The organism is Brevibacterium sp. JSBI002 (genome assembly GCF_026013965.1).
GTDB lineage: Bacteria > Actinomycetota > Actinomycetes > Actinomycetales > Brevibacteriaceae > Brevibacterium.
In genome coordinates, this window is sequence record NZ_CP110341.1 from 1265954 (window position 1) to 1727326 (window position 461373).

Sequence of the window (461373 nt, forward strand, 5' to 3'; positions counted from 1 at the left end):
CTCGGCGGTGTCGAAGGGCACCGAATCACTCGTCCACACCGGCCGCATCCCCGCTCGCGTCGAAGACTTGATGCGGGCTCCTCACCAGCTCGGGGACTTCCCGTTCCCAGTGTCGTACGGCTACCTCGGCGTCGGCGTCGTCGACGAAGGACCGCGTGACTGGATCGGCGCTCGGGTCTTCGGCCTACTGCCCCATCACTCCCACCACATTGTGACCACCGAGGATGTCCACCTCATTCCCGATGACATCGACGACCACAGGGCGCTGTTGGCCGGCGCCGTCGAAACCGGTCTCAACATCCTCTGGCAGCAGCCGCCGCGCTTCGCCGACCGCGTCGCCGTCATCGGTGCGGGCATGATCGGCACATCCACCGCGCTGCTGGCCTCCCGGATGCCGCTCGACCGACTCGAAATCGTCGAGACCGACCCGCACAGGCGCGCACTGCTGGCCGACCTCGGCCTCACCACGGTCGCACCGGACGATGCCTCCTCCGACTGCGACCTCGTCATCAACACCTCCGGGAACCAGGCCGGACTGGCCCGCGGACTCGAGATCACCGGCGACGACGGCACCGTGATCGAAGCATCCTGGTACGGCAGCGACAGCCCCAGCGTGCCGCTCGGCGCAGACTTCCACGCCCGCCGGCTGAGCATCATCGCCTCACAGGTCGGCGAGGTCGCCGCCGGACATCGAGCGCGCCGCACCCGCACCCAACGGATGCGCGCGGCCCTGACAGCCTTGAACGATGACCGCTTCGATTCCCTGATCACCGGAGTCTCCGACTGGACGGAGCTGCCGACGGTCATGGACGAACTCAGCGGCGGTGACGGCCCTGCCCGCTCCGCACTCTGTCATGTCATCGACTACACGGGCGCCCACGCCGACTGACTGATTCCCGGGCACTGCAGTCGCGTCGAACCGCACGCATCCGCAACCCGGAGACGAAGAACCAACCGGTACCCCGAGAGGAAAGAGAAGACGATGTTCGGACTCACCGTCAACGACCACGTGATGATCGCCCACAGCCTGCCCGACGAATTCTTCGGACCAGCCCAAGGCGTCCACGGTGCCACTCTCGAAGTCTCGGCGACCTTCACCCGTCCGAGCCTGGACGAGCATTCAGTCGTCCTCGACATCGGCGAAGCCATGAGCCTGCTCGACGCGGCCCTGTCCCCACTGCGCTATGCGAACCTCGACGAACACCCGGACTTCACCGGGAAGCTGAGCACGACCGAAGCCGTCGCCGAATACATCGGACAGCGCCTGGCCGAATCCCTGGCGGACCGCCCCGAGATCGGCATCAGCATCGAGCTGCGGGAGAATCCGCGCGCAGCGATCACGTACACCGTCCCGGAGCGGGCGTGAGCCTTCACCTCATCGAACCCGATCTCGGCCGCATCAGCGGGGGAGCGGCATTCAACCGGGCAGTCGCCGAGGCGGCCGGTCCCCGGATCGTGCTCCATTCGGTGCCCGGTTCCTGGGATGAACCGGGACCAGCCGAGTCAGCGGCTGTGAATAATCTCCTGGCCGCAGTGACCGGACCCGTCCTCCTCGATGGGCTCATCGCCACTGCGCTGCCCGAGGTGATGACCGATCCTGGAGACACGAACCGCACCGAGCAGGGTTCGCCCATCCTGCTTATCCATTGCCTGGCAGACAGTGACGACAGAGCCGCCTGCGACCGCGAACGACAGGTCGTCAGTGCCGCACCCGCCGTCATCACCACGAGTCGGTTCACCGCCGCAGGATTGGAATCTCGGTACGGGATCCGCGCCGAGGCGGCCGTGCCCGGAAACCCTGCACGCCCACAGAGCTCTGGCGGCGGCGGAGGCCATTTCGTGTGTATCGGCGCCATCGAGGAGAACAAAGGACAGCTGCTCATCGCCGAAGCCCTGACAGAGCTGATTGGCGGAGAAACAACACAATCCGATGTCCGCAAACAGGATGATGCGGCTGCAGAACGGCTGTGGCGGGTCACCTTCGCCGGCCCGCTTGTGGACGCAGATTACGGCCGCCGGCTGCAGGCGGCGTGCCAAGAGTTGCCTGCGGGCAGAGCCGACGTCGTCGGAGAACTCAGCCCCGCCGAGATCGACGCCTTGTACAGCAACGCCGACTTGCTGCTTCTGCCCTCACGCTCGGAGGCCTATGGGATGGTCGTCGCGGAGGCGGCCGCCGGCGGGATCTCCGCCTTCGTCACTGTCGGAACCGGAGCCGAAGAGCCTCTGGGTGCCGGACTCGGCTTGCCCCGCACCGTCGGCGCGTGGGCACAGGCACTGCACCGCTGGCTGACCGACGTTGAGTTCCGCACCGAACTGGACGAATCGGCCCGCCGGAATCGTCCCAACGCCGTACGCTCGTGGACTGACACCGCCGACACGGTTCTGCGCATCGCCGCCGACCATTCCCGCCCGGCCGCACCGGCTTCCTCGGTCGAACAGCAGGAATCGTCAGTTGTGGCGGACAACAAGCAGAGGAGCAACTCGTGACTGCGGCCGAACCCGACTGGCTGGATCTGCGCCGTTCCGTCGATGACGCAGCGCGCCAGGAGTCGCTGCATCTGCTCGATGACGCAGTCGCACGACTGAGGTACGGAGCAGAGTCGAACACGAAGTCACTGCTGGCCATCGATATCGGGGCCGGCACCGGCAACTCTGCGCTGTGGTTCGACGCTGCCCTGCGCTCTCGCCTGCCCGACTGGCAGATCAACTGGATCCTCCTCGACTCCGACCAAGCTTCCCTCGATCTGGCGGCAACGGCACTACCTGACGCACGCACGATCTGTGCCCCGATCTCCGCGCTCCCGACTCTCAGCGCCGAGCTGCTCTCTGCTTCGGATTTCCAGGGATCCCAGCTGCTGCTCACCTGCAGCGCCCTCTTCGACGTCCTCACCGAAGCCGACCTCACCGCCGTCATTCGCACCCTCACCGACCACGACGGCCTCGGTCTGTTCCTGCTCAGCATCGTCGGAGGGTGGGAACTCGACCCTTCCCATCCGCACGACGCTGCCATCGACGCAGCCTTTACCGCCCACCAGCACCGCGACGGCAGGCTCGGCCACCACGCACCCGAACACCTCATGAGCGTCGCCCGCAGACACGGACTCACCGCATTCGAGGGTCCCAGCCCGTGGCGCCTCTCGGTCCCGGAAGACCGGACCTTCCTCAACAGATTCCTCTCCGAACGACTCGAGGCAGCCGTTGAGGAGGACCCGGCGCTCGCCGCAGCCGCACAGGACTGGTGGAGTCAACGGCTGGCGCAGCTGGACTCGGGACTGCGCGTCAGGGTCGACCACCTCGATGTGCTCATCGACGCTGTCGACCGCGGACGACAGACCCCAGCCGTTCGTGCGGCCACCCCTCCGACTGGGACAGAAGTGACATGACCTGGGCGAAGAGGGCCCTCATGCTCGCAATCACCGTCGCGCTGCTGGCGCTGACGGTGAGAGTCGTCGGCGCTCAAGCACTCGTCGACGGATGGCAGGTCCTCAACGTCTGGACGGTCCTGGCCGCACTCGGCTGCGGATTCATCATGACCGGCGCCCAAGCTCTGCGCTGGACGCTGCTGCTCGCACACAGAGGCACGACCATCACGTGGTCACGGGCCCTCGCCGACTGCTATTCCTCGTCGCTGCTCAACATGGTCCTGCCCGGCGGACTCGGCGGAGATGCCGCCCGAGTCGCCGTCTACCGGCACACCGGAGCGAAGAAGTGGCTGTCACCTCTGGTTGCCGTCGGCGCCGAACGACTGAGTACGACGACGTTGCTCTTCGCCACCGCCTCCTTCACCCTCATCGGAGTCTCCGGCCGGCTGGCACTCATGGCCGCCGCCGTTTCTATTGCGACCCTGGTCGTCTCCGAGTGGGGCATGCGGGGAATGGACTGGCGGCACACTCTCACCATCTGGTTGTCCTCGGCCCTGGGAATGGCAGCTCTCTTCGTACTCTTCCTCATCGCCATGGCGGCACTCGGGGGACCCGTCGTGCCGGTGCTCGCGGTCGTCGGACTCGCCGCGATGAGCATCCCGATCGGCGTCGGCGGATGGGGTGTGCGCGAACTCAGCGTCAGCCTCATCGCAGCCGGAATCTCCGTGTCGATGGACACCGCAGTGACAGCCTCGACCGGCTACGGCCTGCTCGCGGTGATCTCTACGCTGCCCGGAATCGTCACTGTGTGGGCTGCGGGGACTCGACGGAAGCGGACTCCTGCACACTCGGGCTCAGCTGCGAATGAGCAACCGCAGCCGGACTGAGCAGGTATTCGGTACACATATCCTCGCCGAGTTCGAACCGACGGAACGGCGTCCGCAGAGCCTGCGCCATCACCTCGGACCCTTCGAAACGGATGCCCGGCACACCATCGCCGATGAACACCGGAGCGGTGGTGAGGAACAGACGGTCGAGAGCACCCGCGGCAAGAAATGATGAGACGGTACGTCCGCCGCCCTCGACGAGGATGGACCCAGCCACCTCGCCACGGACGACGTCGATGATGTCCTGTGGGGACGCCGACGGGGGAAAACGGACCACGCGGACGTGGTCACCGACATCCGCATTGGGAGCCGCCTCGGCGCCGATCAGCCATATGGTCGGTGTCGGACCGATGCTCAGCACCGTCGACGTGACCGGCACACGGGCGTGCGGATCGAGGACGACGCGGACCGGGTCGGTGCCGGGCACCGCACGGACGGTCAGCTGCGGATCATCGGCGATGACGGTCTGAGCACCGACGAGGACGGCGCCCACATGAGCTCGGATCCGGTGCAGATGGGTGCGATCCGTGGTTCCGGAGACGAAGCAGGCGTCGCCGGTGCGGGTGGCGATGAATCCGTCCTGGCTCTGTGCGAGTTGGGCGACGACCTCCTCGTTCGCGGCCAGAGCTGCGTAGATGTCCGTATCGACACCCATGTCGACACCGGGCAGCTGCGTCCGCGATGACTCCGTATCCCTCGCGGGCGGGACATCGTGGTCCATCCGCTGCCGTTTGGTGGTGAGATAGGCACTGTTCTCCGGCCGGTCGGCCACGGGCAGCCGAACCCGGGAAACGACCTCGATGCCCAATTCCTCGAGCGCGTGCTGTTTGCTCGGATTCGAGGTCAGCAGCCGGATGCGCGGGCAGCCGAGCTCACGCAGAATCATAGCCGCCGCAGTGTAGTCACGGGCGTCGTCGGGCAGTCCAAGGGCACGATTGGCGGCGACGGTGTCCATGCCCTCGTCCTGGAGAGCATACGCCTGCAGCTTCGCGGCCAGGCCGATTCCGCGACCTTCATGCTCGGCCATATAGACGAGCATTCCGTGTCCCTCGGCCGCGATCGCAGCCAACGCCGCATCGAGCTGGTCCCCGCAGTCGCACCGATGCGAACCCAGAGCATCACCGGTGAGGCATTCGCTGTGTACCCGGACCAACGGTCGGACACAACCGGCCGGGTCGCCCATTGTCAGCACCGCATGGGTGACTGCGTCGGCAGTGAACGACCTGATGGCGAATGTCCCGTGCTCCGTGGGCAGCGAACTCACCGGGCCCGTGACGAGGCGCTCGGGGCCGGTGCTGGTGTGCGTCGACGTCATGCCAACAGTATAGGAAGAAAGATCGTGGTCACCGTGCATGTCGCTCGAGCCAGATGATATCGCGGCCGAACGACCAGGTGAGCGCGGCCAGAGCCAGTCCGGCCGCACCGAAGCCGATCCATTCGTGAGCTTGGGCCAGGGGAGAGGCGGCAGTGATGAGGAGGATGCCCTGCGATGCGGCTACCACCTTGCGCATCTGCGAGAACGGCAACTTCTGCTGCCACTGGGGACGGAACGCCGTGATGAAGCGGAAGACGTAGTAGTACAGGCCCGGCAATGCCGTCCACCACCCCCACAACGGGACGAGCGCGAGCGCGAGGATGAGGATGAACACGGCATCGACCGTCTCGTCGAACCCGGCTCCTGCCTCGGTGACCTGGGTGCGGCGGGCCACGAATCCGTCGAGTCCGTCGAGGGCGAGAGCGAGTGAACCGACGATCACGGCGGCCCACGTCAGGCCCGGCTGCGAGTGGATGATCAGGCAGGTGCAGACGATGACCAGGCCCAGTCGGCAGGCCGTCACCGTATCGGCCGGCGTCCACGGCCGACCCCGGCGCAGGCGCGGTCCGACGCCGATCGCCGCGACCACGACGACAGCGAGCACCGTCACCAGTGCAGGGTTGAGGATCACGGAGACGATCGCCGAGGCGGCCAGAAGAGACGCTGCCACGGTTCCGCTGCGTACGGCGCCGTTGAGCAGCCCGGTCCAGGTACCGATTCCGGTATCGACTCCGGCATCGCCGGAGCCGGTGCCTGTGCCGCCGACTGTGCCGGCGGCGTCGGTCCGTGGCTGGGTCACAAAAAGCTTCCTTTCTCAGGTGCCGACAAGCGTGCCTGTCGGTGTGATGGACGTGACAGACTCTGATCCTCACCATAGACGATGTCGGAACGGATCAGCCGCGAAGGGTGGCTATCGGTGGGAAAGGGGCGAGAATCACCCGTAATGTCGTGGTGACGGTTTCGGTGCGGACTGTCCCCGGTACCGGCCGACGTCATAGGGTGAACCCAGAGTCCGCACCGCATAGAGACGGACCCGGGACGAAAGGGGCACCCACAGGTGACGAAGAACGGAGACCACAGCGCCGCAGGAGCGCAGAACGGCCATTCGTGCTGCGCCCCGGCGACCACCCGCGCCGAGGCGACCGACAGCCATCCGATGACCGTTGCAGCTGGTCCTGCCGTGAATTCCGAGTCGAGCCCCGAGTTCAGCTTCGACTTCGTCACAGCCGGCGGACCCTTCGATATGGGCGATCCCTTCGGCGACGGGCATCCTGCCGATGGTGAGGGACCACGTCACCGGGTCGACCTCACCGAATTCGAGATCGCGACGACGAGCGTGACGAACGACGATTTCGCCCGGTTCGTCGCTGATACCGGCTTCGTCACAACGGCAGAACGTTTGGGAACCTCGGCGGTGTTCGCCATGCTCCTGGAGACCAATCCGGGGGCGCGGGCTCATGTTCTCGGCCAGGCTCCGGGCGTGCCCTGGTGGGTCGAAGTCTCCGGGGCGAACTGGGCCGCACCAGAAGGGCCCGGATCCACCATCGATGACCGGAGAGACCATCCCGTCGTCCACATCAGCTGGGACGATGCCCAGGCCTATTGCGCTTGGTCCGGTACACGGCTGCCGAGCGAGGCCGAATGGGAGCTCGCCGCTCGCGGTGGTCTCAAAGGCCGCCGTTATCCGTGGGACAACCGGCTGCTGATCGACGGGGAATGGAACTGCAATATCTGGCAGGGCGAATTCCCGACTGCGAACACCCTCGACGACGGGTTCATCGGGACCGCACCGGCCCGACACTTCGCTCCTAACGGTCTGGGCCTGTTCAACACCGTCGGCAATGTGTGGGAATGGTGCGCCGACTGGTTCGCTCGCGACTACTACCAGCGTTCCCCGCAGTCCGATCCGCGCGGCCCCGATACCGGAGATAAGCGGATCATGCGCGGAGGATCGTTCCTGTGCCACGACTCCTACTGCAACCGCTATCGGGTGGCCGCCCGATCCTCGAACACACCTGATTCCTCGGCCTCGAACATCGGCTTCAGAGTCGTCGGCGGAGCACTCTAACCTTCGACGTCAGCTCGTGAGTTCTGCTCCGAGGCGGCACCTCGGGCAATGACAGTGGGACCGCCTCGGCCGAGCATTTGGACGCTCGATAGACTTCGGATCATGTCGAGAATCACCTGCCCCGAACTGAGCACGAAGACCGTCACTGCTGAGGCAGCAGCCCGCCATATCGACAATGGCCAACGCGTGGCGATGAGCGGTTTCACCGGTTCCGGGTACCCGAAGGCAGTGCCGGGGGCGGTAGCCGCACGCGCTCGGGCCGCCCACGATCGGGGTGAGGACTTCCGCATCGAACTGTGGACGGGAGCATCGACGGCGCCGGAACTCGACGGGGTCCTCGCCGAAGCGAACGCGGTGAGCAAACGGCTGCCGTTCCAATCCGATCCGGCGATGCGGGCCTCGATCAATTCGGGTGACACCGCGTATGTCGACACTCACCTCAGCCATTCGGCTCAGCAGGCGTGGTTCGGCTTCTACGGCAACCTCGACGTCGCCGTCGTCGAAGTCGCGGCGATCCTGCCCAACGGTCTGCTGGTTCCCGGCAGCTCGGTCGGGAACTCGAAGACATGGCTCGACCTGGCCGATAAGGTCATCCTCGAAGTGAATGACTGGCACCCGCGCGGGTACGAAGGCTTCCACGATGTCTACTACGGAACCCGGCGTCCGCCCGAGCGGCTGCCGATCCAACTGCTCGAGCCGATGCAGCGCATCGGTGACCCCTATCTGCGAGTTGACCCGGCGAAGGTCGTCGCCGTGGTGGAGACGAATGCTCCGGACCGGAACCTGCCATTCAAACCTGCCGACGAGGACTCGAAGGAGATCGCTGGTCACCTCGTTGACTTCCTCCGCCATGAGATCGCAGCGGATCGGCTGCCGCCGGAACTGCTGCCGCTGCAGTCAGGCGTCGGCAATGTCGCCAATGCGGTGATGGGCAATCTCGCCGACAGCGAGTTCGCGGGACTGACCGCCTATACGGAAGTCATCCAGGACGGAATGCTCGACCTCATCGACAGCGGAAAGCTCACCTCGGTGTCGGCGACGGCGTTCTCGCTCTCGGCCGAGCGGGCAGAGGACTTCAACGACCGGATCGAGTCGTACAAGGGCAGGATCCTGCTGCGCACACAGGAGATGTCGAACCACCCGGAAGCCATCCGCCGACTCGGCATCATCGCCATCAACGGAATGGTCGAGGCCGATATCTACGGCAACGTCAACTCCACCCATGTGACCGGGTCGTCGATCATCAACGGCATCGGCGGCTCCGGTGACTTCGCCCGCAATGCCTACCTCAACTTCTTCGTGTCGAACTCGCAGGCCAAAGCGGGAGCGATCTCTGCGATCGTGCCGTTCGCCAGCCATATCGACCACACCGAACACGACACTCAGATCTTGGTCACCGAACGGGGCCTGGCCGATCTGCGCGGACTGCCGCCGGTAGCCAGGGCACGGAGGATCATCGACAACTGCGCCCACCCGGACTACCGCGATCCCCTCAACGACTACCTCGAGCGTGCGATCGCGGCGAACCCGACCGGTCGGCATACGCCGCACATCCTCGCCGAGGCTCTGTCCTGGCACGAGACGTTCCTGTCGACTGGGCATATGTGAGAGAGTGCGGACTCCCACGACCCCGACTGCTCAGCCGCTTATCACGGTCGGCACCGCGGCGACCACCCAGGCGAGTCCTGGCCCGATGAGGCACATGAGGCCGGCGTAGCCGATCATCTGTCTGTAGTAGCAGTCGCGGATGCTCGGATGGACATTGGCCAGGAGCATCGCGCCGTTGGTCGAGAACGGACTGATATCGACGATGGTCGCGGCGATCGCCAAAGCCGCGACGAACCCTCCGACATGCACGTCGCCCGACTCGAGGAACGGAACTGCCAGGGCGATGACGACGCCGATGATCGCCAAGGACGACGCCAGCGCAGAGATCAGACCGGACATGTAGAACAGCAGCAGCGCCGCCAGCAGGGGGACGCCGATCGCTGAGATGCCGGCCGAGACCCATTCGACGGTTCCGGCCTCCTGCAGCACGGCGATGTAGGTGAGCACTCCGCAGATGAGGATGACGATCGACCATGAGACCTTCGACATGGCGGCCTTGCCAGCCGCAGGGTCGAGGGCGGCGAGCACTACCGAAATCGTGATGGTCACCAGGCCCACATCCAGCTGAAGATGATCACAGACAGTGCCATCGCGATGAGCCCGATCAGGGTCGGGATCTGAGAGCGTGTGAGACGGATGGTCGTTCCGCGCTCGGACTCGGACTCGGGGTGGGGGTGAGCCCCATCTGCCTCCGCGCGCAGTCCCGGCCGGCGACGGAGGACGAACCAGACGACGACCGCGAAGACGGTATTGAAGACGAACGGGGCGAGAAACAAGGTCAGCGGCGCAGGGGTGAGACCGTTCTTCGTCAGATAGTCGTTGATGAAGATGCCGTAGACGCTGATGGGCGAGAACGCGCCGGCCAGGGCACCGTGGACGACGAGCAGACCGACCATGAACTGATTGATCCTATGTCGGCGCGCGAACGACAGCGCCAGCGGCGCGATGATGGCCACAGCGAAGAGCGCCCCGAGCGAGATGAGGACAGCTGTCAGTGCGAAGAAGATCCAGGGCATGAGTCCGATGCGCCCGCCGACGAGCTTCACGCACCAGCGGACGATCACTTCGATCGCGCCGTTGTTCTGAGCGAAGCCGAAGAGATAGGTCAGGCCGACGAGCGTAAGGAAGAGGTCGACGGGAAAACCTGCGAGGAAGTCCTCGGGCGCCTGGTGCAGGACGAGGCCGCCGACGCCGGCGGCTGCGATGAAGCCGAGCAGGCCCATATTGATGTCGCGCCAGGTTCCGATGACGAACATCAGTCCGAGGACGATACTGCAGATCAGTTCTGCACTCATGGGTTCAGCTTCTCCTTCGAACGTCAGCCGGCGAATGTCCGGCGGCACAAGGGCACGCGACACAAATTAATGCATGTCACCTGGTGCGATCAGGACCATTCGGCATATGAACTCACAGCGACACTCAGCGGAAGGACTCCGCCGCCGATTCGCCGTCTCGTATAAAGGAGAGCAGAATTCGTCCATCACGGATAGTGCGGACGATCACAGACTCGTTAGTGTGTCATTCAGCTTCATCGGGCCGCACGCGAATCACTTGGACTCAACGCGGCATCCTCCGTTTCTCAGTCTGCGAAAGGTCGCCGTCGATCATGAACGAATCCACACCGGAGCCCAGCGAATCAGATGTGCTCACGGCCGCCTCGGCGATCGTCGATGCCTTCGCCGCCACGGACACTCAGTCGTACTTCTCCCGATTCGCCGAGGACGCCTCATTCGTCTTCCACCCCGAAGCGCGACGCCTGAACACTCGTGCGGAATATGAAAGGGAGTGGGCTACGTGGTTGGCCGACGGCTGGTCAGTGGCCGCCTGCGCCTCATCGGACCAGCTCGTGCAGACCTTCCCCGGCGGAGCCGTGTTCTCCCACACCGTCGATACGACCGTGAACACCGCAGACGGGCGGGAATCATACCGGGAACGCGAATCGATCGTCTTCCGCCGCCTCGGTGACGGTGAACTCATCGCCATCCACGAACACCTCTCCACGGTCCCGGACCCTGCCGACGGCTCGTCGCCGGCTGGGTCCGGTGCCGCCGAGAGCAAGCCCGACACCGAGGAGGTCGCGCAGTGAACTGGTACCGCCGTTTGGAACAGCGATTGGAATCCGGCCACGATTCCGGAGTCATCCGCGGGTCCCTGAGCGGGGGACGGATGTTCATGATCTGGCTGGCTGCGAACCTCGTCGTCACGACCCTGTTGACCGGAACCCTGTTCGTCCCCGGCGTCGACTTCACCACAGCGGTCATCGTCATCATCGTCGGCACGATCATCGGCACCATCGTGCTCACGCTCATCGGCAACATCGGCACCCGCACGGGCCTGGCGACCATGGCCATCACCCGCGGTGCCTTCGGCGCCAAGGGCAGCTTCCTGCCGGTCGCCGCCAACGTCATCATCCTCATGGGGTGGAGCTGGGTGCAGGCCATGTTGGCGGGAATCAGCGTCAACTACGTCGTCGCCCAGACGACGGGATTCTCCAACCCGATCCTCTTCTCCGTGCTCTGCCAGGCGCTCGTCGTCGGACTGGCGATCCTCGGCCACGAAGGGATCGAGAAGGCCGAACCCTGGTTCGCACTTCTCATCCTGCTGGTCATGGCCTATGTCTTCGTCATCGCCTTCACGGGACACTCACCGAGCGAATACGCAGGAATCGAGAGCCTGCCGGAGCTCGAGTTCACTCCGGTCCTCGCACTCGATATCGTCATCTCCACAGCCATCTCCTGGACCGTACTCTCCGGCGACCTCAACCGTTTGGCCGTGACTCAGAAGGCCGGAATCGTCGGATCGGGTCTGGGCTACCTGACCTCGACCGTGCTGGCCATGCTGCTGGGTCTCACCGCGTTCAGCTTCATCCTGCTCGACGGGGGAGACCCGGCCGAATTCGATCCGACGGCCTTGGCCGCGGAATTCGGGTGGGCGCTGGCCATCGTCATCTTCCTCTCGGTCATGGCCACGAACACGATGGTCGTCTACGGAATGGTCAACTCCGTCGTCGGCGCACAGAGCAGGACGAAGCTGAAGTTCCTGCCGACGGCCCTCATCCTCGGCGCGATCTCGATCATCGGTTCGACCTGGCTGGCCCTGCTCGACCAGTACACCGACTTCCTCACGATGATCGGGGCGTTCTTCGTCCCCGTCTTCGCCATCCTCATCGTCGACTACTACATGATCAAACGCGGTGCCTACTCACCCGACATCCTCAAGGACTCCGGCGGCCTCTACTCCTACACCCGCGGAGTCAACTGGGTGGCCGTCGGAGTGTGGGTCCTCGGGGCGTTGGCGTCCTATGTGCTCACCTACGCCTATCCGAGCCCGATCGGAGCGACGATCCCGTCCTTCGCCATCTCATTCGTGGCCTACCTCGCGCTGTCCTGGGGCAGCCGAGCGAAGTTCGCAGGAACTCGACATGCGCACCTGTCCGACAGGCTCCGCGGAAGCTGACTGCGGCGTTCTCGGATCTGGACCGGGAACTGACCACTATGTGCCGTTCCCAGGTGATGAAGCAGCACAGGCGTTATGATCGCAACAGTCGGCCGGGATCACAGAAGGGAACCGGGTGTCTGTGATGGTAGTCTTCGACAGGTTCATGCCCCCGAACCGTCGGCTCAACCCCGAGGCGCTGGCCTGGGTCGCGGTGATCGTTCTTGCCATCGTCATGCTCGCGGTGGAGTCGTCGATCGCCGTCTCAGTCAACGAGGCCCCCGTCGCATTGGCCTTCGTCGTCACCATCGTCCATGTCGGGTCCATGCCGCTGTCCATGCTGCGCCCGCTCTTCGGCACGATCATGTCGATCGCAGCCTGCACTGTGCTGCCGCTGCTGGGGCCGCTGGTCTCCGGTGTGCCGTGGCCGTGGATGGTTCCGATGATGATCACTCAGATCGTCATCATCCTCATCATCGGCGTCCGCGCCCACTGGGGAGTGGCCCTGGCCGCACTGCTCGGCAGCATCGCAGGTTCGGCGGCCGCGGTGCTCATCACTCATCTGATCGTCGCAGACACCCGCACCGACGCCGCGATCGTCAACATACTCATCTACTCCTGCATCGCCGGCGGCGTCTACCTCGCCGCGGTCATCATCCAGCAATGGCAGCTCATCCGCTCCCAACTCATCCAGGAGAAGGAGAACACCGCGGAGGAGCACTCCAAACGCGTGACCATCGAGGAGAAGGCGCGCATCGCCAGGGAACTCCACGACATCGTCGCCCACAGCATGTCGATCATCAACATCCAGGCCTCCAGCGCGCCGTTCCGCCATGCCGGGATCGACTCAGAGGTGGCCAAAGAGTTCGAAGACATCTCCACCTCCGCCCGCACAGCGCTGACCGAGATGCGCGGACTGCTCAGCGTCCTGCGCAACGATGAAGGCGGAGGTGAACTGGCTCCGCAGCCGAGGTTCTCCGAGATCGATCCGCTCATCGAGAAGGCCCGACAGGCCGGAGTGCAGGTCACCGTCGAACGCAGCGGCGAACCGATCGACCACCTCATGCGCGACAGCACCGGGCTCGCCGGCTACCGCATCATCCAAGAGGCCCTGAGCAACGCGATCCGCCACGCCCGCAACTCCGCCATCGCCATCCGCATCCGCGGCGGCAGCTCAGCCGTCTGGATCAGCGTCACCAACGACCACGGCGACGGTCCCGGCGAAGCCGCGAAACACGAGAAGCACAGCAGGCAGGGACTGATCGGCATGCGTGAACGGGCCGCCTCTGTCGGTGGCGAGATCCGCAGCGGAGCCACTGCCGACGGAGGCTTCGAAGTCGAAGCAGTGCTGCCGCTTTCGCCCCGCGAACGCCCGACCGACGACAGCGAACCGAGCGCCGACACACCGGTCACGGACGCTTCGGTCACGGATAAGGAGACCCCATGATCAGGATCGTCATCGCCGATGACCAAGCGATGGTGCGAGCCGGCTTCGCCGCGCTGCTGAGCGCTCATGCAGATATCGAGGTCATCGGACAGGCCGAGGACGGTGCGCATTGCGTCGATCTCGTCGCCGACCTTGCCCCCGATATCGTCCTCATGGACGTCCGAATGCCGCTGATGGACGGAATCGAAGCGACCCGCACGATCGTCGCCGCGAATGCCGAGACCCGGATCATCATGCTCACCACTTTCGACATCGACGACTACGTCTTCGACGCCATCCGCGCCGGGGCCAGCGGTTTTCTCCTCAAGGACGCTCCGCCCAGTGAACTCGCCGAGGCGGTCCGCATCGTCGCCGGAGGCGAAGCGCTCCTGGCGCCGAGTGTGACGAAACGGGTCATCGAACACTTCGCCACCGGAGGACAGAAGCCCAACCGCACGGCTCTGCCCGAACTCACCGACAGAGAACGCGAGATCCTCATCCAAGTCGCCCGCGGAGCGTCGAACACAGAGATCGCGGCGAGCCTGCACATCGCAGTGCAGACCGTGAAGACCCACGTCTCCCGGATCTTGTACAAACTCGATGCCCGAGATCGCGCTCAAGCAGTCATCGCCGCCTACGAATCCGGTCTCATCGTCCCCAACAGCTGAGTTCTGCCCCCGTCCTCACCTCGGACCCCCCCTACCCGAGTAGGGGGTGAAGAACGGTTCCCAGGGGTGACGAAAAACGGCTCGGACATCCATACGGTGGGAACTATGAACCCGTCTGACCTCATGACCTCCGAACCGACTTCCCCAACTGCGACCGCACTGTCGACCCCGGCACCGGATCGGGCCACCCGCGCGGAGGTGCTCGAACGCAGGCGAGCGAAGAGGGGAACCGCCGAACAGGAATTCACCAGCGATTTCAGCGCGCTGATGGCCCAGGTCAAAGAAGCGGGCCTGCTGGCCAGACGGCCGGGTTGGAACACCCTGCGCTTCGTCCTCCTCGGGCTCGGCTACGTCGCATCTTTCGCCATGCTCTTCCTCATCGGTGAGAGCTGGTGGCAGATGGCGACCGCAGTCGTCTTCGGCGCGCTGTTCACCCAGACTGCCTACGTCGCCCATGACGCAGCACATCGACAGATCTTCACCGGCGGAAAAGTGGGGGAGTGGGTGTCGACGATCATCGGCAACCTCTTCATCGGACTGAGCTACGGGTGGTGGCTGAAGAAGCACAATGCGCTTCACCACGCCAATCCGAACAAGGCCGGAGTCGACGGAGACATTGCTCCCGGCGCACTGGTCTTCACTCCTGAGGATGCACGTGAACGCACAGGCCTGGCCAAATGGTTCGCGGCACGTCAAGGCTGGTTCTTCCTGCCGCTGCTGACCTTGGCCGGCCTCCAGCTGCACGTCGAATCCGTCAAGGCCATCGTCCGGGGACAGTCGTCGATCAAACGCCGTTGGTTCGAAGGCGTCTTCATCGGCATCCGCCTCATCGGGTTCCCAGCGCTCGCCATCTGGGCGGCAGGTCCCCTCATCGGAAGCGTCTTCTTCCTCGTCCAGCTCGCCGTCTTCGGCGTGCACATGGGCGGATCCTTCGCTCCCAACCACAAGGGCCAGCCGATCGTTCCCAAAGATGTGAAGATCGACTTCCTGCGCCGTCAGACGCTGATGTCACGCAATATCTCCGGCGGTCGCTTCATGGGATTCCTCATGGGCGGTCTGAACTATCAGATCGAACACCACCTGTTCCCCAGCATGCCGAGCGTCAACCTGCACCGGGTGCAGCCGATGGTCCGCGAATACTGCCGCCAGAAGGACATCACCTACACCGAGACGACTCTGCTCGAGTCCTACAAGATCATCATCGCCTACCTCAACCGGGTGGGCCTCGGCGAAGCAGACCCCTTCGACTGCCCCGTCACCGCGCAGTTCCGGTCCCGCTGACCGGCGGGCCGGATTCGGTTCGCACTGACGGACCGTCGGGGAGACTCAGGTGAGGTGATCGTGGTCGCCGGAGACCCATTCGGCGTAGCGTTCTGCTGAGGTCTGCACTGCAGAGTGTGCCCCGGAACCGATCGACTGACCGAAGTTGCCGTACATGCGGTCGAAGTCGAGATCGATCACCGAGGCGGCGATGCGCCTGACGACCGTGGCCGACAACGGCAGATAGTTCGGGAAGCTGCGCATGAACGTCACCCACCCCGATCGCGCCACCGGACCGATCGAATCGCCGCTGAGCATGACCCCGGCGCCGTCGGCGCCCGTCCAGACTGCCACCGCACTGCCGGGGAAATGACCTCCCGTCCTCCGGAGCCTCACCCCCGGCACCGGCTCCGCCTCGTGGAAATAGGGGCAGACGGCCCGGCCGGTCCGCTGCACCCATTCGAGGTCGGCCCGGCACACGAAGACGGGAGCTCCATCGAATGCGGCACTCCATTCCAACTGGGTGCCGAACATGTGCGGGTGGCTGGCGGCGATCGCCGCAACTCCGCCGAGGTCCCGGACCGCCGCGACCGCCTCGGCGTCGATATAGGCGGGGACGTCGAAGAGTAAGTTGCCGGAATCGGTGCACGCGAGATAGCAGGTCTGCCCGATCCCGAGCTTCGGTTCGACGCGGATGGGGAAGAGACCGGGTTCACGTTCCGTGGTGGTGATGCGGTGGCCCTCGGATTCGAGGTCTGCCCGAGTCGTCCACTGTTGGCCGGAGGCAGGAACCCATTGCCGATCGTCCTCGCAGATCGGACACAGCTGTGGCGGAGGCGTCGTCGTCTCCACCCCGCAGGTGCGGCAGATCGTCACATCGGAAAATGCCACCATGTCATCCTCTCGGTTCCGCAGATGAAACCACAGACTCCCACCGAGCCTAGTCTTCACACGAGGTGAAGACCAGGATCGATGGGAGTCCAACGACGCGCCAGTTTGTCAGTGGGCGGCCGCGTGCGCCTTCCTGTGGGCGATGACGTGGCCGACGAGGATGAGCGCGACGCCGACGACGAGCCAAGCGCTGAGCACCCACCACTGGAGAGCCAACGGCGCGTCAGGGAAGTAGGAGAGATCACGTAGCAGCGTGCCCGCCGCGCCGGGGACGAAGAACTGACCGATATCGCCCCAGGAGCCGGCGAGGAACTCCTTCGGCTGATTGAGCGAGGCGATCGGATTGCCGATGAGCATGGTGAGCACCGCGCCGATCGCGATGCCGCCAGGGCCGATGAGGGAGACGAAGCCGTTGATCAGGCCGACCGTGGCCGCGATCGACAAGCCGATCGCCAGAGCATTGATCGCGAAGTTCCCCTGCAGGATCCCGAACCAGGTCTGCATGATCAGGGCCAGTGCCAGTCCTCCGACGACTCCATAGACGATGGTGCCGACCAGGCGCATCCGCCGTGAGCGGATGTCCATGGCAGTGAGCACACCACCGACGATGCCGCCGAGGGTCAGCGGCAGACCCGCGATGGCCAGCCCCGCACCGGAGGGGTCGTCGTCGGAGAGCGGCACGACGTCGGTGATCTTCACCTGCGGAACCTCCATCGCCGAGGCGGCCGGACCGGCGTCGTCTCCAGCTGGGTTGCCCTGCGGCGGGTCCTGACCGGAGGCAGCGGCCTCGTGAGCCTTCTGCATCTGGTCATTCGTTTTATGGGGGAGATGTGCCGAAGGTCACCGAGGAGCACAAGAGTGCGATGCGCACGAGGATTCAGGATGCGGCTCTGGCGTGCTTCGCGCGCAGGGGGTTCGCCGGTTCATCGATGGCTGACATCGTCAAGGAAGCAGGACTGTCGGCCGGAGCCGTCTACGTCTACTACGCGTCGAAGGCTGACCTGATGATCGACGTCGCCCGCCGGGTGATGGAGCCGCGCATGGCAGTGCTCGATGCGGCCAAGTCCGGAAGTGAGGTGGCAGCTCCTGCCGAGGTGTTCGTCAAGCTCATCGATTCCCTGCTCATCGACAATCCGTTCGCCTCGGTCATGGTTCAGGTCTGGGGAGAGTCTTCCTACGACAAGGAGTTCGCGAGTTTCGCCGGTGGGGTATTAGAGTCGCTCATCAAAGAATTCACCGTCTATCTTGCTGCCTATCTGCAGGATCAGCGGGGAGCGGACGCTGAAGCCGCGCGGGCTCGGGCTTCGGCAATGGTGCCCGGGCTGCTGGCAACGATCCAGGGGGCCGTCGTTCAGGCGACCGTTTTCGGCGAATCCTCCCGGCTGCGGGTCCGGGCCGGAATCGAAGCAGTGCTCGCCAGCGTCGATTTCTGAGTTCGTCGGCTGCTCAGACGGAATCGCCGTCGTCATCGACCGAGTGGACGCGATCTTCGCGCATGCTCACCGTATCGACGCCGCTCAGTTCCGTGAGCGGGGCGACGAGCAGGTGCAGAGGCCGCTTTCCGTCGAACCTCACATCGACCTGCACCATCCGCGTCTCGTCGGGGGACTCGAAGCGGCGCGAATCGACGATGGTATTCGCAAAACCCATTCGGCCCGCCAGAGCGAGGATCTCGCGGAGGACACCGGCCCCGTCGCGGTAGGTGATGCGCAGGAGTTTGCGGTGGTCGCTGTTGGGGACTTTGCGGATGAGAGGCGCGATGACGAACAGTGTGAACAGGTGCAGGGCAGTGAGCATCGCGGCCAAGGGCAGCATTCCCGCACCGCAGGCCATTCCGACGGCCGCGGTGACCCAGATCGTTGCGGCGGTGGTGAGTCCGCGGACCATGTTGCGTCCTTTGAAGATGACTCCGGCGCCGAGGAAGCCGATTCCGGAGACGATCTGCGCGGAGATCCGTGAAGGGTCGAGGCGGACGTCGTTCTCGAGCACTCCGGCGAATCCATACGCGGAGATCAGGGTGAAAGCGCAGGTGCCGATGCCCACGAGCACGTGGGTGCGGTACCCGGCTGCCTTCTGCCTGAACTGCCGCTCGAAGCCGATGAGGGAGCACAGGACGAAGCTGGCCAGCAGCAGGCCGGCTTCCAACAGGCCGGAGCTGCTCATGATGTTCTCAAGCGACGCGGAGTTGACCATAGTGCCTTCACCATAGCCCCACCCTCAACGAACAACCCCCTATTGCTACCTGACGGCGGCCCAGCAACCTCGCGCGAGGTTGCTGGGCCGCCGTCAGGTAGCAATAGGGGGAGGTGTGGTGGTCAGCTGCAGCCGTCGGGGCCGCAGGCGGCGCCGTCGGCGAAGTCCTTGTCCGCTGACTGCGGAGTGCCGGCGAGCACCGTGAGCTTCTGTCCTTCGTCCCAAGCCGTCTCGAGTGCCTGAGAGAAGACCTCCGCCGGTTGGGCTCCGGAGATGCCGTACTTGCGGTCGATGACGAAGAACGGGACTCCATTGGCGCCGAGCGAACGGGCCTCACTGATATCGGCCCGTACCTCGTCCGAGAACTCATCGGTTGCGAGGATCCGGCGGGCCTCGTCGGGATCGATGCCGATCTCACCTCCCACTTCGGCGAGGTAGTCGACGTCACCGATGTCGCGACCCTTCTCGAAGTGGCCCGAAAGCAGCATCTCCTTAGCCTCGGACATGAGTCCGTGGGTCTTGGCGAGGTGGAGGAAGCGATGGGCGGTGAAGCTGTTGGCCACGACGATCGAGTCGAAGTCATAGTTCAGGCCGACTCCGGCGGCCTGCTGTGTGACATGGTCGAACATCTGCCGCACTTGATCGGCGGGCATGCCCTTCATCTGACTGAGGTATTCGGTCTCGGTGCCGTCGAAGTGATCGGGCAGGCTCGGATCAAGCTGGAAACTGCGCCATTGGACGTCGACGTCGTCCCTGTGAGCGAAGCCGTCGAGGGCATCCTCGAACCGACGTTTTCCGATATAGCACCAGGGGCAGGCGATGTCCGACCAGATCTCGATCTTCATATCAATGCCAACCGTTCCCATCTCATGGTTATTCCGCAGGTCCGACTCAGAACAGAGCCTGCTGCGATGGGGCTGCGAGCTGCTGCGTCGGAGCTGGCTCGCCCGCCTTCTGCGGCGGGGTTCGGTTCGAGTCCGGGCGGCCGCGCATCCTCGAAGTCGCAGGGTAGTCGTCATCGCTGCGTCCGCGCAGGTCATAACGATCGATGAGCGGGTTGATGCGCTCACTGAGCCACCGACGATACTCCGTCGAGGCGTAGGATGAGCCGGCGTACATCCTGCGATAGCGGGCGAGCAGCTCGGGGCGGTTGCGTTCGAGCCATTCGAAGAACCATTCGCGGGCGCCGGGGCGCAGGTGCAGCGCCCCGTAGACGACTCGTGCGGCTCCGGCGTCTTTGATCGCTCGAAGAGCGGATTCGAGGTGGTCACGGGAGTCGGTGAGCTTCGGCATGATCGGCATCATGAACACGGTGACATCGAACCCGAGTTCTGCAGCCGCGCGCACGGTGGCCAGCCTGGCCTTCGTCGTCGGCGTGCCGGGTTCGAGGCTCTGCTGCAGAGCGTCGTCGTGAACGGCGATCGACATGCTGATCTCAACAGGAGCGTCTTCGGCAACGCGGGCCAGCAGAGGCAGATCCCGTCGCAGCAGCGTGCCCTTGGTCAGAATCGACATCGGAGTCGACTGCTCGGCCAGTGCGCTGATGATGCCCGGCATGAGGGAGTAGCGGCCTTCGGCGCGCTGATAGGGGTCGGTGTTCGTGCCGAGCGCGACATGGTCTCGGGCCCAACTCGGACGCGCCACCTCGGCGGCGAGGACGTCGGCGATATTGATCTTGACGACGACCTGGCGATCGAAGTCGGTCCCGGAATCGAGATCGAGGTAGCGGTGAGTGTTCCTGGCGAAGCAGTATACGCAGGCGTGTGAACAGCCGCGGTAGGGGTTGACGGTCCAGGAGAAGGGCATCGAGCTGGACTGGGGAACCTTGTTCAGCGCCGACTTCGCCAGCACCTCGTGGAAGGTGATTCCTGAGAATTCCGGCGTCTGCACCGACCGGACCAGTCCCTTCGTCCCGAAGAGGACAGGTGTGCCGGGGCCGGTGCTGGCGCTCGCTTCGTTCCACCGCATGACATCATTCGAACACGAGTTCGAATATGAGTCAAGGGCGGGGCGTGACGCTCAGGCGGTGTCAGGAGACGCGCAATCCCTTGAACTCACTGCGGTGGAAGACCAGGGCCTCGGGTCCGTCGTCATTGCGAGTGCCGAGGATCTCGAGCAGGGCCACGGTGTGGTCGCCGGCCGCAACCTCATCGTAGAGCCGGGTCCAGAGGAACGCCGAGCTGCCGGGGATCGTCAGTGCGCCTCCGGCCGTGACCTCAGGGCTGACGCCGGTGAATCGGCGACTGCGGTCCTTGGCCGCCAACTGCCTGGCCAGGTGCTCCTGGTCGGTGCCCAGCAGGGAGATCCCCAGCTCGGGAGCTCGCCGCAGGGCGGGCCAGGTGGTCGATGTGTTCTGGACGGCGACGCTGACCAGGGGCGGGTCGAGGGAGACGCCGACGGTGAGAGTGGAGGCGACGAGGCCCAGTGGTGCCGCATCGATTTCGGCGCCGATGAAGGCGACCCCTGGGGAAATGGGAGAAGGTCTCGCGGAGAGCCTCAGGTGTTGCGGCGGTCACCGGGGCCGGTGACTGTGCGGTGCGGTCTGCCAAGAGTGTCATTCCTTCACCTCTGTGTTCGTGTGGTCGTCGGTGTCACAAATGCCAGCTGATCCGGTGACGCCCGCTGATCCGTTGAGCAATCCAAGAGTATGGGTTCGTCTGTCGGTGTCGTTGAGGTCGATCATTGCAAAGCGGAAGCGCCGGTGTCGTGGCCGAGGTCATATGAAGACGACTTATGACCGCATATGACGCTGAGAGTCGGGGCGTGACGGCCGCGTGCGGCCGGTGACAGGGTTCGGGCATAGATTGCTCAGCGAATCATGCGCTCGTCTGGCAGCGAGCCGCCCGAACCCCGCCGCAGAGGAGAACCCTATGACGCAGACGCCGGTCACCGCACCGAGCACCCAGGACCCGCCGCAGCGGTTCCTGTCCGGGAAGAAGCGGGTCCTGGCCTCGGCCTTCGCCGGGACGACGATCGAGTGGTACGACTTCTACCTCTACGGCACCGCAGCAGCCCTGATCTTCAACGTCCAGTTCTTCCCCTCCGACAGTGAGCTCGGCAGCCGACTCGCGTCCTTCGCCACCCTCGCCGTCGGATTCTTCGCTCGGCCGTTGGGCGGAATCGTCGCCGGCCACCTCGGCGACCGTGTCGGTCGCAAGGCTCTGCTCGTCGTCTCCCTCCTGTCCATGGGGACGGCGTCGACGCTCATCGGCCTGGTCCCGAACTTCGACGCCATCGGCTGGTGGGCTGCTGTCTCCCTCGTCGTCCTGCGCATCATCCAGGGCCTCTCGGCAGGCGCCGAATGGGGCGGATCGGCTCTGCTGTCCGTCGAACATGCACCCGCCCGCAGACGCGGCCTCTTCGGATCCTTCACTCAGATCGGATCGGCGGCGGGAATGCTGCTGGCCACCAGCTCCTTCTTCCTCGTCCAGAACCTGATGAGCGACGAGGCGTTCGAAGCCTTCGGCTGGCGCATCCCCTTCCTCGCCTCCGCACTGCTCGTGGCACTGGGACTGTGGATCCGACTCGGCGTCTCCGATGCACCTGAGTTCCAGGAGCTCAAGGATTCCGGAAAGGTCGCCAAAGCACCGCTGCGGGAGGTGCTGACCGCTCATCCTCGGGTCCTGCTCGTCACCATCGGACTGCGGCTGGCACAGAACAGCGTCTTCTACCTCATCACCGTCTACATGCTCAGCTACCTGGCGGAGAATCGCGGCGATTCGACCTCGGGAGTCACAGCCGTCATGATCGCCTCGGCGGTCGGACTGGTGACCGGGCCGGCATGGGGGTGGGCCTCGGACCGGATCGGTCGCAAGCCCGTGACGATCTTCGGACTCATCGGCATCGCAGTATTCGGCTGGTTCTTCTTCGCCTTCCTCGACGCAGGCCCACTGGGACTGCTGCCGCTGGTCGTCATCCTCGGCATGAATCTCGCCCACGATGCCGTCTACGGTCCCCAGGCGGCCTGGTTCGCCGAACAGTTCCCCATCGAGGTCCGCTACTCAGGTGTGAACATGGGCTACCAGCTGGGCACCGTCATCGGCGGCGGAATCATGCCGATGGTCGCGGCCCTGCTCTACGTCGCCGGCGGCCACTCGCCGTGGCTCATCTGCGGCTACCTCACCCTGCTGTGCGTCCTCTCGCTCATTGCCGCCATCGGCGCCAAAGATCCTGCCCGAGCGCTCGCCCGCACCGCGGCCTGAACACCCCCGCCGAGACGTCGGCCAGTACCCATCGCACCCCCATGATTAGGAGACTCCCATGACGAAACCGATCCGGCTCAATGCCTTCGACATGATGACCCCGGTCCACCAGTCACCCGGACTGTGGCGCCACCCGGAATCGAGAGTCGAGGAATTCACCCAGCTGTCCTTCTGGACGGACCTGGCCAAGACCCTCGAGGACGGCGGATTCTCCTCTCTCTTCCTCGCCGACATCCTCGGCGTCTATGACGTGTACGGCGGCAACGCGGATGTCACGAACCGTGGGGGAGTGCAGTTCCCACTGCTCGACCCCCTCGTCGCCGTCCCCGCCATGGCAGCAGCCACGACGACGCTGGGATTCGGCGTGACCGCCTCGGTGACCTATGAGAAGCCCTACCTGCTCGCCCGCACCCTGACCACCCTCGATCACTTCACGAACGGGCGTGTGGCATGGAACATCGTCACCAGCTATGTCGACTCCGCCGCCCGCAACCTCGGGCTCAAGGGCCAGATCCCGCACGATGAGCGCTACGACCGGGCCGATGAGTTCATGGAGGTCATGTACAAGCTGTTCGAGGGCTCGATCACCCCCGACGCGCTCAAAGCCGATGCCGACGCCAACGTCTTCGTCGACCCGAACGAGGTCCACGACATCGGCCACGACGGCAAGTTCTTCACCGTTCCCGGTCAGGCGCTCGCCGTCCCCGGACCGCAGGGCACCCCGCTGCTCTTCCAGGCCGGTGCATCCAAACGCGGCCAGGAATTCGCACTCGACCACGCCGAGGCGATCTTCTTCTCCGGGCCGACCCCGGAGATCCTGCGCAGCTGGGTCGACAAGGTCCGCGACGGACTCGAAGAGCGCGGACGCGCCCGTGACGCGGTGAAGATCTTCGCTCTGGCCACAGTCATCGTCGACGACACGGACGAAGCCGCCGAGGCTCGCCTGGCCGACTATCGCCGCTACGTCGACACCGAATCCGCGCTGTCCCTGTTCGGCGGATGGACCGGGGTCGACCTCTCGGGAGCTGACCCCGAGGACACCCTCGAATACGTCTCGACCGAAGCCAACCAGTCGGCGCTCGCCTCCTTCACCACCATGGCCGGAGACAAACCCTGGACGATTCGGGACCTCGCGGAGTTCATCGCCCTCGGCGGACGCGGACCGGTCATCACCGGATCACCGGAGACCATCGTCGACGAATTCGAACGCTGGATGACCGAAGCCGATATCGACGGATTCAACATCGCCGCGGCCGTGCGTCCGGCCGATGCCGAACGCTTCGCGAAGTATGTCTCACCCGAACTGCGCCGCCGCGGACTCCTGCCCGAACCGACCGCAGGTGCCACGGTCCGCGAGCAGCTCACCGGGGCCGGCCCCGCCTGGCCGAGGACCACACGGGTGCCCGGTACCGCCTCGGCGAGGGTGCCCGCGTCTGATCGGACGGGCCCGACGAATCGGAGAACGGCCGTGAGGCATAATGGTCTGCGGCCATTTTCCGATCCGCGAACTGAACTGAGACCGCGAATGAGTGCATCGACTCCGCTGACCGCCACTGATGATTCGGACGATCGCGGATACCGGCGCAGAGCGCTCGTCGCCGCGGCTGTCGGCTATGGACTCGACGGCTTCGACCTCCTCATCCTCAGCTTCGCCCTGTCGGGCATCATCGCCTCATTCGGGCTCAGCGACGTCGAGGCCGGGTCTCTGTCGACGATCACTCTGCTCGGCGCTGTGGTCGGCGGAATCGTCTTCGGTGCCCTCGCCGACCGTCACGGCCGGGTACGGGTGCTCACCTGGACGGTCCTCATCTTCGCGGTGTTCACCGGACTGTCGGCGTTGGCGCAGGGGTACTGGGATCTCGCGGCCTACCGGTTCATCGCCGGAATCGGAATCGGCGGTGAGTTCGGCATCGGCATGGCCCTGGCCGCCGAGGCGGTGCGTGCCGACCAGCGAGCGCGGGCCACATCATGGGTGGGAGTGGGGTTCCAGCTCGGCGTATTCGCCGCAGCCGTGGTCTCGGCTCCCGTCATCGCCCTGTGGGGCTGGCGGGCACTGTTCGTCATCGGACTCGTCCCCGCAGTCTTCGCCTTCGTCATCCGTCGCGGAGTCGAGGAGCCGGAGACCTTCGTCCGGGCCCGGGAACACGAGCAGACGGAGGCCGAAGCCTCCCGTGGGAACCTCGATACGAACGGAGCGCCGACCTCCTTCGGTGCGAAGATCGCCGCTCTGTTCAAGGATCGGGACACGGTGAAGATCACCCTGGCCCTGACGATTCTCACCAGCGTGCAGAACTTCGGCTACTTCGGCATCATCACCTGGCTGCCGAACTACCTGTCCGAGCAGATGGATCTGGGAGTCACCAAGGGTTCGCTGTGGACGGCGGTGACGGTCATGGGAATGCTCACCGGGATCCTCATCTTCGGCCAGGTCGCCGACCGCCTCGGTCGACGACCCGCCTTCTGGATCTTCCAGGCCGGAGCCATCGTCACCATCCTCGCCTACAGCCAGTTCACCGATCCGAGCGCTCTGCTGGCCGGCGGATTCTTCATGGGCGCCTTCGCCAACGGAATGCTGGGAGGCCATGGGGCGCTGCTTGCCGAGCTCTATCCCACGGCGATCAGGGCGACGGCGCAGAACGTCATCTTCAACATCGGCCGTGCCATCGGGGGACTGGCACCGGTCGTCATCGCCCTTCTTGCGGGGCATCTCGGCTTCGGCTTCGCTCTGGCGCTGCTGCCGATCATCTACCTCATCCAATTCCTCGCTATGTTCCTCATTCCGGAGCGCCGCGGCCACCGCCTCGACTGAGCTGTGAGTCCGGGTGCAGCGTGCCCGGGTGCGCTGTGCTGGCCCCGGTGTTCGTGACGAACTGTGACGGCAGGTGACAGCGCGCGGCCGCCGCGACACCATACTTGTCGACTGTGACTTCGACAGATCCCGCCGCGAACGCGGCACAGACACCCTCCGCGGCCGCTCAGAACAGGCAGGCCGGAACGCAGACTCCGCGCATCGTCTCCTCGGCAGCCGATATCCATTCGATCCTCGCCGAATTCGGCTCTCAGGGGACGAAGACGACGGCGGTGATCATCCTCGCGCTCGGCGGGATCTTCATGGACGCCTATGACTTCTCCTCCCTGGCCTTCGGCATCACCGCCATTCAGGAGCAGTTCGGCCTCAACGGTTTCATGACCGGACTCGTCAACGCCTCGATCATGGTCGGTGCCGTTATCGGCGCCCTCTTCGGCGGATACCTCGTCGACCGGTTCGGGCGGTACCGCCTCTTCATGGCCGATATGGTCTTCTTCGTCGTCGCAGCCATCGGCTGCGCGGTGGCACCGAACGAATGGGTCCTCATGGCCTTCCGCTTCGTCATGGGCATCGGCGTCGGTCTCGACCTGCCGGTGGCGATGGCTTTCCTCGCCGAATTCTCCAAGCTCAAAGGCAAGGGGAACCGCTCGCAGCGGGTCAACGCCTGGTCGCCGGCCTGGTACTTCGCCACTGGTATGGGCTACGTCATCGTGCTCATCATCTTCATCACCCTGCCCTACGACCAGCACGACATTCTGTGGCGCATCGTCGTCGGCTTCGGTGCCGTGCCCGCGCTCATCGTCCTCCTCGTCCGTCGCCGCTACCTTGCCGAATCACCCGAATGGCTGGCTAACCAGGGCGATCTGCGCGGCGCCGTCGAAGTCATGCGCAGCCATCACAACCTCAATGTCGAACTCGCTCCCGAAGGGGAGCGCGAGACCGCGAATGCCTCGGACAGTTCGGTAAAGGGCGGACGGTGGGCCGGGTTCGCCGAACTCTTCTCCCCGCGCTACCGGGTCCGGACGATCGTCGCTCTCTGCGTCTCCGTGTTCTCGACGTTCGGCTACAACGCCGTCGCCTACGGCACCCCGCTCATCATCACCACGCTCTTCCAGCAGACTCCGCTGATCACGATCATCGCCTCTCTGGTCATCAACCTGGGCTTCGGCACACTCGGGGGACTCCTGGGCATGAGCATCGTCAACCGCTTCGGGACCCGGAAGATCACCCTGTTCGGATTCGTCATCCAAGCCCTGGCGCTGGGAACGCTGGCCCTTGTGGGCATCCCGAACGGGGCTCTCGTCCTCGTCGCGGTGGCCATGCTCGCGGCCTTCGTGTTCGCTCAGGCCGGGGGACCGGGAGCGAACCTCATGAACTATGCGACCCTGTCGTATCCGACGCGGCTGCGCGGAATCGGCATCGGGTTCAACCAGTCGGTCCTGCGTGCCTTCTCGATCGTCTCACTCATCATGTTCCCGATCCTTGCGGCTTCGCTGGGCACAGGAGTGTTCTGGATCGTCGCCTGCGCACCGCTGGCGGGCACGATCGCCGTCGGCATCGTCGCTTGGGACCCGACGGCCAAGGACGTCGAGCACGAAGCCTGAGGGCCGCGGCCGGGGGCGACTGCCCATAGCAGTGCACTTCGCGTATGACGAGCCGGAGCGGTCATGACCAGCAGGAACGGTTACATGGAGCGTGAATGGTATGCCATCGATGGAAAAGCTCGTTCGGTCGATCCGCAACCGCGCTCCTGCACGGACCGGACGCGGTTGCGAGCCGCTTTTGCAAGGGCTCAGCGAAATCGCCCGCCTCGACTCATTGCCAGTAGCGTGTGAGCTGGGTTACTCTGAATCGGTCAGTTGAACGGTGCCACAGGGCTGTGTTTACTTTTTTGGTATCCCAGTTTGGGCGTTGACCGGATCCAAGGAGTGGACTGCATGAGGAAGACCGAATCTGCGGAGGCGCCAGTGCCGACCCGCCTGGGGCCCAGCCCCGAACAGTTGGCGGCCCATCGCATCAGTCCGCGCTTCTACAACGCCGATCTCGCCCCGTCCCGCAAGGAGGGGCGCAGCTGGACGGCCTACAGTGTCTTCACCCTGTGGGCCAACGACGTGCACTCTCTGGGCAACTACGGCTTCGCTCTCGGACTCTTCGCACTCGGCCTCGGAGCCTGGCAGATCCTCGTGGCCCTCCTCGTCGGTGCGGCTCTGCTGTTCTTTCTGCTCACCCTCTCCGGTTTCATGGGCTACAAGACGGGCGTGCCCTATCCGGTGATGAGCCGGATCTCCTTCGGCATCCACGGGGCCCAGCTGGCCGCCTCGGTGCGGGGCATCGTCGCCATCGCCTGGTTCGGCATCCAGACCTACCTGGCCTCGAGCGTCCTCAACGTCGTGCTGCTGACGATGTTCCCGGGACTGCAGTCATGGGCCGATGCCGAATTCCTCGGACTCTCCGGGCTCGGCTGGTTCTCCTTCACTCTGCTGTGGGCCATCCAAGTCATCATCGTCAGCTACGGGATGGAGATGATCCGCCGCTACGAAGCCATCGCCGGACCGATCATCCTCGTGACCTTCCTCGCCCTGGCCGTCTGGATGCTCATCCGCGTCGACTTCTCCATTGCGTGGTCGACCGACGACGCGCTCAGCGGCTGGGAGATGTGGGCTCACATCTTCGGCGGCGGCGCGCTGTGGGTGTCCATCTACGGCACCTTCGTCCTCAACTTCTCCGACTTCTCGAGGGCCGCGAAGAAGCGCGGTTCGATCGTCGTCGGCAACTTCTGGGGCATCCCAGTGAACATGCTCGTCTTCGGACTCGTCGTCATCTCGCTGGCCGGCGCACAGTACAAGATCGACGGCACCGTCATCACCTCACCGGCCGATATCGTCCAGTCGATCGGCAGTCCGGTCCTGCTCGTGCTGGCTTCCCTGTCTCTTCTCCTGCTCACCGTCGCAGTCAACCTCATGGCGAACTTCGTCGCCCCGACCTATGCGTTGACGAATCTGTTCCCGCGCCACCTGAACTTCCGCAGCGCCGCCATCATCTCCGCCGTCATCGGCTTCGTCATCCTGCCCTGGAACCTATATGACTCACCGGTGGTCATCGTCTACTTCCTCGGCGGACTCGGCGCCCTGCTCGGACCCCTGTTCGGCGTGATCATGGTCGACTACTGGGTGGTGCGCAGAACGAAGGTCAATGTGCCCCAGCTCTACACCGAAGCCGGCGACGGTGAGTACTTCTACCACCGCGGAGTCAACTGGCGAGCCATCGGAGCCTTCATCCCCGCCTCGGCGATCTCACTGGTCTTCGCACTCGTCCCCGCGTTCTCCGGCATCTCCGAGTTCTCCTGGTTCTCCGGGGCCGCAATCGCCGCGCTCATCTACTTCGTCATCGCCCGCCGCGACTTCACCTTCCGTGAGGTCGACGGTGAGGAGATCGCCGTCCCGACCCACCACTGATCGGAGCCGAATCGTGAGAATCCTCGTCGTCAACGTCAATACGACCGAGTCCATGACCGAGGGCATCGCCCGCGTGGCACGGCAGGCCGCCTCGGCGGGAACCGAGATCATCGGGCTGACCCCAGAGTTCGGAGCCGAATCCTGCGAAGGCAACGTCGAAAGCCATCTCGCGGCGCTCGGCGTCATGGACGCCGTCCTGAAATATCCCGGCGAATTCGACGCCGTGATCCAGGCCGGGTACGGAGAGCACGGCCGCGAGGGCCTGCAGGAGCTGTTGGACGTGCCTGTCATCGACATCACCGAGGCGGGGGCGGCCCTGGCGATGTTCCTCGGCCGCCGCTATTCCGTCGTCACCACGCTCGACCGGACCGTCCCGCTCATCGAGGACCGGCTGCTGTTGGCCGGGCTCGACTCGCACTGCGTGTCCGTGCGGGCTTCGGGAATGGCCGTGCTCGAGCTCGAGGAGAATCCGCAGGCAGCGATCGAGGCGATCGCCGATCAGGCCGCCGAGGCGGTCGACCGTGACCGTGCCGAGGTCATCGTGCTCGGCTGCGGTGGGATGGCCGAGCTCGGGGCGACGATCACGGAGCGCTGTGCCGTCCCCGTCGTCGACGGGGTCGCTGCCGCCGTGCGCGTGGCCGAATCTCTCGTCGGTCTGGGGCTGAGCACCTCGAAGGTGCGCACCTATGCGCCTGCCCGTGAGAAGAAGCTCAGCGGCTGGCCGCTCGGTCAGTCGACGTCGGCCGGATCCGCTGCGATGGGTTCTGCATCCTCTGCGGCCGGGACCGCAGCGGACTCGGCATCCTCTGCGGCGGGATCGGCGGCGGCCGGATCGCACTGAGCTTCTTCGGGCACGGTCTCGGCCAACCGCTTCGAATGCTTGTCGTGCTGCTCCTGGCTCGTTCCCAGATGGCGACCGGCCAGGGACCCGGCCAGCGTCTGATCCCGGCGGGCGATGGCGTCGAAGAGCTCGGCATGCTCGGTGGCGACGACGGCAAGGTCATCATGCTGACTCAGCTGCCACCGCATCCGTGAATCCAGCAGGGCACCGATCTCTCCGAGGAGCTCATTGCCCGAGAGTTCGGTGACGATGGCATGGAATTCCGCGGCACAGCGATGGGCACCGGCGACGTCCCCGGCATCGGCGAGCTCTCGGCCCTTGAGCATCGTGGCTTCCAGTCGGGCCAGGCCCTCACGGGTATGACGCTGAGCGGCGAGCTCGAACGAGAGGACGTCGAAGACCGTGCGCACCTCGTTGAGGTCGGCGATGTCGCTGGGGGAGAACTCCCTGACCGTCGACCAGGTGTTCGGACGGTTCGTCACCAGCCCTTCCGAGGCGAGTTTCTTCAGCGCCTCGCGGATGGGCACTCTTGAGACTCCGAGCTCAGTGGCGAGGTTGCGTTCGACGAGCCGCGAACCCGGTCGACGGTGGCCTTCGATGATCTCATTGCGCAGCGCCTCGGTGACCCGCATGGTCTCCGACTGGGGGCTTTCAGATGACTTCATCCCATCCTTCATCTCACTGTGAGCGCTTCATGGCGCGGCCCAGTGTATCGAGCCCGACCGAGCCGAGACCCAGCGCTCGGGTGTGGAAGTCCTTGAGATCGAAATCGGCACCCGCCGCAACCTTCGCCTCATCACGGTACTGCTCCCACAGTCGCTGACCGATCTTGTAGCTCGGTGCCTGCCCGGGCCAGCCGAGGTAGCGGTCGAGCTCGAATGCCAGAAACGACCGGTCCATGGCCACATTGTCGGTGAGGAACTGCCATGCCTTCTCTCGATTCCAGATCCCGCCGCCGAGTCTCTCAGGTGCCTCGAGGCCGAGGTGGAAGCCGATGTCGAGGACGACACGGGCGGCACGCAGCCGCTGCGAATCGAGCATGCCGAGGTAGTCGCCGGGATCGTCGAGGAATCCAAGGTCGGCCATGAGCTTCTCCGCGTACAGCGCCCACCCCTCACCGTGGCCGGATACCCAGCACATGAGGCGGCGCCAGCGGTTGAGGGTGTCGGAGACGTAGGTGGCCTGACCGACTTGGAGATGGTGGCCGGGCACACCCTCGTGGTAGACGGTGGTCTTCTCCTGCCAGGTGGCGAAGTCAGTGACGCCTTCGGGCACCGACCACCACATGCGGCCGGGGCGGGAGAAGTCGTCGGTCGGGCCGGTGTAGTAGATTCCGCCGGTGGCCGAAGGCGCGATCATGCATTCGATCGTGCGCACGGGTTCGGGAATGTCGAAATGGGACTTGCCGAGTTCGCGGATCGCCTCATCGGCCACACCCTGCATCCAGTCCCGCAGCGCCTCGGTGCCGTGCAGGGTCCGCTGCGGGTCGTTGTTGAGAGCGTCCATGACCTCGAACAGGTCGGCGCCGGGCATGATCTTCTCTGCCACTTCGCGTTGCTCGGCATCGATGCGCTCGAGTTCTTCGAGGCCCCAGGCGTAGGTCTCGTCGAAGTCCACTTCGGCACCGAGGAAGTCCCGGGAATACAGCGCGTATGCTTCGCGACCGCACGCCTCGTCGTCACCGGCGGCGGGCAGCACCTGTTCGCCGAGGAATTCGGCCAGGTCCGAGGCGGACTTGCGGGCCGCCTCGGCGTGGGTGTCGAGATCCGAACGCAGAGCGTCGGGAACATCGGCGCCGGCGACGAGACGATCGAAGTTGCTGCCGGGCTCGGCCAGGGCACGGGCCTGGTCGATGACCTTCTCGACCTGGATACGGGCGGCGACGCGACCGTTGTCACGCGCCATCGCCAGGGACTCCTGGTATCCGGCCAGCGAGCCGGGCACGGCAGCCAGGGTGGTCGAGATCGTCTCCCAATCGGACACGGTCTCCGTGGGCATGAGGTCGAAGGCGTCGCGGACCTGCTGCAACGGGGATTCGATGACGTTGAGGCTGGCGTGCTTGATCCCGGCGGCGAAGTAGTCGCGGTCGACGCCGAGGCGATCACGCATCGCATCGATGGTCACGAGGTCGACGTCGTCGAGGTCGGAGCCGTCCGCGGCCTCATCGAGGCGGGCCAGGGTCCGTACGGTGACATCGTTGACCGCGGAGAGCCCGGCCGGTGAGAAGTCGTCGAAGCCCTGTGCACCTTCGAGTCCGAGGTAGAGGGCGAGCGAGGGGGAGAGGGCGAGCATGTCATCGACGTAGTCTTCAGCGACCGCATCGACGGCGGAGGGGGTTCTCTTCACAGTCATGATGACCACCCTATCGCGAGCTGAGTCACAACCGCGGTGGACCGGACCACGCAATCGCTGAGAACCCGCTAATGTGTCACTGTTCCCCGCAGGCAGCAGAAAGTGAGACCGATCTCCAGTGGCACGAGCGAAGCTGTGGACGAAGGACTTCATCGTCGGAATCGGTCTCAACCTGACGATGTCGATGGTCTTCTATCTGCTCATGACGTCGATGGCCGGGTACGCAGTAGCACGGTTCTCCGCCGGTGAGGCCGCAGCCGGCTTCGCCTCCTCGTCGTTCGTCGTCGGTGCCGTGGTCGCTCGCGTGCTCACCGGGAAATATCTCGACTTCATCGGGCGGCGCAAACTGCTCATCATCACCATGGCGGTCTCCGTGCTCGCCTCCCTGGCCTATATCTTCGCCGGCGATCTCACTCTGCTCCTGACGCTGCGCATCGTCCACGGTATCGCCTTCGGCGCCGGGAACACGGCGATCATGACGGCTATCCAGAGCATCATTCCGGCCTCCCGCAGGGGAGAGGGCACCGGATACTTCGGCACGGCGACGACCCTGTCGACGGCGCTCGGACCGTATCTGGGGGTCCTCCTGCCCCGTGAGTTCGACTTCGCCATCCTCTTCGTCGCCTCGGCGTTCATGTCCGTCCTCGCCCTCATCTGCTGTTTCCTGATCCGGCTGCCCGTGCAGGAGATCAGCGACTATCAGAGGCGCACGAAATGGCATCTCAAACTCGGCACGCTCGTCGACCGGGACGGACTGCGGATCGGTTCGGTCATGCTCCTGGCCGGCACCGCGTATGCGGCAGCGCTGGTGTTCCTCGCCGGATATGCGGCCGAACACGGCGTCGCCTCCGCGGCGTCCCTGTTCTTCGTAGCCTTCGCCGTGGCCTCCCTGTTCGCCCGTCTGTTCGTCGGACGGCTGCAGGATACTCTCGGTGACAATGCGGTGATCTTGCCCGTCTTCATCGCCGATATCGCCGGCAATGTTCTGCTGGCGCTGTGGCCGACTATGGCGGGGATCGTCCTGGCCGGAGTGCTCATCGGTCTCGGCTTCGGCTCTCTCATGCCGTGTATGCAGGCCATCACCGTCAAGTCCGTGCCGATGAACCGTGTTCCCGTGGCCACCGCGTCATTCTTCCTCCTCCTCGACGCGGGGTCCGGCATCGGACCGGTCGTCCTCGGATTCCTCTACCCGTTCACCGGCGGAAACGGCATGTTCTTGGTCTGTGCCGGGCTCGTCGTGGTCGCCATCGGCGTGTACGTGTGGGTGCACGGGCGTCGCCGAGGCGGTCGCCCCGGCCGCGAATACCTCACCTGATCCCTCCCCAATTACTACCTGACGGGGGCCCAGCAACCTGGCGCCAGGTTGCTGGGCCCCCGTCAGGTAGTAATTGGGGAGATAGGGTGGAGGGAACGACTGGAGGATGAGAATGAAGTTCGCGCTCGCTCAGATCAATACCACCACGGAGGTGGCCGACAACCTTGAGAAGGTCCGTTCCTATTCCCGCCGGGCCGCCGCGGCCGGCGCACGGTTCGTCGTCTTCCCCGAAGCGACGATGTCGGCGTTCGGATCCGGCCTGCGCGCCATCGCCGAGGAGCACTCCGAGTCGTGGCGGGCCGCGCTGAGCGAGCTCGCCGCCGAGACCGGAATCACCGTCGTCGTCGGCGAATTCGCGGCCACTGACGACAAGGTCGTCAACCTGCTCGCTGTCTATTCCCCTGACGGCCAGCGCAGCGACTATGCGAAGATCCACCTCTACGACGCCTTCGGATTCAAGGAGTCCGACACCGTCGAAGCGGGGGAGGAGCCGGTTTCCTTTACCATCGACGGCGAGGACATCGGCCTGGCCCTGTGCTACGACATCCGGTTCCCGAAGCTCTTCGCAGAACTCAGCCGGCGAGGCGCACGTCTCACCCTTGTCCCCGCCTCCTGGGGTGCGGGACCGCGCAAGGCAGAACAGTGGGAGATCCTCGCCCGCGCCCGAGCCCTGGACTCTAACATGTTCATCGCTGCCCTCGGTCAAGCTGATCCCGAAGTGACGGGCGTCGCGGTTCCGAAGAAAGGGCCGACCGGGGTCGGCCACAGTCTGGTCTCCGACCCGCTCGGGAAGGTGCTGAACTCACTCGACGGTGCCGAACGACTCGAGATCGTCGAGATCGACCTCGACGCTGCCGACACTGCGGCGGAGACCGTCCCGGTGCTCACGAACGCGAAACTCGGGTATTGAGTTTCGAGACGGTCGCTCAGCGCATTTCCGGTGAAAATGCGGCGACTGCAATACTGTTCTCATGAGTTCCGATTCAGAGGTCCAAGCGTCGCCGCCAGTTGAGGGGCTGCGCGAACGCAAGAAGCGTGAGCGCGGGCAGGCTCTGCGTCGCGCCGCCGTCGACCTCGCCCTGGAGAAGGGCTATCACAATGTCACTGTCGAAGACATCTGTGAGCGCTGCGGAGTCTCCCGGCGAACGTTCTTCAACTACTACTCATCGAAGGAAGAGGCGCTGCTCGGCCGCGTGGACACCGTCTTCGACGAAGAGGACCAACCGGCTATCGAGGAATTCGAAGCCGGAGGACCCCATGGGCGCCTCGTCTCCGACCTCAAGCATCTGCTCGCATTCATCGTCGATACACGGATGAAGAAGCTCGACGATATGCACCAGTACCACCTCATGCTCAAACAGGATCCGTCGCTGATTCCGCTGCAGATGGCGCGAATGGGCAACAGCGAACGGCTCTTCCGGCAGATCATCCAACGACGGCTCGACGGGGCCGTCTTGCCGCCGGTGGATGTCATGGGGACTCATTCCGGTGACAATCCAGACCATGACATCGTCGTCTCTCCGCGCGCCGAGGCTGTCGCCGCCTTGTCGATGATGGTGCTCAAGACGACGTTCACCCGGATGCGGAGCGTCGACGGCGATCCGGGACCCGTGGTCGACACGCTGTTCGACGAACTGCGCGCACTCTTCCGCGAAGAGGCCGACTAGAACTCAGGTCACCGACCCAGGTGCTGGTCCCAGGTCTGGGGGAGGCGCTTGCGCACATTGCGGCGCGGAGCCCGGAAGCCCGCCCGATCGCCCTTGCGGGTTTCGGACTCGGCTTCCGCGCTGGCCTGCTGGGCCGCATAGGCGATCGCCACCTGACGGATCGCTACGACCGCGGCCACAGCAGCCGCACTGGCCATCTCGTCGCTGATCGGTTCGCCGTCATCGGCGCGCACTTGTGAACGTCCCTCCACGGAGGGCCCCCGCAGGGCCCCGTCTGAGGCGGAGGCTCCGCCCTCCTCGGCGGCGGAATCCTCACCGAGGACGGCCACCTCGGCGTCGACTTCGCCGGGCAGGTTCGCCTCGGCGTCGGTCTGCAGATCATCGCTCATAGGGGGATGTTACCGTGCTTGCGCGCGGGAGCGTCGACGTGCTTGTTCTTCAGCGCGCGCAGGGAACGCACGATCCGGCTGCGGGTCTCGCTCGGCTTGATGACGGCGTCGATGTAGCCTTCCTCGGCGGCCAGGTACGGGTTGAGCAGCGCATCCTCGTAGTCCTGGATGAGTTCGGCACGTGCCGCTTCGACATCCTCACCGGCCTCTTCGACGGCCTTGAGCTTGCGGCGATAGACGATGTTCGCCGCACCCTGGGCACCCATGACCGCGATCTGCGCGCTCGGCCAGGCGAGATTGATATCGGCACCGAGCTGTTTCGACCCCATCACGCAGTACGCGCCGCCATAGGCCTTGCGGGTGATGAGGGTGACGAGCGGAACGGTGGCTTCACCGTAGGCGTAGATGAGCTTGGCGCCGCGGCGGATGATGCCGCCGTACTCCTGATCGGTGCCCGGCAGGAACCCGGGAACATCGACGAAGGTGAGGATCGGCAGGTTGAAGGCATCGCAGAGGCGCACGAAGCGTGCGGCCTTCTCCGAGGCGTCGATGTCGAGGGTGCCGGCCAACTGCATGGGCTGGTTGGCGATGACGCCGACACTGACACCTTCGACGCGGCCGAAGCCGGTGACGACGTTCGGAGCGAAGAGCTCCGAGACCTGCAGGAAATCGCCGTCGTCGAGGACCGTGGTGACCACGTCGAGGATGTCGTAGGGCTGCGAGGGCGAATCCGGCATAAGCGTATCCAGCGCTTCGTCCTCGGGAGTCACCGACAGATCGGACTCGAACTCGTCGGCATCGGCCGGGTCGAGGTTGTTCTGTGGCAGGAACGAGAGCAGATCGCGCACATAGTTGAGCGCATCGTCCTCGTCGGAAGCCAGATAGTGGGCGTTTCCCGACACGGTGTTGTTCGTCCGTCCGCCGCCGAGTTCCTCATGGCCGACGGACTCTCCCGTGACGGTCTTGATGACGTCGGGGCCGGTGATGTACATGTGGCTGATCTGATCGACCATGATCGTGACGTCGGTCAGGGCGGGGGAGTACACGGCGCCGCCGGCCGAGGGGCCCATGATGAGCGAGATCTGCGGGATCACTCCGGACGAGGCGACATTGAGGCGGAAGATCTCCGCGAACAGCGCAATCGATCCGACGCCTTCCTGGATCCGGGCGCCTCCCGAGTCGTTGATGCCGATGATCGGGCAGCCGAGCTTGAGAGCGAGCTTCTGCACCTTGACGATCTTGCGGCCGTTGGCTTCGGCCAGGGAGCCGCCGAGGACGGTGAAGTCGTGAGCGAAGACCGCGACGGTCTTGCCTTCGATCGTGCCCAGTCCGCAGACGACTCCGTCACCGTCGGGGCGGTTGTCCTGCATCCCGAACTGGTGATTGTGATGGCGGGCGAATTCGTCGATCTCCTGGAAGGAATCGGCGTCGAGGAGAGCTGCAATGCGTTCACGGGCGGTCTGCTTGCCGCGCTTGTGCTGGTTGTCCACCGAGCGCTGATTGCCCGCGTGGGCTGCTTCTCGGCGCTGGGTGAAAGCGTCGATGCGCTCGGCTGTGGTCCGTGGAGTATCCGTCATGTATCCACAATAACGATGACGTGAGACTTCGTTGTGCACTCTCACCAAAAGAATCTAGAGTGGACTGGTGAACAGCCAACACAATTCCCTCCTCGTCGACGTCGACTCAGTGCGCCGCACCGCCGCGGACCGTGGTCTCTCGCTCCCGCCGCTGATCTGGGACGATATCTGTACGTCGACGAATGACGAACTTGCGCGAATGGTTCGAGAAGGAGCCGGCGCCGGTTCGCCCGTGGCCGAATTCACCATCCGCGGCACCGACTTCCAGAACGCCGGACACGGCCGACTGGGCCGGACCTGGACGGTGCCTGCCCGCCGGTCGCTGACGTGGTCGATTCTGCTCACACCCCCGCCCGGGTTCTCCCAGTGGGGATGGATCCCGCTCATCGCCGGTGAGGCCGTGCATTCCGCCGTCACCGAGGCGGGGGTGCCCGCCGCGATCAAATGGCCCAACGATGTGCTCACCGCCGAGGGCAGGAAGCTGTGCGGGATCCTCGCCCGCGTCGAACCCCTGGCCGCCGGACCGCAGATCGTGTTGGGGATGGGGCTCAACACCCGGTTGGAGCCTGCCGATCTGCCGCGCGAGGACGCGAGCTCTCTGGCGATCGAAACCGGAGCCGACGGTTCAGAAATTGATCATGAAGCGTTGCTAGTCTCGATTCTCGGCACACTGATCCCCTGCTACAGAGAGCTGATCGACTATGGAGATGAGGATTTCCGCGACAGCCGCACAGCGCGGAGAGTGCGTGATCATATGGTGACGCTCGGATCGAGGGTTCGGGTGGAGAAGCCCGACGGTTCCGACATCGTCGGCACCGCGACGGGGCTGGACGCCGGCGCCGACATCATCATCGACGATCAGGTGTGCTTAAGCGCCGGAGACGTCCACCACCTGCGTCCGGCCGCGTCCCCGACGTCTGCGGAGAGGAGCGAAGACTGATGGCGGTTTCGGACTTCACCGCCGGATTCGACATCGTCGAACCGGAGCGGCTGGGCACACCCGAGGTCGGAGACGCCGCTGGCACCTCCACGGAGGCTCGGCCGGCCGACGCCGGCACTCAGGCGCACAGCGACACGCCCCGGTCCGCCGACGCGTCTCAGCCGAATGCTCAGTCCCAGGCCGATGTCGCACCCCGTTCGGAGACCGATGCCGAATCCTGGTCGGAGTCGGAGAGTCGGTCCGACCCTGATTCTGCACCGAGCCCGGATTCGAACGACGACGGTGAGACCTCGTCGAGCGCCGAGGCGGACGACCGTTTCCCGGACGCCTTCCCCGAGGAGGCGGCCGAGTCGAATGCGGGAGATCCGTACGATGACGTCGACGGTGACGACGAGCCTGTCGGCGGCCTGACGGGATCCGCTCCTCAGGCAGGAGAGGTCGGCGCGCAGCTCGCCGACGAAGTGACGGCCGATCACGGCGCAGCCTCCGCGGTCCCCGCGGAGCCTGCCGATGCCGATGCGGCCGATGCCGACCCGGACATCGATGTCGATGAGGACTTCTTCAGCGGACTGCGCGAGGATCCGCGGACCACAGCGCTGCCGATCATCGACGAGGACGACGCCGATGGAGTTCTCGATGCCGATGGTCCCGACTTCGACGACACGATCTATGAGACTCGCTCCGCGGCCGAACGACTCGAAGAGATCCTGCTTGATGGCAAACGCGTCCTCGACCGGCGGGAGGCCGCGAAACTCGGCGGGATCTCCACGGTCTCGGCCCGGAAGATGTGGCGGGCCCTCGGCATGTCCCAGGCGAAGCCGACGGACAAGGCCTACACCGTCAGCGATGCGCACGCCCTGCGGATCTGGGCCAAGCCCGTCGCCGACGGACTCATCGACCAGACCACCGCGCTGTCCCTGGCTCGGGCGATCGGGCAGACGACGGACCGCCTCGTCGTCTGGCAGATGGAGACCCTCGTCGAATTCCTCACCGAGGAGAAGGGACTGACCGACCCCGAAGCACGCCGGGATGCCCTGGCCGTCGTCGAAGAGATGATCGACCCGCTGCAGAAGATGCTCACGTACTCCTGGCGGCGCAACCTCGCCGACGTCATGGGCCGTCTCAACGTCAACGTCTCCGACGGGCTGGCCATGGACAACCGGCAGGGCTGGTACGACTCCTCGATGCCGTTGGCCCGCGCCGTCGGATTCATCGACCTCGTCTCCTTCACCCGCCTGTCACAGAAGATGGAGCCACGGCAGCTGGCGGACATGGTCCAGGAGTTCCAGGGCATGGCCTACAACATCGTCGCCACCGGCGGCGGACGGGTCATCAAGACCGTCGGCGATGAAGTGTTCTTCGCCGCCTCGACACCGCTGGCCGGCGCCGAGATCGCCATGACGCTGATGGAGCGCGTCACCGCCGCCGAGGATCTGCCCCAGGCGCGCGTCGGCTTCGTCTGGGGCCGGGTGCTCTCCCGCCTCGGCGATATCTTCGGCTCCAGCGTCAACCTCGCCGCCCGCCTGACAGCAGTGGCCGATCCCGGAACGATCTTCACCGACGAGGAGACCGCGCGAGTGCTCTCGGCCTCGGACGACTACGTCTTCGAACCGCGCGATTCGATTTCGCTGCACGGACTCGGCGAGACCGCCATCGGTGAGATGAAGCGCGGCACCGCAGCCAAGATGCGCCTCGACCTCGACGACGATCCCGAGAACTCAGACCAGTGACCGAGGGCTGAGCCCGACACCGAGGTGGTGGCCGCAGCAGTTGTGCCGACCGGTGGGGCCCGGCCCCGCCGTGGAGTCGGCTCCGAGCTCAGAACAGGGCGGAGTCGTCGTCCTCGTCGTCTTCGTCGTGGGAGACGATCACGGCGCCTTCGGTGTCGAACTTCGACCGTGCGATCTCGTCCTTGGCCTCATCGAGGTCGAGATCGAGCTCATCAAAACTCGTCGCCAGTCCCTGCTGTCCCCGCTGCTCCTTGCCTGCGGATCGTTTTCCGCCGGACTTCGGCTTCTTGTCGCCGGTGCCGGACGCAGAATCCGCGTTCGCCTCGGCGTCGGCTGATGCCTCAGTCGATTCGTCGCCGTCGGTCGCCGGGGAATGGTCGTGGGATTCGGCGCCGCCGAGGCGGGGCAGGGTGCCGATGACATCGATCTTCGACTCCAAGGGCGATCCCGTCCCGTCGCGACGGGACAGTTCGGCCGGAAGCGTGCGTGCACCGCCGGCGGTGGCTGCCGCCTGCGGAGAGTCGCCGACCCAGGCCAGCGACAGTTCGGTCTCGCCCTTGAGGAACTTGTGGGCGCGCACCCCGGAGGTGGCGCGACCCTTGGTCGGGAACTCGGAGAATTCGCTGACCTTGATCGACGACGATGGGGCACCGTAGAAGTTCTCACCGCTGGCGATCGTGACGACCGCGAAGCTGCCGAGCTCGGCATCCGCGGCACCGTCCTCGTCGGTCTTCGCCGCCTTCGGGGTCATACCGAAGAAGATCACCTTCGCCTCGGCGGTCACCTTGATTCCGGCCACGCCCGAGGCGTTCCAGCCCTGTGCACGCAGTCCGGAGGCGTCGAAGGCGAGCAGCTGAGCATTCGAGGTCACGAACACGGAGAGGGAATCGTCGATGTCCTCGGGTTGGGCGACTCCGACAACGGAGTCCTTGTCCTTGAGGGTGATGGCTTCCCATTCGTTCTTGTTCGGCCGACCGGCCACCGACACGCGTTTGACGACGCCGTCGGCGGTGCCGAGGACGAATTCCCGGTCGAGGTCGATCAGACCGATGATCTTCTCGTTCTTCTCCAGCGCCGCATATTCGGCGATCTTCACACCGCCGGCGACATTGGGCCGTGCCGCGGCCGGCGGCAGGGCGGGCAGATCGACGACGTCGACCATGTGCAGGCGACCGGTGGTGGTGATGGCGCCGACCTTGCCCTGAGTGGTGGTGACGATCTCCGAGACCAGCGCATCATGGCTGGAGCGGCGACCCTCACGTGCCAGCGGAGCGGCATCCGAGGTGCGCGCAATGCGTCCGGAGGTCGACAGCAGCACCCGGCAGGGAGAATCGGCGATCTTGAGGTTCGCCGGCGCCTTCTTGCCTTTGGCCGTCAGCTCCTTCATCGAGCCTTCGATGAGGACGGTGCGTCGCGGAGAGCCGATGACCTCGGCCGTGGACTCCAGTTCCGAGGCGACGAGCTCCCGCAGCTTCGCCTCATCGGCGAGCAGTGATTCGAGGTAGTCGATCGTCTTCCTCAGCTCGTCGCGTTCGGCCTCGAGTTCGAGACGCGAGAACTTCGTGAGCCGACGCAGCTGCAGATCGAGGATGTAGGTCGCCTGCAGCTCGGAGAGCTCGAAGACGTCCATGAGGCGGGTGCGGGCCGTGGCCGCATCGTCCGAGGAGCGGATGAGCTGGATGACCTCATCGATGTCGAGGATCGCAATGAGCAGACCTTCGACGAGGTGGAGCCGGTCCTTGGCCTTGCGCAGCTGGAATACCGTGCGCCTGCGCACCACGTCGATGCGATGGGAGAGGTAGACCATGAGCAGCTCGCGCAGTCCCAAGGTCCGCGGCTGCCCCTCGACGAGGCAGACGTTGTTGATGCTGAACGATTCCTCGAGGGGGGTCTGGCGGTAGAGCTCGGCCAGCACGGCCTCGGGGTTGAAGCCGTTCTTCACACCGATGACCAGACGCATGCCGTTCTTGCGATCCGAATAGTCATCGATCGAGGCGATTCCGGACAGCTTCTTCGCCCCGACCGCGTCCTTGACCTTCGACACGACCTTCTCCGGTCCCACGAGGTAGGGCAGCTCGGTGACGACGATTCCCTTGCGGCGGGCACTGATGTTCTCGATGGACACAGTGGCTCGGGTGCGGAACGTGCCGCGACCGATCTCGTAGGCCTCGCGTACTCCGTCGAGGCCGATGATCCGCCCGCCGGTGGGCAGATCCGGGCCGGGGATGAAGCGCATGAGCTCCGAGAGTCCGGCTTCCGGATTGCGGATGAGGTGGGCGCAGGCGGCGATGACTTCGCCCGGATTGTGCGGGGCCATGTTCGTGGCCATGCCGACGGCGATGCCCGACGCGCCGTTGATGAGCAGATTCGGGAAGGCACTGGGCAGGACCTCGGGCTGAGTGAGCGTGTTGTCGTAGTTCGGCACGAAGTCGACGACGTCTTCGTCGAGCCCGGCGATCATGTGCATCGACGCGGTCGTCAGTCGAGCCTCGGTGTAGCGCGGGGCAGCGGGACCATCGTCGAGGGAGCCGAAGTTGCCGTGGCCGTCGACCAGGGGCACACGCATGATGAAGCCCTGACTGAGGCGCACGAGGGCGTCATAGATCGCGGTGTCGCCGTGCGGGTGGAGCTTGCCCATGACATCGCCGACGATGCGCGAGGACTTCACATGTCCGCGGTCAGGGCGCAGCCCCATATCGCCCATCTGGTAGACGATGCGACGCTGGACGGGTTTGAGGCCGTCCCTGGCATCGGGCAGTGCGCGGGAGTGGATGACCGAGACCGCATATTCGAGGAACGAACTCTCCATCTCTGAGGAGACGTCGACTTCGATGACTCTGCCTTCGGGCATGGAACTCCTTTGACGCACGAACTGTTCGATTCGAACACCCGCCCGCGCCGAGGCCTGACCTCAGCGGGGGAGGGCACCCGTCGATTCTAGCGTTCGATTTGCGCTCTCCGGCTCAATCGAGCATTCCCGGAGGGTCTGTGTCGAAGTTCAGGCGCTGTCGCGGCTGCCGCGCAGCCACTGGAAGAACTCCCTCATGTAGGCCTCGACATGTGCACGATCAGCCGTGCCGGCGACGAGTTCGCTGACCATCATGCCCGCGACCGAGCTGTTGACCCGCTCCGCGTGGTCGGCGTCGATGCCGGCGAAGCGCATGATGAATTCCCTGATCGCACGGAGGTTCTTCTCCTTGGCGATCACTGCCTCCGGCGGCAGTGCCGGATCCAAGCTGAGCATCATCATGGTGTAGAACCGATTGCGATCCGTGGTCAGCCAGTTCATGCAGAAGTCGATGGCGACCTCGATAGCGTCCGCGCCCGGAGTACGCACCAGCTCCGGCAGGCGCTCGAGCTGCTGGGAGTTGAGCTCACCGATGCGCTCCATGATTCCGGTGATCAGGGCATCGCGGGTGCGGTAGACATTCGAAGTCGACCCCACCGGCAGTTCGGCCAGTGCATCGACTGCCCGATGGGTGAGCCCGCGGACTCCTTGTTCGGCGACTACGGCGATCGCGGAGTCGGTGACGACGTCTCTGCGCGAAATCATGACTGTGAGGCCTCGCTCTCATGGGACACCCGCTGAATGCGGACGCCTGGGACGGTGGATGACCAGTGACTGGCCACAGACGGTGGCCGCCGGAGCGGCCATCCATTAAAACACGAATTCATAACATTTCGTGGTGAACGGATACAGACACTACCCGTCAAGTCTGCGAATTGGTATAGGACGCGCCAATATGGCGCTTGGACACCGAAAGTCGAAGGCTTCCTGCGGAGGGCGTGGATTCTCCTTTCAGCTGGGCGGGTGTCTGCTCCGAACCGTCTCAGCTCAGCAGTCGGCGGGTGCCGTCGATGCGGGTGGGGTCGGGCAGCAGATCGACACGGGCGCTGAGCACATGCCCCTCGGTCTCCGTAGCGATCATCGGATGGATGACGAGTTCGAGGATCTGCGGATGACGTTCGACGAGCACCGAGAGCCTTTCGAGGACGTCGATGAGTGGGTCGATGTTCATCGGCGGAAGACCGCGGTAGCCGAACAGGCGCGGGGAGGCCTTGACCGTGCGGATCATGTCCTCGGCCTCCCGATCCGTCAGCGGCGCGACCCGGTGCGAGACGTCGCCGAGCAGCTCGGTCGTGTCCCCGGCCAGAGAGAAGGACAGCAGCGGTCCGAGGAGGGGGTCCTCGCCGGCGCGGATGACACACGGGACACCGTGGGGGGCCATGGCCTGAACGTCGACGAGGGGCTCGTCGTCGCCGATCACCTGGGTGATGATCCGCTGCACGGCAGCGAAGTCCTCGGCCAGTTCTTCGGGCGAATCGATGTTCAGGCGCACCCCGCCGAGCTCCATGCGGTGCCGGAGCACGTTCGTCACCGCCTTCAGCGCCACGGGATAGCCGATCTTCTCGGCGGCGGCGAGCCCCTCGTCGACCGAGGAAGCAGCGATATAAGGCAGGACCTCGATCCCGTAGGCGCGGAGCAGCTCTCTCGTCGCATCGCGTTCGATGCGAACCGGTGTGCCCAGCGGCGCCCCGTCGAGAGCCGAATCGATGATCGAACGCACCGCTTTGTCGTCGATGTCGTCGAGTTCGACGTACCGACCGTGGTCGGCGGCGCGCCAACGCGAGTAGTCTGTCGCCCTGGCCAGCGCCCACACGGCATCCTCCGGTCCGATGTAGCTGGGCACCGTGCGGGAGACGCGGTTGCCGTCCTGGTCCTTGAGGTAGCTGGTCAGTTCGTCGCGGACACCTTGAATGCCGAGGAAGCAGGCCACAGTGGTCTTCTCCGACTGTGCGGCGGCCTCGGACAGCAGCGCGGCGATCTCCGACTCCTCGGCTCCCGCCGACGGGGTGAAGGTGACGATGACCGAGTCGACGTCGTCGCCGGCATACATCGCATCGAGTTCGGTCCGGAAGGTCTCCGCATCGACCTCGGGGTGCAGGGACACGGGCTCGGTGTCGACGCGCAGACCTTCGGAACGGGCGCGCTGCATGATCAGGGTGCTCATCGCCGCGGAGTTGCCGATGACACCGACCCGGCGGCCCGCCGGCAGCTTCTGGGTCGAGAACACCTGGGTGAGGTCGAAGAGCTGGTGGATCGTATCCGCGCGGATCACTCCCGCCTGCTCGAGCACCTGGTCGAGGGTGTTCGGCGCCAGGGACGAGGTGCGCACGATATGCCCGGGCGGCAGCTCCCGCCCCGTGAGGTCGGACTTGATGACGACGACGGGTTTGACGCGGGAGACTCGACGGGCGATGCGCGAGAACTTGCGCGGGTTGCCGATGGATTCGAGGTAGAGGCCGACGGTCTGCGTGGCCGGATCCTCCTCCCAGTACTGCAGGAGGTCGTTGCCTGAGAGGTCGGCGCGGTTGCCTGCGGAGACGAAGGTGGAGATGCCCAGTCCGCGGGTCTTCGCTGCCGCGAGCAGGGCGGTGCCGAGGGCTCCGGACTGGCTGAAGAGCCCGAGCGTTCCGGAGACCGGGAGGAACGGGGCCAGAGAGGCGTTGAGCGAGATGTCGGCGGCCTCGTTGACCAGTCCGAAGGAGTTCGGCCCGACCACGCGCATTCCGTAGGCGCGGGAGGTTGCGACCATGCGGCGCTGGAGTTCGGCCCCTTCGGGACCGGTCTCGGCGAATCCGGAGGAGATGACGAGCACGGCTTTGACCCCGTGCACGGCACAGTCCTTGACCACCTCGGTGACGGATTCGGCGGGCACGGCGATGACCGCGAGGTCGGCCTTGCCCGGCAGATCGGCGAGGCTCGGATAGGCTTGGACGCCGGCGACCTGATCGGCTTCGGGGTGGACGACCCACAGGTCGCCGGTGAACTTCGCGGCCGTGATGTTGCGGATGAGCAGATGGCCGGTGGAGTTGCGTTTGCGGCTGGCGCCGATCACCGCCACCGAGGCGGGGTGGAGGACCGTGCGCACACTCAGGGCCTCGGCCCTGTGTTCCCTGGAGGCCTGGACTTCGATGGACCGCGCCGTGGGATCTATGTCGAACTTCACGGCCACGACACCGTCATCGAACCCGCGGGAGACCTCGTAGCCGGCGGCCTGGAAGACCTGCAGCATCGACCGGTTCTGGGGAAGCACTTCGGCGGTGAATCGCTGGATCCCCGATTCGCGCGCGGCCGCGGCCAGATGCTCCAGCAGGATCGAACCGACCCCGCGGCCCTGGTGGGCATCGGCGATGTTGAACGCCACCTCGGCCTCGGTGTCGCTGATCCGATCGAAGCGGCCGACGCCGATGATGTCGTCGCCGATGAGCATGATCAGCGCCACTCGGTCGTGGTGGTCGACGTTGACGAAGCGGTCGAGGTCGCGTTTGGGAAGCCGGGGCAGCGGAGCGAAGAAGCGCAGATAGACGGACTCCGGCGATTGGGCCTCGTGCATGCGGGCCAGAGCAGCGGAATCGTCAGGGGTGATCGGGCGAAGGTGGGCGGTGCCGCCGTCGCGGAGGACGACATCGGCTTCCCACCCGGCAGGATAGTCTTCCATAGTCCCAGCATATGCGTCGGGCGTCCGGATATGGCCGACCTCGCTGGGACAAGTCAGAGGAGTGGGGCACAATGGTGGGCATGGCATTACCCGAAGTTCTCGTTCACGATCTGCAGTCGGCCGGCTACTATCCCCAGCTCACTCAGGGCATCCTCGCCGACTCGCTCTACGACGAACCGGTCTTGGCCCACTTCGTCCACATCGACACACATGTCGACATCGAATCCATCCACCGGCATGTCACCGCCTTCGTCCTCACCGAGACCCGCCTCCTGCTGGCTCACGTCGATGACGATCCGAACGCGGAACCCGGCGCCAAACCCCGTGCCGTCACGAGCAGTGAGGACATCGAACTCGATCGCCTGGGCACCGTGATGGTCGGCCGCACCTTCGCCGATCCGGCCGCCTACAAGCCCGGTGACAAGCCCGTCGAAGTTTCGCTGACCATGTCGTGGGGTGCGTCGAAGCGCATCGAGGCCTTCCCCGAGACCTGCGGAGATCCCAACTGCATGGGTGATCACGGATACGGCGGATCGATCTTCGCCGAGGATGTCATGCTCCGGGTCTCGGCCGAAGCCGAAGGGCAGACCGCTGTCGACCGCATGGCCGACTTCGCCGGGAAGCTGCGCGCCGCAGTCTTCCACGCCCGGCTGCGGTCGCGCCGCTGATGAGCGAGGACTCGACGAGTCAAAGGCAGCAGGGCCCATCCGGTGCTGAGCACCTCGGGCCCCCGGACTATGCGGGGCCCATGCTCTCCGATGTCGTTCCCGCCGCGGCGCTGAGCCTCGGTGCGGCCGACGCCCTCGATGCGCCGATGTCCGATCGTGCACGAACGCTCGGACTCGACCGGGAGTCCCGGGCGACGATCGTCGTGCTCATCGACGGTCTCGGGGAGCAGCAGCTGCGACGCTACAGCGGATACACTCCCTTCTTCCGGTCGCAGGCCGGAACACGCCGTACCCTGTCCGCTGGATTCCCGTCGACGACGGCGAACTCTCTGTCGTCGTTGGCCACGGGCCGCCTGCCCGGCGCCCACGGCGTGGTCGGCTACCGCGTTCTCGACCCGGAGAAGGACGCGGTGTTCAACCAGCTGACGTGGAACCTCGACGTCGACCCCGTCGCCTGGGTCCCCGATGCGACGCTCTTCGAACGCCTCACCGATGCCGGAATCGATGTGGTCAGCCTCGGAGAGAAGAAGTTCGCCGGACGCGGCCTCAACCGGGCCTCGCTGCGCGGCGGCAGATTCCGGGACTCGAAGAGCCTGGAGGAGCGCTGTGCCCAGGCTCTCGCCGAGGCGAGGGCTCCCGGCCGCCGCCTCGTCTACCTCTATTGGGGCAATCTCGACAAGACCGGTCATGTGCACGGTGCGGACTCCGCCGCTTGGACAGAAGAACTCGAACGCGTCGATCTTGCCATGTCCCGACTCGCCTCCGACCTGCCGCACGACGCGACCATGCTCATCACCGCCGACCACGGCATGGTCGACGTCGACCATGAACGTCGTTTCGACCTCGCTGAACTCCCTGAGCTCAAGGCCGGCCTGCGCCACGTCGGCGGAGAGCCGCGCGCACTGCATCTCTACGCCGCTGAGGGCGCCGAGGCGGACGTGCTCTCGGTCTGGCAGGAGACGCTCGGCGACCGCGGGCTCATCCTGCCGAAAGCCTCGGCGATCGACCGCGGCTATTTCGGTCCAGTGGCCCCGCACGTCTATCCGCGGATCGGGGATTTCCTCGTTATCTGCACCGATGGCTTCGCCGTGGTCGATTCGGAAGTGGAATCCGCCTCGGCGCTGGCCCTCATCGGTCATCATGGTTCCACCACGGAGCAGGAGCTGCAGATCCCGCTGCTCGTCGTGTGAGCGGTGTCGACCGCAGCCGAGATGACCCACCACCGACCTTCTGGGAGCACCCGTTGACGACGATCCGCTGGACCGAGGACGGCATCGGCCGCGCAGCCGACTGGCATTCGGAGAACGGGGCGCCGCCTCCCGCGACTGTGCAGATCATCGGAGACGAGACGACCGCCGACGAAGCCTGCCGATCGGCACGCGCCGGAGTGGGACTGCTGTGGCGCGGAGACTTCCACAACGGCCGTCAACTCGTCCAGGCGATGAGCCGTCGGCTCAGAGGCGACCGAGGCGGAAACCGTGAAGCCACCGGGGGTCGACGTTCCGGCGGCCGTCGCGGCGGCCGGGGCCGATCCCGCGACAGACGGGGCAGAGACCGATTCGTGGGATCCGGGGACAGTGATGGCCCTGCTCTCGATCCCGCTCAGGCATTCTTCGCCGAACGTGACGCCATCGAGCAGCGGGCCCGGCTGCTCGGCAGAGTCGTCGTCGAGCTCGGCCCGGACTTCGACCTCGCGCTGCGCCGTGCCCCCGACGTCGCCGCGGCCTGCCGCGCCGCCTACGGCCCGGCCGACGGACCGGTCTGCGTGTCGCTCACCGAACTCGGCGGAGTGCTCAGCGCCTATGAATGGCAGCTGCGAGGAGTCGAGATCCCGGCTCTGGGCGATTCCGTCCATCCGCGCTACGGCGTCTTCTCGCCTGTGCGGGGAGAGTACCTCGATCTCGTCGCGCAGACGCCCCTGCCGTGGGGAAGGCAGGCCGGTTCGGTTTCGACCGACACGGATTCCGCGCAGCCGACCGGCACCGCATTCGACCTCGGAACGGGGACCGGAGTCCTCGCCGCGATCCTGCTGCGGCGCGGCGCTGCGACAGTGGTGGCCACCGACATCAACCCGCGCGCCGTCGCCTGCGCCAGTGATAACCTCGACCGTCTCTGTCCAGGTGCCGATGTGAGTGTGATCGAGGCCGACCTGTTTCCGCCTGGTCGCGCCGACCTCATCGTGTGCAATCCGCCGTGGCTGCCCGCCCAGCCGACCTCGGCACTCGAGATCGGCATCTACGATCCGAACTCCGCTGTCCTCCATCGCTTCATCGAGAGACTGACCGACCACCTCACCCCGGCGGGGGAGGGATGGCTGATCATCTCCGACCTCGCCGAACGATTGAGCCTCAGGCCCTCGGGCGAGCTCCGCGAACGCATCGAGGCGGCAGGACTGCGCGTGCTCGAACGCATCGACACGGTGCCCCGCCATCCCCGCGCCGCAGATACCGCCGACGCGCTCCACGCTGCCCGCGGCGCCGAAGTGACCTCACTGTGGCGGCTGGGACTGAGATGAGCTGCCGACCGCTCGGCCGATCCACGATATGACCGCAGTCGATCCGGGACGGGCGCGGAAGATAGGATGGAAAACGTGACTTTTCCTCGAATCGGTGTCATTGGCGGCGGTCAACTGGCACGCATGCTCGCCCCCGCCGCAGAAGCCCTCGGCGTCCGCTTCTCCGTTCTCGCGGAGACCGCCGACGCCCCCGCCACACAGGTCATCAGCGAGGTGACCGTCGGTGACTATACGGACTATCCGACGCTCAAGGCCTTCGCCGAGACCGTCGACGTCATCACCTTCGACCACGAACACGTCCCACCGGAGCATCTGCAGGCTCTCGTCGAGGCCGGACACGCCGTGCGCCCCGGGCCCGATGCCCTCATCTTCGCCCAGGACAAGATCCGGATGCGCACGAAGATGGACGAACTCGGTCTGCCCAACCCCGCCTGGGCGGAGATCACCTCGGCCGCCGATGTCGAGGCGTTCGCCGCTCGCGTCGGATACCCCTTCATCCTCAAGACGCCCCGCGGCGGCTATGACGGCAAGGGCGTGCGCGTCATCGACAGCCTCGACGAGGCCGTCGAGTGGCTGAACGAGGTTCCTCAGCTGCTCGCCGAGGAGAAGGTCGACTTCAACCGCGAGCTCGCGGTCATGGTCGGGCGCTCCCCGATGGGGCAGACCGCCGTGTGGCCGGTCGTCGAGACCTGGCAGCAGAACGGCGTGTGCAAGGAGGCCATCGCCCCGGCGCCGCATCTGTCCGAGGAGAAGGCGCGGGCCATCACCGAAGCGATCCTCACGGTCGCCGGCACCCTCGAGGTCACCGGCGTCATGGCGATGGAGATGTTCGAGACCGACGAGGGCTTCCTCATCAACGAATTCGCGATGCGCCCGCACAATACGGGGCACTGGACCCAGGACGGAGCGGTGACGAGCCAATTCGAGCAGCACCTCCGCGCGGTCCTCGACCTTCCCCTCGGCAGCCCCGCGGCACGGGAGGACGTGTCCGTGATGGTCAACATCCTCGGCGCCGATCACGACGACCTGTATCAGCCGTACCTCCACGTCATGGCCCATGACCCGGCAGTGAAGGTCCACCTGTACGGCAAGGGCGTGCGGCCGGGGCGGAAGGTCGGCCACGTCAATGCCTACGGCGAGGATCGGCAGCTCGTGCTCGCCCGTGCGCGGCATGCTGCGGACTTCATCGCCGGCGTCGATGTCGATCCGCACCCGCAGATGCCCGCGCCGGAGGACCTGCGGGCCGAGGGCGAATCCGGCACACGTTGAGCCCCGGACTCATCCGCCACTCATCCGCACGCCTACACCACCCGCCACCCATCCGCACCGACGGATTTCAACCGCCTGCAGCGAAGGACGCACTGATGACCACAGCGAACGAAGGCTCCACTGACACGGCGGCTCCGGTCGGCATCGTCATGGGCTCGGATTCGGACTGGCCGACGATGAAGGCCGCCGCCGATGCCCTCGATGAGCTCGGGATCGAATCGAGCGCCGAAGTGGTCTCCGCTCACCGGATGCCCGAGGACATGGTCGACTGGGCGAAGTCCGCGGCCGACCGCGGCATCCGTGTGATCATCGCCGGTGCCGGGGGAGCGGCTCATCTGCCCGGGATGATCGCGTCGATGACCTCACTTCCGGTCATCGGTGTTCCCGTTCCCCTGAAGCATCTCGACGGAATGGACTCGCTGCTGTCCATCGTGCAGATGCCCGGCGGAGTTCCCGTGGCCACCGTTTCGATCGGCGGTGCCAAGAACGCCGGCCTGCTGGCGGCGCGCATCCTCGGGGCAGGTCACGGTGCCGAAGCCGAGGCTCTGCGCACTCGTCTCGATGACTATCGGTCCCAGCTGCGGCAGGTCGCTCTCGACAAAGGGCGGGCGCTGCAGGAATAATAGAGCTTGCTGAACGTTTGATAAGTTTGAGGAGAATGATGTTCGACCTGTACCAGCCCAGCGAAGAGCACGAAGAGATCCGCGCCGCAGTCCGCAACGTCGTCGAGAAGAAGGTCGCGCCGTTCGCCGCCGAAGTCGACGCAGACTCCCGCTATCCGCAGGAGGCGCATGACGCCCTCGTCGAGACGGACTTCTTCGCCGCGCACATCCCCGAAGAGTACGGGGGCATGGGCGCCGATGCGCTGGCCGTGTCGATCATCATCGAAGAGGTCGCACGCGGCTGCGTCTCATCCTCGCTGATTCCGGCTGTGAACAAGCTCGGCAGCATGCCTGTCCAGCTCGGAGGCAGCGAAGAGATCAAGAAGAAGTACTTCCCCTCCGTGGCCGCCGGTGAAGCAGGATTCTCCTACGGCCTTTCCGAGCGCGAAGCCGGATCGGACACCGCATCGATGAAGACCCGTGCCGAACGTGACGGCGACGACTGGATCCTCAACGGGGTCAAGACCTGGATCACCAACGCCGGAGAATCCGAGTACTACACGGTCATGGCCGTGACCGACCCCGACGGAGCCCGTGGACGCAACATCTCCGCCTTCGTCGTCGAGAAGTCCGATGAGGGCTTCACCTTCGGGGAGAAGGAGCGCAAGCTCGGCATCAAGGGCTCGCCCACCCGCGAGCTCCTCTTCGACAATGTCCGCCTGCCCGGCGACCGCATCGTCGGTGAGCCCGGGGAAGGGCTGAAGATCGCCCTGCGCACCCTCGACCACACCCGTGTCACGATCGCAGCGCAGGCCGTCGGCGTCGCCCAGGGCGCGCTCGACTATGCCCTGGCCTACGTCAAGGATCGGCAGCAGTTCGGCAAGTCGATCGCCGATAATCAGGCGATCCAGTTCATGCTCGCCGATATGGGCATGAAGCTCGAGGCCGCACGCCAGCTGACCTACACGGCTGCCGCCAAGAGCGAACGTGGTGATGAGGACCTTACGTACTTCGGCGCCGCGGCGAAGGCCTTCGCCTCCGATGCCGCAATGGAGATCACCACGGACGCCGTGCAGCTGCTCGGCGGAGCGGGCTACGTCGTCGACCACCCGGTCGAGCGGATGATGCGCGATGCGAAGATCACGCAGATCTACGAGGGTACCAATCAGATCCAGCGCATGGTGATGGGACGCAAGCTCCTCGCCTGAGCCGGGTTCGGACGCTCTGCGGCAGGCCGCACCTGGTCAAGGCTGCACGGTGCCGTCCGGTCTGTATCGAACGGGCGCCGCGGATTCCCCAGACGGGAGTCTGCGGCGCCCGTTCTTCTGTCTGTGAAGAATCGCACACGCGACGAATCCGACATGCGCGGCGCGGATGTGCCGGAATCGATGGTTCTCACGCGACACAATAGGTGAACACAGTGGACTCTGAAGTGTCTTTGGCACAGTTGTCTGCTGTGGACACCCGATGGGGCGATGCGACCTGTGCGTGGCCACCCGCGGATGTCGATGCCGGAAGCAGTCCGTGAGCAGAGCCCGAAGCGAAGGGAAGTCAGTGGCCGAGACGAGATATGTGGACCCGATCCGCCACCCGTCGTATGCTTCGCAGCCGACGCGTGATGTGCGGGCGTGGCTTCTGCTGCTCGTCACGGCTCTCGTGCCCGGGGGAGTGCAGCTGCTCTTCGGCCACCGCCGCTGGGCGAAGATCTCTCTGTCGATCACCGCCATCAGCTGGATCCTGGCTCTGATCGCCGGTGTGATCGTCCTCATCAGCCGGACGTTCCTCTTCACCATCGGCACGAATCCCTTCATCCTCACCTTTCTGACCATCTGGGTGCCCGTCATCGCGATCAACTGGGCGGTGTGCCTGTTCGACACCCTGCGCCGCATCCGGATCGTCACGATCTCCCGAAGGGCCCGCAAACGCTTCGTGGCGGCCTTCTGTGCCCTCCTGCTCATCGTCGTGGGCCCCTTGGCCTGGGGGACGACGATTCTCAACTCGCAGCGCGGACTGATGAGCGACCTGTTCGCCTCAGGCAAGGCACTCAAACCCGTCGACGGCCGATACAACATCCTGCTGCTGGGTTCGGACGCCGGAAAAGGGCGGACGGGAATCCGACCGGACTCGCTGTCGCTGGTCTCGATCGATGCGAAGACCGGCAAATCCGTCATCATCGGCCTGCCTCGAAATATGGAGAACGTGCCGTTCCCGGACGACTCTCCGCTGCACAAGCACTACCCGCAGGGATACAACTGCGGTGACGAATGTCTGCTCAACGCTGTATTCCAGCAGGGCGAGCAGCACAAGGACGAGTTCGAGGACCCGAAGACGGCCGGCGAGCAGGCGACGATGGATGCGGTCTCGGGTGCCACCGGACTCGAGGTCCAGTACTACGCGATGATCAACCTCAAGGGATTCGAGAACCTCATCGACTCCCTCGGCGGAATCACGCTCGTCTCCGGCAAGCGAGTGCCGATCTCGTCGAAGGTCGATCCGAACACGGGCAAGCACGGGCCGGTCAAGGGATGGATCGAACCGGGCAAACAGAAGCTCGACGGCTTCCATGCGCTGTGGTTCGCCCGCTCCCGAGAGTTCTCCAGCGACTACGAGCGGATGGTCCGCCAGCGCTGCGTGCAGACGGCGATGGTCAAACAGCTCGACCCGGCCACCGTGCTCACCCGCTACCAGTCGATTGCTAAAGCCACTCCGGGGGCCGTGTCGACTGATATCCCCTCGTCTCAGGTGGACTCGTTCGTCGACCTCGCGCTCAAGGTGAAGTCGCAGAAGATCGAGTCCGTCGACCTCACCCCGCCGCGTATCACTCCGTCACAGCCCGACTTCGATGTGGCACATCAGCTGGTAGCCGATAAGATCGATGAGTCGTCGAAGTCCTCCGAAGAGGACAAAGGCGCGTTCTCGGTTCCCGGAAGCGACCTGTCAGCCGCTGCCGGAGTCGATGCGGGACTCGATCCGAACCCCGGTTCAGGGCCGCAGCTGCTGGCACAGGGTGCCGGCGACACCGCTGCTGACAACGGCGAAGAAGCCGACGCAAAGGCGATCTGCTACGTGCCGTGAGGCGCTGCAGTGGGGTCGGTCGTGATGAGGCCAATGACCGAATCGGTCGATCCCATGACGATTCCGGGAAAATCTTTTGCTCGGTGTGTCCCTTGCCAATACTGGGAACCACACTCGTGTAATTAGAATATTCTGCTCTGTGGCTAGTCTGACACGCCGAAAATGTGTAACAATTTTGAGATGTTGGGGTTGCCCACCGTTCTGCCAACGGTGAAGGGGACCTCGAGGCCTGAACTTCCCTGTCTTCCTCGAAAAGGCTGTAACGATGAAATATCTATTGCCCACTGTTGCGGGCTGCGCTTCTATTGCGCTGGTCGGCACCTTAGCGGTCACGGCACCGTCGGCTTCCGCAGCCACGACGTCTCCTGATGTGTCCAAAGAGGCGCTGAACGTCAGCAAAGAGGGACTCAACGTCCCCGGTGCCCGCGATTCCAGTGATTCCACCGCCACTGCCGCCAACCAGAGCGCCACGAGCAATCTGCCGAATATCTTCAAGTCGCAGACTGCCCTGGCCTCGGCCAAGGTGCCCGATATCGTCAACGCTTCGGCATCGGCATCTGCGGCTTCGGTCAACAACGTCTCCGCCGGACTGACCTCCGGAGCCGACGAGGCCGCGCCGTCCGAGGGTTCGGCTCCGTCTGAGACCGAGCAGACTCCTGCCGAGGGCGCAGAGACCGAGACCCCGAAGTCCGAGGACGAGGACGCGAAGGATTCGTCCGACGAATCGAAGGCCGAGGGCGAAGACGACATTTCCGGTTCGGTCCGTCAGAAGACCGAAGACGGAGTGAACATCGCGCTCATCTCCGATGTCCTCGACGTTCCCGCGAACAACCCGAGCCTGGTCGGCTTCACCTTCTCCGAGTCGAAGTCCAATATCCGCATCCAGGTCCGCACCAAGCAGGGTTCGGAATGGGGCAATTGGGACACCCTGGACGAAGAGCAGCAGGAAGAAGCCCAGAACAAGGGTTCGGAACCGATGACGGTGTCGAACGCTTCCGCTGTGCAGATGCGCATCCTCGGTGACTCCGCACCGAGCGAGGCCGAACTCGTCCTCGTCGATCCGAAGCGGGACGCCGGCGACGCTCAGGCCGTCGCCGAGAACGATCCCGTCGAGCTCGACGATCAGGTCAGCGGCGACTCCGCCGGTGCTGAAACCGCGCCGGATCAGTCGACCGAGGACTCGACCGACGCCGAGGCGGCATCCGCAGAGAACGTCGACGCGGCCGCCGGTGCGACGGTGACCAACCAGAACTACGTACCCGGATCGTCGTCGGTGGACACCGTGGCGAAGAAGGTGTCGAAGCCGAAGATCGGCTCGCGCAGCTCGTGGGGTGCCAAGGCCTACCGCGGCAGCCCCGACTACGCCAGCGGCATCAAACAGGCCGTGGTCCACCACACCTCCGGCTCGAACAGCTACTCGGCCGCCGACGTTCCCGGAATCATCCGCGGTATCCAGGCCTACCACCAGCAGGGCCGCGGCTGGAACGACATCGGATACACGTCGTGGCAGACAAGTACGGCCGCCTCTGGCACGCCCGCGGCGGTGACGTCGAGAAGGCCGTCATCGGCGCTCACGTCGCCGGACACAACACCGGAACCTTCGGCATCTCCGTGCTGGGTACCTACAACAGCGCGGCCCCGCCGAAGAAGACACGCGATGCCGTCGCCTCGGCGATCGCCTGGAAGTTCTCGATCAACGGAATCTCCAAAGCGACGAAGTCGAACCTGGTCGGCCACCGCGATCTGGGACAGACCGACTGCCCGGGTGACGCCTTCTACGCCAAGCTGGGTGAGATGCGTTCGACGGTCAATTCGATCCTGAAGACCGGCGAACAGCCCAGCGACAGCAAGGACGACGACAAGTCCAAGGACGACGACAAGTCCAAGGACGACAACAAGAAGACCGAGAAGCCGAAGGCGAAGACCTCGATCGAGAAGTACGCCGAGAAGAACAAGCTCGGCAAGGCTCTCGGCAAGGAATACGACGTCAAGGGCGTTTCTGGCGCCAAGGCACAGAAGTTCGAGAAGGGCACTGTCTACTGGTCCAAGAAGACCGGTGCCTACCACCTGTCCGGAGCGATCGCTTCGGCGTACAAGGGCAATGCAGTCACCGACTTGGGGCTGCCCACCTCTGCGGAGAAGGGCGGCCTCAAGGGCGGGGGCGTCGCACAGCGCTTCGAAAAGGGCTCGTTCTACTGGTCGAAGAGCACCGGCGCCCACTACACCTCCGGCACCATCATGAAGTACTGGGGTGACAAGGGGACCGTCAAGGGTCACCTCGGTTACCCCAAGTCGGACGTGGTCTACAAGAAGGGCCGCGGTGAGCAGCTCTTCGAAGGCGCACGTCTGGTCTGGGCCGAAGGCTACGGAACCACCGAGTTCTCTCCCAAGGGTTCGATCGCCGGCGGAGTCAGCGACGACAATGCTCCGGGCGGCACGACGCCGCCGGGAGACGATTCCACCGATGACAAGTCGCCTGCAGACTCCGGGGAAGGTTCTGCAGACGACAAGGACTCGAAGGACGATAAGTCCAAGGATGATTCCAAGAAGGACGATAAGTCCAAGGATGATTCCAAGAAGGACGATAAGTCCAAGGACGATTCCAAGAAGGACGACAAGTCCAAGGACGATTCCAAGAAGGACGACAAGTCCAAGGACGACAAGAAGAAGGACGACGATAAGAAGAAGGACAAGCCGTCCAAGGCCGAGAAGATCGCGGCCCAGCGTGCGTCCATCATCAAGGATGCGAAGGCCAACCTCGGCGTCAAGTACGTCTGGGGCGGCACCTCGCCGAAGTCCGGCTGGGACTGCTCGGGTTACACCCAGTACGTCTATGGCAAGAACGGCATCAAGCTGCCGCGCACGACCAGTCAGCAGCGTTACGCCGGCAAGGAGATCTCGCTCAAGGACGCCAAGGCCGGCGACCTGATCTGGATCCCCGGTCATATCGGAATCATCTCCGAGACCAAGGGCCAGATGTACGATGCCGGCTCGACGCGGACGAACACCACGAAGCGCAGTTACAGCTGGATGCTGAACCGTGGAGCCAAGGTCATCCGCGTAGTCGGCTGACACCAGGCCAGGCATCGAAGACAGGGCGTACAGCGCCTGCCGGCCAGTGCCCCGAGGGCGATCCCAGTGTGGATCTCCCTCGGGGCACTGTCTGGTTTCCCGGACGATTCCGGAGGTGGCAGAGACCGGGCCATATGTATCTGCGCAGGTGACACGCGGTGAATAGATTGTGACTTCGGCTGAACAGTCAGTGAAGTGCCGATCCCGGCCACGACAGCCGGGCTAGGCTGGACTGAGCACAACCGAAGAACACCGGATGTGAATCCGACTCGATCCTGTCAAAAGGGGGCCCGCAGTGCATCGTCTGCACAATACGGTCAAGAAGTTCGAATGGGGCAGCACCGACGCGATTCCCGCGATCCTCGGCACAGTCCCGGACGGCACCCCCTGCGCGGAACTCTGGCTCGGAGCCCACCCGGTCAGCCCCTCTCGACTCGACGTCGGGCACACGCCGTCCCAGGCTCCGCTGGAACGGCAGAACCGCCTCGGCGGGCAGCAGACGACGGGCGGCGTGGCGACCGAGACCGAGCCTCGGCTCGGACCCAACCTCATCGAGTACTTGGCGGGGGACCCTGAAGGTCTGCTCGGCCATGACTCCCTCGACTCCTTCGGCGCGCGACTGCCGTTCCTGCTCAAGGTGCTCTCGGCGAGCAAGGCTCTGTCGATCCAGGTGCACCCGAATCGCGAACAGGCCCGGGCCGGATTCGCCGCCGAGGAAGCGGCCGGACCGGCACTGGACGCTCCCGACCGGAACTTCAAGGACGCCTCGGCGAAACCGGAGCTCATCTACGCACTCACCGACTTTCACGCGCTCACGGGATTCCGCCCGCGCAAGGCCGTGCGGGCCACGTTCGAGCGGATGCTCTCCCAGCCGCTGACTCCGCCGTCCTTGGACGTGCTCGGAGCGATCATCGCAGCGCTGAAGTCCTTCAGCGAATCCAAGGCGCTGTCTCGCGCCGTCGAAATCATCCTCAGTGATCCGCGGACGCCCGGGCTCGTCGACGAGGTCGCCGCCCACGGTATCGACGAATTGCCGGTCGGACACATCAGCCGGTCAGGCAGCGCGGTCGACCCGGCGCAGACATTCTGCGAACTCGTCACCGACTATCCCCATGACCCTGGCGCGCTGGTCGGTCTCATGCTCAACCGAGTTCACCTGCAGCCGGGAGAAGCGCTGACCATGGACGCCGGAGTGCTTCATGCCTACCTCTTCGGCACCGGCATCGAGATCATGGCCTCGAGCGACAACGTCGTGCGCGGCGGGCTGACCTCGAAGCACGTCGACATCGAACAGCTGTCGAAGATCACGGACTTCCACGCCGGTGCACCCCGGATGGTCGAACCCGATCACTCGGGAATGCTGCTGGGACCCACCGATGACTTCGCTCTGCAGGCACTGCGGTGCCCGCGCACGACGACGGTGGAACGGCGCGGTGCGGCGATCGTGCTGTGCACCGCGGGAACTGTCACACTCAGCTCGCTCGGCTCGACGCTCACCCTCGAACGTGGGCAGAGCGCCTTCATCGCGGCCAACGAACCGACGGTGACGGCCGATGGCCACGGCGATGTGTTCGTAGCGACCACCGGACTGAATTCCGGAGCTGCCGGCCGCTGAGCGCGCGCTGTCCGCCACCACCGTCGGCTGAGCTCGTCTGCTCAACTCGCCCCAGCGAATGCTTACTCACCCCTGCTGATCGGTGTGCAGGGCCCCTGCAGAATTGTTGGGTCGATCCGCGGTGATTTCTTCAACGTAACCACCGTGGATCGACCCAACAATCTGCGTTTCCTACGGTGTCGAGCAACGTCCGACGGTCCTGACGGACAAATCCGGTGTTCGGCGGCGGTCGATGCCAGCGCGTGGGTGGTCAAGACTGCGATGCGCCGGCGGCAGAACACAGAACAGTGGTCACGTTCGGATATCTCTGTGCGATCAGAGCATCCGAACGTGACCACTGTTCGACCACCAAGTGCCCTCGTTCGGCCACTACACGCGTGAGGCCTGGGCCGGTCACTCGGAACTCAGGCGGCGACCTCGATGGTGGGGACGTCGGCGGGGACGATCACCTCGGCGCCGGTCTTCTCCTTGACTTCGTCGACGGTCACGCCCGGAGCGAGTTCGACGAGGGTGAACGAATCACCGCTGACGTCGAGCACGGCGATATCGGTGATGATGCGCTCGACGACGCCCTTTCCGGTCAGCGGCAGCTCGCACGACTTCAGCAGCTTGTGCGAGCCGTCCTTGGCGACATGGTCCATGATGACGATGACGCGCTGGGCACCGTGCACGAGGTCCATCGCGCCGCCCATGCCCTTGACCATCTTGCCCGGGATCATCCAGTTCGCGATGTCGCCGTTCGTGGCCACCTGCATGGCGCCGAGGATGGCGGCGTTGATCTTGCCGCCGCGGATCATCCCGAAGCTCGCCGCCGAATCGAAGTACGCAGCGCCCGGGTTCATCGTGACGATCTCCTTGCCCGCGTTGATGAGGTCGGGGTCGATCTCATCCTCCGTCGGGTACGGGCCGACGCCGAGCAGGCCGTTCTCTGACTGGAGCACGAGGTGGACACCCTCGGGCAGGAAGTTCGGCACCAGCGTCGGCATGCCGATGCCGAGGTTGACGTAGCTGCCGTCTTCGAGTTCCTGGGCGGCACGGGCCGCCATCTGATTGCGTGTCAATGACATTTCTGTGTCTCCTCAGGCTTCTCGTACGGTGCGCTTCTCGATGGGCTTGTCCGCCACCTGTTCGGGCGTCAGCGGCACCACGCGGTGGACGAAGACGCCAGGCACGTGGACCATGTCCGGATCGATCTCGCCGGGTTCGACGAGCTTTTCGACCTCGGCGATAGTGATGCGAGCCGACTGTGCGGCCGGGGGATTGAAGTTCCGTGCCGAGGAGTGGAAGACGAGGTTGCCGTGCCGGTCACCGATGGCGGCGCGCACAAGTGCGTAGTCGGGAGCCAGGGACTTCTCGAGGACGTATTCCTTCTCTTCTCCGAAGGTGTCGAAGACCTTCGTCTCCTTGGCCGGAGATTCCTTGACGACGTTGCCGTCAGAGTCGTACTTCCAGGGCATGCCGCCCTCGGCGACCTGCGTCCCAGCGCCCGTGATGGTGTAGAAGCCGGGGATGCCGGCGCCTCCTGCGCGCAGCTTCTCCGCCAGGGTGCCCTGCGGAGTGAGTTCGACCTCGAGCTCACCGGAGAGGTACTGACGGGCGAATTCCTTGTTCTCGCCGACATACGAGGCGATGATGCGGCGGAGTCGTCCGTCGGCGAGCAGAATACCCAGTCCGCGGCCGTCGACGCCGGCGTTGTTGGAGATCACCTCGAGGTCTTTGGCTCCCTGGTCCTGGAGGGCCCGAATGAGGAATTCGGGCACGCCCACGACACCGAAGCCGCCCACGGCGATCGATGATCCATCTGCAATGTCGGCCACCGCTGCTGCGGGGGTATCAACTACTTTGTCCATGTGCCCAGTGTGCCATGGACCACTCCCAGCCCGGCGGCCAGGTCCGTGATGCGAGCATCGTCGACTCTGCTGGTGAGCAGGACCTCACCACCGCCGAGGAGGTGCTGCAGAAAGCGCGGCCACTCGCCCGGCAACGGGGTCGAGTTCGAGGCGAGCAGCCCCTGCGGACGGGCTGCGTCGGTCGACTCGGAATTCGTCCAGTCGATGACCTGACCGCCCACTTCGAGGACTCCCGAAGCGTCGAGGCGGCGCGCAGCGACATCGGGGTAGGCGCGGATGGCGGAATTGACGTCGATGAAGTCGGCATCGACCGGGGTGCTCAGCGCCAGGGCCGGGGGATTGAAGACGAAGACCTCGTCGGCATCGGCCACCTGGTCATCATCCTCGTGGCCGAAGGGAACGAGGGCCATGAAGTCCCCGTCCGGTGCCTCGTTCGCGATGACGACGCGGCCCCCGGCCAGCAGGACACTGAGGACAGCGACGAGTTCGCGCCAGTGCAGCCCCTCCGGCAGAGGAGCGAAGAGAGTGAAGTCCGGTCCGAGGTCGTAGTCGCCGAAGAGGCCGACTCCCTTATTCACCCAGTTCGAGACGACCGGGCCGGTGAGGTCGAGGCGATCGAAATCGGGTCCGCGCCAGATGAGGACGGGCCCGCCGGTGCGCGCGATGACTGAGAGATCCATATCCGCTTCCATTATTGAGTTCCGAATGCAGCCTGTCGGGAGGGTCGGGAGGGTCAGTGAACGATGAGGCCGATGTCGATCGTCACCCGCGGGGGAAGGCCCCGAGCTCACCATCGACCCAGTGATAGCGCGTGGAGGCGCTGAGGTCCTCGGCGAAGAGGGCTGTATGGAGGCGTTCGACGAGAGATCCGAGTCCGACCATCGCCTCGAGCAGGGGCGGGCCGCCCGATTGGGCGGTCGCCGGCGAGTCAGAGGGGCTGAGCGTGATCCGCGATCCCGACCCCTCGATCCGCATCCGCCACGCGCCATGGCCGGGAGTCCGCGACTGCCCGGCGCGGACGACGCGGATCGCTCGAGACACCCTTTCGAGGATGTCGTCGCTGTCGTCGCCGGCAGGGGCGCTGCCGGGCAGGTCGGTGACTCCCAGACCGCGCTGAATGGCTTCGACATGGCCGTGTCGGAACCAGTCCTCGCCGAGGTCGCGGGAGAGTGCACGGGCGCCTTCGTCGCCATTGTCGAGGTATCCGCCGGCTCCGCGGACCAACGCCATGGGCAGTCCGCGGGAGGAGCCCTTGACCAAGTCGGCGGCCGCTGCGATCTCATCGGCGATCGCGCGTACGGTCACCGTCTGGACGCGCCCGTCGTCGTCGGGGCGACCGCGCTGGTCGTCGAGGCCGGAGAACCCGGACAGGCCGATGGCGATATCGCCGACCCCGACCCGCCAAGGCCGGGAACTCGTATCCGAGATGACCAGACCGATGCGCACCTCGAAGGCCTGCTCGACTCGTCGACGCAGGCCGTCGGCGGACCGGTCGCTGTCGAGTGGGTGGAGGATGACGGCACCGCCGGAGTTCGACTGGTCGAGGCCCGCTGCGGCCTGGACGGTGCCTGCAGGGGTGCGCACGATCTGGACGGTGGTGCCGGAGCGATAGGAGCGTTCAGCGACCAAGTGGGTGCCGGTCTCCACGACGAGTTCCTCGAACTCGGCGCGATCTGAGACCGTGCGCAGGCGTCCCTCGGCCTTGGAGACGACTTTCGAGGCGACGACGAGGATATCGCCGTCCTTGAGGTCGATGCGGTTGCGCCGGAGGGCGTTGATGAGGATCGCGGAGAGGTCGGAGCCCGACGCGATCTCTTCCTCGACGGGAGGCGCGTAGACGGTGAGCAGACGGTCATTCATGCCGGGCCACCGGTGATTCCACTCTCATCTCTCCATAATCCCATTGTGGGTGCCCACTTTCTAAATTCTCCAGGTTTGCTCAGGCGAATCCCACAGGTTGTGCCTTATGACCGGGCCGTGACCTACATATGGGGTACCGGGCGCGTGTGCATGTGAACGCATGTTCGAATAGCGTCTCACGGGGTGTCTCGATACTCCATAAGGGCTTGACGGGGCGGTAATGACACGCGTGTAATTTATACCTAAGGGGAACGCGCCGAGCAGGGATCCTTCAGGATTCGACCGGACATCGGACTGATCGCCTCAGTCACGGTACTGGACCTGCTCGAGCGTGAGAAAGGGGAAAACCGTGCAAAGTGCACAGAGAGAATGGCGGGAGAGAGAAGACTTCACCGCCGCACCGGGAGTCACCTCCCGCCGTGCCGAAGACTGGTTCATCGAGCCGGGAGCACGTACACCCGAGACGTTGCCGGATCCGCTCGCCGTCGATCCGAGTGATCTGACGCCGTTGCCGCCGGACAACTCCGCCGTCTCTCCGCTGTCCCTGCTGTTGGGAGCCGCAGACGACGGCGAACTGTCCTGGCAGGACCAGGCCCTCTGCGCTCAGACCGACCCCGAGGCGTTCTTCCCGGAGAAGGGCGGATCGACTCGTGAAGCCAAGCGGGTCTGCGCCTCCTGCGACGTCCGTTCCGATTGCCTCGAATATGCTCTCGCCAACGATGAGCGCTTCGGCATCTGGGGCGGAATGTCCGAACGCGAACGCCGCCGGCTCAAGAAAAAGGTCGTGTGAGTCAAGCCGTCACTATCGTCGTCGTCTCCGGCGACGATGCCAGCAAGGTCGAGCTCGAAACAGCTCTGCGTCCGCACTACCCCGAGATCCCCGTGGTGGATCTCGGGGGGCGGACGGTCCGCGAAGCCGGTGAGATGCCGGAGATCGCGGAATCGGATTTCCTGTGGTTCCTCACCCCTGACTCCCGTCCCGAACCAGACTGCCTCGATGAGCTGCTCGACGCCATCGGGGAGACGGAATCCATCGCCGCCGTCGGACCGAAGCTCATGTGCTCCGGCCGCATCGTCTCCGCCGGAGTGAGCACCACCTCGGCAGGGGAGCGTTTCAACCCCGTCGGCCCCGGGGAGATCGACCAGGGCCAGCGCGACAGTCAGATCGAAACACTGGGTCTCGACCTGCCGGGCCTGCTCATAGCCACCACCGAACTCGAGCGCATCGGGGCACCGTCCCGAGTTCTCGGCCCCGCCTATTCCGGTCTCGAATACTCCCGTCGTCTGCGCGACCTCGGCGCCCGCGTGCTGCTGGCCCCGCGTGCGCGGATGGAGATCTCGGCTGCGTCCGCTGCCCGACTCGGCTCGTCGCCCCACCCACCGAGGTCGAACACTCAGATCCGGACTGAGCAGCGCTACCGCCTCAGCCTCGCCGGTCAGGGGCTGGTCTCACTGTTCTGCCTTCTGGCGCTCGGCCACCTCGGCCGCATCTTCGGCGGGCTGCTGTCGAATAACTACCGACCTGTCGGGTGGCACTTCGGTGCGCTCATCGGTCTTCCCGCAGATGTGTCGACCACCGCCCCGCTGAGACGCGCCAACGCCCGTCGCAACCGTGTGGCCAGACGCTCGAACACCGGACATGTCGCCGCGCTCTACGCCGATGACGAAGAACTCGCCGTTCAACGCCGGACGATGAGCGGTGAGAGCGATGACTCTCGCCCGGCCGAGGTTCCCACCGGCGGTCTCGATGCCGATGCCGAACTCAACCCGGTCGGCGACACTGAAGAGGCCATCGACTCCTTCTCCCGTCTGGAGATCTCCGGCGGGTCCAGTCTGCTGCGCGCACCCCTGACCTATGTGATCCTCGCCGCCGTGTTGATGAGCGGGGTCATCAGCTTCCGACTCTTCGGCCCCGGCCACCTCGACGGCGGCGCCCTGGGTTCGACCGATATCGGCTTCGGTGAGATCGTCGACCGTCTCCTCGGGCGTCACCTCGACGTTTCGACCGGTGCGGCGGTGCCGGCCGACCCCTACCACCTCGTCCTCGGCGTGCTCTCCCTCCTCTTCTTCGGCCATGTCGATGTCATGGTCCGCTCCCTGCTGTTGGTCGCGCCGATCCTGGCTGCCATGACCGCGTACGCGGGCGCGGGTAGTGTGCTGGCGCGGCGGTGGGTGCGCGGCTTCGCCGCACTGCTGTGGATCGCGTCTCCGCTGTTCACGGCCGCGCTGTCGGACGGCCGCCTCGGTGTGATCCTCGTCTGGATCTGTGCGCCGCTGGCGGTGCTGACTCTGCGCCGCAGCCTGACGACCGGATCGATCGCCGCGGCAGCCGGCACCGGTCTGCTGCTGTTCGTCATCACCGCAGGCATTCCACTGCTCCTGCTCGTCATGGTCCTCGGCACCGCGGTGCTTCTGGCGGCGGGTCGCGGTCTGCGCCATCTGTGGCTGCTCGCCCCGACCGTGTTCCTGGGCTGGGCGTGGCTGTGGGCAGTCGTCCGCGAGCCGGGAACTCTTCTCACGATGCCCGGGCAGACCACGGCCACCGAATCCGCCCCGACCTATCTGCTCGCCGTCGGGTTTCCCGCTCCGCTCGACATGTCCTGGCTGACGAAGCTGATCTCAGATCTCGGCTTCGGCGGGGTCTCTGCCGGCACCCTCGAGCTCTGGGCTCCGGTCCTGATGCTGCCGATGCTCATCCTGGCCTTCTTCACCCTCATCGAGGCCCGGCTCGAACTCTCCCGCCTGACCTGGGCGGTCGGACTCTACGTCGGCGGTCTCATCCTCGCCGCGATCCAGGTGCATCTGCCCGCGGAGACGGGACCGTTCCACCTCATCGCCTCATACCCCGCAGCGGGACTGACTCTGGTCAGCCTGGGGTCGATCCTGCTGCTGTCCCTCGGCGCCGACCGCACCGTCGGTCGCCGCCCCGGGCGCAGCCGAGACACCGGTTCGTCCTCTGCGAAGAGTGCGGCCAAGGGAGCCTCCGCGGCATCCGGCCGGCTGCCGATGCGCGGCCTTGTCGGACTCGTGACCGCAGCGGCCATCGGGCTCATCGCCATCGGCGCCGGACGGGCCGTATCCTCGCCCGAAGCGGTCACCGCGACCTCCGACAGCAACGTCCCCGCACTGGCCGCTGACCGCGCCGCGGGGGAGACCCGAGCGCGCACCCTCCGCCTGGACAATGTCGACGGAGAAGTTCTGGCCACCCTCATCGCCTCCGCCGACGGCACGGTGCTGGGCACATCGACGGTGACCTCGGCAGAAACCGTGGGAGGGCGGCCGTGGCAGCGCCGCCCGCTGCCGATCACCCCCGACCAGGTGCTCGTGGCTCAGGCTGCGTCCGCGCTCTCAGCCGATGACGCCGGTGACCTCGGCAGCATCCTCGGCGAACTCGGAGTCGATTTCGTCCTCGTCGGCCCCGATGCCGGCAGCCTGACCAACTCGGTAGCCGTCTCCGAAGGCCTCCTGCCGGTCGGACCCACCTCGTCCGGACAGCTGTGGCGCGTCGACAAACCCTACAGCGGCCGATTCCTCATCCGCGACGCCGAAGGGAAGGTGTCAACGGCGGTGATGAAAGGCACCACCGCAACGGTGCCGGCCGGTCAGGAAGGGCGCATCTTGACCATCGCCGATGCAGCGCACGGCATCACCGCGAGCATCGACGGTGAGCCGCTGCCGCAGCCGAAACCCGGCGAAAAGGCATGGGCAAGCGAATTCGACCTCCCCGCAGCCGGAGGAACGGTCGAGATCTCGCTGAACTCACCCCTCTACCCGATCGGCGTCATCGCCGGATGGGTGCTCGGACTGCTCAGCCTCATCGTCGCCATCCCCTTCGGCCGGGCGGGGAATGTGACGCGGAAGACCGGCCGTGAGGAGCAGCAGGCATGAAGCACCAGCGCAGCATCGTCACCTTCACGGCCATCGCCGTGCCCGGGGTGCTCGTGGCCATGACCTCGTTCCTCACCCCGCTGACCCCCGGCACGCTGGACCGCAGTCCGGAACAGGTGCGCATGCCCACCGCGGACACCCGCGTCGTCTGTCCCGGCCCCCTGCTCACAGCAGGAGAAGCCGAGGGTACCGACGCCGAATTCGTCGACGATTCGAAGGTCTCGACCCGGGTCGTCTCCGCTTCTGCACCGATCGGAGCGGCAGACGGATCGACCTCCTCGGCTCGTCTCCAGGTTGCCGATCTCGGCGGTTCGATCGACTTCGACAATCCCTCCGGCCAGGGTTTCGTCTCCGGAGACGACAGCATCGACTCGACGAAGCTCGTCACCGGTTTCGCCCGCCCCGGGGCTCCGGCCCTGACGACCGGCCTCGAAACCGTCGAAGGCAGCTCCGGTGACCTCACGGGCCTCGCCACCCTCACCTGCTCCCAGGCATCGAGCAGCTTCCGGATCGTCGCCGGATCCGGAGCCACCGGCTCGAACTCGCAGCTGCTGCTGAGCAACCCGGGAGACGTTCCCGTCCAGGCGAAGGTTGCGCTCATGACCCCGGGCGGCGAATCCGCCGAACCGACCGAGCTGAGCATCAAGGCCGGTCAGCAGCGTGCCGTCCCGCTGGGCGGTCTGGCTGGAGGGGCAGAGGCCGTTGCCGTCGACGTCACCGTCGACGGCGGGGTCCTGGCCGGTTCCGTCCAGGAGACCGTCCTCGACGGACTCAAGCCGCAGGGCATCGACCTCGCGGCCGGTGGGGCAGGGGCCGATCGCCAGCAGGTGCTCACCGGGCTCAGCGGCAAGGATGTGCGAGTCCGGGTCGCGAACCCGAGCAGCGACCTCGCCGAGGTGTCACTGAAGGCGTACGGGCCGGACGGAGAGATCGACATTCCCCGTTCCTCGATGACCGTTGTCGGCCGCGGTGTCGCCGAGGCCGATCTCGGGGATCTCGACGCCACGAGCCTCGTCGTCGAATCCTCTCAGCGCGTCCAGGCCGGAGCCTTCATTCGCAAAGACGGTGGGAAGGGAGCCTCCGACTTCGGCAGCATCCCGTCGACCGACTCCCTCGCAGAGACCCAGATTCTGGCGCTTCCTCGCACCGGCGAGTCCTCCCTGAACCTCTCTCCCGGTCAGGGACATGTGCAGGTGCAGGGAATGCTCGACGACGGAACGCTGACCGATCCTCAATCGATCGACCTCAACCCGACGGGAACCACCGTGCTCAATCCGAGCGACGTCTCCGAGGAGTCGGTGCGCGCACTCGTCCTCAAGGGATCCCAAGCCTCGGGCTCACAGGCCGATGGGGTGCATGCGACACTCGTCGTGACCACCGAGGACGGAATCTCCACGGTCGTCCCCGCGCCTGCCCCGGCAGGCGTGGCCTACCGGGATATCCGGCTCGGCTGAGGTCCCGTGCTCGGAGTACACGTGAACGGGAGTCCCTCGAACCGAGCACCTGTGAGCTGAGCTTCTGCGGTGTTGGCGGAACTCAGCTGGAACAGTCGATCTCAGGTGCGACGGAGGATATCGACCTGGTCCGCGACCACCTCGGCGATGAGTGCATCCCGGGCCTCAGCCCCGGCATGATCTTCGATCACCCGTCGATAGAGGACGATATGGGTGGGACGGTCCCCGGCCGCCGGGAACACGCGGCCGAAGCTCGGTTCGGTCGAACTCGCCGGCGGCACGGAATCGACGGCCAGCACCACCTCGGCGAGGAGAACGGGTTCGTGCCTGCGCACGCGGGCGAATTCGGCGGCCGCGACCTTCGCAAAACTCTCCGCCCGACTCAGCCGTGCGGGCACCTCGGCCCGGTGCAGCGGAGACCGCAGACCCCGCCCATGTCGGTCGCGATGTCGCCTTGGTCTCATAGCACTTCATTCTACGGGCGCGCCGCCGTGCCTGAGCGAATCGGCGGGGCGCGGCGTGTAGAGTGTAGGACTGTGTCAGCCGTGAGAATGTGTTCAAAAGTCAGCTGTTCGCGCCCCGCAGCCGCCACCATGACGTACGTGCACGCCGATGCGACCGTCGTCATCGGACCTCTGGGCAGGCTCGCCGAACCGGGCGCTCATGACCTGTGCGCCGAACATGCAGCGAAGCTGACCCCGCCCGTGGATTGGCAGCTCATCCGGATCGACTCCGGGCAGGCCCCGCCCGAACGCAGCCATGACGACCTGCTGGCGATCGCCGACGCCGTCCGCGAAGCCGCCGATCGCGCCGATCAGACCCCGGCCCGAACCGCACCGGGACCGGCCGACGATCCGGCCGCCTCGGGACGTCGACACGGTCACCTGCGCATCATCGGCGACTCATGAGCCACCGCGAGCCGAGCTCGACCCGAATCGAACTCGCACAGCAGATCCTTATCGACTCCGAACTCGGACAGGCCCGGACGGCCGCCCTCGACGCCGCCGTCGGAGCCTATGACATCCGCGGTCGCATTCCCGACCAGCTCGACGATGACATCCTGTTCGCCCTCGGTTGGGCCACAGCCCGAGCCATGGCAGAGATCCACACCGCCACCGAGGTGGTCATCGGCCACGATATGCGCCCGAGCTCTCCCGGTTTCGCCCACTCCTTTGCCGCGGGAGTCGACGCCGCCGGTTCGACAGCTGTCCTGCTCGGCCTGTGCTCGACCGATCAGCTCTACTTCGCCTCGGGCATCATCGATCTGCCCGGCGCCATGATCACGGCCAGCCACAATCCCGCCGACTACAACGGAATCAAGATCTGCGGACCCCGCGCCGCCGGAGTCAGCCTGGCCTCCGGACTCTCGCGAGTCAGAGAACTCGCGATCACCGCACCGCAGGCCGACGGCCGGACCATCGCCGAAGACGAGACTGCCGCATCCCGGATGCGGGAGCAGTACGCGGCACGGATCCGCGAACTCACCCGCGTCGATGAGGTCACGGGACTGTCGATCGTGCTCGACGCCGGAAACGGAATGGCCGGGCGCCTCCTCGGGGAGGTCTTCGGCACGGACGCGGGAGCCGCCTCGGTGCCGTTCGACGTCATCGGCCTCTTCACAGAGCTCGACGGGACCTTCCCCAACCACGAGGCGAACCCGCTCAAACCCGAGAACCTCGTCGACGCGGCACGCGCTGTCGTCGACAACGGCGCCGATCTCGGTCTCGTCTTCGATGGGGACGCCGACCGCTGCTTCTTCATCGACGAGACCGGCGCGACGATGTCGGCCTCGGCCGTCGGCGCACTCGTCGCCGAACGCGAGATCGCACGGGCCCGGGCACTCGGCGACGACCGACCCACTGTCATCCATAACCTCATCACCTCCCGCAGCGTGGCCGAGACGATCACCGCCGCGGGCGGACACGCACTGCGGTCGAAGGTCGGCCATTCGGGAATCAAGACGCTCATGCGCGAAACTGGAGCCGTCTTCGCCTGCGAACACTCGGCTCACTTCTACTTCGATGAGTTCTTCGGGGCGGACTCGGGGATGCTCGCCGCCTGTCACCTCATCGCCGCCCTCGCCGAGTCACGCGCGCCCGCCTCCCGGCTGGTTGCCGACTATGACCGGTTCGTGCAGTCGGGGGAGATCAACTTCACCGTCACCGATCCCGACGCTGTGCTCGCCGACTTCGTCGCGCATTCCGGCGAGTTCCCCGAAAACACGGTCGATGACCTCGACGGAATCGGCCTGCAGGGTGCGGACTGGTGGGTGAACCTGCGCAAGTCCAACACCGAACCCCTTGTCCGGCTCAACGTCGAAGCGGCCGATTCGGCGCAGGTGGACGCGCTCACCCGCCAGGTCACGGACTTCGTCAACGCTCGGGCCTGAAACCGGATCGACGGCAGCCGGTTCTCTGCTTGCGTTTCTCGGCAATAGGGCGCTAGGGATATGACCTGCCGCCGACAATCTTCGCTGTCCGCAGAACGAGCATGACGCGACAAGCCGCCAGCCCGGCAATAGACTCGAAGCCGATCAGACAGCCCGCCGTATGGAGGTACCGTGCTCGATTCCACTGACTTCAAGGTCGCCGATCTCAGCTTGGCCGAGGCCGGCCGACACCAGATCCGCCTCGCCGAAAGGGAGATGCCGGGCCTCATGGCGCTGCGTGAGGAATACGCCTCGACGGCTCCGCTGGCCGGTGCCCGCATCGCCGGCAGCCTGCACATGACTGTGCAGACCGCGGTCCTCATCGAAACCCTCGTCGCCCTCGGTGCAGACGTCCGTTGGGCCAGCTGCAATATCTTCTCCACGCAGGACGAGGCCGCCGCGGCCGTCGTCGTCGGCTCCGGCACCCCTGAGGCCCCGGCCGGCGTCCCGGTCTTCGCATGGAAGGGCGAGACCCTCGAAGAGTACTGGTGGGCCGCGGACGAGATCTTCGACTTCGCGGACGGACCGAACCTCATCCTCGACGACGGCGGCGACGCCACCATGTACGTGCTCAAGGGCACCGAATTCGAAGCCGCCGGGGGAGTGCCGACCGCCGGCGCCGAGGACTCGGAGGAGTTCAAGGTCCTGCTCAAGCAGATCGCCGCGTCCATCGAGGCGGCCCCCGGACGCTTCGCCCGTCTGGCCGCCGGAATCAAGGGCGTGAGCGAGGAGACGACGACCGGAGTCAACCGCCTCTACCGCCTCGCCGAACAGGGGACTCTGCCGTTCCCCGCCATCAACGTCAACGACTCGGTGACGAAGTCGAAGTTCGACAACCGCTACGGCATCCGCCATTCGCTGCCCGACGGACTCAACCGCGCCACCGATGTCCTCATCGGCGGAAAGATCGCCGTAGTCATCGGCTACGGCGACGTCGGCAAGGGTGCCGCGGAGGCGCTGCGCGGGCAGGGTGCGCGCGTCATCGTCACCGAGATCGATCCGATCTGTGCGCTGCAGGCCACGATGGACGGCTACCAGGTCGACCTCCTCGCCGAGGTGGCTCCCCAAGCCGACATCATCATCACCACGACCGGAAACACCCGGGTCCTCGACGTCGATGTGCTGCAGACTCTCAAACCTGGCGCCATCGTCGGCAACGTCGGCCACTTCGACGAGGAGATCGACCTGGCAGGGCTGTCCCGCCTGCCCGGCGTGGAGAAGATCGAGATCAAACCGCAGGTTCACGAGTGGAGTGTGCCTGTGCCCGCGGAGGCGGGACTCGGCCGCGACCGCACGGACTTCCTCGTCCTCTCCGAAGGGCGCCTGCTCAACCTCGGCAACGCCACCGGCCATCCGTCGTTCGTGATGAGTGCGTCATTCAGCAATCAGGTGCTCGCCCAGATCGAGCTGTGGCACGCCCACGATGACTATGGCAACTCGGTGCACCGGCTGGCGAAGGAGCTCGACGAGAAGGTGGCGCGCCTGCACCTGCCCGCTCTCGGGGCGAAGCTGTCGGAACTGAGCAAGGAACAGGCCGAATACATCGGCGTCGACGTGGCAGGACCGTTCAAACCCGAGCACTACCGGTACTGATCGAGCACTGCCGGTTCGGTCCGGCGGCGGAGCGGGCGAACTCGGTCGAAGTCCGGGACCGCTCCGCCGACCGAGGACAGTCGAGCCGCATCGTCAGCGGCGGACAGTCAGACTGCGTCGTCAGCGGCGGGTGAGGCTGAGACCGTGGGGGAGCGTGTCGACTCCGGACCGGAAAGCGTTCGCACGGTCGGTCCGACGGCGCTGCTTCTCGACTTCGGCGATGCGCTGCCGATGGATGACCGCGGACAGGAACTGTTCGGGAAACGTTCCCTCCGGCGGGGCAGGAGCCACATAGGGATTGAGCTCGGTGGCGAGCTCGATCGCTCGCTGCCACCTCGACTCCGCACCGAGTTGGGGCGCCATGGCGAGGAACGCGACGATGCGCCGATGCAGACCGTCGGGGATCGCTGTCACGTCGGTGCGGTTCAGCCACTCGTGCAGATGAGGGGCCACATGGGTGTGCATGGGCGGCAGAGGTCGGCTGCGTTCGCTGACAGCGATGGTTCCGGCCAGATAGTCGCCGAGGCGCTTGGCCTGCGGTGAGAGGAGACCGGACAGCGCCGCGATGCCGCCGCCGCTGGAGACGATCTCGAACGGCCACAGCAGAGCGCGGATGAAGGAATGGCGCAGCCGGACCGCACCGCCGTCGTCGCGGACCACACGCAGCCCGAGGATGAGCTTGCCCAGCGAGCGACCGTGGCTGAGCACCTCGACGAGCATCGGCAGCAGCACGAACACGAAGATCGTCATGACGGTCATGAGCGAACCGAGGAGCAGCCCGTTGAGATCGAGCACCTCGAGCATGAGCCAGAACATGGCGATGAGCAGACCGATATTCACCAGCGAATAGACGATGTAGTCGACGAGACAGCTCAATGCCCGCGCCGCGAGAGCGGCCGGTTGGACATTGAGTTCGACGGCTTCACCGGTGATCAGAGTACTCACCCGACCATCGTGTCATATCGCCGCGGTCCGAGGCAGTCGTTTCGCCGAGAGCATGCCGTGAGCCTCTCGTCGCGTCGGAGGTGCTCATGCGTGGTCTCCGATAGGGTGGAGGGATGGATCCGAACCTGCTGGCCCAGCTGCATGGTGATGACTGGCTGGAGCTCTCGGCACTGGCGAAGAAGAACACCCTGACACCCGAGCAGACGACCCGTTTCCTCGAGCTCTACCGGACCGCTTCGAAGGATCTGTCGCGGATCACGACGGTGGCCCCGGACTCTCTCGAAGCCGCTCGGCTCTCGGCGATCGTCCACCGCTCCCGCAATCATCTTTCGTCCGTGCCCAGCGGAGGACTGTCCGGGTTCGCACGGTTCTTCGTCATCAGTCTGCCGCTGTCGCTGTACCGGCTGCGGTGGGACTTCGTCATCGTGGCCGCTGGATTCCTCGCCGTCGCCGTTCTGTCGGGCATCTGGGCGGGAACGCACCCGGAAGTGCTCGAGACTTTCGGGGATCGAGAGTTCCGACGGCAGTTCGCCGAACACGATTTCGTCGACTATTACAAAGAGAACCCGAACGGCTTCTTCGCCGTCGGCGTGTGGACGAACAACGCGTGGATCGCCGTCCAGTTCGTCCTCCTCGGCATCACCGGCGGCTATGTCATCGTCGGACTGTTCTCGAATGCCGTCAACGTCGGCTTCTCCGGGGCGATGATGTTCGAGTTCGACCGGGCCTCCGACTTCTTCCTCTACATCCTTCCGCACGGGATCCCGGAGATCAGCTGCATCATCCTCGCCGCTGCCGCAGGTCTGCGTCTCTTCTTCGCCTGGGTGGTGCCGGGCCCCAGGCTGCGTCGCGACAAGCTCGCCTCCGAAGCGCGGTCGCTGCTCGTCGTTGCCGGCGGTCTCGTGCTGCTGCTGTTCGGTTCGGGACTCATCGAGGGATTCGTGACCCCGAACCCGATTCCGCCGGCGGTCAAGATCGCCATCGGCGTGGCCTATACCGCGGCCGTCGTCGTCTACGCGTGGCACTTCGGCAAGCGCGCCGCCGCAGCCGGACTCAGCGCCGATCTCGACGAGCATCATGCCGGATACTCGGTCATCTCCACCGATCGCTGATCAAGTTGTCGCTGACAGTTCGCCGCTGAGCGGGTTCGTGGTCACAGTCCGCCGGTGACCTTGAGTCGGATGTAGAGATCGGCCAGCGCTCCGGGAAGCTTCTCCGGCAGAGCCTGGACGGAGGAGACGCCGAGTCCGCGCAGCCGAGACTGCAGCGACGCCGCTGCCAGCATCTCGGCCTCGGCGGCCGCCGCCGTATAGACGTCGTCGACGTCGCCGCGCCGGGCAGCCAGATCCGCAAGCGCGGGATCTTCGACTCCGGCGACGACGACCCGGTGGTGAGTCGTGAGTGTCGGCAGCACGGGCAGAATGTCCTCGGCTATTGTCGCCTCGTCGAGCTGAGTGACCAAGACGACGAGCGCCTGCTGCCGGGAGGTCTGCAGAACTGCCGCGGCGATCGACTCCCAGTTCGCCTCGTAGAGCTCCGGGTACACGGGCGTCAGCGCCACCGACAGGTCATGGACCGGATCATGAGCCCGATGGCTCGACGCGACGGCCCGCACCCGGGCATCGGCGACGATGACATCGACCCGATCGCCGGCACCTGTGGCCAGAGCCGTCAGCAGCAGTGATGCCTCGAGCGCGGCGTCGAAGACCGTTCCCGCGCCACAGCGACGGGCGGCGAACCGGGAGGAATCGACGACGATGACGACGCGACGATCCTTCTCCGGCCGCCAGGTCTTGACCACGAGGTTCTGCGCGCGGGCGCTGGCCCGCCAGTCGATCGACCGGACATCGTCACCGTCGACATAGTCGCGCAGCGAATCGAATTCCGTGCCCATTCCGCGGATCATCACCGCCGACTGTCCCTCGAGCTCCCGCAGCTTCTGCGTCTTCGACGGCAGTTCCCGCCGGGACACGAAAGGAGGCAGAACACGCACAGAGGTGGGAACATCGATGCTCTTCTGCCGCTGGAGAAGCCCGAGCACGCTGCGACTGCGCACGGTCACCAGATCGGCGGGCAGCGCGCCTCGTCGAGTCGGCTCCAGCTCGGTGATCACCTCTGTCTGCTCACCCGGTTCCAGCACGTGACGAGAACGAGTCTCGATCGCCCCGGCACTCGGTACCCAGGCGTCGCGGACGTGGAGGCGCAGCCGGCGGCCGGTCCCGTTGATGAGAGTCAGCGTGCTGTGGGTGCTGTCGCCGAGGCGGACCATCGGTCCCGGTGTGCGCTGGACTTCCAACCCGTGGATCCGGGGGACGAAGAAGAAATCGAGAACCGCTGCCAGGACGATCACCCCGGCCACGATCATGGCCGTCGGCCATGAGGGCACCAGCATGATCGGCACGAGACCGAGAAGGGAGAGCAGGAACAGTCGGGTGGTCATTCAGCGGGGCACTTCGGTGGTGGCGATGATCGAATCGAGGACCTGACCGACGTCCCGACCGTCCATCTGCGCCTCGGGGCGCAGGATGACCCGGTGCGACAGCGACATATGGGCCAGAGCCTTGACGTCATCGGGGGTGACATAGTGCCGACCGCTCAGCCACGCATGAGCGCGGGCGGCTCCGAGCATCCTCGTCGCTCCGCGAGGTGAGACGCCCAAGGCCAGGGACGGGGTCTGGCGGGTGGCTCGGGCGACGTCGACGATATAGGTGATGATCTGCGGGGCGATGTAGATCTTGGCGATGGCTTCGCGGGCCCGGCCGATGAGTTCGGCATCGGCGACCGGACGCAGACCTGCCGCGGCCAGGGACCCGGCGTCGAAGCCCCGGGCATGGCGGTCGAGGATCTCGAATTCGTGATCCCGTCCGGGCAGGTCGAGGACGAGCTTGAAGAGGAACCGGTCGAGCTGAGCCTCCGGGAGCGGATAGGTGCCTTCGTATTCGACGGGGTTCTGGGTGGCTGCGACGAGGAACGGTTCGGGCAGCTTGCGTGAGCGTCCCCCGACGGACACCTGATGCTCCTCCATCGCTTCGAGGAGGGCCGACTGGGTCTTCGGCGGGGTGCGGTTGATCTCATCGGCGATGAGGATGTTCGTGAAAACCGGGCCGGGACGGAATGAGAAGTCCGAGGCGGAAGCATCGTAGACCAGCGAACCGGTGACATCGCTGGGCATGAGGTCGGGAGTGAACTGCACGCGGGAGCTGTCCAGGCTGACCGCGGCGGCGAAGCTGCGCACCAGCAGAGTCTTCGCCACTCCGGGAACCCCTTCGAGAAGCACGTGACCTTGGCACAGCAGTGCGATGAGCATTCCCGTCACTGCCTGGTCCTGGCCGACGACGGCCTTGGCGATCTCGGTGCGCACACCGGTGAACGCCTCCCGGACCGGGTCCGGCTCAGCCTGCGGCGTCTGCATGCTGCCCGCGGCGGATGCCTGCGGCGCCACCGGCTCCTGGGAGCGTGGTGCGGCCGGCAGGTGAGGGGCAACCGGTTCCTGAGGGTGCGTGGGGCCCTGGGGCGGCTGGGTCATGGGATCTCACTTTCGATCTGGGTGAGCTGATGGACGAGTTCGGTGAGTTCGGCGTCGGTGTGAGCCGACGCGGAGACTAAGACATGGTGGAGACGGCCCGGTTCGGCTCCTGTGACGGTCGCGATGCGAGCGATGATGTCGGGGGTGCGGGCATCGGGGCTGAGGCCCAGTCGTTTGGCGATGCGCAGCAGTGCTCCGGCCCGCAGAGTGTGCAGCGCGCCGTCGCGATCGTAGCTGCGCGAGCTCAGGGCGGCCCGGCCGTGCACGGTCTCCACTGCCGGCACGATGACCGGCAGACGTTCGAGAGCCAGCGGCCCGAACCGGCGACCGATGACGAGCAGCAGGACGAGCAGGCAGGGGACCAGCCACAGGACTCCGGCGAGGAACCAGCCGGGCACGAAATCGATCGTCGACGGAGGCGACTGCTCCTGCCCAGAACCGTCGAAGGTCGGATAGTAGACGACGAGGTTCTGCGTCTGGGACAGCTGCGAGAGCACGAGGGAGGCATTGCCCTCTTCATCGATGTTCTCGTTGGTCACCCAGTCGAGGTTGCCGAGCACGGTCAGCGGAACGGAACCGCCCGAATCGGTGACGAACTGTCCGCGCGCAGACCTGGGAGCCACCTCGGTGCCGTCGATCTCAGCGACCCCGGGGCCAGCGAACGGGTAGCAGGCGGTGATCCCCTCGGTGCCCTTCGTCGTCTCCGCGTATTCGACCTCTCCGGTGGACACGGCACCGGCGCTGCGGGCGATCGGGGAGTCGCAGGACGGCGCGGACGTGGCCTCCGGAGCGGCCAACGGGCTGAGATTGTCGTTGACGGTGATCCGGTCGGTGAACTCCGACACCGTCGGACCGGGATCGACGAGGACGAGCCGGTTGCCGTGGGTGCGCAGAGCATACTCGAGGCCGGCGATGTCTCCGCGTGACAGCGCCGCGGCGTTCGCGGGAATGAGCAGGGTGGTGTCGGGCCGGGCGGCGGCCGAGCGGGCCTGCTCCTGATCCTCGGTGGTGGTGACATCGACGTCATGGTCGCGCAGGGTTTCGACGAGCGCCTTCGTGCCGGTGCGCTCAGTCGAGTCATAGTGCAGGGGCTCTGCGGACTCCTCGTCACCGGTCAGCAGCACGAGCACGATCACCGTGACGAGGATGACGAAGGCCGCGACGATCCACACCGCAGCCGACCGCAGACGAGCGCGCAGCGGAATCCGCGAGGTCGACCGGGTGCCGCGGGCGGCGACATCCAACTGTGCGCTCATACGGCTGCCTCCCGGCGGACCGGCAGCGCGCTCAGCGACCGGTCGAGCGCGCACAGATCCGCATAGACCTCGCCGAGGCTGCGGTCGGCACGTGTCTTCGCCGCGGTCTCCTCCCCGTAGCGGAGTCGTTGAAGACCTCGGCCACATCGTGGACGGCGGGTCCGTGCTCGGGCAGGGCCGCCTCGGCGGAACGGGCGATCTCACTCGCTGTGGCCGAGGACTCGAGCGAGACGATCTGCTTGACGGACAGGACCGCGAAGATCGCTCGGGACTCGTCGATGACCGCGGTCTCGAAGTCCCCGGCCTGAGCGGCACGGGCCGCGCTCTCGCGCCACGGGCCCGGTTCCGGCTGGGAGACGACGGGATCGAATGCGGACAGCGGGACGCCGACGCGGCGGAAGCCGGACCGACGCACGCGCCAGACGATGAGGGCGACGATCGCGGCGAGGCCGAGGACGACGACGATGAGCAGCCAAGGGGAGTTCGCGCCCAGGGCGGCGCTGACGAGCGAATCCCACAGGGAGGACAGCCACCGACCGATCCGTTCCAAGGGGGTGAGGTCGTTGGCGGCGTATTCCGGTTTCGAGAGTTCGTGCTCGACCCATTCGCGGCCGGTGTCGCGGTCGATGTTCGCCGCGGCGGCGCAAAGCTGTAGCGCGCCCGGCTGGGAGGACGCGGCGGTGTGGAGGTGGCCGGCCGCCTCGGTGATGGGGGAGAGGATCATCGGTCCTCCTCGGCGCGGATGAGGACGAGGTCGAGCCCCTCCGAGCGCATCTGCTGATCGAAGAAGCAGACTGTGACCAGGCAGGCGAAATAGGCGAAGAGGACGGCGGCGGAGATGAGCGTGAGTGCGAGCAGCAGACCCACGGAGACGATGGCGATGCCCGCCTGCGCCGTCGTCGAGTCGGTGGTCGTCGTCATGCCGACGCCCAGGAGAACCGAGATGATGAAGATGATCGGGGTGATGACGAGTTGGACGAGCTGATTGGACAGGAAGTAACCGAGCGCCAGCTGGCCGAGCATCCGCCAGAAGCCGCGCCCGGTCAGTTTCCAAGAACGGCGGAGTCCGGCACGGATGCTCAGGTCCTCGACCGCGATCGCCGAACCGAGGAATGCTAAGCGCAGGTTGACCCAGATGAGCGCGACGAACCACAGCAGGGCGGCCAATGCGGCCCAGACGAAGGCGAGGATCGCCGAATCGGCACCGAGGAACAGCAGCGTCGGGGCGGTGAGGGCCAACAGCAGTCCGAGGTTGATTCCACTCATCAGCAGGGTGGCCAGGATGAGGCGCAATCGGCGACCGGACAGGGACTTCCACGCCATCGACAGTGTGGTCCTGCGGGCGCCGAAGGAGGCGCGGGTTCCGGTGGCGATGATGCCGGAGAGCAGATGGGCCAAACCGAGGCTGAGCAGGCTCAGTGCCACCGAACCCAGCTGGGCCAGGGCGATGAAACCGGAGGCGGCATCTTCATTGCCGCTGAGGTCGTTGAAGAACGGCAGGAACTGCACTGCGATGAGGGCGCCGATCGCGGTGAGCAGCAGGCTCCAGAGGGAGAAGACGATGAGAGAGGAGCCGATGGACAGACTCGGGACGAAACGCAGCAGGCGGAATCCCGAATCCAGCGCCTCGATGAAAGTCAGCGGACGTTTGGGCAGGAGACCGCGTGGGGGAGGCGGCTGCCACCCGCGGGAGGGCGGGGACGGCGAACGCCGCTGCCACCGGCCGGTGCGCCAGTCGACCGCCGAGGTCCATGCATTCGTCTGTCCCATCACGCCAATCCTGCCATGATTCGCCGGCGAGTGCCGAGAGGCCTCCCTGTCGGATTCGGTGCGCGTCGGCCCTGTCGATCCTTGGCGTTCGGGGGCGGTCCGGGGACGGACCGCAGGACGGTCTGAGGAGCGGCCTGCAGGGAGGTTGGGAGGCTGGTTTCGGCGGTCGGTCGCGGTTCGTTATCGAATCTCTGCAGGGGGCGGTGCGGGGCAGCGGCTGAAGCGTCGGCCACTGCTGTCGGCGGATCCGGTGCGTGAGGCAGTCGACCACGCCCGATAGGCTAGGAGTGTCGAGAACCGAAGAACACGCGAACATAAGGGACAATGGGAGCATGAACGCTCGAATCCTCGTAGTTGATGATGACACGGCTTTGGCCGAAATGATCGGAATTGTGCTCAAAAGCGAAGGCTTCGAGCCCTTCTTCTGCGCCACCGGAGACCAGGCCTTCGAAGAGTTCCAGAAGGTCAATCCGGATCTCGTGCTCCTCGACCTCATGCTGCCTGGCAAGGACGGACTCGAAGTGTGCCGGGAGATCCGTGAGATCTCCACGGTGCCGATCATCATGCTCACGGCGAAGTCCGACACCGTCGATGTGGTCCTCGGCCTCGAATCCGGTGCGGATGACTATGTGCCGAAGCCGTTCAAGCCCAAGGAGCTCATCGCCCGTGTCCGCGCTCGGCTGCGGATCTCCGAACCGCAGGCTCCCGAGCTGCTGACAGTCGGCGATGTCGTCGTCGACGTCGCCGGCCACACGGTGACCAAGGGCGGATCCCCGGTGTCGCTGACCCCTCTCGAATTCGACCTCCTCGTGGCGCTGGCCCGCAAGCCGTGGCAGGTGTTCTCCCGCGAGACCCTGCTCGAAGAGGTGTGGGGCTACCGTCATGCCGCCGACACCCGACTGGTCAATGTCCATGTGCAGCGTCTGCGGTCGAAGATCGAACGCGATCCGGAGAAGCCGGACATCATCGTCACCGTCCGCGGCGTCGGCTATAAGGCCGGCCGAGCCGCGTGACTTCCGAGTCAGCCGCGGGCGGACCCGTCCGCACCGCGGCCTCGGCACTGAAGACGTTCTGGAACTTCATACTCCGATCGTTCAGCCACTCCCTGCAAGTTCGCATCGTCGTGCTCACGATCGTGCTCACCTCGGTGGCGATCTTCGGCGTCGGAACCTATATGTCCCAGCAGATCGCCCGAGGTCTCTTCGACACCCGCCTGGATTCCCTGTCCTCTCAGACCCGGTCTATCCTGGCCGAACTGCGCTCTCTGGCCCCCGTCGACGGACAGGCGGTCACCCAGGACACGCTGAGTTCGCAGCTGTCATCGATCTACAACCGTTCGGCCGGGTCGGTGTATTCGCTGACCCTGCAGCCGAAGGACCCGAACTCCTCTTTCGCGACGATCACCGCCGGCGGTCGAACGAGGACGGTGAGGCCCCTCAGGTGCCCGTCTCCGATGAGCTCCGCGACGCCATCCGCAAGGCCCCGACCGACGACAAGCTCTACCAGTCGGTAAGCCTGCCCGACGGGACCGGGCCGGGTCTGCTCATCACTCAGGAGCTGCAGATCCCGGGCGCCGGCCAGTTCCAGCTCTACTACCTCGGTGACCTCAGCGAACAGCAGGACACGCTCAACTTCGTGCAGCGGTCGATGTTCGTCGCGGCCCTCGTTCTCGTCGTCCTCGTCGGTGCCGTCGCCTGGATCGTCACCCGACTCGTCGTCACCCCGGTGCGCACCGGGGCTGAGGTGGCCCGGCTCATCGCCGATGGTGACCTCGACGAACGCATGCCAGTCCACGGCAACGATGAGATCGCCGTCCTCGGTGAGAGCTTCAACGATATGGCCGACACCCTCCAGCACCAGATCGAGCAGATGGAACGGCTGTCGGTGCTGCAGCGGCAGTTCGTCTCCGACGTCTCCCACGAACTGCGGACGCCCCTGACGACGATCCGTGCCGCCGCGGACCTCATCTACGATTCCCGCGACGATCTCGATCCGGTCACCGCGCGCAGCGCTGAGCTGCTGAACTCGCAGGCTGAGCGGTTCGACAATCTGCTTTCCGACCTGCTGGAGATCTCTCGCTACGATGCCGGTGCGGCGGCGCTGGTGCCCAAACCCGTCGATATCGGAGCGATCGTGACTTCGGTGATCGAAACAGTGTCGATGGTGGCCGAACAGATGGACACAGCCATCGTCGTCCACGCCCCGTCCTCCCCGGTCATGGCCGAGGTCGACCGGGTGCGGATCACCCGGATCGTGCGCAATCTCGTCGTCAACGCCATCGAACACGGTGAGAACAACCCCGTCGACGTCTATGTCGCCTCCAACGCCGAGGCAGTGGCCGTGAGCGTGCGCGACCACGGAGTCGGCATGAACGAAGAGCAGGTCGAGCACGTCTTCGACCGGTTCTGGCGTGCCGATCCGGCACGCAAGCGCACCCTCGGCGGGTCGGGTCTGGGCCTGGCGATCTCGCTCGAGGACGCGCACCTGCACAACGGCTGGCTGCAGGTCTGGGGCAAACTCGGCGAGGGGTCGTGCTTCCGGCTGACGATTCCCCGGCGTCCCGATCAGGAGATCACCTCCTCGCCTCTGCCCCTGCCGCCTCGCGATGCGCAGATCCGCGGTTCCGCGCTCGTGGCGGGACCGCTGTCCTCAGACGGCTCCGTCCGCATCCAGACCGGGTCGATCCCGATCGTCGTCGAAACCGAGCCGGAGATGCTCGGAGACAGCCGCGAAACCGTCGCCGAGGCGGCCACACGGTCGTCATCGTCCGAGACGAGCACGACGGTCGCCTCGTCAGCGTCGGCCGATGAGCCGGACGCCGAGGAAGCGGACATCGCCGCGGTCAACGGCTCCGAGACAGACGCGCGCGAAACGGGGGAGCGATCCACCGAATTGCGCGATCCGGACCTGGACGGTGACGGCATAGACGACGGTGAAGGAGGACGGTCATGATGCGCACGAAGCACAGAGGGCTGCAGGTGAAGACCATGCTGATCTCCGTGTTCACGGCCTTGACCCTCGTCGGCTGCTCGTCGATCCCGACGTCATCACCTGTAGGCCATATCGAAGACGACTCAGGGGATGCGAGTGCGAACAACGCGCGGATCCCCGACGGTCCCGAACCCGGCGACAGCCCATCGGACATCGTGCGCGGATTCCTCCGGGCAGGAGCGGGCGCCGGCAACAACTTCTCCGTGGCTCGGTCATTCCTCACCGAAGGCGAGGCACAGGAATGGAGCCCGCAGGAATCGGTGTCGGTTCTGTCCAATGACACAGACCTCGACTCCTTGAACGTCGGGACGACCTCCGATCAGAAGACGATGAGCATCTCGCCTCCGGTCGTCGGTCTCGTCGATTCCTCCGGCGTGTACACCTCAACCGAACCGGGCACTCGGTCCTCCCTTGAATTCTCGCTGCGGCAGGAGAACGGGGAGTGGAGGATCTCCTCGGCGCCGGATGGCCTGCTCATCAGCCAGACCGATTTCCGCACGATCTTCCTCAACTATTCGCTGCAGTTCTTCACCTCCGACTATTCATATCTCGTCCCTGACTCCCGCTGGTTCCTCAGGTCCTCCTCGACTCCGACGGTGCTGATGAACGAGCTGCTCAGCGGACCCGCCCCTTACCTCTCGGGAGCGGTGATCACCTCGATCCCCGATGGTGCAAAGCTCAGCGATTCGGATTCGAACGTGGTGACGATCGAGAACGGCGTCGCCCATGTGGCCTTGGGGCCGCAGAACCCGGCCCCGTCCGACCGCGAAAAGGGACTGATCCGTCAGCAGATCGCGACCACCCTGCAGGTCATTCCCTCGATCTCGGCAATCGATCTGAGCATCGGCGGACAGACGGTTCCGGCCAGCCTGCAGCCGAAGACCGACACGTCTGTCCAGGTGGACGGGCCTCCCGTGGTCCTCGCAGATGACCACCTCTCCCGGGTCTCGGGCACGACCGTGGCGAAGGTCGAGAACAGTCCGAATCTGAAGAAGGCGAAAGCGAGCGATCCCGCGGTGTCTTTGGACGACTCGCTCTACGTCTATCTGGCCGACGACGGCAAGCAGCTCATGCGGTTGAAGTCCGACGCCGTCGACGCCACTCCGATCATCAAGGGCAAGAAGCTCGTGCGACCCAGCATCGACCGCGTCAACACGACGTGGACGGGTGAGGCCGAGAACAAGGGCGAGCTCAAGGCTGTCGGGCGTGACGGCAAATCCTCCACCGTCGCCGCCGATTTCCTCAATGGTCGGCAGCTCATCGATATCGAGGTCTCCCGAGACGGCACTCGTGTCGCTCTGCTCAGTCGGAACAAAGGCGAGCCGGATCGCATCGATGTGGTCGGCATCCCCAGGGACAAGGCGGGCAATCCGTCCGGACATGTCTCCGAAACGCCGATCGAAGTGGGTGCGAACTTCGACGAGATCAAGGACGTCTCATGGGCTGGTTCGACGTCTCTCGTGGCTCTGGCCGCTGAAGAAGGCGAAACTGCGCAGCCGTTCCGCATCGGAGTCACCGGACCTGCCGAACAGCTCGGCGAGGTCTCGGACGGAAGCCGCATCGCCGGCGGAGTCGACGGACGCTCGATCCTGGTGACCGGTTCCGATAGCGCGCTGTACAGCTACAACTCGAACGCCTGGCAGAAACTCGTCGACGTCGAAGCGAAGGATCCCTCCTATCCCGGCTGACCCACGCTGCAGTGCCTGTCTCTGCTGAGCCGCGGAGACAATCCGTTCCCTGCTGAGCCGTCGGGCGGCGGTGCGCAGCTGGGAACGCAGTTCCGTGCCGTCGCACTGGTGTGGGCATGGGGTAGATTGCTCCCATGGGGCTGCTCGGGGAGTTCGGCGAACTGCTCCTGCCTCGTCGGTGTGCCGGCTGCGGGCGGGAGAACGTGTCCCTGTGCACCCGCTGCCTGCAGCTGCTCGGTGGGATCCCGCGGGCGATGGAACCACGCTACGGCACGATTCCGATCGTCGGGGTCTGCGAATACAACTCGCAGATCTCGAAGATGGTCGTCGGCTTCAAAGACGACGGGCGCCGGGACATCCTCGACCCCTTGGCCCTGGCTCTGACCCGTTCGATCGTCGCCGCCCTCGACCTCACCGGCTACTCGGGTGGGGCGATCCGTCTGTTTCCGGCGCCAAGTTCGGATCGGGCCAGACGTCGTCGAGGCGGATCGCATACGGCGGCCCTGGCGAATCGGGCGAAGGAACTGTCGCCGGAGCTGCCTCTGGAAGTCCACGATGTGCTCGCGGCGAAACGATCGCGTGACCAGGTCGGACTCGGGGCGATCGAGCGGGCTGAGAATGCGCAGCGGACCCAATATCTGGACCGGAGGAGACTCGCTGAGATCTCGGAAGCGGGTTCCGTGTCGGGCACCGAATCCGCGCCGACGGACCTGCTCATCGATGACTTCTCCACCACCGGCGCAACCTTGGCAGAAAGCGCACGTCTGCTAGCATCGGTGCAGATCAGACCCGCTGTAGGAGCTGTTCTCGGTCTCGGTCGCGGGGGCACTCGATTTGTCTCTCCCTTTACTGTATAACGGTGTTTACCCATCCAAGGGCATGGGATCGGATGAATCCGACGAGCGAGTCGCTAAGGACACATCATGGACATTGTTGTCAACGGCCGTCAACTGACCATCTCCGACAGCTTTCGAGCCCACATCGAGGACAAGATCGCCAAGGTCGAGCAGCTTGCCCCTCGCGCTCAGCGTGTCGAAGTGCATGTCACACACGAGAAGAACTCCCGCCAGCCTGAGACGAGCGAGCGAGTCGAGCTCACGGTAGTGGCGAAAGGGCCGGCAATTCGGGCAGAGGCCATGGCAAGCGACAAATATGCGGCACTCGATCTGGCATGGGCGAAGCTCGTCGAACGACTGAGGCGAGCGAGGGACCGGCACAAGGTGCCGCGGTCGGGACATCACCGCAAGGAATCCACTGCCGAGGTGCTGGCGAAGATGCCGGTGGCCGAACCGATGGTTCCCGATGCGGACGCCGGCGACGCGAAGTCTGCAGGGGACCAGAGCGTCGATCAGACGAACGGTCGCATCAAGGCCGAAGGCGATTCGCCGGTGGTGCTGCGAGAGAAGACCTTCACCGCGTCGCCCATCGGCATCGAAGAGGCACTGAACAGAATGGAGCTCGTCGGACACGACTTCTACCTGTTCATCGACGAAGAGTCGAGCAAGCCGTCCGTCGTCTATCGCCGTAAGGGCTGGAGCTACGGAGTCATCGCCCTCGACCACGACCTCGAAGAAGCCATCGACTGACCAATTACTACCTGACGGCGGCCCAGCAACCTCGCGCGAGGTTGCTGGGCCGCCGTCAGGTAGTAATTGGGGTATAGCGTTGGGGTATGCAGAGGATGACACGGGCCGCGGCCCGCAGGACGGCGATCGCAGCGACAGGACTGGACAGACCGCGACCGGCAAAGGTCACCGCTCGACACCTCAAGACTGTCTTCGCCACCATGGGACTGACCCAGATCGACTCGGTCGCCAGAGTCGTCCGTTCCCACTATCTGCCCTTCTACTCCCGCCTGGGGCCCTATCCGCGGGAGACCCTGGACCGTCTCTTCTACTCTTCTCCGCGCATGGGCGTCGAGTACTGGGCACACGCCGCGGCCTTCGTGCCGCCGCAGACATGGAAGCACTTCGCCCGCGCCCACAGCGAATGGTGGCGCAACGACTTCGGACAGCGCCACCCGGCGACCGGCGAGGAGTTCCGAAACCTCCAGACTCGCGTCCTCACCGCCCTGTCCACCCGGCCGATGACGGCACGGGAAGTCGCCGAGGTGGTCGACCACGACCTGCCGGAGATCCACCGCGGGCACTGGGGCTGGAATCCCAGCCAGGTGAAAGTCGCCCTCGAAGCGCTGTTCGCCGGTGGAGTCATCAGCGCCTCCGGACGCAACGACCACTTCGAACGCATCTATGCTCTGGCCCGAGACGTCTCACCCGAGCTGCCGCAGCTGCCGCTGGACTACGGGCCGCCGGATGATCCTCGGCTGGGGCTGGACCCGAATGCGGAGCTGCCACGCGGAATATCCGGGGTCGAGAACAATGTCTTCGAACTCACCCGTATCGCGGCACGTGCCCTGGGCATCTCCCGGCCCGAGGACATCGCCGACTACTTTCGGCAGCGGCGGGCACCGACCGACGCCGCCATCACCGAACTCGTCGCCTCAGGAGAGCTGCGTGAAGTCGACGTCGAAGGTGTCCCCGCCTTGAAATGGCATGAGGCTCGGACCCCGCGCACCGTGAATGCCCGAGCGTTGCTGGCGCCGTTCGACCCCTTGATCTTCTACCGACCGCGCATCGAATGGCTCTTCGACTTCCACTACCGCATCGAGATCTACACCCCGGCGGCCAAGCGTGTGCACGGCTACTACGTCACTCCGTTCCTCCTCGGTGATCGCCTCGTCGGGCGAGTCGACTTGCACAGGGATCGGGCGGCGGGCATCCTGCGTGCTCACCAGGTGACATGGGAGCCGGGGGAGGAGCACATCACCGAGCTGACGGACGAGCTCATGACGATGGCTGCGTGGCTGGGCCTGACCGCCGTGGACCTCGAAGGTACTCACCTGCCATTAAGCTAGGGGCTATACAGTCGTTCGAGTCGTTGTCCGGCAGACATGCCGATTAGGAGAAAAGTGGCTAATTTCCTCGAGAAGCTTCTGCGCACAGGTGAAGGCAGAACTCTGAAGAAGCTCCGCCGATACACGGATGCCATCAATCAGCTGTCCGATGAGTTCAGCGAGATGACGGACACCGAACTGCGGGAGGAAACCGGCCGGTTCAAGGAGCGCTACAAGGACGGCGAGAGCCTCGACTCCCTGCTTCCCGAAGCCTTCGCCACCGTTCGCGAGGCATCGAGCCGGACCCTGGGTCTGCGGCACTTCGACGTCCAGCTCATGGGCGGCGCCGCTCTGCACCTGGGCAACATCGCCGAGATGAAGACCGGTGAGGGCAAGACCCTCGTCGCCACGGCCCCGGCCTACCTCAACGCGCTCACCGGCGATCCGGTCCACATCATCACGGTCAACGACTACCTGGCCACCTACCAGTCCGAACTGATGGGCCGCGTATTCCGCTTCCTCGGTATGGAGACCGGCTGTATCCAGGCGAATATGCCCTCGGACCTGCGCCGCAAACAGTACGCCGCAGACATCACCTACGGCACGAACAACGAGTTCGGCTTCGACTACCTGCGCGACAACATGGCCTGGTCGGCGGACGAGCTCGTCCAGCGCGGCCATGCCTTCGCCATCGTCGACGAGGTCGACTCGATCCTCATCGACGAGGCCCGCACCCCGCTCATCATCTCCGGTCCTGCCGAAGGCGATGCGAACCGCTGGTACGGCGAATTCGCCAAGGTCGTCAAGCGCCTGAAGACCGATCGCGACTACGAAGTAGATGAGAAGAAGCGCACCGTCGGCGTCCTCGAACCCGGAATCGAACGCGTCGAGGACTACCTGGGCATCGGCAACCTCTACGATGCGGAGAACACCCCGCTCATCAGCTTCCTCAACAACGCCATCCGCGCCAAGGAGCTGTTCAAGAAGGACAAGGACTACGTCGTCCTCGACGGCGAAGTCCTCATCGTCGACGAGCACACGGGCCGTGTGCTCAAGGGCCGCCGCTACAACGAGGGGCTGCACCAGGCCATCGAGGCCAAGGAAGGGGTGAAGGTCCAGGCAGAGAACCAGACCCTGGCGACGATCACCTTGCAGAACTTCTTCCGCCTCTATGAAAAGCTCTCGGGAATGACCGGTACGGCTGAGACCGAAGCCGCGGAATTCATGTCGACCTACAAGCTCGGTGTCGTTCCGATTCCGACGAACAAGCCGATGCAGCGCGTCGACCAGTCCGACTTCGTCTACAAGAACGAGGTCGCGAAGTTCGACGCCGTCGTCGACGACATCGTCGAACGCCACGAGACCGGACAGCCCGTCCTCGTCGGCACGACGAGCGTCGAGAAGAGCGAATACCTCTCGAAGCATCTGGCCAAACGCGGCGTCAAGCATGAGGTCCTCAACGCGAAGAACCACGCTCGTGAGGCCTCGATCGTGGCGATGGCCGGACGCAAGAACGCCGTCACGGTGGCCACGAACATGGCCGGACGCGGTACCGACATCATGCTCGGCGGAAACGCCGAGTTCCTCGCCGTCGCGGAAATGGAACGTCGAGGTCTCGATCCCGCCGAGAACGAGGACCAGTACGAGTCCGAATGGCCGGAGGTGCTCAAGGCCGCCGAGGACAAGGTCAAGGAAGAGGCAGAAGAGGTCGTCGAGCTCGGAGGACTCTATGTGCTCGGCACCGAACGCCACGAATCCCGCCGCATCGACAATCAGCTGCGCGGACGTTCCGGCCGCCAGGGTGACCCCGGCGAATCCCGGTTCTACCTGTCCCTGACAGATGACCTAATGCGGCTCTTCGGCTCGGGGGCCGCCGAACGGATCATGGCCACAGCGAACGTGCCCGATGATGTGCCGCTGGAATCGAAGATGGTCTCTCGTGCCATCCTCTCGGCCCAGTCGCAGATCGAGCAGCGCAATGCCGAGCAGCGCAAGAACGTGCTCAAATACGACGATGTGCTCAACCGTCAGCGCACCGTGATCTACGATGAGCGCCGCCGAGTGCTCGACGGCGCCGACCTCGAAGATCAGGTCGCGAACTTCCGCGAAGAGGTCATCGATGCCTATGTCGCCCAGGCGACGACGGGACCGGTCGAGGAGTGGCAGGTCGACGAGCTCTTCGAGGCTCTCGGCAAGATCTACTCACCGTCGATCACTCCCGAGGACCTCGCCGAGGAACTCGGTGGCCTCGGCAACCTGACGAAGAACCGCCTCAACCAGGAGATCCAGTCCGACATCGCACTGTTCTACTCACAGCGCGAAGAGGAACTCGGAGAGGACGCCACCCGCGAACTCGAACGCCGTGTGGTGCTCTCTGTCATCGACAAGCGCTGGCGTGAGCACCTCTACGAGATGGACTACCTCAAGAACGGCATCGGACTGCGGGCGATGGCCCAGCGCGATCCGCTGGTGGAATACCAACGCGAGGGCTTCGAGATGTTCACCACCATGCAGGACGGGATCAAGGAGGACGTCGTCCGCCTGACCAACACTCTGCAGGTACAGGTGACCTCATCGGCCGGCTCCGATGGGGACGAACCCGAGGTCGAGGTCGACGCTGAGGAGCTGCGTCACAAGACTCCCAAGATGCAGCTGTCGGCGCCGTCCGAGGGCGGTTCCGCTTCGGTTTCCGAATCCGAGGACGAAGACGATCCGGCTCCGGCCAATCGCGCCGAGCGTCGCGCGAAGAAGAAGGCCAAGAGCTGACATCGAGCCCACAGAGGCTCACATCGTCTGCAGCGCAGTCAGCGTCCATCGGGTGGTGAGCAGTTCCAAGCGGACTGCCACCGCCCGGACGCGATTGGCGGCGGCGACGATGACCGTGACCTCGGCGATCTCGGGACTGATCTGACAGACGTGTGCCGTTCCCGGCCGTACCGTGCGGGTACCGGGAGCGGTCGCCCTGTGGGGTGCCACCTCGGCGCGCAGCTGACAGCGGTGGTCGATCTTCGCCAGCAGCTCCGGTTGGACCCATCGGGCGATCGTCTCGCTGCGTCTGACGCCGGAGAGGACTTCGAGGCAGGCTACCGCCAACGAGGTGGCCGTGGCCGCGATCCGCGCCCGGTCGTCCGCGATGCCCTGGCCCCGAACCTGCCCGCTGACCCGGCGAGTGGGCGATGCCGTGGACGACGGTGCGACCTCTCGCCGAGGCGGTGCCGACGCCTGCGGCCGAGTAAGGGTGAGTGGGGCGTTCATTTTTGGATCTCCAATCTCTGACCAGCGATGATGAGGCTCGGATCGGGTCCGATGGTGTCCTCGTTGGTAGAATAGACGTGCGCGACGAGCTGGGGGATCTCTTCTGGGTTCTCGGCCAGATCGGCAGCGATCGACCACAGGCTCTCGCCTTGAGTCACAACATGTATGGCGGTTCCAGGATCCGCAGGCTCGGCGGCATCGTCACTGTCGCCTGGCTCACTCGGCTCCCTGCTGTGGTCGGATTCGCCTGACCCCTCCGTCGGCCCGTCCGACGGCGGGTCGGTCGGTGGTGCTGAAGGCGCTCCGTCTGCGGGCGGTTCTGTGGGCCAACCGGGATCGGGCGGGCGGACTCGGTCGGGTGGTTCGGATTCCTCACGCGGCTTGGAACCGCCTGGCGGCTGCTTATCCTGAGACCGTCCCGCATCGTCGGAGGAGTCCGCAGAGCGCTGATCATCGTCGATCGTCGGCCAGCCGGGATCGGCAGGGGCGGACGGAGTATGCGCAGATGGTGCAGCGACGGAAGGAGCCTGTGCGGACGATGTGGGGTCAGGGCCGGGACCAGCGAGCGGTGCCGCTTGAGCGGAGTGGACCACGAGGCCGGCAGAGACGATGGCAAGAACACTCGACGCGAGTATCCGGGGCATTGCCTTGGCGACCAATCCGGCAAGCGCCGAACGGAAACGGCCGGTGGGTAGGACCTGCAGCAGCAGGGCCAGAAGAGAGATGAGTCCGATCCGTGCGAACAGGAGCGATCCGGTGCCGATGATGACGATGACGACGACGTCGCTGGTCGTCCACGGCTGAGGAAGCCGCTCCCACGCAGCGGCGAACGAACCGAGCAGAACCAGCCACGAACTCGCACATGCGATCAAGAGATACATCTAGACATCCTCCATTGGATATTGAACATAATGATGCCGTTAGATGTTATTTGATGTCAATCGATCAGCTCTAACTACATGACTGTAGTTCGGTGAGTCTTCATTTCAAGTCTTGAAAGTGGACTACAGCTGGGGCAGGCTTGGCGATTATGGACGATCGCATCGATGCACTCCTGGCGGATATCGAAGCCGCCGACACGGCGGCGCAGGCGCATGTCAGGAGAGGCGAATTCGGTGACGAGGTGGCCGGTCAGGCAGCCGAAAGGACTCTGCTCGAACGGATGCGCGGGACGCTGGGATCGACGGTGCAGGTGACGATGCCGGATCGGGATATCACGGGGACGGCGTGCTTCCTCGGGCGGGACATCATCGTCCTCGCAGGAGTCGAAGTCTCCGTCATTGCGATCAGGGCTGTCCGCGGATTCAGACCGACCACGAGAGTGCATCGGTTCGACGCCGGAGGGCTCGAGGGGTTGGGTCTGGGATCGGCGCTGCGCCGCTGGTCAGCCGCCTATGAAGAGGTGTCGATCGATGTCGCCGACCGTGCGGGCAACATTCGGGGGCGATGCGCACTCGTTGCTTCCGACTATGTCGAGATCGCCGGCAGGATCATTCCCTTCGCGGTGATCAACGCCGTCCACGCCCGGACGAATCCCTTCGGATGACTCGTCCATGATGGAGATCAGAGCCGAAGCGCGTGGGTCAGTCCTCGATGGAACCGGTCTTGATCTGGTACTCGGTGCGCTCGTACATGCGCTGGATATACGCTTCGATCTCGGACTTCTCGACCCGCCACTGGCCGCGCCCTCCGACTTTGATGGCGCGGAGATCGCCGGAGCGGACCAGGGCCCGAGCCTGTGCGATCGAGACATTGAGCAACTCGGCCACATCGGTCAGCGGCAGGAAGCGACTTTCGACGGCCATGAGGTGTCTTCTCCCATTCCAAATGTCCATCTGCCACCAGATGTCCATCTGCTTGTTGGTGCATTTGGCCAAAAACCTTGCTTTGGCATCATTTGATGCCCAATATTATCACTGAGAAGCAGTTTCTGTCAGTGAAACTTCCGCGAATCTGGAGATGCAATGGAGCTCTCGAAAAGAATCCGACGCCCCCGCTGGACCGATGCGCGCCTCCTCGTCGGGGCGATGCTCGTCGTCCTCGCGGTCGTCGGAACCTACCTGCTCGTCACCTCGGCGAACTCGACCACCCGGGTCTGGGCGAGCGCACGCGCACTCGTCCCCGGTGAGATCCTCGAACCGGCCGACCTCACCGTCGCCGAGGTCAATCTCGCCGATCTCGGCAAGAAGTATCTCTCTGCCGATTCTGCGCTGCCGACGAATACGAGCGTGCGCAGCGTCGTGGCGGCGGGGGAGCTGCTGGCCGCCTCAGCGGTGGCGCCTGTGTCCGAACTCGAGGGGCGGGTCGTGGCCATCGATATCGCCGGCTCGGTCCCGAGCGTCGTCGACTCGGGCAGTCTCGTCGACGTCTGGGCGCAGCCGGAGCAGAACGGACTCGACGATGACGGTACACCGCCGGAGCAGATCGTCGATTCGGCCCCGGTCGCTCACATCAATCGAGACGTCGGCAGCTTCGGGGCAGGTGACGGCGCCCGTATCGAAGTGTTCGTTGGCTCGGTGGACCTGCCCGGCGTGCTTGCCGCCCTCGACGGACGCAGCGTGCTCTCCGTGGTCGGTGCCCCGTCCGTTCCCGCCGATGAGGGCGAGCAGTGATGACACAGGTCCTGCTGGCGGTCGACTTCGAATACGACCTCATCCTCTTCGAGCTGCTCAGCGAGATCGACGACGTCACGATCGTCGCCCGCCCCGCAGACGAAGTGGAGCTGCTGGCGCACTGCCGCACCGGCGGAGCCGATGTCGTCATCATCGGGCGCTACTTTCCCGGCCTCGACGCGGAGGCGGTTGCCGCGATCACGGCTTCGGGGGCAAAGGTGCTCGGCTTCGGGGACGACGCTCACGCCCTTGGAGCAGTCGGCATCAGCGCTGTCGTCGCAACGGACTCCGACGCGACGACGATGGCCGCGGCGATCGACGACCTCCGCGCCTCCACCGTGGTCCCGCCGCGCCCGATGACGCCGCCCGGGCAGGTTGGAGGAGCGGGAGTGATCATCACGGTCTGGGGGACCGGTTCGTCGCCCGGACGCACTCTCACTGCCGTCAACCTCGCTGATCAGGCCTCCCGTCAGGGCAAGCGCAGCGTCGTCGTCGACGCTGACACGGTCTCCGGCATGGTCGCGTCGACCCTCGGGCTGACAGAGGAATCCTCGCATCTGGCCAGTCTCTGCCGGTCGCAGTCGGACCCGGTGGGGCGCCTCGGCGCGCATGCGGTGCCGCATGCATCGATCCGTGAGAGCTTCCATGCGGTGACCGGGCTGACTCGGCCCGAGCGGTGGCCGGAGATCCGCGCTTCCGTCCTCGAAGCTGTGCTCAAACGTCTGGCCAAGGTCTACGACGTCGTCATCGTCGACGTCAGCGACCGCATCGATCCCGATGACGACCTCGCCGACCCCTTCTACGACCGCCACTGCGCCACTCGTGCCGCGCTCGAGGCTGCCGATATCGTGCTCGTCCTCGCGGCGGGGGAGCCGATCGGCCTGCAGCGCCTGGTCAAACTCCTCGGCACGCCACGGGCCGAGGCGGTGCGCGAGAAGATGCGGCTGGTGATCACGAAGGTGCGCTCGAGCGCGGTCGGCCATCCCGCTGAGGAGCGGATCAGGGAAGTCCTCGACCGATTCGTGCGGGTCACTCCGGACTTCATTCTCAGAGATGACCGGCCCACGGCCGATGCCGCGATGCTCGCCGGCCGCACCCTGCACGAGCAGAATCCCCGGTCCGTCCTCGTCGGAGACCTTGCAGCGATGATCGACGAGCTCCTGCCGGGCCGCCGCCGGTCCCGCAGATCCGTCGGAGGCCGTGACCGTCGCGGCTACGGTCGCCGCGGACGCCCACAGAAAGTCAGGGTGGGCCAGGGGAGCGGACCACAGGACTAGGATGAGGGGCATGGCCATTCGCTGCTACATTCCCACCACCCTGACCGCGCTGCGTTCGACGCTGACCGACGTCCGCGCCGTCGCCCCCGACGCTCAGGGGCGCAGCCTGCGCGGTGAGGAGTTCGAATCCGCTGAATTCGACGCCATGTGCATCGCCGCGGCCCTGGCCGCGAACGCGGTGTTCGCTCCCGCTGAAACCGAGACCGGCGCCGAGGCGGCTCCCGAGCGGCGTGCCATCGTGGCCTATGACGCCCCAGAGTCCAGCCCGGCCGCGCCGCTGACCGAGGGCTTCGAGCTCATCACCCTTGCCGTTGTCGAAATGGCCCGGGTTGCGAGCTTTCATCTTGACGAAGACGTCGTGTGGGATGAGGCGGTGCAGCTGGCCGAGGACGCGGGCTCCAGCGCAGCAGAGGACCACCTCGGCGCTTCCGATCTGCTGTGGTACGACTCTTCCGAACTGGAGCAGCTGCTCGGCGACCAGGCCTGAATCGTCGCCGGCCGTCGGTTTCAGGCGGATTCGAAGCGGCGCAGCCGGTCGCTCAGGCGCTTCTCCAGGATCGGGACCACAGCCTGTTCGATCATCGCGCCGAACATCGGGATCGACGAGCTGATCTCGGCATGAGCGGCCAACTTCGTCACTGACTCGACCTCGCGCAGCTCGAGGACCGCATCGATCTCGACCGGGACGCCTGCGGCGCGTGCAGACATGCGGATCTCTGCCTCGTCACCGAGGACATCCCCGGGAATCATGTACACCTCGACCAGCACGGTGTTGTCGGGAAGCCGAGAGGCCAGAGCCGCCGGAAGCTCGGCCTTGGGCATCGGGGTCCGCACGGTCATCTCCGTGTCGGGGTCGATGTATTCGGCACTGGCGTCGGAGCCGAGCTTCTCCCACACGTCGGGGTCGGCGAGTTTGGCCAGGAATGTCGACAGATCAACCGAATAGTCATGATTGAGAGTCAGAGATCGCATAGCTCCAGTCTGCCAGCGAATGAACGCTACTTCACCGTAGGCCGCTCGGCGTGCCTTTCTCGATATTTGGGCATAGTGTGGGGAATGACGATTCGACGTCGAATCGCGTGACGAATGCTCGTTGATCATAGAGGTGAAGCAGTGACTCAGGTCTCAATTTCGAACGTTGCAGAAGAGTGGAGAAAGCAGCGGGGGCAATCGGCTCCCGACAACTTCCTCGATGCGTATTATCCGCGGTTCGAAACAGGGGCGACCGATCCTGAGGCCTACGCGGCTGCGGCGGCCCGTCACTTCGCGCTCGGCACCGAATACGACGGTGAGCGTCCGGCGATCGCGATCTACAACCCGAGCGTCGACTCGCCGGAATTCAGCGACAACCACACGGTCATCGCCATCGTGCTCGCCGATATGCCCCATCTCGTATCCTCGATCGTCAGCGACCTCGCTGCCAACGGCAGGGCGATCCGACGCGTTCACCATCCGATCATCACGGTCACCGGCAACGGCCCGGACGAGAAGATCCTCTCTCCGGCAGAAGCCCCCGCACTCAGTGCGGACACGGCGAGCATTCCGACGGTCTCCGAAGCTCCCGCTGACAGCGAAGACGGCGCCCCACAGCAGCAGTCCTGGATCCGTCTCGAGATCGACCGCATCTCCGAAAGCGACTTCGATGCACTCGAAGAGCGCCTGCGCGGAGTCCTCGACTATGTGGCCGCGGCAGCGCGCGACGCCCAGGCGATGGCCGCGAAGGCCAAAGACATCGCCGCCGAGCTGAGCGCACACGCGCCGCGCCCGGAACTGGCCTCCGAAGCCGAATCCGCCGCCGCCCTGCTGACCTGGCTCGACGGACACTTCACCTTCCTCGGCTACCGCGAATACGACTACACCCACGACGCCGAACACAGCAGCCTCGAACCGATCGAGGACACCTCGATGGGCATCTCGGCCCTGCGCCCTCTCGTGAAGTCACCGCTCAGCCGGGCGGTCGCCGACAAAGCGCTCGAACCGCATGTGCTGGTGCTGACGAAGGCGAACTCCCGCTCCCGCGTCATCCGATCCTCGTTCATGGACTACATCGGCGTGAAGACCTTCGACGCCGACGGTGAGATCGTCGGCGAGCGGCGCTTCGTCGGAGTGTTCAAACCAGAGTTCTACAACGACAGTGTCCTCAACATCCCGGTCATCGACAGGAAGGTCGCGAAGATCCTCTCGGCCAGCGGATTCCCCACCGGATCCCACTCGGCCAACGAACTCCTCGGCGTCCTCGAGAACTATCCCCGCGAGGACCTGCTCCACGAAGACACCGAGGAGATCTATGACGTCGTCATGGAGATCGTCGACATGCAGGAGCGCCGTGAGTCCCGCGTGTTCGTCCGCACCGACCCGTATCAGCGCTTCGTCTCCGTCATCCTCTACCTCCCGCGCGACCTCTACAACACCGACGCTCGAGTGCGCGTTCAGGAAGTGCTGCGCAATTTCTACAACGCCGACAGCGTCGACTTCGATGTGCTGCTGAGCGAATCTGCGCTGGCCCGCATCCACTTCGTGGCCCGCGTCGCCCGTGACTGCGAACTGCCGCGGATCAGCGCCGACGAGGTCGAGGCCCGCATCGTCGGCGCCGTTCGCTCCTGGTCCGAAGACGTCCACGCGTTCCTCGTCCCTGCCGAGACCGGCGACTCCGGCGCCTCGCATGCCCGGGCCGACCTGTGGTCGAAGGCGTTCCCTCCCAGCTACGGCGAGCATCACACCCCCGCCGAGGCGGTCGCCGACGTCGGTCGGTTCGAAGCCCTCGACGCCGGTCAGGGTCGGGCGGTGCGCCTCTACCGTCCCGAACAGAGCGCCGACGCCTCCGTCCGCCTCGTCCTCTACCGTCATGACCGGGTCAGCCTGTCCGAGGTCCTGCCCTTCCTCACGGCCTTCGGTGCCGATGTGGTCGACGAACGTCCCCACGAACTCGACCTCGCCGACGGAACGCATCGGTACATCTACGACTTCGGACTCAGCTTCTCCGAAGAGCTGGCCGATGACGACTACGACCGCATCGCCGAGGCCTTCATGGCCGGCTGGGACGGCAAGAAGGAAGCGGGGGTCTTCGACCGCCTCGTCGTCGCCGGACTCTCCTGGCAGCATGTGACGATCATCCGCGCACTGGGCAAATACCTGCGCCAGGCGGGCTTCACCTATTCCGACGCCTATGTCGGTGAGGTCTACAGCGACAACCCGCAGATCTCGAAGCTGCTCGTCGACTACTTCTCCGCCAAGTTCGATCCAGACGTCGACGACGCCGGACGCGAAGCGACGATGACCGAGATCGACGACGCGATCGAAACCGCCCTCAGCGAAGTGGCCAGCCTCGACGCCGACCGTGTGCTGCGCTCCTCGCTGGAACTGCTGCGGGCGACCCTGCGCACGAACTACTACATCGACGAATCCGGTGCCCTGCCCACGGCCCTGGTGCTCAAGATACGACCCGACGAGCTCAGCTTCGTGCCGAAGCCGAAGCCGGCTCTCGAGATGTGGGTGTATTCCCCGCAGGTCGAAGGCGTGCACCTGCGCTTCGGCACCGTCGCTCGCGGAGGGCTGCGCTGGTCGGATCGTCGCGATGACTTCCGCACCGAGGTCCTCGGCCTCGTCAAGGCGCAGATGGTCAAGAACGCGCTCATCGTGCCCACCGGGGCAAAGGGCGGCTTCTTCCCGAAGCAGCTGCCGCCGATGAGCGATCGGGACGCCTGGATGGCCGCCGGTCAGGCCGCCTACGAGGTATTCATCGAAAGCATGCTCGAAGTTGCGGACAACCTCACCTATGGCAGCGACGACTCCAGCGTCGTCGTCCACCCCGACCGTGTGGTCCGCCACGATGGAGATGACTACTATCTCGTCGTCGCAGCCGACAAGGGCACGGCACGGTTCTCTGATGTGGCCAACGCGATCGCCGAACGCAGAGGATTCTGGCTCGGCGACGCGTTCGCATCCGGCGGATCGGTCGGCTACGACCACAAGGCGATGGCCATCACCTCTCGGGGCGCGTGGAAATCCGTCGAACGCCACTTCCGCGAACTCGGACTCAACACCGCAGCCGAGGACTTCACTGTCGTGGGCATCGGCGATATGAGCGGCGACGTCTTCGGCAACGGCATGCTGCGCAGCGAGCATATCCGCCTCGTCGCGGCCTTCGACCACCGGGACATCTTCCTCGATCCGAACCCCGATGCCGCTCGCAGCTTCGTCGAACGCCAACGGCTTTTCGACCTGCCGCGCTCGAGCTGGCAGGACTACGACCGGGACCTCATCTCCTCGGGCGGCGGAGTCTTCTCCCGGTCGGCGAAGTCGATCGACCTCAGCCCCGAAGCCGCCTCGGTGCTCGGAGTCGAACCCGGAAAGCGCAGCCCCGCCGACCTCATGTCGGAGATCCTCAAGGCACCGGTCGACCTTGTCTACAACGGCGGTATCGGCACTTACATCAAGGCCTCGAGCGAGAGCCACGCCGATGTCGGCGATAAGTCCAACGATGCCATCCGCATCGACGGCGCCGATGTGCGGGCTCGAGTGATCGGTGAGGGCGGCAACCTCGGTGTGACACAGCTGGGACGTGTCGAGGCCGCTCTGGGCGGAGTCGAGGTCAACACTGACGCCGTCGACAACTCGGCCGGCGTCGACAGCTCCGACCACGAGGTCAACATCAAGCTGCTCCTGCGCACGCTCTTGCACAAGGGAGCATTCGCCGCGGAAGAGCGGGAGGCGGTTCTGCACTCGTTCACTGACCAGGTCGCCGACCGGGTGCTGGCGAACAACTACTCGCAGAACGTCGTTCTCGGCGAGGCTCGGGCCCAGACCGAATCGATGTCGGGCACCTATGGTCGGCTGCTGGGCTATCTGGAGAAGAACGCCGATCTCGACCGGGCGGTCGAATTCCTGCCCAACGCCGACGAACTGGCCAAACGCGAGTTCAGCTACTACGTGTCGCCCGAACTCGCCGTGCTGCTGGCCTATGTGAAGATGCACGCCGCCGATGAGGTCCTCGCCAGCACCGTGCCGGACGAGACGTGGATGCGTCGCGAACTCGTGTCCTACTTCCCGGACGCTCTGCAGGAGAAGTACGGCGAGCTCATCCCCGAACACCCGCTGCACCGGGAGATCGCGACGGCGAAGCTCGTCAACAGGCTCGTCGACCGCGGCGGACTGACCTACATCTACCGGATGCTCGAAGAGACACCGGCGTCGGTGCCGCAGATCGCACGCGTGTTCGTCGTGGTCTCGGAGATCTTCGGACTCGATGACTTCTTCGAGGCCGTGTGCGCACTCGACAACCGGGTGACGACCGAGGTGCAGGTGAAACTCCAGCACGACTATGTGCGCCTGCTCGATCGCTCCTCGCGCTGGCTCGTGCAGCAGGCGCCGGACAGCCTCGACGTCGATTCCGGCATCGAGATGTACGGCAAGGTCGTCGAAGCTCTGCGCTCCAGGGTCCCGGACCTCGTCGACGGCTACGATGCCGAGACTATGCAGGCGAAGGCGCAGAGCTACATCGACGAAGGTGTGCCGAGCGAACTCGCTTGGCGCTCCGCCGCCCTGCTCGACGAGTTCGTGCTGCTCGACATCACCCAGGTGGCCGCTCGGGCGAACGAATCCGCCGAGGACGTCGCAGAGGTCTACTACGCCGTGAACGAACGCTTCTCCGGCTCGCAGATCCTCACCCTCATCGGTGAGCTCGATCGCAGCGACCGCTGGTCGGCGCTGGCCCGCGGATCCATGCGTGACGACTACTACGCCGCGATCCTGTCGGTGACCGGAACGGTTCTGGCTGCCACGGATTCGCCGATCTCCGGAACCCCGGACGAACGGGCGAAGCAGCGCCTGTCCGAATGGCTCGAACGCAATGAGACCGTCGTGGGGCGGGTGCTGGAGACGACGGAGACGATCCTCGGACTCGACTCAGTCACCCAGGCGCCGCTGTCGGTGCTGCTGCGTTCGCTGCGGTCGATGGTCCGCTCTTCGGCCTGGGAGAGCGAACACAACGGCTGAGGCTGATTCCGGTCGCGGTCGACACCATGGTCGGCCGCGATCGGCAGGTCGACTACGATCGGCCGGTCAGTTGGGATCGTGCGGACACAGCCGCCTCGGCGGGTCCGAACCCTGGCCTTTTAAGTGATAGCGTCTGAACATCGACTTTTCAGCAGATCCGCGGACAACGCGGGTCTGCTGATCTCACCTTGGAGGAACGTATGGTGCTCAACGAACTGCTGGCGGCCGAGGGCATCACGGATGAGTCAGACGTCGAACACATCCATCTGCTCGTCGGGGACTGGCAGCTGTTGGCGGACCTCTCCTTCGCCGATCTCGTGCTGTGGGTGCCGTCGCCCAACGGCGCCTACACGGTCCTGGCACATGCCCGATCGACAACCGGAGCGACACTGTTCAACCGGGACCTGATCGGAGCGCGTGCGACCGGTCTGGAGAAGGAGCTGCTCGACCAGGCCAGCAGCACCCGCAGCTATGTCACTCACGTCGCCGCGGCCCGAGAGATGGGAATCAGTGCCGGGTCCTCCGATGTCGACATCCTCGCCGAGGCGGTGCCGATCATCCGCAACGGCGAGGCCATCGCGCTCGTCGTCCGGTATTCGGAGGAGGTCCGACGCAGAGGTTCGTCTCGTTTGGAGAAGTACTACCGGGAAACGGCGATGGCTCTGATGCGGATGATCGTGCAGGGAACGTTCCCCGATCGCGATGCCCCGTCCGGGGCGCGGCACGGCGAACCGCGAGTCGGCGACGGCATCTTCATCCTCGACCGCGATTCGCATGTGCAGTATGCTTCCCCGAACGCCGTATCGCTCATGCACCGGCTCGGCTACGGAGGAGAGATCGAAGGCAGCTATCTCTCCGAGGTGGTCTCGAACCTCAGTGCAGAGCTGCGTCAGGTCGATGAGACCCTCCCGCTGGTGCTCACCGGGCGTGCCCCGTGGCGGACCGAACTCGAAGTCGGGCGCACGAGTGTGTCCCTGCGCGCGATTCCGCTGACGGACGAGGGCGAGCGGGTCGGTGCGATCGTCCTCGCCCGTGACGTCTCCGAAATCCGTCGCCGCAAACGTGAGCTGCTCTCCCGCGACGCGATGATCAAGGAGATGCACCACAGGGTGAAGAACAATCTGCAGACCGTGTCCGCACTGCTGCGGCTGCAGACCCGCCGCATCGACAGCCCCGAGGCCAAGGGTGCGCTGACCGAGGCGATGCGCCGGGTCTCGATCATCGCCGTGGTCCACGATGTGCTCAGTCAGGGCATCGAATCCGAAGTGGACTTCGACGAAGTCGTTGACAAGGGACTGCGTCTGACGCCCGAGCTGACCAGCCCCCTGGTGCATATCGAACTCAAACGGTGCGGAAGCTTCGGCACCATCTCCTCCGCTGATGCCACCTCCCTGGCGTTGGCCATCACGGAGCTGATCACGAACGCGATCGAACACGGTTTCCCCACTGAGAACTTGGAGAGCCTGGAACCGGGGGAGACGCTCAACGGCCATGTGTGGGTCACCCCGGAGCGCAACGGCGATCATCTGAGCGTGACGATCGCCGATGACGGCATCGGTTTGGGGGAGACGCAGAATCCGGGCAATGGCCTGGGCACGCAGATCGTGCGCACCCTGGTCTCTGCCGACCTGGCCGGTTCGATCCAATGGCAGGCGCGCGAAGGCGGCGGAACGGTCGCCGTCCTCGACGTTCCGCTGCGCCCGGACTCCTACGACTGAGCGAAGCCCGTCGGACCGAGCCGGAGCTGCCAGGTTCCGGCGCCGGTCGATACTCGGACGGGCGCCCGGCCGGACGCCCGTCCGCACACACGACTGAGTCCCTTGTTCCGACGACGATCATTCGCCGTCGGGACAAGGGACTCAGTCTTCGGAGCAGGAGCTCTTGGTGATTCAATTGAGGCTTCGGCAGTCCGGGGGACCGCCTCCGCGGTGGCCGACGCTTCAGCCGGCGCGGCGGGCACGAGCGGCGCGACGCTTGAGCGCGCGACGCTCGTCCTCGCTCAGACCGCCCCAGACTCCGGCATCCTGACCGGATTCGAGGGCCCACTGAAGGCAGGTCTCTGCAACTTCACAACGGCGACAGACAGTCTTTGCTTCCTCAATCTGGAGCAGCGCGGGTCCGGTGTTGCCGATCGGGAAGAAGAGCTCCGGATCCTCATTGAGGCATGCTGCACGGTGTCGCCAATCCATGGTGACCTTTCGACGAATTCAGTGAACGCGGTTGACTACGCCCGAATTCCGGGCGTGCAACTCTCACAGTCAAGGTTCACATAACGCAATTGGGCGCACAAGGGTCCGGCAGTGTGAAATTTCTGACAAGAATTTTCCCTATTGTCCTGCTATGAGGGCGATCGCGCAAATTGGTCCGCGATTCGTCTTTTCGGGCCTGTCGGAGCGTCTCCGCCTAGACTGTCAGGCACATGCAGACAGCAGGTGAATGCACACAGACATCTTGTGAACCAATGGAGGATTCATGACCAACGATCTCGCCAGCCCCCGCATCGTCTCCGTCGGCGGCCACACACCGCAGATCGATCCGGAGGCGTTCGTCGCAGCCGGTGCCACTCTCGTCGGCGATGTGCACGTGAAGAAGGGCGCCAGCGTCTTCTACGGCTGTGTTCTGCGCGCCGAAGCCGCCCCGATCACGATTGGTGAGGACTCGAACGTGCAGGACAACACCGTCATGCACACCGACGCCGGCAAACCCGTCGTCATCGGCGCCCGCGTCTCCATCGGCCACCAAGCGCTCGTCCACGGTGCGATCGTCGATGATGATGTGCTCATCGGAATGCACTCCACAGTGCTCAACGACGCCCATATCGGCAGCGAGTCCCTCGTCGCCGCGGGCGCCGTCGTCCTCGAAGGCACGCAGATCCCCGCACGGTCGCTCGTCGCCGGTGTGCCCGCGAAGGTGCGCAGGGAGATGACCGATGAAGGAGTGGAGAAGGTCCGGCAGAACGCCCAGTCCTATGTGCGTCTGTCGACCCTGCACAGGGACACCGCCGAGGTGGTCGACCCGAGCTGATCGGACCGCAGCCGGACCGATTGCGGACCGGCCCGAACCGGTCCCAAAGGAACCATTCGGTCGATTCCCAGGGGGCCGTTCGCAAGCATCGTGGCGATTTGAGACAATCTGTATGTGAACACTGAATTTGATTCCACTGCAGATCGCGTCGTCATCATCGGCGGCGGCCCCGGCGGCTACGAGGCCGCGCTCGTCGCGGCTCAGCTCGGTGCCGATGTCATGCTCATCGAGCAGAATCGGTGCGGTGGTTCCGCCGTGCTCACCGACGTCGTGCCGTCGAAGTCGCTCATCGCCACCGCGGAGATGATGGACGAGATCGAGCGCTCCGACGGGCTTGGAATCCGGATCGAGAACTCCGAGGACACCGAGGCAGGTGCGCGCCGAGTCACCGCCGACCTCGAAGCTGTCAACAAGCGCATCCTCTCCCTCGCCGACGCTCAGGCCAACGACATCTACGAAGGTCTCATCCGGGCCGGTGTCAAGGTCATCCAGGGCACAGCGACACTGGCCGGTCGCGACCAGGTCCATGTAGTCGAATCCGGCGGCACCGAGTACACCCTCGAGGCCTCGACGATCCTGCTCTCGGTCGGCGCCCACCCGCGTGAGCTGCCCACTGCGCAGCCTGACGGTGAGCGCATCCTCACCTGGACTCAGCTGTACGACCTCGACGAACTGCCCGAGCACCTCATCGTCGTCGGCTCCGGTGTCACCGGTGCCGAGTTCGCTTCGGCCTACCGGGCATTGGGCACCGAGGTGACCCTCGTGTCCTCGCGTGAGAAGGTCCTGCCCGGCCAGGACGAGGACGCAGCCGATGTGCTCGAGTTCGTCTTCCGCAACAAGGGCATGAATGTCCTCTCCCGCTCCCGCGCCGCCTCGGTGACCCGCACCGACGACGGAGTCGAAGTGGTGCTCGCCGATGGTCGTCGTGTCGAAGGATCCCACTGCCTCATGGCCGTCGGTTCGATTCCGAACACCGAAGGTCTCGGGCTGGAGGAGGCCGGTGTCCGCGTCAGCGAGTCCGGACACATCGTCGTCGACGGCGTTTCGCGGACCTCGCGGGCAGGAATCTACGCGGCCGGTGACTGCACCGGTGTGCTGCCGCTGGCCTCGGTGGCAGCGATGCAGGGGCGGATCGCCATGAACCACGCGCTCGGCGACGCCGTGCAGCCGCTCAAACTGCGCAATGTCGCATCGAACGTGTTCACCGCACCCGAGATCGCCACCGTCGGCTTCACTCAGCAGAACTACCGGGAGAACCCGACGGACATCGACACCGTGATGCTGCCGTTGGACACGAACCCTCGCGCCAAGATGCTCGGCATCGAGGACGGCTTCGTCAAGATCTTCGCTCGGCGCGGATCCGGCTCCATCCTCGGCGGAGTCGTCGTCGGTCCCCGAGCCAGTGAGCTCATCCTGCCGATCACCATGGCAGTGGAGAACCGGCTGACCGTCGATCAGCTCTCCGCCTCCTTCGTCGTCTACCCCTCGGTGAGCGGTTCGCTGACCGAAGCGGCACGGAAACTCCACCGTCACCTCTGAACCGTCGATCCGACGAGCGCAGGAAAGTTTTATTCCGCAGCTGTCGATCCGGTCGCTCCTCGACCGTCATCATGGTGGGCAGGCCGATCAGCGAGGCGGGGATCGTCGTCGGCGGCTTCGCCCTCGAAGGACCTGAACTCGGGGTCCGGGTGAGCGGATCCGGCGGCGAATCGCTTGTCGCCTCGGGCCCGTTCGCCGAATCGAACGAGTTCGTCGGCGGCAGCTACGTCATCGACGTCGCCGATATCGACGAGGCGATCGCCAGGGCGAAGAAGAGCCCCGCAGCCAAGGCCGGACACATCGAGATCCGTCCCGTGGCCGACTACTGATGGACCCCGCCCCCGATGCGGCCGCCCGCGTCCTCAGCGCCATCGGCGAGGAGGACTACGGGCGGCTGCTCGCTGGTGGCCACGGCGAAGAACCGCGCCATCGATCTCATCCGCTCCGATGAGGTGCGCACCCGGCACTTCGCCCGCCTGCGCATCGAGGACGAACGCATCGTGCTCACCCTGCGCTTCCTCTCGGGGCTGACCACCGCCGAGGTGGCCGCCGGGTTCCTCATCGAGACCGCGACGATGCAGCAGCGGATCGTCCGTGCCAAGGAGCGGATCCTCAAGACCGGGATTCCTTTCGGCCGCCCCGCGCCCGCTGAACTCGGTGACCGGTTGCCCGGAGTGCTGCGCGTCCTGTATCTCATCTTCACTCAGGGCATCAACGCCACGGCAGGACCCGCACATACTCGAGTCGATCTGCAGCACGAAGCCATCCGGCTGGCCCGACTGCGTGCTCTATCGGATGCTGTCCGACCTCGAGTCGTCGCCGGTCGTCGCTCTCAACACCGCGATCGTCCTCGGGCAGATCTCGAGTCCCGAGGCGGCCATGAGCGCCCTCGACGAACTGGCCGACGATCCGCAGCTGCTGCGTTACAGGCTCTTCCACATCGCACGGGCGATCACCCTCGACGAACTCGGTCGTACGGCGGAGGCCGAGGACGCCTATGCCGCGGGTCTGGAATGTCCCGGCAACGATGCCGAATCCTAATACATCACTGCCCGGATCACCGATCTTCGACGGTGATCCGGGCAGGGACTTCTGTGCTCGTGACTCCTGACCTCAGGCCGGAGCGAACGGAGGCAGGCACGGGACCGGCTCAGGCGGCGAAGCGGATGATCGCCTCACCGGACTTCACCGAGGCGCCTGCGTCGACGAGCACCTCGGAGACGGTGCCGGAGTGGCCGGCCTTGAGCGGCTGTTCCATCTTCATGGCCTCGATGACGGCGAGGGTGTCACCGGCTTCGACGGTGTCACCGGGGTTGACGGAGACGGAGACGATGGTGCCCTGCATGGGAGCGTTGAGCGCATTCGAGTCGTCGGCGATCTTCGCACCCTTGCGGCTGCTCAGCCCGCGCTTGCGCCGCGGCACGTTGGGGCTGGGAACATGACCGAGGTCCGAGATGACGTCCTTGGGGACCGAAACGGTCATGCGGCGGCCATCGACCTCGACCACAACGCTGAAGCTGTCGGTTGCAGTACTCATCTGTTCTCCTAGCTGTGGATCGACAAGCGGATTGACGAAAGCGGTTTCGAGCCAGTTGGTCCAGACCTTGAAATCGGTCGCGAAGGCCTGTTCGTTCACGAGCACCCGATGCAGCGGCAGCAGCGTCGAGACACCCTCGATGCGGTATTCGGACAGGGCCCGGCGTGCTCGCGCCAGGGCCTCGCCACGGGTGGCGCCGGTGACGACGAGCTTGGCCAGCATCGGGTCGAAGTCCGTGCCGACGACGCTGCCTTCGCCGATGCCGGAATCCAGACGCACTCCGGGACCTGACGGCGCACGGTAGTTCTTCACCGCGCCGGTGGCGGGGAAGAACGTCGTGGGGTCTTCGGCGTTGATGCGGAACTGGAAGGAATGTCCGCGCACGGCAGGGAATTCGTCGGGCAGCGCCTCGCCCGAAGCGATGCGCACCTGCCAGCCGACGAGGTCGACCCCGGTGACCTCCTCGGTGACGGTGTGCTCGACCTGGATGCGCGCGTTGGCTTCCATGAAGATGATCGTGCCGTCCTCGCCGAGGAGGAACTCACACGTCGCGGCGCCGACGTAGCCGACGTGGGCGAGCAGGCGTGCCGAGGCTTCGGAGACGATGCGCTCCTGTTCAGCGGTGAGGAACGGAGCAGGTGCTTCCTCGATGATCTTCTGGTTGCGGCGCTGCAGAGTGCAGTCACGCGTGGACACAACCCGCACGTTGCCGTGGGCATCGGCCAGGCACTGGGTCTCGAGGTGACGGGGGCGCACGATCTGCTTCTCGATGAGGCACTCACCGCGCCCGAAAGCACTCTGCGCCTCGCGGGTCGCTGCAGCATAGGCGGCCTCGAGATCCTCGGCAGCGGCGCAGGCGCGGAAACCACGCCCGCCTCCGCCGTGGACGGCCTTGACGACGACGGGGAACCCGATCCGGTCGGCCACCTCGGCGGCCTCTGCCAGATCGGCTACGGCGCCGTCGGAACCCGGCGCAACCGGAGCTTCGACGGCTTCGGCGACGGCGCGGGCTCCGGACTTGTCACCGAGGAGTTCGATCGCCGCCGGGGGAGGACCGACCCAGATCAGCCCGGCATCGATGACGGCCTGTGCGAACTGCGCGTTCTCGGCCATGTAGCCGTAACCGGGGTGGACGGCATCGGCGCCGGAGCGCTTGGCCAAGGCGAGGATCTTCTCGATGTCGAGATACGTCTCCCCGGCTCCGGAACCGTCCAGCAGCCACGCGTCGTCGGCGAGATCGACGAAGTCGGCATCGGAATCGGCGCGGGTGTACACGGCGACGGCCTTGATGCCGAGGTCGTGGGCGGCTCGGATGATGCGCAGAGCGATCTCACCGCGGTTGGCGATGAGGACTCGGCGGACGGCCCCGGTCGGAACAGTGGTGCTCAGTGCCGAGGTCGTGGAGTCGGGGAGGACTGTGGTCATGGTGCTCCTTTGTATGATCACAGAACAATTTAGAGAACAGCACCAAGGGTTTGTAGGACAGCGATAAAAAATTGGGACGAGAACTTCAATGTCCTCGGGCGTGTCACCGGACCAGGGTCGAGTCTACCGCTTGAGAGCCCACAGATCGGGCCAGAACAGGCCCATGCCGGTGACCAATTCGCGTACGACGGGCAGGCTGAGTCCGAGCACGGTGAGATGGTCGCCGTCGAGCTGGTCGACGAAGGCCCCACCATAGCCGTCGATTGTCAGCGCCCCAGCCACGTGGAAGGGCTCTTCGGTGGCGATGTACGCTTCGAGCTCCTCCGTGCTGGGTGAGCCGATGAGCACCGAGGTGGTCGACCGCTGCGAGCGCAGAGCGCTGAGTTCGAAGGGTGCCGAGTCCGTTCGATCGGCACGGGCGGGGCTGTCACTGCTGCCGTCAGCCCCCGTTCGTCCGGCTGCAACGTTCGCTGGCTGTGTCCGCGTGAGCACGGCGACCGTATGGCCCGAATGAAGCTGTGTCCATTGACCGGCGATCGCCGACCACACGTCGCGAGTGCGTTCGGCCGTTCCCGGTTTGCCGATGGCCTGTCCGTCGAATTCGAGCAGGGAGTCCCCGGCGATGACGACCACGGTGTCCGCGCCGTGAAGTGTCGGGGGAGCAGACGCGATGATCCGGTCGATGACCGCACGAGCCTTCGCCTCCGACAATGCTGTGGTGAGTTCGCCGACGGAGCCGGTGAAATCGTCCTCGAGGGCACGTTCGTCGACCTCGGAGACGATGATGACCGGGTCGATTCCGCCGTCCCGGAGGATCTGGCGACGTGAAGGAGACTGGGAGGCGAGGACTACGGGGATCACGAGGCGGCTTCCGAACGATTCGGGACCGTTTCGGTGCCGGCGTCTTCTGTCACTGCCGCTTCTTCGGCATCTGGCTGCGCCTCGGAGTCGGTCTGGGTCTCGTCATCCGAATCGTTCTGGGCAGCAGATTGCGCCTCGGCGCCGGGGACCAGTTCGTGTCTGCGGGCGGTTTCGCCCTTCTCGGGGATGTCGAGGCTGCGGTCGACGATGATCGGTGCATCGATGCGTTCGGCAATTGCGGCCAGCAGGGTCGAGGACAGCTGCGCATAGCCGAGTTCGCTGGGGAATCTGCCCGAGTCGTTGAGCAGAGACCGGCGTGTCGTTCCGCTCAGCGATCCGGTCGATCGCAGCGGGACCGCACGCGCGGCCAGGGCGGCCAGCCATTGAGAGCCGGCGAGGACCCGCGAGGTCCGGCGCAGCGACGTTTTGAGCGGATCGCGCAGCCCCGGCAGACCGCCGAGATTGGGGCAGACGAGAACGAACACGGTGTAGCGGCCCTCGCGTTGGAGCCGATTGATGGCCTGATTGAGCACGGGAACGCCGATGGTCGCCTGGATCGGGTGGATGATGTCGCCGGTGCCGATCGAGATGATCGCGAACCGACGGTCCTCGGTCCAGTGGTCCGAGAGCTGGCGGGAAAGCCACGGCGAACGCAGGACTTCGTCCACCTGCCGATGCAGATCATCCGACAGCGCCGAGGGGCGGGCGGTCGTCTGGACCCGGACGGTGGTGCCGAGTATCCGGGCCAGGCCCCGCCCGATGAGAGTCGGGGGTGCCTGCTCCGGGTCGACATCGACCCCGCACAGCCAGGAGTCGCCGATGATGGCCAGCGCCGCGGAGTCGTCATCGTCATTGTCACGTGGGGCGGCGATCGCCTCGGTGAAGGTGGAGTAGCGACGGTTCTTGTCGTCGTCGAAGGAACGGCGCAGCGACCCGGCCTGATGGCGGAGCAGTCCCGCCGCCGAGGCACCCGCGCCGACGACGGTCGCACCCATGGTCGCCAGCGTATAGATCAAGCGTCTTCCCACTGATTTCCCTCCTCCGGCGTCATCATTGCACCTTTGTCAGTGCATCAACAACTATTGTTGAGTCATGAGCGAAAACGATCAGCAGCATCCCCCGAACCGATTCCGAGGGGCATGGGAGGCGTTCCGGCGCGGACGCGGATCCTCTCACTCCGAGTCCGAACCCGAGGTGACCCCGTCACAGGCGGTCAGTCCCGAGGAGATCGCACTCAGCCGAATCGAAGCCGAGGCCAAACCGTATGTGGCTCCCGGTCTCAAGCTCGCTGCCGCGTGGTCGTGGCGGTCGATCGTCGTGCTCGTGGCGATCGGTGTGGCCCTGTGGCTGCTGTCGAAGATCTCCAGCGTCGTCCTGCCGGTGCTCATCGCTCTGCTGCTGGCAGCGCTGCTCGCGCCCCTGACAGGGTGGCTGAAGAAGAAGGGTGTGCCTCGAGGCGGGGCCGCGGCGATCTCCTTCATCGGGTTCATCGTCGTCGTGCTCGGACTCTTCGGCCTCGTCGGCCAGCAGATCTATTCCGGCATGCCCGACCTCGTCAAACAGGTCATCGCCGGTGTGTCCGGAATCAGCGGCTGGCTGGCTTCGAGTCCCTTCGGCATCGACGCCACGACGATCTCGAGCTATATCGACGAAGCTATCAAGACCGCGACGAACTTCTTCCAGAACAACAGCAGCCAGCTCCTCGGCGGTGCCCTGGAAGCCACCTCCTCGGTGGGCACCTTCCTCACCGGTATGGCCGTGTGCCTGTTCGCGACGTTCTTCTTCCTCTACGACGGACAGAACATCTTCAGGTGGGTGATGAACCTGCTGCCGGTCCCTGCCCGTCCCGTCGCCACGGGAGCCGCTCTGAAGGGGTGGACGACCCTCGTGCAGTACGTGCGGGTCCAGATCCTCGTCGCCGCCGTCGACGCGATCGGCATCGGCATCGGCGCAGCGTTCCTGGGGATCCCGCTGGTCATCCCCATGACCGTGCTGGTCTTCCTCACCTCGTTCGTCCCCGTCGTCGGAGCCATCGCCTCCGGTGCGGTCGCCGTGCTGGTGGCATTGGTCTCGAACGGTCTGGTCAGCGCGGTCATCATGCTCGCGGTTGTCATTGCCGTCCAGCAGATCGAAAGCCAGGTCCTCCAGCCGTTCCTCATGGGCAAAGCCGTGTCCGTCCATCCGCTGGCTGTGATCCTCGCAGTCACCGGCGGCGGCTTCCTCTTCGGCATCGTCGGCGCTCTCTTCGCCGTTCCCCTGGTGGCCGTTCTCAACAGCGTCGTCAGCTATATCGTGCGCACGAACGCCGGTGATTCCGAGGACACGGAGGACGCCGCGGAGCGTGACCCGGACGAACGCGAGGCCACAACGGTCCTGGAGACGGCGAAGGAACGGCTCACCGATGCCGTCCACGAGTCCGCGGAAGACGAAGGCGCATCAGGTTCCGGTTCGAGCGACTCCGGCGAGTCAGGAACGAAAGGCTCGCCTGATCCGAAGTGAATAGAGAAGTGGGCGGGTGCGATCGCACCCGCCCACTTCTCTATTCGGTCTCGATCAGCCGGTGAAGGCTTCGACGGAATCGACCTTGACCTCGATGGTCTTGCCGTTCGGTGCCTCGTATGAGGTCTTGTCGCCGGCCTTGACGCCGAGGACAGCCGCTCCGAGCGGGGACTTCTCCGAGAAGACGTCGATATCGGAGTCTCCGGCGATCTCGCGGTTGCCCAGCAGGAATCGCATGGAGTTGCCGGCAACGCTGGCGGTCACGACGGTTCCGGGTGCCACGGTCTTGCCGTCGCTGTCGCTGGAGCCGACCTTCGCGTTCCGCAGCAGCACCTCGAGCTGGCGGATTCGTGCTTCCTGTTTGCCCTGCTCATCACGCGCTGCGTGATAACCGCTGTTCTCCTTCAAGTCACCCTCGTCGCGGGCGGCTTCGATCTTCTCAGCAATCTCTGCACGACCCGGTCCGGAGAGATGCTCGAGTTCCTTCGACAGGCGGTCAAAGGCTTCCTGGGTCAACCATGTCTCTTCCTGGGTGACTTCCTCGGTCATGACTTCTCCTTCTTCGGTCGGTGCACTGACGGGCGTGTCAGGCAACGAAAAAACCGGGCGTATGGGCACGCCCGGAAGTTGAATGAAACTACATTGTAACGCATCTGCGGAGAAAAACGATGAGTTCGATCACGTCCCCGGCGGTGAGTCGGAGGTTTGCGGCCGCAAGATGCGTCCCCGTGCGAGAACTATTCGAAGGTTCTCGAGACCCGGCTCCTGTGCTTCCACCAGGCGACCGTTGCGGTCGAACGTTCGGCCTATTCGAACCAGCAGGAGTCGACGTGGCCGGAGGCGGCCAGCTGAGTGGTGGCCAGGTCCACATCGAGGCGCTTCGGCGAATTCGGATCGGCGTTCGGATCGGCGGGAACAGTCACCTCGGTGAAGCCGACGATCGCTTCGTGCTCATTCGTGGCCTGGACGATGCAGTGCACGTCGCGTTTCTGATCAGGAAATATTCCGACGGTGACGCGCGTTGAAGAATCGTCGATAACCGAATAGTCAAGAGTGCGCGGTGTTGTGGGATTCGTCTGCGGGCGGAATGCCCAGATGGCGATGACGGCGACCACCACGGCGAGGACGACGACGGCGATGATCTTCGCCCGACGGCTCAGATTCCGCTTGGGTCTGCTGGTCCGGCCGTAGCGATCGTCATGCAGTGGTGGTGCCACTGTTACCTCAGTCATTGAATTCCTCTTTAAGTACTTCGCGCACTAATCTAGAGTAGTCGATCCTCTGCCGGCGATCATGTCAGCCGCAGCGCCGGCAGCAGGTGGCCACCAGGCTGAATCGAAAGGGACATTTAGGATATGACTTCGCTTCCGTACCATGGGCTGCGCCTGTTGGCCGTCCATGCCCACCCCGACGACGAATCCTCCAAGGGTGCGGCAACGAGCGCGAAGTACGCTTCACTGGGTGCCCGGGTGCTCATCGCCACCATGACCGGTGGCGAGGCCGGCGATATCCTCAATCCCGCTCTCCTGCAGAGTCCGAAGGCCAGCCGCGACATCGCCGGTCTCCGTCGTGAGGAGATGGCGACCGCTGCCGCAGCCCTCGGCGCCGAACATGTCTGGGTCGGTCACGTCGACTCGGGACTGCCCGACGGCGATTTCGACAACCAGACTCCTCCCGGATGCTTCTATCGGGTTCCCGACGAGGTGGCGATGCTTCCCCTCGTGCACATCATCCGCACCTTCCGTCCGCAGGTGGTGACCACCTACGACGAACTCGGCGGATATCCTCACCCCGACCACATCAAGAACCACGCTGTGACCATGGCCGCTGTCGAAGCCGCCGCAGATGCGACCTCGCATCCCGAGCTCGGCGAACCGTGGCAGGTGCAGAAGATCTACTTCAACCAGGACCTGTCGGCGAAGAAGTGGATCACGATCCACGAGAAGATGCTCGAGGCGGAACTCGAGTCCCCGTTCGCCGACCACCTCGAGGATTTCAAGAAGCGTGACAACCAGCGCCACAACTGGCTGAGCACCCGCATCTCGTGCTCCGAGTTCTTCTCCGCCCGTGATCGTGCGCTGCTCTCCCACGCCACTCAGATCGATCCCGAAGGCGGTTTCTTCTCCGCGTCGCGCAAGGCCGCTCGCACGTATTGGCCGACAGAGGAGTTCGAACTGGCTCTCGACCTCACCGGTCGTGAGCCGCTGAACCGGGAGCTGGACTTCCAGGAGACCGATCTGTTCGCCGCCGTGACCTTCGATGACGGACGTCGCGTTCCCGACGAGGGGATGCTCCCGGACTCGCCGGCTGCCGAAGACCTCGGCGTTGATTCCGCCGTCCCGACCGAAAGCGACACCCGCGCATGATCTTCGCGTCCTCTCAAGCCCCGACTCCGGACGGAGGAACACCGGACCCGGATCTGGTGACGCCCGGAACCATCGGCTTCCTGGCCACCCTCGCCATTGTCGTCCTGACGATCTTCCTCATCCGGGACCTCATGCGTCGTGCCCGTCGGGTGCGGGCGCACTCGAGCGCCAGCGACGCCTATCCGATCCCGCTGCGCAGGCATGTGGTGCCCAACCAGTCGAAGCTCTCAGGGCCGGAGGCACCCGAAACGGAGAGCGCTGACAGCGAATCCGACACAGCCGTCGACACCGGACCGTCCGATTCAGATCGCCGAGGTGGCTCGACGGAGGAGCCGATCGATGTCTCCGAGTCCTCCGACGAACGGAATGAACGAGCCTGAGGCTCTGAATCCTGAACCCTGAACTCTGGGGCCCGAGGTCCTGACCTGACAGACAACGGCGCGATCACCGATCGGTGATCGCGCCGTTGTCTGTGGGCTCAGTCGAATGGAGCTCAGTAGGCTGCGACGGCGGCGATGATGAGCGCGGCGAGGTGGCAGCCGTAGCCGAGTATCGTGAAGATGTGGAAGATCTCATGGAAGCCGAGCCACTTCGGTGAGGGGTTCGGCCGCTTGATCCCGTAGATCACCGCGCCGGCGATGTAGCACACGCCGCCGAGGACGACGAGGAGTCCGACGGGAAAGTTCGTGTCCAGATCTGGGGAATGTATCCGACTCCGGCGACGCCGAACCCGACGTAGATGGGGACGAAGAGCCACCTCGGCGCGGTGGTGAAGATCGTTCGGAAGGCCGCGCCGAGTGCAGCGGCACCCCACAGCACGGACAGCAGGAGGACTGCCTGGTCGGTGCGGAGCATCAGCACTGCCAGCGGTGTGTACGTGCCGGCGGTGATGAGGAAGATATTCGCGTGGTCGAGCCGCCGCAGGACGAGGCGGACGCGGGTGCGCCATCGGCCGCGGTGATAGACGGCGGAGGTGCCGAAGAGCAGCATGCCGGTGACAGCGAAGATCGCGGCGGCGATGCGCGACTCGATGGTCGGGGAGATGATCACCAGTGCCAGGCCGCCGAGCATGGCCAGAGGGAACGCCCCGGCGTGGAACCAACCGCGCAGCTTCGGCTTGACCTGACCCGCCAGCTTCGTCAGTTCGGCGCGCAGCGCTGAGCGGCGACGGGCGATGCGGTGGTCGTCGGCGGGCGGATCATCATCCGCGCCTGCTGAACCGACTTGACCGGAGCCGTCGGGAACGACCCGAGAGGAATCGGTGGGCGAAGCATTCATAGCTCCATAGTAGCCAGCGGACCTGAGGCCTCTTTCAGCATCGTCGGCTAGTAGTCTGTACAGTATTCGAACCGACTGACGACCCATGTGGAAGAGGACAGCTGTGGCGCGACCCGTGAACCTGCTCTATCGGCTGTACGAGCGACGGCTCAAACGTGAGCTCGACAAGTCGGTTCCGGTTCCTCGTCACGTCGGAGTCATCACCGACGGCAACCGCAGGTGGGCCAAGGAGTTCGGTGCGACGACCGCTGACGGTCACCGTGCCGGAGCGGCGAAGATCGTCGAGTTCCTCGGCTGGTGCCACGAGATCGATGTCGAGATCGTCACTCTCTACGTTCTGTCCAAAGAGAACCTCGCCCGTTCGGCAGAAGAGGTGTCGATCCTCATCGAGATCATCTCGGATCTGGTGGAGAAGATCGCGGCTCTCGACGGAGTCGGCGTCCAGCTCGTCGGTGATCTCGACATCGTTCCCCCGGATCTGCGTGCCCGCCTCGAAGCGGTGACGACGACCGAGGACTGTGGAATGCGCGTCAACGTCGCCGTCGGCTACGGCGGTCGACAGGAGATCGTCAATGCGGTGAAGTCCCTGCTGCGCACACGGGCCGACGACGGCACGGACCTGGAGTCGATCATCTCCGAACTGTCGCCGGAGCAGATCGGCGAACACCTCTACACCAAGGGCCAACCCGATCCCGACCTCATCATCCGCTCATCGGGAGAGCAGCGACTCTCCGGCTTCCTCATGTGGCAGAGTGCCTATTCGGAGTTCTACTTCTGCGAAGCCTACTGGCCGGACTTCCGCCGCACGGACTTCCTCCGAGCCGTGCGCGACTACGGTCTGCGGCAGCGCCGCTTCGGCAAATAGACCGTGCCCGCCGCCAGTGAGACCTACCGGCCGTCTGACGGCGGAATCCCGCATTCACTCGAAGTTCATGACCCTGACTTGCCCGAGCACGCGTGCCGCTGCCGGCTGCGGGGGCGAACCGGGTTAGGTTGGCTGTAGTTGGTCGACACCAACCCGAGATCGGGGGATGTCAGAACCGGATCTCGGCGGAACTCACGCCTCAGAGGTCCTCATGGCTGAAAAAGTCCACACCTACGTTCTCGACACCTCGGTGCTGCTGTCGGATCCCGGAGCGCTTCTGCGCTTCGCCGAACACCACGTCGTCATCCCGCTCATCGTCGTCTCCGAACTCGAGGGCAAACGCAATCATCCCGAACTCGGATTCACCGCACGCAAAGCCCTCCACATCCTCGACGACTTCCGTTCCGACTACGACCGATTGGATCAGCCCATTCCGGTCGGTGACGCGGGCGGAACGCTGCGGGTCGAGCTCAACCACATCGACGCCTCCACGATGCCGGTCGGCTTCGACCGGACGGAGAACGACACCCGCATCCTGGCCGTGGCCCGCAACCTCTCTGCCGAAGGCTGTGACGTGGTCGTCGTGACCAAGGACGTGCCGATGCGAGTGAAAGCTTCGGCCCTGGGTCTGCACGCGGAGGAGTATCTGGCGGAGCTGGCCGTCGACTCCGGGTTCACCGGGATGAGCGAGCTCGGCCTCGACGACGAGCAGATGAGCGAGTTCTACGATTCGGGGTCCGTCGTCACCGAGGATGTCTCCGACCAGGTGGTCAACACCGGGGTCGTCATCACCTCACCACGCGGATCCGGACTGGGACGGGTGCGCAGCGGCAACCGAGTGTCGATGGTGCGCGGAGATCGTGACATCTTCGGCGTCCACGGACGGTCGGCGGAACAGCGGATCGCCATCGACATGCTGCTCGACGACGCCCTGGGGATCGTGTCGATGGGAGGGCGAGCCGGAACGGGGAAGTCCGCGCTGGCCCTGATGGCAGGACTGCAGAAGGTGCTCGAAGAGAACAAGCACTCGAAGATCATGGTCTTCCGTCCCCTCTACGCCGTGGGCGGGCAGAACCTCGGCTACCTGCCCGGCAGCGAAGGGGAGAAGATGAACCCCTGGGCGGAGGCCGTGTTCGACACCCTCAGCGCGCTGGTGAGCAAGAACGTCATCGACGAGGTGGTCAACAGGGAGATCCTCGAGGTGCTTCCGCTCACCCACATCCGCGGACGGTCCCTCCACGATGCGTTCGTCATCGTCGATGAGGCGCAGTCGTTGGAGCGCAACGTTCTGCTGACCGTGCTCTCACGCATCGGAATGAACTCGAAGGTGGTGCTCACCCACGATGTCGCCCAGCGCGACAACCTGCGAGTGGGCAGGCACGACGGAGTCGCCGCGGTGATCGAGAAGCTCAAGGGCCACGAACTGTTCGCGCACGTCACGCTGACACGGTCGGAACGGTCGGAGATCGCCGCCCTGGTCACCGATGTGCTCGAGGAATTCGACCCGTTCCGCTCCTGAGCCTCTGAACTGATCGACAGCATGAAACGGCGCCCGGACGAAATCGTCCGGGCGCCGTTGCGATCTGTCAGATCGGAGGCTTATTTGTAGCTGCCGATCATCGTGGTGACGTCGAGGGCCTTGTCGAGGTCAGCCTCGGTGATGGAGCCGTTCTCGACGAAGCCGAGAGCGATCGTCGCTTCCTTGACGGTCATCTTGTTGGCCACGGCGTGCTTGGCGATCTTCGCCGCCGCTTCGTAGCCGATGACCTTGTTCAGCGGGGTGACGATGGAGGGGCTCGCCTCGGCGAGGAAGCGGGCTCGCTCCTCGTTGGCGGTGAGTCCGTCGATCATCTTCTCGGCCATGACGGTCGAGGCGTTCGCGAGCAGGCGGATCGACTCGAGCAGGTTCGAGGCCATGACGGGGATGCCGACGTTGAGCTCGAACGCGCCGTTGGTCGACGACAGCGACACGGAGGTGTCATTGCCGATGACCTGGGCGGCGACCTGAATGGTGGCCTCGCAGATGACCGGGTTGACCTTGCCGGGCATGATCGACGAACCGGGCTGGAGGTCGGGGATGGCGATCTCGCCGAGACCGGTGTTCGGTCCCGAACCCATCCAGCGCAGGTCATTGCAGATCTTCATGTAGCCGTAGGCGATGGTCCGCAGCTGACCGGAGGCCTCGACGAGTCCGTCGCGATTGGCCTGGGCCTCGAAGTGGTTGCGAGCTTCGGTGATCGGCAGACCGGTCTCCTCGGCGAGGATCTCGACCACGCGGGACGAGAAGCCGTCCGGGGTGTTGATGCCGGTGCCCACAGCGGTTCCGCCCTGCGGGACCTCCGCCACGCGCGGCAGGGAAGCCTCGATGCGCTCGATTCCGTAACGGACCTGAGCTGCGTAGCCGCCGAACTCCTGACCGAGAGTCACCGGAGTGGCATCCATGAGGTGGGTGCGTCCGGACTTGACGATGGAGGAGAACTCCTTCGCCTTCTTCTCCAGCGAAGTCGCCAGGGTGTCCATGGCCGGGATGAGCGTGTTGACCAGGGCCTTGGTCACGGCCAGGTGCACCGAGGTGGGGAAGACGTCGTTCGACGACTGCGAGGCGTTGACATGGTCGTTCGGGTGGACGTTGATTCCGTCGGCTTCGAGTGCCTTGGTCGCCAGCGAGGCAAGGACCTCGTTGGTGTTCATGTTCGACGAGGTTCCCGAACCGGTCTGGAACACGTCGATGGGGAAGTGGGCGTCGAATTCGCCTGCGATGACCCGATCGGCGGCGTTCTGGATGGCTGTGGCGCGGGCTTCGTCAAGCACGCCGAGTTCGGCGTTGGCCTTCGCTGCGGCCTTCTTCACCTGTGCCAGTGCGGCGATGTGGGCTGATTCGAGGGTCTTGCCCGAGATCGGGAAGTTCTCGACGGCACGCTGGGTCTGTGCGCTGTAGAGGGCGTCCTTGGGGACTTTGACCTCACCCATGGTGTCGTGTTCGATGCGAAATTCTTCGGTCATTGTTGTCCTTTCCGTTGGGTGCCGGGGAAATGATTGCGGAGCTCAGGCTCGTAGGGCTGAACGGCTGACCACCGAGGTGGCCGGTCGCTCAGGAAGCATAGGTGGAGACCGCGGCCTCGTCGCCTCCGTATTGGGCGACGACCGTGGTGTGGCCATCGTGGAGTTGGTAGGTGAGTCCGACGATGATGAGTCGGCCCTCGTCGACGGCGGTCTTGATGATCGTGGACAGCTGCATGATCTTGTCGACCGTGTCCATGGTGTTCTGACCGACGGTCTCGTTGATCGTGGTGCGCCCGTTCTTTCGGGCCCGGGCCACCGTCGGCAGGATGCGGGCGACGACGTCGGAGATGAATCCCGGGGGAGTCTCACCCGAGTCGTAGGCGTTGTAGGCGGCGGTCACGGCCCCGCAGCTGTCGTGGCCGAGCACGACGAGCAGGGGAGTGCCGAGCATCTCGACTCCGTATTCGAGCGAGCCCAAGGTGACCGGGTCGACGACCTGTCCGGCATTGCGCACGACGAACATGTCACCGAGGCCGACATCGAAGATCATCTCAGCGGCGACTCGGGAATCCGAGCAGCCGAAGAGAGTGACGAACGGGGTCTGGCTGTCCGACAGGGATTCGCGTCGCGCCGTGTCCTGGTTGGGGTGCTGAGGGACATCGTCGACGAAACGCTGATTTCCCTCGAGGAGTCGCTTCCACGCCTGATTGGGCATTGCTTTCGCACCTGCTTCCGAATTGTGTGCATCGTACCCGGGCCCGGGTGCGATTGGAGGTCAGACCAGTCCGCGGCGTGCGGCTTCTTCGGCGGCCTCCACGTATGAGTGGGTCTTCGCTGCCTGGTGCTCGGCGAAGACCTGACGGACGGTTCCCGACTTCGACCGCATCACCAGGGAATGCGTGGTGACGTGGCTGCCCTGGAACTTCACGCCATCGAGCAGATCGCCGTTGGTGATGCCCGTGGCGACGAAGTAGCTGTTGTCACCGGTGACGAGGTCGTCGGTGTTGAGCACCTTGTTGACGTCGAGGCCGGCCTTGGCGGCGGCTTCGCGTTCGGTGTCGTCCTGCGGCCACAGTCGGCCCTGGATGACTCCGCCGAGTGCTTTGATGGCGCAGGCGGTGATGATGCCTTCGGGGGTACCGCCGATGCCCATGAGCATGTCGACGCCGGTTCCGGGGCGGCAGGCGGCGATGGCTCCGGCGACGTCGCCATCGGTGATGAGCTGGATGCGAGCCCCGGCGGCGCGGATCTCATCGATCATCTGCTGGTGGCGGGGACGGTCGAGGATCATCACCGTGACCGAGGCGGGATCCTTCGTTCCCTTCGCCTTGGCGACGCGGCGGATGTTCTCAGCGATCGGCAGACGCATGTCGACGGCATCAGCGGCATCGGGGCCGGTGACGAGCTTCTCCATGTAGAACACGGCAGAGGGGTCATACATCGCGCCGTCTTCGGTCACAGCCATGACAGAGATCGCATTGGGCATGCCCAGAGCGGTCAGGCGAGTGCCGTCGATCGGGTCGACAGCAACATCGCAGTGCGGTCCGCCGCCGTCGCCGACCTGCTCGCCGTTGAAGAGCATCGGAGCTTCGTCCTTCTCACCCTCGCCGATGACGACGGTGCCGGCCATGCGGACGGTGGAGATGACATTGCGCATCGCGGCCACGGCCGCTCCGTCGGCTGCGTTCTTGTCGCCGCGGCCGACCCAGGGGGCTGCGGCGATGGCTGCGGCCTCGGTGACTCGGACGAGCTCCAGAGCCAAGTTGCGGTCGGGAGCATCCGACTCGACCTGAGCCTTCTGTGACCATGAGTCGGTCACTGCGACAGGCGGAGCCTCCTCATCAACTCGTCCTCGGTCATGGTGAGATTTCACGTCAACAGGCTCTTTGGAGTCACTCATGCTTCCAATTGTGCCACCCCTGTGATCGGGGTCGCGACAGCGGTGTCTGCTTGTGGCCGCAGTCACGTCCTCGGACCGGAATTGGCCCTTCGCGCGCGAGCCGAGGACAATGGCGGTGTGAATGTCCGAAATGCTGCCGACGAGACGGGTGCTCGAACGGTCGTCGACGAGACGATGCCGAGTCCCAGGGGAGAGTCCATGGCTGATGAGTCCGGAGTGATGCTGCCGGGGTCCCGGGAAGAGATGCGTTTCCTGCGCAAGAACTCGAACTGGGTCAATATGGTCATCGCGATCCTCGCCTGTCTCGCAGTCGCCGTCGGGATCCTGTTCCTCGCCCCGCAGCCCGAAGTCGACTCAGAACGTGTCGTCGACTATCAGGGGATCGCCGAGCAGTCACAGGGCAACGCCGAGTTCGACCTCATCGTTCCGCAGATCCCGCGCGGATGGACGTCGAACGAGGCCAGCCTCGATCGTATGGGCGACTCCGAATACACCTCGTGGTACATGTCGTTCATCGGCCCCGACGACCAGTGGGTGAGCATCGAGCAGGCCGAAGCCAGCGCGAACTGGGCGAAGCGGAAGACCGACGAGGCTGTCGCTGCCGAGAAGGTGACCGTCGGCGGTGCCGACTTCCAGGTCTACCGCACTGAAGAGGCGAAGGAATACTGGGTCACGCACAAGGGCGATATGTATGTCGTTCTGACTGCCACCGCTGCGCCGGACACCGTCAATAGCTTCGCCGATCAGGTGGCCGCCGAACTCAAGTGATCTCGGCGGCCCTGGCTGAACTTCGGCTGACCTGGAGACCTATTCGGTGTCGTCCGAGGTCTCCTCACGGGCCTTGTCAAGGCGTTCCCGTGCTCCGTCGAGCCACGCCTGACACCGGTCGGCCAGAGCCTCGCCACGCTCCCACAGCCGCAGTGACTCTTCGAGCGGCAGGTTGCCGGTCTCCAAACGCTTGACGGTCATGACGAGTTCTTCGCGCGCCTGCTCGTAACTGAGCGTGCTGATATCGGGCTGGTCCTGTTGGGTCGTCGGTTCGGTCATCGGTGTCTCCTTCGCAGAGTGTGTGAAACGTGGACAGAGTGTGGGGTTGTAGTCAATCGTCGGTCGTCGAATCGTCGGTCTCCGGAGTGACCTCGGTGATATCTGCGTCGAAACGACCACGAGCGACCCGGACATGGACGGTGTCGCCGGCGGCGACCTCGGCGGCATTGCGGACGGCCTGACCTTCGTCGGTCTGCACCACGGCGTAGCCGCGCTCCAGCGTCCGCAGGGGAGAGAGGGACCTGGCTTGGGAACGGAGATGCTGGATCTCGTTCTGAGCTTGGATGAGCCGTCCGTTCGTCGCCTGCAGACTGCGGCGGCGGATCGTTGTCAGCTCGTTCTCATGCGCGGTGATCATCGTCTGCGGTTCGGCGAGCACCGGCCGTGATCGCACGGCGGTGAGCATCTCCTGCTCTCGGTCGAGGAGGCGATTGACGGCAGCTTCGAGCTCGGCGCGGGCACGCAGCAGATTCATGCCTTCCTCGGCGACATCCGGAACGATCCTCTTTGCGGCATCCGTGGGTGTTGATGCCCGCATGTCAGCGACCTCATCGAGGATGGGCCGGTCCGCCTCGTGTCCGATCGCAGAGACGACCGGTGTCTGCGCGGCGGAGACGGCACGGACGAGTGCTTCGTTGGAAAACGGCAGGAGGTCTTCCATGCTGCCGCCGCCGCGGGCGATGACGATGACATCGATCTGCGGGTCCGCGTCGAGTTCGGCGAGGTTCTTCATCACTCCCGGCACGGCATCCGGGCCTTGCACTGCACAGTTGCGGACTTCGAATTCGGCGGCAGGCCAGCGAAGGTGCACATTGCGGATGACGTCCTTCTGCGCATCCGAATCCCGTCCGGTGATCAGTCCGATCCGGTTCGGCAGGAACGGCAGGCGCAGCTTCCGGTTGGGATCGAAGAGCCCTTCGGCCCCTAGCTGCTTCTTCAATCGTTCGAGGCGGGCGAGGAGTTCGCCGAGGCCGACGGCGCGGATATCGTTGGCGCGCATCGTCAGCCGACCGGTCTTCGTCCAGAAATCGGCTTTGAGATTGGCGACGACGTGGCTGCCCTCGGTCAGAGGAGCCCCGGTGCGGTCGAGGACGTTCTTCCAGATCTGGACCGGCAAGGACATCTCGACATCGGTGTCGCGCAGGGTCAGGTAGCTGGCCTTGCCGCGATGATTGAGCTCGACGACCTGCCCTTCGATCCACACGCTCGACATGCGGTCGATATAGGACTTCATCTTCGAAGACAGCAGACTCAGCGGCCACGGATTCTCCGCCGTGGTCTCGGCTGCGGTGGCGGCGAGCTCCTTCGGCTCGGCTGTTTCACCGAGCGTGCCGGGAGTGCCGGAAATTCTTTGCGCCATTTAAGTCCCCTTCCGAATCCCAAGCCTAACGAACGGCACTGACGCAGCCCATTCCTGGCCGCAGTCGATGGGTCCGGCTTAGACTGAACGGGTGAGCGTCGTTTCAGTACCTGCCCCGACCATTCCGCGCCGGCGTTTGGCACCGGGCGAGATCCGCACTCCGGTCAATGCAGACAAGAGGGTGCTGCTGGCCGCACCGCGCGGCTATTGTGCCGGCGTCGATCGTGCTGTCATCGCCGTTGAGCGCGCCCTCGTGCACTTCGGCGCACCGATCTATGTCCGCAAGGAGATCGTGCACAACCGACATGTCGTCGAGACCCTGTCCGAACGCGGGGCCGTCTTCGTCGATGACACCGATGAAGTCCCGGAAGGTGCTCGGGTCGTGTTCTCCGCTCACGGAGTCTCACCGGCCGTGCACACCGAGGCTGCCCGGCGTTCGCTGTCGACGATCGATGCGACATGCCCGTTGGTGACGAAAGTCCACAAGGAGGCCATCCGGTTCGCCCGGGACGGCTTCCGCATCCTCCTCGTCGGCCATGCCGGGCATGAAGAGGTCGAAGGCACCATGGGCGAGGCGCCGGAGCACATCACACTGGTGCAGAGCCCGGAAGAGGCGCGCACCATCGAGGTTCCCGATGCCGAGAAGCTGGTGTGGATCTCACAGACGACCTTGAGCGTGGACGAGACCATGGAAACGGTTGAGATCCTGCGTGAGCGCTTCCCGCACCTGCAGAATCCACCCAGCGATGACATCTGCTACGCGACACAGAACCGGCAGGTCGCGGTGAAGAAGGTCGGGCCCGACGCGGATCTCGTCATCGTCGTCGGGTCGGCGAACTCCTCGAACTCCGTTCGCCTCGTCGAAGTCGCTCTCGAACACGGGGCGAAGGCTGCCTACCGTGTCGACTTCGCCCGCGAGATCGACGAGACATGGTTCCATGACGTGGCCACGGTCGGTGTCACCTCAGGTGCGAGCGTTCCGGAGAACCTCGTCCAGGACGTGCTGCAGCTGCTGGCTGAGTACGGATTCGACACCGTCGAAGAGGTCGTCACCGCCGAAGAGGACCTCATCTTCTCGCTGCCGAAGGAACTGCGCAAACTCGGCTGAGCTGAGCAATTCCGCTACGTGACGCGACGGGGACTTCCACGACTCAACGGAGTCGACAAACGCTGTCGATTCTCAACTTGTCCCCGTCTGCCGACCGCGCAGATAAGTCGGACCACGATCATCGAAGTCCATGGCCCGCGGCCGACTGAGTTCCTCGGCGCTGATGCCGCGAGAACGAGTATCGAGTTCGGCCACGGCGTCGAGCTCGTCGGCGACGATTCCCGTCGAGGGGAACTTTCGCGCGGTGACGAGGAAGCGCGACTCCAGCGAGGAGACGAACCGGTTGTAGTCCTCGACCGAGCGGTCCAGGCTGGCACCCATCCGTGACACGTGGGTGACAAGGGTGCCGATACGTTCGTAGAGTTCCGTGCCGAGTCGGAGCACCTCGGCCGCCGAGGTGGACATGTCCGCCTGCCGCCAGTTGAGCGCCACGGTCTTCAAGAGCACCAGCAGAGTCGCTGGTGAGGCGAGGACGACGTTCTTGCCCAGTGCATGATCGATCATCTTCGGGTAGCTTGCCGCGGCTGCGGAGAGCAGACCGTCGGTGGGCACGAAGCAGACGACGAAGTCGGGGGAGGCATCGAACGCCTTCCAGTACTCCTTCGACGCCAGGGCATCAACATGGCGCAACAGGGCGCGGGCATGGTCCTGACCGCCCGTGCCGGAGCTGGCCGCCTCGACGGAGTCCTTGTTCATCCGTGCCGACAACGGTGTCTTCGCATCAATGACGATCGTGCCGCCACCGGGCAGATGGACGACCATATCGGGGCGGTGGCGCTTGCCGTCCCGGTCGGCGCTGACCTGCGTGTCGAAGTCGACGTGGGGGAGGAGGCCGGCATATTCGACGATGCGTTTGAGCTGGACTTCGCCCCAGTCTCCACGGTGGGTCGTCGAATTCAAAGCGTTGGCCAGTGACCCGGTCGATTCCTGGAGGCGGAGGTTCTGTTGGCTGAGGTGCCCGATCTGGGAGTTCAGTCGGGTGATCTGTTCGATCTGCGTGCGGTCCTGGGAGTGCAGGTTCTCCTGCAGATTCTTCACGCTTGCCGCCAACGGCCCGATGGCGGCAGTGATCTCACCGGCCATCTGCGCATCGGCCTCGAGATCTTCGGTGCGCTCGGACAGGATGCGTGACGTGGTCTCGGCGCGAGTGAGTCTCTCGAGATAGCGGGAACGGGTGAGACTGCGGCCGAGGAGGAATCCGAGCGCGGCGGCGAGGACGATCGCCACGATGAAGGCGATGATGACTGCGGATGCGGGGAAAGCATTCATGATCCCAGGGTGACAGAGGGCACTGACACGAGAATTCGAGGACCACCTCGGCGACGGCTAGACTTGGATACCGTGGCTTTGACTATTGGAATCGTGGGACTGCCCAATGTCGGCAAGTCGACCATGTTTAACGCACTGACCAAGAACCAAGTTCTCGCAGCGAACTACCCGTTCGCGACGATCGAACCGAACGTGGGCGTGGTCCCGCTGCCGGACGAGCGACTCACGCGACTGGCTGAGATCTTCGGCTCCGAACGCATCCTCAATGCCACCGTCGACTTCGTCGATATCGCTGGAATCGTGCGCGGTGCCTCTGAAGGGGAAGGCCTGGGCAACCAGTTCCTCGCCAACATCCGTGAAGCCGATGCGATCTGTCAGGTCATCCGCGGATTCGTCGACGACGATGTTGTCCACGTCGACGGCAAGATCAGCCCCGCCGATGACATCGATACGATCAACACCGAGCTCATCCTCGCCGACCTCCAGACATTGGAGAAGGCTCGGCCCAGGATCGAGAAGGAAGTCAAGGGCAAGCGCGCTCCTGCTGAGCAGCTGACTGCGATCGATGCCGCCACCGAGATCCTCGAAGGCGGGCGGACGCTCTACCAGGCGATGCAGGCCGACAAGTTCGATGTCAGCGCCCTGCGTGAGCTGCAGCTGATGACGGTCAAGCCCTTCCTCTACGTGTTCAATGTCGACGACGAAGTGCTCGCCGATGTGGACAAGAAGAATGAGATGCGGGCACTGGTGGCTCCCGTCGAGGCGATCTTCCTCGACGCGAAGTTCGAGTCCGAACTCGCCGAACTCGACGAGGAGGAAGCCCGGGAGATGCTCGAGTCGACCGGCCAGGAAGAGAGTGGACTCGATCAGCTCGCCCGAGTCGGCTTCGACACCCTGGGTCTGCAGACCTATCTGACGGCCGGGCCCAAGGAATCCCGTGCGTGGACGATTCCGAAGGGCGCCACCGCCCCCGAAGCGGCCGGAGTCATCCATACAGACTTCCAGAAGGGCTTCATCAAGGCCGAAATCGTGTCCTTCGATGATCTCGATGCGAACGGTTCGATGGCTGCCGCGAAGTCCGCCGGCAAGGTCCGGATGGAAGGCAAGGACTACATCATGGTCGATGGGGACGTGGTCGAGTTCCGATTTAACGTCTAAACCCCAGGTCAGAAGATTAGTTTCTGTTATGAACTAGTGTAGCGATACGACGCTTGGTAAACACTCAAGGGGGAGTGAACATGGCCCGAGAAACAGTCGTGGCGACCTGGGGTACCTGCTCATGCCGCTCTCTTCCCAACGACGCCGCTCTCTGCAAGCGAGTGGGCCGCTGGTCGGTGGGAGCGGTGGTTTCATGCTACGCGAGGTGAAGATTGTCGGCGGCACCTGTTTCGGGGACAGTCCGCTTTCGATCACCGGCTTGAAAACCGCAAGTTTCTTCTACGGCCCCAACGGATCTGGGAAGACGACGATCAGCCGAGCCTTCGCTGGTTACGGCTCTCTGCAGCTCGAACCGGAGTGGTTCGCCGGTGCCGAAATGACGATCCGGGTCTACAACAGAGACCTCGTGGACCAGATATTACGAGAATCCAACAGGATTCCGGGTGTCTTCGTCCTTGGTGAAAGCAGCGTCGATGCCCAGAATCGCCTAGACGAGATCGAAATGCCTGGAGGCGATCGTGCGCTGGCTATCGACAGGTACGAGCGCGCTCAGACCAGCCACAAGGACGTGGAAGAACGCCAAGCAGATGCCCAGGGGACGTTCAAAACTGCCGCGTGGAAGAAGTATCGTGCTCTTGTCGACGAACACACGACCTTGTTGCCTGCCTTTACCGGCCAAAGAGGCGTAGACAAGAATAAGGACATGCTTGTGACGCGCCTTCTCGAGCGAGGTTCGCCGGCCGAGTCCCTGCCCGAGCTAGAGGATCTTCTCGCTGAAGCCGAGGCAGTATTTGACACGGGAGCGACATTCCGTACCCGGCTCACTGAGGTCGGCGAGTTCCGGTGGAGTGAACACGACGGTTCAGCTCTTCTGGAGCAAAAGATCGTTGGCAGTTCTGAGGCCTCGCTTAGCGAGCTTGTAGAGAAGCTGGGAAGCGAGGACTGGGTTCAGGCCGGACGCCAGCACCTCCGCAACTCAGAGGGGCTCTGCCCATTCTGCCAACAGAAGGCACCCGAAGGCCTCGCAAAGCAACTTGAGACCATGTTTGACCATCGGTACACAGAGCAGCTCGAAGAGCTGAAGCGCTTGGCTGCAGCCTATTCATCCTGGGTCCGGTCCGTTGGAGAGGTCATCGAGGACTGGAGCGCGGAGTCGATCAGCTACCTCGACGAGGCTGCCTACCAAAAGGCACTCGGTTCGTTGAACGCTATCAATGGTGTCAATGAAAGGCTGCTCGAACAGAAGCTGGGAGCGCCGTCTGAGTCAGTAGCGATGTCCGCGTCGAAAGCTCCGATTGACGCTCTGAACGCCGTAATCAGCGAGGCCAATACCAAGATCGACGCGCACAATCGTTTGGTCGAGTCGCAAAAAGAGGAGAAGCCTAAGCTGGCCGCAAAGTGCTGGACCTACTTAGCCGACGTGCTCCTCCGCGAAGAGCTCCAGGTGTACAAGCAGAAGTCCGCCGGTCTGCAGAGAGGTTTCGATAGCACGCAAAAGAAGAAGGAAGAGGCGTCGGCGGCAATTGGCAAACTCGATGATGAAGTACGCCATCTACAACGTTCCGTCGAATCATCGCAACCAGTGATTGATGAGATCAACCGACTTCTCAAGCGATCTGGATTCACATCGTTCCACATCGTCAACTCCGCTGAGCTCAATGATGGCTACATGCTGGCGCGCAACGGTGTGCCACTCGACGAACATTCCCTTAGTGAGGGAGAGCGAACGTTCATCGCCTTCCTGTATTACTATTTCCTACTCAACGGGCGAGAGAAAACTGCTGCATCAGGGAAGATCCTGGCGGTGATCGACGACCCGATTTCCAGCCTGGATAGTGACGTCCTCTTCATTGTAAGTACGCTCGTTCGCGATCTAATCAACCGAGCGCTATCCAAGACCGACCACGTGGCACAGGTAATCGTTCTTACGCACAACGTGTACTTCCACAAGGAAGTAACTCAGGTCCGGCATAAGGAAGAGGGGTCAGGTCGCAGCTACCAAGTGATCAGGAAGCACCTGACCGAGGCTAATGTTATCGAGTCGCATGCCGAGAACCCTGTTAGTACCGAGTACGAACGCCTCTGGTCCGAAGTTCGACGGGCTTCGCAGGGCGCACCGATGAGCATTATCGGCCTGGAGAATGTCCTTCGCAGAATCCTGGAGAACTACTTCCGAATCGCGGGTGGCATTTGGGAGGACGAGATCGTCCAGGTCTTGGATCCGGCAGAGAGGCCGGTTCTGCGATCACTGTTCAATTGGGTCAATGAGGGGTCGCACGGGGTGTTCGAGAACCTGCATTATTCCCCGAGCCAAATTACCCAAGACGTGTACTTGGAGGTATTCAGCCACGTGTTTGAGAAGGCCAATCATTATGGTCACTACGAGATGATGATGGGGGTCAAGGAGCCTCAAGGAGCGGACTGACACCCTGAAAAGTAGTTTCCGGTGGGGCACGCGGGGCGAGGGCGTAACGCTTCCGGTCATTGGGAATTTTTCTGAGGTCATTCTGCTATGGAAAGTGGTGAAGTTTAGATTCAATGTGTAGTGCAGGGCGAAGCGGGAAGAAGTAGGTATGGCGGTGCCGAGTTCTTCGGCTGTTCATGACGGGTTCGCCGCTTTTGGGGCCTTGAGCGGTGGGACACGCCGCAGTGCAGAAGCAACGAGCAAGCGTCGGAGGGTGGTGAGACGAACATTAACGACCGGCCTGGCGTTTAAGATCGGATGGAGGCCGAGCTATGTCGGCGGATGCCGTTAGAGTTCGTGACTGCGGAGCGTAGAGAGGGGTGCGCCATGGCGATGATCAAGCGGTTGGTCGGTCGGTTCCGGACGTGGCGCGGCCTGATCTCACTATTGGGTTCGCTCATCGTGAGTGTGGTTCTACTAGCTATTGCCCGCAACGTTGGAGATTCCGTCTGGCTCACCTCGCACCTTCCGCCCGCACACGGAAGTGACGGAATCTTGTGGCAGGTGCAGACGACGTTCCTGTCGGTCGGATTCGCCGGACTTGCAATAGCCGCACAACTGTTTGCCGAGGCACCACTCGCGATCGGAGCCTCTCGAGGGCGGGTGCTCAAGTACATCGGAGCCGACAAATTCGTCGGCATCGGTCTAGTTGGAAACGTAGTCATTGGCATCGAGACGATTTGGCTGTCGAGCGGGCTTGGCGTCCTTGGCATTGTGATCGTGTGGTTCGCGCCAACCGTTGTGCTATTGGTGGGGTCGACGGTCAAGCTAGTCAAGCTTTTCGGACACCCGGCGTTGCTTGATGAAGTTGTCCGAACCTCGCTGGTTGAGTCTCTGTCCAGTCGCCTGGAAGAGGTCTCGCGCAGGTACTCCGTAGCGACGAAGCACCTGGATGGCCTCGTCACATCGGGCTGGTCTCACTTGAACCTAAGATCCTCGACCATCACACTCCGAGTTCCAGTGCCGCGGGGCGACGTTATCATTAAGGCAATTAGGTCGAATGCCGTGAGACAAGCACTCGACACACTCGCCCCGAAAGTGACTGAAAACCGCTCTACCGAGGCTGAGAACAGCGGCACATACGTCCCGCCACAAATCACCCTGGACGTTGAGCCTGGTGATCGTACGCGCCTTGACGAAACGGCCTTCCGCGTTATCACGCCCGAACCACTGGATGGACCGGAGCAGCGCCGGATCATCCGACTGTTGCAGTCGAGCATCGAGTTCGAATCGTCGGGGGTAATCACGCCCGATGAAGAGACAGACCGTGAGATTGCGAACCTGAAAGACGCTGTCGGAGCGAACATACGTTCCGGCGCCTTCGCCACGGCGGAGCGGGCCGTCGAATTGCTTGGACACGTAGTACGGGGTGTCTGGATCATCCAACGACACGGATTTGATTCTTCTCGTCGCGCTTCGTTCACTCGTAGAGACTGGCTATTACGCATTATCGGGGAAGTTGAACAGGACGCTGTCCTGTCGCCGCGAGCCGCAGGCATGTTCGTTGATCAAGCTATGACGAGGGCACTCGAAGCGCCTCGCGTGGGGACCTCCGAATACATTGACGAATGCCTACGCAGCTTCACCCGAATCTGGCTCGACGTCCTTCAGCAAGGCGGGACGGAGTTCGATCAGCTCATTGGCCGGATCGTCGTCTGTGTGCAGAACCTTGCCGTACTCACCGCCCCGGACCAACGTGAACACCTCTCAAGCCGCGCGACATGGGCGATGGTCGAGCTGGTCAAACTCGCACTCGACGCGCACAAGCCTAAAGCCGCTATTCTCGCTGCCGAGGCACTTGGTGGGCTGTTTCATTATTCCGATCGAGATGGGACTCAGAGAGCACACGTCAGAGCAGGTCAACTCGTTCTCGCGGGCTGGCTGGACTACCTTTCAGACAAGGGTGACGCTCGAGCCCCAGCCGATGCTGAGCTCCGAGCGCTGGTGACGCCCCACGGCACTTGGGCTGAGATTCTCACCGCTGGAAACCTAGCCGAACGTGGCGAGACTCCGTTCAGCCGTTGGGACTGGTGGGAGATGAAGTTCAGCGGCTCCGCCCATGCTCAGTCGCTAGAACTTTCACAATACATCGACAGGGCCCAAGTGGCCGCGCTCGCTTTGTCGCATGGATCCCTTCCCCCAGCCAACGACCAGCAGACCGCGTCGGAGTACCAGCGGCTCCTCCGACTTCTCGACGAGCGAACCACGAATTTGAACACAATGGAGTTGAGACTCAAGGAGAGGTTTCTCGACGAGATCGAAAAGTGGCAGACCGCCGAAAATGCACGATTGACGACCGAGCCCCTGTCTGGCAGGCGAGTCGATGCCCTGCGGACCTCGCTAGGCGAGGCGTTTGACGCCGACCAGCGACTCGCCGATAGGGTCCCCCATGCGAGCACCGTCCCAAAAGAAACCGACACATTGCGTCCTATCCTCGGAATGAACCTCCGCATTCCCCGGCACTATTTGGTCGACAAGATCTTCAACCAGACCTACGCCGATCCCGCGGAGCTTGGCTCTGTGATCGCACGCGGGTTCATCGATGGCGAAGAACACAGGATCGTCGACCTGCTGCGCTCCCTTCAAGACGAACTGTTTGAACCGTCGGCGCAGTCGATCTGTAAGCAGATCGATGCGCTCGGGGCCAAGGCCGAGCACTATGTCCTCTTGACGCCGTATGGAGGGCTAATGGACCTCGATGGGTGGTACTCAACGGAGTTCTCCCAGGCGCGCAACCGAGTGGCGCACATTGAGACCTCCGTGCTGGCTGAGGAGGCGATCCTCTTCGACCCTCGTACAACTTTGGTTTCCTGTCGGCGGCCCGAGGAGAAAGAAGGTCTCACGCCAGTCGGCAACACTTCAATTGCGCTCGGTGTGTTCGAGGATGTGCAAGACGGAGACGAGCCGCAGGTCCGAGTGGAAACTGGCGAGTACTTCGTCGTGTGGCCTGGAGATGTCCCTCGTGTGTACCGTTTTGGTGTTGAATCCGATGAATCAAGGCGACATTGACGCCGGATACGGACTTGGTGACGTCCGTCGCGGGTCTCCATAAGCAGCTTCTAGGTTCTGCACCGGCCGTGGTAGACATCGTCGATGCGATCGGTCAGATGGAAGGTTCTCCGCGACCACATGTTCGCACCATAGTAGCCGGACCACCCGACCGACGAGGAGGCACTCGAGCGAATGTTGGGCTGATAGGTGACCCGCGGCTACGACGCCGACGTTATGCTGAGCAATCTCGAAATTCTGTAGGCCATTCGGTGGGGCGGCGGCCGGCGTAGTGGGACCCTGACCCACGGCTAGCGAAAGGTTATTCGGCTACGGAACGTGGTCGAGTTCCGGTTTAACGTCTAGCGTTATTGACGGTTTCCGTTATAGAATGCTCTCGTGATCAGATCGTTCGGCAGCAAGGACACCGAGCGCATCTGGCATGAGCAGTACGTCAAGCGGGTCGACCGGACGGTGCAGCGGGCGGCCATGCGGAAGCTCGAGCTGATCCATGCGGCGAAGGATGTCGAGGATCTCCGGGTCCCGCCGGGCAACCGCCTGGAGCGTCTGGTCGGCGACCGACGCGGGCAGCACAGCATCCCCGTCAACGCGCAATGGCGTATCTGCTTTGTCTGGAGAGAGGGAGGTGCGGACGATGTCGAACTCGTCGACTCCCACTGAGGCCGACCTGATCGAGCCGATCCACCCGGGAGAGATCCTGATGGAGGACTTCATCGAGGGCTTCGGGATCACTCAGAACAAGCTCGCGGTGTCCATCGGCGTGCCGCCGCGCCGGATCAACGAGATCGTGCACGGCAAGCGGGGGATCACCGCTGATACGGCGATCCGTCTGGCGCGCTACTTCGGAACGTCCGAGGAGCTCTGGATGAATCTGCAGTCGAACTACGAGCTTCGGCTTGAGCGCCGTGTCCTGCACGACAAGGTTGCCGCGATCACGCCGTTGGAGGTTGCGTGACTGTCCTCGTGGAAGAGTTCCGCGATTCTGCACAACGTGACGGCGTGGAGAAGTTCGTGGTCGGCGCGGTGATACATTCAGATGGGTCTGTGCTGGTCGTCACTCGCAGCGAACTGGTCGACTTCCTGCCTGGGATCGATGAACTGCCCTCTGGTGGCGTTGAGGTCGGGGAGTCACTCACAGCGGCGCTTGATCGTGAACTGCTCGAAGAAGTCGGATTCGAGTCTGAGGTGATCGATGGCGACTTCCTTGAACACTTCGACTATAGATCCGCTTCGGGGAGACTGACGCGACAGCTCACAGTGTCAGTGCCGTTGGCCGATCGTATTGTGAAGCTCTCGGACGAGCACGTCGCGGCTCGATGGATCACTGCAAGGGATGTCATTGGTGCGTCATGTACGCCAGAGACTCAGGGCGTGATCGAGACATGGTTCCTCCGCTGAGGTCTCCCGTGCTTGCCGAGCGTGTGGTTTGAGACGTTGTTCCGTGCCGGAACTCGGTGGAGTTCCGGTATAACGTCTAGCGTTAATGACGGACTCCGTTATGCACTGATCTCGTGATCAGATCTTTCGGCAACAAGGAGACCTAGCGGCTGTGGCATCGTGAGCGCGTACGGTCGATAGATCCGAGGACCCATCGAGTCGCACTACGCAAGCTTCGTCAGGTGGGATCGGCGGAAGTCCTCGAGGATCTACGCGTCCCGCCCGAAGCTCTGAAAAGCGATCGAGCTGGGGGCACAGCATCAGGATCAACGACCAATGGCGCATCTGCTTCGTGCGGACATACGCCGGACCGGAGGAGGTGGAGATCGTTGACTGCCACTGACAAGATCGAGCCGATCCACCCTGGGGAGGTCCTCGTGGGGGACTTCATAGAAGGGTTCGGGATCACTCAGATCAAGCTCGCCGTGTCCATCGGTGTCCCGCCTCGGCGGATCAACGAGATCGTGCACGGCAAGCGTGGGATCACTGCGGACACCGCGCTGCGGCTGGCGAAGTACTTCGGCACGTCGGCGGAGTTCTGGATCAACCTGCAGAGTCATTACGAGCTCGAGCGCGCGGAGGACCAAGCAGGTGAGCAGATCGCTTCGATCGTTCCGCTGCAGGTGGCGTGAACGGCGAGCACTCCGATCTGCTGGGCAGGGCGACGGAAGAACCGCTGGCGGATGGTCATGGAGATTTCACGCCCTGGAACCTTCTGCTGGGTGAGCGCTGGGTATTTATCGACTGGGATGGTGTGGCTGCGGGTACCCGGTTGTGGGACCTGGCGTACTCCGCGCAGGCCTTCACGCTCAACGACACGTCTGTTGATCCCAACGTGGCAGGGCAGTCACTCCGCGCCTTTGTTGACGGGTACCGCGCGGAGGCGGAGCTGCACAGCGTTATTCCTGAAGTGTTGGCGCAACGAACCTGGGCGATGTACGAGATGCTCATCGCGACGGAGCGGAACCTTGGGGGACCACGTTTCTGAACGGCCACGGCGATCACTGGCGAGCGGTGGCTGAATATGTGGAGCGCGGAGTAGAGGTGTGGGGCGATGCCATCCGAGTCGGTCCGTGATGGTCGTCCGTGCCGGAACTCGGTGGAGTTCCGGTTCATCGAGTGATGCCCACACTCTTGACTCTTCCTATAAGTGGAAGATATCTTCGTGTTCTATGAAGAATATCGCACCGCAGCTGACGCCTTTCGTGCGCTCGGATGCCGTTGGGGCGATTCTGGCCGAGACTCTCGGGCACCCTGAGCGGGAGTTTACGCTGGCAGAGCTTGGGCGGCGCACGGACACGAGCGGCCCGGTCGTGCACCGCGAAGTGGGGCGACTGGTCGACTCCGCCGTGCTTCGTGACCGGTATGAGGGGCGAAACCGTCTCGTGAGTGCGAATGCCGACCACCCATTGTTCGCTCTGATGCGAGAACTGATCGCGGCGACCTACGGGCCGGTGCCGGTCTTGCGTGAGCTCTTCGACGGGATCGACGGGGTGGAGGAGCTGCTGATCTACGGATCTTGGGCCGCGCGCCGGTCCGGGGAAAGCGGTGAGTTTCCCAACGACTTAGACGTCCTCGTCGTGGGGGAGACGCCGCGGAGGACGCTCTCGGGGATTGCGGCCGAAGCAGGTGACAAGCTCGACTTGCCCGTGAACATCACGCGTATCGTACCGGTTGACTGGAACTCTGAGGACCCGTCGCCGTTCGTCTCGACGATTCGGTCACGCCCCTTAGTCGATGTGAGGTCCGGTGAGATCCTTGCCTGAGATCGTCAATCAGATGCTCGTGAACCGAAGACTGGAGCGTGTGGAGCGGAATCGCGAGCATGCGCTGACTGTGGTCGTGACCGCAGAACGCCATATCCGTACGGCAGAGCTGCTTGCTGATACCGACGATCACGCGATGGCGTTCACACCGGCGTACGATGGTGCGCGCAAAGCGCTCGTCGCGGTTCTTGCCGCCGAAGGGTTCCGTGTCCGACCCGTGGGCGGAGCTCATCGCAACACCGGGATCGCGGCAGCGGGCTTCGTCAACGACAGTGCCTTGGGCGAGTTTGAGTGGATGCGTCAAGTGCGCAACGCGACTGGGTATCCCGACGACGATCGACCGGCAGCGACGAACCAAGACGTGGCTGAAGCGATCACCGCGGCCGTTCGGATCGTCGATGTCTGTGCCGAGTACGTGCGTCGCGACGGGTAGTCGACAAATTTGGGTGCAGTTTTTCGCCCGCATCGGCTTCGACACGGCGGAAGAGTTCTGGATGAACCTGAAGTCGAGCTGCGGGCTGCGTCGTGAGCGTCGGGTGCTGCGCGACAGGATCTCTGCGATCACACTTCTCGTAGTCGCGCAGCCGTTCGACTCTTCGCGGAATCCGGTCTGCCGAAGGTTCCGCTTCAACGTCTGCGGCAGAGGCTGGGGCACTGTGGCAACGACAGCTTGAGCTGTCACTGCACTTCCCCGGCTCAGAACGCCCGAATAGATGCGGAGAGGCCCGACGGCTCTGGACGTGTGCGGATGGAGTGCGGCGGCGATCAGCCCCTTGACAGCTCCTCGCGGACGATCGCTGTTCCCGCACTCAAGGCGCTCATCTTCGCGAGGGCGACGTCGCGCGCGAAGGGGGCCATGCCGCAGTTCGTGCTTGGAATGAGCTTGTCGGCGTCGACGAACTTCAGAGCCTTGCGCAGAGTCGCGGCGACCTCCTCCGGTGCCTCAATGGTCTCGTTTGCCACGTCGATGGCACCGAGCATGACCTTCTTGCCGCGGATCAGTTCGATGAGGTCCATCGGGACATGGGAGTTGTGGCATTCGAGCGAGACGATGTCGAGGCTCGAGCGCTGCAGGAGGGGGAAGGATTCCTCGTATTGGCGCCACTCGGACCCGAGGGTCGTTTTCCAGTCGTTGTTCGCCTTGATCCCATAGCCGTAGCAGATATGCACTGCGGTTTCGGCCCGCAGACCTTCCGCTGCTCGTTCGAGCGCGGCGACTCCCCAGTCCTTCATCTCCTCGAAGAAGACATTGAATGCCGGCTCGTCGAACTGGATGATGTCCACTCCCGCCGCCTCCAGATCCTTTGCCTCCTGATTGAGGACCGTGGCGAATTCCCAGGCCAGCTTCTCGCGGCTCTTGTAGTGGTCGTCATAGAGTGTGTCAGTCATCGTCATCGGCCCCGGCAGCGCCCACTTGATCGGCTGATCGGTCTGCTGGCGGAGGAACTTCGCATCGTCGGCGAAGACCGGTTTCTCACGGCTCACGGCGCTGACGACTGTGGGCACGCTTGCGTCGTAGCGATCGCGGATCCGAACCGTCTTGCGCTTCTCGAAATCGACTCCGCTGAGATGCTCGATGAACGTCGTCACGAAATGTTGGCGGGTCTGCTCTCCGTCGCTTACGATGTCGATGCCGCGGTTGGTCTGCTCATGAATCGAGATGCGCAGGGCATCGTGCATGCCCTCGACCAAGGCATCGCCTTGGAGGTTCCAGGGGGACCAGAGGGTTTCGGGCTGCGCGAGCCAGGACGGCTTCGGCAGACTGCCGACGATTGAGGTGGGCAACAGCGGCTGGGTCATCGTTTCTTCTCCTGTGGTCATGCGACTGGGACGGGTCGGTCGGACGCCCACTGCTCGAGCATCTCTCGGTGCGGGTTGACGAAGAACTCCTCCGTGAATTTTCCCTGTCTGGTGCCGAGCTGGTTGCGTTCGACGCGATCATAGGTGACCGGCATCTCCGAGAAGTCGTGCCGGTCCAGCGTCGGCCGGTAGACCTCTCCGGCGGCGGTATTCGCGTTGTAGATCTCGGGCCGATAGATCTTCTGGAAAGTCTCCATCGTGCTGATCGTGCCGATGAGCGCCAGATCGGAATAATCGCCGAGGAGGTCGCCGCGATGGTAGAAGGCCAGCGGTGCGACGCTGCCCGGTGGCATGAAATACCTCACCTGGAGTCCCATCTTTGCGAAGTAGTCATCGGTCAGCGAGTAGTCGTCCTGCTGGTATTCGAACCCGAGAATCGGGTGGTGATTCTCGGTCCGACGGTACGACTTGCTTGTGGACACGCTGATGCAGATCACGGGTGCCGTCTGGAACCGTTCCCGATAGGCGGCGGAGTCGAGGAAGTGTTGGAATAGTTTGCCGTGCAGATCACCGAAGTCTTCGGGGACCGTGAACTCGGTTGCGGCCTCATTGGCAGCAGGCAGGCGCACGCTGAAATCGAAATCGCGGACGAAGGACGAGAAATTGTTCCCCACGATCCCGGGGTGACGCTTTCCAGTCAGTCCGTCGATGATCTGGATATCCAGGACTTCGAGCAGGGGGAACTCCTGTTCCCGGCCGCCCGAGCTGAAGTGAAGTCCTCCGGAGACGATGTCGAGTTCGAGGACATAGCGATCCCGATCGGGATTGTCCCAGGACGCGAGTTCGTTGAAGCGGCGATTGATGATGTTCAGAGCAGTGCGGAGGTTCTGCTGACGGTCCTCGCCCCTGGCGAGGTTGGCGAAGTTCGTCGTCGCTCGGGTGCTCTCTGACGGCGAGTAGTCCTCGTCGAATCGAGTCGTGGTGATGCTGAATGAGAACTCAGGTGTCATGGACGTCCAATTCGGTGGGTGTTCGGCCGGTTGCGGTCGCTTGCATGTCTGTGAGCCATCCTGCCCGTCCCCGGTGGTCATCGGGTAACTCGGGGGAACTATGGATTCCTATAGCCTTGATCTATGTCTCGAAGCCTGAAGAACATCACGCTGCTGCAACTCCAGTACTTCATCGAGGTCGCGTCGGAGGGGTCGATCACCGCCGCCGCCGATCTCCTCTATGTCTCTCAGCCGACCATGTCTGCTGCGATGAAGGACCTGGAGACCCGTGTGGATCGCGCTCTGCTCGTCCGATCCGCCCGCGGGGTGACTTTGACTGACGACGGTGTGGAATTCCTCGGCTATGCCCGGCAGGTCGTCGAACAGGTGGAACTCCTCGAGCAGCACTACCTAGGGCGCCCACCGTCACGGCGTCTGCTCGGAGTCTCGGCGCAGCACTACTCGTTCGTCGTCGATGCTTTCGTTCGGATGGTCAAGGCCAGCGATGCTGCCGAGTACGAGTTCTCACTGCGAGAGACGCGTACCTGGGACATCATCGAAGACGTTCGCACGCTCCGCAGTGAGCTCGGCATCCTCTACCGCAACGACTTCAACAGGAAGGTCATCGACAAACTGCTGCGAGATTCCGGGCTTGCGTTCCACCCGCTCTTCCTCGCCTCCCCTCACATCTTCATCTCTCGTACGAACCCGCTTGCCTCCCGCCACCGCGTCACCCTTGACGATCTCACTGCCCTGCCGCGCCTCACTTTCGACCAGGGGGCGAACAACTCGTTCTCCTTCGCCGAGGAGATTCTCTCCACCCTGTCGAGCAAGCAGGAGATCCGGGTTTCTGACCGTGCGACCATCTTCAATCTGATGATCGGTCTCGACGGCTACACCATCTCGACGGGCATCATCAGCGACGATCTCGATCCGGCCATCGTAGCGATTCCACTCGAGGTCGATGAACGCATCGAGATCGGCTGGATCGATCATTCCGGGATCCAGCTGACCGAACAGGCGCAACGCTACCTCGACGAAGTTCGGGCCGTCATCGGCGGTTTCGGCATTGCGCTGCTCGATCAGCCGTGACCGAGGATAGCGCCGAGGCGGTTCCCTCGACCCGCGAAGGCCGTCACTTCGTCCGTTCGCAATCCGGATGCGACCGTCGGGACTGTCCGTGGCCTCAGGCCGACTCATCAAGGTCGTGAGAATCTGCCTGCGATAGAGTGACCCCTGATGTCTGCAGGCGACCGCCACGATGAGATCTGCTGCAGAGGGAATCTCAACCCGAAAGCTCGGAAGGCGAGGACCGAAGATGACAGCCAGCAAGAATTCGTCACAGCCCGCGGCGCCTCAGCGCGTGACCAAAACAGTTCGGGCAACGGGCCTCATCCTCGCGCTCGTGCTCGGTGCGATCGCTGCGGTCATCGGCCTGGCATCGCTTATTCCCGGGCTTGGCCCGTTCAGTTCCGCCGCTGCTCGGTTTGCGCCGACGATTGCGCCGATAGCGACTGTGACCGGAGCGATTGTGCTTGGGTTTGGAATCTTCTGCCTGCGCCGAGGCCGGCGAAGGACCGGAGCTGTGGTGACAGGATTCGGAGTGGTGAGCACGATCGCGAATCTGGCTGTCGTCCTTGTGCTCCTCGTTGCCATCAGCTCGGCTGGTGGTTCGGTGAATCTGTTCACTGCGACGTTCGAGCTCTCGGCGATCGACTCGGCGTCGCCTGATCGCAAGGAAGTGTACGACAAGTCCAGCTCGGGCGATGACCTCTCGGTATCGATCTACGAACCGGAGAGAGCGAAGGGGTCGGCCCCGACGATCATGTACGTCCACGGAGGCGGTTGGATCGCAGGCGAACCGGACGCAGCGAGCTCAGAGCTCCGTGAACTCGCCGATCACGGCTACCTGGTCGTATCGGTCGAATATGAACTCGCCACCCTGGATAACGCAACCTGGCAGAGCGCACCATCGCAGGTCGCATGTGCGGCAAGCTGGATCCAGACCCACGCAGACGCGATCGGTGCGGATACCGATCGCCTTGCGTTCTGGGGCGAGAGTTCGGGCAGCAACATGGTCGCCAATACCGCTGGTGCCGCTGCGCAAGGCGACGCCGAATCGTCCTGCGGTGGGAAGGTTCCGGTTCCGGCGGCGGTGATTGCCGACTACCCGGCGTTCGACGTGACGGGCCTCTACGAGAACGCACCCACCGGGCCAGGTGCGGGATCCGGCACGCGCCTGTTCGCGACCAGTTACACGGGTGGCACACCGGAGGAATATCCGGAACGCTATGCATTGGCCGATTCCGTTACGCATCTGAAAGCACCCGCGCCGCCGATGCTCATGATGACAGCGATGCGAGATGACGTGATCACCCCAACCGACCAGCTTTCATGGGCCGAGTCGGCCCGAAGTCGTGGCGTCGACGTCAAAACCGTGAAAGTTCCCCTCGCCAATCATGCATACACGCAGAAGGCGAAGAACTCAATCGGCAGCCAGGGGCACCTGAGCATCGCGGAGGCCTACTTATCCGAGCAACTTCGCTAGCCACACGACTGTTGTTGATCTCGGCGGCTCTGGCGGGGGAGGCGTCGACGCAGGTATCGTGGAAATCGGCAGCGCGTACGGTTGCCAGCACTTCCAGGTACCTAAGCCTGAAACATTGCTGAGAGCTCCGGTCGGCCCGGAACATGTCCAGATGGGGTGCGGCGCATTCTTGCGCCGTCTTCAACCGCCGGTGCGACACACCGGCTGACGTAAGGACATGACATGACGACCAAAGACGAGAAGAACCTGTCCCAGGTGACCGACAAGATCGCGAAGATGGACGAACCGGAACGATCGCTCATGCAGCGAGCGCACGACATCATCGTGACCGTCGCCCCAGTCTCAAACCGCGGATCTGGTATGGCATGCCAGCCTATGCTCTGTCCGCGAGCACTCCTGCACTGGTGACACTGCGTAATGACGAGCGGGTCAACCTGGCCCTCACGGAAAAGGTCGAACTCACCCCAGCCGGTGGTTCCGACGGATCGCTGATGCCCGCCGCATGGTACTTCGAGACCATCGACGAGGCCGCCGAGAAGCGCATCGCCGATATCGTCAGGACGGCAACCTCCTGACGGTGACGATCGCCGGGCTGAGCCCGCAGACGTCACTTCGTGCGATGTCTGGGGCTCGGCCGCGCGGTCGGCGCTGAGCGTCTCACTTCCGATTGGCTATGGTGGTGCTTGAAGGGAGAGCAGTCCCATCTGCCATAAGTTTGAGGAGTGATCGACTTGAGTTTCTCTGTCTATCTGTCCGGTGAGATCCACACCGAGTGGCGCGATGAGATCAAGAGCGGCGCCGAGGCGGCCGGTCTGGATATCGATTTCACCGCACCCGTGACCGACCATCCTGCCAGCGATGCTGCCGGTGACCACCTCGGCGAGAACGACAGCGCCTTCTGGCGCGATCATCAGTCGGCGAAGGTCAACGCCATCCGCACTAGGACGCTGATCGAAAAGGCCGATATGGTCGTCGTGCGCTTCGGAGACAAGTACAAGCAATGGAACGCCGCCTTCGACGCCGGCTACTGCGCGGCACTCGGCACACCCTATGTGACCCTCCACGATGCCGACATCGTGCATCCGCTCAAAGAGGTCGATGCCGAAGCCAAGGCCTGGTGCCAGACGACCGATCAGGTTGTCGAAACCCTGAGGTACGTTCTCAGAGGCTGAACTAGACGCGTCGAGGCCGCGAACGACCGAGGAGCAAATACGGTCGTTTGCGGCCTCGGTCGCTGCGCATCGTGACGCTACGGCAGGGGATGATCACCCTTGATCTTGAAGAAGGATCCGCGGATCTCTCCGGCGAGCTTCGACTTCTGACGGGCGAACTTGAACGCCGACAGCTCGGGAGGAACGTCCATTCCTTCCGAAAGTTTGAAACCGACAGCCCGCTTGCCACTGTCTGCTCGTGTCCATAGGACATTGACTGCGAGCCCGGACTCATAGAAGACGTGCACCCAATAGATGCCGTCGACATCATTGACGCTGACTTCGAGGGCAGGCGAGGTCGGTACGATCTCACGCGCGGAGTCAAGGATCTCCTCCACCCAGTTCAGGGCCTCCTGTACCTTGGCGGCCGGGGCCACGGCGAATGTGTGTTTGTATTTGTTGGAGAAGTACCGTGCCTCGTTGGCGCGCAGACCAGCCAGCGCCTCGGCGACGGGGGAGGATTCGAGTCCCGCGGTGGAGACATCGGTGAATGAAACGGCTTCGAACGGCATGGGTCAAGGATATGCCCGAGGTGTTCGATCGTACACGTCTGAATGCGAGAGTTGCTTGCCCATCCGTACAGAGCTGAGGTCCGAGACCTGCGATAGAGTATCGGCATCTCGGCGATTGTTCTGATTGCTATGGAATCTCGGTGTAGACGACGCAACTGACAAAGGAGTCCGGCTTTGGCCCTGCACGAAATCACATATTGCTCGAGCAACGACCGCGACACGATCAACGCCTGGCTCTACACTCCGACAACAGCTCCGAACGCCATCGTGCAGATCATCCACGGACTCGGCGAGCATTCCCGTCGCTACCTCCACCTCATTGCGACCTTGCTCGACGCAGGATTCGCCGTCGTCGCCGATGACCATTCCGGTCACGGTCGGACGGCCATGCAGTCGGGAATCTGGGTCGATACAGGTGACGACGCAGCTCGAGTGGTCGTCGCCGACGAACTGACGCTGCAGCGCAAGGCTCGCGAGATCCTCCCCGGCCTGCCCTATATCGTCTTCGGCCACAGTTGGGGGTCGATGATCGCACGGGGAATGGCCTCACGCCCTGAGGCCGAACTCACGGGTCTGGCTCTGTGCGGAATCGCCGCCCAGTGGCAGGGGATCGAACACGTCATCGACCGCAAGGACCTCGCCGAGGCGGCCACCGGCGACGACCGCGCGGACCCCGTGCCGGGCCACCTCGTCGATCAGTTCTTCGATGGGTTCCTCGACCGCTGTGGTCCCGATGCCGGCCCCACCGCCTGGGTCGCCCTCGACGAGGCTGTCGTCGCCGATCATGGGCGGGACCCCTTCAACAACTTCGGCGCCCTGATGAGCTCCCGATTCCTGCAGGGCTTCGTCGACCTCTATGACGGTGCCAATGCCGATTCCTGGTACGCGACGATCCCCAGCGGTCTGCCGGTGCTCATCCTCGCAGGTGATCAGGATCCTGTCGCGAACTACGGCGAAGGCGCCTATCACGTCGCGAACCGCCTCCGCGCGACCGGACACGACGATGTGCGCACCCGCGTCTTCGCCGGAGTCCGCCACGAAGTCCACAACGAACCGACCACCCGCCCCGAGGTCGAGGCGGAGATCGTCGACTTCGCTTCCCGCGTCAGCAACCGGACGAGGCCCGTTCAAACGAACGAGAGCTGAATCCGTGAACACGGCAGAAAGCTCGAACCGCAGTGTCAATTGGCCACGGGCGACACCCATCGTCACCGACAGGCTGCCGCTTGAGCCGCTCACAGTCCACCATGCGTCGGAGATGGTGGAGACACTGTCCTCACTCGACCTATACACCCATATCGGTGGAACGAGCCCGAGCCTGTCCGAACTCGAACGACTCTATGCACTCCAATCCGCAGGTGCCTCACCGACCGGTGACGCCGGCTGGCTGAACTGGATCGTTCGCGAAACGGCTGAGTCCGCTGCAGTCGGATATGTTCAGGCCACAGTGACAAGAGCCGAAACCGGTTATCAAGCCGACATCGCTTGGGTCATCGGCGTCGACAGCCAAGGGCAGGGATTCGCCACCGAGGCGGCCCGAGCCATGGTCGATTGGCTGGCGGATCATCTCGTGACTGTGTTGCAAGCGGCCATCCACCCTGACAACGCCGCTTCCGCACGAATCGCTGTCTGTCTCGGACTGCAACCGACCGACGAGATCGACGATGGTGAAGTCATCTGGCGCGCAGAGACGAGGACAGAGGAATCACCATGTTGAAACCGACTGCGACGGACCTGCCGGGCATCATCGACACCGTCGGGTCCTGGCAGCGCGAAGGACTGCCTCTGCAGGTTCATCCCGGCGACCTGGGCTGGTATCAGCGTTTCGGAGTCGAAGCGCTCGCCTCGGCCCTGCGGGTGTGGACGGTGGGTGACGAACCCGCGGCCGTCGGATTCCTCGACGAATCCGAACTCATCCGAATGGCCATCTCACCCGATCACTCCGATGACCAAGCGCTCGCTGAGGCGATCTTGGCCGACCTCAACGGAGACCTCTCCGAACTGCTGCCGGCAGGGAAGGGCATCGTCGAAGCTCGATTCGGATCCGCCCTGCAACATACCCTCACCGAGGCGGGATGGGGATCTGATGAAGCGTGGACCACGCTTCACCGAGATCTGAGCGAACCGATCCCATCCGTTACCCAGCGGATCGAAACGGTCGACCCCGACAGAGCAGATAACCGTATCGCCGACCGTATCGCGGTCGAATCCTCGGCTTTTCCCGGGTCCTCATTGACTTCGGACCGTTGGCGGTCCATGGCCGACGGTCACGCTTACAAGCAGGCCAAATGTCTCGTCGGATTTACCGCCGACGGCGCTCCAGCCGGTGCCACAACCGTTTGGTCGGCCGGTCCTAGGCGCCCCGGTGTCATCGAACCACTCGGCGTCCACGGCGACCACCGGGGTCACGGATTCGGAGTCGAGATGACACTGGCCGCGGCCGCGGCGCTGAGGGAGATGGGGGCGTCGAGCGTCACCGTTGCCACGCCGACATCGAACACAGTCGCCGTCGCCACTTACCGTGCGGCTGGGATGAGCATCCTCGGCGAAGTCAGGGATTTCTGTCGACCTTGAACCGAATCAAACAGACGCACCTGCGATGAACGCCGCCTGCGCGACATGCTGGATCGCATCGTCGATGATCGAGACCATCCGAACGCCACGAGTGACTGCGGGAGTCCAGTTCCTGTCGATGACTTCGTCGAAGTCATCCTCGGAAAGCGTCTTTGCATAGTCGGTGAACGCGTTCAGAGCAGCGGCGAGGTAGTCGACGAGCAGCTGTTGATCGTCGACCTTGATCTCTGCCGCCTGTTCGGGACTGTGTCCGTAGCCGAAGGTCTCGCCGATCTCGCCGAGATCGAACCGGTTCCGGAAGTCCTCCCACTGCTCGGGCTTGCCCGTGAGGGCTGAGAGCTGCACGTCGATCTCACGGCCGCTGTGCCACAGCAGCCAGGCGACGGAATTCGGATGACCGCCCAGACGGCTGTTGAGCTGTTCGGGGGAGAGGTCGGGCAGAGCTTGTGCTGCCTGGAGAGGGCGCTGGGACAGGTCGGTGAGAATGTCGATGCTGATCATGTCGCCCATTCTGCTCTTCACGTCAACCGCTGTCACCACCGGGGCTCAATCGAGACGGGGCCTGCGACGGTTGCGTTTGATCTCCGACCGCCGCTGTTCGGTCCGGACTCGGCGACGACGGGAATTGCGTGACGGCTTCGTCGCTCGCCTCTGCACCGGCGGAGCCAACGCCTCGCGCAGCAGCTGCGCCAGACGCATGCGTGCGTCCTGACGGTTCTTCAGCTGTGACCGCTGCTTCTCCGAAGTCACGGTCACCACGGTGCCCGACAGTCGTGGTGCCAACCGACTGAGCACTCGCTCGCGTTGAACCTCGGTGAGGAATCTCGCTGAGGCCAGGTCGAGGCTCAGTTGCACCCGTGAATCGGAGCTATTGACGTGCTGGCCGCCCGGGCCGGATGACCGGGAGAACTGTTCGGACAGGTCGGACGCGGGGATGACCAGCCCGGCGGGGATACCCGGCCCGGCGGGGACGCGCAGATCACCGTCCATCTCAGTTCGGCTCCGCTTCGCCTTCGCGATCTTCACCGGCGGAGTCTTCTTCGCGCAGCCTCGGCGTGATCTGCAGGTGCGGGCGGATTCCACGCTTGTCGGCGTAGAATTCGCGGATCCGATCCATGTCCGCGGCGATGTCGCCGGTCATCTCCAGGGTCGGGCCCAGCCCCGTCGTCCGGGTCGCGGTATCCAGGTAGCCCAACGTTACGGGCATGCCCGTTGCCATCGCGATGCGATGGAACCCGGATTTCCAATGAGTGTGTCCGCCGCGGGTGCCGTCCGGGGTGATGACGAGCGCGAAGACCTCGCCGTCTCGCATGCGGTCGACCACCTCGGTGACGATCTTGCTCGGATCCGACCGATCGACGGGAATCCCACCGAGTCCCCGCATGATCGGCCCCCGCCAGCCGGTGAACAGGGAATGCTTACCCAGCCAATGGACGTCGACGCGCATGCGCCACGCGATCGCGAGCATGACGACGAAGTCCCAGTTCGAAGTGTGCGGAGCGCCGACGAGGATGGTCGGACGGTTCGGAGCGGGCTCGGTCACGAGGTTCCACTTACTGAAGGACCAGAAAGCGCGAGCGAGGAGGCGTCGGATCATGAACTCAACGGTAAGGCACGAGGATGTGTGGGCCTATCGGTGTCCATGGACGTGTGGTGCGAAACGGGCTTGAGCGGCTCTCAGCACGGGGAAGAGCCGGCGGTGGGAGAGGACGAATCCGCTTCTGACGAGCACGCGCGGATTGCGCCCGCGTCCGATGAGTCGGCGGGTTGCCTCTTCGGTTGGCATATAAGCGAGCACCTTCGGGCCTGGAGACACCGCCGATTCGAAGACCACTGACTCGATATCGTGCCGTGGCAGCAGAGTCCCGGGCAGAACCTCACCGCGCCTGGCCGACGCGACGCCGGTGGGGGAGACGACGAGGGATTCGTGCCTGCGCAGCCGCACGAATACGCCGATCGGCGCGACGACGAGGCATCCGATGATGCCAGCGACAATAGCCCACATGCGCAGGTTCGCAACGATGACCCATGGGCTGCCTCCGTCACCGAGAGCTGCAGTGACAATGTAGACGAAGAAGGCGAGCAGGCCGATGCCGAGCGGGACCGCGATGGCCAAAGCAGTGAGGACGTTGCGTTTCGAGGAAGGGATGACGACCTGCTGTCCACGCTCGAGCCGGCGCACGACGGCGGCGGGGGAGAAGTCGTCGGTCATGGTCCTCAGAATACCGGCGGACTGGGAATAATCGCGCAAGTGGCAACGCTGTACCGAATGCCAAGCTTCACCGACAACGGAGGTAGATATGTCTGATTCAGCTCGTGTCGTCATTCTCGGCGGCCATGGAAAGATCGCACTTCTGGCCGCGCCCAAGCTCAAGGCCGCAGGCTTCGCCGTCGACTCGGTGATCCGCAACCCCGACCAGTCATCCGATGTCGAAGCCGCAGGGGCCAACCCAGTCGTCCTCGACATCGAAACCGCCGACACCCAGGCGCTCGCCGACCTGTTCGCAGGAGCCCAGGCGGTCGTGTTCTCCGCCGGAGCCGGCGGCGGCAGCCCGGAGCGGACGAAGGCCGTCGACCTCGAAGCAGCCAAGCGATCCATCGACGCCGCCGAACAGGCCGGGGTCAAGCGCTTCGTCATGGTCTCTTACGCCAGCGTCTCCGTCGACTCGGACCGCGTCGACCCGGACAGCTCCTTCTACCCCTACGTGCAGGCCAAGAGCGGTGCCGATGAGCACCTGCGAGCCAGCTCGTTGGACTTCACGATCCTCGGACCCGGCGGTCTGACCCTCGAGCCCTCCAGCGGCAAGGTCCTCGTCGCCGATTCGGCCGGTGACCTCGATGGGCAGACGCCGGCTGACGATGTGCGGGTGACCTCACGCGACCTCGTCGCCGACGTCATCACCCACGTCCTCGCTGAGTCCGCTGCGGTACGCGAGACCGTGAACTTCTACGACGGGCAGACCCCCATCGCCGAGGCGATCAACTGACCTGACAATCCATGCGGGCGCTGTCCCGTCCCTACCCGATGGCCTGTGGTCTCCGAACGGAGACCACAGGCCATCGGGGGTTCCGACGAGTCCGGTTCGAGTCGCCGCTGCGGTTCAGCCTCGTCTGTTCCACAGCTGATGGGTCAGACCGCTGGCCGTGGTGAGGCTCTCGATCGTGAAGTCCCGCTCCATTCCCTCGAGCCTTTCCCAGAGCCAGACCCCGCGGCCGAGGGTGACGGGGACGATGACGAGGTGCATGAAGTCGACGAGGCCGTCCGCTAGGAACTGTCTGACCATCGAAGGACCGCCGCCGATGCGGACATTGCCGCCGTCAGCGGCAGCGCTCGCCTCGGCGAGTGCCTCCGCGGGTGACGCGTCGATGAAGTGGAAACTCGTGCCGTTGTCGAACTCCATCGGCTCCCGTGGATGATGAGTGAGAACGAAGCACGGGGTCTTGAATGGCGGCTCCTCACCCCACCAGCCACGCCAGCCGTCGTCGGGCCACGGCCCCGTCTGGGGACCGAACTACTTCCGGCCCATGATCTCGGCTCCGATGCCCTGGCCCCACATGGCGAACAGAGCGCGGTCTGCGGTCACCGGGGCGTTGACCTTGTCCACGCCCTCGATGCCGCGGCCGTCGAAGTAGGAGAACAGTGCTTGGGCTTCGCCGATCGGTTGATCGAAGGTGACGAACTCACCGGCAGCGAATCCGTCGAGGGAAACGAAGAGGTTGTTGACACACGCTTTGGCCATGTGCACTCCAATGTGATGGTTCGGCTGATGTCTTCAGTCCGACGGATGGCGTGGGTTCCGGGAAAGGGGACCCAGTGTAAGATTAAGTAGTTTCAGAATGCAATCACTGGAGGTGGGGCGATGCCTGCACAGCCGCGTTCAGGATGTGCGATCAATGCCGCCGTCGAGGTCCTCGGCGACAACTGGTCGCTCATCGTCCTGCGGGACATCATCTTCGGCAATCGTCGGCACTTCCGCGAGCTGCTCACCCACAATGATGAGGGCATAGCCTCGAACATGCTCGCCAGTCGTCTGAGGAAGCTCATCGACGAAGGGCTGCTGACAAAGGCGGAAGCCGCACGCGGGCAGCGAGCCCAGTACACCCTCACCGAGGCTGGAATCCAGACTCTGCCGGTCATGGTCGCCCTCGGAACGTGGGGAATGACCCACCGAGAGACCTCGCCGGAGCTGACGATCCGATCCAGAATCATGGCCGATGACCCCCGACTCGTCGCAGGTCTCGTGGATGAGCTTCGGGAGACCCACCTCGGGGTGCCGCGCCCGAATCCTGACGAACCGCGTTCCTCGGAGCGACTGCAGGCCGCCTACGAGGCCGAGATCTCGGGAAGCTGATTCGGGTGGGCCTACTGCCCGGGCAGTCTCAGTCGCTCCAGCAGCTTCCTTGAGGTGATCGAGGCGATGCCGACCAATCTGCAGTCTGCCTCGGTGCATGCCATGAGTCCCAAACGGTGACCGCTTGCGGTCAGAACGAGCAGACCCGGCTCGCCGTTGACGTTGACCTTTCGAACTTCGATCCTGTCCGGATCGCCGCGCCGAATCGCTGCGAGCACCTCGTTCGCACCCATCCGGACCATGTGGCCGCGGGCGTTGCTGCGGTGCCACGTCAGTCCCGGGTCGAGAAAGTGCAGCAGAGCGTCGAAGTCTCCAAGCCGTGCGGCAGTGAGGAATGCGTCGACGACAGCACGGCGCTGTGAAAGTCCTCCGGACGGTGGTGGTGTGTCCTTGACCTTGCGCCGGGCCCAACCGGCGGCCATCTTCGCGGCAGCTTCCGAGGTTCCGATGACGGCCGCGATTTCGGCAAAGGGCACTGAGAACATGTCGTGGAGGACGAACGCGACTCGCTCCTCCGGGCGCAGGGTGCGTCATCAGAGTGACAGACCGAGCGGGCTCTTTGGGCAAAGGAGTGATCGGACTGATCGTGCCGCCGTGTTTGCGTTCCTCGCATGGGGCCGGTTTACGTTGGCCCCGTTCGGGGGCTGAGCTGAACATCGCTCTTGTTCCCGGGGCCGATGTGTGCTTCCATGGAATAAGTGATTGCATAATGCAATCACTCGATCTCAAGACTGATCCCGAAGGAGCGATCATGATCACCGGACTCATGGCCAATATCGTTGTCGCCAGCGAGAAGGAAGCGACCGAATGGTATTCCCGACTCTTCGAAAGTCAGCCGGACAGCAAGCCGATGGCGGGGCTGGCCCAATGGCTCTTCGACGAGAGGTTCGGAATCCAGATCTGGGAGGACCCGCAGCGAGCCGGACGCTCCAACGTGGTTCTCGACGTGGACGACCTCGACACGATGGCCGAGCATCTGCGAGCGGCCGGAATCGACCATGACGAACCGTCCCCAGGCGGCGGACAGCGCATCCTGCCGGTCACCGACCCGGACGGAAACCAGGTCGTGTTCTTCGGTGAGTGAGGGAGCATCCGACCAGGGCGCGCCGGTGACCGCTACGATCAGCCTCGGCGCTGATTTCGAGCATCCGGTCTCAAAGGTCTGGAACGCCTTCGCCGATTCGGATCAGCGCGTGCAGTGGGGAGTTCCCGAGGGGGAAAAGATGGTCTGCGACATCGACGAATTCCGTCCGGGCGGAGCGATCCGGGCCCGCTGTGGGTCACCGGGAGAACTCGAGTTCGTCTCCACCGGGCAGTACTGCTCACTTGCGCCGGGACGTCACATCGTCACAACGGAGACTCTTACCAAAGACGATGAGATACTATCGACGGCCATCATCACCTGGACCCTGACCGCTATCCCGACAGGCACCCGGGTCGAGCTCGTCGACCAGGTCGTGTCCTTCGTCGGTCGGGGAATGATCGACGGACACCGCAACGGCCATGACATCTGCCTGCGACAGCTCGGCGACTTCCTCAGTTCCTGAGATCCACGGCCCACGGCAGATCCGCACCCTCACGGCTGACCGTGATCGCCGCAAGCGCCGATGCACGATCTCCCAGGGCTGCGAGTTCTGCCGCGCTGAGATCGGACACAGCGTTCTCCTGAGCATGCAGGTCGTGGATGAGTGAGACCATGAACGTATCCCCGGCCCCGATCGTGTCTTTGACTTCCACCTTCCTTGAGGTCACCGATGCCCGCGCCGAGGCGGTCGCCACGATCGCGCCCTCACCACCGCGAGTCATGGCGACCAGATTCGCCCCGAGGCTGAGAAGGCGGTCGACCTGTGCGGTCTCGTCGAGATCGGGATAGAGCCAGTTCGCATCGACGTTGCTGAGTTTGAGAACGTCGACTCGACGAGCCAACTTCTCGAATCGCGGCAGCGCATCTTCGCGGGAGCCGATGATTGACGGTCGGATATTCGGATCGAAGGAGATGAGCGGACGAGGATGCGTACCGAAAGCCCCTGTCGCAGAGGCGAGGACATCATCGATGACTGCGGAGCCGGGCGAAAGGAATGCCGCAATCGAGCCGAAATGCACAACGGAGCGAGGTGCGTCCGTGCGCAGGGAAGAGTCAGGGTCCCACCGCAGGTGGAACTCGTACTCGGCCGAGCCATCATCGGCGAGGCGAGCCAGCGCCGTCGACGTGGCGCCACGTGGTGAAGCGAGCACGGCGACCTGAGACTCCTGAAGATGAGCGAGAAGGAACCCACCGTGGAAATCATCGCCGACATCAGTGAGGAACTCGACATCGTCGTCGAGGCGGCCCAGCCCGAGAGCCACATTGGCTGGAGCTCCACCCGGTGCATATCGGTCTGGACTCCCGGGGGTGCTGACGATGTCGATGAGGGCCTCACCGATGACGAGAATGCTCATGGGCACGATTCTAAGGTGAAAAGTCTTCTCCAGCTGTGACCTGCATTAATAGGTCGAAAATCGATGAACGGTGTTAATTCGCGTCGTGTCATGTCAGTGCCGTCTGGAACTGTGTGGCCATGGACAAGAACACCATTGACAACGACGTCAGAACGATCATCGACGAGGAGACCGCCCGTGTCTTCGCTCCGCGCCCCGGCGAATGCCTAGCCTGCTACGTGTTCCGACAACTCGGCGAATTCGGCTGCAACGGCACCCACCGGTTCGCGGAAGGCTTCCGTGACCGTACGGCTCCACGCGCCACGGCTCTGCTCGCGCGGCTGAGCAGCATGGGTGCCTGCTGCTGTGACTGTGAAATGTTCCTCAACGCCTTCACTTTCGCCGCCAAACCGTGGATCACCAGCATGCCGTTCGGGGAGGTCATCGGCACTCCCTTCGGCAGTGAGGAAGCCATCGACATGAGAGAAAGGTTCGGAATCGACGAACCTCCCTCGACGAAGCTCTACCTCTGCTGTCGACTGGTGAGACGGGGATCGACCCAAGCCTGCGGAAACTGGGCCCGCATCCGACGGCGGTGACACAGCCGGGTCCGGCAGAATGGGACCATGTCATCCACTCTGCCGCTCTTCCTCGACTGCGACCCCGGAATCGACGATGCTATTGCACTGGCCTACCTGTGCTGCCAAGACGATGTCGACGTTGTCGGCATCGCCGCGTCTGGCGGCAACGTCGCCACTGCACAAGTCGTCGAGAACACCCGAGGGTGGTTGTCGCTGGCCGGACGCAGCGACATTCCCGTCCACGCCGGCCACAGTCTTCCGCTGGCACGGCAGGTCCTGCAGATGGATCCGCAGGCATCGGAGACGGCAACGTGCGAAGCCGTGGAGTATGCCGACCTCACCCATGGCGAGACCGGGCGGGGATATGCGCGGCTGCCGGCCTCGAGCACGCCGGTGAGTTCGGCAACGGCGGCTCAGGCTTGGGTTGATGCTGCCCACGCCCATCCCGGACAGCTCCTCGGTGTCGTCATCGGTCCAGCCACGAATCTTGCCCTGGCTCTCGAAATCGACCCGGATCTGCCGAGTCTGTTCAAACGTCTCTTCATCATGGGCGGAGCGTTCAACTACCGGGGCAACACCCACCCGACGACGGAATGGAATGTCACCTTCGACCCTGAGTCCACCGCCCAGGTGCTCGCCGCTTTCGACCGCACCAATCAGGAGGAGAGACTGGCCCACCTTCCGGCCATCGCCCCGATCGAGGCGACTGAAGCCGTTGAGATGACACCCGAGCGTCTTACCACCATCCTTGACGGAGCCTCTGTCGATGGTGCCGATGATCGCTGGCAATCAGCACTCGCAGAACTGGCCGAGGCGCTCCGGTTCTACTTCGAATTCCACGAATCCGATGGACTCGGCTACCTCGCCCACATCCACGATCCCTTCGTCCTTGCCTGCGCTCTGTTCTGGGCTCGACAGGACGCCACAACGTCGACCGGAACAGAGCCCGAAGGATCGGACTCCGACGCCCGGGTAGCGGCCGCCCCGGTGCCCGTGAGAGGAGCTGCGGGGGCCCTGCCATGGGCGTCGACGCTGTGGGCACCTGTCGATGTCGAACTCACGGGTACACTCACACGAGGCGAAACCGTCGCCGACTGGCTGGGGCGGTGGGGCCGTCCAGTGAACGCAGAGATCATCCGCGCCATCGACGCCCCCGCATTCCTCGACCACCTCAGCACCACCCTGATGAAAGGACCACCCGCATGACCGCACATTCCAGTCCGTCTGGGCAGGGGCCGACCACCACGGTCGGTCCCGGACAAAATCGCAACCGCACTCTTCCCCTCATCCTCACTCTGCTCGGCACGCTCGTCGTCATAGGCACCTACGTCGCCGTACTCCTCACCCAACCTGCCAACCTCGGCGTCGACCTCGGATACACCACTCTGTGGGTCATGCTCGGCTATCTCGGTGGAGGCATTCTGCTCGCCGCCGGCACCCTCCCGCTCATTCCCCGCAGCGTTCTCGCGCTCATCCCGGTCGCCATCGCCCTCAACGTCGTCATCGGGCAGGTCATCGGCAACTACACACCCGTGCCCCTCTATCTCGACTCCATCGGAACCGTGCTCATCGGCGTTCTCGCCGGTCCCGCAGCAGGTGCCTTCACGGGAATCGTCTCGAACCTCATCTGGGGCGTGACCCTGAGCCCCAGCGTCATCGCCTTCAGCTCCGGGGCCGCCTTCATCGGCGCCGCCGCCGGCTGGGCAGCAAGGCTCGGAGTCTTCCGCACACCCTGGACCGCGGTCATCGTCGGCGCCGTCGCCGGTGTTCCCGCCGGTGCCATCGGAGCACCCGTCGCCGCCTATGTCTTCGGCGGCGGGCTGGGGGCCGGCACCGGGGGAGTCGTTGCGATCCTCCAAGCGGCGGGCCTCGAGATGTTCAACGCCACCTTCGCTCAGAGCATGGTCTCCGACATCGTCGACAAGGCGCTCATCTTCGCCCTCGCCTTCGTCGTCATCCGGTCGCTGCCCAAACGCATCATCGGTCGCTACGAGTTCGCCACTCATAGTCGCCCCCGGACGACGAAGACCGTCGACCCTGATCCAGCCAAACAGGCCGAAGCGGCACAGCCGGCGGAATGAGTCCCGCCTCTTCCGACACGCACACCGACGTTGACGCGGCCGAGGCTCACCGCCCGAAACGTCGTCTGCACCCGGCCACGGAATTGATCATCCTGGCCTGCAGCCTGCTGCTCGTCTTCGGAATTCCCACTCCGATCGTGCCGGTCATCATCCTGACCGGCACGGTAGTGACCGCAGTGAACTCTCCGTTCGTACGACTGCGGTCGTGGGCGATGACGGTGGGTCTCCTGTGCCTGCCGACTCTGGTTGTGCTCATCGTCGTGCAGGGGCTGTTCTACCCCGGCACCGATGTGCATATGCTCTGGCAGGCCGGACCCGCTCGCCTCAGCGTCGAAGGACTGAGCATCGCCGTCCAGATCTGGCTGCGGGTGAGCGCCTTGATCGGGCTGTGCGCGCTGTTCGGCCTGGGCGCCGACTCCGCTCGCCTCTTCGACGGTCTGCGTCGACTTCGTCTGCCCTCGGCAGTCGCCTATATGTGTGCCTCTGCCATCGGTCTCATCCCAATGATCGGCGCCCGCACCCGACACATCATCGAAGCCAGACAGGCGCGAGGCTGGGCCACCGACTCCTGGCGGGTGCGCATCCGACTGCTGCCGGGAATCGTCGCAGGACTCGTCACCGCGATCCTGCTGACCGTCGACCAGCGTCACGACGTGCTCGAATCCAGCGGACTCGATTCGGATGCGACCGCGACTGCGCTTCAGGACCATACGGACGGGACAGGGCAGAGTCTCCTGCGGATCCTGACTCCGCTCGTGACCATCGGACTCATCGTCGCCTCGGTGACGGGAGTCCTCCCGCTGCCGGGCGCCGCGCAGCTCATCGGCGGTGCCTGAGATGACCGTTGCGATCACGGACGCGTGGTTCACCTATCGTGGAGAGGATGCTGCCGCGCTGAGCGGAATCACTTTCGGCATCACCGGTGGAACCAAGACCGCAGTGCTCGGACCGCTCGGATCGGGAACGTCGACTCTCTGCCGCCTGTTGGCCGGACAGCTCGTCTCCCGGGGAGCCCTGACCGGCACCATCGACCGGAACGGAACCGTGGCGCTGCTCGGCGATGACCCGGAAGCGCAGCTGAGCGGAATGACCAGCCACGTCGGTGACGAGTCGCAGCTGGCGTGTCGACTGCACGGGTATGACCCGGCCGATGCCCACCGCCGCGCCCGGAACCTGCTCGAGCTCCTCGGCGTCGAAGACCTGTGGAACCGACGGCTGGACACGCTCTCCGGCGGGCAGAGGCAGCTGGTCGCGGTGGCACGGATCCTCGCACCCGGTCCCGACCTGCTCGTTCTCGACCAACCAGCACAGTCCTTGGATCCGCAGATGCGTGTGCGTCTGGCGACAGTGCTGCAGGAGTTCTGTGATCGGGGAGGGGCCGTGCTCATCACCGGTCATCAGACTGACGAACTGACCCGGATCTGCGAAGAGATCTGCTTCCTCGACGCAGGTCGGCTGCAGACGGCGACTCCCACGGCTCGATCCGGCGGGATCTGGGACAGCCGCCCGAACGATGAAGCGACCCTCTCGACGATGCCGGGGTCACTGGCAGATCCGCTGCTCACCGTTCGCGACCTCACCGTGGATCGGGGGAGCAGCCGCATCCTCGACGGCCTCGATCTCGATCTGCGGCCCGGCGAACTCACCTCAGTCACCGGAGCCAACGGGGTCGGCAAGTCCACGCTTCTGCGGGCCCTCCTCGGCCTGCTCGACCGGTCGGCGTCCGTGACGGGCACGATCACGGTCAGCCGCCTCGGCGAGATGATCCGATTGGACACCCTGCCCGCCCACGCACGCAGTGCTCACCTCGGATGGGTGGGACAGGATCCGGGCCTGCAGCTCTCCGCCGCCACAGTGGCACGCGAACTGCTCCACGCCGTGCCGCTGCCGCCGCATCGACGGCGAGACCGAAAACGAGTGCGCAGCCATCGCCTGGCAGACGCAGACTCCGTCCTCGCCGAGGCGGACCTGACCGAGGTCGCCGACGACCATCCCTTCGACCTCGATGTGGCCAGGCGCAAAGACATCGTCATCGCCTCGGCGCTGATGACCGAGGCGACGGTGCTGCTGCTCGACGAACCGACGATCGGGCGCGACCACGCGGCAATGACCCGGCTGAACGCGATCCTCGAGTCGTTCCTCGACCATGGAGGCGCTGTCCTGGCAACAACACACGACCAGCGCTGGGCGAACGAGTTCGCGCACCGCAGACTGCGGCTGATCGACGGGCGAGCCCGGTCATGATGGATTGGCGGACGGATATTTGAGGGCGGATGACAGCGGTCAGTAGGCGAAGGAATCGTCTCCGGCAGCCGCGGGGCTGCGCAGTCTCTGCAGGTGCAGATGCCTGATGAGGCGGATGACCGGGCGAATGAGCATCTCGACACTGCCGCCGCCGCCCGGGCACGGACTCCGACCGGCGCCGAATCTCGTGTCAGGGGCTGCGCCTACCGTGAGAACATGGATCAGAAGTCGAAACCATTCGATTCCCACACTGTCGAGTTGCTCGACCGTCACTTGCCGATGTCATGGGATGAGCTGCTCGCCGCTGTTCGTCGATCCCCGCAGCTCTCCGCCGTCGAAGCGGCCCGCGCTGCGAAGCAGAGGCCCGATCGCACGACCGACGGTCTCAGTCCTCTGCCCGCGGCGAGCCCACCCACCTGGGATGGACTGCACGCAGTCATCAATACGCTGCACCGGAAGAACCTGCTGCCGGACGACCTTCCGCACACACGCAGCCCCTCCGTCATGCTCACCCATCTCCTCAGCGAACTCGCGCTCAGCCTCGCCGACCACCGCAGGCCAGGGCGCGACCTCGGTGCGGCGTCGGTCGAGCCGAAGGCTGAGGGAGTCCAGGCGCGGTTCGAAACCGAATGCATCACTTGGCTCATCACCGGACGACTCGGTGTGAGGGCCGCCGCGACAGGATCACTCAAGGGCTACCTCAAACACGGAGAGCTCATTCCCGAGTTCTCCCGGGACCGAGTGCTGCAGACTGTCGACACGATCGAGGGACTCTTCGGAGGTGCGCTCGCCTTCGGGACCACGATCCGAGAGGAGATGCCGAGCCTTTTCGAACTCGATGACAGCTTGACTGTCTGAACCCTGGCAAAGCGCCTTCGCCCCTGGTGCTCAGCCGTCCACCGGAGCAGAATGACCATCATGTCCACCTCACCACAGCGCTGGAGCATTGCCACCGTCTACCCGGATATGTGGGTCGATCCCGACGACGATCCCCGCAGCTCCGACAGGCACAGTCCCGACGGAGAACTCGCCACACTGCTGAGCTACCTGCGCGACTACCGGCTGACCCTCGATCTGAAATGCCAGGGACTCACGCTCGAGCAGATGATGAAGCTCACCGTCCCACCGTCGACGATGTCGCTGTTCGGGTTGGTCCGCCAAATGACCGAAGTGGAGCGAGACTGGAGGAATTGGATCACCGACGGCGAACCCGAACCCCCGATCTATGGGAGCTTGGACGACGCATTCGACCTCAGTGATGTTCCGTCTCACCCCGAGGAAACCGTCCTCACCGATGCCTTCGCCCGACTGGAACAGGAGCAGGCCGCCACCGACGCCGAAGTCAGCAGACACGACGACCTCGGCACACACGTGGGCCGAGAAGACATCGCGGTGCGGGAATTCCTAGTCCACCGCATCGAGGAATATGCCCGCCACTGTGGTCACGCTGATCTGCTGCGTGAATGCATCGACGGCAGAACCGGACAATAGGGAGCCACCGACCATGATCCGAACAATCCAGGTCACCGTCGACTGCCACGACCCCGAAAGGCTCGCCCGCTTCTGGGCCGAAGCACTCGGCTACATCATTCCAGGACCTCCGGGGGTGCGACTCGGTGCTGACGACGACCCCCTCGTCGCTTGGAAGGAATTCATCGCCGACCTCGGCATCGAACTCGGTCCCGAGAACATGCGTGCCGCCATCGAAGACCCTGAACAGGTCGGTCCTCGGGTCTTCTTCCAAACGGTGCCCGAGCCCAAAACGGTGAAGAACCGCGTGCACCTCGACGTCCGTGCCGCTCCGGGACTCGACGGCGATGAGCGGATGGATGCACTCGAAGCAGAATGCACCCGACTCACGGGGCTCGGAGGCACTCGGTTGCGCCGAGTCGATCCGGACCCGCCGTTGGAACACGGCTTCATAGTCATGGCCGATCCCGAAGGCAACGAATTCTGCCTTGACTGACCAGCAGTCTCGAACCCCTTCAGATGAGATTGTTCTCAGAAACAACTGGTGAAAGGTGTTCGCTTGCTAGCGTGGCAGCCATGAAGACGAATCGCATGGCAATGAGTACAGTGGCCGGACTTGCAGCACTCACTCTCGGCCTGGCCGGGTGTGGCGGAAGTGATTCCGGAAACGGAGGCGATGAGGCGCAGGACTCGTCCGCGGCAAGCGAATCGGCCGAGGCCAGCCCTGCCGGAGGCGAGGATCAGAGCGACGACGGCCAAAACGATGACGGCGATGAAACCAGGTCGGCGGAGGAATCGTCCGGGAAAGGCCTGAGCGCCGGTGCCGACCTGAGCAAAGAATCGCCGGCCATCAGTGCCGAAGACGCGATCAAGACTGCCGAGGAGGAAGTCGGGAACGGAATCGTTCATGGCATCGAGCTCGACTGGGACGACAAAGACGAGGCCTGGCAGTACGAGGTGTCCATCCTCGACGGAAACACCGACCATGACGTCGAGATCGACGCGGAGACCGGGAAGATCGCCGAACACGAGCAGGACTCGACCGATGACAAAGAGAAGGCCATCGACCTCAACGATCCGATGGCCTTCGACGACGCTCTCAAACTTGCCCAGAAGAAAGCCGATGGAAAGCTCGTGAGCTGGAAACTCGAATTCGACGACGGCAAGCAGGAGTACCAGTTCGATTTCGAGAAGGGCAGCGGAGACGTGGAAGTCACCGTCGACACCGACTCCAAGAGAGTCAGCGTCGATGACTGACACCGGTCGTCTCACGGTCATCGCCGGACCTATGTTCTCCGGAAAATCCGAAGAGCTCATGCGCAGGGTCCGGCGGGCTACGATTGCCGGAATCGATGTCCTCGTCGTGTCCCACTCGCTCGACACCCGATCGGACATCTCCACGATCACCTCGCACACCGGGGTGAATATCCCCGCAGTGCCGCTCGGAGACGCCGCGTCCCTCGCCGAGGCGGCCCGACAGAAGGACTATGAACTCATCGCCATCGATGAGGCGCAGTTCTTCGGCCCAGAGCTCGTCCCCGTCGTCGAGGACCTCCTCATCCGGGGCCTCGACGTCATCGTCGAAGGACTGTGCGTGACCTTCGACGGGCAGCCGTTCGAGCCGCTGCCCAGCTTCATGGCCGTGGCCGAAGACGTCCTCCGACTCACCGCAGTGTGCACCGTCTGCGGGAAGGACGCTGTGTTCCACCAACGCTTGGAGCAGGCAGAGAACCCGAACCGACCAGACGCAGCCCAGACAGCTCAGCCACCCGAGGCGACTCTCGCCGCGACAGAGATCGACGCCAGCCATATCGGTGGGCTGGATACCTATGTCGCTCGATGCCGGCAGCACTTCACCGGGGCCGAGTAGCTTGACCGGATCTGTCCAACGGTCCTAGCCGTCGATGCTGTCCCAGACCTCACTCCAGATCCGCGCGAGGTCTGGGATCTGATAGTGGGCGTTGAGGCCGCTCGGCTGCGGAACCACATGCAGCGCCACATCAGCCGGCCATCCCTCGATCAGCGTCGTATCCTGCCGGCCGAGCTGAGCTTTCGGCACCTGAAAGCCGGTGCGGAACGCTGTGATCCCGGCGATCGCGACCGCCCGGGGCCGGATATCGGCAAGACGCTCGATGAGGTGAGCCGCACCTTCACGCAGCTCCTGCCGGGAGAGTTCGTCGGCACGGACAGTGGCTCGCCCCACGAGGTTGGTCAGACCGATTCCACGACTGAGCAGCTGCAGTTCATCCGCAGACTCCAGCCCACACGAGGCATCGACCTGGTGATCGGTGAGACCCGCCTGATGCAGAGACGGCCAGAAACGGTTGCCGGGACGTGCGAACGGCGCATTCACCGCGGCCGTCCACAGCCCCGGATTGATGCCGACGATGAGCATCTTCAGCCCGGAGGAACCGGTCGGCAGAATATCGTCGATCGCATTCGGGTCGTCCGTGGCGAAAGCCGCGAGATCGTCCTTGGTCGGTTTGCGACCGCCCAGAGGGGATGGCCGACGATTGCTGACGAAGTTGTCCTCACTCACATCTTTCACACTACCGTCGTACCATGAGCCACGATCATGTGACCCCACAGCCCGGAGAGTCCGCACCCTTCCATTTCAACGACCGCTGGATCACCGACGCCGGAATCGAATCGGTGTGGGCGGTTCTGGAACAGGTCGACGAGTGGCCCGGGTGGTGGCCGGGACTGACAGCAGTCGAAAGGGTCGGGGCCGCACAGGCTGACGTTGATGCCGCCGATCTGCCGGTGACCCCAGGCAGCCGAGCCCGCCTTCTGGTCTACGCACCGATCGGGTGGTCTCTGCGGTTCTCCATCGAAGTCGAGGAGGTCGATGCACCCCATCAAATCCGGTTTCGGGCGAATGGCGATCTGCGCGGCGAGGGCCGATGGACTCTGACCGCCACCGAGGGGATGACGACAATCGATTCTCTGTGGTGTGTGACGACGAGCAGAACGATCATCAGGGCGATGCGACCGCTGTCCGGACTCATGCACGGTGCAGTGATGAGAGCCGGAGAACGGGGACTGCGTCGGCGACTGTCGGGACTCAACCGCCACTGATTCGAACCCCTCAGGTCACGCGAAACTTGAAAACGACGCCGCCGGTGACGTTAGTTTCGAGTTTCGCGTGACCTGAGCTCGTTTCGCGCTGCCGGAGGCTTCAATCCTGCCTGGCCCACGCATCGATGCCCCCGGCAAGAGAGCGCAGACGTACTCCGGTCGGGACCGATCCCGACAGAATCCGGACGGCCTCGGCCGATCGGGCCCCGGACTTGCAGTGGAAGACGATATCGACAGGTGCCTCCGGCCGGACTGAGGCTCCGACCAGCGACTCAAGCGCCTGCCACCCGCTGTCTTGGAGGCCGCCGAGGGGCAGATGCACTGAGCCGGGGATGGCCGCCAGCTCACGTTCCCAGTCCTCCCGTACATCGACGACGAGCACATCGTCTTCGACAGACAGGAAATCGGCGACGTCGATCTCATCCGCCGCAGGCTCTGCCACGCCGCCGGCGTCGAGGACCGCAGCACAGGCGGCAGCCACCTCGGTGAGGTCGGTGACCGGGGAGCGGTCAGGATCGGGGGAGAACCGCAGGGTCGAGTACTCCCCGGTCAGCGCTTCATAGCGCAGCAGCCGACCGATGTATGGGGCACCGATGCCGCAGATGAGTTTGATCGCCTCGGTCGCCATCGCCGAGCCCACGGTTCCGCACAGCACTCCGAGGACTCCGCCTTCGGCGCAGTTGGGCACCGAATCGGGTTCCGGGATATCCGGGAACAGGTCGCGCAGCATCGGTCCGTGACCGGGGTAGAACGTGCTTACCTGACCGGCGAAGCGGAAGATCGTGCCCCACACCAACGGGGTGCCGGTGAGTTCGGCGGCATCATTGGATAAGTACCGAGTGGCGAAGTTGTCCGCCCCGTCAACGACGACATCGTGTTCAGCGAAGAGATCGAGCGCATTCTCCGGGCTCAGCCGGTCCTCGATCGTGCGCACCTCGAGGTTCGGATCGAGCCGGTGCACGGCATCGGCGGCAGAGGCGACCTTCGGTCGGCCCACATCGGCATCCCGGTGGATGATCTGGCGCTGCAGGTTCGAGGCCTCCACCACGTCATCGTCGATGATCGTGATCGACCCGACCCCGGCGGCCGCGAGGTAGCCCAGTACTGGGGCCCCGAGACCGCCGGCGCCGATGACCAGCACCGAGGCGGCCCGCAGACGCCGTTGTCCCTCAAGTCCGAATCCCGGCAGGCTCAGGTGCCGGGAGTAGCGTTCCAGCTCCGTCCGGGACAGGGATTCCACGGGGTCGACGAGCGGAGGCAGCGATGTCGGAGTGGTGGCAGCGGCGGTCATTGTGCTGCGACCATTCCGTCGAACGGCGATGATGCCAATGCCAACGGACGTTTGGGAATCCTCCCTGCACCGCCAGCGAGATGCCCGGCCTCGACGGCCAAAGCCATCGCCCGGGCCATGGCGTGAGCATCGTGGGCGCGGGTGACGGCCGAGGCCAGCAGCACCGCGGTGCACCCGAGCTCCATCGCCAGGGCGGCATCGGAGGCGGTACCGACACCGGCGTCGAGGATGACGGGCACCTGTGCACGGGAGACGATGGTCTCGATGTTGTGAGGGTTGAGGATGCCCAGCCCGCTGCCGATCGGAGCTCCCGCCGGCATCACCACAGCCACACCGGCGTCCTCCAGACGTTTCGCCAGGGCCGGATCGTCGTTCGTGTAGGCGAAGACCGTGAACCCGTCGAGGACGAGCTCCTCGGCCGCGGCGAAGAGTTCGATGGGATCCGGCAACAGGGTGTCCTCATCGGCGATGACCTCGAGCTTCACCCAGTTCGTCTCCAGGGCCTCCCTCGCCAGTCGAGCGGTGAGCACGGCATCCCTGGCCGTATAGCAGCCGGCGGTGTTCGGCAGCACCCGAATACCCAGACGCTGGAGCATGGTGAATACCGAGTCCCGGGACTCGGCGTCGAAACGGCGCATCGCCACAGTCGTCAGCTCGGTTCCCGAAGCCACGAGTGCGTCTTCGAGGATGCTCAGGGAACTCGCCCCTCCCGTGCCCATCACGAGGCGAGACGACATCTCCACATCATCGATCGTCCAGGTCATCTCAACCTCCCTGCACAGCGGTGACGATGTCGACGGTGTGCCCGTCGGCCAGGGTGCAATCGGACCAGGCACCGCGACGGATGACTTCACCGTCGACGGCCAGGGCGATGCCCAGCCGGCCGCCGTCGGCTGGTGTCCCATCGGGGTTCAGCTCCCGTCCGGTGACGTCGGCGATGAGGTCGAGCGCCGAGGTGGCACCCGGCAGCTCATGGCGAGCGCCGTTGAGGACGATGGTCGGTGAGTGGTCGTGGTCGGTCATGAGATGCTCCTCATCGGGTAGGCACTGGTGTGGTCTGTGGTGAAGCGGTGTGGGGACACGGACTCGAGCGTCCCGTCAGGAGGCCAGTCGGAGGCGACGCCCAGGGCGAGCTCGGCACCGAGCCTGCCGCCGAACGGGGCCAAGAGGATGCCGTGGCGGAAATAACCGGTGCTCACGATGCAGCCGGGATCGATGCGGCCGATCATCGGCAGGTCGTCCGGAGAACCCGGCCGGGCACGGGTGGTGATATCGGTGATCTCCGCGTCGAGGATGCCCGGGACCAGTCGCTGCCCGTCGGCGAGCAGCCGGTGAATCGCCCCGGCCGGAGTGCCGGAGAGTCCGTCCTCACGCGAACTGGCACCGAGCACGATCTCGCCGTCCGGGCGAGGAACCAGGTAGACGGGGCGACCATTGACCAGCCCGCGGATGGTGCGGCTCAGCAGCGGAGTCGCCTCGGTGGGGGCACGCAGTCGCAGAACATCACCCCAGACCTCACGCAGAGGCAGCTGCGGGGCACCGACGATCGCGGACACAGCGCCGCCGGCGCAGATGATCACCTGATCGGCCTCCAACCGGCGGCCATCGCCCAGTGCGACTCCCACAGTCGTATCGCCGTCATTGATCAGGCTGGCCGCCCGCTGGCGAATGAAGCCTCCTGAGTCAGAGGACAGGACAGTCAGCAATGCGGCAGTGAGCCGACGGGGGTCGATCGAGTGATCGCCTGGAATGTGCACGGCCCCGGCGACGGCAGGCGACAACGACGGCTCAACCCGGCGGGCAGCACTGCCGGTGATGAGCTCGGTGGCGAAACCGGACCGCGATTGTGCATCGCGCAGCTCCCGCAGAGCCTGCAGATCAGCTCGGTCACCGGCGCACACCAATGTTCCGGCATCCGAAAAACCGAGATCGCTGCCAGCGGCGCTCGCCACCTCGGCGGAGAACTGAGGATACATCTGCGCGGAGGCTCGCATCAGCGGGTACAGGGGAGTCTGCCCCCAGACCACCTCGGCGGCGGGAGCGAGCATCCCTGCGGCAGCATGGCTCGCACCCTGAGCGGGCGCAGGATCGATGATGGTGACTTCGGTACCGAGGCGGCGCAGATACCAGGCCGTGGACAGGCCGATGATCCCGGCGCCGACGACAATGACTCTCACAGCTTCTCCCTCCGGCGGCATGATCCGCATCAGGTCTGGCGGTCGGCTCTTACGCCCTCTCAGCCTCGTTGGGAGGCTCCCGCGAACTCCTCTACTCTATGACCATGACCACACAGATGCCACCGCGCACTACGGCGCGCCAGACGAAGAGAGCCTGGAGAGAGGCGCGACTGGCAGAGGCGAAGCTCTACCTGTGCACCGATGCCCGGACCGGTCAGGGCGACCTCGCCGAGTTCCTCGACGCCGCCTACCGTGGAGGTGTCGACATCATCCAACTGAGGGACAAGAGCCTCGAGGCCCGCGCCGAGATCGCGGCATTGGAGGTCCTCAAAGATATCGCCGCCCGTCACGACAAGCTCTTCTCAGTCAATGACCGTGCCGACGTTGCGCTGCTGACCGACGCCGACGTCTTCCACGTCGGTCAAGGCGACCTCGCCAGTGCTCAGGCCAGGGCTGTGCTCGGACCCGATGTCATCCTCGGCCGCTCGACCCATTCCCTCGAGCAGGCGCTCGCCGCCGAGGCGGACCCGGAGACCGACTATTTCTGTGTCGGGCCGGTCTGGGAGACCCCGACGAAGCCAGGCCGCGCCTCTGTGGGGACGGCGCTGCTGACCGCAACCGCCGCCGAGGCGGCCAAACCGTGGTTCGCGATCGGCGGTATCGCGACGGGGGAGAGGCTGGATGCGATCCGTCAGGCGGGCGCGAGGCGTGCCGTCGTCGTCCGTGCGATAGCCTCGGCTGAGGATCCCGCTGCGGCCGCGCGGGAGCTCAAGGAGGAGTTGGAATGACCCAAGCAGCTGACAGCGCATCCGACGGAATCGGCACTGGTGCCGACCTGTCGATTCTCATCGCCGGGGCGGGGGCGACCGGCGGAGCGTTCGGCACCTATCTGCAGGAGGCCGGACGCGATGTCACTTTCCTGCTCCGGCAGGCACGGGCGGAGACGGTCCGCGCTGAGGGGCTGCGCTTCACTGCACTCGGTGATGATCGGACGAATCAGGTCGATGTCATCACCGCTGAGGAACTCACAGCCGCACCACGAACCTTCGACCTCGTTATCGTCGCGGTCAAAGCGGGTGGACTCGACTCGGTCATCGCCGATATCGGACCGGCTGTGGGCGAGCAGACAACGATCATTCCGTTCCTCAACGGCATGGCTCAGATCGAGAAGCTGCAGAGCAGATACCCCGGACAGGTGCTCGGAGGGTTCGTCAAGATCGTCGGCACCATCAGGGACGGAGCCGTCGTCCAGCTCACCGACCTGGCCGTGATGACCATCGGAGATCTCCACGGCGCCGAAGTGCCCACACGCATCTCCGAGGCGCTCGATGTGCCCGGATTCAAACTCCAGACCGTCGATGGAATCATCGACGGGCTGTGGGAGAAATGGATCTTCATCGCCGCGGCAGGAGTCGTCACCTGCCTGTTCCGCGCCCCGGTCGGAGCGATCATGGAAGCCGGCGGCAGATCGCACGTGTATGCCATCATCGATGAACTCGAAGCCGTGGCGGCTGCGGCAGGACACCCGGTGTCGGAAGCCTCCCACGCCATGACTATCAAGATGCTCACCGAGGACGGTTCCGCCTTCACCTCATCCCTCTACCGGGATGTGATGGCGGGGCTGCCGAGCGAAACGGAGCACATCCTCGGCGACCTGTCGATCAAGGCGGAGGATCTGGAAGTGGCGACTCCGCTGCTCGACCTCACACTTGTGCAGCTGCGGGCAGGGGAAGCCCAGAAGCGGCTCTGACTTCGGCAATGCCGGTGCGCAGCATCGCCAGATACGGCTCCTGCGGCTGAGCGTGTTCGACGTCTGACGAACGATGCGCGGCGGTGAACGTGACCATCGGGACACCGTCGACATCATCGAGGACGAGCAGCGTCTCGTACCCGCCCGGCCCCAGAGAGTGGGAGCTGCCGGCTGCCAGATCGAAGACGAGGCGTTCCAGCGGACTGTCTGGTTCGGGCGGTCGGTGCATCTCCTGTGCCGCCACATCGGCGAACTGTTCGGCAGTGATGAGGTAGGCCTTGGCGGGGGTCGGTCCGGGGAGGAAATGATCGTAGAAGGCCATGCCGCCGCCCCACACCTTGGACTCGCCGGCGAAATAGATCGTTCCGGGCAGTTCGATCCCGGCTTCTGCGCGGGGCAGTGTTGTGTCCCTGGCACCTGGATAGGTGACCATCGCCCCGGGCGGTCGCCCGCCCTGCAGATAGCAGGCGAGCCGATCGCGAGCCATATTCGATCCGTAGCTGACGTACCACACATATGTTTGAGACATCCCTGCCATCGTGACATCTCGGTCTTGGAATTCGGTGAATCGGTGCCGAGTGCGTCCTCTGCGGCGCCGGCATAACCGGCGGACGAGTTCGGCGCTGCCGGTGATGGCCAGGGCGATGCCGATGCCCACGGCGACTCCGAGCAGCGGGCGGTCTTCGAAGATCATTCCCCCGATGAGTCCGATCACCGTCGAATAGAGCGCCCAAGCGAGACTGCCGATCCCGTCCCAGAGGAGGAAAGTGCGGATCGGGAACCCGAGCAGACCGGAGCCGATGGTGGCCAGGCTGCGGCCCCCGGGAACGAATCGGCCGGCGATGAGCACGGTCCCGCCTCGGCGAGAGAAGACCGTGTGGGCGGAGTCGAGCAGGTTCGCGATGCTCGCCCACCGTCGCCATCGGCCGACCCCGGTCGCAGCGAATCGGCCGACGAGGTGAGCCGCCAGATCCCCGAGGAGAGCCCCTCCGGCAGCGGCGAGGATGAGCCCTGCCGGGTGAGGGTGCCCCGTCGCGGCGAAGGTCGCAGCGGTGATGAGCAGAGTCTCCGACGGCACAATCGGCATGAGCGAGTCCAGTGCCGCGGCCACGGCGATGAGCAGGTACACCCATGGAGATGTGAGGGTGGCAGTGAGCAGCTCGAGTGCGAGATCCATACTCATCCACGCTAGGCACAAGACGGCAGGGCCGGTACGCGGTCGGGCACACGGTCAGTGCGGTCGAACAGCAACCGCCATTGCGGAAAACCGGAATCCGAGACTGCGGCCGAACCCCTGGGAGGCGGCGACGGGCGTTGCTACGATCGACTCATGCCCTGGCCGAGCGCGCTGTCCACCCGCCTTCCTCCCGAAGTACGGATGTTCGCCGCGCGGTGGACGCGGTCCGTACTCGCCGTCGCGTGGGGCGGTCTGCTGTGTCTGCCGCTGCTCATGGCCTCCGTGCGTCCGCCCACCTCACGTATGGCCGCGAAGGTGCGGAGCTGGGAACTCGCTCGGCATTCTCGCGGGTTCGGACTCGTCCTTGTCGACGAGCCGACCAAACGTCGGTTCCTGCTCGGCAACGGCCTGGTCGCAGCACTCGCCATCATTCCCACCGCGAACCTCCTCGGCGGATTCTTCGTCGTGACTTTCGGATCGCTCTTCCAAGGATTCTTCATCGGGGGAGCGGTCAACATCGGGTTCGACATGTGGTCGATCTCGCAACCCACGCTCTTCGTCGGTGTCCTCTACGGGGCGGCGAACCTCATCGGCGCCGTCGCTCTGGCCGAGGCGGCAAGCTGGGCGCATGGTCGCATCGACGCTCATTTCGTCGAGGTGGAGCGTCCCTTCGCCGTGTACACCCGCATCAGCGAGCTGCTGACGACCCGGCGTGGAGTCGTGCTCGCCATCGACGAGGAACGACGCCGGATCGAGCGGGACCTGCACGACGGCGTGCAGCAGAATGTCGTCTCCCTGTCCGTGGTCATCGCCCGAGCCAGGCGTGCCTCTGACCCGGCGAAGTCCCAAGCGCTGCTCGACGATGCGCTGGTGCAGTCCCAGGACCTCATCGACGAGATGCGCGAAGTCGCCTGGCGGGTCTATCCCACTGCGCTGGACGACCATGGTCTTCGAACCGTGCTCGAGAGGATCGCCGGTCGCAGTCCTATTCCGCTGACCCTCGTGACCGTGCCGGAAGGCAGATTTCCGCCCGCAGTGGAATCTGCCGCCTACTTCGTCGTCCGTGAAGCCGTCACGAATGTCGTCAAACACGCCGAGGCGACCGCGATCACGGTGAGCATCGTCGCAGAGGCCCGGACCGCGTTGACCGTGACCGTCTCCGACGACGGTGTGGGCGGAGCCGATCCGCGCGGGGGAGGGCTCCAAGGGCTCACACGGCGGGTCGGAGCGCTCGACGGGAGTCTCGAAGTCGACTCCCTTGAGGGCGCAGGCACCACAGTGACCGCCCGGATCCCGCTCGGGACCGACGCACAGGACGGCAGCACGACGAAGGAGAAGAGACAGAAGTGATCACGACAGACGTCCAGCCAGAGAACCGGATGCGCGTCGTCCTCGCCGATGACGCGGTGCTGCTGCGAGAGGGTGTTCGCAGTCTGCTCGAAGACGAAGGGATCAGCGTCGTCGCGTCCGTCGGAGACGGAGGGGAGCTGCTGCGGGCGGTCGCCGAGCTGCGGCCGACCCTGGCGATCGTCGACGTGCGGATGCCTCCGACTCACACCACCGAAGGACTGGAGGCGGCGTTGGCGATCAAACGTCGCTTCCCGGATATCGGAGTCCTCGTCCTCAGCCAGTACGTGCTGCGCGAATATGCGACCGAGCTGCTGAGCACCGAGTCGGTGGGCGTCGGCTACCTCCTGAAGAACCGGGTGACCGACATCGACCGGTTCCTCGAGTCGGTACAGCGGATCGCCGAGGGAGGAACGGTCATCGACCCCGACGTCGTCCGGCAGCTGCTCACCACCTCGGAGAGGCAGAACACGCTGTCGACACTGACCCCGCGCGAGAGTGAAGTGCTCGAGGCCATGGCCGAAGGACTGTCGAACCGGGGAATCGGCGAACGGCTCTTCGTCTCGGTCAGCTCCGTCGAAAAGGCGATCAGCTCCATCTTCGATAAACTCGGCCTCCAGGCAGGAGAGACCACGAGCCGCCGTGTCGCGGCAGTGCTCGCCTACCTCAACCGAGAACGAGGAGAGAGATGAAACGTCGACTGCCCGATCTGAGAGAACTCGCCCCCTTGCTGCAGTTCGACCTGCCCCGACTCGACCGGGTCGCAGCCAGATTGGAGTCGGCCGCAGACATCTGGGACCTTCGCCGCATCGCCAAGCGCGTGACACCGACCGCGCCGTTCGACTATGTCGACGGTGCCGCTCTGGACGAGCGGACCTTGGCGAAGAACCGTGAAGCGCTCGGCAACGTTGAGCTCCTTCCGCGCATCCTCCACGGCGTCGACGCGCCGGATACGTCGACGACGATCGCCGGTGCCCGGGCCAGGCTGCCCTTCGGCATCGCTCCGACCGGCTACACCCGCATGATGCACTCCGAAGGCGAGGTCGCCGGAGTGCGTGCCGCAGCCAAGGCCGGAATCCCGTTCTCACTGTCGACGATGGGCACGACCTCGGTCGAAGACGTCGCACAGGCGGCACCGGACTCCACCCGGTGGTTCCAGCTCTACCTGTGGAAGGACCGGCAACGCAGCCTCGACCTGATCCAACGAGCCGCCGCCAGCGGATACGAGACCCTGCTGGTCACCGTCGACACCCCGATCACCGGTCAGCGTCTGCGTGATCACCGCAACGGTCTGACGATCCCACCCCGTCTGACGCTGGGGACCATCCTCGACGCCTCCTATCGACCCGGCTGGTGGTTCAACTTCCTCACCACCGAACCGCCGAAATACGCGTCGCTTTCGAACACCTCCCAGTCCCTCGCGGAGATGACGAAGACGATGTTCGACCCGACCCTCGACCTCGACGACCTGCGGTGGATCCGCGAACAGTGGGACGGACGCCTGTTCGTCAAGGGAATTCTCACCGCCGAGGATGCCCGGCGAGCTCAATCCATCGGAGCCGATGGACTCGTGGTGTCCAACCACGGCGGTCGCCAGCTCGATCGGGCTCCGGACTCGCTGACCTCACTGGCCGAAGTCCGTGCGGAGGTCGGATCGGAGATGGAGTTGATCTTCGACTCCGGGATCATGTCCGGTACCGATGTGGTTGCCGCGCTGTGCGCCGGAGCGGACTTCGTGCTCATCGGCCGGGCATACCTGTACGGGCTCATGGCCGGCGGCCAGAGGGGCGTGGAGAGAGCGATCGCCCTCATCCGACAGGAGATCCTCACCGCCATGGGCCTCATGGGTGCCCGGAGCATCTCCGACCTAGGCCCCGACCTCGTCCGCGGGCTGCCGCAGGCATCGGCTTCCGACCGGGGGCTGTCGGCCGACTCTGTGTGAGCCCGTCTCAGGCACTCAGCAGACGCGCGAGCAGCCTGAACTGATGGGCCGAGATGTCCTCCGAATCGACGTCTGCGCTGTCGCTGCCCGTCAGTGTCAGCGCCCTTTCGTCGAAGGTGCGCAGCAGTGAGAACACCGCCAGGGTCTGGAGCTCGAGCGGACATTCGACGTCGATTGCCTCGGAATCACGTCCGGCGATGAGCACGGCACGCACCCATTCCTCGACTCGCTCGGCGAGCTCCCGAACTGCGGGGCTGTCAGAGTTCGCATAGACGATGTGCCACAGGAGTGTGAGCTCTGGACTGTCCGGCCATGTTCGCGCGATATCGTCCCAGACCGAGCGCGCACGGTCCCAGAACCCGTCTGTGAACGTGTCCGGAGCGGGCGGGGTCCAGGAGCGGCGAGCGGCCGCGGCGAGATCGGCGACGACGAGGGCGAAGAGGTCGTCCTTCGAATCGACGACGTGGTAGAAGGAGCTCTTGCTCATCCCGCAGGTGGCGATGATGCGATTGAGCGACGCCTCCTCGAACGTCCGCGAAGCGAATTCCCGCGCGGCGGCATCGATGAGCGCGGCGCGCTTCTCGGGGCGCATACGCGCCAACGCAGTCTCGGACACGCCGTCAGTGTAGCAATGCTCGACACGATTGTGGACCATGCGGTCCACTCGGTGATACCGTGTGTGGACCAGCCGGTCCACTTGGGTCGGCACACTGGAGAGGCCCGATGAAGGAGACCACGTATGATCATCGCGGCAATGGTCGACGACCAGCTGAAGCGAGTGAGCCCGGAAGAGCCGCGTATTCTCATCGTCGGAGCCGGAATCGCCGGCATCACGCTGGCTCAGCTCCTGCGGGCCCGCGGGATGCACCCGGTCCTCATCGACCGGTCGCCGGACTCCCGTCGGATGATCGGTGACAACCGGGCCGGATACATGCTCGCCCTCATGCCCATGGTCGATCCCATCATCGACGAACTCGAGTGCCGGGAGGCTTACCTCGAGGCCAGCGTCGGCATCGATCGCTATATCGCCCATGCGCACACCGGAAAAGTCCTCCGGCAGGACCACCTCGGTGATCTGCTGGCCGACTTCGGCGACTATCGCGGAATCTCCCGCTCCGCATTGCTCGACGTGCTCACCGACGACGACTGCCCGATCGCCTTCGGCACCACAGTGACCGGACTGTCCGACGACGGTGCCACCGTGAATCTGGTCCAGGACAGCCGATCCGAACAGCACCGTGGGCGACGGCAGCAGAACCTGGGTCAGGAGGCAGCACTCGCATTCGATGCCGTCGTCATCGCCGACGGCATGAACTCCCGCACCCGCAGACTCGTGACCGGTGGGCCCGCCGCAACCGCCACGAGCGAATCAGGCAGCGCTGCCGCTGCCGTCACCGGCGAGACCTCCCCGGAGTCGTCAGTGGACACGACCTGGGGCGGATGGGTCTGCTGGGCCGAGGCCGATGGTGATCAGAGCGCCGTCGGCGAGATCTGGGGCGATGGATTCTTCCTCGGCGTGTACCCGGTCAAGGGAGCCGTCGGAGTCTTCCTCGGTTGTCCCGACACCCGGCAGCCGCTCGGCCCCCGGCGACTCGCAGCCGAGGTTCGCAGGCGGCTGACGGTACTGACTCCGCGCATCGACGCCTGCCTCACCGCGGTCGAGGAGGCCGAAGCGCCGTTCTTCTGGCCGCTGCGGGATTCCCGGGCATTGAAGTGGAGCCATGGTCGCACGGTTCTGCTCGGCGATGCGGCCGCAGGGTTCCTTCCGACTGCCGGGATCGGTGCCGGAATGGCGATGGAATCGGCCGGGGTGCTCGCCGACGAACTCTCCGCCTCAGCGGTTGGGACGAGCGCAGCCGTCGCACTCGAACGCTTCGAAGCCCGCCAGCGGCCACGTGTCGAGGCTGCTCACGACAACTCGCGGTCCCTGGCCCGGCTGATGTTCGGCCGGTCCCGGCTCTTCGCGTTCGTCCGTGACCAGGCGTTCCGCGTCATCAGCATCCGGTCGGCGCTCAAGCCGATACTGCAGCTGCTCGAATCCCCGCCTCGGCGGATGTGACCCTCCTCCCACCCGGCGCCTGCAGCGGCCGGGGCCGACCCCGATTGTGGTAGGAATGGCCAGGGTCCTCGTGCGCGGGCCTGCCGAACCACGAACGAGGATGACCATGAGAATGCCAGCCGCCTCGGCGAACGACGAACGCCGACTCCGGCGGGGACTGAAGTCTCGCCACCTGCAGATGATCGCCATCGGCGGCGCCATCGGCACCGGACTCTTCCTCGGCTCCGGCGGCACGATCTCACAGGCCGGCCCCGGCGGTGCCCTGGTGGCCTACGCCGCGATCGGGATCATGGTCCTCTTCGTCATGCAGTCCCTCGGTGAGATGTCGACACACCTGCCCGTGGCCGGGTCGTTCCACACCTACGGCACCAAATACGTCAGTCCCTCATTCGGCTTCGCCATGGGCTGGAACTACTGGTTCAACTGGGCGATCACCCTGGCCGCCGAACTCGTCGCCGCCGGCGTCATCATGTCCTTCTGGTTCCCCGACGTGCCGTCGTGGATCTGGGCGGCGGTCTTCCTCGTCCTGCTGGCCGGGCTGAACTTCCTGTCCGCGAAGGCCTTCGGCGAGGGCGAATTCTGGTTCGCGGCCATCAAGGTCACCGCCGTGCTCGCATTCCTTGTCCTCGGTGTACTCATGATCGCCGGCATCCTCGGCGGAACCGCACCCGGTCTGAGCAACTGGACGACGGGAGAGGCTCCGTTCGTCGGCGGGTGGATGTCGGTCATCAGTGTCTTCATGATCGCCGGGTTCTCCTTCCAGGGCACGGAACTCGTCGGCGTCACCGCGGGGGAGTCGGAGAACCCGCGCAGGGACATGCCGCGCGCCATCCGCACCGTGTTCTGGCGCATCATGCTCTTCTACATCGGCGCCATCGCCGTCATCGGCTTTCTCCTGCCCTATACCGACCCCTCCCTGCTGGCCTCGGCGAACAATGAGGACATCACGGCCTCACCGTTCACTCTCGTCTTCGAACGCGCCGGCATCGCCGTGGCCGCCGGAATGATGAACGCCGTCATCCTCACCGCCATCCTCTCCGCCGGCAACTCCGGCCTCTACGCCTCCACCCGCATGCTCTACGCCATGGCGAAAGAGGGAACCGCGCCGAGGCTGTTCGCCCGCCTCAACGAACGCGGAGTCCCCGTCATGGCCCTGCTGGCCACCGCCATGATCGGACTGTTCGGATTCCTCACCGAGATCATGGGCGACGGTGGGGCCTACACCTGGCTGATCAACGTCTCCGGGCTCTCCGGCTTCATCGTCTGGGTCGGCATCGCCTGGTGCCACTTTCGGTTCCGTAGGGCCTATGTGCGTCAGGGCCATGCCGTTGCGAACCTGCCCTACCGGGCGCCGCTGTTCCCGATCGGCCCGATCATCGCGCTCATCATGCTCATCGTCGTCATCATCGGCCAGAATGTGCAGGCTGTCGTGGCCGGGCAGCTGCTCCAGGTCGCCAGCGCCTATGCCGGGCTTCCGGCGTTCCTGCTTCTGTGGCTCATCCACCGCATCGTCACCGGTCGGCGCTCACGCATGGTCGCTCTCGATGAGATGGATGTCGAGGGGCTCGAGATCAAGGCAGCTTGATTCGGTGGGCGGTCCCTCGCCGAGGCGGTCGCACAGTGACCATCACGATATCCGGAAAATGAGTTAAGCTAGGCTCGCCTAACTACTCAAGAAGGATTTCATGCGCCGTATTCTCGCCCCCGTGATCGCCTCCGTCCTCGTCCTCGCCGGCTGCGGCGTAGGAGGTGCCGCCGAGGAGGCCTCCGGGCCCACCGTTGACACGAAGTTCGGTGCCGTCGAGGTGCCCGCCGACCCGCAGAAGGTCGTGGCTCTCGGGTGGGGCGATGCCGAGACCGCACTGGCGCTCGGAGTCCAGCCCATCGGTGCCTCCGACTGGGTCGAATTCGGTGGCAAGGGAGTCGGCCCGTGGGCCGAAGATCTCTACGACGAAGCACCGGAGATCATCGCGACGATGGAACCCGACTACGAGGCCATTGCCGCACTCGAGCCCGACGTCATCCTCGATACGAACAGTTCGGGTGAGAAGGAGCGCTACGACCGTCTCTCCGAGATCGCCCCGACGGTCGGAGTTCCCGAAGGCGGCGACAACTACCTGACGACCATGGACCAGCAGGTCGAACTCGTCTCTCAGGCGCTCGGCAAGGACGACGAGGGGAAGAGGCTGCTCGACGACCTCGACAAGACCTACGCCGATGCGCGCGAAGCTCATCCCGAGTTCCAGGACAAGTCCGTGACCGTGGCAGCGAAGACCTCCGAGGGCTGGGGCGCCTATGTCGAGGAGTCAGGTCGTGTGCAGGTCATGGAGCAGCTCGGCTTCAAGCAGTCCGAGACGATTGCGGGAATGAAGGCAGAAGGCTTCTCCGTGCCGATCTCCGAGGAGAACCTCGATCAACTCGACGCAGACCTGCTTCTGACGTTCCCGATCTACATCGAGGACAAGGAAGTCACCGAGGATGCTGCCTACAAGCGCATCCCGGCCGTCGAAGATGGACACGACTTCGTTCTGACCAAGGACAACGATGACATCCGCAAGGCGTTCTCACTCAACTCGATCCTCTCGGCCGAGTACACCGCGGAGCAGCTCCCGGGACTCATCGCCGACAAGGTGAAGTAACCGACTGACGAGCGCTGCTGCGCGCCCCTGCGCAGAACTTAAGCAGAACTCACACGGCGGCACGCCACGCATCGAGGCCGAGGTCGATGATGCGGGCGTGCCGCACACTTTGCAGCGAATCGATCGGCAGCCATTCCGCCCGATCCGTCGTCCCATCGACTTCGAGAGTGCCCAGGGTGCCCCCGATGATCCGAGCCTCATAGACGACGCGGGCTCCTTTGAAGGGGCGAGCCGTCGAGTCGCCGAAAGCCGGATTGCGGCGAGGCTCTGTGAAGGAATGAGTGGTCAAGGGGCGGACCAGTTCAGCATCGAACCCGGTCTCCTCTTTGATCTCCCGGAGTGTGCCCGCTTCGATGCTTTCGTCGAACTCGATTCCGCCTCCGGGCAGCGTCCAGATCGCGTGCAGGCGGTCCTTGCCGCCGTTGAACCAGCTGAGGAGGATTTCGTCGTCGTCATTGACGATGACCGCGTAACCGGCAAGTCGAGTGTCGTATTCGGAGAAGTGCATGACCTCACCCTACCCGCGTGTGCCGGTCGCCGAAGTCGGCTGAACTCACTGAAGTCTTGTTCGGCCGACGTCGGATACTTAGTGTGAAGATATGAGCGAACAGCCGCAGACGCCGAATGACAGGCTCGTCCGTACCCGCACGATCCCCGCCTCCGTCGACCAGATCTTCACACTGCTGTCCGATCCGCGACGCCACCATGAGACCGAACCCGGCGACTGGGTCCGCGGCGCCATCGACGGCGCCCCCATCACGGAAATCGGTCAGGTCTTCTCCATGGACATGTATCTCGACGTCGTGGGCGGGGCCTACCGCGCCGACAACACCGTCACCGCCTTCGATCCTCCGCACGCCATCGCCTGGGACCCAGGCCAAGCCGACGAATCCGGACGGGTCGTCCCCGGCGGGTGGCGGTGGCGCTACGACCTCACCGAGACCGATTCCGGCACCGAGGTGGCTCTGACCTATGAGTGGTCCGCAACGACGGAAGCCACCCGGGAGGAGTTCGGCGGCTTCCCTCCGTTCCCTGTCGAATTCCTCGACGCCTCACTGGAGAGCCTCGAACGTGCCGTCACGGGCTAGGCTGGGATCGTGACCACCATCAACAGCACTCGCATCGGCGAATCCGGGCGCCTGGTCGTCTTCCTCCACGGCCTGTTCGGCCGAGGTAAGAACTTCACCCGCATCGCCAAGGACATCGAGCCCGATTTCTCCAGCCTGCTGGTCGACCTGCCCAACCACGGCGAGTCCGAATGGACCGAGACCTTCGATTACGTCGAGCTCGCCGATGCCGTGGCGGCCCATATCGCCGAGGCGGTCGCCCCCGATGATCAGCCCGTGCACCTGGTCGGACATTCCCTGGGGGGAAAGGTCGCGATGGTGCTCGCCCTGCGTCACCCGGATCTCATCGACCGGCTCGTCGTCGTCGACATCGGCCCCAACGCCGGCGGGTCCACCGGAGTCTTCGACCACCTGCTCTCCAGCCTCGCCGCCCTCGATCTCGATCGGATCGAATCGCGCACCGAGGCTGATGAGGAACTTCGGGACCCGATCCCCGAGGCCGCGATCAGGGGATTCCTGCTGCAGAACCTGCGCCCCACCTCGGCGGGGTATTCCTGGCAGCCCAACCTGGCGCTGCTGCACTCGAGCCTCGATGTCATCGGGGACTTCCCGGACATGGGCGAGACCGTGTTCGACCATCGCGTCCTCTGGGTCGCCGGTGAGAGATCGGACTACGTCGACCGTGACGACCTGCCGCAGATGCGCAGTCTGTTCCCACGCACCACACTCCTCACAGTCAAAGGCTCGGGACACTGGGTGCATTCTGAGAAACCGCGGGAGTTCGTCTCAGCGCTGACGGCATTCCTCAGCCGCCCCTGAAAAGGAATATGCTGAACGCGCTCGACGTTGCCACATCGAGCACAATTGGACTCAAACTCTCAGGAGGAATGCGTGAGCACTGCGATCCCGGCCGATCCCGCACAGAAGTTCGCCGAATACGCGGACGGAACCCGACTGGTCAGCACCGATTGGGTGGCTGAGCATGCAGGCGATCCCGGACTCGTCATCGTCGAAAGCGATGAAGACGTGCTGCTCTACGAAACCGGACACATTCCGGGAGCGGTCAAGGTCGATTGGCACACGGAACTCAACGATCCCGTCACCCGTGACTACGTCGACGGTGAGGGATTCGCCGCGCTCATGTCCGCCAAGGGCATCTCCCGCGATGACACCATCGTCGTCTACGGCGACAAGTCCAACTGGTGGGCGGCCTACGCGCTGTGGGTCTTCACTCTCTTCGGCCACGAAGACGTCCGGCTCATGGACGGCGGTCGTGCGAAATGGCAGGCCGAAGGCCGTGAGATGACCACGGAGAAGCCGCAGCCCGCACCCACCGAATACCCTGTCGTCGACCGCGACGATTCCGTCATCCGCGCCTTCCTGCCCGAGGTTCGCAGCAGCCTCGGCGATGTCCCGCTCATCGATGTGCGCAGCCCGGAGGAATACACCGGCGAACGCACCCATATGCCCGCCTACCCGGAGGAAGGCGCACTGCGCGGCGGCCATATCCCCGGCGCGAAGTCGATGCCGTGGGGCAAGGCAGCCAACGAAGACGGCACCTTCAAGTCCGCCGCCGAACTCAAGGAGCTCTACACCGAGCAGGCAGGGCTGGGCACCAGCGATGAGGTCATCGCCTACTGCCGGATCGGCGAACGCTCCAGCCACACCTGGTTCGTCCTCAAGCACCTCCTCGGATACAGCAACGTGCGCAACTACGACGGCTCCTGGACCGAATGGGGCAATGTCGTCGGCGTGCCGATCGTCACCGGAGCCGAACCCGGAGAGGTGCCCGGACGCTGATGAACGAGACGACGACGCCTAAGACCGACGATCTGCCGGAGGCGCTGGCGGAGATCGTCACGGACTTCGCCGAAACCCCGTCCGACGACCGTCTCCAGGTGCTGCTGGAGTTCGCGACGGACCTTCCCGACCTGCCGGAGAAGTACACGGACCACCCGGAGCTGCTCGAGCCGGTACCCGAATGCCAGTCGCCGATCTTCCTTGTCACCGAGGTGGCCGACCCCGAGGCGGGGGAGCGGGCGGAAGTGCGCTTGCACTTCTCCGCGCCCCCGGAGGCGCCGACCACGCGGGGCTTCGCCGGGATCCTGCACGAAGGGCTCGACGGAGCCACCGCCGAGGCGATCCTGTCGGTTCCAGCCGACCTGCCCCTGCGGCTGTCGATGTCGGAGATCGTCAGCCCGCTGAGGCTGCGCGGAATGAGCGGAATGCTCTCGCGGATCCAGCGGCAGGTGTCCGAGAGGATCGGCAAGATCACAGCCGAGTGAGATCTCTTTCGCTTGGCTGAGGTGGTCCAGTGAGTTACAGTGTGGTTAGCCTGCCCTTAGTCACCTGACCGCCACCTCACTCAAAGGACCACCTCGATGACCGGTTCCGCCACCTCTGCCGAGGCGAAACCGCATACCGACACCGGTCATCCGACAGGTGGGAGCCTGCGGACCAGAAGAGTGCTGGGGCTGGTCGCAGCGATCATTGCGCTCGTCGTCGTGATCGCAGCCTCCCTGGCGATCGGCGCCAGGGATATGCCGCTCTCGGAAGTCCTCGCAGCCCTGTTCGCACCCACCGGCAGCGACGATCAGCTCGTCGTCCTCGAACTGCGCCTGCCGCGGACCGTGCTCGGCATCCTCGTCGGCATGGGCTTGGGTCTGGCCGGCGGTCTCATCCAAGCCCTGACGCGCAATCCCCTGGCCGATCCGGGAATCCTCGGTGTCAACGCCGGAGCGTCCCTGGCGATCACGATCGGGGTCGCGTTCTTCGGGATCTCCTCAATCACCGGGTACATCTGGTTCGCGTTCGCAGGAGCCCTCGTCGCCACCGTCGGCGTCTATGTCATCGGGTCCGCGGGTCGCAGCCGCACGGTCGATCCGATCCGCCTGACTCTGGCCGGAGTCGCCGTCGCCGCTGTGCTCACCGGACTGACCAAAGCGATCCTGCTGACCAACGAACGCGCCTTCGACGCCTTCCGGTCCTGGGACGTCGGCGCAATCGCCGGCCGCGATTTCGATACGATCACCGCGATCCTGCCATTCATGGTCATCGGCACCGTGCTCGCACTGGCACTGTCCCACTCACTCAACGCCGTGGCCCTCGGCGACGATCTGGCCGCCAGCCTCGGCACCTCGGTCCACCGCACCCGAGTGCTCTCCATCCTCGCCGTGACTCTTCTTGCCGGAGCGGCCACGGCCGCAGCCGGGCCGATCGGATTCATCGGCCTGATGATTCCGCACATCGCCCGGTGGATCGTCGGTCCCGACCAGCGCTGGATCCTCGGCTACTCACTCGTCCTGTCACCCATTCTGCTCCTGGCCTCGGATGTCATCGGCAGAGTCGTGATGAAACCCGGCGAACTCCAAGTCGGAGTCGTCACCGCGTTCGTCGGTGCTCCGGTGCTCATCGCCCTTGTCCGTCGAAAGAAGGCGAGCGGCCTGTGAAGACCACCCACCTCGCGGTTCCCGACCGCAGCCTCACCGCGCACCCGCATGCACTGCCGGGGGAGAAAGTCGACTTCGGCCGCCCGATGCTGCGCGTTTTCGGATTCCGCATCGACCTGCGGGTCGTCATCACCGCCGGAATCATCACGCTTATTGCGCTGGCCTGCGGCTTCGCCGGTCTCATGCTCGGCAAGTTCTCGCTGACTCCGACCGAAGTGTTCCAGGGCCTGTTCGGAGCCGCGGAGAAGCGTATCGTCAATACCGTCGTCGGGGAGTGGCGGGCACCGCGCATCATCGCCGGCATCGTCCTCGGTGCCGGACTCGGAGTCTCCGGAGCCGTCTTCCAATCGCTGACACGCAATCCTCTCGGCTCCCCGGACATCATCGGCTTCTCCACCGGTGCCTACACCGGCGGCATCGTCACGATCATCGTCTTCGGCACGAGCTTCGTCTCCACCGCGGCAGGTGCGATCATCGGCGGACTCCTGACCGCCGTGGTCGTCTACCTGCTCACCTGGAAAGGCGGGGTCCAGGGCTTCCGGCTCATCATCGTGGGTATCGCACTGACGGCGATGCTCAACGCCTTCAACACCTGGCTGATCATGCGCGCCGATCTCGAGCTCGCCATGGCCGCTGCCACCTGGGGTGCCGGAACCCTGAATGGAATGGGCTGGTCGACGATCGCACCGGCGGCTGTGGCCACCATCGTCCTCGGTCTGGCCTGCGGACTCTTCTCCCGAGATCTCGGCACTCTGGAACTCGGCGACGATACGGCGAAAGCGCTGGGCGTACGCAACGAGCCCATCCGTGCCGTTCTCATCGTCATCGCCGTGGCCCTCGTCGCCGTGGTCACGGCCGCGGCCGGTCCGATTGCCTTCGTCGCCTTGGCCGCACCGCAGATCGGGCGGCGGATCGCGCGGGCGCAGGGCACCAGCCTGCTGACCTCCGCGGCTGTCGGAGCACTGCTCCTCGTCGCCGCCGACCTCATCGCCCAACATGCGTTCGGCGATATCCAACTGCCCGTCGGCGTCATCACCGTGAGCATCGGCGGCATCTACCTCATCTGGCTCCTCATCCAAGAAGCTCGGAAGGCATCATGAGCATTCCCAACCCCGCAAGCGCAGCCTCCCCGCTGATCGCCGAGAACCTCGACCTGGCCTATGACCAGCGCCAGATCGTCAGCGATCTCGACGTGAGCATTCCCGACGGAAAGTTCTCGATCATCGTCGGCCCCAATGCCTGCGGCAAATCGACCCTGCTGCGGGCCCTCGCGCGACTGCTGCCGCCGGCGAAGGGCACTGTACTTCTCGACGGGAACAACATCGAGAAGATGAAGACGAAGAAGATCGCCCAGCGGTTGGGTCTTCTCCCGCAGTCGTCCATCGCCCCGGACGGGATCACGGTCGCCGAGCTCGTCTCCCGCGGGCGGCACCCGCATCAGTCGTTCCTGCGCCAGTGGACCGACGCCGATGAAGCAGCTGTGCTGTCGGCACTGCGGGCGACGAACACCGAAGAGCTGTCCTCACGGCTCGTCGACGAGCTCTCCGGCGGTCAGCGCCAGCGCGTCTGGGTGGCCATGGTGCTCGCCCAGGAGACATCCCTCCTGCTGCTCGACGAACCGACGACCTTTCTCGACGTCGCCTATCAGATCGAGCTGCTCGACCTGTTCTCCCAGCTCAACCACGAATACGGGCACACGCTGGTCGCCGTCCTCCACGACCTCAACCAAGCCTGCCGCTACGCCGACGAGATCATCGCCATGAAGAACGGTTCGATCGTCGCTCAGGGGGCTCCGGAGACGATCATCACCTCGGAACTCGTCAATGAGGTCTTCGGCATCGACTGCACAGTCATCGACGATCCGGTCACGGGTGCGCCGATGATCGTGGCGGGAGCACCGAAGAAGACATTCGCTCAGCGCTGATTCTGCGTGTTCTTCTTCCCCGTGAACACGGCCTTGGCGCCGAAGATCACTGCGACGACGATGCCTCCCCAGATCGCACCGAGGATGAGGGAGAAGAACGTGTTGACGAGCCATCCCAAGAAGCTGCCGATGACCGCGTTCGCGGCGACGGGTTCTTCGAGGTGGTGGACGAATCCGTAGAGGGCGTGGAAGCCGAGCTCATCGGTGCCGACGAGGATGATGTGGCCTCCGACCCACAGCATGGCGAAGGTGCCCACGACGGAGAGCAGTGCGAGCAGCTTCGGCATCGCCTCGACGAGGAACCGTCCGAACTTCTGCTGCCGGGGCGCGTCCTTCTTCGCCATGTGCAGCCCGATGTCATCCATCTTCACGATGAGCGCGACGACGCCGTAGACACCGACGGTGATTCCGAGACCGACGATAGCGAGGATGATGGCACGGCTGGTCAGGGACTCGCCAGCCACCTCGTTGAGGGCGATGACCATGATCTCGCAGCTGAGGACGAAATCGGTGGTGATGGCCGATCGCACAACCTTCTTCTCTGCCGCCCTGCCATCGGTTGTCTGCTCTGAGGCCGGGGTGTCCTTCTCGTGGTGGGCGATCCAACCGAGTTTTTCGAAGACCTTCTCGGCACCCTCAAAGCACAGGTAGGTGCCGCCGATCATAAGCAGCGGAGTGAGGAGCCAGGGCAGAAATTGGCTGAGCAGCAGAATGACCGGGAGGATGATGATGAGCTTGTTGAACAGCGATCCGAAAGCGATGCGCCGGATGATCGGAAGCTCGCGTTTGGGGTCCACTCCTTCGACGAACTTCGGCGTCACTGCCGCGTCGTCGATGACGACGCCCGCTGCCTTCGCGCTGGCTCGCGAAGCACCCGCGGCGACGTCGTCGAGGCTGGCAGCCGAGAGTTTGACGAGTGCGGCGACGTCGTCAAGAAGTGCGATCAGACCTCCAGCCATCTAACGACCGCCGAGTTTGTGAGCGGGGCCAGGCGGCTGACGATGGAGATCACCGAGGTGGTTGTCCGCAGCATCGAAGAGCTGCAGACGGTCGCCGTCGGGTTCGACCCTCCTGGCCTTGGGAACCCAGGTGACCATTCCGGGAGCGGCCTTGAGCGTCATCATCGAGGACTTGATCATCAGACCCTCGGGCTCAGCCGACCATGAGGTCACAAGGCTGTTGGCGCCGTCGCTGCCGCGCAGTGAGCCGTCCTCGGCGAACTCGAGAAAGGCCCGCTCGTTCGTCTCGGCGACCCAGCGGCCGATGAGTTCCTGTGTCATTTGTCTTCCTTCTCCAGTCCGCCGATGACTTTCCCGTTGCTGTCTTTGACCTTCATGACATCGCCTTCGATAGTCGCCGTTGAGGCTTTGCTCAGCCAGGTGTCGACGCCGGCGCATGCTTTCTGGGTCGACATGAAGGAGTCGATGGCGATCTCGTCGCCTTTGACCTTCCAGCTCGTGACGATCGCGTTGCAGCCGTCAGAGCCTTCGAGCGAGCCGTCTTCAGAGAATTCGAGGAACGGGTCGCCCTTCTCCGGTGAGGTCCATTTACCGGTGGGATCGAGCTTGGAGGCGTCGTCGCTGGGAGACGTGGTTTCACTGGACTCGGTGGGGGAGGGGGAGCTGGGGTTTCGTGGGTCGTTACCGGTATCGCAGGCTGCCAGCGGCAGAGTGAGAGCAAGTGCAGCGAGACCGAGCGCGAGCCTCGAGGCGGGTCTTGCAGCGGCCGGGGTGCGAAGTTTTGTGTGGTTCGGCATGTCCCTGATCATAACGGCACCGATTTCGAGCGACCTGGACGAACACAGGACAGCTTGTGTAGTCGGACTTCTGTAAGTTGTGTTCACCTGCGACATTGATGGTTTTTGCATTGCGTCGTGATCAAACCGTAACCTTTCACACGGTTGGAAATCTGACACCGGAGACGCGAACCGCCGAATCGGCGCGAAGCCCGTTGACGGGGTCGGCAATCGAAGCATCGACAACGATCAAGGGAATCAACCTTATGCAGAAGAAACTCGTGCAGAGTTCGCTGGCAATCAGCGCCGCCGCAGCGCTGGGCCTGAGCGGCGCGCTTGTCGCCTCGCCGGCGATGGCTGACAACGCTCCGCAGAAGCTGGACCTCCAGAGTGAAGCTCACGTCCAGAAGGCCCTGTCCGGAATCGAAGGCGTCAATGCCTACGGCACCGACGGCGGCGAGCTCAGCATCGGCGTTGCCAAGAAGACCGACGAGATCAAGAAGCTCGAAAAGAAGTACCAGAACATCAAGGTCACCGAGGGCGTCAAGGAACTGAAGCCCTACGCTAAGAACGACCTCGTCGGCGGTGCCGGCTACCTGGTCAAGGCCGGCGAGAGCGGCGGAGCCTGCTCGACCGGCTTCTCCGGCTGGGATGGAGACGGCAAGCCCGTCGTCCTCACCGCCGGACACTGCTCGAAGATCATCAACGAGCAGACCAACGAGTTCGACGGCGACACCACTGTCGACCAGACCGAGAAGCCCTCGATCTCCGAGGCCAACGGCGGAGAAGGCTTCCAGGCTTCCGGCAATGGCGTCATCGGCAAGTGGGGCTTCGCGAACTTCGGCGGCGACCTGCTCGAAGGCGCCGACCAGAACAAGTGGCCCGAGCCCAGCGAGTCCGACATCGACTTCGCTGTCATCAACGTCGACGAGTCGAAGTACAACGTCAAGAACGGAATCACCGACTGGTCGACTGCCGATTCGGACGATCTGGCCAAGTCGACCACCGAGATCACCGAGGTCGGTGCGCACAAGGACGGTGCCATCAGCAAGTCCGGTCGCACCACCGGTAAGACCGACGGCGAAGTTCTGCCCCGTTCGGAGTACGACTTCGACTACCAGAACGTCGGCGGTCGCTGGGTTCACGGATTCGGCGTGACCGCTCCGATCGACAAGCCCTTCTCGCAGCCGGGCGACTCCGGCGGCGGCGTCTACCAGGGCAACACCGCTGTGGGTGTCATCTCCGGCGGCGGCGACCTCGATGCGAACACCTCGTTCACCTGGGTTGCCGACCTGGATCACTCGCTCGAGGAATCCGGCACGGACTTCAACCTCGAGAAGCCGGGCGAGGAGACCCCTGAGGCTCCTGCCGCTCCGAAGGCTGAAGACCAGACCATCGAGCCCGAGGGCAAGATCAAGGGCAAGGCTGAGGCCGGCGCCGAGGTTGAGGTCAAGTGGGAAGCCGCTGAAGGCGCCCAGGCTGACGAAAACGGTGCTGAGACCGTTAAGGCCGACAAAGATGGAAACTTCTCCGTCGAAGGCCCCAAGGCAGAAGGCGACTACAACTTCACTGCGACGGCGATCGTCGATGGCCAGAAGTCTAAGACGACCGAATTCGACGTGACCGTTGAGAAAGATGAGTCCGAGACTCCTGCTCCCGTCGAGCGTGAGATCAGCATCGATCCCAAGCAGATCGCCGCTTCCGACTTCGTGAAGGAAGACAATGGCGTGACGATCACGGTCAAGGGCTTCGACGAGGGCGAGAAGGTCAACCTCGAAGTTGCCAGCGGACCTGAAGGCGTCGAAGGCATCGAACTGGAAGAGACCGCCAACGAGAACGGTGCGGCAGCGTTCTCGATCTACGGAACCAGTGCCGAGAACCCTGAGGCCTACCTCGGCAAGTACGACGTCGAGGTCACCGGCGCCAACGACACCGAGGATGAGGCGGCACTGACCGGTTCGTTCGAGGTTGTCGCTGACGAAGACGGATCCGGTGGCGGATCCGGCGGCGACGATGACGGAAACAACGACGACGGCAACGCCGACGGCGGATCCGGCAACGGAAACGACGATGACGGTAACGGTGACGGAGGCTCTGATCTGCCTCGCACCGGCGCCGAGCTGACCGGCCTGGCTGCCGGAGCCGGACTGCTCCTCGTGGGCGGAACCGCAGTCGTTCTGACGATGCGTCGCAAGAACAACAACTGAGTGAAGGGCTGCTGACCGTCTGACGGTCTGCCGAACTCTCACTGACGATGCCCCCGGTCTTCTGACCGGGGGCATCGTCTATTCACGACGACAGTCTGATGGAAGATGACGGCAAGTCACTTTGTACATCTGCTGAAGTTTCGGTCATTAAGTTCACAGTTTCGAACCGACTTTTTTGGTAGTTCCTGAGTGCGGCCCGTAACCTTATCGTGACTTAGGTCATCAACTTGTGACATTGATCCCTCAGAACAGAGAGACAACAACTTATGCAGAAGAAACTCGTGCAGAGTTCGCTGGCGCTGGCGGCAGCGACAGCACTCGGCCTCGGCGGAGCGTTGGTCTCCGGCCCGGCAATGGCGGACACGGCAGACCTCACCCAGGTGACTGCTCAGAAGGCTGCTAAGTCCATTTCCGTAGTCAATGCCTTTGGTTTCGACAACGGCACGCTTCACCTCGGCGTCGAAGACGAAGCGGATGTAGATGCCGCGGAAATCGAGAAGCTCCAGAAGAAGTACGGCGCCGACAATGTTGTCGTCTCGGCTGGATTCCCTGAGGTCAAGGCCCACGCTAAGAATGATCTGGTCGGCGGCGCAGGCTACCTGTTGAAGTCCCCCAGCACCGGCGGAACCGGTGCCTGCTCGACCGGCTTCTCCGGTTGGGACGATAGCGGCAAGCCCGTCGTACTGACTGCAGGCCACTGTGCTGAAGATACCTCCGAAGCCGGAGAGGATCTCGGTTCGAACTCGGTCGTCGACACCGAGCGTCCCAGCACTGCGCCCGCAGCTGAAGGTGAGGGCGGAGAACCCGCGGGAATCGGGTCCATCGGCTCGTGGGGCTACAACAAGTACGGCAGCCCAGTGGACCCCGGTGAGACCGAGGGCGCTGAAGGCGATATCGACTTCGCCGTCATCAACGTCGACGAATCGAAGTACAACGTCAAGACCGGAGTGACCGACTGGTCTTCCGCCGCTGACGACGACCTTGCTGCAAAGCTCGCCACCGACATCACTAAGGTCGGAGCCCACACAGAAGGATCCGTGCAGAAGGCCGGTCGCACGACCGGACTGACTGAGGGTCAGGTCATCCCGCGTGAACAAGCACCCTTCGATTACATGTCCGTCAGCGGCCGTTGGGTGCATGGCTTCGCAGTTGAGTCGTCTATGAGCGACCCGTTCTCCGCGCCGGGTGACTCCGGAGGTGGAGTCTTCCAGGGAGACACCGCAGTTGGTGTGATCTCCGGCGGTGGACCTGCTGAGTGGGACGACGGCACCCCGTTCCAGCTGGGTTGGGTTGCTGACCTCGATCACTCCCTCGAACAGTCCGGTGTGAAGTTCAACCTCGAAAAGCCGGGCGAAGAACCTCCGGGCGATGACGAAGCAGAAGCTGATGCCTCGGCTGCTGCCGACGGTGAGGACGCGGATGCTTCGTCCGCCGCAGAAGGCGACGACGCAAACGCTTCGTCCGCCGCAGAAGGCGACGACGCTGAAGCCTCGGCCGATGCCGACGGAGCGGAAGCAGACGCTTCCACTGCCGCAGACGGCAAGGATGACGAAGCCGATTCCGACGCTGACGGTGATGAAAAGCCTGAAGCTCCCCAGGTAGACGACCAGACCGTCTCTGAAGGCGGAAACATCACCGGCAAAGCTGCTCCGAACGCTGAAGTGAACCTGACCTGGAAGGCCGCTGGCGATGCCCAGGCGGGTTCCGCTCAGGCTGCACCTGCTGAGGGCAGCGTCACGCTCAAGACCGATGCTGACGGAAACTTCTCCACCGAGGCTCCTGGTGAGGCTGGCGAATACGCCTACTCCGCCACGGTTACCGCTAACGGCCAGACCTCGGAGGCCACCAACTTCACGGTGACTGTCCAGGCTGCCGAGGCCGAGCGCAACCTGACCGTCGAGCCGAAGGAGATCTCCGCTTCGGACTTCGTGAAGGAAGACAAGGGCGTTCAGATCACCGCTGAAGGCTTCGAAGAGGGCGAGAACGTCACCCTCGAAGTCGTTGCCGGTCCTGACAACGTCGAGGGCATCACCCTCGAAGAGACCGCTAACGCTGACGGAGTCGTCGGATTCTCGATCTACGGCACCAGCGCCTCGAACCCCGAGGCCTACCTCGGCAAGTACGACCTCGAGGTCACCGGCGCCAATGACACCGCAGACGAAGATGCCCTCACCGGCTCCTTCCAGGTTGTTGCCGATGAAGATGGCAACGGCGGCGGCGACGATGGTGACGACAACGGCAACGATGATGGAAACGGTGACGGCGGCGGATCTGATCTGCCTCGCACCGGTGCCGAGCTGACCGGCCTGGCTGCCGGAGCCGGACTGCTCCTCGTCGGTGGAGCCGCTGTTGTTCTGACCATGCGTCGCAAGAAGAACAACTGAAACATACTCAGACAGTCTCTCGCTGACTGAATAAGTGAAGGTGCCCTTGACCGTGAGGTCTGGGGCACCTTCCTTATCCTCGGACGATGGAGCGACAAAGGAGTACAGACATGAGCCTTGAAGACGATCCATTCGACTACCAAGTCACCAAATCCGGGGTCCTCCTCATTCGCCGAGGCGGCCGAACCGTCATGCAGCTCGGCGGGAGAAGGGCCGGCGCACTCATCCCCAAACTCGGCCGAGATGACGACACCGATCAGCAGCTGTTGGCCCGGGCGACAGGAAACTACCGACACGGCAACAAACGGCCGCCTGGACGACACTGAATCTGGCTGGACGTTCGATCAGCTGTTGGTACTGTATGTGATATGAGTCAAACGACCGTCAGTGAGTTTTCACAGGCCACCGCAGTCACCCGTCAAGGCGACCACAGCTTCACCGCCGAGCTCGACGCCGGCTGGAAAGTCGCCGGAGCCGTGAATGGAGGCTACCTCCTCGGAGTCGCCGGACAAGCCCTGCGGGCCGTCAACCCGAGCACCCCGGACCCCCTCGTCATCTCCACCTTCTATCTCGGACCGAGCAGAGAAGGTCCGGTCGACATCACCACGCGCACACTGCGCGAAGGCCGATCGACGGCGAGCTACGGCATCGAGCTCTCCCAGAACGGGGCACCCACGATCTCGGCGATGGCCACGATGGGCAACCTCGGCGAGCTTCCCGACGATGTCGGCACGACAGCCACGCCGCCCCAGCTGCCCCCACCGGAAGAATGCGTCGGTGTCGCCGAAGCCAGCGAGGACTTCAAGAAGGCGGCACCGCTCATCGAACGGTTCGATATGCGCCTCGACCCGGCCACCGCACGATTCGCGGTCGGCAAACCCAGTGGTCGTGGAGTGTTGCAAGGCTGGATTCGGTTCATCGACGGTACCGACCCGGATCCGCTGTCATTGCTGACTTTCCTCGACTCGTTCCCGCCGGTGATGTTCGACCTCGGTCGCTTCAACTGGGCACCGACGATGGAACTGACCGCACACGTCCGCGCCCTGCCCGCTCCCGGCTGGATCAGCGCACGACTGTCCACTCGGAACATTGCCGGCGGCATGTTCGAAGAGGACTGCGAACTGTGGGACTCGGCCGGCCGCCTCGTCGCTCAGTCGCGGCAGTTGGCGCGCCAACCCCGCGGTTGACGTGACGATGACGGCGGATAACCGACGATGACGCCTTCGATGTGCCATGTCGGTGGGGTGCTCTAGAGTCGGGTCAACACCTATCCGACTGGGAAAGGAGCGCGCTCATGGCGTCGCTGGCATCTTTGAGCATCACCTTCGACTGCCTCGATGTGGAAGCACAATCGATCTTCTGGGCAGACCTCCTCGGTGCCGACATCGATCCCGGCGCCAACGAGTTCGTTGCGAGCATCGGGGGAGTTCACAACAGCGAGTCACCGACCCCGGGAATGCTTTTCCTCAAGGTCGACGAACGGGCAGAGGGGAAGAACCCGCTGCACATCGACCTCGACGATCCGGACTATCCGGCGGACGTCGACCGCGCGGTCTCCTTGGGCGCACAGAAGCTCGCGTCTTTCGACGAGTATGGGATCGAATGGACGACTCTGAAGGATCCCGAAGGAAATCTCTTCGACATCGGTCGGCGAAAACTAGACTGAACCTCATACACCTGGTTCGAACATCAGGCCGTCTGCATGATCAGAGAGGCTCAGCATGACCCTGCCATTGACCGATCCGAGCAATTCCCCGAACGAACGACGAGGGCTCGAAGAGTACACGCGGCACACCGGGCATGCGGACATCTTGCGCGAGGACATCGATGGTGAGATCGGCGACTGAGTCGTGGGCACTGTGCAGAGGGCGGATCAAATAGGCTGGGAGGTATGACGAACATCCCATCGACCGGAACCGACACTGCGCCGAAACGATCCAAAGCACTCCTGCCGCTCGACCTGATCCGCGGATTCCTCATCGGCAGCGCCGAACTCGTCCCCGGGGTCTCCGGCGGAACCATTGCCTTGGTCACCGGAGTCTACGACCAGCTGATCGATTCCGCAGCGCACGTCGTTGCCGCGGCGAAGACCTTGGTGACCGGCCCCAAGCGTGTCAGCGGAGCACTGGCAGAACTGCGGCGCACCGACTGGTTCCTCGTCATCCCGGTTCTGTTGGGGATGGCCATGGCCGTATTCACCATCGCCGGTGTCCTGGAATCCTTCGTCACCGGCAATCCCGAACTCTCCCGCGGACTGTTCTTCGGCCTCGTCGCCGCCAGCATTGCGGTGCCGTTGCGCATGTTGCCGGCCCGCTCCTCGCGGCAACCGGCTCTCCTCGGCGTTCTGGCCTTCATTGTCGCTGCCGCTCTCGCATTCTTGATGACGAGTCTGGCCGGCGGGGCAGATGTGGAGAACCCACCGCTCATCGCCGTCTTCTTCGTCGCCTCGATCGCCGTCTGCGCACTTGTGGTTCCAGGAGTGTCCGGATCATTCTTCCTGTTGGCAGTCGGCATGTACTCGACCACACTGAGCGCCGTCGATTCACGTGATTTCGGGTATCTCGGAATCTTCCTGCTCGGCGCAGTCCTCGGCCTAGCGGTCTTCGTCAACATTCTCAAATACTTCCTGCACAATCACCGGTGGTGGACACTGATCGTCATGGCAGGGCTGATGTTCGGTTCCCTCCGCGCGCTCTGGCCGTGGCAGTCTTCTGCCGAGGTGGGCGCCGACGGCGAAGAGCACGGAGCGGGCGGCCTGCTGGCCCCTGTCGATCCGGTACTCGGTCCGATCCTGCTTGCGGTCCTCGGCGCGGCGGTTGTCGTCATCCTCATCGTCGTCGAGGCGAAATCTGCGTCTGCGAAGGGTGAGGCAGGTGGAGCCGATTCCACCACAGCGTGAACGCAAGAGAGTTTGTGCAAATTTCTCTCAAGATCCATTCAGAAAACGATCAGCGCCCACTAGGGTAAGAGAGTTGGTTCACTTTCATCCTCTTTGACCAGTTCTCTGGAGACTCATGCGTCTGCGCACCCTGTCCTCGTCCACACTCGCCCTCGCTCTCATCGTCACCGGCCCCGCGGCCGCCTCCGCGACTGGCCTCGGCAGTGCCGACGCCCCCGCCGACTCTCAGGCGGCGACAACCGGAGAACTGACTCTGTTGGCGACGACTGACGTTCACGGCAACGTACTCAACTGGGACTACTTCGCGAACAAGCCCTACCCGGCAGGGGAGGAGCTGGGCATGTCCCGAGCCTCGACTCTCATCAACGGAGTGCGTGAGGACAGGAGTGCGTGAGGACAAAGGTGCCGATTCCGTGCTCCTCGTCGACAACGGTGACACGATCCAAGGCAATCCATTGGCCTACTACTTCGCCAAACAGGAGCCGATCACGACGAGCGGCCAAACCCACCCACTGGCCAAGACCTACAACCACCTGGGATACGACGCACAGGTCGTCGGCAACCACGAATTCAACTACGGCCTCGATCTGCTGGCCACCTACCGTGACCAGGTCGACTTTCCACTGCTCGGGGCCAACGTCATCGACGACGCCGACGGACAGTCCCATTTGGACCCTTATGCGATGGTGGAGAAGCAGGTCGATGGTGAGACGATCACCGTCGGTGTTCTCGGAGTGACCACTCCCGGCAGCCGCATCTGGGACAAGAACAACCTGTCCGGGAAGGTGCACTTCGACGATCCGGTCGAAACAGCTCAGAAGTATGTGCCCGAGATGAAACAGAAGGGCGCAGACGTCATCGTCGTACTGTCCCACTCTGGCAAAGATCCGAAGGGACAGAGCTGGGATCCGGACCAGCTGCAGGAGAACGTCAGCACCTCGGTAGCGAAAGTGCCCGGAGTTGATGTCCTCGTCGCCGGCCATACTCATCAGAACGAACCCAGTCAGGTCGTGACCCGTGACGACGGCACCGAGGTGCTCATCACCCAACCGAACTATTGGGCACGGTCGGTATCCGAGGTGGGACTGCCGATCAATCTTGACACCCACCACGTGGACTGGGGCGAGGCCGCGCCGCACGCTGACGCTCTTGCCACCCAGGGGGAGGTCGCTGAGGACCAGGAGATCAAAGACCTTGTCGATGAGCAGCACCAGACCACGATCGACTACGTGAACACGAAGATCGGATCGGTCACCGAAACACTGTCGGCGAAGACCTCCTACTATGAAGACACGGCCATCCTCGACTTCATCTCCCACGTCCAAATCGAGACGATTGAAGAAGGACTGAAGGGAACGGACTATGCCGATCTTCCCGTGATCTCGCAGGCATCACCCTTCAGCCGCACCGCAGAGTTCCCCGCCGGCGACATCACGATCCGAGATGTGGCCGGACTCTACGTCTACGACAACACTCTTGCCGGAGTCGAGATCAACGGCGCTCAGCTGCGCGACTACCTCGAATTCTCGGCACGCTATTTCAAACAGACCGAGGAAGGCGCTGAATTCGACCCGGTCGACGGCACGAACGCGATCGACGAAGTTTCGGAATCTCCGATCCCGGACTACAACTACGACGCTCTGGCCGGAATCGACTACGACATCAATGTCTCCAAACCGACCGGGAAGAGGATCGAAAACCTCACGCAGGCTGACGGCAGCGAAATCGGAGACGATGACCGGTTCATCCTCGCCATCAACAACTATCGTCAGTCCGGTGGCGGCGGCTACCCGGTCGACGGACTCAAAGAGGTCTACAACGAACAGGTCGAGGTTCGTCAGGCACTTATCGACTGGGCGGAAGAGAAGCAGATCGTCGACCCCGCCGATTTCTTCGACGAGAACTGGCAGGTCGTCACCAGCAGCCGTGCACCGGGCGGAGACGATGACGATTCCGGCGACAGCGAGGATTCTGACAGCTCCGGCGAAGCCACTGCCGAGGCAGGCTCGAATGCGTCCACTGGAGCCGAGTCCGATGCCGGTGGGTCCTCCGACGGCGCGGGTTCCGGGAGCTCCGGAAGCGCTGACGGGGAGGACAATGCCGGAGAATCAACATCCGCGAACGACGGCTCGACGAACAGTGCATCGGACGGCCATGCTGAAGGCGGCGGCGCTGACGGTCGTGAAGCTGACGGTTCGGCAACCGGCGCAGGCGGCGGGGCCGACCTGCCGCGGACCGGCCTCGAACTTGCCACAAGCATCGGTATCGCTGCTGCGGTCATCGCACTCGGTTCGGCACTCGTGGTCGTCTCACGCCGCCGTCGTCGTTGAGCAGCAGTCGGCCATCTGTGGGATTCATATATCCGAGGGCCGCCGAAAGTCCGGTCCATGTTCGTCGCGTTCCCCTCAGCACCGTCTCACGTAGAGTGAGGGTGACAGCAGTCAGCTCTGAAGAAGGAGAGAGTCAAGCATGGCCAACACAGCATTCCAGGGATCTCCGGTGAAGACCGTCGGCGAACTGCCAGCCAAGGGAGAGCAGTCCCCAGCTTTCAGCCTCGTCGGCAGCGACCTCGGTGATGTGAACTCACAGGACTACTCGGGCAAGCGCGTCGTGCTCAACATCTTCCCCAGCCTCGATACGGGCGTGTGCGCCGCCTCGGTGCGCAAGTTCAACGAACTCGCCGCCGGCCTGGAGAACACCACCGTTCTCTGCGTGTCCAACGACCTTCCGTTCGCTCAGGCCCGCTTCTGCGGCGCCGAGGGCATTGAGAACGTTGTGACGGCATCGGGATTCCGTAGCTCGTTCGGCAAAGACTTCGGCATGACTATGGTCGACGGCCCGCTCGCTGGTCTGCTCGCCCGGTCCGTTGTCGTCCTCGACGAGAAGGGCACCGTGACCTACACGCAGCTCGTTGACGAGATCACCACCGAACCCGACTACGATTCGGCAATCGCAGCTCTGGGAGCCGGATCTTCTCCCGCGAGTCGAAGGTTCGACTCGTGAAGTACGAACCGGGTGGGACGCACACGCGTCCCACCCGGTTGTTCTGTATCAGCAGCGTGCCGGTCGAAGTGGTTCGGAGCACCGGCTGCTGACGAGGAGCAATTGCCGAAATGCTCACATACCGACGACGGTGATCGGCAGGGCGTAGTCGACGCCGGCGAGTTCTCCACCGCTCGTGGTAATGCCGGGGATCATATCCTTCGGTGCCGGATGATCGCTGAGGGCGTCCAAATAGACCTTGTGTGCCTCAAGCGATCGCACACCACGGTCGACGTGCGCAGCAGTGAGCACCACGGCGTGAGTGGGCTGGGCACCATTGATGAGCAGCCGATCTGCCTTCCACGCTTCAAGTCCCTCATCCTTGAGATCGGTGAAGACCCAGGGATTGTCCGCATCGCGAATAGCGTCGACGGTGGCAACTCCGGCGTGACGATGGTCGACATGATTGAGTCCCCACTGCACTTGGAGGTCGAAGGTCGTCACGACAACCGCATTCGGGCGGAACTCGCGGATCTTCCGCGCGATTGCCCGACGCAACTCGTGCGTGGGTTCCAGCAGACCATCCGGGAAGTCGAGGATCTCCAGATCGTCGACGCCGACGATATTGCACGCCCGACGCTGTTCCTCTGCGCGCAGCGGTGCCACTTCCTCCGGGCTCATGTTCCGGATTCCTGCTTCCCCTCGGGTGAGCAGAAGATAGGCGACTTCTTTGCCCTCATCGGTCCACTTCGACACGGCTGCCGAACCCCCGTATTCCATATCGTCAGGGTGGGCGACCACGCAGAGCACACGGTTGATATCGGAGTCATCGAAAAGCGGGATCTCAGTCATGAGTCCAGGCTAGGCGGCAGTTGACGCTTGCGCCAGAGACCGGGGACGACCAGATGATTGGGTACGATGTAGAGGACCCCACCGATCGAGTGAAGGCAGACGATGATGAACAGACCACTCGTAGCGGTGACGCTGGCCCTGGGCCTGACTCTCAGCGGATGTTCGGCGTTCAAGGTCAGCAGCTCCGAAGGTGCGGGATCCAAACCGGCGAATGTGGGAATCGGCGACGGACAGTCGCCTTCGCCGACCGCAACCGGCCCGACGATTCCCGACGGGATGAGCGAGACCACTGTCGACCTGGGTGGGCAATGCCCCGTCGAAGTCAGTTTGGCCTTGGGCGCCGACTGGTCAGATAGGTCCGGTTACGACGGCTATCGGCTCTACGAAGCTGATTCTGGTGCGATCATCACTGTCAACTGCATTGATGACGACGAGTCGTCACCTCAAGAATTGGTGGACAAGGCGCGGGAGAGGATGTTCAGCACGTCGGGATCGTCCATGACCAGTGAGTCCACCGGATCACTCAGCGGTGGAGAGTACTGGGTCTTCCACGGCACCTTGGCACCCGATGACATGCGAGCTGTCGACAAAGAGGACACCGTGATGTTCGGTGCAGTTGCCGGAATATCTGTCGACGGTCGACTCTTCAAGGTCAGCGTCGACATGCTTGCGCAAGCCGATGACACAGAGGCTCAAAACCAGTTCCGACAGATGCTGCCGACGGTTCGCTTTGGCGATCAGGTGCTCAAAGCCCCAGACCTGCGCTGAGGCTGCCGACTGCCAGACATGCGTTTGAGCAGTTCTCGAGCCGCTATCCTCCCGGCCCTGGTCGCGCCCACCGTGGAACTGGCTGATCCGTAGCCGACGAGGAACAGCCTCGGATCGTCTTTGACCGCGACCTCGGTTTCCATGGAGATTCCGCCATCAGGTGTGCGCAGGCGCAGCGGTGCAAGGTGTTTGAGTGCCGCTCGGAACCCGGTGTTCCAGAAGATCACGTCGACCTCTTCGACACGGGGTTCGTCGAACGGCGCCCATGTTTCGGGCACTGCCAGGTGGTCGCTGGCCGAAGGGCCCAAGCCTTCCGACGTGGTCGGAGGCTCGGTGTCGCCGAGTCCGGGGAAGCGGACGCCGTGGGGAAGGATGCGGTCGAACATGCCGCGAGACACCAGAACTCCCGAGTCGATTCCTTCCCGGAACTCTCTGCGGATCGGCAGGCCAGTCGTGCGAACGACGCTGGCTGGGGCCAGACCGGACAGAGTTCGTTCGCGAACGGCTCGTTCGACCTCAAGTCCCCATTGGCCGTCGAATTCCCTGGACGTGAAGTTCGGGGGACGGCGTGTGGCCCAAAGAGTGTCGGTCACTTCGGCGAGTTCGAGGAGAAACTGCGTGGCGGAGATTCCGCCGCCGACCACGAGCGTGCGCAGTCCCCGGAAGTCTTCGACGTCACGGAAGTTCACGGTATGTAGCTGGTGGCCCTCGAACTCCGCGATGCCGGGGACGAAGGGGACGTAAGGCTGGGTCCACGTGCCGGTTGCGTTGATGAGGTAGTCGCTGGAGAGCGTCACGTGTTCACGTCGACGGTGGCTGTGATGGTGAATCGTCCCTGTCCGGGTTCTTCGGACCGGACGGTGTCCACTTCAGCGGCCGGATGACGCAGAGTTCGAGCTCGCGTTCGAAGCGGGAGTAGTAGTCGGAGACGATCTCCGAGGCGGGGACGTTCGGATCGGGACGTCCGAGAGGGAATCCAGGCAGGTCGGAGATGTGGTTGGTGGTGCCCAGGGTCAATGAGGCCCACCGTTCTCGCCAGGCACCACCGGGGCCGTCTCCGGCATCGAGAATGATGAAATCTTTGCCTGGTGCGAGGCCGTCGCGCCACAGGTAATGGGCTGCGGACAGCCCGGCCTGGCCCGCCCCGATGATGACGACAGTCCAATGAGAATCGATCAGGAGCTCGTTGATTCGGCACACCATGTGACCATTGTTTCAGGTTTCTCTCGTCACGGTCCCATCGATCGGATTGGAGCGATGTGCTGATCCGTTTCGGCAGTGAGCTAAGGCGTCATCGGGCAGATCGGGCGCAGTCGGGTCCACGAGGATTGGAATAGCAGTCTTCGTCGACGAGGTAGCGGTGATAGCGGTAGACCTCAATGGCGATATCGTTGCTGGCGACGTGAGCGAAACCATCGATAGGGAGCCAGGGGCCGCCGTCGACTGAGAACTCACCGCTGAATGTCGCGGTCATCGAGGCCGACACTTTGCCTGACTTTTGGTATTCGTGTCCGATCTGCGGGGTGCCGCCGGGCAGTGGTTTCGCGCCTTTTGCGGTGGTTGTCGTGCCCGAACCATCGCCGAAGTCCCAGTTGAATCGCTCGGGGGTGATTTTGACTTGGACCGCGTAGGTCAACAGGGTCATGTCGATATAGCTGACATCGATGTCCGTCCAGAAAGCGGCCGGTTTGCCGACGACGGCCCAATCCTTTGGCCAGGCGTAGATTGTGGGCGCCGGAATGTCGAAGTTCTGGAACTGCGATTCCGGGATACGCGTCGGGGGATCGGGGCGAGCCGGAGCGCCGCCTCCACCGCCCCCTCCGCCACCTGGGCCGGGCTCGCTCACACACAGATAGCCGACGTCTTCAGTGGGGCAGTCAGGCTGTCCGCCGCCTCCTCCGCCGGCGCCACCTCCGCCCCCGGATCCACCGCCGCCGTTGCCGCCACCACCAGAGCCGCCACCTCCGGAGCCTCCGCCGTCAGTTCCCCCTCCGCCCGGAGGCGGTTTGGGAGCAGGCGGAGGTTTTACTACTCCACAGTCGCGAGCGTCCATAGAACCACAGCTTGGGCCGGAAGAATACGCTGGCCCCAAGCCGCCCAGAATCAGGGCTAACGTGACAATAGCCAATAAAATGACAACAGATCTCAATCGGACCCGCACGTCTTACTCCGTAAGAATTGATTAGCCACTTTCCACTCGTTGTCGGCATGGGTGATGTCGTGCTGCATAGTTAGTCCTTTGGGCGCCGTAGAGGGAAGTGGCTCGCCTTCCGGCACTACACTCCACTCTGAATCTTTGGTGCAAAACAGCACAGAGACCGTGCCTTGTTTTGGATTCGACTGATCCAAATCGAGGCTTTCAACTACTAAGTCGTAAGCCTTGTACTCTCCCGCCATGTACTCATTCGACGCCCGCATGGTCTTTGCTTCCGAGTTCAATGACTTTAGCGATTCACCTCTCGCATAGGCATCAGCCTTCTCTGTGTCTTTCCCGCCTGAAGAAAATACCCGGTTGATTGTGTCGATGTATCCGACGAACGCAACCAGCGCGCCCTCGACGGCCTGTTGCTCCTCATGGTCGAGGTCAAGGTCGGTTTCGTAGTCGGGGATGGCCACCTCGGCGGGGTTATCGGTCGACCCTTCGTCGGGCTGCTGGGCGGGCAGGGTCGACGTCGGTGCGGCTACCGGCGAGTTGTCGGCACAGCCGACGACCGAGACCAAACTCAGAGCGGATAAAACGGCAACGAACATTTGGGCAGGTCGACGATACGGTCGGGACGATCCAGTTCTCATTCCACGCCTCTGTGGTCTGCAACTGCGGCGCGACCCCGTCGGCCGACACCCGGATTCCCTACATTATTCGACAGGCACGCTTTTTAGAACAGGCGAAGTCCAATCTGTGGATAACTCACGTCCGAGTGCGTGGAAGCATGAAACTCTCGGCGACTATCGCTATTTGTTCGCGGCCTTTGCCGCCTTGGCCGCAGCCTTCTGCTGCTTTTTGAAGGCACGCACCTCTTGTAGGGTGACGTCATCGACGACGTCGGCGATCGAACGGCGGGCGTCCGCGTCACCGTAGTCACCGGCAGCTTCCTGCCAGCCCTCAGCTTTGAGCTCGAATTGTTTGCCGAGCAGCGCCAGGAAGATCTTGGCCTTCTGATCACCGAATCCGGGCAGTTTCTTCAGTCGTTTGAGGACCTCGGCACCGCTGGGGTCACCTTCAGTCCAGATCGCCTCGGGGTTTCCGTCGTACTCATCGACAATGGCCGCGGCCAGCTTCTGCACCCGGCCAGCCATCGACTTCGGGAACCGGTGGACAGCAGGAGTCTGGGCGAAGATGTCGAGGAAATCGTCCGGGTTCATCTCGGCAATCTCGTCGATATCGAGCTTGCCGAGCCGTTCGGCCAGCTTGGCCGGCCCAGCGAAGGCGCTCTCCATGGTCACCTGCTGGTCGAGCAGCATCCCGACGAGCAGAGCGAAGCGGTCTTCGGCCAAGAGTTCATCGGCCTTCGGATCTCCAGACAGGAACAGTGAAGTCATGACTCCATCTTCGCACGCCGCCTGCGGCTGTCCCCTGCCGATATCATCGACTGATGATCTGCCCTTGCTCCGGAATGCCTCCCGGCACCGCCTACGACGACTGCTGCCGCCCAGCCCTCGACGGTGAAACCTGGCCCACCACCGCCGAGGCGCTCATGCGCTCCCGCTACACCGCCTTCGTCCGCGGCAACGAAGACCACCTCTTCCGCACCTGGCATGCCAAGACCCGACCCGACGATGTCGGCGTCGATGACGCCACCACGTGGCTCGGCCTCGAAATCGTGTCCACCACGGGCGGGGGAATCGACGATGCCACCGGCACCGTGCACTTCCGTGCGCGATTCCGAGATCACCTCGGCGATCATGTCCTAGAAGAGAACTCCTCCTTCGTCCGCCGAGCCGGGCGGTGGATGTACCTCGAAGCGCTCGAGAGCTGACAACCGGCAACGGCTTCGAACGCCGTCCACTGTGTCTAAACTGGTGTTCGGCGCATCCAACGCCCAGCCGAGGTCGTGTTCCCAGCACACCGACCGCATGGCGAAGGGGAGAGAATCCTCGGACGAAACCGGCACGGTGATTTCCTGACCAGGTTTCGTGCTGGGGGAGACTTGGTCGTTTGAGGAAGTGACACCATGACCAAGGACAAGGATTTCAAGAAGCTCGTTCGCACGCGGATGACCGAAACCGGTGAGAACTACACCACGGCCCGCACCGCGCTGGTCGCCGCGAACCAGGGTTCAAGATCCAACAGTGATTCCCGCAGCGAATCTGTCATCGCCCCGGAGATCGCGCGGTTCCGGGCGAAGACGCTGAAATCGTTTATGCCAGATGGCCGGATCGTCTCCGTCCCGACGAAACGCCGCGCCCTCGTGCTCGTCCTCATCGAGGTCCTCGCTGCCCTTGACCCAGACCTGGTCTACGACGAGAAACGGCTCAACGGCCTCCTCGGGGAATTCCATCCGGACTTCGCCCTGCTGCGTCGCGAACTCATCGACTACCGCCTGCTCGAACGCAATGCCCACACGGGGGAGTACTGGGTCAACCCGAACCCGCCCACTCATACCGGATCGCAGGCGCAGGAGATGGCCGGGCTCGAAGTATTTCTGCGCTGAACCGGCGACAGCGTATCCTTGAAGCTCGAACCACAAACGGGCAGACACAAGGAGCATCCATGGCCTATCACGCCGATTCGACCGATCTCGACGAAAAAGAGATTCTCAGCTGGGACATGTTCGGCCGATCGGCGCGTGAGATGGCGCAGACCATCGCGGATTCCGACTACGATCCCGAGATCGTCATCGCCGTGGCCCGCGGTGGACTGCTGCCCGCCGGAGCACTCGCCTACGCGCTCGGACTCAAGCTCTCCGACGCCATCAACGTCGAGTTCTACACCGACGTCCACGAAACCCTGCCCGACCCCATTCTGCTCGCCCCGATGCTCGACATCGAGGCGATCAAGGGCAAAAAGCTGCTCGTCGTCGATGACGTCGCCGACTCCGGCCGCACCCTGGCCCTCGTCCTCGAACTGCTGCGCAAACACGGCGCGGAAGCCCAGTCGGCCGTCATCTACGCGAAGTCCGCATCGATCATCGATCCGGACTTCGTGTGGAAGCGCACCGATCAGTGGATCGTCTTCCCTTGGTCCGCCGAACCCCCGGTCGAACCCAGCAAGTAAGCTGACCAAACGGAGGAGACCCGGGACATCGCCGCCCCGTGCGGACGCGTGCGCGCTTACGTCAGCGACGACGTGATCCGCGCACGAGGCATTCGCTATGCCCGTGCAGGGCGTTTCCTCCCTCCCGTCGATGAACCTCCGGTGGACTTCATCGACGGCGGTCAACCGGGCCCGGCAAGCCCGCAGCTGCGCCGCGACCCGAACGCCGGAATGACCTTCGACCAGCTCGGCGGGCTGCCCATCAGCGAAGACTGTCTGCGCGTGAGCGTGACCATGCCGAAGGACACCACCACCGAGGCGGGGCTTCCCGTCCTCGTCTGGATCCACGGCGGAGCCTACGTCGCCGGGGCCGGGGACGCGGAGATCTACGATCCGCATGCCCTGGCCGCCGAGCAGAACATCATCGTCGTCTCCGTGACCTACCGCCTCGGCGTCCTCGGATACCTCGGAACCGGGCGCGACGAACACCTTAACCTCGGTGTGCTCGATCAGATCTCCGCCTTGCGCTGGGTGCAGACGAACATCTCCGCCTTCGGCGGCAACCCGGACAATGTCACGATCGCCGGACAAAGCGCCGGGGCAGACGCCTGCGCCCACCTCATGATCGCCGAAGGCACCGCAGGACTCTTCCATCGTGTGCTCATGGCCTCAGCACCCTTGGGACTGGCCGGCGGCACCGACGCAATGAACTGGGCGATGGGGAAAGTCGCTGCGAAGATCGACCCTGAAGCCGGCGTCGACGACATCCTCCGAGCGCAGGAGGAAGTACACAAGGCCGCCCTCGTCGGAGGACTGCATGCCGGAATGTGCTTCGGAGTCCGCTACGGCCAGTACCCGCTGCCATCACGAGCGAAGGCAGCCGAAGCCTGGGCCGCGGTCGCCCCGAAATTCGACGTGCTCATGACCCGCACGGAACGCGAGATGGCGTTCTTCGCCGGTTTCGTTCCCGCACTGCGTCGCCTCCACGACCGCACGCTGACCTCTCCGATGCTCGAATCCCTCATCTCCGGCATCACCTCGGCGGTCTACACCCGGGCCGGTCGCGAATTCTACGACCGCCACCGGATGTCCGGCGGTCAAGGCGCACGCCTGCTCATCGTCTCCCGCGGCGACGGCAGCTTCTTCGACGCCGCGCACTCGGGAGACCTGCCGCTGATCTTCCCCGGCGAGATCTGGCACGATTCCTTCCTCGACTACGGTGCGACCACCGATATCGCCGGTCCCGAGCTGCGCCGGGTCTGGGGAGAGTTCGCCTCTTCGGGCACACTGCCGCGGGTGCGAGTGCCCGGACTCATCGACATCATGGGCTGAACGGCTCGACTGCGCGATCCCCGTCTGCGAACCCAGTGCTGTCGTCTTTTCACAACCGCCGTGTCACCGGTGTGCACTACCGTTGGATCATGGACGCACATCAGATCTCGGCAGCCCGTCTGATCTCGCAGGGACTCATCGGACCTCCACCCCAGTCACCGACAGGAACCGACCTCTCACCGGCCGGAGCCGTGGTCGAGCATCTCGGCTGTGTCCAAGCCCAAGCTCTCGGCGGAGCACTGGTCTCTGTCGCCCTGCGCTCAGGACCGGATGTCACTGACGGAGTGGCTGCCGTCCGTGCCGCCATCGATGCCGGAGAGATCGTGCGTTCCTGGACCCAGCGCGGCACCATCCATCTGACCACGGCCAAGGACATCGGGTGGATCCTCGGCCTCACAGGGGCACGAACCATGAAATCCACTGCCAAGCGGCGCGAGTTCTTCGGCATCACCGACGCCATGGTCGACACTGCAGCGGAACTCGCCACAGCAGCCATCCGGGACCGGGGACCGCTGACACGGGAAGAGCTGCTCGAAGCGTTCGCTCCCATCGGCGCCGGAGACGAATACGGCCACACCCGTTACCTCATCACGTCCCTGGCGCTGCAGAACATCATCGTCCAAGCCCCCTTGATCGAGGGCAAAGATGACATGAAATACGTGCTCACCGACGATTGGGTGCCCACCCCCACGGACCTGGACACCGAGGCGGCCGACCGCGAATGGATGAGACGCTTCGTCACCAGCCACGGACCGGTCACGATCGATGACGCGACGCGGTGGACGGGACTGCCGAAGACGAGAATGAGAAAGGCCATCCAGGCCGGAATCGATGCCGGAGAGATCGTGAGCACCGAGATCGACGGCACCGAATACGTCCATGCCCCGGATTTGGAGGACCGACTGGCCGAATGGGAGACGGCGGCGCAGGAGACCATGCTGCTGCCGGGATTCGACGAGATCATCCTCGGGTACAAGGACCGCAGCGCCACACTCGACCCCGCGAATGAGAAACTCGTTGTACCCGGAGGCAACGGAATGTTCAAGAACACAGTGGTGACCGGCACCCGCGCACGCGCCACCTGGAAACGATCACCCCGCAAAACCGGTCCGCGAGTCCTCGTCGACACCTTCCCCGGGGAGAAAGTTGACCTGGCCGCCATCGAATCGGCGAGTGCAACCCACCCGGCCTTCGTCTGAGCAGGCAGAGACCACCGACGATGGACGATCGCCACATGCCACGCACACAGTGGTCCGGCCAAGTGGATGAAGGCGACCGCCCGGCATCGCCCGTAGGCCGAATTGCCGTTGGGATCATCCTCAATCCCACACATCCAGCGACCCAGCGGGCGTATGCCGAGCTCGTGCCGCAGCTGCGCACAGCCGGCGCCCACTACCGAAGCATGACCACGAGCGTCGAACGTTCCGGTCGGTGGCAAGCCGAACAGCTCATCGACTGGGGCGCCGACACCGTCATCGTCCTCGGCGGGGACGGCACCATTCGAGCGACAGCCCCGGTGCTCGCCGAGGCGGACATCCTGACCTTCCTCGTCCCGACCGGGACCGCGAACGTGCTCAGCCGCCATATCGGTCTCCGAACGACCCGACACGCCATCGACCATTGCAAGCGCACGATCGCCTCGGCCATCCGTGACGGCGATCCGCCGAACCTCCGGAACGTTCCGATCAATACTGCGGAGTACCAGACGGCCGACGGCGCTCGACATCGCACCGAGTTCATCAGTCTCGCAGGCATCGGGGGAGGCGCCCGGGCCGTCGCCCACCACCCTGCCTCGCTCGGGCTGCTCGGCTACGCCTGGGGAGCCGCGCAGGCCCTCTTCGCCGCGGACTTCACCGCGAGTACGGACTTCACCGCGAGTACGGACTTCGCCGCGAGTACGGACTTCGCCGCGAGAACAGGGGAGACCTTGAGCACCGAGGGAACCGCTTCGGCGCCGGTGTGGTCGGTGATGGCGTCGAAGGTCGCTCGTCCTGCAGGGCCCATCGCTGTGTTCCCCGAGGCGCACATCGATGCCCAGACCTTCTCCATGCTCACCGTCGGTCCATTCCCGCACTCGCCCATGGCGCGGTGCCGAGCCTGGGCAGGAATCGCTGCGGCATGCCTGCAGAGCAGACCGGATGTCCACCCGCTCATGAACTATCGGCGCACGACCGAGACGACGGTCACCGTCGAGTCACCGGTACCGGCACAACTCGACGGAGACCTCATCGGCGACTGCCTGGAGCTGCGGGTGAGCGCCGGTGAGAAGACACTGCGGGTATCAGCGCCGGCGTCGTGAGGTGCCGAAGATTCCGCGTGCGATCTCGCGTGCCGCGGTCCTTGTGAACTGTTTGAACGCCGAGGACTTCACGACCTGGGAAAACAGGTTCTCGTCGTCCTTCTTCGCCGGCTTCTTCACGGAGCCGCCGGACTCCTCCGGGAAATCGATCTTGTCCGCTGAGGCGTCGCGACCCTGACTCTCGGCGGGCGCATCGGCAGGAGCTGACTTCTGTTCCTCGGCGTGAGCTTCTGACCCGCCTTCGAGGCGCTTGGCGAGGATCTCGCGGGCAGATTCGTCGTCGATCGCGGTGCCGTACTTCTCATGCTGGGGCGAAGCCGCCACAGCCGCTTTGATCTCGTCCTCGCTCATCGGCCCCATCTTCGACTCAGGAGCCCGCATCCGCGTCGGTGCCACCGGGGTCGGAGCACCATCGGGGTCCATGACGGTGACCACGGCTTCGCCGATGCCGAGTGACGTGAGCATCTCTTCGAGGTCGTAGTCGGACTTCGGGAAGGTCTGCACGGTTGCCTTGAGCGCCTTCGCGTCGTTGGGTGTATGTGCCCGCAGCTGGTGCTGAATGCGCGAACCCAACTGTGCGAGCACATCCTCGGGAACATCCTTCGGCGTCTGCGTGACGAAGAAGATGCCGACACCCTTCGAGCGGATGAGCCGAACCGTCTGCGTCACCGACTGGAGGAAGGCCTTCGACGCGCCGGCGAAGAGCAGGTGGGCTTCGTCGAAGAAGAACACAAGCGAGGGCTTGTCCGGGTCGCCGACCTCAGGCAGGTCCTGAAACAGGTCGGCCAGCAGCCACATGAGGAACGTGGAGAACAGGGCCGGCGACTGGCTGAGTTTCTGCAGTTCGAGGACAGAGACGATTCCGGCACCGTTGTCGTCGGTGCGCAGCAGATCAGCGGTGTCGAACTCCGGCTCGCCGAAGAACACGTCGCCGCCCTGGGCGGCGAGTTCGGAGATCTTGCGCAGGATGACGCCGACTGTGGCCTTCGATGCTCCGCCGATGCCTTCGAGATCGGCTTTTCCCTCGTCGGAGGTGAGGAAGGTGAGCACGGCCTTGAGATCGGAGAGGTCGAGCAATGCCAGCCCTGCTTGATCGGCATAGTGGAAGACGAGAGAGAGGACGGAATCCTGAGTGTCGTTGAGTTCGAGCACCTTTGCCAGCAGGATCGGCCCGAACGAGGTCACGGTCGCTCGCAGGGGAGTGCCGAGCCCCGAATCACCGAGAGTGTAGAACTCGGTCGGATTGGACCGCGACTGCCAGTCTTGACCGGCGGCATCGAGGCGCTTGCGCAGTTTGTCGGATTCGACTCCGGCAGCGCCGATGCCCGAGAGATCGCCCTTGATGTCGGAAGCGAACACCGGCACTCCGGCCCGTGACAGCTGCTCAGCGAGCACCTGCAGGGTCACGGTCTTACCGGTTCCCGTGGCCCCGGCGACGAGGCCGTGCCGATTGAGCATGGACAACGGGATGGAGATCGGAGTCTCCTTCGAGGGTTCTTCACCGTCCAGGGCGACCCCAAGATCGAGTGTCTCGCCGTCGAAGGTGTATCCGTCCTTGAGTGTCTGCAGCGCCTGCTCAGTCATGAGTCAATCTTTACACAGCGGCACCGAGGTGGTGGAGGAATTCTGCATGGATTCGTCCGTCGGTGCCCAATTCCGGGTGGAAGCTGGCACCCCAGACCGAACCCTGCCGGACGAGGACGGGCGTGTCGTCGTGACGGGCGAGCACTTCGGTGTCGGGTCCGAGATCGAGTATCTGCGGAGCCCGAATGAATGTGCCCTCGACCGGTTCGCCCAGCCCGCGTACGGTCAGCGGGGTGGTGAAGGACTCGCGCTGTCGACCGTAGGCATTGCGGGCCACGGTGACATCGAGTCCGCCGAGGCGGTCATACCCACCCAGCGAATCGTCGCTGAGCCGGTCGGCCAGGAGGATGAGTCCGGCACAGGTGCCGAAGACGGGCAGACCGCCGGCCATGCGTCCGCGCAGAGTCGCGAAGAGATCCGTGCCGGCGGCGAGGCGCACCATGGCCGTGGACTCACCGCCGGGCAGAATGAGCGCATCGAGGTCCGTGAGGTGTTCGGACCTGGTGACCTTGAGGGTGTCGACCCCCAGGGAGCCGAGCATGAGCAGGTGCTCACGGAAGGCTCCCTGGAGGGAGAGGACGCCGACTCTCACCAGCCGCGCTCGGCCAGGCGGTGCGGTGCGGGGACATCGGCGACGTTGATGCCGACCATCGCATCGCCGAGTCCGCGGGATGCCTCGGCCACGGCCTGCGGGTCATCGAAGTGCGTAGTCGCCTCGACGATGGCTTTCGCGCGTGCCTCCGGATTGCCGGACTTGAAGATGCCGGAGCCGACGAAGACGCCGTCGGCACCGAGCTGCATCATCATCGCTGCATCTGCAGGGGTGGCGATGCCGCCGGCGACGAAGGTCGCGACGGGCAGACGACCGAGGCTGGCGACCTGCTTGACCAGGTGGTACGGGGCGGCGATCTCCTTGGCCGCGACGTAGAGCTCATCTTCGCTCTTCGCTCCCAGCGCACGGATCTCGGAGTTGATGGTGCGCAGGTGGCGCATCGCCTCGGAGACGTCGCCGGTTCCTGCTTCGCCTTTCGAACGGATCATCGACGCGCCCTCCTGGATACGGCGCAGAGCCTCACCGAGGTTGGTTGCACCACAGACGAACGGCACCTTGAAGACGGACTTGTCGATGTGATTGACGTAGTCAGCGGGGGAGAGGACCTCCGATTCGTCGATGTAGTCGACGCCGAGGGTTTCGAGGATCTGAGCCTCGACGAAGTGTCCGATGCGGGCCTTGGCCATGACCGGGATGGACACGGCGCTGATGATCGAGTCGATGAGGTCGGGATCGCTCATCCGGGCGACTCCACCTTGTGCGCGGATGTCGGCGGGGACGCGTTCGAGGGCCATGACTGCGGAAGCACCGGCTGCCTCGGCGATGCGTGCCTGTTCTTCGTTGACGACGTCCATGATGACGCCGCCCTTGAGCATCTGAGCCAGTCCGGTGTTGAGCAGGGTCTGTGTTTCGGTCATTGTGGTGTAGATCCATTCACTGTCGCGGAGTCGATCCGGGTCGACACAGGGAGCAGGACAAAGCGTTCTCTGTCTGCTGCCAGTGGGTCGGAGGGATCGTGGTTCTTCGGGTGTGAACGGCCGTTCCCGACCAGCCTAAACCGATGAGTGGCTCAACGAGAGAGCCAGAAACGTGGAAGAATTTTAGGCCAGACGAACGTGATCGCTCTATGATCGAGTCATGGTCACGAAGTCACAGGACGGCACTCAGGCCGAGGGCATCGCTCTGCCGGTGAACGTCGACAAGGGGCTGTCGACTCCGTTGCCGGATCAGCTCACTCAGGAGCTGCGTCGTCTGATCTCGGACGGGACTCTGCGGCCGGGGGATGCTGTGCCTTCGAGCCGTCGGTTGGCCAAGCATCTCGGAATCTCTCGCGGCAGTGTGGAGACAGCGTATGCGCAGCTTGCCGTGGAGGGATTCCTCATCGCCGCCGAGCGTTCGGCCACGCGGATCAATCCCGACCTGCCCGCCGCCTCGACGACGGTGGGCTCCAAACACCGAGTTCCGGACTCGCCGAGGCGGCGCCTGCGCAACTATGTCGACCTGCGCCCGGGGTTCGGCGGTGACGATCCTCTGCGCGAACCGGCCTTTCGGCGGGCCTGGAGGGAATCACTCGACGTCGACCCGGGTCCGATCGATCCCTTGGGCCAGCCCCGAGCCCGGTGGGCGATTGCCGACTATCTGCGGCTGACTCGTGGGATGGCCGTCGACCCCGACGAGATCATCCTCACCAGCGGGTCTCGCGATGGTCTGCGACTGCTGCTGAGCCTCGGCGTCCCCGGATCCATCGCCGTGGAGAATCCCGGTTTCCCGGGTCTGCGCCAGGCGATGACCGACCAGCAGCTTGTGCCTCTGGACTTGGTCGGCTCCTCGCCGGCACGGGCCGATGTGGCTGCGGCCGTCGTGACACCGAATCACCAGTTCCCGCACGGAACACCGATGCCGGTCGATCAGCGTGCCCGCCTGTTGGACTGGGCGGCTCGAGGAAACGTTCTCATCGTCGAGGACGACTACGACAGTGAGGCCCGCTTCACTCGCACAGTGCTGCCGACCCTCTTCGACCTCGCGACATCGAGCGGCAGCAGCGCGCAAGTCGTCCACATCGGCACCTTCTCTGCCCTGCTGACCTCGGCCGTATCGACCGGATACGTCATCGCTCGTGGACCGATCTCGGAGGAGCTCATGAGCCTGCGCGCGGCACTCGGGCCGGCGTATTCGCCGATTCTGCAGATGGCCATCGCCTCCTACCTCGGCTCCGGTGGGCTGCGTCGTCGCATCTCCCGGGGACGGCGGCGACTCCGGGCCGCCGAGGAGGTCGTGTCCGAAGTCGGCCCGATCCCCGGGCTGGTCCACGAGGGACGCACACTCGTCATCGAAACGTCTCAGGCGCAGGCCGCAAGCCTGTTGAGGGATCTGGCCGAGCGCGGCATCCTCGTCGCCTCTTTGGCTCGCGGTTGGGCCGGTGGCGACGAGGTTCGACACGGTCTGGTCATCGCCCATTCGAACGTCGAGGCCCCTGTGCTGCGAGAGGCCCTGGGAGAGGTGAAGACCCTGTTGAGTAGGATTCAGTCATGAGGAATTCCGGATTTGCAGTCGACGGCATCATCAAGCTGCTGCTGGCCGTGGTCGGCTTCATCTTCATCGGCGGGCTCGAGGACTTCTTCCTCGCCCCACGCTGGTTGGTCGTCACCGCACTGGTGCTGCTCTTCCTCAGCGCCGCTACCCAGATCTCCTATGTCGTGACCAAGGGGGAGAAGCGCTACCTGAAGTTCCCGATGGTCTTCGACGCACTCCTCATCGTCGCGGTCGTCGTCGGCCTCATCCTCGCGGCTGCGAGCAACCCTGCTGGCGCCTGGATCCTCTTCGGGCTGGTCGGTGTGGGCTCGTTGGGCATCGCCGTGGTCTTCACGACGGGTGAGAACGGTCCGTCCTTCAGCGAAGACGAGCCGCAGAACCCCTGACCCCTGTCGTACGCGCCCTGACTCTTCGCAGAGCCGCCCGAAGGCCCTAACCCTTCGAGGCCTCCTCACGGAAGCTGCTGTGACTGCTGACCTTTCGTCGTTCAAGGCGAACAGCGGATATGTGGTCGTGTGCGGTCACATATCCGCTGCAGCGGTTGAACGACACAAAGCTGGCTGCGCGAAGGGTCGACAAACGCGGCAGCGCTTGATCGAGGCGGGGTCAGCAGACTGGTACGCTCAGCGGTTGAAGGCGATGGCCGCGATATGACCGTCGGGAATGCCGACCTCGAGATCGTGGATGTCGACATCCGGATGCGGTGAGTTCGGTTCCGGCCCGGCGCCGATGTAGTCGAGTCCGGGATCGCGAGCCAGGCCCGTGCTCAACGCCTTGAGAAAAGCTTCTGTGCGCGCCCACACGCGGACGAAGCCGGCAGCGAAGTCGTCATCGGGAAGCTCCTCGATCTCTGCTCGTTCCCTTTCATGGAGCAACCGCATCGCCTCGAGGGCGACATCGCGTTCGGGGATCGCTTCGATGTCGAGTCCGAGCGGGTCGTCGGAGACGGCGACGAGGACAAGGCGACGAGACCTCGACACGGAGAATTCGCACTCGTCGTGACGTGGTTTGCCCGCCGAATCGAGGCGGATCTCGATCGCAGCGGGATCCTGACCCAGGTGCGCCCCGAGCACATGGCGGAGGACGACACGGCCTGCCGACCAGGTGGAGGCCGCCTCGGCGTCGAACTCCTTCGCATAGTTGCGTTCCTGCTCGGTGAGCACGGAATCGTCCTCCCGCGCCCACGCCGCTTCGGCCGAGGTATCGGCGAGGACGAGGGTGACGGGAAGTTCGGTGGGCAGTTCGGTGAAGCTGGGGTGGTGCGCCATCGATCAGCGGCCCAGGGCCTTGTTGATCTTCTTCAGTTTGCGGCCCAGCACGAAGATCCGCACCGAACCGATGATTCCAGCAATGAGGATGCCGCCGATTGCGGCGAAGAGCATCGCCACACCCAGGGGCAGTTCGAACTGCCAGCCGAAGTACTTGAACTCGGCCGGAACATTGTTCTGCAGAATGAAGATGAGCAGCAGGACGACGATGAGGGCGCCGAGGATGAGGGAGCCCCACATTCCCGCCGACATTCCGGATCCGGCCTTCGTCGACGGCAGCTCACCAGTGTGTCCCGTCGGAGGCTGAGTCTGCTCACGCTGCTCGTGCGGGGGAATCTCCCGGGTCTTGTCCACCGCAGCTGTCTCGCCCGTCGCGGGAGTATCGCTGCCGAGGACTGAATCGGTTTCGGCCAGGAGCTCTTCGGGCGTCTGCGAATCGCCACGCGGGTCTTGAGTGCTCATGCGCCCATCATATCTGCTGATGGGCGCATGAGGCGGGTTTGCAGAAAGAGTCCCGGCAGCGGCTGCCGGGACTCTTTCATCAGGGGTGTCGATCAGTTGATCAGACGGTCTTGCTCAGCGAGGAGATGATCTCATTGAGCGTGGCCGAGGGCCGCATGGCGGCTTCGGTCTTCGCGTCGTTCGGGTAGTAGTAGCCGCCCAGGTCGACCGGGCTGCCCTGAACCTCGAGGAGTTCGGCCACGATGGCGTCCTCCTTCTCGGACAGTGCCTTCGCCACCGGTGCGATGGCCTCGGCCAGAGCTTCGTCCGAGGTCTGCTCGGCCAGCTGCTGTGCCCAGTAGAGGGTGAGGTAGAAATGGCTGCCGCGGTTGTCGATCTCGCCGACCTTACGCGACGGCGACTTGTTCTCTTCGAGGAACTTGCCGGTCGCGGCGTCGAGGGTGTCGGCCAGCACGCCGGCACGCTCGTTTCCGTGGACGTTGAACTCGTGGCGGAACGATTCGGCCAGTGCGAGGAACTCACCGAGGGAGTCCCAACGCAGGTGGTTCTCTTCGACGAGCTGCTCGACGTGCTTCGGAGCCGAACCGCCGGCACCGGTCTCGAACAGTCCGCCGCCGGCGATGAGCGGAACGACGGAGAGCATCTTCGCCGAGGTGCCGAGCTCGAGGATCGGGAACAGGTCAGTGTTGTAGTCGCGGAGGACGTTGCCGGTCACCGAGATGGTGTCCTTGCCCTCACGGATGCGGTCGATGGAGAACTGAGTGGCCTCCACCGGGTTCATGATGTGGATGTCCAGGCCCTCGGTGTCGTGGTCACGCAGGTACTCCTCGACCTTCGCCTTGATGTTGCGGTCGTGGGCGCGGGTCTCGTCGAGCCAGAACACGGCCGGAGTCTCGGACAAGCGGGCACGGGTGACGGCAAGCTTGACCCAGTCGCGGACGGGGATGTCCTTCGTCTGGCAGGCGCGCCAGATGTCACCGGCAGCGACCTCGTGGCTCATGAGCACATCGCCGGCGGAGTTGACGACCTCGACGGTTCCGGCCTCCGGGATCTCGAAGGTCTTGTCGTGGCTGCCGTACTCTTCGGCCTTCTGCGCCATGAGACCGACATTGGGCACGGTGCCCATGGTCCGCGGGTCGAAGGCGCCCTTGGCCTGGCAGTCCTCGATGACGGTCTGGTAGACGCCGGCGTAGGAGGAGTCGGGGATGACGGCCAGGGTGTCCTGGGTCTGGTCATCCTTGTTCCACATCTTGCCGCCGACGCGGATCATCGCCGGCATCGAGGCATCGACGATGACGTCGGAGGGCACGTGAAGGTTCGTGATGCCCTTGTGCGAGTTGACCATGGCCAGGTCGGGCCCGTCGGCCAGACCCTTCTCGATTCCGGCTTTGACTCCGGCAGCTGCCTCGGCAGGCAGGGTGTCGAGCCCGGCGAGGATGGCGGCCAGTCCGTTGTCGGAGGTCAGTCCCGCCTCGGCGAGGACGTCACCGTACTCGGCGAAGACGTAGGGGAAGAAAGCTTCGATGACCTTGCCGAAGAGGATGGGGTCGGAGACCTTCATCATCGTGGCCTTGAGGTGGACGGAGAAGAGGACGTCGTCGGCCTTGGCCGCGGCGATCTGGTCCTTGACGAATTCGTCGAGGGCGGCGGCGTTCATCTTCGTCGAATCGACGATCTCGCCGGCCAGGACGGGCAGGGACTCCTTGAGGACCTTCGTCTCTCCCACAGCGGTGCGCAGGCGGATCAACAGGGTGTCATCGGCCTCGATGATCACGGACTTCTCGTTGTCGCGGAAGTCGTCCGAGCCCATGGTGGCGACGCGGGTCTTCGAGTCCTTGGACCATTCGCCCATCGAATGCGGGTGGGCCTTGGCGAAGTTCTTCACTGCCTGCGGAGCGCGACGGTCGGAGTTGCCCTCACGCAGCACCGGGTTGACGGCCGAACCCTTGACCTTGTCATAGCGTGCCCGAACGTCCTTCTCCTCATCGGTCGAAGGCTCCTCCGGGTAGGCGGGCAGGTCGTAGCCCTGGGACTGCAGTTCGGTGATCGTCGCCTTCAGCTGCGGGACGGAAGCCGAGATGTTGGGCAACTTGATGATGTTGGCATCGGGGGTCTTCGCGAGATCGCCGAGCTCCGCGAGTGCGTCGCCGACCTGCTGTTCCTCAGGCAGACGGTCGTTGAACTGGGCCAGCACGCGTGCGGCGAGAGAGATGTCCCTGGTCTCAACCTCGACACCGGCCGACGTGGCGAAGGCTTCGATGATCGGCTTGAGCGAATACGTCGCCAGAAGCGGCGCTTCATCCGTGCGCGTGTAAATGATTTTAGCCATAGTTAAGGACCACTCCGCATCTTTTTGGGGTTTATCGCCCTCCATCCTACCTTCTGGGCCATTTCGGTAGGCGGTCCCGGCCGATGATGGTGCTCACATCCCCAGGTGGCACCCGGTAGTCTTCTGTGTCGGCACGGACAACAGAAAGAGGACGACAGTGGCCAAACTCTACTTCCGGTACGGGGCGATGAATTCCGGCAAGTCGACCGCTCTTCTGCAGGCGGCCTTCAACTACGAGGAACGCGGCCAGCGCGTTCTGCTGGCCAAGCCGCTGATCGACACCAAAGGCGCATCGCAGATCGTGTCCCGATTGGGCGTCACCCGTGAGGTCGACTTCGTCATCCCCGCCGACGGTGACGTGGAGCGGATCTATGCCGAACATGCCGACTACGTCGACCACGATGCCCTCATCGAATCCATCGACGCCCCGAAGATCCCGGTCGCGTGCCTGCTCATCGACGAAGCGCAGTTCCTCAACCCCGTCCAAGTGGATTCGCTCATGCGGATCGCCACCACCGCCTCGGTGCCGGTGATGTGCTACGGAATCCGCACAGACTTCCAGACGAAGGCATTCCCCGGTTCAGCGCGACTGCTCGAGATCGCCCACACCCTCGAGGAACTCAAGACGATCTGCCGCTGCGGCCGCAAGGCGATGTTCAACGGCCGCCTCGTCGACGGAGCGTTCATCTTCGACGGCGATCAGGTCGCCATCGACGGCAATTCCGTGACCTATGAGTCACTGTGCCCGAGCTGTTATCTCGAGTACTCCGGCGGTAGGCTGTCAACGACAGACTCCTGACCGATCCCGACACAGCTTCCCCGTCGAATCCAGCTCATCGACGACCGTCGTATCCAGCCGAAATCCGTTCGCACTTTCAGTTCTCAAGGAGCCTCCATGCGCATCGCCGTCCGTGCCTTCAACGACAATCCCGGTTCTCCCGTCCTCGTCTTCGGCAACGCTTTGGGCACCCGGATGCCTTTGTGGACCTCCGTGGCCGCGCGTCTGGCCGACGATTTCCAGATCTACCTCACCGACCTTCCCGGACATACCCTCCCTTCCGGTGATTCGCTCGCAGAGGCGGCCGCCCCGCTGACGATCGAAGCGCTGGCTTCCGGTGTCGTCGAGTCCCTCGCCGAGCTCGGGGTGGAGTCCTTCATCTACTGCGGAGTCTCGATCTCCGGCGGCGTCGGTCTGACCCTGGCGCTCAACCACCCCGATTCGCTGACCGGACTCGTCGCCTGTGCGACGGCCGAGAAGTTCGGCACTCCGGAATCCTGGGACGAACGCATCGGCGAAGTCCGCGCCGACGGTACCAAGGGACTTGTCGATGACACCGCCGATCGGTGGTTCGCCGCCGGGTTCCTCGGCGAGGACATCGCCACCGGCCACCTCGTCCTGTCCGACCTCGCCCTGGTCGATGACGAGGCGTACATCGCGGCCGCCTCGGCGCTGAAGACCTACGATCTGAGTGGGAAGCTCGGCTCGATCGCCACCCCGACGCTCGTCATGGCAGGGGCTCAAGATCCCGGTTGCACACCTGAGGCGATGTCGGAGTTGGCCGAACAGATCGAGGGCGCACACTTCGTCACGATCCCGGACTCGGCTCACCTGCCGATGGTCGAACACCCCGAGATCGTCGTCGACTACATCCAGGAGTTCTGCGGCCGGCTCTAGAAGGGCGCGCTCCGTCGCATCTTCGGCGTTCCGGTATTCGGGATCGCTGTCTGAGCTCGAGCGGAACTGGCAGACTGATGTCATGACTGCGCTGTTCGAACCGCTGACTCTGCGCGGAACCGAGATTCCCAACCGCATCTGGCTCGCCCCGATGTGCCAGTACTCCTGCGAAGCCGAAGACGGAATGCCCGGCCCCTGGCATCTTGTCCACCTCGGTGCCCGGGCGCAGGGTGGATTCGGGCTCATCCTCACCGAAGCCTCCGCCGTCGTCCCGGAGGGGCGCATCTCACCGCAGGACGCCGGGATCTGGAACGACGATCAGGCCGAATCATGGTCGGCGGTCGTCGACTTCGTCCACTCCCAGGGCAGCATCATCGGCATCCAGCTCGCCCACGCCGGCCGCAAGGCCAGCACCTACCGCCCCTTCACCGGGGAACCGAAAGGCAGCGTCCCCGAATCCGAGGGCGGATGGCCGACTCTCGGCGCCAGCCCCATCGCCTATCCTCAGCTGGCCGAGCCCACGGAGATGACGAAGGACGACATCGCCGAGGTGGTCGCCGCCTTCGCAGCTGCTGCCCGCCGTGCGATCGACGCCGGGTTCGACCTCGTCGAACTCCACGCGGCCCACGGCTATCTGCTCCATTCTTTCCTGTCACCGCTGTCGAACCAGCGCAGCGACGAATACGGCGGCGATCTCGCCGGCCGGTCCCGACTGCTCCATGAGGTCTATGCGGCCGTGCGCGCCGAGGTCGGCGAGGATGTGCCCGTGTTCGTGCGCATCTCGGCAAGCGAATGGACAGACGGCGGTTTCGACATCGCCGAAGCCGCAGAGGTCAGCCGTGCGCTGTCGGAGGCCGGAGTCGACCTCATCGACGTCTCCTCCGGAGGCAACTATCCGGTGCGGATCCCCATCGGCCCCGGCTACCAGGTGTCCCTGGCCGCAGCGATCCGCGCCGAAGGAGCCTTGACCGGAGCCGTCGGACTCATCACGGAGCCGAAGCAAGCCGAGACCATCCTCAGCACCGGCCAGGCCGATGCGATCTTCATGGCCCGCGCCGCTCTGCGGGAACCTTCCTGGCCGCAGCGAGCCGCCCATGTCCTCGGAGTCGAACCCGGACCCTACCCTCCGCAGTACACTCGCGGAGCCTGGTGACCTGTCCCTGAACAGTTCGCAGCATCAGCACAGATTGAGGAGTTTGGAAATGCACACGATCGAAACCGAGCACGTCATCATCCGCTCTATCGCGGTCTCCGAGATGGCGAACAACGTCTATCTGCTCACCGCCAAAGAGACCGGTTCCCAGGTCCTCATCGACGCCGCCGATGACGCCGAGGCGATCACCGAACTCATCGGCTCAGGAGCGCAGGACACCGAGGCCGACCCGAAGCTCAGGGCGATCATCACCACGCACCAGCATTGGGATCATATTCGGGCGCTGCCGGCCACCTCGGCGAACTATCCGGAGGCGATGACCATTGCTGGGGCTGCGGACGCGGCCGCCATCACCGAGGCGGAAGGAGTGGAGATCGCGCATTCCGTCGATCACCTCGATGTCGGGGACTTCGGCGGATTCGTCCTCCAGGCAATCGCTCTGCGCGGGCACACCCCCGGTTCGATCGCACTGCTTCTGCGCGACGGGGGCCAGACGATCCTGTTCTCCGGTGACTCGCTGTTTCCGGGCGGGCCGGGCAAGACCTGGTCGGCCGAGGACTTTACCTCGCTCATGGACGACCTCGAGGAGCGGGTCTTCGGCGAACTTCCGGACGAGACTCTCGTCCTGCCCGGACATGGGGACTCGACGACCCTGGGCGAGGAACGTCCGAAACTGGGGGAGTGGCGCGAACGCGGTTGGTGACCGCAGTTCGGCTCTCAGCTCGGCAGCGCCGCGAAGCCGATGAGCGCCCAGACGATGGAGAGCAGACCCACGGCGATGATGCCGATGTTCCACCTCGTCTCGATGACACGCTGTCCGCTGGCGTTGGCCAGCTCTGCGTCGCTGAGCGCCGCATAGCGATCGAGCACGGCATCGACGGCCGGGCTCGGATCTTCGACGAGCTGACGCCTGCCCCGTTCATCCTTCTCCCATTTCTTGCCCTTGCCGGCCAGCGGCCATGAGGCGAACTTCTTCTCATGAGTGCGCACACTCAGACCGAAGTGCGTCTCGAAGCCGTCGACGAGGTTCCACGGAATCGTCACGGTCTGCAGCGGATTGACCAAGATGAGCTGCTGTCTGTGCAATTCGACACGGGGATAGCGATAGAAGACGAAGACCAAGGTGCCGACGGCCAGCGGGATACCCGCAGCGGCCAGACCACGCAGGGTGAAATCGCCGAACACGATCGAGAGCACACCGAAGGCACAGAGGCCGCCGACGATGAAGAAGAGGGCCGTCGAACTCGTCGTCCGCACGACGGTCGGCTCGGTTTCATTGCGATCTATCTCACTGTCAGCCACCTGATCATCCTATCCATTGAGACTGAACAAAAGTTGTCTGTTCTCTTGGTCTCGAAACGGTAACGATTCGGAAATTTGCTCATTATGTGGACTCCGTCACAGTCGCCCGTGAATTAACTTTGATGCAATCCATGTGAAAAGCATGAACGCGGTCACATGCGCTTCGGTCTCTGCCGACGCGCTGCATGTGACCGGAATGCACTCCGGTCTGGGAGTGTAAGAACGAGGGTGACTCGCCCTAGAACAACAAGGAGAGAACGTGAACAAGCGCTTCCTCGCGGCCGGTGCCTCTGTGGCTGCCGCTGCAATGGTGCTCACCGCCTGCACACCCCCTGGCGGAGGCAGTGACGATGAAGCATCAAATGACACCGCCGTCAACATCGGTTGGAACGAATCCTTCCGGTCGATGAACACACTGACGGCCAACGGCAATGCGACCTCGAACGCCATTCTCACCTACATGATGAATGACAACTTCGGGTACTACGACGGTGACCTCGAAGTTCAGGACGGAGCCCTCGGCAAGGTAGAACAGGTCTCGGAAGATCCGCTCAAGGTCAAGTACACATTCAACGATGATGCCAAGTGGTCCGACGGCACCCCCGTCGACGCCGCTGACCTGGCGCTGACCTGGGCCGGCACCTCGGCGAACTTCAACACCGTCGAAGCCAACAACAACGACGACGGAACGGTGAAGAAGAACGACGCGAAGACCGTCTACTTCGATTCCTCGACCGCCGGCTCGGCTCTGATCAAGAAGTTCCCGGAGATCTCCGATGACGGCAAGGAGATCACCCTCGAATACTCCAAGCCCTACGCTGACTGGCAGACCGAGTTCGGCACCGGTGCCGACGGCGTCGGTGTGCCCGCCCATATCGTGGCGAAGAAGGCACTCGGGGTCGACGACGCCGAGAAGGGCAAGGAGGCCATCCTCAAGGCCATCAAGGACAAGGACACCGAAGCCCTGTCGAAGATCTCGAACACCTGGAACACCGGGTTCGACTTCACCTCGATGCCGAAGGACGAGGACCTGCTGGTCCACAACGGTCCCTACAAGATGACGAAGTTCGAAGAGGGGCAGTACGTCACCCTCGAACTTGACGACAACTACACGGGTCCGGTAAAGCCGAAGGTCAAGACCGTCACGGTCCGCTACAACGGCGATCCGATGGCGATGATCCAGGCGATCGAGAACGGCGAGGTCGACATGACTCAGCCGCAGGCGACCGCTGACGTCCTCTCCGCAGCCGAGAAGATCGACGGCGTCACGGTCGACGCCGCCGATGGTGCGACCTACGAGCACGTCGACTTCACCTTCGACAACAAGGGTCCCTTCGACCCGGCTGCCCACGGTGGCGACGAGGAGACGGCGAAGAAGGTCCGTCAGGCGTTCCTCAAGGCGCTGCCGCGTGAGGACATCGTCGAGAAGATCATCAAGCCTCTCAACGACAAGGCCGTCACCCGCGATTCGTACTCGCAGGTTCCCGGCTCGCCGATGTACGACGCGATCACCAAGGTCAACGGCGTCGCAGACGCCGCCGATGGTGACGTCGCGGCCGCGAAGAAGCTGCTCGAGGAAGCGGGCGTCGACGCTCCGACCGTGCGTGTTATGTACGACAACACGAACTCGCGTCGTCAGCAGGAGTTCCAGCTGATCAAGGAATCGGCCGAGAAAGCCGGCTTCAAGATCAAGGACGTCGGAGACGTCAATTGGGGCACCCGCCTCGGCGACGGAACCTACGATGTCTCGCTGTTCGGCTGGCAGTCCGAAGGCACCGGAGTCACGGAGAACGATGCGAACTTCCGCACCGGCGCTCAGAACAACTACGGCGGCTACTCGAGCAAGGAGATGAACAAGATCCTCGACAAGCTGCTCGTGTCCAAGGAAGATGAGCAGCAGGAGCTTCTCATCGACATGGAGAAGCAGCTGACCGAGGACGCCTTCGGCGCGCCGATCTTCCAGTTCCCCGAACTGACGATCTACCGTGACAGCGTGAAGAACGTGAAGTCGACGTCCGTGTCGCCGACGATGTTCTGGAACTACTGGGAGTGGGAAGTCAACTGATTCGCGACTGACGCGATCGGTTCTTCTCCACCCAAGCCTTCTGTGGGGATCACTGTGTGATCCCCACAGCGGCGTTTTCGGAAGATTGAAACGGAACCCTCATCATGATCAGATTCATCCTCCGACGATTGCTGTCGACGGCGCTCGTACTCCTCGTCGTCACCTTCGTCCTCTACCTGCTCCTCAACGTCGCGCTCGACTTCTTCTGGGACCTGCGCGCGAGCACCTCACCGAATATCGAGGCCCTCTACGAGTCGCGTCGACGACTCCTCGACCTCGACACTCCCGCAGTCGTCCGCTACTTCAAGTGGTTGGCAGGCGTCGGCGGCTGCGCCATCGGCCAATGTGACTTCGGAATCGCCTGGAAGTCGGGCCAGGAGGTCACCGAACAGCTGCAGGGCGCGATCATCAACACGATCAAGCTCATCACCGCCTCGACGATCGTGGCCATCATCCTCGGCATCGCCGTGGGCATGATCTCGGCCATCCGCCAATACTCGGGCTTCGACTACTTCATCACCTTCGTCTCCTTCCTCCTCTACTCGCTGCCCGTCTTCTGGGTGGCGGTGCTGCTCAAGCAGTACGGTGCGATCGACATCAACAACTTCATCAACGATCCGACCCTGGAATCCTGGTGGCCGATCATCATCGGCTGTGTGGCCATGGGCCTGTTCTGGATGGGCGCGCTCGGAGGCAGCGCGAAGCGTCGAGCCATCACCTTCGCCGCTGCCGCGCTCATCACCTTCGGCACGATCTACTACATCCTCGCCAGCGGCTGGATGCAGCAGCCGACCATCGGCCTCCTCGGCGTGGTCGTCATCGGCGCCGGTGCGGCCATCGTCATGACGTACCTGTCGACGGGACTGAAGAACCGCCGCGTGCTCTATGCCTCGCTGACCACTGTGGTCATCGGCGCGCTGCTCTACTGGCCCCTGATGAACCTCTTCTACTACGTCGACATGAATTGGCTGTGGATGTTCGGGCTCTTCATCGTGGCGATCGCGGTCGCCATCGGCGTCGGACTGGCATTCCGGGGACCGGATCCCTGGGACACCGCACGCACGACGAGCTTCACCGCCATCATCGTGGCAGTGCTCATCTTCGCCGACCGCGTACTGCAGGGGTGGCAGGAGTATTCGGACGACCCGGCCATCAACAATCGCCCGATCGCGACGATCGGCGCTTCGGCGCCGAACATCGACGGTGACTTCTGGATCACGAACCTCGACTCGTTCACCCACCTCCTGCTGCCGTCGATCGCCCTGGTTCTCATCTCCTTCGCCTCGTACACCCGCTACACCCGCGGTTCGATGCTCGAGGTCATGGGACAGGACTACATCCGCACGGCACGCGCCAAAGGTCTCAACGAACGTACGGTGATCATGCGCCACGCTCTGCGCAATGCGCTGCTGCCGCTGGCCTCGGTCATCCCTGTCGACATCATCACGATGATCGGCGGTGCCGTCATCACGGAGACGATCTTCGGCTGGAACGGCATGGGCAAGCTCTTCATCGACTCGCTGCACAACGCGGAGCTTGATCCGGTCATGGCCTACATCCTCATCACCGGTCTGCTCGCCATCATCGCCAACCTGGTCGCGGACTTCCTCTACGCCGTCCTCGACCCGAGAATCCGAGTGAACGCATGAGTACCAACAACGACAAACAGAACGCTCTCGCCCTCGACGAAGTCGGGGACAATGCGATCGAGTCGAAGGAGACCGAAGGTCTCTCCCAGGGCAAGATCGTCCTGCGCAAGTTCCTTCGCCACAAAGGCGCGATGATCTCGATCGTCGTCCTCGTGCTGGTGGCCATCTTCGCCTTCAGCGCACAGGGCTTCGGTGCTGTGCCGGGCTGGTGGAAGTTCAGCCATACGGCCTCCGGGCCCGTGGTCAACCCCGGGGGTGCCCCCACGTGGTCATTGGCGAACTTCTTCTCGCTCGGCGACCATCCGTTCGGACAGGATGAGATCGGTCGTGACAACTTCGCCAGGGTGATGAAGGGAACGCAGATCTCCCTGGTCGTCATGTTCATCATCGGCATAGTGTGCCTGATCATCGGCACAGTAGTCGGCGCCCTCGCGGGCTACTACCGCGGTTGGGTCGATTCGGTGCTCATGCGCATCACCGACGGCTTCGTCATCCTGCCGGTCATCGTGGTCGGCTCGATCCTCGGTGTGCTCGTCGGCGGAGCGAACGGTCCTCTGCTCGGTGTGGCGCTGGGCTGCATCCTCTGGGTGGGCCTCGCGCGACTCGTCCGCGGTGATTTCATGTCCCTGCGCGAACGCGAATTCGTCGACTCGGCCCGCGTGGCCGGGGCCAGTGACTTCCGAATCATGTTCAAGCACATGCTGCCCAATGCCATGGGCGTCATCATCGTCAACACGACACTGATCATGAGCCAGGCGATCGTCCTCGAAGCCTCCCTGAGCTACCTCGGCTTCGGCATCAAACCGCCCGGCATCTCGCTCGGTCAGCTCATCAGCGAATACCAGACCTCCTTCGCCACACGCCCGTGGCTGTTCTGGTGGCCCGGCCTGTTCATCATCGTCATCGCTCTGTGCGTGAACTTCATCGGCGACGGTCTGCGCGACGCGTTCGACCCGCGGATGAAGACCATCCCGAGCTGGAGGAAGATGAAGAAAGCCGAGCGCATGGCACAGAAGGAGGCGAAGTGATGGCTGAGAACAAAGCAGACACCCAGCCGAAGAAGGGCTCCCCGATCCTCGAGGTCAACGACCTCGGAGTCCAGTTCTGGGTCAGCGACGAATGGTGGATGGCCGCCGAACACCTCGACTACACGGTCAATGCCGGCGAGGTTCTGGCGATCGTCGGCGAGTCCGGTTCGGGCAAGTCGCAGTCGAGCATGTCTCTGCTCGGGCTCCTACCGAGCAACGGCCGTGCGACCGGATCAGCGAAGCTCAACGGACGTGAACTCATCGGCATGCCGCCGGAGAAGATGCAGGCCGTGCGCGGCAACGACATCTCTGTGATCTTCCAGGAGCCGATGACGGCGCTCAACCCGGTCTATACCGCTGGGTACCAGATCGTGGAGACGCTGCGCGTCCACCTCGACATCGGTCCCAGGGAAGCCAAGGAACGAGCCCTCGAGCTCATGCGGCTCGTCGAGATCCCGGATCCCGAAGACCGGTTCCATTCGTTCCCGCACCAGCTCTCCGGTGGTCAGCGTCAGCGCATCATGATCGCGCAGGCTCTGGCTTGTCAGCCGAAGCTGCTCATCGCCGATGAGCCGACCACCGCGCTCGACGTCACGGTGCAGGCCGAGATCCTCAAGCTCATGCGCGAATTGAAGTCGAAGCTCGACGCGGGCATCATCCTCATCACACACGATATGGGCGTGGTTGCTGATATGGCCGACCGCATCATCGTCATGCGCGCCGGCAAGGTGGTCGAGTCGGGCACCGCGGAGGAGATCTTCTATCATCCGCAGCATCCGTATACGAAGCAGCTCCTCGAAGCTGTGCCCCACCTCGGCGCGGGTACCGACAGCGAAGTATTCGGCGGCAGCGTCGGCGATGTCCGAGCCTCGCTGTCCGATATCAACTCCGACCAGGTCTCGCACGCGGATGACCCGGTGGGGCGGCCGGAGGCCGGCGCGGGCGGCGATGGTCTCTCCGAGGCCGGGGCTGCCGATATGGCCGTGGCCGAGGCGCGTGCCCAGGCGACCGAACCGGATCGCCCGGACATCGAGATGGACTCCACGGAGACGTACTACCATCCCGGTTCGCAGGCGGACTTCTCGAAGCCCTCTGCCCTGCAGCTGCGTGACGCCGCGATCGAGTACCCCGCAATCGGCCGGAAGAAGGCCTTCCGCGCCGCTCACCACATCAATCTCATGATCGCTCCCGGCGAAGTCGTGGGCCTGGTGGGGGAGTCGGGGTCGGGTAAGACCACGATCGGACGAGCCGCTCTCGGGCTGCTGCCCACGGTCGAAGGCGACATGGTCGTCAACGGCACGAGCATCAAAGGCCTGAGCAACAAGCAGATGCGGCCCCTGCGCAAGGAAGTCGGAATCGTATTCCAGGATCCTGGTTCCTCGCTCAACCCGCGACTGCCGGTCGGGGAGTCGATCGGAGAGCCTCTCTACCTCCATGAGGGGATGAAGGGGCCGCAGCTGAGCAAGCGAGTCGAGGAGCTGCTCACCGCGGTCGAACTGCCGACCTCCATGCGCAACCGCTATCCGCATGAGCTCTCCGGCGGTCAGCGCCAGCGCATCGGCATCGCCCGTGCTCTGACTCTGCGACCGAAGCTGCTCATCGCCGATGAGCCGACCTCGGCGCTTGACGTGTCCGTGCAGGCGAAGGTCCTCGACCTGTTCGAAGGTCTGCAGAAGGAATACGGTTTCGCGTGTCTGTTCATCAGCCACGACCTGGCCGTGGTCGAACGCATCGCCGAGCGCATCGCGGTGATGCGCCACGGCTACCTCGTCGAGATCGGCAAGTCCTCACAGGTCGTGTCGAACCCCGTCCACCCGTACACACAGCGTCTGCTGTCGGCGGTTCCGGTTCCGGATCCGAAGGAGCAGCGTAAGCGTCGGGAGGCCAGGGACGCGGTCCTCGAGGCCACGATGAACGCCTGACTTCGCCCAAGCTGACGGCCACCTGCACGCGATCGCGTGCGGGTGGCCGTATAATTGTCTGTTGGGTCCGGGCTGGACCGATCTCTCTATCTCAAAAAGGTTCTTGATGACTGAAGCCATCACACGACGGGAAAACCGCCGAAACGTAGCAATCGTCGCACACGTCGACCACGGCAAGACCACGCTGGTCGATGCCATGCTCCGGCAGACCGGTGTGTTCAGCGAACACGGCGACTTCGCCGAACGCGTCATGGATTCAGGCGACCTCGAACGCGAGAAGGGCATCACCATTCTCGCGAAGAACACCTCCGTCCTCTACAACGGTCCCTCGGCCGGCGAGGACCCCATCGTCATCAACGTCATCGACACCCCGGGCCACGCCGACTTCGGCGGTGAGGTCGAGCGCGGACTGTCCATGGTCGACGGCGTCGTCCTCCTCGTCGACGCATCGGAAGGTCCGCTGCCGCAGACCCGCTTCGTCCTGCGCAAGACGCTGGCCGCGAAGCTGCCCGTCATCCTCGTGATCAACAAGACCGACCGTGCCGATGCCCGCATCGACGGAGTCGTCGAGGAAGCTCAGGACCTGCTCCTGGGTCTGGCCTCCGACCTCGCCGACGAAGTCCCCGATCTCGACGTCGACTCGGTCCTCGACGTGCCCGTCGTCTTCGCCGCCGCGAAGGCAGGTGCCGCCTCCCTCGAACAGCCCGCCGATGGAGCGGTCCCGGACAACCCCGACCTCGAACCGCTGTTCAAGACCATTCTCGAGACGATCCCGGCACCGGAGATCAACTCCGACGGCATCCTCCAGGCACATGTCACGAACCTCGACGCATCGCCGTTCCTCGGTCGTCTGGCTCTGCTGCGCATCTTCGGCGGCACGCTGAAGAAGGGACAGCAGGTCGCCTGGGCCCGCGGTGACGAGATCAGCTCGGTGAAGATCACCGAACTGCTCGAGACCCAGGGTCTCGACCGGGTGCCCGCCACGGAGGCCTCGGCCGGTGACATCGTCGCCGTCGCCGGCATCCCCGACATCATGATCGGTGACACGCTCACAGACATCAACAATCCGAAGCCGATGCCGGCTATCGTCATCGACGATCCGGCGATCTCGATGACCGTGGGCATCAACACCTCCCCATTGGCCGGCCGTGAGAAGAACACGAAGGTCACCGCCCGTATGGTCAAGGACCGCCTCGACCAGGAGCTCGTCGGCAACGTCTCGCTCAAGGTCGTCCCGACCGAGCGCCCCGACGCCTGGGAGGTCCAGGGTCGCGGTGAGCTGGCTCTGGCCATCCTCGTCGAGCAGATGCGCCGTGAAGGATTCGAACTCACGGTCGGCAAGCCTCAGGTCGTGACCAAGCAGGTCGACGGCAAGGTCCATGAGCCATTCGAGGAGCTCACGGTCGACGTGCCGGAGGACTACCTCGGGGCCGTGACCCAGCTGCTGGCTGCCCGCAAGGGTGTCATGTCGACCATGACGAACCACGGCACCGGCTGGGTGCGGATGGAGTTCAAAGTTCCCGCTCGCGGCCTCATCGGATTCCGCACTCGGTTCCTCACCGAGACCCGCGGCACCGGTATCGCGAACACGATCTCGGCCGGTTACGGACCGTGGGCCGGCAACATCGAGTTCCGCATCAACGGATCTCTCGTGGCCGACCGCGCGGGAACAGTGACCCCGTACGCGATGATCAACCTGCAGGACCGCGGAACCTTCTTCGTCGAGCCGACCTCCGAGGTCTACGAAGGCCAGATCGTGGGCGAGAACTCGCGTGCCGACGATATGGACGTCAACATCACGAAGGAGAAGAAGCTGACGAACATGCGTTCGGCTTCTGCTGACAGCTTCGAGAACCTCACTCCGCCGCGCAAGCTGACCCTCGAGGAGAGCCTCGAGTTCGCTCGTGAGGACGAGTGCGTCGAGGTCACCCCGGGTGCCATCCGCATCCGCAAGGTCGAACTCGATCAGAAGGAACGCGCAAAGCTCTACGCGAAGATGCGCCGCCAGAACGCCTGAGCCGGATTCCTTGATCCGGCAGCACCGAATGACCTCGAGCACCCAGGAACCAATGACTGTTACGCCACGCGTCCTCCTCGTGCACGCTCATCCCGACGATGAGACGATCACGACGGGCGGCACGATTGCCGAATTGGTCTCCGAGGGTGCCGAGGTCATGGTGCTCACAGCCACCCGCGGTGAGGGCGGCGAGGTCATCCCCGCGGAGCTGAAGCAGCTCGAGGGCGACCGGGCCGGTCTCGCCCGGGTCCGGGAGCAGGAGATCGCCGAGGCGATGCATGCTCTCGGTGTGCGCATGCAGACTTTCCTCGGCGGGACCACGCGAACCTTCGAGGATTCGGGAATGGAGTGGGGACCGGACGGTCACGCTCGACCCGCGTCATCGATGAGCGACAACGCCCTGTGTGCGACTGACATCACGACCGTGGCCAGACACATTGCCGCCGTCATCGATGCGTTCGAACCACACGCGATCATCACCTACGCTGCCAACGGGGGCTACGGTCACCCCGACCACGTGAGGGTGCACGAGGCCACGACCGCGGCCTTCGACTTCGCCGAATGGCGGACCGGTCGGCTGCTCTACGTCGACACCCCCACCGAGGTGGCCCGCCGTTCGTTCGACCCCAACCAGGACGGGTTCGCCGACACCGGATTCGCCTCCGTCGACACGATCCCGGCCAAACCACCGGTCGGTCAGATCGTCATCGACCAGGACGTCAGCGCGGTGCTGCCGGCGAAACGGGCAGCACTCGAGGCTCATCGCACCCAGGTGAGCGTGTCCGGCGGCTTCTTCGCGCTGTCGAACGGTGTCGGTCAGAGGATCGGCGATCGCGAATACTTTTCGATCGGGGCAGGCACTCCGGTCCCATCCGAGATCCTCAACACCGGACCGGCCCCGCACGTGCTCACCGGCCTCGACGTCGCAGCGGTCGAAGCTCAGGAGAACGCGGCAGCGCAGCCCCTGCGACGGCGACGCGAACCGCGGAAGCCCGGGATCTTCGCCTATCTCCACTCAGCTGTGCTCGGACTGCTCATCGCCTTCCTCGGCACCATGCAGCACCTCAACGTCACGGTGATCAACCTCGGGCAGACCCCAATCATCCTGCCGTGGGGGCTCGTCCTGGCCCTGGCCCTGGCGGCTGCGGGACTGTGGCATCTGAAGACGATGTACCGCAGCAGCGCTCCGATGCTGGTCGCGGCTGTCATCATCGCCGCGTTGTCCTTCGTCTTCGGTCAGCCGACGTGGCTGCCCGGGGCCGATATGATCGTCACCGGACTGCTGCGTTCGGTTGTGTGGCTGCTCGGACCGATGGTCCTGGCCGCCGTCTTCTCCTTCATCAACGTGCGCGGGCACGATCGCACTCGCTAGACTCGTGCGAACCGCACCGAATCAGTCGTTATCGACACCCTCGGGAGAATGATGCCGACCAATACCTTGTCCGATGGAACCTCGAACGCAGGCGGGCCCGACCCGTCCGGCAGCGCTGCCCGGAAGAAGTCGGTCTGGCCCTTCATCCTCGTGGCCGTCATTGTGCTGGCCGCCGTCTATGTGGTGATCGGCTTCTTCAGCGGTCGTATGCTCGCACCGGGGACGACCGTGGCCGGAATCGACATCGGCGGCAAGTCCGCGACAGACGCCGAGAACACCCTGCGCAACGACCTGCGCGATGACGCGGAGAAGGACATCGTCTTGAAGGCCGGAGAGCCGACGGCGAAGCTCGACCCGGAGAAGGCCGGAATCACCTTCGACGCGGAAGCGACAGTTGAGCGCATCACCGGCTTCAGCCTCGACCCCACCGTCATCTGGGACCGCCTGTTCGGTGAGGACGAAGTCGATCCCGTCATCGAGGTCGACGAGGAGAAGTTCGACAAGGAAACCGCGAAGGTCACGGAATCCCTGGCCGTCGATCCCAAGGACGCCGAACTCGAGTTCGACAAGACCACACCGAAGGTCAAGGACGGCAAGAAGGGCCAGACCGTCGACACCGCCGCCGTGCGCACCGCCGTCGACGATCATTGGCTGCGCACCGAGGATGCTCTCCCAGTCAGTCCGACGAACGTCGATCCCGATATCACCACGTCCGAAGCCGAGGACATGGCCGAGGGATTCGCGAAAGACGCCGTGAGCAAGGACCTCACGATCACGGCGAAGCCTCGGAAGGATGCGGACTCGAAGGTCAAGGGCGGTGACCTCACCGTGCCTCCGAAGACAGTCGCGAAGACTCTGACGTTCAAAGCCGAGGACTCGAAGCTCACGCCCGTCTTCGACCAGGAGGCTCTGCAGAAATCCGTGCTGGCTGCGAACAAGGACATCGGGCGACCGGCCGAGGACGCGAGTTTCGAGATCAAGGACGGCAAGCCCGAGGTCGTGCCCTCCCGCGATGGAATCGGGATCAAGGCCAAGGAGCTGACCGGAGCGGTCACCGATGCCATCAACGGCAAGGAGGACAAGCCGACGGTCACACTGGCCTCGGTCAAACCCGAGTTCACGACGAAGGACGCGAAGAAGGCCGATGTCTCCGACACCGTGTCACACTTCTCCACCGGCTACAGCTCCGAACCCAACCGCGATACCAACCTGCGGGTGGCTTCGAAGAAGGTCTCCGGCACGGTTCTCAAGCCCGGTGAGCAGTTCTCCCTCAATGAGGCTCTGGGCCAGCGCACCGCCGCAAACGGCTACAAGCCTGCCGGCGTGATCTCCGAAGGGCAGATGAAGGAAGACTACGGCGGCGGCGTCTCACAGGTGTCGACGACACTGTTCAATGCGGCGTTCTTCGCCGGCTTCGAACTCGACGAACACCAGGCGCATTCGCGCTATATCTCCCGCTATCCGGAGGGCCGCGAGTCGACCCTCGACTGGTCGACGATCGATATGAAGTTCACGAACAACTCGAAGACTCCGGTCGTCCTCGACATGTACCTCAAAGACGGAGAGGTCCACGCGAAGGTCTTCGGCGTCAAGAAATACGATGTGTCGGCCGACGCCTCGGACCGGTTCAACCACACCTCACCGGGGTCGGTCACCGAAAGCGGACCTTCTTGTTCCCCGCAGTCGCCGAAGGGCGGCTGGTCGATCCGGATCACCCGGACAATGAAGGACATCGCTTCGGGCAAGACCACGAAGGACGGCTTCACCACGGTCTACCGGCCGGTGAACAAGGTCGAGTGCAAGGGCTGAACCTTCGTCGCAGGATTCCGGCCGGCTGACCGGTCAGCGTGCTTCGGCGTACCAGGACCGGTGACGCACTGTCGCACCGAGGGAACCGAAGAGGCCCAGCGACGCCTCATTGCTCGACTCCACGTCGACGAGGTAGGACCTGACCCCGCGCTGAGCGAGGAGTGCCGCCGCGGCAGCGGCCACCGAACGCCCGGCACCGCGTCTGCGCAGATCGGGACGAGTGATGAGGTTGGTGATGACACCCCATTTGCTGCGCTCGACCACCCTGCAGGCCGACACCATAGTCCGGGATCCATCGGGATGCTCGGCATAGGCGGTGACGAATTCACACGGCTGATCGGCTTCGATGAGCGTCTTGAACGCCTCGGCCGAACCCGGTTCCTCACCGGGGTTTCGCTGTGACGTCCATGCGGCGAAATGCTCGGAGGTCGGCGCATCGGAGACGTCGATGATCAGACCGGCCGCGGCCGCCTCGGCGGGGGAGGACGCACCGCCGGCTGCCTCCGCGGTGGCGCCGGTGAGCAGAAGTGTGGCCTCGGAAGGGGTGTAGCCGCGAGCCGAGAGCAGGGGAGCGAGCCCCTCGCATTCGGGTGCCAGCGTCGAGGAATCGTCAGCGGAATAGATCTGGACGCGGCTCGGCTTGCCGCGGGTCCGATACCATTCCTCGACGGCGTCGAGGCCCTGTTCCCACCCGAGTCCGGTGTCGGTCACGGGCAGGCAGGAATTGGCGCGCCGGGTCGCGGATTCCGAATGCCGCAGCAGCCAGCCCTTCTGCAGCAGGCTGACCTCGGTGGCCGCCTCGGTGCCTTCGTTGCGCAGATTCTCCACGTGCAGCCAGGACACGTCGTGGGGGAGCCAGGCGGCGGCCGAGATGCGTCGGAGATCCACGGCGGAGACGATCTCATGCGTGCGCCCGGCCTTCGTCGGAGCCGGGGGCACCTCGTGGACGAGGAGGATCTGGTCGCGTGCGATGCGCAGGGGACCGCGCTTGGTATCGATCTCGAGCCCGGCCTCGTCGACGGCTGTGACGACGCCGAGGGCATCCGACGTCGAATGGGTGTCACCGGGGTCGAGCGAATACCGCACGACCACTCGTCTGCCGGGCTGCAGATCGTCCACGTCTGGCCTTCCTCCGCGAAATTGATGCCCTCCCACCCTATGACACGCACGTCGCGGTCGGGCGCAGGCGGGAGCGGGGATGTCAGATGCAATGCGAATCACTTGAGACCGGTGGTCACGGGAATCGGGCGAAGGCGTATTGTGGGAGGTACATGCGCACCATCTGTGAGTCTTTCGAGGAGTCAGCCCAGTGACGTACATCATTGCCCAGCCCTGTGTCGACCTCAAGGACAAGGCCTGCATCGACGAATGCCCCGTCGACTGCATCTACGAGGGCGAACGCAGCCTGTACATCCACCCCGACGAATGCGTCGACTGCGGTGCGTGCGAACCCGTGTGCCCCGTCGAAGCCATCTTCTACGAAGACGATGTGCCCGATGAGTGGGAAGAGTATTACAAGGCCAACGTCGAATTCTTCGACGACCTCGGTTCGCCCGGCGGTGCCGCGAAGCTCGGCAACACCGGCAAGGACCATCCGATCATCTCCGCCCTGCCTCCGCAGAACCACGACGACTGACCGATGACGGACGCCTTCGGACTCAACCTCCCGGACTACCCCTGGGACCGACTCACGGAATACCGTCACCGGGCTGCCGAGCATCCCGACGGAGTCTGTGACCTCTCCATCGGTACGCCCGTCGACCCCACCCCTGAGGTGATCCGGCGTGCGCTGTCGGACGCAGGGGATGCGCACGGCTACCCGACGACTGCCGGAACCGCACAGCTTCGTGAAGCCATCGCATGGTGGTACGAGAACTGGCATTCGGTCAGCCTCGACCCCGCTGCCGAAATCCTGCCGACCGTCGGCTCGAAGGAACTCGTCGCCTGGCTGCCTACTCTGTTGGGACTGCGCGAACGCGGGCTGGCCGTCGCCTGTCCCTCCGCCGCGTACCCGACCTATGAGATGGGGGCGACCATTGCCGGGGTGGAATGCCGCCGCATCGACGCCGCCCAGGTCGTCGACGGAGCCTCGTTGGACGGGATTGGTCTGCTGTGGATCAACACCCCGAGCAATCCGACGGGTGAGGTCCTCGACGTCGGCATCCTCGCCGAGGTGGTTCGCCGTGCTCGTGCCGCCGGAGTGGTCGTCGCATCGGACGAATGCTACGGACTGCTCAATTGGGAATCCGATCAGCCGACGCCGAGCGTACTTGCAGCCGCGGGGGAGTCGAATGCCGGCGTGCTGAGCGTGTACTCGATGTCGAAGCAGTCGAACCTCGCCGGCTACCGCGCGGCGTTCGTCGCCGGTGATGCCGAGCTCATCTCCGATCTCACCCGCTCACGCAAGCACGCAGGCATGATCGTGCCCTTCCCGATCCAGGAGGCCATGGTCGCCGGACTGCGCGACACGGAACACGTGCTGGCGCAGAAGGAGATCTACCGGTCACGACGCGAGCAGCTGCGAACCGGGCTCGAGGAGTTCGGATTCCGCATCGACCATTCGACCGCGGGTCTCTACCTGTGGTCGGCCGCGGACAAGAACTGCTGGGAGTCCCTGGCTGACCTTGCCGAACTCGGCATCGTGGCGGGTCCCGGAGAGTTCTACGGAGCGGCGGCTGCCGACCATGTGCGGATTGCGCTGACCGCCACCGACGAACGCATTCGAGCCGCGGCCGAGCGTCTTCGGGCCGCCGCGAGATGATTACGTGGGTGGGGCACGGTGCTCGGCAACTACCGGTTTCCGAGCGTCCGCTAAGTTCCTGCTCAGACTTCATGCAGGGCGAAAAACTGTTATCTGCCCTGGTCAGACGTATTACCAACCAGTAAATGAAGCGTGCAGTGATTTTCTGATTCCCGCAATTGTCGGTAGTCTTTGAAAGAACTGTGCAAAACACCTCAGGAAGTTCTTGGGGTCGGTCAACGGTGAGGAGATCGAATGACTTCGGAGGCGAACCTCAGGATCGCTGATACGGAGCTGACACTGCCCGAGGTGTCAGCAACAGCGGGCAACAACGGATACCGTATCGGTTCTCTGCTCAAAGAGACCGGCGCGGTCACATACGATCCAGGGTTTGCCAACACTGCAACCACCTCGTCGTCCATCACCTACATCGATGGTGACAACGGTGAGCTGCAGTACCGCGGGTACCCGATCGAACAGCTCGCGGAACAGTCGAACTTCGTCGAAGTCTGCTACCTCCTCATCTACGGTGAGCTGCCGACTCAGGAACAGTACGACGCCTTCGACGCTCGCCTGCGCGGACATACCATCGTCCACGAGGACCTGCGACGCTTCTTCCGTGCGTTCCCGTACGACGCTCATCCGATGCCTATGGTTGCAGCTGCCGTCGCGGCTTTGTCGACGTTCTACCAAGATGACCTCGATGTCTTTGACGAAGACCAGATCGACACCTCGTCGTTCCGACTGCTCGCGAAGATGCCGACCATCGCAGCTCTTGCGCATCGGAAGAACATGGGGCTGCCGGTCATCCACCCGGATAACTCGCTGAGCCTCGTGGAGAACTTCCTGCGAGTGAACTTCGGCGTTCCCGCTGAGGAATACGAGCCGGATCCGCTGGCGGTCAAGGCCATGGATCAGCTGTTCATCCTCCACGCCGATCACGAGCAGAACTGCTCGACCTCGACGGTTCGCCTCGTCGGCTCGTCGCAGGCCAACGTGTTCCAGTCGATCTCGGCCGGCGTCAACGCTCTGGCCGGACCGCTGCACGGCGGCGCGAACTCCGCAGTGCTCGAGATGCTCGAGCAGATCGCGGCCTCCGATGACGGACCGAAGAAGTTCATGGAGCGCGTGAAGAACAAGGAAGACGGCGTCCGTCTCATGGGCTTCGGTCACCGCGTGTACAAGAACTACGATCCGCGCGCGAAGATCATCAAGAAGACGGCCGACGAGGTTCTCGCCCGTTCCGGCGGCGACCCGCTGCTCGAGCTGGCTCAGCAGCTCGAAGAGATCGCGCTGGCCGACGACTACTTCGTCGAGCGCAAGCTCTACCCGAACGTCGACTTCTACACGGGTCTCATCTACAAGGCCCTCGGATTCCCGACGAATATGTTCACTGTGCTGTTCTCGGTCGGTCGTCTGCCCGGCTGGATCGCCCAGTGGCGCGAGATGATCAAGGACCCCGAGACGAAGATCGGCCGTCCCCGACAGATCTATACGGGCGAATACAACCGGAACTACAAGGACATCAGCGAACGCTGAGTCCCGGAGCTCAGTCGGCCACCCGTCAGCGACGTGACAACGGAAGGCTGAGCCCCACCTCGGCGCATGTGTCGTCGAGCCAACGCAACGGCGTCGGAGCAGAATCCTCTGTCCGACGCCGTTGCGCATTCTCTGCTCGGGCTCGTTCAGCCGCTCTTTCCCCATCCCGCACCGGTAGTGCCACTTCGCGTCGCAGGAGACTTGTCCTACAGGTACTGACGCGTCTATCACCCTCCGTGCCACAACCCCCTGCAGGAACGGGGCGTTGTGGCACTCGCACGGTGTTTTGCCGGCAGGAGGGTGACTCGCTGCGAAGCATGTGGGATGCCTGGCGTCGGCGAGGAGTGAATGCGCTGAGGGCGCGTCCACATGATGTGAACGCGCCCTCGGCGGCAGTGCGGCGGCTGACTCAGTGCAGGTCGGGGTTGAGCTCGATGCCCTTGGAGTCGCGGGCAATCGCCTCGACGGTGCCGGTGACCGAATTGCGGCGGAAGAGGATGTTGTTCTTCCCGCTGAGCTCGGCGGCCTTGACCACGGCATCGTCTTCGCCGGGAACCGTCACGCGAGTGCCTGCAGTGATGTAGAGACCGGCTTCGACGATGCAGTCATCGCCGATGGAGATGCCGACACCGGCGTTCGCGCCGAGGAGGCTGCCCGAGCCGATGGAGATGCGGTGCGTGCCGCCGCCGGAGAGCGTACCCATGATCGAGGCTCCGCCGCCGATATCCGATCCGTCTCCGACGACGACGCCCTGGGAGATGCGGCCTTCGACCATGGCCGAACCGAGCGTCCCGGCGTTGAAATTCACGAAGCCTTCGTGCATGACGGTGGTGCCGGGCGCCAGGTGAGCGCCGAGGCGGACGCGGTCGGCGTCGGCGATGCGCACACCGGAGGGGATGACGAAGTCCGTCATCCGCGGGAACTTGTCGAGCCCGTACACGGCAACAGGACCGCGAGCGAGGAGCTTGGCGCGAGTGGCCTCGAAGTCCTCGGGGGAGCAGGCGCCGAAGGAGGTCCATACGACATTGGCGATATGGCCGAAGATTCCGTCGAGGTTGACGTCGTTGGGGGTCACGACCCGGTGGGACAGTGCGTGCAGACGCAGGTAGGCGTCGGCCGCCGAGGCGGGACCGGCGTCGAGATCGATCGTGGTGGTGACGACCTCCGAGCGGGTGCCGCGGCCCTCATCGGTGCCCACCAGGGCGTCGAGACCGTCGTCGGCGGCGCGAGCGGTGGCGGCCGCCTCGGCGGTGTCGTGGGTATCACCGGTGCTCAAGGCGGGGTACCAGACGGAGAGGACGATGTCGGAATGGATCGTGGCGAGTCCACGTGCGGAAACGATGCGTTCTGTCATGCCTCAAGCCTAGACGGTGGCGCCGTACTAGGCTAAGAGACATGACTGTCGATCCATCTGCTGAGACTGATGCCATATTCGCGCCCGCCGGCGACCTCGGCGAGTACCTGTTCGCCGCACTGGGCGACCCGGCCGAACTCACCGGCCGACTGTGCGCCATCGAATCCGTGTCCGGGAACGAAACGGTCCTGGCCGATGCCGTCGTCGCTGTCCTGGAGAGAATCAGCGCGGGTCCGGGGCCGGACCTGGAGATCCTCCGCGACGGAGACACCGTCATCGCTCGCACCGACCTGGGGCTGGCCGAGCGCATCGTCGTCGCCGGCCACCACGACACCGTTCCCGTCGAAGACAACCTTCCGCCCGTGCGCACCCACATGTCCGGAGACGAGTACCCCGATGATGAGGTCATCTGGGGGCGGGGCGCCTGCGATATGAAGGCCGGAGTGGCGATGCAGCTGTCCACGGCGGCCGCGCTGACCACACCGAACCGCGATGTCACCTGGGTCTTCTACGACCATGAGGAAGTCGATGCCTCGCTCAACGGACTCGGCCGCGTCTCCCGCAGCCACCCCGAGTGGTTGGCCGGCGACTTCGCGATCCTCGGCGAACCCTCGAACGCCTCCGTGGAAGGCGGCTGCAACGGAACCATCCGCGTCGACGTCACCACCACCGGAGTCCGCGCCCACTCGGCCCGTGCTTTCATGGGCGTCAACGCCATCCACGCCGCCGCCGAGATCCTCACCCGGCTCGCCGAATTCGAAACCGGCACCGTCACCGTCGACGGACTCGACTACCGCGAATCCCTCTCCGCCGTGAACATCCGCGGTGGAGTCGCCGGCAACGTCGTGCCCGACGAGTGCGTGGTGTCCGTGAACTATCGCTTCGCTCCGAGCAAGTCAGCTGCCGAGGCGGAATCCTTCCTGCGCGAGCTGTTCACCGGTTTCGACGTGGTCGTCACCGATGCCGCCGAGGGGGCCCGCCCCGGGCTCGACAGGGCGATCGCCCAGGACTTCATCGACACCCTCGGTCTGTCCCCGGCCCCGAAGCTCGGCTGGACGGATGTGTCCCGATTCAGCGCACTCGGCGTTCCGGCAGTGAATTTCGGTCCCGGCAACCCGCTGTACGCCCATAAGTCGGATGAGCATGTGAGAGTCACCGAGGTGGAGCAGGCCACCGCAACTCTGCGCAGCTACCTTCAGGGCCGGTGAATGAGATGACCAGAGCGACAGACGACGTCGATGGTGAGCTTTCGAGTGCTCCCGGGCACCTTCCTGCCGACGACCCGGCAGGCGCCCGGGGAGACGACACAACAGGTGACCCGGGCTTCTACAGCAAGGGCCCGCTCCGCCTGAGCGGTGACCAGGTGCCGGAGACGACGACAGACCAGCGCCTCCTCGAATCGAAGTCGGGCAGCGACTGGGTGCATGAGGACCCGTGGCGTGTCATGCGCATCCAAGCCGAGTTCGTCGAAGGATTCGGCTCGCTGGCCGAGATCGGACCGGCAGTGTCGATCTTCGGCTCAGCCCGGCTGAAAGCCGGCACCCAGGCCTATGCGGACACCCGCGAGATCGCTCGCCGCATCGCCGAGAACGGCAATGCGATCATCACCGGCGGGGGACCCGGAATCATGGAGGCCGGCAACCTCGGTGCCTGCGAGGGCGGGGGAGTGTCCATCGGGCTGGGCATCGAGCTGCCCTTCGAGACTGGACTCAACAAGCACGTCGAACTCGGCGTGAATTTCCGCTACTTCTTCGTCCGCAAGACCATGTTCCTCAAATACTCGCGCGGATTCGTCGTCATGCCCGGCGGCTTGGGTACTCTGGACGAGCTGTTCGAGGCCTTCACCATGGTCCAGACCGGCAAGATCACCTCGTTCCCCATCGTGCTGTTCGGGACCGACTACTGGCGCGGGCTCGTCGACTGGATGCAGAACACTCTGCTGGCCGCGGGGACGATCAGCGAAGCAGATATGAACATGTTCACCCTCACTGATGACATCGACGAAGTCGTCGCCGCGATCGGACCGGGACACGGCAGGGACTCGGTCGTGGCGAACCCTGCGAACGGTCGGCCATGAGAAGCGACACCTCATCAGCGCCGGAGGGCGAACGGTTCGATCTCGCCCGGGCCAGGTCCGGAACACCGGCGATCATGGCCGTGATCAACCGCACCACGGATTCGTTCTACGAATCCGCCGGGACCCTCGCGGAGGCGATCACTGCGGTGGAGGCGGCCGCCTCAGCGGGTGCTCGGATCGTCGATATCGGGGGAGTGCGCGCCGGCCGCGGACGGGCGATCTCCGTGGCCGAGGAGATCGACCGCGTGTGCCCGACCATCGAAGCCGTCGCACGGTCCCACCCACACGTGCTCATCAGCGTCGACACCTGGCGCCATGAAGTGGCCGAGGCCGCCTGCAGGGCCGGTGCGGGACTGCTCAACGACACCTGGGCCGGGATCGACCCGAAGCTCGCCGAGGTGGCCGCCCGACATGATGTCGGCATCGTCTGCTCCCACACAGGGGGATTGGATCCGCGCACCGACGCCCACCGCAACCGCTATGGCCTAAAGGCCGGTGACGTCGTCGATTCCACCTTGGCAGGCGTCATCGACCTCGCCGAGGCGGCGCGGAAGGCAGGGGTGCGCGAAGACCGGATCATCATCGATCCCACTCCCGACTTCGGGAAGAACACGTACCACTCGCTTCGTCTGCTGCGTGAACTCGACCGATTCGCCGCCACCGGCTATCCGGTGCTGCTGGCGATCTCACGGAAGGATTTCGTCGGTGAGGCCATCGGTGAGGTCGCCCCGTCGGACCGGCTGTACGGAACGATCGCCGCGACCGCGCTGGCCGTCGAGAAGGGAGCGGCGATGATCCGCACCCACGATGTCAGGGCCACTGCCGATGCCATCGACGTGACCGTGGCGATCACCGGCGAAGCAGCGCCGAGACACACCGTGCGCGGACTGCGCTGAGCCTTCCGTGCAGGCGCCTATGTGAAAATGGGGGCATGCCTCTGTGGATTGTCATCGGTGTCGCAGCTGCGGTCTTCGTCCTCGTCTTCGTTGTCGCAGCGACCTACAACGTCTTCTCTTCCGAAACCGTCGACGAGGCTGAAGAGACCTGGACCGGGCTGCCGGCGGAGTTCACCGGCAAGGACCTGGAATCGGTGCAATTCCGGCCCGCGCTGCGCGGCTACCGGATGGAAGACGTCGACGCGGCCATGGCGATGCTGCGCACACGCCTGAGCGAGCTGGAAACGGCAGCCGCCCCCGCCGAGGAGGCACCCCCGACCAGCCCGACAACCGCACCTGACGGACCGGAAACGGCTGCCCGACCGCGATGAGCCGCCCCGCAGACGTCCCCGGAATCACCCTCGCTCCCGAAGTCTTCGACTCCTCCCGTTTCCGCCGCGTCGGCGCACTGTTCTTGGCTCTGCCCGTGTGGCTGCAGGCCGTGGCAGTGTACTTCGCCTCCCGCGTCGTGAGCATGTCGATCTTCGCCGCAGTCCTCAAACGGCAGGACCCGGCGAACTGGTCGTCCTCGCCTGTGACGACGACGCTCAATGACTTCCTCAATTTCTGGGACGGCGGCTGGTACGGGCGCGTCGCCGATGAGGGCTATCCCCGCATCCTGCCCGTCGACGATTCCGGAGCGGTCGCGGAGAACCAGTGGGCGTTCTATCCGCTGCACCCCTCGATCGTGTCCACTCTGGCCGACCTCACGGGGCTGAGCTACGAAGTCATCTCGCCGCTTGTGTCGACGATCGCGGCCGGCCTGGCCTCGATCGTCATCCTCCACCTCTTCCGGAAGTACGTCGATGCCGGTCAGGCGCTGATGGGCCTGGCGCTCGTGATGTTCTTCCCACCGGCCGCGATCTTCTCCACCGGCTATGCCGAATCACTTACCCTCCTGCTGCAGGCGTCGACGCTCTTCCTCGTCGTCGAACGCCGCTATCTCACGGCGATCCCGGTCGTCGTCTTCATGGACCTGTCGCGGCCGATCGGCGTGGCGTTCTCGTTCTTCATGCTCTTCCACCTCATCGACCGCTTCCTCCGCCGCCGCAGCGATCCGTATCCGACCGGCGAGGTGATCCGATCCTGGACTCTCGGGGTGCTCTCCTGTGCAGCGGCCCTCATCCACCCGATCCATGCCTGGTGGGCGACGGGATCGCTGACGGCCTATACCGACACCGAGGCAGCCTGGCACACCGGCGAGACCACGTTCGTCGTCCAATGGGTGGCTCGGTCGATCAGCCTCATCGGTCCGCTCGGTCCGGTGCTGCTCGTCATCGTCGTCGCCGGAATGCTTGCGTTGATCTTCTCCCCGGCGGGAGCGCATATGGGTCGGACGCTGCAGCTGTTCTGCCTCGGCTACGGCCTGTATCTGCTCATCTTCTTCAATCCGCAGACCTCCACCCTGCGTCTGCTGCTGCCGTTGTTCCCGCTGGCCCTGACGTTGTCGCTGGTGCGCTCTCGAGGCTATCGGGCCGCGATGCTGGTGGCCTATATCCTGCTTCAGATCATATGGGTCGCCTACCTGTGGCACTTCACTCCGCCGGCCGATCTGCCGCCGTGATCGCCTGCTGATCTGCCGCCGTGACCGTCCGTTGGGCGGGAGAGTTACCGGGAACGCGCGGATCATGGAATAATCGTAGGTACATCATTCGGTCCACCTGGTGTGAACCGTCTTTGAATGACAACGGAAGGAAGAGCCCATATGGCAGCCCAGAAACCCCGCACCGGTGACGGACCTCTGGAAGTGACCGAAGAAGGCCGAAGCATGGTGATGCGGCTTCCAGTCGAAGGCGGAGGCCGTCTGGTGATCGAACTCAGCAGAGATGAAGCCACCGGACTCCACGACACTCTCGCCCAGACGCTGGGGCTCTGAGCCGACGGCCGCAGAACACGGCCGGACGGAGACGCACGAACAGCAGAGACTTACCTCTAAGTCTCTGCTGTTGTTGCATTCACCGGGTCTTCTGCAGCAGCAGCAGACCTTCTCCGATGGGCAGCAGCACCCGTTCGAGGTGCTCCTGTTCGGCGATGCGGTTGAGCATGCTCCGTGCCGCCTGTGTCCGGGGACTGCGATCGACGGGATCGGCGACGGCGCCCTTGAGCAGAGTCTTGTGGATGACCAGCAGGCCCTGGGTGTCGAGCAGTCGGAGAGAGGGTTGGATCATCCTCTCCAGGTTGCCCGGCTCCACGTCGATGAAGACCATGTCGTAGGCCGAAGGCGCGAGACGTTTGAGCACCTCTTCGGCTCGACCGCTCATCAGCCGCAATCGTCCCGGCCGGATGCCGGCCATGTCGACGAGGTCACGCGCTGCGCTCTGGGTCGTCGAATTCGTGTCGATCGACGTCAGTATCCCGGCGGTCGGCATCCCGCGCAGAAGCGAGAGCGTCGACGTTCCCACACCGGTGCCGACCTCGACGGCCGCGACCGGGGTGAGCAGTCGGGCCAGCAGCGTCAGCGTCCTCGCCGTGGTCTGGGACACCGGTGCGATCCCGAACTCATGAGAGTGGGTGCGAGCGGCGTCGAGCAGCGGATCGGGACCGTTGTACTGTTCCGAGAAGGTGAGATCACCTGCATTTTCGCGTGCCAACCGGCCCCTCCCTTCTGGTGCTGAGTTCTCCCAAGTCTAACCGCATTCGGGGTCGATTCCGTGGCGGCGCCACAGCCCATCGAGTTCATCGACATCGAGGAATGCCGTGCGTTCGACCCGCTCATGAGAATGCGGTGTGCCCTCCTCTTCCCAGTGGATGCGGGCGCGGGCGAAGATCTCGGGCGGCAGGATCCCCGCCGCGTTGACGACTCGCCACCAAGTGACGTTCGATCCGAATTCCCGCATCACCCGTCCGACATAGCGGGGTGAGCACTCGGCAACGGCGCCGACTGTCCCGTAGGAGACGACGCGTGCGGCGGGTACGAATTCGATGATGCGCAGCACCCGTTCGACGGCTATCTCGTTCACTGCACCTCCCGACAGGATCGGGAGGTCGAACCTGAGCTGACCATGAGTCGATGCTACCGCCGTCCACGGTAGACTTGAGACCATGTTCGGTATCAACGGCACCGAAATGGTGATTCTGGTCGTTGTGGCGTTGGTCGTCATCGGACCCAAACGCCTGCCCGAATACGCTCAGAAGCTGCGGGACTTCGTGCGGCAGATGCGTCGCATGGCCGAAGGAGCGAAAGACAGCGTCCGACGCGATTTCGGCGACGACTTCAAGGATGTGGACTGGCAGAAGCTCGATCCGCGCCAGTACGATCCCCGCCGCATCGTACGCGAGGCACTCGTCGAAGAGGATGCGGCCATCCGCGAGTCCAAACGTCAGGAACGGGCCACTCAGGAATCGTCATCCGCTGAGTCCTCCGGTGCTGCCCTGTCCACTCAGACCGACACCGAGGCGGCCCCCACCCGGGCGAAGTCACCCATCGAACGATTCCAAGCTCAGGTCGGCCTGCGCGACCGTTCCGCCGCTGCGCCGTTCGACTCCGAAGCCACCTGAGCCACCCCGAAGCCACCTGAGTCACCCTCGAAGTCACTTGAGGTTGAGGCCGACGGTATCTGTTAGGCCATGTTGCATTCCCTCTTCCGTGCGGGCGTCAGAGGCTCAGTTCTTCATCACCGCGGGATGTTCGGGATTCGAGCACAGCTCATCGCGGTAGCCGCGGCAGAAATACGACCCGCCGTTCTTCCACTGGATCCCGGAGAAGAGCTCGCGCACTGTCACTGCGTAGAGGCCTTTGTCCGCCACGGCCGAGAACACCTCCGGAGCCGCCTTCGCGGTCGACGGATGGATGGAGTGCATGAGCACGATCGATCCGGGGCGAGTCAGTTTCTGCACGCGTCCGACCGTCTTCTTCGCATCTCTGTGCTGCCAATCTCCGGTATCGACGTCCCAGATGATCGCAGGACCGTCTAGAGCGTGTGCTGCGCGTTTGTCGAGGGCACCATAGGGCGGACGGACGAGGGGCTCGTCCTTCACTCCGACCGATCGCAGCGATCTGACCGTCCGGTCGAGCTCTCTGCGGAGCGTCGCCGATGCGGTCTTGTCCATCTGCACATGCGAGAACGTGTGATCGTCGACTTCATGGCCGGCGTTGATGATCCGCTCGGCCGTTTCGGGAAAGGCGTCTGTGTTCTTCCCGAGGAAGAAGTATGTCAGACGGATGTTCGCCTCATCGGCTGCGTCGAGGATCGTCTGTTCGGTTTTCGTCTCTCCGGGACCGTCGTCATAGGTCAGCGCGACACAGGGCAGCAGCGCGCAGGAGAAGTCGGGGGAGCGCAGATCGATCGGCTGCGGCAGTTCGAGACTGCTGTGCAGCGCCTTCTGGACTCGGTCGCCGATGGAGGACAGATCGGTGTCGGAGACCGCAGCGTCATTGATCGTCAGTGTGCCGGTGTCATCGGCTCCGACGGCTGCCGGGTCGACCGGTGCGGCGAAGAGCCGGCGGGCATTGACTGTGCTGTCGTGGGCGAGATCGGTCAGCAGCAGCCTTGTCTGCGGATGCGGCGACTGGATATCGACTGCGGTGACGACGAATTTCCCGCCGCTTGCCAGCACCCGGGTGCTGATGTCGATGGCACGCGGGTCTACTCGAGACGCTGGCGCGTCAGCGATGCTGGTCTGTGCTGGCGTGAAAGCGGTCGCCGGCCATCTGTGGACTGGTGCCGTCTGCACGGGATCGAACGCGGCGCGATCGGCGAAGCCTCCGGAATCGTCGATCAGGGACAGCACATGATCTTCGATCGCCGCATTCAACGAGGCGGCCGTGGGCAGTCCGAAGGTGTGGACGTCCAGTCGAGGCGTGCGTTCGTCTGAGACGAGCGCGTAGCTGCGCAGCTCTGCGGAGAGCAAGTCCCGGTTCTCGGCGGCGATCGTTCGCTGCGCGGGTTCCACCGACCGTCCGGGGGTGGGGTCATCTCGAAGCGCAGTGACGACAGCTCCGGCCAAGAGGACGAGAGCGGTCAGAGCGCTGAGGCCGGCGAAGACAGAGTAGACGAGGGTATCGCGAGGGGAGAGAGGAGACACCGACTCAGACCGGGCTCAGTCCCAAGGATCTGCCGGACAGGCCGCGACTGCGTCGCCGCAGCGACTCCGCAAGGGTGTCGAAAGCCCTTGCCGCAGGCGAATCGGGATTGCCGAGCACGACCGGGGTACCCGCGTCCGAACCTTCCCGCAGACGAGTGTCCAAGGGGATCTGGGCGAGCAGCGGAACCTCCTGGTCGAGGGTGGCGGCGAGGTTCTCGGCCACGCTGGCGCCTCCGCCGGAGCCGAACACCTCCATCCGGGTGCCGTCGGGCATCTCCATCCATGACATGTTCTCGATGACTCCCGCCAAGGTCTGCTTCGTCTGTGTGGCGATGGATCCCGCGCGTTCGGCTACCTGGGCGGCCGCCGACTGCGGTGTGGTGACGACGAGGAGTTCGGATTCGGGCAGCAGCTGAGCCACGGAGATCGCGATATCGCCCGTGCCGGGAGGCAGATCGAGCAGGAGCACGTCGAGGTCGCCCCAGAACACATCGGTGAGGAACTGCTGCAGAGCACGATGGAGCATGGGACCGCGCCAGACGACGGCCTGGCTCGGCGGGACGAACATGCCGATGCTCATCACCTTCACGTCGTGGGCGACCTGGGGCAGGATCATCTCATCGACTCGGGTCGGCTTGCCGGAGAGACCGAGCATGCCGGGGATGGAGAAGCCGTAGATATCGGCATCGACGATGCCGACGCGCAGGCCCTTGTCCGCCAGGGACACGGCAAGGTTCGCGGTCACCGACGATTTTCCGACGCCGCCTTTTCCTGACGCGACGGCATAGACCTTCGTCAGCGATTCCGGGCGATTGAAGGGGATATCGCGGGTGCCGGAGCCCTGCAGCTTCTCCTTCATCTCCTTGCGCTGTTCGGGCGTCATCGTGCCCAGAACGACAGCCACCTCGGCGACCCCGTCGACACCGCCCACCGCAGCCTTGGTGTCTTCGGTGATCGTGTCCTTCAGCGGGCACCCGGCGATCGTGAGGAGAACTGTGACGGTGACCTTGCCGCCTTCGATCACGATCGATTCGACCATATCGAGTTCGATGATGCTGCGGCGGATCTCAGGGTCGATGACCCCGGTCAGCGCCTCTCTCACGGCGTCCTCAGAGGGACCAGTCATGCCCACGTCCTTTCCTTCCCGGAACAGTGCTCCCGGGCCTTCAACACTACCGCTTCGGCGGGCGTCTCGTCATCCGCTTCGAGGGCCGCCTCGGCGCTTTTCGGAGGCCCGGGGATCGACCTTGTCGGTCCCGTTCTCGTCCTGTCTTTCCTCCTCGAGCTCCTTGAGCAGATCCTTGAGCTCGGAGCGGATGAAGTCACGAGTGGCGACCTCACGCATGGCGATACGCAGCGCCGCCACCTCTCGTGCGAGGTACTCGGTGTCGGCCAAGTTGCGTTCGGCGCGCTGCCGATCGTGTTCGAACTCGACGCGGTCCCGGTCGGTGCTGCGGTTCTCCGCGAGGAGGATCAGCGGCGCGGCATAGGAGGCCTGAAGGGACAGGATGAGGGTCAACAGGGTGAAGTTGAGCGACCGCGGGTCGAATTGCCACGATTCCGGCAGCAGGGTGTTCCACAGCAGCCACACCGCACAGAAGACCGTCATCCCGACGAGGAACGCAGGAGTGCCCATGAACCGGGCAAAGGCTTCGGCTCCGCGTCCGAAGGTCTCGGGGGAGACGGTGAAGCTCGGCAGTCGGCGCTTGCTCGACCGCGGGATCTCGAAATCATCGACGGCCATATCTACCCCCTGCTGCGATCGTCTCGACCGGTGGTTCGCCAGTCCTCGGGCAACAGCTCGTCGAGGACGTCATCGACGGTGACCACACCGACGAGGCGATCGTTGTCGTCGGTGATCGGCACCGACACCAGATTGTACGCGGCCAGCAGCTTCGCCACCTCGCCGAGCGGAGTCTCCGGCGACAGCGGCTCGACCTCGGTGTCGAGCATGATGCCCACGGCCTCGTGCGGCGGATGACGCAGCATCTCCTGGATGTGGACGAGACCCAGATATCTGCCAGTCGGGGTCTCCACCGGCTGCCTGCAGACGAAGACCGCGGCTGCCAGCGCCGCCGGCAGGTCTTCCCGTCGGACATGGGCCAGCGCCTCGGCGACAGTGGCTTCCGGAGTGAGGATGACCGGTTCGGTCGTCATCAGACCGCCGGCTGTGTCATCGTCGTACGCCAGAAGCGTACGCACATCTTCGGCCTCATCCGGTTCCATCAGAGTCAGGAATCGTTCGGCCTGTTCATCACTGAGCTCGCCGAGGAGGTCGGCCGCATCGTCTGGAGCCATCTCTTCGAGCACGGTCACGGCTCGTTCGGTTTCGAGTCCGGTGAGGATCTCGATCTGGGTCTCTGCCGGCAGCTCCTCGACGACATCGGCAAGGCGTTCGTCATCGAGGGCTCGGGCCACCTGGAGGCGGCGAGCGGCGTTCATCTCGAAGAGCACATCGGCGAGGTCGGCAGGCTTCGTGTCCTGGTAGGCGGCGATGAGCTGGGTGGCTTCCTGATCGACCTCGGAATCCACCGGATGGTCGGCATCCGTCCAGTCGATCTGCTTGGTCTCACCGCGGCGGCGGAATGCGGCGAAGGCGCTGCGTTCGGGCACGCGACGCACGAACAGCCTGGTGACCTCCCAGTCCTTGTTCACCTGCTGTTCGATGCCGACGTCCTCGACGAGCACCGGTGAGTTATCCTCGCGCAGACGCAGCCGTCGGTCGAGCAGGTCATTCATCACCAGGGTCTCGGATTCACGCTGTTCGAAGCGGCGCATATTCACCAGGCCGGTGGTGATGACCTGCCCGGAATCGATCGCGGTGACCCGGCCCATCGGCACGAATACGCGGCGGCGGCCCGGCACTTCGACGACGAGGCCGATAACTCGGGGGAACTGCCGCATCGTCGCACGATAGACGACGACGGCGTCGCGGACACGCCCGACCTGATCGCCGAGAGGGTCGAACACGGGGGCGGAGACGAGTCGGGCGACGAAGACTCTTTTCGGTGGACCACTCATGCTCTCAGACTACGTGGTGCGTGGAGTCTTCAGTGATCGCCTCCGCGAATTGAATCGAGATCACATCCGCAGACGGTGAACGGAGTGGGCATCGGGTTCCACTCGGCCTCTTTTCCTATTCATCAAGCCGTCCTGCCTGCTTCATCTCGTTGTCGCCCCGTCTCCCTAGGGTCATTTCTCGGCAGAACCCGCCATAGTCGAATACAGGAGAAATCCATGCAGACACGACGAATCCGCCCGCGCACCGCTGCCGCAGGCCTGGGAGCCTGTGCCGCGCTCTCGCTCTTCGCCCCGCTTCTCTCGCCGACCTCGGCGACGGCCGCGGACGCACCGGCTGAACTCTACGAAGGCCACGTCCAGGTCGACCGCGGCAAGGCCGACGATTCGAAGAAGTTCACCGGTCAGGTCTTCGACGACGTCAACGAGAACTCGAAGCTCGATGGTGATGAGAAGGGCGTCTCCGGTGTTGCGGTGAGCAACGGAGTCGACGTCGTCCAGACGGACGGAGACGGACGCTACGAGCTGCCCGTGCGAGACAACATGACCGTGTCGATCACTCAGCCCTCCGGCTGGCAGGTACCCGTCGATGAGGACAAGGTCGCACAGTTCAGCTACAACCACCTGCCCGAAGGCTCCGGCGGCCTCGAATTCGGAGGAATCGAACCGACCGGTGAGACTCCGAAGGCCGTGAACTTCCCGATGGTCGAATCGCAGGCCTCAGCGAAAGGCGAGCAGAACTGCCCGATCGCCTCCGACACCCAGGCCTATGACAAGACAGAGATGGGCTACGCCCGCGACGGGGCCGTCGGTGACCTCGCCGACCGCAATGACTACGGGGCCTGCGGAGTGCTGCTGCTCGGGGACAACGTCGGTGACGACCTCAGCCTCAACGATGAACTGCGCGATATCTACTCCCAGATGAACGGGCCCGTGCGCGTGGCGCCGGGCAATCACGACCAGGACTACGACGCGGTCGACGACTCTCACGCCCTCGACACGTTCCGTGACCAGTTCGGTCCCTCGTACTTCTCCTACGACGTGGGCAAAACCCACTTCGTCGTCCTCGACAGCATCGAATACGAGGGCAAGGCGAACAGGAAGAAGTACAAGGAGAAGATCAGTCAGGATCAGCTGACCTGGCTGGAGAACGATCTGAAGAACGTGCCGAAGAATGCGCAGGTCGTCGTTGCCACCCACGCGCCGATCCTCACGCACAAAGAGGTCGTCGTCGACAATGCGAGGGACTTCTACGACGTCATCTCCGACTACCCGAACGCCGTGACCGTCGGCGGACACACGCACACTCAGGAGAACCTCGTCGCTGGCGAGACGCGGAAGGAATGGGCTGCAGCCGGGATCGAGAAGCTGCCGAATACGCAGATCGTCGCCGGTGCCGTCTCCGGCGACTGGTACTCCGGCGGCCTCAACGCCGACGGGCTGCCGTACTCGTTCACTCAGGACGCTTCGGAACCGGGCGTGCTCACCCTCGAATACGACGGTGCTTCGCGCAGCGAACGCTACACCGTGCGCAACGAATCCGACGACCATCAGCTGCTGCTCGGCGTGAACTCGCCAGAGTGGCGTGACTGGGCGCAGAAGGCCCAGGAGTGGCAGGACGCGGACAAGGAGGGCACTGCTCCGAAGGAGATCTCCGAACGCGTCGTCACCCGCGAGGACCTCAAGCAGGGCGAGACCTGGCTGACCTCGAGCTTCCTCGCCGGCACTTCGGACGCACGAGTCGAGGTCAGCTTCGACGGCAAAGCGCCGAAGCAGTCCGAGCACACTCAGCCGGGCAAAGGCGAAGCCCTGGCCAAGGGCTGGGAATACACCGATCCGTACACGGCGTCACAGAACCTGCGCACCTCCGGCAATGTGGGCCAGTCGAGCTCGCACCTGTGGCGGACCGAGATCCCCTCGAACCTCGACCTGGGCACCCACACCGCCGAGGTGACTGGAACCGACCGCTACGGTCGTGACTTCACCGAGTCGGTCCGGTTCACCGTGGTCGAGGATGAGGCCGCCGCGAAGACCGAATCGCAGAAGCTGCTGCGCCAGGATGGCTTCGATGCTCAGCAGAAGAAGGAAGTCCGGGATCCGTTGGGTCTCGACTCCGAAGAGGCTCAGTCGGCTCGCAACGACTGACAGCTGAAGAAGGAGCTGCAGCTCCGCGCATGTGTCGGATGATGGCGCTTGGAAGCTGCGGAGAACTGCGAGGAGCGGGGCCCGCCGAACGGCGGGCCCCGTCTCCGTGATCAGAGAGCGTTGAACTCCGAGGTGAAATCCGGTGCGATCTCGCTCAGCGTCGGCGGCTGCCCCCAAGCGCTGTCGACGGGTGTCGCCGAAACATGGGCGTCGAGGATCGCCAAGCTCAGCGCATCGGCCGCCGCCGCGGAGATCATCACGAGCTCTCGGGTGGCCGCGTCACGATCGGTGGGCAGATCCTGCGCTCCTGTGGCGATGCCGAAGACCGTGTCGCCGTCGAAGAGGGTGTGCGAGGGCTGCACAGCTCGCGAGATGCCCGCGTGCGCACCCGATGCCATCCGCGTGGTCTGCGCCGTATCGAGGCGTGCATCGGTTGCGACGATCGCAATCGTCGTGTTCTTCGCGGCAGTCCCCGGGGCCGGCGGCGGAGTGGCGGGGAGACTCAGCACCTTCGGCAGATCGAGACCGATCGAGCGCAGCAGCGGGTCCAACCACAGACCGCCCGTCGGCGTGCCGATCGTTCCCAGCGAATTCGCCACTACGAGGGCCGCGACTGTGGTTCCGCTGGGCAGCCGGACGGCATAGGACCCGAGCCCTCCGCGCACACTCTGGAACCCGGACCGGGCTCCGACGCCTGCCCCGATGCTGCCTCGGATCTCGTCTGTCCTCCCGGACAGCGCCGCTCGTGTCGCCTCGGCCCCTTCGTCCGGTCTCGGCGGTGACACGGAACCGTTTCCGCGGCCGAGGTCGAAGATCGCGGCGGCGGGAACGAGCGGAACGACCGCATCGGCAAGTCCGGGAGCAGGGAATCCGAGCCCCGCCTCGGCGAGGGTGTCGACGACTCCGGAGACGGCACCCAGCCCGAACGCGGAGCCGCCGGTGAGGACGATGGCATCGGCACCATAGGAATGTGTTCCCGGCGCGATGACATCGGTCTCACGGGTGGCGGGACCGCCCCCGCGAACATCGACGCCGACGGTCGAACCAATCGGGGGCAGCACGGTGGTGATCCCCGTCAGCCGGCGGTCGGTGCACTCACCCGCATGGCCGAGGCGGATACCGGGGATTTCGAGGACTCCGCCCCCGCGGAACGGGCCGGGCCGTGCCTCGGGGCGCGAACCGCGCGCGGTCTCCCAGGTCATCAGCGGTCCTGGGGCCGGCTCTGCACCCAGGCCTCGATCTCGGCGCGGCTGCGGGGGAAGTCGCCCGAGAGATTCTCCACTCCGTCGGCGGTGACGAGGACGTCGTCCTCGATGCGGACACCGTTGCCGCGGAACTCCTCGGGCAGGAGCAGGTCGTCTGATTTGAAGTACAGTCCGGGTTCGATGGTGAAGACCATTCCCGGTTCTATAGTTGCGTCCAAGTACATCTCCGCTCTCGCCTGTGCACAATCATGGACGTCGAGGCCGAGGTGATGACTGGTGCCGTGGACCATCCACCGGCGGTGCTGCTGTCCTTCCGGCGACAGCGAAACGGCCGCGGAGACGGGCAGCACACCGAACTCTTCGAGACGCTTCGCGATGACCTCCATGGCCGCCTCGTGGACCTCACGGAACTTCACAGGCCGGTTGGGGTGCTCGGCGGCCACGGCGAACGCGGCATCGGAGGCTTCGAGCACGGCATCGTAGATCTTCGCCTGCACCGGAGTGAAGGTGCCCGACACGGGCATGGTGCGGGTGATGTCCGCGGTGTAGAGCGAATCGGCTTCGGCTCCGGCATCGACGAGGATGAGGTCACCGTCCCGGACCTGACCGTCGTTGCGGATCCAGTGCAGGGTGCAGGCATTGTTGCCCGAGGCGGCGATCGTGTCGTAGCCGACTCCGTTGCCGTCGGAGCGAGCGGCGGTCTCGAACGCGGTCTCGACGACACGCTCCCCACGACGGTGCCCGAGTGCCTTCGGCAGCGCTGCCACCACGTTGTCGAAACCGGCGCGGGTGATGGCGACGGCTTCGCGCAGCTGCGCGATCTCGTGGTCGTCCTTGATCAGGCGCAGCTCGGAGAGGAGCTGGGCCAGTTCGGCGTCGCCGGCCTCGGACGTCTCGAGATCGGCCTGGACCTGGGTGCGAGCCAGGTCGATGACTCCGTCGATGCGGGTGTCGGCCTGTCGGACGAGGCGCACGGAGATGGCCCCGAGATCCTTCGTGATGGCGTCATCGACCGTGGCGGAGCTCTCCGTTGCGATGCCGGTCATGGTGGACATCGCTTCGAGATCGGCGCGCGGTCCGACCCAGTACTCTCCGTAGCGGGAATCGGAGAAGAACTCCTCCGTATCGGCACCGGCGCGGGGACGGAAGTACAGCGTCACATCGTGGCCGTCGTCCTCGGGCTCGAAGACGAGCACGGCGTCGGGTTCGGAATCGGCTTCCAGGCCCGTGAGGTGGATGAACGCGGAATGAGCGCGGAAGCGGTAGTCGGTGTCGTTTGAGCGGACCTTGAGTCCGCCGGCGGGAACGACGAGCCGTTCGCCGGGGAACGCTGCCGAGACCGCGTCCCGACGGGCCGGGGTGAAACCGGCGGCGGCGAGAGCCTCGGCGTTGAGGGGAGTGCGATCCCAACCGGAGGCGACGAAGTCACGGAAGGCGGCGGAATTCGGGCGGTGCGAGCGGTTGTTGACGCGGTCTGCGAGGTTTTGGGTCGAGTCTGGGGTATCTGAGTTCTGCTCTGTCATGCCGCCAGTCTAGATGGGCGGAGTGACATGGTGTGTACACGTGGGAGTCGGAACGACAGATGCAGATAGACTGTGACCATGGTCATCGATCTCCACGTGCACACCGCATTTTCGGACGGGACCCAGACCCCGTCCGAACTCATCTCAGAAGCCTCGATGGATGGCATCGACGTCGTCGGACTCACCGACCACGACACCACCGCAGGTTGGACCCTTGCCGAAGATGCCGCCCGCGTCTACGGGCTGGGCCTGGTGAGGGGAATGGAGATCTCCTGTCGCTACGAGGGGATCAGCGTGCACCTGCTCTCCTATCTCCACGACCCGTACGACACGGGGCTGGCCGAGGTCGTGCAGGAGACGAGGCGGGCAAGACTCGACCGCACCCACCTCATCATCGAACGGCTGGCCGAAGACTATCCGATCGACATGGATGCGGTGCTCTCCGTGTCGGGCGAGGACGCCACGATCGGACGTCCGCATATCGCCGATGCGCTGGTGGCAGCCGGCGTCGTCGAGTCGCGCACGGAAGCGTTCTCGTCGATTCTGTCCAGCCAGGGAAAATATCATGTGTCCCTGCCGACGATCGATCCGATCACCGCGATCGGACTGATTCGGGAAGCCGGCGGAGTCTCTGTCTTCGCCCACCCGCGCGCGGCCATGCGCGGTCGGGTCGTGCCCGATTCGGCGATGACCGAATTCATCGCTGCCGGTCTCGACGGACTCGAAGTCGACCATAGGGACAATCCTGCGCAGGAGCGAGAGGCGATGCGACGCCTGGCGCATGAGCACGATCTCATCGTCACCGGCTCCAGCGACTACCACGGCACGGGCAAGCCCAACCGCCTCGGCGAGCACGTCACTTCCGACCATATGCTCGGGAAGCTGCTCGAGCGTGCGGCTTCACGGCCGGGCGGAGTCGACTACATCCAGGGCTGAGCCCGGCTCCGAGCTGCGCCTGCCTTCATCCGGGGGCTGAGGTCAGCCGAGGATTCGGCTCAGATGGAGCTTTCCCCAGGCGAAGCTCAGTGCGTACGACAGAGCCGCCATGAGCGCGAGAAAACCGAAATACTGGACGACGAGCAGGATCGGTGTCGCATCGACGTCGAAGAGACGTTCGAAGAAGAGTTCGAGGAAGAACACGTGGACGAGGAATGCACCGAATGATGCCGTCGCCATCGTCGTGAAGACCTTCTTGGCCCGCTCGCTGAGCCGGATGCGCGAGACGAGGAGGATGACGCTGACGGCGAGTCCGACGATGAGCGGGTTCGCATTCTCGATCGGATAGGACCGTCGCGACTCCCACCACAGCACGCCGAGCGCCGAGACCGCGAAGAGCACACACAGCATCCAGATCGGCGGACGCAGCTCATGCGCGTGGTGGATGACGAAGGCGCCGACGGTGAAGTAGACGACCTGATATGTCGCGAAGCCCCACTTCCACGCATCCTGGTCGGAGCCGATGATCTCGAGGGCGAACGGCGCCCACACGGTCGACCCTGCGAGGACGATGGCGAGGGTCGCGAGCTTCCACGGCCGCTGTCCCTTCCAGAACAGGATGAGCGTGCCGAAGACGAGGATGAGCGGAATGTACGCGTAGAGATACCATAGGTGGAAAGCCGGGCGACCGGCCTCGAGGAGGCTGCGGACGAGGTCGTGTCGGACGTCGACCTCATCGGTGTCGAAGAGGTTGAAGCCGAGCACGAAGATGACCGACCAAGCGGCCAGTGGAACGACATGCCGGACGATGCGGTCCCACATCTTCGCTTCGGTGCGCGGAGGTGCACCGGCGAGCACGGCCCAACCAGCGATCATGAAGAACATCGGCACGGCCCAGGGATTGACCGCCTCGGCGAGATGGCCGAGCCACCAGGCGTCGCTGCCCTCGTCGGATCCGCCGATGAGGACGCCGCCCGAATGGCCGATCATGACGGTGAGCCCGGCGAGCACTCGCATGACATCGACGTCGTGGCGGTGCGCTTTCGGAGTTTTCGGCCTCGCAGTCGGGGCAGGTGCCGCCGTCGGCTTGTCGGCTGGGGCTGGTCCGGCCGTCGGCTCGGCGGGGGAGAGGTCGACCCGGGTGGGAGCTGCGGGGGACTCGTCGTCCAACCGGCGTGAACCGAACAATGACTCACTCTCGTTCGTACTCGATGACATGGCGTCCGAACATCATCAGTCACAGAATTGAACGGGATCGGGGGTCGAATTGAACACAGGATGAACGAAGGCCCCGACCAGGTGGTCGGGGCCTTCGCTAAGACTGTGCGGGGAATCGGTCGCGCCCGCGGAGGGGTCAGTCCTCGCTGGAGTCGGTGGCCGGATGGCCGCCCTGACCCGTCTGGCCGCCCTGTGCGCGGTTGACCGGCTTGCCGCCGCGGGTGCGGCGACGGCTGCGCTGGCGGCGCGGTTTGCGGTCGTCGCTGCCGGAGTCGGAGGAGGATTCACGACGGTCGGATGAGCCGCCTCGGCGAGATTCCGAACGGCCACGGCCGGAACCGCGACGATCGGATCCACGGCCCTTGCGCTCACCGGAGGACTTTTCGTCCTCGCCTTCGGGGTGCTGGCGCGGCAGTCGGCCCTTAGTGCCCTTCGGGATGCCCAGGTCGGAGAAGAAGTGGGGCGAGGTCGAATAGGTCTCGGCGGGTTCGTCGAAATCGAGGCCGAGGGCCTTGTTGATGAGACGCCAGCGGGGCATGTCATCCCAGTCGACCAGGGTCATGGCGACACCGGAGTTGCCGGCCCGACCGGTGCGTCCGATGCGGTGGACGTAGGTCTTCTCATCATCGGGGCACTGATAATTCACGACATGGGTGACATCGTCGATGTCGATTCCGCGGGCCGCGACATCCGTGGCCACGAGCACATCGACCTTTCCATCGCGGAAGGACTTCAGAGCCTTCTCCCGCTGTGACTGACCGAGGTCGCCGTGGAGAGCCTTGACCGCGAAACCGCGGTCCTCGAGTTCGGCGGCGAGCTTGTCGGCGGTGCGCTTGGTGCGGGTGAAGATGATCGTGCGACCTCGGCCCTCGGCCTGGAGCATGCGGGCGACGAGCTCGGATTTGTCCATCGAATGGGCGCGGTAGACGAACTGCGTCGTGTTCTTGCCCGTCAGCGACAGATCCTCATGATCCTGAGCGCGGATATGGGTGGGCTGATTCATATAGCGCCGGGCGAGGGTGATGACCGCACCCGGCATGGTGGCGGAGAACAGCATCGTCTGGCGGTGGGCGGGAACCGCGTTGATGATCTTCTCCACATCGGGCAGGAAGCCCAGGTCGAGCATCTCATCGGCTTCGTCGAGGACGACGGTGCGGACGCGGTGGAGCTTGAGGATCTTGCGACCGTAGAGATCGAGGAGGCGGCCGGGGGTGCCGACGACGACGTCGACGCCGGATTTGAGCCGGTTGATCTGCGGATCGAAGTCCATGCCGCCGTAGATGGTCATGATGTCGACGTCACGCTGCACCGAGGCGGTGACGAGATCGGCCGCGACCTGCTTGGCCAGCTCACGGGTGGGAACGACCACGAGGGCCTGCGGCAGTCGCGGCTCCTTGGCGTCGCCCACGCTGTCGGGAGTCGAGTCCGGGTCGGAGGTGACCGACGAGTCCTCGGTCTTGCCGACGACACGCTGGAGAAGGGGGATTCCGAATCCCAGGGTCTTTCCGGTGCCCGTCTTAGCCTGCCCGATGATGTCGGCTCCCGACAGTGCCACGGGCAGCGTCAGCGCCTGAATGGGGAAGGGGTGGGTGATTCCTGCCGAGGCCAGCGAGGCCACGATCGGTCCGGCGACTCCCAGCTCCGCGAAATCCGCTTCTGTCTCCGCCATATTCCAAACTCCTTTTAGCGCGTACGCGCTTGTCATGGTGCGAACCGGTAGTCTTGAACTATGCCCGATTCTGTCCCATTGGCCGGTAATGATGCTGCAACGCTCGCACTTCTGGCGTTCGGCGAGCTGACCGGTTTCGAACGTATGGCCACAAACGCGACGACCGCAGCGGATCTGGATGACAAGGTCATCCTGGCGCGGCTGGCCTCTCAGTCATTCGCGAACTTCGAACAGCTCTCACAGCACATCGATCAGATGGGCCAGGATGTGATCGAGCTCTGTCAGCATTTCGAACCGACCTTCAGCACTCTGGCTGAAAGGACTCGTCCTCGCGACTGGTACGAAAGCCTCATGAAGGGATTCGTCTTCGACGGAATCATGAATGATTTCTACCGCACGGCGGTGGACGAACTCGCGGAGCCCGGATACAGCCTGGCTATTGCAATTCTCGATGATACACGTGCCAGCGAATATGCGCGCAATCGTCTGACATCCGAAGTGGCCGTCGACACACAGCTGGCCTCGCGGCTGGCCCTGTGGGGCCGCAAGCTCGTCGCCGAGACCCTGGGGCGGGCTCGCAGTCTGCTCACCGATCCGTTCCTCGGCCTCGACGAAGATCTCGTCGTCGAACTGATCCCGTCGGTGACGTCGAATCACTCGAAGCGGATGTCGGCGCTCGGTCTCGTCGCCTGATCCCACGAGAGATGCACGATTCCGCCGCGAACGCGAAAAGGGCCACGGTCATTGCGACCGGGGCCCTTTTCCGCTCAGGGGCAGCTCAGGCGCTGAAGCCCACGCGACGTGAAGTCTCAGCACCGATTTCGAGGTAGCCGAGCGAGGCGGAGGGAACGTAGACCTGACGGCCCTTCGTATCGGTGAAGGTCAGCAGCCCGTCGGACTGGATCTTCTCTTCGACGCGGGCGGCGAGAGTCTTCGCATCTTCGTCCGTTTCGAGGGTGATCTCGCGCTGAGTCTGCTTGACGCCGATCTTGATTTCCATTGTGCTCCTTGTGCCGATGCTCGGTGATCGATGACGGATTCGTCTGTGTTCAGCTTAACGTCCGCAGACTCGGGTTTCTTCCCGGTGGATTCCGCTGAAGGCTGATCGGTAGGTGGATCGTCAGCGATCTGCGAACGACCGCAATCCGCCCCAGCTCATCTGGGTGAGCAGCTCGACGGCCGTGTCGACGTCGACACCGCGCTGTGAGTCGATCTGCTTGACGACGACTTCGGCGGTGCCGATGAGAGCCCGACACAGCAGCTGCGCCTCATCGTCGCTGAGGCGGGCGAAGTTCTTCAGAGCGGAGACGACCCGTGTCGCCGAACTCTCCCGCAGCGCGCGCAGCTTCTGTTCGGCCTTCGGCTCGTAGACGTCCGAATTGAAGATGATGACGAACTCTTCACGGTGTGAGACCACGAAGTCGAAATACGCGCGATAGGTGGCATGGACCTGCTCATGCGGATCGATCGTCGATCCCAGAGCTTCGGCCAGCCGAGAGTCGAGGAGCGCCGCCGAGGAATCGATGAGCGCCAGGTAGAGATCCTGCTTCGAATCGAAGTGCTGATAGAGCACGGGCTTGGACACACCGGCTGCCTCGGCGATCATGTCCATCGAGGTCGTCCGATATCCACGGGTGGCGAAAACGGAGCGTGCGACTCCCACTAATTGGTCGCGGCGCTGGTCACGGGGCAATCTCTGTTGTGGACTCGACATCCTTCAATGTTACGCGAAGTCAGGCCGTGCATCGGGCATCCGCGCTGTCACTTTGACGACGCGCCGGTCAGGGGCTCGGAAGTCTCATGTCAGCGGGCCGTGATGGAATACGAGTATGGATGAGATGACGCAGCGAATGGGCAGCACCCTGCTCTCCGGCGGCTGCCTGAATATCATCGGGCGGCCGGGCACCGGGAAGACGACTCTGCTCGAGTCGCTCTATGCGCGGCTGGTGTCGACGATCGACCCCGCCTCGGTTCTCGTTCTCACACCCGACCGTGATCACGCCGATGTGCTGCGCAATCGTCTTCAGCTGCCCGCCGACGCGGTCCTCTCCTCCGCCCCGGCCCGCAGTCTGGCGTCGTACGCGTACGGGATCGCCCGCGCCGCACACACGACGCGGACCGGGGAAGACCTCGAATTCATCTCCGGTGCCGATCAGGATGTCTTCCTCGCCGACCTGCTCGCCGGTCACGAACTCGGTCGTTCCCGCGGGCCGGCGTGGCCGTCGGAGATCACCGCCGAGGTGCGGTCGACCTCGGCCTTCCGAACCGAGGTCCGCGACGCGCTCAACCGAGTGATGGAGTTCGATTTCGGAATGCGCACGCCCGACACGTCGCAGGAGATCGCGGAGCACGTGTTCGACTTCGGTCGCAGCGCCCTCGATCGTGCCCTTGCCGACAACCCCGACCCTCGGTGGCGGGCCGTGGCCGCGATCCTCGACGAATATCTGGGCATCATGTCCATGCCCGGCTACGGGGGCATCGACTCCGCGACCGTTCTTGCTCTCGCCGCGTTCGAGATCCTCCGCGAACCCGCCGAGGTGACGGCCGGACGGTCGTGGACGTTCGCCCCCGACCGTTTGCCCACCGTGGTTCTGGCCGACGGGGTCCAGGACTTCCCTGCCGCAAGCTGGGGAATCCTTGAACAGCTGCGCGCCAGGGGGAGTGCGATCGCTCTGTTCGGCTCACCCGAGACAGTGACCGGACGTTTCCACGGAGCCGACGCGTCGATCATCGATCGGGCGACGGCCGAAGACGGCTTCGAAACGGTCGTGCTCGATCGCCAATGGGATGTCGACCCTGCATTGGCGACGACCGTCGACGGCTTCGGAGCCAGGATCACCACGCGATGGTCGACCGGTCATATGCCGCGCCCACGACCCATTGAGGATGCCGCTGATTCTGCGGCTTCCGCTGAGGCGTCGGCGAGCGTGCCGCAATCAGCTCCGACAGCGGCACCGGTTGAAGAGCTGTCTCCCGTGTCGTCCGAGCCTGCCGTGGAGACGCACGTATTCGAGGGCAGTGCGTCCGGACACCGATATCTGGCCCGTCGGATCACGAACTTCGTCGAACAGGGGCACAGCTGGTCCGATGTCGCACTCATCTGCCGCAATTCGTCGAGTGCTCGCACGATCGCCAATGAGCTGAGAGCCTCAGGGGTCTCGATCGCCACTCTCATGCAGCCGCTCAATGTCGACCCCGCGACCGCACCGTTGTTGGACCTGCTTTCGGCCGCCCCTGATTTCGACGATGACGAGTCGATCGCCGACCTCGCTCTGTCCCTGGCCGGCAGCATCTACGTCCGCCTCGACCCCGTGCAGATCCGCCGTTTCCGACGAGCAGTGCGCAGACAGTTCCCGGCGTCCAGCAGCACGGCGTCGCTGGCTCAGGCACTGCGCAGCCCGATCGACGATTCGTCCCCACAGGGACTGGCCACGATCTCACGGATGCTCCACGCCGCTGCTGAGGTCGGCACCACCGACCCCCACCAAGCGCTCTGGAGCATCTGGGACGCGGCCGGAGTCGCTGAGAAATGGCAGATCGAAGCCCTGCGCGACCCGGAATCGGTGACCAACGGCTATCTCGATTCGGTGCTCCGGCTGTTCGCGCTGGCCGAGAAGATCGCCGACCGCGGCGGTTTCACCGCTCGCTCGTTCGCCGGCATCGTCGCCGAACAGGACATCGCCCAGGATTCCCTGGCCGATACCGCAGGATTCGCCGACCACGTGCTGGTGGGCACCCCGTCCTCACTGGCCCATGTGCGTGTGCCTCTGGTGATCATCGCCGAAGTCAACGAAGGCGTCTGGCCGAACCCGAAGCTGCGCGGCGGAATCCTCGGCCTCACCGATCTCACGGCGGTGCTCGCCACGGGTGAGACGGTCACCGGTGACCCCGGCTACCACGCGCATGCGAAACGGACGAATCTGCGTGAAGAGGGCGAGCTGTTCTTCACCGCGCTCAGCCGTGCGCAGGAACGCGTGATCGTCACCGCCGTCACCGATGCGGAGACCGAGCCGTCCCCGTTCTTCGATGTGCTCGCCGCTGGCTCCGCCAAGGGCACCGAGGCGGCCGACGGCTATGCGATCACCCACGAGGATGAGCTGCCTCCGCTGACGGTACCGGAGATGGCAGCACATGCCCGCGCTCACCTGCTGCAGACGGCTGCCGCGGCCGATGTCGAAGCTGCGGGGCCATCGTCGACGCTTGTGGACGCCACCACGACCGAAAGCGCCGACAGCTCTGCGACTCCGGACCCGGACACGCAGTCATGGGCGGCGCTGATGCGGGCGCTCTCAGCTGCCGGTGGCACGGTGGAACCACCGACGCAGTGGCGCGAGGCAGAGGACATCACCACGAATGAACCGCTCTTCACCGACTCTGATACGGTTCGCGTCTCACCCTCCCAAGTCGAAGCATTCACCGACTGCTCCCTGCGGTGGTTCCTCACCCGCAACGGCGGTGACCGCCCGATGTCGACAGCCCAAAGTCTCGGAACCATCATCCACGCCGCCGCCGAGAACTATCCGGAGGGCCCCACCTCCGCGATCCGCAGTTTCGTGGAAACTGAGTTCGCGTCCTTGGAATTCGACGCGGAATGGGAACGCGAACGGGAATTCGACGTGGCGATGAGCATGGCCGACCGCCTCGGCGACTACATCAAGAAGACTCCGGGCCGCCTCGTCGGAGTCGAAGCACAGGTCTATGCGGTCGGTGTCGACTCGGACGGACGTGAGTGGAAGGTCACCGGACGCCTCGACCGAGTCGAGGAGGTCGAGGGCGGACTGCGCATCGTCGACTTCAAGACCGGCAGGAACGTCGTCGCCGGCAAGGAGATGGACCGGCATGCACAGCTGGGTGTGTATCAGGAAGCCATCAATTCCGGGACCATCAGAATCGGTGAGGACCAAGAGCTCGATGCACACGCTTTCGGCGCTGAACTCGTCTTCCTGCGCAAGTCGGCTCGCACTGTTCGGGAGCAGTCGGCGCTCGACGTCGATGAGAACCCCGACTGGGCTCGTGAACTCATCGACGACGTGTCCGGCAGGATGCGTGCCGCGAGCTTCCCTGCACGGGTCGACCCGCAGAAGTGCAAGTCGTGCCCCGTCCGATCATCGTGCCCGGCGATCGGCCCGAAGATGTTGGAGGAGAACTGATGCGCTTCACCGCCGAGCGGCTTGCCGAGCTCACGGCCGCCGACCCTGCCCAGGCCTTCCCTCCCAGCCCGGAGCAGAAGGTGATCATCGAGGCCGACCCGGCACAGTCGATGAAAGTCACCGCCGGGGCCGGATCGGGAAAGACCACAGTCATCTCCCAGCGTGTGGTGTGGCTGGTCGCCAACGAATTCGTCTCTCCCGAAGAGATCCTCGGCCTGACCTTCACCCGCAAAGCAGTCGGAGAACTCGGCGGACGCATCCGAGTGCTTCTGTCGCGTCTGCGGCACAACCTCGGCCGGGGTCAGGACCTTTCACTGCCCGGTCTCGACAATCCGACCGTGTCCACATACAACTCCTATGCCGCGTCCATCGTCAGCGAACACGGGGTGAGCATCGGCATCGAACCCGAAACTGTCCTCCTCGATGACGCCGCGGCACACACCATCGCCGGGACTCTCATCGATTCGACGCCACCCGACGAGATCCCCGGCGATTTCTCCCGCGAGACGATGATCGCCGATGTCATCGCCCTGGCAGGGCAGATGAATGATCACGGTCGTGATGTCGACGACGTCACGGACTATCTCGAGCAGTGCCTGTCTGCCCTGGTGTCCAGCAAGGGCAAGCCTGTCGATCCCAATGGACGACGGGCGAAACTCGAAGCGAAGATCCGAACGGCCCGACTGGCTGATGCCTATATGCGCGCGAAACGGCGCAATCTGGCCATGGACTTCTCCGACCAGGTGCGTTTCGCCCAACGCATCCTCGACGAGGTGCCCGCCGCGGCCGAGGCCGAGAGAGCCAGGTGGAAGATCGTCCTCCTCGACGAGTTCCAAGACACCTCGGTGGCTCAGCTGAAGCTCTTGCGCGACCTCTTCCACTCCACCGCAGTGACCGCAGTCGGTGATCCCCGCCAGGCCATCTACGGTTGGCGCGGCGCCAGCGCCGACAACATGGTGCGTTTCTCATCGGACTTCCGCGACGTCGAATCCCTGTCGCTGAGCACCAGCTGGCGCAACGATCGCTCGATCCTGCAGGTGGCCAACCGCATCGCCGCCGGACTCGCCGACAGCAGCGAGTCCCCGCTCTCGGCCCGCGACGGTGCCGGTGAGGGCGAAGTCAGTGTCGAGATCAGCTCGGGCGCCCACGATCCCGATTTCCTCACCGTCGGCCTGCGCGCACTCACGGATTGGTTCCACACGGTCCCCGCAGGTTCCTCGAAAGCCGTGCTGTGCCGCAAACGTGCCCACTTCGCGCCGGTCGCGGCGGCGCTGGAAGCAGCCGGATTCGCTGTGCACGTGCACGGTTCCTCGGGGCTGCTGACCGACCCCTTCGTCGCAGATCTGCGTGCGGTGCTTACCGCTGCGGTCGATCCGATGGCCGGCGACGAGATCATGAGGCTCGTCAGCGGACGGATGCTAGGCCTCGGCGCAGGCGACATCGCGGGGCTGCAGGCCTTCACCCGTCGTCAGTCCGAGCGGCGAGCCTCCGAGCGAGCCGAATGGGCCGCCGAGGAGGTCATCGCCGAAGCCATCGACCAGGCGACGATCGTCGAAGGCATCGATGAGCTCATCGAAGTGCAGCGCGTCCTCGACCACGGAGCGCGGACAGCTGCTGACAGGGGACTCATCGCCGACTATCAGCAGTCCGGTCTGAGCTCGGAGGCGCTGCATCGTCTGGTCCGATTGGCTCGCGCGCTGCGGGCCACCCGGTCGGGAACGGGCACCGTGGCCTCGATCATCCGCACCGCGATGTCCGAGACCGGAATCGATTCGGATATCTGGAGCCTCAGCGATTCTCTGCGCAATCTGCACAGAGCCTCCGTCGACGCATTCCTCTCCGCGGCCAGCCAGTACTCTGCCACCGATGACAAACCCTCGATCACAGGCTTCCTGTCCTGGCTCAGTCTTATGGAAGCTCATGATGCGCTGAGCGTCGCCGAACCGACGACGGCAGCCGACGCGATCAACATCATGACCGTCCATGCCTCGAAAGGTCTGGAATTCGACGCCGTCGCTGTTCCCTCTCTGGTGGTCAAGGACTTTCCCACCGAGCCGCGGGACAAGGAAGGGTGGATGGACCGCACGGCTCTGCCGTACCCGTTGCGCGGTGACCGCGCACATCTCGTCGACTTCGACCTGCGGAAGGCCGAATTCGATACGAAGAAGGCCCTGGATGAGTGGATCGGAGACTTCATCCGTCCACGGATCGCCGATGCGCACGAGGGGGAGGAGCGACGCCTCGCCTACGTGGCGTTCACCCGTGCGAAGAGACATCTGTGGCTCGGTGCGGAGCTGATGGGTGCGCGCGCGGTTCCCGACGATCCCTCGCCCTTCCTCACCGAAGCGATCGAGGCCTTGGGCCTCGAAGTGGAGATTCCGGAACCTGCCGACGAAACGGCGCAGGACCGCATCGAGACCACTGCATGGCCGGTGCCCCGAACGAAGCAGGTCGCCGCCGCACAGCGAGCCGCCGGTTGGGTCGAAGCGAGCCCGGACGTCAGCTTGGAGTCCTTGGCCGAGACTCCGGGAACGATCGGGCGCTTCGCCGCTCAGGCCCTGCGCATCGGTGACCGGCCCGAAACGGTGTCCGCTGCGGCCATGCCCGACCGTCTGTCGGCAACGGCCCTGGTTGCATGGAGGAGGGATCCGCAGAGTTTCCGTACGCAGACCCTGCGTCCGATCCCGACTCCGCCCAGCCGGGCCGCCGAGATCGGAACGACCTTCCACTCCTGGGTGGAGCAGCACTTCGGCCAGTCGAGCATCGATATCGGCGAAGACGAATCGGTGAGACCGATCGACGCCGCGACGGTCGAACGGCTGCAGGAGACGTTCTCAGCCTCCGAGTTCGCGACGCGTCGGGCCGACCACGTGGAGATGTCCTTCGAACTCGTCCTCGGCAGATTCCGGGTGCCGGGGAAGATCGATGCGGTCTTCATCACCGGGAACCATGCCGAGGTTGTGGATTGGAAGACCTCGAAGAAACCCGATGCGGCAGTGCTCGAGGTGATGAAATGGCAGCTGGCGCTCTACCGGTTCGCGATTCTCAGAGTGCATCCGGAGATCGCCGAGGTGACGGGGACGTTCTACTTCGTCGGCAGCGATGACATCGTGCAGTTCACCGACCTGCCTGACGAGGACGAAGTCGTCGAATGGCTGGAAGCCAACGACATGGGCTGAGTTCAGCGGATCCGGCCGGTCTCTTCCCCGTCATCAGTTTCGTCGGCGTCCCGAGTCGGTTCGGTCCGCACCTGCGATCCCGGCTCGGAGTCGAACTCCGAATCATCATCTGAGGGAGCCGACGGAGGCTGAGCTCCGGGAATGAACACATCGGGGGCTGCGGTCTCCGTGATCGCGGCTTCCACGTCGGGAGCATCGGTCGCGGCCGGTGCAGAGGAATCCGGGGCCGTCCCGGGAGTGTTCCCACCGTCGTCTGCAGGTTCGGTCGCGGACTCAGAGGTCGGTTCCTCCGCCGAGGCGGTCGCATCAGCTGGGGAACCGAACAGGACCTCATTGAACGAACTGAGGAGCCCGGCGGCATCCTCGACGGCGGTCTCATCCCCGGAGTCGACCGCCTCGAGCAGCCAGTCGAGTACCGCGAATTCGGCCAACAGCTCGGCACGGGCGATGACATGCTCATCGGCGCGGGGCCGGGAATTGCGGTACTCCTCGTAGAAGGTCGGCAGGGCGGCAGGATCGATCAGCGCGGAAGCCGCCGCCAGATCGATGGCTGGATCGGCGACGCGCAGACGACCGATCTCGGCGAGTGCGAGCACTCGCTCCTGATCGGTATAGACGCTCGTCTCATCGAGTGAACCGTGGATGGGCGTGGCGAGGAAATGCCAGAGCGCCACCTTCTCGAATTCCTCCTCCCAATGCTGCAGCAGAGACGATGGGACCCGTCCGGTGCTCGCCGCCTGATCGAGGCGCTCAAGGATGAGGAACTGTGATCGAGAAGGATCCTCCACCGGGAAACCGGCATCGGAGACGGGCTCGGGTGCAGCCGAATGCAGAGTCGCCAGAGCCTGGGCCAGCGAACTGGCCCGCGCCGTGTCGGCGATGGGCACATCGCCCAGCGGCGCCCCCGGCAGGGGATCGGCCAGTGTCACAGTCGTCGGGGACGACGTGTCGAAGTAGTCGGCGTCCACCTCGGTGATGGCCCGCAGGCGCGGCCAGACGAAGTCGGCGTGCGGATACATGGCCTCGTAGATTCGTCCCGCCTCGGCGGCTGAGCCGATGTCCGCGGTCCGATCGAGCTGGGTCTGAGCCGCTGCGACGAGCTGCTGATCGTCATCGCCGAGCAGGACTCTGACTCCGGCATCCAGCGGCGGCAGGGGTGTCCATGTCGTCGGGACGAAGCCGTCGAGCATCGTCGCCGCGATCGCAGTCAACTTGAGCGCCTTGGTATCCACCTTCCCCAATCTACCGTCTGGGTTCGGCTGAGACACGGGACTCGCCGTCGAGCGTGTCTGCCATGGGGACTTTCGGGTCCGGTCAGGCATTCACGGCCAGGGTCTCAGTGTCAGGACGCTGGGATATCGTGGAGGGCATGAAGCCATTGCCTCCAGTGCAGCCGATCAGCCTCGCCCGACACGGAATCGATCGGGACCATCTGACTCGGGGCCACGACGGAGATCTCAGCGAGATCTGGGCCTCAGGGGCACTCGCTGTCTTCGAACATCGCGGATCGCTGCTCGTCGCCGGCGGGGGGCTCTTCCTGACCGACCGCGAAGCGGTGCCGGAGGGCCAGACGGAGGTCTACCTCGGCCGAGACCCACAGGCCACCCGCTATATCGGAGTGTCATTGGACGACGACGGTCGCAGCCTCGTCGATTCCCGATTGGACGCCTCGCGCGCCCGGGACGCCACCGATCTGCTGACCGCTCCGGGAGAGGGGATCGACAGTTCCGAACCCGTCTGGCTGACCCTGCGTCATCTCGCCGAAGCCCTTGACGATGTGCAGGTATCCCTGGCCTGCGAGATCGTTGGTTTGGGAAACTGGCATCGTGCACACCGGTTCTCCCCGCGCACCGGCACACCGACCACTCCGATCATGGGCGGATGGGTCCGCCGCGATCCGCAGACCGGAAGCGAACACTTTCCCCGCACCGATCCGGCAGTCATCGTCGTCATCGTCAACACCGATGAGAACGGAGTCGAACGTGTCCTGTTGGGCAACAACGCCGCCTGGGAATCCGACCGGTATTCGCTCCTGGCCGGATTCGTCGAACCGGGTGAGACGCTCGAACACGCGGTGATCCGCGAGATCTGGGAGGAAGCTCATCTCGAAGTCACCGAACCGCGGTATCTGGGCTCTCAGCCGTGGCCGTTTCCCTGTTCGCTCATGCTCGGCTTCTCGGCCGTCGCGCCCAGCCGCGACTTCGCCGCCGACGAGGCGGAGATCGCCTCGCTGCGCTGGTTCACCCGGGCGGAGCTGCGCGGTGCCATTGCGAACGGCGAGGTGCGCGCTCCATCGACGATCTCCATCGCCGGACAGCTCCTGTACAGCTGGTTGGACAACGCATGAACGCTTCGGCCACGGCCCTGCTCGAGGCCCTGGACGAGGAACAGCGCGCCGTCGCCACCCATTTCGACTCACCGGTGATCGTCCTCGCCGGCGCCGGCACCGGTAAGACCCGCGCCATGACGCACCGGATCGCCTTCGGAATTGCGTCCGAGGTGTTCCCCGCCAGCCATGTCCTCGCGCTGACATTCACCGCCAAGGCAGCGGGGGAGATGCGCTCACGACTGCGCGGACTCGGAGTCCCCGCGGTCCAAGCCCGCACGTTCCACTCCGCGGCGCTGCGCCAGCTGCGGTTCTTCTGGGACCGGTTCGCCGAAGGAGACTTTCCGCGGATCATCGAGAACAAGGCGGGCATCATCGGCTCGGTCATGCAGAGCCTCGGGTTGGAGACCAGCCGAGAATTGACCAGAGACGTCGCTTCGGAGATCGAGTTCGCGGCCTCTTCCCTGCTCGGCGTCGACGACTATGCGACGAAGGCCGCGGCCAGGGACCTGCCCGGACAGCTGAGCGTCGACGATATGGTGCGGATCTTCGAAGCCTACGGGGAGGCGAAGACACGAGGACGGCTGCTCGATTTCGATGATGTGCTCCTCGTACTCTCGGGAGTTCTCGCCGAGTATCCGGCGATCGCGGCCGAGATCCGCGAACAGTACAGGCATTTCGTCGTCGACGAGTTCCAAGACGTCTCGCCGCTCCAATACGATGTTCTCTCCCGGTGGCTGGGCCCCCGTGACAATCTCTGCGTCGTCGGTGATCCCGCTCAGACCATCTACACCTTCGCGGGAGCCGATGCGAGCCTGCTCGGTTCGCTCAGCACGTCGATGCCCGAGGCCAGAACGATCCGCCTGGTGCGCAACTACCGTTCGTCCCAGGCCATCGTGTCCACGGCGAACAATCTGCTGCGACACACCTCTCGGACCGCGCTGACCCTGCGGACCGACAACCCGATGGGCCGGCAGCCGCGCATGGTGGAGTATCCGACCGACGAGGCCGAGGCCACCGGGGTCGTCCAGGCCATCTCGGCAGAGATCCAGGCCGGACGTCGTCCGCGCAACATCGCAGTCCTCTTCCGCACGAACGGACAGAGTCCCTCCTACGAACAGGCGCTGGCCGCAGCCGGGATTCCCTATGTGCTTCGCGGCGGAGAGCGCTTCTTCGCACGCAAAGAGGTCAAAGAGGCCGTTCTCATGCTCAAAGCCGCACGCGCGACCTCGAGCGGACAGCGTCTGCCCGAAGCCGTGAAAGAGGTTCTCGGCTCTCTCGGATTCACCCGAGAGCCGCCCGCTGCCGGAGCCGGCCGACAGCGTTGGGAATCGCTCAAAGCCCTCGTCGACCTCGCCGAGGAGCACCAGCACGGGCGGGAGCTCCCCGTGCCGATGGAAGTCTTCCTCAGCGACCTGTCGGATCGTGCCGAGCACCAGTTCGCCCCGGACATCGAAGGAGTCACTCTGGCGTCCTTCCACGCGGCGAAGGGCCTGGAGTGGGACAGCGTGCACCTGGTTGGTCTCAGCGAAGGTCTGCTGCCCATCAGCTACGCCCAGACGCCCCGAGCCGTCGCCGAGGAACGCCGCCTGTTCTATGTGGCGCTGACGCGTGCAGGCACTGACCTGCGGATGAGCTGGTCGCTGGCGCGGTTCGACTCCAAACAGAAACCGCGGAGGTCATCACGCTTCCTCGCCGAACTCGGTCAGTCCGGACCGACGATGGGAGACAGCCGCACAGCGTCGAACTCCGCGTCACTCAACCGCTGCCGCGGCTGCGGGAGGGCATTGGTCTCGCAGATCGACCGCGCAGTCGGACGATGTGCGGACTGTCCCGCCGACATCGATCTCGAGCTGCTGGACCGTCTGCGCCGCTGGCGGGTGCGCACTGGGATGGAGCAGGGACTGCCGCCGTACCTCGTGCTCACGGACACCTCGCTGTCTGTCATCGCGGAGGTCCGTCCCCGCACCCTCGACGAACTTGCTCGCGTCCCCGGCATCGGTGCGACGAAGCTCGAACTCTACGGAACTCACCTACTGGGTCTGCTCGGCGACTGACCCGAAATCCGGGACCGGCGTGCGACACTGGCAGCGATCGTGGAACGTCATTCCGCTATCCGTCACCTCGCCGGCATCCAAGGTGACCACGCGTCGCATCGATGGTGTTTCGGGGCGCAGCAGCGCCTGACGAAGCATCTGAACGACGTGCGCCGAGCCGAGGATGCGTGCGGCGGGGTCGCTCAGGCTCTCACGCTCCGGCAGGGCACGCAGACGCGGATGCTGATCGAGCCAACCGGCATCGCTGTCCTTCCGGTGCAGGCAGGAACACACAGAGCACGGTGTCGAACCGGGCCGGATGAGTCCCGTGATCTCCACCGACTGCTCACCGAGGACGACCTGACAGTGATCGACTTCGCGATCACTGAGCCACATGGCGGAATTGAGATCCGGAACCAGGTGAGAACTCGTGACTACTACCGGTGAAGCCATGAGATCGAGCTCCTCGACACGGCGAGCCGCGGCGACGGCGAATCCGAGAGCCGCCAGCTGCCCTTCGACATGGGAGCGCAAAGGACCCGTGACCAGCACGGGCCGGGACCCGAGGACCTGAGAGACCCGATCCGGCGACAGATTGAATGTGCGCGCCGAGGCGAAGACCGGGGACCCTTTCGGCACGGTGCCGCCGTCCGTATCGGCCGGAATGAGGACATCCGCCTCCCCGAGGAGGGTGATGAGGGAACTCGCCCTGCTGAGGTCGACCGCGAGTTCCTGAGCGCGTGCATAGAACTGAGCCGAGCCGATGCCGAGACGGAGATCTTCGATGAGACTGGCGTCACCGGGCAGTAACCCGTCGATGAGCACAGGATCATCTGCGCCGAACTGGATGCATGAGGACGAACGCCATGTGATGGGAACACTCGGAAAGATTCTGAACATCTCGGGCCCCTTCGCCTCGCCATCCTGGAGACTTCCACAGTAGTGAACGAGAGACGGAATGGCCACGTCGGGAGAGTAGTTGTGGACAACCCTGTGGAAAAACGGCTGAGGACAGGCCGGGAACGCGTCCCGACATGCCCTCAGCCGCATAGTGCCCCAGGCGCTCGCGAGGACTCGTGCGGCTTCCCCTTCCGCACGCATCCTCGGGTTTTCCGGGGTCAAGCATAGAACTTATTCCGCAAAAGCCTCCGCGTCAATGCACCGTCATGCACAGACACGTCAACAGCCTGTGGATAACCTGTGGGAATCGCCGTGGAGTCTGTGGAGGAAAGGCGCCTTGAGTGTCGATATGATTGTTGATAAACACGCTCCCGGGTCGGATCAGCTCCCGTTCTGTGGGGACTGCGATCACCGAGGCGGCTGTGGACGGGGGATCCGACCCCAACTTTTCGGCAGACTCAGGAAACTCACAAACTCCGAAGGCTGTTCGTCTGCAGAACCGCTGCAGAGACGCCGCCACGGTGCCAGTGGCACTGTCACCGTGTCAGTGCGGTTTCCTATGATGGTCAGGTGAGCAGAGCACAGCGGTGGAGTGAAGAAGAGGTGCTGCGGGCGATCGCCCGGGGTGAGATCGAAGTGCGCCGATCGGCACGACGGAAGAAGACCGTCGCCGTCTCGAAAGAGGTCGAGACCTACGTGCTGCGCACTCCTGAGCGCTACAGCGTGGAGCGCAACATCCGTTCGCTGACTGATCTGTTCAATCGCCTCTCCGCCCGTGACCATTCGTCGGATGCCGACCTCGCCGAGCTGGCTGAGGAGATGAGCAGTCGCTTCTTCGGCGGCAGGCTGCGACCGACGTCGATCCGTTGGGTGACGAACCAGAATGTCAGCAGATGGGCGTCAACCACGACGTCGACGGGTGACATCCGCGTTTCTCATCGCCTGCGCGCCGTGCCGCGCTGGGTGCTGGAGACGGTCGTCGTCCATGAACTCGTCCATCTCCAGATCGGTCCGCACTCGAAGGAATTCCATGCATTGGCCGATCGCCATCCGCGGCAGTCCGACGCAAGACTCTACCTCGAAGGATTCAGCGACGGGGAGCGATTCAGGCGCGGGAGCTGAGCGCTGACACAGCGGAGCGAAATAGGCCCGGCAGCCGGTCCGGCAGGTCGGGCATGAGGTCATCGGGCAGTCGGTCCAGAGGAAACCATGCGACGTCGAAGGACTCGTCCGAAACATTCGGCGAATCGTCAGTCGAAGCCTGGGCTGCGAAGACGACGTCGAAGTGTCGGGTGCAGGTCCCGAATGCGGCCGAGAGGTCATGCACATGCAAGTCGATGGGATCTGCAGTGACTCGCGTGAGCGGGCGCAGACCGCTTTCCTCTTCGGCCTCTCTGCGAGCGGCATCATGGAGCGAGGCGTCGGCAGATTCGAGGTGTCCGCCGAACTGACCCCACAGGCCGGCCTTCCGGTGGTGGTTGAGGAGAACGGCCTCGGTGACCGGATCGATGACCAGACAGCTGGCTGTGAGGTGGTGCTCACCCCCGGAGCGGTGCAGGGAATCGACGCCCTGTCGGTTGAAGAGCTCCGCGAAGGATTCGGAGAATGAGTTCCGCGGTCCGCGCTCGACTTCCTGCCGGGCGGTTTCGAGATCGATCATTCAGCGATCGTCGCGATCGTCCGAGCTGTCGTCGTCGGGGCTGCTGTCGTCGGTCGGCGCAGTGTCGTTGCGATCCGTTTCCTCGGATTCTGATTTCGCTTCGCTGCCGCCGGCTCCCTCGAGGCCCTCGGCGAGGATGCGTGACAGGGCCTCATCGATGCTCGATTCATTGGTCCATTCGGCCTGACGTCGCTCGGAATAGCCCAGCGGGTCGTCCAGGTCCTGCGTGGTCGGCAGCAGATCCGGATGGGAGAACACGCGATCGCGGGCTTCGGCGCCGCCCTGCGTCTCCAGGTACGCGAAGAGCGCGGCAGCATCTCGGAGACGACGGGGGTTGAACTCGAGGCCCACAAGGGTTGAGAAGGTCTTCTCCGCCGGTCCCGCGGTTGCCCGCCGACGGCGAAGTGCTTCGCGGACCTGATCGCGACCGGGCAGATGCTTGCACGCCTCATAGACGACAACGTCGACCCACCCGGCGATGACGGCGAGGAGGTTCTCCAATGACGTCAGCGCCTTCTTCTGATCGTCGGTCGTCGGCGGGTTGAACAGTCCCTGGCGGATATTGTCGCTGAGGTCGGAGATGTTCGACGGATCGATGTTCGATGCCATGTCCTCGATCTGCGAGGTGTCGACCTTCAGCCCCTGCGCATAACGAGTCAGGGCAGTCTCGACCTGGGCGCTCAGCCACGGGGCGCGCTCGAACAGAGCGAGGTGGGCGAGTTCCTGAGCCGCGAGGTAGATGCGGACCTCGGAGACGTCGACGTCGATCTCGGAAGCGAACGTCTCGACGTTCTTCTCGATGATTACGGCAGTGTCATGGGGGAGCAGCGGGAGTCCCACCTCGGTGCCGGTGAGGACGCTTTCGGACAGCGCGCCGACGGCCTGTCCGATCTGCATGGCGAACATCGAATCGCTCATCGATCCGAACATCGATGATGCCCCTGCGAGAATGCCCTTCATCTCGGCCGGGACCTGGGACTCGAGCGTGTCCGTCAGGGCCGAGGACATGTTCTCCTTGATGGGGAGCACGAACTTCTGCCAGCCGGGCATCGTCTCCTTTACCCAGTCGGCTCGGCGCAGCGGACGGGCGGAGCGGTTGGCGCCGGAGAGTTCGGTGGCCTCGGCGAGCCAGAGCTCCGCCAGACGGAACGCATCGGTCGTCGCCCGCTCGGCGTCCTCGGACACAGAGGGGTCGGGAGTCGGAACGGCCTTCTGAGCGATCGACACTGCCTGGGACTGCGAATCGGCACCCTGTCCGAAGAGCCCCTGCATCTGATTCATAATCGTGGACATCATCGCCGGATCGATCGAGAAGCCCTGCGGCATGCCCGAACTGGTCTTGTCGTCTCCCTGACCGGATCCGGGACCATTGGCACCGAAGAGCATTCCGAAGATCTGCTCGAACGGATTCTGCTCGTTGTTGTTGTCATCGGTCATTGTTCTACAGCCCCCAAGAATCGGTTTGACATCAACGTTAACGGTTCCGAATGTGCGAAGCTTCCCAATTCAGGGAGGTTTCGCAGGATGTTCGCACCGGGCGAAAGGAGTCTGTGAAACGGACGCTGAGGTTTCAACTAGACTGGTGGGGCGGTGCAGCGAAAGGATTACATGACAGAGAATGCCCCTCGGGCCGTGCCGGACTCACCGGCACCGACACGCGGCACCAAACGACGACGGACTCCACGTCTGGCCACGACCTCGGGCGTTCTCACCTACGTCTTCATCGCGCTGGCCGTGCTTCTGCCGGTTCCGTACATGCTTCAGCTGCCGGGACCGGTTTTCAACACCCTCGGCGACTACCAGGGCGACCCCATGATCAGCGTATCCGGAGCCAAGACCTATCCGACTGCAGGCCGCATCGACATGCTCACCGTCGCCGTCAGCGGCGGACCCGGTCGCGACATCTTTGCCTCTCAGGCACTCGGCGCCCTCATCAACGGCGAACAGACCGTCGTCCCCACTGAGGCGTACTACCCGCTGGACACCACTCGCGAGGACGTGACCGAATCGAATGCGGTCGAGATGTCCTCGAGCCAGGATGTCGCCATCGCCGCCGCCATGGGCCAGATGGACAAGTCGTACTCCGTGCATCTGTCGGTCGATGACGTCGTTGCCGATGCTCCGGCTCAGGGCAAGCTGCGCAAGGGAGACCGACTCATGTCCGTCAACGGCAAGAAGCTCGATTCCGATCCCCAGGCCGCGCAGATCATGAGCAGGACAGTCCAGGGGACTGACTCCGTCGAGCTCGGCATCGAACGCAACGGGAAATCGAAGACGATCTCGCTGACTCCCGCGAAGGTCGACGACCGCAAGGCAATCGGCATCACGATGAAGCAGGACTTCGAGTTCCCCGTCGACGTGAAGTTCAACGTCGACGGCGTCGGCGGTCCTTCAGCCGGGACGATGTTTGCTCTGGCCATCATCGATGAACTCACTCCCGGTGCGATGACAGGCGGCAAGCATGTGGCGGGCACGGGAGAGATCACACCTGACGGAACGGTCGGCCCGATCGGCGGTGCTCGCCAGAAAGTGGCCGCCGCCACCGAGAAGGGAGCGACGCTGTTCCTCTCGCCCGCCGACAACTGTGCGGAGGTCATGGCCGCCGCAGACCAATCCAAGATCACGGTGGCGCGCATCGACACGCTCGATGACGCGCAGACCACCGTGGAGCAATACGCCGCCGGCAACACTTCGGACCTGCCGAAATGTCCCGCCGATGGCGCCGACAACAATGAGAAAGGGCAGTAGTGAGCACCTCGTCCTCACCCACCTCCGCACGCATGCCGGCGAATCGGCCAAGACGTTCGCCGCTGCTGCTCACCCTCGTGTCTGTGGCGATCCTGCTGATCGCCTTCATCGCCTTCACCCAGGTCTACACCGAGGTGCTGTGGTTCCGCCAGATCGACGCAGCGAACGTCTTCCGGACCATGTGGCTCACCCGGGGACTGACATTCCTCGGCGGATTCATTCTCATGGCCGTTCCGGTCTGGCTGAGTCTCCATCTGGCCTACCGCCATCGTCCGGTCTACGCGCCGACGACTCCGCGACAGGAGAACCTCGACCGTTATCGTGAGGCCATCGAGCCTCTGCGTCGGGTCGCGACGATCGCGATTCCCGCGGTCATGGGTGTCCTCGCCGGCATCACCGCCTCGGCGAATTGGAACACGATCCTCGAATGGATCAACTCGACGTCCTTCGGCTCGAAGGATCCTCAGTTCGGTCTCGACAAGTCGTTCTTCGTCTTCGTGCTACCTGGCCTGCGCCTCATCGGCAACCAGCTGGGCATGGCTCTGCTTCTGGCGCTCATCGCCGCCCTCGTCGCCCATTATCTCTTCGGCGGAATCCGTCCGGGCGAGCAGAAGGGCGTCATCCTGACGAAGGCCGCTCAGTGGCAGCTGGGCATCACCGTGGCGGTTCTCGTCATCGTTCAGGCTGGCCGGCTGTGGCTCTCCCGCTACGATCGGATGACCGCTGCCGGCGGGATCGTCCCCGGCGTCACCTACGTCGATGATCATGCCGCCCTGCCGGCCATGGCGATCGTTGCCATCGCCGCCGTCCTGGTCGCACTGCTGTTCGTCTATACCGCGTGGAAGGGCAACTGGCGGATCTCGATCATCGCCACGCTCACCCTCATCGTGCTCGGCGGCGTTTCGATCATCGCGTACCCGGCCCTGCTCCAGCAGTTCCAGGTCAATCCGTCGCAGCAGAGCAAGGAATCCGATTACATCCAGCACAACATCGACGCCACGCGCGATGCGTTCGACTTCGATGACATCGAGGTGACTCCGTATTCGCCGAGCACCACTGGCAAGGAGGGCGACCTGCGCAAGGACGCAGAGACCGCGGCGTCGATCCGCCTCCTGGATCCGAACCTCGTCTCGGATACCTTCCGGCAGCTGCAGCAGGTTCGACCGTACTACTCGTTCCCGCAGAAGCTCGACGTCGATCGCTACAACATCGACGGGGACATGCGCGACACTGTCATCTCGGTGCGTGAACTCGCCCCGAGTTCGGTGAACAACCAGAGCTGGTTCAACCGGGCGATCGTCTACACTCACGGATTCGGTGTGGTCGCAGCCAACGGCAACCAGCGCAACCCGGACGGCGAGCCGCTGTTCATGGAGTCGGATATTCCGCCGAAGGGCGAGTTCCCCGAATACGAACCGCGTGTGTACTTCGGAGAGTCATCTCCGGACTACTCGATCGTCGGCGCACCGAAGGGTGCGACTCCGCGTGAGCTCGACTATCCCTCCGATGAGAAGAGCGGCTCCGGTCAGGTCAACAGCACCTTCTCCGGTGACGGCGGACCGTCGGTGGGCAATGTCTTCAACCGTCTCGCCTACGCCCTGAAGTTCCAGGACGAGCAGATCCTTCTCTCGGACGCGCTGAACGACGAGTCCCAGATCCTCTACGATCGGCACCCGCGTGAGCGTGTGGAGAAGCTCGCCCCCTTCCTCAAGGTCGACGGCGATCCGTACCCGGCCGTCGTGGACGGGAAGATCAAGTGGATCCTCGACGGCTACACCACTGCCGAGGACTACCCGTATTCGACACCGCAGCCGCTCCAGCAGGCCACCGAGGATTCAACCACGGCGTCGGCTCCGAATTCGGTGGCGACTCTGCCGGACGATGAGGTCAACTACATCAGGAACTCGGTGAAGATCACCGTCGATGCCTACGACGGTTCTGTCGACATGTACCAGTGGGACAAGGACGATCCGGTCCTGAAGACTTGGATGAAGGTGTTCCCCGGACTCATCAAGTCGTCCTCGGAGATGTCCGGTGACCTGATGAGCCACGTCCGGTACCCGGAGGACATGTTCAAGGTCCAGCGCGACCTGCTCACCAAGTACCATGTCACCTCCGCCAGTGAGTTCTACTCCGGTCAGGACTTCTGGACCCTGCCGACCGATCCGACGACGAAGGCGAGCAGCGGACTGACGCAGCCGCCGTTCTACATGACCCTGCAGATGCCGGGCCAGCAGTCGCCGTCGTTCTCGCTGACGAGCTCGTATATCCCGGCTCGGTCGTCCGAGGGGCAGTCGAGAAACAACCTCACCGGGTTCCTCTCTGCCGATGCCGATGCCGGCAATCAGAAGGGCGAGACAGCCGAGGGCTACGGCAAGCTGCGGCTGCTGCAGCTTCCGCGCAACACCACTGTGCCCGGACCTGGTCAGGCTCAGAACAACTTCAATACCGCACCCGATGTGCAGCGCAGTCTGAACCTGCTGCGTCAGGGTGAGTCCGAAGTCGAGAACGGCAACCTGCTGACTCTGCCGATCGGCGGCGGTCTGCTGTACGTCCAGCCGGTCTATGTCCGGTCCGCCGGTGAGACCTCCTATCCGCTGCTGCAGCACGTGCTCGTGGCCTTCGGTGAGGACATCGGGTTCGCTCCGACCCTCGACGAGGCGCTCGACCAGGTGTTCGGCGGAGACTCCGGAGCCTCGGCCGGCGACGCCGGAACCGAGGACAGCGGAGACGGCGAATCGGGATCGACCTCCGGCGGAGAGGACGCGGATTCGAAGTCCGGCTCGCCGGACAAGGCTCTCAACGATGCTCTGCAGGAGGCGAAGAAGGCCATGGAGGATTCCGATGCCGCGCTGAAGGACGGCGATTTCGCGGAGTACGGAAAGGCTCAGGACCGTCTGAAGAAGGCGCTCGAGGATGCCGTCGCGGCTGACCCGTCGCTGGCAGAGGACGCGGCGGGCCAGGATTCCTCCGCTCCCGCCTCTGAGCCGGCTGACGAAGGCGGCGACTCGGGCAACTGAGTCTGAAGCGAACCGGTACGGCGCTGTGAGGCCGTGCCGACCGAGTTCGGGCTTTCCGCGACGAACGCCCCTGGGACATCCCAGGGGCGTTCGTCGTTCTCGTTGGAGTATTCGAGACTCGGCATTCGCGCCCTTTGCTCCGAACGCAAGGTACAGACATCGTTCGCGGCGCGGCCCACCTGAGGCTCGGCTTCTGCCGGGACACGAAAGGCAAGCCGCTCCGCCAATCCGGCTAATTGCTACCTGACGGCGGCTCAGCAACCTCGCGCGAGGTAGCTGAGCCGCCGTCAGGTAGCTCTAGGGGTGTCTCAGGCGACGATTTCATCCTTGGGCTCGACCGCGTGGGCGATGGCGGCGCCGATGACCGTGCCGATGGCGATGGTGAAGAACGTGGTCGCAGCCGCCAGCATGCTGCCGGCAACCCCAGTGCCGTCTCCGAATTCGATCTGCGAAGCGTTGAGGAGCCCGAACGACCCGGGAGCGACGACGAGGAACGCGGGCACGAAGCTGATCCGCCAGATCGGGCCTTTCGGCAGACGCGAGAGCACGACGGCCACCACCGATGCGGTCAAAGCGCCGGCCAGGCCGCCGATGGCCGCACCGAATTCGGCACCGATGCCCAGTTGTGCCAGTGCGGCCGCAGCGATAGTGAGGACGATCGGCACCGTGTGCTCGAGCGGAGTGTGCAGATAGATGATGAGGCCCAGCGTCGCGGCGGCCACGCCCAGGGCGGACAGCCACCATGTCGAGGCGGTGAGCTGGGAGTTCGCAAGCGCCTCGGCGCCGGTGCCAGTGACGACGGAGGCACCGGCGACTCCGGCGATGAACATCGCCAACTGGACGGTGGCCGAGACGAGCCGGGAACTGCCTGCCGAGAGGGCGCCGGCGGAGATCTCGGTCAGTCCGGTGACCACAGCGCTGCCAGGCAGTAGCAGCGCCAGGGTGGCGACGCTCGTGCGCAGGGGACTGTCCAGCCAGTCAAGGCGGAAGCCGACGAGGATGAGCACCGCGACGATGAACGCCGAGGCGACCGGCAGCAGCGGTCCGAGGCTGGGGTGCCGGGCGTTGACGGCGAGCACACCTGCGACGATGAGCGAACCGAGAGCGGCGAAGGCGAGGTTGACCAGTCCCGGTTCGAGCAGCAGGCACAGCCCGACGCCGACGGGCACCGCGCCGAGGCAGGTCACCCATCCGGGCCAGCGCGGGGGAGTGCCGTAGACCTCGGCCTCGATCATGCGGCGAGCGGCGTCGATGCCGAGCCGACGCGACCGCACGGCATCGACGATGTCGAGCAGCTTCGCCGTCTGGTCGAACCGCAGGTCAGGGCCGATGCGTTCGAACCGGGTGGGACTGCCGGGGCCGATGGTGAGGAACAGGCCCTTGGGAAGAGCTGCGACATTGATCGACTTCAGGCCGACGGCAGGTGCCAGTCCGGTCAGTGCGTCTTCGACATCGACCGAGGAGATCCCACCGGCGAGCAGCCCCGTCCCGATCGTCACCAGCAGCTCCTGCGCAGGGACGGTCTTTTCGCTTGCCTCGTGCACTCCCAATCCCTCTCGTCTGCAGATCGGCCGACGAAGTAGAAGATACCAGCCTCTTAGCGGACCGATTTGGCGCTGGATGCTCTCGAGCGCGTTATGGGAAGGAACGAAAACCAGGAATACCGGCCAATTATTCACCATCAGACGGGAAGCCAATATGTTTCCATTGCTTACACAGAGCGACTACGCGAATCTGAATAAACCTCGGTCGGCTGACGGGTGATTCTTATGATAATGCCGCAGCCGAAGCGTTAAACAAACTATTTAAGAAAGAGGTGGTGTGGCGCGAAGGTCCGTGGACTGGTCGTGATGCTGTGGAATTCGCGACTTTGGAGTGGGTGCATTGGTATAACAACACCCGCCCACATTCGTACTGCAAGGACCTCGCTCCAGCGCAGCTCGACGAACACTACTACACTGAAGCCAGCCGGTCAGAGGTGGCTGGCGTACCGTTATGAGCTCTCCACTGAACTCGGGGCGATCCAGTGAGAGTCGATGGAGACCCTGAGAAGGTCTACCAAGAGCTGTTGCCCCTGTTCGAGAAGTACAAGCTCGATGACAACTTCACTGCTCTCGTTTACCCGGCCGATGCAATCAACGAGCAGTTCTCCCGCTCATCTGAAGATGCACGTTGGTTGATCACTGCCTCAGTTGTGGCAGGAGTCCTGACCGTGGTCTTGAGCATCGTGGCTGTTGTGGTCGCCTATGAACGATGGCGTGTGCACTCAGCTATCCGCAGGCTCCACGGCTACTCCAGGCTCAAAAGCTTCGGGGAGGTCTTCGCAGGACTAGCAATGTCCTGGTTGATCCTCATCCCTGCCGCCATGGTGGCAGCCACCACTTTCTATGTTCTCGGAGGCCATGTGGCAATCCCAGAGTATTTCCATCCTCTGGTGCTTCTCGATGAATGGCCAACTCTGCTTGCTGTCACCGGCCCCGTTGTGCTCATGGAAACAGTCATAGCCATAGCTGTCGTCATGGTCTTCGATCGCCGCCATCCCGCTCTCCGCCTCAAGGAAATCTGATATGCCCAACCATAAAGAAGTAGACCCTGTCGTTTTCGATAACGTCGAAAAAACCTACACCGGGCGAACGGTACTCAGTCACGCTAGTTTTTCTGTCAGCCCCGGGGATATGGTCGCATTCACTGGGCCCAGCGGATCTGGGAAGTCGACAATCCTCAACCTCGCTGGACTCCTCGACTCTCCCGATGCGGGCGAAGTTCGACTTTTCGGCACCACAGCACCACGGCCCCGCTCGCGAGATGCCACTCTGTTCTTGCGCCATCGCCTCGGATACCTGTTCCAAAACTTCGCTCTCATTGACTCCGCAACGGTTCGCGAAAACCTGAAAGTCGCTTTGACCTACTCTTCCGACCGCAGCGATCACACAAAGCAGATCGCCCGTATTCTCGAGCGCGTGGGTTTGCCTGGGTACGAAGATCGCCGCGTCTACTCTCTCTCCGGAGGAGAACAGCAGAGAGTGGCCATCGCGCGCCTTTGGCTGAAACCATGCGAACTCGTCCTCGCCGACGAACCCACCGGATCACTCGATGAAAACAACCGCGATGAAATCGTCAAACTCCTGAGGGAAATGAGCGCCGACGGACGGACCATCCTCCTCGCAACGCATGACCATCGGGTAGCTGAAGTCTGTACCAGAACCGTAGAAGTCGCCTCCCTGAGTAAACCCAAACGAACATCAAACCAAGACGCAGGCCGCGAGGACGCACCTTCGTGAGAAACTTCGTCGCGATCACCCTCTTCCTCACCTTCATCATCACGGCAGCTCTTGGACTGACCACCGAAATCAAGCGTGCGCAGGAAACCGCCACTGAGGGTCTTACTCAAGATATGACGGTCTTCATGTGGCCCCGCGATGTACCCGTCCAGGATCCCTCGGCGACAGAACGAATTCTCACTACCGCGGCGGATGAGAATAATGTCAATCTTGTAAGAAGAACCGTTCGCCAGTCAGACGGAAACGGCCTCGACCTCACCTACTACATTCGACTCAACCACCCAACGAAGATCTTTAACCGCGCACGCCTCACAGGCGCAAACACGCTGACCAACTCCGAAACGCAGACGACAGGGACAGTGCTGTCGACGAAACCCGGCGCTACGAAGGAGACTCCGCAGAGCCTCGCGAATAGCTACGACCTCACATTCCGCCCGTTAGAAGACATGTTCGCGAACCTCCCAGCGATTGGTGTCTACAAAGCCGAAACCGGTAATCGCAGAGATTTCGAGGGCTTCCTTGAATCGATCAGCAGGCAAGTAAATGAAGAGATCCTCGAAACAGATCCAGATGCAGCATTGACCACCCCTGCCACGTTCGTTGAAGACACTGACGATGCAGTGGATGCCCAACCGTTGTCGACAACACCCCTTCTAGCGCTTTCTGGAACCCTCGCCGCGCTGGTCATTGTGGCTACGACCGGTGCGCTAGCTCGCGACGCCGCGGCACTCGGGGTGCAACGATTACACGGCTACTCCCTCACGCGAGCATGGTGGTCACGGCTAGGACTGAGAGGGGTGCTCAGCACTGGCGCGGCCGCACTATTGTGCATCGCAGCACTCCCTTGGATACCTGGCATGGATATCACAATCGCGGGGCGAGTTCTTGCAGTCCCAATCATCAGCACAACCGTGCTCACCGCAGCGGCTTCGCTGTCCGGAGTACTGATCATCAGCCGGGTCCGCGTCAGCGATCTTGTCAAAAAACGCTTCGCATAAAATCAACTGCCGACATCTCGTTCGCTGTCAAAGAATTGAGACGCTCAGCTCCTCAGGAATCGGGAGAATAGGCCCCTGCTCCCTTGAGCGCGTTGTAGAGAGTTTGCCGAGAGACCTCGTAACGTCGCGCGACCTCGGCCACCGAGATCCCCATGTCGACCATCGCGCGGCAGGCTTGCACATCCTCGTCTGTGAGCTTGCGCTGATAGACGCCCTGAGCCTTCGCCAGCTCGATCCCTTCCCGCTGCCGTTCGAGGATCCGTGCGCGCTCGAACTGGGCCATGCCCGACAGGAACGTGAGGAAAAGTTCCTGCATGGGGGAGCTGCCGTCCTTGGAGACGGTGATGTTCTCCGAGACGAAGGTGACCGCGCAATCCTTCCCGGTGAGCCAAGGGAGCTTGTTAACCTTAACTCGGCTCTCGTAGCGATAGGGCATGGCCCTAATTACTTGTAGTGCTATCTACCTTGCCGATGGGTCTGCGCGTCGCGGTCTGCCATCGAGGCGAGCATATCGTTGTAGGCGCGCAGCTCCGCGTCGTCGCTGCGAGCCTCCCGACGATCGATACGCTTGGCCTCACGGTCGGAGGACTTCGACCACTGCACGGCGACCATGATGGCGATGAAGAGGGTCGGGATCTCACCGATTCCCCACGCGACGCCTCCGCCAAGCTGCTGGTCCTCGATCGCGGTGTAGCCCCAATCGGCGCCGATGCTGCCGAACCAGTCGCCTTCGATGAGGACGTTCGAGCTCATGATCGAGATTCCGAAGAAGGCGTGGAATGCCATGGTGATGAGCAGCATGAGCAGCCGCATCGGATAGGCCGGTCGTTTGACCCCGGGGTCGATGCCGATGAGCACCTGTCCGAACAGATATCCGGCGCCGAGGAAGTGCATGATCATCAGCTCGTGGCCGATGTGCGTCTCGAGCGCGTACTGCATGATGCCTGAGTAGTAGAAGATGATGAGCGAACCGGCGAAGTTCACGCTGGCGACGATCGGGTTCGCGAAGAACCGCAGATAGGGGGTGTGGACGAGCCACAGCACCCATTCGCGGATGCCCCTCGACCCGTCCGTGCGCGCCGCGGTTCCGCGCATGAGCATCGTGATCGGTGCGCCGAGGACCATCGGCAGGGGCGCGACCATGACTAGGAGCATGTGCTGGATCATGTGTCCGGAGAACTGCACCTCCCCGTACACTCGCACCCCGCCCGAGGTAACGTAGACGAGCAGGACCATGCCGACCAGCCAGCTGATCAGGCGCAGCACCGGCCAGGAATCGCCTCGGCGGCGGAGTTGGACGAAGGCGTAGATGTAGGCGATGGAGGCACCGGCGGCGACCGCGATCCACAGGGGATCGATCGACCATTCGGTGAAGTATCGGGCGAAGTTGGGCGCCGGGGGCAGCGGGTCGCCGGTGAGGGTCTCGGCGGGAGTGGGATCTCCGACCGGTTCCTGTGACACCGGCGGCTGGGCGCGAGCCAGAGCGACGGCCAACCCCATGGTCGCACCGAAGATGACGAATTCGACGAGGATGAGCCGCCAGAATTCCCGGGCCGCCGAGGCGGCTTCTCCCAGACGTCGGATGACGAACTGCCGATGCCAGAAGCCGATGAGGCCGAGCAGAACGGTCGCGAAGGCCTTGGCGATGATGACCTGTCCGTAGGAGGTCATCCAGTCGTCGAGGCTGTGCACGCGCAGCAGCGAGTTGACGACGCCGGAGAAGGCGACGAGCCCGAAGGAGACGAGGGCGAAGTTCGAGTAGCGTTCGACCACCGTCCGCAGGTGGGACGAACGGGCAAGCCGGGTGCCGAGCAGGGCGATGACGAAGAGGCCGCCGAGCCAGATGGTCACGCCGAGGAGGTGGAGGCCGAGGCTGTTGACGGCCTGAGTGTGCCCCGAGGCTTCGGCGGAGTGACCCATCAGCGCCAGCGGGATCATCACGCCGACGCCGAGTACACCGGCCGCGGCGATGCCGAGGAAGGACCACGTCCCGAAGCACAGGGTCGAAGCCACGGCGATGAGCACGACGATGAGCACCCACAGCTGTCCGTAGGCGATCTGAGTGAGGAACACGCCCAGCTGGTTGGAGAAGTCGAGATAGGCCTGGGCGCCGACGGTGTCGACGAAGGAGAAGACGAGCACGGCCACCGCGGAGATCGTCCACACGACCGAGGACACCTCGGCGATCTTCAGAGACTTCTCCCACAGCGGCTCAAGGGGCGGTTCCGATGCCCCGTCCGTGGACTTGCGCCGACCGCCGCGACTCTGGGTACGGGGCAGGATGAGGAGTGCGAACATCAGGGCGCCGAGAGTCAGCGACATCGCGAGGTTGAAGATGAACTTCGCGGCCGGCAGGCCGAACTTCACGAACGGGCCGGGATCCGCAAGCTTCGTCGTCTCGGCAGCGCCAGTGAAGAACAAAGCGGTGGCCCCGGCGGCAATTCCAGTAAGAACTAGGACTGGAATCACCAGGTAGGCGACTCGTGAGGGGAGGGCCACGAGCGTCCGGGAGCCTTGTTTTGTGGCCGCCGGCGGCGCTATTTCGTTCATGGAATCAGCCTATCTCCCGGCTGCATCTCGCGCGCATCATCAAGCCTCTTGGGGGGCGGAGTGTGAGCGTACGCGGTCTGCCTCTATTACTCACCCCTACAGGGCGCGCGTCTCTCAAGCGCCGTTCTGACATCAAATGCGGCTGGTACCATCAATCAGATCGTGAATGAAAGAAGGTGTTGTGATGAAACTCCGTGGTGCCCTTATCGCATTCGCGCCCCTAGCGATCGCCGGCCTTGCCGCCGCAGTGTTCTTGGCCGTCTACGCATACCTGTACGTATTTGGCACCATTTTCGAGCTCAACGTATCAACGCTAGACGGACCCGGTCCTCGTTGGCCGTTCCCAACCATGTACCTCTCGGGTCTGACGTTCGCCATAGCGGCACCTGCCGGGATTGCATGGGCACTGATTTACACGCTTGGGATCAAGAAGATCGGTATGTCACGGAAGTCGGCGGCTCCCTCCACACTTCACACTGCATAGAACAGCTCTAGAGCCCAATTATTGGGTGGCGGTGGTCACACGCCTGAAGAGCGTGGTCGCTGCTACTTTATTATGTCCACTTACTACCGGTCGGCGGGGGAGTAGGCCCCTGCTCCTTTGAGTGCGTTGTAGAGAGTCTGCCGAGAGATCTCGTAACGACGGGCGACTTCGGCCACCGAGATCCCCGTGTCGATCATCGCTCGGCAGGCTTGCACATCCTCGTCCGTGAGCTTGCGCTGATAGACGCCCTGAGCCTTCGCCAGCTCGATCCCTTCCCGCTGGCGTTCGAGGATTCGTGCGCGCTCGAACTGGGCCATGCCCGACAGGAACGTGAGGAAGAGTTCCTGCATGGGGGAGCTGCCGTCCTTGGAGACGGTGATGTTCTCCGAGACGAAGGTGACCGTGCAGCCCTTCCCGGTCAGTGTGTCGACGAGTGAGTAGAGATCGCGGGTGTCTCGGCCGAGGCGATCCAGCGAGGCCACGCGGATATGGTCGCCCTCGCGTGCGTAGTCGATGAGTTTGTTCAGGCCGGCGCGATTGGCGCGGGATTTCCCGCTGAGCTTGTCCTCGAACGTCTTATCGCACCAACCGATGGTCTCGTACTGCCGGCCGGGGTTCTGGTCGGCGCTGCTGACTCGAACGTAGCCGAGGGTCTGTCCGAACAGGGCGTCTGAGGGGTTCTCGGAGTCGGTAGGCATATGTGTCCAATCACTGGAATCGCAACCCGTTTGACAGCATTCTTCCGGCCGAGATCTCGAATGTCAATGGGGTATACCCGATTGACATGATCGCACTCACTCGGCCTGCTGGGCCGAAGTTCGCTCGAAATTTGATGCTTTTGCGCGAGGCCCCCGCGGCTCGCACATTGTATGACCGGACCTGCGGCTGGTAACGGTTTGATTGCTTTCACACGAGCGACCCCGGAAGCCAACTCAGGGATTGTTAGGTTTAAGGACGGCTTATCCCCATGAAAGATCGTCCCCACCCTTTTTCACAGACTGCGAGACCATGCGAGAAAACTCCCGGATGGCCCCGGCCCCCGTTTATCCCCGCCGGTGGGTCCAGTGTGCCCTGGTGGCAGCCGTCGTCATCGTTTTCGCCATGGCCGCCACTGTGATCGTTTTCACGGCAGTAGAAACTGTTTCGAAGTTTCGGGTCGCAATCATCGATGGAGGAATTGACCCCACCTACCCAGCATTGAATAAGGCGAAGATCGAGGTTCGTTCGGTGCCGGGCGCCCGTCGAGAGTGAGCGAACACGGGTCAGCCATGGCCGCGATCATGGTTGAAAGTGCTTCAGTAAAACCATCTACACGATCTCCGGCGATCGAGATCGTCGATGTCCCGGCTCTTGATGTTTCTGGTGTCGGGGAAGTTGAAGACTTGGCGACTGGGATCACGACTGCGACGCAACAAGATGTGGATATGATCGTCGCCGCGCTCGGGACCGAAATGGACGCGCCAGAGCTGAAGGAAGCGGTCCGTCAAGCTCAAAACGATGGCGCGACCATCTTTTCCGCTGCCGGGAACGGTATAGGAGACTTCGCCTCATACCCAGCCCAATATGAGGAAGTGATCTCAGTGGGGGCACTGAACAAGTCAGGCCACCGCCTGAGATTCACGAACACTCGAGCAGCGAATCTCCTAGCTGCCGGTGAGGAAATCCACGTTGAGAGACCGGGAGGTGGGACCCAGTCTTATTCAGGGACGTCTCCTGCAACAGCGATTGCTGCGGGAAAGGTTGCCGCGTGCTGGCCATTGATTGCTCCACATACTCTTGATCAGACCCGCAGGAATACTCCTGTCGATCAAGCGATAAAAGAAGCCATTGAAGCACAAGGAAAGGACCCGAGGGAATGCAAGTCTCTTTAAGGAAGAGCGTCGCTGCTGTTGCAGCGGTGACCGCGTTAGCGGTGGGGCTGTCGACGGCGAATATTTCACCGGTCGCGGCCGACGAGCCAACCGAAGTACCAAGCGTCAGCACACATAGTGTCTCTGTTGATCCTGATGAGGCGACCTCAGGTGTTGAGTCGCTTGATGAGGGTGGCGACAACCTAGATACGTCTGTAGACGTCGACGCGGTCGGTGGCACAGTCTCCACCTCGGTTGAGGCTGAAGGTATTGATTCGCGTGTGGATGTCGCCACGGATTCCGATGCTCCTCTTGATGAGCTGATCCAGTCCGTGTCGGTTGAAGCAGTCGTCGATGGTGAAGACATTGAAAGCGAACTACTCGTCCGTGATTTCACCTATTTGGGTGATGAAGCCTTCGCCGCAACTCTCGAAGATGCTCAGTCCGGAGAAACCATTGAGGTTTCTTCTGCCCAGGTGAATGCGCAGGCATTCCCGATTCTGTGGGTTCTTGGCCTCCTCGCCCGTGTCGGGATTAAAGCAGCGATCAAGCAAATAGGGAAGTCGAAGATCAAGCAGGCTGCGTCGAAGTACTTGTTGAAGCAGAACGCGAACAAGTGGAAGCATATCCGGGCGAAGAAGCACAACTGGGACAAGATTGGTGCCACGTCGCGGGGGAAGATCGCGAATCTCATGTCCCGCGCGATGGCCAACGGCAAACACTCAACATACAAAAAGGGATCAGGCCGCCAAGCGGCCATGCCCTATAAGGGGAAGTACATTGTGGTGACCTATGCGAAGAAGGGAGGTCAGATTAGTAATGGATGGTGGGGATACCCTCTCAAGTAGGAAGAAGCTGGCCGCAGCGATACTGGAGTCGAAGGACGATGATTTAACGCAGGCATTGGCTCTCGCCGAGCGCATGTCGATCACTGACGTGGCCGAGACCTTGTACAATAACAAGCCCGATCTGCAGTTTGATCATTCCGAGCTGTGCGACACGTTCATCAGCGCATGGCTGGATCGTTTATCAACAGTTGAAAGGTTCGTTGCAGCGGAAAGACTCGATGGGCTCTATTCCCTAGGTCTGGTGTGGCTGCCACACGCCCAAGATCGTAGCTGGGAGCGGATGCTCCGGCTCGCGGCGTCGAGTCTTGACGAGATTGCGGACACCCTCACATACGCAGAGGGCGACGCGAACAGTCCTGATACGAGTTTTAATAGGCGTTACGCGATGAAGCTCGTCGAGCTGGCACGAGGACCACTGGCTGAGGTTGCAGGCGAGCTGAGTCGGCGTGCGGATGAACTTGTTGAGTTGCAGTCCCAGGCCGACGCTGAGGAAGAATCCGAGGGATAGCCGGATTCGGCACCTGTGGCGGGGCGCTCCAGCCCAGAGGCGAGGCCACCCATAGTGTGGCCTCGCCTCTGCGCGTGTGGGTCTTGAGGTTTTGCGCAGACAGCTACTGAAACCGGCGTCGTAGATAGAGAGGGCCAGTTCCCAGCGTCAAGGCGGTGTCGTCCTTGACGGTTTTGTTCGAACCGTGGCTCAGACCATAGACAGATTCGGTAAGAGGGTATACCCGATAGACATGCTGGCTGGATTTGCAGCACCCGAAGTAAATCGCACAGTTGTTCCCACTCTAGGTTGGCTTACCCAACGAAGTGGAGCCCTACGGGTTGTCAGATGAACAACCCGTATCTAGATTTGATTCATGAGCTGTCAAGTCCCGGGTTTTCTGGAGGCTGAACGTTCGTTCAGTTATTAGGCCGCCGAAGTCTGCAGGCTCGTGTAGTGGGCTGCTTCGATCTCGGCGGGAGTCTGATAGTCAAGCATCGAATGCAACCGTTCGGTGTTGAACCAATGCACCCACTCAGCCGTCGCGGCCTCGAGATCGTTGCGACCGGACCAGGGGCCGTCGGTGAAGACGAGTTCGTATTTGTATAACGAGTTCAGCGCTTCGGCCATGGCATTGTCGTAACTATCGCCGATCGATCCCACCGACGCCACTGCCTCGGCCTCAGCCAGTGCCTGGGTGTAGCGCAGAGCCCGATACTGCACCCCTCTGTCCGAGTGGTGGGTCAGCCCTACAACGTCGTGACCTGCACGTTTACGGCCCCATATGCCCATATTCAAAGCATCGAGAGCCAGATCGGTATACATTCGCGTCGAGGTCTGCCAGCCGATGATCATTCGAGAGAATACGTCGAGGACGAACGCGACGTAAACGAAGCCGGCCTCAGTGGGAACGTAGGTCAGATCCGCGACCCAGAGACGGTTCGGCTCCGCAGCGGTGAAGTTACGTTTGACGAGGTCAGCCGGTCGTTTCGTCTCGGGACCGGGCTTCGTCGTCCGCGGGAACTTCCCTCTCACAACACCCCGGATGCCCAACTCATTGCACAATCTCTCGACCGTGCACCGGGCCACGGGGCCGTAGGTCCTTGTGAGTTCGGCGTGGATCTTGCGGATGCCGTAGACCTTGTTGCGGCGGTGAGTGTGGATAGCCATGATCCTTTCTTTGAGCACCGCATCTCGCTGGGCTCGAGCGCTGACCGGACGGGTCTTGAAGGCGTAGTACGTTGATGGGGCGATGCTCAGGCCCAGGTCCTGGCGCAGGACCTGACAGATCGGTTCGATTCCCCACCTGTGCTTGTTCTCGTCGATGAAGGCGACGATTACTTCTGTAGGCGGTCGAACTCCGCCTTGCCGAAAAACGCGGTCGCTGATCGGAGGATGTCGTTGGACTTCCGCAGCTCCCGGTTCTCCTTCTCCAGCCGCCGGATCCGTGCCTGGACGTCCTCGGTCTCGACGGGCAGGTTGGCTGCTTCGGCTTTCTTGACCCAGTTGCGCAGGGCTTCCTTGTTCACACCGGTCTGCTCGGCAATGCGGGCGATGGCACCGTTTCGAGTCTCTGGGTCGGCGCGGGCCTCGAGAGCCAGTCGAGTGGCTCTCTCACGTACTTCTGGTGGATATTTCGAGGTAGGCATGATGAGTTGAGGGTAGTCCTTTCTTGGGTAACCGCACACCCTCCATCAAACCAAGGACGAATCAAGCTGCTGTTTTTCCGAACTTGTGCTGAACTGCCACGATCCCGGGGCTCTATCTCATTTCTGGTGCGAAGTGCTTGGTTATGTTGAGCTGAGTCGGGACGGCGATATCATCGAAATCGGGCCTGAATCGGGTTTTGGCGGCCCCCACTCCCACTATCGTCTTTACCCCCGTAGACGAACTGAAGACGGCACCCTTACGCCTACACATCGACGTCAACCCGGTGGATCGCGACCAGGACGCCGAGCTGGAACGACTACTTGCGTTGGCGCCCGACCAGCCGAAGTTGGCCAGACAGGTGAAGAGTCTTGGCAGGTACTGTCCGACCCGGAAGGCAACGAGTTTTGCCTACTCAGCCACCGCTTGACTCGATAGCCGGGTAACCCCGTCCAAATTTCTGACAAGCTAGCCGCCTTCGTGTGTCAAGCTGGTGGAATCTTCGACAGTTCCGTTCGCCGCTGAACCCAATTCTTGGACGGATTCGGTGAGCGGGGATACCCGCTAGACAAAAATCAGACTGTCGATTTCATACTTTTAGGTGATGTGTCCGGTCGGTCGGCATGCATATGCTCACAGTGAACAGCTACCAGCCAGCTAGAGAGTGCAAGCCCGCTCGGTGTTGAGTGGCCGGCCTTGAGTTGAAGCCGTGCCGGTATCTGCTCGCCCCTCATATAAACAAATCGGAAGGAACAAGCAGATGAAACGTCCTTTGATGACCGTCGCTTTGATCGCCACCACATCTTTAGCGATACCGATAGCTGGATCAGCCGCGGCCGCCGAGACAGGCGGGCAGAGTCAAGAAACTCAGATTCAGCAGGTACGGAAGCTTGCTGAGACAGGTGAGCTGGAGACTCAAGTGGAGGATCTCGCCACATACGTTTCCGGTGAACCCGGGAACCAAGTTCTCGATCTTGGCCACGCACGAGCTTCTGGAGCGAGCGAGATTGTCGTCGACGTGACCGAAGAAACAGTGGCTGCGAACAACTACCTTGTCGACGAAATCATGTCGGGCGAGAAACTCGAAGATGTTGACTTAGGATCGTTCCCGCTCGTCGAAGAGATGATGGAGGCCAGCCCCAGTCAAGGGGCAGTAGCTAAGAACGGCGAGATTCCGCTTGCGAAGGCAGGTGTCAGTGCTTGTGGAAACAAGAAGCATCCCGTGCCCTCGAAATCGCCAAAGCGGCACAAGAAAACATCATCGAACCCCCACAAATCGCTAAAGAAGGCCGGGTTCCATAAGACGGCCGGGTATGCTTGTGGTGCGCGAGGATACACATGCGCAAGTGACTACACCCAACAACGGGGGATCAAGACTAAGTACGGATACTGCAAGATGAGGCTACCCTCGAATAGTGGACACCCAAGTTAGCGGGATTCGCAGTCCTGCTGGAAGGATGTTCAATATGTCAGATCAGAAGCGACAGCGTCGCTCTTACACCCCCGAGTATCGGATCGAGGCGGCGAATCTCGTCATCGATACCGGCAGGTCGATCGCCGCGGTGGCCAAGGTAATCGGAGTCGGTGAACAGACCCTGGGCACCTGGGTCAAAGCCGAGAAAGTCCGGCGCCGCGGCGCCGGTGAGCCCACGGGTGCGTTGAACGAGGACGAGCGGGCTGAACTGGCACGGTTGAGGCGGGAGAACTTCGACCTGAAACAGGACAACGAGTTTTTGGGAAAAGCAGCCGCCTTCTTCGCGTCGAAGCCTCGAAACAAGAGAAATTCGAACTGATGGACTCGGAGAAGGCCCACTATGCGATTCGCCGGATGGCCAGGCTGCTCGAGGTGACGAAAGCTGGGTACTACGCATGGAAGAAGCGACGGCGGGCCGGGCCATCGAAACGCGCGAGAGCGCAACGGAGCCTTGATGGGCACGTCGCGGAGATCCACGCGGAGTCTGATGGTGTCTACGGGGCACCACGGGTGGCAGCGCAACTGGCTCGACAAGGCGTGAGCGTGGACGAGAAGACGGTCGCGGCATCACTGCGCAGGCAGGGCCTCGAAGGGATCAGTCCGCGTCGGTTCCGCCCGGTGACGACACTGCAGGGAGTGGCGACTCATCACATTCCGGACCTCGTGAAACGGGTCTGGGACCGAGGTGAGTTGGATGCTGTGTGGATCAGCGATATTACCTACCTGCGCACCTGGGAAGGGTTTGTGTACTTGTGCGTCATCCGCGATGGGTGCTCACGTCGAGTGCTCGGCTGGGCGATGGATGCCAGGCAAGATTCTGACCTCGTGGAACGAGCGTTGAGGATGGCTCATACGCTACGAGAGATGGTTCCAGATGACGTTATTTTTCATGCCGACAAAGGAGCGCAGTACACGTCAGCGCAGTTGCATCAGGCGTCTGTCGAGCTGGGGTTCAAGCAGTCGGTGGGGCGGACTGGAGTGTGTTGGGATAACGCGATGTCGGAGTCGTTCTGGTCATCACTGAAGACTGAGTTCTTCGAGCGGCGAGTCTGGCAGACTCGGGCTGAGGCGATGCGGGAGGTCGCTCGGTGGATCGAGGTGGTCTATAACCGGCGGCGGTTGCACTCGGCGTTGGGGATGGTCCCGCCGGTGGAGTTTGAGGAGAAGTTCCGGGCCGAGCACAGTGCCGGCCGGGTTCAGGAGGAAGCGTCTACGCAGGCTGCGTGACGTGGTTCACGTGTCCACGACTTGCGGGGAAGCTCAAAGAGTCCCGCGTTCCGAAACCAGGGTTACGTGACGAGCAAGAAGGCCTACTGGATTCAGTATGGTGAACCGAACCCTGAGATTACTTACTACACGTGGCCATACAAGACTTGGGGCGTGTATGTGAAGTGGTGGCATGACACACACTGAAATGATTGCGGACGATAGGCGCAGGAGAGTTTTGTGAAGCGCAGTAGACGTCGTCCGATCATTCGAATCGTTCTCGCGGCGGGAGCAGCGTGTGCCGCTCTCGCCGCGATAGCAGTCGCGGTGGTTGTTTCCCTTCCCTCGTTCTTCGTCCAGGATGCTGTCTACGACAACGTTCCTTCGAAAGCATCCTGTTCGGAAGTTCCGACAACTGGGGCCGTAGAGCAAGTCATCCGCGAGTTCCCCGAAATCGGTGATGCAGACCCGATTCTGGTCGACCGATGCGATGGTGCGATCATCGAAATACAGGTTGCCGACCACAGCACCCGCGAGGATGTCGAGGACTATCTGAAAACGAACGGAAAGTATGAGAAGTCAACCGGTTGGTGGTGGCGTTCGGTTCCCATCGCGATCCGCAATGTGTGAGTTCCTCGACGTCCGCCGCCTTGTGGCCGTGTTCGTACTTGCCTCAGTGGGTGCGGGCGCGTATCTCTTCGGATCCGTCCGGTTCGACTATTCAGCGCATTTCCTCGCCGGAGCCGGTGGCACGCTAATCCTGATCTCTGCGGCGAATATGCTCTGGTCATTGCTGAGCAATCGATGGCCGGCAGCATTTGCCTACAGTGCGCCGGCTACCGCAGCCGCCACGCTCGCCTCCATCGGCTTCGGCCTGGTCGCCGAGTTCACGGTCTTCGCAGCCCCTGTCGCTGACCTCGTCGACATCGTGCATCAGTCGCTCGGGGCGATCATTGTCGGCATAGCCTGCGTGCTCCTGGCCGGCAGTCGCAGATCGTGGATCGCAGTCTTGGTCAGCGAAGGGATCACGGCTGGGCTGGGCCTGGTGATGATCGTGATAGGAGCAGTACTTGTCGGAATCGTCTGAGAGCGAAGCTAAGAGGCAGCGCTTGCGAATACTGAGCCTGACAGTGCTGAGTCTGGTCGGCACTGTTCTCATCATCGCTGGGGTGGCCGTATCGTGGCAGCGCACGCTGATTCCCGGAGCCTTTGGTGGCACAGTCCGGAACATCGTGGCCTTTGAGGTTGATCAGCCCGGAGTCGATGACTGGGTGAGCCTGAGCATCGATGATCGTGAGATCACCACGGGAAACGACGCGTTGATGTGCCTGAGAGAAGGTTCGACTGCCGCCAAAACATCGTTCTCACGTCAGGTGCATGTGGATGGTGCGACCTGTGAGCTGCCGTTCCCACGGCAAGCCGTGTCGGACACGATCGTGCCGCTGTTGCTTGCGGGGATACTCTCGTCAATTGTCCTATCGAAACGCAGGCACCGTAATGTCCCTGGCGGCGACTCCTGAGGTCAGGGCGGTGTGGGACTCAACAGATCTGTCAGCGATTCATCCGAACCGTTTGGCAGATTTGTTGAGCTTGTATACCCTTTAGGCATATTTCGAGGTTCCCTCGCGAAACTATGCTGGAGGGCCACCCGATGTGACCATCGGGTGGCAAAATCGACACTCTCGACCCCTTATGATTCAACAGGAACGACACTAGTCGTCCTTTCCGTTTGAACATCGAAGGTGATATGAAATCTCGAATCCTCTCAGGTGTCGCCTGCATGGCCGTCACCACATTGCTTTCTGGTGGGTTGCTGGCGACCAGCACACCGACTCCGGCCTCGGCCACCACCGACACACTGTCGAACACAGCAGTTCAAGCCACTCTCGATACCTACCTCAAAGGCGTCGATGCAGCATGGGATGCAGGAACCAAAGCGCCAGGCACAATCTCTCTTACCGCGCAGAGCGGAAAGAGCGGTGCAAAACAGCCACTACTCCAACGTTCGGAAGTCCTGGAACGAGCAGAAATTTGGAAGGATGCCGGCCTTGACATCAAAGACACCCACACCGAGCAAGCGCCAGTTGAGGTCAGAGAATCGACCAACAAGGTCGAGCTAGTCTCATCGGTTCTGACGACTTGGTCGGTGATTGATCAAGAGGGCTTTGCCGACGAACCCTTCTCGACAGAATTCAGGAAAGTTGTTCTCACGCGAGCGAACTCTTCGTCGGCGTGGATCATCACTGACGATGCCCTCCTGCCTGACGACTACTTCGACGGCGAAGACAGTCAGACCATCAGCACAGCACCAGCGTCACAACCAGAACCAGAATCAAATGCCGATGACACCGTGGTCGACGAAGGTGAGCCCATCACCGATCTCGCACCGTTGGGTGAGGGTGCGAGCGAAGACAAACCCGCAGAGGGTTCTACTGACGGCAGATGGATAGTTCCACCAGTATTGGATGCATACAAAGGTAAGATCCAGATAAAGCAGAATAAGCTTGACCGGAACAAGGTCGTCGCGAAAGCTAAGCAATGGTCGAAGAGCTCTAAAATGAGCCCCAACTTCCCTAAGTTCAAAAACAATTGCGCGAACCTTGCTTCGCAATCTCTTCGTGCTGGGGGATGGCAGTACCGAAAATCATCCAATCATCTAGATTTTCGCACATGGGCGCCGAAAAACCTTATAGGTAAACCCACTAGAACATGGTCTCAGGCGTCAGCGCTGCACTCATTTGTAGCTCTCGCAGGAAAGAGGGAGCGGAAGGATATCTGGACCACGAAGCCGGGCGACTTGATCTTCGCTGACTGGGGACCGAACAAGTATGCGGACGGAAAGATTGATCACGTCATGATCGTGACCGGCTCCCTGACAGATAAACGCGGACACAAGTGGCCGCGCATTTCACAACAGTCGAATCCCCGCTACAACGTTCCCCTCAGCGATCAAGTAGACCGTCAGTACAGAGCGGGAGTGCGGAAAATTAAGTGGTATCCGATGATAATGGATTGATATGACTGCCTCATACGTATCACCAGACAGCGAGCTTCCCGCGGCGGGATTCCTGCTCCTGCTCGTCTGCCTTGCCTTCGTCGGGGTGACATTCACTCTGCTCTGCGTGTTCAAAAGAGAGCGCTGGAGAATGTACACGGCACTAGGAGTGATCGCAGCAGTGCTGATTCTGTTCGCAGCGTTCCTCCTCATCGGCACGGGAACTGTGCAGTCCGGCGGAACGTTAACTCCTTGCCCGACAGCACTGCAAGGTATTCAGCTGGAACCTGTTCCAGGTAAAGACTTGCCCGGGGGTATTGCAGAATGCCGCGATATCTCACAACGTAATACCGTCTTTGCTGGGGTAGCGACTGTTCTGGGAGTCGGTATCGCGGTGGGAGGGATACTCTCACGCCAGCGACGTGCACACAGTGCAGTAAGTCGCTAAATCACAACCGCCAGGGCGCGTCGTAAACTTAGGCTCACGTGTTTGAACGAGTTTGAGGCGTTGCGCTCTGGTGGTTGTTCCCTGAGTACTGGCCCGCAGGTGGTGTTAGCAGGGCACTCTTCTTGGCATAACTGTGAAGACGTGAAATAAGTCGGTATACAGTTTCGGTCGACGGGCATACCCGATTGACGTGATCACACTCACTCGGCCTGCGCGGACGAAGTTCTCTCGAAATTTCATACTTTCGTGCGAGGTGCCCCGCGGCGCCCACACAGTATGACCGGACCTGCGGCTGGTAACGGTTTGATTGCTTTCACACGAGCGACCCCGGAAACCAACTCAGGGATTGTTAGGTTTAAGGACGGCTTATCCCCATGAAAAATCGTCCCCACCCTTTTTCACAGACTGCGAGACCATGCGAGAAGACTCCCGGATGGCCCCGGCCCCCGTTTATCCCCGCCGGTGGGTCCAGTGTGCCCTGGTGGCAGCCGTCGTCATCGTTTTCGCCATGGCCGCCACTGTCATCGTTTTCACGCCAGTAGAAACTGTTTCGAAGTTTCGGGTCGCAATCATCGATGGAGGAATTGACCCCACCTACCCAGCATTGAATAAGGCGAAGATCGAGGTTCGTTCGGTGCCGGGCGCCCCGTCGAGAGTTAGCGAACACGGGTCAGCCATGGCCGCAATCATGGTTGAAAGCGCGTCAGCAAAACCATCTACACGATCTCCGACGATCGAGATCGTCGATGTCCCGGCTCTTGATGTTTCTGGTGTCGGGGAAGTTGAAGACTTGGCGACTGGGATCACGACTGCGACGCAACAAGATGTGGATATGATCGTCGCCGCGCTCGGGACCGAAATGGACGCGCCAGAGCTGAAGGAAGCGGTCCGTCAAGCTCAAAACGATGGCGCGACCATCTTTTCCGGTGCCGGGAACGGTATAGGAGACTTCGCCTCATACCCAGCCCAATATGAGGAAGTGATCTCAGTGGGGGCACTGAACAAGTCAGGCCACCGCCTGAGATTCACGAACACTCGAGCAGCGAATCTCCTAGCTGCCGGTGAGGAAATCCACGTTGAGAGACCGGGAGGTGGGACCCAGTCGTATTCAGGGACGTCTCCTGCAACAGCGATTGCTGCGGGAAAGGTTGCCGCGTGCTGGCCACTGATTGCTCCACACACTCTTGATCAGACCCGCAGGAACACTCCTGTCGATCAAGCGATAAAAGAAGCCATTGAAGCACAAGGAAAGGACCCGAGGGAATGCAAGTCTCTTTAAGGAAGAGCGTCGCTGCTGTTGCAGCGGTGACCGCGTTAGCGGTGGGGCTGTCGACGGCAAATATTTCACCGGTCGCGGCCGACGAGCCAACCGAAGTACCAAGCGTCAGCACACATAGTGTCTCTGTTGACCCTGATGAGGCGACCTCAGGTGTTGAGTCGCTTGATGAGGGTGGCGACAACCTAGATACGACTGTAGACGTCGACGCGGTCGGTGGCACAGTCTCCACCTCGGTCGAGGCTGAAGGTATTGATTCGCGTGTGGATGTCGCCACGGATTCCGATGCTCCTCTTGATGAGCTGATCCAGTCCGTGTCGGTTGAAGCAGTCGTCGATGGTGAAGACATTGAAAGCGAACTACTCGTCCGTGATTTCACCTATTTGGGTGACGAAGCCTTCGCCGCAACTCTCGAAGATGCTCAGTCAGGAGAAACCATTGAGGTTTCTTCGGACCAGGTAAATGCGCAGGCATTCCCGATTCTGTGGGTTCTTGGCCTCCTCGCCCGTGTCGGGATCAAAGCCGCAATCAAGCAAATAGGGAAGACGCAAATTAAAAAGGCGGCTAAGTCATATTTGCTGAATTCGAAGGGAGTGAAGTGGAGTAAAATACTCGCTCCCAAGCATAAATGGAACAAAGTGGGAGCGAAATCAAAAGAGCAAGTCGCTGAAATCATGGGTAAAGCGATGGCAAACGGTAAACACTCGCCTTATAAGGGAGGCGGCGCAAAGCAGGCCGTCTACAAGTATAAGTATAAAGGGAAGAAGTATACTGTTGTGGTCACCTACGCATCGAGGGGAGGGAAGATCAGTAATGGGTGGGTTAGATAGTAAGACTCAGCTGGCTCACGAGATCTCGGAGGCGCCAAGTGATAACTTTTCTGATGCGCTCAAAGTTTCGGACGGCATGTCAATTGCTCACGTTCGAGAAGTTCTGGAGGAGGAAATCGCACCCAACGATTCAGCGCTATGCCATCGTTTCATTGAGCAGTGGCTTGAGCGCTTGGAGCCTATACAAAAACTAGCGGCATCTATTGAGGTCTCTCACCTCTATTTGTTGGATCTTGTGGATATACCACACGCTGAGGACACTATTCTATCGCGCGCATTACATAATGGTGCTGGCGCAATTGAGGCCCTCAGGTCCGAACTTCTTTCTAATCGAGATCTGGGGCGAAATCCTGACGCTAGTTTTGGATTGAAGTTTGTTAAAACGCTCGAGACCGAAGCCTGCGAGCCATTGGAAACGGCCATCGAAAGATTACGCTCAAATTCTGATCGACTTGAGTTGCTAATTCAACGTGCGGACGATGAGGTGAAAGGCCAGGAGTAGCTGGATTATCTTCCAGATAGTGGGGCAGCATGATTGGCTGCCCCACTATCATTCGCCGCATTCTTGCTCGACAGAGAGGACAATCCCGTCGCCGTTTTCTTAGACGCGAGGTCGGAGGCCGCCACTGCGGCCTGGGAGCCGGAAGGTGCCGTCCCCATGCTCGACTCTCTGATTGTCGAGTGCGGCGTCGACTGCTTCATGGTCGACGAGGTCCAGCAGACCCATCTCGTCCGCCGCGAGATGATCCTGTCCGTCAGAACCGAGAAGAAGCCTGCCTCGATGGCACGCCTGCCCCGGGCCGAAAAACGTGGTGCGAACGGAATGCAGGCTGTCCTTCCCTGCAAGGCTAAGTACATAGTTGTCACATATGCGAAGAAGTATGCGAAGAAGGGTGGGGAAGATCAGCAATGGCTGGTGGGGTAAGCCGTGATAGCGCGCAGGCACTGACCGAGGCGATCGTCGCTGCTGAGAAGGGCTCTCTTGACAGGGCGTTGCAGCTGGCGGGAGCTATGTCGATAAAGGACGTCGCCTATGCCCTTGTCGAAGGGTTCGAAGATACTGGGAGCCCCGTGCACAATTTCGAAGATATCCGTGATCGGTTCATTTGGCGGTGGATTTCTTCGCTCGACCCAGTAGAAGTACTTGCCGCGCTTGTCGCCATCGACGGTGTTTACAGCAACGATTTAGTGGTTCTGCCACATGCGGAAGACCGGTTCACGACCAGGCTCTTAGAAGCTTCTGCGGATGCCGTTCGTGTAATTGGCAAGCATCTTTCCTACGTGAAGGATCTTGCTGGAGGCCCCGATGCTAGTTTCAATGAGGCCTTCGCTGCGCGGGTGACAGAACTTGTTGACGGTCCGTTGGCTCAGATGTCTGACGATTTGACCTCACAGGCTCAGCAGCTAGCGAAGCTACAGCAGAACGCTGCTGAAATCGAGTCGGACGAATAGGAGCTAGCTTTAAACCCACTAGGGCGGGGCCGCAAATCTACGGTCCCGCCCTTGTGGGTGCGGCTGTTGGAGTTTGTGCAGACAGCTGACGAAATCGGCTTCGCAGATCGAGAGGGCGACTTTCCAGCGTCTAGGTGGTGCCGTCCTTGACAGGTTTGTTCGCAATCTAGTCCAGTTCTTGGACAGATTAGGTAAGCGGGCATACCCACTGGACATACAAGAAGCGGCTTGTCCGCCTGAGAACGTGGGGTAGGGGTCAGAGCTCGCCTCGGCCCATTTTCTCAAGTTCCAACCGAATAAGCTTGGCAAAATATGGGCAACCTGATTTTTCTAAGTAATCATCGAGTTGCACCCGTTCCTCAGACTTCTTCCAGTAGGCGATCTGCGCATTGATGATCGGAGGAATGCAGGCAGGGTTGGAGTCCGCCACGAGTAGGAAAAAGTTATCAGGTGAGATGATCTCGTAGGGCTCAAGGTCGGGATTCCCGCTGATGCCCTTGGGTGAGTCGGCGGTGAGGACGAAGTCAGCCCGCGAGGCCAGTGCCGCCGCGTGGACATGGTAGTCGTGTTCATCGCCCCCAGTGAAAGTGGCGTTTCCTGGGTAGTTGTCGATTACTTCGTCGACAACCTTGCGTATCAGCTCTAGTCGTCGTCGCGTGTAGCTGCCTGCAGCCTGGGGTTCCTTCTTTCGCATGTTGGCAAGAACTTCGGCGAACACATCTTCCGTCGAGTGGATTTGGAACATGCCTTCGTTGGCATCGCGCAGGAAGAACAGCCAGTCAATGAGCGTCTTACGGAAGAAGATGTTTGCATCCACGAAAACTCTCTGCGTCATGTGCTCAATGTACCGGAGAGTATGCGAGTCAGGGGCACGCTTCGGCGCACCCCTGACTTCTTCGGATCAATCTTCAGTTGTCGAGAAATTCCTCATTCTCAGCATCAAGAGCGAGCAGCTCATCGAATGCTGCACGGCGCTCTTTAGCGCGGAGCTTCTTTACCTTCAGCACCTCGTCACGAGAGAAGCGCGTATGGGTTCCCACGGCGAACGAAGAGATCTTCTTGTCCCGCACCCATTTCATCAGTGTGGGCCGCGATATGCCCAGCATGTCAGCAGCTACCGTGCTCGTAAGTTCAGCGGGTGTTTGACCGATAGATACCTCGCCGTGACGGGCAACTGACTCAAGCGCATGGAGAAGCATCTCCTGCACGTCGCGTGGGAGGTTGACCGTTGCCCCGTCGGCGGTCTTCATCGCAAGAACTGCACCCTTGAGGGCTGGGATGTCCTGAGTTTCACGGACCACTTGGTCACTGATATCGATGCGACCCTTAACTTGCATGACGGCACTCATGTCGGCCCCCTTTCTCGTGCGAGCGGTCGAGCGTCTAGCTCAATAGTAGTGAGTTGCACTTATAAGTGCAACATTAGCTTTGCTATCCAGTTTTTGATGATTTCGCGGGGCTTGTGAAGGTGGCCAGCTTCACAAAGAGGACGAGGGGGTAGAAAACTACTCCAGCGATCGCAAGCAGCGGGGCCGTTGCTGCCACCAAAGTCGTGTCCCTCTGGGAACTGGAGGAAGGTGACAGGGGCGAAAACAGGGTAGTCAGAACGAACCAACAGAAGAATGGCCAGATGGGATCTGCGCCGGCCTGGGCGATGGCCGCTATCGCTGCGAGGGTCAGTGGGGCCGATAGGTTGTTGATCCCGTCGATAGCTCGACTCAGCACCATTACTAAGCCAGTAAAGAACAGGGCAGTGGTAGCGACACTTGTCCAGACCATGCTCCCGGCGGCGTATGCACTTGCTGTTGTATCACCGAACCAGTTGCCCAGCTGTGATGCGCCAGCAGCATTTGCCCACACTGATAGCTGCTCGAGAGGAGTCCGTGGATCTGTGGGCTTGAGCGTTGAGAGAAGAGGTTTGAAATATGGTGTGCCCGTAGCAACTGCGAGGACACTGCAGGTTAACCGGAGAAGCAGATCTGAGCTTCGGGAGTCATTCCGATGGGTGACGCGGTGGGCTGAGTGGGTCGATACGATCGAACCATGGAAAGTCAGAGGAGTTCGGATTCGTCGGTGCCGGGTGGGACTATGGCCTCGCTGGCGTTTCTGATTGTCGTTGGCCCGGGGATGTTCTTACTTGGCATGGTGACGGATTGGGCATGGTACTTACGGGCCGCGATCGTTGTGGTGGCCGGGATTGGGACTGATGCAAGGAGAGGTGACAATTCGGGTGTCACGCTGCGACTGCAGGTGACTCAATAATTGCTTCGTACTCGACAGGTGTCAAACGACCTAACCGGGCTTGCCGCCGACGACGGTGATACGTCTGCTCGATCCACGTCACGATCGCGATTCTCAACTGCTCCCGACTCACCCACCGGCGACGGTCGAGAACGTTCTTCTGCAGCAGGGCGAAGAATGACTCCATGGCCGCGTTGTCGCCAGCAGCACCGACCCGGCCCATCGACCCAACAAGGCCGTGGCAAGCCAGACTCTGAGTGAATTTCCTGAGCCGTGTGACAGTCTTGTCCCGGCGGTTGGAGGGACCGTTCGATCACGTCCTAGGATTGCGTCTATGACCGATACATCGAGTAACTCCCCTTCAGATCCTGCATCCATCGACGTCAACGCGTTCGCGAAGCAGTTCCAGACGTTCCTTGAGACGATGGATCACTACGCGACAGGAGTTTCACGCGACCATATTGCTTCGGAACTTCACTCTCATCTGGGGACAGACCCCCGCAGTATCGAACCGGTGCGCCAAGAGTATGCCAGCTGGCAGTGGGCAGAGATGGATGCCGCCCTCGATAGCCTCGCCGATGACCAAGATCTGCGCGGAGTCATCCCCGCCCATGACGCCAGCGGTCTCAGCGATCTGCTGACCAACCACTACAGTGTTTACGAACTAGGAGCGATCGAGCGACGTGCCTTTCCCACTGGCCCGGAGTCTGTCAGGCATGTCGCTACAAATGGCCTGCGCCTTCTGTGGATCGGCGAGAAGCCAGTCATCGTTCTTGCCCTCGAGGTCGAGGATGGGCCAAGTGATACGCACAAGATTGTCGTCGAAGTCATGTGTGAAGACCACGAGCTTGCCCGCGAGACGCTAGCAGGTATCGATCAGTCCGTCCGTGCGAATTCCGTTATTTGCGGACAGGTCGTGAGCTTTCTACCGGGGGAGTTCGGCTCCGAGGCTTTCAGTATTGAGTTCCACCCCCGTCCACATGTCGAGGCACAGGATGTGGTGTTGCCAAAAGGGAGGCTCGAGACGATCGAAGCTACCGTGCTGGGCATCAGTGAAAAGGCCGATCGTTTGCGAGCTGCCGGGCAACATCTATCACGCGGAGTTCTTCTCTACGGGCCTCCCGGTACAGGCAAGACTTTGACGATACGGTACCTGCTTTCGCAAGCTCGAGACACGACAGCAATACTTCTCCAGGGTGAGGCCCTCTCGAAGATTCGCGCGGCTGCCTCGGCTGCGCGGGCCATTGGTCGAGCGATCATCGTTCTCGAGGACGCGGACCTTGTCGCCGAGGATCGCGATTTTAATGAAGGCGAGCGTTCGGTGCTCTTCGAGATTCTCGATGTCCTCGACGGGTTGGGCGATGACGCCGATATTAGTTTCGTTCTGACCACCAACCGTGTCGATGTGCTCGAAGAGGCAATTGCGATGCGCCCAGGCAGGATCGATCTAGCCGTTGAGGTCCCATTGCCTTCTACCAAGCTGCGCCGGCGGCTCTTCGCCGTCTATGGCAACGACTTCGCGTTCACTGAGGAGGGAATCGCGAAGGCGGCGAAAGCAGCCGAGGGGACGTCTGGTTCTTTTGCCAAAGAGGCGGTTCGGCGGGCTGTGTTACTCGCTATCGAAGCTGAAGAAGACCCCAACGACAACCATCTCTTAGAAGCGGTCGCGGCCTTGACCGCCGAAGCGACGCAGCTGCGTGAGGCAATGATCTCAAACGAAGAGTGGGATGAATGATCATTTGACCAGGAGGTAGTAAGTGTTGGTACGCGCACTCGACCCGGTTGATTCATTGACTAAGAATGCGTCCATCCCCGTCTGCATTGGCGATTTCTCAGGAGTGAGGCCCGCGCGCTCATCTGCTACGAAATTGATTGTGCACGCCTGCGCATAGATGTCAGACCAATCGACCGATTGACGAGAGCCGACTTCCTCTCCGCCAGAGATGTCGACGCAGGATAGTGTCGCGGACATCGCCGTGGCCGCCACATCGTCGGCACCATTCATCGGTGGTGTTCGGTCGGCATTTCAGCACCGATTTGCGGGCGGTGATGTGTTGGCCGATACAGGTCAGGTCGAGGGAGTCGAGTCGGCAGAATGTCGTGAGGTCAGGCGTCGAGAATATAGGGTTGTCCACGTCGAGGTCTTTCGGATGGCTTGTGTGAGAACTTCCATCTTCGGGAGACCTCGACGTCTATCCGGGTAGCGACTCGCTCTGGTTGAAATTCACCGGCCTACACTCTCGTTTGCGAAGAGCCTGTTATCTTCGCGGCCATGAGTAGGGGGTGACCTAGCGGATCGTTGATAACGATTTGACCACGATCAGTTTCGATAGCCTTTTCCGTGAAAAGATGAGAAAGGCTCACCTGCCAGCGAAACGTACAACCTCTCTCATACGCAAGGATTCCCCATTGCTTTCTAAGCCATCAAAGACGAAAGTCCAGTCATTGGCAGTTCTTGCCGCCGCACTTACGGCAAGTCTGCTAGTTCAGCAGACTCCCGCCTCGGCCGACTCACTCTCACTGCTTGAAAAAAGGTAGCCAACGCAGTCCAGATTTCCAACGAGTCGAACAGTCCTGAAGACACTAGTTTTCACTCCTCGACTGTCACCCCATCGAATGCACCGCAGGAAATTAACGCGAAAGCTGACGATCTTCAAACGTCCATAGATACAGGAATGGCAGACGTCGAAATTGCGCCTGAGGTCGAAGACGGAGGGGAAATCCAAGAGGTCGAATCATCTGGAATAACCTATCAAGAGGCAGCCGACGGGGTAGTGCATCTACGCTCTCTCAAATCTAACGGTGATGTACAGTACGGATCGGTGCTAGATACGTTCGAGGGGTCAAAGGAAATAGTTTACGACATAGATCTTCCGCGTGGATCTACAATCGAGACGGATGGAAAGGCTGCCCTGGTTCTGTCCGAATCCGGAGAGTTCATTGGAGGCTTCGAGGACGCCTGGGCGTTGGACGCCGACGGGAACCCTGTCTCAACCACCTATAAGGTTGACGGGCATAGGTTAATTCAGGTCATTGACGCAGGAGCAGGTTCGCCGAAGTTCCCAATTGTCGCCGACCCCGTGTTTAAGCGGGGGATGATTAAGAAGGTGACTAAGGAAAAGTGGGAAAAGGGTGGCTGGGTCGTACAGGTCAAAGTCACCGCTGCCGCCCGGCTTCTTCGCCTGAAAAGCGTAACGGACGTTGCGATGCTTGGCTACAAAGACCTTGTTGAGCACTACCCTCGCTCAATGAAGAAGGCAACGATGCGCCAGCAGTGGGATTGCCACGTACTCGGACTCTATGGAGCTTTTACAATCGACTTGGAGGGGTACCGGAAGAGTAAACCAAACTGGCAGAAACGGAAATTAAGAAGGACGTTATTCACGCCTTTAAAAAGAAAGATGCTCGTGCCGTAGCTCGAGCGTGTAACTGGTAAGAAGAATACTGGGCGATATTTGTGAAAATACAGCGTACGCAAGCTCTCGCTACATTATTGGCTACAGTGGTTGCGTTTCTGGCATGCCTGCCGACTGACCTTTCAGCCTTGCAGGGTGAGGGGCTACCCACTGCTGCGGCATTCCCCGCGGTTGCATGGTTAGGTTTAATCGTGGCAGTTAGTGTGTTAATCAACTTTCTTTTCGGTGATCCACTGGAGGGTACGGTAGTCAAGCAATGGGGAGTCGGTGTTTCTGTTCCTTTAATACTCTCGCCCGTGTTCACGGTATTTTGGATACTCTTATTAGCCGATGCCGGATCCGTCCCAGCTGCCCCTAGTGTGTTGATCTACTTGGAGCCCGTGGTAGGTATTGTGCTGTTAATTCTTACTGTCACAGTGCGCGGGCGAAGGCCTATCACTTCCGATTGAGAGGGTTAGAAAAGGGCACGGCGCGGTTGACCCCGTTGAAGTGTCAGGCCGTGTCTCCAGTGTTCGAGAGCTTCGGACTTGGAGGCACGGCCTGACTCGTCTGCAGGTGGGGTTCGCCTGCTCACAGACCGCTGGGGATCGGCACCACCTGATCGCCGATCATCAGCACGAGCCCCAGACCCAGCATCGTGATCCCGAGCGCGTAGGCCAGCGGCAGCTGGCGTGCGACATCGACGTAGCCGGGGTCCGGACGCCTCAGCAGTCTCGCCAGACGCCGGCGCAGCCCCTCCCACAGCGCGCCGACGATGTGGCCGCCGTCGAGCGGCATCACCGGCAGGAGGTTGAAGATGCCAATGAAGAGGTTGAACCCGCCCACGAGCAGACCCATCATCGCGACCTTGTTGCTGGTGTCGATGCCTGCGGTCGTCGTGGAGGTGATCTCGCCGGCAAGACGCGAGCCACCGACCACCGACATCGGACCCTCGGGGTCCCGTTCTTGGACGCCGGCGATCGCCCCGGCCACGTTCCAGACCTTCACCGGCAGCTGCACGATGCCCTCGGCTGCACTCATGGTCATCTCGCCCATCCGCTGCAAGGTGTAGATCGGACCGCCGCGGGTGACCACGGTGTGGCCGACCGGCTCGACACCCAGGAACCCGACCGTCGTGAGCTCGCCCTCGCTCGTGAGGTCGCGCTGCATCGTCGTGGTGCGGGTCGCAGCGAGCATGCGCTCCTGGCCGTCGCGGACCACGGTGATGATCAGCCGATCATCGCCGTTGCTCCGAACCACCTGCTGGACCTCGTCCCAGGTCGACACGGCCTGACCATTCAGTGCGGTGATCTCGTCGCCGGCGAGCAGACCCGCCTGCTTGGCCGGCGAGGGTGGATCCTCCGCGGTGCAGGTGCTGCGACCCTCCGTCTCAGGGATCACGCATTGACGGCTCTTCGCAGTTGAGGGTGTAGCCGGGAGTGCGACTGCAGGATCGGATGTCACCGGATCATGCAGCAGACCTGGGGGTACGACCCTGCGCGGGAGAACCATCTCTGTACCGAACCCGGTACTCGACAGAGCCCATGCGCGTGCAACTATGGAGGAATGAGCGGGAAGCAGAAGATCATGGTGGACGGAGAGACGTTCATCGTCACGCGTCGTGGCAGAGGCATCTACAACTACGAGTGGGTCAGCGGACCCAACTCCGGGTACGGCTTCTCGAGCGCCAGCCACCCGGCCGCCGATCGCGCCGACGAGGAGCATCGAGAGTCAGTCCGCGACTTCCTCACCGAGATCGACCCCGATACCGGTTACCTGCGCGATACCTGACTCCAAGTGGCTCTTCGGAATAAAGGGGCTCTTCGCAGTTGAGGCTGCAGAACCGGTGCGCGTCGCTACACAGAAACAGGTCGAGGCCTTTCGAAGATGGAAGTTCCTACACAAACCATCCGAAAGACCTCGACGTGCCCCACCTTACGTTCTCCACCCCTGACCTCACCACGTTCTGCCACCTCGACACACTCGGCCTGCACTGCACGGGCCAACACGTCACCGATTCAGAAACAGTTCTCCTATGCACCCCAACGACCGACGATAACGGGTGTTACCGATGTGGCGGGCACGGCAGGCCGCGGGACACCGTGACCCGGAAGTTGGCTCACGAACCCTTCGGGCACCGCCCCACCACCCTGCTCATCCGACTTCGACGCTAGGGACTGCTGAAGGTTTGGTTGACTCCGGGGTTTACGCCGCCAGGGCGACGGCCTTGTGATGAACAAGCTCGTATTCAACCGGGGTCAGTTTACCCAAACGCCGTTGCCGACGCTTGCGGTGATAGGTCCGCTCGACCCAGTGCACGATCGCTGTCCGCAACCTAGCTCGCGTGTCCCAACGGCCCCGGTCGAGGACGTTCTTCTGCAGCACGGCGAAGAACGATTCCATCGCCGCATTATCACCGGCAGCACCGACCCGACCCATCGATCCGACGAGCCCATAATGCCGTAAGGCCTGCTGGAACTTCCGAGAACGAAATTGCGACCCGCGGTCCGAGTGGACCACGCAGCCGGCCACGACGCCAGCCCCGCCACGGCGGGCTACAGCATCGTCAATCGCTTCCACAGCCAGCCGGGATTTCATTCTCGCATCGATGGCATAGCCAACGATCCTATTGCTGAACACATCCTTGACCGCACACATGTACAGCTTGCCCTCACTGGTGTGATGCTCGGTGATGTCGGTCAACCACAACTCGTTGATTGCTGAGGATGAGAAGTCGCGTTCGACGAGGTCATCACACACCGGCGGGCCAGGCTTCTTACCGTGTTTCCGAGCTCGTTTGATCGTGTGGGAGAACAGTTCCTGCTGCGAGCACAATCGCCACACACGACGTTCTGACGCCTCGTGCCCGGACGCCCGGAGTTCATCAGCGATGAACCGGTGCCCGAATTCCGGGTCGTCCATGTGCACGTCGTAGGCGGCATTGATCACGTGCGCTTCGTCCCAGTCCCGAGCCGAGACCGGATTTGCGCACCACTTGTAGAACCCTTGCTTCGTAAAGCCGAGCACCCGAAAGGTCACCGCCACCGGTACTCCGGTGGAAGCAAGGTCGCGGACCAGCGGGTACATCATTTTGGGTGGTTGCCACCAAGTTTCAGATTCGCTTGCGAGAGATACGCTGCAGCCTCGCGGAGAATTTTGTTCTCTCGTTCAAGTGGATCGCCCCGGGTGTGGTGGAGGGCTTGATTCAACCGAGAGGATAGGAACATGCCCGCACCGAGTAAGTACCCTGCAGAAGTCCGTGACCGTGCCGTACGCATGGTCAACGAGAAGCTGACCAACGATCCGGCCCTGGCCGTGAGCACCGCGTGCCGACTGGTCGGTGAACAGATCGGAATCAACAAAAACACCCTCCGCAATTGGGTGAAGCAAAACCATGTGGATTCTGGCAAAACGCCAGGAATGACAACCGATGACAAGCACCGCATCACGGAGTTGGAAAAGGAGATCCGAGAACTGCGGCGGGCAAATGAGATTTTGCGGAAAGCGAGTGCGTATTTTGCCCAGGCGGAGCTCGACCGCCGCTGACGAATATCGATGATTTCATCGATGATAATCGTGACGAATTCGGAGTCGAGCCGATCTGTCGTGTCCTTTCCGGTACCGGGGTGCAGATCGCTGCGAGTTCATATTATGCCAGGAAGTCCCGCCCGGTCTCGGAGCGGGAACGCTCTGATGCCGTGTGGGATGAACGGATTCAGAAAGTTCATTCCGATAATCGCGGATTGTTTGGAGCACGGAAAATCTGGGTCATGCTCCGCCGGCTCTATCCCGACGAGCCGATCGCCAGGTGCACCGTCGAACGACGCATGCGCGCTCTGGGGCTGGCAGGGGTGAGCAACGCCCGGGCGACGACTACGACATGGCAGTCCAAGACCGCCTCGTACCCGAGTGACCTCGTCCAGCGGGATTTCACCGCCGATGCTCCTGACACTCGCTGGGTCGCCGATATCACCTATGTGCCGACGTGGAGTGGTTTCGTCTATGTCGCTTTCGTGATGGATTTGTTTTCCCGCATGATTGTTGGGTGGCGAGTCGATACGACTTTGCGGACCGATTTGGCGCTGGATGCTCTCGAGCACGCGTTATGGGAAAGGAAACGAAAAACCAGGAATACCGGCCAATTAATTCACCATTCAGACAAGGGAAGCCAATATGTTTCCATTGCTTACACAGAGCGACTACGCGAATCTGGAATAGAAGCCTCGGTCGGCTCGACGGGTGATTCTTATGATAATGCCGCAGCCGAAGCGTTAAACAAACTATTTAAGAAAGAGGTGGTGTGGCGCGAAGGTCCGTGGACTGGTCGTGATGCTGTGGAATTCGCGACTTTGGAGTGGGTGCATTGGTATAACAACACCCGCCCACATTCGTACTGCAAGGACCTCGCTCCAGCGCAGCTCGACGAACACTACTACACTGAAGCCAGCCGGTCAGAGGTGGCTGGCGTACCGTTATGAGCTCTCCACTGAACTGGGGGCGATCCAAACCCGGACAATGTGTGCCCCGGACAGAGGCGTGTCCGTGCCGGTCATGGTCACCGTGATCGGCTCGATTCCCAGGTCTGATGCCAGCCGGTCAGTTTCCGGCTCCTGACCGGTCATGCGCCACGACTCTCCGTACTCAATGACCTCGGCATCCACGATGTCCTCTGTCCGGTCAGCCGGGGGAGCGGGACGTTGAGGCTGGTAAGACTTGCCGTCCAGACCGATGACCGGGGCAGGAACGGCAGGTGAATCACTTGGCTCACCTGTGCGGGCCGCGTCCTCAGGTGTTTCATTTGAAACACCTGCATCCCGCAGACGGCGGTACACCGTAGGGTGACTAATATCGACCGCTGATGCGATCCCTCGGGTACTCATTCCTGCTGCCCGAAGCTCGGAGATCACTTGTTCTTCAAGGTCCTTCGGCGGACGCAAGCTGACATCTCTAAACTCATTGTCGAGGTAGTCCTGCCAGGAGTCGTACCCGAGCGCCAGCCAAATTCGTCCCTGCCACGCGGTGGAGATCTTGACCTGTAGCGATCCGTAGTCACTTCGCAGTTCGTCTGTAAGCTCGCGTGCCTCGGCTTCAGAGAATTTTGATTCCAGTGCGAGGGCCATCATGCACCTACCGGCTTCGGGTCGCCATTAGGAGCGAACGGGTCGTCCTCTGTTCCTTCGAGCAAAGTTGCAATCGGAATATCCCACGCTTGCGCCAGCCGCAGCAGATCCCCGATCCGCCAGTCTGTATCGCCGGTCATGCGTTTCGACACTGAACGCTGACTTGTATTCAGAATCTGAGCAACGTCACCTTGGTTGAGTTCTCTTCGGCCCATCTCGGCGAGCACGTTAGCTCGCACTTGTCTTGTATATCTCATGGTGCCACCGTATACACATAGGTTTTACGGGTCAAGGGTATGTAGATCTATAGGTTCTCAGAGTGTCGCAATATCGTTTACATTGTGCCGCTTTCGATCTACGCTGGACTCATGACTATTGGAGAGCTTCAGTTGACTGAGAACGAGAGAGTCGGACGCGAAGTTGCCGCGTGGATGACGCGGTACAACCTGCGACAGGCGGACATCGCCGAGATTCTCGGATTTGCCCAGAGGAATGTGTCGAAGCGGATTCGCGGCGAGATGCCGTTCCGGATCGATGAGCTGCTTGCCATCGCCCGGTACATGGGCATTTCGCTTTCGCAGCTGCTGGGAGAGGGCATTGTGAATGAGAAGAACCCCCAGCCAGTTGAACTGACTGAGGGTTCTGCCACTTCGGTGGCGGGGGGAGGATTTGAACCTCCGACCTCCGGGTTATGAGCCCGGCGAGCTACCGAACTGCTCCACCCCGCGGCGTGTTCTTAACTCTACACGAGGGGTCACCTGGCGGCCAAGCCGAATACAGGTGACCTCCGCCACATGGTCACTTGCCGTTCATCTGCAGCGGTTGCATCTGGTTGAAAGTTGAACTATAGTCATCCCTGTACTTCAAATTTCAACCAAAAGGAGAAATCATGACTGCTCTGCCTCAGGGACTCACCGCCGGAACCTGGAACATCGACCCCATCCACTCGGAGTTCACCTTCACCGCTCGGCACGCGGGCGTCTCGAAGGTCCGCGGCAACTTCGAAGAGATCGCCGGCAGCGTGAACGTCGGTGAGACCCTCGAAGACAGCGCCGTGTCCGCCGAGGCCTCAGCGAACTCGATCAACACCCGCAACGAACAGCGCGACGGTCACCTCAAGAGCGGTGACTTCTTCCTCGCCGAGGAACACCCGAAGCTGAGCTTCAAGTCGACCGCGATCAAGGCCGACGGCGCCGATGAGTTCGAGACCGTCGGTGAGCTGACGATGCGCGGCGTGACCAAGGAAGTCGCCTTCGCCACCGAATTCGCAGGTGTTGCCACCGACCCGAACGGCAACCAGGTCGCCGGCCTCTCGGCCACCGCCACGGTCAACCGCAAGGACTTCGGAATGTCCTTCGAAGCCGTCCTCGGCGGAGGAGAGCTTCTCGTCTCCGACAAGATCAAGATCGAACTCGAACTCGAGCTCGTCAAGGCCTGATGTGCCCTGAGCTTGGCTGCTGATCGGCGCGTGCGCCGACACGGAGCCAGACTCAGCGGGCAGCGTCGCTGCCCGATGCAGAAGGGGCGAACCGCCTATGCGGTTCGCCCCTTCTGGCGTCTTTGGGCGCGGCGATTCATGTCGCTCGGCGCGGCACGTCCCGTGCCGTCCCTCGGATCAGGAACTCAATCTGCCTCGGCCACGAAAAGTAGTGATACTCAGTTGCTCCGACGCAGCGCGTACGGGTGCTCCCGGAGATGGCCTCCGAGTGCGTTGAACAGCTGTGCGCCCTCGGCGACATCGGCAACGGACTTGCAGAACGAATATCGGATCGAGGACCGATAGGCCTCGTATGCCGGGCTGCCCGGCCTGCACAGAGCCGGTACGGGAATTCCGACCAAGGAGAATTCTCTGGCCAGCAGCTCGTTGAGCTCGAAGGCATCGCGATCCGTCAGCGCAGAGAAGTCCACCACTGTGAAATAGCCGGCGCGCGGAGTGGACACTTCAGCGCCCGCCACCGAGCGACAGGCGGGGACGAGAACCTCGGCGCGTGCCCGCAGCGAAGCTCGGTTCTCGGCGACGAACTGAGAATCGCCGACCAGCATATCGGCCATTCCGATCTGCATCGGACCGCCGGCCGTGAATGACAGGAACTGCTTGACGGTCTGAATGGCCTGGCGAACCTCGGGAGGGGCGATGACCCAGCCGATCTTCCAGCCCGTCGTATTCCATGATTTGCCCGCCGAGGAGACCGTGACGACGCGTGCAGAATCCTCGATGGCAACGGCGGGAGGGACATGCCCCAGATCAGTGAGGACGAGCTGCTCGTAGACCTCATCGGAGAGCACCCAGGCGTCGACCTCCTCAGCGGCTCGTCCGATGCGGGCGAGATCAGCGGCAGAGAAGATGAACCCGGTGGGATTGTGCGGAGTGTTGACGAGGATGATCGCCGGATCGACTTCGGCGATGACTCGGTCGAAAGCCTCCCAGTCCGGGGCGAAGTCACCGTGGCCATCGGGGAGGATCGGCACCGTGTGCAGAGTTCCGCCGGCGGCAGCGATCGCCGCCGGATAGGAGTCGTAGAACGGTTCGAAGGCGACGAGGGAGCCGCCGCGCGGCAGCAGTGCGAGGATCGCAGCGGTGAGGCCCTCCGTGGCGCCTGCAGTGTAGAGCACCTCGTCAGGATCGACGTGCTGGCCGAAATCGCGTCCGCGTTGAGCGGCCACAGCCTCGAGCAGCTGCGGGTATCCCTGACCGGGGGCGTACTGATTGAATCCGGCCCGCATCGCCTCATCCGTAGCGGCGATGAGCTCGTCCGGGGGCTCCGTGCCTGGAGCGCCCTGCCCCAGGTTGACGGCTCCGACCTCGGCGGCGAACTTCGTCATCTGCCCGTAGATCGTCTCACCGATCGACCCATCCGGATTCGTCAGACCGGCGGCCTCGGCCATCTCATGCCACAGCGGGGCTCCCATGATGTCCGGCATCAGGAGACCTCCGCGGGAGCGACCCGACCGAGTCGATCGAGCGCGGCTTCATGGAGGCGAGAATTGCTGGCCAGCGCATTGCCGCCGAACGGCCCCGGAACACCGGCCGTGTTCGTGAAGGTGCCTCCGGCTTCGAGGACGATGGGTACGAGCGCTCCCATATCGTAGAGCGCGAGCTCGGGTTCGCAGGCGAGGTCGACAGCGCCCTCGGCGAGCAGCATATAGGAGTAGAAGTCGCCGTATCCGCGAGTGCGCCACAGCGAATCGCAGAGATCGAGGAACGCATCGAGGATGCCGAGTTCCTTCCAGCCCGACAGCGACGAATACGACAGGGACGCATCGGCGAGTGAATCGACGGATGACACAGCGATGCGTTCGGCCGGGGACCGAGCTCGGTCGCGTAGGCGCCCTGGCCCGTCTCCGCCCACCATCGGCGACCGAGCGCGGGAGCGGAGACGACTCCCAGCAGCGGCTGATCACCGTCGTAGAGGGAGATCAGCGTCGCCCACACCGGCACCCCGCGCACAAAGTTCTTCGTTCCGTCGATGGGATCGATGATCCACCGTCGCGATGACTGCCCGTGTGCACCGAATTCCTCACCGAGCACGCTGTCATCGGGTCGAACCTCTGTGAGGCGATCCATGATCGTCTTCTCCACCGCACGGTCGCATTCGGTGACCGGAGTGAGATCGGGTTTGGTTTCGACGGCGAAGTCCTGTGCCCGGAAGTGCGGGTGGCTGATGGCATCGGCGAGATCGGCGAGTTCGATCGCCAGGTCGAGGTCGTTCATGCCTCCAGCCTATCCAGTCGAGGGCAGCAGCCGGCGCAGAGACTCCAGCCGTGAGACTCCTCCCGGTCCGGCCTTGCCGGCGGCCACCCATTCATCGAGTCGGCATCCGGGAGAGTCCGCGAGGTGAGTGCATCCGCGGGGGCAGTCGGCCGTGGCCTCGACGAGTTCGGGGAAGGCGGAGAGCAGGGTCTCCCGGTCCACATGGGCCAGGCCGAAGCTGCGCACTCCCGGGGTGTCGATGAGCCATCCGCCGCGTTCCAACGGCAGGCACACGGCCGAGGACGAGGTGTGACGCCCGCGTCCGGTCACGTCGTTGACCTGGCCCGTCGCGCGCTCGGCGGCGGGAACGAGAACGTTGGTCAGCGTGGATTTGCCCACTCCGGAATGGCCGACGAGGACGCTGATGCGTCCGCGGAGACGTTCGGCCACCTCGGCGTGGGGTTCTGCCTCGTCGCGGGCCGCATCGTTTGCGGCGGTTGTCGAATCGGTCGGCTCGGCGTCGGGGTCGATGGAGGATTCGACGATGTCGATCCCGGACGCGGAGAAGCGTTCCTTCAGCTCCGTCGCCGGGCGCAGATCGGTCTTCGTGACGATGAGCAGGGGAGTGATCCCTGCGTCGAAGGCTGCGACGAGCGCGCGATCGATGAGACCGAACGAGGGATCCGGGTCCACGGTGGCCGTGACGATGCCCATGACGTCGACGTTGGCGACAAGGACGCGCTCGGTCGGGTCGGTGTCATCGGCGCTGCGGCGCAGCAGGGTCTGCCGCTCGTTGATCTCAACGAGCCTGGCCAGGGTGCCCTCGGTCCCGGATGTGTCGCCGACGAGGCGGACGACGTCGCCGGGAACGATTGCCTGTTTGCGCAGGTGCGAGGCGCGCACCGCCGTCACCGAGGTGGCCCCACGTGACCGTTTCCCCTTCTTCCGAATCGGGGGGCTCGACGGGAAGTTCCCGTCGTCGTCAGCGAGGATGACCCGGTACCGGCCCCGATCCACCGCAGTGACCAGACCCGAAACAGCGTTCTTGTGGTCGGGGCGGTTCTTCGTCCGCGGTCGGGAACCGCGTCGGTTCGGCCGGGGGCGGTAGTCCTCATCGCGAAAGATCTTCGCCATATCAGGCTCCGGGGGTGAGCATGGCTTCCCACAGCTGAGTGAAGGCAGGCAGGGTCTTGGCCACAGTGCCGGCGTTCTCGATGACCATACCGTCATTGCGCAGGGCGAGGACGGCACCGGCCATGACCATGCGGTGGTCGTGGTAGGTATGCCACAGCGCCGGACGAAGGTGCGTGGTGCCGGTGATCGTCAGCGCCTCGGCATGTTCGACGACGTCGACGCCGATGGCACCGTACTCTCTGGTCAGAGCCGCCAGTCGGTCGGTCTCGTGCCCGCGCAGATGCCCGATACCGCGCAGCTGCGACGTTCCCTCGGCCAAAGCTGCGAGAGCCGAGACCACGGGGGTGAGTTCGCCGACGGCCGACAGGTCGAGATCGACCGGGTTGAGCTGGTCCGGGCCCTGCACATGCAGTCCTTCCCTATCGAGGCGCACCGTGGCCCCGAAAGCCTCGGCGATCTCGCGGAAACCGTCACCTGCCTGTGTGGTGTGCACGGGCCAGTCGGCGATGGTCACGGATCCGGCGGTCGCCACGGCCGCCGCTGCGAAGGCTGCGGCATTGGACAGGTCGGGTTCGACCTGCACGTCGAGACCGCGCGGAAGTCCTGGTTCGACGATCCAGCGCTCGGGTTCGGGCTCGCTGATGTCGACGCCCGCGTCGCGGAGGACTTCGATCGTCATATCCACATGCGTTCGGCTGGGCACCGAGTCCGCAGTGTTGGTGAGTTCGAGTCCCAAAGGCATGACGGGAGCGGCGAGGAGCAGACCAGAGACGAATTGGCTGGAGGCGCTGGCGTCGATGCTGAGGTGGCCGCCGCGCAGCTGAGAGTCGGCGTGGATCGTCATCGGCAATGTGCTCGCGGCGGAGGTGATCGACGCACCGAGCTCCCGCAGCGACTCGATCGTCACCGACATCGGCCGCACCCGGGCCTGTTCGTCGCCGTCGAGGACGACCTCACGGCCTGTGAGCGCGGCAAGTGGGGGGATGAAACGCATCACGGTTCCGGCGAGACCACAGTCAATGGTGATCGGTGCGGAATCCTGCGCAGCTGCGTCTGTGGGCGCGTGTCCGACTGGGAAAGGGATCGGCTCGATGTGGAGCTCATCGCCGTCTTCGTCGATCACGGCGCCGAGGCGACGCAGGGCGTCGACCATGAGAAGGGTGTCGCGGCTGCGCAGCCATCCTTTTAGATCGGATCCGGAACGGGCGAGAGCCGCAAGGATGAGATAGCGGTTCGTCAGGGACTTGGAACCGGGAACGGTCACAGTGGCAGAGACGGCGGAACCGGCGACCGGCGGCTGCCAGTCGCCGGTCGCCGGGGGAGTGCGCGTGGAGATGTCAGTCAACTCCGAGTGCGCTCAGAGCCTGCTTCGAGGTGTCTTCCACGCTCGACCACAGATCTTCGGCCGCGTGCTGGGTCCGCCACCACAGGCCGGGGCGTCCAGCAGTGTCGACGGCGGCGAGCAGGGCACCGCCGAGCATCGAGGTGCGCAGCAGAGTGCGTTCGTTGCGGGCTTTCTTCTCCTCCTTCGACTTCGTCTTGTCAGCAGACAGACGCTCACCGACGGTGTCGAGCAGGTAGGTGCCGACGAGGATCGATGCGCTGAGGCGGGGGAAGCGTCCGATGGCGAGCATCGAACCGGCAGCGACCTGTGCAACACCGGTGGCTCGGGCGAGAGTCACTGCTTCGACGGGGACGTCGACCTGCTTGCGAGCCTGATTGAGAAGCGGGCCCACCGATGCGGCCGCTGCCTCCGGCTTGCGCAGTCGTTCGACGCCGTTGAGTATGTAGCCGGCGGCCAGCATGGGCCGTGCGATAAGACGAATGGGAGACACAGTGGTCCTTCCTACGTGGCGGTCATCTCACTGGCAAGCATAACTGCTGAGGTGGGAATAGTGGGAGGTCGATCCGATGTTGTACGGGGTGAAGCCATTCGACGGTGCACCCGTCGGGAAGTCGACAGGCAGAAGGAGAAGTCTATGAGCGCCACTGCCGTCCTGGAGAGAACGGGCGTACCATTGACTGCGATGACCGAATCAGTCAAAGAAGCCCCCGAAACCGACGCCGAGAGGTCGGCGCGTTTCGAACGGGATGCTCTGGAATATGTCAACCAGCTCTACGCAGCTGCTCTGCGTATGACCCGAAATCCGGCCGACGCCGAAGACCTCGTCCAGGAAGCCTATGCGAAGGCGTATGCCGCCTTCCACCAGTACAAGCCCGGAACCAACCTCAAAGCCTGGTTGTATCGGATCCTGACGAACACCTTCATCAACAACTACCGTAAGAAGCAGCGTCAGCCGCAGGAACATGGCAGCGAAGACATCGAGGACTGGCAGATCGCACAGGCGAACAGCCACTCGTCCTCCGGCGGTCGTTCCGCAGAACTCGAAGTCCTCGACCACCTTCCCGACTCCGACGTCAAGGAAGCGCTCTCGGCACTGCCCGAAGACTTCCGCATGGTCGTCTACTATGCCGATGTCGAAGGACTGCCGTACAAGGAGATCGCCGAGATTATGGAGACGCCGATCGGCACTGTGATGTCTCGACTTCACCGCGGTCGCCGACAGCTGCGGGAGATGCTGGCCGACTACGCCGCCGAGCGCGGTTTCGTGAGTCCTGAGGGAGGTGCGAAATGAGCGACGAAGGATGCTGCGAAAGCGTCAGGACCGAGTCACTGATGCGCATCTATCACTACCTGGACGGAGAACTGACGACGACGGAGATCCGCGAGATCTCGATCCACCTCGAACAGTGCCCGTCGTGTCATGACGAGTACGAGATCGAAGCGCTGCTCAAAGAGCTCGTGCGTCGTTCGTGCAGCCACGACCGTGCCCCGATGGGACTGCGAGAGAAGATCCGGCAGCGGATAGCGCTCGAACAGAACTCCTGACAGGCGCCCAGACACAGGGGAGTCCAGGGTCACAACGAAGGCGGGAAGAGATTCGAATCTCTTCCCGCCTTCGTCATTCACCGAACGTATCAGCGAATCATGCGTTTGGACGCTTGCCGTGGTTTGCTTTCTTACGGCGGCGATCGCGACGCTTACGGCCACGCTTGCTCATTGTGCCCTCCTTTGATAGACGCTCAATTGTCTCATGATCACCCGAGCAGAGCAAAGTCGGACCAGGTCACCCACCTTGCCGAATCGGTCTGACAAGATGATGCGACTGTGACCGCTGAGCTCTTCGTCGGCCGGGCATCGAAGAGATCTTCGGTCGGGCATCGCAGAGATCTTCGGTCGGGCACCCCACCGACGGCTCAGCTGTCGCCGAGGACGTCCTGGATTCCCAGCCAGTTGAACCAGCCGCGATGGAGAACCAACCAGGCCAGCAGACCGTATCCTTCCTGCGCCGGCAGATGGTCCCGCGACGATGCGACCTCGCGCTGCCATACAGGATGGCCGAGGAGGGGCGTAAAAGTGTCGACATAGGTGATGCCTCGCCGCTTCGCCACATCGGAGAAGCTGGCATTGAGCTCGGCGATGCGACGGTTGCGATCACCGTCGTGTTCAGGCGGTGGGCCCAGCACGAACGTCGAGACCTTCCGAGCCAACGCCTCGTCGAGGATGTTGGCCACATCGAGGCGGGCCCTGGCCACCGAACGCCCCGAATCGAGATCCCCGGAACCCAGAGCCAACACCAGACGATTGTCCCCTTCCCGAGTGAACCGCAGGGACGCCTCGTCGATGGTCCGGGCTTGAAGACCGGCAGAATCCTCGGTCGGCACGGCCAGGGGATACACCTTGAGTGCAGGCAGACTCGGCAGAGTCCTCGCCGTCACCCGACCGACCCACCCGAGGCCACGGCCATCGCCGTGGCCGGCGACCAAAGGGCCTCCGACCACGGCGATGGTTGTGGTGACGTCGCTGCTCACCGGCTGAAGATCCGGTCGACGAGTTCCTTCTGCTGAGCTTCGTGGAAGTGCTTGAGCCCAGTTGAGGTGGCTGCAGAAGCGGCACGAGAGATGACCTTGACCTCACGTCCGCCGAGGAGCTCGGGCAGGTGCAGTGCCATGAACGGCCATGCACCCTGGTTCTCCGGCTCTTCCTGGGCCCAGACGATCTCGGCATCGGCCGGGAAGCGGTCGAGCACGGCGGTGATGGCCGCCTCGTCGAGCGGGTAGAGCTGCTCGAGGCGGACGAGCGCCATCTTCGTGTCGTTGTCCTTCTCCCGCTTGGCTTTGAGCTCCCAGTAGAGCTTGCCGGAGACGAGGACGACGCGCTCGACCTGCGAGGCATCGACATCCGTATCGTCGATGACGGCCTGGAACTTGCCTGAGGTGAAGTCTTCCGGCGAGTTCGCTGCAGCCTTGAGGCGCAGCATCGACTTCGGGGTGAAGACGATGAGCGGACGCTTGTTCGTCGTCGAGGCGTGGCGACGCAGCAGGTGGAAGTACGAGGCACCCGAGGACGGGTGGGCCACCGTCATGTTGTTCTCCGCGCACAGCTGGAGGTAACGCTCGATGCGGCCCGAGGAATGGTCGGGTCCCTGACCCTCGTAGCCGTGGGGCAGGAGCATGACGACACCGGAGTTCTGCTGCCACTTCTGCTCGGAGGAGGAGATGAACTCGTCGATGACGGTCTGCGCACCCTGTGCGAAGTCACCGAACTGAGCCTCCCACGCCACGAGGGCGTCCTTGCGTTCGACGGAGTAGCCGTATTCGAAGCCGACGGCGGCGTACTCGCTGAGCAGGGAGTCGTAGACCCAGAATCGAGCCTGCTCCTCGGTGAGGTTCTGCAGCGGCGTCCATTCGTTGCCGTTGACCGAGTCGATGAGCACCGAGTGGCGCTGGACGAAGGTCCCGCGACGGGAGTCCTGGCCCGCCAGCCGCACCGGCACGCCGTCCATGAGCAGCGAACCGAAAGCCAGCAGCTCGGCGAAGCCCCAGTCGATTCCGCCCGACAGCGACATCTCCTTGCGCTTCTCGAGCAGCGCCCGCAGCTTCTTGTGAACCGTGAAGCCCTCGGGGATCTCGGTGAAGGCCTCGCCGATGCGCTGCAGCGTCTCGGTACTGATGGCCGTCTCGGCATCGTTGAAGGTCTCGATGTCGCTGGGCTCGTAGGGAGCGTTGAACGCTTCTCCGTCGTAGGAACCGGTCTCGGCTTCCTTGGTCTCGGCGAAGGCCGATTCCAGCTTGGACTGGTAGTCCTTGAGCGCCTCGGCGGCCTCTTCGTCGGTGATGCACTTCCTGCCGACGAGGGATTCGGTGTAGAGCTTGCGCACCGAGCCCTTCTTCTCGATGAGGGAGTACATCGTCGGCTGGGTCATCGACGGATCGTCGCCCTCGTTGTGGCCGCGGCGGCGGTAGCACACGAGGTCGATGACGACGTCCCGGTTGAATTCCTGGCGGTATTCGAAAGCCAGGCGGGCCGCCCGGACGACGGCCTCGGGATCATCGCCGTTGACGTGGAAGATCGGGGCGTTGATCGACTTGGCGACGTCCGTGCAGTAGAACGAGGACCGCGCCGAGGCGGGGGGAGTGGTGAACCCGACCTGGTTGTTGATGATGACGTGGACCGTTCCGCCGGTGCGGTAGCCCCGCAGCTCGGAGAGGTTGAGCGTTTCGGTGACCACGCCCTGTCCGGCGAATGCGGCATCGCCGTGGACGAGGACCGGCAGCACGGTGAAACCGGACTCGCCCTGGTCGACGAGATCCTGCTTGGCGCGCACGATGCCCTCGAGGACCGGATCGACGGTCTCGAGGTGGCTGGGGTTGGCCGCGACGTAGACGCCGGTGGTGTTGCCTGCCGGAGAGGTGAACGAACCCTTGGTGCCCAGGTGGTACTTCACATCGCCGGAGCCCTGGACGCTGTCCGGGGACATGGTTCCGTCGAACTCACGGAAGATCTGCGCATAGGACTTGCCGGCGATGTTCGTCAGCACGTTGAGGCGGCCACGGTGGGCCATGCCGATCGCGACCTCATCGAGGCCGGTGTCGGCGGACTGGTTGAGGATCTCGTCGAGCAGGACGATCGCGGACTCTCCGCCTTCGAGGCTGAAGCGCTTCTGTCCGATGTACTTCGTCTGGAGGAAGGTCTCGAAGGCCTCGGCGGCGTTGAGACGGCCGAGGATGTGTCCCTGCTCCGAACGGGTGAGCTCCTGATGCGGAACCTCGATCTTCGACTGGAACCAGCGGCGCTGGACCGGGTCGGCGATGTGCATGTATTCGAAGCCGGTGGTCCGGCAGTAGCTCTCACGCAGCAGTCCGAGGATGCTGCGGAAGGGCATCATCGGCTTCGATCCGAACCCGCCAGTGGGGAACTCGCGTTCGAGGTCCCACAGAGTCAGACCGTGCTGATTGATATCGAGATCCGGGTGGGACCGCTGACGATAGACCAGAGGATCGATATTGGCCATGAGGTGACCGCGCGTGCGGTAGGCATCGATGAGTTCGATGACGCGTGCAGTCTTGTTGACGTCGTCCTGGTCTTCGGCCGAGACGTCCGGAACCCAGCGCACCGGTTCATAGGGCAGGCGCAGGGACTCGAAGACATCGTCGTAGAAGCCGTCTTCGCCGAGCAGGTAGCTGTGGACGAGCTTGAGGAACTCACCCGAACCGGCTCCCTGGATCACGCGGTGATCGTAGGTCGAGGTCATGGTCAGCACCTTGGACACGGCCAGAGAGTTGATGGTCTGCTGGCTGGCACCCTGGAACTCGGCGGGGTAGTCGAGCGCGCCGACGCCGATGATGCAGCCCTGGCCCTTGGTCAGACGCGGAACGGAGTGGACAGTGCCGATTCCGCCGGGGTTCGTCAGCGAGACGGTGGTGCCGGCGAAGTCGTCGGCGGTGAGCTTGCCCTGTCGTGCCTTGTCGACGAGGCCGTCGTAGGCGTCGACGAACTGGCGGAAGGTCAGCGTCTCGGCCTTCTTGACGTTGGGCACCAGCAGGGTGCGGGATCCGTCCTTCTTGGGCACGTCGATGGCGAGGCCGAAGTTGATGTGGGCGGGGGAGACCATCACAGGTTTGCCGTCGCGGACGTCGTAGGAGACGTTCTGCGAGGGGAAGTTCTGCAGGGCGCGGATCACGGCGAAGCCGATGAGGTGGGTGAAGGAGACCTTCCCGCCACGGGTGCGCTTGAGGTGCGAGTTGATGACGATCCGGTTGTCGATGAGCGCCTTGGCAGGCAGAGCCCGGACCGAGGTGGCGGTCGGGACTTCGAGCGACTCATCCATGTTCTTGGCGATGAGCTTCGCGGGGCCGCGCAGGGGAGTGATCGTCTCCTCCGGCGCGGGCTTCGGTGCGGCTTCTTTCGCGGTGACCTTCGGCACGGACTTGGTCTCGGCCTTCAGCGTCTCGGACTCAGCCGAGGACGGGGAGACGCCGCGAGAGGTCTCACGGGAGGTCGCCGGGGATGAAGCTGAGGCAGGGGCCTTGGCATCCGACTTCTTCGCGGCCGGCTTCGCCTCCTGCTCGGCAGCGGACTCGGCAGCGGACTGAGCGCCTCCGCCGTTCTTCTCGTACTTGTCGAAGAAGGGCCACCAGGACTGGTCGACCGAATTCTTATCTGACTTGTACTGCTCATACAATTCCTCGACCAGCCACTCATTCGACCCGAAGTCTTCAACGGTGGGGTTCGGAGTATTGACGGACACGGCGTTGATCGCCTACTTCCTGATTCAAGACTTGCTGCTTAACGACATCTCCAAGCCTAACGTGATGTGCCATCGAATGTGCAGTTAATGGACAATAGTGTTATGCGTTTCATCTCAAACGACCCGAACACCGATCTCACCTACTCCGATGTCTTCCTCGTGCCGAATTCGTCTGCGCTGACTTCGCGCTTCGACGTCGACCTCACGACGACCGATCCGACCAGGTCGACGACGCCGCTCGTGGCAGCGAATATGACCGCAGTGTCCGGTCGACGGATGGCGGAGACGATGGCCCGTCGAGGCGGACTGGCGGTACTGCCCCAGGACATTCCGCTGACCGCCGCGCAGGAGACCATCGCCTGGGTCAAGAGCCGCGACCGGATCTTCGAATCCGCACTGCGCTTCTCGCCCGAGGACACAGTGCTCAACGCCCTGCACGTGCTGGCCAAGCGTCCGCACGGCTTCGGCGTCGTCGTCGACGACGCGGGACGGCTCGAGGGCATCATCAATGCCGCGGATCTGCGCGGAGTCGATCGCTTCACCTCGGTGGCGGAGTTGTTGAACTCCTCACCGCATGTCATCCGCGCCTCCGAGGTCTACTGGGAGGACGCCGCGCAGCTGGAGTCCCTCTTCGAATCGATGACGGAATCACGAGCCGAGTTCGCCGCCGTCGTCGACGATGAGAACACGGTGCTCGGCAGCCTGACTCCGAAGTCGCTGCTGCGATCGTCCATCTACACCCCCAATGTCGACGATCGGGGACGGCTGAAGATCGCCGTGGCCATCGGCGTCAACGGTGCCGCGGTCGAACGTGCCGCTGCGCTGGTCGAAGCCGGTGCGGACGTCCTCGTCGTCGACACCGCCCATGGTCATCAGGTGAAGATGCTCGACACGCTGTCGGCGATCGCCGATGCCGAGCTCGGGGTGCCGATCGTGGCCGGAAACGTCGTCACCGCCGAAGGAGTCCGCGACCTCGTCGCTGCCGGCGCCGACATCGTCAAGGTCGGAGTCGGCCCGGGCGCCATGTGCACGACCCGGATGATGACCGCGGTCGGTCGTCCACAGTTCTCCGCAGTGCTCGAATGCGCCGAGGCGGCTCGCGAGCTGGGTGCCTACGTGTGGGCCGACGGCGGAGTCCGCTACCCCCGCGATGTCGCTCTGGCCCTGGCCGCCGGGGCCTCTCAGGTGATGGTCGGATCCTGGTTCGCCGGGACCCACGAGTCGCCCGGCGACCTGCTCGTCGACGGAGAGGGCCGGAAGTACAAGGAGAGCTTCGGCATGGCTTCGGCTCGGGCCGTGGCCAACCGGACCAGAGCGGAATCGGCCTTTGCGCGTGCTCGGAAGGGACTGTTCGAAGAGGGCATCTCTTCGTCGACCATGTACATCGACCCTGAATCTCCTGGGGTCGAGGACCTGATCGACGGCATCACTTCGGGCGTCCGCAGCTCCTGCACCTATGCCGGGGCCGGTGATCTCGGAGAATTCGCGCGTCTGGCCGCGGTCGGTGTCCAGAGCGCCGCCGGCTACGAAGAGGGCCGACCGCTGTCGGGAAGTTGGTAAGATCTCCTCATGCACAGTGACAGTCCCGGCCGGCGGGAAGCCGGCGCCCCAGATGACGACCCTCACCCCGCGAGGGTCTCAGACCTGACCTGCTCTGCTGAGCAGACAGCGAACGGCGGGGACAGTCACTGATGGAATGGATACTCCTCGCCCTCGCACTGCTGCTCATCCTCGGCACCGGAGTCTTCGTCGCAGCCGAATTCTCGCTGCTGACGCTTGACCGCCACACAGCCGATAAGGCGGTTGAAGAAGGTGTCGTCGGCGCGAAGACGCTTCGGCGTTCGATGACCCACCTGTCCACCCAGCTCTCGGCAGCGCAGGTGGGCATCACGATCACCACTCTGCTCACCGGTTACCTCATGGAACCGTCCTTGGGCAGGCTGCTGGCGCCGCTGTTCGAGGCCTGGGGCGTCGGCCCCGGCCTCGCGGCCCCGCTGGCGCTGACCATCGCCCTCATCGTCTCCACCGTGGGATCGATGATCTTCGGAGAGCTCGTGCCGAAGAACCTCGCCATCGCTGTGCCGCTGGCGACCGGTCGCATCGCCGCACCGATCCAGTACGTCTTCTCGCTCGTCTTCAAACCCGTCATCGCCGTCCTCAACGGCACGGCGAACAAGATCCTGATGTCGATGGGCATCGAGCCGCAGGAAGAAGGTTCGGTGGGGCGTTCCCCGGAGGAGCTGACCTCACTCGTGAGGCACTCCGCCGAAGAGGGCGTGCTCGATGAGCAGACAGCAGGTCTGCTGGAGAGGACTCTGAGCTTCTCCGAACGCACCGCGGAAGACGTGATGACTCCGCGCACGCGCATGTCCACGGTGGACAAGGACACCACGGCTCGGCAGATCATCGAACAGGCCCGGGACACCGGATTCTCCCGGTTTCCCGTGGCTGACGAGGACAAGGACCACATCGTCGGAGTAGTTCACGTCAAACAGGCTTTCGCCGTGCCTCCGAGCAACCGCGACGACGCCTACGCAGGAGGGCTGATGACCGAGGTCCGTGAGATCCCGGAGACGCAGCGCCTCGACCCGCTGCTCTTGGAGCTGCGCGCCACCGGCCTGCAGATGGCTGTGGTCGTCGATGAGTTCGGCGGCACAGCCGGAGTGGTCACTCTCGAGGATGTCGTCGAGGAGCTCGTGGGCGAGGTCGCCGATGAGCATGATCGGATGCGCGTCGCGGCACGACCGGCTCGCGACGGCTCCTGGATAGTGCCCGGTCAGCTGCGACCCGATGAGATCTCGTCGACGATCGGGGTCAACATCCCGGAGGACTCGGACTACGAGACTATGGCCGGATTCGTCCTCAAGGAGCTCGGAAGGATCCCCGAACCGGGTGACGAGGTTTGCATGGAGGATGCCCGCATCGTGGTCGAACGGATGCACGGACGACGCATCGAACGCCTCCGGGTGGTGCTGCGCGCCGCCGACGCGGGGGGTTTCGAAACCGGAGGTGAGACTCGATGAGCGCCGATTGGTTCGGACTGGTCTGGCTGGTCGTTCTCCTGCTGGGCAACTCCTTCTTCGTCGCCGCCGAATTCGCGGTGGTCGCTGCCAAGCGATCACAGATCGAGCCGCGAGCGGCAGAAGGCTCCGCGGCGGCCAAGACCGCTCTCTATGCGATGGAGCACGTGTCACTGATGCTGGCGATCTGCCAGCTCGGCATCACTGTGTGCTCCCTGCTTCTGGGCAATGTGGCCGAACCGGCCATCCATCACCTGCTCGCCGGTCCCCTCGAGGGCCTGGGCATTCCCGCCGGACTGTCCTCGACGATCTCCTTCGTCCTGGCGCTCGGCGTCGTCACCTACCTGCACGTGGTCATCGGTGAGATGGTGCCGAAGAACCTGGCGCTGGCCGCCTCCGGCCAGGCCGTGATGCTGCTGGCGACACCGCTGGTGTTCCTGGCGCGGGTCTTCGGTTTCGTCATTCGTCCCCTCAACGGCCTGGCCAATGGGGTCCTCCACCTGTTCAAGATCGAGGCCCGTGACGAGGTCAATGAGGCCTACACGATCGAGCAGGTCGAATCGATCGTGGCCGAGTCGAAGCGCGAAGGACTGCTCAGTGATGACACGGGGCTGCTCAAGGGGGCCATCGAGTTCAGCGACAAGACTGCGTCCGACATCATGGTCCCGATGTCCGAACTCGTCACGATCTCGGACAAGGTGACCCCGAACGAGCTTGTGACCTTGGTCGGCAAGACAGGCTTCTCCCGCTACTTCGTCGTCGGTGACGACGGGTATCCGCAGGACTACCTCCACATCAAGGATGTCCTCTACGCGGACACCGAAGAGGCCTTCGACGCTCCGGTGCAGAGCAAGCGCTTCCGCCCCCTGTTCACGGTCACTGCCGATGACGAGGTCGAAGAGGCGCTGGCGCAGATGCAGAAGGCGGGAATCCATGTCGCCCGCGTCATCGACTCGCAGGCGCAGGTCCTCGGCGTGCTGTTCCTCGAGGACGTGCTCGAAGAGCTCGTCGGCGAAGTCCAGGACGCGATGCAGCGGGGACGATTCGACTTCCGCCGCTGAGCATTCTGCGCCGGCCGATCCACCCGGCTCACCCTTTCGCCTCGACGGCGGTCTCCTGATTGCGGGGAGGCCGCCGTCGAGGCGTCGCGTCCGCTCCCGGCGCTGTGCCGGTGCGCGGGGCCATGTGGTCGGCTGTCGGACAGCGTCTGTGCTCGTGGGAAGTGCCGCTCGATGCGGACTCCCAAACGTGACCGACTGTGTAACGGTTCGTAACGAAACGGTGATTCAGGACACCTGGAGTAGGGCGCCTGTAGTGATCTGTGACCATGCATCGTCAGGAAATGTCCTGGTCACACGCTGTGAATGAACTGAAGGTGACATTCTGTAACAATGTCGTTATAGTGTTGTGACATCAGCTTTCGGGCGCCCGGCAGAGGGCTTCCACCGCACAATCTTCACCAACAGTATGGAGCACTATGTCGAGTGAGCTCTCGACCGTCGAGGCGCCGCAGGTCCGCCGACGTGATCTGCGGAAGCAGAACGCCTCTTCGCAGGTTTCGACGATCAACTCTTCGCATCCCGTGACATCGCAGTCGCGGAACAGCGCATCCGCAGTCCTTTCACCTCGTCGCGCGGCGATGGCAGCCGAGGCCCGCGCAGCAGCGGGCTCACCGCGACGGGCAGCGATGGCCAAAGAGGCTTCTCGGCCGATGACCCCTGCGGGTCATACGTCGACGCTGGCCGCTGCTCAGCTCGGCAACCGCGGTTCCGACGGTTCGCTGCTGCGCTCGGTCCGCCGCCGTCAGGTCACCACATTGTCCGCTCTGGCCACCGTCTCGGTCACCGGTACCGCCATCGCTGCCGTGATGGTCGCCGGCAACATGAGCGGCAACCAGGAAGTCAAGGTCGACGACACGGCCGCACAGTCCCAGCCACGTGCGATCAACGCCGAATCGGTCTCCGCCGACATCAAGGTCGACGACGATGACAAGACCTCGATGACCATCGGCGCCCCGAGCGCCAAGCAGACCAAGGTCGACGCGGCATCTCGCGCGATCACGAAGACCGTTCTGCCCGGCTGTGACGAAGCAGCGCCGAAGGGCGAGGCGAGCAACGGCGAGCTGCCCGACGGATGGCTGTGTGAGATCGGCGTGGGCAACCACAAGCTGCGCTCCGATGCGGCTGTGTCGTTCGCGAAGATGAACGCTGCCTTCAAGAAGGACACCGGCAAAGACCTCGCAGTCACCGACTCCTACCGGTCGCTGGAATCACAGGTCTCCGTCGCCGCACGCAAGCCCGGCTTCGCAGCTCGTCCCGGAACCTCCAACCACGGTTGGGGCCTGGCACTGGACCTCGGCGCGGGAACGCAGAACGGAACCGGCCAGCAGTACGAATGGCTCGTCGCCAACGCTGAGAAGTTCGGGTGGGAGAATCCGGACTGGGCCAAGCGCAATTCCTATGAGCTCTGGCACTGGGAATACGTGCCCGGCCGCAAGGCTATGAAGGGTGCCTGATCTGCTCGAACATCGCTGATCACAGCCCCACGATACCGCGGGCAGTCCTCGGAGGACTGCTCGCGGTGTCGTTTTGGGAGGTGGTGCCCAACGGTGATAGAGTTGCAACCGTTGCCCGCGTAGCTCAGTGGATAGAGCGTCTGCCTCCGGAGCAGAAGGTCGTAGGTTCGAATCCTGTCGCGGGCACCACGATGCCGCCCATCTCAACTTCTGAGGTGGGCGGTTCTGCATAGGCGGTCCGAGTGGTCGGTGGTGCAGCCAGGATCTAAGGTAGTCGGAGTCGAGACCCAGACCGCGATGTTAGGCATACGATGTCGGAACCTGCTGAAGAACCCGTCCAGACCAGCGCGGGGGACGATGAGATCGTCCTCCGAGCGCAGGGACTGCGCAAGAGCTTCGGTCGCGGTGATACGGCAGTCGACGCTCTCGACGACATCAGCGTCGACTTCGAATCGGGACGCTTCACCGCCATCATGGGGCCCTCCGGGTCCGGAAAATCGACGTTCATGCATGTGCTTGCCGGGCTCGACCGTGTCGATTCGGGTTCGATCATCATGCGGGGCCAGGACATCACCCGTCTCAACGACCGGCAGCTGACTCAGCTGCGGCGTGACCGCGTGGGCTTCATCTTCCAGGCCTTCAACCTCGTCCCGACGCTGAGCGCTGAACAGAACATCGAACTGCCGGTCTCACTGGCCCGGAAGAAGATCGATCGCCAGTGGAAGGCCGAAGTGGTCGAACGCCTCGAACTCGGCGATCGTCTGCAGCATCGTCCGCACGAGCTCTCCGGCGGTCAGCAGCAGAGAGTCGCCGTGGCCCGGGCTCTGCTGACGCGGCCGGATGTCATCTTCGCCGACGAGCCCACAGGAAACCTCGACTCCCACGCCGGAGCGGAGGTCCTGTCCCTGCTCGGTCGGGCCACGACCCTGTACGGGCAGACGATCATCATGGTCACCCACGACCCCGTCGCGGCATCTCACGCCGGGCGGGTCGTCCTGCTCAAAGACGGGCGAGCCACGGGTGAAGTCCGTCAGCCGACGCGAGAGAGCGTGGTCACGGCGCTGAGTGAACTGAGTTCTCTGTGATCGCTGTCGCCCTCGCACAGATTCGGATCCACTGGGCCCGATTCCTCGCAATCGGCCTCGGCATCGCATTGGCTTCCGGATTCGTCGCAACAACCCTGATCATCAACTCCTCGCTGCAGGACAGCCTCGAACACGCCGTCGGCCGATCTTTCGAGAACGCCGACCTCACCGGCGTCCCGGACCGAGACGTCTTCGTCGGGGGAGACGAGGCGTCTCCGCTGCTGCGCCCCTTAGCCGAAGTCGACGGGGTGGCCACCGCGTCGCTGTCGGCCCGCACAGTGACCACGGGCCGAGGATCCGCATTCTCCGAAAGCTCTTTTGCGCTGTCTCCGGTGCCTGCCGACGAACGGCTCGACACTTTCGAAATGGTCTCCGGTCAGCGACCAGAAGCAACGACGGATCTCGTGCTCGACACGCGCACGGCCAGCGATCTCAACCTCGGAGTCGGCGATGAGATTCGCTTCACCGTCGATGCGGTCCCGGTGGAGAGCGGAAACGATGACATGCCGATCTACCGGGGTTCGAGTCAGAGCAGCGTCACCTTCTCCGTCGTGGGCATCGCCGAAATGGGGCAGGATCCGGCCCTGCCCGGTGCCACTCGAGCGCTGACGACAGCATCGGGCTATCAGGAGTATTTCGCCCAGCAGGGCGATGTCATCGCCATTCAGATCGCCCTCGAGAGCGGCGCGGACCCAGAGGCTGTGCGTACACAGCTGCAGAGGGTCATCGACGGTTCGGAACTGAACGGCAGCCTCGAAGCGCTCTCCGTGGACGATGCCGTAAAAGCGAAGACCGACCGCCTCTCCGGCGGCAACGCCGTCGTGACCGGTCTCCTGCTCGTCTTCGCCGGAATCTCCGTCATCGTCGCCATCCTCGTCGTCTCCAACACCTTCTCCGTCATCGTCGCCGGACGCCGTCGGGAATTCGCTCTGCTGCGCTGCCTCGGCGCCACCCGCGTGCAGATGTACGGCTCGGTCGTGGCCGAAGGGCTCTTCGTCGGATTGCTCGGGTCGATCTTCGGTGTGCTCACCGGGGTCGCCGGCAGTCGCGGACTGATGGCTGTGGCGGTGCGCTACTGGCCGCAGGAGTTCCCCTACGACACTCTCACCGTTCCCGTCTCCGCCCTGGTCAGCGGGGTCGTCATCGGTGCCCTGCTGACGATTGTGGCCACCATCCGACCGGCTCGCAGTGCCATCGCTGTGACCCCGCTCGAAGCACTCCAGCCCTTCGACGCTTCCATCTCGCCGAGCACCCGCGCTCGTCCGCGGCACCTCGTGGGTTTCGGCTGCATCGGGCTGGGTGTGGTTCTCGTCATCGTCTCGGTCTATGCGGTGTCGGCCTCTCAGCTCTGGATCCTCGGCGGAGCGCTGGGTGGGGGACTCGTGGTCACGGGGCTGGTCATCAGCGCGGCGAAGATCATCCCACCCGTCGTCGCGTGGACGGGGGAGGTGCTGTTCAGCCCTTGGGGCGTGCCCGGTCAGCTGGCGACCCTGAACACATTGCGCAATCCGCGTCGCACCGCGGCCACAGCCACGGCGCTTATCATCGGTGTGACCTTGGTGGCGACGATCCTCGTGGGCGGCATGTCGACGAAGGCGACGCTCAGCCACGGACTCGACCAGCGTTATCCCGTCGACATCTCCGTGCCGCTGTCGGGCCTCGTCGATGATGACCAACTCGACGATGTGCGCGGGATCCCCGGCGTGTCCACCGCGGTCCTCGCCCACCGCGCCGAGGCGGTCGAAGACTTCAAGGGCTCCCGTCCCGAGATCTTCGTCATCGACCCGGACAGCGCCGAGACCGTACTCGGAGGCGCGGCCGCGAATATCGTGTCCGGACGGGTCACGGTCCCCGAAGACTATCCTTCACCGACAGTGCGGGTGAAGGGGCTCAACGAGATGAGCGTGCCCGTGCACAGGGACGGCCTCTCCAGCCTCGCTTTCTTCACCACCCCCGACGTCGGCAACGATCTCGGCATCTCGGCGACGACGACGGCCGTGCTCGTCCGCCTCGACGAGGATGTCGACGTCGATGAGATCACCCGCATCCGCCAGTCCGTGGCCGAGACGCTCGACGTCTCCAGCGACGAGGTCGGCGGCTCGGCCGTCGCCCGGGGCGCCTATTCCGAACTCATCGATGTCTTGCTCGCCGGGGCCGTGGCTCTGCTCTTCGTCTCTGTGGTCATCGCGCTCATCGGCGTCTCGAACACGGTCAGCCTCTCCGTCATCGAGCGCCGCCGGGAGAACGCGCTGATGCGGGCGCTGGGGCTGAGCCTTGCGCAGCTGCGGACTCTACTGGCGCTCGAGGCGGTGCTCATCTCATCGGTGGCTGCACTGCTGGGACTCGTGCTCGGCGGTGCCCTGGGCATCGTCGGCACACGGTTGGTCACCCACGACTACTCCACCGACCTCATCGTCGACTTCTCTGCCCCGTCCTTCCTCGGCATCCTCGGCGTGGCGGTCGTCGCCGGCATCCTCTCCGCTCTGGCACCGGCCAGGCGAGCGTCCCGACTCTCACCGGTCGAAGGTCTCAAACTCGACTTCTGATGGGCCCCGGCCACCGAACCGGACGTCGGTGTCTGATAGGAAAGAGCTCATGAACTCCGCGCGCATCCGCATTCTGATCGTCCTCGGAATCGTCTTCGCTGCCTTCAATCTGCGCCCCGGAGTCACCGGGCTCTCGCCTCTGCTCGACACCATGGGCGAAGAGATCGAACTGAGCGCGGTGTTCCTGGCCGTCATCGGCATGCTGCCGCCGCTGCTCTACGGCATCAGCGGCTTCATCACCCCGCGGCTCTATGCCCGCTTCTCCGGACTCGGCCTGACCTTGGCCGCCATGGTGCTGGTCATGATCGGACTGGGTGTCCGCTCGGTCATCGATTCGCCGTCGCTGTTCCTGGCGCTGAGCGTGCTGGCCCTGCTGGGAATGGGCATCGGAAACGTCGTCCTCCCGCCCCTGGTGAAATCGTATTTCCCCGACAGGGTGGCCCTCATGTCGACCGTGCACGTCGGGCTCCTCCAGTTCGGGACGTTCATTCCGCCGCTCGTGGCGGTTCCCCTCGCCTCCGGTGTCGGTTGGAGAGGGTCACTGCTCGTCTGGGCCGGTTTCGCGGCTCTGGGTGCGGTCGTGTGGATCGTCATCCGCATGGCCAGGCCCGCACCCGCCGCCGAGGTGGCCGTCGCCGTCGTCGGCGGCAGTGAGCTCTCCCGCCTCCTGCACAGCCCTCGGGCCTGGGCGCTGATGACGATGACGGGTCTGACGTCGTTCAACAACTTCATCCTCTTCACCTGGCTGCCGGGTCTGCTCACCCGCTCCGGGTTCGATGCTGCCTTCGGCGGGGCGATGCTCGCGCTGGTCACAGCCATCCCTCTCGTCCTCGGATTCGTCCTGCCGACCCTGGCTCAGAAGATGACTTCGGCATATCCCATCGTCGTCGGCTTCTGCCTCAGCCTGGCCGTGGGGTACCTGGGTCTGTGGCTGCTGCCGACAGCGGCTCCCGTGCTGTGGACAGTGTTGCTGGGCATCGGCATCTCCACGTTCCCACTCGCTCTGACACTCATCACCCTCCGGGCGCGAAACGCCGAGGCGGCGGCTTCCCTGTCCGGCTTCGTCCAGGGCGGCGGGTATCTCCTCGCGGCCACCGGCCCGCTGATCTTCGCCTTTCTCCTCCAGAGCTTCGACAGCATGTGGCAGGCATTCGTCGTGGTGCTCGCCTCGGTGGCCGTCAAATTCTTCGTCAGCCACGCCGCCTGCCGACCCGGCGCCATCTGAGGCCCGGCGGGCTTCCGTCTCGTGATGAGAGCGAAGATGACATCGGATTCGTCCTCGCCGTCCGGGCCCGAGTACTCTGTTCGAGTGACCCCGGAAGACTTGCAGACTGCACTCGCGCGCGCCTTGGCGACGGCCGAGGCAGGCCTCGTCGCACCGGGGTTCGCCATGCAGATCGACGTCCTGGCTCCGAACCGTTCCGAACTCGGTGACTGGACGACGCCCGTGGCGCTGCGCGCCGCCGCTGCACCCGAGCAGCGGACCGAGCTCGCCGCACATCTGTGCACCGAACTGCGTGCCCTGACCGGGGTGGCGGATGCCGTCATCGCCGGGCCCGGCTTCGTCAACGTGACCCTCACTCCCGCTGGCCGAGCACATGTGCTCAGCGACATCATCACTGCAGCGGGGGAGACCGATTCGATCGAGGGAGCGGAACAGGACGGGTCGCCGCTGCGCACGCTGCTCGTCGCTGCGGACCGGGAATCGGCACAGGCGCCTGTCACCGGCGACCACGACCGTGACGTCGACCCGGTCGCGGTGAACAGCCTGCAGCGCGGCCATGCCGCCGCCTGCCGGGAGCAGCGGCGGGCGCACCGAGCGGGAATCCCGTCCGAGGCCGTCGACGCGGCGGGACTCGAGGATCCGAGCGAGACGCGAATGCTCAATGCCGTGGCGGGACTGCCGTCAGCGCTGGAACGCTCGCGCCGCCTCGGCGAGAACGATCTGTTCGTCAACGCTCTTATCGACCTCGGCGATGCCGTCGAGGACTGGATCCGCCGCTGTCCGGTCACTCCGACGGTCGATGAGGACATCACCGTCACCCATGCCTCCCGGCTCTTCGCTCTGAGAGCCGTCATCATCGTCCTCGCCGCAGGACTACGACAATTGGGCGCTTCGGCCCCGGAGAGGATCTGATGCCCGCACATATCGCAGGGACTCTGCACGCGACACCGGCCCCGGTGTGGCTGCCCTATCCCGATGACGTCAATGCCCTGCTGCCGAGTCTGTGGTCGGACAACGTCACGAAGACCGACGACGGAGTGCTCACGATCGCCGGTCATTCCGTGACGGACCTGGCCGAACGATACGGGACCCCCACTCTCGTCATGGACGTCGCTGACTTCCGCAGCCGTGCCGAGGCCTACCTGAGCACATTCTCCAACGCCTTCTCCGTGGAGAAGGGACTGGCCGGCGCCGATGTGTTCTACGCCGGGAAGGCATTCCTGTGCACAGCTGTAGCCCGCTGGGTGCATGAGGCCGGGCTCGGCCTCGACACCTGCTCCCTGGGCGAGATGATGATCGCCCGCGCCGCCGGTGTCCCCGGCGACCGCGTCGGGCTGCACGGAAACAATAAATCGGCGGCGGAGCTCGAATACGCCCTCGACTACGGCGTGGCCAGGATCTTCGTCGACAGCCTCGATGAGGTCGCACGTCTGGAATCCATCGCTGCAGCCAGAGGAACGGTCGCCCCGGTCATGCTGCGAGTCACGGTCGGCGTCGAAGCGCACACCCACGACTTCATCGCCACGGCTCACGAAGACCAGAAGTTCGGGCTCTCTCTCGCCGACGGCACCGCCGCCCGGGCCGCTCGTCTGGTCGCCGAATCCGAACATCTGCGTCTCGACGGTCTCCACTCCCACATCGGTTCGCAGATCTTCGACATCTCCGGATTCCAGGTCGCCGCCGCCCGTGTACTCGCCTTCCGAGCCGAGATCATGGGCGAACACGGCATCAACCTGCCCGATGTCGACCTCGGCGGCGGCTTCGGCATCCGCTACACCTCCCAGGACACCCCGATCCCGGTCGCGGAGATGGCCGCAGAGCTCGCCGCCGTCGTGGCCAAGGAATGCCGGGGTCTGGGCACGAGCGTCCCCCGGATCTCCATCGAACCCGGACGCGCCATCGTCTCCCCGGCGGTGTTCACTCTCTACGAGGTCGGCACCGTCAAACAGGTGAGCACGGACAGCGGCACTCGCACCTATGTCGCCGTCGACGGGGGAATGAGCGACAACATCCGCACGGCTCTCTACGACGCGGACTATTCGTGCACCCTGGCCAACCGGAACTCGAGCGCCGAGCCTGCGATCGTGCGGGTCGTCGGCAAGCACTGCGAGTCCGGTGACATCATCGTCCGCGACGAATACATGGGCGCAGACGTCACCGCAGGCGATCTCGTCGCGGTCCCCACCACCGGGGCGTACTGCCGCTCGCTGGCCAACAACTACAACCACCTGCCCCGGCCGGGCGTGCTGGCCGTCGAGGCCGATAGAGTTGAGTGGATCGTGACCCCCGAAGACCACACGCAGATGTTCGCCACGGACCCGGGAATGGCCGGGGGAGCGGCGTCGAACTGATGAGTGCGAGAGACAAGAGCGGAAAAGGTGAGGAAATGCAGGCACTGAAGGTTGCCATGCTCGGATGCGGAGTCGTCGGCACGGAGGTCGCCGCCCGAATCCAGAATCGCGCGGAGGGCCTGGCCGAGCGCATCGGCGCTCCGCTGGAGCTGAGCGCCATCGTCGTCCGCGATGCCTCGAAGGCCCGTCCGGGAATCGACGCGAAGCTGCTGACGACCGACGCCGAGGCGGCCATCGCCGGAGCCGATATCGTCGTCGAGCTGATGGGCGGAATCGAACCCGCCCGCTCGCTCATCACCGCAGCGCTGCGCCAGGGTTCATCGGTCGTGACCGCGAACAAGGCTCTGCTGGCCGCCAGCTACGGCGAACTCATGTCCGCGGCCGACGCCGCTGGTGTGCGCCTCGAGCACGAAGCAGCGGTGGCAGGGGCCATCCCGATCATCCGACCCGTCGGCGATTCGCTGGCCGGCGACCGGATCGAACGCATCATGGGCATCGTCAACGGCACGACGAACTACATCCTCGACCAGATGGACTCCGAGGGCTGGGATTTCGACCAGGCGCTCACCGCCGCCCAAGGGCTCGGATACGCAGAGGCCGATCCGACCGCCGACATCGGCGGACACGATGCGGCGGCGAAGGCTGCGATCCTGTCATCTCTGGCATTCCACGCACCCGTGTCGATCGACGACGTCCACGTCGAAGGCATCGAAGGCGTCACCGCCGAGATGGTCGAGACCGCCCGGGACCAGGGCTTCGTCATCAAACTCCTCGCCGTGTGCGAACGTGTGGCCTCATCACCGGCGGGCGCCGGACTCTCGGCGCGCGTCTATCCGGCGCTTCTCGACCGAGGACACGCACTGGCATCCGTCCGCGGTGCCTTCAACGCCGTGTTCATCGAGGCCGAAGCCGCCGGCGAGCTGATGTTCTACGGACAGGGGGCCGGGGGAGCACCGACCGCATCCGCCGTGCTCGGCGACCTCGTGTCCGTGGCCAGGCGCAAGGTGCTCGGCGGACGCGGACAGTACGAACGCCCCTTCCACGAGGATTACCCGATCCTGCCGATCTCGGCGATCACGACCAGGTACCACATCACCCTCGACGTGGTCGACCGTCCCGGTGTGCTCGCCGCGGTCTCCGAGGTCTTCGCCGATGAAGGGGCATCCATCGAACTGATGCGACAGACGATCGGGGACATCGACGACAACGGCGTCCAGCACGCGAAGCTCGTGCTGGCCACCCACTCGAACACCGACTCGACTCTGCAGAAGACGGTCGATCGACTCGTCGATCTGCCTGTCGTCCACACCGTCAAATCCGTGATCCGCGTAGAAGGACAGTGACTATGAACTACCCCAGACACCAGTGGCAGGGCGTCGTCGAGGAATACCGCAGCCTCCTCGACATCTCCGCTGACACTCCTGCCGTCACACTCGGTGAGGGCGGGACCCCGCTGATCCGGGCGGAGAAGCTCAGCGCACGCACCGGTGCCCAGGTATGGGTGAAGTACGAGGGCCTCAATCCGACTGCGTCGTTCAAAGACCGCGGTATGACGATGGCGATCACCAAGGCTGTGGCCCATGGTGCCAAAGCCGTCATCTGCGCCTCGACGGGCAACACCTCGGCCTCTGCCGCCGCCTATGCCACGAAGGCCGGACTGACCTGCGCCGTCCTCGTGCCCACCGGCAAGATCGCGCCGGGGAAGATGAGCCAGGCCATCGCCCACGGGGCGACCCTGCTCGAAGTCGACGGAAACTTCGACGACTGCCTGACGCTGTGCCGCAAGCTCTCGGAGTCCTACCCGGTCCACCTCGTCAACTCGGTCAATCCCGATCGCATCGAAGGTCAGAAGACCGCGGCCTTCGAGATCGTCGACGTCCTCGGCGACGCTCCCGACATCCATGTGCTGCCCGTCGGCAACGCCGGCAACATCACGGCGTACTGGAAGGGCTACAGCGAATACCGTGAACACGGGCTCTCCAAGCAGCTGCCTCAGATGTGGGGCTTCCAGGCCGCCGGTGCCGCACCGCTGGTGCTCGGCCACCCCGTCGACGAACCGGATACGGTGGCGACCGCCATCCGCATCGGCAACCCCGCCAGCTGGACGCAGGCCGAAGCGGCGCGTGACGACTCGGGCGGTCTCATCGATTCGGTCACCGACGACGAGATCCTCGCTGCGCACAAGATCCTGTCCAGCGAAGAGGGCATCTTCGTCGAGCCCGGGTCGGCCGCCTCGGTGGCGGGTCTGCTGAAGATGGCCGACGCCGGTCGGGTCCCTGCCGATGCGACGATCGCGGTCACCGTGACCGGTCACGGACTCAAGGACCCCAGCTGGGCACTGCACACCGCCGACGGATCCGATATCGAGACCAAACGGGTCTCCGTCGACGCCGTCAGCGCCGCACGCGCCCTGGGACTCGAGGACAGCTGAGGGTGCGCGTCCGACTCGAGGTCCCGGCCACCTCGGCGAATCTGGGACCCGGCTACGACTCGTACGGGCTGGCACTCGACATCGTCGACACCCTCACCCTCACCGTCCACGACGCAGCGGTCGATCCTCATCGCTGCGTCGAGGTCACGGGGGAGGGCGCCGAGGTGCTGCCCCGTGACGGCTCGCACCTGATCATGCGCATCATCGGTGAGGTGCTCGACTCGGAGTTTCCCGCCGTTGCGGTGGAGCTGAGGCCGCGTCTGTCGCTGGAGTGCGACAACCGGATTCCTCATTCCCGCGGACTGGGCTCCTCGGCCGCAGCCGTCGTTGCCGGAATCGGCCTCGCAGCGGAACTCGGAGCCTGGTCGACCGGAGTCGAGCTGAGCCGGGACCGGATCCTCGAGATCGCCACCGCCGTCGAGGGGCATCCGGACAACGCCGCCCCCGCGATCTTCGGCGGACTCACCGTCTCTCTGTCGGCGCCCGTGAAGTCGTGGCAGGTGCCGGTGCGCACCGTCGAGGCGGTCACCGTGCTCGTGCCCTCGTTCCGCCTCGACACCGAGGTTGCCCGTGGACTCATTCCCGCCGGCATCGATCACGCGATCGCCGCCGACAATTCGGCTCGGGCTGGCCTGCTCGTCCACGGGATGAGCAATGACTCCCGGGTGCTCTTCGAAGCCACCCGCGACCAGCTCCATCAGGAGTTCCGGCGCGGCGCCTATCCGGAGTCGATGGCGTTGGTCGACGCACTGCGCGCCGAGGGTCTCCCGGCCGTCGTCTCCGGCGCCGGCCCGACGGTACTCGTCCTCGCCGAGGCGGTTCCCGACGCCCTCGTGGCAGAAGGCTTCGTCGCTCAGCGCACCGCGATTGACCTCGGTGGTTACCGGGTGAGCCGAGAAATCTGAGGAAACGATTCGCCAGATCGTCTCCGAACAAGTAGACTGTGGGTGTTCCGACAGGGCACGGCTTCCCGCTGTTCTTCACAGGTCCGTCGTCGATGTCATATATTCTGGAACATCTCCTGCTCATTCTTTAGCAGGTTTTCTTTCACAACGCACCGTCAATGGTGTTTCCGTCGCCGTGAGCAAACGGCACATGCCGCACGGCCGAAAGAGGGAGAAGGACCTTCGTGTCTGAAACCACCACTCAGGATTCCACCCCGCGCACAGGCAGCCTCACAGCGCTGCGGCTGCCTCAGCTCCAGGAAATGGCTGCCGGGCTGGGAATCAAGGGTTACCGTCGCCTTCGCAAGAGCGAACTGATCGACGCCATCAACAGCCACTCGGGCGGATCTGCTGAGAAGGAGTCCGCCCCCACCGAGAAGAAGCCTGCCGCAGAACCGGCCGCCAAGACCGAGAATCCGGCGGAGAAGCAGGACGAGAAGAAGGAGTCGACGAACCGTCGCTCCTCGCGTCGCTCTGCCGCTTCCGCGTCCGAGGACGCTTCGGCGCTCATCATCGAACCGAACACCGAGTCCTCGTCGTCTTCGACGGCGAACGAGTCCGGTGCGGACCAGTCCGGGGGAGCAGCCTCCGAGGAGAACAGCGGCGATCAGGATCGTCAGCGGTCTCGCCGCAGCCGTTCTCGCTCCCGCGGCTCCGAGTCCCAGACCGAGGGCCGCGACGGCAGCGGTGAGGAATCGGCCGACCGCGGCGGCCAGGATCGCTCCGGCGACCAGGACCGCTCCGACCGTGATCATCGCGGAGGGCGCGACAACGACCGTCGCAGCCGGAACAACGACCGCTCCGACGACAACCGAGGCGGCAATGACCGGGGCGGCAATGACCGCGGCAACAACGACCGTGACGGCGGCAACGATCGCGGCCACCGCAACGACAGGGGCGGCAACAACGATCGCAACGATCGTCGCAACCGCGGCAACGACGATGACGATCGCGGCAACAACCGCCGCGGACGGGGTCGTGACCGGAAGCGCCGCGGCCGCGGCAACGACGAGCCGGACATCCGCAACGACGATGTGCTCATCCCCGTCGGCGGCATCCTCGATGTCCACGACAACTACGCCTTCCTCCGCACCTCCGGCTACCTGCCGGGACCGAACGACGTCTATCTTTCGGCATCCATGGTGCGCAAGAACGGTCTGCGCAAGGGCGACGCTGTCGCCGGTGCGATCCGTCAGCCGCGTGAGAACGAACAGCGGAACAACAAGCGCGAGAAGTTCGATGCTCTCGTCCGCCTCGATTCCGTCAACGGGCTCACCGTCGACGATGCCCGCAGCCGTGTCGAGTTCTCCAAGCTGACTCCGCTCTACCCTCAGGAACGTCTGCGCCTCGAGACCACCTCGAAGCTGCACTCGACTCGTCTCATCGATCTCATCACCCCCATCGGCAAGGGCCAGCGTGGACTCATCGTCGCGCCTCCGAAGGCCGGCAAGACGACGATCATGCAGCAGATCGCCAACGCGATCACGGAGAACAACCCCGAAGCGCACCTCATGGTCGTCCTCGTCGACGAACGTCCCGAGGAAGTCACGGACATGCAGCGTGCGGTCAAGGGCGAGGTCATCGCCTCGACCTTCGACCGTCCGGCCGACGACCACACCACGATCGCCGAACTCGCCATCGAACGCGCCAAGCGTCTCGTCGAGATGGGTTCCGATGTCGTCGTGCTGCTTGACAACATCACACGTCTGGGACGTGCCTACAACATCGCCCAGCCGGCATCCGGACGGATCCTCTCCGGCGGTGTCGACGCCAATGCGCTCTACCCGCCGAAGAAATTCTTCGGTGCTGCACGCAATATCGAAGGCGGCGGCTCGCTGACCATCCTCGCCACCGCTCTCGTCGAGACCGGCTCCAAGATGGACGAAGTCATCTTCGAGGAGTTCAAGGGCACCGGCAATATGGAGCTGCGTCTGAGCCGTCAGCTTGCCGACAAGCGCATCTTCCCGGCCATCGACGTCAACTCCTCGAGCACCCGCCGCGAAGAGATGCTCATGACCCAGGAAGAGACGAAGGTCATGTGGCAGCTGCGCAGACTGCTCTCGGGACTCGAGCAGCAGCAGGCAGTCGAACTGCTCATGTCGAAGCTCAAGGAGACCGGCTCGAACGTCGAGTTCCTCATGCAGGTGCAGAAGACGACCCCGCTGCCGAAGTCGTCGACCGACAACAGCTGAGATGGTCGACGACACCCTCACGGCCAGCGTCAGTGCACTGCTCGATGAGCACGCCCGGGTGCAGGAGGAACTCTCCGACCCCGCGGTCCACGCTGACGCCGGCCGGGCCAAGAAGCTGACCAGACGGTACGCGGAACTCGACAAGGTCGCCGCGGCCGCCCGTCACTTCGCCCAACTCGAAGCCGACCACGCAGCCGCCGTGGAACTGGCCGAGGACGACGCCGATTTCGCCGCCGAGGCCAAGCGTCTGTCCGCAGAGATGGACACGGCCGAGGGTGAGCTCAAGGATCTCCTGGTACCCAGCGACCCGGATGACTCCCGAGACGCCATCATCGAGATCAAAGCCGGCGAAGGCGGGGACGAATCCGCGCTGTTCGCCGGTGACCTGCTGCGGATGTACCAGCGGTGGATCGACTCGCGCGGCTGGTCGAGCCAGATCCTCGACGCCACGCATTCGGATCTCGGCGGATACAAGGACGTCACCCTGGCCGTCAAGGCGAAGAACGACGGCGCCTACGGCTGGGTGAAGTTCGAAGGCGGAGTGCACCGTGTTCAAAGGGTGCCGGTCACCGAATCGCAGGGACGCATCCACACCTCGGCAGCCGGTGTGCTCGTCTTCCCCGAGGTCGATGAACCCGAAGAGATCCAGTTGGACGAACACGATCTGCGCATCGACGTCTACCGCTCGTCCGGACCCGGCGGCCAGTCAGTGAACACCACGGACTCCGCTGTGCGCATCACGCACCTGCCGACCGGAATCACAGCGAGCTGCCAGAACGAGAAGTCCCAGCTGCAGAACAAAGACGCAGCGATGCGCATGCTCCGTGCTCGGATCCTGGCCAAACAGGCCGAAGAGGCCGCAGCGGAAGCCGCCGACATCCGTCGTTCGCAGGTGCGCACCGTCGATCGCTCGGAACGCATCCGCACCTACAATTTTCCGGAGAACCGGATCACCGATCACCGCACCGGATACAAGGCCTACAATCTCGATCAGGTGCTCGCTGGAGACCTCGATCCGGTCATCGGATCCTGCCGGGACGCCGACAAGGCCGCACGCCTCGACGCACTGGGGGACTGACCTGGACACCGTCAGGCCGACTCTCGTCTCCGACCTCCTTCGCGGGGCGACCACGCTCTTCACAGAAGCAGGCATAGCGAGTCCCGAAGCCGATGCGCTCGAACTGCTCGCCCACGCATGGTCGATCGACAGGGCAGCTCTGAGCCGCCGCCGTCTCTTCGACGAACCCGTGCCGGAGTCGGTGAGCGCTCGATTCGCCGAACTCTGTGACCAGCGGCGGCGGCGGACACCGCTGCAGCATCTCACCGGCATCGCCCACTTCCGGCATCTGCAGCTGCAGGTGGGCCCCGGAGTCTTCGTGCCCCGTCCGGAGACGGAGCTGCTCGCCGGAGCCGTTCTGACCGAACTGTCCGAACTGTCCGAACTCGCCGACACTGACTCGACGACGAAGAACAACAAGGCTCGGCGTCCCTTCGTCATCGACCTGTGTTCCGGTTCGGGAGCGATCTCCCTCTCCGTTGCCACCGAATTCGACCGCGTCGACGTCCTCGGCGTCGAACGCGAATCCGCGGCCCTGGAATGGTCGCTGAAGAACCTCGAGCAGTGCCGCCTCGGCGAGTCGACGGTCGAGTTCATCTCCGAGGATGCGACGACGATCGCGAAGGCTCGGCCCGACCTGTGCGGGCGTGTCGACATCGTGGTGACGAACCCGCCCTATGTTCCCGATTCCGCCGTGCCGCGGGACCCGGAGGTCGCCGAACACGACCCGGCTGCCGCCCTGTACGGCGGCTCCACAGGCCTTGAGATCCCAGCGCTCATCATCGGACAGGCCGAGCATCTGCTGCGTCCGGGAGGTCTCTTCCTCATGGAGCACGGTGAGGAGCAGGGCCCGGGCGCACGCGATCTGCTCGAGGGTTCGGCCAGTCTGAGGCAGGCAGAGACCTACCCGGACTACACTGGACGCGACCGCTATACGGTGGCCCGTCGTGCGGAGACCCACAGCGGTTGACCGCGGAGCCATCGCCCAGAGATTCGAAACGGAGCACTCGTGTCGAGACGATTCGACGTCAGCCAAGCCGAAATCCGCGACCTCGTCTTCGACGAGTGTGCGCGGGTGGCCGAGACGGGCAACCTGCTCGTCATCCCCACCGACACCGTCTACGGGATCGCCGCCGATGCCTTCAGCGCCTCGGCCGTGGCCGCGCTGCTGGCTGCGAAGGGCCGCGGTCGGGACATGCCGCCGCCGGTGCTCGTGCCCCGATCCGAAACCGTCTTCGGGCTCGTCGACGGTGTCGATGAGACGATCCTCGCGCTCACCGGTGAATTCTGGCCCGGCCCCCTGACGATCATCGCGAACGCGCAGCCCTCCCTGGATTGGGATCTCGGCGATACCCACGGGACCGTGGCGGTCCGCATGCCCGACGACGAATACGCTCTGTCCCTGCTCTCGCGCACGGGTCCGCTGGCCGTCTCGAGCGCGAACATCTCCGGACGACCGGCGGCGAAGACCGCCGACGAGGCGCAGGAGATGCTCGGCGACGACGTCGACATCTACGTCGACGGGGGAGTGCGGGAGTCGGGAATGTCCTCGACCATCGTCGACCTCAGCGGTGACGTGCCGAGAATCGTGCGACGCGGCCCCATCGCAGCAGAGCAGCTGCGTGAGTTCGTCCCCGACCTGATCGACCTGGACGGCTGAGTGCGCGCCTACCTCTTCATCCTCATCGTCTCCGCCCTCGTGGCGTACCTGCTGACCCCGATGGTCAAGCGGGTCGCCGAGCGAGGGCAGATCTTCTCACCCCTGCGCGCCCGGGATGTGCATTCCGTCCCGACGCCGAGGCTGGGCGGCGTGGCGATGTTCGGCGGGCTGATCGTGGGGTTGGTCTTCGCATCGCAGACCCCGTTCCTGCAGCGGATCTTCGTCGATCCCGGACCCGTCATCGGCGTCGCCGGCGCCGCAGGCCTGCTGTGCCTGCTCGGCATCATCGATGACATCTGGGACCTCCATTGGATGGCGAAGCTCGCCGGTCAGGCGCTGGCGGCCGGATTCATGGCGATCAAAGGGGTCGCGTTGCTGTCCATTCCATTCGGTGGGGTCATCATCGGCTCCCCACGGATGTCGCTGATCATCACCGTGCTCGTCGTGCTCGTGACGATCAATGCAGTCAACTTCGTAGACGGCCTCGATGGTCTGGCCGCAGGTGTCGTCGCCATCGGGGGCATCGCCTTCTTCATCTACTCCTACTGGCTGGCCCGGGACGCCTCACCTGAGTCGTATGCGAACCTCGCCTCGCTCATCATCGCGATACTCGTCGGCGCATGCCTGGGCTTCCTGCCTCACAACTTCAATCCCGCACGGATCTTCATGGGCGATTCGGGTTCGATGCTCATCGGTCTGCTGCTGGCAGCCTCGACGATCCGGGTGACCGGTCAGGTCGATCCGGCTCTGATCGGTCAGGAGAGAGCGTTTGCGACGTTCATGCCGATCATCCTGCCTGTCGCCGTGATGTTCCTGCCGCTGCTCGACTTGGGGCTCGCTGTGGTCCGTCGACTGCGGGCCGGCCAGTCTCCGTTCTCTGCCGATGCGAAGCACCTCCATCACCGCATGCTGCGCTTGGGCCACTCGCATGCCCGAGCCGTCCTCATCCTCTATACCTGGACGGCTCTCATCGCCTTCGGATCGGTGCTGCTCCTGTTCAAGGGGTGGATCTTCTCCGTCTGCGTCATCGGAGCACTCGCGGCCATCACACTGATCTTCACCTTCTATCCATTGCGAATGCGTCAGAAAGCCAGAGAGGAGATCTCGTGACCGATCCGACTCATCGTCCCGAGACCGAAGTCGAATCAGCCTGGACCCGAGTCTGGAGGACTCTGCTCGTGCGCGGCATCGTCCTCGTCCTCGTCGTCGCTGCCCTCGGTATGGGCATCGGCTGGCTCGCTGCCGGTTCGACCGGTCTCGCCGGGGGAGCGGTCGGCGGAGGACTCGCCGCGATCTTCATCATCGTCACCCTCGTGATCATGTACTTCGGAAGGAACATGGGACTGACGACCATCGCGGGCCTGCTCGGCGTCGGCTTCCTGTTCAAGGCGTTCATCTTCATGATCGTCATCTGGCGGATCAAGGATGCGACCTGGCTCGACGGCACGGTCGCCTTCTTCACGATCGTCGTCGCGGTCATCGGCTCCTCGCTCGTCGAGGCGATCACCGTGGTCAAGGGGCGCGTTCCCTATGTCGATCCGGAGGCGAGATAGGCGACTCTACGCAGATTCTTGTTTCCGGTGATCTGCGTACAAGGCACATTTCGTCAGGGCCCGATCCGCTATAGGTTTGTGACAGCACAGGTTTAGGTAGGGCCTCTTGGGACGATGTAAACGAAGAAGTTTCTTTGTCTGCCTGCCAGTTTTTGAAAGCTACGGAATCGGTCATACGGAATATCCGGCAGATTAGAGCCTCGATTCAGATCCTGTTCTTTGGTCATACCAGAGTGAAGTTCAGTCACACTAGCGATGTCTGCAATGATGACGGCACCCAGTAAGCTTATTAACGTGCGATGCATCAGGTTGATACCTGTAGCCCGGGGAGCATTAGGTGGGCGTCCGCTGGTGTTCGATACCGTCGCGTATCGGATTCGCAATGTCGTAGAACGTTCGCTTGCCTAGGCCAAGCAATGGAGAAGGTGAGCGACGAGATAACCAGCTCGCCTTGAACTGTCGAGCGGCAGTTGTGATTAGCGCGATCTTGACATGGTTCCACCGGCAGAGGAGACAAGCGCTAGTTCAATTGATGTCGAGCAGGAGTGGCGTGGTTCATCATTGCGTTAATCCAGGATACTCGGACTAAGCTATCAGCTCGCTATCAGCTACAAGTGTGGCAAGCCGCCTAGTATCTAATTTGCTGTATCCGTATAAAGTTGAGTTGATACAGAATGAAATAATATGTCATGCGATATGAGGATCTATTTGATGATTAAACGACTTGTTGCCGTCCTTTCGGTGTGTGTTGCCTTAGTGCTCGTTGCGCCGAGTCAGGCGCTTGCTGCGCCTAATGGGTTGTCCGATGCGGAGCTGTCTTCTGTTCGAGCTGCTTTGAAAGATAACGGAGTGCCGACGAAGTATTGGTCAAGTCTTGTGGAAACCATTTCCGAAGGCGGTCTCGTGGATGCAGATGATCCGGACTCCGACCCGGTGCGCACTCTGAAGACTCCCGGTTCTGATGGCTTCGTACTTACTAGGATCTATGAGGACGGCTCACGGTCTCGGACGATCGCGACTGACTCTAGCGTATTGGGGCAAAAGAATGGCGATGATTCGGCGATTTCAACTCAGGCAAAAGGTTCTGTAAAGTCGTGCGGAAAAAAGAAGAAGTCCGGGTGGACGTACTATTCCAACTGCAAGGTTGCCTATAGCGGTATTTCGTTTGCCTACTCTTTCAAGGCAAATTTCAAGACTAAGAAGAAAGCGAATGCTCAAATCACGCGAGCGTTCTCTCCTAAGGTCTCCCGTGCGGTGGGACATGATGTTTCGGGTCCCTCTGTGAAGCGCGTGCACGCCAAGCAGTCCGGAAAGCGGCAGGCGCAGGCTCGGATGAGCTTTAAAATCACTGCTGTTAAGGTTCTCTGGTCGCGCACGGTTACACTCGATCTTTACGTGCTCAATACGAAGTATTCGGCATCAACTAATCTTTGATCGGTAGATTGGTATCGCTGGAGTTGTAGCTCCTTTGATTGGTTACTGGGGTCTTCTTTTTAGGGAAGACCCCAGTTTCGTCTACGGCGTACTCTAGAGTGGCACGTTTTATATAGGCCAAAGGGGAGTCATCAGTCGTCCAGTGTGGAACAGGGAGCCGGTTGTCTCGGTTGCTGAATTCCGGGGCGACGCGCCGCGGAGGGGTTTGTATTTGCCGATGATCGATTCCGGGAGTCCGTTCGAGGTTTCCGGATGGTCGAAGTTGCCCAAGGTGTCGGTTGGACGATGCTGGAGTTTCGTCCCCAGGTTCTTAGCCTTGATCCACTGTTTTTGGATATCTCTCATGCTTGCGCGGTGGATTGGAAATGCCCCATTGACATAGCAAAACAATAGTGCTGAAGCCACTATCGACCAACTGCCAGAAGTGCACTTCGCAAACGCAAGTCGCTCATTCACGTAAACCGGCTCATCGTAATTGAGAGTGTAGAACCGGTCTGAAGCCACCGGACTCGAGCAGACATCTCGCGATGTAATGCGTGAGGTTGCGGAACCCCAGCGCTGACCCCCGTAGATGTTCGAGCCTGCCATTGATCGCTTCAGTAGGCCCGTTCGACGTTCCCGGTCGGGTGAAGAACGCGAGGACATCAGCAGCGCGACGCTTCAGAGTCCGTCCCAACCGCTTGAGCTCGACCAGTCCTGTCGGCAGATTCGTCGTCAGATCGTCGATGACCGATTGTAAGTGCTTCTTGCCCTCGTTGCCGTCGTTGGTTCGGTAGGCGCTCACTATGTCTTGATAGACGGCCCAGGTGACTTCGACGGCGGTGAAGTTGGCGTCGGCGAAGAGGCCTACGATCCTCTCCTGCTGCTTGGCCGTGAGCAGATCAGCACCGGTGTGCAGAGTCCTCCGCGCCCGATACAACGGGTCCGTCGCTCGTCCGCGATGCCCGGTGGTCTCCTGCTGAATGCGACGGCGTACCTCGTCGAGGGCATCACCGGCGAGTTTAACGACGTGGAACGGGTCCATGACTTCGACAGCCTCGGGCAGTTCCTCAACGGAGGCTGTTTTGAAGCCGGAGAATCCGTCCATCGCGACGACGTCGATGCCATCACGCCAGTCTTTCGGTCGGGCTTTCAACCATTGCTTGAACACCTGTTTCGACCGTCCGGGCACCATGTCGAGCAGGCGTGCCGGGCCTGCTTCCTGGCTGATCGGAGTGAGGTCGATGATGACGGTGACGTACTTGTCACCGCGCCTGGTGTGCCGCCATACGTGTTCGTCGACACCAATGACGCTGACCCCGTCGAACCGGGTCGGGTCGTCGATCAGCAGTCGATGTCCCTGCGCGAGGATCGCGGAGTTCGCGGTGTGCCAGGACACGGCGAGTTTGCGTGCGATCACGGACACGGTGTCGTGGTCGATGACGAGGGCACGCAGCGCCCAGTCGAGGCCGGTTCGCGAGATCTTCGCTCGTGGTGGCGCCGCAGCAGTGGTGTTTCGACGCCATACGCGGCCGCATTCGACGCATTTGTACCGGCGGAGGCGAATGTGAAGCGTGGTCGGCCGGTGGCCGAAGGGTTCGTGGGCGAGACGGCGGACGACGGTGTCGCGGACGATTCCGTGTCCGCCACACCGTCGGCACCAGTCATCGGCAGTGTTGGGCTGGCATTCCAAGATGGCTTTGTGCCCGCTGATGTGCTGGCCAATGCAAGTGAGGTCGAGGGTGTCGAGTCGGCAGAATGTCGTGAGGTCAGGGGTTGAGAAAGTAGGCTTGGACACGTCGAGGTCTTTCGGATGAACTGTGTGAGAACTTCCATCATCGGAAGACCTCGGCGTCTATCCGGGCAGCGCCACGCCGTGTCCTGGAATCACTGATCCACACCCTCAATTACGAAGAGCCCGTAAACCCATCTTCGCCTTGTGTTGGGTCATATGCGGTAGCGCCTTGATCCCTATGATTTCAACGCATCGAGCTGCGTCGCCTCAACATCAGTTGGGACCGATGGCAGCGTTGTGACTGTTTCGTTGATCTCGACAACAGCCGATGGTAACGGTTTCAAGTTCTGAGGAGCTGACGGATCGACATGCTGGTCGGGCCCCGAACGGAACGAGAAACAGCAATCGCTGCGAACACTATCGTCAGATGCGCCTCTATCGGGTCCCGGACACGAGCGAACATCGGCCATGCCCGTAGGCCCGCCTTCGACGCCTTCAAGGCTGCTCGACCTGCCACTGTTCGTGATGTGACCGGTCCACCTCGCCCGCTGACGTGAGCGAGCGTTCTATATTCGTCACGTATTCTCTCTCGTCATACTAGCCGCATGGCCCGGGTGTAGGCGGCTTAGCCGAAATCCTTGGACCCGCTCTTCGTGGTCACGATCCGTACACAATTCTGAACACTGATGCCATCGATGACATCGAAGAACCAAACGCATTGAGCATTCAGTATCTGCTCATCCCGTAAGGCGCGTTCTCTCTGGTTTTGCCCACAGCCCGCTACGGGTGTGGGAACTGTTCGGGAGTCCATGTGGCGTCGGCAGGCGACCGGTGTGGTGAGGATCAAGCGGGGTTCTTCCTCCGTGGGGTCTCAGTAGCGACGAACATTCCGTCTTCGGTGTGATCACCGTTCCAGGTGAAGTACATTTCCAGGTCACCGGGTACGTTCTTCAATCGTGAATCGACGATGAAACGGAGTCCGGCTTCGTCCAGAGCGTGCAGGTTTCCGGCAGAGGACAATCCCGCATCAGCAACGACGAGCATGACTGTTAACTGGTGGCGGGGTTGGAGCGGGTGCCCATTGACGAAGAGCATAGGGGCATCCCGTTACCGTTTAAGTAGCCCCACCATCCGTCAGGATAGAAGGGGTCGCTGGCATGAGGACCCCGGCTGCTGCTTGACAATGAATGTAACGGGTAGTCACCGGGGTTCGAAGGCACCAGGGAAATCGCTGATAGGGGCCAGAACCACTGGCAGAACACATGCCTTGAGCCCGACCGTAACGTGGATGCCGAGCCCAGGAGCCACCACAGCACCACCGGCCAGCCGAACCACAACCAAATATTCGGTCTCATGAGTCGAAGAAGATGAGTGACATGATCACCAACCACGCCGATATCGACGTATTCATCGGCATCGATGTCGGCAAACACAACCACCACGCCGTCGCACTCGACCGCGACAGCAAACAACTCCTATCGAAGGCTCTGCCGCAGAACGAAACGAAACTCCGGGCTTTGCTTGACCGGCTGCACAAGCACGGAACACGCCCAGTCCGAGTCCATCGCGGTCGCCTATCTGCCCGGGTTGGCGATGCGCCGTATCGCCGACCTGCACCCAGGTGAGGCAAAAGCGGATGCTCGTGGCGCCGCGATCATCGCTGAAGCAGCCCGCACCATGCCGCACACATTGCGGGGTACCCGGGTGGCGGATGAGAACGTGGCCGGGCTGTCGATGCTGTGCGGCTACGACGATGACCTGGCGAAACAGGCCACGGCGACATCGAACCGGATCCGGGGCCTGCTGACTTAGATCCACCCCGGATTGGAGACCGTCATCGGCCCGCACCTGGACCTTCCGGCGATGCTGGCGCTATTGGCAAAGTACCCGACGCCCAAAGCCTTGCGTGATGCCGGGATGCACCGAGTCGAGGCACTGCTGCGCAAGCAGGCACCGCGGGCGTGGAAGCGGTGGGCCGCAGCGATCTTCACCGCCTTGGACGGGCAGACCGTGGTGGTGTCGGGCACCGCCGCCGCCGGCCTCGTCCTGCCCCAGCTGGCCGCGTCGTTGGCGCAGACACGATCATCGCGCGATGAGGTACTGGTGCGCACCGAGGAGCTGGTGGGGGCGCATCCGCTTTTCGGACTCCTGACGTCGCTGCCGGCAGTCGGTGTCAGGACCGCGGCGAGGATCCTGACCGAGGTGGTGGGTAAGGACTTCGAATCAGCCGGACACCTCGCATTGTATGCCGGACTGACACCGGTGACGTGGCGGTCGGGAACGTCGATCCGGGGTGATCATTCGTCCCGGCGGGGGAACAAGGTCCTCAAGCGAGCCCTGTTCCTGTCCGCGTTCGCGGCGCTGAAGGACCCGCTGTCGAGGGCGTACTACGACAAGAAACGGGCCGAGCACAAGAAGCACAACCAAGCCCTGATCGCGTTAGCGCGCAGGCGCTGCAACGTGCTGTATGCGACGCTTCGCGACAGGGCCTACTTCCACGCACCCGAGGCGGCCACAGCTGCCCGAATCGACCTGTCACGAGGTGCTTGACCAGTCTGGGAGACAGCTCCCGGACCGATCAGTCCTGCCCTTCGGCCGGCATTAGATAAGTTTGAACAATCTGCCCACTGCCTCTTGACTTAAAACATAGGGGACCCCCCACTCGCAGGAAGCACTGGTCGCACCGTGGCGGTACTACTCGTTCATCATAAATAGCGACCTGTCGACAGTGAAGACTGACCGCCGATACCTTGATCAGACGACTGTCGAGCAAGTCGTTGCTTAACCCAAGCATGGACTGTTGGCACATTGGCAGCCAGAGAAATTCATAGTCAACCAACCTTGGCTTGCCTACATGTTCATCAGTTTCAGTCTTGCCAGGGCTATCGCCCGAGCCGCGGGAGTAGGATTGGTGCGGGTGCAGACTCAGCTGAGAAAGTTCATTGCGACTTTGGCACAGTTTGCCGGGTCGGGAGGGAAACAGCCTATTCATCTCCCGAAATGATGGCCATGGCACGCCCAGTGGTTGCGATTGTGGGTAGTGGCAACAGTCCCGTGGACTGATTCGTCCTTGGTTTGATGGAGGGTGTGCGGTTACCCAAGAAAGGACTACCCTCAACTCATCATGCCTACCTCGAAATATCCACCAGAAGTACGTGAGAGAGCCACTCGACTGGCTCTCGAGGCCCGCGCCGACCCAGAGACTCGAAACGGTGCCATCGCCCGCATTGCCGAGCAGACCGGTGTGAACAAGGAAGCCCTGCGCAACTGGGTCAAGAAAGCCGAAGCAGCCAACCTGCCCGTCGAGACCGAGGACGTCCAGGCACGGATCCGGCGGCTGGAGAAGGAGAACCGGGAGCTGCGGAAGTCCAACGACATCCTCCGATCAGCGACCGCGTTTTTCGGCAAGGCGGAGTTCGACCGCCTACAGAAGTAATCGTCGCCTTCATCGACGAGAACAAGCACAGGTGGGGAATCGAACCGATCTGTCAGGTCCTGCGCCAGGACCTGGGCCTGAGCATCGCCCCATCAACGTACTACGCCTTCAAGACCCGTCCGGTCAGCGCTCGAGCCCAGCGAGATGCGGTGCTCAAAGAAAGGATCATGGCTATCCACACTCACCGCCGCAACAAGGTCTACGGCATCCGCAAGATCCACGCCGAACTCACAAGGACCTACGGCCCCGTGGCCCGGTGCACGGTCGAGAGATTGTGCAATGAGTTGGGCATCCGGGGTGTTGTGAGAGGGAAGTTCCCGCGGACGACGAAGCCCGGTCCCGAGACGAAACGACCGGCTGACCTCGTCAAACGTAACTTCACCGCTGCGGAGCCGAACCGTCTCTGGGTCGCGGATCTGACCTACGTTCCCACTGAGGCCGGCTTCGTTTACGTCGCGTTCGTCCTCGACGTATTCTCTCGAATGATCATCGGCTGGCAGACCTCGACGCGAATGTATACCGATCTGGCTCTCGATGCTTTGAATATGGGCATATGGGGCCGTAAACGTGCAGGTCACGACGTTGTAGGGCTGACCCACCACTCGGACAGAGGGGTGCAGTATCGGTCTCTGCGCTACACCCAGGCACTGGCTGAGGCCGAGGCAGTGGCGTCGGTGGGATCGATCGGCGATAGTTACGACAATGCCATGGCCGAAGCGCTGAACTCGTTATACAAATACGAACTCGTCTTCACCGACGGCCCCTGGTCCGGTCGCAACGATCTCGAGGCCGCGACGGCTGAGTGGGTGCATTGGTTCAACACCGAACGGTTGCATTCGATGCTTGACTATCAGACTCCCGCCGAGATCGAAGCAGCCCACTACACGAGCCTGCAGACTTCGGCGGCCTAATAACTGAACGAACGTTCAGCCTCCAGAAAACCCGGGACTTGACAGAACCATTAAGTGTAGTTACAGAGCAAATGGGCCGGTCTAACGGTGTGCCCCTGACGAGCACTTGTCGACCACATTGACAGTCGCGCTGGTGGAGGCTCGTGACGGTGAATCAGGGCTAAACCCGAGGATTGATGCAACGCGAGAGTCTCTTGCTGAGTCGACTGTCGCGTATAAGCCCCTCTGAGACTTCGAATGAGATAGTGACGTGTCGTATAAAATCGTTGACAGAAATTGCACAGAGAAGCCTGATGAATTTGTCGGTCACTCTCTACAGTTGGTAGAGTAGACCCGGTGCTTGGGCGGATCTTCGCCCTTTGTCGCTCCTGAACCTCAAGCTTCGCTTTCAGTGCGGGGCCAAGGCCAGGCCATTAGGGCCCTTGACCATGGGAGAGTAATAAAAACGTGGGAACATTCAACGCCGCGAACTCAACGATCCGTGCTGCTGAAGGCAGCTTTCACGCACCGTCGATGGCGGAATTTTTTCCTCCTGCCTTCCTGTTTGAAGGTACGCCGTTTGAGATGAACCGCGTCATGCTCATCCGTATCCTCGCTACGGCGGCCGTCGTCATCCTCCTCGCGGTCTGGGCCAAGCGCATGAAGCTCGTTCCCACACGCTTCCAGTCCGCCATGGAACTGGCCATGGAATTCGTCACCGTCGGCATTGCCGAAGACACGATGGGCAAAGAGAAGGCCAAGAAGTTCATGCCGCTCATCGTGGCGATCTTCTTCGGCATCCTGTTCTGGAACGTCACGAAGCTCATCCCGTTCCTCAACATGCCGGGCACCGGCGTCATCGGAATGCCGATCGTTCTGACCCTCGTGGTCTACGTGACCTACCATTGGGCTGGCATCGCCGAGAAGGGCCTCGGCCGCTACCTCAAGGATTCGCTCATCCTGCCCGGCGTCCCGCCGGCGATGCATATCCTGCTCATCCCGATCGAGTTCATCACGAAGTTCGTCACCCAGCCATTCACTCTGGCGATCCGACTCTTCGCGAACATGATGGTCGGTCACCTCCTGCTCGTTCTCTGCTTCTCAGCTACGAGCTTCTTCCTCTTCGATGCCTCGAACGGATTCCAGTTCTTCGGCATCGTCACGTTCGCGGGCGGTATGTTCGTCTTCATTCTGGAGATGCTGATCGTTGTGCTGCAGGCGTACATCTTCGCCCTTCTGTCCTGTGTCTACATCAATGCCGCGATCTCGGACGAACACTGAGATCCAACCCAATCTGTAACCCCCTAGTGTTACATGGCCGGGCCAACCACCCGGCTGACATATGAAAGGAAAGCATCCTATGGATACGCTCGCTGCAGTTGAGATCACCGGTAGCCTCAGCACCATCGGCTACGGCCTCGCCGCAATCGGTCCCGGTGTCGGCGTCGGAATCGTCATCGGCAAGACCATCGAAGGAACCGCTCGTCAGCCTGAAATGGCCGGTGCCTTGCGCGGAAACATGTTCCTCGGTATCGCTCTGATCGAGGCCCTGGCCCTCATCGGTATCGCCACCCCGTTCTTCCTCCCCTGATCTCGAAGAGGACTGAAAGATGACTCCGGTACATACACTTGCGGTGGCGGAAGAGGGCGGGAACCCGCTTCTCCCAATGTTGCCCGACATCGTCTGGAGTGCCGTCTGTCTGCTGATCGTCTTCCTGGTTGTCTGGAAGTACGTCCTTCCCGCCTTCAACAAGACCCTCGACGAGCGTGCTGAGCGCATTCAGGGTGGAATTGAGAAGGCCGAGAAGGTGCAGGCCGAAGCCGATCAGGCTCTGGCCGAGTATCAGAAGCAGCTCGCCGACGGTCGTGCCGAAGCTGCACGACTGCGCGCCGAGGCTCAGGAAGAAGGCGCCCAGATCATCGCCGACATGAAGGCCCAGGCTCATTCAGAGGCTGATCGCATCATCGCTCAGGCACAGACTCAGATCGACGCAGAACGTCAGTCCGCCATGGTGCAGCTGCGTTCCGAGGTCGGCACTCTTGCCACGGACCTGGCATCGCGGATCGTCGGTGAGTCACTCACCGATGACCAGCGTTCGGCCAATGTGGTTGATCGCTTCATCTCCGATCTCGAGTCCAACTCGTCCGCGCAGCCGGTCAAGGGGGCGTGATGCTCCAGTCGAGCAGATTGTCCCTGCAGGCCGTCCTCGAGACCGCGAATTCCGAGATCTCCGGGGGAGACCCCCGACAGATCGGTGAGGAGACTCTGGCACTCGTCGGCGTCCTCGCCGAGAATGTCGGACTGCGCAAGGCTCTGGCAGACTCCTCCGAGTCGGCCGAGAGGAAGCAGCAGCTGCTGCGGACTCTGTTCTCGACTCGGATCACGGATGCGGTTCTGCGTATCAGCGACAAGGCCGTCGGCCATCGTTGGGCGCGGACCCAGGACCTCGTCACCAGTCTCGAAGTCGCCGGTGTGACAGCGATCGCCGCTGCTGCACAAGCGGACGGGAAGCTGGGGCAGGTCGAAGAGGAGATCTTCCGCTTCGCGCGTCTGCTTGAATCAAACCACGAGCTGTCCCGCGCGCTTGATTCGCAGGCCACCGACGAGAGCAAGCGCGCCCTCGTCTCCGACCTGCTCATCGGCAAGGCACAGCCAGACACCATCAAACTGGTCGAACAGGCAGCTCTGCACCCGCGCGGACTCCGCGTGGCGAAGGCGCTCGACCAGTACAGCGATATCCTCGCCGCCCGCCAGCAGCGGTCGGTTGCGGACGTCACCGTCGCCCGACCTCTGAACGAGTCGCAGACCGAAAGGCTGCAGGCGGCATTGTCGGCCAGCTATGGTCGCGAACTCGTCCTCAATGTCCAGGTCGATCCCGAAGTCCTCGGGGGAGTCCGGGTGCAGGTCGGCGACGAGATGATGAACTCGACCGTGGCCGATCGACTGGCCGATGTGCAGCGCAAGCTCGCAGGTTGACACTAGTGGCCGGCTTCTCCGGCATCGGCGGCCCACCGGTCGTCGGACGCAAGATTTGAGTAAAGGAAGCAGGGAAACCAGATGGCGGAACTGACAATTCGCCCGGAAGAGATCCGGGACGCTCTCGGGAAGTTCGTTGATTCGTACAACCCGGAGAGCTCGGAAAAGACCGAGGTCGGCAAGGTCGTCACTGCTGGTGACGGTATCGCTCACGTTTCGGGCCTGCCCGGCACCATGGCCAACGAACTCCTGCGGTTCGAAGACGGCACACTGGGCCTGGCACAGAACCTCGACGAACGAGAGATCGGCGTCGTCATCCTCGGTGAGTTCTCCGGAATCGCCGAAGAGCAGAACGTGTACCGCACCGGCGAGGTCCTCTCGATTCCGGTCGGCGACGGCTACCTCGGCCGTGTCGTCGATCCGCTGGGCCGTCCCGTCGACGGACTCGGCGACATCGAGACCGTCGGCCGCCGTGAGCTCGAGCTCCAGGCCGCCGGCGTCATGGACCGCCAGGAAGTGCGTGAGCCGCTCCAGACCGGCTACAAGAGCATCGACGCGATGATCCCCGTCGGCCGTGGTCAGCGTCAGCTGGTCATCGGTGACCGCAAGACCGGTAAGACCGCTCTGGCGATCGACACGATCATCAACCAGAAGGCCAACTGGGAGACCGGAGACCCGAAGAAGCAGGTCCGCTGCATCTACGTGGCCGTCGGCCAGAAGGGCTCGACCATCGCCGGCGTCCGCCGTTCGCTGGAAGAGGCCGGTGCGCTCGAGTACACGACCATCGTGTCCTCTCCCGCGTCTGACCCGGCAGGCTTCAAGTACCTGGCTCCCTACTCCGGTTCCGCTATCGGTCAGCACTGGATGTACGACGGCAAGCACGTCCTCATCGTGTTCGACGACCTGTCGAAGCAGGCTGAGGCCTACCGTGCCGTGTCCCTGCTGCTGCGTCGTCCGCCGGGCCGTGAAGCCTACCCCGGCGATGTCTTCTACCTGCACTCGCGTCTGCTGGAACGCTGCGCGAAGCTCTCCGATGAGCTCGGCGGCGGTTCGATGACCGGTCTGCCGATCATCGAGACGAAGGCCAACGACGTCGGTGCGTTCATTCCGACCAACGTCATCTCGATCACCGACGGTCAGATCTTCCTGCAGTCCGATCTGTTCAACGCCGGCCAGCGTCCCGCTGTCGACGTCGGTGTGTCCGTGTCTCGAGTCGGTGGTGCCGCTCAGACGAAGGCTCTCAAGGGAGTCTCGGGCACGCTGAAGATCTCGCTGGCTCAGTACCGTTCGCTCGAGGCGTTCGCGATGTTCGCATCCGACCTCGACGATGCGACCAAGCGCGATCTGGCCCGCGGTGCGCGACTGACCGAGCTGCTCAAGCAGGGTCAGTACGCCCCGATGCCGTTCGAGAAGCAGACCGTGTCGATCTTCGCCGGAACCAACGGCTACCTCGACGAGGTCCCTGTCGACGACGTGCTCCGCTTCGAGTCCGAACTGCACGATCACATCGAGCGCAAGACCGGTATCTTCACGACCATCCGTGAGACGCTGAAGCTCGACGACGACACGACCGAAGAGCTGAAGAGCGTCCTGGCCGAGTTCACCCAGAACTTCGCCAGCTCGGACCAGAGCGGATCGAAGGCCGGCAGCGAAGACACCGCAGCCGCGTCGTCCGATGAGGTCGAGCAGGAGCAGATCGTTCGGCAGAAGCGTTGAACCTGTTCCGTAACGGCGAAAGGAAGAACTGATGGGAGCCCAGCAGAGGGTCTTCAAACAGAAGATCCGCTCGACTCAGTCCTTGAGGAAGATCTTCAAGGCGATGGAGCTCATCGCTGCTTCGCGGATCCAGAAGGCCATTGCCCGCTCGCAGGCCGCAAGCCCGTACGCGAACGCCCTGACCCGGGCCGTGTCGGCAGTGGCCAGCGAGTCGAACGTGGACCACGTTCTCACCACGGAGTCGGACAACGTCAAGCACGCTGCCGTCCTCGTGATCGGGCCCGACCGTGGATTCGCCGGTGCCTATTCGGCGAACCTGCTGCGCGAAGCCGAGGAACTCATTCGGCTGCTGCGCAACGAGGGCAAGAGCATCGACCTGTTCACGATCGGCAGCAAGGCCAAGAACTACTACACCTTCCGCGATCGCAAGATCGAGAAGTCCTGGACAGGCATCTCCGAGAACCCGCTGGCCGAACACGCACGTGAGATCGGCGAGGCGCTGTTGGAGAACTTCGACCCGGAGTCGGCTGACTCAGGGATCGACGAGATCTACATCGTCTTCACCCGTTTCGTCTCCAGCGTCACGCATGACCCGGAATACCGGCGACTGCTTCCGCTGGAGGTCGTCGACGCCGAAGAGGCATCGACCGGCGGACAGGCTGGGGAATCGTCCGATGCACCCGCGTTCCCGCTCTATGAGTTCGAACCGAGTGCGGAGGCTGTGCTCGACGCACTGTTGCCGCGATACATCGATTCGCGCATTCTGTCGGCGCTGCTCAGCGCAGCAGCATCCGAGCAGGCCTCGCGACAGGCGGCGATGAAGACAGCCACGGACAACGCGGATGATCTCATCAAGACCTACACCCGGTTGGCCAACACGGCTCGCCAGGCGGAAATCACCCAGGAACTCACCGAGATCGTCGGTGGGGCGGATGCCCTCGCGGCATCGGCAGCCGGCGACTGACCGGCGAGAGCAGAGAGAAAGAGACCATGACTGCCACAGCAACGGAAACCTCTCCGGCACAGGGCACTGCCCTCGGCCGGATTTCCCGAGTCATCGGCCCGGTTGTCGACATCGAGTTCCCGCTCGACTCCGTGCCCGAGATCTACAACGCACTGACCGCGTCGGTGGAACTGTCCGAAGGAACCCGGAAGCTGACCTTCGAGGTCGCACTTCACCTGGGCAACGGACTGGTCCGCGCAGTGTCGCTGCAGCCGACCGACGGACTCGTCCGCGGACAGGAAGTCGTCGACACCGGCGCACCGATCTCCGTTCCCGTCGGAGACGTGACCAAGCACCACGTGTGGAACACCACCGGTGACTGCCTCAACCTCGCCGACGGTGAGGAGCTGGAGATCTCCGAGCGGTGGCCCATCCACCGTCCGGCCCCGGCCTTCGACGAGCTCGAGTCCAAGACCGAGATCCTCGAAGTCGGCATCAAGAGCATCGACCTCCTGACCCCCTATGTCCAGGGTGGAAAGATCGGTCTGTTCGGCGGCGCCGGCGTCGGCAAGACCGTGCTCATCCAGGAGATGATCTTCCGTATCGCGCACAACCACTCGGGCACCTCGGTGTTCGCCGGTGTGGGCGAGCGTACCCGTGAGGGCAACGACCTCATCATGGAAATGGATGAGGCAGGTGTCTTCAAGGACACCGCGCTGGTGTTCGGCCAGATGGACGAGCCGCCAGGCACCCGTCTGCGCGTGGCGCTGTCGGCGCTGACCATGGCGGAGTACTTCCGCGATGTGCAGAACCAGGACGTGCTGCTGTTCATCGACAACATCTTCCGCTTCACCCAGGCCGGCTCCGAGGTCTCGACCCTTCTGGGTCGCATGCCCTCGGCCGTGGGCTACCAGCCCAACCTGGCTGACGAGATGGGTCTGCTGCAGGAGCGCATCACCTCGACGCGTGGTCACTCGATCACGTCGATGCAGGCGATCTACGTTCCCGCCGATGACTACACCGACCCGGCGCCTGCGACGACCTTCGCCCACCTCGACGCGACCACGGAGCTCAGCCGTGACATCGCCTCGCGCGGTCTGTACCCGGCGATCGACCCGCTCGCATCGTCCTCGCGCATCCTCGATCCTCTGATCGTCGGTGACGAGCACTACCGCGTGGCCAACGAGGTCAAGGCGATTCTGCAGAAGAACAAGGAGCTGCAGGACATCATCGCCATCCTCGGTGTCGACGAACTCGGTGAAGAGGACAAGCTCGTCGTCCACCGTGCGCGTCGCATCGAGCAGTTCCTCTCGCAGAACACCTACACCGCTGAGAAGTTCACCCAGGTTCCCGGTTCGACTGTGCCGCTGGCCGACACGATCGAAGGCTTCTCGAAGATCTGCTCCGGCGAAGTCGACCACATCCCGGAGCAGGCGTTCTTCAACGTCGGTGGCCTTGACGATGTCATGCGCAACTACGAAGAGATGCAGAAGTAAGCCATGGCGACACTCGAAGTGAATGTCGTGGCTGCTGATCGCGAGGTATGGGTCGGTGAGGCCAAGCGCGTCATCGCCCGTACCCTCGACGGCGAGATCGGCATCCTGCCGGGCCACGAGCCCGTGCTGGGTGTCGTCGCCGACGGCGAAGCACGGATTCTCACCCCGGGAGAGGACACCATCAGGGTCAAAGCCGATGGCGGATTCCTCTCGGTGGAGAACAACCGTGTGATCATTGCCGCTGATCAGGCCGAACTTCTCTGATCCGCAGGTTACACTGGCAACCGTGAACCCTTCTGTCCTGCTGATCGTTCTGCTCTCGTTGGTAGGACTTGCGCTTGCTCTGATCGTGGTCGTCACGATCCGACGCAGGTCGATCTCGAAGCTCTCGGGTGCTTTTGACTGTTCCATCAACGTGGGCGAGGAGTATTCTTCTCGCCCACGTTGGCGTTTGGGCGTGGCCGTGTTCTCAGTCACTTCCCTGGACTGGTATCCGGTCTTCGCACTGACGCGGCGCGCCGCGTTCCGATTGCCGCGCGCGGATCTCGACATCCTCGTCCGGCGCAAGCCCACCTCCGGTGAGCAGTACTCGGTCCTGCCCGAAGCGGTCGTCGTCGACTGTTCGTACGGCAAGGCGGACGGTCGTCCGCGTTCCGTGTCTCTGGCAATGGATACCGAATCCCTGTCCACGATGGCTTCGTGGCTCGAATCATCACCTCCTGGCTTCAATCCGACGATGGGACGTTTCACTTAATGGATGTCTTCCGCTTGACCGGGCCCGCACAGTTGGCGGGAACCATCGATGTCAGGGGGGCCAAGAACAGCGTCCTCAAACTCATGGCTGCGAGTCTGCTCGCCGTGGGACGCACCACCATCACCAACGTCCCGGCCATCCTCGACGTGCGGATCATGGTCGAACTGCTCGTCCGCCTCGGCTGCGAGGTCGACTACGACGCCGAAGCCGGCGCCGTGAGCATCGACGTCCCCGCCGAAGTCGGCATCCAAGCCGACTACGAACTCGTCCGCGCAATGCGTGCTTCGATCTCCGTCCTCGGCCCGCTGACCGCACGGATGCGAGCCGCACATGTGGCTCTTCCCGGCGGTGACGCCATCGGATCCCGGGGACTCGACATGCATCAGGCCGGTCTCGAAGCCCTGGGCGCTGTCGTCCACCTCGACCACGGCTATTTCATCGCCGAGGCTCCGAACGGTCTGCGCGGTACCGAGATCGTCCTCGAATTCCCTTCCGTCGGGGCCACCGAAAACCTCGTTATGGCGGCGACTCTCGCTCATGGCACCACTACCATCGCCAATGCCGCGCGCGAACCGGAGATCGTCGACATCTGCACGATGCTCGTCGAGATGGGCGCGCAGATCGAGGGGATCGGCACCTCTGACCTCACCATCACCGGTGTCGAATCGCTGCAGCCGGTCACCCACCGCACCGTCGGTGATCGCATCGTCGCCGGAACCTTCGCCTTCGGCGCTGCTCTGAGCGCGGGCGATGTGACCGTGCGCGGGGTCGGGCTCGACATCATGCCCAATATCGGCATGAAGCTTCGGGATTCGGGCGCCACGGTGGAAGATCTTGGTGAGATCATCCTCGGAGACGGTACGCAGGGCAAGGGATTCCGTGTCATCGGCGCCTCGCGTCCTCATGCCATCCGGGTGGCCACCATGCCGTTCCCGGGCTTCCCGACGGATCTGCAGCCGTTTGTCATCGCATTGAACTCGGTGTCCGACGGAATCGGTCTGCTGTCTGAGAATCTGTTCGAAGCGCGCTGGCGCTTCGTCCAGGAGATCGCCCGCCTCGGTGCGAAGGTCCGCATCGACGGCAACCATGCGCTCGTCACCGGCAGCGAGAGTCTATCCGGTGCTGAAGTCGAAGCCTCCGACATCCGCGCGGGAGCGGGCCTGGTGATGGCCACTCTGCGCGCCGGGGGAGTGACCGAGGTATCGGGAATCGATCACATCGAACGCGGCTACGAGAATTTCGTCGATAATCTTCGCGCACTCGGTGTCGACATCGAACGCGTCGAGAAGCGCGACGTCCTCAGCTTCGACTAGATCTCTCTCGACGAACTTCGCGGACCCTGGCTGTCAGGAGTTGCCTCGTTCTTTCAAGTCGGCCCTCGGTTCTCGGTCGTCTTCGCTCTCGTTCAAGCCGGCTCCCGTCTGTCCGAGGTTCGCGCTCTCGTTCAAGCCCGCCCTCTTCTGTCGATAGGTAAACGGCGCGGAATTCGCGCTTCGCCTTGAACGGCGACTGCTACCGACCGCCGTTCGAGGGCTTGCGCGGTGGTTCCGCGGACCTGCACATCGGTCGATCCTCATGAGGATGCGGTCTGTGTGGAGGAGTCGAGCGTTGTCCACAGCCTGACTTCTCATTGATTCGTCCTTGGTTTGATGGAGGGTGTGCGGTTACCCAAGAAAGGACTACCCTCAACTCATCATGCCTACCTCGAAATATCCACCAGAAGTACGTGAGAGAGCCACTCGACTGGCTCTCGAGGCCCGCGCCGACCCAGAGACTCGAAACGGTGCCATCGCCCGCATTGCCGAGCAGACCGGTGTGAACAAGGAAGCCCTGCGCAACTGGGTCAAGAAAGCCGAAGCAGCCAACCTGCCCGTCGAGACCGAGGACGTCCAGGCACGGATCCGGCGGCTGGAGAAGGAGAACCGGGAGCTGCGGAAGTCCAACGACATCCTCCGATCAGCGACCGCGTTTTTCGGCAAGGCGGAGTTCGACCGCCTACAGAAGTAATCGTCGCCTTCATCGACGAGAACAAGCACAGGTGGGGAATCGAACCGATCTGTCAGGTCCTGCGCCAGGACCTGGGCCTGAGCATCGCCCCATCAACGTACTACGCCTTCAAGACCCGTCCGGTCAGCGCTCGAGCCCAGCGAGATGCGGTGCTCAAAGAAAGGATCATGGCTATCCACACTCACCGCCGCAACAAGGTCTACGGCATCCGCAAGATCCACGCCGAACTCACAAGGACCTACGGCCCCGTGGCCCGGTGCACGGTCGAGAGATTGTGCAATGAGTTGGGCATCCGGGGTGTTGTGAGAGGGAAGTTCCCGCGGACGACGAAGCCCGGTCCCGAGACGAAACGACCGGCTGACCTCGTCAAACGTAACTTCACCGCTGCGGAGCCGAACCGTCTCTGGGTCGCGGATCTGACCTACGTTCCCACTGAGGCCGGCTTCGTTTACGTCGCGTTCGTCCTCGACGTATTCTCTCGAATGATCATCGGCTGGCAGACCTCGACGCGAATGTATACCGATCTGGCTCTCGATGCTTTGAATATGGGCATATGGGGCCGTAAACGTGCAGGTCACGACGTTGTAGGGCTGACCCACCACTCGGACAGAGGGGTGCAGTATCGGGCTCTGCGCTACACCCAGGCACTGGCTGAGGCCGAGGCAGTGGCGTCGGTGGGATCGATCGGCGATAGTTACGACAATGCCATGGCCGAAGCGCTGAACTCGTTATACAAATACGAACTCGTCTTCACCGACGGCCCCTGGTCCGGTCGCAACGATCTCGAGGCCGCGACGGCTGAGTGGGTGCATTGGTTCAACACCGAACGGTTGCATTCGATGCTTGACTATCAGACTCCCGCCGAGATCGAAGCAGCCCACTACACGAGCCTGCAGACTTCGGCGGCCTAATAACTGAACGAACGTTCAGCCTCCAGAAAACCCGGGACTTGACACATTCTGGTTCTCCAGCGTCTCGTCACCCATGCTTGAAGGCATGTATGGATGTCTGTCGACTGCCGCACTGCTCGAGGCCGGGTGGGACTGTCATCGGATCAGAGCCGCCGAACGATGCTGTCTGCGACGATTGGAACGAGGGCGATATGTTGTCACCGCAGAATGTTCTGATCCAGCGCACAGTTTCGTCAGTGCGATAGCGGCGGCTCCCACAACCACACTGCCGATAGAGTCGACGGGCCTGCGCAAACGCGTGGAAGATCTGAGAATCCTCGTCCGGTCGTACGTCGATCGCCTGCCTCCGGACGCAGTATTCTCTCACCGCAGCGCACTCATCGTTCACGGCCTTCCAATTCCTTACGTCGAGCGAGACGACGTCTTCGTTGATCGGCGAGGCTGGAGTGGGTGGCCGGCTAACCCGCGGATTGACCGTGGGCCCGTCCGCCGCTTGACCCTGGGTGATCAGAAGAGGCGTGTCTCGGGGTCGTCCATTCCGCGGAGGGCATCGTAGTCGAGAACGACGCAGCGGATGCCGCGGTCCTCAGCGAGAGTGCGTGCCTGCGGTTTGATCTCCTGAGCGGCGAAGACTCCGTTGACTGGGCTCAGCAGCGGATCGCGATTCATCAGCTCGAGATAGCGGGTCAGCTGTTCGACACCGTCGATATCGCCGCGGCGCTTGATCTCCACCGCCACAGACTTCTGTCCGTCGTCACGAGCCAAGATGTCCACCGGGCCGATCGCGGTCATGTATTCTCGGCGCACCAGACTGTAGCCCTCGCCGAGGGTCTCGATATGCTCAGCAAGCAGTTCCTGCAGATGCGCTTCGACCCCGTCCTTGACCAGCCCCGGATCGACCCCGAACTCATAGGAGTCGTCAGCGAGGACTTCGGCGATGGAGATGACGAGACGGTCACCGGTCTTCGTCTGCGAAACCTCCCACAGCTCCGTTAGGCCGGCCTCTTCCTGCTCGGCGTCGGGCTCGATATGCCGAACCGTACACGGGGGAGTCATCCAGTTCAGCGGCTTATAGGAACCACCGTCGGAATGGATGAGCACCGAGCCGTCAGACTTGAGCATGATGAGGCGGGTGGCCATTGGAAGGTGGGCGGTCAGACGACCGGCATAATCAACGGAGCATTGGGCAATGACTAGACGCACGCGCTTCAGCCTACGTGAGACAATGACTCTATGCCACGATCTTCATCCTCGCGTCGCAAGAACAAATGGCAGCAGGCTCCCCGCGATCTGTCCGACTCTGTGGCAGGCATGAGAACAAGCCGTTCATTGGCGGACGGAACCTGGTCCGTGCAGACCGTGAAGGGGAACGAATCCGGCAAGATCTATGTCTGCCCTGGCTGCGGCCGCGATGTCAGTGCCGCCACGAGCCATATCGTTGCGTGGCGTCAGGATGCTCCGCACGGAATCGAGATCGGGGTCGAAAGCAGGCGGCACTGGCACCAGCACTGCTTCGACCGCTTCCGGTGACGGCTAAGGTGAGATCAGATGATCTCCGGGCTGTCGTAAACTGGGCTGGAGTCGACTGAGACCTCAGTCAGCCAACGTGCCTCACAATGACGAAGGGACCCGCATCAGCGGGTCCCTTCGTCATAGTCGATTCGGCCGGTCTCAGATCAATCGGTCTCGACTCAATCGGTCTCAGCGCAGCGAGTTGCGCGAGCGCGAAGTCTTCGAGTTGTCCTTCGAGCCGGAGACCTGAGCGTTGATCGAGATAGTGTCCTCGTCGGTGGCGCCGTTGGGCAGATCGTCGCCAGCCGTGTCCTTCTCGTCAGCGGCAGAGTCAGCGTTCGACTCTGAAGCGTTCCTCGAAGCAGGAGTCGACTTCGAGCTTTCGGCCGACTCGTCGGATGCCTTCGCCGGGCCATTGCCCTTGGCTCCGGCACTATCGCTCTTCGCTGGCCCGGTCGACTTCGAACCCCCGCCCGAGGCGGACCCGGACTTCGAGGAGTCGGCATCGGAGTCGTTCGCCGCAGCATCATCGGTCGACTTCGCGGAGTCCTCGGACCTCGGCGAATCCTCTGAGGAGTCATCGTCGGCCAGCAGGTCTTCGAGCTCCTGACCGTCGGCGATCTGCTCGGTGGCGTGAGACGCCGATTCGGCCTTCGCCGGATCCACTGAGTCGCCGCCCATGACCCCGGGCATAGCGAACAGCGAACGGAGCTGATCGAGCTGAGCAGTGATCGTCTTGCGCTGCTTCGTGAGCAGATCGACCTGCGACTGTGCGGAGGCCACATTGCGCTTGGCCTCTGCCGCGGATTCCTCGATGGTCGCCTCGGCGGTGGCGCGAGCTTCCGCAATAAGCGTCTGCGCGCGGGACTTTCCGTCGGCGATGATCTCGTCGGCCTTCTTCACCGCGTCGGTGCGAGTCTGCTCCGCACGCTCGGCAGCTTCTTTGGCCTCGGTGTCGGCCTTCGCCGCACGTGCCTGAGCCTCTTCGACGAGCTTCTTGTTCTCGACCTGCGCCTCTTCGTAGCGCTTCTTGCGTTCGGTCTCGGCTTCCTTGCGCTTGTTTGCGAGCTCGACGTCGAAGTCGTTTCCGGCCTTCTTCGAAGCCTCGTCGCGAGCCTTCGCGGACTTGAGCAGCTCGTCGGCCTGTGCCTGAGCAGCCGCCACCGTCTCCTCTGCCTCGGTCTTGGCCTCGGCACGCAGATCCGCGGCTTCCTTCTCAGCGGTCGCCCGCAGTTCGGAGAGCTCGAGATCAAGGCTCTCGCGAGCCTCCTTTGCGGAAGCGGCATTCGCCTCCTTGGCCTGCTTGGTCTCGCGTTCGGTGGTTGCGCTGAGCTCGGCTGCGCGCTTCTCCGCGGCTTTGATCGTCTCTTCGGCGCGCAGCTCGGCCGAGGAAGTGATCGCATCGGCTTCCGAGCGCGCATTGGACAGTGTGTCGTTGCTCTCGGTGTGCATCCGAGCGCGAGCGGATGCCGCCTCGGCGCGGGCCTTGTTCCGGATCGTCTCAGCATCGGAATTGGCCTGAGCCAGGGTCTCGCGAGCCTGCGACTCGGCGATCTTGAGAAGATGGTCGATGCGGCTTCCGGGAGGCCCTGCCGCCTCCGCATTGTCGTTGGCAGCCTTCTTCAGCTGTGCCTTGGCCTCGGAGAGCTCACCTGCGATCTGCAGCTTCGCCCGATCTGCATTGATGACCTGACTGCGTGCATCGGCCAGGGCCTTGCGGACCGACTCGACCTCGGTCCGCAGCTGCTGCAGTCGCGAATCGACTTCACTCTTCTCGTAGCCGCGCATCGCTGTGCGGAATTCTTCGGTGGGCGTCACTGAAGCGAACTCCTGTCATCTTGGAAAGGGGGTGTTCTTAAGCTGTCCTCGTCCTACTCTAACGGAGACTCCATGAGTGTTGGGTGCGAATGCGAGAGTGTGGACGAGGGGTTGATCCACGGCTGCGCGGACCCCGTGATGCAGGCCACATGGGCCTCGACTAGGCTGGTGGATGTCGAAATGCATACATGCTGCGGACTCGCGTCCGCAGCGCGGATATCCGAGGAGGAAATATGGCTGATGCAGTGATCGTCGCCGGAGCGCGCACACCGTTCGGGCGCCTGCAGGGAGAGTTGTCGAAACTCAGTGCCGTCGAGCTCGGCGCCGAAGCCATCGCCGGGGCACTCGATCGTGCCGGCATTCAGGGCTCCGACGTCGACTATGTGATCATGGGCCAGGTTCTGCAGGCCGGAAACAGTCAGGGCCCCGGTCGACAGGCGGCGGTCAAAGCCGGCATCCCCATGTCCGTTCCGGCCGTGTCGGTCAACAAGCTGTGCCTGTCGGGCATCAACACGATCACCCAAGCGGCTCAGCTGATCCGAGCCGGCGAGTACGACGTCGTCGTGGCGGGCGGTCAGGAATCGATGAGCCAGGCGCCGCACATGCTCATGAAGTCGCGTTCGGGGTACAAATACGGCGATGTCGTCGCCAAGGACCATATGGACTATGACGGCCTCTGGGACGCATTCACCGATCAGGCTATGGGCGGACTGACCGAAGAGGCCAATGCCGGTGACCGCGAGTTCTCCCGCGCCGAGCAGGATGAGTTCTCCGCGCGTTCGCACCAGCGCGCCGCGGCGGCACAGAAGGCCGGTGCCTTCGAGAACGAGATCGTGCCAGTGACTATCAGCTCGCGAAAGGGCGATGTCACCATCTCCGCAGACGAGGGTGTGCGTCCTGACACGACAGCCGAGTCCCTGTCCAAGCTGCGGCCGTCCTTCCGGAAGGACGGAACGATCACCGCCGGCAACGCTTCGCAGATCTCCGACGGAGCCTGCGCCGTCGTTGTCATGTCGCGTGAGAAGGCCGAAGAGCTCGGCGCTCCGATCCTCGCCGAGATCCGTTCGCACGCCTGGACCGCCGGACCGGACTCGACCCTCCAGCACCAGCCCTCACAGGCGATCAAGGTCGCTGCCGAACGCGAAGGCGTCGCAGCCGACTCCTTCGACCTCTATGAGATCAACGAAGCCTTCGCCGCCGTCGGCCTGGCCAGCGCCAAGGACCTCGGCATCGACGAGGACAAGGTCAACGTCAACGGCGGCGCCGTCGCACTGGGCCACCCGATCGGTGCCTCGGGAGCCCGGGTCGTCCTCACGCTTGCCCTCGAACTCCAACGCCGAGGCGGCGGCACGGGTATCGCCGCACTCTGCGGAGGCGGCGGCCAGGGCGACTCGCTCATCGTGACAGTGCCCGCTCAGGCCTGAGCCGAGTCGTTCGACCGCAAGTCAGACAGATGAACCGGTGGGGAGCCGATCGGCTCCCCACCGGACCGGACAGAAGGGACCACCAACATGCTCGCAGCTTTCTCAGTCGCTCCCAGTGGGGGAGAAGGGACCGACGCCTCGGTCCACGATGCCGTGGCAGCGGCTGTCGAGATCGTCCGCAATTCCGGACTGCCGCACCGGACGGACTCGATGTTCACGACCATCGAAGGGGAATGGGACGAGGTCTTCGCGGTCATCAAAGAGGCCACCGAGGCCGTCGGCGAGTTCGGCACTCGAGTGTCCCTGGTGGTCAAGGCCGATATCCGCCCCGGTTACACCGGCGAGATCGACGGCAAACTCGAGCGTCTGGAGACGGCGATCGACGCTCGCGGCGAAGGCTGAGACGAATTCTTCTGAAATTCTCAGTGACGTGAGTCTCATCTGGCGTTAGTCTTTCTCCATCGGATGCATCGATCGAAGAAGATGGACAATGAATGGTGCAAAGATCTTCTCGGTTGCCACGGCACTCACGCTTGTCGCGTTGCTGGGCTTCATGCTCGCAGGATTCTTTCCGATCATCGTCGACTTCGCCTTCGGGATCGAAGCCGTGGCGGTCATTCTTGCGCTGACGGGAGTGGTGGCCGTGTCATTCGTGACGGTGAGGAAGTCGATGGAGAACGCAGCCCGTCACTACTGAGATGTTCCTGCCGAGCTTGCACGGCAGCGCGTCGGCCCCGGTTCGAGGCGACGGACGAGACGGTCCGCACCGAACCGGGGCCGCTTTCTGTTCTCATCCGGGCATCGGTTACGATATTTGAGCCTCCGTAGCTCAGTCGGATAGAGCAACCGCCTTCTAAGCGGTAGGTCGCGGGTTCGAGCCCCGCCGGGGGCGCTCCTCATGCCCGCATCCGTTGATCGGGCGGGTCAGTCTGATCCCTGCTGCCGCTGAGCAATTCCGCGCCGATACGGCGTGGCAGTTGGTGCCGAGCTGGGAAAACATAGAGAGTGGAGGCGTGATGACTGAGAGCAAGAGCGCCGTGACGCCGCCGGTCGGCCAAGCGTTGAACGATATCGTCAAGCGAGTTTCGGAGACGCGCTTCACCCTGCGCAGCGAAGACTTCGCCGACGCTCGCACAGCACACTCGACACTGACTGCGGAACTCAACGACTACGTGCTGCCGCGGATCAACCGTTCGCGGACTCCGTTCCTCATCGCCGTGGGCGGATCGACAGGTGCCGGCAAATCGACACTGGTCAACTCCCTCGTGGGGCGCAGTGTCAGTCCTGCCGGAGTGCGTCGACCGACGACCGGCAACCCGGTCGTCATCTTCAACCCCGCCGATGCGAAGTTCTTCGAATCAGAGCATTACCTGCCTGACCTGCCGCGCAGCTCCGACGCTCAGTCGGCCGTGCCCGGAGTCGTGCTCATCGCCGATGAGAACATCGAAGCGGGCACAGCCATCCTCGACTGTCCGGACATCGACTCCATCTCGGAGACGAACCGTGCGCTCTCGCGCAGGGTGCTGCTCAGCGCCGACCTGTGGCTCTTCGTGACGACGGCGAACCGGTACGCCGATGCCGCCCCGTGGGCCCTGTTGAAGACGGCGGCCGCGCGAAGCACTTCGGTGGCCATCGTTCTCGATCGGGTTCCACCCGAAGCCAACCGCGAAGTCAGGCATCACCTGTCGAGTCTGCTCGCCGATGCAGGACTGGCGAACTCACCGATCTTCTCCGTCGCAGAGCTCGAGCTGGACGACGGTCTGCTGCCTCATGCGGCGATCTATCCGATTCGCTCCTGGATCTCGCAAGTCGGCACCGAGGGCACCTCACTCGAACGCATCCGCAATCGCACTCTGACGGGTGCGATCGCTGCGCTGCCCGCACGCGTCAGGGAGCTCGCCGACTTCGCCGAAACTCAGGAACAGGCCCACATCGCCCTGGTCGGCTCAGTCGAGAAGAGCTTCCGATCGGCTCAATCCGGACTCGCCGAAGTCTTCTCTGACGGACGGGTCCTGCACGGAGAGGTCAATGCCCGCTGGCAGGACTTTGTGGGCACAGGTCAGCTCTTCCGCGGACTGGAGCCGACGATGGCTCGAATGCGCGATCGCATCTCCGCCGCAGTGACCGGCAAACACGACGCGGCCACTCCATTGCATGTCGCCATCCTGCGCAGCGCGGCCGTGTCCCTGCGCGAACAGGCCATCGACGTGGTCGACGAAGTCAATGCCGAGTGGCGAAACACCGCTGCCGGTGCGGCCCTCATCGAAGATCAGCCTGAACTGCGCACCGTGGGCGCGGGGCTCGAGGACTCAGTGAAGTCGGCGGTGAGCACGTGGTCGGACGAAGTCAACGCGCTCGTGCGCGATATCGGTCAGGGCAAGAAGTCCAAGGCTCGAATCCTCTCCTTCGGCGTTGCCGGCGTCTGCGCTGTCGTCGAATACGCGGCCTTCTGGTATCCTCGGAGCGCTCGTGACGCCGGGCAGAGCACCCGACAAGGTGCAGGAGTCGCGCTCAATCTCGCGGAGACGATCTTCGGAGCCGACGAGGCGGCCGAGCTCATCGCATCGATCCGACAGCGCTTCCTCGATGCGGCTGTGGGCATCGTGGCGGGTTGCCGTACTCCTTTCGACAACGCACTGAGACTATCCGCGGTACCGGCGCGGCAAGCGGGCGCCCTGCGCGCCTCCGGTGAACGACTAGAGGTGGCATTGTGAACAGTTCCGCACAGACCGAGATCCGGCGCCTCGCCGAGGGTATCCGACACGCCCTGTCGCTGAGTGACGACAAGCTCGGCGGAGGTGTTCGCACCGATGCTCAGAATCTGCTCGATCGGGCGGAAGACCGCCTGGGCTTGGGAGAGGACTTCACCGTCGTGGCGTTCGCCGGGTCGACAGGCTCGGGTAAATCTTCACTGTTCAACGCTGTGGCCGGCCTCGAGATCGCCCGTGTCGGTGTGCGCAGGCCGACGACTTCACGCCCGACCGCATGCGTCTGGGGCGAAGGCGGAAACGATGTCCTCGACTGGCTGCATGTGCCCGAACGCAGCCGCACCTGGCGCGAGTCCGCGCTCGACGGCGACGATCAGAGACGCCTGCACGGTCTGATCCTGCTCGATCTGCCCGACCACGACTCCACGGCAGTCGAACACCGTGTCGAGTCGGATCGTCTGGTGGGGCTCGTCGACGTCGTGTTCTGGGTTGTCGACCCACAGAAATACGCCGACTTCTCACTGCATTCCGAGTATCTGACCAAACTCGCCGAGAACAGCGGGAACATGGTCGTCGTCCTCAACCAGATCGACAAACTCAGTCCGGAGGAGCAGAAGGCCGCAACCGACCATCTGCGCCAGCTGCTCAACGAGGATGGGCTGAGCGAGACGAATGTGCGCATCTCCTCGGCCGTGACCCGAGAGGGCATCCCGGAGATCCGCAGCATCCTCGCCGACACCGTCGACTCGAACGACGCAGCGGCCGAGAGGCTGTTGGCTGATATGCAGGCGATGGCCAATCGGATCCGGAAGGAGCTCGGAGAACCGGTCTCCTCGCCGGACGAATTGGCCGGCGCATCCCGACTGGTCGAGACGATGTCGGAAGCCGCCGGTGTCGAAGCCGTGGCACAGACCGTGCACGATGATTACATCCGCCGTTCCTACCGCAAGACCGGGTATCCCATCCTCGCGTGGGCCCAGCGCAATGCGCCCGATCCGCTGGGCGCCAAGCACGGTCAGGACAGAGACGAGCTCGTCCGCGCTTCGGTGCCGGCGACGACGAAGGCGCAGAGCTCCCACGTCCGGCTCATGGCGCACGAACTCATCGCAGAATCCGTGTCGACCATGCCGCAGGCATGGCAGAACGAGGCCGCGGAAGCAGAGAAGAAGAGCACCGACGAGCTGTCGGAGAATCTCGACTCGGCCGTCACGGCTGTGGATATCACTCGCCAGAGCCCCGGTTGGTGGTCACTGGCACACACCCTGCAGATCATCTTCTTCGTCGCCTCGATCATCGGTCTCCTCGGCATCATCGTCTCCGCCCTCGTCGCCGCAATCGGTTCGGGAGCCCTGCCGACGTGGTGTTGGATCGTCAGCATCGGGCTGTTCGTGATCGGTTGCATCGGCTCGTTCGTGACCTCTCTGATGGCGAAGTCGGCGCGGGCCAGAGGCGCGAAGGAGGCGGCCTCCGAGGTCGACGGCAAGCTGCGAGACGCGGTCGGCCGCGTCGCCCAGAGCTCGTATCTCAACTCGGTGAAGAGCGTCATCGGAGAGCACCGACGGGCATACGAGATGCTCCGCTGAGACGCAGACGCGCATCTCCGACCCGAACACACCCCGTGGGCGACTCGGACTGTGAAGCCCTGTGGACGGAGAACCTCTGTCCACAGGGCATTTCATGTTTCTGGACACCCGAGCGAAGGACCGGGCTGACTGGAGATCCATGCGGACGCAGACGACCGTATGGTTCCATCACACCGATTTGGAGACTCCGATGTCCGCAATCCCGATCACCGTCACCGGCACCATCGCCACCGAGCCGAGCGCACGAACGCTGCCGTCCGGGCGAGCCTGCGCCTCGTTCAGGTTGGCCGTCAACCACTGGAGAGTCGACAAGAACACCGGTGAGTTCGTCCCAGACGGCACCTCGTGGTTCGGAGTCGACTGCTACGGCGACCTGGCGAGCAATTCCGCGATGTCGCTCAACACCGGCGCCGCGGTGATCGTATCGGGCAGCCTGAGGAATCGAGAATGGACCACCGAGGAGCGCAGCGGAATCTCGCCGACGGTGGTCGCGGAGCATATCGGCCCCGACCTGAGGTACGGAACCGCCCACTACAAGCGCGCCAAAGCAGCCGACCGCTCACAGTCGACTGCCGGAGAGACGACCTCTGAGTCATCCGAATCGAATGATTCGGTCTGGAACACCTTGGGCACCGCAGAAACGCCGCCGGAGTCCGAATCCGACGGCGACACCGATCAGGCGGGCATCGACACCGATGCCGAAGATGATCCGATCGCGCCGGAGACCGCAAAAGCCGCGGCGCCCTTCTGATCGCGAGAATTCCTTGCAGTCCTGGAGAATCGATGCGCCTCGCAGCTCGTGACATCCGCTAGAGTGAGACTGTCAATCGTCCCCTCTCGCCGAGGTTGCAGATGCGTCTTGTTCCTGTGCTGAGTGCTGCGGCACTGACTCTGGCATTGTCGGGGTGTTCGCTTCTCGGCTTCGGCGCCGATGATTCGCAGCCGCAGCCCAAACAGACCCAGGCGAAGCCCGTTGCCGAAGTCGACAAGGTGCTCAAGGCACTCAAACCGCTGACCGGTGACAAGGAATCGGTGCCGTCGACGAAGAAGTTCTTCTCCACGATGCTCGACGCCGGCTATGAGCCCGAACAGCTGGAGGCGACGATCGACGAATCGCCGCTCGGCAATGAAGTCCCTTCGAAGATGTTCGGAGTCAAGACCGACAAGGGCTGCGTCGTCGGCGAGATCCGAAAGGGCAAAGCCACCGCCGACCTCGTCCAGCCCACCGAATCGACGGGCTCCTGCCTGTTCGGCGAAGTGGAACGGCCGAAAGGTGTCAAAGCACCGAAGGGCGAGAAGCGCGACGAAGACGGCGACTCGAACGGTGCCGGCCACCTGCCCGGCGAGGACATCAACGGCAAGGACGGTGAAACCGAGAGCCCCGCGCCGAGTGAAGACGACTCCGCGTCGGCAAGCACCGGGGGAGCGGAAGGGACTGCGGGCTCAGAAGGCACCGACGGCTCTCAGGGTACCGATGGGTCCTCCGGTGAGGGCGGATCCGAGGAGACCTCGAGCGAGGGTGGCACTTCGGGTGAAGCCCCGTCTCTCGGCGGAGGCTGAGCACTCCCCAACGCAGGTCGGACCGCCTCGGCGGAAGTTCGGACATCTCCGGCGGATGCCGAGCGTCAAGTAGCGCTGGGGTGCGCCGAACCGATAGCCTGAGTGCACTATGGCCGAATTCATCTACACCATGCACAAGGCGCGCAAAGCGCACGGTGACAAAGTCATCCTCGACGATGTATCGATGTCGTTCTACCCCGGAGCGAAGATCGGTATGGTCGGCCCCAACGGCGCCGGCAAATCAACGATTCTGAAGATCATGGCGGGAATCGAGCAGCCCTCCAACGGTGAAGCTCGACTCAGCCCCGGGTACTCGGTGGGCATCCTCATGCAGGAGCCGCCCCTGAATGAAGAGAAGACCGTCCTCGGCAACGTCGAAGAAGGCGTCGGCGAGATCAAGGCAAAGGTCGATCGTTTCAATGCCATCTCCGAGGAGATGGCGGATCCCGATGCGGACTTCGACGCCCTCATGGAAGAGATGGGCAAGCTGCAGGAGGCCATCGACGCCGCTGACGCTTGGGATCTCGACTCTCAGCTCGAACAGGCGATGGACGCTCTGCGGTGCCCGCCGCCGGACGCGGACGTCTCTGTACTCTCCGGGGGTGAACGTCGCCGTGTGGCACTGTGCAAGCTTCTGCTCGAGAAGCCCGATCTGCTGCTCCTCGACGAGCCGACGAACCACCTCGATGCGGAATCGGTGCTGTGGCTCGAGCAGCACCTGAAGACCTACCCGGGCGCTGTCATCGCGATCACCCACGATAGGTACTTCCTCGACCACGTCGCCGAATGGATCGCCGAAGTCGACCGTGGGCACCTCTACCCGTATGAGGGCAACTACTCGACCTACCTCGAGAAGAAGCAGGAGCGCCTTCAGGTCCAGGGTAAGAAGGACGCGAAACTCGCCAAGCGGCTGAAAGACGAACTCGAATGGGTGCGTTCGAACCCGAAGGCGAAGCAGACGAAGTCGAAGGCCCGTCTGGCCCGCTACGAAGAGATGGCGGCCGAGGCGGAGAAGACGCAGAAGCTCGACTTCGAAGAGATTCAGATTCCGGCCGCCCCCGCCTCGGTGATGTCGTCATCGAAGCGGACAAGATCGAAAAGGGCTTCGATGGGCGCAAACTCATCGACGGTCTGAGCTTCTCCCTGCCGCGCAACGGCATCGTCGGCGTCATCGGACCCAACGGCGTCGGAAAGTCGACGCTGTTCAAGACGATCGTCGGTATGGAAGAGCTCGACGGCGGAGATCTCAAGGTCGGAGAGACCGTGAAGATCTCCTATGTCGACCAGTCCCGCGGCGGTATCGATCCGGATAAGAACCTGTGGGAGGTAGTCTCCGACGGACTCGACTTCATCCAGGTCGGCAAGGTGGAGATGCCCTCCCGTGCCTATGTCTCTGCGTTCGGCTTCAAAGGCCCGGACCAGCAGAAGAAAGCCGGAGTCCTCTCCGGCGGTGAGCGCAACCGCCTCAACCTCGCTCTCACCCTCAAACAGGGCGGAAACCTGCTCCTGCTCGATGAGCCGACGAACGACCTCGATGTCGAAACCCTCGGCTCGCTGGAGAACGCTCTGCTCGAGTTCCCCGGCTGCGCCGTGGTCGTCTCGCACGATCGCTGGTTCCTCGACCGTGTGGCCACGCACATCCTCGCGTGGGAGGGCACAGAGGACAACCCGGCGAACTGGTACTGGTTCGAAGGCAACTTCGAAGCCTATGAGAAGAACAAGGTCGAACGTCTCGGCGAAGATGCGGCCCGCCCGCACCGAGTCACCCACCGTCGTCTCACCCGAGACTGATCTCAGTCCGGTCTGAGCCGAACCGGTTCCGACTTTTCTTTCGAACACAGTGATGCCCCGGTCATAGAGACCGGGGCATCACTGTGTGCGTGCGGAACAGGTGGACGATGAACGCGCCAGCACAGAAGAATCGGTGGAAGACGTGCGCTGCGTCCGCTGGCGGACGGTCCAAGCGGGCCAGCGCGAAGCCGCAACCGAGTGAGGAGAAGAGTCAGTCCTCTGAGCGGCGGGTGAGTCCACCGACGTTCGCGATCCCTCTGAACAGCAGACGGACGAGGATCGTGCCGATGATTCCGCAGACGACGGCTAGCAGCCCGCAGACCGCCGTATGCAGATCGGTGCGTCCCATGAACGCGACGAGGCTGAGCAGACCGATGACGAGGAACAGCGCCACGTTCACCAGCCGGCTGAGGATGGTGCCGATGATGTCCATCATCGTCGGGTCCTGACTCGTCACTGAACCTCCTTGACCCGGACCATGCCTTCTTGGGCCACAGTAGCCAGCAGGGTTCCGTCCTGAGCGAAGATGCGCCCGTAGCCGAGCCCGCGTCCGCCCTGCGCGGCAGGGGACTCCTGGACATAGAGCATCCACTCGTCGACGCGCACCCGGTGATGCCACCACATGGCATGGTCGAGGCTGGCCACTAGCAGACCAGGAGTCCGCCAGGTCAGTTCGTGATGACGAAGGACCGGTTCGAGCAGGTTGAAGTCGCTGGCATAGGCCAGAGCCGCGGCATTGAGCACCGGATCGTCTCCGAACGTCGAACTGGCTCGGAACCACGAATGCTGTTCGGTGATCGAGGGATCGGAGACGCCCGAGGTGTGCAGAGACGGCTCGACAGGACGGACCTCGAAGGGACGCTTCCTCAGCCAATCGCTGACGACCGGAGAATCCTCGTCTCCGATATAGTCAAGCAGTTCCGGGCAGTCCTCGGGAGCAGGCAGCCCGGTCGGCATCTGCTCGGCATGGCTGAGACCCGGCTGCACGTCCTGGAACGAAGCGCTCAATGACAGGATCGGCGCGCCCTTCTGATATGCGTGGACGCGGCGGGCAGAGAACGAACGGCCATCACGCAGCCGCTCGACGCCGAATTCGATGGGCTCGCTGACATCGCCGGCGCGCAGGAAATATCCGTGGAGCGAATGGATCAGGCGGTCACTGGGAAGTGTGGCAGCGGCTGCGACGACACACTGTGCGAGCACCTGCCCGCCGAAGACCGACCGTCGGGCTTGTACTGACTGTGTCCGATGAAGAAGTCCGTTTCGCTGGACGCCGCAGTGAACTCGAGCCGGCGCAGATCGAGGATCTCGTGCAGCCGAGCTACGTTCGCCTCCGCTTCGGAGGATGCTTCGTCGGTCATGGGCTTCTCCCTCGGATGACTGGGCTGATCGTGCGTACGAGTCACGATCCTATCGCGTGCGGCACCGTCGTGATGAAGGTGGCATGATGGGAGGCATGCACTCTGGCGCCACCAACCCCCTTCTCGACGAATTCACCCGCGTACTGTTGGAACTGAGATGGGGTGATATGGACGCCTACGGCCACGTGAACAACGTCACCCAGCTCAAACTGCTGGAAGAGGCGCGCGTCCGTGCCCTCGGCTCTCCCACCCACAGTTCCGATGCACCGACCACGCCGGGACAGCATGGGGTGTCCGAGACGGTCAGCGGGGTCGAGATACCGACCATCTTCGCCGCCGCCTCTGCCACCACCGAACTGCTCGTGGCCTCCCACGCAATCGAATACCGTGCCCCGATTCCCTATCGGACCGGACCCATCGCGGTCGATCTCGTCATCAGCGATGCGCGACCCGCCTCGGTGACGGTGGGCTATGTCATCTGCGAACCGGACGGTTCGCGCACCTACACGGTCGCCGAGACCGTCATCGTCTTCATCGACATCGCCAGCGGCCGGCCACGGCGCCTCAGCGAAGCCGAGACCGTCGCCATGGAAATGGTGCTCGGCACGCCCGTTCCGCTGCGGAGGGCCCGACGATGACGGATCTGCATATCAACGACCCGCTGGCGATGCGGGATCTCTCCGCCTTCGCTTCTTTGGCCCACAGGGCAGACGCTGACGGAGCGATGCGACTGCAGGTCGCCTCCGACGTCCTGGCCGCCACCGTGGCACCGCTGTTCCCGCACGGGCTCGGCGATTCGACACCGCTGGTGCTGGCCATGCGTATGCTGCGCCTGGACGACCACGAACAAGACGGATTCGACGAGGCGGTGCCGCTGTCGAATCTGCTCGACCGCTTCGCCCGAGACGAGAACGGAACCACTCTGCCGGTGCCGCCGAATTCGGTGCTCGTGTCGTGGACCGGGATCGCGCCTCCACGCGGAGGCTGGTCCGAATACAACACGATCAGCGTCGGACGGCTCCACGAGACTGCGGAGTCAGGGATCGCGGAGATCAGCACCGGTGCGCCCGAGGGTTCCGGGGGACACGCGGTCAAGGCTCTGCGCTCGCGCGTGTGGTCACGTCCGATGACGGGCGAGCAGGGAGCCGGGATGCCAGGAGGATTGGCCTTCGCCGCGGCTGCGCTGCGCTTCATTCCACCAGCGGGTCGCGATGACGACCGTCAGCTGCGCATCATGGAATCCGGAAGCTGGCTGCGTCTCGTCGCCCCAGGCGGTCACCTGCTCACGCGTGCCCGCGGACTGTGATCAGCGGTCTATGCTCACCGGAGAGTGATCACCGGATGTTCGGGTTCGTATTCACCATCGCTGTCGCTGCCCGCTGGAAGTAGTCCCAGAACATCTCGTCGTACAGCGGCGGCAGGCTCACATCGTCGAGAGCCGCGCGCATGCAGCGCAGCCAGCGGTCCCGGGCATCGAAATCGATCGGATAGTCGAAATGCCGCATCCGCAGTCGCGGGTGACCTCGCTGCTCCTGGTAGGTCGACGGACCCCCGAAATACTGCTCGAGGAACATCTGCAGACGGTGCTTCGCCCCCTCCAGCTCATGGCCGTCGGGGTACATCGCAATGAGCTGAGCATCCGCATCGACGTGCTGGTAGAACACGTCGACAAGGCGGGTGAACGTGTCATGCCCGCCGACGGCCTCGAAGATGGAACCGTCAGTTGTCTGCGACATCGCTCGATCCTTCACTGGGGGAGTCCTCCTGCACGGTGCTGCGGATCTCCTGGTCACCGGGCAGGGGCGAGGGATTCTCGGAATCCTCGGCGACTGCCGGAGCCATCGCCTTCTCCTGAGCGGGCAGAGTACGCAGAACCGTCTCCTGCACCATACCGATCTGTCCGCCGCGCTTGGCCAGCTGGGTCATCAGTTCGGCACGGAAGGCACGCTCGACCATCCACTGCAGGTTCGGTTTGGTCTTGACCATGGTGCGGATGACGCGGTGGGAGCCCGACAGCGACTGGACACCGGCGATCTCCGGATCTTCGAGCATCGCTTTCGACAGCTCGGGATCCTTCCGCAGAGTGCGCGTGATGTCCTCGGTCATCTCGCGGTATTCATCCATCGAGGTCCGGTAGTCGATGGGGATGTCGAGGACGGCGCGTGCCCAACCCTGGGACAGATTGCCCACGCGCAGGATCTCACCGTTGCGCACATGCCACAGGGTGCCCGTGAGGTCGCGGATCTGAGTGCGACGCAGGCCGACGTCCTCGACTTCACCGACGGCCTCGCCGAGGTCGACGGTGTCACCGATTCCGTACTGGTCTTCGATGACGATGAAGAATCCCGACAGGTAGTCGCGGACGAGCTCCTGAGCACCGAAGGCGATGGCGACACCGGCGATACCGGCAGAAGCGAGGATCGGGGCGATGTTGAAGCTCAGGGCATCGAGGATCATGAGGACCGCGATGACGCTGACGAGGATCGTCGTCACCGACGACAGCATCCGTCCCACGGTCTTCGCTCGCTGGGCTCGGCGTTCCTTGATCGTCTGTTCATCGATCCCGGTGCGTTGGGCCTCAAGCGCAGTGGCGGAGAACTTCGTTCGGCCGGCGCTTTCAGCCTTCTCGCTGCCGACGGTGCCCTTGGCGACCGCGGTGGTGAACCTGCGGATGAAGAGCCGGATGACGAGATTGACGACGATGGCGCCGATGATGATCACGGTGATCTTCAGCGGAGCGCCGAGGAGGAACGTTGCCCAATCGAAGTCACTTGCGTTCTGAACAGTGGAATCTATTGCATCGGTTGTCATGATCATTCGAGACTAGCTGTGAAGGTTCAATGATCCCTTGGAAGCGCTGGACACACGCTGAACCTGCAGCGCCCGCTTCGCATCGGCGAGGTTCTCCCGCATCAGCCGCACCAGGCCCTTCGGCGCTGAGGGGTGATCGTCGAGCCACTGCGACGTGGCGTCGACTGTGGCAGAACTCACCGGTGGGTACAGCCGCAGAGTCATCGTCTGCGCCATCTCCAGGGTGCGCGTCTCCCACCAGCCTGCCACCCGTGCGAAGTATTCGTCGGCGAAGGACCGCAGCGGCGCCTCGGCGGCGATGGTATCTCCGGAGTTCGTCTGCAGCCCGGTACCGAAGCCGAGAGCGAGCGCCCCGAGTTCCGAGTTCGGCAGATTCGCATCGTCGACCATACGTGTGAAGGTCTGCGATTTCGACGCCGAGGTGGGGCGGCTGGCCCGTGCCGTCGCGGCGTGGCGGACGCCGGTGGCGCTGGGGTCTCTGCGGCTCATGTCCTCGACTGTCGAATCGTCGACGACGTCGTTCGCGCATAGGCCGATGATGATCTCCCATGTGAGATCGGTGTCCAGGGCGATCCCATACATGCGTTCGGTCTCCGGTCGCAGCCAGGACTTCAGCCGATCAAGCTGAACGGGGGTGGTCGCGTGACGGATGAATCCGCGCACGAACTGGAAGGCCTGGTCCGATCCTTCCTCGGTCGTCTCGAGGACCTCGATGAAACGGTCAGCCACCTCGGCGTGCATCCTCTTGCGCTCCTGCGGCGGCAGGTAGGAGCCGACTGCGGTATCGAGCTGGCGCATCTGCGTGAGCAGTCCGGAGGAATGGGTGATGGCGCCCAGGTGGGTGAGCACAGTGCGGATGTAATCGTGGACGGGCCGTTCGCCGTCACGGACCTCATCCCACAGCGTTGCCAGCACGAGGAGCTGGGTGAGCGAATCGTCGAAGTCACCCAGTCTGTTCGCCGCAGTGTCCATGCTGCGGGCGTCGAAGCGGACCTTCGCATAGCTGAGATCGGCGTCGTTGACGACGATGACATCGGGCAGCGCCAGGCCCCGAGCCTCGTCCACCTCTGCGGATTCTCCGTCGACGTCGAGAGGGAAGGACTGAGTGCGTTGCAGACGTCCCTGCCCATTGTCCGAATAGAAGCCGACGGCCAACCGGTGCGGACGCAGCGACGGAGTCGGCTGACCCGGAATCGACCAGGGCTGCTGAGTCACGCGCAGGCTCGAGATCGTCTGCTCGTCCGTTCCCGATGCCTCGGCCGTGCCATCACCGGCCTCAGCGGTGACGACGGCTTCGAGGAGGTTGACCCCGGATTCCTCCAGCCACAGCTTCGACCAGCTCTCCAGGTCCCTGCCCGAGGTGGCCTCGAGCTCCGTGAGCAGATCGGAGAGCTCGGTGTTCGACCACGCGTGCTTGTCGAAGTAGCTCTTGAGGCCGGAGAAGAACTCCTTGCGACCGACCCAGGCCACGAGCTGTTTGAGCACGGAAGCTCCCTTGGCGTAGGTGATTCCGTCGAAGTTGACTTCGACGTCGGCAAGGTCGTCGATCGGGGCGACGATCGGGTGTGTGCTCGGGAGCTGATCCTGTCGGTAGGCCCACGACTTCTCGATCGTGGCGAAGGTCGTCCACGCATCGGCGAATTCGGTGGCCTCGGCCGTCGCCAGCGTCGACATGAACTCGGCGAAGGACTCGTTGAGCCACAGATCGTTCCACCAGCGCATGGTGACGAGATCGCCGAACCACATATGGGCGAGCTCGTGGAGGATCGTGACGGTCCGGCGTTCGACAAGAGCCTCGGTGGGACGCGACCGGAACACATAGTTCTCGAGGATCGTCACGGCCCCGGCATTCTCCATTGCTCCGGCATTGAACTCGGGCACGAAGAGCTGATCGTACTTCTCGAACGGGTAGGAGACACCGAACTCGCGTTCGAAGAACTCGAAACCGGCTTTCGTGATCCGGAACAGCTTCGTCGCATCGAGATGTTCGAGCAGCGACGCACGGCAGTACAGGCCCAGCGGAACAATCGAACCGTCGGAGGAAGTCAGCTGCGAATGCACGGACTCATACGGGCCGGCGATGATCGCGGTGATATACGACGAGATCGGCGTGGTGGGGGCGAACTGCCACACCGCCATGCCCTCCTGCGGTTCCTCTCCGAGCTCAGCGAAAGTCTCCTTCGGATCGCTCGGAGTCGGAGTGGGGGAGTTCGAGACGACGGTCCACTTCTCCGGCGCGACGACGGTGAATGAGTAAGGAGACTTGATATCGGGCTGTTCGAAGACGGGGAAGACACGGCGTGCGTCTGGGACCTCGAACTGAGAGTAGAGGTAGATCTCATCATCGATCGGGTCGACGAATCGGTGCAGACCTTCTCCGGTGTTCATATAGGTGAAATGCGCATCGACGATGAGTTCGTTCTCAGCGGCGAGGCCGGGAAGGGTGATGCGGGCCGGTGCGACCACCTCGGCGAGGTCGAGGTCCGTGCCGTTGAGTCGGACGCGCTCGATACTCGCGGTGATGGCGTCGATGAACGTCGTCGAATCCGCTGCCGCGGTGAACCGGATACGTGAACGGACGCGGAAACTCTCACCAGCTCCTGTGAGGATCAGAGTGTGCTCGTAGCTCGAGACGTCCACGATGGCTGAACGTTCGCGTGCTTCGTCGCGGGTGAGATTGTGTTGCGGCACAGTGAGGTGACCTTCGCTTCGGGAACCGGGTGTACTCGGTCATTCTTTCATGGACAGGCTCCGCTGCGGCGGTGTCGGTGCGACGGATCGCGATTCGGCCACCGTCACCGAGGATGGCCGGTCTTGATAGATTGAGCACTGACACGATGGGTGCCCGGCACGGGACCCGCGAGCGTTTGACGGAGGAGAGACAGTGAGCAAGGAAACACTCGATCTGTGGTTCGACACGGCCTGCCCGTGGGCGTGGATGACCTCACGCTGGGGACTCGAAGTGGCGAAGGTCCGCGACGTCGAGGTGAAGTTCCACCCGATGAGCCTGAACTTCCTCAATCGGGACAAGGACATTCCCGAGGACTACCGGGCACTGATGAACCGGGCCCTGGCCCCGATGCGCATCGTCACCGCCGCGATCGCCGAGCACGGTGAGGAGATCGCCGAACCTCTCTACACCGCGATCGGCACAAGGATCCATCCGGGCGAAGAGAAGGACTTCGAGAAGGCAGTGTCCGAGGCTCTGGCCGAGCTTCAGCTGCCCGCCGACCTGATGAAGTACGGCGAGAGCGATGACTACGACGCGCAGCTCCAGGCCTCCCACGACGAGGCTCTGAGCTTGGTCGGCGACGATGTCGGCACACCGATCTGCCGCGTCGCCGGAACCGCGTTCTTCGGTCCTGTCGTCACCCCCGCTCCGAAGAGAGAAGACGCCGGGCGGCTCTTCGACGGAGTCCTCGCGGTCGCCTCGACGCCGGGATTCTTCGAACTCAAGCGCACACGTGACCAGGGCCCGAACTTCGACTGAGACGGGGCGGTCCGCACAATCAGCGGACTCGATCGATCAACAGATTCCACCGAAAGGCAGACATATGAAAGTCCACCTCGGCACCGACCACGCCGGATTCGAATTCAAAGAGGTGCTCAAGGCGCACCTCGAGTCAGCCGGGCACGACGTCATCGACCACGGCGCCCTTGATTATGACGCGCTCGATGACTACCCGGCGTTCTGCATCGCCGCGGCGCAGGCCGTCGTCGATGACCAGGCCGCAGGCGTCGACGCGCTCGGCGTCGTCATCGGCGGGTCGGGCAACGGCGAACAGATGGCCGCGAACCTGGTCAAGGGAGCGCGTACCGCTCTGGCCTGGAACCCGGAGATCTCGAAGCTGGCCCGTCAGCACAACAACGCGCAGATCGTCGCCGTCGGTGCCCGCCAGCACCCGGAAGCCGAAGCGATCGCGATCGTCGATGCATTCTTGGCCGAGCCGTTCTCCGGCGATGAGCGCCACGAACGCCGCATCAGCATCATGGCGAAGTATGAGGAGCAGGGCCAGCAGGCTCTGTAAGAGGGAGAACACTGTGAAGATCCAAGGCGCTGTGCTGCGAGAGATGAAGCGGCCCAGGCCCTTCGCCCAGTCACAGCCGATCTCGGTTGAGACGCTCGAACTCGATGAGCCGGGTCCTGGGGAGGTCCGGGTCCGGATGACGGCCGCCGGGGTCTGTCACTCGGACCTGTCCGTCGTCGACGGAAACCGTCCCCGCCCGCTGCCGATGTTGCTCGGTCACGAAGGCGCGGGAATCGTCGAGAAGCTCGGCGACGGCGTCGATGATCTCGAGATCGGCCAACAGGTCGTCACAGTGTTCCTGCCCCGGTGCGGGGAATGCGCGAACTGCCGCACCGACGGAAAACTTCCGTGCACGCCCGGCAGTGCGACGAACGGAGCCGGGACCCTGCCATTCGACGGACACAAGGTGCGTCTCCACGACGACACCGGCGCCGAGGTGCTCCACCACCTCGGTGCGTCCGTATTCGCCACTCACGCAGTGGTGAACCGGGCATCCGTGGTTCCCGTCGGCGACGATGTTCCCGCCTCCATCGCTGCGGTGCTCGGCTGCGCCGTGCTCACCGGCGGGGGAGCGGTGCTCAACGCAGGACGGCCGGGACCGGATGACGAGGTGATGATCGTCGGCCTCGGCGGAGTCGGAATGGCCGCGCTCATTACGGCTCTGTCGATCGAGACTGCCGGAGTCATCGGCGTCGACGCGAACCCCGACAAGCTGGTGCGGGCGAAGGAACTCGGCGCCGTCGAGGTCTACACCCCCGAACAGCTGGGCGAGCGGAAGGCTCCGATCGTCATCGAATGCGTCGGGCATGCTCGGGCGTTCGAGACCGCGTTCACGGCCACAGCTGTCGGCGGGACGACTGTGACGGTCGGGTTGCCCGCCCCGGACGCGCAGTCTCACTTCACCCCGGTGACCCTGACAGCCGAGGCCCGGACCGTGATCGGCTCCTATCTGGGGTCGGCAGTGCCGAGTCGGGATATCCCCGTCTATGCCCAGCTGTGGAGAGACGGCAAGCTGCCCGTCGAGGAGCTCATCTCCGACGCGATCAAGCTGAACGAGCTCAACGAGGCCTTCGACGCGCTCTCCGACGGGACAGTCGTCAGGCAGGTCATCGACTTCGAGGCCTGAGCGGCGGCTCTGATGTCGGCCTGTCGAATTTCGGCATGAAGAAGCCGCCCGGACCGATCGGTCCGGGCGGCTGAGGTCTGTCGGGATGACAGGATTTGAACCTGCGACCCTCTGTTCCCAAAACAGATGCGCTACCAAGCTGCGCCACATCCCGCGACGGCTCCTATCTAACCACAGGCGGGTCGCGACGTGCACCTTGCGAATCCCGCAAACCCGTCAATGCGACGCACCTCACAGTGAGATCGCAGGAGTGACGCAGGTCACCGAATGTCGATTTGGCGCTCGAAGAAGTTCTCGACTATAGTCGAACTCGCAACACGGGGATGTAGCTCAATGGTAGAGCCTCAGTCTTCCAAACTGATGGTGCGGGTTCGATTCCCGTCATCCCCTCCACAAGCCGGTCTGACCTGATGGTCAGGCCGGTTTCTTTGTCCCCGGACGGGTAAGATCCTCAGATGACCACAGTCGATCAGTCGCCTCAGAGCACGCCCTTGCGCGATGAGCGCGACACTGCGTCGGCGATCGCGCGGCCCAGCCGGCGAGCGATGCTCACCGGAGCGGTCGCCGGGATCGGTGCGATCGGTCTCGGTTCGGCGATCACCGCAGCCCTCGCCGAGGCGGCCCAACCGGATCCCGTCCGCTCGGTCACCGCCGCCTACACCGGACCAGGTCGGCGCGAAGCCCTCGACGCCGTCGCCGCGCGACGCCTGCCCGCACAGTCACGAGTCATGCCGGATCTGGCCGATCCGGGCCCGGCACGGCGGCAGCGGGAATTCCTCGACAGCTGCGAATCGTGGCTGGGATCTCTGCCTGCCCACCGCCGCGACCTCGCTGTCTCCGCCCTGCTCGACCTATGGGTCCTCAGCGACGAACTGCCCGCGCCGGTCGCCGGATGGGCCGATGCCTGGCGCTATGTCTGGCCGCGGGACACGGCCTTCTCTGCTGTGGCTCTGGCGCGGGTCGGGTTGGCGGAACTGTCATGGAGCCATCTGCGCTATCTGCAGTCCGTGCAGGCGGTCGACGGGTCGTTCGCCGCCCGGGTCGACCCGTTGACCGGACTGGCTCCGGACGATCGCGAGTCGCAGTTCGACTCCCTCGGTCTCATGCTCTGGGCAGTCTCCGAAGTGCATGCCGTCTCCACGACGACGGCCTCGCCGTCCGACCTCGGGGAGCTCGATGATCTGCTGCGACGGACCAGTCGGCGCCTGTTCGACCTCACCGACCGCGGTCGCAGCCTGCCTCCGGTCGGTCCGGACTATTGGGAGGTCGGAGAATCGCAGGTCACCCTTGGCTTGGCAGGACCGACTCTGGTCGGGATGAACTCACTCACTGCGCTGACCAAGGCGGATGGGGATCTGTGGAGCCGCCTCGGCGGGGGAGAGGGCGATGTCCTGCGCGCTGTCGACGACTATCGTGCGACCTTCACCCGCACCTTCGGTGCCAATGGGATGCAGCGGTATCCCACCTCGGGCGGATCGGATTCGGCTATCGCCTACCTGCCCGCCGCCGGGCTCGTGCCGAAGCGGTCAGAAGGGATCTACGCGCTCGAACCTGAGCTTCTCGCCGGAGTATGGGACCGCCTCGAGCAGCCGGCCGGAGGGATCAAGCCCGGACACGGCTGGATCATCGACCGCTCCAGCTGGACGCCGTCGACGTCGCTCATGGCGCTCGGCTTCGCGCGCCTCGGGCTCAGCGACCGAGCCGAATCGATCCTCGACTGGCTCGCAGACCATCGCACCGGTGCAGGATCGCTGCCGGAGAAGATCAGCGCAGACGGTGATCCGATCTCCGTGGCGCCGTTGTCGTGGACGGCAGCCAACGTCATCATCACAATCGACGAACTCTACGGACGCCGAGGTGGAGCAAGCTCGTGAAATCACCCCGGTTTCGCGTATCGGGCGGGGTTTCGCGTAACATAGGTGATTGCGTCTTGCGGACGTGCGCGAACTATTCGTGGACTTTCGCTCCCTCTAAGGTCACGAGATGACCGATCAGGCTGTGAGATGGCCGTTTGCGGTCACGAACCCGGATGATCAGGTCGGAGATGACCGAAAATGCATGACTGTCGAATTTGAAAGGTCACACTGTGAAGAGCTCCGTCGAGCAACTCGACCCCACCCGGGTCAAGATCAGCGTGGAAGTCCCATACGCCGAACTCAAACCGAGCGTCGACGAGGCATACAAGACCATCGGGGCTCAGGTCACCGTCCCCGGGTTCCGTAAGGGCAAGGTCCCCGCGCGCATCATCGATCAGCGCATCGGCCGTCCTGCTGTGATCCAGGAAGCCATCAACAACGGACTTGATGACTTCTACCGCAACGCGGTCGAAGAGCATGACCTCAAGCCGTTGGGCCAGCCCGAGGTCGAGATCTCCGAGGTTCCCGGTCTCGACGGAACCGAAGACGGCGAACTCGGCTTCACCGTCGAGGTCGACGTGCGCCCCGAGGTCGAACTGCCTGCCTACGACACGATCAACATCGAGGTCGACCCCATCGAGGTCACCGACGCCGATGTCGACGCCGAGCTCGAGCAGCTGCGCACCCGCTTCGGAACACTCGTCGCCGTGGACCGCCCCGCGGCCAAGGACGACTTCGTCACCCTCGATCTCGTCGCCACCATCGGCGACGAAGAGATCGACACCGCTTCCGACATCTCCTACCAGGTCGGTGCCGGAACGATGCTCGAAGGCATGGACGAAGCTCTCGACGGCCTCTCCGCCGGAGAGACCACGACCTTCGAGACCACCTTCGCAGGCGGCGAGCACGCCGGCGAACAGGGCACCGTGAAGATCACCCTGGGTGCTGTGAAGGAACGTGAACTGCCCGAGGCCGACGACGACTTCGCTCAGCTGGCCAGCGAGTTCGACACGATCGACGAACTGCGGGAGGACCTGCGCGTCCAGGCCGGCAAGGCCAAGGAGACAGAACAGGGCGTCCAGGCACGCGACAAGGTCCTCGAGCACCTCATGGAGACCCTCGACGTCCCGGTTCCCGCCAAGATCGTCACCGACGAGGTCGAGCGTCACCTCGAGTCCGAGAACCGTTCGGACGACGACGAGCACCGCAAGGAGGTCACCGAGGAGACCGAGCGCAACCTGCGCACGCAGTTCATCCTCGATGCGGTCTCCGAAGCCGAGAACGTCGAGGTCAGCCAGCCCGAACTCATCGAGTACCTGATCTCCGCTTCGCAGCAGTACGGAATGAACCCCAACGAGTTCGCCCAGATGCTCGACAGCTCCGGCCAGGTCAACGCGCTGGTCGGCGAGGTCTCGCGCCGCAAGGCCCTGGCCGCCGTCCTCGCCGGTGCCACGGTCAAGGACACCGCCGGAAACGTCGTCGACATGGAGGCCTTCACCTCCGCCGGTGACGACGCCGAGGAAGCCGGTGCCGAGGATGCCGACGCGACCGCGCAGAGCGCGGAAGCCGCGGACGAAGCACCTGCAGAGGTCGCCGAAGAGAACTGAGGACGAGCCGCCTCGGCGGTGGAATCCTGATGAGACGGTGGGTATGGATTGTGATCCGTACCCACCGTCTTCGCATCTGCGCAGGTCCCGATCACGCTGAGGGCGAACACAGGCCTCGCCGCGGACTAAAACCCGGGGGAGAGCGGTTAGAGTCCATAACAAGCCATCCACAGAACACAGGAGTGAAACGTGAGCGCATACGACATGACAGCTCCCGTCGGCCTCGACGCCGGTGGGGGAATGGGTCTGGACGACCACATCTTCAATCGTCTTCTCAAAGAGCGCATCATCTGGCTCGGTTCGGAAGTGCGTGACGACAACGCCAACGCCATCTGCGCGCAGATGATGCTGCTGGCCGCCGAAGATCCCGAAGCGGACATCTCGCTCTACATCAACTCGCCCGGCGGCTCCGTCACCGCCGGAATGGCCATCTACGACACGATGCAGTACATCAAGCCCGATGTCTCCACCGTGGCCATGGGCATGGCCGCCTCGATGGGACAGTTCCTGCTCTCCTCGGGCACCCCGGGCAAGCGCTACGCCACCCCGCACGCCCGCATCCTCATGCACCAGCCGCTGGGCGGCATCGGCGGTACGGCCACCGACATCAAGATCCAGGCCGAACTGATCCTGCACATGAAGAAGCAGATGGCCGAACTGACTGCTCAGCAGACCGGGAAGTCGCTCGAGCAGATCCTCCAGGACAACGACCGCGACCACTGGTTCACCGCCGAAGAGGCGCTCGAATACGGCTTCATCGACAAGATGGTCACCCGCGCGTCCGACGTCGAGAACAACTGAGCAGGAGTGAGGGAAGAATGAATTCAATGAACTTTATGCCGGGATCGACGGCGTCGAACATGCCGCAGTCGCGTTATGTCATGCCGCAGTTCGAAGAGCGCACGCCCTACGGCTTCAAGCGCCAGGATCCCTACACCAAGCTCTTCGACGACCGCGTCGTATTCCTCGGCGCACAGGTCGATGACACCTCCGCCGACGATGTCATGGCTCAGCTGCTCGTCCTGGAATCGCAGGATCCTGACCGTGACATCACTCTCTACATCAACTCGCCGGGTGGGTCGTTCACGGCGATGACGGCCATCTACGACACGATGCAGTACATCAAGCCGGAGATTCAGACCGTGTGCCTCGGTCAGGCCGCCTCCGCAGCCGCCGTGCTGCTGGCCGCCGGCACTCCCGGCAAGCGTCTGGCCCTGCCGAACGCGCGAGTGCTCATCCACCAGCCCGCGATGCAGGGGCAGGGACAGGGTCAGGCCTCTGACCTCGAGATCCAGGCCGCTGAGGTGCTGCGGATGCGCGAATGGCTCGAGGGAACTCTGGCCAAGCACTCGAACAAGGAGGCCGCACAGGTCTCGAACGACATCGAACGCGACCTCTTCCTCACGGCCGAGCAGGCCAAGGACTACGGTCTCGTCGACCAGGTGCTCTCTTCGCGCAAGAACGCGAGCTGATCACCTGTCGGAGGACAGGGAGACACTGAGAACGGGTTCGTGCGATTGTGATCGGACGGACCCGTTCTCGGTTCCCTCCGCCGACACACCGAGTCGTGGCTGGGGGCTCGTGTCAGCCACGTATGGGAAGCTATTGAGGTACAGGAAACACGAGCGGTAGAGTTGGGGCCAAGCGTCCTGGCGAAAGGTTGTGACAGTGGCTCGCAGTGCGGACGGAGCAGACCTGCTCAAATGCAACTTCTGTGGGAAGTCTCAGAAGCAGGTTCGGAAACTCATCGCCGGACCTGGTGTTTACATCTGCGATGAATGCATCGGATTGTGCAATGAGATCATCGAAGAGGAGCTCAGCGAATCCAGTCCGGAGCAGGCCGAACTCGAGCTGCCCAAACCTCGTGAGATCTTCGATTTCCTCCAGGAGTACGTCGTCGGTCAGGAGCCGGCGAAGAAGGCACTGTCGGTAGCCGTCTACAACCACTACAAGCGCATCCGATCGCTGCAGTCCGGTGACGAGAAGACCCTCGGCTCCAGCGACTCCGAGGTTGAGATCGCGAAGTCGAATATTCTGCTCGTCGGTCCCACCGGCTCGGGAAAGACCTACCTCGCCCAGTCGCTGGCGAAGCGTCTCAATGTCCCGTTCGCGGTCGCCGATGCCACCGCGCTGACCGAAGCGGGCTACGTCGGCGAAGACGTCGAGAACATCCTGCTCAAACTCATTCAGGCCGCGGACTTCGATATCCAGCGCGCCGAGCACGGAATCATTTATATCGATGAGATCGATAAGATCGCTCGCAAGTCGGAGAACCCGTCGATCACCCGCGACGTGTCCGGTGAGGGCGTGCAGCAGGCACTGCTGAAGATCCTCGAAGGCACTCAGGCGTCGGTGCCGCCGCAGGGCGGGCGCAAACACCCGCACCAGGACTTCCTGCAGATCGACACGACCAATGTGCTCTTCATCGTCGCCGGCGCATTCGCCGGGATGGAGGAGATCGTCGCCGGCCGCAAGGGCAAGCACGGCATCGGCTTCGGCGCCCTGCTGCAGTCGAAGAACGACGAAGAGGACCTCTACGCGGACATTCTTCCCGAAGATCTGCTCAAGTTCGGCCTCATCCCGGAGTTCATCGGCCGTCTGCCGGTGCTGGCCACCGTGTCCAACCTCGACCGGGCCGCGCTGATGTCGATCCTCACAGAACCGAAGAACGCCTTGGTCAAGCAGTACGAGCGGATGTTCGAGTTCGACAATGTCTCCCTGACATTCGAGACCGAGGCACTTGAGGCCATCGCCGATCTCGCTCTGCTGCGCGGCACTGGAGCTCGAGGCCTGCGCTCGATCATGGAAGAGGTCCTGCAGCCGGTCATGTTCGATGTGCCTTCACGCGAAGACATCGCCGAGGTGGTCGTGACCAAGGACGTCGTCGAATCCAATGTCGCCCCGACCCTCGTGCCGAAGTCACGGAACAGGACGAATAAGAAGTCTGCCTGAGTCTCTTTTCGCATGAGACTCCTGGCCGACACACGTCCACTGCGCTACGCGTCGTTCCGACGACTGTGGGTGGCCAATATCGTTACCGTCATCGGTGCGCAGATGACTGTTGTGGCGATCCCCGCACAGATCTTCCATATCACCGGGTCGTCCGGGTATGTCGGGCTCGCCGGTGCGTTCGGGCTGGTTCCGCTCATCGTCTTCGGATTGTGGGGCGGGTCGTTGGCCGATGTCATCGATCGACGCAGACTGCTCGTGATCTCGACGGTCGGTCTGATCGTCACGAGCGCGATACTTGCCCTCATCGCGGTGCTCAGCATCGACAATGTCTGGTTGCTGCTGTCTGTATTTTCGATGCAGCAGGCATTCTTCGCACTCAACCAGCCGGCGCGGGGAGCTCTGCTGCCGTCGATCATCCCGCTCGGCCTGCTGCCCGCGGCGAACTCGCTGAACATGACCGTGATGACATTGGGCGCCGTCGTCGGCCCTGTCGTCGGCGGAGCGCTGATCCCTCTGTTCGGGTACCAGCTGCTCTACGTCATCGACGCCGTGTTCCTGTTCGCTACGCTCTACGCAGTGTTCCGTCTGCCGTCGCTGCCGCCGCAGAAACAGCCCGATACTCGGTCGGGATTCAAAGGGATCGTCGACGGGTTCCGGTATCTGCGGACGAACACCGTCGTCATGGTCTCTCTGCTGGTGGACATCATTGCGATGGTCTTCGGAATGCCGCGGGCCCTGTTCCCGCAGATCGCCGCTGAGACCTTCGGCGGTCCGCCGGAGGGCGGCATCGTCTTCTCGCTGCTCTTCGCCGCGCTGGCCGGCGGAAGCGCATTGGCCGGGATCTTCTCCGGGTGGGTCTCACGCGTGGAGCGCCAGGGACTGGCCGTCATCGTCGCCATCGTCGTCTGGGGTGCGGCAATGACGGTGTTCGGACTGTCCCTTGAGCTGGCGGCTGGGTTCTGGCTGACCGCACTCGTCGTCGCATTGGCTGCGATGGCGGTCGGCGGAGGAGCCGATATCGTCTCCGGCGCTTTTCGGCAGACGATGCTCCAGGAAGCCGCAACCGATGCGATGCGCGGTCGGATGCAGGGAGTGTTCATCGTCGTCGTCGCCGGCGGACCTCGTATCGCGGACGTCCTCCACGGCTCCGTTGCTGCAGTCACAGACACCACGGTCGCCTCGGCGGGTGGCGGCATCGCCGTCATCGTTCTCGTGCTCGCCTGTGCGGTGGCCTTTCCGACCTTCCGGAAGTACCGGGTCGAACGCGGCGGGCACGAGCACACTGTCCCCACGGCCTGAGCTATCGAGCAGATCGGACGTTCGACCGTGCTCCTGCTTCGAGTCGTCCCCGAATCAGCGCGAGTCGTCGTCCCGGAGGGCCTGCTCCATTCCGGCCAGTATTCCCGGCCACCCCGGACCCATGCCCTTGAACGCCTGACGCCCCAGCGGAGAGTCGACGTCGAGCCCCGAATGAACCAAGCGGACTCGGTTTCTCCGACATGTCAGGATAGCCCGACTCTTCTGCGCTTTCGGGTATTGTCGCGCAGCTTGCCGCGTACCTCTCACACCGGATTGCAAGACCCATGACGCTCCAGTACTTTCGCATCTCTCAGTGCTGCTCTCGCTCTACCGTGCTGGTGTCATAACGGCCCGGTACTGGCGTAGCCCTCACTCGCCGTGCCGAAACACCGTTGTGCACCAAGGGGCTTTACGACGACGGGTGAGGGGCGCCCGATGCGGCGCCATAGGGAGATGGGCGGGAGAGACGACGACACCCCCGACTCGCCGCCGAAGCAGCAGGTCGGGGGTGCGTCAGCGTGGTGATACAGCGGACGGCCGCCAGGTGTGTCAGCTGGTAGTGGCCGAGTAGACGGCGTTCTCTGCGGGCTGGACGACGACGAAGCCGGGGCCGTGGAATGCCAGCTGCACGGACTCACCGGAGCCGCGACCGAAGAATGTGCCGACGCTGACGTCGGTCTTGATCTGCGGGGCCAGCGCCGAGGACCAGCAGACGGCTGCCTGCGGGTCGACGAAGGTCGGCTGCTGCGAGCAGTCGAGGACCATGGGCTCACCCTTGCAGCAGATCGCGGCAGTGCCCTGTCCGCCAAGTTCGAGGTTGAACAGTCCCGAACCGCTGACCATTGCACCGACGCCGCCCTTGATGCGTTTGATCTCCCAGCTGAGCGCGTCGTCGAAGGCGAGCAGGTTTGCGGTGTTGACGGTCAGCGCGTCCTGTGGACCTTCGAGCGCCATCATGAAGATGTTCGAGGCTTCCCTGGCGAAGAACACTTCTCCGTGTCCCTCGACGCGCATGACGTTCCCGCCCTCGCCGGTGGCTGCCTTCTTCATGAACTGGCCGACCGACTTCGACCCTTGGTGGGTGAAGTGGACATCTCCCTGATAGGCGACCATTGCGCCCTTGGTGGCGATCATCGGCGCGTTCGGCGTGACCACCGAACGCAGCATCTTGTGCGACTGGAGCGTCCAGCGCTCTTGGTTCTGGACCTCGGCATTGCGTTTGGAAAAGAGTTCGCTTCTCACGGTTCTGGGGACCTTTCGTTCAGGGAGGACTTCGGTGCTTCTTCAGTGGTCGATAACCATAGTACGGCGGAGAGAACGCAGACCCGGTCATTTCGTGTATCCGTTCCGGAACATGCGCAGAGCCCCACGGCATCCGCTGCTCCGACTCTGCGGAGGAACGAATGCCGCGGGGCTCTGCGGGACCAGGTCGGGTCTCGGGCAGCCGGCGGGGCCGGAGGGTGCGCCGGCTGACCGTCAGGTCCGGCTGGTGTTCGGCTCAGTCCTGGTCGACGAAGTCGATCGAGGCAATGGTGATCTCATCGCCGGCTTCCTCGGTGCTCAGGGACTTGATACGGCCCGCGGCCCTGAGGTCGCCTTCTGCCGCCTTGATCGCGGAGACGACGGTGGCCGGCGCCTGAATGGTCACGGAAGCGACCTCGGTCTTCTGCGACACCTTGGCCTCGGTCTTCGTGCGGCGGATCTCGGTCAGTGCGGCTGCCACCGAGGCCAGCAGCTCGGGAGCGACGGACGATTCCGGATGGCTCAGCACCTCATCTGCCGGCCACGGCGCACGGTGGACCGAACCGGTGCGCCACCAGGACCAGACCTCTTCGGTGACGAAGGGAGTGAACGGAGCGAACAGACGCAGCAGGACATCCAGAGCAGTGGCCAAGGTGACGTGCGCCGACAGCTGATCGTCAGATCCCGACGAGCCGTAGGAACGGTCCTTGACGAGCTCGACATAGTCGTCGGTGAACTCCCAGAAGAAGCTCTCGGTCACACGCAGTGCATGAGCATAGTCGTAAGCGGCCATATGCTTCCCGGCCTGCTCGACGACCTCGGCAAGCTTCGCCAGCAGGGCCCGATCGAGATCGTGGGTGACGGCGCCGAGCTGACCGATGAGACCGGCGTGCACTCCCTGTGCCAGAGCGAACTTCGAGGCGTTGAGCAGCTTCATCGCCAGCCGGCGGCCGATCTGCATCTGCGTGACGTCATAGGCGGTGTCCGCACCGAGTTTCGCGCTGGCCGCCCAGTAGCGGACCGCGTCGGGACCGAATCCCGGCTTCGCCTCGCCGAGGATGTCCGACGGAACCACGACATTGCCCTTGGACTTCGACATCTTCTTCCGGTCCGGATCGAGGATCCACCCAGACAGGCCGGCATGCTTCCACGGTGCCGCATCGTTGAGCGAGTTCGCCCGGACGACGGTGGAGAACAGCCAGGTGCGGATGATGTCGTGTCCCTGCGGACGCAGGTCGAAGGGGAAGACCTTGTCGAAGAACTCCTCGTCGCGCGACCAGCCGCCGAGCAGCTGCGGCGTCAGCGACGACGTCGCCCAGGTGTCGAGGACATCCGGGTCTGCGGTGAACCCGCCGGGCACATCACGCTGGTCATCGGTGAAGCCGGCAGGAGCCTCGGCGATGGGGTCGCACGGAAGCGACTCGGGCACGATCGGGTCATCGTAATCGGGCTGGCCATCAGCGTCGAGGCGGTACCACAGCGGGATCGGGACACCGAAGAACCGCTGCCGGGAGACCAGCCAGTCGCCGTTGAGGTTCTCCACCCAGTTCTCGTAGCGGGAGCGCATGTACGCCGGATGCCATTCGATCTCGCGACCGCGGGCGATGAGCGCATCCCGCAGCTCGGCCGACCGCCCGCCGTTGCGGATGTACCACTGACGGCTGGTGACGACCTCGAGCGGCTTGTCGCCCTTTTCGTAGAACGGGACCGGATGCGTAATCGGCTCGATCTCACCGATGAGGTCACCGGAGTCGATGAGCATCTGCGCAATGTCCTTGCGCGCAGAGAAGGTCGTCTTTCCTGCCAGCGCCTCATAGTTGGCCACAGCATCGGACTTCGGTGAGTTCGCGATCCACTCAGGCACCTCGAGGTTGAGGCGGCCGCCGCGGTTGATCACCGCACGGGTCGGCAGATCGAGTTCACGCCACCACGTGACGTCGGTGAGGTCGCCGAAGGTGCAGACCATGGCAATGCCTGTGCCCTTATCGGACTTCGCAAGTTCATGGGCGCGGATCTCGACGCTGACACCGAAGAGCGGCGAAACGACGTTCGTGCCGAACAGGGAGGCGTAGCGTTCGTCATCGGGATGGGCGACAAGTGCCACGACCGAAGGAATGAGCTCCGGACGCGAGGTGAGGATGATGATCGGTTCCGCCGAGGTGTCGGCCAGGCGATCAGCGCCCTCGGGGAAGAACTTCACCTTGTGGTACGCGCCTTCGCGCTCACGATCCTCGAGTTCGGCCTGAGCCACAGCAGTGCCGAAGGTGACGTCCCACATGGTCGGCGCGTCCTGCGAATAGGCATGCCCGTTCGTCAGATCGGTGAGGAAGGCCCTCTGGCTCACCGCACGCGAATCGTCATCGATCGTGCGGTAGGTGTACTTCCAATCCACGGACAGTCCGGTGGAGCGGAAGAGGTCCTCGAACACCTTCTCGTCCTCGGCGGAGAGCTTCTCGCACAGTTCGATGAAGTTCTGGCGAGAGACCTTGACGAAGTCGCGCGAATTCTTCGGTGCCTTCTCCGGCGGCTGGAAGTCCGGGTCGTAGGGCTGGCCGGGATCGCAGGTGACTCCGTAGTAGTTCTGCACGCGACGTTCGGTCGGCAGGCCGTTGTCGTCCCAGCCGAGGGGATAGAACACGTTCTTGCCGGTCATCCGCTGATAGCGGGCGATGATGTCGGTCTGGGTATAGGAGAACACGTGTCCGACATGCAGCGACCCCGAGGCGGTCGGCGGGGGAGTGTCGATCGAGTAGACCTGCTCGCGATCGGTGTCGACGTCGAAGGCGTAGACGTTCTGCTCACTCCACGCGGCGTCCCATTTGTCCCGCAGCCCCTCGAGGGCCGGCTTGTCAGGAAGGTTCACTGACTCGTGCGTCGAGTCCGAAAAGGCAGGTGTGTTCATAGTTGCTGATTTTCTCACCCGGTTCGCGATCGGCCAAACCGGTTCGCGATCGGCCAAACCGGTTCGCGCCCGTGGCCTCGAGAAGCCCCACCCGGGCTTGAGGGCAGCACTCCCGCCTCGGCTGCCCCAGCTCGACGGCGTGGGACGGCTCATACCCTGAAGGCGCAGTGAGTCGCCTGCGTCGCGGGCAATGACATCATGGACACATGGCGCCCTTGGACCGAATTCCGACAGAGAATCCGCCGCCCACGTCGACCGCGTGGATGAATCCGGCACGTGCGATCGCGATCATCGCCGTCGTGGCCATCCATTCCCTGGGCACGGTCGTCGAAGAGAACTTCGCAAGTATGGGGCCCGACTGGTGGCTGGCCAATGCCATCGACTCCGCCTGCCGGTGGTCAGTGCCCGTATTCATCATGATCTCCGGGGCCTTGGCCCTCGACCCCGATCGGGCGGCAAACCGCGGAGGTTCCTGTCCAAACGTGTCTGGCGAATCGGCATCCCCCTCGTGTTCTGGACGGTCGTGTACGTTCTGTTTCGTCGCTACTACCTGCAGCCCGACGACGAAACCTGGAATCCGGGCATTGCGATTCTCACCGGATCGCCCTTCGTCCAGCTCTACTTCCTCTACGTCCTTGCCGGTCTGACCCTGCTCACCCCGTTCTTCCGCCTGCTGAGTGTCCACGGCTCCCGCCGTCTGCAGTGGGGGACCGGTCTGATCTTCCTCGGCATCGGCATGGCCGACCAGTGGGTGTCGATGGTCTTCGACGTCGGCGAAGCCAATATCGCCACCCGGTTCCTGCCGATGGCCGGTTTCTACATCCTCGGCTGGGTTCTGCGCGATATCGTGCTCTCGGTCAGAGGCGCAGTCCTGGCGTGGGTCAGCCTCATCATCGCGGTCGCTGGAACCGCGGTCTGGGCCGGTCTGGGTCCCGGTGAGAAGCCGTGGATGTTCCCGTACGAATACCTCTCCCCGGGAGTCGTCCTCGCCTCCATGGCCGCTTACCTCCTCCTGCATTTCCATCTGCGCGAAGGCTTCGGGCTGCTGCACCGGTTCTACCCGTATTCCTTCGGTGTGTTCCTCCTCCATCCGCTGCTGCTCTACCCTGTCCGAAATGCCATGGGCCTGCCTGATACCGTTCCAGGCGTCCTTCTCCACGCCGTGATCATGCCGATCGCCTATGCGCTCGTCTGCGCCGCCATCACCTGGGTGGCAGTGAAGATCCCCGGCCTCCGTGCCGTCTTCGGCGAAAGCCGACCCCGCAACCCGCACACCCGACCAAGAGTGATGAAACTCCGACCGGGCGCGAAGGCCCCCCCACCTGTCGCGTCGACGACCCCGGAAGAAACGGCGCCACCCGAGCCGGCCGGGAGCAGCGCTTTCGAGACCGATCTCGCCTCAGAAGACACCGCACGCGGCCGAGAGCCGAGTCCGTAGACTGAGATCTGAACAGGAGAACCCCGCTTCCGGAGTCCGGACTCAAACCCGCCGACAGATCCGACGAAGGAGAACACCGATGGAAAAGCTCAGAGCAGTAGTCACAGGAGCCAGTTCCGGAATCGGTGCGGCCACGGTCCGACAGCTGCGCGAGCAGGGCTGGGACGTCGTCGCCGTGGCCCGCCGTGAGGACAAGCTCAAGGCCCTCGCCGAGGAGACCGGAGCCGACTACATCGTCGCCGACCTCACCGATGACGCCGCCGTGGCGTCCATGGCCGAACAGGTGCTCGCCGGGGGAGTCGTCCATTCCCTCGTGGCCAATGCCGGCGCCGCATTCGGAACCGACACCGTCGCCGAGGCATCGGTCGGCGGATGGCGGGACATGTTCGACATCAACGTCCTCGGCGTTCTGCGCGTCGTCAAAGCACTGCTGCCGGCCCTCATCGATTCCGGCCGCGGAGACATCGTCGTCATGTCCTCGACCGCGGGTCATCAGGCCTATGAGGGCGGCGGTGGCTACGTCGCTGCGAAGCACGGCACCCACTCGATGGCAGCGACCCTGCGCCTCGAACTTGCCGGCGAACCCGTGCGCGTCATCGAGATCGCACCGGGAATGGTCGCCACCGACGAGTTCACCTTCAAGCGCGTCGGCGGTGATGAGGCGAAGGCCGCGAAGGTCTACGAAGGCGTCGAGAACCCGCTGACCGCGGACGACGTCGCCGATGCCGTCGTCTACACGCTCACTCGGCCGCACCATTTCAACGTCGATCTCATGGTCATCCGACCGATCGCCCAGGCCGCTCAGCACAAGGTCGCCCGCAACCGGGGACTGTGAGCACCCACGGCTCCAGCCCGCGGCCGCCTCGGCGAGGGAGATCCCCCGCGCCGCCGAGTGGTCTCGGGCGGAGTCGACGGTATACGATTGTCTTGCGTCGATCCGGCTATCACCGGGGAGCATCCGGAAGAACGGAACCAGCGTTCCAAACGCAGCGTTCTCAGTAGACCCGGACGGGTGGACCCGTCATCGTCTGAGTGAATGAGCGATCCGCTGAACGACCCGAACCGGTCGGACTGCGGATAAGCGAGGTGGTACCGCGGCAGACTGTCGTCCTCGTGACAGTGACCGCAGTGACCCAGAAGGACGCTCATGACTCAGCTCTCTATCCCAAGGTATCGACCTCGACCTTCGGACTCTCGTCGTCCCCGAACTTCCCTGCCATCGAAGACGCTGTGCTGCGCTACTGGCAGGAGGACGACACCTTCAAGGCGTCGATCGCCCAACGCGACGCCGGCGAGAACGGCGAGAACGAATTCGTCTTCTACGACGGACCTCCCTTCGCCAACGGCCTGCCCCACTACGGTCACCTGCTCACCGGCTACGTCAAGGACGTCGTCCCGCGCTTCCAGACGATGCGCGGCAAGAAGGTCGACCGCCGCTTCGGCTGGGACACCCACGGACTGCCGGCCGAGCTCGAAGCCGAACGTCAGCTGGGCATCACCGACAAGTCCGAGATCGGCCGCATGGGACTGGCCGCATTCAACGACGCCTGCCGCTCCTCGGTCCTCCGCTACACCCAGGAATGGGAAGAGTATGTGACCCGTCAGGGTCGGTGGGTCGACTTCGACAATGACTACAAGACGCTCAACGTCGAATACATGGAAAGCGTCATCTGGGCGTTCAAGCAGCTCTGGGACAAAGGCCTCGTCTACGAGGGCTACCGCGTGCTCCCGTACTGCTGGAAGGACGAGACGCCGCTGTCGAACCATGAGCTGCGCATGGACGATGACGTGTACAAGATGCGTCAGGATCCGGCAGTGACCCTCGGTTACAAACTCAAGGACTCCGACGAGTGGGTCCTCATTTGGACGACGACCCCGTGGACGGTTCCGTCGAACCAGGCCGTGGCCGTCAACCCGGAGATCCCGCTCGTCGCAGTGGTCCCCGGTGAAGATGGTGCCGAAGAACTTCAGGGCAAGACCCTCATCCTCGCCGAGGCACGTCTGGGTGCCTATGCTCGTGAACTCGGTGCCGGACCGCAGGTTCTGCGCACCTTCCCCGGCAGCGAACTCGTCGGCGTCTCCTATGAACCTCCGTTCCCGTACTTCGAGGGCCGTCAGGAGGAGTTCGGCGAGAACATGCACACGATCCTCGCAGCGGACTTCGTCACCGTCGAAGACGGCACCGGAATCGTTCACCAGTCGCCCGCCTTCGGTGAAGAGGACAAGGAACTCACCGACTCCTACGGCATCACCGCGGCCCGTCCCGTCGACGACGCCGGTCGCTTCGATACGACCGTTCCCGACTACGCCGGCCAGCAGGTCTTCGACGCCAACAAGGCGATCATCAAGGACCTGCGCAACCACACGGGTCCGATGGAGTCGCGGGGTGCTCTGCTGGTCCGCCATGAATCCTACGAGCACTCCTACCCGCACTGCTGGCGCTGCCGGAACCCGCTGATCTACCGTGCGGTGTCCTCCTGGTTCGTCCGCGTCACCGAGTTCAAGGACCGCATGGTGGAACTCAACGAGCAGATCAACTGGGTGCCGGACAACGTCAAGCACGGACAGTTCGGCAAATGGCTGGAAAACGCCCGCGACTGGTCGATCTCGCGCAACCGCTTCTGGGGTTCGCCGATCCCCGTGTGGATCTCCTCCGACCCGGCGTACCCGCGCACCGACGTCTACGGTTCCCTGGCCGAGATCGAAGCCGACTTCGGACGTCTGCCGCGCAACGACTCCGGAGACGTCGACCTCCACCGCCCGTGGGTCGATGACCTCACCCGCCCGAACCCGGACGATCCGACCGGCAATTCCGTGATGCAGCGCATCCCGGAGATCTTCGACGTCTGGTTCGACTCCGGTTCGATGAGCTACGCCCAGGTGCACTACCCGTTCGAGAACTCCGAATGGTTCGACAACCACTTCCCGGCCGACTTCATCGTCGAATACGTGGGACAGACACGCGGCTGGTTCTATCTGCTGCACGTTCTGGCCACGGCGATCTTCGACCGACCAGCTTTCACGAACTGCATCTCCCACGGCATCGTGCTCGGCTCCGACGGGCAGAAGATGTCGAAGTCCCTGCGCAACTACCCCGATGTCAACGAGGTATTCAACCGCGACGGCTCGGATGCCATGCGCTGGTTCCTCATGGCTTCGTCCATCCTGCGCGGCGGCAACCTCGTCGTCACCGAACAGGGCATTCGCGATGGTGTCCGACAGGTTGTGCTCCCGCTGTGGAACACATGGCAGTTCTTCGCCACCTACTCCAACGCGGCCGATGGTCCGGCGGGGGAGAAGACCGGTTACCAGGCACAGTCCCGCTACGACTCGTCTCAGGTCCTCGACAGGTACCTCCTGGCAAAGACGCACGACCTCATCACCGAGTTCGCCGAGGCGATGGAGGGCCTCGACATCTGGGCGGCTTGCGAACTCGTGCGCAGCTACCTCGACATGCTCACGAACTGGTATGTGCGTCGTTCGCGTCGCCGGTTCTGGGACGGCGGCACCGACACTCATGAGTCCTTCGACGTCTTCTATACCTGCCTGGAGGCATTCTGCCGCGTGGCCGCACCCCTGCTGCCGTTCACGGTCGAGGAGATCTATCGCGGACTGACCGGGCAGCGGTCGGTGCACCTGGCCGACTACCCGGATGCTGAGGCATTCCCTGCCGACGCCGACCTCGTCGCGGCGATGGACCTCACCCGCGATATCTGCTCAACGGCCTCCTCGGTGCGCAAGGCCAACCAGCTGCGGGTGCGCCTGCCGCTGTCGCAGCTGACAGTCGCCACCGACACTGACCTGAGTTCTGACTTCACCGAGATCATCGCGGATGAGCTCAATGTGCGTACCGTCGAGGTCCTCGACGTCGCCGAGGCGGAGGCCGCCGGCTTCTCCCTGTCGCAGAATCTCGTCGTCAACGCCCGTGCCGCCGGACCCCGTCTGGGCAAACAGGTCCAGCAGGTCATCAAGGCCTCGAAGTCAGGCGACTGGTCCGTCACCGACGGCGCCGTCGTCAGCGGCGGAATCGAGCTCGTCGACGGCGAGTACACCCTCGAATCCGTGGCCGAATCCGGCACCGAGGGCATGGAACTCGCGGCACTCGACTCCGGCTTCCTCGCCCTCGACACCCGGGTCACACCCGAGCTCGAGGCCGAAGGCATGGCACGTGATGCCGTGCGCGCCATCCAGGGCATCCGCAAGCAGCTCGATCTCGATATCTCCGACCGGATCGCCGTCACCATCGAAGCCGGCACCGAGGTGGTCGCCGCGCTCGAGCCTCACGTCGACCTCATCGCCGGTGAGACCCTGACGACCACTCTGGACTTCGGCCCGGTCGACGCCGGTGCCGAGGTTTTCAGCCCCGAAGAGCTCCCCGGCGGCACCCGTCTGGCGGTGAAGCTGGCATGAGCGAGGACAACACCCCAGCCGAGGATCCGGTGGCAGCAGCTGAGGAGCTGCTGGCCGCTGTCGAAGATCCGCAGACCGCAGAACAGGACGCGGATTCGGAACCTCTGCCCGAACCGGTCGTCGATGACGCCACTCGGGCCGAGCTCGCCCGGGTCTATGCCCTGCTGCTGGCCCGGGCGGGGGAGACGCAGGTCGAGCTGCGCCTCGATGCGACTCGGCGGGCGTGTGAGATCCTCGGCGATATCCACACTGCGGCCCCGACGATCACGATCACGGGCACGAATGGGAAGACCTCGACGGCACGGATGATCGATTCGCTCATCTCCGCTCATGAGCTCCGGGTCGGCCGGTTCACCAGTCCGCACCTGCATTCGGTGACCGAACGGATCTCCCTGGACGGCGCACCCGTGTCCGCTCACACCTTCGTCCGCATCTATGACGAGATCGCCCCGTACCTGGACATCGTCGATGCCCAGCTCGAAGCCGAAGGGCGTGCGAACCTCACCTACTTCGAAGCGCTGACCGTGCTGGCCTTCGCCGTGTTCGCCGATGCTCCGGTCGATGTCGTCGTCACCGAGGTCGGCATGGGCGGACAATGGGATTCGACGAACGTGGCCGATGCCCAGGTGTGCGTGTTCACGAAGATCGGTCTCGATCATCAGGCGTTCCTCGGTGACACCATCGAGGAGATCGCCGCGACCAAGGCTGGAATCCTCGATCGCAGCGCCGAGGACAGCCCGGCCCCCGAACCTGTTGCCGTGTCTGCCGTCCAGGACGAGGCCGCACAGTCGGTCCTCGACGAGGAAGCTGCCCGCCGTGGGGTTACGCTGGCGGCTGAGGAGCGGGACTTCCGTCTCCTCGACCGGCAGCGTGCCGTCGACGGTCAGCTCATCACGGTCCAGGGCCGCAGAGACGTCTATTCCGACCTGTTCCTGCCGCTGCACGGAATTCACCAGGCCCACAATGCCGCGGTCGCGATCGTGGCAGCCGAGGCCTTCCTCGGAACTGAAGACAAGCCGCTCAATCAAGAGACGGTGGCCGAGGGGCTGGCCCGCGTGACCTCACCGGGTCGTGCGGAACTCCTGCGCACGGGACCCAGCGTTGTCGTCGACGGCGCCCATAACCCGGATGCCGCGCACGTGCTGGCCGACACCCTCGCCGAGGCGTTCGACTTCGACTATGTCGTCATCGTGCTGGCGATGCTGGCGGACAAGGACAGCGACGGGGTCATCGAAGAGCTCCATCGCAGTGCGGATGTGTTCGTCGTCAGCGAGAATCTCAACTCCCGTGCGCTGCCGGCAGACGACCTCGCCGAGGCGGCGCGGGAATGGGTCGACGAGGATTCCGTCATCGTCGCCTCCGATCTCAATGCCGCTCTGATGAAGGGCATCGACCTGGCCAACAGCGTCGATGCGAAGAGCCCGGGAATCGTCGTCACAGGCTCCATCTACACAGTGGCCGAAGCGCGCCTGCTGCTCGGACGTGGGGAGGAGGGATGAAATCGAAGTACCCCGTGCTCTGCGGATCGATCCTCATCTGCGAGCTCGTCGTCGTCTACTTCGCCGTGCTCACGACATTCGGCTTGTCGGTGAAGTCAGCGCAGACTCTGACCCTGGCGCAGCTGCTCATCGGCGCCTCGGTCATCGCAGTGCTGGCCATCATCGCAGTCATCCTGCTGCCGCGGCAGATCGGTGCGAAACGTCCCGGTGTGATCATCGGGTGGGCGGTGCAGGGGCTGCTGCTGGCCTCCGGCTTCGTGCTCACCTCGATGTTCTTCGTCGCAGCGCTGTTCATCGCCCTGTGGGCCGTGGCCGTGTACTGGTCGGCTCGCATCGATCGTGAGGTCGCCGCGCGCGGCTGAACTGTGAGAACGCCGAGGCGGGAGCGCCTCGGTGCCCGGGTAGACTGTGGACCGACGTCCACACGACATTGGAAGGACCGGAATGGAACGTACGCTCATCCTCATCAAGCCCGACGGAGTCGCTCGCGGACTCGTCGGACAGATCGTGGCCCGAATCGAAGCCAAGGGCTATGCGATCGACGCCTTGGATCTCCGTTCGGCCACCGCCGCCGAACTGGCAGCCCATTATGCGGAGCACGAAGGCAAGCCCTTCTACCAGCCGCTGGTCGACTTCATGTCCGAAGGGCCGATCGTCTCGATCATCGCCTCCGGTCAGGGCGTCATCCCCGGCTTCCGGTCCTTGGCCGGTGCCACCGACCCGACGGCAGCTGCTCCGGGTACGATCCGCGGCGATCTCGGTCGCGACTGGGGTGAGAAGGTGCAGAAGAACCTCGTCCACGGTTCCGATTCCACCGAATCGGCTGAACGGGAGATCGGAATCTGGTACCCGGCCGAAGGCTGATGACAGGCAGAGGACCGAACGTGGCCGACGTCTGAGCCGAGCCGGTCGAAATCATGAGGGCGCCCCACCAAGCGGCGGGGCGCCCTCACTGCATTCGATTCGCGGTCAGAGAAGATTGGAGAAGAATGCCCAGAACTGCACGACGATGCAGGCGAAGATGATGAGCATCCACAGCACCGACAGGGCGATGTTCTCCTTCGCCAGGACCCTCAGCACGGCGTTTTCGGCGGCGCGCCGACCGAAGGCGCCGGTGAGCAGATTGCGGGCGGTGACGGCCATGAACATCGGAATCGTCACGGTCCACACGATGATGCACCACGGGCAGCCGACTCCGATCTTGTAGATCGAGACGTAGAACAGGAACATCACCAACGCCACGCCGCAGGCCAGTCCGATGTTCAGTCCCACTATCACCCAGCGGGGCAGCCGGGTGCCGGACAGGATGAGCACGCCGAGCAGCAGCGGGATGATGAAGGCCGCCACGCCCACGAGCTGATTGGGGAAGCCCAGCAGCTCGGCCTCGGCGTGTTCCATGACCGAACCGCACGAGAAGAACGGGTTGAGGTCGCACGAGAGGACGACGTTCGGGTTCGCCAGCTTCTCGTACTTCTCCGCCGACAGGGAGAACGAGGCGAGGAAGCCGATGGCAGAGGCGATGATGAGGAAGATCCCGAACGGCACCGATCTGAGCGCCCACGACGAGGTGGTATCGGCGGACTCGAGATCATCGGATTGAGTCAGTGTGGTGTTCACTCCTCAAGAATGCCTGGCGATGTCCCGTGCGGCAAACCCCGTCCCCATCGAAACCACAGCGCAGAGACACTTCTGTGACATAATGGTCGGACGGATACCTGCTCTCACACCGAGCAGGAGAAGTGCCTCCACCGAGTCGAGGGTATGACCTCGCAGGTCGACAACAAGATGAGGCAGCACGGAAGGCCTACGCGCTGAGCGCGAGCCGGATGTGCCATCCACAGGTTTCGGTCCATTGCGGACCATGCAAGGATCCGAAGATCCGTACGGTGTGGACGGCGTCCTCGGACTGGGAGATACGATGAACGATATGTCGAACGACGGCACAGAGTCGACAGATCCGACCGAAGGCATTCTCGCGGACCTCGCGAATCTGCAGCACTCGGCGGGTGCCAAGAACGCCGAACACGAGGATGTCGACGACAGCGTGCGTGCGCGCCTTGATGACATCGCCGAGGCGGCCGAATCGTTGCGTATCGGCGATGCCGATGACAGCGACGATGATGAGGGCGAAGAGCCGACTCCTCGCCGAGGCGGGCAGAAGTCCGCACGCGATGCCGTGGCCAACCGGGGACTCGTCTTCGAGGAATTCGTGCGCGGAGACACGGACGACGATGACGATGATCACGACGACGCCGACGATGCCGATGGCGACGACGAGGACGATGCTGCGTCGCAGGCTTCGCCGGGCTTCGACCCGCGCAATCCCTTCGCGGCCCCGGCCGCTCCGGCTGCCGCACCCGAACACCGCACCACTCCAGCCGTGCCCTATGACGGCGGCCTGATCTTCCAGGTGCCGAAGGCCGAACACGCCGAGGTCATCACGATCGACGACGATGACTCCGACGATGACTGGGATGATTCCCACGACTCCGATGACGACACGTCGTCCTCACAGGAGAACCCCCAGAACGACCGCGGTGAGGACGATTCCTCCAGCGGTCCGCGCCGGCGGCGAGGCGGCCGCGGGCGCCGATCGCGGGGTCGCGATGACTCCCACGACGATTCCCCTGACTCCGACGACGACTCGAAGGACTCCGAGGACGATTCCTCGGACTCTGCCGGCAAGCCGGATGCGAAGTCGTCGAAGCGGGGATCTCGGTCGAGCAATCGCGGTTCGAAGCGCTCCGATGCGGACGCCGAGGACTCACAATCGAAGTCGGATCATCAAGACTCCGATCACAAGGAAGCCGACCACAGGGACTCCGACGATTCGGATTCGGACGATGGTGATGACGACTCCGACGGCGGCTCGCGCCGTCGCCGCCGTCGCCGGTCTCGCACCCGCAGCACCGACCGCGACGAAGTCACCTCGCTCAAGGGTTCGACCCGCCTCGAGGCAAAGCGACAGCGTCGTAAGGAGGGCCGCGAAGCCGGACGTCGCCGCCCCATCATCACCGAAGCCGAATTCCTCGCTCGACGTGAATCCGTCGACCGGACCATGCTGGTGCGGGAGAGCGGCGACCAGACTCAACTCGTCGTCGTCGAAGACGGGATCGCTGTCGAGCACTACCTCAAGGAGAACCGTCAGCAGTCCTCGCTCATCGGCAACGTCTACTTGGGCAAGGTCCAGAACGTGCTGCCGAGCATGGAGGCGGCTTTCATCGACATCGGCAAGGGCCGCAACGCCGTGCTCTACGCCGGCGAAGTCAACTGGGACGCCCTCGGCATGGACGGCAAGGCGCGCCGCATCGAAACCGCGCTGAGTCCCGGCGATGCCGTGCTCGTGCAGGTGACGAAGGACCGATCGGACACAAGGGCGCCCGTCTGACCAGCCAGATCTCTCTGCCCGGCCGGTTCCTCGTATACGTACCGGGCAATTCGATGACCGGAATCTCGCGGAAGCTGCCCGACAACGAACGCGCACGCCTGAAGAAGCTGCTCAAACAGCTCGTCGGCGATTCGAACGGCGTCATCGTGCGCACCGCTGCCGAAGGCGCCACCGACTCCGACCTGTCACGTGACGTCGAACGTCTCGCCAAACGGTGGGAGACGATCGAGAAGAAGTCGAAGTCGACGAAGGTGCTGGCCCCGCAGCTGCTCTACAGCGAGCCGGACATGATCGTGCGCATCATCCGTGATGTCTTCAACGAGGACTTCAGCTCGCTCGTCATCGACGGCGACGGCGCATGGAACACCATCCACGAGTACGTCGAATCCGTCGCCCCGGACCTGCTCGATCGCGTCCACAGCTACAACGAGGACGAGGACATCTTCGACCACTACAGGATCGAAGAGCAGATCCAGAAGGCGCTGCAGCGCACCGTGAATCTGCCCTCGGGAGGTTCACTCGTCATCGACCGCACGGAAGCGATGACGGTCGTCGACGTCAATACCGGCAAATTCACCGGCTCCGGAGGCAACCTCGAGGAGACTGTGACCCGCAACAACCTCGAAGCCGCCGAGGAAGTCATTCGACAGATCCGCCTGCGCGACATCGGCGGAATCATCGTCGTCGACTTCATCGACATGGTGCTCGAGTCCAACCGCGACCTCGTGGTGCGCCGCCTCGTCGAGTGCCTCGGTCGCGACCGGACGAAGCATCAGGTCGCCGAGGTGACATCGCTGGGACTCGTGCAGATGACGCGCAAGCGCATCGGCACCGGACTCGCCGAATCCCTGGTCAGCGCCGGCGAGGACCTCACCGGCCGGGGGCTGCTGCTGCCGGGTTCGGAAGAAGACGGATCGAAGACCCACCGCGGCAGCCGCTCGTCGAACCACGACAACCGCCGTGACCGCAAGCGGCGGGGCGACTCAGGCTCGAAGTCCAAGCACAATGAGTCCGAACCGACAGATGAGACAGTGTCATCGGATGCTTCTCGGTCAGCCGTCGCTGCGATCGCGAAAGCCACCCTGAAGAAGGATGATGCCGATTCGACCGAATCGTCGTCCGACGCTCAGACTCAGTCCGATGCCTCGGCGAATGACGGCGAGAACGGAAAGCCCCGCTCGCGTTCGCGCAACGGACGGCGTCGTTCTCGCTCGAACCGCGGAGACGACTCGCAGACCGAGACGCCCGACGAGAAGTCGGGTGGGAAGGAGAAATCAAGCGGCGACGAGCAGGCGCCGGCAGAAGCGAAGACTGCAGCCGAGCAGCAGCCTGCAGCCGAACAGAAGCCTGCAGCCGAGCAGCAGCCTGCAGCCGACGAGCCGAAGGATCTGCCGCTGATGATCGGCGCGGACAGCGAGACGAAGGTCGCCGCGGCTGAACCGGTCAAGAGCACTCCGGCGAAGAGGCGCGAACCGGCGAAGAAGGCCCCTGCCCCCAAGCAGGAGCAGCTGCCCACCTCGTTCGTCATCATCGGCGAGGACTGAACGCCTCTGCTGAGTTGAGACAGAAGACAGCGCCCCGCCGACGGATGACGTCGACGGGGCGCTGTCGTCTGCGGTGGAACCAGCTGCCGGCGGTCAGCCTGCCGACTGCTGGTTGCGGGTGGTGCTGATCGTCGGCTGTGCGGCCTGGTCACCGCAGAGGACGATCATCAGGTTCGATACGAGGTCGCTGCGTTCGGTCTGCCCGAGTCTGACGATCTGCCGTCCTTCGATCTCCTCGATCGCCGTCTCGACCATGCCCACAGCTCCTTCGACGATGAGCTGACGGGCAGCGACGACGGCCGTGGCCTGTTGCCGCTGGAGCATGGCACGGGCGATCTCAGGGGCGTAGGCCAATTGGGTGATGCGCGATTCGATGACCGTGACGCCAGCAGCCATGACGCGGGCGGCGACCTCATCGGAGAGCCGTGAGGTGATCTCGTCTGCGTTGTCGCGCAGCGACATGCGGCGCGGATCCGAGGAATCGTAGGCGTAGGAGTTCGCGATGTGCCGAACGGCGGTCTCTGCCTGGATCGCGACGAACTCCTCGAAGTCATCGACCTCGAACATCGCCTGTGCGGTGTCGCGGACCTGCCAGACGACCACAGCGCCGATCTCGATCGGATTGCCATCGAGGTCATTGACCTTCAGCGTCGAGGTCTCATGGTTGCGGATGCGCGTCGAGATCTGATCCTTCGTGTAGAAGGGATTGACGAATCGCAGACCCGACTGCCTGACCGTTCCGACGTACTTGCCGTAGAGCTGGAGGACGACGGCATGTCCTGGCGCCACCGAAGTGCAGCCCTTGAACAGGAACATCGAAGCGATGAAGCTGAGGACGGCGACGATGAAGAGGACGACACCGACGACGACTTGGGCGAAGGTCATGACGAACCCGATGATGCCCAGGAGCACAGCGAGGAGCAGCAGGACGATGGCGCCGACGATGGCGAAGTAGCCCGAAACCCCGCCTGCCGGCTTCTCTCGGACACGTTCGCCATCGGGTGAGACGATGCGCGTCGGTGCAGAATTCCCCTGACCCGAGGCAGATGGGCCGCGGTGGGAATCTGGTGTCTGCATAGTCGACCGTCTGGTCCCAGGGGGAGAAGCCTGTGGCGAGACAGGCCCGGACCCGGCGGCCGGACCCGGACCCGAATCGGCGGGCTGCCCGTACGAGCGGCGTCTCTGCGGTGCCGGTGGCAGCGGTGCGCCTTCACGGTGGTGCGGTGGCGCACCGGTGTTCGCCTGAGCACCGGCCGGCGGACCGTACGGCGCCGTCGTTCCCGAGCCGCCGACCGCCCCGGACTGAGCGCCCTGCGAACCATAGTGGCCATTGGGATTCGTCACCGCCTCCGCCCCGGGATAGGCCGCGGGCTGACTGTGCCCTGCCTGGATATGTGTGCTCGGATCTCCGCTGGGTACGGGGCCGCGATCAGTGGTCGGGTTCGACGCTCGAATGGGTCGCTGATCTGGCTGCTGGGGGTTCTGAGTCATGCTCCCAGTCTAGGTCAGGTAATGAGACGGGAATCTCAAACAGCCGTGGAACGGCCAGTTTCGTAACGGTTCGATAACTGAAACGGTCCCACAACTTGGAACGCTTGAATGTGACCCAAGTCTCAGTAGGTTGTCACACTATGAATGATCTTCAGATTTCAGCAGCGCCGGTGTCCCCGGTCGACGGTGCCATCAATTCCTGGTTCGATCCGATCGCGACATGGTTCGGCAGTATCATCTTCTTTCCGATCTCCATCGGAGAGATCTCTTTTCCATTCGTCGTCCTGTGGCTGATCTTTGCGGCGGCGGTCTTCACGGTCTACTTCGGCTTCATCCAAGCTCGAGGAGCCAAGCTGTCGCTCGAGATCATCCGTGGAAAATTCTCCTCGAAGTCCGATCCGGGTGAGGTCAGCCACTTCCAGGCACTGGCCTCTGCGCTGTCGGGCACCGTCGGTCTCGGCAATATCGCCGGTGTCGGAGTGGCCATCGCACTCGGCGGACCTGGAGCGACCTTCTGGATGATCGTGGCCGGACTTCTGGGTATGTGCACGAAGTTCGTCGAATGCACTCTCGGAGTGAAGTACCGCGAGATCGACGAGAACGGTGTGGTTCACGGTGGCCCGTTCAAGTACCTCCCGGTTGCCTTCCGCCGTTTCTCCAAGCCGGTGGCAACGGTGCTCACCGGACTGTTCGCCATCGCCATCCTCATCTTCGGCGTCGTCGGCGGCGGAATGTTCCAGGCCAACCAGACCTTCGCCCAGGTCCGCACCGCCACCGGCGGCGATGACGGATTCCTGGCCGGCCCCTTCGCCTCGCTCGTCTTCGGAATCATCTTCGCGGCACTCGTCGCCCTGGTCATCCTCGGCGGCATCCGCTCCATCGCCAAGGTCACCGACAAACTCGTACCCGGAATGGCCATCTTCTATGTCATCTCGTGCCTCCTCGTGTTGGGGCTCAACTTCTCGAACATCCCCAATGCGATCGGCGAGATCTTCGCCGGCGCGTTCAACCCGCAGGGTGTGGCCGGCGGCATCGTCGGAGTCATGATCATCGGCTTCCAGCGTTCGGCCTTCTCGAATGAGGCAGGAATCGGATCAGCTGCGATCGCTCACTCGGCGGTCAAGACGCGTCGTCCCATCTCCGAGGGATTCGTTGCACTCCTCGAACCCTTCATCGACACTGTCATCGTCTGCACGATGACGGCACTGACGATCATCGTCGCCAACCAGGCGTCGTACCGGGAGGATCTGGGTGCCGGTGAGATCGGTGGAGTGGCACTGACTTCGGATGCCTTCTCCACGGTCGCCTCGTGGTACCCGATCCTGCTGGCCATCGCCGTCGCACTGTTCGCCTTCTCAACCCTCATCACGTGGGCGTACTACGGTGAGCAGGCATGGAGCTACCTGTTCGGCAACGCGAAGGCCAGTGTCACGGTTTTCCGCACGCTGGTCTGCCTCTTCGTCGTCGTCGGCTGTGTGGCGACCTTCTCCAAGGTCGTCGAGTTCGCGGATGCGGCCCTGTTCATGTGTGCCTTCATCAACATCCTCGGCCTCTACCTGCTCATGCCGGTGGTCAAGAAGGAGATGAAGAAGTATCTCGCCGATCGCAAGGCCGGGACTCTGAACGACCCGGACACCACCGACGCTGTCCCGGTCGACCAGCACGCCTGAGTCTCGACCGCCTCGAGACAAGAGCGACGCCCCGATCAAGGATGCCTGTGCCCCGTGCCATTCGGACGCGGGGCACAGGCATGTCCGGGCATCGATAGACTGGGAGCGTGGATGAGAACAGTGACGACAGAACACGCGCAGTCGACCGGCTGCAGGAGCTGCGAGGCAGCATCGACAACATCGATGCCTCCCTCGTTCACCTCCTCGCCGAACGCTTCAAACTCACCGAGCGAGTCGGCGAACTCAAAGCTGACCATGGTCTGCCCCCGGCCGACGAGTCTCGGGAAGCCAGGCAGGTCGCCCGGCTGCGAGAACTCGCCGAGGAGTCCCATCTCGATCCGGAGTTCGCCGAGAAGTTCCTGGCGTTCATCGTCGCCGAGGTCATCCGCCGGCACGAGGGCATCGCGGAGTCACGCGAAAGCTGAGTCAAAGCGTCGGCGGCGGTCGCCCGCCACAGGGGGGTGGACGAGAGGTGGCTCACAACGGGAGGGTCGTCCGCTCGAGCATGGGCAGCGGGTTTGCCGTTGCCGTGCATTCTCGACTAGACTTGATCGTCGGTGCGCGTGACGCACCACGGCTGGTGATTCCTCTCAATGGGATGTCTGCGGGACTCGTTCTGCGGCAGCCAAGGGACAACCGCCGTTAGTTTGTTTTCAGCAGAAAGAGGGTTCGACCATGGTCTATGCCATCGTCCGCGCCGGAGGCCACCAGGAAAAGGTGAGCGTCGGCGATATCATCACAGTCAACCGAATGAAGGCGAAGGCTGGAGACAGCGTCGAACTCGATGCCGTACTTCTTGTCGACGGTGAGACGGTCACGACCGATCCCGACGCTCTGGCGAAGGTCTCGGTCAGCGCTGAGGTCGCCGGTGAACTCCGCGGTCCCAAGATTGTGATCCAGAAGTACAAGAACAAGACCGGGTACAAGAAGCGTCAGGGCCACCGCCAGGACCTCACCCGTCTGAAGATCACGAACATCAAGTAAGAGGAGACTTCTCACATGGCAAGCAAAAAGGGAGTCAGCTCGACCCGCAACGGTCGCGACTCGAACCCACAGTACCTCGGCGTGAAGCGCTTCGGCGGCCAGGCCGTCAAGGCCGGCGAGATCATCGTCCGTCAGCGCGGAACCAAGTTCCACCCCGGAGCGAATGTCGGCCGTGGAGGAGACGATACCCTCTTCGCACTGACCGCCGGTGCGGTGGAATTCGGAACCCGCAACGGTCGCAAGATCGTCAACATCGTCGGAGCCTGATCCTTCCCGGATCCGTTCCGTCGTCAATATGATCTCTCCCTGAAAAGGGAGCATGAAGGGTGAGTCGAACGACTCACCCTTCATCTGATATAAGGACATTATGGCCACCGAGTTCGTAGACCGTGTCACCGTTCACCTCGCCGCAGGCGCAGGTGGGAACGGGTGTGCCTCGATCAGGCGCGAGAAATTCAAACCGCTCGGCGGGCCCGACGGCGCCGACGGCGGCAACGGCGGCAACATCATCTTCCGCGTCGACCGTCAGACCACCACCCTGCTTCCTCTGCACCACCGTCCGCACGTGCGCGCCGACGACGGCGGGATCGGCAAGGGCGATCTGCGCCACGGCGCCGACGGCAGAGACCTCATCGTCGACGTCCCCGAGGGCACCGTGGTGAAGAACACCAACGGCGACGTCATCGCCGACCTGGTCGACGACGGAACCGAATTCACCGCAGCCGCCGGTGGCCGCGGCGGGCTCGGCAACGCCGCGCTGGCTTCGACGAAGCGCAAGGCCCCCGGCTTCGCGCTCCTCGGAGAGCCCGGGCAGTCGCTCAGCCTCGTGCTCGAACTCAAGACGATCGCCGACATCGCCCTCGTGGGATACCCATCGGCGGGCAAGTCGAGCCTGATCGCTGCGCTGTCAGCCGCCAAGCCGAAGATCGCCGACTACCCTTTCACGACACTCGTGCCCAACCTCGGGGTCGTCCAGGCCGGCGACACGCGCTACACGGTTGCCGACGTTCCAGGACTCATCCCCGGCGCATCGGAGGGCAAGGGGCTCGGCCTCGAGTTCCTCCGCCACGTCGAACGCTGTGCCGGCCTCGTCCATGTCATCGACATGGCCACCTGGGAGCCCGGTCGCGATCCCGTCTCCGACCTCACGATCATCGAATCCGAACTCGCCGCCTATGCCGTCGACCTCGACGACGGGAGCGGACTACTTCCGCTCTCGCAGCGTCCGAAGCTCGTGGCGCTCAACAAGGTCGACATCCCCGACGGTCGCGATCTCGCCGATATCGTGCGGCCCGATCTCGAAGCCGCCGGATACCGGGTCTTCGAGATCTCGGCAGTCAGCCACGCGGGTCTGCGGGAACTCTCGTTCGCCATGGCCGAGCTCGTGCTCGCCGAACGGGAACGTCGCGCCGAGATCGAAGCGACACCGCAGCGCGTAGTCATCCGGCCGAAGGCCGTCGACGATCGGGGATTCGAAGTCCGGTCCGAACGCACCTCCGATGGACCGCTGTTCCGCGTCCTCGGTGACAAGCCTCGTCGCTGGGTGCAGCAGACGGACTTCGGAAACGACGAAGCCGTCGGCTACCTCGCCGACCGCCTCGAGCACCTCGGCGTCGAGGAGGCTCTCTTCAAGGCTGGAGCGAAACCCGGCGACACCATCGTCGTCGGCGGAGACGACGGCGTCGTCTTCGACTGGGACCCCACAACCGTCGGCGGAGCCGAACTGCTCGGCTCCCGCGGATCGGACGCCCGACTCGACGAGGAAACGCGCTCCACACGGAAGGAGCGCAAGGCTGCGTATCACGAGAAGATGGACGCGAAGGCCGCCACACGGGCCGAGTTCGAACAGGAGCGGCTGGCCGAACGCTCCCTCCGTGAGAGCCGCCTCGGTGCACCTGCGACGGAGTCTGCTGAGGGAGTCGGCGAGGAGTGAGCGCCGCAGTTCAAGCGGACTCTTCCGCAGGATCGTTCCGTGACGACATCGCACGAGCCCGTCGCATCGTCGTCAAGGTCGGATCGTCCTCGCTGACGACGATCGACGGCGGACTCGACGAAGCCAAAATCATCGCGCTCACCGATGTCATCGGGGCCCACCGATCGGCCGGTCACGAGGTCATCCTCGTCTCCTCCGGCGCGATCGCGGCCGGTCTGGAGCCGATGGGGCTGAAGAAGCGCCCTCGAGACCTCGCCAGCCAGCAGGCAGCGGCCGGGGTCGGTCAGGGACTGCTCATGGCCGCATACACGCGGGCGCTGGGACGCTACGACCTCGTTCCCGGTCAGGTGCTGCTCACCGCCGATGACCTGATCCGACGCACCCAGTACAAGAACGCCCAGCGAGCCATCGACAAACTCCTGGCTCTGGGCACGATGCCCATCGTCAATGAGAACGATGCCGTGGCCACCGAGGAGATCCGCTTCGGAGACAACGATCGGCTGGCGGCGCTCGTCGCTCATCTGGCTCACGCCGATGCGCTCGTGCTGCTCTCCGATGTCGATGCGCTCTACTCTGGACCCCCGGATCAGCCCGGCTCCCGCCTGATCGGCCGCGTGCACGGACCCGGCGACCTCGACGACCTCTCCATCGGAGGTGTCGGGACTGCCGGCACCGGCACCGGCGGAATGGCCACGAAGGTCGACGCCGCCATCATGGCCGCTGATTCGGGGATCCCGGCCGTGCTGACCTCGGCACCGCAGGCCGCCTCGGCGCTGGCGGGGGAGACCGTGGGCACATACTTCGCGGTCACCCACAGACGACGGGGCACCCGCCTGCTGTGGCTGCGCCATCTCGCTCGGACCTTCGGATCGGTCACGATCGACAGAGGAGCCGAAACAGCCGTGCTCTCCCGGGGGACGTCCCTGCTCGCTGCGGGCGTCACCTCCTGCCGCGGGGACTTCGAAGCAGGGGACCCGGTCGAGATCCGCAATCTCGACGACGAGGTCATCGCCCGCGGTATGACCAACTTCTCCTCGGACGAGCTGCCGCTGATGTTCCGTTCCACAACCGAGGAACTTGGCACCCGTCTGGGAAATGACTACCGTAAAGAGGTCATCCATCGAAACGATCTCGTTCTCACACAGGTGAGCGGGGGGAGATAGCCCATGACAGCAGCAGCCGAGATCCACCCGAAGACTGTGCGCGGCGTGACCCGCATCGTGCGCAACGCCAAGTCCGCCTCGAGCCTGTTGGCGACGACCTCGACCGCCGAGAAGAACGCTGCTCTCGGCGCCATCGCCGAGGCGCTGCGCGGCAACACCGACCGCATCGTCAAAGCAAATGACGCCGACATCGCCGCCGGCACCGAGAACGGAATGAGCGAAGCTCTGCTCGACCGTCTGCGCCTCGACGTCGATCGCATCGCAGCGATCGCGGACTCCGTCGAGGACGTCATCGATCTCGCGGATCCCGTCGGCGATGTCGTCGTCGGACGCACCTTGCCCAACGGCATCCGACTCACCCAGAACCGTGTCCCGATGGGCGTGATCGGTGCGATCTACGAAGCCCGCCCGAACGTCACCGTCGACATCGCCGTCCTCGCACTCAAATCCGGAAACGCCTCGGTCCTGCGCGGAGGATCGGCTGCGCAGAACTCGAACACTGAGATCATCTCCATCCTCCGCCGGGCCGTCGAATCGGCGGGACTGCCCGCCTTCTCGATCAACGGCATCGACCAGTACGGGCGCGAAGGCGCGAACGTGCTCATGCACGCCCGCGACTACGTCGATCTGCTCATTCCCCGAGGCGGCGCCGACCTCATCAACATGGTCGTGCAGGAATCGATCGTGCCCGTCATCGAAACCGGTGTGGGCAATGTGCACATGTTCATCGACTCCACAGCCACGGTGAAGACCTCCGTCGACCTCGTCCTCAACTCGAAGACGCATCGACCCAGCGTGTGCAACTCGCTGGAGACCCTCCTTGTGCATGAGAAGGCTGCGAAGCGCGTGCTGCCGAAGATCCTCGAACGCCTCGACGGCGCCGGGGTCATCGTGCACGCCGACTCGGACGTCTCGGCACTGGCACCGGCCGGGATGAAGGTCCGACGGGTGTCGCGGCGCGACTGGGCCAAGGAGTACCTGGGACTGGAGATCGCGATCAAGCTCGTCTCCGGCATCGAAGAGGCCATCGACCATATTCGTGCCTACAGCTCCGGCCACACCGAGGTGATCGTGACGAAAGACCTCGACAACGCTGACACCTTCGTCACCGCCATCGATGCAGCGGCTGTGGGAGTCAACGTCTCCACGCGATTCACCGACGGGGGAGAGCTCGGCTTCGGTGCGGAGGTGGGCATCTCCACCCAGAAGCTGCATGCTCGCGGCCCCATGGGACTCGAACAGCTGACGACCACGAAATGGGTGATGATGGGCAACGGCCAGGTCCGTTCTTGAGCCCGAATCGGCTCCGACACTCCGCGATCAGGGTACTCACCGCCCGACCAGGGGAGACATCGGAGGGGGAAGAAGTCATGTCGATGCCGGATTCCCCGATGGTTCATGAGAAACTGAGAAGGTAACGACCCCGAAGCGCTCTGTGCGCGACGGATCAATGAGTAAGGAGAAATGACGTGAACGCAGCCATCATGGCCGCCGCGGCCGAAGGTGGGGAGCACGCAGCCCACGTGGAGCTGCCGATGGATCCGATCTGGTACGGACTCATCACCCTGGCGATCTTCATCACGATGGGCATTGTGTCTCGGTCGTGGAAGGGCATCTCGCACCGCCACTGATATGGCAGAGCACAGACGCAGAGTCGGTGTCATGGGCGGCACCTTCGACCCCGTCCACAACGGCCACCTCGTCGCGGCAAGTGAGGTCCAGGCGACCTTCGACCTCGACGAGGTGGTTTTCGTCCCCACGGGACGGCCGTATCAGAAGGACGTCGAAGAGGTCAGCAGCGCCGAGCACCGGTACCTGATGACCGTCATCGCCACGGCATCGAATCCGCGGTTCACCGTCTCTCGAGCCGACGTCGACAGACCGGGTCCGACCTACACGATCGACACACTGCGCGACCTCGCCAGCAGCTACGGTCCCGAAACCGAGTTGTTCTTCATCACCGGCGCGGACGCTTTGGCTCAGATCTTGACGTGGAAGAATGTGGATGAGCTGTTTTCCCTGGCGCATTTCGTCGGGGTCAGCCGGCCCGGGCACGAACTCCACGGTGAGGGACTGCCGGTCGACCGGCTGAGTCTCGTGCAGATCCCTGCGCTGGCGATATCGTCCACGGATTGCAGACAACGGGTGATGGATGGTGCACCCGTCTGGTACCTCGTACCGGACGGCGTAGTGCAGTACATCGCGAAATACGAGTTGTACAGGAGTGAGAATGGCTGAGGAGCAGTTCACGTCACGTCGAGCACGGCGCGAAGCCGAAAGGCTGGCGGCGGAACAGGCGTTCGAAGCACGAGAGGTTCCTGAGCAGCCGAAGGAGGCTCCGAACCCTCGCGCCGGACTCCTCAGTCCGCTGCCCCCGAAGAAGGCCGGTGCGAAACCCGCCGCTGAGACCAGCGACGACACCGCCTCGCGCATCGACCCCGAACCCTCGCCGCGGACCAGCCACGAACGCGGCGCCCTGGCATCGGACCACCCGCAGGAGTCCCGGCCGCCGGTGCATGCCGAAGACCGTCTCGACCCGACACGGACCCCGTTGCCGCACTTCCAGTCGCGTGCCGAGAAGAAGCGATACCTGCGCGAACACGGACTTTCGCAGTACGGCGATCTGTCCACCGGCGCGATGCCGGTTGTGGCCGATGAGAAGGAACTGGCCGAACGGCAGGCCGCAGCCGAAGGTCGACTGACCGGACCGATCCCGGAAATCTCGGATTCTGAACCCGCGGACTCGAGCTCGGAAGCTGCGCCGGCAGCAGCAGACTCCGACGAAACACAGGCTTCGGCAGCCGCTGCGAAGGAATCGGCAAGCGATTGGCAACCCGACGCGAAGTCCGCCGCGACGGAACACGAATCCTATGACACCGCCGGGTTCGGGGGAGCAGCTGATGAGGTCGCCGCCCGCGATTTCGAAGCTCCAGTCACTCCTGCCTCGACTCCGCGGCCGTCGACGGTGGAGAGCGAACCCCATGACGCACTGTCGATGCCGTACTCGGCTCTCGACGGCGACGCTCCTGCACTCGGCACCGAGGACGAGGACGAGACGCCTGCCGAGAACTCGGACGGGCCGGACTCAGAGGATCAGAACGCCTCAACCGACGAGCCTGCCACGGGTGCTGCCGCTGCAGCAGATCCCGCGGATGAACCTGCCCCGGAAGACAAGCCGGCCTCGAAGCCTGAGGCAGATGCCGTCGACGAGTCCGAGCCTTCGTCTCGGTCGCGACGGATGCCGATCGTGCAGCCGCCCTCGACCTCCGGAGTCCGAGTCGTCACGGCCGCCTCGGCGCAGATCCCCGAGGTCGACGAGCCCCGCAAGAGCGATGCTCGCGGGCCGCAGACCGCGGTGCCCGGTCGTGCCGAAGAGTCGCAGTCCGGCTCGGCCTCTGAGGGTTCCGGCGAATCGGCCGGCGACTCAGGTTCCGATGACGCGGCGCGCGCCCTGGCCGCCAACCCGGAGACCCGGCCGATGGAAGCAGTGCCCGAAGCCTGGTCGCTGCCGAATGCCGACTACGAAGACGAAGAAACCGTGAACCCTCCCGGCTCACGCATCCGTGCCAGCTCGGTGACCGGGCAGGACGGTCAGATCCTCATGGGCGAAGAGCCTTCGAAGATGCCCTATATCGTCCTCGGCGTGGCCGCGTTCTTCGCCCTGGTCCTCATAGTCATCGCCCTCGTCATGTTCCTCTGAGCAACACCCGGGACACACCACCTCGACAACCGCATCCATGCGAAAGGATCTTGTGAGCGAGATCGCCGAATCCACCCAGTTGCTTCGAACCGCGGCCAAAGCCGCGGACGAGAAGCTCGGAACCGACATCATCGGCCTCGATGTGAGCTCCACGCTCTATATCACCGACGCGTTCCTCATCGTCTCCGCCGATAACGAACGCCAGATCGGTGCGGTCATCGACGCTATCGAACAGGAAGTGCAGCTCGTCCACGACCGCACTCCGCTGCGCCGCGAAGGCCGGGGAGGGGACTGGGTGCTGCTCGACTTCGGCGAGATCGTCGTCCATGTCTTCTCCGCCGAACAGCGCGAATACTACGCGCTCGAACGGTTGTGGAAGGACGTTCCGGTCATTGATCTGCAGCTGCCGGAACCCGGCTCGGAGACATGACGAAGACCGTTCTGTTCTGGCGTCACGGACAGACGGACTTCAACGTCGCCGGTCGATTCCAGGGGCAGTCCGACGTCCCCCTCAACGATACGGGCCGAGAGCAGGCTGATCAGGTCGCCAGGCGGCTCGCTGAACTCGGACCGGAACTCATCATCTCCTCCGACCTCTCGCGCGCCGCTGCGACCGCCGACAGCTTGGCGACACGCGTCGCTGTCGAACCCGTTCGCGATGAGCGGCTGCGGGAGACCGCCTTCGGCGAATGGGAAGGCTCCACCCGCGCCGAGGTGGCGGAGACCTGGCCGGACGAACTCGCCGAATGGGCCTCCGGAGCGGATATCGCACCTCCCGGAGGAGAATCGCGTACCCAGTCGGGCCGTCGTGTCGCCGACGCCATCACCGATATCGTGCAGTCCGCTGAAGCCTCGACGATCGCTATCGTCGCCCACGGTGCGGTGCTGCGCGCCGCTGCCGAAATCCTCCTGGAGATGAACGGGACAGGCCGGCTCGGGGTCCTCGGAAACTGCGGTCACGGAGAGTTCGGGTACACCGGCGACCGATGGGTTCTGCGCAGTTGGGGCACGCTCTCCCACTGAGTTGTTCGGTCGCACCGCTGCGGGCTCGGCCATCGGCTGAACGCGCCCTTGAGGAACCCGAGGCGGTCACCCGTGCGTCAGTGTCCGCTCGGACTCAGCCGTCGCTCTTGCGGTCGGCAGCGACTGATCTGATGAGGTCGACCAGCGAGTCTGCCGACTTCGCCCAATCGAAGACCTGTGACTGACGCCTGCCGGCTACGGACTGTTCGGCCCACCTGTCGGCATCGGTGAGCCGCTCGATCGCGTGCGCGATCGAGCGCGGATCTTCCGGGTCGAAGTATTCGGCCGCCTCAGCGGCGATCTCTCGGAAGATCGGAATGTCCGACACGGCCACGGGCACTCCCTTGGCCATCGCTTCGATGACGGGCAGACCGAAGCCCTCCTCCCGCGAGGCCGTGACCAGGGCCGTCGATTCGTCGAGCAGTCGTGCATACTCCTCATCGCTGATCCCCCGATGGAAGACGACCTTCGCCCGGTCGGGAATGAGGGCTCGCAGCTGAGCTTCCCTCCGGCCTTCGATGCGGCTGGCGATGTGCAGGGTCCACCCCGGCAGGTGCTCGAGCGCGCGGATGAGGGATTCGACGTTCTTGTACGGCAGGAACGCGCCCATGTAGATGAGTGTCTTCGCATCGTGCCGGTTCACGGTCCGCGCCGGCGCTGCGACCGCCTCGGCGGCATTGGACACGACCTGCACCGGTCGGTCCGTCAGCCGGTGGGCGGCGATGAGATCCTTCGTCGTCTCGGAGACGGCCGCTACGGCATCGGCACGATTGAGCAGCAGCCGCTGCGGGACGAAACTCAAATGATATGCCCGCCACAGCAGTCTCACTGGCAGCGGCAGATCGCCAGGTGGTTCGGGGTGGGAGTAGTAGATGAGATCGTGGATGGTGAGGATGAGGCCGTAGCGGCGACCGAACGAGCCCATCGTCTGCATCGTCGAGAACACGACATCGGCGCCCAGTGCATTGAGCTTTCCGGCGATGGCCACCTCGGCGGGGGAGGTGGGGTCACCCAGCTGCACCCACGAACATTCGGGAAGCAGCGCCAGCTGTGCTTCATCGCTGATGACCACGGTCACGTCGATCTCTGTACCCTCGACGGCCGACAGTAGGGCCGAGAGCAGACACGAACCGTAACGGGAGATCCCGTCGTGATGGGTGGTGCGGGTGAAGCGCGCGTCGAAGAAGACCGACAGCCTCGGGAACGGGTCGAGGCTCTTTGTGCTTTTGCTCATGGAACTCCGAGTCGATAGTCTGATTCTTCGAAAGTCTGTGTTTTGCAGAACGCGCACCTTGTGATGAAGGATCAGTGAGTGAACGAACGATCACCTGTGCCTGCGGCCGTCGAGGCCCGGTCATGATCCTAACGCTAATCGTTCTGGCTGCACTCGTGGTGCTCACTCCCGTCCTCACCCGTTTCGCGGGACGCGAGAGCGGCTGGCCGTTGGCGATCGCCTATCTCGGCGTGGCGGCCCTGTTCACTCCCACCGCCGCCGAGGTGATGACGGGGCAGAATCCGGAAGTGTCCTACCCGTGGATTCCCAGCTTCGGCGTCGACCTGGCGCTGCGGGCCGACGGAATCGGTGTCGTGTTCACTTATATCGCACTGATCATCGGTGCGGTCGTATTCATATATTCGACGCGCTACCTCAGCCCCGGACGCAATACGAGCTTCTACTGGCTGATGGTGATCTTCACCTTCTCCATGGTCGCCCTTGTGCTCACCAACGATGTGCTCGTGCTGTTCGTGTGCTGGGAGCTGACGTCCCTGGCCTCGTTCTTCCTCATCGCCCGGTCCGGATCTCCTGGGCAGGCACCGGCGCTGCGGACGATGTTCTTCACCTTCATCGGCGGCCTCAGTCTGCTGGTGGCCACCGGAGTGATCATCGCCGTGACCGGCACGACGAACCTCGCCGAGGCGATCAGCTCCCCGGTCTGGGCGGGCCAGCCCGAAGTCACGACGCTCGTGGCTCTGCTCGTGGGCGTCGCAGCCATGACGAAGTCCGCTCAGTTCCCGTTCCATCCCTGGCTGCCCGACGCGATGGCCGCCGCCACGCCAGTCTCGGCCTACCTGCATGCCGCTGCCGTCGTCAAAGCCGGCATCTTCCTCATGCTTCGGTTCTCACCGACCTTCCACGCCACACCGGCATGGAATATCCTGCTAGTGACGGCGGGTCTCCTCACCGCTTGCCTGGGCGGCTGGTTCGCGCTCAACCAGCATGACGTGAAGAAGCTCATGGCCTATTCGACCGTGTCTCAACTCGGTCTCATCACCGCGGTCATCGGCGTCGGCACCGAGGCGGCGATCGCCGCCGCCACCCTCCACGTCATCGCACATGCACTGTTCAAGTCCGGTCTGTTCATGATGGTCGGCGTCGTCGACCACCTCGCCGGCACCCGTGACCTGGCTCGGATTCCGAAACTCATGCGCTCCGCCCCGGCGGCGTTCACGGTGATGATCATCGGCTGTGGGTCCATGGCGGGGATTCCGCCACTGTTGGGATTCGTGTCCAAGGAGGCTCTGTTCACCGCGCTGAGGGAAGCCCCGGGCGGGCCCTGGGCCGGTTGGGCGGCTCTGCTCGTCGCCGTCGGCGCCTCGGTGCTCACCTTCGCCTACTGTGCGAAGACAGTCTGGGGCAGCTTCATCGACGGCCGCGAGCCCGAAGAGAGTCAGATCCATCGCGGTTCACCCGTCATGCTCATTGCAGCGGCCCTGCCGATCCTGGCCTCCATTCCCCTGAGTTTCGTCCTCTACCTGCTCGACACCCCGCTCGACCAGGTGGTCCGGGCAGCGGTGCCGACGGCCTCGGAGTCCGTGCACCTGGCACTGTGGCACGGATTCAACGCAGAACTGCTCGCCTCTGGGCTCATCATCGCCATCGGCGTGTTCATCATCCTCCGCCGGTCGCGCGTCTTCGTGTTCTTCCACAAGGCCACGCTGCCCTTCGACGGGGCCGACGTCATCGATGCGCTGACGAAGAATCTCAAACGCCTGGGATACGGGCTCTCCGCCTTCGTCCGTCCCATGAACTCGGGCCCCTATCTCGCTCTGTCGCTGGGCGGACTGAGCGTGCTCGCCATTGGGGCCGTACCTGTCGTCTTCGCCGATCTGCCGCCGCTCCAGGCCAACCTGAGCCGTCCTGTGGACGTGATTCTGCTCGTCCTCATCACCGTGGCGGTGCTCGTTCTGTGCACTTCGCATTCGCGGCTGACCACCGTTGTGGCGCTCTCTGCCATCGGAATCCTCGCCACCGTGCAGATCCTCGCGCTCGGCGCCCCCGACGTCACCCTGACACAGCTGCTCGTCGAAGCGATGACGATCATCGTCATCATGCTCGTGCTGCAGAAGCTTCCACGCTCATTCTGGAAGTACCCGAAGCGCAAACAGACACCGCGTCTGCTCCTGGCGATCATCGTCGGCGCGAGCGTTGCCGGGCTGACCCTGGCGCTCAACGGCCGTCGGGAGCGCTCCGCCCTCGGCCAGTACTACCTCGACAAGGCTCCGGAGATCAGCGGCGGAGACAACATCGTCAATACGATCCTCGTCGAATTCCGTGCTCTCGACACCCTCGGTGAGCTGACTGTCCTCGGCATGGCCGGAATCGCGATCGTCGCGGTGATGTCGACGGTCAAGGACAAGTTCATCGACCCGCCGGCCGAGAACATCCCGGAACCGCCCAGGCCCCCGTGGGTGTCGATCCGGCCCAAGGGCACCACCGCATATCGTGCTGTTCACGAGGCATGGCCGAACGTCATCCCGCTGCAGCTGACCCTGAAGGTGCTCGGACCGCTGCTGGCGGTGAGCTCCCTGCTCATCTTCTGGCGCGGCCACAACTCCCCGGGAGGCGGATTCATCGCCGCCCTCGTCGGTTCTGCCGTCATCGGTCTGGCCTACCTGTCCACGCCGAAGGACCGGGCGCTCGGCCCGCCGCGTGCGCCCCTCTACCTCATCGGCTCCGGAGTCGCGACTGCGGTGGTGACCGGAATCATCGGACTGCTGTTCGCCGGTTCGTTCCTGCAGCCGCTGCACACCGAGTTCGCCGGCCAGCACTGGACGACGTCGATGCTCTTCGACGTCGGGGTCTACCTGGCGGTGCTCGGCCTCATGCTGCTCTCGTTCAACCTCCTCGGTGTCTCGGACTCCGCAGCCACGCCGGCCGGCGACGATGTGCTCACCAACGGCATCATCCGCCGGGACGTCGAACGCACCCGCGAACGTGCCGATGAGCTGCTCTACGGTGAGCTGAGCGGTCCGATGGAGACCATCCGCGGTGAACGCCCCGAACGCAGCCGTCGCCGTGGAGCCGAAGAGTCCGAAGAGGCGAAGGTGCGTGCGAACTCGACCCATATCCTCCGAGGGGATCCACCGACCGACGGAGACGAGGAGGAAGCATGATCCTGGCACTGACGATCGGCGTCCTCACCGCCGGCGGCGTCTACCTCATGATGCAGCGCTCCATGGTCCGGGGAGTCTTCGGCCTCACCCTCATCTCCCATGCCGCGAACTTCATCCTGCTCTCGGCCGGAGTCGGCGCCTGGAGAGGCGAACCTCTGGCCGGGCGTGGTGACCTCGCCGAGGCGGCCGATCCGCTGCCTCAGGCCTTCGTCCTCACTGCCATCGTCATCACCCTGGCAGTGACGATCTTCATGCTCGCCCTGGCTGTGCTCGGCCACGACGACGACCAGAAACGCAATCCCGAGACAGGGGAGGAGCGCGACTCATGAACTCCGCACTGCTTCTTCTGCTCATCGGCATCCCGCTTCTGGCCTCCGCGCTGAGCGTGCTCATCACCTCACGCACCTTCGACCGGCTGCTCCTGCTCTCCGTTCCCGTGCTCGTCGGCGGCAGCGGCGTCGCCCTGCTCGGCCTGCATGCTTCGACCCCGGTGATCGCCCATTCGGTCGGCGACTATGTGCCCGGCCTGGCGATCGTGTTCGTCTCGGACACGTTCACCGCGCTCATGCTGGTGCTCACCTCGCTGGTCGCGTTCGTCAGCAGCCTGTTCCTGGTCTCCACCGGTGAGGACCAGTACAGATTCGTCCCGGCGCTCATCCTGATGATGCTCACCGGTGTCTACGGTGCGCTGCTGACCGGTGATCTTTTCAACTTCTTCGTCTTCGTCGAAGTGATGATGCTGCCCGCCTACGCACTCATCGCCGTCACCGGCACCTGGCGCAGGCTCGGCATCGGACGTCTCTACGTCATGGTCAACCTGCTGACCTCGACGATGCTGCTCATCGGCGTCGGATTCGTCTACGGCGCCACCGGCACCGTCAACCTCGCCGTCCTGGCAGATCAGGGACGTCCGACCGGCCAAGCCGCGATCGCTCTGGGCGTGGTGCTGCTCTCTCTGCTCATCAAGGCCGGCGGCGCACCCTTCCACGGGTGGCTCGTCCGCAGCTATCCGAACACCTCGGCGGGCATGATGTCGCTGTTCTCCGGACTGCACTCGAAGGTCGGGCTGTATGCGATCTACCGCATCTACACCACTGTCTACGGTGAGCCTGCTCCGTGGGCGACCGCCATTCTCCTCGTCGCGGTGGCGAGCATCCTCATCGGTGCGATCTCCGGATTCGGGCAGGTGCGGGTGCGCAATGTGCTCGGGTTCCAGATGACCGCAGGCGTGGGCCACATCCTCATCGGCGCCACCCTGCTGACATCGGCGGCCCTCGGTGCCGGCGCCTTCTACATGATGCACCACATGGTTACGATGGCAGGCCTGCTGCTCATCATGGGCGCCGTCGAACAGACCTACGGCACCGGTTCCTTCCGCAAGCTCTCAGGGCTCGCCTCACGGGAGCGGTGGGCGACCATCCTCATGATCCTCGGCCTCTTCTCCCTCGTCGGTCTGCCGCCGACCTCCGGGCTGTGGGGCAAGGTCGGCCTCGTCAGGGCCTCCACGGACGCCGGCGGCGGCTTCGGGTGGGTCCTCGTCGCAACGATCGTGGCCGGCGCGCTGATCAGTCTGCTGGCGCTTCAGCGCACTTGGCGCAACACCTTCTGGGGACCGCCGATGCAGACGTATCGACCCGATTCGGCGGAGACCGGGCGCGCCCCGGCCGAACCGATCACGCGCAGCGTGCGCATTCCCGCCCGTCTGCTGGTGCCCGCCACGATCATGATCGGGGTATCCGTTGCGCTCTTCTGCTTCCCGGAGCCTCTGCTCGACCTCACGCACCGGGCAGCCGAGGGTCTCCTCGACCACAGTGACTACATCGAGGCGGTGATGGCACCGTGATGCGACTCATCCACGGCGTCTCCTACGCAGGCTTCATCGTCTGGGCGATCATCACCGGTTCGGCGACCATAGTCGCCCGACTCTTCCGCAGCGACTACGCCCAGCCGATGATCGTCGAACTGCCGATGCGCTGCGCCACCGATCTCGAAGTCACCCTCTTCGCATCGTCGATCACGATCACCCCGGGCACCCTGGTGACGGCGATCGCGGCCGGCACGTCGACGACCCCGCCGGTGATCTTCGTCCACGCCCTGTTCGAGGAGTCGGAGGAATCCGCCCTCGATGGGCTCATCGATATGGAATCGCGACTGCTGGCCATGACCCGTGGTCGGGCACCGGGACCACACGCCGATTCAGAGGGAGGACGCTCATGATCGTCATCGCAAGCATCTGTGCGGTCATCCTCGCCGCCGCCATCGTCATCGGACTCATCCGCGTGCTCACTGCTCGCGACCAGGGCTCACGTGCGGTGGTCTCTGACCTCATCTACTTCTCGGCTATTGCCATCGTCACCATGCTCGGCATCACCGTGTCATCATCGATCGTCCTCGATGTGATCTTCCTGTCCTCCATGGTGGGCATCCTCGCCACGATCGCTCTCTCCCGGATCCTCACGAGGGGGCACCGCTGATGAACGAAGCACTCGCCACGACCCTCGTCGGGATCTTCGGAATCACCGGCTCCCTGCTGCTGCTCGGATCCGCCCTCGCGATGTTCAGGGTCCGCGACGCGCTGTCTCGGATCAATGTGTTCTCTCCGGCAACCGGGTTGGGCATGCCGTTCATCGTCATCGCCGCCTTCATCTACGACCTCTATTCGTCCGGGTTCTCCTGGAGCTCGCTGTTCATGGCGGTCATCGCCGTGCTGTGTCTGATCATCGTGTCCTCGGTTGCGAGCAACACTCTGGCCAGGTCGGCGGTGCTGTCCGGACAGCCGGTGTTCCGGAAGACGTCCCCGAACCGGCTGGCAGCGCCGCCGGAAGGGGTCGCCGACATCGACCCCGACGCGAAGGACTCCTGAGCCGACTCAGTCAGTCGGGTCTGCCGGGCGACCGATCGCGTGGGCTCAGTCCCGTCCGGTCGTGCGCATCGTGATGTTGATCCTGCCTCCGCCGAGGTGGTTCAACCTTCCCGCGTCCGGTGCGGTTCCCGACTGGATCGACCTGACTCCGTGGTAGGCGAAGCGGGCAGGGCCGCCGAAGACGAAGGCGTCACCCGACGCCAATCGCAGATCCTCGAAGGGACGGTTGCGGGTCTCCGTGTTCCCGAACCGGAAGAGGCATGTATCGCCCAATGACAGAGAGACGACCGGGGCAGGGTCGAATTCGTCCTTGTCCTGATGCATACCCATCTTCGCGTGCTCGTCGTAGTAGTTCACGAGAGCTACATCCGGGTGGTAGTCGGCAGGGTCGAAGCCCCAGACAGCGGCGGTCCCCGGGGGGAGATCCTGTGCGTCCTCGACGACAGCGACTGCGGACTCCAGGACCTGGCGGCCAAGACGGGTCATCCAATCGGGGAAGGGCAGCACCACCTTGTCGTTGACGTCGACGGCTCGGCGGTCGTAGCGCCCGGGCTGCCAATGCCACCCCAGCCCGATCGTCGTCACGCTCATCGGATGGCCTGCGATCGTCGTGGCATGGGGCGGAACCGGACCGGATTGCCAATCGGCATAGCGGGCGATGATCCACTGCTGCGCCTCCGCGGTAAGGAAGCCCGGTACCCAGACCGCGCCGGGGGCGACGATTGTCGGTCGACGGTCGAAGGCCTCATCGGCGAAGAGCGAATCCATGTCTACCAGGATGCCAGAGCTGGTTCTAGAATTGTCACGAGACCCGAGGAGACACGATGAACGCAGCCAGTCCGCAATTGATCTTCCTCCACGGCGCCGGTGAGCGTGCCGCCGTCTGGGACGACGTGATCGCCGGGCTGCCTGGCGATTGGTCGTGCGAGGCGATCGACCTCGGCGAGCTCGGCGTCATCGACGATGGCATGTTCGACTTGTCTGCTGCGGCGGATCGGGTTCTGGAATCGGTCGATGAGGACACAGCGACCGTGGTCTGCGGACTGTCTCTGGGAGCGATGGTGGCCACTGTGGTCGCGGCCAGAGCAGCACCCGGCTCACTCGACGCGCTGATTCTCTCCGGCGGACAGGTCAGACCCCCGAAATGGATGATGCGTCTGCAGTGGCAGATCTCCATCCGACTGCCGGAAGCGGCGTTCGGAGCATACGGTTCGACGAAGACCGAGACCTTGGCCATGTACGCGGCAGTCGAAGCCGCCGATCTGCGGGGCCGCCTCGGCGAAGTGCGGGTGCCGACCGCGGTGTGGTGCGGGACCCGGGACATCGCGAACAGACCTGCGGCCAGGCAGCTGGCGGAAGGCATCGACGGAGCCGAACTCCGATTCGTCCCGGGAATGGGCCACGACTGGCACCGCAGCCATCCGGCGGCGTTTGCGGCACACCTGCGGGAATTCGTCACTGCAGCGCTGGCACGGAAACCGCGGGGCCGGTGACATTCGGATCACCGACCCCGCAGAGTCATCGTTCGTTGGCGCGTCGGCTCGGCTCGGATACCCTCGGAGTCGGAGCCAGCCCGAATCAGAGTTCGCCGACCGGCACCTGGTCGTCGGCGAGACGATCGGCGCTGACTTCCTTGCCGATGAGGGCGCGGAGCTCGTCGCCGTAGTCCCAGACATTGACGTTCATGGCTGCGGTGACCTTGCCGCCTCGGTGCCAGAACACGATGAATTCGCCGCTGGACTTGTCTCCGCGGATGACGACGTCATCCTCGGATCCGCCGCGACCGACGTATTCCATGCCGAGGTCGAACTGGTCGGTGTAGAAATACGGCTGCCGGTCGTAGGACTTGGTCCCGCCGCTGATCGTCGAGGCCGCGACCTCGGCCTGGCGAACCGCGTTGTCCCAGTGTTCGACGCGCAGACGTTCACCACGCAGAAGGTTCTGCGCATTCGCGATATCGCCGATGGCCAGGATGCTGCCGTCGGAGGTGCGCATCTGTTCGTCGACGATCACGCCGTTCTCGGTCGTCAGACCCGCCGAGGAGGCCAGATCGACGGCGGGATCCGCGCCGATTCCGATGACGACGAGATCGGCGGGAACACTTCCGGCGGACGTTTCGACGGCCTCGACCGCGGAGTCACCGGTGAAGGCTGTCGTGTCCACGTCCTTGAGGAAGTTCACTCCGTTCTTTCGGTGCAGGTCTTCGAAGTACTCTCCGAGTTCCGGCCCGAGGACACCGGAGAGCGGGGGAGCATCGGTGTGGAGGATGACCGTGACATCGCAGCCGTGGGACTTCGCTGCGGCTGCGACCTCGAGGCCGATCCAGCCGCCGCCGATGATCGCGACCTTCTTCCCCTCGCCGAACTGGGACCGGATGGCCACCGCATCCCCGGAGTCGCGGAGAGTGTGGATATTGCCCAGCTGAGCGCCGGGGACATCGAGTGTCCGGGGCACCGATCCTGTCGCAAGGATCACCTGACCATAGGACAGCTCTCCGCCGTCGTCGAGGGTGACGGTCTGAGCATCTGTGTCGATCGAGTTCACCGAGGTGCCGAAGAACGTCTCGACGTCGTGGGCCGAGTACCAGTCCTCTCCGCGGAGGGCTGAGTCGGCAGGATCCGACCCCTCGATCATCACCTTCTTCGACAGGTCCGGGCGGTAGTACGGAGCCGCGGGATCGGTGCCGATGAGCGCGATCCGAGCGGTGTAACCGGCATTCCGCAGCGATTCGACCACGGTGCCTCCTGCCAGGCCGGCGCCGATGACTACTGTTCCGAATTCTTCTGCCATTGTCGGTCCTTTCGTAGAGGGGACTCTCTTTCGACTGTACTCGCCGAGATCAAGTGGCTCCACCGACCCCGAACCTGGTGACACACTGTGCCTCACGAGGTCGCACACGGCCCGTGCGATTTTGGCTGAGAACCGGGTGCAGGCGTAAACTGAAAGCGAAAAGGGGCTTTAGCTCAGTTGGTAGAGCGTTTCGTTCGCAATGAAAAGGTCAGGGGTTCGATTCCCCTAAGCTCCACACAGTTCCCCGTCGACTCGTTCAACGGCTTATATTGTGTTGTGGATCTCGTGCATTCGGGGCCAGGCTCTGGGGCAGGGGACGCGTCGAAGTGCACAGAGTCAGGACGGACGTGGAATGAACACGAAGACGGCAGTCATGACCGGCATTCTGGGTCTTGCCGGCGTTGCCCACTTCTCACGACCCAACCTCTTCGACTCCATCGTCCCGCCTCGGTTAGGCAACCCGCGGTTCTGGACCTACGCCAGCGGCATCGCGGAGCTCGGCTGTGCAGGATTGTTAGCCAACCCGACGACCCGGCGCTTCGGCGGTGTCGCTTCTGCCGCGCTCATGGTCGGCGTCTTCCCGGCCAACATCTACACAGTGATCAAGCAGTGGGACAATCCGAAGGGGCGAGCCATCGCCTGTGCGAGACTGCCTCTGCAGATCCCGCTCGTGTGGGCATCGGCGGCGATCGCCGCTGAAGCCGATTGAATCTCCTGCGCTCCAGACCCTTCAGCTGCGATCTGTACTGATCTGACCAGTCAGGGCGCCCCTGCTTGCCGCCCCCGTCGTCCTCGCAGAGCGAAGCCGCATCTGCCAGGTTCAGGATCATCTGTTGCAGGCCCTGACCAACCGTGACATATTCGATTCATGGTGGGGAATCTTCCAAGCAATGTCGGGGCTTTGGCCGGAATGCACTTCTCCGCAGCCACGGCCGCCTTCCAGATCGAAGGGGCGCGCAGCGCGGGTGGTCGCGGCCGCAGCATCTGGGATGACTTCGTCGACACGCCCGGCAACATCATCGACGGCAGCACTGCCGAGCCTGGTCCCGACAGCTACCACCGCTTCGCTGACGACATCGGGCTGCTTGCCGACCTCGGTGTCGACCGGTACCGGTTCTCCATTTCATGGACCCGTGTGATCCCGAGTGCCGGGACGGACGCCTCGGTGAATTCGGCCGGTCTCGACTACTACGACCGCCTCGTCGACGGACTGCTCGCCGCCGGGATCACACCGGAACCGACGCTCTACCACTGGGACCTGCCGGTCGCACTCGAGGCAGACGGCGGATGGCTCAACCGTGACACAGCCCACCGCTTCGGTGACTATACGCAGGTGGTTGCCGGACGCCTCGGTGACCGTGTTCGTCACTGGTACACGATCAACGAACCCGCATCGACATCGCTGCAGGGCTATGCGCTGGGGGAACTGGCACCCGGACACACACTGCTCTTCGATTCCCTGCCCACCGTCCACCACCAGCTGCTGGCTCACGGGATCGCCGCTCCGATACTGCGTGGGTACGGCGCAGTTCAGGCCGCTCCGACGTTCAACCACAGCCTCATCCTCCCCGCCTCCGAGACGTCCGAGGACCAGGCAGCGGCCGGGCTGCTCGATGTGATTCACAACCGCCTTTTCGCTGACCCCCTGCTGACTGGACAATATCCCGACCTCAGCGGCTTCGGCGTGGAACTGCCGATGGCCGACGGCGATATGGACCTCATCTCCGCACCGAATGAGGTCTACGGGTTCAACTACTACAATCCGACCACGGTCCGTGCCTCGGCAGGACCCGTGCCGTTCGAGATGGTGCCGACCCCCGGAGCGACCGTGACCGGGTTCGGTCCCATGTGGCCGATCCGTCCGGATACGATGCGCGACTTCCTCATCGATATGGGTCGACGCTACGGGTCCGCACTGCCGCCGATCATCATCACCGAGAACGGGGCGTCGTTCCCCGAACCGGACACCACGGACGAGGAGATCGAAGATTCCGAGCGGATCGACTTTCTGCGCGACCACCTCGGCGCGGTGATCGATGCGAAAGCAGCGGGTCTGCGCATCGACGGGTACACCGTATGGTCGCTGTTGGACAATTTCGAATGGGCTGACGGATGGAGTCAGCGCTTCGGGCTCGTCCACGTCGATATGAACACCGGAATGCGGACGCCGAAAGCCTCTTTCCGCTGGTATCGGGACCTCATCTCCGCGGTCCGGCCATGAGTACGGTCAGCCCGCCGCCTCACCGAGGCGACTCCGCTACGCGAGCACACGTATCGCTCGGATGGATGGTGTGGTTCACGCTCGCATGGTTGGCGATCTGGACGGTCCAGCTGACCCCGATCCAACTGCTGCTTCCGCTGCAGCTCGACACTCAGAGCGGGCACTGGATCGACGGGGTCGTCTGGTCCGGACTCGTCCTCTCGGCCGGAGGCTTGGCCGGAATCGCTGCCGCACCCGTGGCCGGTCGGCTCTCCGACCGCACCCGGTCGCGGTACGGCCGGAGACGTCCTTGGGCGATCGGGGGATCGGTGCTCGCCGCACTCGGACTCGTGCTCACCGGCAGCGCCGAGGGACCCCTGTCGGTCGGGGCAGCGTGGGTGGTCACCTCGGTCGGCGTGTCCGTGGCTTCTTCGGCGCTGACCGCGCTCATCGCCGATCAGCTCGCCGATCAGCGCGGCGCGGCCTCGGCCGCAGCCAGTTCGGCTCAAGCCGTCGGCGTCGTCGTCGGCGTCGCCGCGATCGTCCTGCTGGGTCTGAGCACCGGCGCGTCCTATGTGGTACTGGCCTGCTTCATCCTCGTCGTCGGCACGGCCACTGCGATGCTGCTGCCCGACCGGCCGCTGCCGCATGCCGCCGTTCTCCAATTCCATGCCCGTCGCGAGCTCATCCGGCCACGGGTATCCTCACTCGTCGACCCGAGCTTCACCCGGCTGCTGATCAGCCGCTTCATCGTCAACGTCGGCAATGCGTTCGGAACGTCGCTGCTGCTGTTCTTCCTGCTCTACGGGATCATGATCCCCGCCGCAGACGCCGAGAACAGCCTGCTCATCCTCATCGTCATCTACACAGTCTTCGTGGTCGCCGCCTCGATCCTCGTCGGCATGGTCACGGACAGACGAGGCAGCCGACGCTTCTGGACGGTGATCTCGGCCCTGGCCCAGGCCTGTTCCGGAATCATCATCCTCATCAGCCCGAGCTTCACCATGACAGCGGTGGCGGCCGGAGTTATGGGCGCCGGATACGGAGCCTATATGGCGGTCAGCCTCGCGCTGGCCACGGATCTGCTGCTCGACCCGGACGATCACGCCCGTGATCTCAGCCTCGTCAACAGCTCTGCGAACCTCGGGCAGCTGATCGGCCCGCTCCTGGGCGCCGGACTCGTCGCACTGGTCGGCGGGTTCTGGCTCCTCTTCGCGGCCGCCGCGGTCGTCTCCGTACTGGGGGCGGGACTCACGCTCACGGTGCACTCGTCACGCGCGGTGCTGCGAGCTCCGCAGCCGGACTGACCGGTGCCGGGCGGGTCGGTCAGATTCCTGTCAGTTCAGGACAGTCCGAGCAGCTTTCCGCTCTTGGACAGTTCCGGGTCGGTGCACGAGGACAGGTCGAAGCAGCAGGGACGACGCTTGCCGGACTCGAGCTTCGAGATTGCGACCTCGACACGGCGTGCACGTGTATCGGCGTTCTTCGTCGACTTGATCCAGCGCACCCATTCCCAGCGAGCCATCGGGGTGAGCCCGGCCCAGACATCGTCGAGATCACCGGCACCATCGAGAGCCGCACGGAGGTCCGATGGTACCGCCACCTCCGGCCAGTTCTTCGTCGGAGTCAGACCGACCTCGACCTCCGCTCCTTCTGTTGCCCCGAGGGTCTCCCACTGGTCGTCATCGAGGCTGATCCAATGGCCACGTCGACCGTCAGGTTCGATGACAGTGCTGAACCCGGTGCCGTCGAGCGTGCCGTTGACGGCGACCTGTCCGCGTGAGGGCAGCTGATCGCTGGCCTCCTGGGGCAGGCGCAGAATCGGGCGGTCGCCCAGCAGCTCGGCGTTCGCAGTGAAAGTGACGTCGGCAGTCGTGGTGGTCATGGTGACTCCTCAGAGAACGGATGATCGGGTCTGGACACTCGGATTCGACCGAAGCGATGACTTTCAGAATAGTGGCACGAGGCTGTGTCGGCTTCTTGATTCCTGACGCATTTCAGCCGATCGAACGGCCGACCCAGTCGGGGCTGCTCGTCTCGATCTGCGCGATCCGCTCGGTCACAGCCTGTGGGAAGGGCACGACTCGGTCCTCCGCTTGGTCGACATGGAGGGCCATGATCTCCTCGGTCGAAACGAGGCGGTCGTCGACGTACATCTCATACGCCAGGTGCAGCTTCTTCTCACCAGCACTCACGAGGTGCGGGACGACGGTGAGGCGGTCGCCCAGGGCCGCCTCGTCGAGGTAGCGGATATGGGATTCGACAGTGTACAGGGACGCTTCCGCGCTTTCCCGGTAGGCGGCATCGAGGCCGAGCTGATCCATCACCTGATCGGTGGCGAATCCGAACACCAGGACGTAGAAGGCCTCGGACATGTGCCCGTTGTAGTCGATCCATTCGGGAACGACTTCGGTGCTGTACGTACCGAGTATCCTCGCCGAGGCGGTCCGCGCCATCGATGCAGACGGTGGGGGAGCGGCGGAGGAAGAAGGAGAGCCCACCTGGCCGTCGGCAATCTCATCGCGACCGGAACCTGTCGCGGCGGCGGGCAGAGACGCGGTCAGTCGACGAAGGGCGATGATTCCGGCATCACGATGAGCCACGAGGTCGGCGATGGAGCGGTCACCGGCCTCGATATCGCAGCCGGCCACGACATCATCACGCAGCTGCTGACTGAGTTCAGGGGCGGTCAGCCGCGTCCACGGAGACTTCAGCGACGGTCCGAAATGGTCGAGCATATGCGCCATTCCGCCCTCGCCGCCGGCGAGGTGGAACGTGAGCATCGGTCCCTGGAACGGCCACCGCAGACCGGGGCCATCGGTGATCGAGCGGTCGATCTGCTCGACCGTGGCCTCTCCCTGCTCGACCATGTACAGGGCCTCGCGCCACTGAGCTTCCTGCAGACGATTGGCGATGAAGCCGGGGACTTCGCGGTCCATGCGGATGACGGACTTGCCGATATGGCTGAAGAAGCCGGCCGCCCAGTCGACAGCCGCAGCCGAGGTGGACTGGCCGCCGACGACCTCGACCAAAGGGATGAGGTAGGGCGGATTGAACGGATGGCCGACGACGAGTCGCTCGGGGTGGGCCGCCTCGGTGGCCATTTCGGTCATGCTGTATCCCGAGGTCGACGAGCTGATCACGATGTTCGGCGGGCACACCTCGTCGATCCGGGCCAGCAGTCCGCGCTTGAGCGCGAGGTCCTCGGGTGCGGACTCCTGGACGAATCCGGTGTCGGCGACCGCCTCGGCGAGGTCGGTGTGGATCGACCAGGCGGTGCGGTCGGCTGACTCGACCATGTCGAGTTCGGCCAAGGCCGGCCAGGCCGCGTCGAGGAGCCTGGCGAACTTGTCGCCGGCGGCCGGAGCCGGGTCCCAGATCTTCACCCGGTAACCCTGGGCGAGGAAATAGGCGGCCCAGCCGCCGCCGATCGTTCCTGCGCCGACGCAGGAGACGGAGTCGATCGAGCCGAAGTCGGGGAACTCCGGCGCGTTGGGAATGGGCGCGGCGGGGGTGGAACCGGTCACAGATCGCCTCCGGTGATGGTCGGTGTCTGTACGCGCAGATCGAGGATCTCGCGAGCTTCGTCCGAGGTGGCAACGGATGCACCGAGGCTTTCGATGATGTCGACGGCACGTGCCGTGAGGTCGGCGTTCGTGGCCTTGACGCCCTTGGACAGGTAGAGGTTGTCCTCGAGCCCGACGCGGGCGTGGCCCCCGGCGAGCACGGAGCGCGCCACCCACGGCAGTTGGTTCGCGCCGATGGCGAACGACGTGAACTGCGCTCCTTTGGGCAGCATGTTCACCATCGCCGACAGCAGGCCCGGATCGGCGGGGGCACCATAGGGAATGCCCATGCACAGCTGGTACAGAGGCGGAGCGTCGATGAGCCCCTCCTCGACCAGCACATTGGCGAACCACAGATTGCCGGTGTCGAAGATCTCGAGTTCCGGACGCACCCCCAGGGTCTTGATGCGCTTCGAGCCTTCGCGCAGCATGTCCGGGGTCGAGACGTAGAGGTTCGACCCCTCACCGAAGTTGAGGCTGCCGCAGTCGATCGTGCAGATCTCGGGCAGCAGCTCCTCGACGTGGGGGAGTCGATCGAGAGCGTTGATGAGATCGGTGCCCGGCATCGTCGTCAGCGGATCCTGCGGATCGATGACGAGGTCGCCGCCCATCCCGGCGGTGAGGTTGATGACCGGATCGACGTCGGCGGCGCGGACGCGACGGACGACCTCACGGTAGTATGCGACCTCCCGCGAACCCTGTTTCGTTTCGAGATCGCGGACATGGATGTGGACGACCGATGCCCCGGCGCGGGCCGCCGCAATGGCATCGTTCGCGATCTCTTCGGGGCTGACGGGAACGTGCTCGCTCTTGCCGGTGGTGTCTCCGGCGCCTGTGACGGCACAGGTGAGGATGACCTTGCGATTCATGATGACTCCTTCAGTCGATCGGCGGATGTGGCGGTTGTGGGTGGTGGGTTGTGGGGACGCATGATGGCGCGGTCGAGGTAGGAGCGCAGGCGCTGGGAGAAGATCTCGGTGTCCATCACCCCGGTGAGCACCTTGATGCCGAGTCCGTCGAGGAGAGAAGTGAGCTCGTCGGCCATGGCGCGAGGATCACCGGCACGGAAGCAGCCGGTGCGCTGACCGTCCTCGAGCGTCGTCTGGACGGTGCGCGACCAGCGTTCGTAGCTGAGCGGATAGTTCGACAGGGTTGAACCGTCGAGGGCCATTCGAGACCACGTCTGCAGCCAGATCGACCATTCGCCGCGTTCCGTGCGCCCCAGTGGCGACTGCAGCTTCAGCAGACGTTCGAGTCTCTGCGCGGGATCCGCGATGTCGTCGAGCCACGCGATCTGACGGTCGAAGGCGAGTTTGACCGAATAGTCGAGCGCGGCATCGAAGAGCTCGGATTTGTTGGCGAAGTAGTAATGGATGCTCGGAGCAGAGACCCCGGACGCCGCCGCGATATCGGCGATGCGCACGGCGTCGAAACCTAACCGGCCGAACAGCGTCCACGCTGCCTCGGCGATCGTGCGTTTCGGGTTGGCGTCGTCGTCGCCGACTGCCGCTGCCGCTGAGTTCGGCGGCAGCGCGGAGACCTGGGACTCGTCGCCGAGCAGCCACCGGACCGTCACGCCCGTAGCGGTGGCCACGCCGAGGAGCTCATCGGCGGTGAAGCGGCGGCGACCGGACAGCGCCTTGGACAGCTTCGTCTCGTCGATGCCGATCACCGAGGCGATCTTGCGCTGCTTCAGTCCGGATCGTCGGATGGCCTCCCGGACGCGGAGTCCGGTCGCCTCAGAGCTCTTGCCGATCTTGCCGCGGGAAAGATCCCGGACGTCGGTCGTCTGCCCTCCTGCCATGGTGCCGAACCTACCTCAGCACCGAGTCCGTTCGCAAGGAAATATGAATAGAAATCAGAACTTGCGATCAGTGATCATGAAGAGGAATTAGCAGCGATCCGAACCGTCCGACGCACCACAGATCGGCTCTGTGCGGTTAATCTCGTTATCGGTGGGCGATCCCCATCACCATCGACCGCGCCGAGGAGCCCCTATGACCGACAGTCTTCATTCCCGCATGCACGTCGTCTCCGATGAGACCCGCAACCTCGTGAATCTCGTGCTCGAGTATTCGCGTCGTCGGACTCTTGCCGAGGACACTCCGCTCGACCATCCGACGTCCGAAGCCGAGCTGCGTCGGCTGGCCGGTCCCACCGTCACCGAGGAGGGGCTGGGGTCGGCTCGGGCGCTGGCGATCTTCGAACACATCTTCGCACCCGCCTGCATCTCCACCGACCACCCGAAGTACCTGTCGTTCATTCCCAGTGCTCCGACGAAGGCTGCTGTGGCCTTCGATCTCGTCGTCTCCGCCAGTGCTCTCTACGGCGGATCGTGGCTCGAAGGCGCCGGCGTCGTCCATGCCGAGAACGAAGTCCTGCGCTGGCTGGCGGAAGAATTCGGGCTGCCCGCAGGAGCCGGGGGAGTATTCGTCCAAGGAGGTACGATCGGCAACCTCTCAGCTCTCGTCGCCGCCCGCAACGCACAGAAGGAGAAGCTCGGTGAGACTCGGCCGGGACGCTGGGTGATCGTGTGCAGCGCCGAAGCCCACTCCTCGGTCGCCTCCGCGGCCGAGGTGATGGATGTCGATATCGCCCCTGTGGCCACCGGCGAGGACGGGATCCTGCGTCCGGGCGGTGTGCGTGAGGCCCTGCTCGAACACGGGGACGCCGTGATCGCGGTGGTCGCCACCTCGGGGACGACGAATTTCGGCACCATCGACGACATCGCCGGCATCGCCGCTCTCAAGGACGAATTCGACTTCTGGCTCCACATCGACGGCGCTTACGGTCTGGCCGCGATGCTCTCCCCGCAGGCACGCCACAAATTCGCCGGAGTGGAGAAGGCCGATTCGCTCATCGTCGACCCTCACAAATGGCTCTTCGCTCCCTTCGACGCTTGTGCGCTCATCTACCGCGATCCGAATTCGGGACGGCGAGCGCACACACAGAAGGCCGAATATCTCGATACGCTCACCGACGCTCAGGATTGGAGCCCCTCGGACTTCGCCATCCAGCTCACGCGACGGCCGCGCGGGCTGCCGCTGTGGTATTCGCTGGCCAGCTATGGTGCCGAAACCTATCGGGAGGCGATCGGCCATTCGATCGATCTTGCGCGTGAGATCGCCACTGAGATCAAGCATCGTGAGCATCTGCGGCTCGTGCGCGAACCGGAACTCTCGGTGGTCGTTTTCGAACGTGACGGTTGGCAGCGTTCGGATTATGACGCGTGGTCGGATCGACTGCTCGAGGACCAGCGCGCCTTCGTCGTCCCGAGTTCACACCAGGGGCGGCCGAATGCCAGATTCGCGATCGTCAATCCGCTGACGACGTTCGACGATCTCACCGACATCCTCGATTCGATGGAGTGAATGGACGCGTCGGATGATTGGTCCGTCCTGCAGTGAGGTCCTCGATCGTCTGAGGGCCGCGCAGAGGCGACCGTAGCTCAGTCTTCGGGGACATCCTCGGCGGTGGTCGTCGGCTTCGACCGGGGACGGAGTTCGACGGTGAAGGCGGGAAGCAGAGCCTGGGTGATCGGGCCGATCCCGAACGCGTAGAGGACCGTGCCGATGCCGACGACTCCGCCGAGGAGCCAGCCCACCGCGACGACGCTGACTTCGATGAGGGTGCGGACCAGACGGATCGAACGTCCGGTCACGCGGGAGAGACCGGTCATCAGCCCATCGCGGGGGCCCGGCCCGAACTGGGAGCCGATGTACATCGCCGAGGCGGCCCCGTTGAGGACGACGCCAGTGACCATAAGCGCGATGTTCCACCCGAGCTCTTCGGGCCGGGGCAGGAACATGCGGGTGAGGTCGAGCGCCGGCCCGACGAGGAGGGCGTTGAGAATCGTGCCGATGCCCGGCTGCTGGCGCAGCGGGATCCAGATGAGGAGCACGAGGAACGCGAGAATCGTGATGATGGTTCCGAACGTCAGCGGCACGTGATTCTGAATGCCGGAGTGGAGGACGTCCCACGGCATCATGCCCAAGCCCGCGTTGACCATCATCGCCATCGAGGCACCGAAGAGGTAGAGACCGAGGATCAGCTGGGGGAGACGCCGCCACAGCCGTCCGCCGCGCAGCTGTGCGATGGGACCGACGTTGGCCAGCTGTCGCTTCGGGGCTCTCATCTTCGTCATGTGGTGGCTTTCTGCGGGTGCGATCGGAGGGACGATTCCATCATGACCGAAATTGGTCTTGTGCGAAATAGCCACTTGCAGGAAAGTGGTCCTATGAGGTCAGAACCATGAGCACACCGGTCCTGGGCGCGAAACGACTCGTCGGCATCATCGGCGACGGTCCGTGGAAGGCACCCGCATACGAATCGCTGGCTGCTGCGGTGGCCGCGGCGATCACCGACGGACGTCTCCCGGTCGGAACGAGGCTGCCGAGCGAACGCGAACTCGCAACCGCGTCCGGTCTCTCGCGGACGACGACGGGGCGGGCGTACTCTCAGCTGCGGGAACAGGAATTCATCCTCACCCGCCGCGGCTCCGGCAGCATCGTTCAACTGCCCAGCGTCCCCGGCGGCCGCATCGACCATCTGCTCTCACCCGCCGGCGGCGACGAGTCGGAGGTCGACCTCACCTGCACTGCACCGGTCGCAGCTCCGGATATCCTCGACGCCTACGACCGGGCACTGTCGCGATTGGGTGCCTACCTGCCCGGCACCGGATACTATCCTTCCGGGCTTCCGGTCCTGCGGGAGATCATCGCCGACCGCTATACCCGTCGAGGCGCCCCGACCGACCCCGATCAGATCCTCATCACCTCCGGGGCCCTCGGCGGTGCGGCCATCGCCGTTCGCGCCCTCCTCGACGTCGAACCGCATGAGTCCGCGCGCCTCGGCGGGGCACGGTCGACCTCGCGGGTGCTCGTCGAAAGTCCCACCTATCCGAATGCGATCGCCGCGCTCGAAGGCGCTGGCGCCGCTCTCGTGACCTACCCGCTGGAGTTCGGAGCTCAGGGGCACCATTGGGACATCGACGCCGTGGAGCAGCTCATGGGACAGATGCGTCCGCGCAGCGCCTATCTCATCCCTGACTTCCACAATCCGACCGGCGCCCTGCTGCCCGAAGCCCAGCGCAGTGAGTTGGCGGAGGCCCTTCGCCGGCATCGAGTCGTCCCCATCTTCGACGAATCCCTCGTCGAACTGGGGCTCGACGGCGGCAGGACGCCCACCCCGATGTCTGCGCTGGTCCCGGACTCGGTGACAGTGGGCAGTGTGAGCAAGATCTACTGGGGAGGACTGCGCATCGGATGGATGCGCATTCCCCGCCACCGGATAGGCCATTTCGCGTCCTCCCGGCTCGGACTCGACCTGGGAGCACCGGTTCTCGAACAGCTCGTCACTGTCGAGCTCATGACCAACCACGATGCTGTCGTCGCCGACTGCCGATCCCGACTCAGAGCCGCCCGAGACATGCTCACCGCGCAGGTGAGGTCATGGCTGCCCGAGTGGAAGCTCATCGTCCCAACCGGTGGAATGGCGCTGTGGGCCGAACTGCCGGAGGCGCGTTCCGGGGTACTCTCGATCGCCGCCAGAAACCACGGTCTCCGCCTCGTCGCCGGGCCGAACTTCGCCCCGGCCGGTGGACTCGACCGGTGGGTGCGCCTGCCGTATACGGTGACGGAGAGCGAACTGCAGCGGGTGGGGCCGCGACTGGCCGCGGCCTGGGAGGAGGCCAAGTCGATGAGCGGACGTGGACCGACCGACCGGGCCCGCATCGTGGCGTGAACACCACGGGCACGCGGCCGGAACCTGAGTACGATGACCGTATGGGAGATGACAGCGGACTCAGTCACGATGGGCAGTATTCGACAGCGACGACAGTCGAGGATTTCCGAGCCTATATCGCCGAGGTGAAGCGCCGGATCGCCGCTGCCGCCGAACGCGCCGGTCGGGACCGGACCGACATCGAGCTGCTTCCCGTGAGCAAGACCGTACCCCAGGACCGCATCCGCCTCGCCGTTGCCGCCGGTTGTGCGAAGTTGGGTGAGAACAAGGTTCAGGAAGCCCACCGCAAATCCGAGGAGATGGCCGATCTCGACATCGATTGGGCTGTGATCGGGCACCTCCAGTCGAACAAGGCCAAGGACGTGGCGAAGTTCGCCAGCGAATTCCAAGCGCTCGACCGACTCAAGGTCGCCAGAGCCCTCGACCGGCGACTCGAAGCGGAAGGACGCAGCCTCGATGTGTACGTCCAGGTCAACACTTCCTCCGAAGACTCCAAATTCGGCATGCCCCCGGAAGAGCTTCTCTACTTCCTCAAAGAGGTGCGAGCATTCGACACTCTCAAGGTCCGGGGACTGATGACCTTGGCAGTCTTCTCCTCGGACATCGACCGTGTCCGTCCCTGCTTCCAGCTTCTGCGCGGTCTGCGTGACCGGGTTCGCGAGACCGATCCTGACCTTCTCGGTCCGGGGCGGCTGTCGATGGGCATGTCCGGTGACTTCGAAGTGGCCATCGAAGAGGGTGCAGACTGCGTCCGCGTCGGTCAGGCCATCTTCGGTCGACGAGCGCTGCCGGACTCCCACTACTGGCCCGAAGCCGACTGATCGGCCGATCGGCTGTGCCTCCTTCTCGCCCGGAGTCCGGACGTGACAAGCCGTCGGCTCAGACGAGTTCGAACGCCGTTCGCAACCCCTCGACGCAGACGCTCTGGTGGTTCGGCGGTGCCGTGCTCGGTGTCATCCTCGGTGCCGGAGTCTCCGGATTCGCAACCCTGGCAGAAGGCGCCCTGACGCCGTGCCTCATCGCCCTGCTCTTCCTCACGTTCCTCGACATCCCTTTCGAAACGGGACTGCGAGCCGTTCGCGATCTGCCTCTTCTCGCAGTGACGGCGGCCTTGAACTTCCTCATCGTCCCGTTGGTCGTCGCCGGTCTCATCACGGTCTTCGACATTGCTGATCCGCTGCTGCCGGCTGTGCTCATCGTGTTGCTGTGTCCCTGCATCGACTACGTCATAGCGTTCACACGCGCTGCGGGAGGCGCCGCCGATCGGCTGCTGATGCTCACTCCCGTGCTCATGATCGCTCAGCTGCTGTTGCTGCCCGTGATGCTGTGGGCGGTCACCGGCGGGCGGCTGAGCATCGATCTGCCTGTTCGCCCGCTTGTCGGCGCACTGGTGCTGTTCATCATCATTCCTCTTACGGCTGCCGTCGTCGTTCGTCGACTTGCCCGCCATACGCCACGACTGGAGCGGCCCCTCGCCGCGAGCGCTCGTCTGATGGATCCGGTCATGACGCTGACCCTGCTCGTCATCACTGCCTCGGTCACCCCGATGATCGCCGGCTCCGTCGGACAGTTGGGGACCGTGGCCGTCGTCTCCACCGTCTTCGCCGTCGCGATGACCATGATCGGGTGGGGCGTCACCCGGGCTCTGCACGTCGGTCCGCAGAGATCTCGTGCTGTGATCCTCTCCGCCGTCACGCGCAACTCCCTGGTCATGCTTCCGATCGTGCGGGCGATCACCGGGGAGGGAATCGGCCCTGCAGGGGTCGTGACGCAGACTCTCATCGAGCTGATCGTTCTGATCGTCCTCGTGCGCGTCCTCCCTCGTCTGGTGCCGGCGACTGCCGTGACCGAAAACCGCTAGTAATGGTTCTCCTCGGGGCGGACAATGGATTTATGTTCACCTCCGACCAGTGTTATCAGGCAGTCACTTCCCGTGACCGACGCTTCGACGGAATGTTCTTCACGGCGGTGCGCACCACCGGGATCTTCTGCCGTCCGTCGTGTCCAGCGAGGACTCCGCGCCGAGAGAATGTAGACTTCTTCGTGACCGCCGCGGCTGCGGCAGATGCCGGTTTTCGGGCCTGCCGACGGTGCCGCCCGGATGCCAGTCCGAATTCGCCGCAGTGGGACACCCGCGGTGACGTCGTGGCCCGAGCCATGCGCCTCATTCGCGATGGTGCCGTCGACCGCGGAGGAGTCGAAACCCTCGCCGCCGAACTCGGGTACAGCACTCGCCAACTCGGGCGCCTCATCCATGCCGAGCTCGGTGCCGGGCCTTTGGCGCTGGCCCGCACCGAACGAGTGCGCACTGCCAGGACGCTCATCGAGGCAACCTCGATGCCGATGAGCGACATCGCCTTCGCCGCCGGCTTCTCCAGTATCCGACAGTTCAACGACACGTTCCGCACGATGTATTCGATCAGCCCACGACAGCTGCGCAGAGCCGGTGCCGAACATTCGGTGGCCGACGAAGTCGTACTCCGGTTGGCATATCGGCCGCCGTTCGATTTCTCGCATCTGCTCGGGTATCTCGAGGCAAGAGCCGTTGCCGGGATCGAAAACGTCTCGGACGGCGCTTATACCCGCTCGTTGCGGCTGGCTCACGGTCCCGCCGTGATCATGGTGCGGCAAGGGGCCGGGGACTTCGTCGACTGCCGCCTCCGATTGGCGGACACCCGCGACCTCGGCAGCGCTGTCGCACGGGTCCGGCGCCTCCTCGACCTCGACGCCGACCCCGAGGCGATCGCCGATACACTGCGGTCGGCGGGGCTGCGCCGCCTCGTCGACGAACATCCGGGACTTCGTTCGCCGGGCCACAGCGACCCCGTCGAACTGGCCTTGCGCACAGTTCTCGGACAGCAGATCTCCCTGGCCGCCGCTCGGACCCATCTGGAACGCCTTGTCTCAGGGGCAGGAGAATCACTGCCGAAGGAGTTGAGGCTCGAAGGAGTCGACCGAGTCTTTCCCACCGCGGAGGCGATCGCCGCGATACCCGTATCGGACTGGGCTCTGCCGGCAAGTCGGATCCGGACGATTCACGCACTGTCGCAGGCGTTGGCCGACGGCAGTGTGGACCTCGGCACCGGCAGCGACCGCGAGGACGCGAGCCGGAACCTGCTGGCACTGCCCGGAATCGGTCCGTGGAGCAACGGCTATATTCGGATGCGGGCACTCGGAGATCCCGACGTCTTCATGGGCTCCGACCTAGGCGTGAAGAAGGCCATCGCCGATCTCGATGAGAATTCCGCGGCACCTGCCGATTGGACGCTGGTCGCTATGAACTGCAGTCCCTGGCGCTCCTACCTCACCCACCTCCTGTGGGCACATCACGCCCGCAGCCCGGAACCCTGACAGTCCGACTCCGACCAACGAATGATTCGACCCATCACTCACCGACACGAAGGACACGCAGACATGACCACGTCGACTCCGACCCAACCCGACACCGCACGGAAACCCACCGCCGTCATCGACCTGCCGACCGCCTCGGCACCGGTATATACGACGATCCTCGACACGGACCTGGGACCGGTCCTGCTCACCTCCGACGGCGTCCATCTCACTGGTCTCTATCTGGAGGTCTCCGAATTGATCGATGCTCGACTCGACAGAGCGTTCGGAGTCGAACCGACTCCGGAAGACGATCTGGAGATCTTCCACCGCACTGAAGTGCAGCTGGGGGAGTACTTCGCCGGCCGCGCACAGCATTTGATCTGCCGTTGGCAGCAAAGGGAACGGAATTCCGACGCTCGGTATGGCAGGCGCTGACGCAGATCCCGTACGGCAGCACCGCAGGTTACGGTGAACTGGCCGAGATGCTGGGACGACCCGGTGCGGCCCGTGCGGTGGGGGCCGCCAATGGAAAGAACCCCATCAGCATCATCGTGCCCTGCCACCGAGTCATCGGAGCTGACGGATCCCTGACCGGCTACGCCTGGGGAGAAGAGAAGAAGCGCCAGCTCCTCACCCTAGAAACCCGCCCCTAATTACTACCTGACGGCGGCCCAGCAACCTGGCGCGAGGTTGCTGGGCCGCCGTCAGGTAGCAAGAAAGGCGGGGATCCTTGTTCGGATCCCCGCCCTTCAGCGGTGGAGGTAAGGGGATTCGAACCCCTGACCTTCTCCATGCCATGGAGACGCGCTACCAACTGCGCCATACCCCCGCTTGCCAGATCAATATTACCCACGTGTGGGTGAGAGACCAAATCGGCGGGAAGTGACGCTCACCACAAGGCTGGCAATGTTGGAAACCCCGTGGTCAGGCACTGATCGGGGACGACCCTGAGGCCCGAGTCCGATGAGCTCGGGCCACGGCGAGTCTGCTGTCCCCGGAGGATTCTCCGCGGCGTCTCAGATGAACGGCCGGACCTGGCTGAGGTAGCGCACGATATCCCGCTCGCGCAGTTCACGTGCGCGCTGCTCGCGAGCGTGTACGCGCAGGCGAGCCTGCTGACGACGGGTTGCCTTCAGGCGGCGGGTCTCGGGTGTCGGGGCTGGGCGGCGTGCCCACCGGATGAGCTTCATTCCGGTGCTCAGGGCCCAGCGTCGTGGATAGGTGAATGGGAATGTGGTGGACACAATTCTTCCTCGTGGTTTTCGGGCAGGGGATATCCGCAAATGGGCAGGAGATATCCCGGAATGACGGTCAGATAAACAATTGCCGAAAAAGCCGTGACAATGACGATGAATCGCCCGCATAAGGGTGCATATGACAAAGGCTGCTAATTGCCAATGTGGCAATAGGTCATTGAAATGACAGCTTCACTGAGATGGCAACGGAATTCGACAGGCAATGAATCCGAACTGGTCGGCCGCAGAGCGGAAGTCGCCAGGTGGTACGGCGCTCACTCGGGAATGCAGCAGATCGGACCGAACTCAAACATGTCGGCGTGAAGCGACCGGATCAGGTACGGCAGCTGGCGGTGCCAGGCACAGCAGGGATGCCGAAAGTGATCTGGACACAAGCCAGGCGTGAAGAATGCCGGATATCAGGCAACCGGTGGCTCAGAGGACAACGGTGGCCGGAAGCCAACCGGTGGAAAAGACGTGAGAGACGGCTGTGTCAGCCGACGAGTCCTTGTCCGCCAATCGGGCAGGCAGCGTATTCATGCCAGGGTGTTCGAAAGTCAGGGCCTGCAAGAAAATTCATCATCGTAACTGCTCTCCTTTCATGGTCGTGGATCTCGTGGGGACGGCGTGAACGTCCGCTATTGTCAAGGTGCAATCAGGGTGGTGTCTGCGAATCCGTAATTGCACTGTCGAATTTAGCACAGCTTTCATTGTGTGTGGGAGTTTTGTTCATTATTTTCTCAAATATTTTCACTTCGTCTGTTCGGGTGAGAAAGACGGTTCGTGGAAACTGTTGGTCGAAGTGCTGTTTGGGCCGACGTAGAATCATAGGAGACGTGCATCAGTCGGACGCGCAGCTTGAGGAGTTGAGGATGTCAGAGACCGCCACCACCAGACGTCTGGTCGTCGGATACATCGCCACGGATCGGGGTCGGGACGCGATCTCACTGGCCATTTCGATCGCGCGGTCCATCGACGTCGAGCTCGTGGTCACCATCGTCCGTCCGGAATCATCGACGATTCTCGCCGGCAGCGCCGTGCCGAAGGACGGGGCCGGGATCGTGGCCCAGCAGATCGATGATTGGCTGGACGAAGCGCTGGCACTCATCCCCGATGACATCCGCGCCATAGGCTGCATCCATATCGCCTCGAACGAATCCAAGGGACTCATGGAGGTCGCCGAGCAGGAAGGCGCACTGGGCATCATCATCGGTGCACGGGCCACCACACTCATGCGCCAACTGCGCATCGGCACGGTCGCTTCGTCGCTGCTGCACTCGTCGACGGTACCCGTTATACTCGCCCCGTCGGGCAGATCCGACATCGGTCCGATCTCGCGGGTGACCGCACTCTACGGTGCTCGCCCAGGTGCCTCGTCACTCATCGGAGCGGCCATCGAATCGGCCGTCGGCCTCGGAGTCGATCTCAGGCTGCTGTCCCTGATCGAGAACGACGGACTCTATGACGACGAGGTCGCCGAGATCACCGAATTCGCCGAACAGTACGGGGGAGCGGTGCTGGCCGACGACGCTTCGGAGATGCTGGCTTCTGGCCGCGCGACGGTGAGAACCAAGGCCGGAGCCGATATCGAAGAGGCCGCCGAGACCATCGACTGGCAGCCCGGCGACCTCGCCTTTATCGGATCGAGCCGCTTGGGCCACGGAGGCAAGGTCGCGATCGGTGCGCGGGCTCGCCGCCTGCTGCGTGTCCTGCCCGTTCCGGTCGTGGTCGTGCCCCGACGTGCCGTGAGTCGACTGCACACCGCCGAAACCGACTGAGGTGCGGATACGTCAATCACAGCGGACCGACATCCGCCTGGGCTCCCACAGCACGGCCGCGTGGCTCTATCCGGGTGACAGGCGTCGGCGTCCGCTGCTGATGGTGCACGGCTTCCGTGGGGACCATCATGGAATGGACCTCATCGCCGGCAGCATCACCGACCGCGAGGTGGTCGTGCCCGACCTGCCCGGGTTCGGTCTCACGGCCCCGCTGGGCTCGGGCTCGTCGCTCTCTGCCTTCGTCGATCATCTCCTCGCGCTGCGCGCCGATGTGGGCAGGCAGCGGGGCGTGACACCGATCCTGGTGGGGCACTCCTTCGGATCGATCCTGGTCAGCCACCTAGCGGCCTCCCACCGGGACGTCATCGACGAGCTCGTGCTCATCAATCCGATCACCAGCCCCGCACTCGAAGGACCCGCACGCTTCCTCACCGCGGTCACCCGCGCCTACTATGCCCTCGGCGCGCGGCTGCCCGAGCGCGCCGGTCGCGCCCTGCTGAGCAACCCCGTGATCGTCCGCGCCATGAGTGTGGCCATGGCCACGACCGGCGATCCCGGCCTGCGTTCTTACATCCATGATCAGCACGCGCGGCACTTCTCGTCGTTCGCCGACCGCACGTCCCTGTCAGAGGCCTTCGCGACGTCGGTCGCGCACACCGTCACCGAGGTGGCCGACCACTTGAGTATGCCCACGCTCGTCATCGCCGGCGATCATGACGCCATCGCTCCGATCGGACCGACCCGTGCATTCGTGGAGAAGCTCCCCGACGTCGATTTCGTGGAATTGGGCGGGGTGGGCCACCTCGTGCACTATGAGCGCTCGGAGGAAGCCGCCTCGGCGACCATGGATTTCTGTCACCGTCGAATCGACAGGTGATTCGGCGTGTGACAAGACGAAGGGCCGCTGCGCATCAGCGCAGCGGCCCTTCTTATGCCGTGTAGGAGATCAGCGGCGACCGTCGCGCGCCCAACGGTAGACGATCGGCACGAGGAACGCGAAGCTCGATGCGAGCAGACCACCCCAGAACACCCAGAATTCGGTTCCCTCAGGCGAGGAGAACGAGGCTCCGAAAAGGTAGAGACCGAACAGGAAGAGCGCGAAGGCAAAGACGAAGACGATGACATCGGCGAACGATGCTGAATTGCGGGTTCTCTTCGGGGCGGCGATATCGGACATGGTCTCCTCCGGCGATGATTCTGGTGGTCAGCTGACTCTCAGCGACAGTCTACATCGCGTAGAGGACTTTGCTCATCTCCGGTCGTGTTCGGCGCTTCGCTCCGGGACCAGCCAACCGAGCAGAGCCGAGACGATCGAGACGATGATCGCGGCGAAGATGGCGGAGAAGAAGAACGAATCGATGGTGAACTCGAACGGGGTGAACCCGCTGAGCCAGCTCGTCAGCGCCAACATGATCGCGTTGATGACGATCGAGAACAGCCCCAGAGTCAGACACGTGATCGGAGCCGAGACGAAGCTGAGGATCGGTTTGATGAAAGCGTTCGCCAATCCGAAGATGAGGCCGATGACGAGGTAGGAGATGATCGTCGCCGGTATGGCTCCGGCCTGCTCCTCGACGACCCGGTTCCCTGTGATCGTCACACCCGGCAGGATCCAGGCCGCCACCCAGATCGCACAGGCGTTGACGATGACGCGAGACAAGAAGTTCATATCCGTCATCCTCGCAGACCGATCTGCGTTCTTTCTGAGTCGCGGATGGGAATGAGTTCCGTGCCATGGTGATCAAACTCAACGTCGCTTGGTGCACTGGCACTCGAATCGGATCGGCAAACACAGTAGCCTGAAGGGGAACCTCTCGGTTCGACTTTCTCAGACCAACAGCGTGCACCTACCGAGTGATTTGATCCAGGTCACCACGGCGGCACGACCTCCCGGATGAGCGGGAGCAGAAACTGGATTGATATGACAGACAGCGACACACCCTCCTCGGCTCGGCGCACCACCGTGCAGCAGTCTTCACCGACTCTGTTCTCGGCCGTCGGGCGCAGCTATTTCCCGATCGCCTTCGTCGCCCGCATGCCTTTCGCCATGATCGTCGTCGGTGTGCTCACCCTCGTTGTGGCCGCACGCGGATCGCTCAGCCTGGGCGGGATCAACTCCGCCATGGTCGGATTGGGCACGGCTCTGTTCGGTTCCTTCATCGGGGCGGCCGCTGATCGTTGGGGTCAGCGCTACGTTCTGCTCATCGCCGGGATCCTCAACTGCCTGGCGCTGACTTTCATGGCATGGGTCGTCTTCAGCCCGCTGCCGGATTTCGTCGTGTTCATCGCCGCCTTCGCGATCGGTGCCACCTCACCTCAGGTCGCACCGATGTCGCGGTCTCGCATCGTCGACATCGTCATGTCCGTGCTGCCCTTGTCGAGGCGGCCGAAGGTGCTCAATGCCACGATGGCCTACGAATCCGCCGCCGATGAGGTCATCTTCGTCTTCGGACCTTTCCTCGTCGGACTCTTGGCGACCTTCTTCACCCCGGTCGCGCCCATCATCGGGGCGATCGTGATGACGCTCGTCTTCGTCTCCGCCTTCGCACTCCACCCGACAGGTCGGGCGCGTTCGACGGGGACGTCGAGCAGCCTCGGCGAGCGTGCTCCGGCCAAGGACGTGTTCACCGCCGGTGTCTTCGTCATCATCCTCGGCGTGTTCGGCGTCGGCATGGTGTTCGGCTCTACGCTCACGGCTCTCACCGCGTTGACCAACGACATCGGCCGACCGGAGGAAGCCGGACTCATCTACGGAGTCATGGGCATCGGCTCTGCGGTGCTGGCGATCTCGGTGGCGCTGTTCCCCTCAGCGTTCGCGCTGTGGGCCCGACTGCTGTGTTTCGCGCCGGTTCTGGTCACGGGCTCGGTCATCCTCGCATCGACAGAAGCGATGCCGATCATCGTCATGGCTCTGCTGCTCATGGGAACGGGAATCGGGCCGAGCCTCGTCACCCTCTTCAGCCTCGCTGCCGAACGGGCACCGCTCGGACGCTCGGCGACGGTGATGTCGATGGCGGGGTCGGCGATCATCGTCGGCCAATCGGTGTCCTCGGCGATCAACGGAATCCTCGCCGAGGATCAGGGAACGGCCGTGGCGATGGCCGTCCCGGTGGCCGCCTCGGCGATCGTCCTCTGTGCCGGTATCCTCAATCTGTTCGTCGGGAAGCGCCGCGATCAGAACGCTGACAAGCCGTCACGGCATCGCGTAACAGACGGCGAAGAAGAGATCTGAATCACTCTGACTTTCCGCTTTTTGGGACGGCGTGTCCCAGGCGTTGCCAGGTGTGACCACGGCAAAACCGAGGAGTAGGATGTCCGCTGGTCCATCGTGAAATGCGCCACGGATCGTGGCCTCTCACACCACTACGGAAAGCACACAATGTCTTCAAGCACCTCGACGACCGAGGCCGTCCGCAGCGACACCCGCTTCTTCGGACACCCTCTGCCGCTCTTGCAGCTGTTCAGCCTGGAACTGTGGGAGCGATTCTCCTACTACGGAATGAACGGCATCCTCGCCCTCTACCTCTACTTCAGTGTCACCGACGGCGGCATGGGGATGGAGCAGGGTACGGCCGTGGGCATCGTCGGTGCGTACGGCGGTGCCGTCTTCCTCGCTACGATCCTCGGCGCCTGGATCGCCGACCGCCTCGCCGGAGCCGAGAAGGTCCTCTTCTACTCAGCGATCATCATCATGGTCGGCCACATCTGCTTGGCGTTCATCCCCGGTTTTGGGGGAGTGGCGGTCGGCCTCATCCTCGTTGCGCTCGGATCCGGCGGTCTCAAGGCGAATGCCTCGGCACTCGTCGGTGAACTCTACGAAGAGAAGGATCCGCGCCGTGACGCCGGTTTCACCATCTTCTACATGGGTGTGAACATCGGAGCCTTGTTCGGACCGCTGATCACAGGTCTGCTGCAGTCGAACATCGGCTTCCACTACGGCTTCGGGGCCGCCGCGATCGGCATGGCCCTTGGTCTCGTCATCTACCTCACCGGTCGCAAGAATCTGCCGCCGGAGTCGCGGGTGGCGGTCAACCCGCTGCCGAAGAACAAGCTCTACCTCTTCGTCGTGGCCGTCGTGGTCGTCGTTCTCCTCGCCGTCATTCTGTGGATGACGAAGGTCGTCAACCCCGAGAACCTCGATTGGTGGATCGCCGGCATCTCCGCCGGTGCGGCCGCCTGCTACTTCATCGTCATGTACACCTCACGGCAGACGAAAGGCGACGAGCGCTCCCGCGTCCTCGCCTACATCCCATTCTTCATCACCGTCGTCATCTTCTGGTCGATGTACCAGCAGATCTTCGGCGTGCTGACCGTCTACTCGGATACCCAGCTCAACCGTTCGATCTTCGGTTGGGAGATGCCGATCAACTGGATCCAGCTGATCCCTGCGTTCTTCGTCATCGTCTTCGCCCCGCTGTTCGCGACCATGTGGATGAAGCTCGGACCCAAGCAGATCTCGACACCTGTCAAGGCCGGACTGTCTCTCGTGCTCATCGGCATCGGCTTCCTCATGTTCCTGCCCTTCGCTGAGGCCGGGCAAAATGAGACCCCGCTGCTGTGGGTATGTCTGACCCTCGCCGTGTTCGTCTTCGGTGAGCTGCTCATCTCGCCGGTGGGACTCTCGTTCTCCACGAAGGTCGCTCCGAAGGTATTCCAGTCGCAGATGATCGCCGTGTTCTTCCTCGCCTCAGGCGTGGGTACGGCGCTGTCCGGTGTGCTCGGCGGGTACTTCGACGCCGGCAACCAGGCACCCTACTGGCTGTCGGTCGGCGGATCGTCGGTCGTGCTCGGCCTGCTCGCGCTGACGCTGACGAAGCCGATGCTGGGGCTGCTGCGCGGAATCCGCTGATTCAGTCAGTGCGCGGATAGTCAGTTCAGCCCGAGGGCCCCTGTGAGTCACCGACTCGCAGGGGCCCTCGGCGTTGCCTGGGGGCATCCCTCACCCGCAGTGTCGTTTCAGAGCGTTGCAGCACGAGGGTGTGGCCGGACGGGCGATGGATGCCGGAGCAACGGTATGAATTGGCACTAGTGGGAGGGCGTGCGACTGACGGGAGGGCGTGCGGCCGACGGGAGGGCGTGACGCGGGCTGGGTGAATCGCAAGCACAGCGCGGCACAGCCTCAGCGAGCGTGTGTGACGCGCCCCCGAGTCAGACGCCGATGAAGATGGGCAGCGCGTCAGGGTGGTGGGCGTGGACGATCGTGAGGAACACGAGCGCGTCGAAGAGCAGATGCACCGTGACGGTATAAGGCAGTGACTTCGTGCGAGTGAAGATGAAGGCCTGCACGAGTGCGAAGGGGATCGTCAGCAGCGGTCCGATCGACCGGTAGCCGAGCTCCCAGAGGAACGACACGAAGATGATCGTGGTGAATACGTTCGCAGTCCAGAATGAGAAGTGTTTGCGCAAGAGGGCGAAGACCGTGCAGATGAAGAACAGTTCGTCCCAGATGCCCACGGCGTTGACCCCGAAGAACAGTCGGATGATCTCCGACCAGTTCGTCAGCGGAGGCCAGTTGAGGTAGACCCCGGTGCGCATGAAGTACTGCGGCAGCACTGCCCAAGCGACCACAACGACGAAGACCAGCCAGGCCCACTCCAGCCGCGACCAGGGCTGGCCGCGACGCAGCGGAAACTGGATCGTCTTGTCATCGAACACATAACGAGACACGACCCAAGGGCCGATGACGACGGCGGAGAGCACAACGCCCATGCGTGCGATGTTCGACCACGAGATATCGGCTTCGACAGATATCGCCGAGATGAGAGCGAGACACGCGGCGATGATGCTGAGGTCTCTGGCGAACCTCCGATTGACACTCCACGCGATGATCAGGGCCGCGAGCATCGGAGCGTATCCGAAGGCGCGGACCTGCGGAAACGTCGTTCCGACGCCGAAGAGCACAACCGCCGAGACCGCCAGCAAGGCAGCCGCAGCAGCCTCCCAGCTGAGCGGTTTCAACTGCGGGGCTCCGATGGTTACTGCTCGGTCAGTGTCCACGCTCCACACTGTAGACGAACCCTGACCGAGCCGCACCGGATCTTCAGCCAGTGGCGCACCGGAACATCGCGCTTGGCTGTGCCGAATCGCAAGTAGGATCGGAGCGAGGGAAGGACATCATTGGACCCAGAGGACTACTGCGAGCTCATCGCCGCACTGGCACCGAACCTGCACACCGAAACGACGCCGTTACACAGTGCTCTCGGGCGCACCACGGCAACCGATATCACAGCTCCACGATCGGTGCCCGGGTTCGCCGCCTCGGCGATGGATGGGTTCGCCCTCGACGGAGCTGCCCTCAACTCCGCCCGCGACGGCAAGTCCATTCGAGTCGTCGGCGACACTCCCGCCGGACATCCCGCCGTCACTCTGCAGACGGGATGCGCGGTGCGCGTGATGACGGGCGCTCCCGTTCCCACCGATGCCGAGGCGGTCGTGCCCGTCGAGCTCACCGATGCTCAGCAGACCGGGCCGGCTCCCGAAGCCATCAGAATCGATTCCCTGCCCGAGGCAGTGCCTACGCAGTGGAATATCCGCGCGATCGGCGAGGACATGAGCCGGGGCGACACCGTCCTGACCGCGGGGCAGCGGATCACCTCGGCCGGGGTCGGCGTGCTGGCGATGCTCGGCGTCATCGAGATCGACGTGGTCCGCAGGCCCCGCATCGGTCTGATCGTCACCGGAGACGAAATCCAGGGCACCGACCGGACAGGCGAGAGCCGTACCGAGGCGACCGCCGCCGCGATCTTCAACTCGAACCTGCCGATGCTCGCCGCCGCCGTCCGCGGCTTCGGTGCCGACCCCATCGAAGCCACGTGCAGCGACGACGCCGACGAGCTGCGCGGTGTGCTCACGACGATGAGCACCGAGGCCGACCTCGTGGTGACGACCGGAGGAATCAGCGCCGGTGCCTTCGAAGTCGTCCGTCAGGTCCTGGAACCCGCCCATTCGACATTCCGCCGACTGGCTATGCGACCCGGATCGCCACAGGGATTCGGGCTCTATGGAACTCTGCCGCTCATTCATCTGCCCGGCACTCCACAGGGAGCTCTCGTCGCCTTCCACCTCTTCGTCGGCTCGCTGCTGACCGGGAAGCGTCTGCGGCAGAGATGGCGGAAGGGAATTCTCGCAGGCCCCGACCTGCGACCACACGGAAACGCCGAAACGTTCCGTCCCGGCACCTTCACCGAATCGGGGGAGATCCTCCCCGCCGACCGGGCCAGGCTTCCGAACTTCGCCACGGCCGATGTGATCATCAGAATCCCTGCCGGTACCGATACCCCGCGTGGTTCAGCGGAACTGTGCGCAGGCACGGCGGTCGACTACCTCGAGTGCTGATGCCGTCCGCCCTGTCGGATTAGGATGGGGCCATGTCCACTTCACGCCTCAGCCCTGCCGACCGGACCCGCTACGCACGGCAGATCCGGCTGTCCGGATTCGGCGAAAGCGCGCAGGCGTCGCTGCTCGACTCGCACGTGCTCGTCATCGGCGCCGGGGGGCTCGGTGCCCCGATTCTCAGCTACCTCGCGGCCGTGGGCATCGGCACGATCACCGTGGTCGACCCCGATATCGTCGAACTGAGCAATCTGCATCGACAGGTCATCCACACCGAGGCGGCCATCGGCACTCGTAAGATCGATTCCGCTCAGCAGCGGATGAACGGGATCAATTCGTCGATCGAGGTCCGCACGATTCCGCAGCTGCTCACTCCGGACAACGCTCTCGAACTCTTCGCAGGCGTCGACATCGTCGTCGACGGCAGCGACAACTTCGCCACCCGCTACCTCGCCAATGACGCCTGTGAGATTCTCGGCATCCCGCTCGTCTGGGGGACGATCCTCGGCTTCGACGGCCAGGTCGCCGTCTTCGATGCCGAACGCGGCGCCACCCTGCGCGACATCTACCCCGAGGTTCCCGCTCCGGGCAGTGTGCCCGACTGCTCGGTCGCCGGAGTCCTCGGGCCCCTGTGCGGAAGCATCGGATCCGCCATGGCGATGGAGGCCGTCAAGGTGCTCACCGGCATCGGGACACCGCTGATCAACAGCGTGGCGATCCACAGCAGCCTCGACGCGGGCTGGGAGACGGTCCCGGTCCGGCCGATCCCCGGCAGGCCTCCGGTCACCGACCTCGAGCAGCATCGCGGCGACTACGCCCAGCACACGTTCGACTCTCTGAGCACCGACGGCGACACGGCAGAGAGTGCAAAAGGCTCGACCACAGGGGAGGACCCTCTCGGGCCGGCCACCGTCACCTGGGCGGAGGTCGAGTCAGGCTCCATCCTCGTCGACATCCGCGATGACGATGAGGTCGCCTCGGGGATGGTCCCCGGTGCCATTCACATTCCGATGGACGAGCTGCTCGCCGATCTCAGCCGGCTGCCGACTGCCAACACAGCCGACGCGTCCGCCATTTCTGACGTCGCCCCCGCACGGCCGCACGGGATCGCACTGTACTGCCGGTCGGGAGTGCGCTCGGCGAAGACCGCTGCGCAGCTGCGTTCACACGGCATCGCAGTGACCTCGGTCAACGGCGGATACCTCGCGTTTCTGTCACAGCCGACACCTCAACGGCGCTGACGAGTCCTACCCGCCGGCGAACGGCGGGAGAACGTCGACGGTGTCACCATCGGCCAAGGCTGCCGACTTGTCGGTGGCGGCCACGGAATTGACGAGGAAGCTCGAGCGCGACAGCACGGTCGCGGCTTGGGGGTCGGCCGCCTCGGCGAGGGTCGTGACGAGCTCATCGACGGACCCGGCACGGATCTGTGATTCTCGGGCGCCGAAGGCCTCCCGGGCTGCGGCGAAGAACCGAACGGTGATGGTGGGCACTTATCCTCCGATGGCGCTCATGGGTCGTTGCGGCTGCTCGAACGAATCCGTTTCCATCCCATGACCGGCGAGCTTCTTCCAGTGCGCACCCTTCCACAGGTTCGCGATCGATTCGTCGGAGGCGCCATCGCGCATCGCGGTGAGCAGATCGACCTCGGTGCGGGAGAACAGGCAGGTGCGCACACGTCCTTCCGCGGTCAGCCGGGTGCGAGTGCAGTCGGCGCAGAAGGGACGCGTGACCGAAGCGATGATGCCGACGGTGCCGAGGATCGTATCGGGACGGCGTTGATCGGCGACGAGGAACTTCTCGGCCGGGGCGCCGTTGCGCGGGGCCGAATCCGGGGTGAGGACGAATCGGGGTTCGAGGAGGGCGAAGATGTCGGCGGCGGTGATCATCGACGTCCGCTCCCAGGAATGTCCGGCGTCCAGGGGCATCTGTTCGATGAACCGCAGGCTCAGATCCTGTTCGAGGCACCACTGCAGCAGATCAGGCGCTTGTGCATCGTTGACCCCCGGCAGGAGCACAGCGTTGATCTTCACCGGCTCGAGGCCGGCGGCCTTCGCCCCGTCGATGCCTGCCAGCACGCGTTTGAGGAATGGGCGCCGGGTCATCGTCTCGAAGGTCTCCGGATCGATCGTGTCGAGCGAGACGTTGATGCGATCGAGTCCGGCGGCCTTGAGCCCGGCCGCTCGTTTGTCGAGGCCGATCGCGTTCGTCGTCAGCGCGATGTTCGGGCGCGGTTCGAGGGCGGCGACCCCGGCGATGATCTCGTTGATGTCCTTGCGGGTCAGTGGTTCACCGCCGGTGAACCGGACCTGGTCGACCCCGAATTTCTCCACGGCGATGCGCACGAACCGAACGATCTCGTCCCGCGACATTGCGGAATCACGAGACATGAATTCGACGCCTTCGGCCGGCATACAGTACGTGCAGCGCAGATTGCAGAAATCGGTGAGTGAGATGCGCATGTCGGTGGCGCGACGATCGAAGGTGTCGAGCAGCGCATCCTCGTTGTGGCCGGTGAATTCCGCACCTGGGTCGACAGTCGGAGTTCTCAGCACAGGCATCGGCAGACCGATCTTCTCCATTTCGTCATCCTCCTTGAGAGCGTGTCGATATCATCGTCCCATGACTACAGCGAAGATGCATCGTGAGCGGGTATTCGAGACGATCGCTCCACTCACCGGGACGCAGGAGCTGCCGCTGCACGCACTGCTCGATGCCCCGCGCAGGCTCGCCGCCGATGTGAGTTCACCGATCGATGTTCCCGGCTTCGACAACTCGAGCATGGACGGTTATGCCTTGGCCGCGGCACCGTGGAGGAGATGCGGCAACGCCCGATTCTCGTATGCGGTCGCGTCGCAGCGGGGTCCCGTGGTGAGACAGTCCAGCCGGGCACCGCGGTGGAGATCATGACCGGGGCACCGCTGCCGCAGGGAACCGATATGGTCGTCAAGATCGAAGACACCTCGCCGGGACGCTTCGGTGCCGAATCCATCACCCTCGACGCTCATGCGGAACCGCGCCCGGGAGCATTCGTCCGCCCCCGCGGCTCCGACGTGAGCGCCGGGCAGACCGTGCTCACCGCGGGCACCATGCTCACTCCCGCCCACCTCGGCGTGGCCGCCGCCTGCGGAATCCGCACGCTGCCGGTCCTCTCGCTGCCACGCGTGCTCATCGTGAGCACAGGTGACGAGATCGCCGCCGAGGCGGCCGCCGGAATCAACGACGCGAACTCAGTGACGCTCTCGGCCGGGCTGCGCCGCCTCGGCGTCGAAGTCGATGTCGCCTTCGTCCCCGATGATCCGCAGCAGCTGCTCGACCGAGTGCGGCGCAGCGACGCACAGCTCGTCATCTCCACCGGCGGAATCTCCAAAGGCGCTCACGAAGTCGTCAAGCTCGCAGCCGAACTCGATGCCGAATCCGCGATGGTCTTCGAACCCATCGCCATGCAGCCCGGCGGACCACAGGGATGCGGACGTCTGGCAGACCACGCCTGGGTCGCGCTGCCCGGCAACCCGGTGAGCACCCTCATCAGCTTCGAACTGTTCATCCGTCCCGCGCTGCTCGGCCTGGCAGGCGACGCAGCGCCCCGCGAAGTCGCCCACCACCGCCTGGCCCACGGGTTCGATGAGACCCCGCCGGCCGGGAAGCTCCAGGTCCGCCGTGCCCGGCTCACCGAGGCGGGCCTCGAATTCGTCGGCGATTCCCGTTCCCACCTGCTCCACAGCTACGCCGAGGCGACCCACCTCGTCTTCGTCTCACCCGACGAACCCGGACCGGACAACCCGTTCTCACCCGCGGGGGATAGGCTGATGACGTGGAAGATCGCATGAAGCTCTCGCACGTCGACGAGACCGGAACCGCCCAGATGGTCGATGTCGGCGACAAAGACGTGACCAAACGCCGGGCGGTGGCCACCGGGACCATCACGACCCGCAGCGAGGTCATCGACATGATCGCCGAGGCGGGACTGCCCAAGGGAGACGCCCTGCCCGTGGCGCGCATCGCCGCAGTGATGGGGGCGAAGCGCACCAGCGACCTCATTCCCCTGTGCCATCCGCTGCCGCTGACCGGAATCGACGTCGAATTCGCACTCGGCGACGATCGTGTGACCATCACCGCCGCAGTGAAGACGGTGTCGAAGACCGGAGTCGAGATGGAGGCCCTGACGGCCGTGACCACGGCCGCGCTGACGATCTTCGACATGATCAAGGCCGTGGACAATCAGGCCGTGATCAGCGATGTCAAGGTCATCGAGAAGTCAGGCGGAAGGAGCGGAGATTGGACACGAGGAGCATGAGCGCTACCGGCACGGTCATCACCACCGGAGTCGTCGACACCGAGATCTCCACGGCGGCCCTCGAACCCGAAGTCCTCACCGACACCTGCGGCGCAGTCGTGAGCTTCTCCGGCGTCATCCGCGACCACGACGAGGGCCGCGGCGTGAGTTCCCTGCACTATGAGGCCCACCCCCTCGCGGCCGATCAGATCGCCGAGGTGGCCGCCGACATCGCTGCCCGCCACGCCGAGGTCCGCCTCTCCGTCGTCCACCGGGTCGGCGACCTCACCATCGGAGACGTGGCTCTGGCCGCCGTCGTGGCCTCGGCCCACCGGAAGGACTCGTTCCTGGCCTGTTCCGAACTCATCGACGAGGTCAAAGCCCGAGTGGCGATCTGGAAGCACCAGCACTTCGCCGACGGCAGCGACGAATGGGTGGGAGCCCTCGAATGACTCAGCTGCGCATCAGCGAGGCCGCACGGTTCCTCGGCGTCAGCGACGACACGGTGCGCCGGTGGGTCGCCGACGGGCGGCTCACCTCGCTCAAGGACTCCTCGAACCGTGCCGTCGTCGAAGGCAGGGAACTCGCCGAACTCGCGCAGTCGTCCGCAGCCTCACTCGCCGACCCCAGCGGCGTTATGAGCTCCTCACGGAACCGATTCGCCGGTCTCGTCACCGCCGTCGCCGTCGACGGAGTCATGGCCCAGGTGAGCATGCAGTGCGGGCCCTTCCGCGTGGTCTCGCTGATGTCGGCCGAAGCGTGCCGCGAACTCGACCTGCAGCCGGGCAGTCTCGCCACCGCCTCGGTGAAGGCGACGATGGTCTCGATCGACACTGTCCCCGGCGACTGAGCCTCACCCGTCAACCGGTGGGAGAGCCGATTTTCGGGACTGCAGACCGCCCTGGAATCTCAAAAGCGTCGTCCAAGTCGACATGAACCCGCAAATGCGGTTTCAATAGGGGGATGAAGAAAACCCTTATCGGGCTCAGCATCGTCGCTGCCCTGACCCTGTCCGCGTGTTCCTCCGGCGCCGATTCGCAGTCCGAATCGGATGCGCCCAAGGAGATCACGGTGTTCGCCGCCGCCTCGCTGACGGAGGTGTTCGAAGACATCGCCGACGAATTCGCGAAGGCCGAGCCGGATGCGCCCGAGGTGAAATTCTCCTTCGCGGGATCGTCCGACCTCGTCGCGCAGATCTCCGAAGGCGCCCCCGCCGACGTCATCGCCACCGCCGACGAGAAGACCATGGACACCTTGAACGGCGACGATCTGCTCGCCGCAGAGCCGACGATGTTCGCCTCGAACACGCTGACGCTGGCCGTAGCCGAAGGCAATCCGACGGCGATTGAGAGTTCGAAGGACTTCGCCGACAGCGATCTCGTCGTGTGCGCGCCCCAAGTTCCCTGCGGTGCGGCCACCGAGAAGTGGGCCGACGCCAATGATGCGACGCTCGAACCAGTCAGCGAAGAGAACTCCGTGACCGACGTCCTCGGCAAGGTCAGCGCCGGGCAGGCCGACGCCGGCATCGTCTACGTCACCGATATCGCCCGCGCTGACGGCAAGGTCGAGCAGGTCGACCTCGACGGCGCCGACAAGGTCGTCAACAAGTACCCCGCCGCGACCGTTAAGGCCAGCGAGAATCAGGAGCAGGCCGAAGCGTTCGTCGAGTTCCTCGGAACCGATACCGCCCAGAAGCTGCTGCGCGACGCCGGGTTCGCCGCCGCCTGATATGGCCCCAGGACGCAGAGGGGGAGGGGTCTCGACGATTCCCGGCTGGCTGTGGATTCCCGCCGCCGTCGGGATCGTCTTCCTCCTCCTGCCCATC

General features: G+C 63.8%; 431 protein-coding genes, 7 tRNA genes, 14 pseudogenes, 1 riboswitch and 4 other annotated features (1 of these 457 running past the window's edge). Of the genes and pseudogenes, 300 read left to right on the plus strand and 152 right to left on the minus strand.

Annotated elements, in window-relative coordinates:
• From LJ362_RS05695 to LJ362_RS05715, 5 genes are all read left to right on the plus strand, one after another.
• Positions 1–889, plus strand: partial view of a zinc-dependent alcohol dehydrogenase gene (locus LJ362_RS05695; RefSeq protein WP_264801166.1) — the 3' portion only. 110 nt of this gene lie to the left of the window's left edge; 889 of the gene's 999 nt are visible here — the last part of the coding sequence; the start codon falls outside the window, past its left edge; its stop codon occupies positions 887–889.
• A gap of 93 nt (positions 890–982) precedes the next feature.
• Positions 983–1366, plus strand: coding sequence for a 6-pyruvoyl trahydropterin synthase family protein (locus tag LJ362_RS05700; protein WP_173156657.1), 384 nt, complete (start codon positions 983–985; stop codon positions 1364–1366).
• On the plus strand, positions 1363–2487 hold the full coding sequence (locus LJ362_RS05705; RefSeq protein ID WP_264801168.1) for a glycosyltransferase family 4 protein: 1125 nt from the start codon (positions 1363–1365) through the stop codon (positions 2485–2487). Before LJ362_RS05700 ends, LJ362_RS05705 begins: the two co-directional genes overlap by 4 nt.
• On the plus strand, positions 2484–3383 hold the full coding sequence (locus tag LJ362_RS05710; protein WP_173156653.1) for a hypothetical protein: 900 nt from the start codon (positions 2484–2486) through the stop codon (positions 3381–3383). Before LJ362_RS05705 ends, LJ362_RS05710 begins: the two co-directional genes overlap by 4 nt.
• Positions 3380–4249 (plus strand): lysylphosphatidylglycerol synthase transmembrane domain-containing protein, encoded by an 870-nt coding sequence (locus LJ362_RS05715; protein WP_264801169.1) that lies wholly within the window; start codon positions 3380–3382, stop codon positions 4247–4249. The genes LJ362_RS05710 and LJ362_RS05715 overlap by 4 nt, the downstream gene beginning before the upstream one ends.
• Here the strand turns inward: LJ362_RS05715 and ribA are convergent.
• Together ribA and LJ362_RS05725 are read right to left on the minus strand one after the other, a co-directional pair.
• Positions 4164–5564: a GTP cyclohydrolase II gene (gene ribA / locus LJ362_RS05720; RefSeq protein WP_173156649.1), complete on the minus strand. Its 1401-nt coding sequence runs from the start codon at positions 5562–5564 to the stop codon at positions 4164–4166. The genes LJ362_RS05715 and ribA overlap by 86 nt on opposite strands.
• 28 nt (positions 5565–5592) lie before the next feature.
• Positions 5593–6363 carry a CDP-alcohol phosphatidyltransferase family protein gene (locus LJ362_RS05725; protein ID WP_173156647.1) on the minus strand — a complete coding sequence of 257 codons (771 nt, stop codon included), beginning with the start codon at positions 6361–6363 and terminating at the stop codon, positions 5593–5595.
• A 258-nt stretch (positions 6364–6621) separates the two neighbouring features.
• On the opposite strand from LJ362_RS05725, the gene LJ362_RS05730 reads away from it, so the two are divergent.
• Both LJ362_RS05730 and LJ362_RS05735 read left to right on the plus strand, forming a co-directional pair.
• Complete coding sequence (locus LJ362_RS05730) at positions 6622–7632, plus strand: formylglycine-generating enzyme family protein (protein ID WP_264801170.1); 1011 nt, start codon at positions 6622–6624, stop codon at positions 7630–7632.
• Positions 7633–7734: 102 nt separating this feature from the next.
• Complete coding sequence (locus tag LJ362_RS05735; RefSeq protein ID WP_264801171.1) at positions 7735–9240, plus strand: acetyl-CoA hydrolase/transferase family protein; 1506 nt, start codon at positions 7735–7737, stop codon at positions 9238–9240.
• A 30-nt stretch (positions 9241–9270) separates the two neighbouring features.
• On the opposite strand, the gene LJ362_RS05740 is transcribed toward LJ362_RS05735, so the two are convergent.
• Positions 9271–9789: a hypothetical protein gene (locus LJ362_RS05740; protein ID WP_264801172.1), complete on the minus strand. Its 519-nt coding sequence runs from the start codon at positions 9787–9789 to the stop codon at positions 9271–9273.
• Positions 9786–10535 (minus strand): SLC13 family permease, encoded by a 750-nt coding sequence (locus LJ362_RS05745; protein WP_264801173.1) that lies wholly within the window; start codon positions 10533–10535, stop codon positions 9786–9788. The genes LJ362_RS05740 and LJ362_RS05745 overlap by 4 nt, the downstream gene beginning before the upstream one ends.
• Positions 10536–10846: 311 nt before the next feature.
• Here LJ362_RS05745 and LJ362_RS05750 point away from each other — a divergent pair, with 311 nt between their 5' ends.
• The 5 genes from LJ362_RS05750 to LJ362_RS05770 all read left to right on the plus strand — a co-directional run bounded on the left by LJ362_RS05750 (position 10847) and on the right by LJ362_RS05770 (position 16050).
• Positions 10847–11326, plus strand: coding sequence for a YybH family protein (locus LJ362_RS05750; protein ID WP_264801174.1), 480 nt, complete (start codon positions 10847–10849; stop codon positions 11324–11326).
• Positions 11323–12696 (plus strand): purine-cytosine permease family protein, encoded by a 1374-nt coding sequence (locus tag LJ362_RS05755; protein ID WP_264801177.1) that lies wholly within the window; start codon positions 11323–11325, stop codon positions 12694–12696. Before LJ362_RS05750 ends, LJ362_RS05755 begins: the two co-directional genes overlap by 4 nt.
• A gap of 145 nt (positions 12697–12841) precedes the next feature.
• The gene (locus LJ362_RS05760) at positions 12842–14122 is read left to right on the plus strand and encodes a sensor histidine kinase (RefSeq protein ID WP_264801179.1); all 1281 of its coding nucleotides are present in this window, start codon (positions 12842–12844) and stop codon (positions 14120–14122) included.
• Entirely contained in the window at positions 14119–14769 is a 651-nt protein-coding gene (locus LJ362_RS05765) for a response regulator (protein ID WP_264801180.1), read from the plus strand. The genes LJ362_RS05760 and LJ362_RS05765 overlap by 4 nt, the downstream gene beginning before the upstream one ends.
• A 105-nt stretch (positions 14770–14874) precedes the next feature.
• Positions 14875–16050, plus strand: coding sequence for a fatty acid desaturase family protein (locus LJ362_RS05770; RefSeq protein ID WP_264801183.1), 1176 nt, complete (start codon positions 14875–14877; stop codon positions 16048–16050).
• A 45-nt stretch (positions 16051–16095) separates the two neighbouring features.
• Here the strand turns inward: LJ362_RS05770 and LJ362_RS05775 are convergent, their stop codons facing one another.
• Positions 16096–16923, minus strand: coding sequence for a hydrolase (locus LJ362_RS05775; RefSeq protein WP_264801184.1), 828 nt, complete (start codon positions 16921–16923; stop codon positions 16096–16098).
• Between the two features lie 105 nt (positions 16924–17028).
• Complete coding sequence (locus LJ362_RS05780; protein WP_264801186.1) at positions 17029–17724, minus strand: hypothetical protein; 696 nt, start codon at positions 17722–17724, stop codon at positions 17029–17031.
• Between the two features lie 26 nt (positions 17725–17750).
• On the opposite strand from LJ362_RS05780, the gene LJ362_RS05785 reads away from it, so the two are divergent.
• The gene (locus LJ362_RS05785) at positions 17751–18353 is read left to right on the plus strand and encodes a TetR/AcrR family transcriptional regulator (RefSeq protein ID WP_264801188.1); all 603 of its coding nucleotides are present in this window, start codon (positions 17751–17753) and stop codon (positions 18351–18353) included.
• Between the two features lie 13 nt (positions 18354–18366).
• Here the strand turns inward: LJ362_RS05785 and LJ362_RS05790 are convergent, their stop codons facing one another.
• From LJ362_RS05790 to LJ362_RS05805, 4 genes are all read right to left on the minus strand, one after another.
• Positions 18367–19113 carry an MgtC/SapB family protein gene (locus tag LJ362_RS05790; protein ID WP_264801189.1) on the minus strand — a complete coding sequence of 249 codons (747 nt, stop codon included), beginning with the start codon at positions 19111–19113 and terminating at the stop codon, positions 18367–18369.
• 122 nt (positions 19114–19235) lie between these two features.
• A complete protein-coding gene (locus LJ362_RS05795; protein WP_264801190.1) occupies positions 19236–19958 on the minus strand; it encodes a DsbA family protein in 723 nt (240 codons plus the stop codon).
• 46 nt (positions 19959–20004) lie between these two features.
• Entirely contained in the window at positions 20005–21081 is a 1077-nt protein-coding gene (locus tag LJ362_RS05800; protein ID WP_264801191.1) for an Rv2578c family radical SAM protein, read from the minus strand.
• A 61-nt stretch (positions 21082–21142) separates the two neighbouring features.
• Positions 21143–21613, minus strand: coding sequence for a flavin reductase family protein (locus tag LJ362_RS05805; RefSeq protein WP_320109170.1), 471 nt, complete (start codon positions 21611–21613; stop codon positions 21143–21145).
• A gap of 370 nt (positions 21614–21983) precedes the next feature.
• Between LJ362_RS05805 and LJ362_RS05810 the strand changes: the two genes are divergently transcribed.
• From LJ362_RS05810 to LJ362_RS05830, 5 genes are all read left to right on the plus strand, one after another.
• Complete coding sequence (locus tag LJ362_RS05810) at positions 21984–23315, plus strand: MFS transporter (RefSeq protein ID WP_264801193.1); 1332 nt, start codon at positions 21984–21986, stop codon at positions 23313–23315.
• 58 nt (positions 23316–23373) lie between these two features.
• Positions 23374–26124: an NtaA/DmoA family FMN-dependent monooxygenase gene (locus tag LJ362_RS05815; RefSeq protein ID WP_264801196.1), complete on the plus strand. Its 2751-nt coding sequence runs from the start codon at positions 23374–23376 to the stop codon at positions 26122–26124.
• Between the two features lie 113 nt (positions 26125–26237).
• Positions 26238–27728 carry an MFS transporter gene (locus LJ362_RS05820; RefSeq protein ID WP_264801199.1) on the plus strand — a complete coding sequence of 497 codons (1491 nt, stop codon included), beginning with the start codon at positions 26238–26240 and terminating at the stop codon, positions 27726–27728.
• Positions 27729–28061: 333 nt separating this feature from the next.
• Positions 28062–29579: an NCS1 family nucleobase:cation symporter-1 gene (locus tag LJ362_RS05825; protein WP_264801200.1), complete on the plus strand. Its 1518-nt coding sequence runs from the start codon at positions 28062–28064 to the stop codon at positions 29577–29579.
• A 13-nt stretch (positions 29580–29592) separates the two neighbouring features.
• A complete protein-coding gene (locus LJ362_RS05830) occupies positions 29593–30420 on the plus strand; it encodes an aspartate/glutamate racemase family protein (protein ID WP_264801201.1) in 828 nt (275 codons plus the stop codon).
• On the opposite strand, the gene LJ362_RS05835 is transcribed toward LJ362_RS05830, so the two are convergent.
• Both LJ362_RS05835 and LJ362_RS05840 read right to left on the minus strand, forming a co-directional pair.
• Positions 30309–31085: a GntR family transcriptional regulator gene (locus LJ362_RS05835; RefSeq protein WP_264801202.1), complete on the minus strand. Its 777-nt coding sequence runs from the start codon at positions 31083–31085 to the stop codon at positions 30309–30311. The two genes, LJ362_RS05830 and LJ362_RS05835, sit on opposite strands and share 112 nt — an antisense overlap.
• 13 nt (positions 31086–31098) lie before the next feature.
• Positions 31099–32772, minus strand: a complete 1674-nt coding sequence (locus tag LJ362_RS05840; protein ID WP_264801204.1) for a DUF885 domain-containing protein — start codon at positions 32770–32772, stop codon at positions 31099–31101.
• A 118-nt stretch (positions 32773–32890) separates the two neighbouring features.
• On the opposite strand from LJ362_RS05840, the gene LJ362_RS05845 reads away from it, so the two are divergent.
• From LJ362_RS05845 to LJ362_RS05855, 3 genes are all read left to right on the plus strand, one after another.
• Positions 32891–34087, plus strand: a complete 1197-nt coding sequence (locus tag LJ362_RS05845) for an MFS transporter (RefSeq protein WP_264801207.1) — start codon at positions 32891–32893, stop codon at positions 34085–34087.
• Between the two features lie 112 nt (positions 34088–34199).
• Positions 34200–34997, plus strand: a complete 798-nt coding sequence (locus tag LJ362_RS05850) for a nitrilase-related carbon-nitrogen hydrolase (protein WP_264801208.1) — start codon at positions 34200–34202, stop codon at positions 34995–34997.
• Between the two features lie 61 nt (positions 34998–35058).
• Positions 35059–35754 (plus strand): TetR/AcrR family transcriptional regulator, encoded by a 696-nt coding sequence (locus LJ362_RS05855; RefSeq protein ID WP_264801209.1) that lies wholly within the window; start codon positions 35059–35061, stop codon positions 35752–35754.
• 8 nt (positions 35755–35762) lie between these two features.
• Here the strand turns inward: LJ362_RS05855 and LJ362_RS05860 are convergent, their stop codons facing one another.
• Together LJ362_RS05860 and LJ362_RS05865 are read right to left on the minus strand one after the other, a co-directional pair.
• The gene (locus tag LJ362_RS05860) at positions 35763–36143 is read right to left on the minus strand and encodes a hypothetical protein (RefSeq protein WP_264801210.1); all 381 of its coding nucleotides are present in this window, start codon (positions 36141–36143) and stop codon (positions 35763–35765) included.
• A complete protein-coding gene (locus LJ362_RS05865; protein WP_264801211.1) occupies positions 36140–37720 on the minus strand; it encodes an acyl-CoA carboxylase subunit beta in 1581 nt (526 codons plus the stop codon). Before LJ362_RS05865 ends, LJ362_RS05860 begins: the two co-directional genes overlap by 4 nt.
• A 67-nt stretch (positions 37721–37787) precedes the next feature.
• Between LJ362_RS05865 and LJ362_RS05870 the strand changes: the two genes are divergently transcribed.
• Positions 37788–38660 (plus strand): biotin--[acetyl-CoA-carboxylase] ligase, encoded by an 873-nt coding sequence (locus tag LJ362_RS05870; protein ID WP_264801212.1) that lies wholly within the window; start codon positions 37788–37790, stop codon positions 38658–38660.
• Entirely contained in the window at positions 38660–40390 is a 1731-nt protein-coding gene (locus tag LJ362_RS05875; protein WP_264801213.1) for an adenylate/guanylate cyclase domain-containing protein, read from the plus strand. The genes LJ362_RS05870 and LJ362_RS05875 overlap by 1 nt, the downstream gene beginning before the upstream one ends.
• A gap of 88 nt (positions 40391–40478) precedes the next feature.
• On the opposite strand, the gene LJ362_RS05880 is transcribed toward LJ362_RS05875, so the two are convergent.
• The 3 genes from LJ362_RS05880 to LJ362_RS05890 all read right to left on the minus strand — a co-directional run bounded on the left by LJ362_RS05880 (position 40479) and on the right by LJ362_RS05890 (position 46893).
• Positions 40479–43241 carry a DNA topoisomerase (ATP-hydrolyzing) subunit A gene (locus tag LJ362_RS05880; protein WP_264801214.1) on the minus strand — a complete coding sequence of 921 codons (2763 nt, stop codon included), beginning with the start codon at positions 43239–43241 and terminating at the stop codon, positions 40479–40481.
• A gap of 147 nt (positions 43242–43388) precedes the next feature.
• On the minus strand, positions 43389–43943 hold the full coding sequence (locus LJ362_RS05885) for a TetR/AcrR family transcriptional regulator (RefSeq protein WP_264801215.1): 555 nt from the start codon (positions 43941–43943) through the stop codon (positions 43389–43391).
• 277 nt (positions 43944–44220) lie between these two features.
• A complete protein-coding gene (locus LJ362_RS05890) occupies positions 44221–46893 on the minus strand; it encodes a bifunctional GNAT family N-acetyltransferase/acetate--CoA ligase family protein (protein WP_264801216.1) in 2673 nt (890 codons plus the stop codon).
• Positions 46894–46973: 80 nt separating this feature from the next.
• Here LJ362_RS05890 and LJ362_RS05895 point away from each other — a divergent pair, with 80 nt between their 5' ends.
• From LJ362_RS05895 to manA, 9 genes are all read left to right on the plus strand, one after another.
• Positions 46974–47561, plus strand: coding sequence for a DUF5998 family protein (locus LJ362_RS05895; protein ID WP_264801218.1), 588 nt, complete (start codon positions 46974–46976; stop codon positions 47559–47561).
• On the plus strand, positions 47561–48751 hold the full coding sequence (locus LJ362_RS05900; protein ID WP_264801219.1) for an alkaline phosphatase family protein: 1191 nt from the start codon (positions 47561–47563) through the stop codon (positions 48749–48751). Before LJ362_RS05895 ends, LJ362_RS05900 begins: the two co-directional genes overlap by 1 nt.
• On the plus strand, positions 48748–50076 hold the full coding sequence (locus LJ362_RS05905; RefSeq protein ID WP_264801220.1) for a class I SAM-dependent methyltransferase: 1329 nt from the start codon (positions 48748–48750) through the stop codon (positions 50074–50076). Before LJ362_RS05900 ends, LJ362_RS05905 begins: the two co-directional genes overlap by 4 nt.
• A 66-nt stretch (positions 50077–50142) precedes the next feature.
• Complete coding sequence (locus LJ362_RS05910; protein ID WP_264801221.1) at positions 50143–51345, plus strand: 5-(carboxyamino)imidazole ribonucleotide synthase; 1203 nt, start codon at positions 50143–50145, stop codon at positions 51343–51345.
• Positions 51346–51440: 95 nt separating this feature from the next.
• On the plus strand, positions 51441–51968 hold the full coding sequence (purE, locus tag LJ362_RS05915; protein ID WP_169251907.1) for a 5-(carboxyamino)imidazole ribonucleotide mutase: 528 nt from the start codon (positions 51441–51443) through the stop codon (positions 51966–51968).
• A gap of 38 nt (positions 51969–52006) precedes the next feature.
• Positions 52007–53155, plus strand: coding sequence for an acyl-CoA dehydrogenase family protein (locus tag LJ362_RS05920; protein WP_320109171.1), 1149 nt, complete (start codon positions 52007–52009; stop codon positions 53153–53155).
• Positions 53156–53501: 346 nt separating this feature from the next.
• On the plus strand, positions 53502–55022 hold the full coding sequence (locus LJ362_RS05925) for an LCP family protein (RefSeq protein WP_264801223.1): 1521 nt from the start codon (positions 53502–53504) through the stop codon (positions 55020–55022).
• Between the two features lie 1503 nt (positions 55023–56525).
• Positions 56526–58094, plus strand: a complete 1569-nt coding sequence (locus tag LJ362_RS05930) for an NlpC/P60 family protein (RefSeq protein WP_264801225.1) — start codon at positions 56526–56528, stop codon at positions 58092–58094.
• 295 nt (positions 58095–58389) lie between these two features.
• On the plus strand, positions 58390–59709 hold the full coding sequence (gene manA / locus LJ362_RS05935; RefSeq protein ID WP_264801226.1) for a mannose-6-phosphate isomerase, class I: 1320 nt from the start codon (positions 58390–58392) through the stop codon (positions 59707–59709).
• 404 nt (positions 59710–60113) lie between these two features.
• Here manA and LJ362_RS05940 read toward each other — a convergent pair whose 3' ends face one another.
• From LJ362_RS05940 to LJ362_RS05955, 4 genes are all read right to left on the minus strand, one after another.
• Positions 60114–60776, minus strand: a complete 663-nt coding sequence (locus LJ362_RS05940; protein WP_264801227.1) for a CoA transferase subunit B — start codon at positions 60774–60776, stop codon at positions 60114–60116.
• Between the two features lie 12 nt (positions 60777–60788).
• The gene (locus tag LJ362_RS05945; protein ID WP_039212669.1) at positions 60789–61559 is read right to left on the minus strand and encodes a CoA transferase subunit A; all 771 of its coding nucleotides are present in this window, start codon (positions 61557–61559) and stop codon (positions 60789–60791) included.
• Positions 61547–62239: a hypothetical protein gene (locus LJ362_RS05950; protein ID WP_264801228.1), complete on the minus strand. Its 693-nt coding sequence runs from the start codon at positions 62237–62239 to the stop codon at positions 61547–61549. The genes LJ362_RS05945 and LJ362_RS05950 overlap by 13 nt, the downstream gene beginning before the upstream one ends.
• An 82-nt stretch (positions 62240–62321) precedes the next feature.
• Positions 62322–63419, minus strand: a complete 1098-nt coding sequence (locus tag LJ362_RS05955) for a coenzyme F420-0:L-glutamate ligase (RefSeq protein ID WP_264801229.1) — start codon at positions 63417–63419, stop codon at positions 62322–62324.
• A gap of 349 nt (positions 63420–63768) precedes the next feature.
• On the opposite strand from LJ362_RS05955, the gene LJ362_RS16885 reads away from it, so the two are divergent.
• The 3 genes from LJ362_RS16885 to LJ362_RS05970 are packed head-to-tail and all read left to right on the plus strand — an operon-like array spanning position 63769 to position 68761.
• On the plus strand, positions 63769–64209 hold the full coding sequence (locus LJ362_RS16885) for a WhiB family transcriptional regulator (RefSeq protein ID WP_320109154.1): 441 nt from the start codon (positions 63769–63771) through the stop codon (positions 64207–64209).
• Complete coding sequence (locus LJ362_RS05965; protein WP_264801230.1) at positions 64206–67307, plus strand: glycosyl transferase; 3102 nt, start codon at positions 64206–64208, stop codon at positions 67305–67307. Before LJ362_RS16885 ends, LJ362_RS05965 begins: the two co-directional genes overlap by 4 nt.
• Entirely contained in the window at positions 67304–68761 is a 1458-nt protein-coding gene (locus tag LJ362_RS05970; protein WP_264801231.1) for a DUF5719 family protein, read from the plus strand. The genes LJ362_RS05965 and LJ362_RS05970 overlap by 4 nt, the downstream gene beginning before the upstream one ends.
• Positions 68762–68862: 101 nt before the next feature.
• Here the strand turns inward: LJ362_RS05970 and LJ362_RS05975 are convergent, their stop codons facing one another.
• Entirely contained in the window at positions 68863–69225 is a 363-nt protein-coding gene (locus tag LJ362_RS05975) for a metallopeptidase family protein (RefSeq protein WP_264801232.1), read from the minus strand.
• 87 nt (positions 69226–69312) lie between these two features.
• Between LJ362_RS05975 and LJ362_RS05980 the strand changes: the two genes are divergently transcribed.
• The 3 genes from LJ362_RS05980 (at position 69313) to ahcY (ending at position 72782) form a co-directional block, all read left to right on the plus strand.
• On the plus strand, positions 69313–69669 hold the full coding sequence (locus LJ362_RS05980) for a DUF3499 domain-containing protein (RefSeq protein WP_264801786.1): 357 nt from the start codon (positions 69313–69315) through the stop codon (positions 69667–69669).
• A complete protein-coding gene (manB, locus tag LJ362_RS05985; protein WP_264801233.1) occupies positions 69666–71150 on the plus strand; it encodes a phosphomannomutase/phosphoglucomutase in 1485 nt (494 codons plus the stop codon). The genes LJ362_RS05980 and manB overlap by 4 nt, the downstream gene beginning before the upstream one ends.
• A 171-nt stretch (positions 71151–71321) precedes the next feature.
• On the plus strand, positions 71322–72782 hold the full coding sequence (gene ahcY, locus LJ362_RS05990) for an adenosylhomocysteinase (RefSeq protein WP_264801234.1): 1461 nt from the start codon (positions 71322–71324) through the stop codon (positions 72780–72782).
• Positions 72783–72902: 120 nt separating this feature from the next.
• Here ahcY and LJ362_RS05995 read toward each other — a convergent pair whose 3' ends face one another.
• Positions 72903–73727 (minus strand): RDD family protein, encoded by an 825-nt coding sequence (locus LJ362_RS05995; RefSeq protein WP_264801236.1) that lies wholly within the window; start codon positions 73725–73727, stop codon positions 72903–72905.
• Positions 73728–73840: 113 nt separating this feature from the next.
• Between LJ362_RS05995 and LJ362_RS06000 the strand changes: the two genes are divergently transcribed.
• Complete coding sequence (locus tag LJ362_RS06000) at positions 73841–74839, plus strand: stage II sporulation protein M (protein ID WP_264801237.1); 999 nt, start codon at positions 73841–73843, stop codon at positions 74837–74839.
• A 41-nt stretch (positions 74840–74880) separates the two neighbouring features.
• Here LJ362_RS06000 and LJ362_RS06005 read toward each other — a convergent pair whose 3' ends face one another.
• From LJ362_RS06005 to LJ362_RS06025, 5 genes are read right to left on the minus strand one after another with little or no spacing between them, the layout of a single operon-like run.
• The gene (locus LJ362_RS06005; protein ID WP_264801238.1) at positions 74881–76167 is read right to left on the minus strand and encodes a DUF58 domain-containing protein; all 1287 of its coding nucleotides are present in this window, start codon (positions 76165–76167) and stop codon (positions 74881–74883) included.
• The gene (locus LJ362_RS06010; protein WP_413774231.1) at positions 76168–77253 is read right to left on the minus strand and encodes an AAA family ATPase; all 1086 of its coding nucleotides are present in this window, start codon (positions 77251–77253) and stop codon (positions 76168–76170) included.
• A complete protein-coding gene (locus LJ362_RS06015) occupies positions 77250–78509 on the minus strand; it encodes a DUF4350 domain-containing protein (protein WP_264801239.1) in 1260 nt (419 codons plus the stop codon). The genes LJ362_RS06010 and LJ362_RS06015 overlap by 4 nt, the downstream gene beginning before the upstream one ends.
• Before the next feature lie 31 nt (positions 78510–78540).
• Positions 78541–79233, minus strand: coding sequence for a hypothetical protein (locus LJ362_RS06020; protein WP_264801240.1), 693 nt, complete (start codon positions 79231–79233; stop codon positions 78541–78543).
• The gene (locus LJ362_RS06025; protein ID WP_264801241.1) at positions 79230–80279 is read right to left on the minus strand and encodes a hypothetical protein; all 1050 of its coding nucleotides are present in this window, start codon (positions 80277–80279) and stop codon (positions 79230–79232) included. Before LJ362_RS06025 ends, LJ362_RS06020 begins: the two co-directional genes overlap by 4 nt.
• A 332-nt stretch (positions 80280–80611) precedes the next feature.
• On the opposite strand from LJ362_RS06025, the gene mtrA reads away from it, so the two are divergent.
• The 8 genes from mtrA (at position 80612) to secA (ending at position 90617) form a co-directional block, all read left to right on the plus strand.
• Entirely contained in the window at positions 80612–81292 is a 681-nt protein-coding gene (mtrA, locus tag LJ362_RS06030) for an MtrAB system response regulator MtrA (RefSeq protein ID WP_264801242.1), read from the plus strand.
• The gene (locus LJ362_RS06035) at positions 81289–81792 is read left to right on the plus strand and encodes a hypothetical protein (RefSeq protein WP_264801243.1); all 504 of its coding nucleotides are present in this window, start codon (positions 81289–81291) and stop codon (positions 81790–81792) included. Before mtrA ends, LJ362_RS06035 begins: the two co-directional genes overlap by 4 nt.
• The gene (mtrB, locus tag LJ362_RS06040; protein ID WP_264801244.1) at positions 81720–83231 is read left to right on the plus strand and encodes an MtrAB system histidine kinase MtrB; all 1512 of its coding nucleotides are present in this window, start codon (positions 81720–81722) and stop codon (positions 83229–83231) included. The genes LJ362_RS06035 and mtrB overlap by 73 nt, the downstream gene beginning before the upstream one ends.
• Positions 83228–84958: an LpqB family beta-propeller domain-containing protein gene (locus LJ362_RS06045; protein ID WP_264801245.1), complete on the plus strand. Its 1731-nt coding sequence runs from the start codon at positions 83228–83230 to the stop codon at positions 84956–84958. The genes mtrB and LJ362_RS06045 overlap by 4 nt, the downstream gene beginning before the upstream one ends.
• Before the next feature lie 134 nt (positions 84959–85092).
• Positions 85093–85815 (plus strand): ComF family protein, encoded by a 723-nt coding sequence (locus LJ362_RS06050; RefSeq protein WP_264801246.1) that lies wholly within the window; start codon positions 85093–85095, stop codon positions 85813–85815.
• 66 nt (positions 85816–85881) lie between these two features.
• Entirely contained in the window at positions 85882–86544 is a 663-nt protein-coding gene (gene hpf, locus LJ362_RS06055) for a ribosome hibernation-promoting factor, HPF/YfiA family (protein WP_264801247.1), read from the plus strand.
• 86 nt (positions 86545–86630) lie between these two features.
• Entirely contained in the window at positions 86631–87872 is a 1242-nt protein-coding gene (locus tag LJ362_RS06060; RefSeq protein ID WP_264801248.1) for a winged helix-turn-helix domain-containing protein, read from the plus strand.
• Positions 87873–87926: 54 nt separating this feature from the next.
• Positions 87927–90617 carry a preprotein translocase subunit SecA gene (secA, locus tag LJ362_RS06065; protein WP_264801250.1) on the plus strand — a complete coding sequence of 897 codons (2691 nt, stop codon included), beginning with the start codon at positions 87927–87929 and terminating at the stop codon, positions 90615–90617.
• Positions 90618–90635: 18 nt separating this feature from the next.
• Here the strand turns inward: secA and LJ362_RS06070 are convergent, their stop codons facing one another.
• Both LJ362_RS06070 and LJ362_RS06075 read right to left on the minus strand, forming a co-directional pair.
• Positions 90636–91106 (minus strand): Rv3235 family protein, encoded by a 471-nt coding sequence (locus tag LJ362_RS06070; protein WP_264801251.1) that lies wholly within the window; start codon positions 91104–91106, stop codon positions 90636–90638.
• Positions 91103–91987: a LysM peptidoglycan-binding domain-containing protein gene (locus LJ362_RS06075; protein WP_264801252.1), complete on the minus strand. Its 885-nt coding sequence runs from the start codon at positions 91985–91987 to the stop codon at positions 91103–91105. Before LJ362_RS06075 ends, LJ362_RS06070 begins: the two co-directional genes overlap by 4 nt.
• A gap of 149 nt (positions 91988–92136) precedes the next feature.
• On the opposite strand from LJ362_RS06075, the gene LJ362_RS06080 reads away from it, so the two are divergent.
• Positions 92137–92652: a hypothetical protein gene (locus LJ362_RS06080; protein WP_264801253.1), complete on the plus strand. Its 516-nt coding sequence runs from the start codon at positions 92137–92139 to the stop codon at positions 92650–92652.
• 37 nt (positions 92653–92689) lie between these two features.
• Here LJ362_RS06080 and LJ362_RS06085 read toward each other — a convergent pair whose 3' ends face one another.
• Positions 92690–92911: a helix-turn-helix domain-containing protein gene (locus tag LJ362_RS06085; RefSeq protein ID WP_025780784.1), complete on the minus strand. Its 222-nt coding sequence runs from the start codon at positions 92909–92911 to the stop codon at positions 92690–92692.
• A gap of 159 nt (positions 92912–93070) precedes the next feature.
• Between LJ362_RS06085 and LJ362_RS06090 the strand changes: the two genes are divergently transcribed.
• The 3 genes from LJ362_RS06090 to LJ362_RS06100 are packed head-to-tail and all read left to right on the plus strand — an operon-like array spanning position 93071 to position 95482.
• Positions 93071–93718 carry a flagella basal body P-ring formation protein FlgA gene (locus LJ362_RS06090; protein WP_264801254.1) on the plus strand — a complete coding sequence of 216 codons (648 nt, stop codon included), beginning with the start codon at positions 93071–93073 and terminating at the stop codon, positions 93716–93718.
• Positions 93718–94995 (plus strand): AAA family ATPase, encoded by a 1278-nt coding sequence (locus LJ362_RS06095; protein ID WP_264801788.1) that lies wholly within the window; start codon positions 93718–93720, stop codon positions 94993–94995. The genes LJ362_RS06090 and LJ362_RS06095 overlap by 1 nt, the downstream gene beginning before the upstream one ends.
• A 10-nt stretch (positions 94996–95005) precedes the next feature.
• Complete coding sequence (locus tag LJ362_RS06100; protein WP_264801255.1) at positions 95006–95482, plus strand: DUF6912 family protein; 477 nt, start codon at positions 95006–95008, stop codon at positions 95480–95482.
• Positions 95483–95502: 20 nt separating this feature from the next.
• Here LJ362_RS06100 and LJ362_RS06105 read toward each other — a convergent pair whose 3' ends face one another.
• A complete protein-coding gene (locus LJ362_RS06105) occupies positions 95503–95967 on the minus strand; it encodes a DUF2505 domain-containing protein (protein WP_264801256.1) in 465 nt (154 codons plus the stop codon).
• A gap of 141 nt (positions 95968–96108) precedes the next feature.
• On the opposite strand from LJ362_RS06105, the gene LJ362_RS06110 reads away from it, so the two are divergent.
• Together LJ362_RS06110 and LJ362_RS06115 are read left to right on the plus strand one after the other, a co-directional pair.
• Entirely contained in the window at positions 96109–100989 is a 4881-nt protein-coding gene (locus tag LJ362_RS06110) for an NAD-glutamate dehydrogenase (protein ID WP_264801257.1), read from the plus strand.
• A gap of 200 nt (positions 100990–101189) precedes the next feature.
• Positions 101190–102707 carry a sensor histidine kinase gene (locus tag LJ362_RS06115; RefSeq protein WP_264801258.1) on the plus strand — a complete coding sequence of 506 codons (1518 nt, stop codon included), beginning with the start codon at positions 101190–101192 and terminating at the stop codon, positions 102705–102707.
• Between the two features lie 222 nt (positions 102708–102929).
• Here LJ362_RS06115 and LJ362_RS06120 read toward each other — a convergent pair whose 3' ends face one another.
• Positions 102930–103178: a WhiB family transcriptional regulator gene (locus LJ362_RS06120; protein WP_009374875.1), complete on the minus strand. Its 249-nt coding sequence runs from the start codon at positions 103176–103178 to the stop codon at positions 102930–102932.
• Between the two features lie 283 nt (positions 103179–103461).
• Here LJ362_RS06120 and LJ362_RS06125 point away from each other — a divergent pair, with 283 nt between their 5' ends.
• The 3 genes from LJ362_RS06125 (at position 103462) to LJ362_RS06135 (ending at position 105881) form a co-directional block, all read left to right on the plus strand.
• Positions 103462–104013 (plus strand): gamma carbonic anhydrase family protein, encoded by a 552-nt coding sequence (locus tag LJ362_RS06125; RefSeq protein ID WP_264801261.1) that lies wholly within the window; start codon positions 103462–103464, stop codon positions 104011–104013.
• Between the two features lie 114 nt (positions 104014–104127).
• Positions 104128–105552, plus strand: coding sequence for an NAD(P)H-quinone dehydrogenase (locus LJ362_RS06130; protein WP_264801262.1), 1425 nt, complete (start codon positions 104128–104130; stop codon positions 105550–105552).
• A 71-nt stretch (positions 105553–105623) separates the two neighbouring features.
• Entirely contained in the window at positions 105624–105881 is a 258-nt protein-coding gene (locus LJ362_RS06135) for a YciI family protein (RefSeq protein WP_264801264.1), read from the plus strand.
• Here the strand turns inward: LJ362_RS06135 and LJ362_RS06140 are convergent.
• Positions 105875–106153, minus strand: coding sequence for a hypothetical protein (locus tag LJ362_RS06140; protein WP_264801266.1), 279 nt, complete (start codon positions 106151–106153; stop codon positions 105875–105877). The two genes, LJ362_RS06135 and LJ362_RS06140, sit on opposite strands and share 7 nt — an antisense overlap.
• Here LJ362_RS06140 and LJ362_RS16890 point away from each other — a divergent pair.
• Positions 106095–106280: pseudogene (locus tag LJ362_RS16890) on the plus strand (RNA polymerase sigma factor); the annotation flags it as partial. The gene LJ362_RS06140 and the pseudogene LJ362_RS16890 overlap by 59 nt on opposite strands.
• Before the next feature lie 67 nt (positions 106281–106347).
• A complete protein-coding gene (locus tag LJ362_RS06145) occupies positions 106348–106593 on the plus strand; it encodes a hypothetical protein (protein WP_264801267.1) in 246 nt (81 codons plus the stop codon).
• Positions 106594–106702: 109 nt separating this feature from the next.
• Here the strand turns inward: LJ362_RS06145 and LJ362_RS06150 are convergent, their stop codons facing one another.
• The 3 genes from LJ362_RS06150 to LJ362_RS06160 all read right to left on the minus strand — a co-directional run bounded on the left by LJ362_RS06150 (position 106703) and on the right by LJ362_RS06160 (position 110403).
• The gene (locus LJ362_RS06150; protein ID WP_264801268.1) at positions 106703–108514 is read right to left on the minus strand and encodes an acetyl/propionyl/methylcrotonyl-CoA carboxylase subunit alpha; all 1812 of its coding nucleotides are present in this window, start codon (positions 108512–108514) and stop codon (positions 106703–106705) included.
• A gap of 123 nt (positions 108515–108637) precedes the next feature.
• Positions 108638–109375: a Maf family protein gene (locus LJ362_RS06155; protein ID WP_264801269.1), complete on the minus strand. Its 738-nt coding sequence runs from the start codon at positions 109373–109375 to the stop codon at positions 108638–108640.
• The gene (locus LJ362_RS06160; protein WP_264801270.1) at positions 109372–110403 is read right to left on the minus strand and encodes an SGNH/GDSL hydrolase family protein; all 1032 of its coding nucleotides are present in this window, start codon (positions 110401–110403) and stop codon (positions 109372–109374) included. Before LJ362_RS06160 ends, LJ362_RS06155 begins: the two co-directional genes overlap by 4 nt.
• Before the next feature lie 64 nt (positions 110404–110467).
• On the opposite strand from LJ362_RS06160, the gene LJ362_RS06165 reads away from it, so the two are divergent.
• The gene (locus LJ362_RS06165; protein ID WP_264801271.1) at positions 110468–111874 is read left to right on the plus strand and encodes an AI-2E family transporter; all 1407 of its coding nucleotides are present in this window, start codon (positions 110468–110470) and stop codon (positions 111872–111874) included.
• A gap of 54 nt (positions 111875–111928) precedes the next feature.
• On the opposite strand, the gene greA is transcribed toward LJ362_RS06165, so the two are convergent.
• Both greA and LJ362_RS06175 read right to left on the minus strand, forming a co-directional pair.
• Positions 111929–112423: a transcription elongation factor GreA gene (greA, locus tag LJ362_RS06170; protein WP_101546580.1), complete on the minus strand. Its 495-nt coding sequence runs from the start codon at positions 112421–112423 to the stop codon at positions 111929–111931.
• Between the two features lie 257 nt (positions 112424–112680).
• Complete coding sequence (locus LJ362_RS06175) at positions 112681–113106, minus strand: DUF4307 domain-containing protein (protein WP_264801272.1); 426 nt, start codon at positions 113104–113106, stop codon at positions 112681–112683.
• Positions 113107–113229: 123 nt separating this feature from the next.
• Between LJ362_RS06175 and mca the strand changes: the two genes are divergently transcribed.
• The gene (mca, locus tag LJ362_RS06180; protein WP_264801273.1) at positions 113230–114240 is read left to right on the plus strand and encodes a mycothiol conjugate amidase Mca; all 1011 of its coding nucleotides are present in this window, start codon (positions 113230–113232) and stop codon (positions 114238–114240) included.
• A complete protein-coding gene (locus LJ362_RS06185) occupies positions 114237–114620 on the plus strand; it encodes a hypothetical protein (RefSeq protein WP_264801274.1) in 384 nt (127 codons plus the stop codon). Before mca ends, LJ362_RS06185 begins: the two co-directional genes overlap by 4 nt.
• Before the next feature lie 113 nt (positions 114621–114733).
• Here the strand turns inward: LJ362_RS06185 and LJ362_RS16895 are convergent, their stop codons facing one another.
• Both LJ362_RS16895 and trhA read right to left on the minus strand, forming a co-directional pair.
• Positions 114734–114889, minus strand: coding sequence for a hemolysin III family protein (locus LJ362_RS16895; protein WP_320109155.1), 156 nt, complete (start codon positions 114887–114889; stop codon positions 114734–114736).
• Positions 114865–115518 (minus strand): PAQR family membrane homeostasis protein TrhA, encoded by a 654-nt coding sequence (trhA, locus tag LJ362_RS06190; protein ID WP_320109156.1) that lies wholly within the window; start codon positions 115516–115518, stop codon positions 114865–114867. Before trhA ends, LJ362_RS16895 begins: the two co-directional genes overlap by 25 nt.
• Positions 115519–115621: 103 nt before the next feature.
• On the opposite strand from trhA, the gene LJ362_RS06195 reads away from it, so the two are divergent.
• Together LJ362_RS06195 and LJ362_RS06200 are read left to right on the plus strand one after the other, a co-directional pair.
• Entirely contained in the window at positions 115622–116383 is a 762-nt protein-coding gene (locus tag LJ362_RS06195; RefSeq protein WP_320109157.1) for an isoprenyl transferase, read from the plus strand.
• A 211-nt stretch (positions 116384–116594) separates the two neighbouring features.
• The gene (locus LJ362_RS06200; protein WP_264801276.1) at positions 116595–117902 is read left to right on the plus strand and encodes a PhoH family protein; all 1308 of its coding nucleotides are present in this window, start codon (positions 116595–116597) and stop codon (positions 117900–117902) included.
• Between the two features lie 80 nt (positions 117903–117982).
• On the opposite strand, the gene LJ362_RS06205 is transcribed toward LJ362_RS06200, so the two are convergent.
• The 3 genes from LJ362_RS06205 to glpX form a co-directional block, all read right to left on the minus strand.
• Entirely contained in the window at positions 117983–119386 is a 1404-nt protein-coding gene (locus tag LJ362_RS06205; protein ID WP_264801277.1) for a class II fumarate hydratase, read from the minus strand.
• Positions 119387–119474: 88 nt separating this feature from the next.
• Positions 119475–120101, minus strand: coding sequence for a carbonic anhydrase (locus tag LJ362_RS06210; protein WP_173153476.1), 627 nt, complete (start codon positions 120099–120101; stop codon positions 119475–119477).
• A gap of 60 nt (positions 120102–120161) precedes the next feature.
• The gene (gene glpX, locus LJ362_RS06215; RefSeq protein ID WP_264801278.1) at positions 120162–121286 is read right to left on the minus strand and encodes a class II fructose-bisphosphatase; all 1125 of its coding nucleotides are present in this window, start codon (positions 121284–121286) and stop codon (positions 120162–120164) included.
• A gap of 117 nt (positions 121287–121403) precedes the next feature.
• Here glpX and LJ362_RS06220 point away from each other — a divergent pair, with 117 nt between their 5' ends.
• Positions 121404–122054, plus strand: a complete 651-nt coding sequence (locus LJ362_RS06220; protein WP_264801280.1) for a DUF4245 domain-containing protein — start codon at positions 121404–121406, stop codon at positions 122052–122054.
• A 39-nt stretch (positions 122055–122093) separates the two neighbouring features.
• Here the strand turns inward: LJ362_RS06220 and LJ362_RS06225 are convergent, their stop codons facing one another.
• Together LJ362_RS06225 and xseA are read right to left on the minus strand one after the other, a co-directional pair.
• Positions 122094–122333 (minus strand): exodeoxyribonuclease VII small subunit, encoded by a 240-nt coding sequence (locus LJ362_RS06225; RefSeq protein WP_025778102.1) that lies wholly within the window; start codon positions 122331–122333, stop codon positions 122094–122096.
• 52 nt (positions 122334–122385) lie between these two features.
• Positions 122386–123693: an exodeoxyribonuclease VII large subunit gene (gene xseA, locus LJ362_RS06230; RefSeq protein WP_264801282.1), complete on the minus strand. Its 1308-nt coding sequence runs from the start codon at positions 123691–123693 to the stop codon at positions 122386–122388.
• A 91-nt stretch (positions 123694–123784) separates the two neighbouring features.
• Between xseA and LJ362_RS06235 the strand changes: the two genes are divergently transcribed.
• Complete coding sequence (locus LJ362_RS06235; RefSeq protein ID WP_264801283.1) at positions 123785–124801, plus strand: 4-hydroxy-3-methylbut-2-enyl diphosphate reductase; 1017 nt, start codon at positions 123785–123787, stop codon at positions 124799–124801.
• A 72-nt stretch (positions 124802–124873) separates the two neighbouring features.
• Here LJ362_RS06235 and LJ362_RS06240 read toward each other — a convergent pair whose 3' ends face one another.
• On the minus strand, positions 124874–126070 hold the full coding sequence (locus LJ362_RS06240) for a DNA recombination protein RmuC (RefSeq protein WP_264801284.1): 1197 nt from the start codon (positions 126068–126070) through the stop codon (positions 124874–124876).
• A gap of 72 nt (positions 126071–126142) precedes the next feature.
• Here LJ362_RS06240 and ychF point away from each other — a divergent pair, with 72 nt between their 5' ends.
• The 11 genes and pseudogenes from ychF (at position 126143) to LJ362_RS06290 (ending at position 136337) form a co-directional block, all read left to right on the plus strand.
• The gene (gene ychF, locus LJ362_RS06245) at positions 126143–127228 is read left to right on the plus strand and encodes a redox-regulated ATPase YchF (RefSeq protein ID WP_264801285.1); all 1086 of its coding nucleotides are present in this window, start codon (positions 126143–126145) and stop codon (positions 127226–127228) included.
• Positions 127229–127433: 205 nt separating this feature from the next.
• The gene (locus LJ362_RS06250) at positions 127434–129653 is read left to right on the plus strand and encodes an AAA family ATPase (RefSeq protein ID WP_264801286.1); all 2220 of its coding nucleotides are present in this window, start codon (positions 127434–127436) and stop codon (positions 129651–129653) included.
• A 366-nt stretch (positions 129654–130019) separates the two neighbouring features.
• Positions 130020–132701 carry a hypothetical protein gene (locus LJ362_RS06255; protein ID WP_264801287.1) on the plus strand — a complete coding sequence of 894 codons (2682 nt, stop codon included), beginning with the start codon at positions 130020–130022 and terminating at the stop codon, positions 132699–132701.
• A gap of 378 nt (positions 132702–133079) precedes the next feature.
• The gene (locus tag LJ362_RS06260; protein ID WP_264801288.1) at positions 133080–133361 is read left to right on the plus strand and encodes a type II toxin-antitoxin system RelE/ParE family toxin; all 282 of its coding nucleotides are present in this window, start codon (positions 133080–133082) and stop codon (positions 133359–133361) included.
• The gene (locus LJ362_RS06265) at positions 133336–133656 is read left to right on the plus strand and encodes a HigA family addiction module antitoxin (RefSeq protein WP_264801289.1); all 321 of its coding nucleotides are present in this window, start codon (positions 133336–133338) and stop codon (positions 133654–133656) included. Before LJ362_RS06260 ends, LJ362_RS06265 begins: the two co-directional genes overlap by 26 nt.
• Complete coding sequence (locus tag LJ362_RS06270) at positions 133653–134099, plus strand: NUDIX hydrolase (RefSeq protein ID WP_264801290.1); 447 nt, start codon at positions 133653–133655, stop codon at positions 134097–134099. The genes LJ362_RS06265 and LJ362_RS06270 overlap by 4 nt, the downstream gene beginning before the upstream one ends.
• A gap of 149 nt (positions 134100–134248) precedes the next feature.
• Positions 134249–134481 (plus strand): annotated as a pseudogene (locus LJ362_RS16900) (type II toxin-antitoxin system RelE/ParE family toxin).
• On the plus strand, positions 134468–134770 hold the full coding sequence (locus tag LJ362_RS06275; protein WP_264801291.1) for a HigA family addiction module antitoxin: 303 nt from the start codon (positions 134468–134470) through the stop codon (positions 134768–134770). The pseudogene LJ362_RS16900 and the gene LJ362_RS06275 overlap by 14 nt, the downstream one beginning before the upstream one ends.
• Complete coding sequence (locus tag LJ362_RS06280; RefSeq protein ID WP_264801292.1) at positions 134767–135126, plus strand: aminoglycoside phosphotransferase family protein; 360 nt, start codon at positions 134767–134769, stop codon at positions 135124–135126. The genes LJ362_RS06275 and LJ362_RS06280 overlap by 4 nt, the downstream gene beginning before the upstream one ends.
• Before the next feature lie 184 nt (positions 135127–135310).
• Positions 135311–135904, plus strand: a complete 594-nt coding sequence (locus LJ362_RS06285) for a hypothetical protein (RefSeq protein ID WP_264801293.1) — start codon at positions 135311–135313, stop codon at positions 135902–135904.
• Entirely contained in the window at positions 135897–136337 is a 441-nt protein-coding gene (locus tag LJ362_RS06290; RefSeq protein WP_264801294.1) for a HEPN domain-containing protein, read from the plus strand. The genes LJ362_RS06285 and LJ362_RS06290 overlap by 8 nt, the downstream gene beginning before the upstream one ends.
• Before the next feature lie 332 nt (positions 136338–136669).
• Here LJ362_RS06290 and LJ362_RS06295 read toward each other — a convergent pair whose 3' ends face one another.
• On the minus strand, positions 136670–137704 hold the full coding sequence (locus LJ362_RS06295; RefSeq protein WP_264801295.1) for a methionine synthase: 1035 nt from the start codon (positions 137702–137704) through the stop codon (positions 136670–136672).
• Positions 137705–137721: 17 nt separating this feature from the next.
• Positions 137722–138714, minus strand: a complete 993-nt coding sequence (locus LJ362_RS06300) for a DUF1852 domain-containing protein (protein ID WP_264801296.1) — start codon at positions 138712–138714, stop codon at positions 137722–137724.
• A 123-nt stretch (positions 138715–138837) separates the two neighbouring features.
• On the opposite strand from LJ362_RS06300, the gene LJ362_RS06305 reads away from it, so the two are divergent.
• The 5 genes from LJ362_RS06305 (at position 138838) to LJ362_RS06325 (ending at position 142413) form a co-directional block, all read left to right on the plus strand.
• Positions 138838–139785 carry a LysR family transcriptional regulator gene (locus LJ362_RS06305; RefSeq protein WP_264801297.1) on the plus strand — a complete coding sequence of 316 codons (948 nt, stop codon included), beginning with the start codon at positions 138838–138840 and terminating at the stop codon, positions 139783–139785.
• Positions 139786–140098: 313 nt separating this feature from the next.
• Complete coding sequence (locus LJ362_RS06310) at positions 140099–141241, plus strand: alpha/beta hydrolase (RefSeq protein WP_264801298.1); 1143 nt, start codon at positions 140099–140101, stop codon at positions 141239–141241.
• A gap of 222 nt (positions 141242–141463) precedes the next feature.
• Entirely contained in the window at positions 141464–141649 is a 186-nt protein-coding gene (locus tag LJ362_RS06315) for a hypothetical protein (RefSeq protein WP_264801300.1), read from the plus strand.
• Positions 141646–141816 (plus strand): hypothetical protein, encoded by a 171-nt coding sequence (locus LJ362_RS06320; protein WP_264801301.1) that lies wholly within the window; start codon positions 141646–141648, stop codon positions 141814–141816. Before LJ362_RS06315 ends, LJ362_RS06320 begins: the two co-directional genes overlap by 4 nt.
• A gap of 156 nt (positions 141817–141972) precedes the next feature.
• Positions 141973–142413: a YtoQ family protein gene (locus tag LJ362_RS06325; RefSeq protein WP_264801302.1), complete on the plus strand. Its 441-nt coding sequence runs from the start codon at positions 141973–141975 to the stop codon at positions 142411–142413.
• Positions 142414–142490: 77 nt separating this feature from the next.
• On the opposite strand, the gene LJ362_RS06330 is transcribed toward LJ362_RS06325, so the two are convergent.
• Positions 142491–142964 carry a phage tail protein gene (locus tag LJ362_RS06330; RefSeq protein ID WP_264801303.1) on the minus strand — a complete coding sequence of 158 codons (474 nt, stop codon included), beginning with the start codon at positions 142962–142964 and terminating at the stop codon, positions 142491–142493.
• 174 nt (positions 142965–143138) lie between these two features.
• Between LJ362_RS06330 and LJ362_RS06335 the strand changes: the two genes are divergently transcribed.
• Genes LJ362_RS06335 through LJ362_RS06345 form a run of 3 tightly spaced genes read left to right on the plus strand, consistent with a single transcriptional unit; the run spans position 143139 to position 145538 of the window.
• Complete coding sequence (locus LJ362_RS06335) at positions 143139–144110, plus strand: lysophospholipase (protein WP_264801304.1); 972 nt, start codon at positions 143139–143141, stop codon at positions 144108–144110.
• A 4-nt stretch (positions 144111–144114) separates the two neighbouring features.
• A complete protein-coding gene (locus LJ362_RS06340; RefSeq protein ID WP_264801305.1) occupies positions 144115–144681 on the plus strand; it encodes a GNAT family N-acetyltransferase in 567 nt (188 codons plus the stop codon).
• Positions 144675–145538, plus strand: a complete 864-nt coding sequence (locus LJ362_RS06345; RefSeq protein ID WP_264801306.1) for a GNAT family N-acetyltransferase — start codon at positions 144675–144677, stop codon at positions 145536–145538. The genes LJ362_RS06340 and LJ362_RS06345 overlap by 7 nt, the downstream gene beginning before the upstream one ends.
• A gap of 6 nt (positions 145539–145544) precedes the next feature.
• Here LJ362_RS06345 and LJ362_RS06350 read toward each other — a convergent pair whose 3' ends face one another.
• The 4 genes from LJ362_RS06350 to LJ362_RS06365 are packed head-to-tail and all read right to left on the minus strand — an operon-like array spanning position 145545 to position 147750.
• Positions 145545–146039, minus strand: a complete 495-nt coding sequence (locus tag LJ362_RS06350) for a mycothiol transferase (protein WP_264801307.1) — start codon at positions 146037–146039, stop codon at positions 145545–145547.
• A gap of 45 nt (positions 146040–146084) precedes the next feature.
• Complete coding sequence (arfB, locus tag LJ362_RS06355; RefSeq protein ID WP_264801789.1) at positions 146085–146528, minus strand: alternative ribosome rescue aminoacyl-tRNA hydrolase ArfB; 444 nt, start codon at positions 146526–146528, stop codon at positions 146085–146087.
• 1 nt (position 146529) lies between these two features.
• Positions 146530–147135, minus strand: coding sequence for a 1-acyl-sn-glycerol-3-phosphate acyltransferase (locus tag LJ362_RS06360; RefSeq protein WP_264801308.1), 606 nt, complete (start codon positions 147133–147135; stop codon positions 146530–146532).
• Between the two features lie 33 nt (positions 147136–147168).
• On the minus strand, positions 147169–147750 hold the full coding sequence (locus LJ362_RS06365) for a hypothetical protein (protein WP_264801309.1): 582 nt from the start codon (positions 147748–147750) through the stop codon (positions 147169–147171).
• Between the two features lie 88 nt (positions 147751–147838).
• On the opposite strand from LJ362_RS06365, the gene LJ362_RS06370 reads away from it, so the two are divergent.
• Positions 147839–148525 (plus strand): SDR family oxidoreductase, encoded by a 687-nt coding sequence (locus LJ362_RS06370; RefSeq protein ID WP_264801310.1) that lies wholly within the window; start codon positions 147839–147841, stop codon positions 148523–148525.
• Positions 148526–148639: 114 nt separating this feature from the next.
• Here LJ362_RS06370 and LJ362_RS16905 read toward each other — a convergent pair.
• Positions 148640–148972, minus strand: a pseudogene (locus LJ362_RS16905) (dihydrofolate reductase family protein); the annotation flags it as partial.
• Positions 148973–149050: 78 nt separating this feature from the next.
• Positions 149051–149278, minus strand: coding sequence for a hypothetical protein (locus tag LJ362_RS16910; RefSeq protein WP_320109158.1), 228 nt, complete (start codon positions 149276–149278; stop codon positions 149051–149053).
• Positions 149279–149398: 120 nt separating this feature from the next.
• Here LJ362_RS16910 and LJ362_RS06380 point away from each other — a divergent pair, with 120 nt between their 5' ends.
• Positions 149399–149890: a winged helix-turn-helix transcriptional regulator gene (locus LJ362_RS06380; RefSeq protein ID WP_264801311.1), complete on the plus strand. Its 492-nt coding sequence runs from the start codon at positions 149399–149401 to the stop codon at positions 149888–149890.
• A gap of 11 nt (positions 149891–149901) precedes the next feature.
• Here LJ362_RS06380 and LJ362_RS06385 read toward each other — a convergent pair whose 3' ends face one another.
• Complete coding sequence (locus tag LJ362_RS06385) at positions 149902–150414, minus strand: sigma factor-like helix-turn-helix DNA-binding protein (RefSeq protein WP_264801790.1); 513 nt, start codon at positions 150412–150414, stop codon at positions 149902–149904.
• Between the two features lie 227 nt (positions 150415–150641).
• Here LJ362_RS06385 and LJ362_RS06390 point away from each other — a divergent pair, with 227 nt between their 5' ends.
• Entirely contained in the window at positions 150642–150974 is a 333-nt protein-coding gene (locus tag LJ362_RS06390) for a VOC family protein (protein ID WP_264801312.1), read from the plus strand.
• On the plus strand, positions 150967–151437 hold the full coding sequence (locus tag LJ362_RS06395; protein WP_264801313.1) for an SRPBCC domain-containing protein: 471 nt from the start codon (positions 150967–150969) through the stop codon (positions 151435–151437). The genes LJ362_RS06390 and LJ362_RS06395 overlap by 8 nt, the downstream gene beginning before the upstream one ends.
• On the opposite strand, the gene LJ362_RS06400 is transcribed toward LJ362_RS06395, so the two are convergent.
• Positions 151427–152329 carry a carbohydrate kinase family protein gene (locus LJ362_RS06400; protein ID WP_264801314.1) on the minus strand — a complete coding sequence of 301 codons (903 nt, stop codon included), beginning with the start codon at positions 152327–152329 and terminating at the stop codon, positions 151427–151429. The two genes, LJ362_RS06395 and LJ362_RS06400, sit on opposite strands and share 11 nt — an antisense overlap.
• A 119-nt stretch (positions 152330–152448) precedes the next feature.
• On the opposite strand from LJ362_RS06400, the gene LJ362_RS06405 reads away from it, so the two are divergent.
• The 10 genes from LJ362_RS06405 to LJ362_RS06450 all read left to right on the plus strand — a co-directional run bounded on the left by LJ362_RS06405 (position 152449) and on the right by LJ362_RS06450 (position 160554).
• Entirely contained in the window at positions 152449–152907 is a 459-nt protein-coding gene (locus LJ362_RS06405; RefSeq protein ID WP_264801315.1) for a DUF2695 domain-containing protein, read from the plus strand.
• 27 nt (positions 152908–152934) lie between these two features.
• Positions 152935–154095 carry a nucleoside hydrolase gene (locus LJ362_RS06410; RefSeq protein ID WP_264801317.1) on the plus strand — a complete coding sequence of 387 codons (1161 nt, stop codon included), beginning with the start codon at positions 152935–152937 and terminating at the stop codon, positions 154093–154095.
• Positions 154092–154970 (plus strand): histidine kinase, encoded by an 879-nt coding sequence (locus LJ362_RS06415; protein ID WP_264801318.1) that lies wholly within the window; start codon positions 154092–154094, stop codon positions 154968–154970. The genes LJ362_RS06410 and LJ362_RS06415 overlap by 4 nt, the downstream gene beginning before the upstream one ends.
• A complete protein-coding gene (locus LJ362_RS06420) occupies positions 154967–155806 on the plus strand; it encodes an energy-coupling factor transporter transmembrane component T family protein (protein WP_264801319.1) in 840 nt (279 codons plus the stop codon). Before LJ362_RS06415 ends, LJ362_RS06420 begins: the two co-directional genes overlap by 4 nt.
• A gap of 1 nt (position 155807) precedes the next feature.
• Positions 155808–157214: an ATP-binding cassette domain-containing protein gene (locus tag LJ362_RS06425; RefSeq protein WP_264801320.1), complete on the plus strand. Its 1407-nt coding sequence runs from the start codon at positions 155808–155810 to the stop codon at positions 157212–157214.
• Between the two features lie 216 nt (positions 157215–157430).
• Positions 157431–158072, plus strand: coding sequence for a hypothetical protein (locus LJ362_RS06430; protein WP_264801321.1), 642 nt, complete (start codon positions 157431–157433; stop codon positions 158070–158072).
• Between the two features lie 60 nt (positions 158073–158132).
• On the plus strand, positions 158133–158705 hold the full coding sequence (locus tag LJ362_RS06435) for a DinB family protein (protein WP_264801323.1): 573 nt from the start codon (positions 158133–158135) through the stop codon (positions 158703–158705).
• 13 nt (positions 158706–158718) lie between these two features.
• Positions 158719–159180 carry a VOC family protein gene (locus LJ362_RS06440; protein WP_264801324.1) on the plus strand — a complete coding sequence of 154 codons (462 nt, stop codon included), beginning with the start codon at positions 158719–158721 and terminating at the stop codon, positions 159178–159180.
• 80 nt (positions 159181–159260) lie between these two features.
• Positions 159261–159941, plus strand: a complete 681-nt coding sequence (locus LJ362_RS06445; RefSeq protein WP_264801325.1) for a PepSY domain-containing protein — start codon at positions 159261–159263, stop codon at positions 159939–159941.
• Positions 159934–160554 (plus strand): thymidine kinase, encoded by a 621-nt coding sequence (locus tag LJ362_RS06450; protein WP_264801326.1) that lies wholly within the window; start codon positions 159934–159936, stop codon positions 160552–160554. Before LJ362_RS06445 ends, LJ362_RS06450 begins: the two co-directional genes overlap by 8 nt.
• A gap of 24 nt (positions 160555–160578) precedes the next feature.
• Here LJ362_RS06450 and LJ362_RS06455 read toward each other — a convergent pair whose 3' ends face one another.
• On the minus strand, positions 160579–161223 hold the full coding sequence (locus LJ362_RS06455) for a mismatch-specific DNA-glycosylase (protein ID WP_264801327.1): 645 nt from the start codon (positions 161221–161223) through the stop codon (positions 160579–160581).
• A 23-nt stretch (positions 161224–161246) separates the two neighbouring features.
• Here LJ362_RS06455 and LJ362_RS06460 point away from each other — a divergent pair, with 23 nt between their 5' ends.
• Positions 161247–161762: an SRPBCC family protein gene (locus LJ362_RS06460; protein WP_264801328.1), complete on the plus strand. Its 516-nt coding sequence runs from the start codon at positions 161247–161249 to the stop codon at positions 161760–161762.
• 100 nt (positions 161763–161862) lie between these two features.
• Here the strand turns inward: LJ362_RS06460 and moeB are convergent, their stop codons facing one another.
• The 4 genes from moeB to thiO all read right to left on the minus strand — a co-directional run bounded on the left by moeB (position 161863) and on the right by thiO (position 165230).
• Positions 161863–163053: a molybdopterin-synthase adenylyltransferase MoeB gene (gene moeB / locus LJ362_RS06465; RefSeq protein WP_264801329.1), complete on the minus strand. Its 1191-nt coding sequence runs from the start codon at positions 163051–163053 to the stop codon at positions 161863–161865.
• Positions 163050–163817, minus strand: coding sequence for a thiazole synthase (locus LJ362_RS06470; protein ID WP_264801330.1), 768 nt, complete (start codon positions 163815–163817; stop codon positions 163050–163052). Before LJ362_RS06470 ends, moeB begins: the two co-directional genes overlap by 4 nt.
• A gap of 1 nt (position 163818) precedes the next feature.
• On the minus strand, positions 163819–164076 hold the full coding sequence (gene thiS / locus LJ362_RS06475; protein ID WP_259356676.1) for a sulfur carrier protein ThiS: 258 nt from the start codon (positions 164074–164076) through the stop codon (positions 163819–163821).
• On the minus strand, positions 164073–165230 hold the full coding sequence (thiO, locus tag LJ362_RS06480) for a glycine oxidase ThiO (protein ID WP_264801332.1): 1158 nt from the start codon (positions 165228–165230) through the stop codon (positions 164073–164075). Before thiO ends, thiS begins: the two co-directional genes overlap by 4 nt.
• Positions 165220–165323: riboswitch (TPP riboswitch) on the minus strand. Its footprint overlaps the gene before it by 11 nt.
• Positions 165324–165334: 11 nt before the next feature.
• Between thiO and thiE the strand changes: the two genes are divergently transcribed.
• Both thiE and LJ362_RS06490 read left to right on the plus strand, forming a co-directional pair.
• Entirely contained in the window at positions 165335–166018 is a 684-nt protein-coding gene (gene thiE / locus LJ362_RS06485; protein ID WP_264801333.1) for a thiamine phosphate synthase, read from the plus strand.
• Positions 166015–166980: a ketopantoate reductase family protein gene (locus LJ362_RS06490; RefSeq protein ID WP_264801335.1), complete on the plus strand. Its 966-nt coding sequence runs from the start codon at positions 166015–166017 to the stop codon at positions 166978–166980. The genes thiE and LJ362_RS06490 overlap by 4 nt, the downstream gene beginning before the upstream one ends.
• On the opposite strand, the gene LJ362_RS06495 is transcribed toward LJ362_RS06490, so the two are convergent.
• On the minus strand, positions 166934–168157 hold the full coding sequence (locus LJ362_RS06495) for a DedA family protein (RefSeq protein WP_264801336.1): 1224 nt from the start codon (positions 168155–168157) through the stop codon (positions 166934–166936). The genes LJ362_RS06490 and LJ362_RS06495 overlap by 47 nt on opposite strands.
• A 153-nt stretch (positions 168158–168310) precedes the next feature.
• Between LJ362_RS06495 and LJ362_RS06500 the strand changes: the two genes are divergently transcribed.
• Genes LJ362_RS06500 through LJ362_RS06510 form a run of 3 tightly spaced genes read left to right on the plus strand, consistent with a single transcriptional unit; the run spans position 168311 to position 171446 of the window.
• Entirely contained in the window at positions 168311–169507 is a 1197-nt protein-coding gene (locus tag LJ362_RS06500; protein ID WP_264801337.1) for a sensor histidine kinase, read from the plus strand.
• A 29-nt stretch (positions 169508–169536) separates the two neighbouring features.
• Complete coding sequence (locus LJ362_RS06505; protein WP_139467405.1) at positions 169537–170196, plus strand: response regulator transcription factor; 660 nt, start codon at positions 169537–169539, stop codon at positions 170194–170196.
• On the plus strand, positions 170193–171446 hold the full coding sequence (locus tag LJ362_RS06510) for an alpha-hydroxy acid oxidase (protein WP_264801338.1): 1254 nt from the start codon (positions 170193–170195) through the stop codon (positions 171444–171446). Before LJ362_RS06505 ends, LJ362_RS06510 begins: the two co-directional genes overlap by 4 nt.
• 7 nt (positions 171447–171453) lie before the next feature.
• Here LJ362_RS06510 and LJ362_RS06515 read toward each other — a convergent pair whose 3' ends face one another.
• Positions 171454–172062, minus strand: a complete 609-nt coding sequence (locus LJ362_RS06515; protein WP_264801339.1) for a TetR/AcrR family transcriptional regulator — start codon at positions 172060–172062, stop codon at positions 171454–171456.
• Positions 172063–172185: 123 nt separating this feature from the next.
• Here LJ362_RS06515 and LJ362_RS06520 point away from each other — a divergent pair, with 123 nt between their 5' ends.
• The 3 genes from LJ362_RS06520 to LJ362_RS06530 all read left to right on the plus strand — a co-directional run bounded on the left by LJ362_RS06520 (position 172186) and on the right by LJ362_RS06530 (position 176144).
• Positions 172186–173505 (plus strand): FAD-dependent oxidoreductase, encoded by a 1320-nt coding sequence (locus tag LJ362_RS06520; protein ID WP_264801340.1) that lies wholly within the window; start codon positions 172186–172188, stop codon positions 173503–173505.
• A 106-nt stretch (positions 173506–173611) separates the two neighbouring features.
• Positions 173612–175090, plus strand: coding sequence for an amino acid permease (locus tag LJ362_RS06525; protein ID WP_320109159.1), 1479 nt, complete (start codon positions 173612–173614; stop codon positions 175088–175090).
• A 100-nt stretch (positions 175091–175190) separates the two neighbouring features.
• Entirely contained in the window at positions 175191–176144 is a 954-nt protein-coding gene (locus LJ362_RS06530) for an iron-siderophore ABC transporter substrate-binding protein (RefSeq protein WP_264801341.1), read from the plus strand.
• A 49-nt stretch (positions 176145–176193) separates the two neighbouring features.
• On the opposite strand, the gene LJ362_RS06535 is transcribed toward LJ362_RS06530, so the two are convergent.
• Complete coding sequence (locus LJ362_RS06535) at positions 176194–176652, minus strand: NUDIX hydrolase (protein ID WP_264801342.1); 459 nt, start codon at positions 176650–176652, stop codon at positions 176194–176196.
• A gap of 91 nt (positions 176653–176743) precedes the next feature.
• Here LJ362_RS06535 and LJ362_RS06540 point away from each other — a divergent pair, with 91 nt between their 5' ends.
• The 7 genes from LJ362_RS06540 (at position 176744) to LJ362_RS06570 (ending at position 182584) form a co-directional block, all read left to right on the plus strand.
• Positions 176744–177232, plus strand: a complete 489-nt coding sequence (locus tag LJ362_RS06540) for an SRPBCC family protein (protein ID WP_264801343.1) — start codon at positions 176744–176746, stop codon at positions 177230–177232.
• Positions 177233–177241: 9 nt separating this feature from the next.
• Positions 177242–178030 (plus strand): alpha/beta fold hydrolase, encoded by a 789-nt coding sequence (locus LJ362_RS06545; protein WP_264801344.1) that lies wholly within the window; start codon positions 177242–177244, stop codon positions 178028–178030.
• 72 nt (positions 178031–178102) lie between these two features.
• Positions 178103–179011 (plus strand): sulfurtransferase, encoded by a 909-nt coding sequence (locus LJ362_RS06550; RefSeq protein WP_264801345.1) that lies wholly within the window; start codon positions 178103–178105, stop codon positions 179009–179011.
• Positions 179011–179496: a SufE family protein gene (locus tag LJ362_RS06555; protein ID WP_264801346.1), complete on the plus strand. Its 486-nt coding sequence runs from the start codon at positions 179011–179013 to the stop codon at positions 179494–179496. The genes LJ362_RS06550 and LJ362_RS06555 overlap by 1 nt, the downstream gene beginning before the upstream one ends.
• Before the next feature lie 96 nt (positions 179497–179592).
• Positions 179593–180660 carry an iron chelate uptake ABC transporter family permease subunit gene (locus LJ362_RS06560; protein WP_264801347.1) on the plus strand — a complete coding sequence of 356 codons (1068 nt, stop codon included), beginning with the start codon at positions 179593–179595 and terminating at the stop codon, positions 180658–180660.
• Between the two features lie 86 nt (positions 180661–180746).
• Entirely contained in the window at positions 180747–181760 is a 1014-nt protein-coding gene (locus LJ362_RS06565) for a FecCD family ABC transporter permease (protein WP_139467407.1), read from the plus strand.
• Positions 181757–182584 (plus strand): ABC transporter ATP-binding protein, encoded by an 828-nt coding sequence (locus tag LJ362_RS06570; protein ID WP_264801349.1) that lies wholly within the window; start codon positions 181757–181759, stop codon positions 182582–182584. Before LJ362_RS06565 ends, LJ362_RS06570 begins: the two co-directional genes overlap by 4 nt.
• Here the strand turns inward: LJ362_RS06570 and LJ362_RS06575 are convergent.
• From LJ362_RS06575 to LJ362_RS06585, 3 genes are read right to left on the minus strand one after another with little or no spacing between them, the layout of a single operon-like run.
• Positions 182575–183543 carry a DUF808 domain-containing protein gene (locus tag LJ362_RS06575; RefSeq protein WP_264801350.1) on the minus strand — a complete coding sequence of 323 codons (969 nt, stop codon included), beginning with the start codon at positions 183541–183543 and terminating at the stop codon, positions 182575–182577. The genes LJ362_RS06570 and LJ362_RS06575 overlap by 10 nt on opposite strands.
• Positions 183544–183864: an META domain-containing protein gene (locus tag LJ362_RS06580; protein WP_264801351.1), complete on the minus strand. Its 321-nt coding sequence runs from the start codon at positions 183862–183864 to the stop codon at positions 183544–183546.
• Positions 183861–184340 carry an META domain-containing protein gene (locus LJ362_RS06585; RefSeq protein ID WP_264801353.1) on the minus strand — a complete coding sequence of 160 codons (480 nt, stop codon included), beginning with the start codon at positions 184338–184340 and terminating at the stop codon, positions 183861–183863. Before LJ362_RS06585 ends, LJ362_RS06580 begins: the two co-directional genes overlap by 4 nt.
• A 245-nt stretch (positions 184341–184585) precedes the next feature.
• Between LJ362_RS06585 and LJ362_RS06590 the strand changes: the two genes are divergently transcribed.
• From LJ362_RS06590 to tpx, 10 genes are all read left to right on the plus strand, one after another.
• Positions 184586–186526, plus strand: coding sequence for a S1 family peptidase (locus LJ362_RS06590; protein ID WP_264801354.1), 1941 nt, complete (start codon positions 184586–184588; stop codon positions 186524–186526).
• Positions 186527–186792: 266 nt separating this feature from the next.
• The gene (locus LJ362_RS06595) at positions 186793–188910 is read left to right on the plus strand and encodes a S1 family peptidase (protein ID WP_264801356.1); all 2118 of its coding nucleotides are present in this window, start codon (positions 186793–186795) and stop codon (positions 188908–188910) included.
• Positions 188911–189020: 110 nt separating this feature from the next.
• Complete coding sequence (locus LJ362_RS06600; protein ID WP_264801358.1) at positions 189021–189236, plus strand: hypothetical protein; 216 nt, start codon at positions 189021–189023, stop codon at positions 189234–189236.
• 42 nt (positions 189237–189278) lie between these two features.
• On the plus strand, positions 189279–190097 hold the full coding sequence (locus tag LJ362_RS06605) for a thioesterase family protein (protein ID WP_264801360.1): 819 nt from the start codon (positions 189279–189281) through the stop codon (positions 190095–190097).
• 107 nt (positions 190098–190204) lie between these two features.
• Entirely contained in the window at positions 190205–190576 is a 372-nt protein-coding gene (locus LJ362_RS06610) for a VOC family protein (protein ID WP_264801362.1), read from the plus strand.
• 55 nt (positions 190577–190631) lie between these two features.
• Positions 190632–190757, plus strand: a complete 126-nt coding sequence (locus LJ362_RS06615) for a DinB family protein (RefSeq protein ID WP_264801363.1) — start codon at positions 190632–190634, stop codon at positions 190755–190757.
• A 44-nt stretch (positions 190758–190801) separates the two neighbouring features.
• Positions 190802–191809 carry a DUF368 domain-containing protein gene (locus LJ362_RS06620; protein ID WP_264801365.1) on the plus strand — a complete coding sequence of 336 codons (1008 nt, stop codon included), beginning with the start codon at positions 190802–190804 and terminating at the stop codon, positions 191807–191809.
• A gap of 115 nt (positions 191810–191924) precedes the next feature.
• Entirely contained in the window at positions 191925–192203 is a 279-nt protein-coding gene (locus LJ362_RS06625) for a hypothetical protein (RefSeq protein ID WP_264801366.1), read from the plus strand.
• Positions 192196–194139 carry a bifunctional metallophosphatase/5'-nucleotidase gene (locus LJ362_RS06630; protein WP_413774232.1) on the plus strand — a complete coding sequence of 648 codons (1944 nt, stop codon included), beginning with the start codon at positions 192196–192198 and terminating at the stop codon, positions 194137–194139. The genes LJ362_RS06625 and LJ362_RS06630 overlap by 8 nt, the downstream gene beginning before the upstream one ends.
• A gap of 139 nt (positions 194140–194278) precedes the next feature.
• Positions 194279–194812 (plus strand): thiol peroxidase, encoded by a 534-nt coding sequence (gene tpx, locus LJ362_RS06635; protein WP_264801368.1) that lies wholly within the window; start codon positions 194279–194281, stop codon positions 194810–194812.
• A gap of 114 nt (positions 194813–194926) precedes the next feature.
• Here tpx and LJ362_RS06640 read toward each other — a convergent pair whose 3' ends face one another.
• Positions 194927–195643 carry a PIG-L deacetylase family protein gene (locus LJ362_RS06640; protein WP_264801369.1) on the minus strand — a complete coding sequence of 239 codons (717 nt, stop codon included), beginning with the start codon at positions 195641–195643 and terminating at the stop codon, positions 194927–194929.
• Positions 195644–195748: 105 nt separating this feature from the next.
• On the opposite strand from LJ362_RS06640, the gene LJ362_RS06645 reads away from it, so the two are divergent.
• The gene (locus tag LJ362_RS06645) at positions 195749–196411 is read left to right on the plus strand and encodes a hypothetical protein (protein WP_264801370.1); all 663 of its coding nucleotides are present in this window, start codon (positions 195749–195751) and stop codon (positions 196409–196411) included.
• On the opposite strand, the gene LJ362_RS06650 is transcribed toward LJ362_RS06645, so the two are convergent.
• The 5 genes from LJ362_RS06650 to LJ362_RS06670 all read right to left on the minus strand — a co-directional run bounded on the left by LJ362_RS06650 (position 196381) and on the right by LJ362_RS06670 (position 199951).
• A complete protein-coding gene (locus LJ362_RS06650) occupies positions 196381–197208 on the minus strand; it encodes an NAD(P)-binding domain-containing protein (RefSeq protein WP_264801371.1) in 828 nt (275 codons plus the stop codon). The two genes, LJ362_RS06645 and LJ362_RS06650, sit on opposite strands and share 31 nt — an antisense overlap.
• 4 nt (positions 197209–197212) lie before the next feature.
• Positions 197213–197614: an oleate hydratase gene (locus LJ362_RS06655; RefSeq protein ID WP_264801372.1), complete on the minus strand. Its 402-nt coding sequence runs from the start codon at positions 197612–197614 to the stop codon at positions 197213–197215.
• 88 nt (positions 197615–197702) lie between these two features.
• Positions 197703–198257 (minus strand): hypothetical protein, encoded by a 555-nt coding sequence (locus tag LJ362_RS06660; RefSeq protein ID WP_264801374.1) that lies wholly within the window; start codon positions 198255–198257, stop codon positions 197703–197705.
• Between the two features lie 299 nt (positions 198258–198556).
• Complete coding sequence (locus LJ362_RS06665; protein WP_264801375.1) at positions 198557–199162, minus strand: hypothetical protein; 606 nt, start codon at positions 199160–199162, stop codon at positions 198557–198559.
• A 201-nt stretch (positions 199163–199363) separates the two neighbouring features.
• On the minus strand, positions 199364–199951 hold the full coding sequence (locus tag LJ362_RS06670) for an HhH-GPD-type base excision DNA repair protein (RefSeq protein ID WP_264801376.1): 588 nt from the start codon (positions 199949–199951) through the stop codon (positions 199364–199366).
• Between the two features lie 53 nt (positions 199952–200004).
• Here LJ362_RS06670 and LJ362_RS06675 point away from each other — a divergent pair, with 53 nt between their 5' ends.
• The 6 genes from LJ362_RS06675 (at position 200005) to LJ362_RS06700 (ending at position 205236) form a co-directional block, all read left to right on the plus strand.
• On the plus strand, positions 200005–200388 hold the full coding sequence (locus LJ362_RS06675) for a YchJ family protein (RefSeq protein WP_264801378.1): 384 nt from the start codon (positions 200005–200007) through the stop codon (positions 200386–200388).
• A gap of 195 nt (positions 200389–200583) precedes the next feature.
• Positions 200584–201063, plus strand: coding sequence for a DUF2087 domain-containing protein (locus LJ362_RS06680; RefSeq protein WP_264801379.1), 480 nt, complete (start codon positions 200584–200586; stop codon positions 201061–201063).
• Positions 201064–201122: 59 nt separating this feature from the next.
• Positions 201123–201626, plus strand: a complete 504-nt coding sequence (locus LJ362_RS06685) for a phosphoribosyltransferase (RefSeq protein ID WP_025778180.1) — start codon at positions 201123–201125, stop codon at positions 201624–201626.
• A gap of 48 nt (positions 201627–201674) precedes the next feature.
• The gene (locus LJ362_RS06690; RefSeq protein WP_264801381.1) at positions 201675–202937 is read left to right on the plus strand and encodes a carboxylesterase family protein; all 1263 of its coding nucleotides are present in this window, start codon (positions 201675–201677) and stop codon (positions 202935–202937) included.
• Positions 202938–203026: 89 nt separating this feature from the next.
• A complete protein-coding gene (locus LJ362_RS06695) occupies positions 203027–204136 on the plus strand; it encodes a winged helix DNA-binding domain-containing protein (RefSeq protein ID WP_264801382.1) in 1110 nt (369 codons plus the stop codon).
• A 35-nt stretch (positions 204137–204171) separates the two neighbouring features.
• On the plus strand, positions 204172–205236 hold the full coding sequence (locus LJ362_RS06700) for a diacylglycerol/lipid kinase family protein (protein WP_264801383.1): 1065 nt from the start codon (positions 204172–204174) through the stop codon (positions 205234–205236).
• On the opposite strand, the gene LJ362_RS06705 is transcribed toward LJ362_RS06700, so the two are convergent.
• From LJ362_RS06705 to pdxS, 3 genes are read right to left on the minus strand one after another with little or no spacing between them, the layout of a single operon-like run.
• Positions 205219–206820 carry a DUF853 domain-containing protein gene (locus LJ362_RS06705; protein WP_264801384.1) on the minus strand — a complete coding sequence of 534 codons (1602 nt, stop codon included), beginning with the start codon at positions 206818–206820 and terminating at the stop codon, positions 205219–205221. The two genes, LJ362_RS06700 and LJ362_RS06705, sit on opposite strands and share 18 nt — an antisense overlap.
• A 10-nt stretch (positions 206821–206830) precedes the next feature.
• A complete protein-coding gene (gene pdxT, locus LJ362_RS06710; RefSeq protein WP_320109160.1) occupies positions 206831–207412 on the minus strand; it encodes a pyridoxal 5'-phosphate synthase glutaminase subunit PdxT in 582 nt (193 codons plus the stop codon).
• Positions 207409–208290 carry a pyridoxal 5'-phosphate synthase lyase subunit PdxS gene (gene pdxS, locus LJ362_RS06715; RefSeq protein ID WP_264801385.1) on the minus strand — a complete coding sequence of 294 codons (882 nt, stop codon included), beginning with the start codon at positions 208288–208290 and terminating at the stop codon, positions 207409–207411. The genes pdxT and pdxS overlap by 4 nt, the downstream gene beginning before the upstream one ends.
• Positions 208291–208510: 220 nt before the next feature.
• On the opposite strand from pdxS, the gene LJ362_RS06720 reads away from it, so the two are divergent.
• The gene (locus tag LJ362_RS06720) at positions 208511–209905 is read left to right on the plus strand and encodes a PLP-dependent aminotransferase family protein (protein ID WP_264801386.1); all 1395 of its coding nucleotides are present in this window, start codon (positions 208511–208513) and stop codon (positions 209903–209905) included.
• Positions 209902–210291 (plus strand): hypothetical protein, encoded by a 390-nt coding sequence (locus LJ362_RS06725; RefSeq protein ID WP_264801387.1) that lies wholly within the window; start codon positions 209902–209904, stop codon positions 210289–210291. Before LJ362_RS06720 ends, LJ362_RS06725 begins: the two co-directional genes overlap by 4 nt.
• Positions 210292–210528: 237 nt before the next feature.
• On the opposite strand, the gene LJ362_RS06730 is transcribed toward LJ362_RS06725, so the two are convergent.
• The 3 genes from LJ362_RS06730 to LJ362_RS06740 all read right to left on the minus strand — a co-directional run bounded on the left by LJ362_RS06730 (position 210529) and on the right by LJ362_RS06740 (position 213964).
• Positions 210529–211173 (minus strand): 4'-phosphopantetheinyl transferase family protein, encoded by a 645-nt coding sequence (locus LJ362_RS06730; RefSeq protein WP_264801388.1) that lies wholly within the window; start codon positions 211171–211173, stop codon positions 210529–210531.
• Between the two features lie 3 nt (positions 211174–211176).
• Positions 211177–211635, minus strand: a complete 459-nt coding sequence (locus LJ362_RS06735; RefSeq protein ID WP_264801389.1) for a lipopolysaccharide assembly LapA domain-containing protein — start codon at positions 211633–211635, stop codon at positions 211177–211179.
• 100 nt (positions 211636–211735) lie between these two features.
• A complete protein-coding gene (locus LJ362_RS06740; protein WP_264801390.1) occupies positions 211736–213964 on the minus strand; it encodes an NADP-dependent isocitrate dehydrogenase in 2229 nt (742 codons plus the stop codon).
• Between the two features lie 157 nt (positions 213965–214121).
• Between LJ362_RS06740 and LJ362_RS06745 the strand changes: the two genes are divergently transcribed.
• From LJ362_RS06745 to LJ362_RS06760, 4 genes are all read left to right on the plus strand, one after another.
• The gene (locus LJ362_RS06745; protein WP_264801391.1) at positions 214122–214763 is read left to right on the plus strand and encodes a thymidine kinase; all 642 of its coding nucleotides are present in this window, start codon (positions 214122–214124) and stop codon (positions 214761–214763) included.
• Between the two features lie 96 nt (positions 214764–214859).
• Positions 214860–215639 carry an alpha/beta hydrolase gene (locus LJ362_RS06750; RefSeq protein WP_264801392.1) on the plus strand — a complete coding sequence of 260 codons (780 nt, stop codon included), beginning with the start codon at positions 214860–214862 and terminating at the stop codon, positions 215637–215639.
• Between the two features lie 82 nt (positions 215640–215721).
• Positions 215722–216792, plus strand: a complete 1071-nt coding sequence (locus LJ362_RS06755; RefSeq protein ID WP_264801393.1) for an NADH:flavin oxidoreductase/NADH oxidase — start codon at positions 215722–215724, stop codon at positions 216790–216792.
• Between the two features lie 49 nt (positions 216793–216841).
• A complete protein-coding gene (locus LJ362_RS06760) occupies positions 216842–217495 on the plus strand; it encodes an MBL fold metallo-hydrolase (protein ID WP_101544891.1) in 654 nt (217 codons plus the stop codon).
• A 14-nt stretch (positions 217496–217509) separates the two neighbouring features.
• Here LJ362_RS06760 and LJ362_RS06765 read toward each other — a convergent pair whose 3' ends face one another.
• A complete protein-coding gene (locus LJ362_RS06765; protein ID WP_264801394.1) occupies positions 217510–218094 on the minus strand; it encodes a hypothetical protein in 585 nt (194 codons plus the stop codon).
• A 259-nt stretch (positions 218095–218353) separates the two neighbouring features.
• Here LJ362_RS06765 and LJ362_RS06770 point away from each other — a divergent pair, with 259 nt between their 5' ends.
• From LJ362_RS06770 to LJ362_RS06800, 7 genes are all read left to right on the plus strand, one after another.
• On the plus strand, positions 218354–220159 hold the full coding sequence (locus LJ362_RS06770) for an ABC transporter family substrate-binding protein (RefSeq protein WP_264801395.1): 1806 nt from the start codon (positions 218354–218356) through the stop codon (positions 220157–220159).
• A gap of 104 nt (positions 220160–220263) precedes the next feature.
• A complete protein-coding gene (locus LJ362_RS06775) occupies positions 220264–221808 on the plus strand; it encodes an ABC transporter permease (RefSeq protein WP_264801396.1) in 1545 nt (514 codons plus the stop codon).
• The gene (locus LJ362_RS06780) at positions 221805–222836 is read left to right on the plus strand and encodes an ABC transporter permease (RefSeq protein ID WP_264801397.1); all 1032 of its coding nucleotides are present in this window, start codon (positions 221805–221807) and stop codon (positions 222834–222836) included. Before LJ362_RS06775 ends, LJ362_RS06780 begins: the two co-directional genes overlap by 4 nt.
• A complete protein-coding gene (locus LJ362_RS06785) occupies positions 222836–224758 on the plus strand; it encodes an ABC transporter ATP-binding protein (RefSeq protein WP_264801398.1) in 1923 nt (640 codons plus the stop codon). Before LJ362_RS06780 ends, LJ362_RS06785 begins: the two co-directional genes overlap by 1 nt.
• A 106-nt stretch (positions 224759–224864) precedes the next feature.
• Positions 224865–226775, plus strand: a complete 1911-nt coding sequence (gene typA, locus LJ362_RS06790) for a translational GTPase TypA (protein WP_139466927.1) — start codon at positions 224865–224867, stop codon at positions 226773–226775.
• Between the two features lie 52 nt (positions 226776–226827).
• Complete coding sequence (locus tag LJ362_RS06795; protein WP_264801400.1) at positions 226828–228147, plus strand: PIG-L family deacetylase; 1320 nt, start codon at positions 226828–226830, stop codon at positions 228145–228147.
• Between the two features lie 48 nt (positions 228148–228195).
• Entirely contained in the window at positions 228196–229956 is a 1761-nt protein-coding gene (locus tag LJ362_RS06800) for a VanW family protein (protein WP_264801401.1), read from the plus strand.
• A 33-nt stretch (positions 229957–229989) separates the two neighbouring features.
• Here LJ362_RS06800 and LJ362_RS06805 read toward each other — a convergent pair whose 3' ends face one another.
• Positions 229990–231075 carry a GNAT family N-acetyltransferase gene (locus tag LJ362_RS06805; RefSeq protein ID WP_264801402.1) on the minus strand — a complete coding sequence of 362 codons (1086 nt, stop codon included), beginning with the start codon at positions 231073–231075 and terminating at the stop codon, positions 229990–229992.
• Between the two features lie 190 nt (positions 231076–231265).
• On the opposite strand from LJ362_RS06805, the gene fdxA reads away from it, so the two are divergent.
• The 3 genes from fdxA to LJ362_RS06820 all read left to right on the plus strand — a co-directional run bounded on the left by fdxA (position 231266) and on the right by LJ362_RS06820 (position 234235).
• Positions 231266–231592, plus strand: coding sequence for a ferredoxin (gene fdxA / locus LJ362_RS06810; RefSeq protein ID WP_025776980.1), 327 nt, complete (start codon positions 231266–231268; stop codon positions 231590–231592).
• 3 nt (positions 231593–231595) lie between these two features.
• Positions 231596–232717 (plus strand): succinyldiaminopimelate transaminase, encoded by a 1122-nt coding sequence (dapC, locus tag LJ362_RS06815; RefSeq protein ID WP_264801403.1) that lies wholly within the window; start codon positions 231596–231598, stop codon positions 232715–232717.
• Positions 232718–232951: 234 nt separating this feature from the next.
• Positions 232952–234235, plus strand: a complete 1284-nt coding sequence (locus tag LJ362_RS06820) for a citrate synthase (protein WP_101544913.1) — start codon at positions 232952–232954, stop codon at positions 234233–234235.
• Between the two features lie 409 nt (positions 234236–234644).
• On the opposite strand, the gene dapD is transcribed toward LJ362_RS06820, so the two are convergent.
• On the minus strand, positions 234645–235589 hold the full coding sequence (gene dapD / locus LJ362_RS06825) for a 2,3,4,5-tetrahydropyridine-2,6-dicarboxylate N-succinyltransferase (protein WP_264801404.1): 945 nt from the start codon (positions 235587–235589) through the stop codon (positions 234645–234647).
• Between the two features lie 41 nt (positions 235590–235630).
• Between dapD and dapE the strand changes: the two genes are divergently transcribed.
• From dapE to LJ362_RS06855, 6 genes are all read left to right on the plus strand, one after another.
• Positions 235631–236797: a succinyl-diaminopimelate desuccinylase gene (gene dapE / locus LJ362_RS06830; protein ID WP_264801405.1), complete on the plus strand. Its 1167-nt coding sequence runs from the start codon at positions 235631–235633 to the stop codon at positions 236795–236797.
• Positions 236798–236802: 5 nt separating this feature from the next.
• Positions 236803–237666, plus strand: a complete 864-nt coding sequence (locus LJ362_RS06835; RefSeq protein ID WP_264801406.1) for a TIGR00730 family Rossman fold protein — start codon at positions 236803–236805, stop codon at positions 237664–237666.
• Positions 237663–238562, plus strand: a complete 900-nt coding sequence (folP, locus tag LJ362_RS06840; protein ID WP_264801407.1) for a dihydropteroate synthase — start codon at positions 237663–237665, stop codon at positions 238560–238562. Before LJ362_RS06835 ends, folP begins: the two co-directional genes overlap by 4 nt.
• 35 nt (positions 238563–238597) lie before the next feature.
• The gene (locus LJ362_RS06845) at positions 238598–238933 is read left to right on the plus strand and encodes a DivIVA domain-containing protein (protein WP_264801408.1); all 336 of its coding nucleotides are present in this window, start codon (positions 238598–238600) and stop codon (positions 238931–238933) included.
• Positions 238930–240165: a hypothetical protein gene (locus LJ362_RS06850; protein ID WP_264801409.1), complete on the plus strand. Its 1236-nt coding sequence runs from the start codon at positions 238930–238932 to the stop codon at positions 240163–240165. The genes LJ362_RS06845 and LJ362_RS06850 overlap by 4 nt, the downstream gene beginning before the upstream one ends.
• A 141-nt stretch (positions 240166–240306) precedes the next feature.
• Complete coding sequence (locus LJ362_RS06855; protein WP_064485784.1) at positions 240307–240477, plus strand: DUF3117 domain-containing protein; 171 nt, start codon at positions 240307–240309, stop codon at positions 240475–240477.
• Between the two features lie 79 nt (positions 240478–240556).
• On the opposite strand, the gene LJ362_RS06860 is transcribed toward LJ362_RS06855, so the two are convergent.
• Together LJ362_RS06860 and LJ362_RS06865 are read right to left on the minus strand one after the other, a co-directional pair.
• Positions 240557–241192 (minus strand): O-methyltransferase, encoded by a 636-nt coding sequence (locus LJ362_RS06860; protein ID WP_264801410.1) that lies wholly within the window; start codon positions 241190–241192, stop codon positions 240557–240559.
• A gap of 36 nt (positions 241193–241228) precedes the next feature.
• Complete coding sequence (locus tag LJ362_RS06865) at positions 241229–241561, minus strand: MGMT family protein (RefSeq protein ID WP_264801411.1); 333 nt, start codon at positions 241559–241561, stop codon at positions 241229–241231.
• An 82-nt stretch (positions 241562–241643) separates the two neighbouring features.
• Between LJ362_RS06865 and LJ362_RS06870 the strand changes: the two genes are divergently transcribed.
• Entirely contained in the window at positions 241644–242099 is a 456-nt protein-coding gene (locus LJ362_RS06870; protein WP_264801413.1) for a twin-arginine translocase TatA/TatE family subunit, read from the plus strand.
• A gap of 105 nt (positions 242100–242204) precedes the next feature.
• Here the strand turns inward: LJ362_RS06870 and LJ362_RS06875 are convergent, their stop codons facing one another.
• From LJ362_RS06875 to LJ362_RS06890, 4 genes are all read right to left on the minus strand, one after another.
• The gene (locus tag LJ362_RS06875; RefSeq protein WP_264801414.1) at positions 242205–243626 is read right to left on the minus strand and encodes a polysaccharide deacetylase family protein; all 1422 of its coding nucleotides are present in this window, start codon (positions 243624–243626) and stop codon (positions 242205–242207) included.
• Between the two features lie 4 nt (positions 243627–243630).
• Complete coding sequence (locus tag LJ362_RS06880; RefSeq protein WP_264801415.1) at positions 243631–244752, minus strand: Mrp/NBP35 family ATP-binding protein; 1122 nt, start codon at positions 244750–244752, stop codon at positions 243631–243633.
• A gap of 69 nt (positions 244753–244821) precedes the next feature.
• A complete protein-coding gene (locus LJ362_RS06885) occupies positions 244822–245370 on the minus strand; it encodes a DUF1003 domain-containing protein (RefSeq protein ID WP_264801416.1) in 549 nt (182 codons plus the stop codon).
• A gap of 2 nt (positions 245371–245372) precedes the next feature.
• Positions 245373–246647: a magnesium transporter MgtE N-terminal domain-containing protein gene (locus tag LJ362_RS06890; protein WP_264801417.1), complete on the minus strand. Its 1275-nt coding sequence runs from the start codon at positions 246645–246647 to the stop codon at positions 245373–245375.
• 216 nt (positions 246648–246863) lie between these two features.
• Between LJ362_RS06890 and LJ362_RS06895 the strand changes: the two genes are divergently transcribed.
• Positions 246864–248789, plus strand: a complete 1926-nt coding sequence (locus tag LJ362_RS06895; protein WP_264801418.1) for a calcineurin-like phosphoesterase family protein — start codon at positions 246864–246866, stop codon at positions 248787–248789.
• Between the two features lie 110 nt (positions 248790–248899).
• Here LJ362_RS06895 and LJ362_RS06900 read toward each other — a convergent pair whose 3' ends face one another.
• Positions 248900–249991 carry a P1 family peptidase gene (locus tag LJ362_RS06900; RefSeq protein ID WP_264801419.1) on the minus strand — a complete coding sequence of 364 codons (1092 nt, stop codon included), beginning with the start codon at positions 249989–249991 and terminating at the stop codon, positions 248900–248902.
• Positions 249991–251517, minus strand: a complete 1527-nt coding sequence (locus tag LJ362_RS06905; RefSeq protein WP_264801420.1) for an aminopeptidase P family protein — start codon at positions 251515–251517, stop codon at positions 249991–249993. The genes LJ362_RS06900 and LJ362_RS06905 overlap by 1 nt, the downstream gene beginning before the upstream one ends.
• A 78-nt stretch (positions 251518–251595) precedes the next feature.
• Here LJ362_RS06905 and LJ362_RS06910 point away from each other — a divergent pair, with 78 nt between their 5' ends.
• On the plus strand, positions 251596–252453 hold the full coding sequence (locus LJ362_RS06910) for a PHP domain-containing protein (RefSeq protein ID WP_264801421.1): 858 nt from the start codon (positions 251596–251598) through the stop codon (positions 252451–252453).
• Positions 252454–252495: 42 nt separating this feature from the next.
• On the opposite strand, the gene LJ362_RS06915 is transcribed toward LJ362_RS06910, so the two are convergent.
• Together LJ362_RS06915 and LJ362_RS06920 are read right to left on the minus strand one after the other, a co-directional pair.
• Complete coding sequence (locus LJ362_RS06915) at positions 252496–253641, minus strand: acyltransferase (protein WP_264801422.1); 1146 nt, start codon at positions 253639–253641, stop codon at positions 252496–252498.
• A gap of 166 nt (positions 253642–253807) precedes the next feature.
• On the minus strand, positions 253808–255340 hold the full coding sequence (locus LJ362_RS06920; RefSeq protein WP_264801423.1) for a DEAD/DEAH box helicase: 1533 nt from the start codon (positions 255338–255340) through the stop codon (positions 253808–253810).
• A 60-nt stretch (positions 255341–255400) separates the two neighbouring features.
• On the opposite strand from LJ362_RS06920, the gene LJ362_RS06925 reads away from it, so the two are divergent.
• Positions 255401–256033 (plus strand): ferritin-like domain-containing protein, encoded by a 633-nt coding sequence (locus tag LJ362_RS06925; RefSeq protein WP_264801424.1) that lies wholly within the window; start codon positions 255401–255403, stop codon positions 256031–256033.
• A gap of 85 nt (positions 256034–256118) precedes the next feature.
• Here the strand turns inward: LJ362_RS06925 and LJ362_RS06930 are convergent, their stop codons facing one another.
• Positions 256119–256340, minus strand: a complete 222-nt coding sequence (locus LJ362_RS06930) for a DUF3107 domain-containing protein (protein ID WP_264801425.1) — start codon at positions 256338–256340, stop codon at positions 256119–256121.
• 120 nt (positions 256341–256460) lie between these two features.
• On the minus strand, positions 256461–257054 hold the full coding sequence (locus LJ362_RS06935) for a TetR/AcrR family transcriptional regulator (protein ID WP_264801426.1): 594 nt from the start codon (positions 257052–257054) through the stop codon (positions 256461–256463).
• 115 nt (positions 257055–257169) lie between these two features.
• On the opposite strand from LJ362_RS06935, the gene LJ362_RS06940 reads away from it, so the two are divergent.
• Both LJ362_RS06940 and LJ362_RS06945 read left to right on the plus strand, forming a co-directional pair.
• Entirely contained in the window at positions 257170–260490 is a 3321-nt protein-coding gene (locus tag LJ362_RS06940) for a PD-(D/E)XK nuclease family protein (RefSeq protein WP_264801427.1), read from the plus strand.
• Positions 260490–263669 (plus strand): ATP-dependent helicase, encoded by a 3180-nt coding sequence (locus LJ362_RS06945; protein WP_264801428.1) that lies wholly within the window; start codon positions 260490–260492, stop codon positions 263667–263669. Before LJ362_RS06940 ends, LJ362_RS06945 begins: the two co-directional genes overlap by 1 nt.
• Positions 263670–263671: 2 nt before the next feature.
• On the opposite strand, the gene LJ362_RS06950 is transcribed toward LJ362_RS06945, so the two are convergent.
• Positions 263672–264901 (minus strand): aminoglycoside phosphotransferase, encoded by a 1230-nt coding sequence (locus tag LJ362_RS06950; protein WP_264801429.1) that lies wholly within the window; start codon positions 264899–264901, stop codon positions 263672–263674.
• 137 nt (positions 264902–265038) lie between these two features.
• On the opposite strand from LJ362_RS06950, the gene nudC reads away from it, so the two are divergent.
• Positions 265039–266016, plus strand: a complete 978-nt coding sequence (nudC, locus tag LJ362_RS06955; RefSeq protein WP_264801430.1) for an NAD(+) diphosphatase — start codon at positions 265039–265041, stop codon at positions 266014–266016.
• A complete protein-coding gene (locus LJ362_RS06960; RefSeq protein WP_264801431.1) occupies positions 266013–268052 on the plus strand; it encodes an ATP-dependent DNA helicase UvrD2 in 2040 nt (679 codons plus the stop codon). The genes nudC and LJ362_RS06960 overlap by 4 nt, the downstream gene beginning before the upstream one ends.
• On the opposite strand, the gene LJ362_RS06965 is transcribed toward LJ362_RS06960, so the two are convergent.
• A complete protein-coding gene (locus LJ362_RS06965; RefSeq protein ID WP_264801432.1) occupies positions 268029–268931 on the minus strand; it encodes a hypothetical protein in 903 nt (300 codons plus the stop codon). The genes LJ362_RS06960 and LJ362_RS06965 overlap by 24 nt on opposite strands.
• A gap of 570 nt (positions 268932–269501) precedes the next feature.
• On the opposite strand from LJ362_RS06965, the gene LJ362_RS06970 reads away from it, so the two are divergent.
• Positions 269502–270053 carry a M48 family metallopeptidase gene (locus LJ362_RS06970; protein ID WP_264801434.1) on the plus strand — a complete coding sequence of 184 codons (552 nt, stop codon included), beginning with the start codon at positions 269502–269504 and terminating at the stop codon, positions 270051–270053.
• Here LJ362_RS06970 and LJ362_RS06975 read toward each other — a convergent pair.
• Positions 270037–270591, minus strand: a complete 555-nt coding sequence (locus LJ362_RS06975) for an NUDIX hydrolase (RefSeq protein WP_101544964.1) — start codon at positions 270589–270591, stop codon at positions 270037–270039. The two genes, LJ362_RS06970 and LJ362_RS06975, sit on opposite strands and share 17 nt — an antisense overlap.
• Positions 270592–272028, minus strand: a complete 1437-nt coding sequence (locus LJ362_RS06980) for a zinc-dependent metalloprotease (RefSeq protein WP_264801436.1) — start codon at positions 272026–272028, stop codon at positions 270592–270594.
• A 171-nt stretch (positions 272029–272199) separates the two neighbouring features.
• Between LJ362_RS06980 and LJ362_RS06985 the strand changes: the two genes are divergently transcribed.
• Together LJ362_RS06985 and LJ362_RS06990 are read left to right on the plus strand one after the other, a co-directional pair.
• Entirely contained in the window at positions 272200–273339 is a 1140-nt protein-coding gene (locus tag LJ362_RS06985; protein ID WP_264801437.1) for a PDZ domain-containing protein, read from the plus strand.
• A complete protein-coding gene (locus tag LJ362_RS06990; protein WP_264801439.1) occupies positions 273339–276359 on the plus strand; it encodes a UPF0182 family protein in 3021 nt (1006 codons plus the stop codon). The genes LJ362_RS06985 and LJ362_RS06990 overlap by 1 nt, the downstream gene beginning before the upstream one ends.
• A gap of 308 nt (positions 276360–276667) precedes the next feature.
• On the opposite strand, the gene LJ362_RS06995 is transcribed toward LJ362_RS06990, so the two are convergent.
• On the minus strand, positions 276668–277903 hold the full coding sequence (locus LJ362_RS06995) for a threonine/serine ThrE exporter family protein (RefSeq protein WP_264801440.1): 1236 nt from the start codon (positions 277901–277903) through the stop codon (positions 276668–276670).
• Between the two features lie 209 nt (positions 277904–278112).
• Between LJ362_RS06995 and LJ362_RS17080 the strand changes: the two genes are divergently transcribed.
• Genes LJ362_RS17080 through LJ362_RS07015 form a run of 4 tightly spaced genes read left to right on the plus strand, consistent with a single transcriptional unit; the run spans position 278113 to position 280638 of the window.
• Positions 278113–278358: an integrase core domain-containing protein gene (locus LJ362_RS17080; protein WP_413774245.1), complete on the plus strand. Its 246-nt coding sequence runs from the start codon at positions 278113–278115 to the stop codon at positions 278356–278358.
• Positions 278359–278385: 27 nt separating this feature from the next.
• Entirely contained in the window at positions 278386–278925 is a 540-nt protein-coding gene (locus tag LJ362_RS07005; RefSeq protein WP_264801441.1) for a hypothetical protein, read from the plus strand.
• A gap of 1 nt (position 278926) precedes the next feature.
• Complete coding sequence (locus LJ362_RS07010) at positions 278927–279640, plus strand: ATP-binding cassette domain-containing protein (RefSeq protein ID WP_264801443.1); 714 nt, start codon at positions 278927–278929, stop codon at positions 279638–279640.
• Positions 279637–280638 (plus strand): hypothetical protein, encoded by a 1002-nt coding sequence (locus tag LJ362_RS07015; protein ID WP_264801445.1) that lies wholly within the window; start codon positions 279637–279639, stop codon positions 280636–280638. Before LJ362_RS07010 ends, LJ362_RS07015 begins: the two co-directional genes overlap by 4 nt.
• A gap of 52 nt (positions 280639–280690) precedes the next feature.
• On the opposite strand, the gene LJ362_RS07020 is transcribed toward LJ362_RS07015, so the two are convergent.
• The 3 genes from LJ362_RS07020 to LJ362_RS07030 form a co-directional block, all read right to left on the minus strand.
• Entirely contained in the window at positions 280691–281074 is a 384-nt protein-coding gene (locus LJ362_RS07020) for a recombinase family protein (protein WP_264801446.1), read from the minus strand.
• 20 nt (positions 281075–281094) lie between these two features.
• Positions 281095–283059, minus strand: coding sequence for a bifunctional copper resistance protein CopD/cytochrome c oxidase assembly protein (locus LJ362_RS07025; RefSeq protein ID WP_264801447.1), 1965 nt, complete (start codon positions 283057–283059; stop codon positions 281095–281097).
• 696 nt (positions 283060–283755) lie between these two features.
• Entirely contained in the window at positions 283756–284370 is a 615-nt protein-coding gene (locus tag LJ362_RS07030) for a recombinase family protein (RefSeq protein WP_264801449.1), read from the minus strand.
• Between the two features lie 376 nt (positions 284371–284746).
• Here LJ362_RS07030 and LJ362_RS07035 point away from each other — a divergent pair, with 376 nt between their 5' ends.
• The 4 genes from LJ362_RS07035 to LJ362_RS07050 are packed head-to-tail and all read left to right on the plus strand — an operon-like array spanning position 284747 to position 286878.
• Positions 284747–284923, plus strand: a complete 177-nt coding sequence (locus LJ362_RS07035) for a hypothetical protein (protein ID WP_264801451.1) — start codon at positions 284747–284749, stop codon at positions 284921–284923.
• 17 nt (positions 284924–284940) lie between these two features.
• On the plus strand, positions 284941–285543 hold the full coding sequence (locus tag LJ362_RS07040) for a S8 family serine peptidase (protein WP_264801452.1): 603 nt from the start codon (positions 284941–284943) through the stop codon (positions 285541–285543).
• Positions 285528–286370 (plus strand): SAR2788 family putative toxin, encoded by an 843-nt coding sequence (locus tag LJ362_RS07045; protein ID WP_264801453.1) that lies wholly within the window; start codon positions 285528–285530, stop codon positions 286368–286370. Before LJ362_RS07040 ends, LJ362_RS07045 begins: the two co-directional genes overlap by 16 nt.
• Entirely contained in the window at positions 286342–286878 is a 537-nt protein-coding gene (locus LJ362_RS07050) for a hypothetical protein (RefSeq protein WP_264801454.1), read from the plus strand. Before LJ362_RS07045 ends, LJ362_RS07050 begins: the two co-directional genes overlap by 29 nt.
• Positions 286879–287283: 405 nt before the next feature.
• On the opposite strand, the gene LJ362_RS07055 is transcribed toward LJ362_RS07050, so the two are convergent.
• Positions 287284–288506, minus strand: a protein-coding gene (locus tag LJ362_RS07055; protein WP_264801455.1) for an IS3 family transposase whose coding sequence is annotated in 2 segments (ribosomal slippage) — positions 287284–288227 and positions 288227–288506 — 1224 coding nt in all. Because the reading frame shifts where the segments join, the coding sequence is not laid out codon by codon here.
• Positions 288105–288237 (minus strand) — a sequence feature (AL1L pseudoknot). (Overlaps the previous gene by 133 nt.)
• Positions 288507–288591: 85 nt before the next feature.
• Between LJ362_RS07055 and LJ362_RS07060 the strand changes: the two are divergent.
• From LJ362_RS07060 to LJ362_RS07115, 12 genes and pseudogenes are all read left to right on the plus strand, one after another.
• Positions 288592–288909, plus strand: a pseudogene (locus tag LJ362_RS07060) (VOC family protein); the annotation flags it as partial.
• 355 nt (positions 288910–289264) lie between these two features.
• On the plus strand, positions 289265–289936 hold the full coding sequence (locus tag LJ362_RS07065) for a hypothetical protein (RefSeq protein WP_264801456.1): 672 nt from the start codon (positions 289265–289267) through the stop codon (positions 289934–289936).
• Between the two features lie 34 nt (positions 289937–289970).
• Positions 289971–291205, plus strand: a protein-coding gene (locus tag LJ362_RS07070; protein WP_413774233.1) for an IS3 family transposase whose coding sequence is annotated in 2 segments (ribosomal slippage) — positions 289971–290253 and positions 290253–291205 — 1236 coding nt in all. Because the reading frame shifts where the segments join, the coding sequence is not laid out codon by codon here.
• 219 nt (positions 291206–291424) lie between these two features.
• Positions 291425–291814, plus strand: coding sequence for a hypothetical protein (locus tag LJ362_RS07075; RefSeq protein ID WP_264801458.1), 390 nt, complete (start codon positions 291425–291427; stop codon positions 291812–291814).
• Entirely contained in the window at positions 291807–292271 is a 465-nt protein-coding gene (locus tag LJ362_RS07080) for a hypothetical protein (RefSeq protein WP_264801459.1), read from the plus strand. Before LJ362_RS07075 ends, LJ362_RS07080 begins: the two co-directional genes overlap by 8 nt.
• A 43-nt stretch (positions 292272–292314) precedes the next feature.
• Positions 292315–292704: a hypothetical protein gene (locus LJ362_RS07085; protein WP_264801460.1), complete on the plus strand. Its 390-nt coding sequence runs from the start codon at positions 292315–292317 to the stop codon at positions 292702–292704.
• Between the two features lie 227 nt (positions 292705–292931).
• Positions 292932–294200 (plus strand): amidase domain-containing protein, encoded by a 1269-nt coding sequence (locus tag LJ362_RS07090; RefSeq protein WP_264801461.1) that lies wholly within the window; start codon positions 292932–292934, stop codon positions 294198–294200.
• Between the two features lie 908 nt (positions 294201–295108).
• On the plus strand, positions 295109–295906 hold the full coding sequence (locus LJ362_RS07095; protein ID WP_264801462.1) for a S8 family serine peptidase: 798 nt from the start codon (positions 295109–295111) through the stop codon (positions 295904–295906).
• Positions 295891–296733 carry an SAR2788 family putative toxin gene (locus LJ362_RS07100; protein WP_264801463.1) on the plus strand — a complete coding sequence of 281 codons (843 nt, stop codon included), beginning with the start codon at positions 295891–295893 and terminating at the stop codon, positions 296731–296733. Before LJ362_RS07095 ends, LJ362_RS07100 begins: the two co-directional genes overlap by 16 nt.
• A gap of 76 nt (positions 296734–296809) precedes the next feature.
• A complete protein-coding gene (locus tag LJ362_RS07105; protein ID WP_264801464.1) occupies positions 296810–297235 on the plus strand; it encodes a hypothetical protein in 426 nt (141 codons plus the stop codon).
• Positions 297236–297298: 63 nt separating this feature from the next.
• The gene (locus tag LJ362_RS07110) at positions 297299–297658 is read left to right on the plus strand and encodes a hypothetical protein (protein WP_264801465.1); all 360 of its coding nucleotides are present in this window, start codon (positions 297299–297301) and stop codon (positions 297656–297658) included.
• On the plus strand, positions 297643–298185 hold the full coding sequence (locus tag LJ362_RS07115; protein ID WP_264801466.1) for a hypothetical protein: 543 nt from the start codon (positions 297643–297645) through the stop codon (positions 298183–298185). The genes LJ362_RS07110 and LJ362_RS07115 overlap by 16 nt, the downstream gene beginning before the upstream one ends.
• 256 nt (positions 298186–298441) lie before the next feature.
• On the opposite strand, the gene LJ362_RS07120 is transcribed toward LJ362_RS07115, so the two are convergent.
• The 3 genes and pseudogenes from LJ362_RS07120 to LJ362_RS07130 all read right to left on the minus strand — a co-directional run.
• On the minus strand, positions 298442–299020 hold the full coding sequence (locus LJ362_RS07120; RefSeq protein WP_264801468.1) for a PIN domain-containing protein: 579 nt from the start codon (positions 299018–299020) through the stop codon (positions 298442–298444).
• Positions 299021–299093: 73 nt separating this feature from the next.
• Positions 299094–299534 (minus strand): helix-turn-helix domain-containing protein, encoded by a 441-nt coding sequence (locus tag LJ362_RS07125; protein WP_264801469.1) that lies wholly within the window; start codon positions 299532–299534, stop codon positions 299094–299096.
• An 884-nt stretch (positions 299535–300418) separates the two neighbouring features.
• Positions 300419–300700, minus strand: a pseudogene (locus LJ362_RS07130) (IS3 family transposase); the annotation flags it as partial.
• Positions 300701–300760: 60 nt separating this feature from the next.
• Between LJ362_RS07130 and LJ362_RS07135 the strand changes: the two are divergent.
• On the plus strand, positions 300761–302161 hold the full coding sequence (locus tag LJ362_RS07135; protein WP_264801470.1) for an AAA family ATPase: 1401 nt from the start codon (positions 300761–300763) through the stop codon (positions 302159–302161).
• 211 nt (positions 302162–302372) lie between these two features.
• Here the strand turns inward: LJ362_RS07135 and LJ362_RS07140 are convergent.
• A pseudogene (locus LJ362_RS07140) lies at positions 302373–302561 on the minus strand (ISL3 family transposase); the annotation flags it as partial.
• Between the two features lie 540 nt (positions 302562–303101).
• Here LJ362_RS07140 and LJ362_RS07145 point away from each other — a divergent pair.
• Entirely contained in the window at positions 303102–303842 is a 741-nt protein-coding gene (locus LJ362_RS07145; RefSeq protein WP_264801471.1) for a hypothetical protein, read from the plus strand.
• A 570-nt stretch (positions 303843–304412) separates the two neighbouring features.
• On the opposite strand, the gene LJ362_RS07150 is transcribed toward LJ362_RS07145, so the two are convergent.
• On the minus strand, positions 304413–305222 hold the full coding sequence (locus tag LJ362_RS07150; protein WP_264801473.1) for a M50 family metallopeptidase: 810 nt from the start codon (positions 305220–305222) through the stop codon (positions 304413–304415).
• A 165-nt stretch (positions 305223–305387) separates the two neighbouring features.
• On the opposite strand from LJ362_RS07150, the gene LJ362_RS07155 reads away from it, so the two are divergent.
• Both LJ362_RS07155 and LJ362_RS07160 read left to right on the plus strand, forming a co-directional pair.
• Positions 305388–305612 (plus strand): hypothetical protein, encoded by a 225-nt coding sequence (locus tag LJ362_RS07155; RefSeq protein WP_039206684.1) that lies wholly within the window; start codon positions 305388–305390, stop codon positions 305610–305612.
• Between the two features lie 134 nt (positions 305613–305746).
• Positions 305747–305992: pseudogene (locus LJ362_RS07160) on the plus strand (ISL3 family transposase); the annotation flags it as partial.
• A gap of 34 nt (positions 305993–306026) precedes the next feature.
• Here LJ362_RS07160 and LJ362_RS07165 read toward each other — a convergent pair.
• Positions 306027–307042, minus strand: a pseudogene (locus LJ362_RS07165) (IS3 family transposase); the annotation flags it as partial.
• Positions 307043–307046: 4 nt separating this feature from the next.
• Between LJ362_RS07165 and LJ362_RS07170 the strand changes: the two are divergent.
• Positions 307047–308299, plus strand: a protein-coding gene (locus tag LJ362_RS07170; RefSeq protein ID WP_413774234.1) for an IS3 family transposase whose coding sequence is annotated in 2 segments (ribosomal slippage) — positions 307047–307338 and positions 307338–308299 — 1254 coding nt in all. Because the reading frame shifts where the segments join, the coding sequence is not laid out codon by codon here.
• Positions 307331–307462 (plus strand) — a sequence feature (AL1L pseudoknot). (Overlaps the previous gene by 132 nt.)
• Here the strand turns inward: LJ362_RS07170 and LJ362_RS07175 are convergent.
• Complete coding sequence (locus LJ362_RS07175; protein WP_264801475.1) at positions 308294–308941, minus strand: hypothetical protein; 648 nt, start codon at positions 308939–308941, stop codon at positions 308294–308296. The genes LJ362_RS07170 and LJ362_RS07175 overlap by 6 nt on opposite strands.
• A complete protein-coding gene (locus LJ362_RS07180; RefSeq protein WP_264801476.1) occupies positions 308941–309198 on the minus strand; it encodes a helix-turn-helix domain-containing protein in 258 nt (85 codons plus the stop codon). The genes LJ362_RS07175 and LJ362_RS07180 overlap by 1 nt, the downstream gene beginning before the upstream one ends.
• A gap of 174 nt (positions 309199–309372) precedes the next feature.
• On the opposite strand from LJ362_RS07180, the gene LJ362_RS17085 reads away from it, so the two are divergent.
• Complete coding sequence (locus LJ362_RS17085) at positions 309373–309636, plus strand: helix-turn-helix domain-containing protein (RefSeq protein WP_413774246.1); 264 nt, start codon at positions 309373–309375, stop codon at positions 309634–309636.
• On the opposite strand, the gene LJ362_RS07185 is transcribed toward LJ362_RS17085, so the two are convergent.
• A tRNA-Met gene (locus LJ362_RS07185) sits at positions 309596–309669 on the minus strand. The two genes, LJ362_RS17085 and LJ362_RS07185, sit on opposite strands and share 41 nt — an antisense overlap.
• Positions 309670–309830: 161 nt before the next feature.
• On the opposite strand from LJ362_RS07185, the gene LJ362_RS07190 reads away from it, so the two are divergent.
• Positions 309831–310379 carry a YceI family protein gene (locus LJ362_RS07190; RefSeq protein ID WP_264801477.1) on the plus strand — a complete coding sequence of 183 codons (549 nt, stop codon included), beginning with the start codon at positions 309831–309833 and terminating at the stop codon, positions 310377–310379.
• Positions 310380–310597: 218 nt separating this feature from the next.
• On the opposite strand, the gene LJ362_RS07195 is transcribed toward LJ362_RS07190, so the two are convergent.
• From LJ362_RS07195 to LJ362_RS07215, 5 genes and pseudogenes are all read right to left on the minus strand, one after another.
• On the minus strand, positions 310598–311863 hold the full coding sequence (locus LJ362_RS07195; protein ID WP_264801478.1) for an aminotransferase class I/II-fold pyridoxal phosphate-dependent enzyme: 1266 nt from the start codon (positions 311861–311863) through the stop codon (positions 310598–310600).
• Positions 311863–312653 (minus strand): annotated as a pseudogene (hisN, locus tag LJ362_RS07200) (histidinol-phosphatase). The gene LJ362_RS07195 and the pseudogene hisN overlap by 1 nt, the downstream one beginning before the upstream one ends.
• A 9-nt stretch (positions 312654–312662) precedes the next feature.
• Positions 312663–313766 carry a ribosome small subunit-dependent GTPase A gene (rsgA, locus tag LJ362_RS07205; RefSeq protein ID WP_264801479.1) on the minus strand — a complete coding sequence of 368 codons (1104 nt, stop codon included), beginning with the start codon at positions 313764–313766 and terminating at the stop codon, positions 312663–312665.
• 1 nt (position 313767) lies between these two features.
• Entirely contained in the window at positions 313768–315111 is a 1344-nt protein-coding gene (gene aroA, locus LJ362_RS07210) for a 3-phosphoshikimate 1-carboxyvinyltransferase (protein ID WP_320109161.1), read from the minus strand.
• Positions 315104–315601 carry a DoxX family protein gene (locus tag LJ362_RS07215; RefSeq protein WP_173153879.1) on the minus strand — a complete coding sequence of 166 codons (498 nt, stop codon included), beginning with the start codon at positions 315599–315601 and terminating at the stop codon, positions 315104–315106. Before LJ362_RS07215 ends, aroA begins: the two co-directional genes overlap by 8 nt.
• 144 nt (positions 315602–315745) lie before the next feature.
• Between LJ362_RS07215 and LJ362_RS07220 the strand changes: the two genes are divergently transcribed.
• Both LJ362_RS07220 and rsrA read left to right on the plus strand, forming a co-directional pair.
• The gene (locus LJ362_RS07220) at positions 315746–316402 is read left to right on the plus strand and encodes a sigma-70 family RNA polymerase sigma factor (protein WP_413774235.1); all 657 of its coding nucleotides are present in this window, start codon (positions 315746–315748) and stop codon (positions 316400–316402) included.
• Positions 316399–316656, plus strand: a complete 258-nt coding sequence (rsrA, locus tag LJ362_RS07225; protein WP_039210641.1) for a mycothiol system anti-sigma-R factor — start codon at positions 316399–316401, stop codon at positions 316654–316656. Before LJ362_RS07220 ends, rsrA begins: the two co-directional genes overlap by 4 nt.
• 97 nt (positions 316657–316753) lie before the next feature.
• Here the strand turns inward: rsrA and LJ362_RS17090 are convergent, their stop codons facing one another.
• From LJ362_RS17090 to LJ362_RS07235, 3 genes are all read right to left on the minus strand, one after another.
• Positions 316754–316828 (minus strand): 50S ribosomal protein bL37, encoded by a 75-nt coding sequence (locus tag LJ362_RS17090; RefSeq protein ID WP_098731028.1) that lies wholly within the window; start codon positions 316826–316828, stop codon positions 316754–316756.
• A gap of 196 nt (positions 316829–317024) precedes the next feature.
• Positions 317025–317639 carry a GDSL-type esterase/lipase family protein gene (locus LJ362_RS07230; RefSeq protein ID WP_264801482.1) on the minus strand — a complete coding sequence of 205 codons (615 nt, stop codon included), beginning with the start codon at positions 317637–317639 and terminating at the stop codon, positions 317025–317027.
• Positions 317636–321358: a multifunctional oxoglutarate decarboxylase/oxoglutarate dehydrogenase thiamine pyrophosphate-binding subunit/dihydrolipoyllysine-residue succinyltransferase subunit gene (locus LJ362_RS07235; protein WP_173153888.1), complete on the minus strand. Its 3723-nt coding sequence runs from the start codon at positions 321356–321358 to the stop codon at positions 317636–317638. The genes LJ362_RS07230 and LJ362_RS07235 overlap by 4 nt, the downstream gene beginning before the upstream one ends.
• A 102-nt stretch (positions 321359–321460) precedes the next feature.
• Here LJ362_RS07235 and LJ362_RS07240 point away from each other — a divergent pair, with 102 nt between their 5' ends.
• The 20 genes from LJ362_RS07240 to LJ362_RS07335 all read left to right on the plus strand — a co-directional run bounded on the left by LJ362_RS07240 (position 321461) and on the right by LJ362_RS07335 (position 345371).
• Positions 321461–322918, plus strand: coding sequence for a GuaB1 family IMP dehydrogenase-related protein (locus LJ362_RS07240; RefSeq protein WP_264801483.1), 1458 nt, complete (start codon positions 321461–321463; stop codon positions 322916–322918).
• Between the two features lie 131 nt (positions 322919–323049).
• A complete protein-coding gene (locus LJ362_RS07245; protein WP_173153894.1) occupies positions 323050–324381 on the plus strand; it encodes a hemolysin family protein in 1332 nt (443 codons plus the stop codon).
• Complete coding sequence (locus tag LJ362_RS07250; RefSeq protein WP_173153897.1) at positions 324378–325439, plus strand: hemolysin family protein; 1062 nt, start codon at positions 324378–324380, stop codon at positions 325437–325439. The genes LJ362_RS07245 and LJ362_RS07250 overlap by 4 nt, the downstream gene beginning before the upstream one ends.
• Before the next feature lie 416 nt (positions 325440–325855).
• Complete coding sequence (locus LJ362_RS07255) at positions 325856–326893, plus strand: D-alanyl-D-alanine carboxypeptidase family protein (protein ID WP_264801484.1); 1038 nt, start codon at positions 325856–325858, stop codon at positions 326891–326893.
• 113 nt (positions 326894–327006) lie between these two features.
• Positions 327007–327082 (plus strand) — tRNA-Arg (locus LJ362_RS07260).
• A 122-nt stretch (positions 327083–327204) separates the two neighbouring features.
• Positions 327205–327978, plus strand: coding sequence for an ABC transporter ATP-binding protein (locus LJ362_RS07265; RefSeq protein WP_173153903.1), 774 nt, complete (start codon positions 327205–327207; stop codon positions 327976–327978).
• Complete coding sequence (locus tag LJ362_RS07270) at positions 327975–330524, plus strand: FtsX-like permease family protein (protein ID WP_264801485.1); 2550 nt, start codon at positions 327975–327977, stop codon at positions 330522–330524. The genes LJ362_RS07265 and LJ362_RS07270 overlap by 4 nt, the downstream gene beginning before the upstream one ends.
• Positions 330525–330573: 49 nt before the next feature.
• Entirely contained in the window at positions 330574–331749 is a 1176-nt protein-coding gene (locus LJ362_RS07275) for a CynX/NimT family MFS transporter (protein ID WP_264801487.1), read from the plus strand.
• Between the two features lie 84 nt (positions 331750–331833).
• Positions 331834–332661 carry a DALR anticodon-binding domain-containing protein gene (locus tag LJ362_RS07280; protein WP_172169175.1) on the plus strand — a complete coding sequence of 276 codons (828 nt, stop codon included), beginning with the start codon at positions 331834–331836 and terminating at the stop codon, positions 332659–332661.
• A complete protein-coding gene (lysA, locus tag LJ362_RS07285) occupies positions 332661–334100 on the plus strand; it encodes a diaminopimelate decarboxylase (RefSeq protein ID WP_264801488.1) in 1440 nt (479 codons plus the stop codon). Before LJ362_RS07280 ends, lysA begins: the two co-directional genes overlap by 1 nt.
• A 35-nt stretch (positions 334101–334135) precedes the next feature.
• Positions 334136–335443, plus strand: coding sequence for a homoserine dehydrogenase (locus tag LJ362_RS07290; protein ID WP_264801489.1), 1308 nt, complete (start codon positions 334136–334138; stop codon positions 335441–335443).
• Between the two features lie 2 nt (positions 335444–335445).
• The gene (thrC, locus tag LJ362_RS07295; protein ID WP_264801490.1) at positions 335446–336531 is read left to right on the plus strand and encodes a threonine synthase; all 1086 of its coding nucleotides are present in this window, start codon (positions 335446–335448) and stop codon (positions 336529–336531) included.
• Between the two features lie 2 nt (positions 336532–336533).
• Positions 336534–337436 (plus strand): homoserine kinase, encoded by a 903-nt coding sequence (gene thrB / locus LJ362_RS07300; protein ID WP_264801492.1) that lies wholly within the window; start codon positions 336534–336536, stop codon positions 337434–337436.
• 224 nt (positions 337437–337660) lie between these two features.
• The gene (rho, locus tag LJ362_RS07305; RefSeq protein WP_264801494.1) at positions 337661–339667 is read left to right on the plus strand and encodes a transcription termination factor Rho; all 2007 of its coding nucleotides are present in this window, start codon (positions 337661–337663) and stop codon (positions 339665–339667) included.
• A 1-nt stretch (position 339668) separates the two neighbouring features.
• The gene (gene prfA / locus LJ362_RS07310) at positions 339669–340745 is read left to right on the plus strand and encodes a peptide chain release factor 1 (protein WP_264801495.1); all 1077 of its coding nucleotides are present in this window, start codon (positions 339669–339671) and stop codon (positions 340743–340745) included.
• Between the two features lies 1 nt (position 340746).
• Positions 340747–341694 carry a peptide chain release factor N(5)-glutamine methyltransferase gene (gene prmC / locus LJ362_RS07315; RefSeq protein ID WP_264801795.1) on the plus strand — a complete coding sequence of 316 codons (948 nt, stop codon included), beginning with the start codon at positions 340747–340749 and terminating at the stop codon, positions 341692–341694.
• Positions 341695–341733: 39 nt separating this feature from the next.
• Positions 341734–342384 (plus strand): L-threonylcarbamoyladenylate synthase, encoded by a 651-nt coding sequence (locus LJ362_RS07320; protein ID WP_264801496.1) that lies wholly within the window; start codon positions 341734–341736, stop codon positions 342382–342384.
• Positions 342385–343494: an MraY family glycosyltransferase gene (locus LJ362_RS07325; RefSeq protein WP_264801497.1), complete on the plus strand. Its 1110-nt coding sequence runs from the start codon at positions 342385–342387 to the stop codon at positions 343492–343494.
• Entirely contained in the window at positions 343491–343937 is a 447-nt protein-coding gene (locus LJ362_RS07330) for a hypothetical protein (RefSeq protein ID WP_264801498.1), read from the plus strand. The genes LJ362_RS07325 and LJ362_RS07330 overlap by 4 nt, the downstream gene beginning before the upstream one ends.
• Positions 343938–344648: 711 nt before the next feature.
• Positions 344649–345371 carry a hypothetical protein gene (locus tag LJ362_RS07335; protein ID WP_264801500.1) on the plus strand — a complete coding sequence of 241 codons (723 nt, stop codon included), beginning with the start codon at positions 344649–344651 and terminating at the stop codon, positions 345369–345371.
• Positions 345372–345837: 466 nt separating this feature from the next.
• Here the strand turns inward: LJ362_RS07335 and LJ362_RS07340 are convergent, their stop codons facing one another.
• Positions 345838–347148, minus strand: coding sequence for an ISL3 family transposase (locus tag LJ362_RS07340; protein WP_264801501.1), 1311 nt, complete (start codon positions 347146–347148; stop codon positions 345838–345840).
• Positions 347149–347928: 780 nt separating this feature from the next.
• Positions 347929–348129: a hypothetical protein gene (locus tag LJ362_RS07345; protein ID WP_264801502.1), complete on the minus strand. Its 201-nt coding sequence runs from the start codon at positions 348127–348129 to the stop codon at positions 347929–347931.
• A gap of 332 nt (positions 348130–348461) precedes the next feature.
• Here LJ362_RS07345 and LJ362_RS07350 point away from each other — a divergent pair.
• The 15 genes and pseudogenes from LJ362_RS07350 to LJ362_RS07420 all read left to right on the plus strand — a co-directional run.
• Positions 348462–348572, plus strand: a pseudogene (locus LJ362_RS07350) (hypothetical protein); the annotation flags it as partial.
• Positions 348565–348897: pseudogene (locus LJ362_RS07355) on the plus strand (IS110 family transposase); the annotation flags it as partial. The pseudogenes LJ362_RS07350 and LJ362_RS07355, both read left to right, overlap by 8 nt.
• Positions 348898–348909: 12 nt before the next feature.
• Positions 348910–349635, plus strand: coding sequence for a transposase (locus LJ362_RS07360; RefSeq protein WP_264801504.1), 726 nt, complete (start codon positions 348910–348912; stop codon positions 349633–349635).
• A gap of 571 nt (positions 349636–350206) precedes the next feature.
• A protein-coding gene (locus tag LJ362_RS07365) for an IS3 family transposase (protein ID WP_413774247.1) occupies positions 350207–351432 on the plus strand; the annotation gives its coding sequence in 2 pieces (ribosomal slippage) (positions 350207–350489 and positions 350489–351432; 1227 coding nt in all).
• Positions 350479–350611, plus strand: a sequence feature (AL1L pseudoknot). Its footprint overlaps the gene before it by 133 nt.
• 513 nt (positions 351433–351945) lie before the next feature.
• Positions 351946–352692: a F0F1 ATP synthase subunit A gene (gene atpB, locus LJ362_RS07370; RefSeq protein ID WP_264801506.1), complete on the plus strand. Its 747-nt coding sequence runs from the start codon at positions 351946–351948 to the stop codon at positions 352690–352692.
• Between the two features lie 79 nt (positions 352693–352771).
• Positions 352772–353002, plus strand: a complete 231-nt coding sequence (atpE, locus tag LJ362_RS07375; RefSeq protein WP_139907920.1) for a F0F1 ATP synthase subunit C — start codon at positions 352772–352774, stop codon at positions 353000–353002.
• A gap of 19 nt (positions 353003–353021) precedes the next feature.
• Positions 353022–353582 (plus strand): F0F1 ATP synthase subunit B, encoded by a 561-nt coding sequence (locus LJ362_RS07380; RefSeq protein ID WP_264801507.1) that lies wholly within the window; start codon positions 353022–353024, stop codon positions 353580–353582.
• Positions 353582–354388 carry a F0F1 ATP synthase subunit delta gene (locus LJ362_RS07385; protein WP_264801509.1) on the plus strand — a complete coding sequence of 269 codons (807 nt, stop codon included), beginning with the start codon at positions 353582–353584 and terminating at the stop codon, positions 354386–354388. Before LJ362_RS07380 ends, LJ362_RS07385 begins: the two co-directional genes overlap by 1 nt.
• Positions 354389–354469: 81 nt before the next feature.
• A complete protein-coding gene (gene atpA, locus LJ362_RS07390; RefSeq protein ID WP_264801510.1) occupies positions 354470–356104 on the plus strand; it encodes a F0F1 ATP synthase subunit alpha in 1635 nt (544 codons plus the stop codon).
• 31 nt (positions 356105–356135) lie between these two features.
• Positions 356136–357068, plus strand: a complete 933-nt coding sequence (locus LJ362_RS07395; protein WP_264801511.1) for a F0F1 ATP synthase subunit gamma — start codon at positions 356136–356138, stop codon at positions 357066–357068.
• Positions 357069–357094: 26 nt separating this feature from the next.
• Complete coding sequence (gene atpD, locus LJ362_RS07400; RefSeq protein ID WP_264801512.1) at positions 357095–358543, plus strand: F0F1 ATP synthase subunit beta; 1449 nt, start codon at positions 357095–357097, stop codon at positions 358541–358543.
• Between the two features lie 3 nt (positions 358544–358546).
• A complete protein-coding gene (locus LJ362_RS07405) occupies positions 358547–358807 on the plus strand; it encodes a F0F1 ATP synthase subunit epsilon (protein ID WP_101545515.1) in 261 nt (86 codons plus the stop codon).
• Between the two features lie 22 nt (positions 358808–358829).
• Entirely contained in the window at positions 358830–359297 is a 468-nt protein-coding gene (locus LJ362_RS07410) for a DUF2550 domain-containing protein (RefSeq protein ID WP_025776910.1), read from the plus strand.
• Positions 359297–360610: a UDP-N-acetylglucosamine 1-carboxyvinyltransferase gene (murA, locus tag LJ362_RS07415; RefSeq protein WP_264801514.1), complete on the plus strand. Its 1314-nt coding sequence runs from the start codon at positions 359297–359299 to the stop codon at positions 360608–360610. The genes LJ362_RS07410 and murA overlap by 1 nt, the downstream gene beginning before the upstream one ends.
• Positions 360611–360992: 382 nt before the next feature.
• A protein-coding gene (locus tag LJ362_RS07420) for an IS3 family transposase (protein ID WP_264801455.1) occupies positions 360993–362215 on the plus strand; the annotation gives its coding sequence in 2 pieces (ribosomal slippage) (positions 360993–361272 and positions 361272–362215; 1224 coding nt in all).
• Positions 361262–361394, plus strand: a sequence feature (AL1L pseudoknot). Its footprint overlaps the gene before it by 133 nt.
• Before the next feature lie 507 nt (positions 362216–362722).
• Here LJ362_RS07420 and nucS read toward each other — a convergent pair.
• Positions 362723–363418 (minus strand): endonuclease NucS, encoded by a 696-nt coding sequence (nucS, locus tag LJ362_RS07425; RefSeq protein WP_173153956.1) that lies wholly within the window; start codon positions 363416–363418, stop codon positions 362723–362725.
• A gap of 30 nt (positions 363419–363448) precedes the next feature.
• On the opposite strand from nucS, the gene LJ362_RS07430 reads away from it, so the two are divergent.
• Complete coding sequence (locus tag LJ362_RS07430; protein ID WP_264801515.1) at positions 363449–363745, plus strand: hypothetical protein; 297 nt, start codon at positions 363449–363451, stop codon at positions 363743–363745.
• A 171-nt stretch (positions 363746–363916) separates the two neighbouring features.
• Here the strand turns inward: LJ362_RS07430 and LJ362_RS07435 are convergent, their stop codons facing one another.
• Positions 363917–365545, minus strand: a complete 1629-nt coding sequence (locus tag LJ362_RS07435) for a cell division protein (RefSeq protein ID WP_264801518.1) — start codon at positions 365543–365545, stop codon at positions 363917–363919.
• A gap of 233 nt (positions 365546–365778) precedes the next feature.
• Here LJ362_RS07435 and LJ362_RS07440 point away from each other — a divergent pair, with 233 nt between their 5' ends.
• From LJ362_RS07440 to ettA, 9 genes and pseudogenes are all read left to right on the plus strand, one after another.
• Positions 365779–366969, plus strand: coding sequence for an acetyl-CoA C-acetyltransferase (locus tag LJ362_RS07440; protein WP_264801520.1), 1191 nt, complete (start codon positions 365779–365781; stop codon positions 366967–366969).
• A gap of 87 nt (positions 366970–367056) precedes the next feature.
• Positions 367057–367371, plus strand: a complete 315-nt coding sequence (locus LJ362_RS07445; RefSeq protein WP_264801522.1) for an MTH1187 family thiamine-binding protein — start codon at positions 367057–367059, stop codon at positions 367369–367371.
• Between the two features lie 88 nt (positions 367372–367459).
• On the plus strand, positions 367460–367666 hold the full coding sequence (locus LJ362_RS07450; protein WP_264801524.1) for a hypothetical protein: 207 nt from the start codon (positions 367460–367462) through the stop codon (positions 367664–367666).
• Positions 367667–367787: 121 nt separating this feature from the next.
• Positions 367788–367861, plus strand: a tRNA-Arg gene (locus LJ362_RS07455).
• Between the two features lie 124 nt (positions 367862–367985).
• Positions 367986–369683 carry a dynamin family protein gene (locus tag LJ362_RS07460; RefSeq protein ID WP_264801525.1) on the plus strand — a complete coding sequence of 566 codons (1698 nt, stop codon included), beginning with the start codon at positions 367986–367988 and terminating at the stop codon, positions 369681–369683.
• Complete coding sequence (locus LJ362_RS07465) at positions 369680–371260, plus strand: GTPase (RefSeq protein ID WP_264801527.1); 1581 nt, start codon at positions 369680–369682, stop codon at positions 371258–371260. The genes LJ362_RS07460 and LJ362_RS07465 overlap by 4 nt, the downstream gene beginning before the upstream one ends.
• A gap of 190 nt (positions 371261–371450) precedes the next feature.
• Positions 371451–372011, plus strand: coding sequence for a single-stranded DNA-binding protein (locus tag LJ362_RS07470; RefSeq protein ID WP_264801528.1), 561 nt, complete (start codon positions 371451–371453; stop codon positions 372009–372011).
• A gap of 101 nt (positions 372012–372112) precedes the next feature.
• Entirely contained in the window at positions 372113–372820 is a 708-nt protein-coding gene (locus tag LJ362_RS07475) for a DUF6993 domain-containing protein (RefSeq protein WP_181270452.1), read from the plus strand.
• Positions 372821–372929: 109 nt separating this feature from the next.
• Positions 372930–374611: pseudogene (gene ettA, locus LJ362_RS07480) on the plus strand (energy-dependent translational throttle protein EttA).
• Positions 374612–374822: 211 nt separating this feature from the next.
• Here ettA and LJ362_RS07485 read toward each other — a convergent pair.
• The 3 genes from LJ362_RS07485 to LJ362_RS07495 are packed head-to-tail and all read right to left on the minus strand — an operon-like array spanning position 374823 to position 375972.
• Positions 374823–375068, minus strand: coding sequence for a hypothetical protein (locus tag LJ362_RS07485; RefSeq protein WP_264801529.1), 246 nt, complete (start codon positions 375066–375068; stop codon positions 374823–374825).
• On the minus strand, positions 375065–375814 hold the full coding sequence (locus LJ362_RS07490) for an acyl-CoA thioesterase (protein WP_264801530.1): 750 nt from the start codon (positions 375812–375814) through the stop codon (positions 375065–375067). Before LJ362_RS07490 ends, LJ362_RS07485 begins: the two co-directional genes overlap by 4 nt.
• Positions 375760–375972: a hypothetical protein gene (locus tag LJ362_RS07495; RefSeq protein ID WP_264801531.1), complete on the minus strand. Its 213-nt coding sequence runs from the start codon at positions 375970–375972 to the stop codon at positions 375760–375762. Before LJ362_RS07495 ends, LJ362_RS07490 begins: the two co-directional genes overlap by 55 nt.
• A 95-nt stretch (positions 375973–376067) precedes the next feature.
• Between LJ362_RS07495 and LJ362_RS07500 the strand changes: the two genes are divergently transcribed.
• Positions 376068–376610 (plus strand): acyl-CoA thioesterase, encoded by a 543-nt coding sequence (locus LJ362_RS07500; protein WP_264801532.1) that lies wholly within the window; start codon positions 376068–376070, stop codon positions 376608–376610.
• Positions 376607–377278 carry a hypothetical protein gene (locus LJ362_RS07505; protein ID WP_264801533.1) on the plus strand — a complete coding sequence of 224 codons (672 nt, stop codon included), beginning with the start codon at positions 376607–376609 and terminating at the stop codon, positions 377276–377278. The genes LJ362_RS07500 and LJ362_RS07505 overlap by 4 nt, the downstream gene beginning before the upstream one ends.
• 28 nt (positions 377279–377306) lie before the next feature.
• Here LJ362_RS07505 and LJ362_RS07510 read toward each other — a convergent pair whose 3' ends face one another.
• Genes LJ362_RS07510 through pepN form a run of 3 tightly spaced genes read right to left on the minus strand, consistent with a single transcriptional unit; the run spans position 377307 to position 381474 of the window.
• Complete coding sequence (locus LJ362_RS07510; RefSeq protein ID WP_264801534.1) at positions 377307–377708, minus strand: globin; 402 nt, start codon at positions 377706–377708, stop codon at positions 377307–377309.
• A complete protein-coding gene (locus tag LJ362_RS07515; protein WP_264801535.1) occupies positions 377692–378783 on the minus strand; it encodes a mechanosensitive ion channel family protein in 1092 nt (363 codons plus the stop codon). The genes LJ362_RS07510 and LJ362_RS07515 overlap by 17 nt, the downstream gene beginning before the upstream one ends.
• A 12-nt stretch (positions 378784–378795) precedes the next feature.
• The gene (gene pepN, locus LJ362_RS07520; RefSeq protein ID WP_264801537.1) at positions 378796–381474 is read right to left on the minus strand and encodes an aminopeptidase N; all 2679 of its coding nucleotides are present in this window, start codon (positions 381472–381474) and stop codon (positions 378796–378798) included.
• A gap of 193 nt (positions 381475–381667) precedes the next feature.
• Between pepN and LJ362_RS07525 the strand changes: the two genes are divergently transcribed.
• The 3 genes from LJ362_RS07525 (at position 381668) to LJ362_RS07535 (ending at position 383937) form a co-directional block, all read left to right on the plus strand.
• Positions 381668–382273: a disulfide bond formation protein DsbA gene (locus tag LJ362_RS07525; RefSeq protein ID WP_320109162.1), complete on the plus strand. Its 606-nt coding sequence runs from the start codon at positions 381668–381670 to the stop codon at positions 382271–382273.
• Positions 382274–382337: 64 nt separating this feature from the next.
• Positions 382338–382811, plus strand: a complete 474-nt coding sequence (locus tag LJ362_RS07530; RefSeq protein WP_264801539.1) for a ribose-5-phosphate isomerase — start codon at positions 382338–382340, stop codon at positions 382809–382811.
• A gap of 13 nt (positions 382812–382824) precedes the next feature.
• Positions 382825–383937, plus strand: a complete 1113-nt coding sequence (locus LJ362_RS07535; protein ID WP_264801540.1) for an alcohol dehydrogenase catalytic domain-containing protein — start codon at positions 382825–382827, stop codon at positions 383935–383937.
• A gap of 80 nt (positions 383938–384017) precedes the next feature.
• Here the strand turns inward: LJ362_RS07535 and LJ362_RS07540 are convergent.
• Positions 384018–384091: transfer RNA gene (locus LJ362_RS07540), tRNA-Pro, on the minus strand.
• Between the two features lie 165 nt (positions 384092–384256).
• Here LJ362_RS07540 and LJ362_RS07545 point away from each other — a divergent pair.
• The 7 genes from LJ362_RS07545 (at position 384257) to LJ362_RS07575 (ending at position 391651) form a co-directional block, all read left to right on the plus strand.
• Positions 384257–384330: transfer RNA gene (locus LJ362_RS07545), tRNA-Gly, on the plus strand.
• Positions 384331–384392: 62 nt separating this feature from the next.
• The gene (locus LJ362_RS07550; RefSeq protein ID WP_264801541.1) at positions 384393–385811 is read left to right on the plus strand and encodes a hypothetical protein; all 1419 of its coding nucleotides are present in this window, start codon (positions 384393–384395) and stop codon (positions 385809–385811) included.
• Positions 385812–386023: 212 nt separating this feature from the next.
• Positions 386024–387400: a trigger factor gene (tig, locus tag LJ362_RS07555; protein WP_264801543.1), complete on the plus strand. Its 1377-nt coding sequence runs from the start codon at positions 386024–386026 to the stop codon at positions 387398–387400.
• 204 nt (positions 387401–387604) lie between these two features.
• Entirely contained in the window at positions 387605–388201 is a 597-nt protein-coding gene (locus LJ362_RS07560; protein ID WP_101545567.1) for an ATP-dependent Clp protease proteolytic subunit, read from the plus strand.
• 26 nt (positions 388202–388227) lie between these two features.
• Complete coding sequence (locus tag LJ362_RS07565; protein ID WP_139467010.1) at positions 388228–388872, plus strand: ATP-dependent Clp protease proteolytic subunit; 645 nt, start codon at positions 388228–388230, stop codon at positions 388870–388872.
• Between the two features lie 196 nt (positions 388873–389068).
• Positions 389069–390352, plus strand: a complete 1284-nt coding sequence (gene clpX, locus LJ362_RS07570) for an ATP-dependent Clp protease ATP-binding subunit ClpX (protein WP_264801545.1) — start codon at positions 389069–389071, stop codon at positions 390350–390352.
• 12 nt (positions 390353–390364) lie between these two features.
• The gene (locus LJ362_RS07575) at positions 390365–391651 is read left to right on the plus strand and encodes an MFS transporter (protein WP_264801547.1); all 1287 of its coding nucleotides are present in this window, start codon (positions 390365–390367) and stop codon (positions 391649–391651) included.
• A 549-nt stretch (positions 391652–392200) separates the two neighbouring features.
• Here the strand turns inward: LJ362_RS07575 and LJ362_RS07580 are convergent.
• Together LJ362_RS07580 and valS are read right to left on the minus strand one after the other, a co-directional pair.
• The gene (locus LJ362_RS07580; protein WP_264801549.1) at positions 392201–392893 is read right to left on the minus strand and encodes an AIM24 family protein; all 693 of its coding nucleotides are present in this window, start codon (positions 392891–392893) and stop codon (positions 392201–392203) included.
• A gap of 256 nt (positions 392894–393149) precedes the next feature.
• Complete coding sequence (valS, locus tag LJ362_RS07585) at positions 393150–395795, minus strand: valine--tRNA ligase (protein WP_264801550.1); 2646 nt, start codon at positions 395793–395795, stop codon at positions 393150–393152.
• Between the two features lie 263 nt (positions 395796–396058).
• Here valS and LJ362_RS17095 point away from each other — a divergent pair.
• The 7 genes and pseudogenes from LJ362_RS17095 to ndk form a co-directional block, all read left to right on the plus strand.
• A pseudogene (locus LJ362_RS17095) lies at positions 396059–396175 on the plus strand (hypothetical protein); the annotation flags it as partial.
• A 128-nt stretch (positions 396176–396303) separates the two neighbouring features.
• Positions 396304–397233, plus strand: coding sequence for an acyltransferase (locus tag LJ362_RS07595; protein ID WP_264801553.1), 930 nt, complete (start codon positions 396304–396306; stop codon positions 397231–397233).
• 79 nt (positions 397234–397312) lie between these two features.
• Positions 397313–398068 (plus strand): SDR family oxidoreductase, encoded by a 756-nt coding sequence (locus LJ362_RS07600; RefSeq protein ID WP_264801554.1) that lies wholly within the window; start codon positions 397313–397315, stop codon positions 398066–398068.
• Positions 398069–398361: 293 nt separating this feature from the next.
• Positions 398362–401643, plus strand: a complete 3282-nt coding sequence (ileS, locus tag LJ362_RS07605) for an isoleucine--tRNA ligase (protein WP_264801555.1) — start codon at positions 398362–398364, stop codon at positions 401641–401643.
• Positions 401640–403142: a bifunctional folylpolyglutamate synthase/dihydrofolate synthase gene (locus LJ362_RS07610; protein WP_264801556.1), complete on the plus strand. Its 1503-nt coding sequence runs from the start codon at positions 401640–401642 to the stop codon at positions 403140–403142. The genes ileS and LJ362_RS07610 overlap by 4 nt, the downstream gene beginning before the upstream one ends.
• A complete protein-coding gene (locus tag LJ362_RS07615) occupies positions 403139–403504 on the plus strand; it encodes a DUF4233 domain-containing protein (RefSeq protein WP_101545585.1) in 366 nt (121 codons plus the stop codon). Before LJ362_RS07610 ends, LJ362_RS07615 begins: the two co-directional genes overlap by 4 nt.
• An 82-nt stretch (positions 403505–403586) precedes the next feature.
• Positions 403587–404006, plus strand: a complete 420-nt coding sequence (ndk, locus tag LJ362_RS07620) for a nucleoside-diphosphate kinase (protein WP_039210750.1) — start codon at positions 403587–403589, stop codon at positions 404004–404006.
• Between the two features lie 105 nt (positions 404007–404111).
• Here the strand turns inward: ndk and LJ362_RS07625 are convergent, their stop codons facing one another.
• Positions 404112–404759 carry a vitamin K epoxide reductase family protein gene (locus tag LJ362_RS07625; protein WP_264801559.1) on the minus strand — a complete coding sequence of 216 codons (648 nt, stop codon included), beginning with the start codon at positions 404757–404759 and terminating at the stop codon, positions 404112–404114.
• A gap of 301 nt (positions 404760–405060) precedes the next feature.
• On the opposite strand from LJ362_RS07625, the pseudogene LJ362_RS07630 reads away from it, so the two are divergent.
• Positions 405061–408074 (plus strand): annotated as a pseudogene (locus LJ362_RS07630) (Rne/Rng family ribonuclease).
• A 93-nt stretch (positions 408075–408167) separates the two neighbouring features.
• On the opposite strand, the gene LJ362_RS07635 reads toward LJ362_RS07630, so the two are convergent.
• On the minus strand, positions 408168–409565 hold the full coding sequence (locus LJ362_RS07635; protein ID WP_264801561.1) for an SPFH domain-containing protein: 1398 nt from the start codon (positions 409563–409565) through the stop codon (positions 408168–408170).
• Positions 409566–409705: 140 nt separating this feature from the next.
• Between LJ362_RS07635 and LJ362_RS07640 the strand changes: the two genes are divergently transcribed.
• From LJ362_RS07640 to LJ362_RS07695, 12 genes are all read left to right on the plus strand, one after another.
• Positions 409706–411235: an alanine/glycine:cation symporter family protein gene (locus LJ362_RS07640; RefSeq protein ID WP_264801562.1), complete on the plus strand. Its 1530-nt coding sequence runs from the start codon at positions 409706–409708 to the stop codon at positions 411233–411235.
• A 107-nt stretch (positions 411236–411342) separates the two neighbouring features.
• On the plus strand, positions 411343–411660 hold the full coding sequence (locus LJ362_RS07645) for a chorismate mutase (RefSeq protein ID WP_264801563.1): 318 nt from the start codon (positions 411343–411345) through the stop codon (positions 411658–411660).
• Between the two features lie 250 nt (positions 411661–411910).
• Positions 411911–412219, plus strand: a complete 309-nt coding sequence (gene rplU / locus LJ362_RS07650) for a 50S ribosomal protein L21 (protein ID WP_025776790.1) — start codon at positions 411911–411913, stop codon at positions 412217–412219.
• A 15-nt stretch (positions 412220–412234) separates the two neighbouring features.
• Complete coding sequence (gene rpmA, locus LJ362_RS07655) at positions 412235–412486, plus strand: 50S ribosomal protein L27 (RefSeq protein WP_025776788.1); 252 nt, start codon at positions 412235–412237, stop codon at positions 412484–412486.
• 100 nt (positions 412487–412586) lie between these two features.
• The gene (gene obgE, locus LJ362_RS07660) at positions 412587–414152 is read left to right on the plus strand and encodes a GTPase ObgE (RefSeq protein WP_264801565.1); all 1566 of its coding nucleotides are present in this window, start codon (positions 412587–412589) and stop codon (positions 414150–414152) included.
• A complete protein-coding gene (proB, locus tag LJ362_RS07665; protein ID WP_264801566.1) occupies positions 414149–415315 on the plus strand; it encodes a glutamate 5-kinase in 1167 nt (388 codons plus the stop codon). The genes obgE and proB overlap by 4 nt, the downstream gene beginning before the upstream one ends.
• Before the next feature lie 3 nt (positions 415316–415318).
• Complete coding sequence (locus LJ362_RS07670; RefSeq protein ID WP_264801568.1) at positions 415319–416608, plus strand: glutamate-5-semialdehyde dehydrogenase; 1290 nt, start codon at positions 415319–415321, stop codon at positions 416606–416608.
• A gap of 176 nt (positions 416609–416784) precedes the next feature.
• Positions 416785–416946 carry a hypothetical protein gene (locus LJ362_RS07675; RefSeq protein WP_167443897.1) on the plus strand — a complete coding sequence of 54 codons (162 nt, stop codon included), beginning with the start codon at positions 416785–416787 and terminating at the stop codon, positions 416944–416946.
• A gap of 1 nt (position 416947) precedes the next feature.
• Positions 416948–417553, plus strand: coding sequence for a nicotinate-nucleotide adenylyltransferase (gene nadD, locus LJ362_RS07680; RefSeq protein WP_264801570.1), 606 nt, complete (start codon positions 416948–416950; stop codon positions 417551–417553).
• Entirely contained in the window at positions 417546–419015 is a 1470-nt protein-coding gene (locus LJ362_RS07685; protein ID WP_264801571.1) for a hypothetical protein, read from the plus strand. Before nadD ends, LJ362_RS07685 begins: the two co-directional genes overlap by 8 nt.
• Positions 419016–419067: 52 nt before the next feature.
• On the plus strand, positions 419068–419445 hold the full coding sequence (gene rsfS, locus LJ362_RS07690) for a ribosome silencing factor (protein ID WP_264801572.1): 378 nt from the start codon (positions 419068–419070) through the stop codon (positions 419443–419445).
• Positions 419442–420038: a histidine phosphatase family protein gene (locus LJ362_RS07695; protein WP_264801574.1), complete on the plus strand. Its 597-nt coding sequence runs from the start codon at positions 419442–419444 to the stop codon at positions 420036–420038. Before rsfS ends, LJ362_RS07695 begins: the two co-directional genes overlap by 4 nt.
• Positions 420039–420132: 94 nt before the next feature.
• On the opposite strand, the gene LJ362_RS07700 is transcribed toward LJ362_RS07695, so the two are convergent.
• Entirely contained in the window at positions 420133–421272 is a 1140-nt protein-coding gene (locus LJ362_RS07700) for a glycosyltransferase family 4 protein (protein ID WP_264801576.1), read from the minus strand.
• Between the two features lie 122 nt (positions 421273–421394).
• On the opposite strand from LJ362_RS07700, the gene LJ362_RS07705 reads away from it, so the two are divergent.
• From LJ362_RS07705 to LJ362_RS07730, 6 genes are read left to right on the plus strand one after another with little or no spacing between them, the layout of a single operon-like run.
• On the plus strand, positions 421395–424433 hold the full coding sequence (locus tag LJ362_RS07705) for a DUF4040 family protein (protein WP_264801578.1): 3039 nt from the start codon (positions 421395–421397) through the stop codon (positions 424431–424433).
• Entirely contained in the window at positions 424430–424762 is a 333-nt protein-coding gene (locus tag LJ362_RS07710) for a sodium:proton antiporter (protein WP_039210769.1), read from the plus strand. Before LJ362_RS07705 ends, LJ362_RS07710 begins: the two co-directional genes overlap by 4 nt.
• Positions 424759–426276, plus strand: coding sequence for a monovalent cation/H+ antiporter subunit D family protein (locus tag LJ362_RS07715; RefSeq protein ID WP_264801581.1), 1518 nt, complete (start codon positions 424759–424761; stop codon positions 426274–426276). The genes LJ362_RS07710 and LJ362_RS07715 overlap by 4 nt, the downstream gene beginning before the upstream one ends.
• Positions 426276–426650: a Na+/H+ antiporter subunit E gene (locus tag LJ362_RS07720; protein WP_264801797.1), complete on the plus strand. Its 375-nt coding sequence runs from the start codon at positions 426276–426278 to the stop codon at positions 426648–426650. Before LJ362_RS07715 ends, LJ362_RS07720 begins: the two co-directional genes overlap by 1 nt.
• The gene (locus LJ362_RS07725) at positions 426647–426907 is read left to right on the plus strand and encodes a monovalent cation/H+ antiporter complex subunit F (RefSeq protein ID WP_101545626.1); all 261 of its coding nucleotides are present in this window, start codon (positions 426647–426649) and stop codon (positions 426905–426907) included. The genes LJ362_RS07720 and LJ362_RS07725 overlap by 4 nt, the downstream gene beginning before the upstream one ends.
• Positions 426907–427296: a cation:proton antiporter gene (locus LJ362_RS07730; RefSeq protein WP_264801584.1), complete on the plus strand. Its 390-nt coding sequence runs from the start codon at positions 426907–426909 to the stop codon at positions 427294–427296. Before LJ362_RS07725 ends, LJ362_RS07730 begins: the two co-directional genes overlap by 1 nt.
• Before the next feature lie 45 nt (positions 427297–427341).
• Here the strand turns inward: LJ362_RS07730 and LJ362_RS07735 are convergent, their stop codons facing one another.
• Positions 427342–428064, minus strand: a complete 723-nt coding sequence (locus tag LJ362_RS07735) for an alpha-ketoglutarate-dependent dioxygenase AlkB family protein (protein ID WP_264801585.1) — start codon at positions 428062–428064, stop codon at positions 427342–427344.
• A 56-nt stretch (positions 428065–428120) separates the two neighbouring features.
• Here LJ362_RS07735 and LJ362_RS07740 point away from each other — a divergent pair, with 56 nt between their 5' ends.
• Positions 428121–428789: an alpha/beta fold hydrolase gene (locus tag LJ362_RS07740; protein ID WP_264801586.1), complete on the plus strand. Its 669-nt coding sequence runs from the start codon at positions 428121–428123 to the stop codon at positions 428787–428789.
• A gap of 85 nt (positions 428790–428874) precedes the next feature.
• On the opposite strand, the gene LJ362_RS07745 is transcribed toward LJ362_RS07740, so the two are convergent.
• A complete protein-coding gene (locus LJ362_RS07745) occupies positions 428875–430086 on the minus strand; it encodes an NAD(P)/FAD-dependent oxidoreductase (protein ID WP_264801587.1) in 1212 nt (403 codons plus the stop codon).
• 162 nt (positions 430087–430248) lie between these two features.
• On the opposite strand from LJ362_RS07745, the gene LJ362_RS07750 reads away from it, so the two are divergent.
• The 4 genes from LJ362_RS07750 (at position 430249) to LJ362_RS07765 (ending at position 433593) form a co-directional block, all read left to right on the plus strand.
• Positions 430249–430321, plus strand: a tRNA-Ala gene (locus LJ362_RS07750).
• A 117-nt stretch (positions 430322–430438) separates the two neighbouring features.
• Entirely contained in the window at positions 430439–430795 is a 357-nt protein-coding gene (locus LJ362_RS07755; protein WP_264801589.1) for a hypothetical protein, read from the plus strand.
• Between the two features lie 159 nt (positions 430796–430954).
• Positions 430955–432307 carry a GH1 family beta-glucosidase gene (locus LJ362_RS07760; protein WP_264801592.1) on the plus strand — a complete coding sequence of 451 codons (1353 nt, stop codon included), beginning with the start codon at positions 430955–430957 and terminating at the stop codon, positions 432305–432307.
• 65 nt (positions 432308–432372) lie between these two features.
• Entirely contained in the window at positions 432373–433593 is a 1221-nt protein-coding gene (locus LJ362_RS07765) for an MFS transporter (protein WP_264801593.1), read from the plus strand.
• Positions 433594–433628: 35 nt separating this feature from the next.
• Here the strand turns inward: LJ362_RS07765 and LJ362_RS07770 are convergent, their stop codons facing one another.
• The 4 genes from LJ362_RS07770 to LJ362_RS07785 all read right to left on the minus strand — a co-directional run bounded on the left by LJ362_RS07770 (position 433629) and on the right by LJ362_RS07785 (position 437656).
• Positions 433629–434171 (minus strand): YdeI/OmpD-associated family protein, encoded by a 543-nt coding sequence (locus LJ362_RS07770; protein ID WP_264801594.1) that lies wholly within the window; start codon positions 434169–434171, stop codon positions 433629–433631.
• A gap of 112 nt (positions 434172–434283) precedes the next feature.
• A complete protein-coding gene (locus LJ362_RS07775) occupies positions 434284–435813 on the minus strand; it encodes a 3-hydroxyacyl-CoA dehydrogenase NAD-binding domain-containing protein (RefSeq protein WP_264801595.1) in 1530 nt (509 codons plus the stop codon).
• Positions 435810–436721: a 3-keto-5-aminohexanoate cleavage protein gene (locus LJ362_RS07780; protein ID WP_264801597.1), complete on the minus strand. Its 912-nt coding sequence runs from the start codon at positions 436719–436721 to the stop codon at positions 435810–435812. The genes LJ362_RS07775 and LJ362_RS07780 overlap by 4 nt, the downstream gene beginning before the upstream one ends.
• On the minus strand, positions 436718–437656 hold the full coding sequence (locus tag LJ362_RS07785; RefSeq protein ID WP_264801598.1) for a TetR family transcriptional regulator C-terminal domain-containing protein: 939 nt from the start codon (positions 437654–437656) through the stop codon (positions 436718–436720). Before LJ362_RS07785 ends, LJ362_RS07780 begins: the two co-directional genes overlap by 4 nt.
• A gap of 193 nt (positions 437657–437849) precedes the next feature.
• Here LJ362_RS07785 and LJ362_RS07790 point away from each other — a divergent pair, with 193 nt between their 5' ends.
• On the plus strand, positions 437850–439223 hold the full coding sequence (locus tag LJ362_RS07790; protein ID WP_264801599.1) for a pyridoxal phosphate-dependent decarboxylase family protein: 1374 nt from the start codon (positions 437850–437852) through the stop codon (positions 439221–439223).
• A 77-nt stretch (positions 439224–439300) separates the two neighbouring features.
• Here the strand turns inward: LJ362_RS07790 and LJ362_RS07795 are convergent, their stop codons facing one another.
• A complete protein-coding gene (locus LJ362_RS07795) occupies positions 439301–439996 on the minus strand; it encodes a YczE/YyaS/YitT family protein (protein WP_264801600.1) in 696 nt (231 codons plus the stop codon).
• A gap of 107 nt (positions 439997–440103) precedes the next feature.
• On the opposite strand from LJ362_RS07795, the gene LJ362_RS07800 reads away from it, so the two are divergent.
• The 6 genes from LJ362_RS07800 to LJ362_RS07820 all read left to right on the plus strand — a co-directional run bounded on the left by LJ362_RS07800 (position 440104) and on the right by LJ362_RS07820 (position 445580).
• Positions 440104–441594 carry a PLP-dependent aminotransferase family protein gene (locus LJ362_RS07800; protein WP_264801601.1) on the plus strand — a complete coding sequence of 497 codons (1491 nt, stop codon included), beginning with the start codon at positions 440104–440106 and terminating at the stop codon, positions 441592–441594.
• 41 nt (positions 441595–441635) lie between these two features.
• Positions 441636–442415: a YggS family pyridoxal phosphate-dependent enzyme gene (locus tag LJ362_RS07805; protein WP_264801602.1), complete on the plus strand. Its 780-nt coding sequence runs from the start codon at positions 441636–441638 to the stop codon at positions 442413–442415.
• 14 nt (positions 442416–442429) lie between these two features.
• The gene (locus tag LJ362_RS07810) at positions 442430–443455 is read left to right on the plus strand and encodes an arsenic resistance protein (protein WP_264801603.1); all 1026 of its coding nucleotides are present in this window, start codon (positions 442430–442432) and stop codon (positions 443453–443455) included.
• Between the two features lie 92 nt (positions 443456–443547).
• Positions 443548–444945, plus strand: coding sequence for an AlkA N-terminal domain-containing protein (locus tag LJ362_RS07815; protein ID WP_264801605.1), 1398 nt, complete (start codon positions 443548–443550; stop codon positions 444943–444945).
• A 63-nt stretch (positions 444946–445008) separates the two neighbouring features.
• Entirely contained in the window at positions 445009–445362 is a 354-nt protein-coding gene (locus LJ362_RS16915) for a hypothetical protein (protein ID WP_320109163.1), read from the plus strand.
• Positions 445314–445580: an MGMT family protein gene (locus LJ362_RS07820; RefSeq protein ID WP_320109164.1), complete on the plus strand. Its 267-nt coding sequence runs from the start codon at positions 445314–445316 to the stop codon at positions 445578–445580. The genes LJ362_RS16915 and LJ362_RS07820 overlap by 49 nt, the downstream gene beginning before the upstream one ends.
• Positions 445581–445683: 103 nt before the next feature.
• On the opposite strand, the gene LJ362_RS07825 is transcribed toward LJ362_RS07820, so the two are convergent.
• A tRNA-Ala gene (locus LJ362_RS07825) sits at positions 445684–445756 on the minus strand.
• A 187-nt stretch (positions 445757–445943) separates the two neighbouring features.
• Entirely contained in the window at positions 445944–446171 is a 228-nt protein-coding gene (locus LJ362_RS07830) for a hypothetical protein (protein WP_264801607.1), read from the minus strand.
• Positions 446172–447034: 863 nt separating this feature from the next.
• On the opposite strand from LJ362_RS07830, the gene LJ362_RS07835 reads away from it, so the two are divergent.
• Positions 447035–447940, plus strand: a complete 906-nt coding sequence (locus LJ362_RS07835; protein ID WP_264801608.1) for a universal stress protein — start codon at positions 447035–447037, stop codon at positions 447938–447940.
• Position 447941: 1 nt separating this feature from the next.
• Entirely contained in the window at positions 447942–448817 is an 876-nt protein-coding gene (locus LJ362_RS07840; protein WP_264801610.1) for an alpha/beta fold hydrolase, read from the plus strand.
• Between the two features lie 69 nt (positions 448818–448886).
• Here LJ362_RS07840 and LJ362_RS07845 read toward each other — a convergent pair whose 3' ends face one another.
• Positions 448887–449117 carry a hypothetical protein gene (locus LJ362_RS07845; RefSeq protein WP_101546743.1) on the minus strand — a complete coding sequence of 77 codons (231 nt, stop codon included), beginning with the start codon at positions 449115–449117 and terminating at the stop codon, positions 448887–448889.
• A gap of 72 nt (positions 449118–449189) precedes the next feature.
• The gene (locus LJ362_RS07850) at positions 449190–449609 is read right to left on the minus strand and encodes a phage holin family protein (RefSeq protein WP_264801612.1); all 420 of its coding nucleotides are present in this window, start codon (positions 449607–449609) and stop codon (positions 449190–449192) included.
• A 252-nt stretch (positions 449610–449861) separates the two neighbouring features.
• Between LJ362_RS07850 and LJ362_RS07855 the strand changes: the two genes are divergently transcribed.
• Complete coding sequence (locus tag LJ362_RS07855) at positions 449862–451172, plus strand: MFS transporter (protein WP_264801613.1); 1311 nt, start codon at positions 449862–449864, stop codon at positions 451170–451172.
• Between the two features lie 147 nt (positions 451173–451319).
• Positions 451320–452789, plus strand: coding sequence for a peptide MFS transporter (locus LJ362_RS07860; RefSeq protein WP_264801615.1), 1470 nt, complete (start codon positions 451320–451322; stop codon positions 452787–452789).
• Positions 452790–453088: 299 nt separating this feature from the next.
• Here the strand turns inward: LJ362_RS07860 and LJ362_RS07865 are convergent, their stop codons facing one another.
• The gene (locus tag LJ362_RS07865) at positions 453089–453946 is read right to left on the minus strand and encodes a CPBP family intramembrane glutamic endopeptidase (protein WP_413774236.1); all 858 of its coding nucleotides are present in this window, start codon (positions 453944–453946) and stop codon (positions 453089–453091) included.
• Positions 453947–454057: 111 nt separating this feature from the next.
• Between LJ362_RS07865 and LJ362_RS07870 the strand changes: the two genes are divergently transcribed.
• Positions 454058–455275: a molybdopterin molybdotransferase MoeA gene (locus LJ362_RS07870; RefSeq protein ID WP_264801618.1), complete on the plus strand. Its 1218-nt coding sequence runs from the start codon at positions 454058–454060 to the stop codon at positions 455273–455275.
• Between the two features lie 32 nt (positions 455276–455307).
• Positions 455308–456513: a ThiF family adenylyltransferase gene (locus LJ362_RS07875; RefSeq protein ID WP_264801619.1), complete on the plus strand. Its 1206-nt coding sequence runs from the start codon at positions 455308–455310 to the stop codon at positions 456511–456513.
• 6 nt (positions 456514–456519) lie between these two features.
• On the opposite strand, the gene LJ362_RS07880 is transcribed toward LJ362_RS07875, so the two are convergent.
• Both LJ362_RS07880 and moaA read right to left on the minus strand, forming a co-directional pair.
• A complete protein-coding gene (locus LJ362_RS07880; RefSeq protein WP_264801620.1) occupies positions 456520–456765 on the minus strand; it encodes a MoaD/ThiS family protein in 246 nt (81 codons plus the stop codon).
• On the minus strand, positions 456766–457854 hold the full coding sequence (gene moaA / locus LJ362_RS07885; RefSeq protein ID WP_264801622.1) for a GTP 3',8-cyclase MoaA: 1089 nt from the start codon (positions 457852–457854) through the stop codon (positions 456766–456768).
• A 40-nt stretch (positions 457855–457894) separates the two neighbouring features.
• Here moaA and LJ362_RS07890 point away from each other — a divergent pair, with 40 nt between their 5' ends.
• From LJ362_RS07890 to modA, 6 genes are all read left to right on the plus strand, one after another.
• Positions 457895–458182, plus strand: a complete 288-nt coding sequence (locus LJ362_RS07890) for a hypothetical protein (RefSeq protein ID WP_264801623.1) — start codon at positions 457895–457897, stop codon at positions 458180–458182.
• On the plus strand, positions 458092–459102 hold the full coding sequence (locus tag LJ362_RS07895; protein ID WP_264801625.1) for a molybdopterin molybdotransferase MoeA: 1011 nt from the start codon (positions 458092–458094) through the stop codon (positions 459100–459102). Before LJ362_RS07890 ends, LJ362_RS07895 begins: the two co-directional genes overlap by 91 nt.
• Positions 459099–459569: a cyclic pyranopterin monophosphate synthase MoaC gene (gene moaC, locus LJ362_RS07900; RefSeq protein ID WP_264801798.1), complete on the plus strand. Its 471-nt coding sequence runs from the start codon at positions 459099–459101 to the stop codon at positions 459567–459569. The genes LJ362_RS07895 and moaC overlap by 4 nt, the downstream gene beginning before the upstream one ends.
• Complete coding sequence (locus LJ362_RS07905; protein WP_264801626.1) at positions 459566–460000, plus strand: molybdenum cofactor biosynthesis protein MoaE; 435 nt, start codon at positions 459566–459568, stop codon at positions 459998–460000. The genes moaC and LJ362_RS07905 overlap by 4 nt, the downstream gene beginning before the upstream one ends.
• Entirely contained in the window at positions 459997–460398 is a 402-nt protein-coding gene (locus tag LJ362_RS07910) for a TOBE domain-containing protein (protein ID WP_264801628.1), read from the plus strand. The genes LJ362_RS07905 and LJ362_RS07910 overlap by 4 nt, the downstream gene beginning before the upstream one ends.
• 113 nt (positions 460399–460511) lie before the next feature.
• A complete protein-coding gene (gene modA / locus LJ362_RS07915; protein WP_264801629.1) occupies positions 460512–461276 on the plus strand; it encodes a molybdate ABC transporter substrate-binding protein in 765 nt (254 codons plus the stop codon).
• Positions 461277–461373: the final 97 nt, after the last annotated feature.

Excerpts from the sequence above, each read along its gene's own strand:
- LJ362_RS06700 (WP_264801383.1), top strand. The coding sequence starts at position 204,172 with ATGCCACGCACACAGTGGTCCGGCCAAGTGGATGAAGGCGACCGCCCG.
- LJ362_RS07615 (WP_101545585.1), top strand. The coding sequence starts at position 403,139 with ATGAAATCGAAGTACCCCGTGCTCTGCGGATCGATCCTCATCTGCGAG.
- LJ362_RS06725 (WP_264801387.1), top strand. The coding sequence starts at position 209,902 with ATGAGGAATTCCGGATTTGCAGTCGACGGCATCATCAAGCTGCTGCTG.
- LJ362_RS06940 (WP_264801427.1), top strand. The coding sequence starts at position 257,170 with ATGGATGAGATGACGCAGCGAATGGGCAGCACCCTGCTCTCCGGCGGC.
- LJ362_RS06165 (WP_264801271.1), top strand. The coding sequence starts at position 110,468 with ATGAGCGAAAACGATCAGCAGCATCCCCCGAACCGATTCCGAGGGGCA.
- glpX (WP_264801278.1), bottom strand. The coding sequence starts at position 121,286 with ATGAGTGACTCCAAAGAGCCTGTTGACGTGAAATCTCACCATGACCGA.
- LJ362_RS06730 (WP_264801388.1), bottom strand. The coding sequence starts at position 211,173 with ATGGCGCACCACCCCAGCTTCACCGAACTGCCCACCGAACTTCCCGTC.
- LJ362_RS07030 (WP_264801449.1), bottom strand. The coding sequence starts at position 284,370 with ATGCCTACCGACTCCGAGAACCCCTCAGACGCCCTGTTCGGACAGACC.
- LJ362_RS07835 (WP_264801608.1), top strand. The coding sequence starts at position 447,035 with ATGTCAGAGACCGCCACCACCAGACGTCTGGTCGTCGGATACATCGCC.
- dapC (WP_264801403.1), top strand. The coding sequence starts at position 231,596 with ATGACGGACGCCTTCGGACTCAACCTCCCGGACTACCCCTGGGACCGA.
- LJ362_RS06390 (WP_264801312.1), top strand. The coding sequence starts at position 150,642 with ATGATCACCGGACTCATGGCCAATATCGTTGTCGCCAGCGAGAAGGAA.
- LJ362_RS06100 (WP_264801255.1), top strand. The coding sequence starts at position 95,006 with ATGGCCATTCGCTGCTACATTCCCACCACCCTGACCGCGCTGCGTTCG.
- LJ362_RS07895 (WP_264801625.1), top strand. The coding sequence starts at position 458,092 with ATGCGGCAACGCCCGATTCTCGTATGCGGTCGCGTCGCAGCGGGGTCC.
- LJ362_RS07120 (WP_264801468.1), bottom strand. The coding sequence starts at position 299,020 with ATGACGCAGAGAGTTTTCGTGGATGCAAACATCTTCTTCCGTAAGACG.
- LJ362_RS07475 (WP_181270452.1), top strand. The coding sequence starts at position 372,113 with ATGCGTCTTGTTCCTGTGCTGAGTGCTGCGGCACTGACTCTGGCATTG.
- atpB (WP_264801506.1), top strand. The coding sequence starts at position 351,946 with ATGGCGGAATTTTTTCCTCCTGCCTTCCTGTTTGAAGGTACGCCGTTT.
- LJ362_RS06365 (WP_264801309.1), bottom strand. The coding sequence starts at position 147,750 with ATGACCGACGACTTCTCCCCCGCCGCCGTCGTGCGCCGGCTCGAGCGT.
- LJ362_RS06315 (WP_264801300.1), top strand. The coding sequence starts at position 141,464 with ATGACGACCAAAGACGAGAAGAACCTGTCCCAGGTGACCGACAAGATC.
- LJ362_RS06580 (WP_264801351.1), bottom strand. The coding sequence starts at position 183,864 with ATGACACAGGAACTCATCGGCCGCTGGGTCGCCGAGACGAACGAGCGG.
- LJ362_RS07550 (WP_264801541.1), top strand. The coding sequence starts at position 384,393 with ATGACCACAGTCGATCAGTCGCCTCAGAGCACGCCCTTGCGCGATGAG.
- LJ362_RS06695 (WP_264801382.1), top strand. The coding sequence starts at position 203,027 with ATGGACGCACATCAGATCTCGGCAGCCCGTCTGATCTCGCAGGGACTC.
- LJ362_RS07795 (WP_264801600.1), bottom strand. The coding sequence starts at position 439,996 with ATGACGAAGATGAGAGCCCCGAAGCGACAGCTGGCCAACGTCGGTCCC.
- LJ362_RS06835 (WP_264801406.1), top strand. The coding sequence starts at position 236,803 with ATGACCAGAGCGACAGACGACGTCGATGGTGAGCTTTCGAGTGCTCCC.
- moaA (WP_264801622.1), bottom strand. The coding sequence starts at position 457,854 with ATGGAGAAGATCGGTCTGCCGATGCCTGTGCTGAGAACTCCGACTGTC.
- LJ362_RS05945 (WP_039212669.1), bottom strand. The coding sequence starts at position 61,559 with ATGGACAAAGTAGTTGATACCCCCGCAGCAGCGGTGGCCGACATTGCA.
- LJ362_RS06240 (WP_264801284.1), bottom strand. The coding sequence starts at position 126,070 with ATGAATGCTTTCCCCGCATCCGCAGTCATCATCGCCTTCATCGTGGCG.
- LJ362_RS07345 (WP_264801502.1), bottom strand. The coding sequence starts at position 348,129 with ATGCTCGTCGTTGCTGATGCGGGATTGTCCTCTGCCGGAAACCTGCAC.
- LJ362_RS07575 (WP_264801547.1), top strand. The coding sequence starts at position 390,365 with ATGAGACTCCTGGCCGACACACGTCCACTGCGCTACGCGTCGTTCCGA.
- LJ362_RS06200 (WP_264801276.1), top strand. The coding sequence starts at position 116,595 with ATGGCTGAAAAAGTCCACACCTACGTTCTCGACACCTCGGTGCTGCTG.
- LJ362_RS07450 (WP_264801524.1), top strand. The coding sequence starts at position 367,460 with ATGAATGGTGCAAAGATCTTCTCGGTTGCCACGGCACTCACGCTTGTC.
- trhA (WP_320109156.1), bottom strand. The coding sequence starts at position 115,518 with ATGAATGCTTCGCCCACCGATTCCTCTCGGGTCGTTCCCGACGGCTCC.
- LJ362_RS07080 (WP_264801459.1), top strand. The coding sequence starts at position 291,807 with ATGTGTGAGTTCCTCGACGTCCGCCGCCTTGTGGCCGTGTTCGTACTT.
- LJ362_RS07510 (WP_264801534.1), bottom strand. The coding sequence starts at position 377,708 with ATGTCGCAGACAACTGACGGTTCCATCTTCGAGGCCGTCGGCGGGCAT.
- LJ362_RS07730 (WP_264801584.1), top strand. The coding sequence starts at position 426,907 with ATGAACGAAGCACTCGCCACGACCCTCGTCGGGATCTTCGGAATCACC.
- LJ362_RS06095 (WP_264801788.1), top strand. The coding sequence starts at position 93,718 with ATGACACAGGTCCTGCTGGCGGTCGACTTCGAATACGACCTCATCCTC.
- LJ362_RS07610 (WP_264801556.1), top strand. The coding sequence starts at position 401,640 with ATGAGCGAGGACAACACCCCAGCCGAGGATCCGGTGGCAGCAGCTGAG.
- LJ362_RS06930 (WP_264801425.1), bottom strand. The coding sequence starts at position 256,340 with ATGGAAATCAAGATCGGCGTCAAGCAGACTCAGCGCGAGATCACCCTC.
- LJ362_RS06185 (WP_264801274.1), top strand. The coding sequence starts at position 114,237 with ATGATCTTCGCGTCCTCTCAAGCCCCGACTCCGGACGGAGGAACACCG.
- LJ362_RS06350 (WP_264801307.1), bottom strand. The coding sequence starts at position 146,039 with ATGATCAGCATCGACATTCTCACCGACCTGTCCCAGCGCCCTCTCCAG.
- LJ362_RS06585 (WP_264801353.1), bottom strand. The coding sequence starts at position 184,340 with ATGCCGAACCACACAAAACTTCGCACCCCGGCCGCTGCAAGACCCGCC.
- LJ362_RS07770 (WP_264801594.1), bottom strand. The coding sequence starts at position 434,171 with ATGACCACCACGACTGCCGACGTCACTTTCACTGCGAACGCCGAGCTG.
- LJ362_RS05765 (WP_264801180.1), top strand. The coding sequence starts at position 14,119 with ATGATCAGGATCGTCATCGCCGATGACCAAGCGATGGTGCGAGCCGGC.
- LJ362_RS06555 (WP_264801346.1), top strand. The coding sequence starts at position 179,011 with ATGAACGAGACGACGACGCCTAAGACCGACGATCTGCCGGAGGCGCTG.
- LJ362_RS07905 (WP_264801626.1), top strand. The coding sequence starts at position 459,566 with ATGAGCGCTACCGGCACGGTCATCACCACCGGAGTCGTCGACACCGAG.
- LJ362_RS07505 (WP_264801533.1), top strand. The coding sequence starts at position 376,607 with ATGACGGATCTGCATATCAACGACCCGCTGGCGATGCGGGATCTCTCC.
- LJ362_RS06345 (WP_264801306.1), top strand. The coding sequence starts at position 144,675 with ATGTTGAAACCGACTGCGACGGACCTGCCGGGCATCATCGACACCGTC.
- LJ362_RS06330 (WP_264801303.1), bottom strand. The coding sequence starts at position 142,964 with ATGCCGTTCGAAGCCGTTTCATTCACCGATGTCTCCACCGCGGGACTC.
- LJ362_RS07740 (WP_264801586.1), top strand. The coding sequence starts at position 428,121 with ATGAACGCAGCCAGTCCGCAATTGATCTTCCTCCACGGCGCCGGTGAG.
- LJ362_RS06510 (WP_264801338.1), top strand. The coding sequence starts at position 170,193 with ATGAAACGTCGACTGCCCGATCTGAGAGAACTCGCCCCCTTGCTGCAG.
- LJ362_RS06775 (WP_264801396.1), top strand. The coding sequence starts at position 220,264 with ATGATCAGATTCATCCTCCGACGATTGCTGTCGACGGCGCTCGTACTC.
- rplU (WP_025776790.1), top strand. The coding sequence starts at position 411,911 with ATGGTCTATGCCATCGTCCGCGCCGGAGGCCACCAGGAAAAGGTGAGC.
- LJ362_RS06525 (WP_320109159.1), top strand. The coding sequence starts at position 173,612 with ATGAGAATGCCAGCCGCCTCGGCGAACGACGAACGCCGACTCCGGCGG.
- LJ362_RS07800 (WP_264801601.1), top strand. The coding sequence starts at position 440,104 with ATGAGCACACCGGTCCTGGGCGCGAAACGACTCGTCGGCATCATCGGC.
- rsgA (WP_264801479.1), bottom strand. The coding sequence starts at position 313,766 with ATGGCGAAGATCTTTCGCGATGAGGACTACCGCCCCCGGCCGAACCGA.
- pdxS (WP_264801385.1), bottom strand. The coding sequence starts at position 208,290 with ATGACCGAAACACAGACCCTGCTCAACACCGGACTGGCTCAGATGCTC.
- LJ362_RS07100 (WP_264801463.1), top strand. The coding sequence starts at position 295,891 with ATGCAAGTCTCTTTAAGGAAGAGCGTCGCTGCTGTTGCAGCGGTGACC.
- LJ362_RS07180 (WP_264801476.1), bottom strand. The coding sequence starts at position 309,198 with ATGAGATATACAAGACAAGTGCGAGCTAACGTGCTCGCCGAGATGGGC.
- LJ362_RS06210 (WP_173153476.1), bottom strand. The coding sequence starts at position 120,101 with ATGCCCAATCAGGCGTGGAAGCGACTCCTCGAGGGAAATCAGCGTTTC.
- LJ362_RS07135 (WP_264801470.1), top strand. The coding sequence starts at position 300,761 with ATGACCGATACATCGAGTAACTCCCCTTCAGATCCTGCATCCATCGAC.
- LJ362_RS05800 (WP_264801191.1), bottom strand. The coding sequence starts at position 21,081 with ATGCGGTGGAACGAAGCGAGCGCCAGCACCGGCCCCGGCACACCTGTC.
- LJ362_RS06845 (WP_264801408.1), top strand. The coding sequence starts at position 238,598 with ATGCCTCTGTGGATTGTCATCGGTGTCGCAGCTGCGGTCTTCGTCCTC.
- LJ362_RS06425 (WP_264801320.1), top strand. The coding sequence starts at position 155,808 with ATGACCGTTGCGATCACGGACGCGTGGTTCACCTATCGTGGAGAGGAT.
- LJ362_RS07010 (WP_264801443.1), top strand. The coding sequence starts at position 278,927 with ATGCCCAACCATAAAGAAGTAGACCCTGTCGTTTTCGATAACGTCGAA.
- LJ362_RS06980 (WP_264801436.1), bottom strand. The coding sequence starts at position 272,028 with ATGACCGATGACAACAACAACGAGCAGAATCCGTTCGAGCAGATCTTC.
- LJ362_RS06470 (WP_264801330.1), bottom strand. The coding sequence starts at position 163,817 with ATGACCTGGACGATCGATGATGTGGAGATGTCGTCTCGCCTCGTGATG.
- LJ362_RS05855 (WP_264801209.1), top strand. The coding sequence starts at position 35,059 with ATGAGTTCCGATTCAGAGGTCCAAGCGTCGCCGCCAGTTGAGGGGCTG.
- LJ362_RS06960 (WP_264801431.1), top strand. The coding sequence starts at position 266,013 with ATGAACGCTTCGGCCACGGCCCTGCTCGAGGCCCTGGACGAGGAACAG.
- LJ362_RS06020 (WP_264801240.1), bottom strand. The coding sequence starts at position 79,233 with ATGATCCTCTCCCCCATCACCGAGGCGGCCGGCCACCTCCACACCGCC.
- LJ362_RS06120 (WP_009374875.1), bottom strand. The coding sequence starts at position 103,178 with ATGGATTGGCGACACCGTGCAGCATGCCTCAATGAGGATCCGGAGCTC.
- LJ362_RS06740 (WP_264801390.1), bottom strand. The coding sequence starts at position 213,964 with ATGGCTAAAATCATTTACACGCGCACGGATGAAGCGCCGCTTCTGGCG.
- LJ362_RS05980 (WP_264801786.1), top strand. The coding sequence starts at position 69,313 with ATGTGTTCAAAAGTCAGCTGTTCGCGCCCCGCAGCCGCCACCATGACG.
- atpE (WP_139907920.1), top strand. The coding sequence starts at position 352,772 with ATGGATACGCTCGCTGCAGTTGAGATCACCGGTAGCCTCAGCACCATC.
- LJ362_RS05975 (WP_264801232.1), bottom strand. The coding sequence starts at position 69,225 with ATGAGACCAAGGCGACATCGCGACCGACATGGGCGGGGTCTGCGGTCT.
- LJ362_RS06000 (WP_264801237.1), top strand. The coding sequence starts at position 73,841 with ATGGATCCGAACCTGCTGGCCCAGCTGCATGGTGATGACTGGCTGGAG.
- LJ362_RS06925 (WP_264801424.1), top strand. The coding sequence starts at position 255,401 with ATGCCCGATTCTGTCCCATTGGCCGGTAATGATGCTGCAACGCTCGCA.
- LJ362_RS07050 (WP_264801454.1), top strand. The coding sequence starts at position 286,342 with ATGGATGGTGGGGATACCCTCTCAAGTAGGAAGAAGCTGGCCGCAGCG.
- LJ362_RS05895 (WP_264801218.1), top strand. The coding sequence starts at position 46,974 with ATGGCATTACCCGAAGTTCTCGTTCACGATCTGCAGTCGGCCGGCTAC.
- LJ362_RS07695 (WP_264801574.1), top strand. The coding sequence starts at position 419,442 with ATGACGAAGACCGTTCTGTTCTGGCGTCACGGACAGACGGACTTCAAC.
- LJ362_RS07670 (WP_264801568.1), top strand. The coding sequence starts at position 415,319 with ATGACAGCAGCAGCCGAGATCCACCCGAAGACTGTGCGCGGCGTGACC.
- LJ362_RS06855 (WP_064485784.1), top strand. The coding sequence starts at position 240,307 with ATGGCAGCCCAGAAACCCCGCACCGGTGACGGACCTCTGGAAGTGACC.
- rpmA (WP_025776788.1), top strand. The coding sequence starts at position 412,235 with ATGGCAAGCAAAAAGGGAGTCAGCTCGACCCGCAACGGTCGCGACTCG.
- LJ362_RS07255 (WP_264801484.1), top strand. The coding sequence starts at position 325,856 with ATGTCGAGTGAGCTCTCGACCGTCGAGGCGCCGCAGGTCCGCCGACGT.
- LJ362_RS06895 (WP_264801418.1), top strand. The coding sequence starts at position 246,864 with ATGCAGACACGACGAATCCGCCCGCGCACCGCTGCCGCAGGCCTGGGA.
- lysA (WP_264801488.1), top strand. The coding sequence starts at position 332,661 with ATGCCCGCACATATCGCAGGGACTCTGCACGCGACACCGGCCCCGGTG.
- LJ362_RS06520 (WP_264801340.1), top strand. The coding sequence starts at position 172,186 with ATGATCATCGCGGCAATGGTCGACGACCAGCTGAAGCGAGTGAGCCCG.
- LJ362_RS06255 (WP_264801287.1), top strand. The coding sequence starts at position 130,020 with ATGGCGATGATCAAGCGGTTGGTCGGTCGGTTCCGGACGTGGCGCGGC.
- LJ362_RS05950 (WP_264801228.1), bottom strand. The coding sequence starts at position 62,239 with ATGGATCTCTCAGTCATCGCGCGCACCGGCGGGCCCGTCCTCATCTGG.
- LJ362_RS06085 (WP_025780784.1), bottom strand. The coding sequence starts at position 92,911 with ATGGCCGTCGAAAGTCGCTTCCTGCCGCTGACCGATGTGGCCGAGTTG.
- LJ362_RS07155 (WP_039206684.1), top strand. The coding sequence starts at position 305,388 with ATGAGCGGGAAGCAGAAGATCATGGTGGACGGAGAGACGTTCATCGTC.
- LJ362_RS06360 (WP_264801308.1), bottom strand. The coding sequence starts at position 147,135 with ATGATCCGACGCCTCCTCGCTCGCGCTTTCTGGTCCTTCAGTAAGTGG.
- mca (WP_264801273.1), top strand. The coding sequence starts at position 113,230 with ATGACTTCGCTTCCGTACCATGGGCTGCGCCTGTTGGCCGTCCATGCC.
- LJ362_RS06490 (WP_264801335.1), top strand. The coding sequence starts at position 166,015 with ATGACCCAAGCAGCTGACAGCGCATCCGACGGAATCGGCACTGGTGCC.
- LJ362_RS06045 (WP_264801245.1), top strand. The coding sequence starts at position 83,228 with ATGATGCGCACGAAGCACAGAGGGCTGCAGGTGAAGACCATGCTGATC.
- LJ362_RS07335 (WP_264801500.1), top strand. The coding sequence starts at position 344,649 with ATGATTAAACGACTTGTTGCCGTCCTTTCGGTGTGTGTTGCCTTAGTG.
- LJ362_RS07405 (WP_101545515.1), top strand. The coding sequence starts at position 358,547 with ATGGCGACACTCGAAGTGAATGTCGTGGCTGCTGATCGCGAGGTATGG.
- LJ362_RS06785 (WP_264801398.1), top strand. The coding sequence starts at position 222,836 with ATGGCTGAGAACAAAGCAGACACCCAGCCGAAGAAGGGCTCCCCGATC.
- LJ362_RS05860 (WP_264801210.1), bottom strand. The coding sequence starts at position 36,143 with ATGAGCGATGATCTGCAGACCGACGCCGAGGCGAACCTGCCCGGCGAA.
- moeB (WP_264801329.1), bottom strand. The coding sequence starts at position 163,053 with ATGACCGCCGCTGCCACCACTCCGACATCGCTGCCTCCGCTCGTCGAC.
- LJ362_RS06015 (WP_264801239.1), bottom strand. The coding sequence starts at position 78,509 with ATGAGCGCACAGTTGGATGTCGCCGCCCGCGGCACCCGGTCGACCTCG.
- LJ362_RS07640 (WP_264801562.1), top strand. The coding sequence starts at position 409,706 with ATGAATGATCTTCAGATTTCAGCAGCGCCGGTGTCCCCGGTCGACGGT.
- LJ362_RS06540 (WP_264801343.1), top strand. The coding sequence starts at position 176,744 with ATGAGCGAACAGCCGCAGACGCCGAATGACAGGCTCGTCCGTACCCGC.
- LJ362_RS06705 (WP_264801384.1), bottom strand. The coding sequence starts at position 206,820 with ATGACTGAGCAGGCGCTGCAGACACTCAAGGACGGATACACCTTCGAC.
- LJ362_RS06680 (WP_264801379.1), top strand. The coding sequence starts at position 200,584 with ATGACCAAGGACAAGGATTTCAAGAAGCTCGTTCGCACGCGGATGACC.
- LJ362_RS07250 (WP_173153897.1), top strand. The coding sequence starts at position 324,378 with ATGAGCGCCGATTGGTTCGGACTGGTCTGGCTGGTCGTTCTCCTGCTG.
- LJ362_RS06590 (WP_264801354.1), top strand. The coding sequence starts at position 184,586 with ATGCAGAAGAAACTCGTGCAGAGTTCGCTGGCAATCAGCGCCGCCGCA.
- nadD (WP_264801570.1), top strand. The coding sequence starts at position 416,948 with ATGGCAGAGCACAGACGCAGAGTCGGTGTCATGGGCGGCACCTTCGAC.
- LJ362_RS05920 (WP_320109171.1), top strand. The coding sequence starts at position 52,007 with ATGTTCGACCTGTACCAGCCCAGCGAAGAGCACGAAGAGATCCGCGCC.
- LJ362_RS06125 (WP_264801261.1), top strand. The coding sequence starts at position 103,462 with ATGACCAACGATCTCGCCAGCCCCCGCATCGTCTCCGTCGGCGGCCAC.
- LJ362_RS06445 (WP_264801325.1), top strand. The coding sequence starts at position 159,261 with ATGAAGACGAATCGCATGGCAATGAGTACAGTGGCCGGACTTGCAGCA.
- LJ362_RS05955 (WP_264801229.1), bottom strand. The coding sequence starts at position 63,419 with ATGAATGACCGTCTGCTCACCGTCTACGCGCCTCCCGTCGAGGAAGAG.
- LJ362_RS07705 (WP_264801578.1), top strand. The coding sequence starts at position 421,395 with ATGATCCTAACGCTAATCGTTCTGGCTGCACTCGTGGTGCTCACTCCC.
- LJ362_RS06560 (WP_264801347.1), top strand. The coding sequence starts at position 179,593 with ATGACCGGTTCCGCCACCTCTGCCGAGGCGAAACCGCATACCGACACC.
- folP (WP_264801407.1), top strand. The coding sequence starts at position 237,663 with ATGAGAAGCGACACCTCATCAGCGCCGGAGGGCGAACGGTTCGATCTC.
- LJ362_RS07755 (WP_264801589.1), top strand. The coding sequence starts at position 430,439 with ATGAACACGAAGACGGCAGTCATGACCGGCATTCTGGGTCTTGCCGGC.
- LJ362_RS06300 (WP_264801296.1), bottom strand. The coding sequence starts at position 138,714 with ATGACACCTGAGTTCTCATTCAGCATCACCACGACTCGATTCGACGAG.
- LJ362_RS06530 (WP_264801341.1), top strand. The coding sequence starts at position 175,191 with ATGCGCCGTATTCTCGCCCCCGTGATCGCCTCCGTCCTCGTCCTCGCC.
- LJ362_RS07440 (WP_264801520.1), top strand. The coding sequence starts at position 365,779 with ATGGCTGATGCAGTGATCGTCGCCGGAGCGCGCACACCGTTCGGGCGC.
- LJ362_RS07785 (WP_264801598.1), bottom strand. The coding sequence starts at position 437,656 with ATGGCAGGAGGGCAGACGACCGACGTCCGGGATCTTTCCCGCGGCAAG.
- LJ362_RS06305 (WP_264801297.1), top strand. The coding sequence starts at position 138,838 with ATGTCTCGAAGCCTGAAGAACATCACGCTGCTGCAACTCCAGTACTTC.
- LJ362_RS06935 (WP_264801426.1), bottom strand. The coding sequence starts at position 257,054 with ATGTCGAGTCCACAACAGAGATTGCCCCGTGACCAGCGCCGCGACCAA.
- LJ362_RS05700 (WP_173156657.1), top strand. The coding sequence starts at position 983 with ATGTTCGGACTCACCGTCAACGACCACGTGATGATCGCCCACAGCCTG.
- LJ362_RS07500 (WP_264801532.1), top strand. The coding sequence starts at position 376,068 with ATGCACTCTGGCGCCACCAACCCCCTTCTCGACGAATTCACCCGCGTA.
- LJ362_RS06670 (WP_264801376.1), bottom strand. The coding sequence starts at position 199,951 with ATGACTTCACTGTTCCTGTCTGGAGATCCGAAGGCCGATGAACTCTTG.
- LJ362_RS07815 (WP_264801605.1), top strand. The coding sequence starts at position 443,548 with ATGTTCTTCACGGCGGTGCGCACCACCGGGATCTTCTGCCGTCCGTCG.
- LJ362_RS06285 (WP_264801293.1), top strand. The coding sequence starts at position 135,311 with ATGAAGAATATCGCACCGCAGCTGACGCCTTTCGTGCGCTCGGATGCC.
- LJ362_RS06025 (WP_264801241.1), bottom strand. The coding sequence starts at position 80,279 with ATGGGACAGACGAATGCATGGACCTCGGCGGTCGACTGGCGCACCGGC.
- LJ362_RS06600 (WP_264801358.1), top strand. The coding sequence starts at position 189,021 with ATGAGCCTTGAAGACGATCCATTCGACTACCAAGTCACCAAATCCGGG.
- LJ362_RS06780 (WP_264801397.1), top strand. The coding sequence starts at position 221,805 with ATGAGTACCAACAACGACAAACAGAACGCTCTCGCCCTCGACGAAGTC.
- LJ362_RS06900 (WP_264801419.1), bottom strand. The coding sequence starts at position 249,991 with ATGACCTGGGAGACCGCGCGCGGTTCGCGCCCCGAGGCACGGCCCGGC.
- LJ362_RS07890 (WP_264801623.1), top strand. The coding sequence starts at position 457,895 with ATGACTACAGCGAAGATGCATCGTGAGCGGGTATTCGAGACGATCGCT.
- LJ362_RS06755 (WP_264801393.1), top strand. The coding sequence starts at position 215,722 with ATGACTGCGCTGTTCGAACCGCTGACTCTGCGCGGAACCGAGATTCCC.
- LJ362_RS06370 (WP_264801310.1), top strand. The coding sequence starts at position 147,839 with ATGTCTGATTCAGCTCGTGTCGTCATTCTCGGCGGCCATGGAAAGATC.
- LJ362_RS06620 (WP_264801365.1), top strand. The coding sequence starts at position 190,802 with ATGACGAACATCCCATCGACCGGAACCGACACTGCGCCGAAACGATCC.
- ndk (WP_039210750.1), top strand. The coding sequence starts at position 403,587 with ATGGAACGTACGCTCATCCTCATCAAGCCCGACGGAGTCGCTCGCGGA.
- LJ362_RS06965 (WP_264801432.1), bottom strand. The coding sequence starts at position 268,931 with ATGTTCAGAATCTTTCCGAGTGTTCCCATCACATGGCGTTCGTCCTCA.
- moaC (WP_264801798.1), top strand. The coding sequence starts at position 459,099 with ATGAAGCTCTCGCACGTCGACGAGACCGGAACCGCCCAGATGGTCGAT.
- LJ362_RS06565 (WP_139467407.1), top strand. The coding sequence starts at position 180,747 with ATGCTGCGCGTTTTCGGATTCCGCATCGACCTGCGGGTCGTCATCACC.
- LJ362_RS17085 (WP_413774246.1), top strand. The coding sequence starts at position 309,373 with ATGACGCGGTACAACCTGCGACAGGCGGACATCGCCGAGATTCTCGGA.
- LJ362_RS07145 (WP_264801471.1), top strand. The coding sequence starts at position 303,102 with ATGGCAGACGTCGAAATTGCGCCTGAGGTCGAAGACGGAGGGGAAATC.
- LJ362_RS05885 (WP_264801215.1), bottom strand. The coding sequence starts at position 43,943 with ATGATTTCGCGCAGAGACGTCGTCACCGACTCCGCGATCGCCGTAGTC.
- mtrA (WP_264801242.1), top strand. The coding sequence starts at position 80,612 with ATGAACGCTCGAATCCTCGTAGTTGATGATGACACGGCTTTGGCCGAA.
- LJ362_RS06570 (WP_264801349.1), top strand. The coding sequence starts at position 181,757 with ATGAGCATTCCCAACCCCGCAAGCGCAGCCTCCCCGCTGATCGCCGAG.
- LJ362_RS06910 (WP_264801421.1), top strand. The coding sequence starts at position 251,596 with ATGGTCATCGATCTCCACGTGCACACCGCATTTTCGGACGGGACCCAG.
- murA (WP_264801514.1), top strand. The coding sequence starts at position 359,297 with ATGGATGTCTTCCGCTTGACCGGGCCCGCACAGTTGGCGGGAACCATC.
- LJ362_RS06090 (WP_264801254.1), top strand. The coding sequence starts at position 93,071 with ATGGAGCTCTCGAAAAGAATCCGACGCCCCCGCTGGACCGATGCGCGC.
- LJ362_RS07720 (WP_264801797.1), top strand. The coding sequence starts at position 426,276 with ATGCGACTCATCCACGGCGTCTCCTACGCAGGCTTCATCGTCTGGGCG.
- LJ362_RS07875 (WP_264801619.1), top strand. The coding sequence starts at position 455,308 with ATGTCCACTTCACGCCTCAGCCCTGCCGACCGGACCCGCTACGCACGG.
- prfA (WP_264801495.1), top strand. The coding sequence starts at position 339,669 with ATGGTCGACGACACCCTCACGGCCAGCGTCAGTGCACTGCTCGATGAG.
- LJ362_RS06060 (WP_264801248.1), top strand. The coding sequence starts at position 86,631 with ATGCAGAGGATGACACGGGCCGCGGCCCGCAGGACGGCGATCGCAGCG.
- LJ362_RS06405 (WP_264801315.1), top strand. The coding sequence starts at position 152,449 with ATGGACAAGAACACCATTGACAACGACGTCAGAACGATCATCGACGAG.
- LJ362_RS06505 (WP_139467405.1), top strand. The coding sequence starts at position 169,537 with ATGCGCGTCGTCCTCGCCGATGACGCGGTGCTGCTGCGAGAGGGTGTT.
- LJ362_RS05970 (WP_264801231.1), top strand. The coding sequence starts at position 67,304 with ATGAAGCACCAGCGCAGCATCGTCACCTTCACGGCCATCGCCGTGCCC.
- LJ362_RS05880 (WP_264801214.1), bottom strand. The coding sequence starts at position 43,241 with ATGCCCGAAGGCAGAGTCATCGAAGTCGACGTCTCCTCAGAGATGGAG.
- LJ362_RS06615 (WP_264801363.1), top strand. The coding sequence starts at position 190,632 with ATGACCCTGCCATTGACCGATCCGAGCAATTCCCCGAACGAACGACGA.
- LJ362_RS06005 (WP_264801238.1), bottom strand. The coding sequence starts at position 76,167 with ATGACCACCCGACTGTTCCTGCTCTCCCTTCTCGGTCTCGTGCCGATC.
- LJ362_RS06800 (WP_264801401.1), top strand. The coding sequence starts at position 228,196 with ATGATGCCGACCAATACCTTGTCCGATGGAACCTCGAACGCAGGCGGG.
- LJ362_RS05865 (WP_264801211.1), bottom strand. The coding sequence starts at position 37,720 with ATGACGGATACTCCACGGACCACAGCCGAGCGCATCGACGCTTTCACC.
- LJ362_RS06890 (WP_264801417.1), bottom strand. The coding sequence starts at position 246,647 with ATGAGTGGTCCACCGAAAAGAGTCTTCGTCGCCCGACTCGTCTCCGCC.
- LJ362_RS05900 (WP_264801219.1), top strand. The coding sequence starts at position 47,561 with ATGAGCGAGGACTCGACGAGTCAAAGGCAGCAGGGCCCATCCGGTGCT.
- LJ362_RS06905 (WP_264801420.1), bottom strand. The coding sequence starts at position 251,517 with ATGACAGAGCAGAACTCAGATACCCCAGACTCGACCCAAAACCTCGCA.
- LJ362_RS07715 (WP_264801581.1), top strand. The coding sequence starts at position 424,759 with ATGAACTCCGCACTGCTTCTTCTGCTCATCGGCATCCCGCTTCTGGCC.
- LJ362_RS07175 (WP_264801475.1), bottom strand. The coding sequence starts at position 308,941 with ATGGCCCTCGCACTGGAATCAAAATTCTCTGAAGCCGAGGCACGCGAG.
- LJ362_RS05840 (WP_264801204.1), bottom strand. The coding sequence starts at position 32,772 with ATGACTGTGAAGAGAACCCCCTCCGCCGTCGATGCGGTCGCTGAAGAC.
- arfB (WP_264801789.1), bottom strand. The coding sequence starts at position 146,528 with ATGGACGGTGATCTGCGCGTCCCCGCCGGGCCGGGTATCCCCGCCGGG.
- LJ362_RS07910 (WP_264801628.1), top strand. The coding sequence starts at position 459,997 with ATGACTCAGCTGCGCATCAGCGAGGCCGCACGGTTCCTCGGCGTCAGC.
- LJ362_RS07445 (WP_264801522.1), top strand. The coding sequence starts at position 367,057 with ATGCTCGCAGCTTTCTCAGTCGCTCCCAGTGGGGGAGAAGGGACCGAC.
- LJ362_RS07850 (WP_264801612.1), bottom strand. The coding sequence starts at position 449,609 with ATGAACTTCTTGTCTCGCGTCATCGTCAACGCCTGTGCGATCTGGGTG.
- LJ362_RS07395 (WP_264801511.1), top strand. The coding sequence starts at position 356,136 with ATGGGAGCCCAGCAGAGGGTCTTCAAACAGAAGATCCGCTCGACTCAG.
- LJ362_RS07700 (WP_264801576.1), bottom strand. The coding sequence starts at position 421,272 with ATGAGCAAAAGCACAAAGAGCCTCGACCCGTTCCCGAGGCTGTCGGTC.
- LJ362_RS06410 (WP_264801317.1), top strand. The coding sequence starts at position 152,935 with ATGTCATCCACTCTGCCGCTCTTCCTCGACTGCGACCCCGGAATCGAC.
- valS (WP_264801550.1), bottom strand. The coding sequence starts at position 395,795 with ATGAACACACCTGCCTTTTCGGACTCGACGCACGAGTCAGTGAACCTT.
- LJ362_RS07780 (WP_264801597.1), bottom strand. The coding sequence starts at position 436,721 with ATGAATCGCAAGGTCATCCTCACCTGTGCCGTCACAGGCGCCGGAGAC.
- LJ362_RS06535 (WP_264801342.1), bottom strand. The coding sequence starts at position 176,652 with ATGCACTTCTCCGAATACGACACTCGACTTGCCGGTTACGCGGTCATC.
- LJ362_RS05715 (WP_264801169.1), top strand. The coding sequence starts at position 3,380 with ATGACCTGGGCGAAGAGGGCCCTCATGCTCGCAATCACCGTCGCGCTG.
- LJ362_RS07090 (WP_264801461.1), top strand. The coding sequence starts at position 292,932 with ATGAAATCTCGAATCCTCTCAGGTGTCGCCTGCATGGCCGTCACCACA.
- LJ362_RS05825 (WP_264801200.1), top strand. The coding sequence starts at position 28,062 with ATGAGGAAGACCGAATCTGCGGAGGCGCCAGTGCCGACCCGCCTGGGG.
- obgE (WP_264801565.1), top strand. The coding sequence starts at position 412,587 with ATGGCCACCGAGTTCGTAGACCGTGTCACCGTTCACCTCGCCGCAGGC.
- LJ362_RS05745 (WP_264801173.1), bottom strand. The coding sequence starts at position 10,535 with ATGAGTGCAGAACTGATCTGCAGTATCGTCCTCGGACTGATGTTCGTC.
- LJ362_RS07860 (WP_264801615.1), top strand. The coding sequence starts at position 451,320 with ATGTCTTCAAGCACCTCGACGACCGAGGCCGTCCGCAGCGACACCCGC.
- LJ362_RS06575 (WP_264801350.1), bottom strand. The coding sequence starts at position 183,543 with ATGGCTGGAGGTCTGATCGCACTTCTTGACGACGTCGCCGCACTCGTC.
- LJ362_RS05790 (WP_264801189.1), bottom strand. The coding sequence starts at position 19,113 with ATGGTCAACTCCGCGTCGCTTGAGAACATCATGAGCAGCTCCGGCCTG.
- LJ362_RS06460 (WP_264801328.1), top strand. The coding sequence starts at position 161,247 with ATGAGCCACGATCATGTGACCCCACAGCCCGGAGAGTCCGCACCCTTC.
- LJ362_RS07565 (WP_139467010.1), top strand. The coding sequence starts at position 388,228 with ATGAACTTTATGCCGGGATCGACGGCGTCGAACATGCCGCAGTCGCGT.
- LJ362_RS06975 (WP_101544964.1), bottom strand. The coding sequence starts at position 270,591 with ATGATCGATCTCGAAACCGCCCGGCAGGAAGTCGAGCGCGGACCGCGG.
- LJ362_RS06265 (WP_264801289.1), top strand. The coding sequence starts at position 133,336 with ATGTCGAACTCGTCGACTCCCACTGAGGCCGACCTGATCGAGCCGATC.
- LJ362_RS06380 (WP_264801311.1), top strand. The coding sequence starts at position 149,399 with ATGCCTGCACAGCCGCGTTCAGGATGTGCGATCAATGCCGCCGTCGAG.
- LJ362_RS06430 (WP_264801321.1), top strand. The coding sequence starts at position 157,431 with ATGGATCAGAAGTCGAAACCATTCGATTCCCACACTGTCGAGTTGCTC.
- thiE (WP_264801333.1), top strand. The coding sequence starts at position 165,335 with ATGACCACACAGATGCCACCGCGCACTACGGCGCGCCAGACGAAGAGA.
- LJ362_RS05910 (WP_264801221.1), top strand. The coding sequence starts at position 50,143 with ATGGAAAACGTGACTTTTCCTCGAATCGGTGTCATTGGCGGCGGTCAA.
- LJ362_RS16915 (WP_320109163.1), top strand. The coding sequence starts at position 445,009 with ATGACCACGTCGACTCCGACCCAACCCGACACCGCACGGAAACCCACC.
- LJ362_RS06115 (WP_264801258.1), top strand. The coding sequence starts at position 101,190 with ATGGTGCTCAACGAACTGCTGGCGGCCGAGGGCATCACGGATGAGTCA.
- LJ362_RS07190 (WP_264801477.1), top strand. The coding sequence starts at position 309,831 with ATGACTGCTCTGCCTCAGGGACTCACCGCCGGAACCTGGAACATCGAC.
- LJ362_RS07195 (WP_264801478.1), bottom strand. The coding sequence starts at position 311,863 with ATGCCGGACATCATGGGAGCCCCGCTGTGGCATGAGATGGCCGAGGCC.
- LJ362_RS06145 (WP_264801267.1), top strand. The coding sequence starts at position 106,348 with ATGCTGTCCGACCTCGAGTCGTCGCCGGTCGTCGCTCTCAACACCGCG.
- LJ362_RS07460 (WP_264801525.1), top strand. The coding sequence starts at position 367,986 with ATGACTGAGAGCAAGAGCGCCGTGACGCCGCCGGTCGGCCAAGCGTTG.
- LJ362_RS07430 (WP_264801515.1), top strand. The coding sequence starts at position 363,449 with ATGCCACGATCTTCATCCTCGCGTCGCAAGAACAAATGGCAGCAGGCT.
- LJ362_RS07220 (WP_413774235.1), top strand. The coding sequence starts at position 315,746 with ATGAGCGCCACTGCCGTCCTGGAGAGAACGGGCGTACCATTGACTGCG.
- LJ362_RS07560 (WP_101545567.1), top strand. The coding sequence starts at position 387,605 with ATGACAGCTCCCGTCGGCCTCGACGCCGGTGGGGGAATGGGTCTGGAC.
- atpA (WP_264801510.1), top strand. The coding sequence starts at position 354,470 with ATGGCGGAACTGACAATTCGCCCGGAAGAGATCCGGGACGCTCTCGGG.
- LJ362_RS06945 (WP_264801428.1), top strand. The coding sequence starts at position 260,490 with ATGCGCTTCACCGCCGAGCGGCTTGCCGAGCTCACGGCCGCCGACCCT.
- LJ362_RS07040 (WP_264801452.1), top strand. The coding sequence starts at position 284,941 with ATGGCCGCGATCATGGTTGAAAGTGCTTCAGTAAAACCATCTACACGA.
- LJ362_RS06605 (WP_264801360.1), top strand. The coding sequence starts at position 189,279 with ATGAGTCAAACGACCGTCAGTGAGTTTTCACAGGCCACCGCAGTCACC.
- LJ362_RS05815 (WP_264801196.1), top strand. The coding sequence starts at position 23,374 with ATGACGAAACCGATCCGGCTCAATGCCTTCGACATGATGACCCCGGTC.
- LJ362_RS05890 (WP_264801216.1), bottom strand. The coding sequence starts at position 46,893 with ATGGAAGACTATCCTGCCGGGTGGGAAGCCGATGTCGTCCTCCGCGAC.
- LJ362_RS07045 (WP_264801453.1), top strand. The coding sequence starts at position 285,528 with ATGCAAGTCTCTTTAAGGAAGAGCGTCGCTGCTGTTGCAGCGGTGACC.
- LJ362_RS06735 (WP_264801389.1), bottom strand. The coding sequence starts at position 211,635 with ATGAGCACTCAAGACCCGCGTGGCGATTCGCAGACGCCCGAAGAGCTC.
- LJ362_RS05770 (WP_264801183.1), top strand. The coding sequence starts at position 14,875 with ATGAACCCGTCTGACCTCATGACCTCCGAACCGACTTCCCCAACTGCG.
- LJ362_RS07240 (WP_264801483.1), top strand. The coding sequence starts at position 321,461 with ATGCGTTTCATCTCAAACGACCCGAACACCGATCTCACCTACTCCGAT.
- LJ362_RS06640 (WP_264801369.1), bottom strand. The coding sequence starts at position 195,643 with ATGACTGAGATCCCGCTTTTCGATGACTCCGATATCAACCGTGTGCTC.
- LJ362_RS07470 (WP_264801528.1), top strand. The coding sequence starts at position 371,451 with ATGTCCGCAATCCCGATCACCGTCACCGGCACCATCGCCACCGAGCCG.
- LJ362_RS07710 (WP_039210769.1), top strand. The coding sequence starts at position 424,430 with ATGATCCTGGCACTGACGATCGGCGTCCTCACCGCCGGCGGCGTCTAC.
- hpf (WP_264801247.1), top strand. The coding sequence starts at position 85,882 with ATGGACATTGTTGTCAACGGCCGTCAACTGACCATCTCCGACAGCTTT.
- LJ362_RS07790 (WP_264801599.1), top strand. The coding sequence starts at position 437,850 with ATGACCGACAGTCTTCATTCCCGCATGCACGTCGTCTCCGATGAGACC.
- nudC (WP_264801430.1), top strand. The coding sequence starts at position 265,039 with ATGAAGCCATTGCCTCCAGTGCAGCCGATCAGCCTCGCCCGACACGGA.
- LJ362_RS16910 (WP_320109158.1), bottom strand. The coding sequence starts at position 149,278 with ATGGCCAAAGCGTGTGTCAACAACCTCTTCGTTTCCCTCGACGGATTC.
- LJ362_RS05735 (WP_264801171.1), top strand. The coding sequence starts at position 7,735 with ATGTCGAGAATCACCTGCCCCGAACTGAGCACGAAGACCGTCACTGCT.
- LJ362_RS05810 (WP_264801193.1), top strand. The coding sequence starts at position 21,984 with ATGACGCAGACGCCGGTCACCGCACCGAGCACCCAGGACCCGCCGCAG.
- LJ362_RS06400 (WP_264801314.1), bottom strand. The coding sequence starts at position 152,329 with ATGAGCATTCTCGTCATCGGTGAGGCCCTCATCGACATCGTCAGCACC.
- LJ362_RS06665 (WP_264801375.1), bottom strand. The coding sequence starts at position 199,162 with ATGTTCGTTGCCGTTTTATCCGCTCTGAGTTTGGTCTCGGTCGTCGGC.
- LJ362_RS06920 (WP_264801423.1), bottom strand. The coding sequence starts at position 255,340 with ATGGCGGAGACAGAAGCGGATTTCGCGGAGCTGGGAGTCGCCGGACCG.
- LJ362_RS06050 (WP_264801246.1), top strand. The coding sequence starts at position 85,093 with ATGGGGCTGCTCGGGGAGTTCGGCGAACTGCTCCTGCCTCGTCGGTGT.
- LJ362_RS07725 (WP_101545626.1), top strand. The coding sequence starts at position 426,647 with ATGATCGTCATCGCAAGCATCTGTGCGGTCATCCTCGCCGCCGCCATC.
- LJ362_RS06175 (WP_264801272.1), bottom strand. The coding sequence starts at position 113,106 with ATGACTGAGGTAACAGTGGCACCACCACTGCATGACGATCGCTACGGC.
- LJ362_RS07495 (WP_264801531.1), bottom strand. The coding sequence starts at position 375,972 with ATGACCGACGAAGCATCCTCCGAAGCGGAGGCGAACGTAGCTCGGCTG.
- LJ362_RS06720 (WP_264801386.1), top strand. The coding sequence starts at position 208,511 with ATGGTCACGAAGTCACAGGACGGCACTCAGGCCGAGGGCATCGCTCTG.
- LJ362_RS05875 (WP_264801213.1), top strand. The coding sequence starts at position 38,660 with ATGGCGGTTTCGGACTTCACCGCCGGATTCGACATCGTCGAACCGGAG.
- LJ362_RS05795 (WP_264801190.1), bottom strand. The coding sequence starts at position 19,958 with ATGAAGATCGAGATCTGGTCGGACATCGCCTGCCCCTGGTGCTATATC.
- LJ362_RS07020 (WP_264801446.1), bottom strand. The coding sequence starts at position 281,074 with ATGCCCTATCGCTACGAGAGCCGAGTTAAGGTTAACAAGCTCCCTTGG.
- LJ362_RS07635 (WP_264801561.1), bottom strand. The coding sequence starts at position 409,565 with ATGACTCAGAACCCCCAGCAGCCAGATCAGCGACCCATTCGAGCGTCG.
- LJ362_RS07855 (WP_264801613.1), top strand. The coding sequence starts at position 449,862 with ATGACAGACAGCGACACACCCTCCTCGGCTCGGCGCACCACCGTGCAG.
- LJ362_RS06135 (WP_264801264.1), top strand. The coding sequence starts at position 105,624 with ATGGTGGGCAGGCCGATCAGCGAGGCGGGGATCGTCGTCGGCGGCTTC.
- thiS (WP_259356676.1), bottom strand. The coding sequence starts at position 164,076 with ATGACCGACCACGACCACTCACCGACCATCGTCCTCAACGGCGCTCGC.
- LJ362_RS05780 (WP_264801186.1), bottom strand. The coding sequence starts at position 17,724 with ATGCAGAAGGCTCACGAGGCCGCTGCCTCCGGTCAGGACCCGCCGCAG.
- LJ362_RS05775 (WP_264801184.1), bottom strand. The coding sequence starts at position 16,923 with ATGGTGGCATTTTCCGATGTGACGATCTGCCGCACCTGCGGGGTGGAG.
- LJ362_RS05750 (WP_264801174.1), top strand. The coding sequence starts at position 10,847 with ATGAACGAATCCACACCGGAGCCCAGCGAATCAGATGTGCTCACGGCC.
- LJ362_RS06415 (WP_264801318.1), top strand. The coding sequence starts at position 154,092 with ATGACCGCACATTCCAGTCCGTCTGGGCAGGGGCCGACCACCACGGTC.
- LJ362_RS05940 (WP_264801227.1), bottom strand. The coding sequence starts at position 60,776 with ATGTCATTGACACGCAATCAGATGGCGGCCCGTGCCGCCCAGGAACTC.
- LJ362_RS07735 (WP_264801585.1), bottom strand. The coding sequence starts at position 428,064 with ATGGATTCGCTCTTCGCCGATGAGGCCTTCGACCGTCGACCGACAATC.
- LJ362_RS06500 (WP_264801337.1), top strand. The coding sequence starts at position 168,311 with ATGCCCTGGCCGAGCGCGCTGTCCACCCGCCTTCCTCCCGAAGTACGG.
- greA (WP_101546580.1), bottom strand. The coding sequence starts at position 112,423 with ATGACCGAGGAAGTCACCCAGGAAGAGACATGGTTGACCCAGGAAGCC.
- LJ362_RS06010 (WP_413774231.1), bottom strand. The coding sequence starts at position 77,253 with ATGACCCAGCCGCCCCAGGGCCCCACGCACCCTCAGGAACCGGTTGCC.
- LJ362_RS06440 (WP_264801324.1), top strand. The coding sequence starts at position 158,719 with ATGATCCGAACAATCCAGGTCACCGTCGACTGCCACGACCCCGAAAGG.
- LJ362_RS07515 (WP_264801535.1), bottom strand. The coding sequence starts at position 378,783 with ATGACAACCGATGCAATAGATTCCACTGTTCAGAACGCAAGTGACTTC.
- LJ362_RS06885 (WP_264801416.1), bottom strand. The coding sequence starts at position 245,370 with ATGGCCGTCGATGATTTCGAGATCCCGCGGTCGAGCAAGCGCCGACTG.
- purE (WP_169251907.1), top strand. The coding sequence starts at position 51,441 with ATGACCACAGCGAACGAAGGCTCCACTGACACGGCGGCTCCGGTCGGC.
- LJ362_RS06435 (WP_264801323.1), top strand. The coding sequence starts at position 158,133 with ATGTCCACCTCACCACAGCGCTGGAGCATTGCCACCGTCTACCCGGAT.
- LJ362_RS06655 (WP_264801372.1), bottom strand. The coding sequence starts at position 197,614 with ATGGTGTGCCGAATCAACGAGCTCCTGATCGATTCTCATTGGACTGTC.
- LJ362_RS07125 (WP_264801469.1), bottom strand. The coding sequence starts at position 299,534 with ATGAGTGCCGTCATGCAAGTTAAGGGTCGCATCGATATCAGTGACCAA.
- LJ362_RS07115 (WP_264801466.1), top strand. The coding sequence starts at position 297,643 with ATGGCTGGTGGGGTAAGCCGTGATAGCGCGCAGGCACTGACCGAGGCG.
- LJ362_RS05760 (WP_264801179.1), top strand. The coding sequence starts at position 12,842 with ATGCCCCCGAACCGTCGGCTCAACCCCGAGGCGCTGGCCTGGGTCGCG.
- modA (WP_264801629.1), top strand. The coding sequence starts at position 460,512 with ATGAAGAAAACCCTTATCGGGCTCAGCATCGTCGCTGCCCTGACCCTG.
- LJ362_RS06105 (WP_264801256.1), bottom strand. The coding sequence starts at position 95,967 with ATGCGATCTCTGACTCTCAATCATGACTATTCGGTTGATCTGTCGACA.
- LJ362_RS06610 (WP_264801362.1), top strand. The coding sequence starts at position 190,205 with ATGGCGTCGCTGGCATCTTTGAGCATCACCTTCGACTGCCTCGATGTG.
- LJ362_RS05835 (WP_264801202.1), bottom strand. The coding sequence starts at position 31,085 with ATGAAGTCATCTGAAAGCCCCCAGTCGGAGACCATGCGGGTCACCGAG.
- ribA (WP_173156649.1), bottom strand. The coding sequence starts at position 5,564 with ATGACGTCGACGCACACCAGCACCGGCCCCGAGCGCCTCGTCACGGGC.
- LJ362_RS06075 (WP_264801252.1), bottom strand. The coding sequence starts at position 91,987 with ATGTATCTCTTGATCGCATGTGCGAGTTCGTGGCTGGTTCTGCTCGGT.
- LJ362_RS07765 (WP_264801593.1), top strand. The coding sequence starts at position 432,373 with ATGGTGTGGTTCACGCTCGCATGGTTGGCGATCTGGACGGTCCAGCTG.
- LJ362_RS05850 (WP_264801208.1), top strand. The coding sequence starts at position 34,200 with ATGAAGTTCGCGCTCGCTCAGATCAATACCACCACGGAGGTGGCCGAC.
- LJ362_RS06820 (WP_101544913.1), top strand. The coding sequence starts at position 232,952 with ATGACTTCGGAGGCGAACCTCAGGATCGCTGATACGGAGCTGACACTG.
- LJ362_RS06645 (WP_264801370.1), top strand. The coding sequence starts at position 195,749 with ATGAACAGACCACTCGTAGCGGTGACGCTGGCCCTGGGCCTGACTCTC.
- dapE (WP_264801405.1), top strand. The coding sequence starts at position 235,631 with ATGACTGTCGATCCATCTGCTGAGACTGATGCCATATTCGCGCCCGCC.
- dapD (WP_264801404.1), bottom strand. The coding sequence starts at position 235,589 with ATGACAGAACGCATCGTTTCCGCACGTGGACTCGCCACGATCCATTCC.
- LJ362_RS06880 (WP_264801415.1), bottom strand. The coding sequence starts at position 244,752 with ATGACTGGTCCCTCTGAGGACGCCGTGAGAGAGGCGCTGACCGGGGTC.
- LJ362_RS07530 (WP_264801539.1), top strand. The coding sequence starts at position 382,338 with ATGAAAGTCCACCTCGGCACCGACCACGCCGGATTCGAATTCAAAGAG.
- LJ362_RS06985 (WP_264801437.1), top strand. The coding sequence starts at position 272,200 with ATGACAGAGAATGCCCCTCGGGCCGTGCCGGACTCACCGGCACCGACA.
- LJ362_RS06495 (WP_264801336.1), bottom strand. The coding sequence starts at position 168,157 with ATGGATCTCGCACTCGAGCTGCTCACTGCCACCCTCACATCTCCATGG.
- LJ362_RS06685 (WP_025778180.1), top strand. The coding sequence starts at position 201,123 with ATGGCCTATCACGCCGATTCGACCGATCTCGACGAAAAAGAGATTCTC.
- LJ362_RS06675 (WP_264801378.1), top strand. The coding sequence starts at position 200,005 with ATGATCTGCCCTTGCTCCGGAATGCCTCCCGGCACCGCCTACGACGAC.
- manB (WP_264801233.1), top strand. The coding sequence starts at position 69,666 with ATGAGCCACCGCGAGCCGAGCTCGACCCGAATCGAACTCGCACAGCAG.
- LJ362_RS06070 (WP_264801251.1), bottom strand. The coding sequence starts at position 91,106 with ATGAACGCCCCACTCACCCTTACTCGGCCGCAGGCGTCGGCACCGCCT.
- LJ362_RS06295 (WP_264801295.1), bottom strand. The coding sequence starts at position 137,704 with ATGACCCAGCCGCTGTTGCCCACCTCAATCGTCGGCAGTCTGCCGAAG.
- LJ362_RS06450 (WP_264801326.1), top strand. The coding sequence starts at position 159,934 with ATGACTGACACCGGTCGTCTCACGGTCATCGCCGGACCTATGTTCTCC.
- LJ362_RS07065 (WP_264801456.1), top strand. The coding sequence starts at position 289,265 with ATGAAACGTCCTTTGATGACCGTCGCTTTGATCGCCACCACATCTTTA.
- LJ362_RS06850 (WP_264801409.1), top strand. The coding sequence starts at position 238,930 with ATGAGCCGCCCCGCAGACGTCCCCGGAATCACCCTCGCTCCCGAAGTC.
- LJ362_RS06750 (WP_264801392.1), top strand. The coding sequence starts at position 214,860 with ATGCGCATCGCCGTCCGTGCCTTCAACGACAATCCCGGTTCTCCCGTC.
- LJ362_RS07805 (WP_264801602.1), top strand. The coding sequence starts at position 441,636 with ATGGGAGATGACAGCGGACTCAGTCACGATGGGCAGTATTCGACAGCG.
- LJ362_RS07600 (WP_264801554.1), top strand. The coding sequence starts at position 397,313 with ATGGAAAAGCTCAGAGCAGTAGTCACAGGAGCCAGTTCCGGAATCGGT.
- LJ362_RS07685 (WP_264801571.1), top strand. The coding sequence starts at position 417,546 with ATGGCTGAGGAGCAGTTCACGTCACGTCGAGCACGGCGCGAAGCCGAA.
- LJ362_RS07275 (WP_264801487.1), top strand. The coding sequence starts at position 330,574 with ATGAACTCCGCGCGCATCCGCATTCTGATCGTCCTCGGAATCGTCTTC.
- LJ362_RS06225 (WP_025778102.1), bottom strand. The coding sequence starts at position 122,333 with ATGACCGAACCGACGACCCAACAGGACCAGCCCGATATCAGCACGCTC.
- LJ362_RS06150 (WP_264801268.1), bottom strand. The coding sequence starts at position 108,514 with ATGACCACAGTCCTCCCCGACTCCACGACCTCGGCACTGAGCACCACT.
- thrC (WP_264801490.1), top strand. The coding sequence starts at position 335,446 with ATGAACTACCCCAGACACCAGTGGCAGGGCGTCGTCGAGGAATACCGC.
- LJ362_RS07380 (WP_264801507.1), top strand. The coding sequence starts at position 353,022 with ATGACTCCGGTACATACACTTGCGGTGGCGGAAGAGGGCGGGAACCCG.
- LJ362_RS06760 (WP_101544891.1), top strand. The coding sequence starts at position 216,842 with ATGCACACGATCGAAACCGAGCACGTCATCATCCGCTCTATCGCGGTC.
- xseA (WP_264801282.1), bottom strand. The coding sequence starts at position 123,693 with ATGGCGCAAAGAATTTCCGGCACTCCCGGCACGCTCGGTGAAACAGCC.
- LJ362_RS07245 (WP_173153894.1), top strand. The coding sequence starts at position 323,050 with ATGGAATGGATACTCCTCGCCCTCGCACTGCTGCTCATCCTCGGCACC.
- LJ362_RS07845 (WP_101546743.1), bottom strand. The coding sequence starts at position 449,117 with ATGTCCGATATCGCCGCCCCGAAGAGAACCCGCAATTCAGCATCGTTC.
- LJ362_RS07290 (WP_264801489.1), top strand. The coding sequence starts at position 334,136 with ATGCAGGCACTGAAGGTTGCCATGCTCGGATGCGGAGTCGTCGGCACG.
- LJ362_RS06870 (WP_264801413.1), top strand. The coding sequence starts at position 241,644 with ATGTTCGGTATCAACGGCACCGAAATGGTGATTCTGGTCGTTGTGGCG.
- atpD (WP_264801512.1), top strand. The coding sequence starts at position 357,095 with ATGACTGCCACAGCAACGGAAACCTCTCCGGCACAGGGCACTGCCCTC.
- rsrA (WP_039210641.1), top strand. The coding sequence starts at position 316,399 with ATGAGCGACGAAGGATGCTGCGAAAGCGTCAGGACCGAGTCACTGATG.
- LJ362_RS06625 (WP_264801366.1), top strand. The coding sequence starts at position 191,925 with ATGCGTCTGCGCACCCTGTCCTCGTCCACACTCGCCCTCGCTCTCATC.
- typA (WP_139466927.1), top strand. The coding sequence starts at position 224,865 with ATGACTGAAGCCATCACACGACGGGAAAACCGCCGAAACGTAGCAATC.
- LJ362_RS07265 (WP_173153903.1), top strand. The coding sequence starts at position 327,205 with ATGTCGGAACCTGCTGAAGAACCCGTCCAGACCAGCGCGGGGGACGAT.
- LJ362_RS07105 (WP_264801464.1), top strand. The coding sequence starts at position 296,810 with ATGTCAATTGCTCACGTTCGAGAAGTTCTGGAGGAGGAAATCGCACCC.
- tpx (WP_264801368.1), top strand. The coding sequence starts at position 194,279 with ATGGCCAACACAGCATTCCAGGGATCTCCGGTGAAGACCGTCGGCGAA.
- LJ362_RS06795 (WP_264801400.1), top strand. The coding sequence starts at position 226,828 with ATGACTGTTACGCCACGCGTCCTCCTCGTGCACGCTCATCCCGACGAT.
- LJ362_RS06595 (WP_264801356.1), top strand. The coding sequence starts at position 186,793 with ATGCAGAAGAAACTCGTGCAGAGTTCGCTGGCGCTGGCGGCAGCGACA.
- LJ362_RS07745 (WP_264801587.1), bottom strand. The coding sequence starts at position 430,086 with ATGGCAGAAGAATTCGGAACAGTAGTCATCGGCGCCGGCCTGGCAGGA.
- LJ362_RS06420 (WP_264801319.1), top strand. The coding sequence starts at position 154,967 with ATGAGTCCCGCCTCTTCCGACACGCACACCGACGTTGACGCGGCCGAG.
- LJ362_RS06205 (WP_264801277.1), bottom strand. The coding sequence starts at position 119,386 with ATGACCGAAGAATTTCGCATCGAACACGACACCATGGGTGAGGTCAAA.
- LJ362_RS06080 (WP_264801253.1), top strand. The coding sequence starts at position 92,137 with ATGGACGATCGCATCGATGCACTCCTGGCGGATATCGAAGCCGCCGAC.
- LJ362_RS07385 (WP_264801509.1), top strand. The coding sequence starts at position 353,582 with ATGCTCCAGTCGAGCAGATTGTCCCTGCAGGCCGTCCTCGAGACCGCG.
- LJ362_RS07760 (WP_264801592.1), top strand. The coding sequence starts at position 430,955 with ATGGTGGGGAATCTTCCAAGCAATGTCGGGGCTTTGGCCGGAATGCAC.